Annotated in this window: 440 protein-coding genes, 3 tRNA genes, 4 rRNA genes, 3 other RNA genes and 8 pseudogenes (2 of these 458 running past the window's edge); 274 read left to right on the top strand and 184 right to left on the bottom strand. The window is 54.1% G+C overall.

The genetic code is table 11. The annotated features are described in order from the left end of the window. Positions 1–151, top strand: the end of a protein-coding gene (pyrE, locus tag ACUY4S_RS00550; RefSeq protein ID WP_312690170.1) for an orotate phosphoribosyltransferase. The gene continues 491 nt to the left of window position 1, outside the view; the window shows 151 of its 642 coding nt (coding positions 492–642); its start codon lies off the left edge, out of view; the stop codon is at positions 149–151. A gap of 32 nt (positions 152–183) precedes the next feature. Here pyrE and ACUY4S_RS00555 read toward each other — a convergent pair whose 3' ends face one another. The 4 genes from ACUY4S_RS00555 to coaBC form a co-directional block, all read right to left on the bottom strand. Next, entirely contained in the window at positions 184–1,200 is a 1,017-nt protein-coding gene (locus ACUY4S_RS00555) for an SMP-30/gluconolactonase/LRE family protein (RefSeq protein ID WP_458022993.1), read from the bottom strand. A gap of 179 nt (positions 1,201–1,379) precedes the next feature. Beyond that, positions 1,380–1,976: a nucleoid occlusion factor SlmA gene (slmA, locus tag ACUY4S_RS00560; protein WP_312690166.1), complete on the bottom strand. Its 597-nt coding sequence runs from the start codon at positions 1,974–1,976 to the stop codon at positions 1,380–1,382. Positions 1,977–2,100: 124 nt separating this feature from the next. Beyond that, a complete protein-coding gene (gene dut, locus ACUY4S_RS00565; protein ID WP_312690164.1) occupies positions 2,101–2,559 on the bottom strand; it encodes a dUTP diphosphatase in 459 nt (152 codons plus the stop codon). Next, complete coding sequence (gene coaBC, locus ACUY4S_RS00570; protein ID WP_312690214.1) at positions 2,537–3,748, bottom strand: bifunctional phosphopantothenoylcysteine decarboxylase/phosphopantothenate--cysteine ligase CoaBC; 1,212 nt, start codon at positions 3,746–3,748, stop codon at positions 2,537–2,539. The genes dut and coaBC overlap by 23 nt, the downstream gene beginning before the upstream one ends. Before the next feature lie 173 nt (positions 3,749–3,921). Here coaBC and radC point away from each other — a divergent pair, with 173 nt between their 5' ends. The 4 genes from radC (at position 3,922) to mutM (ending at position 6,116) form a co-directional block, all read left to right on the top strand. Beyond that, positions 3,922–4,590, top strand: a complete 669-nt coding sequence (radC, locus tag ACUY4S_RS00575; protein WP_312690162.1) for a RadC family protein — start codon at positions 3,922–3,924, stop codon at positions 4,588–4,590. 216 nt (positions 4,591–4,806) lie between these two features. After that, the gene (gene rpmB, locus ACUY4S_RS00580; protein ID WP_002436699.1) at positions 4,807–5,043 is read left to right on the top strand and encodes a 50S ribosomal protein L28; all 237 of its coding nucleotides are present in this window, start codon (positions 4,807–4,809) and stop codon (positions 5,041–5,043) included. Between the two features lie 20 nt (positions 5,044–5,063). Continuing rightward, a complete protein-coding gene (rpmG, locus tag ACUY4S_RS00585) occupies positions 5,064–5,231 on the top strand; it encodes a 50S ribosomal protein L33 (RefSeq protein ID WP_003024094.1) in 168 nt (55 codons plus the stop codon). Between the two features lie 75 nt (positions 5,232–5,306). Next, positions 5,307–6,116, top strand: coding sequence for a bifunctional DNA-formamidopyrimidine glycosylase/DNA-(apurinic or apyrimidinic site) lyase (mutM, locus tag ACUY4S_RS00590; protein WP_458022992.1), 810 nt, complete (start codon positions 5,307–5,309; stop codon positions 6,114–6,116). Positions 6,117–6,167: 51 nt separating this feature from the next. Here mutM and coaD read toward each other — a convergent pair whose 3' ends face one another. The 7 genes from coaD to rfaQ all read right to left on the bottom strand — a co-directional run bounded on the left by coaD (position 6,168) and on the right by rfaQ (position 13,064). Continuing rightward, on the bottom strand, positions 6,168–6,647 hold the full coding sequence (gene coaD / locus ACUY4S_RS00595; protein WP_458022991.1) for a pantetheine-phosphate adenylyltransferase: 480 nt from the start codon (positions 6,645–6,647) through the stop codon (positions 6,168–6,170). A gap of 3 nt (positions 6,648–6,650) precedes the next feature. Then, complete coding sequence (locus tag ACUY4S_RS00600) at positions 6,651–7,421, bottom strand: glycosyltransferase family 2 protein (RefSeq protein WP_312690156.1); 771 nt, start codon at positions 7,419–7,421, stop codon at positions 6,651–6,653. Next, complete coding sequence (waaA, locus tag ACUY4S_RS00605) at positions 7,421–8,695, bottom strand: lipid IV(A) 3-deoxy-D-manno-octulosonic acid transferase (protein WP_312690155.1); 1,275 nt, start codon at positions 8,693–8,695, stop codon at positions 7,421–7,423. The genes ACUY4S_RS00600 and waaA overlap by 1 nt, the downstream gene beginning before the upstream one ends. Positions 8,696–8,762: 67 nt before the next feature. Continuing rightward, on the bottom strand, positions 8,763–9,752 hold the full coding sequence (locus ACUY4S_RS00610) for a glycosyltransferase (RefSeq protein WP_458022990.1): 990 nt from the start codon (positions 9,750–9,752) through the stop codon (positions 8,763–8,765). Between the two features lie 11 nt (positions 9,753–9,763). Continuing rightward, on the bottom strand, positions 9,764–10,867 hold the full coding sequence (locus tag ACUY4S_RS00615; RefSeq protein ID WP_458023002.1) for a glycosyltransferase: 1,104 nt from the start codon (positions 10,865–10,867) through the stop codon (positions 9,764–9,766). A gap of 2 nt (positions 10,868–10,869) precedes the next feature. Then, a complete protein-coding gene (locus tag ACUY4S_RS00620) occupies positions 10,870–11,997 on the bottom strand; it encodes a glycosyltransferase family 4 protein (protein WP_458022989.1) in 1,128 nt (375 codons plus the stop codon). Continuing rightward, on the bottom strand, positions 11,994–13,064 hold the full coding sequence (gene rfaQ / locus ACUY4S_RS00625) for a putative lipopolysaccharide heptosyltransferase III (protein WP_312690151.1): 1,071 nt from the start codon (positions 13,062–13,064) through the stop codon (positions 11,994–11,996). Before rfaQ ends, ACUY4S_RS00620 begins: the two co-directional genes overlap by 4 nt. 150 nt (positions 13,065–13,214) lie before the next feature. Here rfaQ and ACUY4S_RS00630 point away from each other — a divergent pair, with 150 nt between their 5' ends. Then, positions 13,215–14,171 carry a polysaccharide deacetylase family protein gene (locus ACUY4S_RS00630; RefSeq protein ID WP_312690149.1) on the top strand — a complete coding sequence of 319 codons (957 nt, stop codon included), beginning with the start codon at positions 13,215–13,217 and terminating at the stop codon, positions 14,169–14,171. 61 nt (positions 14,172–14,232) lie between these two features. Here the strand turns inward: ACUY4S_RS00630 and ACUY4S_RS00635 are convergent, their stop codons facing one another. The 5 genes from ACUY4S_RS00635 to rfaD are packed head-to-tail and all read right to left on the bottom strand — an operon-like array spanning position 14,233 to position 19,228. Continuing rightward, on the bottom strand, positions 14,233–15,141 hold the full coding sequence (locus tag ACUY4S_RS00635; protein ID WP_458022988.1) for a glycosyltransferase family 2 protein: 909 nt from the start codon (positions 15,139–15,141) through the stop codon (positions 14,233–14,235). Continuing rightward, entirely contained in the window at positions 15,138–16,256 is a 1,119-nt protein-coding gene (locus ACUY4S_RS00640) for a glycosyltransferase family 9 protein (RefSeq protein ID WP_312690146.1), read from the bottom strand. Before ACUY4S_RS00640 ends, ACUY4S_RS00635 begins: the two co-directional genes overlap by 4 nt. Before the next feature lie 3 nt (positions 16,257–16,259). Continuing rightward, positions 16,260–17,243 carry a lipopolysaccharide heptosyltransferase RfaC gene (gene rfaC, locus ACUY4S_RS00645; protein WP_312690143.1) on the bottom strand — a complete coding sequence of 328 codons (984 nt, stop codon included), beginning with the start codon at positions 17,241–17,243 and terminating at the stop codon, positions 16,260–16,262. Positions 17,244–17,246: 3 nt separating this feature from the next. Beyond that, positions 17,247–18,293, bottom strand: a complete 1,047-nt coding sequence (gene rfaF, locus ACUY4S_RS00650; protein WP_312690141.1) for an ADP-heptose--LPS heptosyltransferase RfaF — start codon at positions 18,291–18,293, stop codon at positions 17,247–17,249. Positions 18,294–18,295: 2 nt separating this feature from the next. Next, positions 18,296–19,228, bottom strand: coding sequence for an ADP-glyceromanno-heptose 6-epimerase (gene rfaD / locus ACUY4S_RS00655; protein WP_312690139.1), 933 nt, complete (start codon positions 19,226–19,228; stop codon positions 18,296–18,298). Between the two features lie 216 nt (positions 19,229–19,444). Here rfaD and kbl point away from each other — a divergent pair, with 216 nt between their 5' ends. Further along, entirely contained in the window at positions 19,445–20,641 is a 1,197-nt protein-coding gene (gene kbl, locus ACUY4S_RS00660; RefSeq protein ID WP_312690137.1) for a glycine C-acetyltransferase, read from the top strand. Between the two features lie 8 nt (positions 20,642–20,649). After that, a complete protein-coding gene (gene tdh / locus ACUY4S_RS00665; protein ID WP_458023001.1) occupies positions 20,650–21,678 on the top strand; it encodes an L-threonine 3-dehydrogenase in 1,029 nt (342 codons plus the stop codon). Between the two features lie 26 nt (positions 21,679–21,704). Here the strand turns inward: tdh and ACUY4S_RS00670 are convergent, their stop codons facing one another. From ACUY4S_RS00670 to gpmM, 5 genes are all read right to left on the bottom strand, one after another. After that, positions 21,705–22,625: a hypothetical protein gene (locus tag ACUY4S_RS00670; protein WP_458022987.1), complete on the bottom strand. Its 921-nt coding sequence runs from the start codon at positions 22,623–22,625 to the stop codon at positions 21,705–21,707. Further along, on the bottom strand, positions 22,618–23,847 hold the full coding sequence (locus ACUY4S_RS00675) for a glycosyltransferase (RefSeq protein WP_458022986.1): 1,230 nt from the start codon (positions 23,845–23,847) through the stop codon (positions 22,618–22,620). Before ACUY4S_RS00675 ends, ACUY4S_RS00670 begins: the two co-directional genes overlap by 8 nt. A 67-nt stretch (positions 23,848–23,914) precedes the next feature. Beyond that, positions 23,915–24,841 carry a divergent polysaccharide deacetylase family protein gene (locus tag ACUY4S_RS00680; protein WP_312690131.1) on the bottom strand — a complete coding sequence of 309 codons (927 nt, stop codon included), beginning with the start codon at positions 24,839–24,841 and terminating at the stop codon, positions 23,915–23,917. A gap of 3 nt (positions 24,842–24,844) precedes the next feature. Continuing rightward, positions 24,845–26,110, bottom strand: coding sequence for a murein hydrolase activator EnvC (gene envC / locus ACUY4S_RS00685; RefSeq protein WP_312690129.1), 1,266 nt, complete (start codon positions 26,108–26,110; stop codon positions 24,845–24,847). 9 nt (positions 26,111–26,119) lie between these two features. Then, complete coding sequence (gene gpmM / locus ACUY4S_RS00690) at positions 26,120–27,667, bottom strand: 2,3-bisphosphoglycerate-independent phosphoglycerate mutase (protein ID WP_458022985.1); 1,548 nt, start codon at positions 27,665–27,667, stop codon at positions 26,120–26,122. Between the two features lie 248 nt (positions 27,668–27,915). On the opposite strand from gpmM, the gene ACUY4S_RS00695 reads away from it, so the two are divergent. The 5 genes from ACUY4S_RS00695 to cysE all read left to right on the top strand — a co-directional run bounded on the left by ACUY4S_RS00695 (position 27,916) and on the right by cysE (position 31,132). After that, positions 27,916–28,347, top strand: a complete 432-nt coding sequence (locus tag ACUY4S_RS00695) for a rhodanese-like domain-containing protein (protein WP_312690125.1) — start codon at positions 27,916–27,918, stop codon at positions 28,345–28,347. 47 nt (positions 28,348–28,394) lie between these two features. Next, on the top strand, positions 28,395–28,646 hold the full coding sequence (grxC, locus tag ACUY4S_RS00700; protein WP_312690124.1) for a glutaredoxin 3: 252 nt from the start codon (positions 28,395–28,397) through the stop codon (positions 28,644–28,646). Positions 28,647–28,684: 38 nt separating this feature from the next. Then, positions 28,685–29,152, top strand: coding sequence for a protein-export chaperone SecB (gene secB / locus ACUY4S_RS00705; protein WP_312690123.1), 468 nt, complete (start codon positions 28,685–28,687; stop codon positions 29,150–29,152). After that, positions 29,152–30,171, top strand: coding sequence for an NAD(P)H-dependent glycerol-3-phosphate dehydrogenase (gpsA, locus tag ACUY4S_RS00710; RefSeq protein WP_458022984.1), 1,020 nt, complete (start codon positions 29,152–29,154; stop codon positions 30,169–30,171). Before secB ends, gpsA begins: the two co-directional genes overlap by 1 nt. A 139-nt stretch (positions 30,172–30,310) precedes the next feature. Then, a complete protein-coding gene (cysE, locus tag ACUY4S_RS00715) occupies positions 30,311–31,132 on the top strand; it encodes a serine O-acetyltransferase (RefSeq protein WP_312690119.1) in 822 nt (273 codons plus the stop codon). 136 nt (positions 31,133–31,268) lie between these two features. Here cysE and trmL read toward each other — a convergent pair whose 3' ends face one another. The 8 genes from trmL to ACUY4S_RS00755 all read right to left on the bottom strand — a co-directional run bounded on the left by trmL (position 31,269) and on the right by ACUY4S_RS00755 (position 39,890). Then, complete coding sequence (gene trmL / locus ACUY4S_RS00720; protein ID WP_458022983.1) at positions 31,269–31,742, bottom strand: tRNA (uridine(34)/cytosine(34)/5-carboxymethylaminomethyluridine(34)-2'-O)-methyltransferase TrmL; 474 nt, start codon at positions 31,740–31,742, stop codon at positions 31,269–31,271. 70 nt (positions 31,743–31,812) lie between these two features. After that, entirely contained in the window at positions 31,813–33,000 is a 1,188-nt protein-coding gene (lldD, locus tag ACUY4S_RS00725) for an FMN-dependent L-lactate dehydrogenase LldD (RefSeq protein WP_312690117.1), read from the bottom strand. Next, entirely contained in the window at positions 32,997–33,773 is a 777-nt protein-coding gene (gene lldR, locus ACUY4S_RS00730; RefSeq protein ID WP_312690115.1) for a transcriptional regulator LldR, read from the bottom strand. The genes lldD and lldR overlap by 4 nt, the downstream gene beginning before the upstream one ends. Beyond that, on the bottom strand, positions 33,770–35,425 hold the full coding sequence (lldP, locus tag ACUY4S_RS00735; protein WP_312690113.1) for an L-lactate permease: 1,656 nt from the start codon (positions 35,423–35,425) through the stop codon (positions 33,770–33,772). Before lldP ends, lldR begins: the two co-directional genes overlap by 4 nt. Positions 35,426–35,691: 266 nt before the next feature. Next, positions 35,692–36,054, bottom strand: a complete 363-nt coding sequence (locus ACUY4S_RS00740; protein WP_458022982.1) for a YibL family ribosome-associated protein — start codon at positions 36,052–36,054, stop codon at positions 35,692–35,694. A gap of 56 nt (positions 36,055–36,110) precedes the next feature. Next, positions 36,111–36,698, bottom strand: a complete 588-nt coding sequence (gene mtlR, locus ACUY4S_RS00745) for a mannitol operon repressor MtlR (RefSeq protein WP_312690209.1) — start codon at positions 36,696–36,698, stop codon at positions 36,111–36,113. Next, the gene (gene mtlD, locus ACUY4S_RS00750) at positions 36,698–37,846 is read right to left on the bottom strand and encodes a mannitol-1-phosphate 5-dehydrogenase (protein WP_458022981.1); all 1,149 of its coding nucleotides are present in this window, start codon (positions 37,844–37,846) and stop codon (positions 36,698–36,700) included. The genes mtlR and mtlD overlap by 1 nt, the downstream gene beginning before the upstream one ends. 130 nt (positions 37,847–37,976) lie before the next feature. Continuing rightward, a complete protein-coding gene (locus tag ACUY4S_RS00755) occupies positions 37,977–39,890 on the bottom strand; it encodes a PTS mannitol transporter subunit IICBA (RefSeq protein ID WP_458022980.1) in 1,914 nt (637 codons plus the stop codon). Positions 39,891–40,403: 513 nt separating this feature from the next. Between ACUY4S_RS00755 and ACUY4S_RS00760 the strand changes: the two genes are divergently transcribed. From ACUY4S_RS00760 to ACUY4S_RS00775, 4 genes are all read left to right on the top strand, one after another. Then, positions 40,404–41,012, top strand: coding sequence for a glutathione S-transferase (locus ACUY4S_RS00760; protein ID WP_312690107.1), 609 nt, complete (start codon positions 40,404–40,406; stop codon positions 41,010–41,012). Between the two features lie 95 nt (positions 41,013–41,107). After that, positions 41,108–42,484 carry an L-seryl-tRNA(Sec) selenium transferase gene (gene selA / locus ACUY4S_RS00765; protein WP_458022979.1) on the top strand — a complete coding sequence of 459 codons (1,377 nt, stop codon included), beginning with the start codon at positions 41,108–41,110 and terminating at the stop codon, positions 42,482–42,484. Next, entirely contained in the window at positions 42,481–44,331 is a 1,851-nt protein-coding gene (selB, locus tag ACUY4S_RS00770) for a selenocysteine-specific translation elongation factor (protein WP_312690103.1), read from the top strand. Before selA ends, selB begins: the two co-directional genes overlap by 4 nt. Positions 44,332–44,497: 166 nt before the next feature. Continuing rightward, a complete protein-coding gene (locus ACUY4S_RS00775; RefSeq protein WP_458022978.1) occupies positions 44,498–44,959 on the top strand; it encodes a 4Fe-4S dicluster domain-containing protein in 462 nt (153 codons plus the stop codon). Between the two features lie 618 nt (positions 44,960–45,577). Here ACUY4S_RS00775 and avtA read toward each other — a convergent pair. Together avtA and ACUY4S_RS00785 are read right to left on the bottom strand one after the other, a co-directional pair. Beyond that, complete coding sequence (gene avtA, locus ACUY4S_RS00780) at positions 45,578–46,828, bottom strand: valine--pyruvate transaminase (protein ID WP_458022977.1); 1,251 nt, start codon at positions 46,826–46,828, stop codon at positions 45,578–45,580. 148 nt (positions 46,829–46,976) lie between these two features. Then, the gene (locus tag ACUY4S_RS00785; RefSeq protein WP_458022976.1) at positions 46,977–49,013 is read right to left on the bottom strand and encodes an alpha-amylase; all 2,037 of its coding nucleotides are present in this window, start codon (positions 49,011–49,013) and stop codon (positions 46,977–46,979) included. 316 nt (positions 49,014–49,329) lie between these two features. Between ACUY4S_RS00785 and ACUY4S_RS00790 the strand changes: the two genes are divergently transcribed. Next, complete coding sequence (locus tag ACUY4S_RS00790) at positions 49,330–50,160, top strand: protein bax (RefSeq protein ID WP_458022975.1); 831 nt, start codon at positions 49,330–49,332, stop codon at positions 50,158–50,160. Between the two features lie 54 nt (positions 50,161–50,214). Here the strand turns inward: ACUY4S_RS00790 and xylR are convergent, their stop codons facing one another. From xylR to xylF, 4 genes are all read right to left on the bottom strand, one after another. Continuing rightward, entirely contained in the window at positions 50,215–51,393 is a 1,179-nt protein-coding gene (xylR, locus tag ACUY4S_RS00795) for a D-xylose utilization transcriptional activator XylR (RefSeq protein ID WP_312690093.1), read from the bottom strand. Between the two features lie 102 nt (positions 51,394–51,495). Beyond that, the gene (xylH, locus tag ACUY4S_RS00800) at positions 51,496–52,677 is read right to left on the bottom strand and encodes a xylose ABC transporter permease XylH (protein ID WP_312690091.1); all 1,182 of its coding nucleotides are present in this window, start codon (positions 52,675–52,677) and stop codon (positions 51,496–51,498) included. Next, positions 52,655–54,196: a xylose ABC transporter ATP-binding protein gene (locus ACUY4S_RS00805; RefSeq protein WP_312690089.1), complete on the bottom strand. Its 1,542-nt coding sequence runs from the start codon at positions 54,194–54,196 to the stop codon at positions 52,655–52,657. Before ACUY4S_RS00805 ends, xylH begins: the two co-directional genes overlap by 23 nt. An 88-nt stretch (positions 54,197–54,284) precedes the next feature. Continuing rightward, positions 54,285–55,277: a D-xylose ABC transporter substrate-binding protein gene (xylF, locus tag ACUY4S_RS00810; RefSeq protein WP_312690087.1), complete on the bottom strand. Its 993-nt coding sequence runs from the start codon at positions 55,275–55,277 to the stop codon at positions 54,285–54,287. 360 nt (positions 55,278–55,637) lie between these two features. Between xylF and xylA the strand changes: the two genes are divergently transcribed. The 4 genes from xylA to ACUY4S_RS00830 all read left to right on the top strand — a co-directional run bounded on the left by xylA (position 55,638) and on the right by ACUY4S_RS00830 (position 60,040). Then, positions 55,638–56,960: a xylose isomerase gene (xylA, locus tag ACUY4S_RS00815; RefSeq protein WP_458022974.1), complete on the top strand. Its 1,323-nt coding sequence runs from the start codon at positions 55,638–55,640 to the stop codon at positions 56,958–56,960. 50 nt (positions 56,961–57,010) lie between these two features. Beyond that, entirely contained in the window at positions 57,011–58,465 is a 1,455-nt protein-coding gene (gene xylB, locus ACUY4S_RS00820; RefSeq protein WP_458022973.1) for a xylulokinase, read from the top strand. 121 nt (positions 58,466–58,586) lie between these two features. Then, positions 58,587–59,123, top strand: a complete 537-nt coding sequence (locus tag ACUY4S_RS00825; RefSeq protein ID WP_458022972.1) for an isochorismatase family protein — start codon at positions 58,587–58,589, stop codon at positions 59,121–59,123. Further along, on the top strand, positions 59,123–60,040 hold the full coding sequence (locus tag ACUY4S_RS00830; protein ID WP_312690080.1) for a GlxA family transcriptional regulator: 918 nt from the start codon (positions 59,123–59,125) through the stop codon (positions 60,038–60,040). The genes ACUY4S_RS00825 and ACUY4S_RS00830 overlap by 1 nt, the downstream gene beginning before the upstream one ends. On the opposite strand, the gene ACUY4S_RS00835 is transcribed toward ACUY4S_RS00830, so the two are convergent. After that, the gene (locus tag ACUY4S_RS00835; RefSeq protein WP_458022971.1) at positions 60,033–61,028 is read right to left on the bottom strand and encodes an acyltransferase; all 996 of its coding nucleotides are present in this window, start codon (positions 61,026–61,028) and stop codon (positions 60,033–60,035) included. The two genes, ACUY4S_RS00830 and ACUY4S_RS00835, sit on opposite strands and share 8 nt — an antisense overlap. A 174-nt stretch (positions 61,029–61,202) precedes the next feature. On the opposite strand from ACUY4S_RS00835, the gene ACUY4S_RS00840 reads away from it, so the two are divergent. The 3 genes from ACUY4S_RS00840 (at position 61,203) to glyS (ending at position 64,629) form a co-directional block, all read left to right on the top strand. After that, positions 61,203–61,502: a YsaB family lipoprotein gene (locus tag ACUY4S_RS00840; RefSeq protein WP_312690078.1), complete on the top strand. Its 300-nt coding sequence runs from the start codon at positions 61,203–61,205 to the stop codon at positions 61,500–61,502. A 136-nt stretch (positions 61,503–61,638) separates the two neighbouring features. Next, positions 61,639–62,550 carry a glycine--tRNA ligase subunit alpha gene (gene glyQ, locus ACUY4S_RS00845; protein ID WP_312690077.1) on the top strand — a complete coding sequence of 304 codons (912 nt, stop codon included), beginning with the start codon at positions 61,639–61,641 and terminating at the stop codon, positions 62,548–62,550. 9 nt (positions 62,551–62,559) lie between these two features. Then, positions 62,560–64,629, top strand: a complete 2,070-nt coding sequence (glyS, locus tag ACUY4S_RS00850) for a glycine--tRNA ligase subunit beta (RefSeq protein WP_458022970.1) — start codon at positions 62,560–62,562, stop codon at positions 64,627–64,629. Between the two features lie 52 nt (positions 64,630–64,681). On the opposite strand, the gene ACUY4S_RS00855 is transcribed toward glyS, so the two are convergent. The 3 genes from ACUY4S_RS00855 to ACUY4S_RS00865 are packed head-to-tail and all read right to left on the bottom strand — an operon-like array spanning position 64,682 to position 66,677. Beyond that, positions 64,682–65,665, bottom strand: a complete 984-nt coding sequence (locus ACUY4S_RS00855) for a diguanylate cyclase (protein WP_312690074.1) — start codon at positions 65,663–65,665, stop codon at positions 64,682–64,684. 2 nt (positions 65,666–65,667) lie between these two features. Then, positions 65,668–66,312 carry a chemotaxis protein CheC gene (locus ACUY4S_RS00860; RefSeq protein ID WP_312690072.1) on the bottom strand — a complete coding sequence of 215 codons (645 nt, stop codon included), beginning with the start codon at positions 66,310–66,312 and terminating at the stop codon, positions 65,668–65,670. After that, positions 66,309–66,677 (bottom strand): response regulator, encoded by a 369-nt coding sequence (locus ACUY4S_RS00865; RefSeq protein WP_312690070.1) that lies wholly within the window; start codon positions 66,675–66,677, stop codon positions 66,309–66,311. Before ACUY4S_RS00865 ends, ACUY4S_RS00860 begins: the two co-directional genes overlap by 4 nt. Positions 66,678–67,090: 413 nt before the next feature. Between ACUY4S_RS00865 and ACUY4S_RS00870 the strand changes: the two genes are divergently transcribed. Continuing rightward, positions 67,091–68,710, top strand: coding sequence for an ABC-F family ATP-binding cassette domain-containing protein (locus tag ACUY4S_RS00870; RefSeq protein WP_458022969.1), 1,620 nt, complete (start codon positions 67,091–67,093; stop codon positions 68,708–68,710). A 36-nt stretch (positions 68,711–68,746) separates the two neighbouring features. On the opposite strand, the gene ACUY4S_RS00875 is transcribed toward ACUY4S_RS00870, so the two are convergent. Beyond that, positions 68,747–69,040, bottom strand: coding sequence for an HTH-type transcriptional regulator (locus ACUY4S_RS00875; RefSeq protein ID WP_312690067.1), 294 nt, complete (start codon positions 69,038–69,040; stop codon positions 68,747–68,749). 389 nt (positions 69,041–69,429) lie between these two features. On the opposite strand from ACUY4S_RS00875, the gene ACUY4S_RS00880 reads away from it, so the two are divergent. Continuing rightward, positions 69,430–70,143, top strand: coding sequence for a DUF3053 domain-containing protein (locus ACUY4S_RS00880; protein WP_263098844.1), 714 nt, complete (start codon positions 69,430–69,432; stop codon positions 70,141–70,143). 82 nt (positions 70,144–70,225) lie between these two features. Here the strand turns inward: ACUY4S_RS00880 and ghrB are convergent, their stop codons facing one another. From ghrB to ACUY4S_RS00905, 5 genes are all read right to left on the bottom strand, one after another. Next, the gene (gene ghrB, locus ACUY4S_RS00885) at positions 70,226–71,200 is read right to left on the bottom strand and encodes a glyoxylate/hydroxypyruvate reductase GhrB (protein WP_312690060.1); all 975 of its coding nucleotides are present in this window, start codon (positions 71,198–71,200) and stop codon (positions 70,226–70,228) included. Then, a complete protein-coding gene (locus ACUY4S_RS00890) occupies positions 71,197–72,489 on the bottom strand; it encodes an MFS transporter (RefSeq protein WP_312690059.1) in 1,293 nt (430 codons plus the stop codon). The genes ghrB and ACUY4S_RS00890 overlap by 4 nt, the downstream gene beginning before the upstream one ends. 81 nt (positions 72,490–72,570) lie before the next feature. Continuing rightward, positions 72,571–73,512 carry a sugar kinase gene (locus ACUY4S_RS00895; protein ID WP_458022968.1) on the bottom strand — a complete coding sequence of 314 codons (942 nt, stop codon included), beginning with the start codon at positions 73,510–73,512 and terminating at the stop codon, positions 72,571–72,573. After that, positions 73,505–74,266, bottom strand: a complete 762-nt coding sequence (locus tag ACUY4S_RS00900) for a sugar phosphate isomerase/epimerase family protein (protein ID WP_458022967.1) — start codon at positions 74,264–74,266, stop codon at positions 73,505–73,507. Before ACUY4S_RS00900 ends, ACUY4S_RS00895 begins: the two co-directional genes overlap by 8 nt. Before the next feature lie 112 nt (positions 74,267–74,378). Beyond that, entirely contained in the window at positions 74,379–75,395 is a 1,017-nt protein-coding gene (locus tag ACUY4S_RS00905) for a LacI family DNA-binding transcriptional regulator (RefSeq protein ID WP_458022966.1), read from the bottom strand. A 180-nt stretch (positions 75,396–75,575) separates the two neighbouring features. Here ACUY4S_RS00905 and ACUY4S_RS00910 point away from each other — a divergent pair, with 180 nt between their 5' ends. After that, the gene (locus tag ACUY4S_RS00910) at positions 75,576–77,957 is read left to right on the top strand and encodes a molybdopterin guanine dinucleotide-containing S/N-oxide reductase (RefSeq protein WP_312690206.1); all 2,382 of its coding nucleotides are present in this window, start codon (positions 75,576–75,578) and stop codon (positions 77,955–77,957) included. On the opposite strand, the gene ACUY4S_RS00915 is transcribed toward ACUY4S_RS00910, so the two are convergent. Together ACUY4S_RS00915 and tag are read right to left on the bottom strand one after the other, a co-directional pair. Further along, complete coding sequence (locus ACUY4S_RS00915; RefSeq protein ID WP_312690051.1) at positions 77,920–78,366, bottom strand: N-acetyltransferase; 447 nt, start codon at positions 78,364–78,366, stop codon at positions 77,920–77,922. The genes ACUY4S_RS00910 and ACUY4S_RS00915 overlap by 38 nt on opposite strands. Then, complete coding sequence (gene tag, locus ACUY4S_RS00920; RefSeq protein ID WP_312690049.1) at positions 78,347–78,925, bottom strand: DNA-3-methyladenine glycosylase I; 579 nt, start codon at positions 78,923–78,925, stop codon at positions 78,347–78,349. The genes ACUY4S_RS00915 and tag overlap by 20 nt, the downstream gene beginning before the upstream one ends. Before the next feature lie 149 nt (positions 78,926–79,074). On the opposite strand from tag, the gene ACUY4S_RS00925 reads away from it, so the two are divergent. The 20 genes from ACUY4S_RS00925 to ACUY4S_RS01020 all read left to right on the top strand — a co-directional run bounded on the left by ACUY4S_RS00925 (position 79,075) and on the right by ACUY4S_RS01020 (position 102,585). Then, positions 79,075–79,764: an autotransporter domain-containing protein gene (locus tag ACUY4S_RS00925; protein ID WP_312690047.1), complete on the top strand. Its 690-nt coding sequence runs from the start codon at positions 79,075–79,077 to the stop codon at positions 79,762–79,764. A 242-nt stretch (positions 79,765–80,006) separates the two neighbouring features. Further along, positions 80,007–81,209 carry an L-lactate MFS transporter gene (locus ACUY4S_RS00930; RefSeq protein WP_312690045.1) on the top strand — a complete coding sequence of 401 codons (1,203 nt, stop codon included), beginning with the start codon at positions 80,007–80,009 and terminating at the stop codon, positions 81,207–81,209. 128 nt (positions 81,210–81,337) lie between these two features. Then, positions 81,338–81,769: an organic hydroperoxide resistance protein gene (locus ACUY4S_RS00935; protein WP_312690043.1), complete on the top strand. Its 432-nt coding sequence runs from the start codon at positions 81,338–81,340 to the stop codon at positions 81,767–81,769. A 216-nt stretch (positions 81,770–81,985) separates the two neighbouring features. Beyond that, positions 81,986–83,665, top strand: coding sequence for a kdo(2)-lipid A phosphoethanolamine 7''-transferase (eptB, locus tag ACUY4S_RS00940; protein ID WP_458022965.1), 1,680 nt, complete (start codon positions 81,986–81,988; stop codon positions 83,663–83,665). 91 nt (positions 83,666–83,756) lie between these two features. After that, positions 83,757–83,833: transfer RNA gene (locus tag ACUY4S_RS00945), tRNA-Pro, on the top strand. 36 nt (positions 83,834–83,869) lie between these two features. Continuing rightward, positions 83,870–84,002, top strand: a non-coding RNA gene (locus tag ACUY4S_RS00950) — RtT sRNA. Between the two features lie 36 nt (positions 84,003–84,038). Next, positions 84,039–84,171: non-coding RNA, RtT sRNA (locus tag ACUY4S_RS00955), on the top strand. A 36-nt stretch (positions 84,172–84,207) separates the two neighbouring features. Beyond that, positions 84,208–84,340, top strand: a non-coding RNA gene (locus ACUY4S_RS00960) — RtT sRNA. A gap of 713 nt (positions 84,341–85,053) precedes the next feature. Then, positions 85,054–86,661 carry a dipeptide ABC transporter periplasmic-binding protein DppA gene (gene dppA, locus ACUY4S_RS00965; protein ID WP_312690039.1) on the top strand — a complete coding sequence of 536 codons (1,608 nt, stop codon included), beginning with the start codon at positions 85,054–85,056 and terminating at the stop codon, positions 86,659–86,661. A 135-nt stretch (positions 86,662–86,796) separates the two neighbouring features. Further along, positions 86,797–87,816: a dipeptide ABC transporter permease DppB gene (gene dppB, locus ACUY4S_RS00970; RefSeq protein WP_312690037.1), complete on the top strand. Its 1,020-nt coding sequence runs from the start codon at positions 86,797–86,799 to the stop codon at positions 87,814–87,816. Between the two features lie 9 nt (positions 87,817–87,825). Continuing rightward, on the top strand, positions 87,826–88,728 hold the full coding sequence (gene dppC / locus ACUY4S_RS00975; RefSeq protein WP_312690035.1) for a dipeptide ABC transporter permease DppC: 903 nt from the start codon (positions 87,826–87,828) through the stop codon (positions 88,726–88,728). Positions 88,729–88,738: 10 nt separating this feature from the next. Further along, positions 88,739–89,722 carry a dipeptide ABC transporter ATP-binding protein gene (dppD, locus tag ACUY4S_RS00980; RefSeq protein ID WP_312690033.1) on the top strand — a complete coding sequence of 328 codons (984 nt, stop codon included), beginning with the start codon at positions 88,739–88,741 and terminating at the stop codon, positions 89,720–89,722. Further along, a complete protein-coding gene (gene dppF, locus ACUY4S_RS00985) occupies positions 89,719–90,732 on the top strand; it encodes a dipeptide ABC transporter ATP-binding subunit DppF (RefSeq protein WP_458023578.1) in 1,014 nt (337 codons plus the stop codon). Before dppD ends, dppF begins: the two co-directional genes overlap by 4 nt. A 637-nt stretch (positions 90,733–91,369) precedes the next feature. Next, positions 91,370–91,903: a cellulose biosynthesis protein BcsO gene (gene bcsO / locus ACUY4S_RS00990; RefSeq protein WP_312690029.1), complete on the top strand. Its 534-nt coding sequence runs from the start codon at positions 91,370–91,372 to the stop codon at positions 91,901–91,903. Further along, entirely contained in the window at positions 91,894–92,697 is an 804-nt protein-coding gene (bcsQ, locus tag ACUY4S_RS00995; protein ID WP_312690027.1) for a cellulose biosynthesis protein BcsQ, read from the top strand. Before bcsO ends, bcsQ (ACUY4S_RS00995) begins: the two co-directional genes overlap by 10 nt. Positions 92,698–92,713: 16 nt before the next feature. After that, positions 92,714–94,828 (top strand): UDP-forming cellulose synthase catalytic subunit, encoded by a 2,115-nt coding sequence (gene bcsA / locus ACUY4S_RS01000; protein ID WP_458023577.1) that lies wholly within the window; start codon positions 92,714–92,716, stop codon positions 94,826–94,828. After that, a complete protein-coding gene (gene bcsB, locus ACUY4S_RS01005; RefSeq protein WP_312690023.1) occupies positions 94,825–97,110 on the top strand; it encodes a cellulose biosynthesis cyclic di-GMP-binding regulatory protein BcsB in 2,286 nt (761 codons plus the stop codon). Before bcsA (ACUY4S_RS01000) ends, bcsB (ACUY4S_RS01005) begins: the two co-directional genes overlap by 4 nt. Before the next feature lie 14 nt (positions 97,111–97,124). Next, positions 97,125–101,108 (top strand): cellulose biosynthesis protein BcsC, encoded by a 3,984-nt coding sequence (locus ACUY4S_RS01010; RefSeq protein ID WP_312690205.1) that lies wholly within the window; start codon positions 97,125–97,127, stop codon positions 101,106–101,108. Beyond that, positions 101,108–101,581 (top strand): cellulose biosynthesis protein BcsD, encoded by a 474-nt coding sequence (bcsD, locus tag ACUY4S_RS01015; protein WP_312690021.1) that lies wholly within the window; start codon positions 101,108–101,110, stop codon positions 101,579–101,581. The genes ACUY4S_RS01010 and bcsD overlap by 1 nt, the downstream gene beginning before the upstream one ends. Before the next feature lie 8 nt (positions 101,582–101,589). Beyond that, positions 101,590–102,585: a family 8 glycosyl hydrolase gene (locus ACUY4S_RS01020; RefSeq protein ID WP_312690019.1), complete on the top strand. Its 996-nt coding sequence runs from the start codon at positions 101,590–101,592 to the stop codon at positions 102,583–102,585. A gap of 43 nt (positions 102,586–102,628) precedes the next feature. Here ACUY4S_RS01020 and bcsG read toward each other — a convergent pair whose 3' ends face one another. Genes bcsG through bcsE form a run of 3 tightly spaced genes read right to left on the bottom strand, consistent with a single transcriptional unit; the run spans position 102,629 to position 106,054 of the window. After that, the gene (gene bcsG, locus ACUY4S_RS01025; RefSeq protein ID WP_458024237.1) at positions 102,629–104,308 is read right to left on the bottom strand and encodes a cellulose biosynthesis protein BcsG; all 1,680 of its coding nucleotides are present in this window, start codon (positions 104,306–104,308) and stop codon (positions 102,629–102,631) included. Further along, positions 104,301–104,498 (bottom strand): cellulose biosynthesis protein BcsF, encoded by a 198-nt coding sequence (gene bcsF / locus ACUY4S_RS01030; RefSeq protein ID WP_312690016.1) that lies wholly within the window; start codon positions 104,496–104,498, stop codon positions 104,301–104,303. Before bcsF ends, bcsG begins: the two co-directional genes overlap by 8 nt. Beyond that, a complete protein-coding gene (gene bcsE / locus ACUY4S_RS01035) occupies positions 104,495–106,054 on the bottom strand; it encodes a cellulose biosynthesis c-di-GMP-binding protein BcsE (RefSeq protein WP_458023395.1) in 1,560 nt (519 codons plus the stop codon). Before bcsE ends, bcsF begins: the two co-directional genes overlap by 4 nt. A gap of 188 nt (positions 106,055–106,242) precedes the next feature. Between bcsE and bcsR the strand changes: the two genes are divergently transcribed. The 9 genes from bcsR (at position 106,243) to ACUY4S_RS01080 (ending at position 122,222) form a co-directional block, all read left to right on the top strand. After that, a complete protein-coding gene (gene bcsR / locus ACUY4S_RS01040; protein WP_312690012.1) occupies positions 106,243–106,431 on the top strand; it encodes a cellulose biosynthesis protein BcsR in 189 nt (62 codons plus the stop codon). Between the two features lie 10 nt (positions 106,432–106,441). Next, the gene (gene bcsQ / locus ACUY4S_RS01045) at positions 106,442–107,206 is read left to right on the top strand and encodes a cellulose biosynthesis protein BcsQ (protein ID WP_312690010.1); all 765 of its coding nucleotides are present in this window, start codon (positions 106,442–106,444) and stop codon (positions 107,204–107,206) included. Then, positions 107,203–109,821 (top strand): UDP-forming cellulose synthase catalytic subunit, encoded by a 2,619-nt coding sequence (gene bcsA / locus ACUY4S_RS01050; RefSeq protein ID WP_312690009.1) that lies wholly within the window; start codon positions 107,203–107,205, stop codon positions 109,819–109,821. Before bcsQ (ACUY4S_RS01045) ends, bcsA (ACUY4S_RS01050) begins: the two co-directional genes overlap by 4 nt. A gap of 10 nt (positions 109,822–109,831) precedes the next feature. Beyond that, positions 109,832–112,249 carry a cellulose biosynthesis cyclic di-GMP-binding regulatory protein BcsB gene (gene bcsB / locus ACUY4S_RS01055; RefSeq protein WP_312690007.1) on the top strand — a complete coding sequence of 806 codons (2,418 nt, stop codon included), beginning with the start codon at positions 109,832–109,834 and terminating at the stop codon, positions 112,247–112,249. Continuing rightward, positions 112,249–113,358, top strand: coding sequence for a cellulose synthase complex periplasmic endoglucanase BcsZ (gene bcsZ, locus ACUY4S_RS01060; protein WP_458023394.1), 1,110 nt, complete (start codon positions 112,249–112,251; stop codon positions 113,356–113,358). The genes bcsB (ACUY4S_RS01055) and bcsZ overlap by 1 nt, the downstream gene beginning before the upstream one ends. Beyond that, positions 113,340–116,837: a cellulose synthase complex outer membrane protein BcsC gene (gene bcsC / locus ACUY4S_RS01065; RefSeq protein WP_458023393.1), complete on the top strand. Its 3,498-nt coding sequence runs from the start codon at positions 113,340–113,342 to the stop codon at positions 116,835–116,837. The genes bcsZ and bcsC overlap by 19 nt, the downstream gene beginning before the upstream one ends. A gap of 222 nt (positions 116,838–117,059) precedes the next feature. Continuing rightward, positions 117,060–119,066, top strand: coding sequence for a biofilm formation regulator HmsP (hmsP, locus tag ACUY4S_RS01070; RefSeq protein ID WP_312690000.1), 2,007 nt, complete (start codon positions 117,060–117,062; stop codon positions 119,064–119,066). A gap of 157 nt (positions 119,067–119,223) precedes the next feature. After that, positions 119,224–120,510, top strand: coding sequence for a dicarboxylate/amino acid:cation symporter (locus tag ACUY4S_RS01075; RefSeq protein WP_312689998.1), 1,287 nt, complete (start codon positions 119,224–119,226; stop codon positions 120,508–120,510). A 218-nt stretch (positions 120,511–120,728) separates the two neighbouring features. After that, positions 120,729–122,222: a M16 family metallopeptidase gene (locus ACUY4S_RS01080; protein WP_458023392.1), complete on the top strand. Its 1,494-nt coding sequence runs from the start codon at positions 120,729–120,731 to the stop codon at positions 122,220–122,222. Between the two features lie 84 nt (positions 122,223–122,306). Here the strand turns inward: ACUY4S_RS01080 and kdgK are convergent, their stop codons facing one another. After that, on the bottom strand, positions 122,307–123,236 hold the full coding sequence (gene kdgK / locus ACUY4S_RS01085; RefSeq protein WP_312689994.1) for a 2-dehydro-3-deoxygluconokinase: 930 nt from the start codon (positions 123,234–123,236) through the stop codon (positions 122,307–122,309). Positions 123,237–123,467: 231 nt separating this feature from the next. Here kdgK and pdeH point away from each other — a divergent pair, with 231 nt between their 5' ends. Both pdeH and ACUY4S_RS01095 read left to right on the top strand, forming a co-directional pair. Next, the gene (gene pdeH / locus ACUY4S_RS01090) at positions 123,468–124,238 is read left to right on the top strand and encodes a cyclic-guanylate-specific phosphodiesterase (protein WP_312689992.1); all 771 of its coding nucleotides are present in this window, start codon (positions 123,468–123,470) and stop codon (positions 124,236–124,238) included. Between the two features lie 64 nt (positions 124,239–124,302). Next, the gene (locus ACUY4S_RS01095; protein WP_458023391.1) at positions 124,303–126,339 is read left to right on the top strand and encodes an AsmA family protein; all 2,037 of its coding nucleotides are present in this window, start codon (positions 124,303–124,305) and stop codon (positions 126,337–126,339) included. A 33-nt stretch (positions 126,340–126,372) separates the two neighbouring features. Here the strand turns inward: ACUY4S_RS01095 and ACUY4S_RS01100 are convergent, their stop codons facing one another. The 3 genes from ACUY4S_RS01100 to ACUY4S_RS01110 form a co-directional block, all read right to left on the bottom strand. Further along, positions 126,373–127,689 (bottom strand): MFS transporter, encoded by a 1,317-nt coding sequence (locus tag ACUY4S_RS01100; RefSeq protein WP_312689988.1) that lies wholly within the window; start codon positions 127,687–127,689, stop codon positions 126,373–126,375. A gap of 272 nt (positions 127,690–127,961) precedes the next feature. After that, positions 127,962–128,993: an inner membrane protein YhjD gene (yhjD, locus tag ACUY4S_RS01105; RefSeq protein ID WP_312689987.1), complete on the bottom strand. Its 1,032-nt coding sequence runs from the start codon at positions 128,991–128,993 to the stop codon at positions 127,962–127,964. Between the two features lie 53 nt (positions 128,994–129,046). Next, complete coding sequence (locus ACUY4S_RS01110; RefSeq protein ID WP_458023390.1) at positions 129,047–129,946, bottom strand: LysR family transcriptional regulator; 900 nt, start codon at positions 129,944–129,946, stop codon at positions 129,047–129,049. 118 nt (positions 129,947–130,064) lie between these two features. On the opposite strand from ACUY4S_RS01110, the gene ACUY4S_RS01115 reads away from it, so the two are divergent. Next, positions 130,065–130,823, top strand: coding sequence for an SDR family NAD(P)-dependent oxidoreductase (locus tag ACUY4S_RS01115; RefSeq protein WP_458023389.1), 759 nt, complete (start codon positions 130,065–130,067; stop codon positions 130,821–130,823). Between the two features lie 43 nt (positions 130,824–130,866). Here the strand turns inward: ACUY4S_RS01115 and ACUY4S_RS01120 are convergent, their stop codons facing one another. Continuing rightward, positions 130,867–131,268 (bottom strand): YdeI family stress tolerance OB fold protein, encoded by a 402-nt coding sequence (locus ACUY4S_RS01120; RefSeq protein WP_312689982.1) that lies wholly within the window; start codon positions 131,266–131,268, stop codon positions 130,867–130,869. Positions 131,269–131,332: 64 nt separating this feature from the next. Continuing rightward, on the bottom strand, positions 131,333–131,872 hold the full coding sequence (locus ACUY4S_RS01125; RefSeq protein ID WP_458023388.1) for a GNAT family N-acetyltransferase: 540 nt from the start codon (positions 131,870–131,872) through the stop codon (positions 131,333–131,335). A 157-nt stretch (positions 131,873–132,029) separates the two neighbouring features. On the opposite strand from ACUY4S_RS01125, the gene ACUY4S_RS01130 reads away from it, so the two are divergent. Further along, positions 132,030–133,616 carry an STY4199 family HEPN domain-containing protein gene (locus tag ACUY4S_RS01130; protein WP_312689979.1) on the top strand — a complete coding sequence of 529 codons (1,587 nt, stop codon included), beginning with the start codon at positions 132,030–132,032 and terminating at the stop codon, positions 133,614–133,616. Positions 133,617–133,700: 84 nt separating this feature from the next. On the opposite strand, the gene ACUY4S_RS01135 is transcribed toward ACUY4S_RS01130, so the two are convergent. Beyond that, entirely contained in the window at positions 133,701–135,350 is a 1,650-nt protein-coding gene (locus ACUY4S_RS01135; RefSeq protein ID WP_458023387.1) for an alpha,alpha-trehalase, read from the bottom strand. A 306-nt stretch (positions 135,351–135,656) separates the two neighbouring features. On the opposite strand from ACUY4S_RS01135, the gene ACUY4S_RS01140 reads away from it, so the two are divergent. Next, positions 135,657–136,064, top strand: a complete 408-nt coding sequence (locus ACUY4S_RS01140; protein ID WP_312689976.1) for a GNAT family N-acetyltransferase — start codon at positions 135,657–135,659, stop codon at positions 136,062–136,064. A 33-nt stretch (positions 136,065–136,097) separates the two neighbouring features. On the opposite strand, the gene aguA is transcribed toward ACUY4S_RS01140, so the two are convergent. After that, on the bottom strand, positions 136,098–137,180 hold the full coding sequence (aguA, locus tag ACUY4S_RS01145) for an agmatine deiminase (protein WP_312689974.1): 1,083 nt from the start codon (positions 137,178–137,180) through the stop codon (positions 136,098–136,100). 3 nt (positions 137,181–137,183) lie between these two features. After that, positions 137,184–138,068, bottom strand: coding sequence for an N-carbamoylputrescine amidase (aguB, locus tag ACUY4S_RS01150; protein ID WP_312689972.1), 885 nt, complete (start codon positions 138,066–138,068; stop codon positions 137,184–137,186). A gap of 133 nt (positions 138,069–138,201) precedes the next feature. On the opposite strand from aguB, the gene ACUY4S_RS01155 reads away from it, so the two are divergent. After that, complete coding sequence (locus tag ACUY4S_RS01155) at positions 138,202–139,095, top strand: LysR family transcriptional regulator (RefSeq protein WP_312689970.1); 894 nt, start codon at positions 138,202–138,204, stop codon at positions 139,093–139,095. Positions 139,096–139,248: 153 nt separating this feature from the next. Here ACUY4S_RS01155 and potE read toward each other — a convergent pair whose 3' ends face one another. The 5 genes from potE to ACUY4S_RS01180 form a co-directional block, all read right to left on the bottom strand. Then, positions 139,249–140,568, bottom strand: coding sequence for a putrescine-ornithine antiporter (potE, locus tag ACUY4S_RS01160; RefSeq protein WP_312689968.1), 1,320 nt, complete (start codon positions 140,566–140,568; stop codon positions 139,249–139,251). Beyond that, positions 140,565–142,763 carry an ornithine decarboxylase SpeF gene (gene speF / locus ACUY4S_RS01165; RefSeq protein ID WP_458023386.1) on the bottom strand — a complete coding sequence of 733 codons (2,199 nt, stop codon included), beginning with the start codon at positions 142,761–142,763 and terminating at the stop codon, positions 140,565–140,567. The genes potE and speF overlap by 4 nt, the downstream gene beginning before the upstream one ends. A 258-nt stretch (positions 142,764–143,021) precedes the next feature. Next, positions 143,022–143,126, bottom strand: coding sequence for a leader peptide SpeFL (speFL, locus tag ACUY4S_RS01170; RefSeq protein WP_263100815.1), 105 nt, complete (start codon positions 143,124–143,126; stop codon positions 143,022–143,024). Between the two features lie 436 nt (positions 143,127–143,562). Beyond that, positions 143,563–144,915 carry a glutathione-disulfide reductase gene (gene gorA / locus ACUY4S_RS01175; RefSeq protein ID WP_312689962.1) on the bottom strand — a complete coding sequence of 451 codons (1,353 nt, stop codon included), beginning with the start codon at positions 144,913–144,915 and terminating at the stop codon, positions 143,563–143,565. A gap of 82 nt (positions 144,916–144,997) precedes the next feature. Further along, a complete protein-coding gene (locus tag ACUY4S_RS01180) occupies positions 144,998–145,840 on the bottom strand; it encodes a 23S rRNA (adenine(2030)-N(6))-methyltransferase RlmJ (protein ID WP_312689961.1) in 843 nt (280 codons plus the stop codon). 193 nt (positions 145,841–146,033) lie between these two features. Between ACUY4S_RS01180 and ACUY4S_RS01185 the strand changes: the two genes are divergently transcribed. From ACUY4S_RS01185 to rsmJ, 3 genes are all read left to right on the top strand, one after another. Then, complete coding sequence (locus tag ACUY4S_RS01185) at positions 146,034–147,302, top strand: acid phosphatase (RefSeq protein ID WP_312689959.1); 1,269 nt, start codon at positions 146,034–146,036, stop codon at positions 147,300–147,302. 183 nt (positions 147,303–147,485) lie between these two features. Then, positions 147,486–149,528, top strand: a complete 2,043-nt coding sequence (gene prlC, locus ACUY4S_RS01190) for an oligopeptidase A (protein ID WP_458023385.1) — start codon at positions 147,486–147,488, stop codon at positions 149,526–149,528. Between the two features lie 4 nt (positions 149,529–149,532). Beyond that, the gene (gene rsmJ, locus ACUY4S_RS01195) at positions 149,533–150,285 is read left to right on the top strand and encodes a 16S rRNA (guanine(1516)-N(2))-methyltransferase RsmJ (RefSeq protein ID WP_312689955.1); all 753 of its coding nucleotides are present in this window, start codon (positions 149,533–149,535) and stop codon (positions 150,283–150,285) included. 65 nt (positions 150,286–150,350) lie between these two features. Here the strand turns inward: rsmJ and uspA are convergent, their stop codons facing one another. Then, on the bottom strand, positions 150,351–150,788 hold the full coding sequence (gene uspA / locus ACUY4S_RS01200) for a universal stress protein UspA (RefSeq protein ID WP_312689953.1): 438 nt from the start codon (positions 150,786–150,788) through the stop codon (positions 150,351–150,353). A 455-nt stretch (positions 150,789–151,243) separates the two neighbouring features. On the opposite strand from uspA, the gene uspB reads away from it, so the two are divergent. After that, positions 151,244–151,579 (top strand): universal stress protein UspB, encoded by a 336-nt coding sequence (gene uspB / locus ACUY4S_RS01205; protein WP_312690204.1) that lies wholly within the window; start codon positions 151,244–151,246, stop codon positions 151,577–151,579. Between the two features lie 100 nt (positions 151,580–151,679). On the opposite strand, the gene pitA is transcribed toward uspB, so the two are convergent. Then, positions 151,680–153,176, bottom strand: coding sequence for an inorganic phosphate transporter PitA (gene pitA / locus ACUY4S_RS01210; protein WP_312689951.1), 1,497 nt, complete (start codon positions 153,174–153,176; stop codon positions 151,680–151,682). A 228-nt stretch (positions 153,177–153,404) separates the two neighbouring features. Here pitA and ACUY4S_RS01215 point away from each other — a divergent pair, with 228 nt between their 5' ends. After that, the gene (locus tag ACUY4S_RS01215; protein WP_458023384.1) at positions 153,405–154,598 is read left to right on the top strand and encodes a BaiN/RdsA family NAD(P)/FAD-dependent oxidoreductase; all 1,194 of its coding nucleotides are present in this window, start codon (positions 153,405–153,407) and stop codon (positions 154,596–154,598) included. A gap of 45 nt (positions 154,599–154,643) precedes the next feature. Here ACUY4S_RS01215 and ACUY4S_RS01220 read toward each other — a convergent pair whose 3' ends face one another. Then, entirely contained in the window at positions 154,644–157,130 is a 2,487-nt protein-coding gene (locus ACUY4S_RS01220; RefSeq protein ID WP_458023383.1) for an autotransporter family protein, read from the bottom strand. 407 nt (positions 157,131–157,537) lie between these two features. Continuing rightward, positions 157,538–158,242: a GNAT family N-acetyltransferase gene (locus ACUY4S_RS01225; RefSeq protein ID WP_312689945.1), complete on the bottom strand. Its 705-nt coding sequence runs from the start codon at positions 158,240–158,242 to the stop codon at positions 157,538–157,540. 515 nt (positions 158,243–158,757) lie between these two features. Here ACUY4S_RS01225 and ACUY4S_RS01230 point away from each other — a divergent pair. From ACUY4S_RS01230 to ACUY4S_RS01245, 4 genes are read left to right on the top strand one after another with little or no spacing between them, the layout of a single operon-like run. Further along, positions 158,758–160,680, top strand: coding sequence for a type VI secretion system Vgr family protein (locus ACUY4S_RS01230; protein WP_458023382.1), 1,923 nt, complete (start codon positions 158,758–158,760; stop codon positions 160,678–160,680). Beyond that, complete coding sequence (locus tag ACUY4S_RS01235; protein WP_312689941.1) at positions 160,680–161,099, top strand: DcrB-related protein; 420 nt, start codon at positions 160,680–160,682, stop codon at positions 161,097–161,099. The genes ACUY4S_RS01230 and ACUY4S_RS01235 overlap by 1 nt, the downstream gene beginning before the upstream one ends. Positions 161,100–161,101: 2 nt before the next feature. Next, complete coding sequence (locus ACUY4S_RS01240) at positions 161,102–165,610, top strand: RHS repeat-associated core domain-containing protein (RefSeq protein WP_458024238.1); 4,509 nt, start codon at positions 161,102–161,104, stop codon at positions 165,608–165,610. Next, entirely contained in the window at positions 165,607–166,041 is a 435-nt protein-coding gene (locus ACUY4S_RS01245) for a hypothetical protein (protein ID WP_458024239.1), read from the top strand. Before ACUY4S_RS01240 ends, ACUY4S_RS01245 begins: the two co-directional genes overlap by 4 nt. A 41-nt stretch (positions 166,042–166,082) precedes the next feature. Here the strand turns inward: ACUY4S_RS01245 and ACUY4S_RS01250 are convergent, their stop codons facing one another. Beyond that, positions 166,083–166,415 (bottom strand): SymE family type I addiction module toxin, encoded by a 333-nt coding sequence (locus ACUY4S_RS01250; RefSeq protein WP_458024240.1) that lies wholly within the window; start codon positions 166,413–166,415, stop codon positions 166,083–166,085. Between the two features lie 101 nt (positions 166,416–166,516). On the opposite strand from ACUY4S_RS01250, the pseudogene ACUY4S_RS01255 reads away from it, so the two are divergent. The 3 genes and pseudogenes from ACUY4S_RS01255 to ACUY4S_RS01265 form a co-directional block, all read left to right on the top strand. Continuing rightward, positions 166,517–167,005: pseudogene (locus tag ACUY4S_RS01255) on the top strand (AHH domain-containing protein); the annotation flags it as partial. A gap of 796 nt (positions 167,006–167,801) precedes the next feature. Further along, entirely contained in the window at positions 167,802–168,251 is a 450-nt protein-coding gene (locus ACUY4S_RS01260) for an HYD1 signature containing ADP-ribosyltransferase family protein (protein WP_458024241.1), read from the top strand. After that, positions 168,248–168,526, top strand: a complete 279-nt coding sequence (locus ACUY4S_RS01265) for a DUF6881 domain-containing protein (protein WP_458024242.1) — start codon at positions 168,248–168,250, stop codon at positions 168,524–168,526. Before ACUY4S_RS01260 ends, ACUY4S_RS01265 begins: the two co-directional genes overlap by 4 nt. Positions 168,527–168,583: 57 nt before the next feature. Here ACUY4S_RS01265 and ACUY4S_RS01270 read toward each other — a convergent pair whose 3' ends face one another. Next, a complete protein-coding gene (locus ACUY4S_RS01270; RefSeq protein ID WP_458024243.1) occupies positions 168,584–168,913 on the bottom strand; it encodes a SymE family type I addiction module toxin in 330 nt (109 codons plus the stop codon). 101 nt (positions 168,914–169,014) lie between these two features. Here ACUY4S_RS01270 and ACUY4S_RS01275 point away from each other — a divergent pair. From ACUY4S_RS01275 to ACUY4S_RS01370, 19 genes and pseudogenes are all read left to right on the top strand, one after another. Further along, positions 169,015–169,488 (top strand): annotated as a pseudogene (locus ACUY4S_RS01275) (AHH domain-containing protein); the annotation flags it as partial. A 13-nt stretch (positions 169,489–169,501) separates the two neighbouring features. Beyond that, on the top strand, positions 169,502–170,050 hold the full coding sequence (locus tag ACUY4S_RS01280; protein ID WP_458024244.1) for an imm11 family protein: 549 nt from the start codon (positions 169,502–169,504) through the stop codon (positions 170,048–170,050). Positions 170,051–170,164: 114 nt separating this feature from the next. Continuing rightward, positions 170,165–170,710: pseudogene (locus ACUY4S_RS01285) on the top strand (RHS repeat-associated core domain-containing protein); the annotation flags it as partial. A 393-nt stretch (positions 170,711–171,103) separates the two neighbouring features. Further along, a complete protein-coding gene (locus ACUY4S_RS01295) occupies positions 171,104–171,592 on the top strand; it encodes an SMI1/KNR4 family protein (protein WP_458024245.1) in 489 nt (162 codons plus the stop codon). Between the two features lie 289 nt (positions 171,593–171,881). Further along, positions 171,882–172,528 (top strand): annotated as a pseudogene (locus tag ACUY4S_RS01300) (RHS repeat-associated core domain-containing protein); the annotation flags it as partial. A 3-nt stretch (positions 172,529–172,531) separates the two neighbouring features. Beyond that, the gene (locus ACUY4S_RS01305) at positions 172,532–172,852 is read left to right on the top strand and encodes a hypothetical protein (protein ID WP_458024278.1); all 321 of its coding nucleotides are present in this window, start codon (positions 172,532–172,534) and stop codon (positions 172,850–172,852) included. A gap of 773 nt (positions 172,853–173,625) precedes the next feature. Next, complete coding sequence (locus tag ACUY4S_RS01310; protein WP_458023292.1) at positions 173,626–174,003, top strand: hypothetical protein; 378 nt, start codon at positions 173,626–173,628, stop codon at positions 174,001–174,003. A 144-nt stretch (positions 174,004–174,147) separates the two neighbouring features. Further along, on the top strand, positions 174,148–174,621 hold the full coding sequence (locus tag ACUY4S_RS01315; RefSeq protein WP_458023291.1) for a hypothetical protein: 474 nt from the start codon (positions 174,148–174,150) through the stop codon (positions 174,619–174,621). Between the two features lie 214 nt (positions 174,622–174,835). Continuing rightward, positions 174,836–175,624 carry a macro domain-containing protein gene (locus ACUY4S_RS01320; protein WP_458023289.1) on the top strand — a complete coding sequence of 263 codons (789 nt, stop codon included), beginning with the start codon at positions 174,836–174,838 and terminating at the stop codon, positions 175,622–175,624. A gap of 164 nt (positions 175,625–175,788) precedes the next feature. Continuing rightward, positions 175,789–176,957, top strand: a protein-coding gene (locus tag ACUY4S_RS01325) for an IS3-like element ISEc52 family transposase (RefSeq protein ID WP_105532227.1) whose coding sequence is annotated in 2 segments (ribosomal slippage) — positions 175,789–176,038 and positions 176,038–176,957 — 1,170 coding nt in all. Because the reading frame shifts where the segments join, the coding sequence is not laid out codon by codon here. Positions 176,958–177,033: 76 nt separating this feature from the next. Continuing rightward, positions 177,034–177,375, top strand: a complete 342-nt coding sequence (locus ACUY4S_RS01330) for a hypothetical protein (protein ID WP_458023287.1) — start codon at positions 177,034–177,036, stop codon at positions 177,373–177,375. Between the two features lie 110 nt (positions 177,376–177,485). Next, positions 177,486–177,965: a hypothetical protein gene (locus ACUY4S_RS01335; protein WP_458023286.1), complete on the top strand. Its 480-nt coding sequence runs from the start codon at positions 177,486–177,488 to the stop codon at positions 177,963–177,965. A gap of 29 nt (positions 177,966–177,994) precedes the next feature. After that, positions 177,995–178,429: an SMI1/KNR4 family protein gene (locus tag ACUY4S_RS01340; protein ID WP_458023284.1), complete on the top strand. Its 435-nt coding sequence runs from the start codon at positions 177,995–177,997 to the stop codon at positions 178,427–178,429. Between the two features lie 65 nt (positions 178,430–178,494). Next, positions 178,495–178,743 carry a DUF7660 family protein gene (locus tag ACUY4S_RS01345; protein WP_312689892.1) on the top strand — a complete coding sequence of 83 codons (249 nt, stop codon included), beginning with the start codon at positions 178,495–178,497 and terminating at the stop codon, positions 178,741–178,743. A gap of 48 nt (positions 178,744–178,791) precedes the next feature. Then, a complete protein-coding gene (locus ACUY4S_RS01350; RefSeq protein WP_458023282.1) occupies positions 178,792–179,235 on the top strand; it encodes a DUF6386 family protein in 444 nt (147 codons plus the stop codon). Between the two features lie 69 nt (positions 179,236–179,304). Next, on the top strand, positions 179,305–180,084 hold the full coding sequence (locus ACUY4S_RS01355) for an SMI1/KNR4 family protein (protein ID WP_458023280.1): 780 nt from the start codon (positions 179,305–179,307) through the stop codon (positions 180,082–180,084). Positions 180,085–180,134: 50 nt separating this feature from the next. Beyond that, complete coding sequence (locus ACUY4S_RS01360; protein ID WP_458023278.1) at positions 180,135–180,614, top strand: hypothetical protein; 480 nt, start codon at positions 180,135–180,137, stop codon at positions 180,612–180,614. Further along, positions 180,604–180,945, top strand: a complete 342-nt coding sequence (locus ACUY4S_RS01365; RefSeq protein WP_312689884.1) for a hypothetical protein — start codon at positions 180,604–180,606, stop codon at positions 180,943–180,945. Before ACUY4S_RS01360 ends, ACUY4S_RS01365 begins: the two co-directional genes overlap by 11 nt. A gap of 63 nt (positions 180,946–181,008) precedes the next feature. Beyond that, entirely contained in the window at positions 181,009–181,455 is a 447-nt protein-coding gene (locus ACUY4S_RS01370; protein ID WP_458023277.1) for a hypothetical protein, read from the top strand. A 34-nt stretch (positions 181,456–181,489) separates the two neighbouring features. Here the strand turns inward: ACUY4S_RS01370 and ACUY4S_RS01375 are convergent, their stop codons facing one another. After that, complete coding sequence (locus tag ACUY4S_RS01375) at positions 181,490–182,080, bottom strand: DUF4291 domain-containing protein (RefSeq protein ID WP_458023276.1); 591 nt, start codon at positions 182,078–182,080, stop codon at positions 181,490–181,492. 96 nt (positions 182,081–182,176) lie between these two features. On the opposite strand from ACUY4S_RS01375, the gene ACUY4S_RS01380 reads away from it, so the two are divergent. The 10 genes from ACUY4S_RS01380 to ACUY4S_RS01425 all read left to right on the top strand — a co-directional run bounded on the left by ACUY4S_RS01380 (position 182,177) and on the right by ACUY4S_RS01425 (position 187,171). Continuing rightward, positions 182,177–182,470, top strand: coding sequence for a hypothetical protein (locus ACUY4S_RS01380; RefSeq protein WP_458023275.1), 294 nt, complete (start codon positions 182,177–182,179; stop codon positions 182,468–182,470). Positions 182,471–182,501: 31 nt separating this feature from the next. Beyond that, complete coding sequence (locus ACUY4S_RS01385) at positions 182,502–182,825, top strand: hypothetical protein (protein WP_458023274.1); 324 nt, start codon at positions 182,502–182,504, stop codon at positions 182,823–182,825. A gap of 54 nt (positions 182,826–182,879) precedes the next feature. Continuing rightward, positions 182,880–183,662 (top strand): hypothetical protein, encoded by a 783-nt coding sequence (locus ACUY4S_RS01390; RefSeq protein WP_458023272.1) that lies wholly within the window; start codon positions 182,880–182,882, stop codon positions 183,660–183,662. Then, complete coding sequence (locus ACUY4S_RS01395) at positions 183,659–184,228, top strand: hypothetical protein (RefSeq protein WP_312689875.1); 570 nt, start codon at positions 183,659–183,661, stop codon at positions 184,226–184,228. Before ACUY4S_RS01390 ends, ACUY4S_RS01395 begins: the two co-directional genes overlap by 4 nt. Positions 184,229–184,243: 15 nt before the next feature. Continuing rightward, positions 184,244–184,678 (top strand): hypothetical protein, encoded by a 435-nt coding sequence (locus tag ACUY4S_RS01400; protein WP_312689874.1) that lies wholly within the window; start codon positions 184,244–184,246, stop codon positions 184,676–184,678. 253 nt (positions 184,679–184,931) lie between these two features. After that, positions 184,932–185,471, top strand: coding sequence for an SMI1/KNR4 family protein (locus tag ACUY4S_RS01405; protein ID WP_458023271.1), 540 nt, complete (start codon positions 184,932–184,934; stop codon positions 185,469–185,471). A 75-nt stretch (positions 185,472–185,546) separates the two neighbouring features. Next, positions 185,547–185,897, top strand: a complete 351-nt coding sequence (locus ACUY4S_RS01410) for a hypothetical protein (RefSeq protein WP_458023269.1) — start codon at positions 185,547–185,549, stop codon at positions 185,895–185,897. Between the two features lie 46 nt (positions 185,898–185,943). After that, positions 185,944–186,327 carry an immunity protein PIM1 family protein gene (locus ACUY4S_RS01415; protein ID WP_458023267.1) on the top strand — a complete coding sequence of 128 codons (384 nt, stop codon included), beginning with the start codon at positions 185,944–185,946 and terminating at the stop codon, positions 186,325–186,327. Then, a complete protein-coding gene (locus tag ACUY4S_RS01420; RefSeq protein WP_312689866.1) occupies positions 186,324–186,815 on the top strand; it encodes a hypothetical protein in 492 nt (163 codons plus the stop codon). The genes ACUY4S_RS01415 and ACUY4S_RS01420 overlap by 4 nt, the downstream gene beginning before the upstream one ends. Then, a complete protein-coding gene (locus ACUY4S_RS01425) occupies positions 186,812–187,171 on the top strand; it encodes an SMI1/KNR4 family protein (RefSeq protein ID WP_312689864.1) in 360 nt (119 codons plus the stop codon). Before ACUY4S_RS01420 ends, ACUY4S_RS01425 begins: the two co-directional genes overlap by 4 nt. Positions 187,172–187,232: 61 nt before the next feature. Here ACUY4S_RS01425 and ACUY4S_RS01430 read toward each other — a convergent pair whose 3' ends face one another. Beyond that, positions 187,233–188,645 carry a hypothetical protein gene (locus ACUY4S_RS01430; RefSeq protein WP_312689861.1) on the bottom strand — a complete coding sequence of 471 codons (1,413 nt, stop codon included), beginning with the start codon at positions 188,643–188,645 and terminating at the stop codon, positions 187,233–187,235. A gap of 359 nt (positions 188,646–189,004) precedes the next feature. Here ACUY4S_RS01430 and ACUY4S_RS01435 point away from each other — a divergent pair, with 359 nt between their 5' ends. Next, on the top strand, positions 189,005–189,982 hold the full coding sequence (locus ACUY4S_RS01435; protein ID WP_312689859.1) for an AEC family transporter: 978 nt from the start codon (positions 189,005–189,007) through the stop codon (positions 189,980–189,982). A 72-nt stretch (positions 189,983–190,054) separates the two neighbouring features. Here the strand turns inward: ACUY4S_RS01435 and ACUY4S_RS01440 are convergent, their stop codons facing one another. After that, complete coding sequence (locus ACUY4S_RS01440) at positions 190,055–190,849, bottom strand: SDR family NAD(P)-dependent oxidoreductase (protein ID WP_458023266.1); 795 nt, start codon at positions 190,847–190,849, stop codon at positions 190,055–190,057. A gap of 222 nt (positions 190,850–191,071) precedes the next feature. Between ACUY4S_RS01440 and ACUY4S_RS01445 the strand changes: the two genes are divergently transcribed. The 4 genes from ACUY4S_RS01445 to ACUY4S_RS01460 are packed head-to-tail and all read left to right on the top strand — an operon-like array spanning position 191,072 to position 195,933. Next, positions 191,072–191,965, top strand: a complete 894-nt coding sequence (locus ACUY4S_RS01445) for an ABC transporter substrate-binding protein (protein ID WP_312689855.1) — start codon at positions 191,072–191,074, stop codon at positions 191,963–191,965. After that, positions 191,965–192,891: an amino acid ABC transporter permease gene (locus ACUY4S_RS01450; protein ID WP_458023265.1), complete on the top strand. Its 927-nt coding sequence runs from the start codon at positions 191,965–191,967 to the stop codon at positions 192,889–192,891. Before ACUY4S_RS01445 ends, ACUY4S_RS01450 begins: the two co-directional genes overlap by 1 nt. Then, positions 192,884–193,645 carry an amino acid ABC transporter ATP-binding protein gene (locus ACUY4S_RS01455; protein ID WP_312689852.1) on the top strand — a complete coding sequence of 254 codons (762 nt, stop codon included), beginning with the start codon at positions 192,884–192,886 and terminating at the stop codon, positions 193,643–193,645. Before ACUY4S_RS01450 ends, ACUY4S_RS01455 begins: the two co-directional genes overlap by 8 nt. Before the next feature lie 2 nt (positions 193,646–193,647). After that, positions 193,648–195,933: a molybdopterin-dependent oxidoreductase gene (locus ACUY4S_RS01460; protein WP_312689851.1), complete on the top strand. Its 2,286-nt coding sequence runs from the start codon at positions 193,648–193,650 to the stop codon at positions 195,931–195,933. On the opposite strand, the gene ACUY4S_RS01465 is transcribed toward ACUY4S_RS01460, so the two are convergent. The 4 genes from ACUY4S_RS01465 to purB are packed head-to-tail and all read right to left on the bottom strand — an operon-like array spanning position 195,919 to position 200,286. Then, complete coding sequence (locus ACUY4S_RS01465; protein ID WP_458023263.1) at positions 195,919–197,241, bottom strand: MmgE/PrpD family protein; 1,323 nt, start codon at positions 197,239–197,241, stop codon at positions 195,919–195,921. The two genes, ACUY4S_RS01460 and ACUY4S_RS01465, sit on opposite strands and share 15 nt — an antisense overlap. Beyond that, positions 197,238–198,383, bottom strand: coding sequence for an amidohydrolase (locus ACUY4S_RS01470; protein WP_458023262.1), 1,146 nt, complete (start codon positions 198,381–198,383; stop codon positions 197,238–197,240). The genes ACUY4S_RS01465 and ACUY4S_RS01470 overlap by 4 nt, the downstream gene beginning before the upstream one ends. An 11-nt stretch (positions 198,384–198,394) precedes the next feature. Continuing rightward, the gene (locus tag ACUY4S_RS01475) at positions 198,395–198,922 is read right to left on the bottom strand and encodes a GNAT family N-acetyltransferase (protein ID WP_312689845.1); all 528 of its coding nucleotides are present in this window, start codon (positions 198,920–198,922) and stop codon (positions 198,395–198,397) included. Beyond that, positions 198,919–200,286, bottom strand: a complete 1,368-nt coding sequence (gene purB, locus ACUY4S_RS01480; RefSeq protein ID WP_458023261.1) for an adenylosuccinate lyase — start codon at positions 200,284–200,286, stop codon at positions 198,919–198,921. Before purB ends, ACUY4S_RS01475 begins: the two co-directional genes overlap by 4 nt. 209 nt (positions 200,287–200,495) lie before the next feature. On the opposite strand from purB, the gene ACUY4S_RS01485 reads away from it, so the two are divergent. After that, positions 200,496–201,587 carry an iron-containing alcohol dehydrogenase family protein gene (locus ACUY4S_RS01485; RefSeq protein WP_312689841.1) on the top strand — a complete coding sequence of 364 codons (1,092 nt, stop codon included), beginning with the start codon at positions 200,496–200,498 and terminating at the stop codon, positions 201,585–201,587. A gap of 2 nt (positions 201,588–201,589) precedes the next feature. Here the strand turns inward: ACUY4S_RS01485 and nikR are convergent, their stop codons facing one another. Genes nikR through nikA form a run of 6 tightly spaced genes read right to left on the bottom strand, consistent with a single transcriptional unit; the run spans position 201,590 to position 206,867 of the window. After that, on the bottom strand, positions 201,590–201,991 hold the full coding sequence (nikR, locus tag ACUY4S_RS01490) for a nickel-responsive transcriptional regulator NikR (RefSeq protein ID WP_312689839.1): 402 nt from the start codon (positions 201,989–201,991) through the stop codon (positions 201,590–201,592). Beyond that, a complete protein-coding gene (gene nikE, locus ACUY4S_RS01495; protein WP_312689837.1) occupies positions 201,979–202,764 on the bottom strand; it encodes a nickel import ATP-binding protein NikE in 786 nt (261 codons plus the stop codon). Before nikE ends, nikR begins: the two co-directional genes overlap by 13 nt. Continuing rightward, positions 202,761–203,525, bottom strand: coding sequence for a nickel import ATP-binding protein NikD (gene nikD / locus ACUY4S_RS01500; protein ID WP_312689835.1), 765 nt, complete (start codon positions 203,523–203,525; stop codon positions 202,761–202,763). The genes nikE and nikD overlap by 4 nt, the downstream gene beginning before the upstream one ends. Next, on the bottom strand, positions 203,525–204,358 hold the full coding sequence (gene nikC / locus ACUY4S_RS01505) for a nickel ABC transporter permease subunit NikC (protein ID WP_458023260.1): 834 nt from the start codon (positions 204,356–204,358) through the stop codon (positions 203,525–203,527). Before nikC ends, nikD begins: the two co-directional genes overlap by 1 nt. Continuing rightward, a complete protein-coding gene (gene nikB / locus ACUY4S_RS01510; RefSeq protein ID WP_312689831.1) occupies positions 204,358–205,299 on the bottom strand; it encodes a nickel ABC transporter permease subunit NikB in 942 nt (313 codons plus the stop codon). The genes nikC and nikB overlap by 1 nt, the downstream gene beginning before the upstream one ends. Beyond that, positions 205,296–206,867, bottom strand: coding sequence for a nickel ABC transporter substrate-binding protein (nikA, locus tag ACUY4S_RS01515; RefSeq protein ID WP_458023259.1), 1,572 nt, complete (start codon positions 206,865–206,867; stop codon positions 205,296–205,298). Before nikA ends, nikB begins: the two co-directional genes overlap by 4 nt. A gap of 163 nt (positions 206,868–207,030) precedes the next feature. Between nikA and ACUY4S_RS01520 the strand changes: the two genes are divergently transcribed. Beyond that, positions 207,031–207,276 carry a substrate-binding domain-containing protein gene (locus tag ACUY4S_RS01520; RefSeq protein ID WP_409429813.1) on the top strand — a complete coding sequence of 82 codons (246 nt, stop codon included), beginning with the start codon at positions 207,031–207,033 and terminating at the stop codon, positions 207,274–207,276. Here ACUY4S_RS01520 and ACUY4S_RS01525 read toward each other — a convergent pair. Then, positions 207,172–207,490, bottom strand: a pseudogene (locus ACUY4S_RS01525) (hypothetical protein); the annotation flags it as partial. The gene ACUY4S_RS01520 and the pseudogene ACUY4S_RS01525 sit on opposite strands and share 105 nt — an antisense overlap. A gap of 27 nt (positions 207,491–207,517) precedes the next feature. Next, positions 207,518–208,381, bottom strand: a complete 864-nt coding sequence (locus ACUY4S_RS01530) for a LysR family transcriptional regulator (protein ID WP_458023257.1) — start codon at positions 208,379–208,381, stop codon at positions 207,518–207,520. A gap of 99 nt (positions 208,382–208,480) precedes the next feature. Here ACUY4S_RS01530 and ACUY4S_RS01535 point away from each other — a divergent pair, with 99 nt between their 5' ends. From ACUY4S_RS01535 to arnF, 8 genes are all read left to right on the top strand, one after another. Further along, positions 208,481–208,987 (top strand): phenolic acid decarboxylase, encoded by a 507-nt coding sequence (locus ACUY4S_RS01535; protein WP_312689825.1) that lies wholly within the window; start codon positions 208,481–208,483, stop codon positions 208,985–208,987. A gap of 426 nt (positions 208,988–209,413) precedes the next feature. Further along, positions 209,414–210,550, top strand: coding sequence for a UDP-4-amino-4-deoxy-L-arabinose aminotransferase (gene arnB / locus ACUY4S_RS01540; RefSeq protein ID WP_312689934.1), 1,137 nt, complete (start codon positions 209,414–209,416; stop codon positions 210,548–210,550). A gap of 1 nt (position 210,551) precedes the next feature. Continuing rightward, entirely contained in the window at positions 210,552–211,535 is a 984-nt protein-coding gene (gene arnC, locus ACUY4S_RS01545; RefSeq protein WP_312689932.1) for an undecaprenyl-phosphate 4-deoxy-4-formamido-L-arabinose transferase, read from the top strand. Next, the gene (gene arnA / locus ACUY4S_RS01550) at positions 211,532–213,517 is read left to right on the top strand and encodes a bifunctional UDP-4-amino-4-deoxy-L-arabinose formyltransferase/UDP-glucuronic acid oxidase ArnA (protein WP_312689823.1); all 1,986 of its coding nucleotides are present in this window, start codon (positions 211,532–211,534) and stop codon (positions 213,515–213,517) included. The genes arnC and arnA overlap by 4 nt, the downstream gene beginning before the upstream one ends. Beyond that, positions 213,514–214,413 (top strand): 4-deoxy-4-formamido-L-arabinose-phosphoundecaprenol deformylase, encoded by a 900-nt coding sequence (gene arnD, locus ACUY4S_RS01555; RefSeq protein ID WP_458023255.1) that lies wholly within the window; start codon positions 213,514–213,516, stop codon positions 214,411–214,413. Before arnA ends, arnD begins: the two co-directional genes overlap by 4 nt. After that, on the top strand, positions 214,410–216,071 hold the full coding sequence (arnT, locus tag ACUY4S_RS01560) for a lipid IV(A) 4-amino-4-deoxy-L-arabinosyltransferase (protein ID WP_458023254.1): 1,662 nt from the start codon (positions 214,410–214,412) through the stop codon (positions 216,069–216,071). Before arnD ends, arnT begins: the two co-directional genes overlap by 4 nt. Further along, positions 216,068–216,406 (top strand): 4-amino-4-deoxy-L-arabinose-phosphoundecaprenol flippase subunit ArnE, encoded by a 339-nt coding sequence (gene arnE / locus ACUY4S_RS01565; protein ID WP_458023253.1) that lies wholly within the window; start codon positions 216,068–216,070, stop codon positions 216,404–216,406. Before arnT ends, arnE begins: the two co-directional genes overlap by 4 nt. After that, positions 216,403–216,804: a 4-amino-4-deoxy-L-arabinose-phosphoundecaprenol flippase subunit ArnF gene (arnF, locus tag ACUY4S_RS01570; protein WP_312689816.1), complete on the top strand. Its 402-nt coding sequence runs from the start codon at positions 216,403–216,405 to the stop codon at positions 216,802–216,804. The genes arnE and arnF overlap by 4 nt, the downstream gene beginning before the upstream one ends. Here arnF and acpT read toward each other — a convergent pair. The 20 genes and pseudogenes from acpT to ACUY4S_RS01670 all read right to left on the bottom strand — a co-directional run bounded on the left by acpT (position 216,758) and on the right by ACUY4S_RS01670 (position 234,010). Next, entirely contained in the window at positions 216,758–217,345 is a 588-nt protein-coding gene (gene acpT, locus ACUY4S_RS01575) for a 4'-phosphopantetheinyl transferase AcpT (protein WP_312689814.1), read from the bottom strand. The two genes, arnF and acpT, sit on opposite strands and share 47 nt — an antisense overlap. Before the next feature lie 4 nt (positions 217,346–217,349). After that, a complete protein-coding gene (locus ACUY4S_RS01580) occupies positions 217,350–218,579 on the bottom strand; it encodes a beta-ketoacyl-ACP synthase (protein WP_312689812.1) in 1,230 nt (409 codons plus the stop codon). Further along, complete coding sequence (locus ACUY4S_RS01585) at positions 218,576–219,307, bottom strand: 3-ketoacyl-ACP reductase FabG2 (RefSeq protein WP_312689810.1); 732 nt, start codon at positions 219,305–219,307, stop codon at positions 218,576–218,578. The genes ACUY4S_RS01580 and ACUY4S_RS01585 overlap by 4 nt, the downstream gene beginning before the upstream one ends. Further along, on the bottom strand, positions 219,304–219,780 hold the full coding sequence (locus ACUY4S_RS01590; RefSeq protein WP_312689808.1) for a hotdog family protein: 477 nt from the start codon (positions 219,778–219,780) through the stop codon (positions 219,304–219,306). Before ACUY4S_RS01590 ends, ACUY4S_RS01585 begins: the two co-directional genes overlap by 4 nt. Then, a complete protein-coding gene (locus ACUY4S_RS01595; RefSeq protein WP_312689806.1) occupies positions 219,777–220,946 on the bottom strand; it encodes a beta-ketoacyl-[acyl-carrier-protein] synthase family protein in 1,170 nt (389 codons plus the stop codon). Before ACUY4S_RS01595 ends, ACUY4S_RS01590 begins: the two co-directional genes overlap by 4 nt. 1 nt (position 220,947) lies before the next feature. Continuing rightward, entirely contained in the window at positions 220,948–221,532 is a 585-nt protein-coding gene (locus ACUY4S_RS01600; RefSeq protein WP_312689805.1) for a DUF3261 domain-containing protein, read from the bottom strand. Next, the gene (locus ACUY4S_RS01605; RefSeq protein WP_312689804.1) at positions 221,529–223,850 is read right to left on the bottom strand and encodes an MMPL family transporter; all 2,322 of its coding nucleotides are present in this window, start codon (positions 223,848–223,850) and stop codon (positions 221,529–221,531) included. The genes ACUY4S_RS01600 and ACUY4S_RS01605 overlap by 4 nt, the downstream gene beginning before the upstream one ends. After that, positions 223,819–224,424, bottom strand: a complete 606-nt coding sequence (locus ACUY4S_RS01610) for an outer membrane lipoprotein carrier protein LolA (protein ID WP_458023250.1) — start codon at positions 224,422–224,424, stop codon at positions 223,819–223,821. The genes ACUY4S_RS01605 and ACUY4S_RS01610 overlap by 32 nt, the downstream gene beginning before the upstream one ends. After that, positions 224,421–224,843, bottom strand: a complete 423-nt coding sequence (locus ACUY4S_RS01615) for an acyl-CoA thioesterase (protein ID WP_312689801.1) — start codon at positions 224,841–224,843, stop codon at positions 224,421–224,423. Before ACUY4S_RS01615 ends, ACUY4S_RS01610 begins: the two co-directional genes overlap by 4 nt. A 3-nt stretch (positions 224,844–224,846) precedes the next feature. Continuing rightward, positions 224,847–226,550, bottom strand: a complete 1,704-nt coding sequence (locus ACUY4S_RS01620) for a glycosyltransferase family 2 protein (protein ID WP_312689799.1) — start codon at positions 226,548–226,550, stop codon at positions 224,847–224,849. Next, positions 226,541–226,894, bottom strand: coding sequence for an ApeI family dehydratase (locus tag ACUY4S_RS01625; RefSeq protein WP_312689798.1), 354 nt, complete (start codon positions 226,892–226,894; stop codon positions 226,541–226,543). The genes ACUY4S_RS01620 and ACUY4S_RS01625 overlap by 10 nt, the downstream gene beginning before the upstream one ends. Further along, a complete protein-coding gene (locus tag ACUY4S_RS01630) occupies positions 226,881–228,239 on the bottom strand; it encodes an AMP-binding protein (RefSeq protein ID WP_458023249.1) in 1,359 nt (452 codons plus the stop codon). Before ACUY4S_RS01630 ends, ACUY4S_RS01625 begins: the two co-directional genes overlap by 14 nt. Next, positions 228,236–228,817 carry a COG4648 family protein gene (locus ACUY4S_RS01635; RefSeq protein ID WP_312689795.1) on the bottom strand — a complete coding sequence of 194 codons (582 nt, stop codon included), beginning with the start codon at positions 228,815–228,817 and terminating at the stop codon, positions 228,236–228,238. The genes ACUY4S_RS01630 and ACUY4S_RS01635 overlap by 4 nt, the downstream gene beginning before the upstream one ends. Positions 228,818–228,823: 6 nt before the next feature. Beyond that, positions 228,824–229,075, bottom strand: coding sequence for an acyl carrier protein (locus ACUY4S_RS01640; protein ID WP_312689794.1), 252 nt, complete (start codon positions 229,073–229,075; stop codon positions 228,824–228,826). Between the two features lie 13 nt (positions 229,076–229,088). After that, positions 229,089–229,346: a phosphopantetheine-binding protein gene (locus ACUY4S_RS01645; RefSeq protein ID WP_312689930.1), complete on the bottom strand. Its 258-nt coding sequence runs from the start codon at positions 229,344–229,346 to the stop codon at positions 229,089–229,091. Further along, positions 229,327–230,159: pseudogene (locus tag ACUY4S_RS01650) on the bottom strand (lysophospholipid acyltransferase family protein). The gene ACUY4S_RS01645 and the pseudogene ACUY4S_RS01650 overlap by 20 nt, the downstream one beginning before the upstream one ends. Further along, positions 230,138–230,860, bottom strand: coding sequence for a beta-ketoacyl synthase chain length factor (locus tag ACUY4S_RS01655; protein ID WP_312689793.1), 723 nt, complete (start codon positions 230,858–230,860; stop codon positions 230,138–230,140). The pseudogene ACUY4S_RS01650 and the gene ACUY4S_RS01655 overlap by 22 nt, the downstream one beginning before the upstream one ends. 77 nt (positions 230,861–230,937) lie before the next feature. Next, positions 230,938–231,996, bottom strand: a complete 1,059-nt coding sequence (locus tag ACUY4S_RS01660; RefSeq protein WP_458023247.1) for a methyltransferase — start codon at positions 231,994–231,996, stop codon at positions 230,938–230,940. Positions 231,997–232,069: 73 nt separating this feature from the next. Beyond that, positions 232,070–232,459 (bottom strand): hypothetical protein, encoded by a 390-nt coding sequence (locus ACUY4S_RS01665; protein WP_312689790.1) that lies wholly within the window; start codon positions 232,457–232,459, stop codon positions 232,070–232,072. A gap of 501 nt (positions 232,460–232,960) precedes the next feature. Then, positions 232,961–234,010 carry an AI-2E family transporter gene (locus ACUY4S_RS01670; RefSeq protein WP_458023245.1) on the bottom strand — a complete coding sequence of 350 codons (1,050 nt, stop codon included), beginning with the start codon at positions 234,008–234,010 and terminating at the stop codon, positions 232,961–232,963. Positions 234,011–234,158: 148 nt separating this feature from the next. Here ACUY4S_RS01670 and ACUY4S_RS01675 point away from each other — a divergent pair, with 148 nt between their 5' ends. Next, positions 234,159–235,358 (top strand): MFS transporter, encoded by a 1,200-nt coding sequence (locus ACUY4S_RS01675; RefSeq protein ID WP_458023243.1) that lies wholly within the window; start codon positions 234,159–234,161, stop codon positions 235,356–235,358. 127 nt (positions 235,359–235,485) lie between these two features. On the opposite strand, the gene ACUY4S_RS01680 is transcribed toward ACUY4S_RS01675, so the two are convergent. Together ACUY4S_RS01680 and ACUY4S_RS01685 are read right to left on the bottom strand one after the other, a co-directional pair. Further along, positions 235,486–236,043 (bottom strand): DcrB family lipoprotein, encoded by a 558-nt coding sequence (locus ACUY4S_RS01680; RefSeq protein ID WP_312689928.1) that lies wholly within the window; start codon positions 236,041–236,043, stop codon positions 235,486–235,488. 72 nt (positions 236,044–236,115) lie between these two features. Beyond that, entirely contained in the window at positions 236,116–236,781 is a 666-nt protein-coding gene (locus ACUY4S_RS01685) for a 7-cyano-7-deazaguanine/7-aminomethyl-7-deazaguanine transporter (protein WP_312689784.1), read from the bottom strand. A 187-nt stretch (positions 236,782–236,968) separates the two neighbouring features. Here ACUY4S_RS01685 and tusA point away from each other — a divergent pair, with 187 nt between their 5' ends. Next, positions 236,969–237,214: a sulfurtransferase TusA gene (tusA, locus tag ACUY4S_RS01690; RefSeq protein WP_312689783.1), complete on the top strand. Its 246-nt coding sequence runs from the start codon at positions 236,969–236,971 to the stop codon at positions 237,212–237,214. Here tusA and zntA read toward each other — a convergent pair. The 4 genes from zntA to rsmD all read right to left on the bottom strand — a co-directional run bounded on the left by zntA (position 237,211) and on the right by rsmD (position 241,115). Further along, a complete protein-coding gene (gene zntA, locus ACUY4S_RS01695; RefSeq protein ID WP_458023242.1) occupies positions 237,211–239,430 on the bottom strand; it encodes a Zn(II)/Cd(II)/Pb(II) translocating P-type ATPase ZntA in 2,220 nt (739 codons plus the stop codon). The two genes, tusA and zntA, sit on opposite strands and share 4 nt — an antisense overlap. A gap of 75 nt (positions 239,431–239,505) precedes the next feature. After that, the gene (locus tag ACUY4S_RS01700; RefSeq protein ID WP_312689780.1) at positions 239,506–240,132 is read right to left on the bottom strand and encodes a lysoplasmalogenase; all 627 of its coding nucleotides are present in this window, start codon (positions 240,130–240,132) and stop codon (positions 239,506–239,508) included. A gap of 121 nt (positions 240,133–240,253) precedes the next feature. Further along, positions 240,254–240,523: a DUF1145 family protein gene (locus ACUY4S_RS01705; protein ID WP_312689926.1), complete on the bottom strand. Its 270-nt coding sequence runs from the start codon at positions 240,521–240,523 to the stop codon at positions 240,254–240,256. Continuing rightward, the gene (gene rsmD, locus ACUY4S_RS01710; protein ID WP_312689925.1) at positions 240,513–241,115 is read right to left on the bottom strand and encodes a 16S rRNA (guanine(966)-N(2))-methyltransferase; all 603 of its coding nucleotides are present in this window, start codon (positions 241,113–241,115) and stop codon (positions 240,513–240,515) included. The genes ACUY4S_RS01705 and rsmD overlap by 11 nt, the downstream gene beginning before the upstream one ends. 189 nt (positions 241,116–241,304) lie before the next feature. Here rsmD and ftsY point away from each other — a divergent pair, with 189 nt between their 5' ends. The 6 genes from ftsY to ACUY4S_RS01740 all read left to right on the top strand — a co-directional run bounded on the left by ftsY (position 241,305) and on the right by ACUY4S_RS01740 (position 248,432). Beyond that, complete coding sequence (ftsY, locus tag ACUY4S_RS01715) at positions 241,305–242,720, top strand: signal recognition particle-docking protein FtsY (RefSeq protein WP_458023241.1); 1,416 nt, start codon at positions 241,305–241,307, stop codon at positions 242,718–242,720. 2 nt (positions 242,721–242,722) lie between these two features. Next, entirely contained in the window at positions 242,723–243,391 is a 669-nt protein-coding gene (gene ftsE / locus ACUY4S_RS01720) for a cell division ATP-binding protein FtsE (RefSeq protein ID WP_312689776.1), read from the top strand. Beyond that, positions 243,384–244,442 (top strand): permease-like cell division protein FtsX, encoded by a 1,059-nt coding sequence (ftsX, locus tag ACUY4S_RS01725; protein ID WP_312689924.1) that lies wholly within the window; start codon positions 243,384–243,386, stop codon positions 244,440–244,442. Before ftsE ends, ftsX begins: the two co-directional genes overlap by 8 nt. Positions 244,443–244,707: 265 nt before the next feature. Further along, positions 244,708–245,565 (top strand): RNA polymerase sigma factor RpoH, encoded by an 858-nt coding sequence (gene rpoH / locus ACUY4S_RS01730; protein ID WP_312689774.1) that lies wholly within the window; start codon positions 244,708–244,710, stop codon positions 245,563–245,565. A gap of 256 nt (positions 245,566–245,821) precedes the next feature. Further along, positions 245,822–247,087, top strand: a complete 1,266-nt coding sequence (locus ACUY4S_RS01735) for a 4-aminobutyrate--2-oxoglutarate transaminase (protein WP_458023240.1) — start codon at positions 245,822–245,824, stop codon at positions 247,085–247,087. A 241-nt stretch (positions 247,088–247,328) separates the two neighbouring features. Continuing rightward, a complete protein-coding gene (locus ACUY4S_RS01740; protein ID WP_312689770.1) occupies positions 247,329–248,432 on the top strand; it encodes a branched-chain amino acid ABC transporter substrate-binding protein in 1,104 nt (367 codons plus the stop codon). Positions 248,433–248,596: 164 nt separating this feature from the next. On the opposite strand, the gene panM is transcribed toward ACUY4S_RS01740, so the two are convergent. Next, the gene (gene panM, locus ACUY4S_RS01745) at positions 248,597–248,980 is read right to left on the bottom strand and encodes an aspartate 1-decarboxylase autocleavage activator PanM (RefSeq protein ID WP_312689768.1); all 384 of its coding nucleotides are present in this window, start codon (positions 248,978–248,980) and stop codon (positions 248,597–248,599) included. A 485-nt stretch (positions 248,981–249,465) separates the two neighbouring features. Between panM and livK the strand changes: the two genes are divergently transcribed. The 13 genes and pseudogenes from livK to ugpQ all read left to right on the top strand — a co-directional run bounded on the left by livK (position 249,466) and on the right by ugpQ (position 260,882). After that, complete coding sequence (livK, locus tag ACUY4S_RS01750) at positions 249,466–250,575, top strand: high-affinity branched-chain amino acid ABC transporter substrate-binding protein LivK (RefSeq protein ID WP_312689766.1); 1,110 nt, start codon at positions 249,466–249,468, stop codon at positions 250,573–250,575. A gap of 54 nt (positions 250,576–250,629) precedes the next feature. After that, positions 250,630–251,556: a high-affinity branched-chain amino acid ABC transporter permease LivH gene (livH, locus tag ACUY4S_RS01755; protein WP_312689764.1), complete on the top strand. Its 927-nt coding sequence runs from the start codon at positions 250,630–250,632 to the stop codon at positions 251,554–251,556. Then, entirely contained in the window at positions 251,553–252,830 is a 1,278-nt protein-coding gene (locus ACUY4S_RS01760) for a high-affinity branched-chain amino acid ABC transporter permease LivM (protein WP_458022863.1), read from the top strand. The genes livH and ACUY4S_RS01760 overlap by 4 nt, the downstream gene beginning before the upstream one ends. Further along, positions 252,827–253,594 (top strand): high-affinity branched-chain amino acid ABC transporter ATP-binding protein LivG, encoded by a 768-nt coding sequence (gene livG / locus ACUY4S_RS01765; protein WP_312689760.1) that lies wholly within the window; start codon positions 252,827–252,829, stop codon positions 253,592–253,594. Before ACUY4S_RS01760 ends, livG begins: the two co-directional genes overlap by 4 nt. 1 nt (position 253,595) lies before the next feature. Continuing rightward, positions 253,596–254,309 carry a high-affinity branched-chain amino acid ABC transporter ATP-binding protein LivF gene (livF, locus tag ACUY4S_RS01770; protein ID WP_312689758.1) on the top strand — a complete coding sequence of 238 codons (714 nt, stop codon included), beginning with the start codon at positions 253,596–253,598 and terminating at the stop codon, positions 254,307–254,309. 434 nt (positions 254,310–254,743) lie between these two features. Next, positions 254,744–255,199, top strand: a complete 456-nt coding sequence (locus tag ACUY4S_RS01775; RefSeq protein ID WP_458022864.1) for a DUF3828 domain-containing protein — start codon at positions 254,744–254,746, stop codon at positions 255,197–255,199. 178 nt (positions 255,200–255,377) lie between these two features. Next, positions 255,378–255,539, top strand: a pseudogene (locus ACUY4S_RS01780) (hypothetical protein); the annotation flags it as partial. Then, a complete protein-coding gene (locus ACUY4S_RS23255; protein WP_505311342.1) occupies positions 255,529–255,810 on the top strand; it encodes a type I toxin-antitoxin system Hok/Gef family toxin in 282 nt (93 codons plus the stop codon). The pseudogene ACUY4S_RS01780 and the gene ACUY4S_RS23255, both read left to right, overlap by 11 nt. A gap of 113 nt (positions 255,811–255,923) precedes the next feature. Next, on the top strand, positions 255,924–257,240 hold the full coding sequence (gene ugpB / locus ACUY4S_RS01790) for a sn-glycerol-3-phosphate ABC transporter substrate-binding protein UgpB (RefSeq protein WP_312689754.1): 1,317 nt from the start codon (positions 255,924–255,926) through the stop codon (positions 257,238–257,240). A 100-nt stretch (positions 257,241–257,340) separates the two neighbouring features. Beyond that, positions 257,341–258,228, top strand: coding sequence for a sn-glycerol-3-phosphate ABC transporter permease UgpA (gene ugpA, locus ACUY4S_RS01795; RefSeq protein ID WP_312689752.1), 888 nt, complete (start codon positions 257,341–257,343; stop codon positions 258,226–258,228). After that, positions 258,225–259,070 (top strand): sn-glycerol-3-phosphate ABC transporter permease UgpE, encoded by an 846-nt coding sequence (ugpE, locus tag ACUY4S_RS01800; RefSeq protein WP_312689750.1) that lies wholly within the window; start codon positions 258,225–258,227, stop codon positions 259,068–259,070. The genes ugpA and ugpE overlap by 4 nt, the downstream gene beginning before the upstream one ends. Before the next feature lies 1 nt (position 259,071). Next, positions 259,072–260,145 (top strand): sn-glycerol-3-phosphate import ATP-binding protein UgpC, encoded by a 1,074-nt coding sequence (locus ACUY4S_RS01805; protein WP_312689748.1) that lies wholly within the window; start codon positions 259,072–259,074, stop codon positions 260,143–260,145. After that, positions 260,142–260,882: a glycerophosphodiester phosphodiesterase gene (ugpQ, locus tag ACUY4S_RS01810; protein ID WP_312689746.1), complete on the top strand. Its 741-nt coding sequence runs from the start codon at positions 260,142–260,144 to the stop codon at positions 260,880–260,882. Before ACUY4S_RS01805 ends, ugpQ begins: the two co-directional genes overlap by 4 nt. On the opposite strand, the gene ACUY4S_RS01815 is transcribed toward ugpQ, so the two are convergent. Then, the gene (locus ACUY4S_RS01815; RefSeq protein WP_312689744.1) at positions 260,879–261,376 is read right to left on the bottom strand and encodes a DUF2756 family protein; all 498 of its coding nucleotides are present in this window, start codon (positions 261,374–261,376) and stop codon (positions 260,879–260,881) included. The two genes, ugpQ and ACUY4S_RS01815, sit on opposite strands and share 4 nt — an antisense overlap. 120 nt (positions 261,377–261,496) lie before the next feature. Here ACUY4S_RS01815 and ggt point away from each other — a divergent pair, with 120 nt between their 5' ends. Beyond that, positions 261,497–263,251 carry a gamma-glutamyltransferase gene (gene ggt / locus ACUY4S_RS01820; protein WP_458022865.1) on the top strand — a complete coding sequence of 585 codons (1,755 nt, stop codon included), beginning with the start codon at positions 261,497–261,499 and terminating at the stop codon, positions 263,249–263,251. 35 nt (positions 263,252–263,286) lie between these two features. Here the strand turns inward: ggt and yhhY are convergent, their stop codons facing one another. Beyond that, complete coding sequence (gene yhhY / locus ACUY4S_RS01825; RefSeq protein ID WP_312689740.1) at positions 263,287–263,778, bottom strand: N-acetyltransferase; 492 nt, start codon at positions 263,776–263,778, stop codon at positions 263,287–263,289. Positions 263,779–264,088: 310 nt separating this feature from the next. Between yhhY and ACUY4S_RS01830 the strand changes: the two genes are divergently transcribed. The 5 genes from ACUY4S_RS01830 to gntU all read left to right on the top strand — a co-directional run bounded on the left by ACUY4S_RS01830 (position 264,089) and on the right by gntU (position 269,051). Continuing rightward, positions 264,089–265,126, top strand: coding sequence for an oxidoreductase (locus tag ACUY4S_RS01830; protein WP_312689738.1), 1,038 nt, complete (start codon positions 264,089–264,091; stop codon positions 265,124–265,126). A 123-nt stretch (positions 265,127–265,249) separates the two neighbouring features. Next, a complete protein-coding gene (locus ACUY4S_RS01835) occupies positions 265,250–265,945 on the top strand; it encodes a pirin family protein (RefSeq protein WP_312689736.1) in 696 nt (231 codons plus the stop codon). Between the two features lie 102 nt (positions 265,946–266,047). After that, positions 266,048–267,043 carry a gluconate operon transcriptional repressor GntR gene (gene gntR / locus ACUY4S_RS01840; RefSeq protein ID WP_312689734.1) on the top strand — a complete coding sequence of 332 codons (996 nt, stop codon included), beginning with the start codon at positions 266,048–266,050 and terminating at the stop codon, positions 267,041–267,043. Positions 267,044–267,180: 137 nt separating this feature from the next. Continuing rightward, positions 267,181–267,714 carry a gluconokinase gene (gntK, locus tag ACUY4S_RS01845; RefSeq protein ID WP_312689732.1) on the top strand — a complete coding sequence of 178 codons (534 nt, stop codon included), beginning with the start codon at positions 267,181–267,183 and terminating at the stop codon, positions 267,712–267,714. Continuing rightward, positions 267,711–269,051, top strand: coding sequence for a gluconate transporter (gntU, locus tag ACUY4S_RS01850; protein WP_312689730.1), 1,341 nt, complete (start codon positions 267,711–267,713; stop codon positions 269,049–269,051). Before gntK ends, gntU begins: the two co-directional genes overlap by 4 nt. Positions 269,052–269,139: 88 nt before the next feature. On the opposite strand, the gene ACUY4S_RS01855 is transcribed toward gntU, so the two are convergent. After that, a complete protein-coding gene (locus ACUY4S_RS01855; protein WP_312689728.1) occupies positions 269,140–269,733 on the bottom strand; it encodes a YhgN family NAAT transporter in 594 nt (197 codons plus the stop codon). Between the two features lie 173 nt (positions 269,734–269,906). On the opposite strand from ACUY4S_RS01855, the gene asd reads away from it, so the two are divergent. From asd to glgP, 6 genes are all read left to right on the top strand, one after another. Then, positions 269,907–271,013 carry an aspartate-semialdehyde dehydrogenase gene (gene asd / locus ACUY4S_RS01860; protein ID WP_312689726.1) on the top strand — a complete coding sequence of 369 codons (1,107 nt, stop codon included), beginning with the start codon at positions 269,907–269,909 and terminating at the stop codon, positions 271,011–271,013. 258 nt (positions 271,014–271,271) lie between these two features. Continuing rightward, entirely contained in the window at positions 271,272–273,458 is a 2,187-nt protein-coding gene (gene glgB / locus ACUY4S_RS01865) for a 1,4-alpha-glucan branching enzyme (protein WP_312689724.1), read from the top strand. Then, positions 273,455–275,431, top strand: coding sequence for a glycogen debranching protein GlgX (glgX, locus tag ACUY4S_RS01870; RefSeq protein ID WP_458022866.1), 1,977 nt, complete (start codon positions 273,455–273,457; stop codon positions 275,429–275,431). Before glgB ends, glgX begins: the two co-directional genes overlap by 4 nt. A gap of 16 nt (positions 275,432–275,447) precedes the next feature. Beyond that, positions 275,448–276,731 carry a glucose-1-phosphate adenylyltransferase gene (glgC, locus tag ACUY4S_RS01875; RefSeq protein ID WP_312689720.1) on the top strand — a complete coding sequence of 428 codons (1,284 nt, stop codon included), beginning with the start codon at positions 275,448–275,450 and terminating at the stop codon, positions 276,729–276,731. A gap of 92 nt (positions 276,732–276,823) precedes the next feature. Beyond that, on the top strand, positions 276,824–278,257 hold the full coding sequence (gene glgA / locus ACUY4S_RS01880; RefSeq protein ID WP_312689718.1) for a glycogen synthase GlgA: 1,434 nt from the start codon (positions 276,824–276,826) through the stop codon (positions 278,255–278,257). Positions 278,258–278,276: 19 nt separating this feature from the next. Next, on the top strand, positions 278,277–280,724 hold the full coding sequence (gene glgP / locus ACUY4S_RS01885; protein WP_312689716.1) for a glycogen phosphorylase: 2,448 nt from the start codon (positions 278,277–278,279) through the stop codon (positions 280,722–280,724). Positions 280,725–280,766: 42 nt separating this feature from the next. On the opposite strand, the gene glpD is transcribed toward glgP, so the two are convergent. Further along, positions 280,767–282,272, bottom strand: a complete 1,506-nt coding sequence (gene glpD / locus ACUY4S_RS01890; protein ID WP_458022867.1) for a glycerol-3-phosphate dehydrogenase — start codon at positions 282,270–282,272, stop codon at positions 280,767–280,769. A 189-nt stretch (positions 282,273–282,461) separates the two neighbouring features. Here glpD and glpE point away from each other — a divergent pair, with 189 nt between their 5' ends. From glpE to ACUY4S_RS01905, 3 genes are read left to right on the top strand one after another with little or no spacing between them, the layout of a single operon-like run. Next, complete coding sequence (gene glpE, locus ACUY4S_RS01895) at positions 282,462–282,791, top strand: thiosulfate sulfurtransferase GlpE (RefSeq protein WP_312689712.1); 330 nt, start codon at positions 282,462–282,464, stop codon at positions 282,789–282,791. A 57-nt stretch (positions 282,792–282,848) separates the two neighbouring features. Continuing rightward, positions 282,849–283,679, top strand: coding sequence for a rhomboid family intramembrane serine protease GlpG (gene glpG / locus ACUY4S_RS01900; RefSeq protein WP_312689710.1), 831 nt, complete (start codon positions 282,849–282,851; stop codon positions 283,677–283,679). A gap of 17 nt (positions 283,680–283,696) precedes the next feature. After that, positions 283,697–284,455: a DeoR/GlpR family transcriptional regulator gene (locus ACUY4S_RS01905; protein ID WP_312689708.1), complete on the top strand. Its 759-nt coding sequence runs from the start codon at positions 283,697–283,699 to the stop codon at positions 284,453–284,455. Positions 284,456–284,483: 28 nt separating this feature from the next. Here the strand turns inward: ACUY4S_RS01905 and malT are convergent, their stop codons facing one another. Beyond that, entirely contained in the window at positions 284,484–287,189 is a 2,706-nt protein-coding gene (malT, locus tag ACUY4S_RS01910; protein WP_312689706.1) for an HTH-type transcriptional regulator MalT, read from the bottom strand. Between the two features lie 616 nt (positions 287,190–287,805). On the opposite strand from malT, the gene malP reads away from it, so the two are divergent. Next, positions 287,806–290,199: a maltodextrin phosphorylase gene (gene malP / locus ACUY4S_RS01915; RefSeq protein ID WP_458022868.1), complete on the top strand. Its 2,394-nt coding sequence runs from the start codon at positions 287,806–287,808 to the stop codon at positions 290,197–290,199. 9 nt (positions 290,200–290,208) lie between these two features. Next, positions 290,209–292,290, top strand: coding sequence for a 4-alpha-glucanotransferase (gene malQ, locus ACUY4S_RS01920; RefSeq protein ID WP_458022869.1), 2,082 nt, complete (start codon positions 290,209–290,211; stop codon positions 292,288–292,290). Positions 292,291–292,355: 65 nt separating this feature from the next. Here the strand turns inward: malQ and gntT are convergent, their stop codons facing one another. From gntT to gntX, 3 genes are all read right to left on the bottom strand, one after another. Then, positions 292,356–293,672 carry a gluconate transporter gene (gene gntT / locus ACUY4S_RS01925; RefSeq protein ID WP_458022870.1) on the bottom strand — a complete coding sequence of 439 codons (1,317 nt, stop codon included), beginning with the start codon at positions 293,670–293,672 and terminating at the stop codon, positions 292,356–292,358. A 383-nt stretch (positions 293,673–294,055) separates the two neighbouring features. After that, positions 294,056–294,631, bottom strand: a complete 576-nt coding sequence (gene nfuA, locus ACUY4S_RS01930; protein WP_312689700.1) for a Fe-S biogenesis protein NfuA — start codon at positions 294,629–294,631, stop codon at positions 294,056–294,058. 58 nt (positions 294,632–294,689) lie between these two features. After that, positions 294,690–295,361 carry a DNA utilization protein GntX gene (gntX, locus tag ACUY4S_RS01935; RefSeq protein WP_458022871.1) on the bottom strand — a complete coding sequence of 224 codons (672 nt, stop codon included), beginning with the start codon at positions 295,359–295,361 and terminating at the stop codon, positions 294,690–294,692. A 38-nt stretch (positions 295,362–295,399) separates the two neighbouring features. Between gntX and bioH the strand changes: the two genes are divergently transcribed. Next, positions 295,400–296,170 (top strand): pimeloyl-ACP methyl ester esterase BioH, encoded by a 771-nt coding sequence (gene bioH, locus ACUY4S_RS01940; protein WP_458022872.1) that lies wholly within the window; start codon positions 295,400–295,402, stop codon positions 296,168–296,170. Between the two features lie 59 nt (positions 296,171–296,229). Here the strand turns inward: bioH and feoC are convergent, their stop codons facing one another. The 5 genes from feoC to greB all read right to left on the bottom strand — a co-directional run bounded on the left by feoC (position 296,230) and on the right by greB (position 302,470). After that, the gene (gene feoC / locus ACUY4S_RS01945) at positions 296,230–296,469 is read right to left on the bottom strand and encodes a [Fe-S]-dependent transcriptional repressor FeoC (RefSeq protein ID WP_312689694.1); all 240 of its coding nucleotides are present in this window, start codon (positions 296,467–296,469) and stop codon (positions 296,230–296,232) included. Positions 296,470–296,480: 11 nt separating this feature from the next. After that, positions 296,481–298,799 (bottom strand): Fe(2+) transporter permease subunit FeoB, encoded by a 2,319-nt coding sequence (gene feoB, locus ACUY4S_RS01950; protein ID WP_312689692.1) that lies wholly within the window; start codon positions 298,797–298,799, stop codon positions 296,481–296,483. 30 nt (positions 298,800–298,829) lie between these two features. Then, positions 298,830–299,057, bottom strand: a complete 228-nt coding sequence (gene feoA / locus ACUY4S_RS01955) for a ferrous iron transporter A (RefSeq protein ID WP_312689690.1) — start codon at positions 299,055–299,057, stop codon at positions 298,830–298,832. Positions 299,058–299,555: 498 nt separating this feature from the next. After that, positions 299,556–301,898, bottom strand: a complete 2,343-nt coding sequence (locus tag ACUY4S_RS01960) for a Tex family protein (RefSeq protein ID WP_458022873.1) — start codon at positions 301,896–301,898, stop codon at positions 299,556–299,558. A gap of 98 nt (positions 301,899–301,996) precedes the next feature. Further along, positions 301,997–302,470 (bottom strand): transcription elongation factor GreB, encoded by a 474-nt coding sequence (gene greB, locus ACUY4S_RS01965; protein WP_312689687.1) that lies wholly within the window; start codon positions 302,468–302,470, stop codon positions 301,997–301,999. Between the two features lie 217 nt (positions 302,471–302,687). On the opposite strand from greB, the gene ompR reads away from it, so the two are divergent. Then, on the top strand, positions 302,688–303,407 hold the full coding sequence (gene ompR / locus ACUY4S_RS01970) for an osmolarity response regulator transcription factor OmpR (RefSeq protein WP_001157751.1): 720 nt from the start codon (positions 302,688–302,690) through the stop codon (positions 303,405–303,407). After that, complete coding sequence (gene envZ / locus ACUY4S_RS01975) at positions 303,404–304,756, top strand: two-component system sensor histidine kinase EnvZ (protein WP_312689685.1); 1,353 nt, start codon at positions 303,404–303,406, stop codon at positions 304,754–304,756. Before ompR ends, envZ begins: the two co-directional genes overlap by 4 nt. Positions 304,757–304,800: 44 nt before the next feature. On the opposite strand, the gene pckA is transcribed toward envZ, so the two are convergent. The 5 genes from pckA to ACUY4S_RS02000 form a co-directional block, all read right to left on the bottom strand. Next, entirely contained in the window at positions 304,801–306,420 is a 1,620-nt protein-coding gene (gene pckA, locus ACUY4S_RS01980; protein WP_458022874.1) for a phosphoenolpyruvate carboxykinase (ATP), read from the bottom strand. A gap of 335 nt (positions 306,421–306,755) precedes the next feature. Continuing rightward, a complete protein-coding gene (gene hslO / locus ACUY4S_RS01985) occupies positions 306,756–307,634 on the bottom strand; it encodes an Hsp33 family molecular chaperone HslO (protein ID WP_312689681.1) in 879 nt (292 codons plus the stop codon). 24 nt (positions 307,635–307,658) lie between these two features. Beyond that, positions 307,659–308,060 carry a ribosome-associated heat shock protein Hsp15 gene (gene hslR / locus ACUY4S_RS01990; RefSeq protein WP_312689679.1) on the bottom strand — a complete coding sequence of 134 codons (402 nt, stop codon included), beginning with the start codon at positions 308,058–308,060 and terminating at the stop codon, positions 307,659–307,661. After that, on the bottom strand, positions 308,060–308,737 hold the full coding sequence (gene yrfG, locus ACUY4S_RS01995) for a GMP/IMP nucleotidase (RefSeq protein WP_458022875.1): 678 nt from the start codon (positions 308,735–308,737) through the stop codon (positions 308,060–308,062). Before yrfG ends, hslR begins: the two co-directional genes overlap by 1 nt. Positions 308,738–308,803: 66 nt before the next feature. After that, positions 308,804–310,939, bottom strand: coding sequence for an intracellular growth attenuator family protein (locus tag ACUY4S_RS02000; RefSeq protein WP_458022876.1), 2,136 nt, complete (start codon positions 310,937–310,939; stop codon positions 308,804–308,806). A 315-nt stretch (positions 310,940–311,254) separates the two neighbouring features. Here ACUY4S_RS02000 and nudE point away from each other — a divergent pair, with 315 nt between their 5' ends. Next, positions 311,255–311,815: an ADP compounds hydrolase NudE gene (gene nudE / locus ACUY4S_RS02005; RefSeq protein ID WP_312689673.1), complete on the top strand. Its 561-nt coding sequence runs from the start codon at positions 311,255–311,257 to the stop codon at positions 311,813–311,815. A gap of 86 nt (positions 311,816–311,901) precedes the next feature. On the opposite strand, the gene mrcA is transcribed toward nudE, so the two are convergent. Then, positions 311,902–314,454, bottom strand: coding sequence for a peptidoglycan glycosyltransferase/peptidoglycan DD-transpeptidase MrcA (gene mrcA, locus ACUY4S_RS02010; protein ID WP_312689671.1), 2,553 nt, complete (start codon positions 314,452–314,454; stop codon positions 311,902–311,904). Positions 314,455–314,573: 119 nt separating this feature from the next. Here mrcA and ACUY4S_RS02015 point away from each other — a divergent pair, with 119 nt between their 5' ends. The 12 genes from ACUY4S_RS02015 to trpS all read left to right on the top strand — a co-directional run bounded on the left by ACUY4S_RS02015 (position 314,574) and on the right by trpS (position 324,600). Further along, the gene (locus ACUY4S_RS02015) at positions 314,574–315,359 is read left to right on the top strand and encodes a DNA utilization protein HofM (protein ID WP_458022877.1); all 786 of its coding nucleotides are present in this window, start codon (positions 314,574–314,576) and stop codon (positions 315,357–315,359) included. Further along, entirely contained in the window at positions 315,359–315,892 is a 534-nt protein-coding gene (locus tag ACUY4S_RS02020; protein WP_458022878.1) for a PilN domain-containing protein, read from the top strand. Before ACUY4S_RS02015 ends, ACUY4S_RS02020 begins: the two co-directional genes overlap by 1 nt. Further along, positions 315,882–316,343 carry a HofO family protein gene (locus tag ACUY4S_RS02025; RefSeq protein WP_312689665.1) on the top strand — a complete coding sequence of 154 codons (462 nt, stop codon included), beginning with the start codon at positions 315,882–315,884 and terminating at the stop codon, positions 316,341–316,343. Before ACUY4S_RS02020 ends, ACUY4S_RS02025 begins: the two co-directional genes overlap by 11 nt. Then, on the top strand, positions 316,333–316,680 hold the full coding sequence (locus tag ACUY4S_RS02030; protein WP_312689663.1) for a HofP DNA utilization family protein: 348 nt from the start codon (positions 316,333–316,335) through the stop codon (positions 316,678–316,680). Before ACUY4S_RS02025 ends, ACUY4S_RS02030 begins: the two co-directional genes overlap by 11 nt. After that, positions 316,646–317,881, top strand: a complete 1,236-nt coding sequence (gene hofQ / locus ACUY4S_RS02035) for a DNA uptake porin HofQ (RefSeq protein WP_312689661.1) — start codon at positions 316,646–316,648, stop codon at positions 317,879–317,881. The genes ACUY4S_RS02030 and hofQ overlap by 35 nt, the downstream gene beginning before the upstream one ends. A 290-nt stretch (positions 317,882–318,171) precedes the next feature. Continuing rightward, a complete protein-coding gene (gene aroK / locus ACUY4S_RS02040; RefSeq protein WP_312689659.1) occupies positions 318,172–318,693 on the top strand; it encodes a shikimate kinase AroK in 522 nt (173 codons plus the stop codon). Positions 318,694–318,747: 54 nt separating this feature from the next. Then, the gene (gene aroB, locus ACUY4S_RS02045) at positions 318,748–319,836 is read left to right on the top strand and encodes a 3-dehydroquinate synthase (RefSeq protein WP_458022879.1); all 1,089 of its coding nucleotides are present in this window, start codon (positions 318,748–318,750) and stop codon (positions 319,834–319,836) included. An 89-nt stretch (positions 319,837–319,925) separates the two neighbouring features. Further along, positions 319,926–321,227 carry a cell division protein DamX gene (gene damX, locus ACUY4S_RS02050; protein WP_458022880.1) on the top strand — a complete coding sequence of 434 codons (1,302 nt, stop codon included), beginning with the start codon at positions 319,926–319,928 and terminating at the stop codon, positions 321,225–321,227. Between the two features lie 67 nt (positions 321,228–321,294). Further along, positions 321,295–322,116, top strand: coding sequence for an adenine-specific DNA-methyltransferase (dam, locus tag ACUY4S_RS02055; RefSeq protein WP_458022881.1), 822 nt, complete (start codon positions 321,295–321,297; stop codon positions 322,114–322,116). Positions 322,117–322,171: 55 nt separating this feature from the next. Further along, positions 322,172–322,849, top strand: coding sequence for a ribulose-phosphate 3-epimerase (gene rpe, locus ACUY4S_RS02060; protein WP_312689651.1), 678 nt, complete (start codon positions 322,172–322,174; stop codon positions 322,847–322,849). Further along, complete coding sequence (gph, locus tag ACUY4S_RS02065) at positions 322,842–323,603, top strand: phosphoglycolate phosphatase (protein ID WP_312689650.1); 762 nt, start codon at positions 322,842–322,844, stop codon at positions 323,601–323,603. Before rpe ends, gph begins: the two co-directional genes overlap by 8 nt. Then, the gene (gene trpS, locus ACUY4S_RS02070; RefSeq protein WP_458022882.1) at positions 323,596–324,600 is read left to right on the top strand and encodes a tryptophan--tRNA ligase; all 1,005 of its coding nucleotides are present in this window, start codon (positions 323,596–323,598) and stop codon (positions 324,598–324,600) included. Before gph ends, trpS begins: the two co-directional genes overlap by 8 nt. A gap of 50 nt (positions 324,601–324,650) precedes the next feature. Here the strand turns inward: trpS and cysG are convergent, their stop codons facing one another. The 4 genes from cysG to nirB all read right to left on the bottom strand — a co-directional run bounded on the left by cysG (position 324,651) and on the right by nirB (position 329,788). After that, positions 324,651–326,015 carry a siroheme synthase CysG gene (gene cysG, locus ACUY4S_RS02075; RefSeq protein ID WP_458022883.1) on the bottom strand — a complete coding sequence of 455 codons (1,365 nt, stop codon included), beginning with the start codon at positions 326,013–326,015 and terminating at the stop codon, positions 324,651–324,653. A gap of 17 nt (positions 326,016–326,032) precedes the next feature. Continuing rightward, on the bottom strand, positions 326,033–326,842 hold the full coding sequence (gene nirC / locus ACUY4S_RS02080) for a nitrite transporter NirC (protein WP_458022884.1): 810 nt from the start codon (positions 326,840–326,842) through the stop codon (positions 326,033–326,035). A 79-nt stretch (positions 326,843–326,921) separates the two neighbouring features. Continuing rightward, positions 326,922–327,248, bottom strand: coding sequence for a nitrite reductase small subunit NirD (nirD, locus tag ACUY4S_RS02085; RefSeq protein WP_312689643.1), 327 nt, complete (start codon positions 327,246–327,248; stop codon positions 326,922–326,924). Then, entirely contained in the window at positions 327,245–329,788 is a 2,544-nt protein-coding gene (gene nirB, locus ACUY4S_RS02090; protein WP_312689640.1) for a nitrite reductase large subunit NirB, read from the bottom strand. Before nirB ends, nirD begins: the two co-directional genes overlap by 4 nt. A 241-nt stretch (positions 329,789–330,029) precedes the next feature. Between nirB and ACUY4S_RS02095 the strand changes: the two genes are divergently transcribed. The 6 genes from ACUY4S_RS02095 to argD all read left to right on the top strand — a co-directional run bounded on the left by ACUY4S_RS02095 (position 330,030) and on the right by argD (position 334,815). Beyond that, positions 330,030–331,331: a cytosine deaminase gene (locus ACUY4S_RS02095; RefSeq protein ID WP_312689638.1), complete on the top strand. Its 1,302-nt coding sequence runs from the start codon at positions 330,030–330,032 to the stop codon at positions 331,329–331,331. A gap of 152 nt (positions 331,332–331,483) precedes the next feature. Next, positions 331,484–332,056 carry a peptidylprolyl isomerase A gene (gene ppiA, locus ACUY4S_RS02100; protein ID WP_458022885.1) on the top strand — a complete coding sequence of 191 codons (573 nt, stop codon included), beginning with the start codon at positions 331,484–331,486 and terminating at the stop codon, positions 332,054–332,056. 93 nt (positions 332,057–332,149) lie between these two features. After that, positions 332,150–332,317 carry a FicA/YhfG family antitoxin gene (gene ficA / locus ACUY4S_RS02105; RefSeq protein WP_312689635.1) on the top strand — a complete coding sequence of 56 codons (168 nt, stop codon included), beginning with the start codon at positions 332,150–332,152 and terminating at the stop codon, positions 332,315–332,317. Then, complete coding sequence (locus tag ACUY4S_RS02110; RefSeq protein WP_458022886.1) at positions 332,310–332,912, top strand: putative adenosine monophosphate-protein transferase Fic; 603 nt, start codon at positions 332,310–332,312, stop codon at positions 332,910–332,912. The genes ficA and ACUY4S_RS02110 overlap by 8 nt, the downstream gene beginning before the upstream one ends. Before the next feature lie 31 nt (positions 332,913–332,943). Next, entirely contained in the window at positions 332,944–333,507 is a 564-nt protein-coding gene (gene pabA, locus ACUY4S_RS02115; RefSeq protein WP_312689633.1) for an aminodeoxychorismate synthase component 2, read from the top strand. A gap of 87 nt (positions 333,508–333,594) precedes the next feature. Next, the gene (gene argD / locus ACUY4S_RS02120; protein WP_458022887.1) at positions 333,595–334,815 is read left to right on the top strand and encodes a bifunctional acetylornithine/succinyldiaminopimelate transaminase; all 1,221 of its coding nucleotides are present in this window, start codon (positions 333,595–333,597) and stop codon (positions 334,813–334,815) included. Here argD and ACUY4S_RS02125 read toward each other — a convergent pair. Further along, complete coding sequence (locus ACUY4S_RS02125; RefSeq protein ID WP_458022888.1) at positions 334,805–336,883, bottom strand: YccS/YhfK family putative transporter; 2,079 nt, start codon at positions 336,881–336,883, stop codon at positions 334,805–334,807. The two genes, argD and ACUY4S_RS02125, sit on opposite strands and share 11 nt — an antisense overlap. 48 nt (positions 336,884–336,931) lie before the next feature. Further along, the gene (gene crp, locus ACUY4S_RS02130; RefSeq protein WP_000242758.1) at positions 336,932–337,564 is read right to left on the bottom strand and encodes a cAMP-activated global transcriptional regulator CRP; all 633 of its coding nucleotides are present in this window, start codon (positions 337,562–337,564) and stop codon (positions 336,932–336,934) included. 333 nt (positions 337,565–337,897) lie between these two features. Here crp and ACUY4S_RS02135 point away from each other — a divergent pair, with 333 nt between their 5' ends. After that, complete coding sequence (locus tag ACUY4S_RS02135; protein ID WP_086872663.1) at positions 337,898–338,302, top strand: OsmC family protein; 405 nt, start codon at positions 337,898–337,900, stop codon at positions 338,300–338,302. Between the two features lie 43 nt (positions 338,303–338,345). Here the strand turns inward: ACUY4S_RS02135 and ACUY4S_RS02140 are convergent, their stop codons facing one another. From ACUY4S_RS02140 to ACUY4S_RS02150, 3 genes are read right to left on the bottom strand one after another with little or no spacing between them, the layout of a single operon-like run. Further along, positions 338,346–339,215: a phosphoribulokinase gene (locus tag ACUY4S_RS02140; protein ID WP_312689622.1), complete on the bottom strand. Its 870-nt coding sequence runs from the start codon at positions 339,213–339,215 to the stop codon at positions 338,346–338,348. 55 nt (positions 339,216–339,270) lie between these two features. Then, on the bottom strand, positions 339,271–339,489 hold the full coding sequence (locus ACUY4S_RS02145; protein ID WP_312689621.1) for a YheU family protein: 219 nt from the start codon (positions 339,487–339,489) through the stop codon (positions 339,271–339,273). Beyond that, positions 339,486–340,505: a hydrolase gene (locus ACUY4S_RS02150; RefSeq protein WP_458022894.1), complete on the bottom strand. Its 1,020-nt coding sequence runs from the start codon at positions 340,503–340,505 to the stop codon at positions 339,486–339,488. Before ACUY4S_RS02150 ends, ACUY4S_RS02145 begins: the two co-directional genes overlap by 4 nt. Positions 340,506–340,683: 178 nt before the next feature. Between ACUY4S_RS02150 and ACUY4S_RS02155 the strand changes: the two genes are divergently transcribed. Beyond that, the gene (locus ACUY4S_RS02155; protein ID WP_458022889.1) at positions 340,684–341,808 is read left to right on the top strand and encodes a toxic anion resistance protein; all 1,125 of its coding nucleotides are present in this window, start codon (positions 340,684–340,686) and stop codon (positions 341,806–341,808) included. Positions 341,809–341,821: 13 nt separating this feature from the next. After that, entirely contained in the window at positions 341,822–342,802 is a 981-nt protein-coding gene (locus tag ACUY4S_RS02160; RefSeq protein WP_312689618.1) for a 5-bromo-4-chloroindolyl phosphate hydrolysis family protein, read from the top strand. A gap of 37 nt (positions 342,803–342,839) precedes the next feature. Here ACUY4S_RS02160 and ACUY4S_RS02165 read toward each other — a convergent pair whose 3' ends face one another. Continuing rightward, the gene (locus ACUY4S_RS02165) at positions 342,840–343,562 is read right to left on the bottom strand and encodes an NUDIX hydrolase (RefSeq protein WP_312689922.1); all 723 of its coding nucleotides are present in this window, start codon (positions 343,560–343,562) and stop codon (positions 342,840–342,842) included. Positions 343,563–343,758: 196 nt separating this feature from the next. Between ACUY4S_RS02165 and prs the strand changes: the two genes are divergently transcribed. From prs to mdcH, 10 genes are all read left to right on the top strand, one after another. Next, positions 343,759–344,619, top strand: a complete 861-nt coding sequence (prs, locus tag ACUY4S_RS02170) for a ribose-phosphate diphosphokinase (RefSeq protein WP_312689616.1) — start codon at positions 343,759–343,761, stop codon at positions 344,617–344,619. Positions 344,620–344,632: 13 nt separating this feature from the next. Continuing rightward, positions 344,633–346,123, top strand: a complete 1,491-nt coding sequence (locus tag ACUY4S_RS02175) for a nicotinate phosphoribosyltransferase (protein ID WP_312689614.1) — start codon at positions 344,633–344,635, stop codon at positions 346,121–346,123. Between the two features lie 205 nt (positions 346,124–346,328). Beyond that, positions 346,329–347,984: a malonate decarboxylase subunit alpha gene (gene mdcA / locus ACUY4S_RS02180; protein ID WP_312689611.1), complete on the top strand. Its 1,656-nt coding sequence runs from the start codon at positions 346,329–346,331 to the stop codon at positions 347,982–347,984. Then, positions 347,984–348,841 (top strand): triphosphoribosyl-dephospho-CoA synthase, encoded by an 858-nt coding sequence (locus tag ACUY4S_RS02185; protein ID WP_458022890.1) that lies wholly within the window; start codon positions 347,984–347,986, stop codon positions 348,839–348,841. Before mdcA ends, ACUY4S_RS02185 begins: the two co-directional genes overlap by 1 nt. A 9-nt stretch (positions 348,842–348,850) precedes the next feature. After that, complete coding sequence (mdcC, locus tag ACUY4S_RS02190) at positions 348,851–349,150, top strand: malonate decarboxylase acyl carrier protein (protein WP_458022891.1); 300 nt, start codon at positions 348,851–348,853, stop codon at positions 349,148–349,150. Further along, positions 349,143–349,979 (top strand): biotin-independent malonate decarboxylase subunit beta, encoded by an 837-nt coding sequence (locus ACUY4S_RS02195; protein WP_312689607.1) that lies wholly within the window; start codon positions 349,143–349,145, stop codon positions 349,977–349,979. The genes mdcC and ACUY4S_RS02195 overlap by 8 nt, the downstream gene beginning before the upstream one ends. After that, a complete protein-coding gene (mdcE, locus tag ACUY4S_RS02200) occupies positions 349,976–350,776 on the top strand; it encodes a biotin-independent malonate decarboxylase subunit gamma (RefSeq protein ID WP_312689605.1) in 801 nt (266 codons plus the stop codon). The genes ACUY4S_RS02195 and mdcE overlap by 4 nt, the downstream gene beginning before the upstream one ends. Positions 350,777–351,015: 239 nt before the next feature. Continuing rightward, complete coding sequence (locus ACUY4S_RS02205) at positions 351,016–351,975, top strand: AEC family transporter (RefSeq protein ID WP_458022892.1); 960 nt, start codon at positions 351,016–351,018, stop codon at positions 351,973–351,975. A gap of 2 nt (positions 351,976–351,977) precedes the next feature. Then, the gene (locus ACUY4S_RS02210; protein ID WP_312689601.1) at positions 351,978–352,595 is read left to right on the top strand and encodes a malonate decarboxylase holo-ACP synthase; all 618 of its coding nucleotides are present in this window, start codon (positions 351,978–351,980) and stop codon (positions 352,593–352,595) included. Next, positions 352,595–353,491 carry a malonate decarboxylase subunit epsilon gene (gene mdcH, locus ACUY4S_RS02215; protein ID WP_312689599.1) on the top strand — a complete coding sequence of 299 codons (897 nt, stop codon included), beginning with the start codon at positions 352,595–352,597 and terminating at the stop codon, positions 353,489–353,491. The genes ACUY4S_RS02210 and mdcH overlap by 1 nt, the downstream gene beginning before the upstream one ends. 51 nt (positions 353,492–353,542) lie before the next feature. Here mdcH and ACUY4S_RS02220 read toward each other — a convergent pair whose 3' ends face one another. Both ACUY4S_RS02220 and ACUY4S_RS02225 read right to left on the bottom strand, forming a co-directional pair. Further along, positions 353,543–354,478, bottom strand: coding sequence for a LysR family transcriptional regulator (locus ACUY4S_RS02220; protein WP_312689920.1), 936 nt, complete (start codon positions 354,476–354,478; stop codon positions 353,543–353,545). 30 nt (positions 354,479–354,508) lie between these two features. Further along, positions 354,509–356,416 carry an ABC transporter ATP-binding protein gene (locus ACUY4S_RS02225; protein ID WP_312689598.1) on the bottom strand — a complete coding sequence of 636 codons (1,908 nt, stop codon included), beginning with the start codon at positions 356,414–356,416 and terminating at the stop codon, positions 354,509–354,511. 180 nt (positions 356,417–356,596) lie between these two features. On the opposite strand from ACUY4S_RS02225, the gene kefG reads away from it, so the two are divergent. The 4 genes from kefG (at position 356,597) to slyD (ending at position 359,846) form a co-directional block, all read left to right on the top strand. After that, the gene (gene kefG, locus ACUY4S_RS02230; RefSeq protein ID WP_312689597.1) at positions 356,597–357,148 is read left to right on the top strand and encodes a glutathione-regulated potassium-efflux system ancillary protein KefG; all 552 of its coding nucleotides are present in this window, start codon (positions 356,597–356,599) and stop codon (positions 357,146–357,148) included. Beyond that, positions 357,148–358,953, top strand: a complete 1,806-nt coding sequence (gene kefB / locus ACUY4S_RS02235; RefSeq protein WP_312689596.1) for a glutathione-regulated potassium-efflux system protein KefB — start codon at positions 357,148–357,150, stop codon at positions 358,951–358,953. The genes kefG and kefB overlap by 1 nt, the downstream gene beginning before the upstream one ends. Positions 358,954–358,963: 10 nt before the next feature. Beyond that, a complete protein-coding gene (locus tag ACUY4S_RS02240) occupies positions 358,964–359,164 on the top strand; it encodes a YheV family putative zinc ribbon protein (RefSeq protein ID WP_312689595.1) in 201 nt (66 codons plus the stop codon). Between the two features lie 94 nt (positions 359,165–359,258). Beyond that, entirely contained in the window at positions 359,259–359,846 is a 588-nt protein-coding gene (slyD, locus tag ACUY4S_RS02245) for a peptidylprolyl isomerase (protein WP_458022893.1), read from the top strand. A gap of 74 nt (positions 359,847–359,920) precedes the next feature. Here slyD and ACUY4S_RS02250 read toward each other — a convergent pair whose 3' ends face one another. Next, a complete protein-coding gene (locus ACUY4S_RS02250; protein ID WP_312689591.1) occupies positions 359,921–360,139 on the bottom strand; it encodes a protein SlyX in 219 nt (72 codons plus the stop codon). 241 nt (positions 360,140–360,380) lie between these two features. Here ACUY4S_RS02250 and fkpA point away from each other — a divergent pair, with 241 nt between their 5' ends. The 11 genes from fkpA to bfr all read left to right on the top strand — a co-directional run bounded on the left by fkpA (position 360,381) and on the right by bfr (position 368,609). After that, positions 360,381–361,229 carry an FKBP-type peptidyl-prolyl cis-trans isomerase gene (fkpA, locus tag ACUY4S_RS02255; protein WP_312689589.1) on the top strand — a complete coding sequence of 283 codons (849 nt, stop codon included), beginning with the start codon at positions 360,381–360,383 and terminating at the stop codon, positions 361,227–361,229. A gap of 159 nt (positions 361,230–361,388) precedes the next feature. Continuing rightward, a complete protein-coding gene (locus ACUY4S_RS02260) occupies positions 361,389–362,111 on the top strand; it encodes a helix-turn-helix transcriptional regulator (protein ID WP_312689587.1) in 723 nt (240 codons plus the stop codon). Then, positions 362,111–362,497, top strand: a complete 387-nt coding sequence (gene tusD, locus ACUY4S_RS02265; protein WP_312689585.1) for a sulfurtransferase complex subunit TusD — start codon at positions 362,111–362,113, stop codon at positions 362,495–362,497. The genes ACUY4S_RS02260 and tusD overlap by 1 nt, the downstream gene beginning before the upstream one ends. Beyond that, positions 362,497–362,856 (top strand): sulfurtransferase complex subunit TusC, encoded by a 360-nt coding sequence (tusC, locus tag ACUY4S_RS02270; RefSeq protein WP_312689583.1) that lies wholly within the window; start codon positions 362,497–362,499, stop codon positions 362,854–362,856. Before tusD ends, tusC begins: the two co-directional genes overlap by 1 nt. A gap of 7 nt (positions 362,857–362,863) precedes the next feature. Then, on the top strand, positions 362,864–363,151 hold the full coding sequence (gene tusB, locus ACUY4S_RS02275) for a sulfurtransferase complex subunit TusB (protein WP_312689581.1): 288 nt from the start codon (positions 362,864–362,866) through the stop codon (positions 363,149–363,151). 124 nt (positions 363,152–363,275) lie between these two features. Beyond that, on the top strand, positions 363,276–363,650 hold the full coding sequence (gene rpsL / locus ACUY4S_RS02280) for a 30S ribosomal protein S12 (protein ID WP_003023654.1): 375 nt from the start codon (positions 363,276–363,278) through the stop codon (positions 363,648–363,650). Positions 363,651–363,746: 96 nt separating this feature from the next. Next, positions 363,747–364,217: a 30S ribosomal protein S7 gene (gene rpsG, locus ACUY4S_RS02285; RefSeq protein ID WP_035894363.1), complete on the top strand. Its 471-nt coding sequence runs from the start codon at positions 363,747–363,749 to the stop codon at positions 364,215–364,217. A gap of 100 nt (positions 364,218–364,317) precedes the next feature. Continuing rightward, positions 364,318–366,432, top strand: coding sequence for an elongation factor G (gene fusA / locus ACUY4S_RS02290; protein WP_312689579.1), 2,115 nt, complete (start codon positions 364,318–364,320; stop codon positions 366,430–366,432). A 70-nt stretch (positions 366,433–366,502) separates the two neighbouring features. Beyond that, positions 366,503–367,687 carry an elongation factor Tu gene (gene tuf, locus ACUY4S_RS02295; protein WP_312689577.1) on the top strand — a complete coding sequence of 395 codons (1,185 nt, stop codon included), beginning with the start codon at positions 366,503–366,505 and terminating at the stop codon, positions 367,685–367,687. A 178-nt stretch (positions 367,688–367,865) separates the two neighbouring features. Continuing rightward, a complete protein-coding gene (gene bfd, locus ACUY4S_RS02300; RefSeq protein ID WP_061706976.1) occupies positions 367,866–368,060 on the top strand; it encodes a bacterioferritin-associated ferredoxin in 195 nt (64 codons plus the stop codon). Positions 368,061–368,132: 72 nt separating this feature from the next. Next, entirely contained in the window at positions 368,133–368,609 is a 477-nt protein-coding gene (bfr, locus tag ACUY4S_RS02305; RefSeq protein ID WP_312689572.1) for a bacterioferritin, read from the top strand. Here bfr and ACUY4S_RS02310 read toward each other — a convergent pair. Next, the gene (locus ACUY4S_RS02310) at positions 368,606–369,064 is read right to left on the bottom strand and encodes a prepilin peptidase (protein WP_312689570.1); all 459 of its coding nucleotides are present in this window, start codon (positions 369,062–369,064) and stop codon (positions 368,606–368,608) included. The genes bfr and ACUY4S_RS02310 overlap by 4 nt on opposite strands. A gap of 380 nt (positions 369,065–369,444) precedes the next feature. Between ACUY4S_RS02310 and rpsJ the strand changes: the two genes are divergently transcribed. The 31 genes from rpsJ (at position 369,445) to ACUY4S_RS02465 (ending at position 384,283) form a co-directional block, all read left to right on the top strand. After that, the gene (rpsJ, locus tag ACUY4S_RS02315; protein WP_001181005.1) at positions 369,445–369,756 is read left to right on the top strand and encodes a 30S ribosomal protein S10; all 312 of its coding nucleotides are present in this window, start codon (positions 369,445–369,447) and stop codon (positions 369,754–369,756) included. Between the two features lie 32 nt (positions 369,757–369,788). Beyond that, on the top strand, positions 369,789–370,418 hold the full coding sequence (rplC, locus tag ACUY4S_RS02320; RefSeq protein ID WP_017460069.1) for a 50S ribosomal protein L3: 630 nt from the start codon (positions 369,789–369,791) through the stop codon (positions 370,416–370,418). A 10-nt stretch (positions 370,419–370,428) separates the two neighbouring features. Beyond that, positions 370,429–371,034 (top strand): 50S ribosomal protein L4, encoded by a 606-nt coding sequence (gene rplD / locus ACUY4S_RS02325; RefSeq protein ID WP_007369811.1) that lies wholly within the window; start codon positions 370,429–370,431, stop codon positions 371,032–371,034. Continuing rightward, positions 371,031–371,333, top strand: a complete 303-nt coding sequence (gene rplW, locus ACUY4S_RS02330; protein ID WP_000617546.1) for a 50S ribosomal protein L23 — start codon at positions 371,031–371,033, stop codon at positions 371,331–371,333. Before rplD ends, rplW begins: the two co-directional genes overlap by 4 nt. Positions 371,334–371,350: 17 nt before the next feature. Beyond that, positions 371,351–372,172: a 50S ribosomal protein L2 gene (gene rplB / locus ACUY4S_RS02335; protein ID WP_002919786.1), complete on the top strand. Its 822-nt coding sequence runs from the start codon at positions 371,351–371,353 to the stop codon at positions 372,170–372,172. 16 nt (positions 372,173–372,188) lie between these two features. Then, a complete protein-coding gene (gene rpsS, locus ACUY4S_RS02340; RefSeq protein WP_001138115.1) occupies positions 372,189–372,467 on the top strand; it encodes a 30S ribosomal protein S19 in 279 nt (92 codons plus the stop codon). Between the two features lie 14 nt (positions 372,468–372,481). Then, a complete protein-coding gene (gene rplV, locus ACUY4S_RS02345; RefSeq protein ID WP_007369813.1) occupies positions 372,482–372,814 on the top strand; it encodes a 50S ribosomal protein L22 in 333 nt (110 codons plus the stop codon). Positions 372,815–372,831: 17 nt separating this feature from the next. Next, complete coding sequence (gene rpsC, locus ACUY4S_RS02350) at positions 372,832–373,533, top strand: 30S ribosomal protein S3 (protein WP_004846598.1); 702 nt, start codon at positions 372,832–372,834, stop codon at positions 373,531–373,533. Between the two features lie 12 nt (positions 373,534–373,545). Further along, a complete protein-coding gene (gene rplP, locus ACUY4S_RS02355; protein ID WP_007369814.1) occupies positions 373,546–373,956 on the top strand; it encodes a 50S ribosomal protein L16 in 411 nt (136 codons plus the stop codon). After that, the gene (gene rpmC, locus ACUY4S_RS02360; protein ID WP_004388609.1) at positions 373,956–374,147 is read left to right on the top strand and encodes a 50S ribosomal protein L29; all 192 of its coding nucleotides are present in this window, start codon (positions 373,956–373,958) and stop codon (positions 374,145–374,147) included. Before rplP ends, rpmC begins: the two co-directional genes overlap by 1 nt. Next, on the top strand, positions 374,147–374,401 hold the full coding sequence (gene rpsQ, locus ACUY4S_RS02365) for a 30S ribosomal protein S17 (RefSeq protein WP_003031120.1): 255 nt from the start codon (positions 374,147–374,149) through the stop codon (positions 374,399–374,401). The genes rpmC and rpsQ overlap by 1 nt, the downstream gene beginning before the upstream one ends. A 165-nt stretch (positions 374,402–374,566) precedes the next feature. Beyond that, on the top strand, positions 374,567–374,938 hold the full coding sequence (gene rplN, locus ACUY4S_RS02370) for a 50S ribosomal protein L14 (protein WP_004388611.1): 372 nt from the start codon (positions 374,567–374,569) through the stop codon (positions 374,936–374,938). A 10-nt stretch (positions 374,939–374,948) separates the two neighbouring features. Beyond that, the gene (gene rplX / locus ACUY4S_RS02375) at positions 374,949–375,263 is read left to right on the top strand and encodes a 50S ribosomal protein L24 (RefSeq protein WP_007369816.1); all 315 of its coding nucleotides are present in this window, start codon (positions 374,949–374,951) and stop codon (positions 375,261–375,263) included. 14 nt (positions 375,264–375,277) lie between these two features. After that, positions 375,278–375,817: a 50S ribosomal protein L5 gene (gene rplE, locus ACUY4S_RS02380; protein WP_001096200.1), complete on the top strand. Its 540-nt coding sequence runs from the start codon at positions 375,278–375,280 to the stop codon at positions 375,815–375,817. Between the two features lie 14 nt (positions 375,818–375,831). Then, entirely contained in the window at positions 375,832–376,137 is a 306-nt protein-coding gene (gene rpsN / locus ACUY4S_RS02385) for a 30S ribosomal protein S14 (protein ID WP_007369817.1), read from the top strand. Positions 376,138–376,170: 33 nt separating this feature from the next. After that, a complete protein-coding gene (rpsH, locus tag ACUY4S_RS02390; protein ID WP_017460071.1) occupies positions 376,171–376,563 on the top strand; it encodes a 30S ribosomal protein S8 in 393 nt (130 codons plus the stop codon). 12 nt (positions 376,564–376,575) lie between these two features. Then, the gene (gene rplF / locus ACUY4S_RS02395; protein WP_312689545.1) at positions 376,576–377,109 is read left to right on the top strand and encodes a 50S ribosomal protein L6; all 534 of its coding nucleotides are present in this window, start codon (positions 376,576–376,578) and stop codon (positions 377,107–377,109) included. A 9-nt stretch (positions 377,110–377,118) separates the two neighbouring features. Further along, complete coding sequence (gene rplR, locus ACUY4S_RS02400) at positions 377,119–377,472, top strand: 50S ribosomal protein L18 (protein WP_007369820.1); 354 nt, start codon at positions 377,119–377,121, stop codon at positions 377,470–377,472. Positions 377,473–377,486: 14 nt separating this feature from the next. Further along, positions 377,487–377,987, top strand: a complete 501-nt coding sequence (gene rpsE, locus ACUY4S_RS02405; protein ID WP_007369821.1) for a 30S ribosomal protein S5 — start codon at positions 377,487–377,489, stop codon at positions 377,985–377,987. A 6-nt stretch (positions 377,988–377,993) separates the two neighbouring features. Continuing rightward, positions 377,994–378,173 (top strand): 50S ribosomal protein L30, encoded by a 180-nt coding sequence (gene rpmD, locus ACUY4S_RS02410; RefSeq protein WP_001140434.1) that lies wholly within the window; start codon positions 377,994–377,996, stop codon positions 378,171–378,173. Positions 378,174–378,176: 3 nt separating this feature from the next. After that, a complete protein-coding gene (gene rplO, locus ACUY4S_RS02415) occupies positions 378,177–378,611 on the top strand; it encodes a 50S ribosomal protein L15 (RefSeq protein WP_007369822.1) in 435 nt (144 codons plus the stop codon). 8 nt (positions 378,612–378,619) lie between these two features. Next, complete coding sequence (gene secY / locus ACUY4S_RS02420; RefSeq protein WP_007369823.1) at positions 378,620–379,951, top strand: preprotein translocase subunit SecY; 1,332 nt, start codon at positions 378,620–378,622, stop codon at positions 379,949–379,951. Positions 379,952–379,981: 30 nt separating this feature from the next. Beyond that, a complete protein-coding gene (gene rpmJ, locus ACUY4S_RS02425; RefSeq protein WP_000868187.1) occupies positions 379,982–380,098 on the top strand; it encodes a 50S ribosomal protein L36 in 117 nt (38 codons plus the stop codon). Positions 380,099–380,244: 146 nt separating this feature from the next. After that, the gene (gene rpsM, locus ACUY4S_RS02430) at positions 380,245–380,601 is read left to right on the top strand and encodes a 30S ribosomal protein S13 (RefSeq protein WP_023479435.1); all 357 of its coding nucleotides are present in this window, start codon (positions 380,245–380,247) and stop codon (positions 380,599–380,601) included. A gap of 16 nt (positions 380,602–380,617) precedes the next feature. Further along, positions 380,618–381,007 (top strand): 30S ribosomal protein S11, encoded by a 390-nt coding sequence (rpsK, locus tag ACUY4S_RS02435; protein ID WP_002919257.1) that lies wholly within the window; start codon positions 380,618–380,620, stop codon positions 381,005–381,007. Positions 381,008–381,041: 34 nt separating this feature from the next. Continuing rightward, positions 381,042–381,662: a 30S ribosomal protein S4 gene (gene rpsD, locus ACUY4S_RS02440; protein WP_003031138.1), complete on the top strand. Its 621-nt coding sequence runs from the start codon at positions 381,042–381,044 to the stop codon at positions 381,660–381,662. A gap of 25 nt (positions 381,663–381,687) precedes the next feature. Next, positions 381,688–382,677, top strand: coding sequence for a DNA-directed RNA polymerase subunit alpha (locus ACUY4S_RS02445; RefSeq protein ID WP_034461761.1), 990 nt, complete (start codon positions 381,688–381,690; stop codon positions 382,675–382,677). Between the two features lie 40 nt (positions 382,678–382,717). Beyond that, the gene (gene rplQ, locus ACUY4S_RS02450; RefSeq protein ID WP_002919206.1) at positions 382,718–383,104 is read left to right on the top strand and encodes a 50S ribosomal protein L17; all 387 of its coding nucleotides are present in this window, start codon (positions 382,718–382,720) and stop codon (positions 383,102–383,104) included. A 106-nt stretch (positions 383,105–383,210) separates the two neighbouring features. Further along, positions 383,211–383,579 carry a DnaJ family domain-containing protein gene (locus ACUY4S_RS02455; protein ID WP_312689535.1) on the top strand — a complete coding sequence of 123 codons (369 nt, stop codon included), beginning with the start codon at positions 383,211–383,213 and terminating at the stop codon, positions 383,577–383,579. Positions 383,580–383,581: 2 nt separating this feature from the next. Continuing rightward, positions 383,582–384,013 (top strand): Zn(2+)-responsive transcriptional regulator, encoded by a 432-nt coding sequence (gene zntR, locus ACUY4S_RS02460; RefSeq protein ID WP_458023555.1) that lies wholly within the window; start codon positions 383,582–383,584, stop codon positions 384,011–384,013. A 57-nt stretch (positions 384,014–384,070) separates the two neighbouring features. Then, positions 384,071–384,283: an alternative ribosome-rescue factor A gene (locus tag ACUY4S_RS02465; RefSeq protein WP_312689531.1), complete on the top strand. Its 213-nt coding sequence runs from the start codon at positions 384,071–384,073 to the stop codon at positions 384,281–384,283. Here the strand turns inward: ACUY4S_RS02465 and mscL are convergent. The 5 genes from mscL to def all read right to left on the bottom strand — a co-directional run bounded on the left by mscL (position 384,280) and on the right by def (position 389,051). Continuing rightward, the gene (mscL, locus tag ACUY4S_RS02470) at positions 384,280–384,693 is read right to left on the bottom strand and encodes a large-conductance mechanosensitive channel protein MscL (protein WP_458023554.1); all 414 of its coding nucleotides are present in this window, start codon (positions 384,691–384,693) and stop codon (positions 384,280–384,282) included. The two genes, ACUY4S_RS02465 and mscL, sit on opposite strands and share 4 nt — an antisense overlap. Positions 384,694–384,835: 142 nt before the next feature. Further along, positions 384,836–386,212, bottom strand: coding sequence for a Trk system potassium transporter TrkA (trkA, locus tag ACUY4S_RS02475; RefSeq protein ID WP_312689529.1), 1,377 nt, complete (start codon positions 386,210–386,212; stop codon positions 384,836–384,838). A gap of 22 nt (positions 386,213–386,234) precedes the next feature. After that, entirely contained in the window at positions 386,235–387,524 is a 1,290-nt protein-coding gene (gene rsmB, locus ACUY4S_RS02480) for a 16S rRNA (cytosine(967)-C(5))-methyltransferase RsmB (protein WP_458023553.1), read from the bottom strand. Between the two features lie 48 nt (positions 387,525–387,572). Continuing rightward, the gene (gene fmt, locus ACUY4S_RS02485; protein ID WP_312689527.1) at positions 387,573–388,520 is read right to left on the bottom strand and encodes a methionyl-tRNA formyltransferase; all 948 of its coding nucleotides are present in this window, start codon (positions 388,518–388,520) and stop codon (positions 387,573–387,575) included. 21 nt (positions 388,521–388,541) lie between these two features. Then, a complete protein-coding gene (gene def / locus ACUY4S_RS02490) occupies positions 388,542–389,051 on the bottom strand; it encodes a peptide deformylase (protein WP_312689525.1) in 510 nt (169 codons plus the stop codon). Positions 389,052–389,180: 129 nt separating this feature from the next. On the opposite strand from def, the gene dprA reads away from it, so the two are divergent. The 6 genes from dprA to ACUY4S_RS02520 are packed head-to-tail and all read left to right on the top strand — an operon-like array spanning position 389,181 to position 392,973. Beyond that, positions 389,181–390,305: a DNA-protecting protein DprA gene (dprA, locus tag ACUY4S_RS02495; protein WP_312689523.1), complete on the top strand. Its 1,125-nt coding sequence runs from the start codon at positions 389,181–389,183 to the stop codon at positions 390,303–390,305. Continuing rightward, entirely contained in the window at positions 390,277–390,750 is a 474-nt protein-coding gene (smg, locus tag ACUY4S_RS02500; RefSeq protein WP_312689521.1) for a DUF494 family protein Smg, read from the top strand. The genes dprA and smg overlap by 29 nt, the downstream gene beginning before the upstream one ends. 26 nt (positions 390,751–390,776) lie before the next feature. Next, a complete protein-coding gene (locus ACUY4S_RS02505; RefSeq protein ID WP_458023552.1) occupies positions 390,777–391,334 on the top strand; it encodes a DNA topoisomerase family protein in 558 nt (185 codons plus the stop codon). Beyond that, positions 391,324–391,896: an L-threonylcarbamoyladenylate synthase type 1 TsaC gene (gene tsaC, locus ACUY4S_RS02510; RefSeq protein ID WP_312689518.1), complete on the top strand. Its 573-nt coding sequence runs from the start codon at positions 391,324–391,326 to the stop codon at positions 391,894–391,896. Before ACUY4S_RS02505 ends, tsaC begins: the two co-directional genes overlap by 11 nt. A 4-nt stretch (positions 391,897–391,900) precedes the next feature. After that, on the top strand, positions 391,901–392,719 hold the full coding sequence (aroE, locus tag ACUY4S_RS02515; RefSeq protein WP_312689516.1) for a shikimate dehydrogenase: 819 nt from the start codon (positions 391,901–391,903) through the stop codon (positions 392,717–392,719). Further along, entirely contained in the window at positions 392,716–392,973 is a 258-nt protein-coding gene (locus ACUY4S_RS02520; protein ID WP_312689515.1) for a DUF1488 family protein, read from the top strand. Before aroE ends, ACUY4S_RS02520 begins: the two co-directional genes overlap by 4 nt. Here the strand turns inward: ACUY4S_RS02520 and ACUY4S_RS02525 are convergent. Further along, a complete protein-coding gene (locus ACUY4S_RS02525; protein ID WP_458023551.1) occupies positions 392,949–393,503 on the bottom strand; it encodes a gamma carbonic anhydrase family protein in 555 nt (184 codons plus the stop codon). The genes ACUY4S_RS02520 and ACUY4S_RS02525 overlap by 25 nt on opposite strands. A 473-nt stretch (positions 393,504–393,976) precedes the next feature. On the opposite strand from ACUY4S_RS02525, the gene ACUY4S_RS02530 reads away from it, so the two are divergent. From ACUY4S_RS02530 to rrf (ACUY4S_RS02555), 6 genes are all read left to right on the top strand, one after another. After that, positions 393,977–395,516, top strand: a 16S ribosomal RNA gene (locus tag ACUY4S_RS02530). Between the two features lie 85 nt (positions 395,517–395,601). After that, positions 395,602–395,677, top strand: a tRNA-Glu gene (locus ACUY4S_RS02535). Between the two features lie 191 nt (positions 395,678–395,868). Further along, positions 395,869–398,774, top strand: a 23S ribosomal RNA gene (locus ACUY4S_RS02540). Between the two features lie 93 nt (positions 398,775–398,867). Next, a 5S ribosomal RNA gene (gene rrf / locus ACUY4S_RS02545) occupies positions 398,868–398,983 on the top strand. A 14-nt stretch (positions 398,984–398,997) separates the two neighbouring features. Next, positions 398,998–399,073: transfer RNA gene (locus tag ACUY4S_RS02550), tRNA-Thr, on the top strand. Positions 399,074–399,112: 39 nt separating this feature from the next. Next, a 5S ribosomal RNA gene (gene rrf / locus ACUY4S_RS02555) occupies positions 399,113–399,228 on the top strand. The 16S, 23S and 5S rRNA genes sit together here with 2 tRNA genes alongside, the layout of an rRNA operon. A 156-nt stretch (positions 399,229–399,384) precedes the next feature. Here the strand turns inward: rrf (ACUY4S_RS02555) and ACUY4S_RS02560 are convergent. The 7 genes from ACUY4S_RS02560 to ACUY4S_RS02590 all read right to left on the bottom strand — a co-directional run bounded on the left by ACUY4S_RS02560 (position 399,385) and on the right by ACUY4S_RS02590 (position 406,984). Further along, positions 399,385–400,143 (bottom strand): amino acid ABC transporter ATP-binding protein, encoded by a 759-nt coding sequence (locus ACUY4S_RS02560; protein WP_312691170.1) that lies wholly within the window; start codon positions 400,141–400,143, stop codon positions 399,385–399,387. Between the two features lie 8 nt (positions 400,144–400,151). After that, entirely contained in the window at positions 400,152–401,255 is a 1,104-nt protein-coding gene (locus ACUY4S_RS02565) for an amino acid ABC transporter permease (protein ID WP_312691171.1), read from the bottom strand. A gap of 9 nt (positions 401,256–401,264) precedes the next feature. Beyond that, on the bottom strand, positions 401,265–402,446 hold the full coding sequence (locus tag ACUY4S_RS02570; protein ID WP_312691172.1) for an amino acid ABC transporter permease: 1,182 nt from the start codon (positions 402,444–402,446) through the stop codon (positions 401,265–401,267). Positions 402,447–402,519: 73 nt separating this feature from the next. Further along, positions 402,520–403,545, bottom strand: coding sequence for an amino acid ABC transporter substrate-binding protein (locus ACUY4S_RS02575; protein ID WP_312691173.1), 1,026 nt, complete (start codon positions 403,543–403,545; stop codon positions 402,520–402,522). Between the two features lie 474 nt (positions 403,546–404,019). Next, a complete protein-coding gene (locus tag ACUY4S_RS02580) occupies positions 404,020–404,241 on the bottom strand; it encodes a lipoprotein (protein WP_312691174.1) in 222 nt (73 codons plus the stop codon). A gap of 313 nt (positions 404,242–404,554) precedes the next feature. Beyond that, positions 404,555–406,657: a putative bifunctional diguanylate cyclase/phosphodiesterase gene (locus ACUY4S_RS02585; protein WP_458022836.1), complete on the bottom strand. Its 2,103-nt coding sequence runs from the start codon at positions 406,655–406,657 to the stop codon at positions 404,555–404,557. A gap of 165 nt (positions 406,658–406,822) precedes the next feature. After that, positions 406,823–406,984 (bottom strand): DUF2556 family protein, encoded by a 162-nt coding sequence (locus ACUY4S_RS02590; protein WP_312691176.1) that lies wholly within the window; start codon positions 406,982–406,984, stop codon positions 406,823–406,825. 181 nt (positions 406,985–407,165) lie between these two features. Between ACUY4S_RS02590 and ACUY4S_RS02595 the strand changes: the two genes are divergently transcribed. Beyond that, complete coding sequence (locus tag ACUY4S_RS02595) at positions 407,166–407,531, top strand: hypothetical protein (RefSeq protein ID WP_458022837.1); 366 nt, start codon at positions 407,166–407,168, stop codon at positions 407,529–407,531. Between the two features lie 292 nt (positions 407,532–407,823). On the opposite strand, the gene ACUY4S_RS02600 is transcribed toward ACUY4S_RS02595, so the two are convergent. The 11 genes and pseudogenes from ACUY4S_RS02600 to msrP all read right to left on the bottom strand — a co-directional run bounded on the left by ACUY4S_RS02600 (position 407,824) and on the right by msrP (position 417,337). Then, positions 407,824–408,192, bottom strand: a complete 369-nt coding sequence (locus ACUY4S_RS02600) for an STY0301 family protein (protein ID WP_458022838.1) — start codon at positions 408,190–408,192, stop codon at positions 407,824–407,826. Positions 408,193–408,747: 555 nt separating this feature from the next. Next, a complete protein-coding gene (fis, locus tag ACUY4S_RS02605) occupies positions 408,748–409,044 on the bottom strand; it encodes a DNA-binding transcriptional regulator Fis (RefSeq protein WP_000462905.1) in 297 nt (98 codons plus the stop codon). 25 nt (positions 409,045–409,069) lie between these two features. Beyond that, positions 409,070–410,035: a tRNA dihydrouridine synthase DusB gene (gene dusB, locus ACUY4S_RS02610; protein WP_312691178.1), complete on the bottom strand. Its 966-nt coding sequence runs from the start codon at positions 410,033–410,035 to the stop codon at positions 409,070–409,072. Positions 410,036–410,522: 487 nt separating this feature from the next. Then, positions 410,523–411,404 (bottom strand): 50S ribosomal protein L11 methyltransferase, encoded by an 882-nt coding sequence (prmA, locus tag ACUY4S_RS02615; RefSeq protein WP_312691179.1) that lies wholly within the window; start codon positions 411,402–411,404, stop codon positions 410,523–410,525. Positions 411,405–411,415: 11 nt separating this feature from the next. Further along, on the bottom strand, positions 411,416–412,867 hold the full coding sequence (gene panF, locus ACUY4S_RS02620) for a sodium/pantothenate symporter (RefSeq protein ID WP_458022839.1): 1,452 nt from the start codon (positions 412,865–412,867) through the stop codon (positions 411,416–411,418). Further along, on the bottom strand, positions 412,857–413,099 hold the full coding sequence (locus tag ACUY4S_RS02625) for a YhdT family protein (protein ID WP_312691181.1): 243 nt from the start codon (positions 413,097–413,099) through the stop codon (positions 412,857–412,859). Before ACUY4S_RS02625 ends, panF begins: the two co-directional genes overlap by 11 nt. A 108-nt stretch (positions 413,100–413,207) precedes the next feature. After that, complete coding sequence (gene accC, locus ACUY4S_RS02630; RefSeq protein ID WP_312691182.1) at positions 413,208–414,557, bottom strand: acetyl-CoA carboxylase biotin carboxylase subunit; 1,350 nt, start codon at positions 414,555–414,557, stop codon at positions 413,208–413,210. 10 nt (positions 414,558–414,567) lie between these two features. Next, positions 414,568–415,038, bottom strand: coding sequence for an acetyl-CoA carboxylase biotin carboxyl carrier protein (accB, locus tag ACUY4S_RS02635; RefSeq protein ID WP_312691183.1), 471 nt, complete (start codon positions 415,036–415,038; stop codon positions 414,568–414,570). A 21-nt stretch (positions 415,039–415,059) separates the two neighbouring features. Next, positions 415,060–415,358: pseudogene (locus ACUY4S_RS02640) on the bottom strand (type II 3-dehydroquinate dehydratase); the annotation flags it as partial. Positions 415,359–415,741: 383 nt separating this feature from the next. Continuing rightward, positions 415,742–416,341: a protein-methionine-sulfoxide reductase heme-binding subunit MsrQ gene (gene msrQ / locus ACUY4S_RS02645; protein ID WP_312691184.1), complete on the bottom strand. Its 600-nt coding sequence runs from the start codon at positions 416,339–416,341 to the stop codon at positions 415,742–415,744. Then, the gene (msrP, locus tag ACUY4S_RS02650) at positions 416,342–417,337 is read right to left on the bottom strand and encodes a protein-methionine-sulfoxide reductase catalytic subunit MsrP (RefSeq protein WP_458022840.1); all 996 of its coding nucleotides are present in this window, start codon (positions 417,335–417,337) and stop codon (positions 416,342–416,344) included. 294 nt (positions 417,338–417,631) lie between these two features. Between msrP and csrD the strand changes: the two genes are divergently transcribed. The 8 genes from csrD (at position 417,632) to tldD (ending at position 429,931) form a co-directional block, all read left to right on the top strand. Beyond that, complete coding sequence (csrD, locus tag ACUY4S_RS02655) at positions 417,632–419,572, top strand: RNase E specificity factor CsrD (RefSeq protein WP_312691186.1); 1,941 nt, start codon at positions 417,632–417,634, stop codon at positions 419,570–419,572. Between the two features lie 306 nt (positions 419,573–419,878). Further along, a complete protein-coding gene (mreB, locus tag ACUY4S_RS02660) occupies positions 419,879–420,922 on the top strand; it encodes a rod shape-determining protein MreB (RefSeq protein ID WP_006818047.1) in 1,044 nt (347 codons plus the stop codon). A gap of 64 nt (positions 420,923–420,986) precedes the next feature. Continuing rightward, positions 420,987–421,985: a rod shape-determining protein MreC gene (gene mreC / locus ACUY4S_RS02665; protein ID WP_312691187.1), complete on the top strand. Its 999-nt coding sequence runs from the start codon at positions 420,987–420,989 to the stop codon at positions 421,983–421,985. Then, positions 421,985–422,473 (top strand): rod shape-determining protein MreD, encoded by a 489-nt coding sequence (gene mreD / locus ACUY4S_RS02670; protein WP_312691188.1) that lies wholly within the window; start codon positions 421,985–421,987, stop codon positions 422,471–422,473. Before mreC ends, mreD begins: the two co-directional genes overlap by 1 nt. Positions 422,474–422,480: 7 nt before the next feature. Then, positions 422,481–423,074, top strand: a complete 594-nt coding sequence (locus tag ACUY4S_RS02675) for a Maf family protein (protein WP_312691189.1) — start codon at positions 422,481–422,483, stop codon at positions 423,072–423,074. Then, positions 423,064–424,533: a ribonuclease G gene (rng, locus tag ACUY4S_RS02680; RefSeq protein WP_312691190.1), complete on the top strand. Its 1,470-nt coding sequence runs from the start codon at positions 423,064–423,066 to the stop codon at positions 424,531–424,533. The genes ACUY4S_RS02675 and rng overlap by 11 nt, the downstream gene beginning before the upstream one ends. 57 nt (positions 424,534–424,590) lie before the next feature. Beyond that, positions 424,591–428,400 carry an AsmA2 domain-containing protein YhdP gene (gene yhdP / locus ACUY4S_RS02685; RefSeq protein WP_458022841.1) on the top strand — a complete coding sequence of 1,270 codons (3,810 nt, stop codon included), beginning with the start codon at positions 424,591–424,593 and terminating at the stop codon, positions 428,398–428,400. Positions 428,401–428,485: 85 nt separating this feature from the next. Next, positions 428,486–429,931 carry a metalloprotease TldD gene (gene tldD, locus ACUY4S_RS02690; protein ID WP_458022860.1) on the top strand — a complete coding sequence of 482 codons (1,446 nt, stop codon included), beginning with the start codon at positions 428,486–428,488 and terminating at the stop codon, positions 429,929–429,931. Between the two features lie 36 nt (positions 429,932–429,967). On the opposite strand, the gene aaeR is transcribed toward tldD, so the two are convergent. Then, on the bottom strand, positions 429,968–430,891 hold the full coding sequence (aaeR, locus tag ACUY4S_RS02695) for an HTH-type transcriptional activator AaeR (protein WP_312691192.1): 924 nt from the start codon (positions 430,889–430,891) through the stop codon (positions 429,968–429,970). 216 nt (positions 430,892–431,107) lie between these two features. Between aaeR and aaeX the strand changes: the two genes are divergently transcribed. The 5 genes from aaeX (at position 431,108) to ACUY4S_RS02720 (ending at position 436,081) form a co-directional block, all read left to right on the top strand. Next, complete coding sequence (gene aaeX / locus ACUY4S_RS02700; protein WP_061492969.1) at positions 431,108–431,311, top strand: p-hydroxybenzoic acid efflux pump operon protein AaeX; 204 nt, start codon at positions 431,108–431,110, stop codon at positions 431,309–431,311. A 7-nt stretch (positions 431,312–431,318) separates the two neighbouring features. After that, the gene (aaeA, locus tag ACUY4S_RS02705) at positions 431,319–432,251 is read left to right on the top strand and encodes a p-hydroxybenzoic acid efflux pump subunit AaeA (protein ID WP_312691193.1); all 933 of its coding nucleotides are present in this window, start codon (positions 431,319–431,321) and stop codon (positions 432,249–432,251) included. 5 nt (positions 432,252–432,256) lie between these two features. Continuing rightward, on the top strand, positions 432,257–434,224 hold the full coding sequence (gene aaeB / locus ACUY4S_RS02710; RefSeq protein WP_458022842.1) for a p-hydroxybenzoic acid efflux pump subunit AaeB: 1,968 nt from the start codon (positions 432,257–432,259) through the stop codon (positions 434,222–434,224). Positions 434,225–434,311: 87 nt separating this feature from the next. After that, positions 434,312–435,766 carry an NAD-dependent succinate-semialdehyde dehydrogenase gene (locus tag ACUY4S_RS02715; protein ID WP_458022843.1) on the top strand — a complete coding sequence of 485 codons (1,455 nt, stop codon included), beginning with the start codon at positions 434,312–434,314 and terminating at the stop codon, positions 435,764–435,766. 45 nt (positions 435,767–435,811) lie between these two features. Next, complete coding sequence (locus ACUY4S_RS02720) at positions 435,812–436,081, top strand: barstar family protein (protein ID WP_312691196.1); 270 nt, start codon at positions 435,812–435,814, stop codon at positions 436,079–436,081. A 56-nt stretch (positions 436,082–436,137) separates the two neighbouring features. On the opposite strand, the gene yhcN (ACUY4S_RS02725) is transcribed toward ACUY4S_RS02720, so the two are convergent. The 3 genes from yhcN (ACUY4S_RS02725) to argR form a co-directional block, all read right to left on the bottom strand. After that, positions 436,138–436,401: a peroxide/acid stress response protein YhcN gene (yhcN, locus tag ACUY4S_RS02725; RefSeq protein WP_312691197.1), complete on the bottom strand. Its 264-nt coding sequence runs from the start codon at positions 436,399–436,401 to the stop codon at positions 436,138–436,140. A gap of 103 nt (positions 436,402–436,504) precedes the next feature. After that, complete coding sequence (gene yhcN / locus ACUY4S_RS02730; RefSeq protein WP_312691198.1) at positions 436,505–436,768, bottom strand: peroxide/acid stress response protein YhcN; 264 nt, start codon at positions 436,766–436,768, stop codon at positions 436,505–436,507. 378 nt (positions 436,769–437,146) lie between these two features. Further along, the gene (gene argR / locus ACUY4S_RS02735) at positions 437,147–437,617 is read right to left on the bottom strand and encodes a transcriptional regulator ArgR (protein WP_312691199.1); all 471 of its coding nucleotides are present in this window, start codon (positions 437,615–437,617) and stop codon (positions 437,147–437,149) included. 409 nt (positions 437,618–438,026) lie between these two features. Here argR and mdh point away from each other — a divergent pair, with 409 nt between their 5' ends. Continuing rightward, a complete protein-coding gene (gene mdh, locus ACUY4S_RS02740) occupies positions 438,027–438,965 on the top strand; it encodes a malate dehydrogenase (protein WP_458022844.1) in 939 nt (312 codons plus the stop codon). Between the two features lie 56 nt (positions 438,966–439,021). On the opposite strand, the gene degS is transcribed toward mdh, so the two are convergent. From degS to zapG, 3 genes are all read right to left on the bottom strand, one after another. Then, complete coding sequence (degS, locus tag ACUY4S_RS02745) at positions 439,022–440,089, bottom strand: outer membrane-stress sensor serine endopeptidase DegS (RefSeq protein WP_312691201.1); 1,068 nt, start codon at positions 440,087–440,089, stop codon at positions 439,022–439,024. 92 nt (positions 440,090–440,181) lie between these two features. Further along, complete coding sequence (gene degQ / locus ACUY4S_RS02750) at positions 440,182–441,552, bottom strand: serine endoprotease DegQ (protein WP_312691202.1); 1,371 nt, start codon at positions 441,550–441,552, stop codon at positions 440,182–440,184. A gap of 169 nt (positions 441,553–441,721) precedes the next feature. After that, positions 441,722–442,120 (bottom strand): Z-ring associated protein ZapG, encoded by a 399-nt coding sequence (zapG, locus tag ACUY4S_RS02755; protein ID WP_088236601.1) that lies wholly within the window; start codon positions 442,118–442,120, stop codon positions 441,722–441,724. A gap of 189 nt (positions 442,121–442,309) precedes the next feature. Here zapG and zapE point away from each other — a divergent pair, with 189 nt between their 5' ends. The 5 genes from zapE to sspB all read left to right on the top strand — a co-directional run bounded on the left by zapE (position 442,310) and on the right by sspB (position 445,997). Beyond that, positions 442,310–443,437 carry a cell division protein ZapE gene (zapE, locus tag ACUY4S_RS02760; protein ID WP_312691203.1) on the top strand — a complete coding sequence of 376 codons (1,128 nt, stop codon included), beginning with the start codon at positions 442,310–442,312 and terminating at the stop codon, positions 443,435–443,437. 264 nt (positions 443,438–443,701) lie between these two features. Beyond that, entirely contained in the window at positions 443,702–444,130 is a 429-nt protein-coding gene (gene rplM / locus ACUY4S_RS02765) for a 50S ribosomal protein L13 (protein WP_004868222.1), read from the top strand. Positions 444,131–444,145: 15 nt separating this feature from the next. After that, positions 444,146–444,538, top strand: coding sequence for a 30S ribosomal protein S9 (gene rpsI / locus ACUY4S_RS02770; protein ID WP_000829818.1), 393 nt, complete (start codon positions 444,146–444,148; stop codon positions 444,536–444,538). 312 nt (positions 444,539–444,850) lie between these two features. Next, a complete protein-coding gene (sspA, locus tag ACUY4S_RS02775) occupies positions 444,851–445,489 on the top strand; it encodes a stringent starvation protein SspA (protein WP_312691204.1) in 639 nt (212 codons plus the stop codon). Positions 445,490–445,493: 4 nt separating this feature from the next. Then, positions 445,494–445,997: a ClpXP protease specificity-enhancing factor gene (gene sspB / locus ACUY4S_RS02780; protein WP_458022845.1), complete on the top strand. Its 504-nt coding sequence runs from the start codon at positions 445,494–445,496 to the stop codon at positions 445,995–445,997. Between the two features lie 100 nt (positions 445,998–446,097). On the opposite strand, the gene ACUY4S_RS02785 is transcribed toward sspB, so the two are convergent. After that, entirely contained in the window at positions 446,098–447,516 is a 1,419-nt protein-coding gene (locus ACUY4S_RS02785) for a glutamate synthase small subunit (RefSeq protein ID WP_312691206.1), read from the bottom strand. 9 nt (positions 447,517–447,525) lie between these two features. After that, positions 447,526–451,986 carry a glutamate synthase large subunit gene (gene gltB / locus ACUY4S_RS02790; RefSeq protein ID WP_312691207.1) on the bottom strand — a complete coding sequence of 1,487 codons (4,461 nt, stop codon included), beginning with the start codon at positions 451,984–451,986 and terminating at the stop codon, positions 447,526–447,528. Between the two features lie 670 nt (positions 451,987–452,656). On the opposite strand from gltB, the gene mnmL reads away from it, so the two are divergent. The 4 genes from mnmL to mtgA all read left to right on the top strand — a co-directional run bounded on the left by mnmL (position 452,657) and on the right by mtgA (position 457,646). Beyond that, positions 452,657–453,583, top strand: coding sequence for a tRNA modification radical SAM protein MnmL/YtqA (gene mnmL, locus ACUY4S_RS02795; protein WP_312691208.1), 927 nt, complete (start codon positions 452,657–452,659; stop codon positions 453,581–453,583). 114 nt (positions 453,584–453,697) lie between these two features. Then, positions 453,698–456,034 (top strand): aerobic respiration two-component sensor histidine kinase ArcB, encoded by a 2,337-nt coding sequence (arcB, locus tag ACUY4S_RS02800; protein WP_458022846.1) that lies wholly within the window; start codon positions 453,698–453,700, stop codon positions 456,032–456,034. Positions 456,035–456,264: 230 nt separating this feature from the next. Further along, positions 456,265–456,918 (top strand): isoprenoid biosynthesis glyoxalase ElbB, encoded by a 654-nt coding sequence (elbB, locus tag ACUY4S_RS02805; protein WP_312691210.1) that lies wholly within the window; start codon positions 456,265–456,267, stop codon positions 456,916–456,918. Between the two features lie 5 nt (positions 456,919–456,923). Then, positions 456,924–457,646, top strand: a complete 723-nt coding sequence (mtgA, locus tag ACUY4S_RS02810; protein WP_458022861.1) for a monofunctional biosynthetic peptidoglycan transglycosylase — start codon at positions 456,924–456,926, stop codon at positions 457,644–457,646. A 1-nt stretch (position 457,647) separates the two neighbouring features. On the opposite strand, the gene npr is transcribed toward mtgA, so the two are convergent. The 6 genes from npr to lptB all read right to left on the bottom strand — a co-directional run. Continuing rightward, positions 457,648–457,920 carry a PTS phosphocarrier protein NPr gene (npr, locus tag ACUY4S_RS02815; protein ID WP_312691212.1) on the bottom strand — a complete coding sequence of 91 codons (273 nt, stop codon included), beginning with the start codon at positions 457,918–457,920 and terminating at the stop codon, positions 457,648–457,650. Next, positions 457,917–458,771 (bottom strand): RNase adapter RapZ, encoded by an 855-nt coding sequence (gene rapZ, locus ACUY4S_RS02820; RefSeq protein WP_312691213.1) that lies wholly within the window; start codon positions 458,769–458,771, stop codon positions 457,917–457,919. Before rapZ ends, npr begins: the two co-directional genes overlap by 4 nt. Positions 458,772–458,816: 45 nt before the next feature. Continuing rightward, entirely contained in the window at positions 458,817–459,308 is a 492-nt protein-coding gene (gene ptsN / locus ACUY4S_RS02825; protein ID WP_312691214.1) for a PTS IIA-like nitrogen regulatory protein PtsN, read from the bottom strand. An 80-nt stretch (positions 459,309–459,388) separates the two neighbouring features. Then, the gene (hpf, locus tag ACUY4S_RS02830) at positions 459,389–459,676 is read right to left on the bottom strand and encodes a ribosome hibernation promoting factor (RefSeq protein ID WP_061492991.1); all 288 of its coding nucleotides are present in this window, start codon (positions 459,674–459,676) and stop codon (positions 459,389–459,391) included. 22 nt (positions 459,677–459,698) lie between these two features. Continuing rightward, positions 459,699–461,132 (bottom strand): RNA polymerase factor sigma-54, encoded by a 1,434-nt coding sequence (gene rpoN / locus ACUY4S_RS02835; RefSeq protein ID WP_458022847.1) that lies wholly within the window; start codon positions 461,130–461,132, stop codon positions 459,699–459,701. A gap of 48 nt (positions 461,133–461,180) precedes the next feature. After that, positions 461,181–461,373: the 3' portion of an LPS export ABC transporter ATP-binding protein gene (lptB, locus tag ACUY4S_RS02840; RefSeq protein WP_263099140.1), read on the bottom strand. It continues 533 nt past the right edge of the window; the window shows 193 of its 726 coding nt (coding positions 534–726); the start codon falls outside the window, past its right edge; its stop codon occupies positions 461,181–461,183.

Below are 461,373 nucleotides of genomic sequence, written 5' to 3' on the forward strand. Positions count from 1 at the left end.
TTCTGCTATTCAGGAAGTGGAGCGCGACTACGGTTGCCAGGTGATTTCTATCATCACGCTGAAAGACCTGATTGCTTACCTGGAAGAGAAACCCGAAATGGCCGATCATCTGGCGTCTGTTCGTGCTTATCGCGAGCAATATGGCGTTTGAGGAAGCGCCCGGCAAACGTTGCCGGGCCAGTTTTACAGCAGTTTTGCGCCTTGCGTGTTTACATACAGTGAGTAGACCGAGGTGCTGGCTGCCATGAACAGACGATTACGCTGCTCGCCGCCGAAGCAGAGATTGGCGCAGCGTTCCGGCAGATGGATCATACCAATCGCTTTGCCTTGCGGGTTGAAAATCCGCACACCGTCCAGTTCGTCGGTACCCATGCCCCAGCCGCACCACAAGTTACCCTGCACATCGATGGCGATACCGTCGGCGGTTCCGTTGCCACAATCAATATGCACCCGCTTATTCTGTAACTGATTGCCCACAATATCCCATGCCAGGATGAGACGGTTTGGTGTGGCGCGACTTTCCACCACATACAACGTTTTTTCATCAGCGGAGAAACAAATCCCGTTCGGGCCGCGAACGTCTCCCAGCATCACTTCCAGCTTGCGTGTCTCCGGATCGAGGCGATAGACATTCTGCGGCAGTTGCGGCGTGGCTTTATGACCTTCATAGAATCCGGCGATGCCGAACGGCGGATCGGTGAACCAGATTGAGCCATCCGACTTTACGGCGATATCGTTAGGTGAATTGAGCGGCTTGCCTTCGAAACTGTCCGCCAGCACTGTAATAGTGCCGTCGTATTCGGTACGTGTAATGCGACGGGTATCATGTTCGCAACTGATTAACCTGCCTTGCCTGTCACGAGCATGACCGTTGGCATTATTCGAGGGCTTACGAAAAACACGGGTTGTCCCCGTTGTTTCATCCCAGCACATGACCGCGTTATTCGGAATATCGCTCCACAGCAGCATGCGGGTGTCGCCAAACCAGACCGGGCCTTCCGCCCAGCGGCAGCCCGTCGCGATTTGCTCAACTTTGGCACTGGCAACCATGTAGTCACGGAAGCTGTCATCCAGCGCGACAATGCTGGGATCAGGGTAACGTGCAGAGGGTGCCCACGCGGCGATGCTTTTTTGACTGAGTAATAACGACGCGGTGGCGATGCCGCTCAGCTTTAGCAGTTCCCGACGAGATGTTGCCATCCGGTCTCTCCTTGTTTGTAGGGGATTTATAAGATGATTTGGCTTAGGTGGAAAGATACTGCCTGAGGGAGACTAGAAAATGTTGGGCGTGGCGACATCTGGCATCTCAACGAATTCCGTTGGGCATTTTCACAGAGTGCGCAGAAATGAGAATGCAGCCACAAAGGGCTGCATGGGGATCATTGCAATTGGGCGGCCAGCAACGGCCAGCGGGTTTCGAAATCTTCGGTCGGGCTGTATTTAAATTCGCTGCGTACAAAGCGTGACAGCATACCTTCGCAAAACGCCAGTAGCTGGCTCGCCAGCAGGGTTTCGTCGTGTGTGTAGCCTTCACCTTCACGCATTTTCCGCTCGCGCAGAACCTGTCGCAGCTGCGCTTCAATGCGTTCAAACAACTGGTTAATACGCCCCTGGAGACGATCCTGTTCGAACATCAGCGCGTGCCCGGTCATAATGCGCGTCAGGCCTGGGTTACGCTCGCCAAAACCGAGGATCAGCAGCACAATCAGACGCAGGCGCGCAGTGGTGTCTTTCTCATCTTTTAATATCAGGTTAATGCGGGTAATCAGACTATCTTCGATAAACTCAATCAGGCTATCGAACATGCGCGTTTTGCTGGGAAAATGACGGTACAGCGCGGCTTCAGAAACGCCGACAGATGCCGCCAGTTTCGCTGTGGTAATGCGTTGGCTTCCATCACTGGATTCCAGCATTAGCGCCAGAGACTGAAGTATTTCTTCGCGACGATTCCTTTTCGCGGTTTGTTTTTCTGCCATGTTCTAAAATACCCCTGAAAATAAGCACTCGTCAGGCGAGCAGCCACACAGCGACCGCAAACGATATGCGTTTGCGGTGATGTTATCGCGTTATTTCGTTGTGTGATGCGTTAAAAAAGGGCCATTACTGGCGGCCAGAATGGCCGAAGCCGCCTTCACCGCGTTCAGTCGCGTCAAAGTCTTCCACCAGGTTAAATTCCGCCTGCACAACCGGTACAAACACCATCTGCGCGATGCGTTCGCCTGGCACGATAGTAAAGCTGTCGTGCCCGCGGTTCCAGACAGAAACCATCAACTGCCCCTGGTAATCCGAATCAATCAGCCCGACCAGGTTACCCAGCACCACGCCATGTTTGTGCCCCAGCCCGGAACGGGGCAGGATCACCGCTGCCAGCTCAGGGTCGGCAATATGAATGGCCAGGCCGGTAGGCAGTAAGGTGGTGGCGCCAGGTGCCAGCTCTACGGCGTCGTCAAGACAGGCGCGCAGGTCAAGTCCGGCAGAACCGGAGGTGGCGTATGTCGGCAGCGGAAATTGATTGCCAACGCGCGGGTCCAGAATCTTAACGTCGATTTTTTTCATCATAACGGGTAACGATCTCGTCCAGTAATAAGTGTCCCAGAAGTTCCTTGCGCTCCAGCGGTAAGCGTTTATCGCCATCCTGCCAGAAAAGGTGTAATGCGTTGCTGTCGCTATTAAAGCCTTGATTGTCCTGCGAAACGTCATTGGCGCAAATCAGATCAAGGTTTTTGCGGGTACGTTTTTGCCGGGCATATTCTTCCACATTATTTGTTTCGGCGGCAAACCCAACAACGTAAGGGCGGTGGGTGGTCAGCGCGGCAACGCCTGCGACGATATCCGGATTCTTAACCATTTTTATCGTGATTTCATCGCCTTGCTTTTTGATTTTCTCTTCAGCGATGCTGGCGGCGCGGTAATCTGCAACGGCGGCGCAGCCGATAAAAATCTGCTGCCCTTGTATACCCTGCTGTACGGCGGCTTCCATCTCCAGCGCGGTGGTCACATCCACACGTTGAACACCTGTAGGGGTGGGCAATGAAACCGGGCCCGCTACCAGCGTCACCTTCGCGCCACGATTGGCGGCAGCGGCGGCAATGGCAAAGCCCATCTTACCGGAACTGAGATTGGTGATATACCGCACCGGATCCAGCGGCTCGCGAGTGGGACCGGCGGTAATCATGATGTTCAGATGTTGCAGATCGTTGACAGGGGAAAAATGCGTTGCTGCCATATCAACAATGGCCAGCGGATCCAGCATACGACCGGGGCCAATATCGCCACATGCCTGGCTACCGCTGTCCGGCCCCCATAACAACAGACCACGTGAGGCAAGCACCTGCAAATTATGCTGGGTAGCCGCGGCGCGATACATCTGCTGGTTCATGGCCGGGACCACTGCAACCGGTGAGGGCGTCGCCAGGCAGATGGTGGACACCAAATCGTTAGCCATGCCAGCAGCGACGCGGGCGATGAGATCGGCGGTAGCGGGCGCGAGAATCACCAGATCCGCCCATTTACCCAGTTCAATATGCCCCATTGCCGCTTCTGCGGCGGGATCAAGCAGACTGTCAGACACCGGATAACCGGAGACGGCCTGCAGGCTCATCGGCGTAATAAAGGCTTTAGCGGCCTCGGTCATCGCGACACGTACTTCCGCGCCACGTTCACGCAAACGGCGCACCAGTTCCGGTGCTTTATAAGCCGCAATGCCGCCACTGACGCCGAGGACGATTTTTTTACCCGCCAGACTCATCATGATTCTTTCCTGTTGGATTTCACCAGAAGCTGGGCATTTTATCACAATCCTGATGTTGTCGTGCTTTTGCCCGCGAACCACTTTGCGAGGTACTACGCAGAGATGGAAATCGTTCATCGAAGGTGGGAGGCACCTTATGGCAGCATGGACGTGAGAGAAGGAGGAATGACATGGATATCGTTTTTACCCCGCAGAAGCCGCGTGAAAAAATGCTTAAATATGGTATTGAGTCACTGACGGATGTTGAGCTATTAGCCCTGTTTTTACGTACCGGTACTCAGGGAAAGTGCGTACTCACCGTCGCAAGGGAGATGCTAAAACGCTTTGGGTCGTTATATGCGTTGCTCTCTTCCGACCTTGATGATTTTAAAGATGTGCACGGTATTGGCGTGGCGAAGTATGCGCAACTGCGAGGCATCGGCGAACTGGCGCGTCGCTATTACAATGCGCGGCTGTTGGAAGAGAGCTCGTTACTTAGCCCGGAGATGACGAAGGAGTTTTTACAAAGTCAGCTGATGGGGGAGGAGCGCGAGATCTTTATGGTGATCTTTCTGGATAACCAGAATCGGGTGCTCAAACATAGCCGGTTATTCAGCGGAACAATCAACAATGTTGAGGTGCACCCGCGTGAAATTGTCCGTGAAGCGTTAAAAGTGAATGCGGCGGGCGTGATCCTCGCGCATAATCACCCCTCTGGTAATGCTGAGCCGAGCAAAGCGGACAGGCAGATCACCGAAAGAGTGGTAAAATGCTGTCAGTTCATGGGCATCCGGGTGATTGACCATCTGGTAATCGGTCGTGGAGAGTCTGTTTCTTTTGCAGAACGTGGGTGGATTTAGACCACTTTGCGCGATCCTTAGGGATCTTTGTCTGTTCGGGACTTGAGCACACCGCCGACTCAGCGTATACTACGCCACCTTTGAGAATCTCGGGTTTGGCATTTGGGCCTGGCAATCGAGAGTTCACATTGAACTGCGATGACCGGGCTGTAAAGCCTGACGAGGCGCCGATACCCCATACGAAGCTCGAGCTAATTTGATTTTTGGAGAATAGACATGTCCCGAGTCTGCCAAGTTACTGGCAAGCGTCCGGTGACCGGTAACAACCGTTCCCACGCACTGAACGCGACTAAACGCCGTTTCCTGCCGAACCTGCACTCTCACCGTTTCTGGGTTGAGAGCGAAAAGCGTTTTGTCACCCTGCGTGTATCTGCTAAAGGTATGCGTGTTATTGATAAGAAAGGCATCGATACAGTTCTGTCTGAACTGCGTGCCCGTGGCGAAAAGTACTAAGTACTTAAAGGATATAAATCATGGCTAAAGGTATTCGTGAGAAAATCAAGCTGGTTTCTTCCGCTGGTACTGGTCACTTCTACACCACCACGAAGAACAAACGTACTAAGCCGGAAAAACTGGAACTGAAAAAATTCGATCCAGTTGTCCGTCAGCACGTGCTGTACAAAGAAGCTAAAATCAAATAATTTTAGTTTTCTTGAACAAAAACCCCGCAATGTCGGGGTTTTTGCATTTCTGCTAACCCATAAGCCGGAGATGAGATGCCTGAATTACCCGAAGTCGAAACCAGCCGCCGTGGTATTGAACCGCACCTGGTGGGCGAAACCATTCTTCATGCAGTGGTGCGCAACGGGCGATTACGCTGGCCGGTTTCAGAAGAGATCCACAGCCTGAGCGATAAACCGGTGCTCAGTGTGCAGCGCCGCGCCAAATACCTCCTGCTGGAGCTGCCGGACGGTTGGATCATTATCCATCTTGGTATGTCCGGCAGTCTGCGCATACTGCCTTACGAGCTACCGGCGGAAAAACACGATCATGTTGACCTGATAATGAGTAACGGCAAAGTGCTGCGTTACACCGATCCGCGCCGCTTTGGCGCATGGCTGTGGACCAAAGAGCTGGAAGGGCACAATGTGTTGGCGCACCTCGGCCCGGAGCCGCTGAGCGAAGAGTTTAACGCCGATTACTTTCAGCAGAAATGCGCAAAGAAAAAAACCGCGATCAAACCCTGGCTGATGGATAACAAGCTGGTGGTAGGCGTGGGTAACATTTATGCCAGCGAATCACTGTTCGCTGCCGGGATCCATCCCGATCGGCTGGCCTCCTCTCTCTCCCGGCAAGAGTGTGAATTACTGGTGCGGGTAATCAAAGCGGTACTGCTGCGATCCATCGAGCAGGGTGGAACCACGCTGAAGGACTTTTTGCAAAGCGACGGGAAACCGGGCTATTTTGCGCAGGAATTACAAGTCTACGGGCGGGAAGGTGAACCTTGTCGCGTTTGCGCAACGCCAATTATGGCCGCGAAACACGCGCAGCGTTCGACGTTTTACTGCCGTCGCTGCCAGAAATAACAACTGTCTCCGTGCCTGATGATAAAACGCCTGTCAGGCCGGATAGCGTGGTTATTTCAGCTTTTCCAGCAGCGCCTGGTGCACATTTTGCGGCAGGAAATGGGTGACATCGCCCTGATGGCGCGCCACTTCTTTTACCAGCGTTGAAGAGATAAACGACCACTCTTTCGACGGCATTAAAAATACGCTTTCCAGTTCAGGCATCAAGTGGCGATTCATATGCGCCAGCTGCATTTCATATTCAAAATCAGCCACTGCCCGCAGACCGCGGATCAGGATATTGGCCTGCTGCACCCGGGCAAAGTTCGCCATCAAATCACTAAAGCCCACTACCGTAACGTTGGCAATGTGCGCCGTCGATGCCTGTGCCAGCGCCACGCGCTCCTGCAGGTCAAACATCGGTTTTTTACTTGGGCTGGCGGCAATGGCCAGCACCACCTCGTCAAACATGGTGGCGGCGCGGGTAACGATATCAATATGCCCGTTAGTGATCGGATCAAAGGTGCCGGGATAAATCGCTTTTGTGCTCATCGCTTATTCTTTCTCTGAATAACCGTGGTTCAGCGCCCACAGCTCGGTGTATTTATTGAAAGTATACTGCGCGTTAACCACCGCCAGCAGCCAGCCCTGTTTACCGTCGAGCACACCACCGCGCAGCAACAAGGTTTTGCAAAAGGCGCCCAAAGTATGGGCGAAAATGCCGGGCAGTGAGGTTTTTTTGCCACGTTGGTGGCGCTCCTGCGCCCACGCCGTTGCGTAGTTAAGCTGCTTGCGCTGGAAGCTGGCGAAATCACGACAGGTCAGGTGCAGTAAATCCCCGGACAGGGCAATCACCTGTGCTTTTGGTGCTTCCAGTGATTCATGCACCTTGTTGTCGTTGTACTGATAACGCTCGCGTTCATACAGGCGTGTCACACGATCGGGATACCAGCCGCTGTGGCGCATAAAGCGACCAAGAAAATAGTTACGCCGGGCAATACTGTAAACGGCGCCCGGTTGCGGCGCATCAAGCGCTGCGCGAAGCGACTGCGCCAGCTCCGGCGTGACGCGTTCGTCAGTATCAATCATCAGGATATAATCGCCGCTGGCGTAGCGCTGAGCACGCTGGCGCTGAACACCATAGCCTGACCAGGCTGTGTCGGTGAAGACTTTTGCGCCAGCACGGGCGGCAACGTCAGCGGTGTCATCGTCGCTACCGGAGTCCAGTACCACGATCTCATCGGCCCAGGCGACGGACGCCAGGCAATCAGGCAGCAAATCCGCCGCGTTTTTGGCGATCATCACCACCGACAGGCGTCTGGACATTAATGGCTCCGCTGAGGCAAATACGGTTGCAGAAGCTGCAGCAGACGTGCCAGCGCACCCTGGTTCTGGTGCAGGACTTCAACCGCATGACGCCCGTACCACAGGCGATAATCTTCGTCGGTCAGCAAGGTCGCGACTTCTTTAACCAGTGAGTCGGCATCGGTAACGGTAATCAGCCCTTCCGCTTCTTGCAGACGCGAGCAGATATCTTTGAAATTAAAGGTGTGCGGCCCCATCAGCACCGGGATGGCATGCGCCGCCGGTTCCAGCGGGTTATGACCACCGCGCTCTACCAGGCTGCCGCCCACGAAGGCCAAATCGGCAATGCCATACAGCAGCATCAGCTCACCCATGGTATCGCCAATCACCACCTGGGTACTGGAAGACGGAATTTCGCCTGAACTGCGCAGGGTGTAACTAAACCCAGCTTTCTGCGTCATGTTGCGCGCATCGGGGAACCGTTCCGGATGGCGGGGAACCAGGATCAGCAACAGGTCGGGGAAGTTTTCCAGCAGCTTACGATGCGCCTGCAGGATAATGGCTTCTTCGCCTTCGTGCGTGCTGGTGGCAATCCACACCTGGCGTCGCGGCGCCCACTGGCGACGCAGCGTAACAGCACGCGCGGCAAGCTCCGGCGTGACTGAGATATCGAATTTCAGGCTGCCCGTTACGGCCAGTTGATTGCGCTTCAGGCCCAGTTGCAGGAAACGGTCGCCATCTTCCTGGTTTTGTGCGGCAATCAGCGTAATTTTACCCAGCAGACGACGCATAAATTTGCCCAGCTTGCCGTAACCTTTCGCCGAGCGTTCTGACAGGCGAGCGTTGGCGATAACCAGCGGGATCTTGCGGGCGCTGAGCGCAGAAATCATATTCGGCCACAGTTCGGTTTCCATCACGATCACCAACTTAGGGCGAACGCTGTTAAAGAAACGGTTCATGGCGCAGGGCAGATCATACGGAAGATAGACGTGATGAACGTCTTTGCCAAAGGCCGACATGACGCGCTCTGAACCGGTGGGCGTCATGGTAGTCACTGTGATGGGCAGTGAAGGGTAACGATGGCGCAACGCGCGCACCAGCGGGATTGCTGCCAGCGTTTCGCCCACGGATACGGAATGCAACAGAATACCGTCCGGCTTCACTTTGTCATGGCAAAAGCCATAACGTTCGGCCCAGCGTTTGCGGTAAGCAGGGGCTTTGCGGCTGCGAAGTAATAACCGCAGCCACACCAGAGGCTGAATGATGTAGAGCAGGGTGGTATACAACAATTCCAAGCGACTATCCGTTTTTTTAAGATTCGGCGGGCAAATTCTAAGCATTTAGCCTGCGTAAAGCTATCTCTTATGCCAGATACCTTTTCAGACGGAAGTAGCGGCGGCCCAGGCGCCAGCGTAAACGCAGCGTTTTTGCGTTTTTCCAGATCAGCGCCCAGACACCGGTGTCGAAAAACTCCCGGATTATCAAGGCCTTCTTCTGCTCATCCTGCATGTTGTCAAATGTGTGGATGATTCCCAACCCCTCTTTGGCGATTTGCCAGTAACAAGCGGGAATCTGCTTCGCTTCGTCGGAATAGCGCTGATTAATCGCATCCAGCATCTGCAATATTTTCATGTAATGACGTGCGGAGCGGATCAGCGTGTCGTCATTGTCCGGCATATGAGAAACCGATGCCGAGTGGATGTAATAATCGTAAAAACGTTCACTGGTGTACTGCACCCGTTCAGCGGCAAGCAGCACTTCCGTGGTCCACGGAATATCCTGATGACGCAAGCCGGGCTCGAAACGGAAACCGTGCTGCTTTATAAAGTCGTGGCGATAGATATTCAGCCAGGTCACGTGCAGAAACTTGCGTGAATCCAGCGCCTTTTTCAGCCAGTCCGGGCCACGCATGACACCTGTTGATTGCAGGGCCTCAGGTGGAAAGATAGGACGTGTCGGCTTTTTATCATTTTCCCAGACGTAGTTACCGTTGCAGGTTGCCACATCCAGATCGCCATCCTGCGCCATATCCAGCAGACGCTGGAACATACCCGGCTTAAAGACGTCGTCAATGTCGGGGAAGGAGAGATACTGGCCCGTGGCGACGGCAAGCCCGGTATTACGTGCGATGGAGACGCCCTGATTCGCCTGTTCAATCACCTGCAATTGCGGTAACTGTGAGCGCCATTTTTCAACGATCGCCATTGAACCGTCGGTGGAACCATCGTTAACGATGATCACTTCCATACTTTCAATGCGTTGGTTAACAAGGCAGGTGAAAAACTGATCCAGGAAGGCTTCACCGTTATAGACGGCAACGACCACGCTTAATAATGGCGCTGAATTTTGCATAAAAAACCTGATTATTTTATCTCTTCAGCCAGAGCAACATACTGCTGGCAAATCGCGTTGATACCATAGGAAGCGATAGTATCACCGTTAATTAAAGGTGGGTTGTTATAGATATCGGCCAGCGTTTTAGCCAGACCCTCATCGCTCATTGCCGAAAGCCCGCGCGCAAGCGGGCCGGTCAATATTTCCGCCGGGCCGCCCGGGCAGTTTGTGCTTACCGGGGGCGTGTTGCAGATAATGGCTTCTACCAGCACGTTGCCAAACCCTTCGCAGTCTGAGCTTAACGTTAACAGGCGCGCCCCTTTAATCCACGGATAAGGGTTAGGCACAAAGCCACGGAACATCACGCGATCGCTAATGCCCAGTTCGTCAGCAAGGGTTTTAAGCTGTTGGATAAGCGCCGTTGAGCCGTTTCCCATCATCACCAGGGGGGCGTCGATGTTGCTGATGGCATAAGCACGCAACAGCCGGTCATGGCGCTTATTCTCATGAAAGCGACCAACATGGATGATGTAATCCTGCCCTTGCATCTCAAATGGCTCGGCCGCCAGTTGCTGAATCAACGGGATATCAAAGGGATTATGGATCACTTCACCGCGGCGGATGGGAATGCTCATCTGCTGCGAAATGTCTTCCAGCACCGCGTTAGAGACAGCGATCACGTTGCGGTTTTCATAGGTATGGCGAATCTTCTGATGCTTAAGCCAGCGCGACAAGCCGCGGCGGTGGCGCAGATAGGAGTAGGAAAACATACCGTGCAGGCAAAACCAGACTTTATTGCGATCGAGCGCCCGGCTGTGGGCGACGATACGGTCGGTTTTATGCAGATGGGAAACCACGAGGTCGTATTTTCCCGCCTGCTGTTCTGCCATCTCAATGGCATGGTCCAGCAGCTTTGCACGACGCGCGATCTCGGTCAGTTTACGCCAGGGCTTTTTGCATTTATCCAGGACAACTTGATAGTCAAGACCTTCCGGAATGGGGTAATCACACACTTTTCTCAATGAAAACAGAGAGACCTGATGTCCCATTTCCATCAATCCGCTGGAGAGCGTAAGAACTGTTTTTTCAGCTCCTCCGCCCGGTAAACCATCAATAATCATCAGGATGCGCATCATTAATCCATGAAGTTTTTATAAAGCGAAATGAGCTGGCTTGAAAGCCGCTCTGGTGTTGCGTCCATGACTTTTTTGCGGGCAGCCATGCCCATATTGTAGTTCTTTTCAAGTAATGGAATGGCCGTCACGGACGCTTTTAATGCCGTTATATCGAGAGCATCACAGACGAAACCATTCTCTCCTTGTGCAATAAACTCCGCGCCCCCGCAGCTCTTCGAGGTGATAACGGGCAGGCCGCAGGCCATTGCTTCGAGGATGACATTCGGAAAAGGATCATAAAGCGTGGGCAACAGCAGGGCATCCGACGCCTGATAATACGGCAGCGTCTCTTTTTGCATCCCTAAGAAACGAATTTGTTTCTCGCAACCCAGCGTGGCGGCCAGTGCGCGATACCGCTTTTCCGCCTTATCCTGACCCACGACAATCAAATAAGCGGGCGTACCGGCAATTGCCTGGATAGCGCTGGCAAGTCCTTTTCTTTCAAACCCCGATCCGACGAAGCAGAAGACCACTGCATTCGACGGTAAGTCCAGCTTTTGGCGCAGCGCTGCACGGTGCGCGCTGTCACCTGGCGTGAAACGCGTGGAATCAATTGAATTATAAATGACATGTATCTTTTCGGCGTCAACAGCGAAATCTTCAATGATTTCTTGTTTAATCATCGCCGCATTACAGATCACCGCCTTCAGCTCTGGGGCTTGATACATCTCGCGCTCGGCATTCATTACATAACGGTGATAGCGGTCATTCATCAACATCCGGGCGCGCCAGCCCGGCAGAATGCGTGTGCGTTGTAGCAGCCAGCGGCGGTGTACGCCGTCGCCTGCACGGTAAATGTCACAGCCGGGAATGCGCTCATGGCTCTGCACAATATCAAACTGCTGTTGTTGCCAGAGCGCTCGTGCCGCCTGCGCAAACCCGCGTTCGCGGCTAATGCGTCCCCATTTAAAGGGATCGCAGATATGAATGTGCCAGTCGTCCTGTTTCTCACCCTGCCATTCGCGGGTGATCACATTGAGTTCCAGATCCTGATTGCTCAGTGCGCTGAGCGCCCTGGAGACGAAGCGCTCAGCGCCGCCATCCGGGCGGTATTTTTGGCGGACAATCGCCAGGCGATGATGCTTCATGACAGATATTTCCTTGCGGCTGAAACCACGGCGTCGACGGGAATCGCATCAAGATAGCGCTCATTCGTGCGGGTATCGACAGCGTCCGGATCCGGAAGTGGCCCGTAATCTCCCGCCCAGATCACTTCGCCGTTAACCTGCCAGGGCGACCAGAAGGTGAGCTTGGATGGACCAAATAGCGCGACACAAGGGGTTTGCAACGCAGCGGCCATATGCATCGGCACGGAGTCGACGCCAATAAATAAGCAGGCATGATCGATAAGCGCAGCCAGCTGGCGCAGGGTGAGGTCGCCTGCCAGCGAAACGACGCCGTCTTGCGGCGAGGCGGCAAGGATCGTTTCAATCATTTGCCGCTCTTTTTTATCGGGGCCGGAGGTCAGCACCACCGTGTGGCCTTCCTGACGGAGCGCAGTGATCACCTGCGCCATCTTGCTTTCATCCCAGCATTTAAAGAACCAGCGCGAGGTCGGCTGGATAACCAGGTAATTATCACCCACGCCTTTCGCAACGAGTCGCTGCCTGGCCTGTTCCCAGTCCTGCGCAGCATAGCTCATGGTTACCTGGGGTAATGGCACGACGCCTAGCGGAGAGAGTACAGAGAGATTTTGCTCCACGGTATGCATGGCGTTGTGGTTAGCAACCGAGGCCAGGCTGGAGTGACAAAAGCGCCAGAACGCATTGTCGCGTTTATTGAGGGCGAACCCGATACGCATAGGTGCGCCGGTGAAGCGCGTAACAATCGCGCTGCGCCACTGATCGGCAAGGTTGATAACCAGATGATAATGCCGGGCTCTTAATGTTCGCAGCAACTGCCACTCTTTTTGCAGATGTTTTAGCGTGCCGAGTTGCTTCCACTTTTTGTCGATACCATAAATGGTGTGAATAGCCGGATGCGCCGCCAGCATATCCCGCGTCTCTTCATAGAGCAGGACATCGATCTGCGCGTCGGGACAGCGCTGTCGCAATGAATTAATCACAGGAGTGGTCAGTAACATGTCGCCGTGATGACGAAGCTTGATAACTAAAATGCGTATCTGTGGCGTATTAAGTATGCTATTCATCATCATCTTATTGGAAACGACCTCGCAGCAATTCTAATAGACCTTATGTGGACTTGCACTCTTTCTCCACGTTCTCCCCATTTTATGGGGGAAAGGTTTACTCAGCGTTAAGAGAATGCGTAACATAGTGCCGACTTTCATTCCTGTGGAACCAAAATGACGAAGCCAGCGTTTATCATCACCATTGATACAGAGGGCGATAATCTCTGGAAAAACCATCGCGAAATCAAAACGGAAAATTCGCGCTATCTGGCGCGTTTCCAGGCGCTTTGTGAACGCTACGGTTTTAAACCGGTGTGGCTGACTAACTATGAAATGGCCATTGAGCCGCGTTTTGTTGAGTTCGCCAAAGATGTGATTGCGCGCGGCCAGGGTGAAGTAGGCATGCATCTCCATGCGTGGAACAGCCCGCCAGAACATGATCTTACCGGCGATGACTGGCGCTGGCAGCCCTACCTGATTGAGTTTCCCGATGATGTGATGCGCGAGAAAGTGCTCTATATGACGCGCTTACTGGAAGAGACGTTTGAAACCAAAATGGTGAGCCATCGTGCGGGGCGTTGGGCGTTCGACAGCCGCTACGCAAGGCTGCTGGTTGAGCTGGGTTATCAGGTGGATTGCTCCGTCACTCCTCGCGTTAACTGGCGCAATGCCAAAGGCGCACCGCAGGGCAACGGCGGAACGGATTACCAGCATTTCCCGGATCATGCTTATTTCATAGATTGTGATGATATCTCGAAGCCGGGTAACGGCCCGCTGCTTGAAGTCCCGATGAGCATTCAGTACAAACATCCGGCATGGCTGAATGCGGTGAAACAGCGCTATGACCGCTTGCGGGGTAAATATCGCTCGCCATCGGCGAACTGGCTGCGTCCGTCGGGTGGGAACAGCGCCCAAATGATCGACGTGGCAGATAAATGCCTGTCCCAGGGCAGCGATTATGTGGAGTTTATGCTGCATTCTTCAGAGTTTATGCCCGGTGGCAGCCCAACCTTTGCTGATGAAGCGGCGATTGAGGGGTTATATGAAGATCTGGAGCAGCTGTTTGCCTGGCTGGCTACCCGGACGCAGGGCATGACGCTGGCGGAGTTTTATCAGCACAAGCAGCCATAAAAAAGCCCGTGCTTACCGCACCTGAGTGTTGGCCCTTGTGGGGCAGGTGCGGGCGTTTATCTCACTTTTTCAACCAGGCTTTGATTGCCCGTTTTTTATAACTGAAACGCACGTCACCCGCGAAAAAGAAGCCCAACGAATAGAGCTCATCAACCCGTTTTTTCACGGTCTGCATTTGCTGCGGCGTTAAGTGCGCGCGATGGTTGCTATAAATATCGAACCAGTGGCAGTTAATGAGCGGCTTAAATTTGGCGGGGAATTGCTTTTCCATACTCAGCGTGCATTCCACCAGGGGTGTAATTTTACTGGCGTCCAGCGTAGTCGACAGGCTGTCAGGGCGTTTTACGTAATAATAGTGGCCAGCGCGTTGATAAAAAATCTGGCTGGCCTGCATCAGCATACCCGGGAAAACGGCGAAATCTTCATAGCAAACCATCGCCGGGATTGGGTTACGCTGGTAAATATCGCGACGAATAAACTGCCCAATCAAATGCGCCTGAAAATCTTTATGGATCAGAAAACGGCGAATGGCGTCATCCTGGGTAAGTGCTTCGGGCGTAAATCCTTGCCAGTCGGTTGAGATTTTACGCAAGTCGCGAATTTCGAGTAAACGCGTGAGCAACATATCCGGTTGCTGTTTTCTTAAAAACGCAACGGCATCATGCAAGCTAAGTGGTTTCAGTAAGTCGTCACTGTCCAGCATGGTGATATATTCACCGCTCGCCAGCGCAACTGCGCTGCTGCGTACCTGGCCCACGTTACGATAGTTAACGCAGCGAGTGAGGGCATTTGGCAGGCGCGGCACCCACTGATCAATAATCGTCTGCGTGGCATCGTCAGAACTGTCGTTAAACAGAATGACTTCGACGGCATCTCTGGTATCGCCCAGTGCTGTGTTTAAGCTTTCCAGCGTGGCCGCCAGTGTTTTTTCGGCATTGTGCGCCGCAATAATGACGCTCAGAAAAGTCATATCAGTGAATTGCCCTGCACGGCGGAGGAATGTAGAAGCGAATGGGTTTTTGGCAGTTCGGTTATAAAGTGTTTGATTGCCGCAATATCGTCGTCGCTAACAGCAAAAAGCGCTTCTCTTGGCTGAGTGAAATAGTAACGTGTCTCAAAAACATAAGAGCTGATGTTTGCATCATTGCCAATCAACAGCACATTTCCTAACGGGCGTTGCTCGTAATGGCAACAAGGCCCAAAAAGCAATATCACCGGTACACCGACCGCATCTGCGATATAAACATTTCCTGAATCGGACGCAATATAACAGTCCATTTTCGCAATTGCCCACGGCAATTCGACCAGTGAGACTTTACCTATCATATTGACCAGATTAGGCATCTCTCCATAGGAGCGAATAATATCATCCATCCAGGGTTGCTCATTCGGCGCGCCAAAGACATAGAACGTACAAGGCAGCGACGCGAGGCTGTCGAACAGAGTTTTCCAGATAACGGGTGGAATGGTTTTGGCTTTATTGCCCGCTGAAATACTGATACCGATGCGAATAACGTCGGGCTTATCGAGAATGCCGGGATACACCGACGGTTTAAACAGCGGCTTCGTTGCGTGTTTTGGTGCGTCCTGCCAGGTGAGCGTACGATTGGCGAGACGCAGATAATTGGTCACGGAAAGCGTGCGTCTTTCATGGTTAACCGTGCCATCTGCCGTTGCGTAAAAGATCCCGTGGTACCAGCGGCGGGTATAGATACTTAAAAACTGTTTATTGTTGGCGTTACAGACGGCGGCGAAAAAGAGGTTACAGCTGGTGGGTTGCAGAAGGTAGACATTATCGTAGCGGTTCATGATGTAGCAGGCGAAACAGAGCTTACGCCACAGGTTGCGTTTTTGCTGCTCGATATAGAACGCCTGATCGATGGTGTCATCATGTTTTACCAGCGCGCTGACGCTACGGCTCACCAGGACATCGCTTTTTTGCAGCCAGCCTAACAAGGGGGTGGCATTGATAAAGTCGCCGATTTTAGCTGTTTGAATAACAAGGTTTTTACCCGTATTTTTACGAAACAGCTTACCAATGAGTTTCACCGGTAGAAGTAAAATCAGCAGAAATACATAGCTCATCGCTTAAATATCCATATCAGAAAGCCGATGGTTGTCCTGAAGATATGTAAAAATTTCATGTGCGCTAATGTCTCCCATACGCTGAGAAGGGCTGACCATTTGATGCTGATTTTTACCGTAACCGCCGATTAACCCCGGATCGGTTGGACCAAAAAGCGTGACATTCGGTCTGTCCAGCGCGGCGGTCAAATGACTCAGCCCGGTATCGACAGAGACAACAGCCATGGCGCCAGCCAATTGCGCCGCGACCTGCGCCAGAGAGAGTTTGGGCAGAACTTCTACATTGGGAAACCCTGCTGCCAGTCGTTCTGCTCGCTGACGTTCGTGTTCTGCGCCCCACGGGAGTTTAATATGGATGCCCGTTGGTTGCATTAGCTCTATGAGCCTTCGCCAGTGTGTCTCCGGCCAGTGCTTGTCATCGCGCGTGGTCGCGTGCAGAAAAATGACATACGGATCGCTACCTTGCGCCACATCGCCCACAAAATGTTGTGCAATGGCGTAATCACCCTGCGCTTGCGGCTTTACATAGCCCAGGCTTTTCGCAAACAGCTCGCGGGTTCGCTCGACCGCATGCTGCTGTTTGGCAATATGGTGTCGGCGATTATAGAACAGACTTGCCAGCGGCTCCCGCGCCGTTCGCCAGTCCATGCCATGTTTAACGCCATGCGCCAGGCGAGTGACCAGCGCGGCGCTTTTGACCAGCCCCTGCGCATCAATAATCGCATCGTAATGTTGCGCCTGCACGGCGGCGCGAAAAGCGTTGCGCTCCGCTTTGATCGGCGCAGAGAACCAGGCTTTGCGCCAGCGGCGAATGGCAACGGGAATAACCCGATCAACGGCAGCATGCCAGGACGGGATTTGTGCAAAACCCTCTTCCACTACCCAGTCAAAACGAATACCCGGAATAGCATGAACGGCATCGGTCAGCGCGGGTAGCGTATGCAGCACATCTCCCATTGAGGAGGTTTTAACAATCAGTACCCGCATCAATTATCCTTGTGCGTCCAGCAGCAGACCATTCAGCTCTTCCAGCACGCGCTGCGGCGTAATGTCGATAAGGCTCTGGTGATAGCCTTCAGCCGCGTCGCCTTTGCGCACTTTATGGTAGCCCGTGATCAGGCGAATAACGCGCGCTTTGTGCGAGAGCGGCGGTGTGAAGTCCGGGCTGCTTGGGCCATAAAGCGCCACTAATGGGCGGTCAAGCGCGGCGGCGACATGCATCAGGCCGGAGTCATTGCTGACCACGGCTTTGCAGGCAGCGATCAGCACGACAGCCTGCTCTAACTGCGTTTCTCCCGCCAGGTTGCGGCACCATGCTTGTTGCTCCACGCTAAGCGCGGCAAGAATTTGATTGCCGGCATCGTGATCTTTAGCCGAGCCAAACAACGCGATCTGGTAGCCTTCGTCGATCAACTGTTTGGCCAGCTCAGCATAGTGATAATGCGGCCAGCGTTTGGCAGGCCCAAACTCTGCGCCTGGGCAGAAACCAATCATCGGGCGTTCAGCGGCGATGTCAAAGGCGGCACAGACCTGCGACTTCTCAGCGTCGTTAACCTGCAATTGCGGCCACAGCAGCGGCTGCGGCAGATCACTGGCTGAGCGCATGACCCCTTTGTCGTAGGCCAGCGCCACATAGCGCTCAACCATTAACGGCCAGGCTTGTTTGTCCAGCACGCGGGCATCGTTGAGCAGGCCGTAACGCATTTCGCCGCGCCAGCCGGTACGGTGTGGAATACCGGCGAAGAACGGCACCAGCGCAGATTTAAAAGAGTTTGGCAGCACATAAGCGCGATCGTATCGCCGTTCGCGCAGGCTATGGCCCAGTTTGCGACGCGCGCCAATCTCCAGCGCGCCGTGACCCAGCGGCATAGGAATGGCTTCGTTCACTTCCGGCATCCGTGATAAAAGCGGACGGCACCATGCGGGTGCCATCACGTCGATTACTGCCTGGGGAAAGCGCGCTTTCAGCGTGCGATAAAGACTTTGCGACATCATCATGTCGCCAACCCAGGATGGGCCAATCACCAATATTTTCATACTTATGCGTCGCGGTTCAGCCATTCCATATATTCGGTTACGCCTTCAGCGACGGTTTTGAACGGCTTGTCATAGCCCGCAGCGCGCAGCTTGCTCAGATCGGCCTGCGTGAAAGCCTGATAGCGGCCTTTCAGTTTATCCGGGAAGGGGATGTACTCAATGCTGCCTTTTTTATGAAAAGCCAGCGTTGCATCGGCAACGGCCTGGAAGGACTCCGCACGGCCTGTACCGAGGTTGAAAATGCCGGAAACACCGTTTTCCCAGAACCACAGGTTCACTGCCGCCACATCACCCACATAGACAAAATCGCGCTTGAAGCTATCGCTGCCTTCAAACAGTTTCGGGCTTTCGCCGTTATTTAACTGGGTGTTGAGGTGAAATGCCACACTCGCCATGCTGCCTTTATGGCCTTCGCGCGGGCCATAAACATTAAAATAGCGGAAGCCGACGATGGGGGAATTCGCTTCCGGCAGAATGCCGCGCACATATTCATCAAACAGCAGTTTGGAGTAGCCATACACGTTGAGCGGCTTCTCGTATTCGCGGGATTCGATAAAGTCAGACGTACGGCCGCCGTAAGTCGCAGCGGAAGAGGCGTACAGGAACGGGATTTCGCGTTCCAGGCAGTAATGTAGCAGCTCTTTGGAGTACTGATAGTTGTTATCCATCATGTACTTGCCATCCCACTCGGTAGTGGAAGAGCAGGCGCCTTCATGGAACACCGCTTCAATATCGCCGAATTCTTCGCCAGACATAATCTGGATCAGAAAATCTTCTTTATCCATATAGTCGGCAATATGCAGGTCGACAAGATTGACAAACTTGGTGCCGTCTTTCAGGTTGTCCACCACCAGAATATCCGTGATGCCTTTATCATTCAGAGCCTTAACTATGTTGCTGCCGATGAAGCCCGCGCCGCCGGTAACGATGATCATAACTGTACCTTTGAAAAGTGAAGCGTTGAGACGATCTCAGACACTAATATTTCTTATCATACCATCACATTGCCGACCCTTCAGCCATTCAGCGGGGTAACGCTAAGGCGCTGCGTGATTTATGCTACAAAATGGATAAGTGGTGATGTGTCATCTCGTATCACCGTATAGCTTTGGGTAATATGTGCTGAAATTTGCCCTGTCTGGAGAATTGCGATGCGTGGGGATTTTTATAAGCAGTTAACGAACGACCTGGAAACCGCACGGGCGGAAGGTCTGTTCAAAGAAGAACGCATTATCACGTCGGCGCAACAGGCTGACATTACCGTGGCCAATGGTAGCCACGTTATTAACTTCTGTGCCAATAACTACCTCGGCCTGGCCAATCATCCTGAATTGATTGCGGCGGCAAAAGCGGGCATGGACAGCCACGGTTTCGGTATGGCCTCTGTGCGCTTTATCTGCGGCACGCAAGACAGCCATAAAGTGCTGGAGCAGAAACTTGCCGACTTCCTCGGCATGGAAGATTCCATCCTCTACTCTTCTTGCTTTGATGCTAACGGTGGGCTGTTTGAAACCCTGTTGGGTGCTGAAGACGCCATCATCTCCGATGCGCTGAACCATGCCTCGATTATCGATGGTGTTCGTCTGTGCAAAGCAAAACGCTACCGCTATGCCAATAACGATATGCAGGAGCTGGAAGCGCGTTTGCAAGAGGCACGTGAGGCCGGTGCGCGTCATGTACTGATTGCCACCGACGGCGTGTTCTCAATGGATGGTGTGATTGCCAACCTGAAAGGCGTGTGCGACCTGGCAGATAAATACGATGCGCTGGTCATGGTCGATGATTCTCACGCAGTGGGTTTTGTTGGCGCTAACGGCCGTGGTACGCATGAGTACTGCGACGTGATGGGGCGGGTCGATATCATCACCGGTACGCTGGGCAAAGCGCTGGGCGGGGCATCCGGCGGTTATACCGCGGCACGCAAAGAGGTGGTTGAGTGGCTGCGTCAGCGTTCCCGCCCGTACCTGTTCTCTAATTCACTGGCACCTGCAATTGTTGCCGCGTCGATCAAAGTGCTTGAGATGCTGGCATCCGGGGGTGAATTGCGTGACCGCTTGTGGTCCAACGCCCGCTTGTTCCGCGAAAAAATGACGGCCGCAGGCTTTACGCTGGCTGGGGCCGATCACGCCATTATCCCGGTGATGCTGGGCGATGCGGTGGTTGCGCAAAACTTCGCCCGCGAACTGCAAAAAGAGGGCATCTATGTCACCGGTTTCTTCTACCCGGTGGTGCCAAAAGGCCAGGCGCGTATTCGCACGCAGATGTCTGCGGCGCATAGCCCGGAGCAAATTGAGCGTGCGGTAGCAGCCTTTATCCGCATTGGTAAACAGCTGGGCGTGATTGCCTGAGGACCATGATGAAAGCACTATCCAAACTGAAAGCGGAAGAAGGCATCTGGATGACCGACGTCGCGGAACCGGATGTGGGTCATAACGATTTGCTGATTAAAATCCGCAAAACTGCCATTTGCGGCACCGATGTGCATATCTACAATTGGGACGAGTGGTCGCAGAAAACCATTCCCATTCCCATGGTGGTCGGGCATGAGTACGTCGGTGAAGTGGTCGGCATGGGGCAGGAAGTCAAAGGCTTCAGGATCGGCGATCGCGTGTCTGGCGAAGGCCATATTACCTGCGGTCATTGCCGTAACTGCCGGGCTGGCCGCACCCATTTGTGCCGCAATACGGTGGGCGTCGGCGTTAACCGTCCAGGCTGTTTTGCCGAGTATCTGGTGATCCCGGCTTTCAACGCTTTTAAAATTCCGGACAATATCTCCGACGATCTGGCCTCCATTTTTGACCCGTTCGGTAATGCGGTGCATACCGCACTCTCCTTCGACCTGGTGGGTGAAGATGTGCTGGTTTCCGGTGCCGGCCCTATCGGCATTATGGCGGCGGCAGTGGCAAAACATGTTGGCGCACGCCACGTGGTGATCACCGATGTGAACGAATACCGTCTCGATCTGGCACGGAAAATGGGTGTTACCCGTGCGGTTAACGTTAGCAAAGAGAGCCTGACCGATGTCATGGCAGAGCTGGGCATGACCGAAGGGTTCGACGTCGGGCTGGAGATGTCTGGCGCGCCGCCAGCTTTCCGCACCATGCTCGATACCATGAACCACGGCGGGCGTATTGCTATGCTGGGGATCCCGCCGTCGGATATGTCTATCGACTGGACCAAGGTCATCTTCAAAGGGCTGTTTATCAAAGGTATTTATGGCCGTGAGATGTTTGAAACCTGGTATAAAATGGCTGCATTGATCCAGTCTGGTCTGGATCTCTCGCCGATTATTACCCACCGTTTCGGCATTGATGACTTCCAGCAGGGCTTTGATGCCATGCGTTCAGGGCATTCAGGTAAGGTGATCCTGAGCTGGGATAAGTAAGAAAAAAGGGGCCGCTGGCCCCTTTATCATGATTGTTGCTGCTGTTTCTCTTTGTCCGTCAGGTAGCGCACTTTGCGCGTATAATCCTGCCCTTTAAACAATAACTTGCTATCGGTTGATGCCAGATATTTCTGCCATTCCGAAAGGGGGAAGCCGCCGTGTGCGCCAATCACCTCCGAGGGGATCACCGCTTCCTGACCGCCGATTTTCTTCGACACCGGCCAGTTCATCCAGTCGCCCAGGTTTACCGTTTTCAGGTCGAGCATATCCAGTAATGCAGCCAGCGGCAGCTGGTCAGTCGGCGGCTGGCTGTCTTCCATTAGCTCCCAGGTATCCTGAAAAAGAGTCAGCCAGAGCGGGCAAATACGCCGCCAGGTCTTTTTGGTCGCCGCCAGGAAGGCACCGTTAACATGATCAACCAGATAAGGGCGCACGGTCTCTTTATAGTAAGCCGGTACGTTTTCTGCGGGTGCGCCGTCCAGCTTGGCAATCATTTTGCCCTGACGGAAGCTGGAGTAGATATGCATATCCGCCATGTTGATGTCGGGCATTTTTAGCAGGTTGAGATCGGAGTCGATCATCAGCACCCCTTCACCGCGAGCCTGTAGCGGCGCGTTGAGCTTAATCAGCCTGCTCAAATAGATCTGCTTGTAGCGATAGCTTTCTTCGCGTTTCGGTAAATCCAGCGTGACGACGCGCGTCCTGGCAGGCAGTTGACCAAATGCAGATTCGGGTTGGTCCGTCACAATCACGATTTCGCTCACGCGATCGGCAAAACGTTCGGCAAAGGTCGCCGAAAGCAGCGCTTCTTCAACGAAGTCTGCGCCGGTGCAGGGAATAACAACCGAATCGACCGCAATGCGCTTATCAGACGCCGGAAGCGAGCGGTAAGGAAGGTTATGCCGACTCGTAATATGGCGATATCTCGCGTTCAGAAATTTAAACATGTCCGTCTCGTTGTGAATATTCAGGATCCAGCACCGCTTCGACACCCTGCACGTAATGCTCTATTGCGTAGGTGCTGCGTATCTTCTCGTTTGCGCGGGCGGCCAGTTGTTGCCGCAGTGCGGCATTGCTCCAGATCTGTTCAAGGTGGGCAGACAATTGCCCGACGTCGCTCCACGGGAACAGCAACCCGGTGGACTGGTGTTCAATCAGCTCGGCGGTGCCGGTCACATCTGAGCCAACAACCGGAATACCAAGCAACATGGCTTCCAGCACAACGCGGGGCAGGCCTTCACTTTGCGACGCCAGAATAAACGCATCGAAGGTAGAAAGATAATCGAAGGGCGTATTCTGAAAACCGGTGAACAGCACCTTATCCGCAATGCCTGATGCCTTCGCCTGTTGCGTCAATGCGTTGCGCTCACCCCCTTCGCCTACGAGGATCATTTTCCATTTTGCTTGCGGGTGGCGTTGGTGAAACAGGCTCAACGCAGTGAGCGTATGATGATTTGCTTTACGTTGGATCAGCGAGCCAACACTGCCGAACACGAAAGTGTCGTCATCCAGCCCCAGTTGTTGACGCATGGCCTGGCGATCCGGCAGCGGTTGATGAATATCAATGGCATTATTGACCGTGGTGCACAGGGCGGGTTTGACACCGTGTTTTAGCAAAACCCGTTCAACGCCGTGTGAAACGGCAATCACCTTCGTCACATGCTGGTTAACCAGGTTAACCACAGGCGGGGGGAGCACCGGTTCAATGCGGCAATGTTGTACCAGGCGAACTGGCAACCTGGCGGCCGCGAGGTAACCCTCTTCGTTGGTGGCGGGCTGGTTGTTCATGTACAGCGTGTCGAAATGGCCGTTCTTCAACAGCGTTTCTATTGCGCTGGCATTGGGCAAAATTCGCCACAAGCGGTCAATACGCCGCACGAACGCTTTGCGCGCGCTGCGTGAGAAAAACAGCAGGCTGCGTCCCAGCTCTTTCGTCAGTTTTGCCCATGCAGGTTGCCTGCACTGAGGAATAATTACCAGCGGGATGCCGATGCTGTTCAGCACCTGACCGATCGTTTGCCCTTGCGCGCGGCTGTAATCCTTGTAGAAACAGCAAGTAATATCAAACTTCTGGCGATCAATCCGCTTCAGCAGCTCGAGCATACTGTTTGTGCCACCCCCCCATTCGTTGCCGGTATCCAGCAGGAGGATTTTGTGTCTTTGCGGCATGACGGAACCTGTTTGCGATGCAAAACCAGGCCGCATTATAGAGAACCCGGTTCGCATTCTGCAAAAATTACGCTTTTTTGCCCCAACCTTGCCATTGCTGATGCAGGTATTGGGTGAGCGAACTCTCGCTGATGCTCTCACCCAGTACCGTAAAGAAGCGGGTGGCGTCAACAGGCTGCAATTTCTGTTTTGTTTTGCACAGTTTCACGCCACGGAAGGGGTTACGCGGGGGTGGCGGGGCGATGCCGCCGGGCCTCGCATTATCGATTTGCGGCTCATTCAGGAGGCTACTCGGGCGCACCAGCGTAATATCGGCGGGCAGAGTGTAGATAACCTGTTGCAAGACACGCACGGTTGCCGGGTGAGGATGGCCAATCGCGATGGCGGAACCATTACGGCGTGCCAGCTCCACAGCCCGATCGAACTGGCGGCGAATGTCGGCTTCGTTTTGTGTATCGTCAAGGAACACTTTGCGTTTGATCACTTTCACGCCAGTACCCGCCGCGGCATGCAGCGCCTGGCTGTTGCCGATGGTCATGCTGTCGAGAAAATAGAGATTGTAGCGTTCCAGCGCCTGCATCACTTTTTGCATCCCGAACAGGCTGGAGGTCATGGCGCTGCCCATATGATTATTCAGACCCACAGCGTAAGGCACTTTGCTGACGGCATCGCTGATGATGCGTTCGATCTCGGTGCTGCTCATATCCGGGCGCAGAGTGTCTTTTTCCAGCGGTTGCTTACTGAGGGGAGCCATCGGCAGATGGATCAGCACTTCATGGCCGCTGTTATGAGCTTTGGTGGCCATTTCCCGCGCGTGTGTCGCATTTGGTAACACCGCGACGGAAACCGCCTGCGGCATGGCCAGCACCTGGTTTTCAGTCTGCGGACGGTAGCCAAAGTCGTCGATTACGATGGCCAGTTTTCCGGCAAACGCCGGCGAGGAAAAAGCCAGCACGCTACCCAGCGTGAGAACAATACGACGAAATTGAAGCAAAACTTATCTTCCCAACCACGGTTGTGGATTGACCGCCTGACCCTGACGGCGAATTTCGAAATAGAGTGATGGCCGGCCCTGACCGCCACTGCTGCCAACGAGTGCTATCGGCTGACCGGCGCGCACCTGCGTACCCACGCTGACCAGCGCGCTCTGGTTGTAGCCATAAAGGCTCATGTCGCCCTTGCCGTGCTCAACCACGACCACCAGGCCATAACCTTGCAGCCAGTCGGCAAGGATCACGCGACCATCGGCGACAGCTTTGACTTCGCTGCCTTCAGACGCACCGATAACAATCCCTTTCCAACGTAGCTCACCCTGCAATTGTTCGCCATAACGATGGAGTAACGGGCCGCGAACCGGCCAGATAGCCTGACCGGAGGGCGAACCCAGCCCGCCGGTGCGGGACATGAGCGAGCGTTCGCTCTCTGTCGGTTTGTAGGTGGTGCCTTTGCGGCTGGCGTCTTTCTGCCGATCGCGCACTGCCTGCGCTTCGCGGGCTTCACGCTCGGCACGGGCTTTTGCGGCGGCTTCTGCACGGGCAAGACGGTCGCGCAAACGTGATTCGTTGGCGCGCAGTTCGCTCAACTGTTGCTGGCCTGCCTGAATAGAGGACTCCAGCCCGCTCAGGGTTTTTTGCCGCTCGTTACGTGCCTGCTCCAGCTTCGCCTGCTGTGCTTTTTGCTCATACAACAGCGTCTGTTGCTGGCTCTGTTTCTCTTCCAGTTCGGCTTTCTGCGAGGCAACCTCTTCCCGCGTCTGTTTCAACTGGGCAATTGTTTCCTGGCGCGCCTGGTTAAGATAACCAAAGTAGGCCTGCAAACGCTGGCCGCGCTGACTCTCTTCACCGCTTAAAATCAGTTGAATACCGGTATGCTCACCCTGGCGAAATGCCGCATCCAGTTGGGCCGCAAGGTTATGTTCCTGCGTTGCGCGCTGGCGTTCCAGTTTGGCGATGGATGCATTCATCTCATCAATCTGTTTATTCAGTTGGGCGAGGGTGGTTTGCGTTTCATGCAGCTGGCGGGCGGCGGCGGAAATGGCCTGTTCCTGCGCCTTGAGTTGGGCAAGAAGCCCGGCGCGTTGTTGCTGTTGCTGGCGTACCGCGCGTTCTTTTTCGGCGATATCAGCCTGAATGGATTTCAACTGGTCGCGATCGTCCGCATGGGCTGATACGGCGCACAGCAATGCGCCAGCGCAGAGTGCGCTGGCGCAGATCAGGGGCCGAATTCCGCCCCAGGTAATAGAAAAAATCGCCTTTCCCCTCATGGGGAGCGATTATTCCACGATGAACAGCGGCTTACCAGTCATCTCTTGCGGGATTTCCATGCCCATCAGCGTCAACATTGTCGGCGCGATGTCGGAAAGTTTACCACCAGCAATCGCCTTCACGGCCTTGTCGCCAATGTAGATCAACGGTACCGGCAGATTGGTATGCGCGGTGTGCGCCTGGCCGGTTGATGGGTCACGCATTTGCTCGGCATTGCCGTGGTCTGCGGTGATCAGCAACTGGCCGCCAACGGCTTCCACCGCTTTGGTCACTTCTGCTACACAGAGATCCAGCGCTTCAACAGCGGCAACAGCGGCGTCAAACACGCCCGTATGACCGACCATATCCCCGTTCGGGTAGTTACAAATGATGGTGTCGTACTTACCGCTGGTGATCGCGCCGACCAATTTTTCGGTTAATTCTGCAGAGCTCATTTCGGGCTGCAGGTCGTAAGTCGCCACTTTCGGGGAGTTGATCAGAATGCGATCTTCACCCGGGAACGGCTCTTCAACGCCACCGTTAAAGAAGAAGGTCACGTGGGCATATTTTTCGGTTTCGGAAATACGCAACTGGGTTTTGTGGTGTTTTGTCATCCATTCACCCAGTGTATTTGCCAGTGATGCAGGCGGATAGGCAACGGCGGCTTTGATGTCGGCGGCATATTCGGTCAGCATGACGAAATCGGCAAGTTTCACCACTTTCTTACGCGCAAAGCCGTCGAAGTCCGCATTTACAAAGGCGCGAGTGATTTCACGCGCGCGGTCAGCACGGAAGTTCATGAAAATCAGCGCATCGCCGTCTTGCATGGCGGCGTCTGGTTGACCCGCAGCACGGATCACAGTGGCTTTAACGAACTCATCGTTTTCGTCACGTGCATAGGCTGCCTGCAAACCGGCAACGGCGCTGTCGAAGGTGAACTCGCCTTTGGCCTGAGTCATCAGATCATAAGCATGCTCAACACGATCCCAGCGGTTATCGCGGTCCATGGCGAAGTAGCGACCAATAATGGAGGCGACGCGGCCTTTGCCGAGCGCGGCGAATTTATCCTCGAATTTTTTCAGTGAAGATTCAGCGCTGCGCGGCGGGGTATCACGTCCGTCCAGGAAGGCATGCAGGTAGATTTTTTCTGCACCGCGTTCAGCAGCCAGCTCTACCATTGCCATAATGTGGTCTTCATGGCTGTGCACGCCGCCAGCAGAGAGCAGGCCCATAATGTGTACCGCTTTGCCTGCGGCAACAGCGTTGTCCACCGCGCCAGACAGTACCGGGTTGCTGAAGAAGGTGCGTTCTTTGATTTCCACGTCAAGACGGGTCAGATCCTGGTAAACAATGCGACCGGCGCCAAGGTTGACATGGCCCACTTCAGAGTTACCCATCTGACGATCCGGCAGACCGACTTCCAGCCCGGAGGCATCAATCAGGGTATGAGGACGAGTTGCCCACAGTTGATCCATTACCGGGGTTTTGGCGTTAAAAATGGCGTTATCTTGCTGGTCTTCACGGTAGCCGTAGCCATCCAGGATCACCAGTACCATAGGTTTTTTAGAAACCGACATTGCGACAACCTCTTGCTCAGAGACAAAAAAATTTGCGTAATTTTACTACAGCTGAATCGATCAAATAGCCGCAGAAGATCAAAAAAAGCGGCGGCTCGACGGTGAGTTTTCGCCACTTATCTTCATTTTTTTCGTAACACTCCGCAGAAAATGCATTCCGTCGTCCTCGCTGGCTGTATTTGCCACACTGCGCAGGTATACTCCTGTCCTGGTTTTTTTAATCACTTAGTCGGGAGTCGTTACCCCAGATGCAAGAAATTATGCAATTTATTGGCCGCAACCCCATACTGTGTATCGCCTGGGTGGCGTTACTCGGGGCGGTGCTGTTCACCACTTTCAAAGGCCTTGCGTCTAAAGTGAAAGTGATTTCTCGCGGCGAAGCCACACGCTTGATCAATAAAGAAGACGCCATCGTGGTGGATTTGCGCCAGCGTGATGATTTCCGTAAAGGTCACATTGCAGGCTCCGTGAATTTGCTGCCAAACGAGATCAAAGCCAATAATGTAGGTGAGCTTGAGAAACACAAAAGCGCGCCTGTCATCGTGGTTGATGGAACGGGTATGCAGGCGCAGGCACCGGCAAATGCGTTGACCAGCGCGGGCTTTGAAAAAGTCTACGTGCTGAAAGATGGTATCTCCGGCTGGATCGGAGAGAATCTGCCGTTAGTTCGCGGTAAATAATTTGCCCGGCGGGAAAGCGCCCGCTGGGTTAAACCCGGAGAAAAGTGATGGCCAATATTGAAATCTACACGAAAGCAACCTGCCCGTTTTGCCACCGTGCAAAAGCGCTGTTGAGCAGCAAAGGCGTGGCTTTTGCTGAGCTGCCGATTGATGGCGATGCGGTAAAACGTGAAGAGATGATTCAACGTAGTGGCCGTACAACGGTTCCGCAGATTTTTATTGATGCGCAGCACATTGGCGGCTGCGACGATTTATATGCGCTGGATGCGCGTGGCGGGCTGGATCCGCTGTTGCGTTAATGCTTTGAAGCACTACAACACTTAAGGGTTATTCACTCATGTCTGAACAAAACAACACCGAAATGACTTTCCAGATTCAGCGTATTTATACGAAAGATATCTCTTTCGAAGCGCCGAATGCGCCACACATCTTCCAGAAAGAGTGGCAGCCGGAAGTGAAACTGGATCTCGACACCGCCTCCACGCAACTGGCAGAAGGCGTTTATGAAGTGGTTCTTCGCGTAACCGTAACCGCTTCCCTGGGCGAAGAGACTGGCTTCCTGTGTGAAGTACAGCAGGGCGGTATCTTCTCTATCGACGGTATCGAAGGTACCCAGATGGCGCATTGCCTTGGCGCATACTGCCCGAACATCCTGTTCCCGTATGCCCGTGAATGCATCACCAGCCTGGTGTCCCGCGGTACATTCCCGCAACTGAACCTCGCGCCGGTTAACTTTGATGCGCTGTTCATGAATTACCTGCAACAGCAGACTGGCGAAGGTGCCGAAGAACATCAGGATGCCTGATGAACGCACTTAATGCTGCAATGACTGTGATCGGTGCCGGTTCTTACGGCACCGCTCTTGCCATCACGCTGGCGAGAAATGGTCACCAGGTTGTGCTCTGGGGCCATGACCCAAAACATATCGCGGCCCTGCAACATGACCGTTGTAACGCCGCGTTCCTCCCCGATGTGCCTTTTCCCGATACGCTCCATTTAGAAAGCGACCTTGCGCAAGCGCTGGCAGCCAGCCGCAATATTCTGGTGGTGGTGCCAAGCCATGTTTTTGGTACCGTGCTGACGCAAATTAAACCGCTGATGCGGCACGATGCGCGCATTGTCTGGGCCACTAAAGGCCTTGAAGCTGAAACAGGCCGGTTGCTGGAAGATGTTGCGCGTGAAGCGCTGGGCGAAGAGATTCCGCTGGCGGTGATCTCTGGGCCGACGTTCGCCAAAGAACTGGCGGCTGGCTTGCCAACGGCGATTTCGCTGGCTTCGACCGATGCGCAGTTCGCAGAGGATCTTCAGCAACTTCTACACTGCGGCAAAAGCTTCCGCGTTTACAGCAACCCGGACTTTATTGGCGTGCAGCTGGGCGGCGCGGTGAAAAACGTCATTGCGATTGGCGCAGGCATGTCTGACGGCATTGGTTTTGGCGCAAATGCGCGCACGGCACTGATCACGCGTGGCCTGACCGAAATGTCGCGCCTTGGCGCTGCGTTGGGCGCCGATCCGGCAACCTTTATGGGAATGGCGGGGTTGGGCGATCTGGTGCTGACATGTACCGATAATCAGTCACGCAATCGCCGTTTCGGCATGATGCTTGGTCAGGGCATGGATGTGCAAAGCGCCCAGGACAAGATAGGCCAGGTGGTGGAAGGCTACCGCAATACCAAAGAAGTGCGCGCGCTGGCGCACCGGTTTGGCGTCGAAATGCCAATAACCGAGGAAATTTATCAGGTATTGTATTGCGGAAAAAATGCGCGCGAGGCAGCATTGACCCTGTTAGGTCGTGCCCGTAAAGACGAGCGCAGCAACCACTAGCAATACGTCATCCTTCAGGCCGTCTCTCTGTTGGCGCTGTCTGCGCACCCCGGTCACTTACCGGGGCTGCTCAGGCTTGCCACGTCCACGCGCCAGAAGGATTTAATGTACCGAAACGCAGAGAGTCATGGAGTAAGCAATGCCGTGTGAAGAACTGGATCTGGTCTGGAACAATATCAAAGCCGAAGCCCGTGCGCTGGCGGATTGCGAGCCCATGCTGGCCAGTTTTTACCATGCCACGCTGCTCAAACATGAAAACCTGGGCAGCGCACTGAGTTATATGCTGGCGAACAAGCTGGCGTCGCCGATCATGCCGGCTATTGCCATTCGTGAAGTGGTGGAAGAGGCCTACGCAGCCGATCCGGAAATGATTGCCTCTGCGGCCTGTGATATTCAGGCTGTGCGCACGCGTGACCCGGCAGTGGATAAATACTCCACGCCGCTGCTCTACCTGAAAGGTTTTCATGCGCTGCAGGCTTATCGCATTGGTCACTGGCTATGGCTACAAGGGCGTCGTGCGCTGGCGATTTTCCTGCAAAACCAGGTGTCGGTAAGCTTCCAGGTGGACATTCACCCGGCGGCGAAAATTGGTCGCGGCATTATGCTCGATCACGCAACCGGCATTGTGGTAGGGGAAACGGCGGTCATTGAAGACGATGTGTCTATTCTGCAATCGGTAACGCTGGGCGGGACCGGAAAAACATCGGGCGATCGCCATCCAAAAATCCGCGAAGGCGTGATGATTGGCGCAGGCGCGAAGATCCTGGGCAATATTGAAGTAGGGCGCGGCGCGAAAATAGGCGCGGGCTCCGTGGTATTGCAACCCGTTCCGCCGCACACTACCGCTGCAGGCGTGCCGGCACGCATTGTGGGTAAACCCGAAAGCGACAAACCCTCAATGGATATGGATCAGCACTTTAACGGCATTAACCACGGGTTTGAATACGGCGACGGGATCTGATTTTCTGACGGTGTTACTCGCCAGAGTGAACCGGGTCAGTGCTTTTTGCCTTCACGCACGTTGAGTACGCTGCGTTTTTTCGCGCTGTCTCTTTCAACTTGCCTGCGCCAGAAAAAATCTCTGCGCAGGCAACGCATCAACTGCGCAGTACTGCGCCAGGGTAACCTAACTGGCGCCAGGCCTCATAGACCACCACCGATACGGCGTTAGACAGGTTCATGCTGCGGCTGCCCGGCATCATCGGAATACGGATTTTTTGCTCAGGCGGCAGCGCATCGAGAATGGTCGCTGGCAATCCACGGGTTTCCGGGCCGAACATTAAATAATCCCCGTCTTCGTAACTCACCGCACTGTGTGCTGGCGTCCCTTTGGTGGTCAGCGCAAACAGACGCTGCGGCTGTTCGGCAGCAACGAAAGCGGCATAATCGTGGTGGCGCTTTACGGCGGCAAATTCATGGTAATCCAGCCCGGCGCGGCGCAGACGTTTATCGTCCCAGGTAAACCCCATCGGTTCGATAATATGCAGGCTAAAGCCGGTATTCGCACACAGGCGGATGATATTCCCGGTGTTGGGCGGGATTTCTGGTTCGAATAAAACGATATTTAACATTGTGCAGCCCCTGGTAAAAACGCGGGGCAGAGGATAGCACTCTCCCCGGAACGGGGAGAGGGTTTTTTACTCAGGCTGCATCGCCGTGTGCCAGCGGCGCCAGTGCAGCAGGCAACTGGCTTAGCTCCTGTACCAGCGATGCCTTGCTGATTTCGCTAATCGAACGCGCGCCAGTCAGCGTCATTGCGACTTTCATTTCTTTTTCGATCAAATCCAGCAGGTTGGCCACGCCTTTACGTCCATGGGTTGCCAGCGCGTAAAGATACGCGCGGCCCAGCAGAACGGAGTCTGCGCCGAGCGCAATCATGCGCACCACATCAAGTCCATTACGGATACCGCTGTCGGCAAGAATGGCGATATCGCCTTTTACGGCATCGGCAATCGCCGGCAGCGCACGGGCAGATGAGAGCACGCCATCCAGCTGGCGGCCGCCGTGGTTAGACACCACAATGCCGTCTGCACCAAAGCGCACTGCATCGCGGGCATCTTCTGCGTCCAGGATCCCTTTGATCACCATCGGACCGTCCCAGAATTCCCGGATCCACTCCAGGTCCTTCCAGGAGATTGACGGATCGAAGTTTTTCGCCAGCCAGCCAATGTAGTCTTCCAGCCCTGTCGGCTTGCCAAGGTAAGTCGAGATGTTGCCCAGATCGTGCGGCCGCCCGTTCATTCCTACGTCCCATGCCCATTGCGGGTGCGTAACTGCCTGCCAGTAGCGACGCAGGGCCGCATTCGGGCCGCTCATCCCGGAGTGGGCGTCGCGGTAGCGCGCGCCCGGCGTAGGCATATCAACGGTAAACACCAGCGTAGAGCATCCCGCCGCTTTGGCTCGCTCCAGCGCATTACGCATGAAGCCGCGGTCACGCAGCACATACAACTGGAACCACATGGGACGTTTCAGGGTCGGCGCGACTTCTTCAATCGGGCAGACGGAGACGGTCGACAACGTAAAAGGAATGCCTTTCGCATCGGCGGCTCCCGCAGCCTGGACTTCGCCACGGCGGGCATACATGCCGCACAGCCCGACCGGTGCCAGCGCAACCGGCATAGAGAGCTTTTCGTTAAACAGCGTGGTTTCGAGGCTGAGGTCGGACATATTTTTCAGCACCCGCTGGCGCAGCGCTACCTGGGAAAGATCCTCAACATTGCGGCGCAGGGTGTATTCGGCATACGCGCCGCCGTCAATATAGTGGAAAAGGAATGGCGGCAGAATACGTTTGGCGGCTGCCCGGTAGTCACTGGCTGCGGAAATAATCATGCTTTTTTCTCCCTGGAGTGAATGAGCTGCTCGTCAGGCAGGCGGGTGATCCGTGCCTGGCGAGCCTGATCTTCATCGAACTGGCGAATGGTGGTATGCACAAAGCCGAGATGCGCCATCATGGCCTGACGTGCGCCATCGGCATCGCCGGCAACAATCGCCTGCATCACCGCCTGGTGCTGTTCAGTAAGTTGTGAAAAAACGGGGGGAACGAGGTACATACGCTGGCGGCTCTGTTTGACCGACGATTGCAGCAGATCGAAGAATCCACGCATGGTTTGCAGCAACACGACATTATGCGAAGCCTCTGCGATGGCAAGGTGAAAGCGCACATCCGCCTGCGAGGCCAGATCCGGGTCGTCGGATTGCGTGGCCTCAAAGCACAGCACGATTTTCTCTTTATCGGCCTCGGTGGCGCGCATGGCCGCATGCCAGGCGGTGCTGGCCTCAATGGCGTGGCGCGCTTCCAGAATATCAAAACTGTAATCCGGGTCGTCATTCAGCAACGTTTTGAGCGGCTGCACGATGTTTTGTTCAGACCATTCATCGTGTTGCCAGCGAACAAAGGTGCCGCCGCCGCGACGGCTCAGTAAGACGCCTTCGCTTACCAGCCGTGACAGGGCTTCACGCAATGAGTTGCGCGACACGCCAAGTTGCACGGCCAGTTGGCGTTCGGCGGGCAATTTCATGCCCGCTTCCAGGCGTTGTTCGGCAATCAGCGCCCGCACGCGATCAGCAACATCATCGGCGAGGCGTCTGGGTAAAACTTTCATGGGATCATCCAGGTCAATACATAGGCCTGAAGTGTGGTAATCAGGCCCACCATGCAGGTGAAAATCAGGCTGTGCTTAACAGTGAAGCGGAACAAATCCGACTCTTTCCCTACCAGGCCAACGGCTGCACAGGCGATAGCAATCGACTGAGGCGAGATCATTTTGCCGGTCACGCCACCGGTCGTATTGGCCGCCACCATCAAAATATCTGACACACCAATTTGTTGGGCTGCGGTGGCTTGTAAGGCGGCGAAGAGCGCATTCGACGAGGTATCCGAACCGGTAAGAAAGACACCCAGCCAGCCAAGGAACGGCGAAAAGAAGGTGAACGCGCTGCCAGTATGGGCAAGTGCCAGCGCCAGTGTTGATGACAGTCCGGAGTAGTTAGAAATAAAGGCGAAAGCCAGCACCATGCCGATGGAGTAAATCGGCAAGGCCAGATCACGCAGCGTACTCTTAAACGTGCTGATAGCGTCTCTGGGTTTCATGCGCAGCCAGACAATCGACAGAATGGCGGCAAACAAAATGGCTGTCCCGGTGGCAGAGAACCAGTCAAATTTGTACACCGCCGCGTAAGGCGTTGCCGCACTGACAACCGGCGGCATGCGGGCTACCAGTTTATCGAGGTACGGTACGGAAACAGTAAACACCCAGTCATACAGTGCACCACCCGGGGCAAACAGCGCCTTGAATGGCGGAACGCTCCACAGCGTGACGGTGGCGGTTAAAAACAGGAACGGGGACCAGGCGCGCAGCACCTGACCGGCGCTGTATTGGGTTTGTTTTAAATCCAGGTCGACCTGGGCGGCTCCCATATCGCCAAAGCGGAAAATACGTACGGGTTTCCAGCGTTTAAGGAACAGAGTCAGGCACACCAGAGACACCAGCGATGAGATGATGTCCGGCAGTTCCGGGCCAATAAAGTTTGAACTCAGATATTGTGCAATCGCAAACGAACCACCGGCCACGATCACCGCAGGCCAGGTCTCTTTCACGCCGCGCCAGCCATCCATAATCGCCATGATCCAGAACAGCACAATAATGGTCAGGAATGGCAACTGGCGGCCCACCATCTGGCCGATTTCAAAGCTGTCCAGACCGGTTACCTGCCCGGCAACCAGAATCGGGATGCCCATAGCGCCGAAGGCCACTGGCGCGGTGTTAACAATTAAGCACAGGCCTGCGGCATAGAGCGGATTAAACCCTAACCCCACCAGCAGTGCCGCGGTAATGGCGACCGGTGCGCCGAACCCGGCAGCCCCTTCCAGAAACGCGCCGAAAGAGAAACCAACAATCAACATTTGCAACCGCTGGTCGGGTGTAATGGACAGGATGGACGAGCGAATAATGTCAAACTGCCCGGTTTTGACCGAGATCTTATACACAAAGACGGCGGCGATAATGATCCAGGCAATCGGCCACAGGCCGTAGAAGAAGCCATACACCACCGAGGCCAGCGCATTTTTTAGCGGCATATCATAAAACAGCAGTGCCACGGCCAGCGCAATGGCGACCGTCCAACTAGCGGCAAGATAGCCTTTCAGCTTGAGCTTTATCAGCGCAAAAAAGAAAAACAGGATCGGCAGCGATGCGATCAGACTGGATAGCCAGATATTGCCGGCTGGGTCGTAATTCTGTTGCCAGAGATTCATGCAGGTCTCCTGAGAACCACAGCAAAACAGGCGGGCGGTAAGTCTGTGCTTATCTCTGCGTCACATGTTTTGTAAAAGTGGTCCTGCCAATGGTGTTGTGTAGGGTTTGTGATAACGAATGGTTATCCAAATGTTACCCACAGGCAAATGTTCTGTGACCAGATTTTGTCGAATTGTGAACCAGAGAGAAATTCAGGGAGGATTGGTAGGACCAATTGGGGCAGCCCGTGCCCCTCACGTAGAGAGGCTGGGCTGTTAAGCGCGGATCAGAACTCGCTTTTTGCAAAACCGGTCATGGCATCAAGACCCATCTCACGACCCAGCGCGGTCATCGGGTGCACGACAACCAGACCGCGCACGCTTTTTTTCAGTTTGCCGAGATCGGCCTGCTCTTTCTTGGTGATGGCGCGGCTGAACGGCATTTGCATCAGTTTCTGCGCTTCTTTACTCAGTTTCTGAATGTACTGCGCGCGCAGACGGGCGATCTCGTCTTCCAGCGTGGTTTTCTCTTTTTCCAGCTCGGCGTATTTATCTGCAGCTTCGACTAAAGAGAGCGCGGCCTGCTGGTGGCGAATCGCGTCAAGGCGGTCGCTCAGGCGCTTAATTTCGTTCTTTTCGACTTCTTTCATGGGGCTCAGTTTTGTTGGGGAAATAAAAGATAAGGATACAGCATTTATAACGGAGTTTACTTCTGGAATGCCTTTTTTAAACTGATTCGGGAGATCAGCTCGGTGAGCGACAGCACCATAGTGGATCGCACCACTTGTTGGTAGCGCTGTTTTTGCATGGCAAACAGGTTCGGATCGCTTTTATCAAACAGCGGTGTTGGCGGCAGGGCGGCAACACAGTGCAGCTCGCCGAATGGCCCAAGGATCTCATCATCGGTGAAGGCGTATTCTGTGCCGTCGTGGTTCAGCTCTTCGCGCAGCGCCATCAGCAGCTCTGCGTCTTCATATTCCGGGCGAGAAATCACCCCAAGACCGTAAATCAGCTTCAAACGCACGGACAAATTGCCCAGCGGTCCATCTCCGTCAAGCAGCGGCTCTACAGCATATTTCACCGCATAGTCGTCTTTGCGGAATACCTGCAGCACCAGAATATTGACCGCTTCATTGAGTAGCTCAACGGCAGCGATTAAAAAGCTTCGTACTGTTTTGCCCGCATTCAGACGCTCGAGTACACGGTTTTCGAAAGCCTGCGTTTGTTCCATTATTGCCTGCATATCTGACAATTTCGTTAACAGGCGCGGGATCTCCCGCGCCAGAGTCGGCATCATGCCTGTGCGTTATAGGCGTTGACGGCTTCGTTAACGACCGGGCTGTTGACCTCCAGGCCGGAAACCTGAGCCAGTGCAGCCTGCGGGCCTTTCTCAGCGATAAGCGCGGCCAGCTCCTGCGCCTGCGGATCCTGCTCGCTGCGGTAATGCATGGCAGCGGCGATACCTTTTACCAGGTTGGCATGCGGCAGGTTGTATTCCAGCGTGCCGAGCAACGGTTTAATCAGTCGGTCGCCAGCGCTCAGTTTACGCAGCGGCTGACGGCCTACGCGCTCAACATCGTCTTTCAGATAGGGGTTTTCAAAACGGCCCAGGATTTTCTGAATATACGCAGCGTGCTTATCGGCATCGAAGCCATAACGCTTGATCAGCACCGCGCCGCTCTCTTCCATTGCGCCTTTGACGACCGCACGGATGTTGGCATCCAGGATGGCGTCGCGAATGGTTTGAAGGCCGGTCTGTTTTCCAAGGTACGCGGTTATAGCATGCCCGGTATTCAGCGTGAAGAGCTTACGTTCAACAAATGCCATCAGGTTATCAGTTAATTCCATTCCTGGAATGTCTGGCAGCGTACCTTTGAACTGGGTTTTATCCACAATCCATTCGCTGAAGGTTTCCACGGTGACTTCCAGCGGATCGTGAGTTGCCGACTCAGACGGCGGAACGATACGGTCAACGGCAGAGTCGACGAAGCCAGCATGTTCTTCAACCCAGGCTTTGTCTGCATCGTCCAGGGCAGCCATAACATGGCCTTTCAACTGTGTGGTGCCGCGCACCATGTTTTCACAGGCAATAATGTTCAGCGGCGCATTAAGCCCCTGAGCTTTGCGTTTGGCCAGGCCTTTTGCGATAGCCGGGGCAATGCGCTCCAGCACGACAGGCCCCACTGCGGTGGTCACCAGGTCAACAGTGGCAATCAAATCCACCACCTCGTCGCCAATACTGCTTACCGCATTAACCCCGGAAACGGTATCAACCTGCTCATTTTCACCCACCACATGTACCTGGTAGCTATGACGGGCATTAAGGGCGTCGAGAACCACCTGATTCACATCGGCGAATGTCAGTTCAATCCCCGCGTCGGCCAGTAATTTGCCGATAAAACCACGTCCGATATTACCTGCGCCAAAATGTAATGCTTTCATAGTATTAACCTTTATCAATGTTTTTACCCGAGAGGGCTGGGGTGAGGAACCGCGTCAATTTCTCCTCACCCGAGCCCTCTCCCCGGCAGGGGAGAGAGCATCGGCCCGGTCAGTTGACCGGGCTAAGGGATTACTTACCAAGCAGCGCCAGAACTTCTTCCACGCTGGTGGTCTGAGCCAGACGTTGAATGACCGTCTCGTCATCCAGGGCGTTGGTGAGACTGGTGATCACCTGGATGTGCTCATTGTTACGTGCGGCGATGCCGATCACCAGACGGGCGATGTCATCTTCCTCTTCGCCGAAGCGAACACCCGCCGGATACTGGCAGAACACGACGCCCGTTTTCAGCACGCGATCTTTCGCTTCTACAGTGCCGTGCGGTACTGCAATAGACTCACCCAGATAGGTCGGGGTCAGTTTTTCACGCTCCAGCATGGCATCAACGTATTCGGGTTGCACATAGCCGCCTTTCACCAGTTGTTCACCGGCAAAACGGATCGCTTCTTCTTTGTTGCTCGCCGTGCGGCCAAGGAAGATATTCTCTGCACTCAGTTTAAATAGGTTGCTGTTAGAGGCATCAAAGCTATCTTGCAGGCTGCTGTTGACCTTTGCTTCATTGTCCGTGTGGCGCTGTGCAGCAACCAGACGTTCCGTCAGATTGGTGTACAGGCCGCTATCGAGGAAGTTGGTCAGCGAAATATGCTGCGCTTGCGGCGCCTGGCGCATTGCACGTTCGGTCAGATCGCGGTGCGTAATGACCAGGTCAACGTCGGACGGCAGGCTGTTGATTGCGCTGTTGGTCACCGAGATGTGGGTCAGACCGGCATCCTGGACTTTCTTACGCAGCACACCTGCACCCATGGCGCTGGAACCCATACCGGCATCACATGCAACGATGATTTTACGTACATGGCTCAGGTCGTTGGTCACGTCACCGGCCGCCAGCGGCGTAGCGCCTTTGGACTGGGCTTTCATGTCCTGCATACGACGGGTAGCCGTTTCGATATCTTCGTCTTCTTCTTCTTTCACTTTGCTGGTTTTCAGCAGGATAGAAGAGATCACGAAGGAGACGATCAGGGCAGCGAAGATAGCCGTCAGGTTCGCGAAGTAAGCGCCTTTTGGCGTCATGGCCAGCACTGCCAGAATGGAACCCGGAGATGCCGGAGACACCAGACCACCGTTCAGTACGCTCAGCGTAAATACGCCCGTCATACCACCGAGGATCACGGCCAGCAGCAGACGCGGGTTCATCAGCACATACGGGAAGTAAATTTCGTGGATGCCGCCCAGGAAGTGGATGATAGCCGCACCGCCAGCAGACTGTTTCGCGCTGCCGCGACCAAAGAACATATAGGCCAGCAGAACGCCCATACCCGGACCCGGGTTAGCTTCAATCAGGAAGAAGATAGACTTGCCGATATCATGAGACTGCTGAATACCCAGCGGTGAGAAGATACCGTGGTTTATGGCGTTATTGAGGAACAGGATTTTCGCTGGTTCAACAAAGACAGACGCCAGCGGCAGCATGTCATGCACCACCATGAAGTTAACGCCCGCTGCCAGTGCTTTCGACAGGACTTCAACTGCAGGGCCAATGCCGAGGAACGCCAGGATGGCGAGGATCATACCGATGATGCCAGCGGAGAAGTTATTCACCAGCATTTCGAAACCGGATTTGATCTTACCGTCTACGGCGGCGTCAAATTTCTTAATGCAGAAGCCGCCCAGCGGGCCAGCAATCATTGCGCCGAGGAACATCGGCATATCCGCACCGACGATAACGCCCATTGTGGTGATCGCGCCGACGACACCGCCACGATCGCCGCCGACCAGACGGCCACCGGTAAAACCGATGAGCAGCGGCAGCAGGTAAGTAATCATTGGGCCAACGAGTTTCGCCAGCGTCTCGTTAGGTAACCACCCTGTAGGAATAAACAATGCGGTGATGATCCCCCACGCGATAAACGCGCCGATGTTTGGCATCACCATATTGCTGAGGAATCGACCAAAGCTTTGCACCTTGATCTTGATATCGGATGACATAAAACACCCCTTCTTATGTTTGCTATCGCACAGGCCGGAAGCCCGAGGTTTGTTGTTAATGTGGCGGCAGAGGTAGCCGGACCTGGGTTATCTGTGATGCGAAATCTCGCACCGAATGGGGAAACTGTCCAGATAGCGGCTATTTGTGTGACTTGGATCACATCAATAGAGGGGGTAGTCGGTCATTTGTCGTGATCAGGATCACAAAAAACATGTGTAAAAAAAGAACAAAGCACAAAAAACAGACACTGCAAGGGGTTAAATGTGATGTGTTTCACATTTCTCATTCGACACTTTGTTATTTATTTGTGATCTAAATCACAAGATATTTTTGCCAGGACTTTTCTGAGTGTGATCGCTCGCAAACTGTGCATTTTTCGCGCAGGACAAACTGTAACTCCCTTACACCCCCTCCAGTGCGGTAAAAGATAGGCCGCGAAGTTTTCATCTGGATGAAACTCTGTATTCCCTGGTTCATACTGAGAGTTTAGTTGGCGAAAAAAGGACCCGGCAATGAAACTGATCGGCAGCTACACCAGCCCCTTTGTGCGTAAAATTTCTGTGATCCTGCTGGAAAAGGGCATCACCTTTGAATTTGTCAATGAACAGCCCTACCACGCCGTAAATGGCGTGGCGCAATTCAATCCGCTTGGCAAGGTCCCGGCGCTGGTAACCGATGAAGGCGATGTCTGGTATGACTCGCCGATCATCACGCAGTATCTCGATTTACTAGGACTTGACCCGGCGATGGTGCCATCGGATGCGATGGCCGCACTTAAGATTCGCCAGCTTGAAGCTCTTGCCGACGGGATTATGGATGCCGCACTGGTGTCGGTACGTGAACTGGCGCGCCCGGTTGAGCAGCAATCCGAAAGCGAGCTGCTGCGCCAGCGGGAGAAAGTCAGCCGTGGTCTGGATGCGCTGGAAAGCGCCCTGCAGACAGGGACACTCAGTGTGGATACGCTGAATCTGGCCACAATCGCCATTGGCTGCGCCATTGATTACATTAACTTCCGCCATGTTTCCCCCGGCTGGTGTGTTGATCGGCCGTTGCTGGTCAAACTGGTGGAAAACCTGTTTCTGCGCGAGAGTTTTGCCCGCACCGCCCCGCCAAAGGCTTGATAAGCATGGTGTCCGCCTGAGCAAAGTCGCTGTACAATCCCCACATGTCAAACCCTCTCCCAACGGGAGGGGGCAACCTACAGCCAGGCCTTTTCATGACAACTCTTTACAGCCAGATCCCTTCAACCGATCGTCTGTTACGTGACGAGGCGTTCGCCACTTTGTTAGCGACGTTTGGCCACCAGCAGGTGGCCGGCACATTGCGTGAAATGCAGGACGAAGCCCGTCAGCATATCCGTACCGCGCAGACACTGCCAGACTGGTGCCCGCATTGGGCGGAGGAAACCCGGCAGCGACTGGCGCGCAGCGACATCAGCGCATTACGCCCAGTGTTTAACCTCAGTGGCACCGTGCTGCACACCAATTTAGGCCGCGCCGTGCAGTCGCAGGCCGCCATTGATGCCGTGACCCGGGTGATGAGCTCGCCGGTAACGCTGGAGTATGATCTTGACGGTGCCGGGCGAGGGCATCGCGATCGCGCGCTGGCAACGCTGCTTTGCCAGCTGACCGGGGCGGAAGATGCCTGCATCGTTAATAACAATGCCGCTGCCGTGCTGTTAATGCTGGCCGCCACAGCGGCAGGCCGTGAGGTAGTGGTTTCTCGTGGCGAACTGGTAGAGATTGGGGGGGCGTTTCGCATTCCGGATGTGATGCGCCAGGCAGGCTGCGTACTGCATGAAGTCGGCACGACCAACCGCACCCATGCCAAAGACTATCAGCAAGCCATCAATGACAATACCGCGCTGCTGATGAAGGTGCACACCAGCAATTATCATATTGAAGGCTTTACTAAAGCGGTCGATGAGAGCGAGTTGGTGGCGCTTGCTGAGGCCGCAGGGCTACCGGTGATTGTCGATCTTGGCAGTGGTTCGCTGGTGGCGTTAAGCCAGTATGGGCTGCCGCAGGAACCGATGCCGCAATCACTGATTGCTGCGGGCGTTAGCCTGGTCAGCTTCTCGGGCGACAAGTTGCTGGGAGGCCCGCAGGCGGGAATTATCGTCGGTAAAAAAACACTGATTGACCAATTGCAGCAGCACCCGCTGAAGCGTGCGCTGCGTGCAGATAAAATGACACTGGCCGCGCTGGAGGCCACGTTACGCCTCTATTTGCACCCGGAAAAACTCCCACAGTCGCTGCCCACGCTGCGTTATCTTACGCGCCCGGAGCAGGAGATCCGTGAGCAGGCGCAGCGCCTGCGTCACGCGCTGATGTCACATTACCCTGAATTTGACTTGCGTGTTGAGCCTTGCCTGTCGCAAATCGGCAGTGGATCGCTGCCGGTAGACCGCCTGCCCGGTGCAGCGCTGACGTTCACCCCGCGCGATGGAAGCGGTCGTCGGCTGGAAGCGCTGGCCGTGCAGTTGCGCGCGCTGCCGCAGCCGGTGATTGGCCGTATTTATGAGGGCCGGTTGTGGCTGGATTGCCGCTGTCTTGAAAATGAATCCCGCTTGTTGGAGATGCTGCAGAAATGATTATTGCCACTGCCGGGCATGTTGACCACGGCAAAACCACGTTGATTGAAGCCATTACCGGTGTGAATGCAGACCGCCTGCCGGAAGAGAAAAAACGCGGTATGACCATCGATCTCGGTTACGCCTACTGGCCGCAGCCAGACGGGCGCGTACCGGGCTTTATTGATGTTCCGGGGCATGAGAAGTTTCTTTCCAATATGCTCGCGGGCGTGGGCGGCATTGATCATGCGCTGCTGGTGGTGGCCTGTGATGATGGCGTCATGGCGCAAACGTGCGAACACCTGGCGATTTTACAGCTCACCGGCAACCCGGCGCTGACCGTGGCGCTGACCAAGGCCGATCGCGTCGATGAGGCGCGTATTGCCCAGGTGCATGAAGACGTTCAGGCCACCGTGCAGCGTTTTGGTTATCAACACGCGACGGTGTTCGTGACGGCGGCAACCACCCTGCGCGGTATTGATGCGTTGCGTGAACACCTGTTGCAGCTTACAGAGCGTACGCACCCGGAGCACCAGCGCTTTCGTCTGGCACTGGATCGCGCTTTTACCGTAAAAGGCGCGGGGCTGGTGGTCACGGGCACTGCGCTCTCCGGCGAGGTGCGCGTTGGCGATACGCTGTGGCTGACGGGTGTGAATAAACCGATGCGCGTGCGAGGCCTGCATGCTCAAAATCAGCCTGTTGATCAGGCACATGCCGGGCAGCGCATCGCCCTGAATATCGCCGGTGATGCGCAAAAAGAGGATCTCACCCGTGGTGACTGGCTGCTGTCGCAGCAACCCGATGCGCCAACAGAACGCCTGATCGTCACGCTGCAAACACACGTTCCGCTGACGCAGTGGCAACCAGTGCATGTGCATCATGCCGCCAGCCACGTGACCGGGCGCGTCTCGCTGCTGGAAAATGACCTTGCAGAGCTGGTGCTGGATTCGCCGCTGTGGCTTGCGGATAACGACCGCCTGGTGCTGAGGGATATTTCCGCACGTAGCACACTGGCTGGCGCGCGCATAGTGGCGCTGAACTCACCGCGCCGCGGCAAACGTAAAACGGAGTACCTGCAATGGATCGCCGCGCTTGCGCAAACCACAAGCGATGCGCAGGCGCTGGCCGTGCATTTGTCGCGTGGGGCCGTTAATCTCCGCGCCTTTGGCTGGGCACGCCAGCTCAGCCCTGTCGGGCTGGAGCAACTTGCCGGGCAGCCGGGGTATATCCGTGCTGGCGATAATCTGCTGAATGCACCGGTTGCGGCACGCTGGCAACGCAAGTTGCTGGAGACGCTGGCGGTTTATCACCAGCAACATCGTGATGAACCGGGCCCCGGCCGTGAGCGCTTGCGACGCATGGCTCTGCCGATGGAAGATGAAGCGCTGGTTTTAACGCTGATTGAGCGGATGCGTGAAAATGGCGATATCCATAGCCACCATGGCTGGCTGCATCTGCCCGATCACAAAGCGGGCTTTACCGACGAGCAGGCGCAGCTCTGGCAAAAAGCGGGCATGTTATTTGGTGATGAGCCATGGTGGGTGCGCGATTTGGCGCGAGCGATCGGCGCCGATGAGCAGGTGACGCGCAGCTTGCTGCAACAGGCGGCACAGCAGGGGCTGATTACTGCGATCGTCAAAGATCGCTATTACCGTAACGATCGGATTGTTACTTTCGCCGATATGATCCGCGATCTGGATCTGGCGCGCGGTTCAACCAGCGCGGCCGACTTCCGCGATACGCTCAATGTCGGGCGCAAACTGGCGATCCAGATCCTCGAATACTTTGACCGGATTGGTTTTACTCGCCGCCGCGGCAATGACCATATCCTGCGTGATAGGGCCTTGTTCAGCAAAGATCATGGCTAATCCTGGTTAACTGGCGTCTCCCGCGCCAGTCGCGTTAAAAGGGTTAAGGCAAAGCGCCAGATAGGTTTATGCAAATGACAAATCTGGCCTTTTTCCCGGTTGCGATCAAAGCACTGTCATCCTGTTTTCTGGCACCCTTGGCTTTTTTCGCCTGCCGGAGTGGAAAATGAACCATTTTATTGTCGCAGACTCTAGCCGATGCATCGGCTGCCGGACCTGCGAAGTGGCCTGCGTTGTTTCCCATGAAGACAACCAGGACTGCTCCGGGGTCACACCTTCCACGTTTACTGCCCGTATTCGTGTGGTGAAAACCGGGGCATTTTCTACCGCAGTCACCTGCCATCACTGTGAAGATGCGCCCTGTGCCAATGTCTGCCCGGTCGGTGCAATTCGTCGTGCGGAAGGGGCGATACATGTCGAACAATCTCGTTGTATCGGCTGTAAGAGCTGTATGATCGCCTGCCCATTCGGCGCAATGCAGGTCACCGGGGCACAGGCACTGAAATGCGATCTCTGCCAGCACCGTGAGACGGGCCCGGCCTGCGTTGAAGCCTGCCCGACGTCGGCGCTGAGTTGTATCAATCCGCTGCTTCTGCGAGAAGCGCGCTTGCGTAGTCTCTCTTTATAAGTCCCTGTTTTAGTTATAAGTATTGTGGCGGACCTTATCGCACCTGTAATGGCAGTGAAACAGTGCCCCTTGTGGGGGCACCGAAGGGTAACGCCAGATCTGTTTATCACTGTTCGCCGCCCAACCATTCGGGGGCTTGGTTTCGCTGGTGTTGGAGGTATGAGAGAGCAAATAACGGCAACGATGCTGTCGTTATTCCGTTGCCAGGGTATTGAGGGCGAGAAATGCGTTCGTCGCCATGATGATGCTCCACTGAATAAAACGGCAGGGATGTATTAATCAGTGTATGTCGCTTTTTAAGACCAGCCATATGGCCTGATGAATAATGGCAGGAAAAAGTGAAAAATGTGATTATTCTTAAAAATAACGCAAAGCAATATAAAATATATTCATTTCAATAACCTATCGTAGCACGCTAACGATTAAACCCTAATAGTATTAGGTTTCTGAAGGTTGCGTTAATCGGCGCAGCCAGATGGAAATAACTTCCATAAATAAACTGAGCGATTCATCGTTTTCTGAAGAAATATAAGCGTGGAAAAATATATTGTGCGTGGCCAGATTAATACGCAGCGAAAACGCCCCCTGGCTGGAGGGCGTTAAATAAGGCGTGTGGTGTTAGTTTTCTTGCCAGGCCTTTTCGACTTCTTCAGCGAGAATTCTCACCCCTTGTTCAATAAGCGAGGGGTCAGGCACATAGTTCATGCGCATGCACTGGTGTGTGTGCGGCCAGGGTTTATCCAGGCCGGGGAAGAAATAATCGCCAGGTACCATTAACACCCCGCGTTTCTTGAGTCGTTGGTACAGCAATTCAGTGCTGATAGGTAAATCCTTAAACCACAACCACAGGAAGATAGCGCCCTCGGGTTTATGGATCAGGCAGCGTTCTTCCGGCAAATAACGGCGCAGCGTGGCAATGGTTTCCTGCACCCGTTGATAGTAAAAGGGCTTGATGACCTCCTGCGACAGCCGCAGCAGGTCTTTACGCTTGATCATTTCACACATCATTGCCGGTCCAATACCGCCAGGCGCAAGGCTGATAATGCCGTTCATATTACGAATAGCGGAGATCACTTTTTCATTGGCAATAATGATGCCGCAGCGGCTGCCTGGCAGGCCCAGCTTCGACAGGCTCATACACAAAATAATATTCGGGTTCCACAGCGGGCGCGCTTCACTGAAGATAATCCCCGGGAAAGGCACGCCATACGCGTTATCGATCACCAGCGGAATGTTGTGTTGATTGGCCAGCACATCCAGCTTCATCAGTTCTTCATCGGTGATAACGTTGCCGGTGGGGTTGGTCGGGCGCGAGACGCAAATCATCCCCGTCTCTTCACCAATGTGCAGATGTTCAAAATCGACGTGATATTTGAACTGGCCGTCCGGCAGTAGCTCAATATTCGGGCGCGCGGAAACAAACAGATCCTCTTCCAGGCCGGAGTCCGCATAGCCGATATACTCTGGCGCCAGCGGGAACAATACCTTACGGGTGCTGCCATCGGCGCGGCGGCCTGCAAACAGATTGAACAAGTAGAAAAACGCACTCTGACTGCCGTTTGTCAGTGCAATATTCTGTGGCTCAATATCCCAACCCAGTTCTTCACGCAGCATACCTGCCAGCGCGGTCAGTAGCTCGGTTTTACCCTGTGGGCCGTCATAATTACACAGCGCATCAGTCGCTTTGCCGTTTTCTACCATCTCTGCCAGCAGGTTGTGGAAGTAATCAGTCATGGCGGGAATTTGCGCCGGGTTGCCACCGCCAAGCATGATGGCACCAGGGGTACGTAAACCGTCGTTGAGATCCTCCATCAGGCGTGTAATGCCTGCATGGCGGGTGAATTTGTCGCCGAAAAGTGAAAATGTCATCGCTACTGTTCTGCCGGGCTACTGTTCAAAGTGGCTAACCATAGCGCTCTGCGAAGCAGGGTGCAAATCACCGTTCGGCGCAAATAATCGCGTTTTATTCTTAAAATTTACACTTATATGGCGTTATATACTGATGTGAGCGAGCGGCTCACTGCGGATCACGCCCGGCCCAGACGACAATGACCTTGTCATCGCCCCACTGGCGTTTGAATCCATAACCCTGCGGTAATGTGAGCGTCGTCTGCTTACCCGCGCCAAGTGCAGGATGACGTGCGCGGAACTGGCCCAGCGTTTGCCAGTGACGCAGGTTCTGTGCTGCGCTGCCATTCAGATCCTGCCAGTTCATATCCGATCGCGTACCCTGAAGCGGATCCGATCCCGTGGGGCCAAAGGGACGGACGGACTCATCGCCATAAAAGATTTGGACCGCACCAGGCGCAAGCAGCAGCAATTCCGCCGCCTGTTGACCCCCTTCACGGAACAGGCGAGTGTCGTGCGAAGAGAGATAACTCAGGGCGTTAAAATTCTGCAACTTGTCAGCCATTTGCTGCCAGACGGCATCCATATTCGCCAGGCATGGCACAGCGCTGGCCGCCTGCTGCTGATAATCAAAATTGATCATCGCATCAAAACCGTGGCGGTAATATTCACTTTGCATGACGCCGTGGCCCCAGGATTCGCCGGTCATCCAGAAGGGGGAATCATCGATTTTTTTCTGGGGATTGGCCTGCTTCCACGCGGCCAGCGCCTGTGTCGCCTGATCTTTAAGCTGCTGCCAGGCCGCCAGTTCAACGTGTTTAGCGGTATCGACGCGAAAACCGTCAATGCCATACTCGCGTACCCACTGACTCAGCCAGTGCGTGAGGTAATCCCGTGGCGTATAACCGCGCATCTCCTTTGCGCGAGTATCCGCTTTATGGCGGTAAAACAGCGGCAGCCCGGAGGCGGTAGTAGACTCGGTTTTCAAATCCGGCAGGAAGGCCAGCGACAGCGTCAGATCGTCAAAACCTGGATTGTCATAGTCGCCAATATCGGTACGGATCCATTTTTTGCCCCACCAGTTTTGCCATGCGGTTTTATCGCTGAAGTTGATGTAATCATTAAAACTGTGCCAGCTCTGGCCAGCGGCGGGCCGCCAGTCGGTCCAGTGTTTGCCCAGCAGCTTCTCGCGCTCGTTTTCTTTCAGGTACAGCGCGCCAAACTGGTAAGTTTGCATATCCGCTAGCGTCGCGTAGCCAGTGTGATTCATTACCACGTCAAACAGCACACGAATGCCCCGTCGGTGGGCTTCATCCACCAGCGTATGTAGCTCGTCCTCCGTTCCCATATTGGCGTCGAGGCGCGTCCAGTCCATGGGGTAATAGCCGTGGTACGCATAATGCGGAAAGTCGCCCTTCGTACCGCCGCCAACCCAACCGTGGATTTGCTCCAGCGGCGAGCTAATCCACAGTGCGTTAACGCCCAGCTGTTGCAGGTAGTCCAGTTTGCTGGTTAACCCTTTTAGATCGCCGCCGTGAAAGGTGCCGATCTCCTGCATACCGTCTTTGTGTCGGCCATAACTGTTGTCATTGTACGGATCGCCATTCACATAACGGTCGGTGAGGACAAAATAGACAGTGGCGTTGTGCCACTGAAATGCCGCAGGCTTCGTGGTTTGTGCAGATTCAAGCAGCAATAACCCCTTGCTGTTCGCCGCAGGTTGCAGGGTGATATTGCCTCCGCGCACGGTTGCGGTCTGCTTGCTGTAGAAGTCCCTCACCACGCTGCCTTCCGGAAACGTGTCGCCGACTGGCACCGTGAGCGGCGTATTATTGCGCACCGGGCACTGGCGTACCGTCGCCGCTGGCGTAGCTACCGACTCGCTTTTCACACTCAGCATCAGAGTCGGTGTGCCCGAACGGGTATCAATCTGTAACTGGTAGTCACCATCGCGGAAAACCCGCCACTGTGCGGCGCTTCCTGTACAAGGGACCAGTGACAGCATCTGATTCAGTTTTACGCTCTCTGCGGGTTGCCAGCACTGCTCTCCCTCTTTAAAGACCAGCGGCACGCTGCCCTTTTTCAGCGTGGTTTCGCTCCGCCACAGGCCGGTTCCGTCGTTAGTGAGAGCGGGAAAGCCGCTGGCGGTCCAGTCGGCGAGCGCAAGCGTGGGCAAAAAGAGAAGGGCTAATGTGGCGTGTTTCATGGGGAGCCTCGGTGATGGCGATGTGCGCCAGTGTGCCATCCTCGTCACGTGGGCAACTCCTCCTGTGCGGGTTATCGCCAGGGAGGAGTCTTAGGGGGGAGCGATCGCGCGCACAAATGGGTCCCGGATCTGCGATAAACGCCACAATTACGGGATATTGTCCGTTTTTTATGCAGTTTACTCGTGACATGGTTTCAGAATTGGATTATTTCTGTACGTGCTCTTGCAGGCTATTTTTGTTATGATTTGAGATTCAGCTCTCAAAATTAGGCAAAAAAGAAGGTGTTGGAATGTTTACATCCGACCAGGAGACTTAATGATATCGATACCCATGCGACGACCTGGGGCGACGATACTCATGTTTTTCACCCTTATATTTTCGGGTGGGGTGCTGGCAAAGACGCACACAACAGAAACAGCGAGTCACAAAGCCCACGTCACTAAGGCAAGCGTAAAAAAACAGGCAAGCAGTAAACAAGAGTATTCTCGCAATAGTGTAAAAAGTAGTTCACTTCCTGATTTGCGAAAATACCCTTCCGGAACCCCAAGGAAAAAAGCGTTTCTCCGGACGGTAATGCCTTATATCACCAGTAAAAACTCAGCGATTACCGCCGAGCGTAACTGGTTGCTTAGCAAACAATACGACAGCCAGTGGTCGCCTGCCGAACGCACGCGTCTGAAGGAGTTGTCCAAACGTTATAAAGTAAGCTGGTCCGGGAATACGCGTCGTATTCCCTGGAATGCGCTGCTGGAGCGAGTGGACATCATCCCGGACAGCATGGTGGCGACGATGGCGGCAGCGGAAAGTGGTTGGGGAACCTCGAAGCTGGCGCGTTCTAATAATAACCTGTTTGGTATGAAGTGTGCCAAAGGGGCATGTAAGAATGGCGCAGGCAAAGTGAAAGGTTACTCTCACTTTGAGTCGGTACAGGAGTCAGTAGACGCCTATGTGACCAACCTGAACACGCATTCAGCGTATGCCTCTTTCCGTAAGTCGCGCGCGCAGTTGCGTAAGGCGGATCAGGAAGTGACGGCGACCAATATGATCCATAAGCTGCAGGGTTACTCAACCCGTGGCACGAGTTACAACAACTACCTGTTTGCCATGTATCAGGACAACCGGCAGTTAATTGCCTCTCATATGTAATGCATTAAACGCCTTCCATCCGGAAGGCGTTTTTCTATATGCATTAAAAGTGCGTTAAATAAGGATCTCGCTGTAGCGGTCGCGGTAATCTTTTGGGGTGCTGTCGTATTCCTTGCGGAATACCGAATAGAAATATTGCAGAGACGGGTAACCGCACATTTGTGAAATCTCATTGATCGACAGTGAGGTTGAGATCAACAAACTTCTGGCTTTTTCCAGCTTTTCAGCATGGATCATTGAGTGAATTGTCTCTCCGACTTCTTCCTTGAAGCGTTTTTCCAGATTAGATCGTGAGATCCCCACGGCATCCAGCACCTGATCGACCTTGATGCCTTTGCAGGCATGGTTACGGATATAGTGCATGGCCTGGATAACCGCCGGATCGTTCAGAGAACGGTAATCAGTGGAGCGCCGTGCCACAACACGCACGGGCGGCACCAGCAGCCGCTGAAGCGGCAGGGTTTCGTTATCCAGTAGCCGGTGCAGCAGCTTCGCCGCCTGGTAACCCATCTGCCGGGTTCCCTGCGCCACAGAGGAGAGCGCCACCCGCGACAGATAACGGGTCAGTTCTTCGTTATCAATGCCAATGACGCACAATTTTTCCGGCACTGGAATATGCAGATGGTCGCACACTTGCAGTACGTGACGTGCACGCGCATCAGTGACCGCAATAATGCCAGTCTGCGGCGGCAGCGTTTGCAGCCAGTCCGCCAGACGGTTTTGCGCATGTTGCCAGTTCTCTGGCGCGGTTGTCAGACCCTGGTAGACCACGCCACGGTATTTCTCCTGCGCCACCAGCTGGCAGAACGCATATTCACGCTCGGCCGCCCATCGCTTACCGCTGGAAGCGGGTAAGCCGTAAAACGCAAAGCGGTGAACGCCTTTCTCTTTCAAATGCAGAAAGGCACTCTCTACCAGCGCATAGTTGTCGGTGGCGATGTAATGAACGGGAGGGTAGTGTTCTGGCGTGTGGTAAGAGCCGCCAACGCCGACGATCGGCACGTCGACATCTACCAGCAGACGCTCGATATCCCGGTCGTCATAATCGGCAATCACCCCATCGCCAAGCCACTCTTTGATGTTTTCAATACGGGCGCGAAAATCTTCTTCTATAAAGATGTCCCACTCCGATTGTGACGCCTGCAAATATTCACCAACCCCCTCAACGACCTGACGGTCGTAGGCTTTATTGGCGTTGAATAACAACGTGATGCGATGGCGCTTCTCAAACATATCGATTCGCTTCCTGATGAGTCGTCTGTTCTGATTACCATATTCAGCCTGTGGCCGGATAAAAAAGCGCTGGCAGTGTGATCGTCGCTGCGATCACGTTATTCAGGCCCGGCGTTTGGTTGCTGAATCCATCCACACCGCCAGCAGCAAAATGGCACCTTTAACGATGTACTGCCAGAACGTCGGCACGTCCATCATGCTCATGCCGTTATCCAGCGAAGCCATAATAAATGCCCCCATTACCGCACCGGCAACACTGCCGATTCCTCCGGCGAGGCTGGTGCCGCCAATCACGCAGGCGGCAATGGCATCCAGTTCGGCAATATTCCCCGCCGACGGTGAGCCCGCACCAAGGCGCGAACTGAGGATCAAGCCGGCAATCGCCACCATCAGGCCATTAATGGCGAATACCGCCAGTTTGGTGCGCTCAACGTTGATGCCAGACAGGCGTGCGGCATCAACATTGCCGCCAATCGCATAAATACGCCGGCCAAAGGCGGTGCGGGTAGCCATAAACATTCCGGCCAGCAGCAAAAAAGCCAGCAGCAGCACGGGTGTGGGCACACCGCGATAATCATTAAGCAACCAGATGGCGCCCAGTACAATCACTGCAATAATCGCCTGACGACCTACCGCCGTGCCCGAAGAGGATGTTGCCAGCCCGAGCGACTGGCGACGCAAACGGCCTCGCCATTGCCATAACACAAATGCCGCCAGCCCCAGTACCCCCACGCCGAAACCGATGCCGTCGGGCAAGTAACTTTGGCCAATCTGCGACATTGCCGCGCTGGTGGGCGACACCGTCGTGCCGTTGGTGATGCCGATCAATACCCCGCGGAAGGCCAGCATCCCGGCAAGAGTCACAATAAACGACGGGACTTTGCGATAGGCCACCCACCAGCCATTCCAGGCGCCCAGCACTAAGCCCAGCACCAGCGTGACCGCCACTGTGAGCGGCAGCGGCCAGCCGAGCCAGACATCGAAAATCGCCGCCGCGCCGCCCAACAGGCCCATCATTGAGCCAACAGAAAGGTCAATTTCGGCGGAGATGATCACAAACACCATTCCCACGGCGAGGATGCCAGTAATGGCAGTCTGGCGCAGCAGGTTGGAGATATTACGCGCGCTCAGATAGGCGCCATCTGTCATGCCGGTAAAAAACAGCATAATCACCACGATGGCTGCAATCATCACAAACACTTGCAGATTGAGCGACTTCAGCCCGGAGAATGCTCCCGGCGTTGCGCTGGATAACTTGATTTCAGACGGGTTGCTTTTCGACATGATGTTCGCTCCTCAGCGCCGCTTCCATGACCTGCTCCTGGGTCAGATTACGATTGATAAGATCGGCTTTTAGCCTGCCTTCGTGCATCACCAGCACCCGGTCGCTTAAGCCCAACACTTCAGGCAGTTCGGATGAGATAACAATGACCGCAATCCCTTGCTGTACCAGTTGATTGATCAGTTTGTAGATTTCGTACTTGGCGCCAATATCGATGCCGCGTGTCGGCTCATCAAGGATCAGAATGCGCGGATTGAGCAGCAGGCAGCGGGCGAGAATCGCCTTCTGCTGATTACCGCCGCTCAGGCGGCCAATCGCCAGTTCTGGCGAGGAGGTTTTGACCTTCAGACGCTGCAGTGACTGCAAAATACAGGCTTGCTCGGCGGCATCGTCCAGGCTACTGAACGCCCCGGTGAACTGATCCAACGCTGCCAGGGTCATGTTCTTACCCACCGCCATCACGGGCACAATGCCGTCTTTTTTACGATCCTCGGGCACCATTGCAATGCCGTGCGCAATCGCCTGCTGGCAGTTAGCAATGTGTACCGGCTTACCGTCCAGATAGACGGTGCCTTCCCAGCGCCCCGGCCAGACACCAAACAGGCACTGTACCGCTTCGGTCCTGCCTGCACCGACCAGCCCGGCAATACCGAGGATCTCCCCGCGTTTGAGGCTGAAGGAGATATCGTTAACGCGCTTGATGTGGCGGTTTACCGGATGCCAGGCAGTAAGGTGCTCAACGCGCAGGATCTCGTCGCCTGTCTCGTGCGGTTCATTGGGGTACAGCGCCGTCAGTTCGCGGCCAACCATCATGGTGATAATGTCGTCTTCGCTCATTCCCGCGGCGTCGCGTGTGCCTATATGCAAACCGTCGCGAATAACGCTGATCACGTCGGATATCGCTTTGACTTCATTGAGTTTGTGAGAGATATAAATACAGGCAATATCGTGGTTGCGCAGATCGCGAATTATATCGAGCAGGATCGCGGTTTCCTGTTCCGTCAGCGAGGCGGTCGGTTCATCAAGAATCAGTAAGCGTACCTGCTTGTTCAGCGCCTTGGCGATTTCCACCAATTGCTGCTGCCCAAGACCTAAATCGCCCACGCGGGTGTCCGGCGAAATCGCCAGGCTGACTTGCTTAAGCAGCTTTTCACAGCGCAGCGTCATCTGGTCGTAGTCCATTACGCCATGACGGGTAATTTCCGCGCCCAGGAAGATGTTTTCCAGTACCGTCAGATGTTTCACCAGGGCCAGCTCCTGATGGATGATAGCGATGCCTTTACGCTCGGTATCGCGGATATGCGTGGCCTGTAGCGTTTCGCCCGAAAAGACGATTTCCCCTTCATAACTACCTGCCGGATAGATCCCGCACAGCACTTTCATCAGTGTGGATTTGCCCGACCCATTTTCGCCGCACAACGACAACACTTCGCCAGCATTCAGGCGCAGGCTGACGTTATCAATGGCTTTGACCGCGCCGAACGCTTTGGTGATGTTCTTCATTTCGAGTAAATAAGGCATGGCTGCTCCACGTTATCCGCTGGTATAACAGCGCCCGAAAGCATTGGCGGAAGGCGCGCCGCGATGAAGCAAGGGCGCGCCGCCGTATTCAGAGCTGATTTTTCTGATGAAAACCGTCTTTGATGACCGTGGCGTCAATGTTGTCTTTGGTCACTTCAATTGGCGTCAGCAGGCGAGCAGGCACGTCTTTTAACCCGTTGTTCAGGGAAGCATCTGCTTTGGGTTGCTTGCCGTTACCCAGCTCGACGGCAATCTCTGCAGCGGTATTTGCCAGTTGGGTAATGGGTTTGTAGACCGTCATGGTCTGGCTACCGTTAATCAGCCGTTTCACCCCGGCCAGATCGGCATCCTGGCCGGAGATAGCGACCTTCCCGGCCAGTCCCTGTGCACTCAGCGCCTGGATAGCGCCGCCAGCGGTTGCATCATTCGACGCGACCACGGCATCGATTTTGTTATTGTTAGCGGTGAGGGCGTTTTCCATGATTTTTAGCGCATTTTCAGGCAGCCAGCCATCGACCCACTGATCGCCAACAATTTTAATTTTTCCGCTATCAACATAGGGTTTTAACACTTTCATTTGCCCGGCGCGGAACAGTTTGGCGTTATTGTCGACTGGTGAACCGCCCATCAGGAAATAATTACCCTGAGGGACTTTACTGACAAGGCTTTGCGCCTGTAATTCCCCGACTTTTTCATTATCAAAAGAAATATAGAAATCAATGTCGGCATTATTAATCATGCGATCATAAGCCAGTACTTTAATTCCTTCCTGCTTAGCTTCTTTTACCACATTACTTAATACCTGACCGTTGTAAGGAATAATAACCAGGACATCAACGCCGCGATTAATCATATTTTCAATTTGCGACATCTGCGTTTCTTCGTTGCCGTTAGCAGACTGAACAAACACACTGGCGCCGAGCGACTCGGCTTTTTTAACAAAAATATCGCGATCTTTTTGCCAGCGTTCAAGACGGAGATCGTCAATCGCCATGCCGATTTTCACCTCTTTGGCATGGCTGGCGACGCTGGCAAACAGCAGGGAAGCGCAGAGAGTAAGGCAAAGATTCTTTATCTTCATAATAGTAATACCTTTTGTAGGGTGAATGGCGAGATAAAAGAAACATGCACTGCTTTGAACGAGCAAATTCTTAACGCATAATCCTGGGCTGGCAATTACAGATTTTTATCCGGGCATTACGTTTTTTGGTTTATTTCCTGATTTATGACCACGATCTTATTTTAAAAAAAGCAAAACCGATTTTGCATAAAAAATCGGAAGACGCTACGCAACGCTGAAAGTCATTATTTTGCGAGCCAGCGCACGTTTGCGCATTCTCTTAATGGCAGTGTGAAATAACGTAATTGAGCAACGCCCGGCGAGGATCCAGTATTACTGCAGATTTGAACACTCGCCGCATATCTGTCAATGGAGCTCATTATGCAAGCATATTTTGACCAGCTGGATCGCGTTCGTTATGAAGGCCCGAAAACCACTAACCCTTTAGCGTTTCGTCATTACAATCCGGATGAGTTAGTGCTCGGTAAGCGTATGGAAGATCACCTGCGTTTTGCTGCTTGCTACTGGCATACGTTCTGCTGGAACGGCGCGGATATGTTCGGCGTCGGCTCTTTTGACCGTCCATGGCAGCAGCCTGGCGAGGCGCTGGCACAGGCAAAACGTAAGGCGGATGTCGCTTTTGAGTTCTTCCATAAGCTGCATGTGCCCTTTTATTGCTTTCATGATGTGGATGTCTCACCAGAAGGTGCTTCGCTGAAAGAGTACCTGAACAACTTTGCGCAAATGGTAGATGTGCTGGGTGAAAAGCAGCAGCAAAGCGGCGTGAAACTATTGTGGGGAACGGCAAACTGCTTCACCAATCCGCGCTACGGCGCAGGCGCAGCAACCAACCCCGATCCGGAAGTGTTCAGCTGGGCGGCCACACAGGTGGTCACGGCAATGAATGCTACCCATAAACTCGGCGGCGAAAACTATGTGCTGTGGGGCGGCCGCGAAGGCTACGAAACCCTGCTCAATACCGATTTGCGTCAGGAGCGCGAACAGATTGGGCGCTTCATGCACATGGTGGTTGAGCACAAACACAAAATCGGTTTTCGTGGCACGCTGCTGATTGAACCCAAGCCGCAGGAGCCAACCAAGCATCAGTATGATTACGATGCCGCGAATGTGTATGGCTTCCTGAAACAGTTTGGTCTGGAGAAAGAGATTAAACTGAATATCGAGGCTAACCATGCCACGCTTGCCGGGCACTCTTTCCACCATGAAATCGCCACCGCCATTGCGTTGGGGCTGTTTGGCTCTGTGGACGCCAACCGTGGCGACCCGCAGCTCGGCTGGGACACCGACCAGTTCCCCAACAGCGTGGAGGAAAATGCGCTGGTGATGTACGAGATTATCAAAGCGGGCGGCTTCACGACCGGCGGGCTGAACTTCGACGCCAAAGTGCGTCGCCAGAGCACCGACAAGTACGATCTTTTCTATGGCCATATCGGGGCAATGGACACCATGGCGCTGGCGCTGAAAGTGGCGGCGCGGATGGTTGAAGATGGCGAGCTGGATAAACGTGTCGCCCGGCGTTACGCCGGCTGGAATGGTGAGCTGGGCCAGCAAATTTTGCAGGGGCAGCTTAGCCTTGCGGAGCTGGCGAAGTACGCTGAACAGCAGAACCTGGCGCCGCGGCATCAAAGCGGTCATCAGGAACAGCTGGAAAACCTGGTTAATTACTACCTGTTCGACAAATAACCGGCGCTGCGCCGCAGGCTTCGCGGCGCAGAACAAAAGGAGTGGTCACTATGTATATCGGGATCGATCTCGGCACCTCTGGCGTAAAGGCGATTCTGCTAAGCGAGCAGGGCGATGTGCTGGCTTCCCATACGGAGAAACTCAGCGTGTCGCGTCCGCATCCTCTCTGGTCTGAGCAGGATCCCGAACAGTGGTGGCAGGCGACGGATAGCGCGGTACAAGCGCTGGCGGCAGCCCACTCTCTCGCGCAGGTTAAAGCCATTGGTCTTGCCGGGCAGATGCACGGCGCGACGCTGCTGGATAGCGAAAACCGCGTGCTGCGTCCGGCTATCCTGTGGAACGACGGCCGTTGCGGCGAAGAGTGCACGTTGCTGGAAGCGCAGGTGAAAAACTCTCGTGCGATAACCGGGAATCTGATGATGCCCGGTTTTACTGCGCCCAAGTTGCTGTGGGTGCAGCGCCACGAGCCGGATATTTTTGCCCGTGTAGCGAAGGTATTGCTGCCCAAAGACTTTCTGCGACTGAAGATGTCTGGCGTGTTTGCCAGCGATATGTCCGATGCAGCGGGAACGATGTGGCTGGATGTGGCGAAGCGTGACTGGAGCGACGAAATGCTCGCCGCCTGCAACTTATCGCGCGCGCACATGCCCGCCTTGTTTGAAGGCAGCGAGATAACCGGCGAACTGCTGCCTGAAGTGGCGCAGCGCTGGTCGATGCCGGTGGTGCCGGTGGTCGCGGGCGGGGGCGATAATGCCGCTGGTGCGGTTGGTGTGGGTATGGCTGATGCCGGGCAGGCTATGCTGTCGCTCGGTACATCCGGCGTCTATTTTGCCGTCAGCGAAGGGTTCCTCAGCAAACCAGAAAGCGCGGTGCACAGTTTTTGCCACGCGTTACCGGGACGCTGGCATTTGATGTCGGTGATGCTGAGTGCGGCGTCCTGTCTGGACTGGGCGGCGAAACTCACCGGTCTGGATACCGTACCGGCGTTGATTGATGCCGCACAACAGGCAGACGATAACGCCGGAGACCTCTGGTTTTTGCCTTATCTGTCTGGCGAACGCACCCCGCATAATAATCCGCAGGCCAAAGGGGTGTTCTTTGGCCTCACGCATCAGCATGGGCGCCCGGAGCTGGCCCGCGCGGTGCTGGAAGGGGTTGGCTACGCGCTGGCGGACGGTATGGATGTGGTGCATTCCTGCGGCGTCACACCGCAGAGCATTACCCTTATCGGCGGCGGTGCGCGAAGCGCCTGGTGGCGGCAAATGCTGGCAGATATCAGCGGATTGCAGCTCGACTATCGCACCGGGGGGGATGTCGGCCCTGCGCTGGGCGCGGCGCGGCTGGCGCAAATTGCTGTTCATCCACACACGCCGCTGGCAACGTTGTTACCACAGCTTGCCCTTGAGCAACAACACGCGCCAGATGCCGCACGCCATGCGCATTACGTTACGCGGCGTGAAACGTTCCGCCGTATTTACCAGCAGCTAGTGCCCCTCATGTCATAACCTCTGTGGCCCATCCTGGTGGATGGGCCTGATTCACCCTTATGTTGTCCTTTTTTGGTCTTAGCAACCCATTAACTCCTTGCCAGAATAGCCTTACACCCACTGAGCATGGAGTCCTGAAATGTCACGCACCGCCCTTATCAATATCGACACCCAGCAGTCTTTCTTTCATCGCGAGTACTGGCAGGAGAGTGACTTTCCCGCGTTTCAGCAGGCCATTTTGGCGCTGATTGAGGGCTGCCAGGCGCGTGACATACCGGTGGTGGATATTTTCCACGTTGCCGACAGCGGCCCGTTCTCGCTGGACAGCGGCTTTGTCACGCCGATGCCGTTCCTGCAACATCAGCCAGCCGTCACCTTTTACAAACACGTGCATAATGCCTTTACCGATACCGGGCTGGATTACTGGCTGCGTAGCCGCGATATCAATCACCTGATCATTTGTGGTGTGCGTACTGAGCAGTGCTGTGAAACAACGGCGCGTGTGGCGTCAGATCTGGGTTACCGCGTGACCTTCGTCAGCGAAGCAACACTGACCTTCCCGATGACCCACAAAGGGGTTACGCTGGACTGCCACGCGCTGCGCCATCGCACAGAAACCGTGCTGGAAGGCCGCTTCGCCGCCATTAAAACCGTTTATGAAACTCTGGAATCTTGATGACGACTGATGTCTGGTTTGTGATGTTGCCGGGTGTACTGGCGCTGGATTTGACCGGCCCGGCGGAAACCTTCGCGCTGGCGAAGGCGTACCGACTGCACTACATCGGCCCTGAAAGCGACGTATCCACCTCCATTGGCCTCACGATGGGCAATATTGCGCCACTGCCAGACACCCTGCCGGAGGGCAGCCTGTTGGTATTGCCAGGCGTGTTTGACTCCTCGCGCCTGTTCGATACACCGCAGGCGGAGGCAGTGCGCCGCTGGTTAATGCGCCTGCAACCGCACATTCACAGCCAGCGAATTACCTTGATGTGCGTCTGTTCCGGTTCCGTGCTGGCGGCGAAAGCCGGACTGTTAAACGGTATTCAATGCACCACGCACCATGACGTTATCAACCGTTTAAAAAGCGTTGCTCCGGCCGCGCTGGTTAAAGAGAACCGTATTTTTATTGAGGATCGCAGCATCTGGACCAGTGCTGGCATCACGTCGGGAATCGACCTGGCGCTGCATTTGATTAACCGCATCAGCGGGCCAGAGACAGCGCTGGCAGTGGCCCGTGAAATGGTGGTGTGGTTCCGTCGTTCCGGTGACGATCCGCAAATTTCGCCCTGGCTGCGCTACCGCAACCATATGCACCCGGCGGTGCATCGGGCGCAGGATGCGCTGACTGCGGATCCTCAGCGGGCCTGGCAACTGGCGGATATCGCAGAGCGGGCGCACGTCAGCCCCCGCCATTTGACGCGTCTTTTTCAACAGCATTTAGGCATTAGCGTGCGTGACTACCTTGAGCAACTGAGGCTGGCAATAGCCGAACAGTGGCTACTGCAGGGGCGTGGTGCCGAGCAGGCGGCGTTTGCCGCCGGGTTCTCTTCACCTCGCCAGTTGCACCGGGCACGGGCGCGAACGTTTAACTGATAAAACGCCGCCTGTCGATGCGCTGCACCAGCATCGACAGCGCCAGGCTTGCCAGCAGCGTGGCAGCAAAAACCCATACGATATCGAGCAGCGGCAAAGCCCGCAGCTCGACGCCGCGGGTGCGTAAAGCATGGATAATCAACGCGTGAAAGCCGTAAATACCCAGTGAGTGATGCGAGATTAACGTCAGCCCTGGCAGGCTGCGGCTGTTAAGCGTGTTTTTCACGAAGGTAAACAGCGAAATCGCGCACAGAAAAACCATCGGTCCACAGTAGAGATACCAGGTATCGGCGAAGTTACCGCGCCATTGCAATTCATGCAGGGTGCCGCGAGAAATGATAAACACGGCGGCAAAAAACAGCGCGGCGCAACCCCATGTCAGCGCACGCTTTTGCGTATCCATCATCCCAAGGGCACGCCCCAGCATGCCATACAGCAGGTAGTAAAAGGTGTCGCCGCCGATATAGAGATTAATCGGCAGCCACTCAAATCCGCCCATCTTCTGCGGCACGGTATTGGGGTTGGCCACAATGCCCAGCACCACCATCAGCGCCAGCAACATCTTGCCATTGACCGCTTTCACCTGGATCAGCGGTGAAACCAGGTAAATGACGATAATCGCAAAGAAAAACCACAGGTGATAAAACACTGGTTTTTGCAGCAGATTTCTTATCGATAATTCGCTGTTAATCGACGTGAACAGCACGATGTAGAGCATTGCGATGGCGCTGTAAAACAGCAGGCACAGCGCGATGCGTAAAAAATGACGGGGCTGTGCGCTGCGTTCGCCGAAAAAGAGATAGCCGGAGATCATAAAAAACAGCGGAACGCTGACACGGGAAGCAGAATTCAAAATGTTGGCGACATCCCAGTCAAAGGTTGTCACGCTGGCCGGGTTGGTGATGTACCAGGTCGTAGTATGGATCATCACCACCATTAAGCAGGCTATCCCTCGCAGATTATCTATCCAGTAAATTTTCGACGACATCAGTCCCTCTGGTTTTCCGTAAATATCCTCTGACTCGCGATTTTTCGGGCCATCTCGTTGGATAATTCTGAGTTTTTCCGCTCACGCTTGTGCAGTTTTCCACAGATTTGCAAAAATTGTGTTTCCTGCCTTCTTTTAAAAATAACAGCCCGTGAACAGGGCGGTGACAAAAAAATGATGAAGTGTCTTACGTCAGTACTCGTGCTGCTGTTGGTCGGCTGCAGTGCCTTACCGGAACACCCAGCGCAAAAAGCGCAGAAGGCGAGAATTGGGCCGTCGCACACGCTCTCTATGGAACAGGTCTGCCGGCAAAATGCGGCGCAGCGTTACAATACGGGCGCACAGCAGATTGACGTGACCGGTTTTGAGCAATTTCAGGGCAGTTATGAAATGCGTGGTGTCACGCCCCGCCATGAAGCCTTTGTCTGCGCTTTTGATACAGAAGGCCAATTTTTACACCTTTCGATGCGTTAATCGGGTTGTTGGCGGTCTTATCCGCGTTGTTTTGCCCAATTTTCCCTAAACAGATCCGTTTCGTACTGTATATCTTGCAGTCAGCGGGTATACTGAGCGCTTCCTTTAAATCCACACGTATCCAGCACGAAATAATATGCAAAAGTTTGATACCAGGACCTTCCAGGGCCTGATCCTGACCTTACAGGATTACTGGGCTCGTCAGGGCTGCACCATTGTTCAACCTCTGGACATGGAAGTTGGCGCCGGCACCTCTCACCCGATGACCTGCCTGCGCGCGTTGGGGCCAGAACCGATGGCGACCGCGTATGTGCAGCCTTCCCGCCGTCCGACTGACGGTCGTTATGGCGAAAACCCGAACCGTTTACAGCACTACTATCAGTTCCAGGTCGTGATTAAACCTTCTCCGGATAATATTCAGGAGCTGTATCTCGGGTCGCTGAAAGAGCTGGGTATGGACCCGGAAATCCACGATATCCGCTTTGTGGAAGATAACTGGGAAAACCCGACGCTGGGTGCCTGGGGGCTGGGTTGGGAAGTGTGGCTCAACGGTATGGAAGTCACACAGTTCACCTACTTCCAGCAGGTTGGCGGCCTGGAGTGCAAACCGGTCACCGGCGAAATCACCTATGGTCTGGAACGTCTGGCCATGTACATCCAGGGTGTAGACAGCGTTTACGACCTGGTCTGGAGCGACGGCCCGCTGGGTAAAACCACCTACGGCGACGTGTTCCATCAGAACGAAGTGGAGCAGTCCACTTACAACTTCGAATATGCGGATGTCGATTTCCTGTTCACCTGCTTTGAACAGTATGAAAAAGAAGCCCAGCAACTGCTGGCGCTTGAAAACCCGCTGCCGCTGCCTGCTTACGAGCGCATTCTGAAGGCCGCCCACAGCTTCAACCTGCTGGATGCGCGCAAAGCCATCTCCGTGACGGAACGTCAGCGCTACATTCTGCGTATCCGCACGCTGACCAAAGCAGTCGCTGAGGCGTACTACGCTTCCCGTGAAGCCCTTGGCTTCCCGATGTGCAACAGAAATAAATAAGAGGCGGCCATGTCTGAGAAAACTTTCCTGGTGGAGATCGGCACCGAAGAGCTGCCACCAAAAGCACTGCGCAGCCTGGCTGAGTCCTTCGCTGCCAACTTTACCGCAGAACTGGATGCGGCTGGCGTCGCGCATGGCGATGTTCAGTGGTTTGCCGCCCCGCGCCGTCTGGCGCTGAAAGTGGCGAAACTGGCTGCCGCACAACCGGATCGCGAAGTTGAAAAACGCGGCCCGGCGATTGCCCAGGCATTTGATGCCGAAGGGAAACCGAGCAAAGCGGCTGAAGGCTGGGCGCGCGGTTGCGGGATCACGGTCGATCAGGCAGAACGTCTGACCACCGACAAAGGCGAATGGTTGCTGTACCGTGCCCATGTGAAGGGCGAAAGCGTTGAAACCCTGCTGCCGAACATGGTGGCAACCGCGCTGGGCAAATTGCCGATACCGAAACTGATGCGCTGGGGCGCGTCCGACGTGCATTTCGTGCGTCCTGTGCATACGGTTACCCTGCTGTTGGGCGATGCTGTTGTGCCGGCCAACATTCTGGGTATCAGTTCCGATCGCGTGATCCGCGGCCATCGCTTTATGGGCGAGCCGGAGTTCACCATCGATAATGCAGACCAGTATCCGCAAATCCTGCTGGAGCGCGGCAAAGTGGTTGCTGACTATGCGGCGCGTAAAGCAAAAATCAAAGCGGATGCCGAAGAAGCGGCGCGCAACATCGGCGGTAATGCCGATCTGAGCGACAGCCTGCTGGAAGAAGTGACCTCGCTGGTAGAATGGCCAGTGGTGCTGACTGCGAAATTTGAAGAGAAATTCCTCGCGGTTCCAGCCGAAGCGCTGGTTTACACCATGAAGGGCGATCAGAAGTACTTCCCGGTTTATGATAACGACGGCAAACTGCTGCCGCACTTTATCTTCGTGGCCAATATTGAGTCGAAAGATCCGACGCAAATCATCTCGGGTAACGAAAAAGTGGTGCGCCCGCGTCTGGCGGACGCCGAGTTCTTCTTTAATACCGACCGCAAGAAACGCCTTGAAGATCATCTGCCGCGTCTGCAAACCGTGCTGTTCCAGCAGCAACTGGGTACGCTGCGTGACAAGACTGACCGTATTCAGGCGCTGGCGGGTTGGATCGCCGGGCAAATCGGCGCGGATGTGAACCATGCCACCCGCGCGGGCCTGCTCTCCAAGTGCGACCTGATGACCAATATGGTGTTTGAATTTACCGACACCCAGGGCGTGATGGGTATGCACTATGCGCGTCACGACGGCGAAGCGGAAGATGTGGCCGTTGCACTGAACGAGCAGTATCAGCCGCGTTTTGCCGGCGACGACCTGCCATCAAACCCAATTGCCTGCGCACTGGCGATTGCCGATAAGATGGACACCCTAGCGGGTATCTTTGGTATTGGTCAGCATCCGAAAGGCGACAAAGATCCGTTCGCACTGCGCCGTGCAGCGCTGGGCGTGCTGCGTATCATCGTTGAGAAGAACCTCGCGCTGGATCTGCAGACCCTGACCGAAGAAGCCGTGCGTCTGTACGGCGACAAGCTGACCAACGCTAAAGTGACTGACGATGTAATCGACTTTATGCTGGGCCGTTTCCGCGCCTGGTATCAGGACGAAGGTTACAGCGTTGATACCATTCAGGCGGTGCTGGCACGTCGTCCGACCAAACCGGCGGACTTCGATGCCCGCATGAAGGCGGTTTCACACTTCCGTACGCTGGAAGAAGCCGCGGCGCTGGCGGCAGCCAACAAGCGTGTTTCCAACATTCTGGCGAAATCCGATGAGACACTGAACGATATGGTTCACGCGTCGGTGCTGAAAGAAGCGGCGGAAATCAAGCTGGCGGGCAATCTCGTTGTACTGCGCGACAAGCTGCAGCCGTTCTTCGCTGAGGGCCGTTATCAGCAAGCGCTGATCGAGCTGGCAGCGCTGCGTGAGCCGGTCGATGAGTTCTTCGAACAGGTAATGGTTAACGCCGACGATAAAGACGTGCGGGTCAACCGTTTGACCTTGCTGTCGAAACTGCGTGAGTTGTTCTTGCAGGTAGCGGATATCTCCCTGCTGCAATAACCGTGTGTTATAAAAAACCCGCCAGCGCGGCGGGTTTTTTTATGCCCGAAATTCAGGGGTGCGGAGGATTTCCACAGGCGGTCCCCGTAAAGGGTGCGAATTTTGTGAAGGTCGTTTTGACCCGCACGCTATTGCGCCCGGCACGTTTGGCTTCATACAACGCGTTATCCGCGCACTGAATAAGCTGACCGTATTCGGAGTGGTTTTTCTGGCTCAGGCTGGCAACGCCGATACTGACACTGACGATGCCATCCGGCGAGCTGATGTGCGGTAAATCGAGCATCTGCACGCGGGTGCGCAGGCGTTCAGCCACTTCGACGGCATCGGCTGAGCGTGTCTCCGGTAACAGCGCGCAAAACTCCTCGCCACCGTAACGGAACAGCACATCGTTGGCGTTTTCCAGCGCGCCGCGCATGGCGGTCGCAATCTGCTTCAGACATTCGTCTCCGCGCTGGTGACCGTAACAGTCGTTGTAGAGCTTAAAATAGTCGACATCAATCAACAGCAGCGACAAGGATTTATTATTGCGCTTGCTGGCCCGCCACTCCCGGTCAATGCAGAGATCAAAATAGCGCCGATTGCCCACACCTGTTAGTCCATCGGACAGGGACTGAGCCAGCAGCTCATTTGCCTGTTCACGCAGCAGAGATTCACGGCGAACGGCGGCGGTGACATCGACTATCTGAATAAGACAATAACGCTCGGTTTCGCCCAGCGGGACGATGGTGACGGCCTGGCTGAGGCGTGCGCCTGGCCGGGCCGGTTCAGCAAACAGCGGGAACGGCGAGCGGTGCAGCGACTGAGAAAGCAATGAAGATAAATTGTGATTAATGGCCTGACGAATAGCATCACCCACGCGATGATGCTCCAGGTCAGGGAATACACTAAAGAAATTCTTGCCGGTAGTGTCACTGGCCGCATGCCCGGTATGCGCCTCTAACCAGGCGTTCCACTGGGTAATACGGTAGTGGGCGTCAACAATGATGACACCAAGGCTAAGCGCTGAAAATGCATCCAATAACAACTTATCTTTCATGATTATTGCATTCCGTCAGGCACGCTACCGGATTCTAAACGGCTGATGTACAACCGTATTTGCTCGCGCAAGTCACGCAGCGCAGACATATCAAGAATAAAAGCCAGATAGCCCTGGATTTGCTGGCGCTCAAGAGAAAAATCGATGCGCAGCATCATCACCAGCGGATCGCTTTCGTCTTTGTTCGGGTTGAGGATCTGCTTGCTGGTACCCACCCTCACAACGGGCAACGAGCCTTGCAACTCCTTCTGGAACATATTGGCCAGCGTCCCGACGCAGGCATTGAGCACGATATTGCCGATTTCACTCATCGCTTCGCGCTCCATCTCCCCCAGTTCGTGTGCTGGGATCAGGTCGCCGACCATCATGCGCACAATCTCAAAACTGGCGGCTTCCGGAAACATCAAAATCGCTTCGGTCGCATAAGCCCCTTCATAATGCTGGCTGATGCCAAACAGGGACATGCCGGCACCCAGCTCATCGGCGGCTTCCGAGCGCGGGGTGAAGCGGAGGGTTGGCACAGACATACGGACTTCTTCATTGACGATATTGCTCATCGCGGCGGCCGCGTGGCCAACGCCTATGTTGAAGATCTCCATCAGGCTGTCTGATTCAATGTCGGTGATATCCGGGAGTTCACTCATCATTTCACCTCCATGCTATTGAGCAGGGCATGGAGTTGTGGCTCTTTCAGCGGTTTTGCCAGAAAACCCAGACCGAGCTCTTCAGCCGCGACCTGAATCGAGTTCTGCACGTTTGCTGTCAGCAACACAATGTGTGTTTCAGGGTGGGATTGACGGATACGCGAGGCGGTTTCAATCCCGCCAATACCGGGCATGTTCACATCCAGCAGGATAAGCCACGGCGTCGTCGCGGATGCGAGTTCGATCGCTTCTTCGCCCGTCCCGGCTTCATCAATTTTCCAGTCGTTATGCAGGTTCGTGACATACTGGCGTGAAATCATTCGGGACAGACGGCTGTCATCAACAATAAGAATATATCTGGACATCATTCATTCTCTTTTATCGTTCATTGCCGCAAAAACAACAACAATGCACCTATTCCGGGGGCTATCTTCCCTGATGAATGCCACAGCACAATTCGACGCAATAACGCGGATGCGTAACCTTTTTGAGTCGTTTCCTTTGCGAGGTTGCCTGCCCGAAAGACACGCACGGCTTGCCACTTTTAGTTAAGTCATCTTATTCATCGGCATTATTGGACAAACAATTAGCCCCTTTAAGGAAGTGGGTGAAAATTTAAGCTTGAAGCTCAGCGGAGGTTACGGCTATGCTTTGCCCCGACGAACGTCTCGTCTCACTGGAGCGCACCCGGAAAATGAACAAACACGACTGATGAATTCGGTTCCTTGCTAAACGCCATGGCGTCAGCGGGGAAAGGTATTGATTTCATTCAGGAGTGCTTATGGCTCATTGTGCGCAATCCCCTGCTTTTATTTTGCATCAGCTCACCTGTCAGTTTGCGACGGGCGAAACCCTTTTCGGCCCGTTAAACCTGTCGCTTGAACCCTCGCTATGTGGGCTGGTTGGCCGCAACGGTGCGGGTAAAACGCAGCTACTGCGGCTGCTGGCAGGGCTGGAAACTCCCGCTGCCGGTCATATCGAACGCTTTGGCACCCTGGCCTGGGTGTCTCAACAACCGGTGGTAACGGCAACGACGACGCTGGCTGAATTTCTGGGGTATGGCGATGTTTTTGCCGCCCGTGATCGCATCGAACGCGGTGAGTATCAATCAGACGATCTCAACGTGCTGGAAGGGGGCTGGGATCTGCCCGAGCGCCTGCAACTGGCCTTTATCCGGGCCGGGTTACCGGCGTTTGACCCGAATAAACCTGCCGCTGACCTGAGCGGCGGTGAACGAATGCGCGCCCTGCTGAGCAGTGCGTTAATGACCGGTGCGGATTACCTGCTACTGGATGAGCCGACCAACCATCTGGATCGGGAAGGGCGGGCCTGGTTTTACGAAGGCCTGTCACGCTGGCACGGCGGCGCGCTGGTGGCCTCTCACGATCGCGAGTTACTGGCGCTAATGCCCCGCATTCTCGAACTGACGCCTGCAGGCCTGCACAGCTACGGCGGGAATTATGACGAGTACGAGCGCCAGCGGGAAAGCGAGCAGCAGGCGGCGAAAGCGATGCTGGAACATGCCGCCACCGAACGCCGACGCACGCGACACCGCATGCAGAAAGAGCATGATGCCAGCCAGCGGCGCTCTGCCCATACCCTGCGCACGGTGGACACGCTGAATATCGCCTCGTTCGAGCGGGTCAGGTATAAAAACGCGGCGAAAGAGCGCCCTGCGAGCTGGCGCAAGCAGCATCGCGAGCAAAACGATGCGCTCAATACGGCGATCAGGCAGGCTCGGGAAAGGGTAGAGGAAGAGGCTCCTGTGCTCTTTACGTTACCGGGCAGCCATATTGCTGATGGAAAGCAGGTACTGGTGATCGACGATCTGGTTCTGCCCTGGGTGGCGATGCCAGCGTTGAACTGGCGTATCGACGGGCCAATGCGTGTGGCGTTGCGAGGTCCAAATGGTTGCGGTAAATCGACATTGCTGAAGCTCATTCTTGGCGAAGTGGTGCCCGTTTCCGGATGTTGCCAACTTTCGGTCACGGCCGCTTACCTTGACCAGCATCTGACGCAGTGGGATCTCAGCCTGTCGGTGATGGAGCATCTCAACCTGGAGAATACGCCGCTTGAAGAAGGCGTGCTGCGCACGCGTCTGGCGCAACTGCAACTGGGGGCGGATAAAGTCACGCTTCCGCTGGCTGCGCTCAGCGGCGGTGAACGCCTGAAAGCCGCACTGGCCTGTGTGTTGTGGCGACGTGAGGCGACACAGCTTTTGCTGCTGGATGAGCCGACAAACCATCTTGATTTGGTATCAACCCGTGCCATTGAAGTCGCACTGGCGTCATTTCCTGGAGCAATGCTGGTGGTATCGCACGATGAGGCGTTCTTACAAGGACTAATGCTAACGCACAGTGTTGAATGGCAGGATACGGGGTGGCGTTGCGAAAGGGTATAAACATAAACCCCCGTCTTGACGGGGGTCGGGCATCACTTAGTCAATAAGTTGCTTACTGAGCGTCGGGTTGGCATGAATAAGACGCATCAGTTTCATCTCTGTCGCAGTGGGTTTTATACGTTGTGATTCCCACTCGTGAACGATGGAGACGCTGACGCCCATCGCACGCGCGAAGTCGTCAATTTTCAGTCCAGTACCCCGTCTCAATCGTTCAAACTCATTAAAGGTGTTTGGCTTTTGGCTCAGGGTAACCGGCTGTGTTACATCACTTTTTAATACAATCTGTTCCAAACTACTCAGCAGTTCAAACACAGGATCTTTGTATTCCATTGAGAACTCCTCTTAAAATCACACAGCGGGATCGTGATACAGCCTGTTAAGAATAGTCGGGAAAAGTCCTGGTGTGTGGTTGCCTCAGTGGCTAATCGTGCTATGTGGGGCTTTTGATGCCCTGGAGATGCATGTTCAGGCATTTTTATGGCACTTAATTGCTTGATTACTCACAGACTGCCCGCGCTCAGTATTTTTTTGTAAATAGCCAGCAAATTGTTGTATGTAGGGCGCAGTGACGCAAGCGTGGTAACGTGCTCTCCCGGCGCGCTTTTTCCGGCATAAGAATGCAAGGAAAGGGTATCTTGCAAGGCTGACCTGGACTATCCTTGTTAGCCATCGGCACACGGGTGTCGGTGTGCGCTTTTTTGGGTGAAAGGAGTAATAAAATGGCGACAGGTAAGTCCTGCTCTCGCTGGTTTGCGCCACTTGCGGCGTTATTAATGGTAGTTAGCCTGAGTGGGTGTTTCGACAAAGAAGGCGATCAACGCAAGGCGTTTATCGATTTCCTGCAAAATACCGCGATGCGTAGCAGCGAACGGCTGCCTGCCCTGACGGCGGATCAGAAAAAGCAATTTGGCCCGTTTGTTTCTGACTATGCCGTCATTTATGGCTATTCCCAGCAGGTTAATCAGGCCATGGATTCGGGTTTGCGCCCGGTAGTGGACAGCGTAAACGCCATTCGCGTACCGCAGGATTATATGACGCAGCGCGAACCGCTTCGTCAGGCCAATGGCTCGCTGGGCGTGCTGAGTCAGCAGTTGCAAAACGCCAAAATGCAGGCGGACGCTTCACACGCGGCGCTGAAACAAGCGGATGATTTGAAGCCGGTTTATGACCAGGTGTTTACTAAAGTCGTGACCAATCCGGCCAATGCGCTGCAACCGCTGATCCCGGCGGCGCAGATCTTCACTCAGCAGCTGGTACAGGTCGGTGATTTTATTGCGCAGCAGAATAACCAGGTGAGCTTTGTCGCCAATGGTATTCAGTTCCCGACCTCGCAACAGGCCAGCCAGTACAATGCGCTGATTGGGCCGCTGGCGGCGCAGCATCAGGCGTTTACTCAGGCCTGGACGGCAACCGTCAACGCCACGCAACAATAATCCGGTGCGGGCAAAAAAAAGAGGCGATTATCGCCTCTTTTTTATTGTCATCTCTGACCCCCCGCAGGGAGGGGTGATTAATTTAGCCAGCCACCTGCGGGTTAACGCAGTTTTTCTCCACGTTACCCTTCAATGCGTCTATCAGGTTATCCACCGCGCACGCCGCCATGTTGTAGCGCGTTTCGTGCGTGGCAGAGCCAATATGCGGCAGTGCGACCACATTGGGTAACGACAACAGCGGGGAGTCGGCGGGCAGCGGCTCTTTTTCAAACACATCCAGCCCGGCAGCGTGGATTTCACCGCTTTGCAGAGCATGCACCAGTGCTTGTTCGTCAACTACCGGGCCGCGACCGGCGTTAATAAAGATGGCGGACTTTTTCATCATGGCGAACTGTTTCTCGCCAATTAAATGGTGCGTTTCGTCAGTAAGCGGCAGGATCAGGCAAATAAAATCGGACTCTTTCAGGAGCGTCTCCAGGTCACAATAACGTGCCTGAAAGCGCTCCTCTGCCTCGGTATGATGGCGGCGAGCGTTATACAGAACGGGCATGCCGAATCCAAAATGCGCGCGCTGGGCCAGCGCCATACCGATCCGACCCATGCCGATAATACCCAACGTTTTATGATGGACATCGACACCAAACCAGTCCGCGCCGATGCCGGACTTCCACTCGCCCGCTTTCACCCGATTAGCCACTTCTACTACCCGGCGGGCGCTGCTCAGCACCAGCGCCATGATGGTATCGGCAACGGTTTCGGTCAGAACGGTCGGCGTGTGCATCAGCAAAATTTTGCGGGCATTCAGCGCATCCACATCAAAGTTGTCATACCCGACGGAAACGGTAGAAGTGGCGCGCAGGTGCGGCATCTTCTCCAGCAGCGCTTGATCCACTTTTTCACTGGACCCCAGCAATCCCTGCGCACTGGCGAAGGCGTCGGCGTGCTGCTCGACGGTTTGCGGCTTCAGATCGGCAACCTGGGTGACGGTAAAGTGCGTTTCCAGACGCTTGAGCAAGTCTTCGGGCAAGACTTTGTACAGGATGATGGACGGCTTCATGCGGTTCTCCCTCGTGGTGATGCGCCTGCCGAAACCAATTTATTGTTAGCAGGCTTAACAATTAAAGTAAGCCACACAGAGGCGAAAAGCGCTACCCCCATGAAAATGTACGACGCTGCCGGGCTGCCGGTCGCGCCGTTCAGATACCCTACAACCCAGGAACCACAGAACGAGCCCAGCGCGCCCATGCTGTTGATTAACGCCATTGCGCCGCCGGCAACGTTACGTGGCAGCATCTCGGGAATAATCGCGAAGAATGGCCCATACGGCGCATACATTGCCGCGCCGGCGATGACCAGTAACGTGTAGGAGATCCAGAAGTGGTTCGCGCCCACCGCCCAGGAGCCGATAAACGCGAAGGCACCCATCAGCAGCAGAGGCCAGACGAACAGTTTGCGGTTTTGCAGTTTATCCGATGCCCAGGACGCCAGTAGCATTGCCAGCGTGGCCGCGAGGTAAGGAACCGACGACAACCAGCCCACTTCGACCATGCCGAGGTTTTCGCCGCCGCTGCGGATAATGGACGGCAGCCACAGCACAAACCCATACACGCCAATACTCCAGGCGAAATACTGCAGACACAGCAGGATGACATTACGTGAGCGGAAGGCTTCACTGTAGTTGCGCACAGCTTTAATACCCTGTTGCTCTTTATCCAGTTGGGCCTTAAGCGCCGCTTTTTCTTCGCCGGAAAGCCAGTTCACCTGTTCAGGTTTATCTTTAACCAGCACCCACCAGCAGAACGCCCAAATCACCGCTGGAATGCCTTCAATGATAAACATTTCGCGCCAGCCAAAGGACTGAATCAAATAGCCAGATACCACTGACATCCACAGCACAGTGACCGGGTTGCCGAGGATCAGAAACGTATTCGCGCGTGAGCGTTCCGATTTGGTAAACCAGTTACTGATATAAATCAGCATGGCTGGCATCACGGCCGCTTCCACTACACCAAGGATAAAGCGGATCGCCGCCAGCATGGGGATGTTGTTGACCACGCCGGTTAACGACGCACAACCGCCCCATAAAATCAGGCAGATAAAAATCAGCTTACGCACGCTACGGCGTTCGGCATAGACCGCGCCGGGGATCTGGAAAAAGAAGTACCCAAGAAAGAAGAGGGCACCCAGCAGAGACGAGATCCCTTTGGTAATGCCCAGATCGTCATTGATCCCGGCGGCAGAGGCGAAACTGAAGTTCGCCCGGTCCAGATAAGCCAGACTGTAGGTGATAAACACAATCGGCATAATATACAGCCAGCGTTTTGTCGGATTCGTTGCTTTATTCATAAGGCTGCCTCCAGTTGAGGTTACTCGCCGTCTGTTTGTAGGGGACAGATCGGTGTTATTTGCGGCGAAACAGGCGAAAAACTACCACGCGCCTAACTGCTCACGCGTTGGCAAACCTTCGCTGTCGCCTGGCACTTGTATCGCCAGCGCGCCAATGGTGTTACCACGGCGCACTGCATCGACCAGGGTTTTGCCCTCCAGCAGGGCGCTGATCACGCCCACAGCGAAGCCATCTCCGGCGCCGACAGTGTCTACAACGTTGTCCACTTTTATCGGCGCAACGGCACCTTGCTCGCCGCTGGCGTTTTTAAACCAGGCGCCATCCGGCCCGGTCTTGATCACCACGGCCTGCACGCCGCGTTCCAGATAGAAATCCGCAATGCCTTCCGGCGTGTGTTGGCCCGTCAGGGTGATGCCCTCTTTTAACCCTGGCAACACCCAGTCTGCCTGGAAGGCGAGCTGGTTCAGTTTCTCTACCATCTCTGCTTCGCTACGCCACAACACCGGGCGCAGATTGGGATCGAAAGAGATTGTCCTGCCCTGTGATTTCATGATATTTGCCGCATGGTCCAGCAAGGCATATGACGAGTCGGATAACGCTGCGGCCACGCCGCTTAAATGCAGGTGCCGTGCCTGACGGAAAACGGCATTATTGAAATCTTCTGGCGACAAATGGCTAGCGGCGGAGCCTTTACGGAAATATTCCACAATGGGATCGGTTCCATTTTCGGCTTTAGATTTCAACTGAAAACCGGTCGGATAACGCCCGTCCAGCGTCACGCCTGTACGGTCAATCCCCTCTTTTTGCAGCGTATCGAGAATAAAGCGGCCAAAGCTGTCATCGCCGACACGGCTTATCCAGCTCACCTTCAGGCCGAGCCGCGCCAGTCCGGTGGCCACATTCAGCTCTGCGCCTGCCGCACGTTTAATAAACTGCCCGGCAGCGGCCAGATCGCCGGTTTCGGTGGCGACGAACATCGCCATGGCTTCACCGACAGTGACAACATCCAGTGGGCTATGCATGGCGTGGCTCCTTCCGTAAGGCGTTTACGTAACGACGTGTGACGGCGGCGAGATCATCGCCTTCAAGCGGGAATTCAATACCGCGCGGCGCATCTGCCGGGAGGTTATCCAGCAGGGTTAGCCAGCGGGGATCCGCCAGGTCAGGCGGCACAGCGCGATAGCGATCGCCATGCGCAATGGCGGCTTTTACATGGATATAGCTGACGGCGGGTGCCAACTGGCGTGCGGCTTCTTCCGGCGAATCGCCCACCCAGAGCCAGTTGCCCGTATCGAAAGTCAGTGTGACGGGCAGGGCCAGCGTATGGCAGGCTGCCTTAAAACGCAGCATTGGTGCCAGCCTGCCGCATTCGGTTTGATCATTTTCCACCACCAGCCCCACCGTGCTGTTCGCCAGCCATTCCCGTAGCGTCTCAAGCTCCGCGCTATGACGAAAGTGACCCAGGGAAACTTTCAGCCACAGCGCGTTCAGCGTTTGTGCTTCGGCCAGTAATTGCGGCAGGCGGGGGTTGAGTGCGCCGTCTTCGAGGCACAACGGCTCTGGCGCGGAGTAGCAGGCCTGCAAGTGGTGGTTTTGTACGGCGTGCGCCAGTGCTGGCAAGTGAGTCAGTTCGGCTTCGCTCAACAATTCGCGGCGGATTTCCACCCCGTCAGCGCCTGCGTCGGCCACAATCGGTAACAGGGCCAATTGCCCGCCCAGCGCGTCAATAGCGTCATGGCCATAGGCGGCGGTGACAACAATAATCTTTCTCTGCATAGTCCGGCTCCAACATCGATCGACATGACTTCAGTCTGCCTTTAACGCTAGATGGAACCGGTTCCAAAGAAAAGTTTACTGTGCCGAATTTATGATCACTATCACGAAGCTTTTAGCGTGAGGTGGAGCCGCGAACGATCAATTCGCCGGAAAATACCTGCTCGCGCACGGTGTCGCTGTGGCCTTCGATGCGCCGTACCACTTGTTCTACAGCGGCATAGCCGATTTGCCAGGTGGGTTGTTTGAGCGTAGTGATCCCGACACCTGCCAGTTCTGCCCACTCCAGTTCATCAAAGCCGAGCAAACCGATATCGCTACCCCAGTTCAACCCGATGCGTTTTAAAGCCCGCGCCACTTGCAGAGTTAATGCGCCATTGGCGGAAATCACGGCTTTACGCATGCCCCGGTGGCTGGCGTGGAACTGACGCAAGACATTGTCCATGATGGCGGCGTCATGCAGCGGCGTTTCGGCGTTTTCTGCCACCACGCCAGGATAACGCGCGAGCGTGGCGCGAAAGGCGCTTAGGCGTTCGCGGCGGGTATTGACCGTGCCAAGCGGTTCGCTGAGAAAAAGTAACGCCTCGAAGCCCTGTTCAATCAAATGCTCCGTGGCGGTAGTGGCGGCATGGGTGTTATCCAGTCCGACAACATCACAGGCGAAATCCGGAATTTTGCGGTCGATAAGTACCATTGGCAGAGCGGATTGTTGCAGGCGATTAAGCCCTTCTTCACGCATGCCGACCGCGTTGACCACAATGCCCTCGACCTGGTAGCTGCGCAGCAGGTCAAGATAGTGCAACTCCTGATCGACTTCGTTGTTGGTGTTACACACCAGCGGAGTGAAGCCCTTCTCGCGGCACGCCGCCTCAATGCCGCTTAACACATGTACAGAGTAAGGATTGGTGATATCGGCGATGATCAAACCAATCAGGCGGGTACGCCCACGTTTCAGGCCGCGCGCCATCAGGCTGGGGCGGTAATCCAGCTCGGCTATCGCCTGTTCAATACGCGCCAGCAGCGCGGCGGACAGCAGGTGTTTTTCACCATTCAGGTAGCGGGAAATACTGGTTTTACCGGTTTTCGCTGCTTTTGCGACATCGCTAATGGTTGCGCGTGCTGTTTTCGCCATGACTGCGTCCCTCGCCGTGAATATTTGCCCACACCTTAGCGCGAAATGGCGTTCAATCAAGCACTAAGATAATGTCTTTGCCGCGCTTATCACCTCTGGTATGCGCGTAATGACGTTTAATTCTTTGCTATCCCAACGTCACTGTGGATGATAGAACGCAATGAAGTTCCAACAGACACCATGAATACGGCGAACCGCCGTCATCACCTGCATGCTATTCAGGAGCGCGCTTTGGCAAACTCTGCTATCAAAACTGTTCTTACGGCGGCCCACTGGGGGCCAATGCTGGTCGATACCGACGGCGAAAACGTGCTTGCTTCACGCGGGGCGCTGCCTGTTCGCCACCCGAACTCATTGCAAACAGTCGTGCAGGAGCAAGTGCACAGTCCCACACGAGTTCGCTACCCGATGGTACGCAAAGGTTTTCTTGCATCGCCTGCTAATCCGCAGGGCGTGCGGGGCCAGGATGAGTTTGTCCGTGTCAGCTGGGACGATGCGCTGACGCTCATCCACCAGCAGCATAAACGCATTCGTGACAGTTACGGGCCGGCATCGATTTTTGCCGGTTCGTATGGGTGGCGTTCAAACGGCGTGCTGCACAAAGCCGCGACGTTGTTACAACGCTATATGAGTCTGGCGGGGGGGTACACGGGCCATCTGGGGGATTATTCCACCGGTGCGGCGCAGGCGATCATGCCGTATGTGGTCGGTAGCAACGAAGTGTACCAACAACAGACCAGCTGGCCGCTGATCCTTGAACACAGTGAGGTGGTGGTGCTGTGGAGCGCCAATCCGCTCAATACGCTGAAGATTGCCTGGAACGCGAGCGATGAACAGGGCATTCCTTATTTTGACGCGCTGCGAAAAAGCGGGAAACGGGTGATCTGCATCGATCCTATGCGCTCGGAAACCGTCGATTTCTTTGGCGACAGCATCGAGTGGCTCGCACCGCATATGGGCACTGACGTGGCGTTAATGCTCGGCATTGCGCATACGCTGGTGGAACATAGCTGGCAGGATAATGATTTTCTGGCACGGTGTACCGTGGGCTACGACGCGTTTGCGGCTTATCTGACTGGCGAGCGCGACGGCGTGCCGAAAACGGCGGAATGGGCAGCAGATATTTGCGGTATTGATGCGCCAAAAATCCGCGAACTGGCGCAACTTTTCCATGAAAACACCACCATGCTGATGTCCGGCTGGGGCATGCAGCGTCAGCAATTTGGCGAGCAAAAACACTGGATGCTGGTGACGCTGGCCGCCATGCTTGGCCAGATTGGCACGCCCGGCGGCGGTTTTGGTCTCTCTTACCATTTTGCCAACGGCGGCAACCCGACGCGTCGTGCGGCAGTGCTGGCTTCGATGCAGGGCACCGTGAAGGACGGGACCGACGCTGTGGATAAAATTCCCGTCGCCCGCATTGTTGAAGCGCTGGAAAACCCCGGCGGTGCTTATCAGCACAACGGTATGAACCGCCACTTCCCTGATATCCGTTTTGTCTGGTGGGCAGGTGGCGCGAACTTTACCCACCATCAGGACACCAATCGCTTGATCCGCGCCTGGCAAAAACCCGAACTGGTGGTGATTTCAGAATGCTTCTGGACGGCAGCCGCTAAGCATGCCGATATCGTGCTGCCAGCGACCACCTCGTTTGAACGCAATGACCTGACCATGACCGGCGATTACAGCAACCAGCATCTGGTGCCAATGAAGCGCGTGGTGGCTCCGCAGTACGAAGCGCGTGATGACTGGGAGGTGTTTGCTGAACTGAGCGAACGCTGGGAGGCAGGTGGGCGCGAGCGCTTTACCGAAGGGAAAAGCGATCTGCAATGGCTGGAAACGTTCTATGAGATTGCGGGTCAGCGCGGTGCCAGCCAGCAAGTCACCTTACCGCCTTTTGAGCAGTTCTGGCAGGCCAACCAGTTGATTGAGATGCCTGAAAGCGAGCAAAATGCGCGCTTCGTTCGCTTCGGTGATTTTCGCCGTGACCCGCAGGCGAATCCGCTAAAAACGCCGAGCGGTAAAATCGAAATCTTCTCCGAGCGTATTCAACGTTTCGGCTATGCCGACTGCCCGCCACACCCAATGTGGCTGGAGCCGGACGAGTGGCACGGCAATGCTGAGCCGCAGCAGTTACAGGTGCTCTCTGCGCATCCGGCGCATCGCTTGCACAGTCAGCTTAACTTTACCCGCCTGCGTGAACAGTATGCGGTGGCCGGCCGCGAACCTGTTACCCTGCATCCGCAGGATGCACAGGCGCGCGGGATTGCAGACGGCGACGTGGTACGCGTGTGGAATGGGCGTGGGCAGGTGCTGGCGGGGGCAGTGGTGACAGAGGGCATTAAGCCTGGCGTTATCTGTATCCACGAAGGTGCTTGGCCGGATCTCGACCACCACGCCGGCGGTATTTGTAAAAATGGTGCAGTGAACGTGCTGACCAAAGATTTGCCCAGCTCGCGTCTTGGCAACGGCTGCGCCGGTAATACTGCGCTGGCGTGGATCGAGAAGTATCAAGGCCCGTCGCTTACCCTGACGGCGTTTGATCCGCCCGCCAGTTCATGATCCACGTCGGGTGACGTGTTTCATCCTGCCATGCGCTCTCTTCGATACGAAAACCCTGCGCATGGTAGAAGTTAACCGCCCGTTCGTTCTTCTGGTAAACTTCAAGGCTGAGCCATGAAAAGTGCTGTTTGGCATGATCAATCAGCCTTTTACCAATACCGCGACGCAGTGCTGCGGGGCGGACAAACAGCGCCCCGATAAACTGTTCATCCATTACGCTAATAAATCCTGTCAGTTCGCCGTTTTCTTCCCAGACCCAGGTCTGCGCAACCGGCAGGTAAGCACTGCGCACCAGCGCTTCGCTCTCATGCCAGTAGCTTTCCTGGATAAAGGGATGGGCGAAGATAGTGCTCTCCAGCCAGAGCTCGATCAGCGGCGACAAGTCCTGGTTATGCCACTCGCGGATCATGCGCGCTCCCGGCATGGCAGATACAGCCTGTAACATGGTCGTTGACCAGACCGCAGGCCTGCATAAACGAGTAACAGATGGTGGTACCCACGAATTTAAAGCCACGCTTTTTTAGCGCCTTTGACAGCGCATCGGACGCGGGCGTTGAGGTGGGGATCTCGCCGAGCGTGGCAGCCTGGGTTATCTGTGGCGTATGATCCACAAACCCCCAGACAAATTCTGAAAATGACTCGCCATTTTGCGCCATGGACAGGTAGGCGCGGGCATTACCGATAATCGCTTCAAGTTTACCGCGATGGCGGATAATACCGGCATTTTGCAGTAGTTTTTCTACATCTTCTACGGTCATTGCGGCAACGCGTTCGGGGTCGAAGTGATGAAAGGCCTCACGGTAATTTTCGCGTTTTTTCAATACGGTAATCCACGAAAGCCCGGCTTGCTGGCCTTCGAGGCAGATCATCTCGAACAGTTTTTTGCCATCCTTTTGCACCACGCCCCATTCGGTATCGTGGTAAGCAAGATAGAGCGGGTCCTGAGTGACCCATCCGCAACGTTGCATATCCTTACTCCGTTCTCGATATAGTGAAATAGATCGTCAACCCATCTTGACGTGTGTGTTAAAAAGACAATATTTACTAAAGGGTCTTAGGCCCGACAACAACGATAACAATTACGCCGTGTTCGGCTCTTTTCTGGAGTCGCAAATTGATGAAAATTAAAAACAGTGGCCTGTTGGTTGCGCTAGTGCCTGCCTGTCTCTTTTTTTGCGAGGCGGCAATGGCGTGGCAGCAAGAATATATTATTACTGACCACCAGAACGCGACCTCTGCGCGCTATACCTGGGATAGCGCTCGCCAACCGCGTTACAACGATATTCTCGAGGAGCGTATTCGCTCTGCGCAGAATTCGCCGGGTATTGCTTTTAACCTGCCGGACAACGCCCCGCTGGACGCCACCAGCACCATGAGTATTGGCCTGAATATCCCGCTGGCGCAGGGGTTAACGACCGGGCCGGTCGCGGTGTGGCGTTACGACGGTTCCACGACCTCAATGTATAACGAATTCGGCGATAGCGCGACCAACGCACAGTACAGCGATCCGTTGTGGCATGCCAGCGTCAGCTCGTTGGGATGGCGTGTGGACAGCCGCGTCGGCGGCCTGCGCCCATGGGCGCAAATCAGTTATAACCAGCAAATAGGCGAGAACGTCTGGAAAAGCCAGTCCGGGTTCTATCGGCTGGCCGCTGCCAGCCAGTATGGCAACTGGCTGGACGTAACGCTGGGCGCCGATATGCTGCTGAATTCGCACCTGGCCGCTTATGCCTCCATGTCGCAGTCAGAAAATGTCACCCTCGGGCAAAACTACCTCTACAGCATGGGGGTAAGCGCCCGTTTTTAAGTACATTTAAAACAAACTTTTTACAGTTAAGAAACAATAGCAGCGCGATTTGCATTGATAGTATGTACTAACTCACATTCCTGAATGGCCGCCTCGTTTTTTTGGCGCGCCATTCATTCCCGCTCAGAGGCATTTCATTCCTTCTTTACTGCATTTCATGCCTTTTTTACCCCGGCGTGAAATGCGCTTCGTTATGGTTGTCGGCAGTGAATTCCTTTCTTTTCTTCTGCAGGACGACTGCCATGAAAACTTCCATTGTTAATCGCACGCGCTGGCTGACGCTGGTCGGCACCATTATTACGCAGTTTGCGTTAGGGTCTGTTTATACCTGGAGTTTGTTCAACAGTTCACTGGCGGAAAAGCTGGATGAGCCGGTGAGCCAGGTTGCCTTCTCCTTTGGCTTGTTGAGTCTCGGACTGGCGCTCTCATCGTCAGTCGCCGGGAAATTACAGGAACGTTTTGGCGTTAAACGTGTCACTATGGCTTCCGGCGTTCTGCTCGGCATTGGTTTCTTCCTGACCGCGCACTCTCACAATCTGTTAATGCTGTGGCTCAGCGCAGGCGTGCTGGTCGGCCTGGCTGATGGTGCCGGTTACCTGTTAACACTCTCCAACTGCGTAAAATGGTTTCCGGAACGCAAAGGGCTTATCTCTGCGTTTTCCATTGGTTCTTATGGCCTTGGCAGCCTGGGTTTTAAATTTATCGACAGTCATTTGCTGGCGACGGTGGGCCTGGAAAGCACTTTTATGATCTGGGGGGCCATTGTGCTGGTGATGATCGTTTTTGGTGCCACCCTGATGACCGATGCGCCATTGCAAAAAGCCACCTCTGTTAACGGCGTGGTCGAAAATGATTTCACGCTGGCGCAATCCATGCGTAAACCGCAGTACTGGATGCTGGCGGTCATGTTCCTGACGGCCTGCATGAGTGGCCTGTATGTGATCGGCGTGGCGAAGGATATCGCGCAAGGCATGGTGCACCTGGATGTGGCAACAGCAGCCAATGCGGTAACCGTGATTGCCATTGCTAACCTGAGTGGTCGCCTGGTGCTGGGCATCCTGTCTGACAAAATGGCCCGAATCAGGGTGATCACGCTTGGCCAGGTGATTTCGCTGGTGGGTATGGCAGCGCTGCTGTTCGCTCCGCTGAATGGGCTGACCTTCTTTGCGGCAATCGGTTGTGTGGCCTTTAACTTCGGGGGGACGATCACCGTCTTCCCGTCGCTGGTCAGCGAATTCTTCGGTCTGAACAATCTGGCGAAAAATTACGGTGTGATTTATCTCGGCTTCGGTATCGGCAGCATTTGTGGTTCGATTATCGCCTCGCTGTTTGGCGGCTTTTATGTCACTTTCTGCGTGATCTTCGCGCTGCTGATTATTTCTCTGGCGCTGTCTACCACCATTCGCCAGCCGCAACGCCATTTTTATAAAGAGGCGCACGCCTGACCGACCGGTTAGTCAAAGTGTGCTCAGCAAAAACCGCCGCTCCGGCGGTTTTTTTGATCTGCGCCGCACACTCCTGACAGAGCGACTATCCTTATAGGTCAGGTTTCTTCCAACAGAAGGAGTTTTACATGTCCTTAGAAAAAGTGGTTTACCGTGCGAAAGCAAAAGCAACCGGGGGCCGTGATGGCCGCGCAACCTCTTCTGATGGCGTGCTGGATGTCAAACTGGGCGTACCCAAAGAAATGGGGGGAGCGGGTGGGGAAGTGACCAACCCGGAACAGCTCTTTGCCGCTGGATATTCCGCCTGTTTCCTGGGTGCGCTGAAACATGTTGCCTCGGTCGAGAAAAAGAAAGTACCGCAGGAAGCGTATATTGAAGGACAGGTCGGGATCGGTCCTCTGCCGACCGGTTTTGGTATTGAAGCGCAGCTGGATATCCACCTGCCGGGGATGGATCACGCCGAAGCTGAGGCGCTGGTGCAAAAAGCCCATATTGTGTGCCCTTATTCAAACGCCACACGCGGCAATATCGACGTTAAGCTGAATGTGATCACCTCCTGATATCAAATAAGCTAATCGTTTTCTGACGCTGACCGAATATTTTTGTAAATATGTGGTCAGCGTTCACTCCATCCTGACACTTTTCCGCCCCGCTATGGTCTACTTACCGCGCCTTAGAAGTTTCCATCCTTAACTTCCGTCGCACTCTGTTTGCCTGCCTGCGTTACTGTTCGACGCTTGTCGGGCGCTGTTTCCCCTTTTTTCAGGGTCGTTTGCATGAGTTATATCAAAACGATGACCCAGCAGAAGCTGAGCTTCTTCCTGGCGTTGTATATCGGTCTGTTTATGAATAGCGCGGTTTTTTATCGTCGGTTTGACGGTTATGCGCAAGCTTTCACCGTTTTGAAAGGACTCTCTGCGGTTGTTGAACTGGCAGGTACGGTGTTGGTTACCTTTTTCCTGCTGCGCGTTCTATCGTTGTTTGGCCGCCGCGCCTGGCGCGTACTGGCTTCGCTGGTCGTGCTGTTTTCCGCCTGTGCCAGCTTCTATATGACTTTCCTTAACGTGGTGATCGGCTATGGCATTATTGCCTCGGTGATGACCACGGATATTGACCTCTCCAAAGAAGTGGTGGGCTGGCAACTGATTGTCTGGGTTGTGCTGGTCAGCGCGTTGCCGTTGCTCTTTATCTGGAGTAATCGTTGCCGCTACACGCTGCTGCGCCAGTTGCATACGCCCGGCCAGCGCCTTCGCAGTGTGACGCTGGTGGTGCTGGCGGGGTTGATGGTGTGGGGGCCGATTCGTCTGCTGGATATGCAGCAAAAAGATGATGAGAAAATCTCCGGCGTAGATATGCCCAGTTATGGCGGGGTGGTGGCCAACTCTTATCTGCCTTCTAACTGGCTTTCGGCACTGGGGCTGTATGCCTGGGCGCAGGTGGATGAGTCTTCAGACAATAAGTCACTGATGAACCCGGCGACAAAGTTTACCTACGTGGCGCCGAAAGATATCGATGATACCTGGGTCGTCTTTATTATCGGCGAAACAACGCGTTGGGATCATATGGGGATGCTGGGTTATTCCCGTGACACCACCCCGAAACTGGCGCAGGAGAAAAACCTGGTTGCTTATCGCGGCGAGTCCTGCGATACGGCGACAAAACTCTCTTTACGCTGCATGTTTGTGCGTGAAGGCGGGGCAGACGATAACCCGCAACGTACGCTGAAAGAGCAAAATGTGTTTGCGGTGCTCAAGCAACTGGGGTTCACCACCGATTTGTACGCCATGCAGAGCGAGATGTGGTTCTACAGCAATACCATGGCAGACAACATAGCCTATCGCGAGCAGATTGGTGCCGAGCCGCGTAACCGCGGTAAAAGCGTGGATGACATGCTGCTTATTGAGGAAATGCAACGCTCGCTGGACAATAAACATGCCGGTAAACACATGATTATTCTCCATACTAAAGGCTCGCACTTTAATTACACCCAGCGCTACCCGCGCAGCTTTGCGCAGTGGACGCCGGAGTGCCAGGCCAGCGGCAAATGCAGTAAAGAGGAGTTGATTAACTCGTATGATAATTCGGTCACGTATGTGGATCACTTTATCGATACGGTGATTGATAAGCTGCGCGATCGTAAGGCAATCATCTTCTACGCAGCCGACCACGGCGAGTCGATTAACGACAAAGAGCATTTGCATGGTACGCCGCGTAAAATGGCGCCGCCGGAGCAGTTCCGTGTGCCGATGATGGTGTGGATGTCCGATAAGTATTTGCAGGATCCGGACAAGGCGAAAATGTTCGCGCAACTGAAGCAGCAGGCGGCCTATAAAACGCCGCGCCGCCACGTTGAGCTGTACGACACGATAATGGGTTGCCTCGGTTATACCTCGCCAAATGGCGGGATTAACGAGAACAATAACTGGTGCCATTTGCGGTCGCAGCCCGCGAAGTAACTACGCTGCTGGCTTTCTCACCAGTCAGCGCGCTTTTTTACATTAAAGGATTGACGGGGCATGTTCACGGCAGTAAGATGCGCCCCGCATTCGGTGATTGGCGCAGCCTGGTAGCGCACTTCGTTCGGGACGAAGGGGTCGGAGGTTCGAATCCTCTATCACCGACCAAATTCAGAAAAACCCAACCGCAAGGTTGGGTTTTTTGCTTTCTGCGTCCCGAAGAGGATGAGAAACTCCGGGGGTGGAGGTTCGACCCGAGCGAAGCGAGAGAACGTTGCTTCAGCAACGGCCCGCAGGGCGAGCCACGCAGTGGCGAGTCATCCTCTGGCACCGACCAAATTCAGAAAAACCCAACCGCAAGGTTGGGTTTTTTGCTTTCTGCGTCCCGAAGAGGATGAGAAACTCCGGGGGTGGAGGTTCGACCCGAGCGAAGCGAGAGAACGTTGCTTCAGCAACGGCCCGCAGGGCGAGCCACGCAGTGGCGAGTCATCCTCTGGCACCGACCAAATTCAGAAAAACCCAACCGCAAGGTTGGGTTTTTTGCTTTCTGCGTCCAGAAGAGGATGATAAACTCCGGGGGTGGAGGTTCGACCCGAGCGAAGAGAGAGAACGTTGCTTCAGCAACGGCCCGCAGGGCGAGCCACGCAGTGGCGAGTCATCCTCTGGCACCGACCAAATTCAGAAAAACCCAGCCGCAAGGTTGGGTTTTTTGCTTTCTGCGCCTGCAAAACGTAACTGATTACAGGTTTGCCTCATCACCTCTGCTGCGCAGCAGAACGGGGGAGCGCAGCCCCCGCCAGCAACGCCGCAACATTCCTTTTCGTCAAAAATCTCGCTTATCCTCACTTCCCACTGCCAGTTCACTCTTTTGTGAGATATTCCATTGTATTTTTTTATATATAGATGAATCTTTTTTCGCGTTGCTTATAGATAGAGGCAGCATATTTCGCTGTGCGTTTTAGCGTTCACGGTATTAATCGCTCATATATTCAGCATATCGTAAGAAATTTTTTATAATCTGCATGAATGTTAATCACTGGATATATCGCGTTGTAAGGTGATTTGTCCTGCTCTTGAGGCAGTAGCATAAATTTCCCTGCTGAAAATAGAGGTTTGAAGTTTTTTTAAACTTTGTTTACGGATTCTCACCGCCGTTGTAAATCCCGGTTACCTGTATTGACGTTTTGACATTCTGTTGACAGATTGTAGGGCATGAGGGGCATTTCAAGGAGAATCTGCACTGCAACTCAGTCAACCTTGTGAAAGGAATCCCCATCTCTCATAAAGCCCTCGGGCACTACCGACCAGACCGGGTAAAAATCTAATAAAGGCCTGTCGGACATACCCCATGCAAGGGTAACAACACATATCACATTGGAGCAGAATCAATGAGTATTTCCTTGAAGAAGTCAGGGATGCTGAAGCTTGGTCTTAGCCTTGTGGCTATGACTGTAGCCGCCAGCGTGCAGGCAAAAACCCTGGTTTATTGTTCTGAAGGTTCGCCTGAAGGCTTCAACCCACAGCTTTTCACTTCTGGTACCACTTACGATGCCAGCTCAGTGCCGATTTATAACCGTCTGGTTGAATTTAAAACCGGCACAACTGAAGTCATTCCGGGTCTTGCTGAAAAGTGGGAAATCAGCGCCGATGGCAAAACGTACACTTTCCACCTGCGTAAAGGCGTAAAGTGGCAGGACAACAAAGGTTTTAAACCAACGCGTGAATTCAACGCAGATGACGTCGTCTTCTCCTTTGATCGTCAGAAAAACGCCCAGAATCCGTATCACAAAGTCTCTGGCGGCAGTTACGAATACTTCGAAGGTATGGGTCTGCCAGACCTGATTAGCGAAGTGAAGAAAGTGGACGATCATACCGTCCAGTTCGTCCTGACGCGTCCGGAGTCACCGTTCCTCGCCGATCTGGCGATGGATTTCGCGTCTATCCTCTCTAAAGAGTACGCAGACAACATGCTGAAAGCGGGCACACCGGAGAAAGTCGATCTTGATCCGATCGGTACCGGCCCGTTCCAGCTGCTGCAATACCAGAAAGACTCGCGCATTCTCTACAAAGCGTTTGAAGGATTCTGGGGCACCAAACCGAAAATCGATCGTCTGGTCTTCTCCATCACCCCAGACGCCTCAGTGCGTTACGCCAAGCTGCAGAAAAATGAGTGCCAGGTTATGCCGTACCCGAACCCGGCAGACATTGAACGCATGAAGCAGGATAAAAACATTACGCTGCTTGAGCAGGCGGGTCTGAACGTCGGCTATATGTCCTTCAATACCGAGAAGAAACCGTTTGATGATGTGAAAGTACGTCAGGCGCTGACTTACGCGGTGAACAAAGAAGCGATCATTAAAGCGGTGTACCAGGGCGCGGGCGTCGCGGCGAAAAACCTGATCCCGCCGACCATGTGGGGCTATAACGACGACGTTAAGGATTACACCTACGATCCTGAGAAAGCGAAACAACTGCTGAAAGAAGCAGGTCAGGATAAAGGCTTTACCGTTGAACTGTGGGCAATGCCGGTACAACGTCCGTACAACCCGAACGCTCGCCGCATGGCAGAGATGATTCAGGCTGACTGGGCGAAAGTGGGCGTGCAGGCCAAGATCGTCACCTACGAATGGGGTGAATACCTGAAGCGTGCGAAAGCAGGCGAACACCAGGCGGTGATGATGGGCTGGACCGGCGACAACGGGGATCCGGATAACTTCTTCGCCACGCTGTTCAGCTGCGCAGCGGCGAAAGACGGCTCTAACTACTCCCGCTGGTGCTATAAGCCGTTTGAAGATCTGATTCAGCCGGCGCGTGCGACCGACGACCATAACAAGCGTATTGAACTGTACAAACAAGCTCAGGTTGTGATGCATGATCAGGCTCCGGCGCTGATTGTGGCTCACTCCACCGTTTATGAGCCAGTGCGTAAAGAAGTCAAAGGCTATGTGGTTGATCCATTAGGCAAACACCACTTCGAAAACGTGTCTGTCGAATAATAAGTTCGAATCCTGACCCCTCTCCCTTTCCGGGAGAGGGGGAAAGGCGTTTTCCCTCTCAGGAGGGAATTCATTATTGTGAGTAATACAGACGCGCCGTCGCCAGGCGCTGCGTCACTACTGAGAATCCGGGTTATGTTGCAGTTCATTCTCCGACGTTTGGGGTTGGTTATCCCCACGTTTATCGGTATCACCCTTCTCACCTTTGCTTTTGTCCATATGATCCCCGGCGATCCGGTGATGATCATGGCGGGTGAGCGTGGTATCTCCCCTGAGCGTCACGCCCAGTTGCTGGCCGAGCTTGGACTCGACAAGCCGCTCTGGGAGCAATATGTCCAGTACGTCTGGGGCGTGTTGCATGGTGATTTAGGCATCTCTCTGAAGAGCCGTCTTCCGGTGTGGGACGAGTTCGTGCCGCGGTTTAAAGCGACACTCGAACTCGGTGTTTGCGCCATGATTTTTGCCGTTGCGGTTGGCATTCCGGTCGGTGTAATGGCTGCGGTGAAGCGCGGTTCCATTTTCGATCACACCGCCGTGAGTCTTGCGCTGACGGGTTACTCGATGCCTATTTTTTGGTGGGGCATGATGTTGATCATGCTGGTGTCGGTGCAGTTGAACCTGACGCCGGTTTCGGGGCGCGTCAGCGATATGGTGTTCCTTGATGACACGAATCCATTAACCGGGTTTATGTTGATAGACACCGCCATCTGGGGCGAAGAGGGGAACTTCATCGACGCACTGGCGCATATGATCCTGCCTGCGGTGGTCCTGGGGACAATCCCGTTAGCGGTGATTGTGCGTATGACGCGCTCATCCATGCTCGAAGTGCTGGGTGAAGATTATATTCGTACCGCCCGCGCGAAGGGGCTGACCCGCATGCGCGTGATTATCGTCCATGCACTGCGCAATGCGATGCTGCCCGTAGTGACGGTCATCGGTTTGCAGGTGGGAACGATGCTGGCAGGGGCCATCCTGACAGAAACCATCTTCTCGTGGCCAGGTCTTGGCCGCTGGCTGATTGATGCGCTGCAACGCCGTGACTATCCGGTGGTGCAGGGCGGGGTGCTGCTGGTGGCGACGATGATCATTCTCGTCAACCTGCTGGTAGACCTGCTTTACGGCGTGGTGAACCCGCGTATCCGGCATAAGAAGTAAGGGGCCATCATGTCACAAGTCACTGAAAATAAAGTTGTCGCTGCACCGGTGCCGATGACCCCGCTGCAGGAGTTCTGGCACTATTTCAAACGCAATAAAGGCGCGGTCGTTGGGCTGGTGTATGTGCTCATCATGCTGATTATTGCCGTATTCGCTAACGTCCTGGCGCCGCACAACCCGGCGGATCAGTTCCGCGATGCGCTGCTTGCGCCGCCGGTCTGGCAGGATGGCGGCACCTGGTCACATATTCTTGGCACCGACGATGTAGGTCGCGATACGCTGTCCCGTCTGATGTTCGGTGCGCGTCTGTCGCTGCTGGTCGGTTGCCTGGTGGTGGTGCTGTCGCTGGTTGCCGGTATTGTGCTGGGGCTTGTCGCCGGCTACTTCGGCGGTCTGATCGACAATATCATTATGCGTGTTGTCGACATCATGCTGGCGCTGCCAAGCCTGTTACTGGCGCTGGTGCTGGTGGCCATCTTTGGCCCGTCGATCGTTAACGCCTCGCTGGCGCTCACCTTTGTGGCCTTGCCGCACTATGTCCGACTCACCCGCGCTGCCGTACTGGTGGAGGTGAATCGCGACTATGTGACTGCGTCCCGCGTGGCGGGTGCCGGTGCGATGCGCCAAATGTTCGTGAACATCTTCCCTAACTGCCTTGCGCCGCTGATTGTTCAGGCGTCGCTGGGTTTCTCGAACGCCATTCTTGATATGGCTGCTCTGGGCTTCCTCGGTATGGGTGCGCAGCCGCCAACACCGGAGTGGGGCACGATGCTCTCCGACGTGTTGCAATTCGCGCAGAGCGCCTGGTGGGTCGTCACCTTCCCTGGCGTTGCGATCCTGCTAACGGTGCTGGCATTTAACCTGATGGGCGACGGTTTGCGTGATGCGCTCGACCCCAAACTGAAGCAGTAAGAGGCTCGAGATGGCGTTATTAAATGTAGATAAATTATCGGTGCACTTCGGCGACGTTGGCTCCGAATTCCGCGCCGTAGACCGCATAAGCTACAGCGTAAATCAGGGTGAAGTGGTTGGCATTGTCGGTGAGTCCGGTTCCGGTAAATCGGTCAGCTCGCTGGCAATCATGGGATTGATTGACTTCCCGGGCCGCGTCATGGCCGACAAGCTGGAATTTAATGGTCAGGATCTGAAACGCATATCGGAAAAAGAGCGCCGCAGTCTGGTGGGTTCCGAAGTGGCGATGATTTTCCAGGATCCGATGACCAGCCTGAACCCGTGCTATACGGTCGGTTTCCAGATTATGGAAGCCATTAAAGTCCACCAGGGCGGCAATAAAAGAACCCGTCGTCAGCGTGCCATTGATCTGCTGACGCAGGTTGGTATTCCTGACCCTGAATCGCGTCTGGATGTTTACCCGCACCAATTGTCCGGTGGGATGAGCCAGCGCGTGATGATTGCCATGGCGATTGCCTGCCAGCCGAAGCTGCTGATTGCCGACGAACCGACGACCGCGCTCGACGTGACGATCCAGGCGCAGATCATTGAACTGCTGCTGGAGTTACAGCAGAAAGAGAACATGGCGCTGATCCTGATCACTCACGATCTGGCGCTGGTAGCGGAAGCGGCGCACAAAATTATCGTTATGTACGCGGGTCAGGTGGTGGAAACCGGTGAAGCGAAAGATATTTTCCGCGCGCCGCGTCATCCATACACCCAGGCGCTGCTGCGCGCGCTGCCGGAATTCGCGCAGGATAAAGCCCGTCTGGCATCGCTGCCGGGTGTGGTGCCGGGTAAATATGACCGCCCGACAGGCTGTCTGCTCAACCCGCGCTGCCCGTATGCTACGGACCTGTGCCGCGAGCAGGAGCCTGCACTGAACACCGTCGATGGCGGGCGTCAGTCTAAATGTCACTACCCACTCGATGACGCCGGGAGGCCAACACGATGAGTACGCAAGAGGCCACCTCGCAACAGCCGCTGTTGCAGGCTATCGACCTGAAAAAACACTACCCGGTGAAAAAAGGGCTCTTTGCTCCGGAACGCCTGGTTAAAGCACTGGATGGCGTCTCCTTTACGCTGGAGCGCGGCAAAACGCTGGCGGTGGTGGGTGAATCCGGCTGTGGCAAATCCACGCTCGGTCGCCTGCTGACCATGATCGAAACCCCGACCGGCGGCGAGCTGTACTACCAGGGGCAGGATTTGCTGAAGCACGATCCGCAGGCGCAAAAACTGCGTCGGCAGAAAATTCAGATTGTCTTCCAGAACCCCTATGGTTCGCTGAACCCGCGCAAAAAAGTGGGGCAAATCCTTGAAGAGCCGCTGCTGATTAATACCGCGCTGAGTAAAGAGGCGCGGCGTGAGAAAGCACTGGCGATGATGGCGAAAGTCGGCCTGAAAACCGAACATTACGACCGCTATCCGCATATGTTTTCCGGCGGCCAGCGTCAGCGTATTGCTATCGCCCGTGGTTTGATGCTTGACCCGGATGTGGTCATCGCAGATGAACCGGTTTCCGCGCTGGACGTGTCCGTACGTGCGCAGGTGCTAAACCTGATGATGGATCTGCAGCAGGATTTGGGGCTGTCTTACGTCTTTATTTCTCACGATCTGTCGGTGGTTGAGCACATTGCGGATGAAGTCATGGTGATGTACCTCGGCCGCTGCGTGGAAAAAGGCACCAAGGATCAGATTTTTTCTAATCCGCGCCATCCTTATACCCAGGCGCTGCTCTCTGCCACGCCCCGTCTGAACCCGGATGAGCGCCGCGAGCGCATCAAGCTGACCGGCGAGCTGCCCAGCCCGCTCAACCCGCCGCCAGGCTGTGCGTTTAATGCCCGCTGCCGTCGTCGTTTTGGGCCGTGCACGCAGTTGCAGCCGCAACTGAAAGAGTATGGCGGTCAGCTGGTGGCCTGCTTTGCTGTTGATCAGGATGAAAACGGCGAGAAACCACAGGTATAATCCGTTCTCTCTGCCCGGTAGCTTGTTGCTTACCGGGCATTTTTTTGTCCGCTGGCGGCCAAATCGCTTATTTCCATTCTGGCGATAATCTTAAAACCTGATAAACGCTCCGGTTTATTTTAAAAATTTCCGGAAAACCTGCCAAAAACAGTAGTGTCGCAATAATGCCAACAGGAATAATGAGTTAGCGCAATTAGCGTCTTTTCCGACGCGAAAAGTTATTTCTGAATATGTCCTGAGGTAACTAAAAGTGTAACGCATAAATACAATAAATAGCATATCGTGCTGAATATTTAATTATAAAAAATTAATAATAACATTTTTAATATTCATTGTTGTTAATCAGCCTGATTAAAGGCTGAATCGCAGGATTAAAATTCTGTAATGATTTTAGCGTAAAAAAAAGATGGCACATGTATGGGCAATATTTATATATTTGCTGCAAATTAACAGCGTGTTTAGCACTGCTAAAACTTTTACCGCCACAATCACGCTGTTGCTAATAGAAAAGCATTACCACGTACCCACTCGTAATTGCACCGCGAAATAAAAAAACGCCATCGAGCTACCAATACCAGGACCTGTCGATCCTGACGGTGGTGGGTACAATATTTTTTTGTAAATCATGAGAATAACTATGAATCATTATGATGATTTGCAGAGGTTCAAGGACAAGACTCGTAATCAGAATCACGCTTTCAAGGATTTCTCTGCGCAGAACCTCGCGAACGACCAGGGCCACTGGAGCCTTATTAATCAGCTTTCTCCCGCCACGGACGCCTCGGTGCTGGCCCCTGGCGGCCATGTTTCCGTTCCTGTCCCCCAGACCGTTGATCCGGCGCTCTTTCACGTCAGCGATCACGAACACGCTAATGACGCGGAACCCGTAGAGCCGCTCCGTGTACCGGCCTCGTCTATTTTTCAGGGGGTTGCCAGCCAACTTGATAGCGTGGCGCCCGCGTTTAATGCCGCAGCCAGTGCCCCGGAACCCGCCAGATTTGCGCCCGTGATGCAGATACCTGCGCCGCATCCCGCCTCGCTTACTACCGCTGCGTCAGCGCGCGTCAACTACGCCAAACTTTTTGCGGCAAAAACGCCGGAAGCCAAACCGGCACCGGGCAAAAATCAGCCATTACAATCGTTGTTAGAAAGGATTGCGTCATGCCGTTAATTTGTGTGTGTTCGCCGAAAGGCGGGGTCGGGAAAACGACGCTAACGGCTAACCTGGCGTATGCGCTGGCGCGCTCGGGCAGTAAAGTGCTGGCGCTGGATTTCGATGTGCAGAACGCGTTGCGTTTGCATTTCGGCGTTCCTCTTTCCGACGGGCGCGGTTTTGTGGCTAAAGCGGGGGAATCTTCCGACTGGAGCCAGTTTGTCCTCTCCGCTGGCAGCAATATCTTTGTCCTGCCGTATGGTGATGCCAGCGAAGAGCAGCGTGTCGCCTTCGAAGAGCGTCTGACCAACGATGAGCACTTCCTCACGCGGGGGTTGAATACCCTGCTCAACTATCCCGGCCTGATTATCATTGCCGACTTCCCGCCGGGGCCGTCGGCCGCATTAAAAGCCATGTCACGGCTGGCCGATGTGCACCTGGTGACGATGCTGGCAGATACCGCGTCGCTCTCTTTGTTACCGCATATCGAAAATAACCGCCTGACCGGGGAGATCCTCAACCGTAAAGCCGGCCACTACTTTGTGATCAACCAGAGCGATAACCGTCGGCAAATCAGCCGCGACGTGACGGCGTTTATGGAGCAGCGGCTGGGCAACCAACTGCTGGGCGTGCTGCACCGGGATGAAAGTGTTGCGGAAGCCAACGCCTCACAACAGTCGGTTTTTGATTTCAGCCCGGCTTCTGCGGCGGCGTTTGATATTGAACTGATTGCGAAACGCGTCGCTGGCATTCTCGGCATCAAGATTGGCGACGGCACGGTGCACAGTAAACCCAAAATGTCTGGCTTCTAACACTCACGGGCAACCCATGAAAACGTTTCTTTATCTCTTGCTGGCGCTGGCAATGATTCCGGTCGCCCTGTTAGTGGTCATTACCCCGATGGACAGCCAGAAGCAGTACATTTTTGGCTTGATCAGCATCGGCATTTTGTTCCTGCTCGGTTTTAATAAAAAGCGCTACATCTCTTTGATTATGGTGGTGATGTCGATCCTGTTGTCGACCCGCTATATGTACTTCCGACTGACGCAAACGCTGCATTTTAATTCAGAGATTGAAACCCTCCTCGGCATGGGGCTGTTCCTCGCGGAAGTCTACGTATGGGTAATGTTGCTGCTCAGCTATTTGCAGACTGCCTGGCCCTTAAAACGTGACATAGTCCAGTTGCCGGACGACATCAGCCTGTGGCCGACGGTGGATGTGTATATCCCCACCTATAACGAACCGTTAGAGGTGGTGCGGGATACGGTGCTGGCGGCGCAGTGTATTGATTACCCGCAAGACAAGCTCAAGATCTACCTGCTTGACGACGGTAAACGTAGCGAGTTCGCCGTGTTTGCCGCCGATGTGGGGGTGGGGTATATCACGCGTAATAATAATGCGCATGCCAAAGCCGGGAACCTTAATCACGCTATGAAGCTCACCAACGGGGAGCTGATCTGCGTTTTCGACTGCGACCATGTCGCCACGCGCATCTTTCTGCAAGCTACGGTGGGCGGTTTTCTTAAGGATCCGAAGCTGGCGCTGGTGCAGACGCCGCACTACTTCTATTCGCCCGATCCGTTTGAGCGTAACCTCTCGGTCGGGCGCAATATCCCTAACGAAGGGACGCTGTTCTATGGCCCGATACAGCAAGGCAACGACAACTGGAACGCCACTTTTTTCTGTGGCTCCTGTGCGGTGATCCGCCGCAGCGCGCTGGAAGAGATTGGGGGTTTTGCCGTAGAAACCGTCACCGAAGATGCACACACCGCGCTGAAATTACAGCGCCTGGGCTGGGGATCGTCATTTATCGCAATCCCACTGGCGGCGGGCCTGGCGACCGAGCGTCTGGTTCTGCATGTGATCCAGCGTACCCGCTGGGCGCGAGGGATGACGCAGATTTTTCGCCTCGATAACCCGTTGTTTGGCCGTGGCCTGACCCTCCAGCAGCGTCTCTGTTACCTGAGCGCCATGCTCTATTACCAATTTGCCCTGCCGCGTATCGCCTTTCTGACCGCGCCGCTGGCGTATCTACTGTTTAACCTGAACATTATTCACTCCTCGGCGAGCCTGGTTTTTGCGTACGCGCTACCGCACCTGTTCCTCTCTGTCTATGTTAACTCCCGTCTGAACGGGCGCTACCGCTACAGCTTCTGGGGCGAAATCTATGACCTGGTGCTGGCTTTTCACATTGCGCTGCCGACAGTGGTCACGATGCTGTTCCCGAAACGCGGCAAGTTTAACGTGACCGACAAAGGCGGCCTGCTGAACGTGGGCTACTTCGACTTTAGCGTGGTACGCCCGCATTTGATTATTGCGGTCCTGCTCGCCGCCGGGGTCATTGCCGGCATCGTGCGGGCCTGCGCGCATGACTATTTTGGTGTCGATCCACGCGTTATCGCGCTGAACGTCGGCTGGGGAGTGTACAGCCTGATCTTCCTGCTGGCGGCTATCGCCGTGGCGCGTGAAACACGACAAACGCGTAAAACAATCCGTATTGATGTCGACATCCCGGTACTGATCCACTACGCCAGCGGGATCATCTCCCGCAGCAAGACGGCGGATCTGTCGATGGGGGGCTGTCGCATCGTGGTGCCGGACACGCGCCATCTGTCCGATGACATCGAAGAGATTGAACTGTTGCTGCAATCCGGGGCGATCAGCATTCCGGTAAATGTTATTGCCAGCGATGAGCAATATATCCGGCTGATGTTTAACGACATTCCTCTGTCGCGTCGCCGTGAACTGGTGCGGGTTGTGCTTTCCCGCGCCGATGCCTGGATCCACCCGCCGAAGCCGCAGGACAACCCGTTCCGTTCCCTGCTGACGATTGTGCGTTCCGTGTTTGATCTCTTCTGGCTTACCTGGACGTCCCGCCGTGAAAATCGTCGCCTGCGGGCGGCGCAGGCAGACAGCGCAGCGTCTGCGGAGGAGCAAGCATGAAACGTCTGACTACGCTGGCGATGCTGGTCAGCGCATTATTTATTACGCCGTTGCACAGCGAAGAAACGTCTGTCGGCGCGCTCCTGCCGCTGGAACTCACTGCACCCGGGCTGACGCAGAGCACCTCAACGTTTGTGCCGTCGGTGGTCAATAGCGTTAGCCTTGCACAAATGGGCCAGCCGCAGGGCATTACCCTCAGCGGGGGGCAATTCCAGGGCGGAGTCGATTTTACCCTGCCGACAGACCAGGTGATGACCAGCGCCCGGCTGGCATTAAATCTGCGTCTCTCCCCGGCAATGGCAACGCGCAACGCCACCCTGCAACTGATGCTCAACGGCCAGCCGCTGGGCACCGTGCCGCTAAGCCTCACCGACGGCGACATTGCCCGCTACCAGCTCGATGTACCCGCAGCGTTAATGGTTTCCAGCAACAATCTCAGTTTTAAAATCAACGACGGCGATGCGATGCAGTGCCAGCGCGATCTGAATGACAAGTATCGCGTTACCATCCTGCCGGACTCTCATTTTGAACTGGAAGGGCAGCAGCTTGATATTGGTGCCGATCTGAGCCACTTCCCGCGCCCCTTCTTTGACCGTATGCAGATGACCCCGGCGGCGATTGCGATAGCGTTCGGACAGACGCTCAGCGCCGATACCCTCAGTGCCGCGGCGCTGATCTCATCGTGGATGGGTATCCAGGCCGATTATCGTGGCGTTTCCTTTGCTGCGTATCACGATCGTTTGCCGGAGAAGAACGGCATTTTGATTGGCCACCCAGGCGAGCAGATCGGCGGGCTGACATTGCCGGAAAGCGCGCAGCCGCTGCTGAAAGTGATCGATAACCCGGCGAACCCGGTTTACAAACTGCTGCTGGTGGTGGGCAAAGACGACACCGAATTGCGCGCGGCGGCCTGGCGGTTGACGCGAGGTAATTTCTCCCAGCAAACCCCGCAGGTGGATGTTGATGCGCAAACCATCCCGCTGAGCAAACCGTATGATGCGCCGCGTTGGATCCCAACCGATCGTCCGGTAAAGCTCAGTGAACTGATGCGTAAAGATCAGAGCCTGACCACCACCGGGATCTGGCACCCGCCTTTACAGGTTGCGTTTCGCGCCGCGCCGGATCTGTTCCTGTGGGACGGGGAAACCATCCCTCTGCATATTGGTTACCGCTTCCCGACCGAGAACTGGATCGACGAACAGCGCTCCTGGCTGAGCATGACACTGAATGATACGTTCCTGCATAACCTGCCGGTGAACAAGCAAGGCGCGCTGGAAACACTGTGGCATAAAGTGGGGGGCGATGCGCGACAGGAATCCTTTGATATGCCGCTCGAGCCGTACATGATTTACGGCGACAACCAGCTATCGCTGTACTTCAACATCGTGCCGAAAGCGAGCGCGCCATGCAGCACATTGTTAAACAACAATATTAAGAGCCGCATTGATGATGAGTCGTGGATTGACCTGAGCCACACTCGTCATTTTGCCTTGTTACCGAACCTCTCTTACTTCGTCGGCGCGGCCTTCCCCTTTACCCGGCTGGCGGACTACTCAGAAACCGTCTTAATGCTGCCGACAAACCCGACGGAAACTCAGCTTGCCACACTGCTCGACATGGCGGCACGTTCCGGTAATGCCACTGGTACTGCTCTGGCGCATAACCGCGTACTGCTGGGCATGCCGACGGAAGGGAATGTACAGACGCTGCTGCGTGACCGCGATGTGCTGGCCGTATCCGGTATGGATCAGCATGCGTTCAACCGTGCGCTGCTGTCCGAGTCGCCGTTTACCACGCATGACAGCACGCTGGGCGTGCGTGAACCCGGCAACTGGCAAAAAATCCGGCGCTGGCTCTCCGGCGACTGGGCGGCGCAGGGCATTGAAGCGGATCGCTACTTCTCTTCTAACGAAGCGTGGCGCGGTTTCGTCAGTTTCCGCTCACCGTGGAATGACGCACGGCTGGTGGTGCTGGCGCTGGGCAGCAACGATGAACAGCTTTCACGTTTGCATGATGACCTGAGTTCTGCACGCATTAATGCCGGTATTCGTGGTGATGCAGCGATCATCACCAATGAAAATGGCGTGCGCAGTTTCCGTGTGGGCGAGCAGTTCCCGAGTGGCGAAATGCCTGCACAGATGCGAGTGATTTGGTACGCCAACCAGCACTCGGCGCTGCTGGCGCTTCTTGGACTGCTCTTCAGCGCTCTGGGAGCCTGGGTGTTGTATATCACGCTGAAAAAACGCGAGCCTGCACGTCTGGATCCGGAGAGCCACAAGTGAAAAAGATCACCACCATGACCATCAACACCGCGCGTCGGTTATCCACATTTTGCCTCTCCGGCACCCTATTGCTCGGCGTGGCCGGGCAGGCTGTTGCCGCACAAAACGAGGCGGCAGTGAAAGCGTTGTTCGATCAGGCTAACTACTGGCACGAAAAATCCCATGACGATCTGGCGATGGAGTCGCTGAAAAAAGTGTTAATGGTCGATGCCAATAACACCCAGGCCATGTACCTGATGGCATTATGGGCGCAGCAAAACGGCGACCTGCAAACCGCCGCACAGTGGCGCGCCAGGCTGGCGAAGAGCGCGCCGAACGACAACGGCCTGCAAGCGCTGGATAACGCCAAACAGCTGGCGCAAGTCCCGCAGGGGCAATTGACCCTCGCACGGCAGCAAGCGCGTAGCGGTAACGTGCCGGCGGCGCTGGAAACATGGCGCAGTATGTTTAATGGCCCCACGCCGCCGCCAAGCCTCGCGCCGGAATATTACCTGACGATGGCGAGCGATAAAGCGCTCTATTCGCAGGCGCTGTCGCAATTGCAAAGCTTTGTCGCGCAGTACCCACAGGATAATGCCGCACGCGTTGCGCTGGGCAAAATGCTGACCTGGCGTGAAGAGACACGCCGCCAGGGGATGTTGTTGCTGGAGCCGATGGCAGGCGGCAGCCCCGAGGCAGATGCCGGGTTACGCCAGGCGTTGTTATGGCTCGGCCCGACCTCGGGCGATGAGCGCTTTTACGATACCTGGCTGCAACGCCACCCGCAGGACAGCGAGGTGCAGGCCTACTACCGCAAAAACATAGGCGGGGCGGCAAAGGGCGCGGGCTTTAACGCACTCAATAGCGGGGACACTGGCGCGGCAAAGCAGAAATTTGCACAAGTGCTGCAAACCAACCCGGACGATGCCGATGCGCTGGCGGGGATGGGGTATATCGCCCAGCGTAGCGGTGATTATAAGGCGGCGGCGCAATACCTTAACCGGGCGGCAAATCAGGGTGGCGACGCGGCAGGCGAACGGCAGAACCAGGCAGAAGACGCTGCGTTTTACGGGCAACTGGCACAGGCGCAACAAGCGTTAAAAGAGGGCAATGTCAGCCAGGCGCTGGCGCTGTCGGCCCCACTGGCGCAACAAAGTGGTGAGCGTGGCACGGCGGCGAAGCTGTTCCGCGCCGATGTGCTTCGCCAGAATAAAGATTACAGCCAGGCGGAACAGACGCTGCGCGGCGTTCTGAGCGATCAACCGCAGAACGCACCGGCGCGGGAAAACCTCTATTACGTTCTGCGCGAGCAAAATAAAGCAGAGGAAGCCCAGGCAATGCTGAGAACCCTGCCGGCGAATGTGCAGGCGAAGCTGCAACCGCGTGTGGTGGCGGGAACACCTGGCGATCCATTGCGCCGCCAGGCCCAACAACTGGCTGCTGCCGGAAACAGTGAGCAGGCCATCAGTCTGCTGCGCCAGGGCGTGGCCCGATTGCCGGATGACCCGTGGCTGCGTCTCGATTTAGCCCGTCTGTTGCAGCAATCCGGACGCGAGAGCGAAGGAGCGACGGTGATGCTCCCGGCAGGGCGTGATGGCGCGGGAGCCAGTTCGCTGTACGCAGCAGCGCTGTACGCCAGTGAAAATGGTGGCTGGCAGCAAGCCAGCTCGTTGCTGGGCCGCATTTCCCCGTCCAGCCAGAACAGCCAGATGCGCGATCTCGCTCAGCGGGTTAATTACAACCTGCAAATGGCGACTGCTGAGCGTTATCTGGCGCAGGGCAATATGACCGCCGCGTCAAATACCCTGAAAGCGTTGTCTGTTACGCCGCCAAAAAGCCCGGTAGATGCCGGCAAACTGGCGCGCATGCTGGCGCGTACTGGCGATTTGACGACAGCCGTATCGCTGGTACGGGGCAACATGCAGCAAGGGGTGCAGGGCAATGCCGGCGATTATGCCGATCAGGTTGCCGTACTGAACCAGGCCGGGCTTAACCAGGAGGCGCAAAGCTTTGTTTCCAGCCCGGAACTGCAGTCGCGCAGCACCCCGGCGCAGCTGGCGGGCGTGCGCAATGGCTACGTGATCAACGAAGCCGATCGGCTGCGTGAGCAGGGCAATTACGCCGCCGCTTACGATAAGCTGATCCGCGCTTTGCAAAACGATCCGCAGAATACCGATTTGATGTTTGCGATGGGGCGCCTGTACCAGAGCGGCAAAATGAACAAAGAAGCCGGTGTGCTGTATGACTACCTGATGACGCGTGACAGCGATGATCAGGCGGCACGCGTGGGCGCAATTGATGTGGCGCTGTCGGAAAATAACGTGACGAAAGCGCAAAGCCTGGCGAACGGGCTGCGTAGTAATAGCTCGCCGGATCGCTTGCTGCTGCTGGCGCGACTGGAAGAGGCAAAAGGCAACCACCAACAGGCAATGACTTACCTGCGTAGCGCGCGTGGCAAGCTGGTCGGGCTGGACTCGACCAACCGTGATGCGACGCCTACCCTCGGCGGCGTATTGCTGGCGGATAACCCGTTTACCACCACCAGCAAAAGCGCCGCACCGCAGTCGCTGTATGGGCAGACACTGCCGTGGCAGGTGGCCCAGGTTGCGCGTGAGCCAGGGAGTAACCTGCCGGGAACGACCCGTACCGACTTACCGGTTGAAACGGCGCAAAGCCGCACTCTGCGCCAGGTCGACGACATGATGCAGCAAATGAATGAACAAACCGGTATGTGGTTGCAGGGTGGCGTACAAATCCGTGGTCGTGATGGCGAAACCGGCACCAGTAAACTGACGGAAGCCAAAGCGCCGCTGACCTGGTCGAGTTCGCCGTTTGGCGAATCGCGTTTTGAGTTCACCGCCACGCCGGTCTCCCTCAGTTCGGGGAGCGCCTCGGGCGATGCCTGGCGTCGCTACGGCACTAACCCGCTGGCGGATGCCGCCAGTAATCTCAGTACATCGATTAAAACGGCGAATAGCTCAACGGCGACCGATGGCAGCGACAAATTCACCGATCTATCCGGTTACACCGACGCCAGCAAGTTGTCGCCTTTCACGGCGGAAGGGTACAGCAATCTGACGTCGCTGCTGGGTTCCGGTCGTCTGCAAAGCTTGAGCGAATCCAACTATAAAAAGAACTATAGCGATGCGATAAACGCTTCGACGGATTCCCAAAACGCCAGCGGTGTTGAACTGAACATGGCGTTAAGCGGCGAAAGCTACAAGCTGGATATCGGCAGTACGCCGCTCGGCCAGGATCTCACTTCGCTGGTGGGCGGCGTGAAGTGGTCGCCCAGGCTGACCAACTATTTAACCCTGATCCTGACCGGGGAGCGCCGTGCGGTGACCGACAGCCTGCTGTCATATGTCGGCTTATATGACAAGTATTCTGGCCAACGCTGGGGTCAGGTGACGAAAAACGGCGGCAGCGTGCAGCTGAGTTACGATGACGGCGATGCAGGTTTTTATGTGGGTGGTGGCGGCTACAGCTATGTGGGTGAAAACGTGGCGACCAACACCAGCATGAACGCCAATGCCGGAGTCTATTTGCGCCCGTGGCATGATGATTTCCGGCAGTTGCAAACCGGGCTGAGCGTCAGCTGGATGGATTACTCGAAAAACCTCAGCTATTTCACCTTCGGCCAGGGCGGTTACTTTAGCCCGCAGAACTATGTCAGCGTGGCTCTGCCTGTGGATCTGACACAGAAGATCGACAACTGGAAGCTGAAGCTTGGCGGCGCAGTGGGGTATCAGTCTTATACCCAGGACAAGAGCGACTACTTCCCGACAGACGGGCAGTCACAACAGATGTTGCAACAGCTGGCTGACCTGGGCTTTATCAAAGAAGCCCAGTATGGCGGACGTTCGCAAAACGGCATTGGCTATAACTTCCATGCAGGTCTGGATTACAACGTGAACAAGAAAATGACGGTGGGCGGTAACGTCAGTTACGACACCTTCGGCAGCTATAACGAAAGTACCGCAGGTGTTTATTTGCGGTACATGCTGGGAGATAAGTAATGACGACGGATAACGCGATGTTGCTGGCCTATTTTCAGCAGCAGCAGACCCCGCCGGGGTGGTTTGATCTGCTGAGCGTGATGATTGATGGCATGGTGCGTAACGTTGGCGAAGCCGAAAGCTTGCCGTTCCTGCGCCAGATGGGAGAGGCGATGGCGGATCGTGCGCCATTGCCGCCTTCGCAGACCGTGGGCGAACTGGAAGCCCATATCAATGCGCAATTGAGCCTGTTCAACTGGGGCTGTATTGATATTCAGGCCAGTGATAACGGCCTGGCTTTTCGCCACCAGGGCATGCCGGTCGCCCGTGAGGAAGCGCACCAGACGCGCTGGTGCGCGGCATTTTGCGCCATTCTCGAAGGGCTTTATTCACGCTGGTTGCAGGGGCAGGGCGGCGAGTCCGGTCTCGTCTTCAGACGTGAAAGCCTCTATTCTGTGTCGGATGTCGTATTCCGTTACGCTAACCCACAGTGAGTGAACCCATGTTGAAGCACATTTTCGCCGCAATGGTGATGATGACAAGCCTGTTGTTTTCGTCCTTCTCTCAGGCCGGAGTGGCCTGGGAGACGTATAAAGCACGGTTTCTGATGCCGGATGGCCGTATCGTCGATACCGGTAATAAGAGCATTTCCCATACTGAAGGCCAGGGCTACGCCATGCTGATGGCGGTGGCTAATAATGATAAAGCGGCCTTTGCCAGTTTGTGGAACTGGACGAACAACACCCTGAAAGACAAGGATACCGGCCTGTTTTACTGGCGTTATAACCCGGTAGAGGCTGATCCCATTGCCGACAAAAACGATGCCAGCGACGGCGATGTCCTGATCGCATGGGCATTGCTGAAAGCCGGACAGCGCTGGAATGACCCGGCGTATCTCTCTGCATCCGACGCGATTACCCAGGCCGTGCTGAAACACACTGTGACAAGCTTTGCCGGTTATCGGGTGATGTTGCCGGGGGCGAAAGGCTTCAATCTGCACACCTATGTGAACCTGAACCCCGCGTACTTTATTTTCCCGGCGTGGCAGGACTTTGCCGATCGCAGTCACCTGGTGGTCTGGCGTGAGCTGATTAAAGACGGGCAGACACTGTTGGGGAAAATGGGCTGGGGTAAAGCCAATTTGCCGACTGACTGGGTGGCGCTGGCGGCGGACGGTAAGCTGACGCCCGCTAAAGAGTGGCCGCCGCGCATGAGTTACGATGCGATCCGTATTCCGTTATATGTCGGCTGGCAGGATAAGCAAAGCCCGCTACTGACGCCGTGGCGCAACTGGTGGCAGGGTTTTAGTCGCAACCAGACTCCGGCCTGGGTGAATGTGACCACCAATGATTATTCGCCTTACAATATGAATGACGGGTTACTGGCGGTGCGTGACTTTACGCTTGGCGAGCCGCTCAGTGAGCCGCAAATCAGTGCGCAGGATGATTACTACTCTGCCAGCCTGAAAATGCTGGTCTGGCTGGCGCAACAGAAATAATGCCTTCAGCCCCTCTCCCGCCGGGAGAGGGGTAAAAACCACATCACTGCGGATACGGTACCCAGTCGCCGCCATTCAGGCGCACATACGGCTTGTCCTGGTACTGGATAACAATCGCGTTAGCATTTTCGGAAACCGGCGCGGTTTGCGGCAGGTTACTGGTCAGTTGCGTCCAGTTAACGGTGTCTTCCGTAAAGATCTTGCCATCAAGAACGCGGGTGACAATTTCCGATACTGCCAGGAAGCTGCTCGGCTGGGTGATCTCGATTGGCGCGCCCTGATGCGGAGACTTCATGCCGAAGAACTTGATAGCTGCCGGTACGTTGGTGATCGACGGGCTTGGGATATCGCGCAGGCCGGAAACCTGCATTTTATCGCCCTGCAACGCGGCGCCATGTTCCGGCACCAGTACCACCATTACCTTACGCCCGGATTGCTCAAGTTGGGTGAAGAAGGCATCCAGTTCATCAAAGAGTTTCTGCGCCCGCAGTTTGTAATCCGCTGTTTTGCGATCGCCCGGATAGTGGTTGCCGTCATGCAATGGCAGCAGGTTGTAGAAGGTGGCGGTGCGCTTACCCTGGTTATCCGCTTCGGACTCCATCCAGCGATTCAGTACAGCGGTGTCGTCGTAAATCGGCGAGCCATCAAAGGAGAGCAGGACTGGCGGAAGGCCGGCCTGGTTCATCAGTGGTACTTGCACCCCGCCGTTATCGCGGATCTCTTTCAAAAAACCGCCAAATTCACCGTTGTGATCCATCATCAACTGCTGCGTAAAGCCCAGTTTTGCGAGGTTATCAAACAGATAGCATTGCGTTCCGGCTTGCTGGTAAAGGTTGGTATGCGAGGTCTGCCCGCAGCTGGCGCGCAGCAGACGAATCGCTGCCGGGCCGCTGTAAGCCGTGGCGGAGTTGAAATGTTTAAACACCATATCGAAATGCGACCACAGCGGGTGCGACATTAAACCGGCAGCTTCAATATCGGCCCATGACAGTGAACAGATATTAATGACCAGCAAATCAAACGGCTGGGCGTCGGCGGCGAGCTGGGTCGGGAAGGTACTTTGGCGTTTGGCTTCTGAGGCATAGAAGCTGGCCAGCCACGCATTGAGATTTTCCGACGTTGGCGGCGCGGTCTGTGCGGGCATATCGCCCACGACCGGCGTATCGCCAGCAGCAGCGACTGTAGCAGCGGCGCTGCCACCCGTGGTGGTCACTGTGGTCGTTGGCTGGCCGCCCGGCCATAATGAGAATGACGGCCCGGTAAGCGTTAATACGTTCAGCCAGATCATGATCGCCACCACAAAGACCGTGACGCGGATCCATTGTGACAAAAAGAGCCAGGCAATCAGCAGAACGAACAGTGCCCCGATCATTTGCCAGTTGATAAAGCGTGTGACGAGATCCAGCAGGTAATCAGCGCTAAAACCCGCCACCTGCGCACCCTGGCTCATCATACTTTCCAGTCCTGGCAACCAGGTGTCGTGCCAGAACAGCCCGAAACCGACAGGGATAGCAATCCAGTGGCGCAGGCGGTGCAAACGCTGGCGGGGTATCGGCATTAACAGGAATGCCATAAATACCAGGTTCAGCATTGGGTGAAAATTGAGGTAACCCGCCCAAAGCAGCGCGAACTTCACCAGAAAATAGAAGTTCCAGCCTGCCAGGCCGCGCCAGTATTGCCATAACGGCGTGGCCATGGGAGTGGTCGTAGTTGGATTAGTCATGTTTACGGTCTGCCTTGACGGACGATTCACGGCGCAACACGCCGTTCGATTTCATATAGCGCGGTTTGGTAAAGGTGATGCGTAACGCGGTGCGGAGCGGGCGTGACCAGTGGCGCGCCAGATAACCCAGCGGAAAGAAGATGAGCGCGCACAGCACAATAAGCTGCACAATATCGGCAACAGACATCATGATGGACGCTCCGTTGTTTCGCTTAAAAGTCTGAACTGTTCCGGGATGCGCCGCCACACGGTGCCATCATGTTCTGCATTAATGACTTTTTTCGTTTCGCGTGTGGCCGTCAGCGGTTTTGACCATTTCTCTGGCGGCAACGAGCGCATTTGCACCAGCTCAGCGGCAATCTGGTTATCTTCAAACCACACTGTACGGTTGGAGAAAATATCCGCCGTGGGCAGCGGGAAAATATGATTCAGCGCGGTGTCGAGATCGTTGACCCGGCAGAACGATAAAAACAGCACCAGTCGGTTATCGCCAATACTGACAATATCGCCAGTTCGGTTTGGTCGGCAGAGCGTCAGCGCCTGTTCAACGCGAATACCGGGCACCGGGCGCAGCGCCACCAGCACCCCTTTGCCATCGGCTGGCAGTAACGTGTTATTGACCATATTGCCCACGGCTTCGCAAAACGTATCCCACGGCTGGAAGCCGCGCAATTTCAGCGGTTGCGTCATGGAGAGCAGGGTGGTGATATCTTCCGGCACCAGGCGGCTGAACTGCTGGCCCTGGACGCTTTCAATCAGGGTTAAGCAGCGCGACAGCGGTGCGTTCCAGGGGATCACCATATTCGCGCCACAGCCAAGCAACAGACGTTCATCGGTGGCGCGCAGGCTGGCTTTGCTCTCACGCACAATAATTTTTAGCCCGCTACCGCGCTGGCGGCGCAAGGTATGGATCTGCCGGGCGATACTCTCGATCTGATGGTTTTGCATGAGGGCGAAGATCAGTGTTGCCGCCTGGCTGGAGCGGGCTTCTTCAAACAAACCTTCGTTGGTTTCAAATAATGACCAGTGTTCTGAGAGCGGTGGCGCGCCTTCCAGTACTGCAACATGGCTAAGGATGCGTTTTTCATCACTACGAGGCTGAACAGCGGCCTCTTCCTGGCGGGCTAATTGCCAGCGCCCCTCGTGGGCCAACAGCTGCAACTGCTGACGTGCGCTTACCCCTTTTTCATTACACCACCAGGCTACATCATAAATATGCAAATCACTCTGATAACGCAGGCTCGCCATGCCGAATAGCGTGCGGTATTCACTCATCAGCATCGACGCTTGTTTATCATTGTTGCTGCCTGGGTTAATAATTAATAGCGAGCATTTGTGGTATTTCACCCATTCCTGAGTTTTTTCTAGCCATTTGTGCAAATTAGCAGTAGGGATATTCTGCCAGGCATTATTGGCACCAACCAGAATCAATAAATAATGCTCAGGCTCAATGGAGCAAAGCAAATCGCGGGTGAAAAAGTATAGACTCTTTTCCCGATTTGGCACGGAAAACAGACGGATTTTTTCAGGGCCGTGATCATTATCCAGCTCAATGATTTTACGCAGATCGTGGCCCATGCCAATAGCCGCGACTTTTGCATCTTTATCTTGCGCCGCGATGGTTTGATTTATCAGATTAATCGCATCCTGTTCCCGGTCGGTATTAATCCACCAGATACCGCCAGCAGGCATTTGACGCAATTCATCCCATAATGACTGGATGCCAATAGAAAATACGGGGTCCACGATGTCCCTCTTGCAGCGAATTTGTCTGTATCTCAGTTTACTAGCGAAAGCGAAGAAATAAACCTAACATTGAAATTAAAGAATATCAGATTTAGCATGTAAACGAATTTTCTCAGGCGCGATGCCTCGCTGTATCTATACGTGTTTACGTGAGTTTTTTATTCATAGGGATCGAGGATCGGGCCTGAATGCACAACAATGAACCCAACACTCAAACAGACCCAACTTTGGGCTACACATTTCAAAATGATTTCCTGGCGCTGAGCAAGGCTTTTTCATTGCCCGAAATAGATTATGCCGATATTTCCCAACGAGAACAGTTGGCGGCAGCGATTAAACGTTGGCCTCTGCTTGCAGAATTTGCCCGTCAACAATAAGGGAGCCTGAATGGCCATCTTGGGACTACAGGGGATTCGCGGTGGCGTCGGCACGACGTCCGTCACCGCGGCGCTGGCCTGGTCATTGCAATTATTAGGGGAATCGGTATTGGTCATTGATGCCTGCCCCGATAATCTTCTGCGCCTGTCATTTAATGTCGATTTCTCGCACAACGGCGGTTGGGCACGCAGCGTGCTTGATGGCCAGGACTGGCGCGATGCGGGGCTGCGCTACACATCACAACTTGATGTCCTGCCTTTTGGCCGGCTCACGACCAGCGAATGGGAAAACAGCCAGCGCCTGCCTGAAGTACTCAACCAACTGGCGGCTATTCTGCAGGCCCTCAAAACGCAGCACCATTATCAATGGGTGCTGATTGATTTGCCGCACGGCTATTCGCCGCTGGCCCGTCTGTTTATTGAGCATTGCGATCACACGCTCACCATTGTGAAGCCGGATACCAACTGCCATGTGCGTTTGCACCAGCAGGCGTTACCGGCCGGAACCCATATTCTGATTAATGATCTGCGTATCGGCAGCCAGCTGCAGGATGATCTCTGGCAAGTCTGGTTACAAAGCCAGCGGCGGATCCTGCCGATGTATATCCATCGTGATGAAGCGGTAGCAGAAAGTATGGCGTCGAAACAGCCGCTGGGGGAATATCGCGCCGACGCGCTGGCGGCAGAAGAGATGCTGACACTGGCGAACTGGTGCCTGCTTCACTACGCCCGGTCAGGCGCCCCCGACGGCGAGCCGGAAAGGAGCCCGGAATGAGTCGCCTCTCCGCCTGGTTACTGATCCCCCCGGTCAGCGCGCGCTTAAGCGCGCGTTATCAGCACTATCGTCGGCAGGGTGCTTCCGGGTTCAGTGCGGCTTCTGGCTGCTTCTGGGCGATACTTGCATGGGTGTTTATTCCGCTGGAGCACCCGCGCTGGCAGCAATTACGTGCGCAGCAGCAGCTGTGGTTTCCGCATATTGACCCCGATAAGCCACGTCCCCTTGATCCGGCGCGCTACCTGGTACAGACCCTGTGGCTGTTAGTCACGCTGCCGTGGGGGCCGCCGAAGTCCGCCCGCCGTAAGCGTTTTGCCAGGGCGCGTGCGCTACGTGGTCGCTGGTATCACTGGCTGGATACGCTCCCTGAACGGGTTACACAGCGTACCGGCCATCTCGATAACCAAAAAGAGCTGGGGCATATCAACCCGCACGTGCGCCGCCTGATCCTCGGCGTTATCGTCTTTTTCTCGCTGGTTCTCGCTATCTTGTGCGTGACGCAGCCGTTTAACCCGCTTTCGCAGTTCGTCTTCCTGATGCTGCTGTGGGGCGTGGCGCTGCTGGTGCGGCGCATTCCTGGTCGCTTCTCGGCACTGATGCTGATTGTGCTGTCGCTCACCGTCTCCTGCCGGTATATCTGGTGGCGCTATACCTCCACCCTGAACTGGAACGATCCGGTCAGCCTGGTCTGCGGCGTGGTATTGCTGTTCGCCGAAACCTATGCCTGGATTGTCCTGATTCTGGGTTATTTCCAGGTCGTGTGGCCGCTTAATCGCCAGCCCGTTCCGCTGCCGAAAGATATGGCGCAGTGGCCTACGGTAGATATCTTCGTACCGACCTATAACGAAGACCTCAACGTGGTGAAAAACACGATTTATGCGTCGCTGGGTATCGACTGGCCGAAAGATAAGCTCAAAATCTGGATCCTGGATGATGGCGGCCGCGAAGAGTTCCGCGCCTTCGCTAAAAGCGTCGGGGTGGAATATATCGCCCGTACCACACATGAACATGCGAAAGCCGGGAACATTAATAACGCCCTGAAATACGCCAAGGGCGAGTTCGTGTCGATTTTCGACTGTGACCACGTCCCGACACGCTCCTTCCTGCAAATGACGATGGGCTGGTTCCTGAAAGAGAAAAAGCTGGCAATGATGCAGACGCCGCACCACTTCTTCTCGCCGGATCCGTTTGAACGTAACCTTGGCCGGTTCCGTAAAACCCCTAACGAAGGCACACTGTTCTACGGCCTGGTGCAGGACGGTAATGACATGTGGGATGCCACGTTCTTCTGCGGTTCCTGTGCGGTTATACGCCGTGGGCCCCTGGATCAGATCGGCGGCATTGCGGTTGAGACCGTAACCGAAGATGCGCACACCTCGTTGCGGTTGCACCGCCTGGGCCACACCTCGGCGTATATGCGCATTCCGCAGGCGGCGGGGCTGGCGACGGAGAGTCTCTCTGCCCATATCGGTCAGCGCATTCGCTGGGCGCGTGGCATGGTGCAGATTTTCCGTCTTGATAACCCCTTAATGGGCAAAGGGCTGAAACTGGCGCAGCGCTTGTGCTACGTCAACGCTATGTTCCACTTCTTGTCGGGCATTCCACGGCTGATCTTCCTCACCGCGCCGCTGGCGTTTCTGCTGTTGCATGCCTACATCATTTACGCCCCGGCGATCATGATTGCGCTGTTTGTGCTGCCGCATATGATCCACGCCAGCTTGACCAACTCAAAAATTCAGGGCAAATACCGCCACTCCTTCTGGAGCGAGATCTATGAAACGGTGCTGGCGTGGTATATCGCGCCACCCACGCTGGTGGCGCTGTTCAACCCGCACAAAGGTAAGTTTAACGTCACCGCCAAAGGCGGGCTGGTGGAAGAAGAGTATGTCGACTGGGTGATTTCTCGGCCCTATATCTACCTGGTGTTGATTAATGTGGTTGGCTTGCTGGCGGGCATCTGGCGCTATTTCTATGGCCCGGAAAATGAAATCCTCACTGTCTTTGTCAGTATGGCCTGGGTGTTCTACAACATGATTATTCTCGGCGGTGCAGTGGCGGTATCGGTCGAGAGTAAACAGGTGCGGCGCGCACACCGTGTGGAAATCTCCATGCCCGCCGCGATTGCCCGTGAAGATGGTCACCTCTTCTCCTGTACGGTTCATGACTTCTCCGACGGCGGGCTGGGTATCAAGATTAATGGCCAGGCGCTGGTGCTGGAAGGGCAGAAAGTCAACCTGCTGCTCAAACGCGGTCAGCAGGAGTATGTCTTCCCCACCACAGTGGCGCGTGTCTCCGGCAATGAAGTGGGTTTGCAACTGATGCCGCTGACCACCAAACAGCATATCGATTTTGTGCAGTGTACTTTTGCCCGCGCGGATACCTGGGCGTTGTGGCAGGACAGTTTCCCGGAAGATAAACCGCTGGAAAGTCTGTTTGATATTTTGAAATTGGGTTTCCGCGGCTATCGCCATCTCGCGGAATTTGCTCCGTCGTCAGTCAAGATGATTTTCCGTGCCCTCACCGGCCTGGTGTCATGGGTGGTGTCTTTTATCCCCCGCCGCCCGGCACGGAACGTGGCGGTACAGCAACCGGATCCGGTTATGGCTCAACAATGATGAAAACGCGATGAAAAGAAAACTTTCCTGGCTTTGTGCAGTGGCTGTGGGGATGAGCGCACTTCCCCCAATGATGACCCTTGCGGCACCCGCGAACCCTGCTGCGCCCACCGTGCCGACCGTTGCGCCCGCAACGCAACCGGTTGTCACCCAGACGCCGAACCAATCGGAAGCCCTGACGCCGACCACGCCAACGGAAGGGCAAATGCCGGCCAGTAACGGCCAGCCAGTCATCGGCCAGGTGATGCCGGGCGTGCCGGGCGCGAATGCGCCTGTGGTTGCGGCAAATGCGCCCTCGCGCGATGTGAAGCTGACCTTTGCACAGATTGCGCCGCCGCCGGGCAGTATGGTGCTGCGTGGCGTTAACCCGGACGGAGGCGTCGAGTTTGGCATGCGCAGCGATGAGCTGGTATCAAAAGCCGTGCTGAATCTTGAGTACACGCCATCACCTTCATTACTGCCGGTGCAGTCGCAACTGAAGGTCTACCTGAACGATGAACTGATGGGCGTGCTGCCGGTAACGAAAGAGCAGTTAGGCAAAAAAACGCTGGCTCAGGTACCGATCAATCCACTGTTTATCACCGACTTTAACCGGGTGCGTCTGGAGTTTGTCGGCCATTACCGTGATGTGTGTGAAAACCCGGCCAGCACTACGCTGTGGCTGGACATTGGTCGTAGCAGTTCGCTGGATCTGACTTACCAGAAACTGGCCGTGCAAAATGATTTGTCGCACTTCCCGGTGCCGTTCTTCGATCAGCGTGATACCCGCGCGTTAGATCTGCCGATGGTCTTTGCCGATGCGCCGGGTATTGCACAGCAGCAGGCCGCCGCGGTCATTGCGTCCTGGTTTGGGTCCCGTACTGGCTGGCGTGGTCAGCGCTTCCCGGTCAGTTACAACGCGCTGCCAGATCGTAATGCCATTGTCTTCGCCACCAATGACAGGCGTCCTGATTTCTTGCGCGATCTGCCTGCTGTTAAGGCGCCGACCGTCAGCATGATCAGCCATCCGAATAACCCCTATGTGAAGCTACTGGTGGTGATGGGCCGCGACGACAACGATCTGCTGCAGGCGGCGAAAGGTATTGCCCAAGGGAATATTCTTTTCCGTGGCGATACGGTCACGGTTAATGAAGTAAAACCGTTGCTGGCACGCCAGCCGTACGATGCGCCGAACTGGATCCGCACCGATCGTCCGGTGACGTTTGGCGAGCTGAAAACCTATGAAGAGCAGTTACAGTCCAACGGCCTGGAGCCGGCGTCGATTAACGTGGCGCTGAACCTGCCGCCGGACCTCTATCTGCTGCGCAGTAACGGCATTGATATGAACCTCAATTACCGCTACACCGCGCCGCCGACCAAAGATAACTCGCGCATGGATATCAGCCTGAACAACCAGTTCCTGCAATATTTCAATCTGCTGGGTAATCAGGATTCTAACAAGTTGCTGTTGCGTCTTCCGGTATTGCAAGGCCTGCTGGATGGTAAAACCGATGTGTCTATTCCGGCGCTGAAACTGGGTGCGGTCAACCAGCTGCGTTTTGACTTCCAGTATATGAACCCAATGCCGGGCGGTACTCTTGAAAACTGCATCACCTTCCAGCAGGTACCGAACCGGGTCGTGATTGGCGACGACTCCACTATCGATTTCTCGAAGTACTATCACTTTATTGCCATGCCGGATCTGCGTGCCTTTGCGAATGCCGGTTTCCCGTTTAGCCGTATGGCTGATCTGTCGCAAACCATTGTGGTCACTCCGCCTAAACCGACGGCGGCTCAGGTATCGACATTGCTGGATTCTCTGGGTGCAATCGGCGCGCAAACCGGGTTCCCGGCCATTAACGTGCAAGTCACTGACGACGGTAGCCAGATTCAGAACAAAGATGCCGACATCATGATCATCGGCGCCATTCCTGCACAGCTAAAGGATGATAAAAAAGTCGATCTGCTTGTCGATGCAGCGCAAAGCTGGGTGAAAACGCCGCTGCGCCAGACGCCATTCCCTTCCATCGTACCGGATGAGGCTGACCGTCGGGCGGATGTACAAACCGGCGTCGCGTCGCAGGGGCCAATGGCGGCGATTGTCGGCTTCCAGTCACCGTATAACGATCAGCGCAGCGTTGTTGCACTGCTGGCGGATAGCCCGCGTGGCTATGAATTGCTGAACACTGCCATGAACGACAGCGGTAAACGCGCCGCGATTTTCGGTTCGGTCACCGTCATCCGCGAATCCGGCGTGGATGGTCTGCGTGTCGGCGATATTTACTATGTGGGGCATTTGCCGTGGTTTGAACGCATCTGGTATGCGCTGGCAAACCATCCGGTGCTGCTGGCGGTGCTGGCGGCGGTCAGCATTGTGCTGCTGGCCTGGGTGCTGTGGCGTCTGCTGCGCATTATCAGCCGTCGTCGTCTTGACCCTGATCACGAGTAATGAGCATGAGAGCGCTACGCTGGGTTGTCATGGCGCTGGTGCTGGTGGCGGTGAATGCGCGCGCCGCCTGCACATGGCCAGCCTGGGAACACTTTAAACAGGCTTATATGAGCGACGGCGGGCGGGTCATTGACCCCAGCGATGCGCGCAAGATAACCACCTCGGAAGGGCAAAGCTATGCGCTGTTCTTTGCGCTGGTCGCCAACGACCGCAAGGCATTCGACACGCAGCTGGACTGGACGCAGAACAACCTGGCGCAGGGCGATCTTACAGCCCGGCTTCCTGCCTGGCTGTGGGGAAAGAAAGAGGACACCAGCTGGGACGTGCTGGACACCAACTCCGCGGCGGATTCGGATTTGTGGATAGCCTGGTCGCTGCTGGAAGCGGGGCGGTTGTGGCAAGAGCCGCGCTATACCACGCTCGGCAAGGCGCTATTGAGCCGCATCGCAAAAGAGGAAGTGACCAACGTGCCAGGGCTGGGATCAATGCTGTTGCCTGGCAAAGTCGGCTTTGCTGAAGCGACGAGCTGGCGTTTTAACCCCAGCTATTTGCCGCCGCAACTGGCAAGTTATTTCACCCGTTTTGGTGCGCCGTGGACAACGCTGCGCGAAACCAACCTTCGCCTGTTGCTGGAGACGGCGCCAAAAGGCTTCTCGCCGGACTGGGTCCGCTATCAAAAAGGCAAAGGCTGGCAGTTGCAACCCGGTAAGACGCTGGTAAGCAGCTACGATGCCATCCGTGTCTATTTATGGGTGGGTATGATGCACGACCGCGACGGGCAAAAAGCGCGGTTGCTGGAGCGACTCAAACCGATGGCGACAGTGACAGCGAAGAATGGCGTGGTGCCAGAGAAAGTCGATGTCGCGACCGGCCAGGTGCGCGGTGATGGCCCGGTAGGGTTTTCCGCCGCTTTGCTGCCCTTTCTGCAAAATCGCGATGCGCAGGCGGTACAACGTCAGATCGTCGCCGATCGTTTTCCTGGCGATGATGCCTACTACAGCTATGTTCTCACTCTGTTTGGGCAGGGGTGGGATGAGCACCGTTTTCGTTTCACCCCTCGCGGTGAGTTACAACCTGACTGGGGCCAGGCATGCGCAAGTTCACAGTAAGTTTACTCTGTCTCTCACTCGGTTTTGCGCTGGTGCCCGCCGGGCAAACAGCCGAACCCACGGCGCAGCAGCAATTGCTGGAGCAGGTGCGGCTGGGAGAAGCCACGAAGCGTGAAGATCTGGTGCGTCAGTCGTTGTATCGCCTCGAACTTATCGATCCGGACAATCCGGAAGTCGTTGCCGCCCGTTTTCGTTATCTTTTGCGTCAGGGCGATCAGGCCGGAGCGCAAAAACAGCTCGATCGTATGAAGCACCTGGCGGCGAATTCCAGAGCATATAAATCCTCTGTCACCACGATGGCGCTCTCTACGGCGGAGGGGCGTCAGGCGCTGCAACAGGCGCGGTTGCAGGCGACGACTGGCCATACGCAGGAAGCCATTGCCGCCTACGATGCCCTGTTTAAAGGCAACCCGCCGGATGGCGATCTGGCGGTAGAGTACTGGTCGCTGGTGGCGAAAGTGCCGGCGCGTCGCAGTGAAGCCATTAACCAACTGAAAACCCTGAACGCCGCTAACCCCGGGAACGTGCAACTGCAAGGCTCGCTGGCGCAATTGCTGTTTGGCGAAGGCCGCAGCGCGGAGGGTTACGCGGTGTTGCAACAGATGGCTAAATCTGGAGCCGGGCGTGATGCGGCGGCAAGCCTTTGGTACCAGCAAATTCAGGGCATGCCGGTGAGCGATGCCAGTGTGAAAGCGCTGCAAAACTTTCTCGCGGTGTTCAGTTCTGGCGATACGGTGGATGCGGCCCGCAGCCAGCTTGCGGCTCAGCAACAGCAGTTGGCGGACCCGGCATTTCGGGCACGCGCGACAGGGCTGGCGGCGGTCGATGCCGGTCAGGGTAAAAAAGCGATTGGCGAACTTCAGCAGGCGGTTAACGCCAATCATACTGACAGTGAAGCCGTTGGCGCGCTTGGACAGGCCTATTCACAAAGCGGCGATCGCGCACGCGCCGTGGCGCAGTTTGAAAAAGCCATCGCTATGGATCCCACCAGTGGAAGCCGCAGCAAGTGGGATAGCCTGCTGCAAACCAACCGTTACTGGCTGCTGATCCAGCAGGGTGACGAGGCGCTGAAAGCAAAAAATCCCGCGCAGGCGGAGCGTTACTACACCCAGGCGCGTGGGATTGATAATAGCGACAGTTACGCGGTACTCGGTCTGGGCGATGTGGCGACAGCCCGTCAGGATAGCGCAGCAGCAGAGCGTTTTTACCGCCAGGCGTTGCGCATGGACAGCGGTAACAGTAATGCCGTGCGTGGGCTGGCGAATATTTACCGCGCCCAGTCGCCGGAAAAAGCCGCCAGCTTTATTCAATCCCTGACGGCCAGTCAGCGTCGCAGCATTGATGACATTGAACGTGGGCTGAAAAATGATCAGCTGGCGCAGCAGGCGGAAGCGCTTGAAAACAAAGGTCAGTGGGCGCAGGCGGCAGAGCTGCAGCGCCAGCGGCTGGCACTTGACCCCGGCAGCGTGTGGATCACCTACCGTCTGGCCAGTGATTTGCGTCAGTCGGGCAGGCAACACGAAGCCGATGCGCAGATGCACCAACTGGTGGCGCTGAAACCGCGCGATGCGGAGCAGGTGTATGCCTACGCGCTCTATCTCTCGGGAAATAATCAGGAACTGGCGGCGCTGAACCATCTTAATGGTCTGCCGAAGGATCAGTGGAACAGCAATATTCAGGAACTGGCGGAGCGGCTGCAAACCAACCGGGTAATGGAAAACGCCAATCGTCTGCGCGACAGCGGGCATGAAGATCAGGCGCTGGCGCTATTGGCGCAGCAACCGGCTACCGCCCGTATTGATTTGACTCGCGCCGACTGGGCGCAACAGCGTGGCGACAGCGCCTCTGCACAATATTACTATCAGCAGGTGTTATCGCGGGATGCAAATAACGACGATGCTCTGCTCGGCCTGGCGGAGCTGTATGCCGCCGGGGGCAACGTCATGGCAGCGCGCGCGCAGCTGGCGAAACTGCAAACCACCACACCTGCAGCGCCGCCATCCATCAACACACAGCGCCGGCTGGCACTGGTGCAGGCATCGCTGGGCGATACCACCAGCGCGCAGCAAACCTTTGCGGCTATCGTGCCGCAGGCGAAATCGCAGCCGCCTTCAATGGAGAGTGCGCTGGTATTGCGTGACGCCGCCCGCTTCCAGCGGCAACAGGGCGAGCCACAACAGGCGCTGGATACCTACAAAGATGCGATGGTGGCGGCAGGCATTGCGACCCGCCGTCCGACTGATAACGATGCCTATACGCGCCTGACGCGTACAGAGACAAAAGATGACTGGCTGAAGCGCGGCGTGCGCAGCGATGCGGCGGAGCTCTATCGTCAGCAAGATCTCAATGTCACGCTGCAACATGAATATTCCGATTCGAGCGGCACCGGCGGTTACTCTGATTTGAAAGGGCACACCACCATGTTGCAGGTGGATGCGCCGCTGTCCGACGGGCGGGTGTTCTTGCGCACCGATGTGGTGAATATGAATGTCGGCAGCTTTGCCACCACCGACGGTACTTACAACCCTAATTGGGGAACCTGTTCCGCAACGCCCTGTAGCGGCAACACACATCAGAGTTCCAGTGGCGCAAGCTTTGCGGCGGGCTGGCAAAATGAAACCTGGGCTGGCGATATCGGCACCACGCCAACGGGCTTCGATGTGGTCGACATTGTCGGGGGGCTGAGTTACAGCAGCGATATCGGTCCGCTCGGTTACACGGTGAATGTCCATCGTCGCGCTATCTCAAGCTCGTTGCTGGCGTTTGGCGGCCAGAAAGATACCAATACCGGTACCACCTGGGGCGGCGTGCGCGCCACCGGCGGCGGTGTCAGCGTGAGTTATGATAAAGGCGACGCTAATGGGGTCTGGTCGAGTTTCAATATCGATTCCCTGACCGGCAAAAACGTAGCGGATAACTGGCGTATGCGTTTGATGGCCGGGTATTACTACAAGCTGATCAATAAAGACAATGAGCGCCTGACGGTCGGCCTGAATAATATGCTGTGGCGCTATAACAAAGATTTGAGCGAGTACACGCTGGGGCAAGGCGGCTATTACAGCCCACAGCAGTATGTTTCGTTTGCGGTGCCGGTGACGTGGCGTAAACGCACCGAGAACTGGTCGTGGGAATTGGGCGCTTCTGGCTCCTGGTCACACGCCAGAACCACCGGGACGAAACGCTACCCATTGCAGGGGTTGATCCCGGATAACGAAACCTTCCCCAACGGCAACGCGAAGTATTCCGACAAGGATCGTGGCGGTTCGACCAGCAGTTCTAACGGTTTTGGTTATACCGCGCGGGCGCTGGTTGAGCGCAGAGTGACAGCCCACTGGTTTATTGGTGCAGGGGTGGACATTCAGCAAGCGAAGGATTATACCCCAAGCCACGCATTACTCTATGTCCGTTATTCCGGCGCAGGCTGGCAGGGTGACATGGATATTCCGCCTCAACCGTTGATGCCTTACGCCGACTGGTAAAAAAAAGATAATTCCTGGCGGGAAACTGCCGCGTGGCTGGCTCAGCGCGCGGCAGCGAATCACCGAAAATTCAACACGTTACCCTCCCTTTTTGCTGCGCTTTCCACAGCGCCAGGCAATCTGCCTGCTTGCTGGTCTCAAGCGCGTTGCGATCGAGTATACTCTGGCGGCAGAGTTCGCCGTTTATTTCCTCTGCGCTCATCGTATCTCTGGAGAGTGATTTTGCGTGTTAGCCGTTCTTTAACCATTAAACAGATGGCCATGGTTTCTGCCGTGTCGATGGTATTTGTTTTTATTTTTTGCGTTATTTTGCTGTTCCACTTTTTACAGCAGAATCGCTATTACACGGCCACGCAACTGGAAAGTATTGCGCGTTCTGTTCGTGAACCGCTCTCTGCGGCAATTCTGAAGGCGGATATTCCTGAAGCGGAGTCCATTCTCAAACAGATTAAACCGGCGGGTGTGGTCAGTCGCGCAGATGTGGTATTGCCGAATCAGTTCCAGGCGCTGCGGGTGCGCTTTATTCCGGAACGCCCGGTGCCGGTGATGGTCACTCGCTTCTTCGAATTACCGATCCAGATCTCCTTGCCTGTTTACTCCCTTGAGCGCCCGGCCAATCCCCAACCGCTGGCTTATCTGGTGTTACAGGCGGATTCCTGGCACGTCTATAAATTTGTTATCAGTACGCTCTCAACGTTAGTAACTGCTTACTTGCTGCTTTGGTTAGTGTTGACCGTGGCGATCTCCTGGTGCGTTAACCGGCTGGTGATACATCCGCTGCGTAAAATGGCGCGCGAGCTGAACGACCTGACGGCCGGAGAGCGGATTGGCCACCAGATGGCGCTGCCAGCGCATCACCATGATGATGAAATTGGCATGCTGGTGCGTAGCTACAACCGTAACCAGCTGATTATGTTGCGTGAATATGACGCGTTAAATATTCAGTCGACCCATTTCCCGGTATCTGGTTTGGCGAACAAAGCCTTTTTGATGGCGTTACTGGAGCAGGCAATTGCCCGCCAGCAGGCCACGGCCTTGATGATCGTCTCCTGCGAAACGTTGCACGATACTGCCGGTGTGTTGCAGGAGAACCAGCGTGAGATGTTGTTGCTGACGCTGGCGGAGAAGCTGAAATCCGTAGTGTCGCCGGATAGCGTACTGGCGCAGGTCAGCGGCTATGATTTTGCCATTATCGCCAACGGTGTAAAGGCGCCGTGGCATGCCATTACGCTAGGTCAGCAAGTGCTCACTGCTATGAATGAGCGCGTGCCGCTGCACGGAATTCAGCTGCGCCCGACCGCCAGCATCGGTGTTGCCATGTTCAATGGCGAAGTGAACGCGGAACAGCTCTACCGCCGTGCGGTTTCGGCAGCGCGTAATGCCCGGCGCAAAGGCAAAAACCAGATCCAATTTTTCGACCCTGAGCAGATGGAACTGGCGCAGCAGCGCTTAACCGAGGAGAGCGATATTCTGACCGCGCTCGATGAGGGCAAATTCGCCGTCTGGCTGCAACCGCAAGTGGATATGACGACCGGCAAACTGGTGAGCGCCGAAGTGTTACTGCGTATGCAGCAAGCGGATAATCGCTGGGATTTGCCAGACGGGCTTATCGAGCGCATGGAAGCCTGCGGCCTGATGATAAATGTTGGCTACTGGGTTCTGGAAGAGTCCTGCCGTTTGTTGTCGGCGTGGCAATCCCGCGGGATTATGCTGCCGTTGTCGGTCAATCTTTCTGCCTTGCAGCTACTGCACCCAAATATGGTGCCAGACATGCTTGAATTACTGCATCGCTACCGTATTGCACCGAATACCCTGATTCTCGAAGTGACCGAAAGCCGCCGTATTGACGATCCGCAGGCTGCGGTCGCGATCCTTCGCCCATTGCGTGATGCCGGGGTGCGCATCGCCCTGGATGATTTCGGCATGGGGTATGCCGGGCTGCGTCAGTTGCAACACATGAAGTCGCTGCCCGTGGATGTGTTGAAAATCGACAAATTGTTTGTCGAAGGGTTGCCGGAGGACAGCAGCATGGTGTCGGCCATTATTCACATGGCGCGCAGCCTCGGGCTGGAGATTATCGCCGAAGGGGTGGAGAACGAGGCGCAGCGACGCTGGCTGGCAGAGGCGGGTGTGGATGTGGCCCAGGGCTTTTTATTTGCCCGCGCGACCACGCCGGAGGTTTTCGAAGGCCACTATTTCGCCGCGACGGATAAGGCTGAAAAACAATAAATTGTTATGGGCTTGTGCGAGTCAGTTCAAACTTTTTAACATTGTTGTTTCAGAAATGATGTAAGTTTATTTCTGTCATGTTTGACGGGTGTTATTTTTAAATCGCAGGCTAGGTAAAAATCCCCACTAAGCCTGAGGTTTAATCCAAGGACACCTTATGAAAACCTCTTTGTTTAAAAGTCTCTACTTTCAGGTTCTGACGGCGATTGCTATCGGTATCCTGCTTGGCCATTACTATCCTGAACTCGGCGCGCAAATGAAGCCGCTTGGTGATGGCTTCGTTAAGCTTATCAAGATGATCATTGCCCCTGTCATCTTCTGTACGGTTGTTACCGGCATCGCGGGCATGGAAAGCATGAAAGCGGTGGGACGTACTGGTGCCGTTGCGCTGCTTTACTTTGAAATCGTCAGTACGCTGGCGCTGATCATCGGCCTGGTGATTGTTAACGTGGTGCAACCCGGCGCGGGCATGAACGTGGACCCCGCAACGCTGGACGCCAAAGCGGTTGCTGTTTACGCCGAACAGGCGAAAGAGCAGGGGGTCATTGCGTTCCTGCTTGATGTTATTCCTTCCAGCGTGATCGGCGCATTTGCCAGCGGCAACATTCTGCAAGTGCTGCTATTTGCTGTGCTGTTTGGATTTGCGTTGCATCGCCTTGGCCATAAAGGCCAGTTGATTTTCAACGTCATTGAAAGCTTCTCGCAGGTGATCTTCGGTATCATCAACTTCATCATGCGTCTTGCCCCGATTGGTGCTTTCGGCGCAATGGCATTCACCATTGGCAAATACGGTGTTGGCACGCTGGTGCAACTCGGTCAGTTGATCATCTGCTTCTATGTAACCTGTATTCTGTTTGTGGTGGTCGTACTGGGTGGCATCGCGCGGGCAACCGGCTTTAGCATCTTCAAATTTATCCGGTATATCCGTGAAGAGCTGCTGATTGTGCTCGGTACGTCGTCATCTGAATCCGCGCTGCCGCGTATGCTGGAGAAAATGGAACGCCTGGGGTGCCGCAAATCGGTGGTGGGGCTGGTTATTCCGACCGGGTACTCTTTCAACCTGGATGGTACTTCCATTTACCTGACCATGGCGGCGGTCTTTATCGCGCAGGCGACGAATAGCCAGATGGATATCTTCCATCAAATTACGCTGCTGGTGGTGCTGCTGCTCTCCTCGAAAGGCGCTGCCGGGGTGACTGGCAGTGGGTTTATCGTGCTGGCGGCCACGCTGTCTGCGGTTGGGCATTTGCCGGTGGCGGGCCTTGCGCTGATCCTGGGTATCGACCGCTTTATGTCTGAAGCGCGTGCGTTAACCAACCTGGTCGGTAACGGTGTAGCGACAATCTTCGTCGCAAAATGGGTGAAAGAGCTGGACCAAAAACAGCTCGTCGATACGCTGAATAATCGTGCTGACAGCACGAAAACCCACGAAATTTCCTCATAATTTCACTACTTATGACCGCAGTCCCTTGTCGGGCTGCGGGCTTCTGCGCATAATCCCCCCAGATACCGACGCCATTCATGATGAATTTTCGGGATAATTCACTTCGCAGTGAGACGTTTTGCGTTTCTTGTGGTCTAAAAGCGAAGTGTTTTTATGTATCTTTCGACCTCCTCCTGGAGGGCTAACTTTTTAACCAGGAATGTTGATTAGGGGTTCACATGCAGGGCACAAAAATTCGATTGTTAACAGGCGGTTTGCTGTTGCTGGCGGCTGTCGGTTATGTGCAGGCAGATGCGCTCCAGCCAGACCCGGCGTGGCAACAAGGGACACTGGCGAATGGTTTTAAGTGGCAAGTGTTAGCCACGCCGCAGCGCCCCAGCGATCGTATTGAAATTCGTCTGTCTATTGATACCGGCTCGCTCTCCGAAAGCACACAACAGAGCGGATTCAACCATTTTATTCCCCGTATCGCGCTGACCCATAGCGGTCGACTTGAACCGGCGCAGGTACGTTCTTTATGGCAGCAGGGCATCGATCCGAAGCACCCACTGCCTCCGGCTGTCGTCTCTTACGACTTTACGCAATACAGCCTGAGCCTGCCGAATAACCGCAGCGATCTCCTGAAAGAAGCGCTGGTCTGGCTGGCCGACGCCGCCGGTAAGCTCACTATCACACCCGAAACGGTCAGCCATGCGCTGGCCAGCAATGATGTGGTCGCAACCTGGCCTGCCGACACCAAAGACAACGCGTGGCGGTACCGTCTGAAAGGCTCCGCACTGCTGGCGCATGACCCCTCCGATGCGCCAAAAGATCCGGTTGATGCCGAACAGGTCAAAGCATTTTATGAAAAATGGTACACCCCGGACGCGATGACACTGATTGTGGTCGGCAACGTGGATAGCCGGGCTATCGCCGAGCAAATTAATAAGACGTTCGGTGAGTTGGAAGGGAAACGCCATACGCCTGCGCCGGTGCCGACATTGTCGCCGCTGCCGCGCCAGCCGGTAAGCCTGATGACCGACGCGGTCACACAGGATCGGTTGTCGATTATGTGGGACTCGCCCTGGCAGCCGATCCGTGAGTCTTCGGCGCTGGAGCGTTACTGGCGTGCGGACTTAGCGCGCGAGGCGCTATTCTGGCATATTCAGCAAAACCTGACCCGCAACAACACCAAAGACATTGGCCTGAGCTTTGAATGCCGGGTGCTTTTCCAGCGCGCCCAGTGCGCCATTAATGTCGATTCGCCGAACGACAAGCTGAATGCTAATGCAGGCGTTATTGCCCGGGAACTGGCGAAAGTGCGTGAAAAAGGGTTGCCGGAAGAGGAGTTCAAGGCGTTGATTGCGCAGAAGAGCCTTGAATTACAGAAACTGTTTGCCACGTATGCTCGCACGGGGACCGACATTCTGATCAGCCAGAGAATGCGCTCGCTGCAAAACCAGGTGGTGGACATCGCCCCGGAACAGTATCAGAAACTGCGCCAGGCGTTCCTGGCAAGCCTGACGCCGGAAATGTTGAACCGGGATCTGCATCAGCAACTGTCGCAGGATATGGCGTTAATATTGCTGCAGCCGAAAGGGGAACCGGAATTCAATATGAAGGATCTGCAGGCGACGTGGGAAGGCGTGATGGCACCCGCGGATGCGTCTGCTGCGCCCGCCGCCGCCGATGACACCCATTCGGATGTCTCAGATATTCCACCGCAGCAATGATCTGCTCATGATATGAAAAAGGCCCGCTTATACGGGCCTTTTGTTTTGAGTACGTCACGATAACTGCTGTGCGTACGCACAAAATCAGTCTGGCATGGCCTCGTGCGGAATAATCGCGCCGCGATACTGAATCACTGTACTGGCGGTTAAGTGGCCGCGTTTCGCCGCTGCTGCGGCGTCGCCCCCGGTAAGACGCACGGCAAGGTAGCCCGCGCTGAAGGAGTCGCCCGCCGCCGTTGTATCAATCACTTTCTCTTTCGGCAATTTCACGGCCGGTACTTCAATTATCGCTTCACCGGTAATAGCAACCAGGCAGGAGTCTGCGCCGCGTTTGATCACCACTTCCTCAACGCCCGCGCGCTGCGTACGTTCAATGACCTCTTCTACCGGTTTAGCGCCCCACAGCAAATCTTCATCATCCAGCGTCAGGAAGGCAATATCGGTGCAGGCCAGCATCTGCTGATATACCTGCTGCGTCTCTTCTTTGCTGTTCCACAAACGCGGGCGATAGTTATTGTCAAAAATGACCTTGCCGCCGTTGGCGCGGCATTCCTGCAGCAATGACAGCAACTTCTGGCGGCTGTTCGGGCTTAAAATCGCCAGGCTGATGCCGCTGAGATAGAGATAGTCGAAGGTCGCCAGCTCTTCGCAGATGGCGTCTGCCTGCTCACTCTCCAGCCAGAATTTCGCTGCAGCCTCGTTACGCCAGTAGTAAAAGGTACGTTCGCCGGTTTCATCGGTTTCGATGTAGTACAGGCCCGGTAAACGGTTTTCCATTCGCTGAATCAGGCGGGTATCCAGCTTTTCACTCTGCCAGGCTCCCAGCATTTGCTGGCTGAAGCTGTCTGTCCCGAGCGCGGTAACATAGTGCACCGACAGGGCCGCCGGGTCGACCTGGCGCGCAACATATACGGAGGTGTTAAGGGTATCGCCGCCAAAGCCACGCTTAACATCGTCGCCTTTTTGTGACAGCTCAATCATGCATTCGCCAATGATGGCAATTTTCCTGGACATAGTCGTGAACCTGAATCAGATGAATTAACGATAGTGTGCGTTGTGGGTGTTTCGTGGTCAACTATATTAAAACAACGTTCCAGTATTTTTTTGAGCTAAAGCGTATTCCATGCATATTCCGCCGTGTCGTTTTTTAATTTTGCAACCTGCATGAACATAAAGTTATCAGACGGAGCGCCGATAACCCTTTGACGAGTTCTTCCAGGTCATCCCATCGACAGGACAGCAGAAATGAAGTTAAAGCAGGTCATCCAGCAACTCAGTATTCCTGAGGCGAGCATCGAAAGCTTGCAGGAACGGCGTTACTGGCTGCAATGCGAACGTGCTTATACTTATCAGCCCATCTACAAAACAGATGGACGCCTGATGGCTATTGAAGTATTGACCATTGTTACCCATCCCTCGCAGCCAGAAACCCGCATTGCTCCGGACCGTTACTTTTCAGAAGTCCCGGTGCGTCAGCGCGTGGAAGTGGTATATGAACAAGTGGCGCTGCTGGCGGAACAAAAGGCATTTTTTGCCGAAAACGATGTGCTGGCGTCGGTGAATGTTGATGGCCCGACCCTGCTGGCAATGCGCCAGGTAGATGAGTTGATGTCACTGGTGGAATCGCTGCCGTGGATCCGTTTTGAACTGGTTGAACATATTCGATTGCCGCAGGATTCAACATTCGCTTCAATTAGCGAAATCGGTCCGCTGTGGCTTGATGACTTTGGTACCGGGATGGCGAATTTCTCTGCGCTGAGCGAAGTCCGGTACGACTACATCAAAGTGGCGCGTGACTTGTTTATCATGCTGCGCAAAACCCCGGAAGGGCAGAATTTGTTCACGTTGCTGTTGCAGTTAATGAACCGCTATTGTCAGGGCGTGATTGTCGAAGGGGTTGAAACGCTGGAAGAGTGGCGTGATGTGCAGGACTCTCCCGCTTTTGCCGCTCAAGGGTATTTTCTCTCTCGCCCGGTTCCGTTAACCCGACTTGAACACGTGATACTCGAACTGTAATCGCCGCCCTTTCCCTGAGCCTCAGCTATCTTTATGAAAGCAAGGCTTAAAAAGGAAAGGCACAATGACAAAAACGAGTAAAGCGATCATTGCCATCGTTGCAACGCTACTGCTGCTGATTGTGGTTGCCATTATTATCATCGCCACATTCGACTGGAATCGCCTTAAACCTACCATCAATGAAAAAGTCTCCGTCGAGCTGAATCGTCCGTTTGCCATTCGTGGCGATCTGGGCGTGGTCTGGGAACGGCAAAAAGAAGAGCCAGGCTGGCGTAGCTGGGTACCATGGCCGCATATTCACGCCAATGACATTATGCTTGGCAACCCGCCGGATATTCCCGAAGTCACGATGGTGCATCTGCCGCGCGTGGAAGCCACGCTGGCTCCGCTCTCACTGCTGACCAAAACTGTTTATCTGCCCTGGGTCAAACTCCAGCAACCGGATGCCCGGCTGATCCGTCGCTCAGACACCCTCAATAACTGGACATTTACCCTCGCCAGCGACGGTAACAAAGACGCAAATGCGCAGCCTTCAGGCTGGTCTTTCCGCCTCGACAATATTCTTTTTGATCGCGGACGTATCGTCATTGACGATAGCGTCACCCGCTCCGATATAACGATCCTCGTCGATCCGTTGGGTAAACCGCTGCCATTTAGCGAAGTCACCGGTAACAGTGATGCGAAAGTGAAAGCGGGCGATTATGTTTTTGGCTTGACGGCGAAGGGGCGCTACAACGGCCAACCGCTCTCTGGTTCCGGGAAGATCGGCGGTATGCTGGCGTTGCGCGGTGATGACACCCCCTTCCCGGTACAGGCAGATTTTCGTTCCGGTAATACCCGCGTGGCGTTTGTCGGCACGGTAACCGATCCGCTGAAGATGGGCGGCGTTGACTTGCAACTGAAGTTCGGCGGTGATTCGCTTGGCGATCTGTATGACCTCACCGGCGTGCTGCTCCCGGATACGCCACCGTTTGAAACCGATGGTCACCTGGTGGCGAAGCTCGATAACGAAAAAAGCTCCCAGTACGATTACCGTGATTTCAATGGCCACATTGGCGCCAGCGATATTCACGGTACGCTGCGCTACACCACTGGCAAGCCGCGTCCGAAACTGGAAGGGGACGTTGAATCACGTCAGTTACGGCTGGCCGATCTGGGGCCGCTGATTGGCGTGGATTCCGGCAAAGGCACGGTGGCGAATAAAGATAAAAGCTCACCACAACCGGCGGACAAAGTGTTGCCCTACGATCGCTTTGAAACCGATAAATGGAACGTGATGGATGCCGATGTGCGCTTTAAAGGTCGCCGTATTGAGCATGGTTCAACCCTGCCGATTAGCGATCTCTCCACCCACGTGATGTTAAAAAATGCCGACCTGCGCCTGCAGCCACTGAAGTTTGGCCTGGCGGGGGGCACCATCTCTTCCACTGTTCATCTTGAAGGCGACAAAAAGCCGATGCAGGGACGGGCGGAAATTCAGGCGCGCCGGCTGAAGCTTAAAGAACTGATGCCCAACGTTGAACTGATGCAAAAAACGCTCGGCGAGATGAACGGCGATGCCGATATTCGCGGGGTGGGCAATTCGGTGGCGGCGCTGCTCGGCACAAGCAACGGCAATGTGAAACTGCTAATGAACGACGGTCTGGTCAGCCGCAACCTGATGGAGATCCTCGGTCTGAATGTGGGGAACTACGTAGTGGGGCAGATCTTCGGCGATGATGAAGTGCGGGTAAACTGCGCAGCCGCCAATCTGGACCTGGTGCAGGGCGTGGCGCGCCCGCAGATTTTCGCTTTTGACACGGAAAACGCGCTGATTAACATCACCGGGACTGCCCGTTTCGCCTCTGAACAGCTGGATTTGACCATCGATCCGGAAAGTAAAGGGGTGCGGATTGTGACGCTGCGCTCGCCGTTATATGTGCGCGGCAGCTTTAAAAATCCGCAGGCGGGCGTTAAAGCCGGGCCGTTAATTGCGCGTGGTGCGGTGGCCGCAGCGCTGGCGACGCTGGTCACGCCGGCGGCGGCATTGCTGGCGTTGATCTCGCCTTCAGAAGGCGAGCAAAATCAATGTCAGGCCATTTTGTCGCAGATGAAGCGCTAAGTTATCGCCCTCTCTCCGGAGAGGGCGAACGCATTACAGCGACTGGTGCCTGGTTTCGTGGGTCAGCAGCAGCGCCAGCAGCGTTAATGTTGCCATCGCTGCCAGGTAAACCCCCACATAAAACAGACCGTAGTTTGCCTGCAGCCAGGTGGCGATGTAAGGAGCAACAGACGCGCCAAGAATCGACGAGACGTTGTAAGAGAAAGACGCCCCCGTGTAACGCACTTCTGTCGGGAACAGCTCCGGCAGCAGCGCCCCCATCGGTCCGAACGTTAACCCCATCAGGCTCAGGCCAATCAACAGGTATGCCATAACCAGCACCGGGTTACCGGAACCGAGCAGCGGCGGGAAGATAAACAACGCGAACACAATGATCATTGCGGTGATCGCCACCATGCTTTTGCGGCGCCCGAACGCATCCGCCAGCAAGCCCGCAACCGGCACCATCACGCCAAAACCAATGACCGCCAGCATCAACATCCACAGCACTTCGTTACGCGGCAGGCCCAGTCCCTGCGGTGAGGTGCTGTAGGTCATCGAGTAAACGGTCATGATATAGAACAGGGTGTAGGTCGCCAGCATGATAAAAGTGCCCAGCACCGTAACGCGTACATGTTTGGTTAACAGCGTACCCAGCGGCACTTTCACCTGTTTTTTCGCGGCGGCAACTTTGGCAAAAACCGGCGTTTCATGCAGTGAAACACGCACATACAAACCAATAATCACCAGCACGGCGGAGAAGATAAACGGAACGCGCCAGCCCCAGCTCATAAACTGCTCATCGGTCAGCAACCAGGAGAGCAGCAGGAAAGTACCGTTGGCAAAGAAGAAGCCAATAGGCGCGCCTAACTGCGGGAAGGAGCCATACAGCGCGCGTTTCCGCGGTGGCGCATTTTCTGTCGCCAGCAACGCCGCGCCGCCCCATTCACCGCCCAGCCCCAGGCCCTGGCCAAAACGGGCCAGCGCCAGCAGCAGCGGCGCCATGACGCCAATCGTTTCATAACCTGGCAGCAGGCCAATCAATACGGTCGAGATCCCCATCGTCAGCAGTGACGCAACGAGGGTGACTTTACGGCCAACGCGGTCGCCAAAGTGACCAAATACTGCCGAACCAATAGGGCGGGCAATAAACGCGATAGCGAAGGTGGCCAGCGACTGGAGTGTCGCCGCGGTCGGATCGCCCTGCGGGAAGAAGATATGCGGGAAAACAATGACCGCCGCGGTCGCGTAAATATAGAAATCGAAGAATTCGATGGCGGTGCCAATCAGAGAGGCGACGACGACTTTATTACGTGAGTTTACCGGTGGGTTTTCCTGCTCATTGTCTAATGTTGTAGCTGTAGCTTGCATAGAATTTTCTTATTTTTGGCGAACGAACGACCATATTAGTCACAGCAAAAGCGACATTTCAATCTGTAACAAAATGGCGGGCCGACCAAAAAACAGGCAAAAAGCGGATAATTTTCAGACCCGAGATTTATCTTCTATGAAATGCTTCACACATTTTAAAAATTAGTGAATAAAACTGGTTTTTGGTTAAATAAAAGTTACGGTCTGGATTTTCATGCTGAATTAGCCGATCGGGCTGAAATATTGCAATTGTGATCAGCCCGATAGCCCGTTTAACGATCGGTTTTGCCTGGCATACGCGGGTCATCTTTGTACTGCGCAGTGGCGATCCACGCGGCGCAAAACAGTGTCAGGCGGGCGAAGAAGTAGAAGAACGCCATCAGACCCAGCACGGAGCCAAACGCCGCGCCAGAGGGGGACTTCACCAGCGATGGCAGGGTCCAGGTCATGATGATTTTAATCACCTCAAAACCCACTGCGGCGATCAGGGTGCCGCGGATCAGGGCTTTTCTGCGCGGGCGGTGGCGCGGCAATCGCCAGAAGATCCAGAAGAACAGCAAATAGTTAGCGAAAATGGAAATTGCCAGGCCAATGAGCCGCCATGCCGGTTTCAGCCACTCGATATAATCCAGGTAGAGCGCAGAGATGATGAGCTGCTGTGCCGCGCCGGAAATGGACGTGATCGACAGGGTGACAACCAGCGCGATCAGCAGACCAATCAGCGAAATAAAGTCGCGGAAATACTTCACCCAGATTTTTTCCTGGTCCTGTGCATTGCGCTCCCAGACATCACGCGACTGGGCACGAATGGCTTCGCGCAGGTTGCCCATCCAGTTCACACCGGAATAGAGCGCAATGGCCAACCCGACAATGCCCACCGTCGTGCGCTGTTGCACGGCGATATTAATGGTGTTCTTCAGCGTCGCCGCCATCGTCGGATCGCTGACGCTCATTAGGATCTTGTCGAAGATATCCTGTAATAACGTCGGGTGTGAGGCGAGCACAAAACCTGCCGCAGCAAAAGAAACCATCAGAATGGGGATCATCGATAAAAACGAGAAATAGGTGATGGCCGCGCCAAATTGGTTCCCCATGCGGTCGTTAAAGCGTTCCGTGGCCCGGATCAGATGCGCGATAACGGGAAAGCGCTGAATTTTTTGCACCATATCATTCAGCTTCGACAGCGTGGTGTTGCCCTTCGGGCTGGCGGTGTGTTCCTTTTCCGGCGGCGGCACCGTCATTTTCCTGACGGGTTCGTAGTCGAGATGTTGCGTCGGGCGTTTTTCGTGATTCTCCGGCGTCATCAGGTCGTTTTTCCTTTTCCTGAAGGTGAGGTAACTGGAATTATAGCCTGGTGCTAATCCACATAGTCTTTCAACGCGGCGGCCAGCCATTCCATAAAGAGGTGCACGCGACGCGAAAGGTTGCGGCGATGCGGGTAGATCAGCGAAACCGGCATAGCTTCGGCGCGGTACTGGGGCAGGATCTCGACCAGTTTGCCGCTGCGTAACGCATCGCGCACGCCAACGCGGGGCACCTGAATAATCCCCAGCCCCGCCATGCAGGACGCCTGGTAAGTCTCGGTACTGTTCACGGTCAGAATGCCCCCGGTTTTTACCCATGTTGTCTGCCCGTTTTGCCACACTTCAAACCCCAGTGGGCGAACACCAAGGTTTGCGGCGTAATGCACCAGCGCATGGGAAGAGAGATCGTCGAGGGTTTCCGGGTAGCCAAAACGCGCCAGATAACCCGGGCTGGCGCAGTTAATGACCGAGAGCCGGCCAAGCTGGCGGGCAATCAGGCCAGAATCTTTTAGCGTCCCAACGCGTACCACGCAGTCAAAGCCCTCGCGGATAATATCCACCCGTCGGTCGCTGCTGCTCAGTTCCAGTTCGATGCCGGGGTACTGTTGCAAAAAAGCGGGCAACCGGGGGATCACCAGGTTTTTCGCCACGCCAACGGGCATATCCACGCGCAGCCGCCCGCTGACGCTGGCCGGATCGTGCAAAAACATACCGTCGAGTTCGTCGATATTCGCGAGCAGATCTTTGGCCCGCTCGTAATAGACCATGCCATCCTGGGTGAGCTGCACGCGGCGGGTCGTTCGATGCAGCAATTGCGTACCGAGATGCGTCTCCAGCGACTGGATCTGGCGCGATACGCTACCCTTAGGAAGCCCCATCGAGTCTGCCGCCCGGGAAAAACTCTCCAGTTCTGCGACGCGGATAAACAGTTGCATTGCGTAAATTTTATCCATCACGGCACTCGATTGTTGTCATCAGTGAAACAGTGAAGCGTAATTTAGCACCTTTATTGTTTTTCCGTCAGCTAATACGCTTTCCTGACACATTCCTTCAGTGAAAACGAGGTTTCTTATGACACAACCTATTGCATTAGTGACTGGTGGTAGCCGCGGTTTGGGTAAAAACGCGGCGTTGAAGCTGGCTGCACGGGGAACGGGAATTATCCTGACCTATAACCATAATGCTGACGATGCGCTGCGCGTTGTGCGCGAAATTGAAGAAAAAGGCGTGAAAGCCGTGGCATTGCAGCTTAATGTCGGCAATTGTGCCGCCTTCGCCGCGTTTACCCGACAAGTCCATGAACAGCTTAAAACGGTCTGGCAGCGTGAGACGTTTGATTATTTATTGAACAATGCGGGTGTCGGTATTAATGCAGCTTTCGCCGACACCCGCGAAGAGCAGTTTGACGAGTTGGTCAACATCCACTTCAAGGGGCCATTTTTCCTGACGCAGCATCTGCTGCCATTGCTCAAAAATGGTGGGCGGATCCTGAATGTTTCCAGTGGGCTGGCGCGTTTCTGCCAGCCCGGTTATGCCGCCTATGCTGCGATGAAAGGGGCGATGGAAGTCCTGACGCGTTATCAGGCAAAAGAGCTGGGTGTACGGGGGATCACCGTCAACATTATTGCGCCTGGTGCTATCGAAACGGATTTTGGCGGCGGCATGGTGCGGGATAACGAACAAATTAATCAGCACATTGCAGCGCAAACCGCGTTGGGGCGCGTGGGGTTACCAGATGATATTGGCGACGCCATTGCCGCATTACTGAGTGATGATCTGGCCTGGATGAATGCGCAGCGCGTGGAAGTCTCCGGCGGGATGTTCCTGTGAGGGCCGATGCCCGGCGGGTGACACTGCGCCGGGCGTGCACGGTTTATTGCTTCTGAAAATGGGTGACTTTGATTTGCGGCGGCTGCTGTTTTTTATCCAGCGAGCCGCTGATACCGACTAATTCATCCGGCGAGACTGATTTACCATCAAAAACGGCTTTGGGAATATAGGCCTGAATCTGATCGGTTTTGTCGCGGAACAGATAGAGATCTTTCCCCTCTTCTTCGACCAGATTGCCACGTAGCGAAATGGACGCGTTATCGTGCAGGGCTTTCGCCTGCTTAACCGTCATGGTACGCGCATCTTCAATACCGCGGTAACCGTCTGTGATTTTGTGCGGCGGCGGTGGTGCTTTGTCGGTCTTCAGGCCTGGTTGGTCTTCGGCAAACGCAGTAGCGCAAAGCAGAGTTGTGATGCAGGCGGTGGCCAGTACGATTTTTTTCATAACTTCTCCTGATAGTGTTCTGAACACAGCCTTAAGCCTGGCAGAGGTACAGGAGGTGTGCAGGCTAATTACCGGCTTTTGCAAATTCATGCCGCAGCAAGCCAAAAAGCCAGTCATTTTGCCAGCGTCCGGCCAGCCAGTAGGCTTCGCGCAGTTCGCCTTCCAATAAGAAGCCTGTTTTTTCCAGTAAATGGCGTGAAGCAAGATTCCCTGCCGTCACTGTAGCCACCAGACGACGAATGCCGCCGTCATTAAACGCGTAGTGACAGAGCGCATTGAGCGATTCTCTGGCATAACCTTTGCCTTGTGCCTGCGGTGCAAACAGGAAGCCCACTTCTGCGCAATCATCTTCACGGTGAATGTATCCTGTCACGCCGAGCGGTAACTGGCTGGCATTGTCCCGTACCACTAAACAGAGCCAGTACGGGCTGCCGGGAGACCATGACGGCAGGCGTGAGATAAATGCCGTGCGAATCTCCTGTTCTGAACGCGGTTCTGCGACATATTGCATCACCTCCGGCTGCTGTTGCAGCGCGAGAAAGAACGGCCAGTCGCGTTCGACGATCGGTTCACATATTAACCTGGGGGTACGAAGTATTGGCACGTTGAATGTCTCCAGTGATTTTTTTTACGTGTTCAAACGGTTGTCACTGATAATAATTATTATCTGCGCTATGTTTTAACTACAGATAAATAAAGAAAAAATTCAGCGCTGATGTAGGCCAGATAATTATTTCTTCAGTTGTACTTAAAGGAAAATAATGACACATACTGCCCCAGCTAGTACGGGTGAACAGTTTGAAAAATGTATTGCCGTTATTCGCGAGGCTGCCGTCGAAATTCTGTTATTACTGAATGCGCATTTCGATGAGGGAAAAGATCCCCGCTGGTTTCTTGAACAACTGGATATTGCGCGCCTCAGTATGGGTGGATGGGGCGCAGTGGCAAAACGACTTAAACTCAACGATGCGGAATTAACTCAGTTCACTTTACAACTTCGCCACTTGCAGCAGCTCGTTCCGCATTATGAGAGCGGGCAAAGCGTGACGGAAAATCAGCTTATTGCCGCATTACGCTTTGTGGCGGCGTTAGAAAACCTGCGCGCCCGGCAAAAATTGCTAAGCTACACCACGTTGCTAAAAGTGACGGATGCTCAACAAACACATGGCCTGGAGCAACTGCGGGCGCTGGAACTGATGATCAAATCGCTGGTTATGCAGGCATGGTCAGATCCTGAACGGCTGCGCAACCATCTGAAAATGCAGTTTGGTGCCGATCGCGTGCGTCGCTGGCTGCGGATTGGCGATCGAAACGATGTATTAAGCGGCATGCGCTTTAGTGAGCTGGCATTGCTGTTAATCGATAAAAAAGAGTTCAGCCAGCACTATGCACGATTGTTTAATGATTCGTCGGTCTTAAACCTTTTTCTGGAACCCCGCAAAACGCTACAAACGTTTCTGGATGATATCCGGCAGATCCGGACAACCGTGATTGCCAACCAGCCGCTCACCTCGAATCAGTTGAGCCTGCTGGAGAGTTATTACCCGCAAATTACCGGGCCGGTACAGCGGGCATGGGAAGAGGGGCGCACAAAAACGAACCCCGCTCACTTATTGAAAGAAGCGGGTGTGGGACTGGACGCTTTCTGGGAGCAAGCGCGCAAGCGTGATCGCGCCGCCGGAGGTGATGAGATGCCAATACGCGACAATATTGATCCCCCCGCTAAACGTGCAGCGCGCAGCCGCGAAGAGCGGGATGTGATGCTCTCAGGTGCGCTGTGGGGCGCGGTGGGGGTGATGGTACTGCTTATGGTCATTGGCGCGTTCTGGATGTTTAGCAGCGGGAGTTCTGTACCGGCTTCCCGTGGAAGCGGTATTTCGGTACCGATTGCCGAAGACAGGCAGCGAACCTCACCGAAAGAAGAACTGAGCAATATGGGGATCCCGCGCGATGAGAACAATTTCCGTTCGGCCATCGATCGTAATGACACCAAGGTGGTGTCGATGTTTTTACGCACGGGCATGAACTGGAAGCTCTCATGGACGGAACAGGCAATGGCGGCAGATAACAGCGAGGTGCTGGAAATGCTGTTGCGCTACCGGCTGCAAATGGATGAAAACCGCCCCTGTCGGCGCTTCATTACCACGCTCTCGCACGAAATGCTGGCCGGTAAAAAGTTAACGTCCATCGGCAAAGAATACCTGCGGGCCTTCTGTGCGCGGGAGCCGGTGGTAGAACGCCAGCGTTACGAGATGGAACAGGCGCAGTTGCGTTACAAAGCAGAACCTTCGGACGAGAATAAAAAACAGGCGGACATTCAGACCGCCATTTATAACGTCATTGACTAAGAGGCAGCCCTGCTGTCGCAGCGCTCATCCGGTCTGGATCCTCCCAGGCCGGATTGCCATCCGGCCTGTTTTCAGCCCGGCAGATCAGGGCTCGCCGTACAAACCAATTAATCTGCGCACGACACCATTCGTCCAGCCGAAACCATCCTGCAACGGATATTCACCCCCGCCCCCTTCGCGTGGCGTGCTGCTTGCAATGTGGTACTTCTCAATCAGTTTGTGATGATGCTGATAGTAGTGGTTCACGGTTTGTAACCAGCTGCGGGCGATTTCATCCCCCAGCGCATCGTTGCCATACAGTTTGAACCCCTGGATCGCCATCCATTGCAACGGCGCCCAGCCGTTAGGCTTATCCCACTGTTCACTCGTTTCATATTCGGTCGCCAGAATACCGCCAGGCGTCAGCAAACGCGCCGTCACGGCTTCTGCCAGCCTGTCTGCCTGTTCGTGAGTCGCCATGCCCACGTACAGCGGCACAATACTGGCGGCAGAAAACAGCGCCATCTGTTCACGACGCCAGTCATAATCGCGGTAACAACCGTTTTCTTCATCCCACAGGTAGCGGTTCACCGCGGCCCGGCGATCGCTGGCTTTCTGGCGGAACAACGCTTCGCGTTCGCGGTCGCCTTTGAGACCAGAAATATTGGCAATAGCGCTTTCCAGTTTGAACAGGAAGGCGTTCAAATCAATCGGGATAAACTGCGTCGTGCGAATACTTGCCAGACGTTGCGCGTCCCGCAGCCAGCGTGAAGAGTAATCCCAGCCGGACGCCGCGCCAGCACGCAAATCGCGATAAACCTCATTCGGCGGACGCCCTGAATGGCGCGCGGTTTCTACGTCTTCTATCCAGGATTCATCACGCGGGGTATCGCGGTCATCCCAGTAACGGTTGAGTAATGAACCGTCTGGCATGCGCACCACGTGGCGATAAGCCTGGTTGAGCACCAGCGACTCTGCGCCATCCATCCAGAATGCATATTCCATTAACAAATGGTCCAGGTAGCGGCGTGCGCCACGCACACCGTCCTCTTCGAACAGTTCGACCATCAGCGCAAACACTGGCGGCTGCGAACGGCTCAGGTAATAGGTACGGTTACCATTCGGAATGTGGCCGTAACGCTCAATCATCCACGCGAAGTTATCGGCCATACAGCGCAGGAGATCGTCACGCCCGCTTTCTGCCAGCCCCAGCATGGTGAAATAGGAGTCCCAGTAGTAGGTCTCCCGGAAGCGCCCGCCCGGCACAATGTAGGCCTGTGGCAGCGCCAGCAGGGATGACCAGGGAATATGATCCTGTGGTTCACGGGTCAATACCGGCCACAACTGGTCGATATGCTCTTTCAACGAATTTTCTGGGTTCGACACATACGCTTTTGCATAGTTTTCTGGCATCCAGAAATGACGCACCACAAACTGGCGCAGGTCAAACTCGGGTTTACGTTTGATTTTGCGATAACGAATCAGGATATCGAGCGGATCCATTTTCGGCGCGCAGTCAGGGAAGGTTTTACTATCGGAAAAGATACGCGATGACTGCACGTGTTCAAACAGCTCAAGATAACGATCGGCAGGGGTCAGCGCATCGGATGCGGGCAACCCTTCAATCATTTCCGGCTCCGGCTCCGCCTCGATCATTTCATCCAGTTTTAATTCGCATGGATCGGTTTCGTAGAAGACTTCCTGGTCAATGGCGAACCCGACTGATTCTGCGTTTTGTAATTTCTGGTTGAACATAACGATTCTGGCCTCCGGATGTCGTCGTAAAAAATACGGGTGTTTCCCGGCTATCTATTAAGCGTAGACATTCGCTTCGATCTTGGCGTGACAAAGTGTGCGCTCGATCACGTTTCATTGCCGGGTACAAAACCGAAGAAACGCACTAATTTGCTGATTTAAAAAATATAACTGGCATAACAAGACGGCCAGCGCAGCGGCGAAATTCGGAGCATTCGTTTTGCAACGATTTGTGAATAATCCCCCCGCTCTATTTTACCGCAGGGTAGAGTAGGGCAAACACCCGTTACGCACAGAGGAAAAGGCTTGGAACTCGCTACTATTACGTTAGAGCAATGTCTGGATATCCGCCATGCGGTACTGTGGCCGCAACGTGAGCGCGAGGCCTCACGCGTGGAGGGGGATGAACAGGCCAGCCATTATGGGGTCATTGCGCAGCAGGAAATCGTCAGCTGTTTATCCGTGTTTTTACGGGGCGATCGCCACTGCCAAATTCGAAAATTCGCCACGCTACAGCATAAGCAACAACAGGGATTTGGCCATTTTCTTTTCCAGTCGGTGCTGGAAAAACTCGCGCAGGAAGGAATAGCGTCAGTTCAACTGAATGCCAGAGCCAGTGCAGTATCGTTTTATACCCGGTTTGGTTTTATCGCAGAAAGCGCGCCGTTCCATCAACATGGTATGGCGTATATACGTATGGGACGAAAGTTGTGAAACACCCGGCAACAGCTGTCGCCGGGTAAAGGATCAACGCGGGATTTGCTGCGTAATGCAGTGGATATTACCGCCGCCGAGTAAAATCTCGCGCGCCGGTACGCCAGTGATGACGAAATCCGGGTACATCTCTGCAAACAACGCCTGCGCGGTCGCGTCGGTGGCCGGATCCAGCAGAGGGAAAATAATCTGCTGATTGCTGACCAGATAGTTGACGTAGGAGCCCGCCAGGCGGTTGCCTTCGTTACGCTCAATCGCCGTGCCTTTCGCTACGCCGTCGGCCTCTTCCGCACTGGCGAACAGCGCTGGTGGAGAGGGGACTTTCCACACTTTCAGCGTGCGGCCCTGCGCATCCTTCACCTGCTCCAGAACCTCAAGTGCGGCAACGGAACGGGCGTACTGTGGATCGTTGCGATCGTCTGTCCAGTGCAGCGCAACTTCACCCGGGCGCACAAAGCAGCACATATTGTCGATGTGACCGTCGGTTTCATCATTGAAAACGCCATCCGGCAGCCAGATGATTTGCGAGACACCAAGGTAGTCGCGCAACTGTTGTTCGATCTCCGCCTTGCTCAAATTCGGGTTGCGGTTTGGGTTAAGCAGACATTCTGCTGTGGTCAGCAGGGTGCCTTCGCCATCAACATGAATGGAGCCGCCTTCCAGAATCAGATCCGTGTGATAGCACGGCATTTGGTGGTAATGCGCCACCTGAGCCGCCACCTGCTGATCGCGATCCCAGCTTGCGTACAGACCGCCATTCAGACCGCCCCAGGCGTTAAATGTCCAACTGATGCCACGCTGTTCACCGGCGGCATTCAGCACTACTGTTGGCCCGGTGTCGCGCATCCAGGCATCATCGCTTTCCATTTCCACCAGGGTGACGTCCGCCGGCATGGTGGCGCGCGCTTTGGCCATCTCTGCAGCAGGCACGCCCATGATAACCGGCGTATTGCGTGAAATCGCCTGAGCCACTTTCGCAAAAGCCTGTTGCGCGGGCGCCGCGCCTGCACGCCAGTTATCGGTACGGTAGGGCCAAATCATCCACACGGCCTGATGCGGCGCCCATTCTGCAGGCATCGCGAACCCGTCTTTTACGGGCGTGGTCAGTTGTGACATGACTCAGCTCCTTACGCTGCCGTCAGAGGTGGCAAGCGTGGTGTACATGTTCGGACGACGGTCACGGAACAGACCCCAGGATGCACGTTGTGCGGCAATAGCATCCAGATCAAAGGTGTGCACCAGCACCGCTTCGTCCGTTTTGTTGGCTTGCTCGACCAGTGCGCCGGTCTGATCGGCAATGAACGACGAGCCGTAGAAGGTCATTTCCAGGCCTTCAACATATTTACTGGCTTCGGTACCGATACGGTTGGATGCAATCACCGGAATGACGTTGGCGGCCGCGTGACCCTGCTGAACACGGGTCCAGTGCGGCTGGCTGTCGATATCCGGGTATGCCGGTTCAGAACCAATTGCCGTAGGGTAGAAAATCACCTCAGCACCCATCAGTGCCAGTGAACGTGCTGTTTCCGGGAACCACTGATCCCAGCAGATACCAACGCCCACTTTCGCGTAGCGGGTGTTCCACACTTTGAAGCCGGTATCGCCAGGCACAAAGAACTGTTTTTCCTGGTAGGCCGGGCCATTCGGGATGTGGGTTTTACGGTAGGTGTCCAGCACGCTACCGTCGGCGTCTATCATCACCAGCGAGTTGTAGTAGGCGTTGTTGCTCTTTTCAAACAGGCTCAGCGGCAGCACCACTTCCAGCTCTTTGGCCAGTGCAGAGAAATGCTTGATCAGCGGGCTGGTAGCCACTTCCTGCGCCAGAGCGTAGTGTTCCGGGCTCTGATCGATGCAGAAGTAAGGTGCAGCAAACAGCTCCTGAATCAGGATGATCTGTGCGCCTTTGCTGTGGGCTTCACGTACCAGACGCTCTGCGTTTTGTACGTTTTTTTCCAGATCCCAGCTACAGGCCATTTGGGTTGCGGCGACTGTGACATTTCTCATAAAAAAATCTCCCGTTGGACTCGGTTCAGGCAGTGCAAATTGTCAGCACCTATTTTGCTGCAAACTATAGCAACGAAAACCGTTATGCATAAAATGTATTGTTATCATAAAAACATGAACAGGATGCATAGTGGTGATCGACCTGAACTTGCTGCGGCTGGTGCCGATTCTGGCGAAAGAGAAGAACGTGACCCGTGCGGCGCAGAAAGCCAATCTCTCGCAGTCGGCATTCAGCCATGCGCTGAACCGCCTGCGTGAACAGTTGAACGATGAGATGTTCATTCGCACGCGCAACGGCATGGAGCCAACGCCGTATGCGGCGATGATGATCCCGGTGATTGAAAATGCACTTAGCAAGCTGGATAACGCCACACGCGGGCCGAGCCACTTCGACCCACTGCGCGACGCACACACCTTTTATATCGGCGCGGTGGATTACTTCGAGTTTATGTTCATGCCGGTGCTGACCGCGCGGTTTAAAACTATTGCGCCGAATGTGCGCCTGTCCGTGGATATTCTGTCTGAAACCATCAAAGTCGAAAGGGTGGAGAAAGGGCAACTGGATGCCTTTATCGGTGTGGATACGGTGCAGCATATTCCGCACTATTTTAATAAACACCGGCTGGTGTCGGATCATTTTGTGGCGATTGCGTCCATCGATCGTGACGACTTACCCGCGCAACTGACGATGAGGCACCTGGTCAGTGAACCTCAGATCCACTTACCAGCGGTGAGTTCCGGCGCAGATCACATCGACGGCTGGCTGCTCTCTCAGCACCTTTACCGCCCGCTGGCGACCGTGGTACAGAGCTATGCCGTTGGCGGGCGTGTGGCGGTGGCATCCGGTTATGTCATGTGTGTTCCGTTTCGTATTGCCCAGGAGCTGGCAAAGATGTTGCCGCTGCGCATTATGCAGTTGCCGGAGGGCGCTCCGTCGTATGATTTATTGTTGCTCACCCACCGGTTGTATGATTACCAGCCCGCGGTGCAGTGGCTGATTAACGAATTAAAAACCGCGCGCATTTAACGGCTGAAAGGTGGGGCTTATGCATAAATGACAACGCCTTTTAAACGAAAGAGCGCAGGCGAATAAAACCGGCGGGTGAGGCCGGTTTCTGGCAGTAAGCAAAGCTGATGATGTAGCACAACAACCCCGGAAGCGTTGCCTCCGGGGCCGCACTCAGTTGTGTTTATTGTTCAGTTCAAAACGGGGTGAAACCAGCCCATACAGCGTCCAGCCGAGGAAAGTCACAATTGAGCCGTAAAGCATGGCTTCTTCACCGGAGGAGTAAAGCGCATAGAAGCTGTACAGCGCGCCAATAAAGGCAACAATGTTCGCGGCTTTGGCTTTTGCCGGGTTTACGTTCGCCATTTTTTGAATGATCACCAGCGCCGCCATCGACAGAATATACGGGATGATGTTAGTCACCACCGCCAGATTGACCAGTACGTTAAACTGGCTGTTTAACGACGGACTGATCGTCATCAGCGATAACCCGCTCTGGATAATCACAATCGTCAGCATCCCCTGCACGGGCGCATCCACTTTTGTTACCCGTGAGAAGACTTTCGGGAAGTAACCTTCGTCAGCGGAGGACTTAAACACCTGCGCAATGGTGAACTGCCAGCCCAGCAGTGAACCGCAGCAGGACATGATCATCAGCGCCATAATCACTTTCCCGACTGCAGGGGTAAACATCTGCGCAAACGCCAGGCCAAACGGCGCAGTGGAGTTCGCCAGATCCATATTCGGCACAATCCCGGCAATCACGTTGGTGGAGACGATGTAAATCACCGCTGCACCCAGTGTGCCGCCCAGCACCGCAATCGGTACGTTGCGTTCGGGGTTTTCCACCACGTCCGCATTTGCGCAGGCCGACTCCAGTCCGAGGAAAGCCCACAAGGTCATGGCGATAGAGGAGCCGACAGCGCTGAAGAACGGCACGCTATGCGGATTCCAGGACGCGACATACAACGACGGGCTAAACCAGAACCAGCCAATAATGCACAGGCCAACCACCGGAATGATCACCCCCCACACGGTGATACTGCTGATCTGCCCGGTAATGCGCGCGCCGCCAAAGTTCGCCACGGTACAAATCCACAACACGCCGATGGTGGCGAGGCCAATTTGCACCGGCGACAAAACGGCGCCGAACAGCTCGGTGCCATACCCCACGGCAGAAATGGCGATGGCCACGTTAGCAATCAGCAACGACATGCCATAGGTGTAGTTCGCCATAAAGTTGCCGGATTTGCCGAACACATACTCCGCATAGCCGCCCATGCCGCCAGATTTCCGGCTGAACATGCCACACTTGGCAAAAGCCCATGCCAGCGCCATGGAACCGACAGCGGTCACCAGCCAGGAGATAATGGAAATGGTGCCGACTTCCGCCAGTTTGGTGGGCAGCATAATTATCCCGGAGCCCATCATATTGACCATCGTCAGAATGGTGAGCTGGATAACACCCATCTTATTGGATTTTGCCGTACTCATAATTTCTCTCCTTTCAGCAGGTTATGTTGCTGTTCCTGCTGCTTAATGACATAGCACCATACCTGTTTACGGCCATCATGTTCTTCGATGTACACACCCTGCAGCTCCGGCGCAAAACCCGGAAGCAGGTTGATCCCTTCTTCCAGCGCGCTGAAATAACGCAGTACCGAACCGCCCCAAATCTCGCCCGGGACGACACACAGCACTCCTGGCGGGTAAGGCAGCGCGCCTTCTGCCGCCACGCGGCCTTCCGCATTTGGCAGACGAACCAGCTCCACTTCGCCGCGCAGATAAGCGTAATTAGCGTCCTGAGGCGACATGCTGACGCGCGGGAAGTGCGATTTGCGGAACATCTCTTTCTGCAGCTGTTTTACGTTGTGGCGGGCGTAAAGATCGTGCATTTCCTGACATAGCTGACGCAGGCTGTAGCCGTCGTAACGCGCCTGATGCTGGCGGTAGAGTGAAGGCAGGACGTCGGCAAGCGGCGCATCGGCTTCCAGTAATTTTTCGAACCGCACCAGCAGGGCAATAAGCTGCTGCAGCTTGGCCATATCTTCTGCCGGGGTCAGCAGAAACAGGATCGAGTTAAGGTCGCATTTTTCCGGTATTACGCCATTTTCACGTAGAAAGTTGGCAAGAATAGTGGCCGGAACGCCGAAGGCGTCATACTCCCCACTGCCCGCGTTAATGCCCGGCGTGGTTAGCAGTAGCTTGCACGGATCAACAAAGTACTGGTGTTCGGCATAGCCTTCAAAGGCGTGCCACCGTTCCCCTGGAACAAAATGGAAGAAGCGAAGATCGCTGGCGATCTCAGCAGTGTCATAGGATTGCCACGGTTTACCCTCGATGGTTTCCGGCACAAATGGACGGATATAACGGCAGTTATCGAGGATTAATTTGCGGGCATCAATGCCATTGATGACGCAGTCCATCCACATGTTGCGACCGCTCACGCCCTCATGCATTTTGGCGTTGATATCCAGCGCGGCGAACAGCGGGTAAAAGGGGCTGGTGGAGGCGTGCATCATAAAGGCGTTGTTCATGCGCTTATGCGGCACATAACGGGGCTGCCCTTTGATATGGCGGTCTTTTTTATGGATTTGCGAGGTCTGGGAGAAACCCGCCTGCTGTTTGTGTACCGATTGGGTCACCAGAATGCCCGGATCGTTTTCGTTTAGATCCAGCAGCAATGGCGAGCAATCGGCCATCATCGGGATAAATTGCTCATAACCCACCCAGGCGGAGTCAAAGAGGATGTAGTCACACAGGTGGCCGATCTTGTCCACCACCTGGCGGGCGTTATAAATGGTGCCGTCGTAAGTCCCTAACTGGATCACCGCCAGGCGGAAGGGGCGTGCCTCTTTGGCCCGCTGTGGTGCAACGTCGTCAATAAGCTGGCGCAGATAGGCTTCTTCAAAACAATGGGCGTCGATGCCGCCGATAAAACCATACGGGTTGCGTGCGGTTTCCAGATAGACCGGTGTGGCACCTGCCTGCAAGAGTGCGCCGTGGTGGTTTGATTTGTGGTTGTTGCGGTCAAACAACACCAAATCCCCCGGCGTCAGCAAGGCGTTGAGCACCACTTTGTTGGACGATGACGTGCCATTCAGGACGAAGTAGGTTTTGTCGGCGTTGAACACGCTGGCCGCATGCTGCTGCGCAATGCATGGCGCGCCTTCATGGATCAACAAATCACCCATTGCTACGTCGGCATTGCACAGATCTGAGCGGAAAAGTGTTTCGCCAAAGTAATCAACAAACTGATTGCCTGCCGGATGGCGGCGAAAAAACTCACCGCCCTGGTGGCCAGGGCAGTCAAACGCGCTGTTGCCCTGGCTGACATAATCCACCAGCGCGCGAAAGAACGGCGGTCGCAGTTGAGTTTCATAGTGGTGAGCTGCAGTTTCCAACTGGCGACCGTAATAGTCGCTGCGGGTTTCGTTCAGCTCAAAGACGCCAGAGATCCGAGGCAGATGTTCCGCCGGAACGCGCTCTTCATCTTGTGTTGCGACAAATACCGGGATGCCGTAGCCAGTGGCGTCGATTTCATCGAGTTTCCCTCGTTCAATATCATTGACGGATAACACAATGGCAGCAACGTCAATAAACTGACTTTCATCGACACTGACAATATTTCTCTGTGTGGAAAAACAATCATGACAGGAACGACTGATTGCAATTTTTAATTCAGACATTTTCAACTCTTTATTTTCAGGTAATAGCAGGTCCTCAATTTCTCAAATAAGAAATTGATATCTCCGGAGCGAATAAAATCATCCCACTGACAAATAAAAAGTCAGTAAGTCGATGTTATTCAGATGCAATAAACCCTAACCAGTCCGGTCACCAGTAATGCAGGGTTAGAGCGTGCGAGCACCGCGAGATACAGGCATTCAGCCTGTAATACAGAGGGTCAGAAAGACCTGTATGCTGGAGTGCCCGTAGTCAGATGACTACCGGGCATTAAAGAAGTGAAAGTCGAAGCTATTACGGTTGGCAAACATCATAATATGCGTGGTGCGCCTGATATGGGGCATTGCACGATTATTATTTTCCATTTTCATCACCTTTCCTGGGTAAATTAAAGGTGTGGGTATTTTATCCAGGAAATGGGCTTTTTGTGTGATAGCGATCAATAAAAAAGGATCATATTAGAAATAATTAGTCGCGTTTTATGCATATTGCGAGATAACGCACTGCATTGTTAATTTAATGTTATAGATGTTTCTTTTGATATTTGAGTTGATCATTAAATGTATTATTAAAATACGTTCTTTCGGGTGTTAAAATTTAAAAAAATAATATCGTTAATTAATTAAAAATAATGAATAACAATTCACTTTGCAGTGGCAAGACATTTTACGTGAGGTCGTTGAAGACGGCGACCGGGCGGCGCTAAGCAGGCGCTGCGTTCTCTCTTCATTGAGTACCGGGCAAAAAAAAGCTGACCGTGTTACGGCCAGCTTTTCTGCGTGGATACAGGCGGTTCAGGCATTAACGCATGGTCACAAACTCTTCGGCTGCGGTGGGGTGGATCGCAACCGTATTGTCAAAGTCTTTCTTGGTGGCACCCATCTTCAGCGCGACAGCAAAACCTTGCAGCATCTCATCCATACCGGATCCGATGCCATGAATACCGACGATACGCTCTTCCGGCCCGACGCACACCAGTTTCATGCGGCACGGCTGGCGATGGGTGGTGACGGCGGTGTACATCGCGGTAAACGATGATTTGTACACTTTTACCAGCTCGTCACCGTACTGTTCACGTGCTTGCGGCTCTGTTAAGCCAACTGTTCCAATCGGCGGGTGGCTGAACACCACCGTCGGGATATTGTTGTAATCCAGGTGCTCATCCGGTTTGTTATTAAACAGACGCTCAGAGAGACGACGGCCCGCTGCCACAGCAACCGGGGTCAGCTCTACCGCTCCCGTGTTATCGCCCACGGCGTAAATCCCCGGTACGCTGGTATTCTGGAACTTATCCACTTCGATATAGCCTTTATCATTGGTTTTCACGCCAGTGACGGCCAGGTTGAAATTATCCGTAGCCGGTTCGCGGCCAATCGCCCAAATCAGGCAGTCCACCGTTTGTGAACGGCCATCATCCAGCGTCAGGGTCAGGCTGCCGTCGGCGTTTTTCACTACCTCTTTCGGCACGGCATGGGTGTGCAGCGTCGGGCCTTCCGCCGCCATCACTTCCACCAGCGTTTCGGTGATCAGCGGGTCGAAGCTGCGCAGGGGCGCATGTTTACGGACGAACAGGTGCGTTTCAGCGCCAAGGCCATTAATTACGCCGGCCAGTTCAACGGCAATGTAGCCAGCGCCAACGACCGCAACGCGTTTTGGCAGCGCCGGTAATGCAAAGAAACCGTCGGAATCAATACCGTACTCTACGCCAGGAATATCCGGGTGGCTCGGGCGGCCGCCGGTGGCGATCAAAATGTGATCGGCAGTGATGGTTTCACCATTCACTTCAACGGTTCTGGCATCGACAAAGCGTGCGAACCCGCGGATGACATCGACATTGTTTTTACCCAGCACATTGTCGTACGAAGTGTGGATTCGGTCGATATAGGCGCTGCGGCTGGCGACCAGCTTGCCCCAGTCAAAGTGGTTTACCGTGGTGTCGAAACCGTAATCCGGGCCGTACAAATGGATGGCTTCGGCGATCTGCGCGGCGTGCCACATCACTTTCTTCGGGACACAACCCACGTTCACGCAGGTGCCGCCGAGCTCTTTCGCTTCGATCAGCGCGCATTTCTGACCGTACATCGCCGCACGGTTGATCGATGCGATACCGCCGCTGCCGCCGCCAATGGCGATATAGTCGTAATGTTTGCTCATGGTTGATTCCTTAATCCTGAACGAGGTCGAAAAGTGTCGCGATTGTAACGCGCAGCCCGAAAGGTTCCATCAATGGCTGCGATTACTCCGGTACCAATTGATGGACCAGTGTATGTCCGGTCCCTTCCGGCACCAATTTACTGTGCAACCACGGCAGCACGTTATTCATTTGTGCAGCCAGCTTCCACGGTGGGTTAATCACAATCATGCCGGAGGCAGTCATGCCGCGCTGATCGCTGTCCGGGCGCACGCCCAGTTCGATTTGCAGAATATTGCGGATGCCGGTGGCTTCCAGATCGCGCAACATGCGTTTGATCTGCTGGCGCAGCACGACCGGATACCACAGCGCATAGACGCCGGTGGCAAACCGTTTGTACCCCTCGTTAATTCCGCTGACGACGGCCTGGTAATCGGTTTTGATCTCATAAGGCGGGTCAATAAGGATCAGACCGCGGCGGGAAACCGGCGGCAGTTTGGCTTTTAACTGCTGATAACCGTCGGCACGGCTCACGCGCGTGCGGCTGTCTTTCTGAAACTCCTGGCGCAGCAGCGGGTAGTCGCTGGGGTGCAGTTCGGTCAGCAGCAGGCTATCCTGCTCACGCAGCAGTTCACGCGCAATCAACGGCGAACCCGGGTAATAGCGCAGCTGTTCGCCGCGGTTAAAGTGGCGCACCGCACTCATATACGGCTCCAGTTCGGCAGGCAAATCATCCTGTTGCCAGATACGCGCAATCCCTTCCAGATATTCACCCGTGCGTTCAGCATGCTCGCCAGAGAGCTGGTAGCGTCCGGCGCCCGCATGGGTGTCGAGATAGAGAAACGGTTTCTCTTTTTCTTTCAGCGCTTCGATGATCAGGCTCTGAACGGTGTGTTTAAGGACGTCGGCATGGTTGCCCGCGTGGAAGCTATGGCGATAACTGAGCATGGATACTGGGATTCCGGAAAATAAACGAGGTTTGCCACAGTTTACCGCAGATTGCCCGCAATTACCGCAGGCGCGCCGCGCTTGTTTCAGGCCGTCGGAAAAGGTTTCAAAACATAACCGTGTCATGAAAGTGTCAAACCGACGCGCTAGCGTCGCACCAGGGCAGGTAATGGTTTGAATAAAAGGAAAAAATATGAAAATCCGTCTTACGCTTTTAACGGCTGCGCTACTGCTTGCTCACCAGGCGATGGCGCAGGCAATCCCGCTGGAGCAAGCGCGTGATATCGCCAATTCCACCACTCCGGCAGCAGAGAGCCAGACCTATGTTGCACTGGAGGCTCAATCACTGGCTGCACTACGGCAAGCGTTGCAGGGCAGTGCGTCTGCGCTGACACGCGCGCAACTGGAACACGCAACCCAGGATAAACAGGCTGATAAAGGCTGGTTGAAAGCGCGGGGTTATGACTTCCAGACCAAAGCCAACCAGCAAGCCGGTATTGACCTGCTTTCGGCGTTTAGCGCGCTACCGAAACCGACGCTGGACGCCAGCCTGCAAACTGTGGAGGCGATTAACCTCAACGCGACCAAAGGCTTACGTCGCCAGGCACTGGCGGATGCAGAAGGCATTAGCTACCTCTACTTTATTGCAGATGCTCTGGGGCCGAAGCTCGGGCAGGCATTTCTTACCGCTTATGATAAGGGCGAGTTAGGTAAAGCCGCCGCGTTGATCAAAGCCAGCGAAGTCAGCACCAGCACGGCAAAAAAACATTTCGACTATAAGCGCCCTTTCCTGATCCCTGGTAACACGATCCATCAAGTGCCGGATGATGTGGTGGTAAAAGATAACCAGCCTTATTCAGCCGAGGGTGGTGCGTTCCCGAGCGGCCACACTAATACCGGGTATACCGATGCGCTGCTCATGGCGGAGATGATCCCGGAGCGGTTTGATGCGCTGCTGGCGCGAGGTGCCCGCTACGGATACTCCCGCGTGGTGCTGGGCGTGCATTACCCGCTGGATGTCATAGGCTCGCGCATGGTAGCGCAACGCAACGTCGCGCATTACCTCAGCGATCCACAGTACCGCGCCCTGTTCAATGAAGCGCGTGACCAGCTGCGTGCGGCGCTGGAAAAAGAGTGTGGCATGACGCTTGAAGCCTGTGCGAAAACGGCAGGCAAAGACGATCCGTATCGTGATCCGGCGATGCGTGATTTCTACCGCTTCACCATGACCTACAACCTGCCGCAGCAGAAAGGGGCGCAAAAAGCGTTAAACGTTCCGCAAGGTGCAGAAGTCCTGCTGGAAGCGGCCCTACCGAACCTCTCCGCCGCCCAGCGCCGTGCATTGATGGTAAAAACGGCGCTGCCCGCGGGTTATCCCCTTGCCGGCACCACCGACGAGCAGAACTTCTGGCAGCGTCTGAACCTGCCAGCCGCTTACGATATGGCACATAAAGGCCATTAATTCAGCGAGTTTGTCCGCCCGGTGAGCGCAATGCTGCCGGGCGTTTTCATTATTGGCGCTTATTGCAGCGATACCCCGTTAAGCGCAACGTCCGGGATTGAAATCTCCTACACTTAACCCCATGCTACAAAACATTGCCAAGCGCCGACGCGCTATATTCACCCCATCCCAAGGACTGCGCATATGACTAATCCATTATTGACGCCTTTCGTATTACCGCCTTTTTCCAAAATCCTTCCTGAGCATGTTGTGCCAGCGGTAACTCAAGCGCTGGAAGATTGCCGGAACGCGGTCGAAAGCGTTGTCGCGCAGGGCGGTCCTTACACCTGGCAAAACCTTTGCCAGCCGCTGGCAGAAGTGGATGACCGCTTAAGTCGCCTTTTTTCACCAGTCAGTCACCTGAATTCCGTTAAAAACAGCCCGGAACTGCGTGAAGCTTACGAGCAGACCCTGCCGCTGTTGTCGGAATACAGTACCTGGGTCGGCCAGAACGAAGGGCTGTATAACGCATACCGCGATTTGCGTGACGGGTCGCACTACGCTGCGCTGAGCGTCGCTGAGAAGAAATCTGTTGATAATGCGCTGCGTGACTTCAAATTGTCCGGTATCGGGCTGCCAAAAGAGAAACAGCAACGTTATGGCGAAATCGCCGCACGCCTGTCGGAACTGGGCAACGCCTACAGTAATAACGTGTTAGATGCGACCATGGGCTGGAGCAAGCTGGTCACCGATGAGGCCGAACTGGCCGGGATGCCGGAAAGCGCCTTAGCCGCTGCTAAAGCGCAGGCGGAAGCCAAAGAACAACAGGGCTGGCTGCTCACGCTGGATATCCCGAGTTATCTGCCGGTCATGACCTACTGCGATAATCAGGCACTGCGTGAAGAGATGTACCGCGCTTACAGCACTCGCGCCTCCGATCAAGGGCCAAATGCCGGCAAATGGGACAATAGCCCGGTGATGGCGGAGATCCTCGCGCTGCGTCATGAGCTGGCGCAACTGCTGGGCTTCGAAAGTTATGCCTTTAAATCGCTGGCCACAAAAATGGCAGAAAACCCGTCACAGGTGCTGGACTTCTTAACCGATCTGGCAAAACGCGCCCGTCCGCAGGGTGAAAAAGAGCTGGCACAGCTGCGTGCGTTTGCGAAAGCTGAGTTCGGTGTGGATGAACTGCAGCCGTGGGATATTGGTTACTACAGCGAAAAACAGAAACAGCATCTTTACAGCATCAGCGATGAACAATTGCGCCCTTACTTCCCGGAAAATCGCGCCGTCAACGGCCTGTTTGAAGTGGTGAAACGCATTTACGGCATCACCGCGAAGGAGCGCAACGATATCGACGTCTGGCATCCGGATGTGCGTTTCTTTGAGCTGTATGATGAAAATAACGAACTGCGCGGCAGCTTCTATCTCGACTTGTATGCCCGCGAACATAAACGCGGCGGCGCATGGATGGATGACTGCGTGGGGCAAATGCGCAGAGCCGACGGCTCGCTGCAAAAACCGGTGGCCTATCTTACCTGTAATTTTAACCGCCCGGTCAGCGGCAAACCGGCACTGTTCACCCACGATGAAGTGATCACCCTGTTCCACGAGTTCGGTCATGGTCTGCACCATATGCTGACCCGTATTGAAACCGCCGGTGTGGCCGGCATCAGTGGTGTGCCGTGGGATGCCGTCGAACTGCCGAGCCAGTTTATGGAAAACTGGTGCTGGGAGCCGGAAGCGCTGGCGTTTATCTCCGGCCATTACGAGACGGGCGAGCCACTGCCGCAGGCATTGCTGGATAAGATGCTGGCTGCGAAGAATTACCAGGCCGCGATGTTTATTTTGCGTCAGCTTGAGTTTGGTCTGTTCGACTTCCGTCTGCATGCGGAATTTAGCCCGGAACAGGGGGCGAAAATCCTCGAAACGCTGGCCGAAATCAAACGCCAGGTTGCGGTGATGCCGGGGCCGTCATGGGGACGTTTCCCGCATGCCTTCAGCCATATTTTTGCCGGAGGATATGCTGCCGGTTACTACAGCTACCTGTGGGCGGACGTGCTGGCGGCAGACGCCTATTCCCGCTTCGAAGAAGAGGGGATTTTCAACCGCGAAACCGGGCAATCCTTCCTGGATAACATCCTGACCCGCGGCGGTTCAGAAGAGCCGATGGATCTCTTCAAACGCTTCCGTGGCCGCGAGCCGCAGATTGATGCGATGCTTGAGCATTACGGTATCGAAGGCTAACGCGTTGAAAATTTGTTTGCTGGATGAAACAGGCGCCGGAGACGGCGCCTTATCTGTTCTTGCGGCTCGCTTTGGGCTGGAGCAGGATGATGCCAACCTGATGGCACTGGTGCGCACGCCTACCCATCTGGAACTGCGCAAGCGTGATGAACCCAAACTGGGCGGCATTTTTGTTGATTTTGTGGCAGGCGCAATGGCGCACCGGCGTAAGTTTGGCGGCGGTCGCGGCGAAGCGGTTGCCAAAGCGGTCGGTATTAAAGGCGGCTACCTGCCGGATGTCGTGGATGCCACTGCCGGGCTGGGGCGCGATGCGTTTGTGCTCGCGTCGGTTGGCTGCCGGGTGCGCATGCTGGAGCGAAATCCGGTGGTTGCGGCCTTGCTGGAAGATGGCCTGCACCGCGGCTATGCGGATGTGGAAATCGGCCCGTGGCTGCGCGAGCGTTTGCAATTGATCCATGCCTCCAGTCTGACCGGGCTCGCAGATATCACCCCGCGCCCGCAGGTGGTCTATCTCGATCCGATGTTTCCGCATAAGCAAAAAAGTGCGCTGGTGAAAAAGGAGATGCGGGTGTTTCAGTCGCTTGTCGGGCCGGATCTGGATGCCGACGGATTACTCGAACCGGCGCGTCGTCTTGCCATTAAACGCGTGGTGGTGAAGCGACCGGATTACGCGCCGCCGCTGGCGGGGATTGCTACGCAGTCGGCGGTGGTGACCAAAAGCCACCGTTTTGATATTTATCCCGGTTCCGGGGAATAAAAAAGCCCGGCCGCGTTGCGCGGGCCGGGCGGTATTCAGGTTAATGCGCCGCCGTGTAGGAGGTGTTAATCCTCGTCTTCATCGCGCAGCGGGACAATCAGCATATCAACATGAACGGTATTGATTAGCTGGCGTGCGGAAGACATCAGCTTGCTCCAGAAGTCCTGATGATGACCGCAAACCACCAGGTCCATATCGTATTTTTTGATGGCGTCTACCAGCACCTGGCCCAGGTCACCGCTGCCGCTCAGGGTTTCGGTAATCGGGTAACCGGCATTGGTGGACAGCTCAGTCAGCGCCTGATGGGTTTCATCAGAGATACGTTTTTGCATATCGCCGAGATTAACGTCGATCAGGCCAGTGTAAAGATCGGAGTAGTTTACATCGACATGAATCAGGGAAATCTTCGCGTTATAAGGACGCGCCATGGATACTGCTTTCTCAACCAGCAATTTGCTTTCAGGGGAGAGATCAACTGCGATGAGGATGTGTTTGTAAGCCATAGTGTTACTCCTTCCATAAGTTGTCGATGACCATCGGGGAGTGCCCCTGATGTGTGTGCACTGCGCCCGCGTCCTGCGTTTCACGTGAGCGGGTAGCGCCCGGCCTTAAGGATCTCTTTGTGAAGATATTTCTACCTTATAACTCTCTTATATCACCGTCAATCAACCTGGATCACGATTCACTTAAGGGATATTTACAGCCAGATGCAGGGTAGATGATAAAGCGAGTGGCAAAAAAAGATCCCTTTCTCCTACACTATTAATAAACCGTACGGAAAACAGACGGTGTCCCACAATTGTTCGGGCAGGAAGCCAAGGTCAATTGCGGGACACCGCCTGCGCTGTCGCCCCGTCCGGCGTTGGTAACACTCTTCATTGTCTGACTTGGTTGAGTATCCAGGAGCGGTCGTCGCGGAGTTTGTCTTCGTGGGGGGATCGCCAGGGGAGGGGATATGGTGATCAGCACTGTAGCGCTGTTTTGGGCCTTGTGTGTCGTCTGTGTGGTTAACATGGTGCGTTATTACTCATCGTTGCGCGCACTGTTAGTGGTACTTCGAGGTTGTGACCCCTTACTCTATCAATACGTGGATGGCGGCGGATTTTTCACGTCCCACGGTCAACCGGGCAAGCAGATGCGGCTGGTGTGGTACATCTACGCCCAGCGCTATCGCGATCACCATGACGACGAATTCATTCGCCGCTGCGAAAGGGTACGTCGGCAGTTCATCCTGACCAGTTCGCTGTGCGGTCTCGTAGTGGTGAGTTTGATTGCGTTGATGATTTGGCATTAAGCCGCTGCGCCGCAGGGCGGTAAACGCGCCGCTCTGCCGTTGTAGGAGCCAAAAAAAACGGGCCAGTTTCCTGACCCGTTCTTGTCATGCGTGCAAACCGTTAAATCAGGTGCAGTGCAATCCAGTACAACCCGCCAGACAGAATAATCGAGGCTGGCAGGGTAAATACCCAGGCCATCAGAATGCTGGTGACCGTTTTGCGTTGCAGGCCACCGCCATCGACAATCATCGTCCCGGCAACGGAAGAGGAGAGCACGTGAGTCGTGGATACCGGCATACCGGTATAACTCGCCAGACCGATGGACACCGCGGCGGTCATTTGTGCAGACATCCCCTGCGCGTAGGTCATGCCTTTCTTACCGATTTTCTCGCCGATGGTCGTTGCCACACGACGCCAGCCGATCATTGTGCCGAGGCCCAGCGCCAGCGCCACCGCCATAATGATCCAGACAGGCGCATACTCGATGGTGCTCAGCATATCGCCTTTCAGTTTCTTCAGCAGACGCTGGTCGTCAGCGCTGACTTCCGGCTGCTTCGCTACTTTATCGGTAATATCGGAGAGGCAAAGCATAATGCGACGCAGCTGGCTACGCTGCTCAACCGGCAGTTTGTCGTAGCTTTCAACGTTTGTCAGCATCGCTTTAGCGCGGTCCAGCGCAATGATGGCGCGGCCAGGATGGCAATGGAACTCACCCGGCTGCGTGGTCACTTCTTCCGGCGTTGGGATCAGCGGATCCACACCCGTTGCTTTTTGCAGCAGCGCCGGATGTTGCTGGAAGTACGTTTCCACGTTGTTTACGGCATCACGGGTACGGGTGATGTCATAGCCGGAAGCGTTCATATTCACCACGAATCCGGCTGGCGCAACACCGATCAACACCAGCATAATCAGGCCGATGCCTTTCTGGCCGTCATTCGCGCCGTGTGAAAAACTCACGCCAATCGCGGAGAGGATCAGCGCTATGCGCGTCCAGAACGGCGGCTTTCTTTTGCCGTCGATTTTCTCGCGTTCCGCCGGTGTCATATGGATACGGGCGCGTTTTTTGGTATTGCTCCAGTAGCGACGCAGTATAAATACCAGCCCACCAGCGAACACCAGGCCGACAATCGGTGAGACGATCAGCGACGCGAAGATATTCAGCACTTTCGGGATGTTTAACGCATCAACCACTGAGGTACCGGTCATCAACGCATTGGTTAAACCAATGCCGATAATCGCGCCAATCAGGGTATGGGAGCTGGACGCCGGCAGACCAAAATACCAGGTGCCGAGGTTCCAGATAATCGCGGCCAGCAGCATGGAGAAGACCATCGCCAGACCGTGAGCAGAACTGACATTGAGGAGTAGATCGGTTGGCAACATATGCACAATCGCATATGCAACGCTTAACCCGCCCAGCAACACGCCGAAAAAGTTAAACACCGCCGCCATTACTACCGCCAGCTGAGAGCGCATAGCGCGCGTATAAATCACTGTTGCAACGGCGTTTGCAGTGTCATGGAAGCCATTAATCGCTTCGTAAAACAGAACAAAAACCAAAGCAAGCAAGAGTAATAGCCCGGTATGAAGATCCAGGCCGGCAAACAAATGTAACATAAGTCGTTACGCCATTTTGAGGACATGAACGCGGCGCATTATCAGGGACATTGCGTGTGCGGGCAAAGTGAAATATGTATTTTTTTTGACATTATTTCTTACAAAGGCCGGTATTTTGGAAATTATCTTTTATTTTTCAATATCATGTTCTGTGAGCGCGCATTCTCTCTGGTGCGACCAGCATGAACTCTTTACAATCCGCCACGTTTTTCAAATGAGGAAACTGCTGTGGAAAGGTTTGATGCCATCGTTATCGGCGCCGGTGCGGCGGGAATGTTCTGTGCGGCGCTGGCCGGGCAGGCGGGCTGCCGGGTATTGCTGCTGGATAACGGCAAAAAACCGGGCCGCAAGATCCTGATGTCCGGCGGCGGCCGCTGCAACTTTACTAACCTTTATGTTGAGCCGGCAGCTTATTTGAGTCAGAACCCGCATTTTTGCAAATCTGCCCTTGCGCGCTATACCCAGTGGGATTTCATCGATCTGGTGGGCAAACACGGTATTGCCTGGCATGAAAAAACGCTGGGTCAGCTCTTCTGCGATGACTCCGCCCAGCAGATTGTCGACATGCTGGTTGCCGAGTGTGAAAAAGGCAACGTCACGCAGCGCCTGCGCAGCGAAGTGCTGAGTGTTGAGCGCAACGAAGAGGGCTTTACGCTGCAACTGAATGGCGCCGGCGTCCAGGCTGCAAAACTGGTGATCGCTTCGGGGGGGTTATCGATGCCGGGCCTGGGAGCCTCGCCGTTTGGTTATAAAATCGCCGAACAGTTTGGTTTAAAGGTACTGCCCACCCGCGCAGGATTGGTGCCGTTTACGTTGCACAAGCCGCTGCTGGAGCAGATGCAAACCCTTTCCGGGGTTTCTGTACCGTCGATCATTACCGCCGAAGATGGCACTGTGTTTCGCGAAAACTTGCTGTTTACCCACCGTGGGCTCTCAGGGCCGGCTGTTCTGCAAATTTCCAGTTACTGGCAGCCAGGGGAATTTGTCACCATTAATCTGCTGCCCGAATGCGATCTGGACACTTTCCTCAATCAGCAGCGCGATGCGCACCCGAATCAAAGCCTGAAAAACACGCTCGCCATGCAGTTACCGAAACGGTTGGTGGAGTGCCTGCAGCAACTGGGGCAACTCCCGGATGTGACCCTCAAGCAACTGAACAGCCGCGAGCAGGACGATCTGGTTATGACGCTGACGCAATGGCGGGTGCAGCCGAATGGCACCGAAGGCTATCGCACGGCGGAAGTAACGCTTGGCGGTGTGGATACCCATGAACTCTCTTCGCGCACCATGGAGGCCCGTAAGGTGCCTGGATTGTATTTTATTGGCGAGGTGATGGACGTCACTGGCTGGCTCGGCGGGTATAACTTTCAGTGGGCGTGGTCCAGCGCCTGGGCTTGCGCGCAGGCGCTGACGGCCGAATAACCCAGAAAGGCCGCTGCGCTACGGGAGCGGCCCTGGGTGATTGTTTTAGAACAACTTACGCAGGCGCAGGCTGACCGTCTGCGCATCAAAATGCGGTGCGGTAGAGAGGTCGTAGCGTGCGCTAATGCTCAGATCATCGCCCTGCACCAGCGTAACGCCCGCGCTGATATCCGCCGTATCTGCCACCGGTGTAGCGCCGAGGCTGGTGAAGCGGGTTTCCCCCACGGAATCGGCCACATAGCTGGCACCGGTTGCGGTGCGGCTGCGGTCGTACTCATGGCTCCACATGACCTGTGCGAACGGTACTAAATCCCCGGCTGGCGTGCTCCAGCTGTGCTCCAGTTTGCCGCCCACGCTGTGGCGGACAGACTGGCTGTGGCTGCTGTCTACGTTGAGTGCGGCACCGCTGTCGCTGTGCTCCCGGTAACCTTTCTGGTGCAAATAGCTATAGCTCATGGCGGCCAGAGGGGTCAGCGTCGTCCCTTCGCCAAACAGGATCGGGTAACCCGCTTCAGCTTTCGTCACGGTTTGCAGGCCGTTGAACTTACCCTTCGCCTGGCCAGAGAAGCCGTCAAACGCAATCACACGCTGGCTGTCAAACTGCTGGCGGGTGACGCTGGCCGAGAGGTTGACGTACCACGGGTTACCGCTCCAGCTGGCATACGCCACGCCGCCCCACGCATCCACATCGGTGTGGTTGCCTGTTAAGTTGTCGCTGCCGCGAACGGACGCGTGCGAGTAAGTCATTGCCCCACCTGCGCGCCAGGCTTCCGCGATCTGGCGGTCCGCCCCCAGTACCAGTCCACCGTAGTGTGCTGTGTAACCACTGACGTTATCGATCATTCCCTGGCGAACGTTGCCATAAAATGGCTGGCCCCAGACAGCCCAGTCCAGCGGATCATCACCGGTGGCAATACCGCGCTGTACGCTGCCGTTACGCGCCAGGCGCACGCTGTCGACATGGTTGCTCACTACAGACAGCGCATTCAGCGATGCGGCCGATGCGGTGCTGCCCGCGGCGATATTCTGCACCGGAGAGAGCTGCTCGCCCGCTTTGTTGGCTTCTTCGCGGCTGCTGATCGCCAGAGAGGCGTTATAGAGATCAAGCAGTCCGTCAGCGAAACCGCTATAGCCAGAAAGCCCTTTCAGGGACGACGCAGCATTGCGCGTGGTGGCTAAACCTTTTGTCGGCTGCGGTGCCAGCGATGTATCGGGGGGTGTAATCACGGTTGAGTCGCCCGGCAGCACCGGGTCGGCCGCGCGCAGGACGACCACCAGCCCACGCTGGCCGCTGTCCATATCCATGTAAGTCCCGCCGACCGCTTTGCCATTGAAATTTTCAACGGCGTAGTGCAACGAAGACTCGTTGTAATTGGTGCCGTTCATGTTGGCCAGCGCCACCAGATAACGCTGCCCGGCGGCAAAATTGTAGCTGGCACCGTTTCTCGCCAGCACCACATTCGAACCTGGCTCAAACGTGGCGATGCCCGACACATTAAGGCGGCCATAACCAGAATCACCGGTAAAGGTGTTGATCACCGCATTGTCATTGACACCGATTTCGAGCGTGGCATCTGCTTTCTGCAGATAGTTACCGGTTATCGCGGTCGGCTGGTTGAGACGCAGCACTGCAGCCTGGTTAATCAGTTTGTGGCTGCCCACATCGATGTTGTCGTTCATCCATATATGCCCGCTCCCCATATAGAGATCGGCGTTCTGGCTGGCAAGCGTGCCCATCACTCCGTTCTGACCGGTGAAGACGCCGAACAGCGCGCCGCCCTGAGCGGATCCGTTCAGAGTCATGGAGGAGGAGCTGGTATAGAGAATATCCCCGACAATGCTTCCGCTGTTATTAAGGGTACCAATCGCGCCGCTACTGTTGATTGCCGCCAGTGCGCCGCTGATGGCGCCGTTGTTATTCACCGTGGTCATCGGCGCGTTACTGTTAATGGCAGTATTGCCGCTGATCAGGCCGTTGTTAGTAATATCACCTATCACCGTGTTGGCACCGTAAGCGAAATTATCGCTATTAATGCCATACAGAGCGCCAGAGATCGTCCCGTTGTTGGTCAGCGCGCCGATATTGCGCAGGTTACGCAGGCCAGTTTCAGAATAGATATAACCGCTGTTTTGCAGGCTATCGATGGTGCCGCCGTTAAACACGGCTGCCGCATTGGCTACGTTTTCTGCGGTGATGGCACCCGTATTAATCAGCGTATTGATATGGTTCTGTACGTTCAGGCCCAGCACCCTGAAGGGGCCATTATCACGCACGGAGGTAATGGTGCCGGCGTTGGTAAACGTGCCAATTGCCGTGCCGGCATAAATGCCAGCCATATCTTCCGATGTTCCCCTGACGATAACGTTCTGCAGCACATCATAGGTGCTATGCGCTTCAACGATCTGAATGCCGTTACTCTGATCACTGCTGATCACATTGGCTTCAGCGGCCAGCGCCTGTTGCGCCAGCAACAGTTGCGCAGCGATAACGGCCAGCGACAGTGGCGTTTTACGAAAAACGGGTTTTTGCATCTGCTATTCATCCAATATGTGAATGGTTCCGCCGGCTCTTTGTCCAGTCAGGATCGGGAATATTGTTGTCTTCGAGGGAGCGTTTGCAGTGTTTCAACAGGGCAATGCGTTGAAACAGGACAACTTGCAGAATGCATCACGGAATAAATTCTCTACGACCTTCAGGTTATCGACGCAGGAACCCGTCTTCTTTAACGCATGCGCGCTAAAAATAGATAAATAAAGCTAATAATTTCCGGCTCTTTATTTAACTATATGATTACAAAAGAGTAACCTTTTACGCATAACTGTCACTATGGCGACTAGCACGACGTGAAAAGGGTATGCCCCGAAGGGGCAACCCGCGCCTGGCGGAACGTAAATCACCCGCCTGCATTGACGGGAAACCGACTCAACGCAGGCGCGGGCTAATAACGACGAAATGCGGTGAGCTTCTGCCGTTGATGACCCAGCCCGTCGAAGTTCTCTTCGCGTAGCCAGGCGGTCATCATTGAGACAATGGCGGGCCACTCTTTGCGGGTGATGGCGAAGACGGCAATATCGACAGAATACCCCTTGCGTACTTTCTTATCGCGCAGGATACCCTCTTTAACAAAGCCTATTCTCTCTGCAGCACGGATACCCTCAATGTTATACGTGCTTGTTCTCCATTCACATCGCCTGTACTTCAGGGTGTCGAAAAAATAAGACAGCACCAGATAAAGACTTTCGGTGCTGACGCGGGTTCTTTTCATTAAGGGTGTCCAGTTGACTTCTGCCATATCGAAAGAACCATTATCCGGGTCTATTTTCCCAATATAGAAAATGCCTTTTATTTGATCGTCACTTTTATCCTGCACAGAAAAATATAATCTGTCTTTATGTGCAATCAGGTCTCTTAAATAAGCGTAACAGGCAGATTTATCCTTCGGGCGATTATCTTCGAGCCATGTCCAGTCGCGATCATCTTCGATGCTATGCCATTCGGGGAAAAGATCTTCGGCATGATCAATCGCTAATGGAATAACGTTGCAATATTGGCCATGCAGGTTGATCTTCTCCGGTAACGCTCGTGGTGCCCACTCCGGAAGCGGCTGGCCCAGACGTTGACCATAGGCGTTGAATTTATCCATAACCCCCTCCTGTCTATTACCCGGTTAATACAGCTTAAATAAAATTTAACAGAGATTAACTTTCCGGCGGTCTGATACAATAAAAATAATAACGGTAGTTAACGTAAGGGAATAATAATTGGTAACGTGCCATGAATATTTTATAACCCTTTTCCGGTGCACCGTCTAACAGACCGTATGAAACTGCGATAAGTATCGCAAACAGGAGGCTGTACCTTTAGAGAGTGCGGTTTCGGGGTTAACCGCGCGCTGACAGAAAACACAGAAATTGTCTAAAATTTAGCTTATGCCATCTTGCCAGCGAACTCTTGCGTTTAACCCCATAAAAAACTGAATTTTTTTCAGGTTTATACAGCTTGATTAGGATTATTCCTGGCATTTATTAAGGCGAGAAATCAGACAATATAGATCTTTTCATTTACAGAATTCATGCGGTAGCTTTATCTGAATACCGCAATACTAAACGCAAGAACGGAACCCGGAGTGGAATCCGTCTTTATGTCAGGATCCGATTTATGCTCAATCGTATTACTGTTCAATTACCTGCCGAAGGACTGCTCTTTTGGAAGGTTTCTGGCCGGGAAGCGTTGTCTGAGTCATTTGCATTTAACCTGCAACTGCTCGGCACAGACGCGAGAATGGATCGCAGTCAGTTACTCGGCAAGTCGGTCACTGTGACCATTCCTACACAGGCATTATCTGGCTCGCGCTATCTCAATGGCAAAATCACCCGCGTGGCGGTGAGTGCGGTTGAGCTGAGCGGCACGCGCTATGCTGTTTATCAATTAACTGTGGAGTCGGATCTCTGGCCGATGAAGCGCGACCGTAACCTGCGTATCTTCCAGGGGCAGACGGTACCGCAAATCGTCAAAACGCTGCTCGGCGAATACCAGGTCAATATTGAAGACAAACTGACCGGCAGCTACCGCATGTGGGATTACTGCGTCCAGTACCAGGAGAGCAGCTTTGACTTTATCAGCCGCTTGATGGAGCTGGAGGGCATTACTTACCACTTCCGCCATGAAGCCGATAAGCACACGCTGGTTCTGACCGATGCGGCTACCCAGCATCAACCGTTCAGCGGCTATGAAACCATCCCTTACCATCAGACGCCGTCTGGCGGCAGCACCGATGAAGAAGGTATTAGCCAGTGGGCGCTGGAAGACAGCGTTACGCCGGGGCTGTACAGCCTCGACGACTACGACTTCCGCAAGCCGAACGCGTGGCTGTTCCAGGCGCGGCAAAACCCGAACTCCCCTTCGCCAGGTGCCATCGACGTGTACGACTGGCCAGGCCGTTTTGTGGAGCACGGTCACGGTGAGTTTTACGCCCGCATCCGTCAGGAGCGCTGGCAGGTGGAACATCAGCAAATTGAAGGCACTGCCACCGCTGTGGGCATCGTGCCGGGCAGCACGTTCCAGTTGACCAATGCCGCTTTCTTTAATGACAACGGCGAGTATCTGGTGACCTCGGCTTACTACAACTTTGAAGAGAACCGCTACGCCAGCGGCGCAGACAGCGAAACCATCCATCGCGTTGATTTCAGTGTGATCCCGTCTTCCGTCGTGTACCGTCCGCCGCAGCAGACCGCGTGGCCGCGCACCTATGGCCCGCAGACTGCGAAAGTGGTGGGGCCGCAGGGCGAGAGTATCTGGACAGACCGTTACGGGCGGGTAAAAGTGAAGTTTCACTGGGACCGGCTGGCAAAAGGCGACGATACCAGCTCTTGCTGGGTGCGCGTTTCCAGTGCCTGGGCCGGGCAGGGTTTTGGCGGGGTGCAGGTGCCACGCGTGGGCGATGAAGTGGTGATCGACTTTATCAACGGCGATCCGGACAGACCCATCATCACCGGGCGCGTGTACAACGAAGCCAGCATGCCGCCGTGGGCATTACCCGCCGCTGCTACGCAAATGGGCTTCCTCAGCCGTTCAAAAGATGGCTCTGTCGATAACGCCAACGCCCTGCGTTTTGAAGACAAAGCGGGGGAAGAACAGGTATGGATCCAGGCTGAGCGTAACCTGGACACCAACGTCAAAAAAGATGAATCCCACAGCGTCGGCGGGTCGCGTACGGTCAGTGTCGCCCAGGACTACACCGGTTCGGTGGCGGGAAAACACACCCAGGCGACCCAGCTTAAGCATGACGAGCTGATCGGCGGCGGGTTTAATCAGCTTGTTCAGGGCAAGATCGTGCAGGCGTCGGACAGCAGTATCACCCTGGTGAGCGGCTACTCGTCGCTAACGCTGAACGCCAACGGCACGGTGGAACTCAAGTGCAATAACTTCCTTATTGAAGCAGGTGACCATGGGGTCATTAACACTGGCGGCCTGCTGGATCTGAATCTCGCCGAAGCGAAACCTGCGACCCAGGCGTCGCCCACCCCGACGGAAATCCAGGCGGCGGTGAAAAAAGCATTTAATCAAGGGACGGATAAATAATGGCGACATCGCAGTTTGTGCTTTCCGAAGGCGTACTCAACCTGCCGGACGCGCACCAGGACAGAAGCATCAACATCCTGAAGTTTAAGCAGCATGACGCAACGCTGGTGGTTACCCGCGCATGGGATGTGCAACCCGGCAAAGAAGAGGATTTCATCAAGCAGCAACTGGCGAAAGTGCAGCGCAGCATGAAAAAAGTCACGATGGGTGAAGTGACAGACAGCACTGTCGCCGGGCAACCGGCCCGTGAGGTGGCGCTGCGTTTCTTAAACCAGAGCTCGATGGTGTATGAAAAACTGGCTGTAACCCGGGTGGAAGACCACCTGGTCGTGCTGACGCTCAGCCGGACTGCGCCGTTTGATGCCGACGCCGAGGCATTCTGGGCGTCGATCAGAACGGGTTTACAGTTGGGGGCGTAAGAATGACAGATTACATCGCTGCCCGTATTGAGGATCCGTTGATCCACAGCTCCGTGCTGGCGGACTTCGTTGGCGGTCTGGTAGAAGGGGCGATCGTCTGCGGGGTCATTGCTTTTGCCAGCTCCGGTGTCGGTACTCTGTTTGCCGGGGCCGCGCTTGCGGGCCTGGCGGCGCTTATCTTTAGCGGCAAGCTGGAGGAGATCGGCAATACCGCAGGCAAAATGGTGGATGCGCTCTTCGATCATGGGCCACCGGACGCGCACATTGCTTCTGGCTCGGAAAACGTCCAGATCATGGGCAAAAAAGCCGCCCGGGCAGCCGGAACGGTGGATCGTGATTACCTGAACAACCCCACTGCCGATGAAAGCATCGACTGGGCCGCGGTAGGTATGATCGCGCTTGCCGTTGCGGCCACAGCGGCAAAAACGATCCTCACGCCTGGCGGTGTGGTAATGGCCATTGCCGAACGCGCCAAAGACATCACCCTCGACGACCTTAAAAAATGGGGCTCCAACTTTTGGGACACCCTCACCCAGCCGGTGGTGGAAAGCGCGAACCCCAACGCGACGCCAATGCCGGAAGACACCGTTGACTGTACAAAAGGCCATATGGTCACCAGCAGCAACTTTGTGGCGCAGGGGTCGAAAAAAGTCCTCATTAACAACCAGCCCGCTGCCCGCAACGGTGAAAAAAGCACCTGCGAAGCCGAAATCAAAGTCAGCGAGAACCCGCGTGTGCGCATTGGGGGCGACACCATTACGGTGCGTGATATTCACAGCGGCAAAAACCAGCTGGCTTACCTGCTGGGCAACCTGATAGGGAGTGCGGGGCTCGGTGCGCTCTCTCGCCTGGCAAAGCTCGCCTGCGAACGCCAGTTACTGCGCGGGGCATTAAAACAGTTTGTCTGCGTATTAGGCGGCATGACCGGTGAGATGGTACTTTCAAGCATGGTGGTAAGCGCCATCCAGACTGCCTTTCCTGTTCATATTCCGCTTGGCAGCAAAGTGCTCGCCAAAGAAGAAGATCTTGATTTTGTGTTGCCGGATCGCATGCCGCTTTACTGGCAGCGCATCTATCACAGCCGCAACCGTGCCACCGGCATGCTTGGAACCGGCTGGATGATGCCGTTTGAAACCCGTCTCCTGCGCCTGGCGGATAACCAGATGATCTTCCGCGATATGAGCGGGCGTGAACTGGGACTGGGCGAAGTCCGGGTCGGCGACATGATCTCCTACCCGGAAGATGGCATGCGGATTTTTGCCAGCCCGAACGGGATCATCGCCATGCAAACCGGCGAAGGTGAGCACCATATCTATGAGCCAGATCCCACCCGACCGGGTGAGTGGCGCATCCAGCGCATCTACGATCGCCATGAAAACGCCCACTATTACAGCTGGAACGAACAGGGCCAGTTGACGCGCATCTCCAGTGATAACGAAGCGCTGGACGTGGAACTGGCATACGAAACCCGCTTCGGGCGACTGGCTGCGGTGTACCAGATTTGCGCGGGCGAACGTCGTCTGCTGGTCACTTATGGTTATAACGCCCAGGGGCAACTGATTGCCGTGACGGACGCCGATGGCGTTGTCACCCGCCAGTTTGGCTGGGATCGTGCCAGCGATATGCTGGCCTGGCATAGCTTCTCAACCGGCTTAACGGTGCACTACCAGTGGCGGCCAGAGGCAGGCTCAGAGCACTGGCGCGTGAGCGGTTACCAGGTGCATGACGAGCAGGGCGCGGTACTGGAGAACTGGCGTATCGACGCCGACGAGCAAAAACGTTACGCCCGCGTCAGCAACGACGAAGGCGTAGTCAGCGAACATCATTGGGATGCGATGTACCGTGTGACGGACTACACCGATGTGCACGGCGGCCACTGGCAATTCAACTGGGTGGGCAGTTCCGAACAGTTGCGTTCTGCCATTCAGCCGGACGGCGGGCGCTGGGAATATACCTGGGATGAGCGCGGCAATCTGACGCTGGAGCGCGACCCGCTGCATCGCGCGCGTATGACCACCTGGCACCCGCTGTACGATTTCCCGGCCATTGAAGTGTTACCCGACGGCGCGACCTGGCGCTATGAGTACAACCTGGCAGGGGATGTGGTGGCACTGACCGATCCGGAAGGCGGCATAACCCGCTTTGAGTGGAACGATCAGGGCGATTTAGTCCGCCGTATTGATGCGCTGGAGAACAGCCACCGTTTCTGGTGGGACGAACTGGGGCAATTGATCCGCGAAGAGGATTGCTCGGGTTACCAGAGCCGCCGCCAGTACGACACCGCAGGCCGGCTTACGTCTGTGACCGATCCGCTGGGCAATACCGAGCGTTACCGCTGGAGCGCGGCGTCGCGCCTGCAGAGCCTTGTGCGCGCCGATGGCCGCGAGACGCTGTTTAAGTACAACAAAGCCGGGCTACTGTGCGGGCAGAACATAGACGGCATGCTGGATCGCAAAGTCACGCTGAATGCGCGCGGCCAGGTCACTGAAGCGATCGATTCCGCCGGGCAGGTCACCCGTTTTGCCTTTAACCGCGCGGGTCGGCTGGTCACACTGACCAATGCCAACAACCAGCAGTGGCGTTTTGATTACACCGCCACCGGGCTGTTGACCCGCCAGCAGGATTACGCCGGGCGGCAGACCGAGTACCAGTACAACGCCGCGCAGCAAGTGGCGACGATGATCCGTCACCCAGCTCGCGGCAGTGCGCTGCCGCCGCAGGTGGTGAATTACGAATACGACGCGCTCGGGCGCATGGTGGCGCGGGAAACCGACCAGCACCGCACCGAGTACCGCTACAGCGCGCTGGCAACAGAAATCCGCCGTTATGCCTACAGCGAGTGGCGGCAGTCGGTTATCGATATGCGCGAGCCGCAGAGCAGTGACGTCATCATCCTGACGCGTAACAAGCTCGGTGACCTGGTCAGTGAAGAGAACGCGTCCGGCAAATATGAACACCAGTACGATGCGTTAAGCAACCTGAGTGCGACCACGTACCCGGACGGGCGGCAGATGCAGTACCTGCGTTACGGCACCGGGCACCTGCTGGAGATGCAGCTTGTTTTCGGCGGCAAAACGCTGCCGGTGACGGGTTATCAGCGCGATAAACTGCACCGGGAGACGCAGCGCACGCTGGGGGCGCTGGCGCTGGATACGGAATATGACGTTGCCGGGCGCATTACGCAGCGCCGCTGCATGGACAATGTGCGTAACCGGCTGGTGTTTGAGCGGCGTTACCAGTGGGACCGCGCAGACCAGATTATTCGCCAGATGTACACCGACGGCGCACCGGCGACCCCGGCGGAGAAATACCGTCAGTCGCTGTGGGGCTACGATGCGGCAGGACGCATGACGCAGAGCCTTCAGCCGGGCGGTGAAGAGCGTTTCTGGTATGACGCGGCAGATAACCGCACGACACCGGATTTACAGCCGGTGTGGGACAACCTGTTAAAACGGCTGGACGGGGTGCGCCGGGAGTATGACGGCTTTGGCCGCATGACAGTACGCCACGACAGCCATCGCGGTATCACGCAGCGTTTCAGCTACGACGATGAGCAGCGCATCAGCGCGGTGGAAATTGAGGGCGACCCGGCGTTCACCCGGGCAGAGTACCGCTACGACGCCCTGGGCCGCCGCACAGAGAAACAGGTGTGGCGACGCCACGCCCGCAGACCGGAACGCACGCAGTACGCGTGGTCCGGCCTGCAGATGGTGGGCGAGCGCAGCGACAGCGACCCGGACGCAGCCGTGCAGTATGTCTACACGGAAAACAGCTATGAACCGCTGGCGCGCGTTGACAGCCGGCAGCAGCACGCTGAGTTGTACTGGTACCACACGGAAATCAACGGCCTGCCGGAGAAAGTGACCGACAGCCACGGCGAAATCGTGTGGCGCGGCACCTCAACCGCCTGGGGCCGCAGCCAGCACGAAAGCGTGTATGCGGAGTGGGATGTGCCGCAGAACCTGCGCTTCCAGGGCCAGTACCTGGACCGCGAAACGGGGCTGCACTACAACACCTTCCGCTACTATGACCCCACCGGCGGCTGCTACACCCAGATGGACCCGATAGGGCTGGCGGGGGGACTGAACACGTATACGTATGCGCTGAATCCGTTAAGTTGGATCGACCCGCTGGGATTAACAGGGGAGTGGGTTAATCCCAAAGATATTAATTTTTCTCAAAGAACAATATCACCTCATGATTATGCCGATATTATGCGTAATGGTGGTTGGGATTGGGACAGGTCTCCATTAAGAGTAATTGATATTGATGGGCAATTAGTTTCTTATGATAATAGGCGATTAGACGCAGCTCTAGAGGCCGGATTAGATAAGGTTAAAGTCATTAGGGTTGACCCTAATGCTCCTCATCCTGACTCATCTACTGGAAAAACATGGTTACAAAAATTCCGAGAGAGATTTAGAGATCGAAGAAATATTAAGGCCGGTGGAATAGTACCAGATAAAGGATTAAATTCTCGACCGGAAAGAACATCAAGAGGTTGCAAATGAAAAATATTATTCAGTTATGGGAAGATGGTTTATTACCGATAAAAGATGCTATTTACTTTTCTAACGGTGAATCTTTCCTTTGTAAAATAATACCTTACCCTACTCCTTGTATTGAGAGAAATGGTGAGTTTGATTTCTCTGCCTTTTATGAAAAAAATAAAGATGAAGTTACTGATATTGATAAGTTTAGAGAAGTTAAATTAGCGAATAATTGCTATTGTTGCATTGGAGAAGGCAGTTATGGTTCTGAAGGATTTATCGCATATCTCGATGAAAATAAAAACTTAGTTTGGGTTCTTTATTCCGAAGAATCTAACCCATTTACTAATATAACTGAATATACATCTGATATTATCATAGTAGAATCAAGTTCTAATATTAGACTAAGAATAAATATAAACAATCCAGTGGATTTAGAATTGGCATTTTAAATAAAAAGCCGGGTAAGAAATTAAATCTGCCCGGCTTTTTATTATTTAACACTCGTCAGCACACTAAACATCCCGTCTTTAATCGCCTTAACTACCTGTTTAGCCTGATAAAGCTGTTCGCGCAGAGCCTGCATCTCGTTATTATCCGCCATCAGCACAATGCACCCCTCTGAAATCTTCACCGTCACGCCGCGCCCGGTCTCAAAGCCTGCTTCGGCCAGCCAGCCGCCCTTGAGGTGTAGGCTGGGGTGCTGTGAATAGTACGTGGTCATGTAGGTTTTGCTGTTGAAGTGGCGGGCGCTGACGTAGCCGACTTTATAGCGGCGACGGGTTTTGGAAATGACGGGTTCTGCCTTAGAATGCTTCTCAGCCATGATCAACTCCTTCATAGTTGGTTGTGGTGAGCGGTGGTTAAGTGTTGCCCCCTTAATCACCGCGTAAAATATCAGTCAGTTACGCGCCTGCACAATCAGGGCGCTTAAATGACCCCACCGGCGGCTGCTACACCCAGATGGACCCGATAGGGCTGGCGGGGGGACTGAACACGTATACGTATGTTGTCGATCCGCTGGTCTGGGTTGATCCGCTGGGGTATACAGGTTGCCAACTTGCCGCAGCTATGAAGAAAAATGGAATTCCTCGCCCTCGGAATTCAGCTGCACACCATATTGTCGGTGAAACATCTGAAAGGGCCAAACCTGCCAGAGATATATTGGAAGGATATAACATAAAAATTAACGGCCATGAAAATGGTGTTTTTCTACCGAACATCAATAACACTGATTCTTTGCCAGGGATTTTGCATAATGGCAAGCATCCTAATAGTTACTTCGATGCTGTTAATGAACGCATAAAAGTTGCGGATCAAATGGGCGGTAAACAAGGTGTAATTGATGAACTTAGTCGTATAAGAGATGTACTCTCTTCTGCAGAACGTAACGCAAGCGGGTATGATATTTTATGAAAAATTCTATTTATCTTCTTAAATCAGATACGAAAAATCATAGTTCTTTCATTGAGGATTATGAACAAGGTCAGATAAGTATTATGAATTAGGCTATTGATAATATGTGGAAGCCATTTTTGGATTATGTACCAGTTAATCTGAAATTAAGTAAAAGTGACACTGGGAAAAAAACTATCAATTTGATTTTAGCGGTTCTTTAAGGCCCTTTTTAGTTTTTAGTGAGTTATGTGTAGAAAAAATAGGAGATATTTTAAAAGCTAGAGGTGATTTTTTGCCGGTAAATACGGATAGTAAGAAGAAGAAATATTATGGCTATTATCCCACTAATTCGATTTCTTCATGTTTTGATAAAGAAAATTCCACGTACAGGGTATATCCGAAAGGTTTGGTTATTGAAAACCCCGTATTAATTCGAAGAAATATTTCTGAAAAATATCTATTTACTATAATTGAGGATAATAGTAGGGTTTTCGTTACCGAATCATTTAGACAGATAGTTGAGGATGTTGGTTTGCAGGGTTTTGATTTTTCAAAACAAATTGACATTTCTTAGTTGTTAAACAGGGCTTCTATTTTATCTGTTCTGATTAGAAGGGGCATTTATAAATTATCAATTTCTTTATGGCTGGATTTTACTAAATTATTTCCAGCCTAATTCTTTATATTTTTATGGCTGTAATATACATAGATAATTATGATATTTAACAAAGTGACGACTAAGTTTAATATGTGTTTAATTAATTATTGATTGAATTTTTTCTAACATGACCCCACCGGCGGTTGCGACACCCGGATGGACCCGATAGGGCTGGCGGGGGGACTGAACACGTATACGTATGCGCTGAATCCGTTAAGTTATATTGATTCGTTAGGTTTAAGTAATTGTGGTGCAACAGGAAGTAATAAAGAAGTTTTATATCATAATACCGATGAAAAAGGGCTTAATGGTATACTGGAGTCACAGAAACTAAGACCTTCATTAAAGGCTAATAATCCCAAGGATGCTCGTTATGGTAATGGGCAATATTTATCTGACATTTTACCGGGAACTAAAACAAATGCTCAATTATCACATGATTTTTTAGGTATTCCATTCCAAGGTAAAAAGTTTGAGAATTATGTAGCTGTTGATGTTACTGGGTTAAATGTAACTAAAGGTAGAGATGGTGTTTTTGTCATATCAAATGAAACGCCATTAGATATATCAGGTCGTATTATTGGATTTGGGAAAAATCAACCATGACATATATCAAAGTCTTTTGGTTACATGAAAACGATCAGTATCCAATTGAAATATATAGTGAATTGGATGGTTCTCGCTATGAGGTAAAAAAGGTGGAGATTTTCAGGGATCATAAAGTAGGTTATGCAACAGAAAATTATTCTTATGGAAAAACAATGTTAGGTGAATGCCCTTTACCATCTTTAGCTGAGATAAACTCAGACCCACAATTTAAAGCGAAAGATATATCAGAGAAAGAATTTATTACTATCTGGGATAAATACGTACAATCCTGAGATAATAAATAGTAAAAAGCCGGGTAAGAAACAAACTCTTCCCGGATTTTTAATTATTTAACCCTCGTTCAGCACACTAAACATCCCGTCTTTAATCCACTTAACTACCTGTTTAGCCTGATAAAGCTGTTCGCGCAGAGCCTGCATCTCGTTATTATCCGCCATCAGCACAATGCACCCCTCTGAAATCTTCACCGTCACGCCGCGCCCGGTCTCAAAGCCTGCTTCGGCCAGCCAGCCGCCCTTGAGGTGTAGGCTGGGGTGCTGTGAATAGTACGTGGTCATGTAGGTTTTGCTGTTGAAGTGGCGGGCGCTGACGTAGCCGACTTTATAGCGGCGACGGGTTTTGGAAATGACGGGTTCTGCCTTAGAATGCTTCTCAGCCATGATCAACTCCTTCATAGTTGGTTGTGGTGAGCGGTGGTTAAGTGTTGCCCCCTTAATCACCGCGTAAAATATCAGTCAGTTACGCGCCTGCACAATCAGGGCGCTTAAATGACCCCACCGGCGGCTGCTACACATAGGTGGACCCGATAGGTCTGCTCGGCGGGCTGAATACGTATACGTATGTTGTGGATCCGCTGGGATGGGTGGACCCGTTGGGGTTGTGGAAATATAACACTATGCCTGGTATTGATGGTTTTCAAAAACATCACGTAATACCGCAACAGCTCAAAGGACATGATTTGCTCAAAGCCGCTAATTATAATATTCATGATGTGAGAAATGTTATCTATTTACCTAAATCGGCGGATTATCATCCTGTAAGAACAATCCATAGTGGATCTCATCCAGCTTACACACAAAATATTAAAGAGCAAATGACTGAAGTATTTAAATATGGTAGGGACAATGATTGGACAAAAGCAGCCTACAGACTCGCTGTTGATGAGATCATTAAAAATGAGCGTGCTGCCTTGCGTAATGGTGAAACTGTACTAAATAAAAACTCCATAAAATAGGAAGATGCTGATTATGCTAGAACTTAAAATATCACTTGGTTATCCAAACAAATATTGGTTTGAATACAAGCATCCAAATATTTTAGCTAGTGATTTTTTGAAGGGGGCTGAGTTTGATTTGTCAGAGCGGTTTAATTTTTATTTAAAAAATAGAGTCAGTGAAAAGAGTTTATTTTCATATGATTTTTATTTTAGTGATGGACCTTTAGTTATATCACCTCGTCTCGTGTCTGTATTATTGGGCGCTAATGAGTTTCTTAGTGGCATACAATTGCTTGATGCAACAATGCATATTAATAATGCCGAGTATTCTGGCTACAAAGTGTTAAATGTAATTGATGCAATCTCATGCATAGATATGGAACGTTCTGATAGTCAGCTAATATTGAGCTATTTGCCAAATGGGCCAAGAAAGTTCAATAAAATAGTATTCAAAAATGGCATCTCCGAGAATTTTAGCTTAGCAAGATGTCAAGAACATAACTCAAGCTTAGTAATATCTCAATCTTTTAGAGATTTTCTTTTAAATAAAAATGCAAAAGGAATTGATTTATCCTTATGAGGTTATAGGAGAAATTTGGATGTCCATATCTCTTTTAGAGATGGTAGTTGTATATACACACTTATAGATAGTAATTATAAAAGATTATCATTTATCAAAAGCGATCTCTGATCCACCCGGGCAGAGTACCGCTACGACGCCCTGGGCCGCCGCACGGAGAAACAGGTGTGGCGACGCCATGCCCGTAAACCGGAACGCACGCAGTACGCGTGGTCCGGCCTGCAGATGGTGGGCGAGCGCAGCGACAGCGACCCGGACGCAGCCGTGCAGTATGTCTATACGGAAAACAACTACGAGCCGCTGGCCCGCATCGACAGCCGGCAGCAGCATGCGGAGATGTACTGGTACCACACGGAAATCAACGGCCTGCCGGAAAAAGTGACCGACAGCCGCGGCGAAATCGTGTGGCGCGGCACCTCAACCGCATGGGGGCGCAGCCAGCACGAAAGCGTGTATGCGGAGTGGGATGTGCCGCAGAACCTGCGCTTCCAGGGCCAGTACCTGGACCGCGAAACGGGACTGCACTACAACACCTTCCGCTACTATGACCCCACCGGCGGCTGCTACACCCAGATGGACCCGATAGGGCTGCAGGGCGGGCTGAACACCTATACGTATGTTGTCGATCCGCTGGTCTGGGTTGATCCGCTGGGGTTGAGTTGTGGAAATATAAAAGAGTTTGATATTGTTCCTTATCGACCTAGTAATTCTCCTTTAGAGAATCACCACGGTGTGCTAGATATTTCGATGTCTAAAAATGTACCCTCATACGGAGGTAAATATCCTACTAATTCTCCAACGATTCTTTATCTGTAGAGAATCATGCTGCGACAAAAGCAGTCTATCGTGATTGGTTAAGACAAAGAACAGGTAAACCAGGCGGTGGGAAGGTTGACTGGACAACAGTTAACAATAGAGAAATGAAAGATCTTTAAGAAAAAATGTTTGATGCCGCACATGTTCCTGCGGCAAGTAGAGATGCATATTATCGAGCAGTAAACCAATATTTATATGATGGGTCTTTTGAGTCTGTGATATTTTAAGGTGAAGAGTATGGATAAAATAAACAAAGTACTTGATTTGATTAAGAAAGATAAAAGGTGTGAGGTGATTCCGCCCAAAGGGGATCTGCCATCACTCCCTAATAATAAATTAAAATACCCTGAAGATGTAATTTACTTTTATCAAAAATGTAATGGAGTTAAACTTTTTTGCAACGATAACTCTCTGATCACATTTACCATTCTGTCTAATGATGAAGTTTTAAATTCAAACATGAAGATTGTAGGTGAATTATGTGAATATGATATATCTTCCACATGGTATCTGATAGCAAAAACGGATAACAATGATTATTTATCTATAGATTTATCTTTTGAGAGAAATGGCCGTTGTTATGATAGTAATTACGAGGTTCATGGAGTAGCCGGAAGCTGTCCAGTTATAGCACTCAGTTTCTCTGAGTTATTGTCGGAGTTGTATAACACAGGTGGTAAAGATATTTACTGGAAAAAGAAAGACTATGGAGATGCGTATGATTAAATGAGGTTTGTATAAAGGCAAGATATTATGAGATATTGCATTCAAGGAAGTGCAGTGTATTATCACATTCGCTCGTAATTGCTTGCTATTAAGTTTTTTATTTTTAGAGTTGATGGGCTCTTCCTGTGATTTATTTGAGAGGGATTTTTTCATTATTAATCTATGCGCCAATTGCGTGGGTTTGTTATTTCTTGATAAACAAAAATTTTATATTAAATAATTTAAATTCTTAGGCAGCCGTTGGGAATACGGCTACGACGAGCACGGCAACCTCAGCAGCACGCGGCAGCGACGGGACAGGTCTGGCGTTATCCAGCATTTTGCGTATGAAGATGAGCAGCGGGTAAAAGAAATCACCTTCACCGGTCATGCCGAATTCATAAAGGTGGAATACCGCTACGACCCGCTGGGCAGATGTACTCATAAGGTGCTCTGGCGTTATAACGACCCGCAGCCGGAAAACATCCGCTTCGACTGGCAGGCATTACAGCTCGCCGGTGAACAGAGCGACCGGGAGCCGGACCACTACGTTCAGTACGTCTACACCAAAGGCAGGTACGAGCCGCTGGTACGCGTCGACAGCATCTTCGACGACTGCGAAATTTACTGGTACCACACCGAACTTAACGGCCTGCCGGAGCGGGTAACGGACGCTGACGGCCAGACCGTCTGGCGCGGGCAGTTCAGCACCTGGGGCAAAACGGAGCGCGAACTGAGCGTACCGCAGTGGCAGATGCCGCAGAACCTGCGCTTCCAGGGCCAGTACCTGGACCGCGAAACGGGGCTGCACTACAACACCTTCCGCTACTATGACCCCACCGGCGGCTGCTACACCCAGATGGACCCGATAGGGCTGCAGGGCGGGCTGAACACCTATACTTATGTGATTGACCCCCGCTGGGATGGGTTGATCCGTTGGGGTTAAGGCCATGTGGGCATTTGAACTGGAAAGCTGTTGTTTCTTCAGATGGAGAAACCCGTGTTCAACATGTAATGAAAGGGCATGGTATATTAAATCCTAATAAGCCAGTGCAAACTTTATTTAATAAAAATCCTATTAAACAAATCAATAAAGCATGGAAGAAAAGAATGAAGTCTAATCCATTTCCGGACTCATCTGATGCTGTATCAGATACATTTATTGTTGATATGAAACATCCTATCGGATACGACAGAGATACTGGGAAGGAGTTGAATAAAATTTTTATCGTTGTTAAGAGAAATACTAATAAAATTATTACCGGTTTTCCAGTTGAGTAAAGTAAGGAGGAAAGATGTTTTGGTTTTGTATATGTCCAAAATGCTACGGGCAAGGACGATTGGTTATTAGACGATCGGAACTGAATGGTCGTTTGTTCTTCAATTGCGATGAGTGTGACTCATCGTGGTTTAATGAAAAGGATATTGGAGATAGTAACTCTGTTTTTTTAGGGCATGAGGTTCCTTCTTCTTTTGCAACAAAGAATGACATTCAACAAGCTGGATGGGGTAAATACATGAAAAATATTTATATAAAATAATACTCTTACCAGCATTGGACCCAATAGATTATTGAATAGTCTATTGGGTCTGAAATTCTTAATCCTAAACTATCGCTTTGTATTTTCGATGACCGTTAAAGTTAGCAAAATAAGGAATTTATTGTGGTTGCTGGTTATTTATTATTTGACTTCCGTTTTATCCACTAAATCATAATGTTCTTAATTAGGATTCTAAAAGAAGTGACTTATGAATAATAAATATTTTCTCTATAATAAATCAGGGTGGATAATTGTGTCTTGCAGTAATATATTCGAAAGTTATAATTTTTTGGTTTAGATTGCCATTGTTTTTTTTGTTTATTCTAGTGTTTACGGTGGCGGCACTGATTGCAAAGATATCCACTTTAAAAATTATCTTTTATCGCTAATTACCAGCAAGCTAAAGTATTGTTTTATTTTAATCATTGGTGGTGAGTCTATTGACGACAAAAAAGTAACGGACCAAGGATTATTTAACATGAAAGATGAAATTTTACATGGTGAATACATAACATGATTGAAAATGAAAAACCACAAGATGGCTTGGTATTTATAAATGAAAATAATCCAAACGAATTTGTCATCGTTAATTTCGCCACATGGGTTTCTCTTATTAGAGGGATTATGATTTTTTATGGCGGAAAAAGTGAAAAAGAGGCGCAGGAAATAATAAATAATACACCACTGTTTACCCTTCCACCGCAAAATTATCTTGCAGCATGTTTATTAGGCCATGAGGAAGAGTATTATTGGGCCATGGTGATGTCTCATGGCGATCGTTATTTTGATAAAGATTACAGTCACACAGCGCCTGAGGGTTATCTTGCCTGGCAGGATAACTATATAAAAGAGCATAACCTTGCTAACGCATCGTTAATTTTTAATGATTGATTGGCTATGTTTATTTTAAGGTTTCTACTATGCTCCGGCCTCCTCATCACGCTTCGGCAACAACTTGCCTCCGCCCGTCAAACCAGATGCAGGGTGGCCTGGGAATGTTTATGAAATACCGAAAGAGTTCAATCAGGTGAAACCATGAATATCTCACAATTAGCAGTAGATCGTTTGCTGAACATCAACTGGTTTATCAATATTGGAAAACCAACTGCTTTAGAACATGTAACGCAAGTTGCCAATGACAAGGATTTTATTAAAGCGATAACTGGTGATGATTGGGAAGATATCACCCTTGAGGCACGGAATGAAATAACAGGCTATTTAGCAAAAAAACACAGTAATGATTATCAAAACTGGAATACCTGTGCAAGAGACGCCCAGAAAATAGTGGATGCTGAAATCATTCCATTAGTAAAAAAGGCAGGGATCGCTGAAAATGCCGTTCTGGATAGTATTAAATGGGATTTGGTGAGTTTTTTGATGGAAGATGTTTATAAAAAACATCTCAAGGGTAAACTCTTCTTCGAATCCCTAATCGATGTTTATGAGAATGGGCATGTCCCCTGTGGCTGGGAGGGGGAATGGCCAGTGGGCAGGTTAGTAATTTACTGACGTGATTATTGGAATGCCAAAAGGCAGAGAAATTTTGCGGTTTCCAACCCGGATGTGATACGCGGGAGTTATGCTGTTTTAGCTGTCTGTGAAGGTAACGCTATACTGAGGCCTGGCAGGTACCGTCAACCGATAGCAATGGCGATATTATTGGGGAAGAACAGACCTTACACATTAACGAGCCCATTTAAAATTAACAATACAGGATGCCTGAATGCCTATGCCAGAATCGTTATCTGTTAGCACTGCTCTTCCTGCTGTTGAGTATCGCAAATCAGCTGCGGAGTTTATTGCAGGAGAGGGGGTTTTATATACTGAATTTATGGGTGAAATTGCGACAAGGCAAATCAGCGTCCTGGACGGGGTCTATCATGCTTCGGCCTCTTTAAAAGAGCGTAACGATAAAATTGGTTATCTACTTTATGATGGTCAGAAAAGTGAGTTAGACCTTTCTGCTTCACCGATTATCACCAGGCGTGAATTTGAAGAGGTCTGGTCGGTAGCATTGGGTTATTGTCAGGAGAAGCATAAAATTCAGTATGTTACTGGCAATGCCGCTGTGCCTGTTGGCGCGTCGACAATTATTGCACATATCGTGAATACTCAGGGAGAATGGGATAAAGGCTTCGTTTTATCTTTATCTGAAAATTACCCATCAGCAAGGGAAGCGTATTCAAAGTGCTACGCTGAAGAGAAAAGCCTGTCCTTAGGGGACACGCAGTTTATAAATGCTGATGCCGAAAACAGCATTTTTGTGGCGAATATGATTTGTCAGGATGGGAGCAAAAATAGCGATCGCGACCAAAAACAGTCTGTGTCTTATCCTGCGCTGGAAAAATGCCTCTCCCTATTATCGGATTTTGCGTTAGCACATCGCCTGTCTGTACAAATGCCTCTTATCGCACCGGAGCCAGAGGGTGGAGACGGGAAAGAAATTGAGCGGTTAATAGAGAAACATGTTTGCTACAAACGCATTGAGTGTCGGGTCTTCACAGGGGAATGAATCCCAGGCAGACTGCGAACAACCATGCAATATTTGTCGATATGCATCTTCACGCGTGTATCCGCTGATGTTGTCATGCATAACAATCGAAGTGAAGTGGTTTACTGAATTTGGCCACCTGAACAGAGGTGATATGCTCACCTCAGAACAACACAGGTGCCATAATGAAAAAAAGAAATTTCAGCGCAGAGTTTAAACGCGAATCCGCTCAACTGGTCGTTGACCAGAATTACACCGTGGCAGATGCAGCCAGCGCTATGGATGTCGGCCTTTCCACAATGACGCGATGGGTGAAACAATTACGTGATGAGCGGCAGGGAAAAACACCAAAAGCCTCCCCCATTACCCCGGAACAAATTGAAATCCGTGAGCTCAGGAAAAAGCTACAACGTATTGAAATGGAAAATGAAATATTAAAAAAGGCTACCGCGCTCTTGATGTCAGACACCCTGAACAGTTCTCGATAATCGGGAAACTCAGGGCGCGTTATCCTGTGGCCACTCTCTGCCATGTGTTCGGGGTCCATCGCAGCAGCTACAAATACTGGAAAAACCGTCCTGAAAAGCCAGACGGCAGACGGGCTGTATTACGCAGCCAGGTACTTGAACTGCATGGCATCAGCCACGGCTCTGCCGGAGCAAGAAGCATCGCCACAATGGCAACCCAGAGAGGCTACCAGATGGGGCGCTGGCTTGCTGGCAGACTCATGAAAGAGCTGGGGCTGGTCAGTTGCCAGCAGCCGACTCACCGGTATAAGCGTGGCGGTCATGAGCACGTTGCTATCCCGAATCATCTTGAGCGACAGTTCGCCGTAACGGAACCAAATCAGGTGTGGTGCGGTGATGTGACCTATATCTGGACGGGTAAGCGCTGGGCGTACCTCGCCGTTGTTCTCGACCTGTTCGCAAGAAAACCAGTGGGCTGGGCCATGTCGTTCTCGCCGGACAGCAGGCTTACCATGAAAGCACTGGAAATGGCATGGGAAACCCGTGGTAAGCCCGTCGGGGTGATGTTCCACAGCGATCAAGGCAGTCATTATACGAGCAGGCAGTTCCGGCAGTTACTGTGGCGATACCGGATCAGGCAGAGTATGAGTCGGCGTGGAAACTGCTGGGATAACAGCCCAATGGAGCGCTTCTTCAGGAGTCTGAAGAACGAATGGGTGCCAGCGACGGGCTATGTAAGCTTCAGCGATGCAGCTCACGCAATAACGGACTATATCGTTGGATATTACAGCGCACTAAGACCGCACGAATATAATGGTGGGTTACCACCAAACGAATCAGAAAACCGATACTGGAAAAACTCTAACGCGGTGGCCAGTTTTAGTTGACCACAACAAAGAAGAGCATTTTCGCTATTGGTGCTGCGTTTAAGTAAAGGAGTATAGGGTTTGTCTACGAGGCGATATGACGAGCAATAAACGGTGGTTGAGTTTTGTCCTGGCGGAAGAGGGGACGTTCGACGAGCTACTTTGCAAGTTCGAGCGTGCTTTTCAACAGCCACTCCTCTGTCATGACGATAAAGGGCGCTATATTGCCTGTGCGGTCTGTCAGGGCTTTGAAATAAAGGTGATTGATAAAGAGGACCGACTGAGTGAATTATTGTGCGACGAACACTATGTTCTGGATGTGATTATCTCTTCTGATGACCACTTCAATGAAGCGTTTGAGGCACGGATTAAAGCCCTGTTATCTGATCACGCACTACAGTGGACGAGACGACGTTGGGCTCCACATCCTTTGCCTTAATCTCCATTTGGTCGGGATTAACGTGGTGAAAATCATCATCCACACTGCACTGTATTGTTGTTATTCTGCGCTTCAGGTTTTACCAATACCTATTTTTAGCAGGCGTGCCTATGGTTGATATCAGTGAAGAAATAGAGAGAATGGCGCAGTCGCGCTTCTTCACCAGCATGGGTGTGAACGCTTGTAATGACGAAAATATTATTCTCATTACGGATGTCAAAAAAGCCTTTGTTGAACCGTCTGATAGTGATTTTCAGGGTTTATACAAACGCACTGATTGGCTACCTACCTCACCTGCGCAGGACGATCCCTTCTATAAAAAGCAAGCCAACCCGCAAGAACTGATGGTGTTGCGTAAGGCCATTAACCAGTGTGCGATGGCTGCAACGCGAAATATGGATAAAAGCCGCTTTATGACTGGCCCGCACGACTTTAGCGCTGCCGCCAGAAATGCCCTCTGTTTTGCCTTCCGGCAATTGATCACCGAACGCTACTTTTCACTTGGGCATCGCTGGGAAGTTATCACCCATATTTACTGCGCCGGGCACTGGCCTGTCGGTTATGCGCAACACAAGATCATCGCGATTTAGTTCAGTGGGTAAGCGCATAAGGAGCCTGGATGACGCACGATTTTTTTAAACTTCATCGTCTATATCGACTGGTGGAACATGATGCCCCGGATAATGCTGAAGCAATATATTCGTTGAAAGCGTTATTTAGCGATTCGCCTGTTCCAGATGAGTATCTGTGTTTTATCTCGCAAATGACCGAAGCGGAAATTCTCGTTAACAATGCCGTTTATTTACGGGTATGGGGCGCTGCTGGCTGCGCGGAGATGAATGAGGCGTATCTTATTCAACATTATATGCCTCGTGCTCTGGCTATTGGCGACAATGAAGAGGGTGAGGTCATTTTCTATGCGCCGGGCAAAAACGGGTTTGGCCTTTACAAAGTCGGCTTTGGCAATCTGGACATGGCGGATGCGCAGTTTATTGCGCCATCGCTGGTAGCCTTACTGATCGAGGGCGCCGGTGCGGAAAATCTGTTGCGATAAAACTGGGGGTACGATAGTGGGACGTTTTGGTGCCAACATCGTTGAGAACGGATAAGGAGCACAGCATGTGTGAAGAACATTTCCCGGTAAATAACCGGGAGGAACTGCTAACCCTGATACAGGCATTAGCAACCGATGCCCGACACTCACCTGAAGCGTGGCAAAATAAAAGCGTTGCGGATTATCTTGAGGCCATGGCGTCGTGGATTGAAGATATGGACGGTTATTACGAAAACAGGCAGTTGCCGCTTCCCCAGAATATTAGCTGGGGCGTTTTTGCCGATGTATTAATGGCTGCTAAAAGCTATGAATAACTTTCCGTTAGCGTTTTATAGCTGCGCCTTCACCTCAAAGGATACCTGATGGAGACGACGTTTACTTTTGTCACCGGGACGGCGACGTTGGCTATTTTTGACCTGGCGTGTTTGCAACACCGGGTCGGTGACGATGCTGACTGGTGGAGCATTCCTGAGGATGAAATAGCAGAAATTAATCTGGGAAATGCGCTGTTTCTTAATCTGGGCGAGGATGGCGAATACCGCGTGATAATCAGTGATAATTTCGATGAAACCTGCGCCTCGCTGTTTCTGCGTGTTCCTTCCGGCAGGGTGTTTATTGGCGCAGGCGAAGATACCAGCGGCGGCGATCTTGAGCCAGACGGCTCCGCGGCGATGGCTGGCCTATTTCTGTCACTCCCGGTGGGCTGCTATAAGGTCCGTTACAGCAAATCACAGTCGCAGATATCTCTGTCTTTCACGCCCGGCGAGAAAGCATCGAATGACATTCAGGATCTACTGAGAATATAAATACCCGGCTTGTGCCGCTGTGGAAAAATAGAAACCCTTAGGTTTGTGTAAATAACAGGCAGGAAAAACATGGCACAACTTTTAACGGCCAGTGAATTACCCGCATGGTTTAGCTATCCCCCGGATTTTTTGCGGCTCTGTGCGCAAGGGACGGTGGATTTCGACCCGTGGATTATTCTGCAGGGCGACAGGCTGAAAGCACGCTATGAGGGTGTTAAAACGCGCTATCCGGGGCGGGCTCTGCTGCCTTTCGCCCGCCGGGAAGATAACGACGATATAGCCTGTTGGGAACGGGACCAGGGCGAGCGTGTCATTATCATTCACGACTTTGCGAGCGACGGATATGAGAACGTAACGGTGTTCGACACCTTCGCCGACTGGTTGAGGGAGGTAATTGATGCTGCCGGAGATTATCAGGGGGCGCTGTTTTTTACCGATAGTCTGCCACCCGCAACGGAAAATGACATTGCGCGCCTGGCCGCACTCACGTCTGTGCCCTTGCCTGCCAGCATGATTGCGTTATATCAGACATTCAATGGCGGTCAGCCGCTGCCTTCGTATGTTCATGACGAAGCCTATATTTATCCCATCAATGCGTTTTTTACTGTCGATGAGATGTGTGATTGTTTCCACCAGTTCGATGAAGAGGGCCTGCCGGAAGGCTTTAAAAAAGGCGAGTTACTCCCTTTTGCTTACGATCCAGGTTCGGGCATCTATGCGGTATCGTTAAGAGAAAACGACCCCGGCCAGGTCTATTTTTATATTTTGCATGAGCAGGCGGAAATCTTCGGCATCTGGCCAGACTTTGCTGCATTTCTTGCCTCTTTTACCCGCTATACCAGGGATTAATTAACCCGGCCCTGAGGATTTCCTTAGTATGACTGAACACGGTGTTTACCATGATTGAGGTGCAGAGTTTTATTAAGTCTGAGCAGGGCTTTGTCGATGTTTTTGCCTATGATGGCACCATTACAGATCCGGACTATATTGATGGCGCTCTGCTGTTACGGATAAACGGTGTGGAACTGATCAATCAGTCCATGTGGGATTATGTCGATCAGCTGTGGGCCTATTTCACGTCGGGTTTGCTGGCGCTTGCGAAAGGAGACGTTTTTGAAACTTGTTTCCCGGACCAGCCTGTTACTGTGCGGTTTACACCGTTGCGGGAGCAGGTGCTGGTCAGCGTTGATTGCCACGGCGAAGTGAAGGCGGTGGTCGATAAGGCCGAATTTATTGGTGAGATGGCAACACAGGCGCATCGATTTTTTGCACGGATGGCCACGTTAAAAGGTATCGATCGGCACGCGTATGATCACGAAATTCGCCAGCTGGCTGCGCTTCCGGCCTTATATTTTAAGGCGGCAAGATATGGCGAATAAGAATGTTGGTTTGCAGCCGCTACGTGTCCCAGCGGGGTGGTTTATTGAGCTTAATAATTTTTATGAAGTTGAGCCAGTGACGGAAAATACCGATTACTTTTTCAGCGCGGTGCTGATCAGCGGTGAAAATAAACGTCTGGGCGTAAGTTTTGACTCCCGGTACGAACCCGAAGGAATGCCCGGCGGGGAATTCGTGCTGGTTTTACAAAAGCAGGATTATGACAGGAAGGGACATATCACTCATGTCAGCGTACTGGATGTGAAGCGCACAAAGCAAAAAGCGCACTTTATCCTGCAACTCGAAGAGTTTATGCAAACCGGTACGGTTTAACAGATGCAGTAATAAGAAGGCGGACTCGCCTGAAAGATCGATTTTTACCCTGGCAGGCTGAACATGACGCAACATGCTGATCTCGACACAGAACTGGAAAATCGCATCACAATGCTGGTTGAAGCCGGCAATATCCATCACGATAGGGCGAACATTGCCGAGGCACTGGCCGCTTATCAACAGGCCTGGGCGCTATTGCCCGAGCCCAGAATGAGCTGGAGCATAACGAGCTGGGTTGCGGCATGTCTGTACAGCGCCTGTTTCGATTTGCAGAACTTCACGGCAGCCAAAACGTGGGGCGAAATTGCCCTGGCAGCGAACAATTCTGCGATAGATACCGCGCCGTTAATTGACCTGGGAATGGTCTGCTATGAACTGAAGGCCTACGACGAGGCGTTGAACTATTTTGCGCAAGCCTGGCAATATGGCCAGCGCCGCGCATTTCAGGGGCGGCCACAAAAGTATCTCGATTATTTTTTGCAGAATCGTACCGACTCTTCCTCCGGCTGACTGTTCTGCCGGGCCGCTACGGTATGTCTCCTTATTAAACGGCGTAAATCTTCTCTTCCGGCAGCAGTCGGAGGGCTTCGTCAATTTTACCGGTATTCATCAGCGTGTGGATTTCGGTAGCACGCGCGGTGATGTCGGTGATATTGACGATCCATTTCTGGCAATAATCCGCGACGGCCTCGTTGCGTAAGCCAATCTGAATCGTGCGCCAGGGCAGTTTATTCATGTGAATATCCCGCTCCGGATCCCACTGAATAACAACATCGGACGCAGCGATTTTACTTTTCCATTCGGTCTGATCTTCGCAAACGGCATTGTGGTGACTGCTTAAAATGCCCTGGCTAAGGATCTGCTTAAATCCATCATGGCTGAGATCGATAGCCAGTACCCGCTGCTGGTTCGGATCTTTCTTGCCCCAGCCACAGCGGTACATCATCCACAGAAAAGAGGGCTTAATCCACGTCATACGGGTCATGCTAAAGGGCGGTGAAACAAAGGTGCCGTGTGACAACGCGCTGTCGGCAATGGTGTCGGAATAGGCCTGATAAACGCGGATAAAGTCGTTAGTATAAAACGCTCTTATTTCCCGTTCCGCGACGGGTGTATTTTCATTTATTTGTATCATCTTTTACTCATCCTAAGTGAATAGCGGAATTTTACCGCGCAATTGGCGTGGTAAGGCGCCGCGATGAGAATGTACTGTAAGAGATAACGGGATACTATGGAAAACAGTGTTGCGCATGTAAATGCGTTGATTCTCGATATTGTTGAGAATGTCCGCCTGGCGAATACACCAGGGGAGGGCACCGTGGACGAACTGTATCAGGTATTGGATGCATTCGCTGCCGCGTATACAGATAACGCGCTGATCCCAAAATCCGTTGCCTGGGCGCTGTTTTTCCTGCGTGATAATCTGGAGGGCGCCTTGAAATATGCTTCAGGCGAAGATGCCCGCATACTCGCCGGGATGAGCTCAGCGGTTAACCGCTATATAGAACGGATCTTTTTGGAGTGAAGACAAATATAGCCGCCCCTGTGGAGATAATATGAAAGCAGAAAACGAACAAATCCAGCTCACCGGTGAAGAGGCGTTAGCGATTTTGAGTGAGGTTGAGTACATCCTTATTTCTCTGCGCGATATTGCCCGCCACTATTATCATGGCGAAACAACACAGGATACAGCGGAGAATACGCTGGCGTATTGCCGGGAAACTACCGGTTTTATCGACCGTAACCGGGTAACGCATCGTCTGGCGAAGGTGCGCGCCATATTATCTGCAAAGTTTAATGATGAACTGGACGATGACGATATGGGCGATCTGGAGCGTGAAATGGACAAAATTCGCTACTGGGAAAAACCCGGCGATTGATTCGCCACATCCCTTAAATCAGGGGCGGGAAATAACCGGAAAACAGGGTGAGGTATGTACTCAGGCATTGCACTGTACGGCACGGAACAGGTTTCACCCGCTACGGCGCTGGCGCTGGGCATTATGCTTTTCAAACACGCTGCGCTGGACGTCACATCCTGTGGCTGGAACCAGGACCTGCAGCGGGGCGATCACCCCGGCGATCACGATCTGATCGAGTCCACGCTGGACGAATTGCAGGAAAAAGTGGCGGCCCAGCAGGTCAGCGCATTCAGATTGTATAGCGAGAAGCCCGGCGCGCTGCCCTGGTATGCTTCTTTCGGTGTTTCCACCGCCGGGTTCGGCCAGTTTCACCATATCGATATGCAACTGCCTGCGCATGGGGACATGGCGGCTCTGCTCAGAATGATGGCCTGCGAGATGCATTTCGATTACGGGATTGCGTATTACTGCGACACGGTCAGCAAAGCTTACTATTATGCGGCTGGCGAAAATCTGGTGTCTGTTTTCGGCTGCGAAAATCCCGGGTTGTTTAAGCGGGAAACGCCGGGCAGGTTCAGCGGGGCGGAGCGCTACAGGCGCAGCATGCTGCGGATGGTTTACCCCGTTAACGTTGTTAATCGCCATCATCTTGCGCAGCCGGTAATGGGCATGCCGCTACAAACCTGGATCGCGACAACCGGCGCCGGTGACATTGAACAATTGCAGGACGATTTATGGCTCTGGACGGTCAGCGATGCGCGCATCGCTGAAGTCAATCAGACGCTGGGAGAAGCCGGATTACTGATTGCCTGGAAAGGCGAAAATGCCACAAAAAAACGGAAGCACCTGCCATGATAACTGACAAACGGGCGCTGGTTTTATCGGTGCTCGACAACCGCCCGCTGCGCGAGGGGAAAATCAGCGATGCGGCGTTTTTCCTTCTCTACCCGGCCAGCAAAGAAACGGTCGGCACCCTCATTCATGATGAGTTGCGCCATGCAGTAGAAACGGAAGATGCGCTGGCGCTGGAGTTAACCTTATACCTTGGTTTTCATTTTCACTTTTCACCGCCGGACAGCCAGGCACTTATTCCGGCGTTAACGGCATCCTGGCATCAACGGCATGCCGAAGTCGTCAGAGCGCTGTTAACACTCAAGCCTCGCAGCGAAAGCGCGGTGGCGGCCATTTATCGTTGCGCTGCAACCGATCATGACTACCTTTGCGACGATCGCGAGGACGGAATATTTAGCCTGGCGACGGACTGTATTTATGCGCTGGCGAAAATAGCTACGCCGTCTGCCATTGCAGGATTACAGGCATTAACAGAAAGTCCGTGGCAGCCGGTAGCCGCAAAAGCATGTCATGTGATGAATAAATACGGATTAACGTCTCCGGCTGCGCACAACAAGCCAGCGGAATAAGCATCAGGAGCCGATATGCTATTAACCCCCGAGGCTGTTAGTTTTCGTATTTCTACCACCGATCTACAGGCTGTTTATACCGAATCCGGCGGCGTTAACGTTCGCCTTGATGTACAGACGCTGGCTGATTACCACCATGACACTTATCGCGAGATTGAACTGCATTTCCGCCCGGTTGCTGAGCTAAGGTGCACCACGTTAAACTTTTTTGAGGCTCATCATAATGATTTTCTGATACAGCCGGACGTAGAGAACGTTATTGCCTGTTGGCAGGAAAAACATCTACACCCACAGTCGGGCTTTTATCAGGTGATGGACTCGCCTCTTCTTCAACAGAAAGGGCGTTTATACGATCCGCTGCAACGGCTAAATCTTAAGCATTATCTGCTGGTCGGCTACGACAGCTACATTGAAATTATCGCAACAGGCTACGACATGGCAGGTCTTTAACGCTCTTCATGGCTCTGTTATTTATTGGGAAGGCACTCACTGGCCTTATATAAACCGGGCCAGCTGGATGAGGCTTATCACTATGTCGACGAGATCTATCGCTATAGCAAGAGCCGGCCTTTTAAAAAACATCCTCATAAGTACCTGAAATTTTATCGTGCATGGCAGCGAAACATTGCTGGTGCCGTTGGCGGGAATTAAAGGCCGGGATGATTCAGTTCAACGTGACGGAAACCTTATAAACGAGGATGTAATGCTATTAACGCTTGCGGATATTGAACAGCAACTGGCCGAAAAATTTTCACCTTTTGATGGCGAGATGGACGAGCTCCTGCTCATAAAACGGCGCGGGCCGGTAGGCGATATACGTGCGCTTGAGCAAAGCCTTAATGTCAGGCTGAGCGGTGACTTTCTGGCGTGTCTTTCCCGCTATGATCTGGACCATTTCTCCCTTGGCAATATCGCTTTCGGCACAGGGCAGGATTACCTTGCGCAGGTCATTGCGCTCAATCAGGGCGATGCGTTTAACCGCTGGTGGCCCGGCGTCAGCCGCCCTGAGGGGATCATTGTGATTGCGCTTTCCGATCCTTATACCTTGCTGCTTAATACCCTGGATCAACGCGTTTACGCCATGACCAGCGAACCGACAGCGGCGGATGACGACCCGGTTGCCGACAGTTTCGCGCTGTTTATCCGTGGCGTTGGATCGCTGTTTTTACAGGCAGCCAGCCCGCAAGAGGTTGCCAGCGCGGTCGGCGCGGTTAATCTCGCTTTCTGGCAGGAAATAGCATAAGGCCACGTTTTATGCATGTGCACCGGACCTCAGGGTGTCGCGGCATAAGCGGTAACCACATTGCAGGAGAACATAATGGAACGTGATGAACAGGTGGTGCAGGCGGTTGCCCGCGCGTTGTTTGACGACAATGCTATACATTACCAGCAGGCGCTGACCAAACCGGTGAACAGCGACGCCGACGTCTACGGCAGGGCCAGAAATGCGCTGGCATCGCTTACTAAAGCGCAGCAGCAGGATGTGTTGCGCTTTATACAGCTGGCGATGGCCGACAGCGCTTCGGTTATCTTCGGCATGCTGGATGGCAGTCATTTTCCGCAGGGGATTGATGGCGATTTTGCCGTGCATTATCAGGATGACGAGATCCAGGGGAGCCTTCAGGACATCTGGATTGAGCAGGCAGAACAGCGTGGGATCTATCGCTAAGCGCTGGCCGTCTCCCTATTCGCGCATCAACGGAGCAAGCAACAAGATGATAAATCCTGCCTTAAGCGAACTGGATAACCGCTTATCCGCCAACGGATTTTTTGATTTTCTGGCATCGCTGGACGCCGACGCCGCCCTGGATTTGCGCGATGAAGCCGCATTTGATGAGGCCTGGATGCAGGCATATCGCGAACTTCAGGCCCAGGCATTCCCGGCGCAGGTGCTGACGTTTATCGATACATTACGCGAAAAAGCATTCAAACATGCTTTTCGCATCAACGGCAATGCAGAGATCGCGGCGCGTATTGCTGACGATGTCGATCTGATTGCGAAAAGTCTGGCTGCCGGAAAGGCGGGCGGCTGGGCTGTCACGCAACTGTGGTCTGCGTATCTTCACGGCCGGTTTCCGGCAACGCAGGAGGAAGGATGATTGATCTGAATGCGGACATCATCAGTAATCACTCGCTAGGCAATATCTGCCTTGGCCAGTCGATTGATGTCTATCTGGAAGAGTTGCTTGAGCGCTTCACGGTGGAAACGAAAATCTACCCGCCCGCGCACCCGCAGGCAGAGACAATGCACGGTTATTTTATTAATAACGGTACGATGGCCATCTTCACCAATTCTCTGGATATCATCGTGTCGGTGGGCTGTAATCAGGCCTACGGCGGCAAATACCGGCAGACGATCTACCCGGGCATCACCATGGAGACGCTTTCCGTGCTTGTGAAAGAGGTACGCATTCTTCACGGCGCACTGATTGTCGATAACGATTATGGACTGTCGTTTCCTCTGCCTTCGCCGCATGACGAACTCGCCGATCACCTCTACCAGATACCGCCTGAGCTGACGCTGAACGAAATCTACGTTTACGATCACTCGCCGCTGGCACCCAATGTGAAGAAGAAACGAAAATGAGTGAGCTGCTGCCACCTCCGCTGCAACACCTTGAACGCGTGCTGGGCATGACATTGCCGCCGCGCTATCGCCGCTATTTATTACAAACGATCCGGGAAAACGCATGTTGGGAAATCACCACCCTGAACGGCGACGCTCTGGTGTTGTTCAATTACCATGATCTGCTGGAGCGCAACCAGACCTATGCTATCCAACAGGTGGAGCCGGAATACCTGTTGATAGGTCAGGATGGTGACAGGGGTTATTTCATTCACGCGCGTGCGGGCCAGGAAACCCTCTACACACAGGACCTGGGCGCGCTGGGCAGCCTGCAAATGGAGCCCTTCGCGCAAGATATCGACCAGCTCTGCGCCTGAGATCGGCGCAGCGGTATCAATCGCGGCGTGGACAGGCCCCGCATGTGCGGGGCGCTGTTTGTCAGGGTGAGCAGGAACCGTCAATGGTTTGCTGCGCCTGGTTAATCATGTCATAACCCTGATCTTCCAGTTGCTGCCAGGTCGGGCGGACTTTACAGGCCTGCGCAACGCGAACCGTAATTTCTCCCAGCAGTTTGGCGCCTTTGCCGGAGGAACAAATCCCCGCATCTGACGACTGCGCCTGTGCGCCTATTCTCTCTGCCGCTTGAGTGCCTTTGCGCTCGGCGGTATCACAATCGCCACTCAAGTCGATAGCCATCGCTTCGGCGGAGAGCGCCGGGCGGGCACCACCAGAACCGCCACCGCTGCTGCCTGCAGAAGAAGCACCGGCGCCGGACGACGCAGAGGGCGAATAACTGCTCTCACTGCTGCTGTTAGCGGCCAGCGCGGCCTGGTTGAGCGAGTTACCGACGGCCTGAGACACACTGCCGCCAGAGGCGTGCGCAATGATGGCGCTGCTGGCGACACCCGTCACCGCATTGACCAGCGTATCGACCTGCGATGGCTGCTGCGCCTCTTGCTGTGCGGCCTGTGCTCGCTCAGCGTCTGCCTGCGCCTGAGCTTGCGCCTGCTGTGCGGCATACTGCTGGTTGCTGATTTCAGTATTATGGCGCGAGCCGGCCAGTGCGCCGGTGGTTTCCGCCAGTTGCGTAAATCCTTTTTTCTTCAGCACGGCCGCCACTTCGCTAAGCTTGCCGCTTTGCGGCATTAAACGATTGGCCTCATTAACGCTGCCCCATGCGCTGTTCAGTGCTGTCCATTGGCTGTTCAGACGGCTGGCGATTTTGGCGTTTTTATTATCGCGTGCCAGATTCATTGCAGCGGTATACATGTCGCCGTTGGCCAGTGGCGTGAGGTTTAACGCGGTGACAAATTTCTCCAGCAGCGCTTTCGATCTGTCCCCGGTTTCGCTTCGGGTTTTATAGGCATCGGCATACAGATAATTTGCATAAGCAACGCCTAATTCACGTGCATAACGGGTGATCTGTGTTTCAAAGCTGGAAATGGTGCTAAGCGCTTGAGCCGGATTGCTTTTTGCCTGTTGCTTCGCCAGCCCGTCATAATATTGATATTGCATCAGCAGATGGGGGAAATAGCGTTTTGGATTACTATTAGCGAAATCCTGATCGGTGAATTTAATTAAATTCTCATAGTCTTTATTCGCATACCACTGTTTAAATAAATTAGTATCATAATCCATGACTTGCGAAGTCACTTTATAATCGGTGTTACTGGAATAACAGAGTTGCATCATGGTTTGTCTGTTATTCAGGTAGGTGTCGTAATTTTTATTATTAATAGCGTTTTGCGCAGCGGAAAACGCGTTGTTACAAGCGGTATTGTCATAGGAAGCACAGCCTGTCATCAGCAGGGCGCAGCCTATCACCGCCATCGGTGCCTTAAGTGCTATCATGAGGTTAATCTCGGTGGTTAATTATTTATTTTTAATATTTCGCTAATTATTGCTGTGATCAGGAATAGGTGAATTGCGGTTGCAGGTGGGCCTTCTTAAAAATAGAGATTTGCTGATCATACCTGTAATCTACACATTTGTTATATTGTTGAAATATTTTGTTACGAATATTGTAACGAAGAGTTATATTTACCTAATGAAACTATAAACTTAGCGAGGCAAAAGTTCTTTCCGGCGTCAGAAAAAACAAAAATGCACGACACTCTCCGCAATGGGAGACTGACGGCGCGGTGACTCCCCCATATACTGAGAAAAACAAGACGTTAAATGAGCTTTCATTTCGACTAACAGGGTTACGGATGGAAACGGCTGAATTTTTCGCGCAACTCGCGCAGCAACTGCTGCTCTCTGCGCCACTCTTTTTATTGATTGCACTGGGGTACGGTTTAGGTCGCTTTGCTGGCTGGCCTGAATCGGTCAACGAGGGGTTAAATCGCTTCTGCTTTAATGTGGCGATACCCTGCATGCTTTTTAAAGTAATGAGCAAGTTTTACCAAAGCCCGGCAGTGGACATGCGGCTACTGATTGCGTATTTCGGTACCTGCCTGGTGATTTACATCATTGGGCGCATTGTTGCAAAACGTCTGTTTCGCCTGGACGCAATTTCCGGGTCGGTTTTCGGTCTGGCGGGTATTTTCTCTAACAACGTCATGCTCGGTATTCCGGTTGCGATTATTCTGCTTGGCCCGGCGAGCCTCGCTTCTGTCGCGCTGGTGCTGGTGTTTAACAGCCTGATTTTGTGGACGCTGGTCACCGTGTCGGTTGAATGGGCGCAAAACGGCAGTTTCTCGGTGCGCGGCATCGGCAAAACGCTGGTAAATGTGCTGCGCAACCCGATAATCATCGGTATTTTCAGTGGGTTTATCTGGAGTTTTGCGCTGCACAGCCCGCTGCCGCAGATCCTTGATAGCCCGGTTAGCATGGTGGCGCAGGTTGCTGCCCCGCTAACGCTCATCACGTTGGGTATGAGCTTGTCGCGCTACCAAATTCGCAAAGGGCTGCGCGAGAGCATGGCGATTTGTCTGTTTAAGCTGCTGCTAATGCCGGGGATGATTTGGGGGCTTGCCTTGTTATTGCATTTACCGCGGGCAGAGAGCCAGGTCGTGGTGTTGCTGGGTTCAATGGCGGTCGGGATCAATGTCTATTTAATGGCGCAAAAGTTCCAGGTGCTGCAGGGCGCGACCGCAACCAGTATGCTGCTTTCTACCATTTTCTCTACGGTCACGACCCCGCTGTTGATGATCCTGATGAGCCACTTTTATCCTGACTGGCCGTAGGCCGGTATCAGCTTACGCCAGCGGGGAGATGCGCCAGCGCGTGATGTCGCTGGCGCATCTCTTTTTATCGATTCAGACGATATCGTCTACCACGCCACCATCGACACGCAGTGCCACGCCAGAGGTTGCCGAGGCCTGTCTGGAACAGACATACACCACCATATTCGCGACTTCTTCCACCGAGGCAGCACGCTGGATCACCGAGCTGGGACGGTTCGCCATCACAAACTCTTTTGCCAGGGTTTCCAGCGACTTGCCCGTTTTTTCCATTTCATCTTTCATCATGTCGGCAAAGCCATCAGAAAGGGTCGGCCCCGGCAAGACACTGTTCACCGTCACACCGCTTCCGGCCACAAACTTGGCTAAACCGCGCGCCAGCGACAGTTGCGCCGTTTTGGTCACACCATAGTGGATCATCTCCGCCGGGATATTCAGCGCCGACTCCGACGAGATAAATACCACCCGTCCCCAGCCTTTTTTCACCATGGCTGGCAACAGTGCGCGTGAAAGCCGTACGCCAGACATCACATTGGTTTGCCAGTAGCTTTCCCAGGTGTCGTCGTCGGTGGCGTAAAAGTCCTGCGGGCCATAAATACCGGCGTTGTTCACCAGAATATCGGCCTCGCCAGCGGCGGCCAGCAGCGTTTCCACCCCTTTTGCCGAACTCAGATCGGCAATAGCAGTCCGCAGCGTTGCGCCCGGCACCTGTTTTAACAACGCGGTTTTCGCCTTACTGGTCGATGCCTCGCTGCGCCCGTTAAGGATCACTTCGGCACCGCTTTCCGCCAGCCCTTTGGCGATCGCAAAACCAATACCGCCCGTTGATGCTGTCACCAGCGCCACTTTCCCGCCGAGATCAATCTTCATCGTTTACTCCTTTATCTGGATTTAACAAATGATTTAAGGCTAGCACTTGGGCAGGCACGCGCATTGCCAATTGTTGCCTGATTACGCGTACGCACTGGCTTATGCAATTTGCAGCATTGCTTTTCTGGTTTAATTGCTTCCCTCGTTTTCAGTGCTCTAACAGAATGGAATTCACACAATATATTTGGCAGTTATTTTCTTTTTCAGGGGACAGACCACAATATGAATAAATACGGCGTATTCTCCATTCTCCTCGCAATAAGTGGTGTGCAACAGGTCAATGCCGCTGAACAAAGCGTTCCGGCGCAAACCACGTTTACTATTACGGCAGACGCGTCGCTAAAAGCGAAATTACCGCAGGAGGTTATCCAGCGCGGTTATATTATTGCGGGCACCAACCCAAATACGCCGCCGACAACATTTTATCAGGAAGATAATAAAACGCTGGCCGGGCGTGAAATTGATATTATGACCGCGGTTGCCGAACGCCTCGGCGTAAAAGTGCAGTGGCATGATACCGGCGGTTTCGACAATATTATTCCAGGGCTGAAATCAGGCCGCTACGATGTGGCGCTGGCTAATATTAATGCCACCAAAAAGCGCCTGGAACAGGTGGATTTCGTCAGTTATTACGATGCATCCCGCCTCGGCATTATCTCCCGTCAGGATGCGAACATTCCCGCCTTTACCGAACTGACACAGGTGTGCGGCAAAGAGATTGGTGCAGGTGCGGGCACCACGCAAATCAACCGTTTGAACGAAGGCAGTAAAGCGTGTGAAGCACAGGGTAAAGCACCGATAAAAGTCGCCGTCTTCCCGGACCGTCCGGCAGGCGTACAGGCGGTGGTCAGCGGGCGCGTACCCATGTTCTTTGGCCCCTACGAAGGGCTGACCTGGCAGGTCAGCAAAGTGAAACCGCTGACCATGAGTGGGCAAATCAGCGTTAACGACGCCCCGGTGTCTATTGCGTTCCCGAAAGGCTCCGGGCTGGAGGAGGCCGTACAGGCAGCCCTCAACTCCCTCATCAAAGATGGCTCTTACCAGAAGATCCTCGACCACTGGTCGATTGGCTTCGGCGCGGTAAAAGAGTCCAAACGTAACGAAGAGATTTTCTAATGGCGCACACCACACCTTCACCGTCGCAGGACGCTTTGCGCATTGTCGGTAAACGCTACTACGGGCGCTGGTTCAGCGCCCTGTTCGTTTTACTGCTGCTGGCAGGGCTGCTGCACTCCATTTTCAACAATCCGCGTTTTGAGTGGGGCGTGGTGGCACAAAGCTTCACCGAAGACGCCATCATCAGCGGCGTGTTGATGACCTTGCAACTGACCGCCATTTCCGTCGTGCTGGGCTTTGCCGGCGGCACCGTACTGGCGCTGATGCGCCTGTCATCAAATCCGGTGCTGGTGGCGGTAAGTTGGGGATATACGTGGTTTTTCCGCGGCGTGCCGATGCTGGTGCAGCTTTTCCTCTGGTACAACGTGGCCGCGCTTTATCCGACTCTCTCTGTGAGTTTGCCGGGGCTTGGCGAACTCTATAGTGCGCCAGCCAACGCGGTAATAAGCCCCTTTAGCGCAGCGGTGATCGCGCTGGTGATGCATCAGTCCGCCTATGCGGCGGAGATTATTCGTGCGGGTATCCAGAGCGTTGGGAATGGTCAACTGGAAGCGGCGCGGGCGCTCGGTTATTCGCGCGGGCAGATTTTCCGCCATACCGTTTTGCCACAGGCGATGCGCGCCATCCTGCCGCCCGCCGGCAATGAGGTGATTGGTCAGTTAAAAACCACCGCTGTGGTTTCCGTGATTTCTCTGCAGGATGTGCTCTACTCAGCGCAAATTATCTATCAACGCACCTATGAAGTGATCCCCCTGCTGCTGGTCGCCACGCTGTGGTACCTGCTGCTGACGTCCGTGCTGTCGGTCGGACAGTTCTACGTCGAACGCTACTTCTCCCGTGGCGTAAAGCGCGTTGAAGCCAACGTCTGGTTTGCCCGCAGGCTGCCGGTGTATCTGTTTAACGCCAGGAGAGTGAGTAATGGCTGAGACAATTGAATTACGCAATATCACCAAGCGTTTCTCCGGGCAGACGGTGGTCGATAGCGTCGATCTGGATGTGGACGCCGGGTCGGTAACGGTGATCCTCGGCCCATCGGGTTCGGGGAAATCAACACTGTTGCGCTGCATTAACCACCTGGAAAAACTGGATGCCGGGACAATCCGCATCGGCGGCGAACTGGTGGGGTATGAGCAAAAAGGCCAGGCGCTGTTTGAAGTGAGCGACAGCAAAATCGCCCGACAGCGCAGCCGTATTGGCATGGTTTTCCAGCAATTTAATCTCTTCCCGCACCGGACCGTGCTGCAAAATATTATCGATGCGCCTGTCCGTGTGAAAAAGCAGCCCAGGGCGCAGGCGGTGGCGAAAGCGCGCCAGCTTCTGCAACAGGTTGGGCTTTCCGGGCGCGAAAATGACTGGCCGCAGCAGCTTTCCGGCGGTCAGCAGCAGCGCGTAGCGATTGCCCGCGCGCTGGCAATGGATCCTGAAGTCATGCTGTTTGATGAGCCGACCTCGGCACTGGACCCGGAGCTGGTGGGTGAAGTGTTACAGGTCATCAAAGCGCTGGCGCACTCCGGCATCACCATGGTGATCGTCACCCATGAAATCGGGTTTGCCCGCGAAGTGGCGGACAACATTGTGTTTATGGAAGCGGGAAAAGTGATCGCTTCCGGTCCGGCGCGCCAGGTACTGGAAAATAACGCCAACGCCCGCGTCAGCCACTTTCTTTCCACGGTGCTTTAACTATGCCGCCTGTGACGCACAGCTCCCACTGGGGGGCGTTTACTGCCTCCCCGGCGGGTGATGAACTGCACATTACCCCCTTTGCTGGCGATCCCGATCCCAGCCCGTTGCTGGACAATTTTACCGATGTGCTGCGTCACCCGGCGCGCGTGACCAGGCCGATGGTCCGCAAAGGCTGGCTGGAGCAGGGTCCTGGTCCGGACGCGAAGCGGGGAGCTGATGAGTACATTGCGATTAGCTGGGCGCAAGCGTTGGATCTGGCGGCGAGGGAGTTGCAACGGGTGGCGGATAACTTCGGCCCGCAGGCGGTGTTTGGTGGTTCATATGGTTGGTCCAGCGCCGGGCGTTTTCACCATGCGCAGAGCCAGGTGCACCGGTTTCTGAACACCACCATCGGCGGTTATGTTCGCTCGGTATGGTCCTACAGTTCTGCGGCGGCCTGCGTTGTCTTGCCGCACATAGTTGCCTCGCAGGATGAGATTTCCCGGCGCGGTGTGAGCTGGCGTGAGATTGCTGAACACAGCGAGGTCGTGCTCTCTTTTGGTGGTCTGGCGCTGAAAAATTCCCAGGTTGCCAGCGGCGGCATGAGCGAGCATACCGAACGCGGATACCTGCGTCAGGCTGCTGAACGCGGCGCGCAATTTATCTCCATCAGCCCATTGCGCCATGACTTGCCGGACGAAGCCGCCGGGGAGTGGATAGCGGTACGTCCGGGTACCGATGCGGCGTTAATGCTGGCGCTCCTGCATACCTTATGGCTTAACGGGCTGAGCGATGAAGATTTTCTGGGGCGTTACTGTACCGGCTGGCCAACGCTGGTCGCCTCCCTCAATGGTACGCAGGATGGCACGGTGCGGGATGCCGCCTGGGCAGAGGCCATTTGTGGTGTGCCCGCCGCAGACATTGTTGCGTTGGCGCAGCGCCTGCACGGTAAGCGCGTGGTGATCACGGTCGCCCATTCGTTACAACGTGCGCAGCACGGCGAACAGCCGGTATGGCTGGGCATGGTGCTGGCTGCGGCGTTGGGGCAACCCGGTCTGCCCGGCGGCGGCTATGCCTATGCGCTGGGGGCGTTGGGTCACTACGGAAAAGCGTTTAACCGCGTCTCTTTCCCCTCGCTGCCGCAGGGCAACAACGGCGTTGACGATTTTATTCCGGTAGCACGTATCGCTGATATGCTGCTCAACCCTGGCGCCCCCTTTGATTTTAACGGCCAGCGGCGCCGTTACCCGTCCATTAAGCTGGCGTGGTGGGCGGGGGGTAACCCCTTCCATCATCACCAGGACCTGGCGCGTCTGCGTAATGCGTTTTGTCAGTTGGATACGCTGATCGTCCATGAACACAGCCTGACGGCGACCGCGCGCCATGCGGATCTGATCTTACCCGCCACCATGACGCTGGAGCGCGAAGACGTAGGCGGCGCGCCAACCGACAGACATTTGTTCGCCATGCATCCAGTGGCTGAGCCCTGGGGTGAAGCGCGGGATGATTTCGCCATTTTCCGGGAGATTGCTGCCCGGCTGGGGCGTGAAGAGGCGTTTACCGAAGGGCGCACGGTGCGTGAGTGGTTACACCATCTGTACGGGCAGATGCAGGAAAAATTAGCGCAGGAAGGGGTGAATACACCCGATTTCGACCGCTTCTGGCAGGAGGGCGTGTTAACGTTGCCGCAGGTGGACGATGGTGGGGGCATGATGCGCCGTTTTCGTGCCGATCCCGACGTGTATCCATTACCGACGCCGGATGGCAAAATCCAGATCTATTCAGCGACCATCGCCAGTTTCAACTATCCCGATTGCCCCGGTCACCCGGCGTGGCTGACACCGGACGAACAACCCGACGCGCAACATCCGCTGTGGCTGATTGCCAATCAACCCGCCACCCGCCTGCACAGCCAGCTCGACTACGGGCGACACAGCGCACGGCATAAACAGCAGGGTAAAGAGGTATGCATGATGCACCCGACCGATGCCGCTGCACGCGGTATTACCGAAGGGGCGATTATTATGCTGTATAACCTGCGTGGCGCTGTGCTGGCGGCGGCGACCTTGTCGGAGAATATTATGCCTGGTGTGGTGCAACTGCCGACGGGTGCCTGGTACGACCCGGTGGACCCGCTTGCAGCGCGCCCGCTGTGTCGTCATGGTAACCCTAACGTTCTGACGCGCGACATCGGTACCTCTTCGCTGGGGCAAGGGTGCAGCGGGCAGATCACTGTCGTTCAGGTGTCTCTGTTTACCGGCGATGTTGGAGACGTGCAGGCTTTTGCGCCCCTAAACCAGCAATAGCGCCTGTAGGGTACGCAGCGCCTGGACGCTCTCCAGACGGGTCAATGTAAGCCAGCCATCGCGGGTGACGTCATCCGCTTGCGGCAGGCAGCGGCGCAGTTTCTCCGCTAAATCCACGCCTTTCGCCAGCAGCATCTGGCGTGTGGCCTCGGTTTCCAGTATCACTCCGTCGCGAGTGGTTAAGCGAAGGCGATGAAAACGCGCCGCCGGGTTGAGTGCGTCCGGTGGTGCGTTGTGATCCGGCGTACGCACGACGCGGGCCGCCAGCGCGGCGGTAGCCGGTTTCACATCGCCGGGCGCGAAACTGCTCAGCGGCAGATCATTGTCCAGTAAGCATTCGGCAATCACATACTCAAGGCTAAAGCGGGCTTCAACCCCACTGGCGGGAGTATGAATAAATGCCGCCACATCGCCGCCGGGCGGAAACGCCACCTCAATTCGCTCCACATCGTGGTGTAACTGCGCAGTGGAAAACCCTGTCGCAAGCCATTTCTCACGTAGCGTCAGTGCAGCCAGCGCTGCACCGTGCGTGCCGCTACAGGTCGGCCAGGGTTTAAACTCCAGCCCCGGCGTAACAATGCGCCACGGTGCGCCCCAGCGTTCAGTAAGCAATGCCGGGCGGGCAGTTGAGGGGCTATAAGCGGTGAGAAAACGCTCCAGCGCGCCGATTGTTTGCGCAATGACGGCATGCTGCGTCAGTTGTACGGCAGTGACCGCCGCCCGGGCCGCCAGCCCGGCATGCAGCGGTTTGATATCCGAACCAAACTGCACGCGTAATCCGGCAGACTGAGTGGCGGCAATGGCGAGGATATTCGCGGTTTGCTCAGGATCCGCCTTCACCAGACGGGCGCAGGCCGCTGCCGCTGCCAGCACGCCGAGGGTGCTGGTGTTGTGAAAGCCCTGCACATAATGCCCACTGCCGACTGCCAGACCCAGGCGGCCCGCCATTTCTACCCCCAGCACAAAGGCATCGAGAAACTGCGCCGGTTCGATACTGGCGCACTCTGCCGACAGCGCCAGCAACGCCGGGAGGATAACGGTTCCGACATGCCCGCGAAAGTCCGGGTGAAAATCATCGAAATCCAGCGCATGCCCGCTGTAGCCAAGACGCAACGCGCGGGATTGCGCGTCCTGCCCCGGCCAGATCTGGCGCAATGACGCTAAGGTGGCGTCAGGTAATACGCCGTTAACCACCGGCAAGGCAACGGCGAAAAAGTCGAGCACACCGCACCGTGCCTGTTCACGGGCGGTGTCATTCGGCTGTGCGTCGACAATCAACCGGGCAATGGCCAGGGTGATATCACTCATGCCGCTGCCTTTTTCAGCGCCTGTACTGCCAGCGTCGCCAGCCATTGCGCGGTGGGAAACAGGGCGGCGTCATCCACGCGGAACTGGGGATGGTGCAGGGCATACGGGCCACCGGAGCCAATCATGATAAAAGCGCCGGGCAAACGTTGCTGGTAAAACGCGAAGTCTTCGCCAATCGGATTCGCGGCGATACGGCGGACGTCAAAACCCGTTTCGTGACCGGTTTCCAGCGCCAGTGCAACCCACTCTTCGCTGTTCACCACCGACGGGGGGCCGGGTTGCCAGTCAAGGGTAATTTGCGCGTTAAACGCGGCGGCCATCCCGGCCAGCACATCACGCATGCGCTGCTCAATCTGTTCGCGCACCGTCTGGCTAAAGGTACGCACGGTGCCTTCCAGCCAGGCGCTATCCGGGATGACGTTCCACGTGCTGCCGCTGTGCACCTGCGTCAGGGAGAGCACGGCATTTTCATCGGACGGAACATTACGGCTAATCAGGGTTTGCAGCGTAGAGATCAGTTGCCCGGCGATCACCACTGGATCATTGCCTTCATGCGGGCGCGCAGCATGGCTGCCGGTGCCGGTAATATCAATACGGAAACGGTCAACGCCTGCAGTCAGCGCGCCGGCTTTACTGCCCATGACGCCCACCGGTAGTGCCGGATCGTTATGGATACCAAAAATCGCCGTTGCTCCCTCCAGCGCGCCCGCGGCAATCACCGCCGGTGCGCCTTGCCCGGTCTCTTCTGCAGGCTGAAAGAGAATGCGCACCCGCCCGGGCAGGCTGCTCTCCTGCTGTTTGAGTAAAATCGCCGCGCCCAGCGCTGAGGCACTGTGGAAATCATGGCCGCAGGCATGCATTACGCCGGGGTGCGCTGAGCTGAACGGCACGCCGGATTTTTCCTCAATCGGCAGTGCGTCGATATCCGCGCGCAGGACGATCAACGGGCCAGGGTGTTGCCCGCCCAGTTCAACGACCAGCCCGGTCGGCAGATCTAACGGCAGAATACGGATCTGGTAGGTTTCCAACGCAGCACGAAGACGGGCGGTGGTGGCGAACTCCTGGTTAGAGAGTTCAGGAAAACGATGCAATTCGTGGCGAAAATCGGTCAGCCAGGCCGGTAATTCAGCAATGTCGGTCATAGCGTTACTCATCAGGGTGAACGACGCGCCAGCCACGCGGTGTGGTCAGCGTCATCAAGGATTTTTTTCATAAACAGGGTGATATGGCCTTTGCCCAGATCCGCCTCATGCGCAGGCACAAAGCCATACTGCTGATAAAAGGGGATCAGCCACGGATGGCTGATGGCGGTGCCGAGCGACACCGCAGGTGCGCGCAATACACCGCGCAGAATATGGGTCTCCACCCAGTCGTAGATTTGCCGCCCGCGCTGCTCCCCACGATGGCGCGGATGCGCGGCAAACCAGCCGATATGCGGCAGGCCAAACGGCCCCGGCAGCGGCCCCCAGGGGTAGCGCAGCGTAATGGAGGCGGCTAACGCATCATCGACAAACAGCCCCCAGACACCGTGCTGTTGCAGGTGTTGCGTTACCTGCGCGACGGTGGTGGTGGCCGCATCAAAATGAATGCCCATCTCACGCACCTGTGCGTAGGCTTCCAGCATCAGCGTTAGATAGATGTCGCGGTCAGCGGTCGTTAGCTGGCGATAGTGCTCGCTCATACCCTCTCCAGCAACTGTGAGTCGTCTGCGGCGCGCAAGACATCACTGACTTTTTCCAGCGCGCTGCCTAAGTAGCGCGCTGGATCCAGCCAGCCATCGAGATCGGCATCGCTGATAGCCCCGGCGATTTCCGGTTGTTCTGCCAGCACGCTTTTAAAATCGCGCCCGCTCTCAAACGCCGTCATCGCACAGGTGTACACGAGGTGGTGTGCTGTCTGTTTACCGAGGGTTTTCCCGGCTTCAAACATGACTCGCTCCGACAGCAGCAGCCCGGCCTGGATATCCAGATTGGCGCGCATTTTGTCGCTATTCACCGTCAGGCCGTTAAGGATCCCCTGTGCGTTTTGCAGTTGCGCAGAGAGATAGAGACAAATTTCCGGTAGCGCCAGCCACTCTGCGCGCCAGCTCATGGCATCGCGTTCGTGTTCGACATGCATGGACTCAAAAATCAGACCGGCGCTGTGGCGCACGGGCGCAGTCAGGCTTGCCAGTCCTTCAATAGCAGCAGGGTTGCGCTTGTGCGGCATGGTGGTAGAACCGATTTTCCCGGCGCTGAAAGGCTCTTCCACTTCGCCGATTTCGGTACGCATCAGGTTATAGAGTTCGTTGCCGATTTTGCCCAACGAGCCGCTGATCAGTACCGCCAGCGAGGCGAATTCGCTTAAGCGATCGCGGGCAGATTGCCAGCCAATAGTCGGGCAGGCGAGCCCGAGTAGCGCCAGCGTGCGACGCTCTACCTCAGGACCCAGATCGCCCAGTGCCGCATTGGTGCCGATAGCGCCGTTGATGTTGCCTGTCAGCAGGCGCGGGCTGATTTCGTTGATGCGTGTTAAATGGCGTAAAAACTCATCCAGCCAGACGGCGACCTTAAACCCAAAGGTCGTGGGCAACGCCTGCATGCCGTGAGTGCGACCAACCATTAGCGTGTGCTGGTGACGTTCGGCAAGCTGGCGCAGGGCGCGGGCTACGCCAACGGTATCGCGGCGGATAATGTCCAGTGCATCGCGCAGTTGCAAAATGGTGGCAGTATCGACGATATCCTGTGTGGTGGCACCATAGTGCAGGTATTCCCCCGCCGGGCCGCACTGCTGTTGCAGCGCCGTCAGCGTGGGCATAAAGGAGTGCTTCATCTGTGCGGCAAGGTGGGCGATATCGCTCAGTTGCAGCGCCTGCGGCTGTGCACGGTCGGCAATCTCCTGCGCTGCTTTTGGTGGAATGACGCCCAGTTCACCTTGCGCACGCGCCAGCGCCACTTCCACGGCGGCCTGCTGGCGCAGGCGATTTTCTTCCGACCAGATGGCGCGCATTTCCGGCGTGGCGAAGTTATTGCCGATGATCAAAAAATCGATGGGATGCGATGACATATTATGTGCCTGTCGTAAATTTAAAAAATGCCGATAATTTTATTTTCTGTTCAGCATCTTCATTCATGAATATACCGGCGGCAAGGCATTTGTCGCCTTATCTAATATTCTTCTATCGATATGAAAATACAGGAAATGAGAAAGATTGTTTTTTGTTTTTATTTTTGTAGCATGAGCCGATAATGCGATTTAATTACATGGAAAACTCAATGCTTGCGATAAAAACGCCGCAAACCTGGTTTCACCTGTCAGGTATTCGCCATGACGCAGGGAAATATATTTCACCGCTGTCACAGCATATTTTAATTATTACCAGTGCGCGGGCCTGGGCACGAGTGAACCCGGCGCTGGAAGGCAGTTTGCGCGCCAGCGGCGTGAAATGGCAGACCGAAATCATGACTGGCTACTGTACCGACGAGCGGGTGGCACATTACGCCCGGCGCGCGCGAAAACTGGGGGTGCAGTGGATTGTCGGCGTGGGTGGTGGTCGCGTACTGGATACCGCGAAAGCCGTAGCGGATGCGCTTGAAGGCGGCGAGTCTGTCACCATCCCGACGGTTGCCTCTACCTGCGCGGCCTGGTCGCCGCTGTCGGTCTTTTATACTGAAGAAGGCGGGCAGATCCGCAGTCAACCGTTGAAAACATTGCCGCGACTGGTGCTGGTGGACAGTGAAATTATTGCACAGAGCGATGTGCGTTATTTAAAAGCGGGTATTGTGGATGCACTGGCGAAATGGTACGAGTTCCGTCCCTATTTAGAACATTCGCCGGATAATCTGGCGTTGCAGTTAAAAGTGCAGACCGCCCGACTGGCTGTGGATATTTACGAAAAACACGGTGTGCAGGCGGTACAGGATAATAAAGCGCAGGTTGTCAGTGAAGCGTTAATCAATGTTATTGATGCCAATATTGCCATTGCCGGGTTGGCCAACAGCATTCGCGGCGAGATCCCCACGCCTGGCGTCGCTCACGCTATTCATAACCGTCTAACCTACGAACCGGCGTTGCGCGACTGGTTGCATGGTGAGCGAGTGGGTTACAGCTTGCTGGTGCAGTCGTTCCTCGAAGGCGATGGTGAAACACCGGACGCCGCATTGCTGAGCTTATTGCGTCAGTACGAGATGCCACTGACGCTGGCGCCGCTGAAAGAGATCCGCCTGGCGGTGATCCAGGCGGTGGCGCGCAGTATTCATTTTCCTCGCGCGGCGGCAGAGCATTTACCGTTTTCGCTGGAACCCGCACGGATTGAACGAGCGCTACGCCTGACGGAGCAATTTTTTACACCCCGCTATGCGGTATAGCATTACTCTTCTGCCGCCAGGCATTGTAAATGGCCGTGGCGCACGCCGCGCTGGGCGATAACGTCGTCGGCAAAATGTTGAACGTCACCCATTTTGCCTTTCAGCACCGCAATCTCTAAACAGTCGTCGTGGCTGATGTGCACATGCAAGGTGGCGACAGATAAATCGTGATGATGATGCTGCGTGGCGACTATGCGGCTCGCCAGATCGCGTTTCTCATGTTCATACACATACGAAAGCACGGCGTAGCCCTGCTTTTCATTGTCCTGCGCGGACTCCTGCGCCAGCGTGCTGCGCAGAATATCCCGCAGCGCTTCCGAGCGGTTGTTGTAGCCCCGTCGCTGGCTCAGGTTATCCAGCGTTTCGAGCAGGTCATCATCCAGCGTGATGGTCACACGTTGCATGGTTGTCTCCTTTGTAATGAGCGCGGCAGAGCGGGCAATACCGCCTGTTGCAGGGTTTGCCCCGCCTGTGAGTGAAAATGCAGCGGCGTAGCGACAGTGACAGTTTCCACCATTGCGCCGTTGTCCATGACGATAACCCGCTGGCAAAAACGTTCTACCAGGCGTAAGTCGTGAGTAATGAACAGGCAGGCGACACCGGACTGCTGTTGCAGGCGTTTCAGCAGGGCGATCATGCCGGCCTGCAACACCAGGTCGAGGCTGGACACTGCCTCGTCAAGGATCAGTAGCGTGGGTTCTACCGCCAGCGCCCGCGCAAGGCACACGCGTTGCAACTGGCCGCCGCTCAGTTGCGGCGGGCGCTTGTCTAACAAGGCATGATCCAGTTCGACTTCATCCATTAAGCGCGTAATGCGTAGCTGTTGCTCCGTTTTTGACAGCGTCAGCAGGTGGCGTAGCGGCTCACGCAAGATATCCCGCACGGTATGCCGTGGGTTCACGGCGCTTATTGGGTCCTGAAAAACCATTTGTATGTCGCGGCGAAAGGCGTTGCGGGCGCGGGCATTGAGCCGGGAAAGCGGCGTTCCCCGCCAGATCACTTCACCCTCATCGGGGGATTCCAGCCCCACCAGCAGCCGCGCCAGCGTACTTTTGCCGCAGCCGCTACGCCCCAGTAAGGCCACGGTTTCGCCGCTCCCGAGCTGTAGCGAGATATTATTCAGTACTCGCTGGTGGCGGTAAGTATGGGAAAGACCCCGCACGTCAAGCAGGTTCATTGTGTTAACTCCATGCCATACAACGCCAGATGCGCGGCCACTAACTGGCGCGTGACGGGGTGCTGCGGCGCGCGAAACAGCGCCTCTGCCGTGCCGATTTCGATAATCCGCCCGTTATCCATTACCGCCACCTCATCAGCCAGCCGCGCCACCACGCCCATATCATGCGTGACCAGTAACACGCCGGGCTGGCGTTCACGCACAATGCGATCCAGTAAATCGAGGATCCGTGCCTGTGCCACGGCGTCCAGGTCAGTGGTGGGTTCGTCGGCAACGATATACGCTGCTTCGCTCAGCAGTGCCATCGCCATCATCATGCGTTGCAGCATGCCGCCGCTCATCTCGAACGGATAAAGCGTAAGGACCCGTTCTGCGTCTTCCAGCCCGACATCCTGCAGCGCAGCGACCAGCGTGGCGTGGTCGGCAGGCTTCCCTAATGCCTGGCAGGTTTCACGCGCATGCCCGGCCATCGTACGTAGCGGGTTAAAGGCGCTGCGAGGGTTTTGCATTACCGTGGCGACGATCACGCCGCGAAGCGACTGGGGCGTGACGGGCTTATTGTCGGCCAGCAGCCGGCCAGAGGTCTGCCGCACGCCAGCGGGCAGTACGCCCAGCGCTGCTGCGCAGGTTAGCGACTTGCCGCTGCCGCTGCCGCCGACCAGCGCCAGCACGCGCCCACGCTTGAGGGTGAGCGAGACATCGTCCACCAGCGGTTTTTCGGCGTGCAGCGAAATATTCTGCAAACTCAGTTGTGCGGGCATCAGTGGACGTGCTCCGTTTCCAGATGGGGATCGAGGTGGTCGCGCAGCGCGTCACCCACCAGGTTAAACGCCATAACGCTGATAAACAGCGCCAGGCCTGGCCACAGCATTTGCAACGGCTGCGTCCAGATATATTGCCGGGCGTCATTGATCATTACGCCCCATTCCGCCGTCGGGGCGGTTACGCCCAGGCCGAGGAATGACATGCCCGCCACGTGCAGCATCATGTGGCCAATATCCAGGGTAGCCAGCACCAACAGGGAGGGAACGACGGCACCCGCCAGATGATCGCGAAACACCTGCGGGTAACTGGCGCCGCTTAAGCGCGCAGCCAGCACATACTCGCGGCTGCGCAGAGAAATCACAAGGCTGCGTACCATGCGGGCGTACCACGCCCAGTGGGAGAGGGCGATGGCGATAATCACATTCGTCAACCCGGTTCCGAGCACGCCAACCATAAAAAACGACAGGATCGAAGTGGGAAAGGTCATGAAGATATCCGCCACGCGCATAATCGCCTGGTCGATCCGCCCGCCCAGCAGCCCGGCGCAGCCTCCGGCGGTTAAACCGATCGCCAGCACCAGAAGCAGACAGAGGATCACCGATCCCAGCGAAACGCGGGTCGCGGCCATCAGGCGTGAAAAAATATCGCGTCCGAGATGATCGGTGCCGAGCCAGTGCTGGCTGCCTGGCGGCAGCAGGCGGGCCGGTAAATCAATGCCTTGCGGATCAAAAGGCACCCACCACTGGCAGGTCAGGGCAATACCCAGAAGTAACAGCAGGAGCAGTAACGCAACACGCACTGGCCAGCGGGTGGTGTGAAGAAAGTGCATCAGTGTGCTCCTTCATGATGGCGGATACGCGGATCCAGCGCGGCGTTGAGCAGATCCACCAGCAGGTTGCACACGACGAAAACCACCACCATCACCAGCGTAAAACATTGGATCACCGGATAGTCGCGGTTAAAAATGGCAGACACCGCATAACGTCCGATGCCGGGCCAGGCGAAGATGCTTTCGATAATCATTGTGCCGCCAATGAGCTCGCCAATGTGCATCCCCAGCGCGGTGATCACCGGCAATCCGGCATTGCGCAGTATATGCCGCCGCTCCGTCTGCTTTTCGCTTAAACCACGCAGACGCGCCCAGGTAACGTGGCGCTGCCCGGCGACGTCCAGCATGCTGGCGCGCAGCAAACGCGCATTAATCGCCAACGACATGAATGCAATCGACACCGCAGGCAGGATCAGGTGTTGCCATCCACCGTAGCCCATCGCGGGGAGCCACTGGAGATGCACCGAAAAGAACATTACTAACAGGAAAGCCAGCCAGAAGTTCGGCATTGAAACCCCGAGAAATGCCACAGCGCGGACGGCAAAATCAGGCAGGCCATCGCGGTGGCGCGCAGCCCAGATACCGAGTGGTACCGAGATGAGTAAAATCAGCACCAGCGCCGCGCCCGCCAGTTGCAGCGTAGCGGGCAGAAAGTGCAGCACATCGTCCAGTACCGGGCGCTGGGTAGCATAAGAGAGGCCGAAATCCAGATGCAGCGCGCGCCACAGCCAGTGGAAATATTGATCGACCAGCGGCTGATCCAGCCCCAATTGCAGGCGGGTCGAGGCAATCATCTCCGGCGTGGGCGGCAGATTCGACAGCCGCAAATAATCCATGGCCGGATCCCCTGTGCCCAGGCGCAGCAACAGGAAAATCACTACTGACGCGGCAACGATCATCGGGATCAACAACAGCAGGCGCTGGCATAAATAGCGGCTCATTTCGTGGCGTCCGGGACGATCTGATCAAAAGGGATCTCAGAGGCAACAGGGGCAAAAGGAATTGGCCCCAGGCCCGGTTTTGCCACGACCATCATGGAGATATAGCTAATGGGCAGGTACACCGCGTCGTTATGCAGCCGGGTAAGGATATCGCGGTACAGCGCCTGACGCGCCGTCTCATCCTGAGTGGTCAGCACCTCACCAATCTCGTGATCGATGAGCGCTTTATCGGGCAGACCGCGTTGCGCCTGGTAATCCGCATGAGACGGCACGCGCATGGAACTCATAAACGCATGGGGATCGTAGGGCGCGCCCCAGGTGCGGTTGAAAATCATGCCGAATCGGCCATCGCGCTGGCGCGCGTAAATGCTGCTCTCCTCTTCGCCAACCAGCGCCACGTCGACGCCGACCGCGCGCATATTGGCCTGCAGGATCTCAGCCATTGATTTACTCAGGGCATCGGTGCCGATATAGGCCAGCTCAAGATGTAAAGGCTGACCGGCTTTCTCCCGGATGCTTTTCCCGGCGGGTAATTGCCAGCCGGCTTTTTCCAGCAGTGCGCGCGCCTGCGCCGGATCGTACTGGCGTGCCTTCAGGCCAATATTGGCATACGGCACTGACGGGGCAAACAGCGTGTCGGCAACCTGCTGTGTACCGTACAGCGCCCCCTCAACCAGCGTTTTTTTATCGACCGCATAGTTTAGTGCTTCGCGCACCGCCAGTTCATCGGTGGGCGCACGCGCTGAGTTCAGCGCCAGCATCACCGTTTCCATGGGGGCGGAAAGTTGGGTACGCCACGCCGGGTTCTGGCTGAAGCGGGCAAACGTATCCAGCGGCAGTAACCCTTCATTGCCGTAAAGCATGTCGATATCGCCAGTTTCAAAGGCTACGGCGCGACTGGTCGGGTCCGGGATAACTTTCACGATGATTTTGCCTGCTGCGGGTTTCTCCCCCCAGTAGTGCTCGTTACGCACCAGCACGTCGTACTGGTTAAGGCGTGACTCCTGCAAAATCCACGGCCCGGTGCCAATCGGTGCGTTAATGCCGTGCAGGGTTTCGTGATTTTTAAACTGCGACGGGGCGATAAAGCGAAACGGGCGGGGAAGGGCGAGTTCTTGCAGGAAAGGATAATAGGCACTTTTCAGGGTGATTTGTAACTGGCTGGGGTTGAGGGCTTTCACATCGGTGATTTGATTTGCCAGCTCCAGCCATGCGTGGCGCGGGCGGTTATCCAGCACTGCGCGGAAGTTTTCTGCTGCGGCCTGGGCGGTAAACGGCTCGCCGTTCGAAAACTGTACCCCCTCGCGCAGCGTGAAAATCCAGGTTTTGCCATCATCGGAGTGGGTCCAGCGTGTGGCGAGCCAGGGTTTGACGCTGCCGTCGGCCTGGTACTTCACCAGCGGTTCGTAGACCATGCTCTGGGCGAACATTTGGTTTGGGGTGTAGAGATGCGGGTTTAGCGGCCCGACATTCACCGGCCAGGCGGTGGTCAGTGTGGGTAGCGCTGCAGAAGCAGCAAAGGATGCGCAGAGCAGCAGCAGAGCGCCAGCGTGGCGATAGAAAGACACGGTCGATTCCCTGTCGAAAAGAGTGGCGAAGAAGTATGACGATTTTAGATATTCATCATACGAATGGTATGTTCTGGATCAAAAACCTTTCTTCTAAAAGGGTTTTACCGCACAACCTGCAGAGTTAGCATGCAGGCAGTCTCTTAACGGGAAGCCAATCACGATGACAGTAACGCTCAATTTCCTGGCGGCCGGCAGCCTGAAGCGGGCATTCACCCCGCTACTGGCCGCCTTCAGCGAACAGTACGGTGTCGCGGTTGAGGCGAGCTTTGGCCCGGCGGGGTTGCTGCGGGAACGTATTGAGGCGGGCGAACCCTGCGCCAGGCTGCTTTTTCCAGCTACTGAGCACACCCACCACATCGTCGGCGGCATTGAGCTGCACCAGCAGGTTCAGGGTCTGGTGCTGTAAAACCACCACGCGGGTGACGCGGTCAGGAAGGGTGACCTGGCGGCCAGGCTGGTCGGTAAGGGTGCGTTCTGCATGCGCAAACACGCTGACGCAGGTCAGCGTTGCGCCCAGCAGGAGAGACAGGATTTTCGATATGGTATCGCTCTGAAAGGGAAATTTCGGTATGTATTGGATTATATAGCAGTCCTTCCTGCAAACGATTCATACCGGACATTCAGAGGTATGCCGGGTCGCCAGACACTTAGCGTTCATTTTTAAACAGGTGCAACAGCATCCCGACCTGCTCATCCAGCGGTGCGAGATCCTTTTTCACAATCAGATGCAACGGTGTAGCGCGTCGCGCGCCGTGGCTTAATGGCAGGCGTTGCAGCACCCCGCTTTCCAGCAAAGGCTGGATCCGTTCTTCTGGCAGCCAGCCGTAACCGACCTGATATTGCACCGCTTCGACGGCGGCATCGATGGTGGAAAAGGTCCAGGAGGCTTGCGTTGCCGGGCTTTGCCCATCGTCACTTTCGGCAATGCGGATCTGCGGCCACGCAGCAAGCTGGGTTTCGCTCACCTGCCCGGCCGCGCACAGTGGATGATCGCGGTGCGCCACGGCAACAAAATCGATATTCATCAGCCATTCGCCGCGCCCGGTCATGTCCTGGCGGCGGGTTAAAATCAGCACATCTGCCTGCGCGTAGATCGGCAGTTCGCTGGAGGCTGTTTCCAGCACCTCGGTCAGGCGAATCCGCGTTTGCGGGTAACGTTGCCGGAACTGGCGCAGAATGGCGAATAACCGCGCGCGGGGGAAAATACTATCCACTACCAGGTCCAGCCGCGTGCGCATGCCATTACGCAGCGTGGCGGCATGCGTTTCCACCCACTCAAAGGCTTTAAGCAGGGGTTTAACCTGATTCAATAGCAGTTCACCTGCTGGTGTCAGCACCGCGCGGCGTCCTTCCTGCATCAGCAATGCCACCCCCAAACGCTCCTGCAACAGCGCCAGGTTATAACTTACTGAGGACTGGCTGCGGTGTGTCTCTTCTGCGGCTTTCGCAAAGCTGCCTCGTTCCACCACTTTTTGCAGCAGTGCCCATTGTTCGAGGGTTGTCTTGTGCATGAATCATTTAAAATTTGAATGAATTTGATGCAAATATAGCGTTATTCATTGGATTTTTGCAGGCGTAGGATCACCTTATCAACACAGAGGAGACAAAAAATGAGCACCTTTGATAAACATGATTTGAGCGGTTTCGTCGGCAAACATCTGGTTTATACCTACGATAATGGCTGGAATTACGAGCTTTACGTGAAAAATGACACCACCCTTGATTACCGCATTCATAGTGGGATCGTGGCGAACCGGTGGGTGAAAGATCAGCGAGTGTTTATCGTTCGTGTGGGCGAAAGTATCTATAAAATTTCCTGGACAGAACCGACCGGTACCGATGTCAGCCTGATTGTGAACCTTGGCGATCGCCTGTTCCACGGCACGATTTTCTTCCCGCGGTGGGTCATCAATAACCCTGAAAAAACCGTCTGTTTCCAGAACGATCATATTCCGCTAATGGAGTCTTATCGTGCGGCTGGCCCGGCTTACCCAACCGAAGTAATTGATGAATTCGCCAACATTACCTTTGTGCGCGACTGCGGTGCCAACAATGAGAGCGTGATTGCCTGCGCGGCCAGCGAGTTGCCTGCCGGTTTTCCAAAGAACCTTCAGTAATTGCTTAACGCTATTTAATATATTTCAACCGTTACAATTGAAATAATTTATTGCATAACAGTATTCTCTCTTTTTGCTTTGTTGCAGTGCCGTTTAAAATAAATGAGACAACGCTCATGTATACAATACATGAGCGTTTTGCATGACACTTTTATGACAACAATCACATTTAACTCCCGTTTAAGTTTATACTAACTATCTGTTTTATATCAATATTAAAAGTAATGTACATTACTTTCTCGCCGTTTTTCTTAATCTTGTCCTAATATTCTTTTGATAATATTAAAAATCAGCTGTCATTAATGATATTCGCTACAACCGGACGTTTATTATATTTCGGTTTAACCTTCATCTGCCATTTTACTCGAGATCCGCAAAGTTTCTTTGTGGGGTTCTTTAACGCGTTTGTGACGCAGGGAAAAAATGATGAGTGATTTTTTACCGTTCTCCCGCCCCGCAATGGGAGAGGAAGAGCTTGCCGCGATTCAGCAAGTGCTGGCATCTGGCTGGATCACGACTGGCCCCAAAAATCAGGCTCTGGAAGAGGCGTTCTGCGCCTTAACCGGCAACCGCCACGCCATTGCCGTCAGCTCGGCAACCGCCGGCATGCACGTGACGTTAATGGCGCTGGGTATTGGCGCGGACGATGAAGTCATTACGCCTTCCATGACCTGGGTTTCCACACTCAATATGATTGTGTTACTGGGGGCGACCCCGGTGATGATCGACGTCGATAAAGAGACGCTGATGGTGACGCCAGAGGCCATTGAGGCAGCGATCACCCCACGCACCCGGGCGATTATTCCGGTGCATTACGCGGGTGCTCCGGCAGACATCGACGCCATTCGCGCGGTTGGCGAGAAACATGGCATTCCGGTCATTGAAGATGCCGCCCATGCCGCCGGGACGTTGTACAAAGGCCACCACGTAGGCGGTCAGGGCACGGCGATTTTCTCCTTCCACGCCATCAAGAATATGACCTGCGCCGAAGGCGGGCTGGTGGTGACGGACGACGAGCAGCTGGCTAACCGCATTCGCAGTCTGAAGTTCCACGGTCTGGGCGTTGATGCTTACGATCGTCAGACACACGGTCGTGCCCCGCAGGCCGAAGTCATTTCCCCCGGTTTCAAATACAACCTTGCTGATATTAATGCGGCGATTGCACTGGTGCAGTTAGGCAAGCTGCAGAACGCGAATGCACGTCGGCAGGAGATTGCTCAGCGCTATTTGCGCGAGCTGGCGGATACGCCGTTCCAGCCGCTGGCGCTGCCAGACTGGCCTCACCAGCACGCGTGGCACCTGTTTATTCTTCGCGTTGATGAACAGCGTTGCGGCATTACCCGTGATGCGCTGATGGAAACGCTGAAAGCGCAGGGCATTGGCACCGGGCTGCATTTCCGTGCGGCGCATACGCAAAAGTATTACCGCGAACACTATCCTGTCTCGTTGCCCAATACCGAGTGGAACAGTGCGCGCATTTGCTCTATCCCCTTGTTTCCGGACATGACTCATGACGACACAACCCGCGTCATTGACGCGCTCCATCACATCGCAGGGCGCTGATATGTTTACTCTGCCGCTTGTAGAAAAAGTCTCCGTGGTGATCCCCGTTTTTAACGAAGAAGAGAGCTTACCGGAGCTGATTCGTCGTACCACGACCAGCTGCGACACGCTGGGTATTGATTACGAAATTCTGCTGGTGGATGACGGCAGTAGCGATAACTCCGCGCAAATGCTGACCGCAGCGGCGGAAGAACCGGGCAGCCATGTCGTGGCCGTATTGCTGAACCGCAACTACGGGCAACATTCGGCAATCATGGCCGGTTTCAGCCATGTGACAGGCGATTTAATTATCACGCTGGATGCCGACCTGCAAAACCCGCCGGAGGAGATCCCGCGCCTCGTGGCGAAGGCCAATGAAGGCTACGACGTGGTGGGTACGGTGCGCCAGCATCGGCAGGACAGTCTGTTTCGCAAAATGGCCTCACGCACCGTTAACCGCCTTATTCAGCGCACCACCGGGAAAGCGATGGGCGATTACGGCTGCATGCTGCGCGCTTACCGCCGCCATATTGTCGATGCCATGCTGCACTGCCACGAACGCAGCACGTTTATTCCGATCCTGGCCAATACCTTTGCCCGCAAGGCCGTGGAAATCCCCGTGCAGCACGCCGAGCGGGAGTTTGGTGATTCGAAATACAGCTTTCTGCGCCTGATCAATCTGATGTACGACCTGGTGACGTGCCTGACCACCACGCCGCTGCGCCTGCTCAGTGTTTTTGGCAGCGTGATTGCGCTGGCCGGTTTCTCGCTAGCGATGCTGCTGGTGGTGCTGCGCCTGGCATTCGGCCCGCAATGGGCGGGCGAAGGGATGTTCATTCTGTTTGCCATCCTGTTCACCTTCATCGGCGCTCAGTTTATCGGGATGGGGCTGCTTGGCGAGTATATCGGCCGTATTTATAACGATGTCCGCGCGCGTCCTCGCTACTTTATTCAACGTGTTGTTCGTCAGGAGCATGACGCTCCGCAAGAGGAAAAAAACCAATGAAAGCTGTTGTCTTTGCTTACCATGATATGGGATGTGTTGGTGTCCAGGCGCTGATTGATGCCGGTTTTGAGATTGCGGCGATTTTTACCCACCCGGACAACGCCAGTGAAAATCACTTTTTTGGTTCGGTTGCCCGTATCGCTGCCGAACGCGGCATTCCGGTGTATGCGCCGGAAGAGGTTAACCATCCGCTATGGGTCGATCGCATTCGCGGCATGAACCCGGATGTCATTTTCTCGTTCTATTACCGCAACCTGCTTTGCAGCGACATTCTTAACAGCGCACGCATTGGCGCGTTTAATCTGCATGGCTCGCTGCTGCCTGCCTATCGTGGCCGTGCCCCGCTGAACTGGGTACTGGTCAACGGCGAAACAGAAACCGGTGTGACGCTGCACCGTATGGTCGAACGTGCAGACGCGGGCGGCATTGTGGCCCAGCAGCACGTGACGATTGCCGACAGTGATGAAGCGCTTACGCTGCACCGCAAACTGAGCGAAGCCGCGCAAAGCCTGCTGCGCAGCGCGCTGCCCGCTATTAAGAGCGGCACATTTAGCGAAACCGCGCAGGATGACAGCAAAGCGAGCTATTACGGCCGCCGTACGCCGGAAGATGGCCGCCTCGACTGGGAAAAACCGGCGCAAACGCTGCATAACCTGGTGCGCGCCGTTTCCGATCCGTGGCCGGGTGCGTACAGTTTTGCGGGCACGCACAAATTTATCGTCTGGAAGTCCCGCGTGCGTAATGACCTGGCACCGGCCAGACCGGGTACCGTGCTCTCTGTTGCGCCGCTGGTGGTGGCCTGTACGGATGGCGCGCTGGAAATCCTGACCGGTCAGGCGGATAACGGCGTTTATATGCAGGGTGCGCAACTGGCGCAGTCGCTGGGTCTGGTCGCCGGTGCGTTGCTGACCAGTAAACCGGTGGTGGCGGTGAAACGCCGTACCCGTGTTCTGATCCTCGGTGTGAACGGTTTTATCGGTAATCATCTGACGGAGCGTTTGCTGCGCGATGATAACTACGAGATTTACGGTCTGGATATTGGCGCCGACGCCATCAGCCGTTTCCTCGACTGCCCGCGCTTCCACTTTGTTGAGGGTGACATCAGCATTCACTCTGAGTGGATCGAGTACCACATTAAGAAATGCGACGTTGTGTTGCCGCTGGTAGCGATCGCGACACCTATCGAATACACCCGTAACCCGCTGCGTGTTTTTGAACTCGATTTCGAAGAAAACCTGAAAATCATCCGCGATTGCGTGAAATACAACAAACGCATCATTTTCCCGTCCACCTCCGAAGTGTATGGCATGTGCACCGATAACGTGTTCGATGAAGACAATTCGAACCTGGTGGTGGGGCCAATCAACAAGCAGCGCTGGATCTATTCGGTTTCGAAACAGCTGTTGGATCGGGTGATTTGGGCCTACGGCGAGAAAGAGAACCTGCGCTTTACGCTGTTCCGTCCGTTTAACTGGATGGGGCCGCGCCTGGACAACCTGAATGCGGCGCGCATTGGCAGCTCGCGTGCGATCACCCAGCTTATTCTCAATCTGGTGGAAGGTTCGCCGATCAAACTGATCGAAGGCGGTAAACAGAAACGCTGCTTTACCGATATCAGCGACGGCATTGAAGCGCTGTTCCGCATTATTGAAAACAAAGATGGGCGTTGCGACGGGCAGATCATCAACATTGGTAACCCGGACAACGAAGCCAGTATTAAAGCGCTGGCGGAAATGCTGCTGGAAAGCTTTGAGAGACACCCGCTGCGCGATCGCTTCCCGCCGTTTGCCGGTTTCCGCGAAGTGGAAAGCAGCAGCTACTATGGCAAAGGCTACCAGGATGTGGAGCACCGTAAGCCCAGCATTCGTAACGCCAAACGCTGCCTGAACTGGGAGCCAAAGGTCGATATGCGCCAGACCATCGATGAGACGCTGGATTTCTTCCTGCGTACTGTCGAACTCACCGATGAGAAAAACGCATGAAGTCAGTCGGCTTACGCATTGATGTCGATACCTTTCGTGGCACCCGAGACGGTGTGCCACGTCTGCTTCAACTTCTGAAAAAGCACAACATTGAGGCGAGCTTTTTCTTTAGCGTCGGGCCGGACAATATGGGGCGCCACATCTGGCGCCTGCTTAAGCCGCAATTTTTATGGAAGATGCTGCGCTCGCGCGCGGCATCGCTCTACGGCTGGGATATCCTGCTGGCTGGCACCGCATGGCCGGGCAAAAAAATCGGCGAAGGCAACGCGGAGATCATTCGTGCAACGGCGCTTGCGCATGAAATCGGGCTTCACGCCTGGGATCATCATGGCTGGCAACGCTGGAGCGGCGTCTGGGATCAGGCGAGGCTGGAGGCGGAAATCGAGCGTGGCCTGTTGGCGCTGGAGATGATTATTGGCCGCGCGGTAACCTGCTCTGCGGTGGCGGGCTGGCGTGCGGATCAGCGTGTCGTGAAGGCCAAATCGGCGTTCAACTTCCGCTACAACAGCGACTGTCGCGGTACGCACCCTTTTCGCCCGCAGCTGACGGCGAATACCTGCGCCGTGCCGCAGATCCCAGTCACGCTCCCCACATGGGACGAAGTGGTGGGAACGCAGGTCGATGCCGCGCACTACAACCGCTTTATCCTCGATTGCATGCACCGGGATAACGGCACGCCGGTTTACACCATTCACGCCGAAGTGGAAGGCATTGTCGGCGCAGAGGGGTTTGACGAACTGTTAACAATGGCCGCGCAAGAAGAGATCGCCTTTTGCCCGCTGAGTCAGCTGTTACCGGCAGATGTCAGTACGCTGCCGGTGGGCAAGGTGGTGCGCGGAGAAGTGGCTGGCCGGGAAGGCTGGCTGGGTTGCCAACAACTGTTGAGTACAGAATGAAATCCATTAACACCTCGATGCTGGCGCTGGTCGCTCTGTTTGCACTCTATTACCTCGTTCCGCTGGAGTATCGCCTGCTCTGGCAGCCGGATGAAACACGCTATGCGGAGATCAGCCGGGAGATGCTGAACAGCGGCGATTGGGTAGTGCCGCATTTTCTCGGCCTGCGCTATTTCGAAAAGCCGATCGCCGGTTACTGGATTAACAGCATCGGCCAGTGGTTGTTTGGTCACTCAAACTTTTCTGTGCGCTTTGGCTCGGTATTCTCCATTACCGTTTCGGCGCTGCTGACAGCGCTGCTGGCGTGGAAAATGTGGCGTGACAAACGCCTTGCCGTGTTGTCGGGTGTGATCTATCTGACGGCATTTCTGGTGTATGGCATCGGCAGTTATGCCGTGCTGGACCCGATGATCACGCTGTGGTTGTCGCTGGCAATGTTGAGTTTCTGGCTGGCAGCGCATGCGCAAACTCGTGGCGGCAAATTTGCCAGCTATGCATTGCTTGGCGTGGCATGCGGAATGGGAGTTATGACCAAGGGATTCCTTGCGCTGGCAGTACCGGTAATTGGCGTGCTGCCGTGGGTGTTTACGCAAAAACGCTGGAAAGAGGTGCTGACGTGGGGCTGGCTCGCTATTGCCTGCTGCGTGCTGACGGTGTTGCCCTGGGGGCTGATGATTGCCGCGCGCGAAGCGGATTTCTGGCGCTACTTCTTCTGGGTTGAGCATATTCAGCGTTTTGCCCAGCAGGATGCGCAGCACAAAGCGCCGTTCTGGTATTACATTCCATTCCTCATTGCCGGTAGCATGCCGTGGCTGGCGCTGCTGCCCGGTGCGCTGAAATCCGGCTGGCTTGGGCGCAATGAGCAAGGGCAACCGGCATTTTATCTGCTGGGTTGGGTGGTGATGCCGCTGCTGTTTTTCAGTATCGCCAAAGGCAAATTACCGACCTATATTCTGCCCTGTTTCGCGCCGCTGGCGATCCTGATGGCGCGTTATGCGCTCTCGCTCGCACAGATAAAAGGGCGGACATTGCGAGTGAATGCGTGGATTAACCTCGCGTTTGGCGTCGCGGGGCTGATTGCCGTGGTGGTAGTGGCTCCCTGGGGGCTGCTGAAGCACCCGGTGTGGACGCAGATTGAACTCTATAAAGTGTGGCTGGCGGCTTTCGCTTTCGGCGTCTGGGCGCTGTTTGGCTGGCTCGCCAGCCGTGCCAGCGACCAGCGCTGGACGTTCGCGGCCATCTGCCCGCTGGGACTGGCTCTGGTCGTCGGGGCGGTGATCCCGGACAAAGTCATGAACACTAAACAGCCGCAGTTTTTAATCAATTTTGTCAATGACGCGCTGGCACCCAGCCGCTATGTATTGACGGATAATGTTGGCGTGGCGGCAGGGCTGGCCTGGGAACTAAAACGTTCGGATATCATTTTGTATGGATCGCAGGGTGAGCTGACTTACGGCCTTGCTTTTCCGGACGCAAAAGGGCGCTTTGTTAGCGAGGCTGATTTCAGCAACTGGTTGGCGCAGCATCGCCAGAAAGGTATTGTCTCGCTCATATTGCGTCAATCACAAGCGGATGATTTTACCCGGCTGCCTCTTCCGAAACCGGATAACGTCTATGTTCAGGGGCGTATGGTCTTTATTCAGTACTATCCACAATGACAAGCTGGTTCTTACTTGCGCTGGCAAGCCTGTTGAGCTGCGTCGGGCAGTTATGCCAGAAACAGGCAACACGTCCTGGCAAGGCCGGGGATCGTGGCAGGCATATCGGCCTGTGGCTGGGGCTTGCGCTGGTTGCGCTTGGCGCGAGTATGGCGCTGTGGCTGCTGGTGCTGCAGCGCATTCCGGTGGGCGTGGCGTACCCGATGCTCAGCCTCAACTTTATTTGGGTGACGCTGGCGGCGCGCTTTATCTGGCGTGAGCGGGTGACTGCCCGCCATGCGGTGGGCGTGACGTTGATCATGGCAGGCATTGTGTTGCTGGGGAGTTCGTTATGAAAGGCGTTTACTGGACGCTGGGAAGCGTTCTGCTGGTTAGCATGGCGCAGTTGTTGCTGCGCTCGGCAATGCAGGCACTGCCGCCGGTGACGTTATCGTGGTCGTTTGTTAGCGCCGTACTGCAACCCCAAAAAGGGACGTTGCTGTTGTTGCTCGGGCTGCTGGGGTATGTTGCGTCGATGGGATGCTGGTTTTTCGCCCTGCACCGCCTGGCGCTGAGCAAAGCCTATGCCCTGCTCAGCCTGAGTTATATTCTGGTATGGGCTGCCGCGATTTGGCTGCCCGGCTGGCACGAAGCGTTTTCATGGCGCGGCGCGCTGGGCGTGCTGGTGATTGTGGCTGGCGTGCTGGTTATTTTTCTGCCGGAAGGATCGCGAGCTGCGCCGCCGAAAGCGTAAACGGGGTGGGCGTACAGACGGACAGACAGACCTCATCGAGTTGGCAATGACTGACGTTCAGGTTGGGCGTGTTGCGGCTGTCGACGCTCACGATTTGCCAGGCGCTGCCGCCGCGCTGTTTGATGATAGCCTCTTTGCGCGTCCAGATCGTCCAGAACGCCTGTAATTGCTGCGACGGGGGCGCCTGGTCAATTTCGGCGTGCTCCGCCTGGCTAAATACCGCGTTGGCCAGGGTTCGCCAGTTTTCGCGCGGGCGGATCACTTCAATATCGCAGCCCACTTCTCCTTCATCGCTTAGCAGCAGCGCAATACGATCGCCACTGTGGCTCAGGTTGAACCACAACGGTACCCCGTCGGCGAATGCCGGCTTCCCTTGTTCACCATACACGATGTCCGGTAGCGGAGAGCATTCACGCGCCAGCAGCACGCGCCCGGCCAGCCAGCTGGCGCGACGCTTGCCTTGCGGTGCCTGTTTGATAAGCGCAGACGGAAGTTCGCCTGTGCTCAGCGTGGAGATCGTGCCCAGTACAACCCGATACATAGGTTTATGCCCAGCGTTTAATAATGATGGAAGTGTTAATCCCGCCAAACGCGAAGTTGTTGCTTTGCAAGTATTCGCAGTCTATCTGGCGCGCTTCGCCCTTGATGTAATCCAGCGCTCCGCACTGATCATCTGGCGTTGTCAGGTTTAGCGTAGGCGCAAACCAGCCTTCACGCATCATTTGCAGACTCATCCACGCTTCCAGCGCACCGCAGGCGCCAAGGGTATGCCCGAAATAGCTTTTCAGTGATGAGATGGGAACATTGTCGCCAAAGATGGCGGCTGTCGCCTGGCTTTCGGCAATATCGCCGCGATCGGTTGCGGTGCCGTGTGCGGAAATATAGCCAATATCCCGCGGGCTGAGTCCGGCAATGTTCAGCGCTTGTTCCATGCAGATTTGCATAGTTTCGCGCTGTGGCTGGGTGATATGCGCCGCGTCGCAGTTGGTGGCGAAACCCACAATCTCGCCATAAATGGTCGCGCCGCGCGCTTTGGCATGCTCCAGTTCTTCCAGAATCAGCGTGCCTGCGCCTTCGCCGATCACCAGTCCATCGCGGCTGGCGTCGAACGGTGACGGGGTCGTTTTGGGTTCATCGTTGCGCTGGCTGGTGGCAAACAGCGTATCGAATACGGCGGCTTCAGACGGGCATAGCTCTTCCGCTCCGCCTGCAACCATCACATCCTGGTAGCCGTGGCGGATTGCTTCCCAGGCATAACCAATGGCCTGGCTGCCAGACGTGCAGGCGCTGGAGGTCGGGATCACCCGCCCGCGCAGGCCGAAAAATAGCCCGGTGTTGACGGCGGTAGTGTGCGGCATCATCTGGACGTAGGTCGTGCCGGTGATGTTATTGGTGTGCTTTTCGGTCAGCATGGTGGCGAATTCGCTCACCGGGCCGGTACTGCCCGTGGAGGAACCATAGGCGATGCCGGTATGACCGCTGGTCAGTACCGGATCGTCAATCAGCCCGGCCTGTTCCAGCGCCAGTTCACTGGCGCGGGTGGAGAGCAGCGAGACACGACCCATGGCGCGGATGCGTTTACGGGTGTAATGCTCCGGCAGGGTAAACTCATCAATTGGCGCGCCAAGCAGAGTGTGCAGGCCAGCATAGATTTGCCACTCCGGCATTTTACGCACGGCGTTTTCGTAAGAAAGCAGACGTTTTGCCACGTCCTGCCAGTTCTGGCCAAAGGCGGTGACGCCGCCCATGCCGGTAATGACGACGCGACGTGTCATAACATTCCCCCGTTGATGGAAATAACCTGGCGGGTGACATAACCCGCAATATCCGACATTAAATAACGGGCAAGCCCGGCGACTTCCTGCGCCTGGCCCATCCGTTTCATGGGAATGATGGCCATTGCTTCTTTCAGTGCCGCCTCTTCCATTTCAATCATGCCGGTATCAATCAACCCCGGTGCGATGCAGTTGACGGTAATTTTTCGTTTTGCCAGCTCAATCGCCAGCGCTTTGGTCGCGCCGATAATACCGGCCTTAGCGGCACTGTAATTCACCTGACCACGGTTACCCATCATGCCGGACACCGACGAGAGCGTAATGATACGACCGCCGTTGCGCAGGCCAATCATAGGCATGATGCATGGCTGGATAACGTTATAAAAACTGTCGAGATTAGTGTGGATCACCGCATCCCAGTCGTCGTCACTCAGCGCCGGGAAGGCCGCATCGCGGGTAATGCCGGCATTACTCACCACGCCGTACCACGCGCCATGCTGCGCGATGTCATCTTCCAGAACGCGACGACATTGCTCGCGGTTGCCCACATCGAAACTCAGTAGGCGGCCTGATCCACCTGCCTGCTCAATGGCGTGTAGCGTTTCACGCGCACCATTTTCATCGCGGTGGTAGTGCACACCAATGGTAAAGCCGTCTGCGGCAAGTTGTTGTGCAATCGCGCGGCCGATGCCTTTACTGGCCCCGGTGACCAGAACAGAACGATTCATGCATTAGCCCCTTGATTAAAAAGCGAAGATAACTCTTCTTTGGTTGGCTGGAAGGTGTTGATACGCCCGCTGGATACGGTCTGTTCGCCAATCTGGATCACACAGTCGAAACTGCCGAAACGGGCATCCTGCATCAGCAGACTGACGTGAATATCCAGCTCGGCTGCGGCGGGCAGAACGCCAGCGGCACAGGTCAGTTCCCGTGCGCCCAGAACCATCCCCAGCGCGCTGCTCTCTTCACCGCGCTGATGGCGGTGCCAGCCGGACCAGACTCCGATGGTCTGCGCCATCAGTTCTAGCGCATACCAGCCGGGCAGGTTGCCTGCGGCATCGAGAAAGGGCGTTAGCACGCCGCCGTTACGCACGGTAACCCGGCAGTGGGCGGTATCGTCTGTGATGTTAAGCACTTCGTCCAGCAGGATCATGGGCGCGTCATGGGGCAACCAGACGCCGGGTGTCAGATACTGGCTCATGTCACTCTCCCCAGCAAAATACTGGCGTTGTTTCCGCCAAAGGCGAAGGAGTTGGATAAGATCACCGGGCGTGCCAGTGGTTGCGGCGCTAATAGCAGGCCGCACGGCGGCAGTGTTGGATCGATCGGTCCACGGCTAAAATCCTGGGCTGGCAGCGGCAGGTCGCGCAGCAGGATCAGCGCACTGAGCGCAGCTTCGGTGATCCCTGCCGCACCCAGCGTATGCCCGGTTAAATGTTTGGTGGAACTGCACGGGACGCGATCGCCAAACAGCTTATGCACCACTGCTGATTCGATCTGATCGTTGAGCGGCGTCGCGGTGCCATGCAAATTGATGTACCCCACATCGTCAGGGGTTATACCGGCTTGCGCCAGCGCCATATTGATGGCGCGGATTGCCCCTTCCCCCTGCGGGTGCGGGGCTGAAATATGCCAGGCATCGCTGGACTCGCCTGCGCCCAAAAGCGCCAGCGGGTGCGGTTCGCGGGTCAGCACCATCAGGGCTGAGGCTTCACCGATGGTAATGCCGCAGCGATCGCGGCCAAATGGCTGGCATAACGTAGGCGAGAAAGATTCCAGGCTGTTAAAACCGTTTACCGGCATGCGGCTGAGGGTATCCGCACCGCCAACAATTGCCACATCCGCCAGACCGGCGTCGATCAAGCGGCGGCCATTGATAATGGCGCGAGCGCTGGATGAGCAGGCAGTAGACACGGTAAAGGCCGGGCCTTCCAGTTGCAGCCAGCGGCTTAAGAAGCGGGATGGATCGCCAAGCTCTTGCTGCGGGTAACGCCACGCCGGGCTCTCTTCGCCACGCAGCGAAAGCTGAACGTGCAAATCGCCTTCGTCCAGACCGGAGGTACTGGTGCCGAGGACCACCGCAACGCGGTCGCGGCCATAGCGGGCGATCGCTTCATCTACCGTGGGCTGGATCTGTTCCAGCGCGGCCAGTAGCAGTTGATTGTTGCGGCTGCGGTGGGCATCCATCCGGGGCGGAATGGCGGGTAGCTCGCCCTCAACGCAGGCCAGTACCACTTCGGTTTGACCCTGTAACCAGCCTGCGCGGGTGCGTATTCCGGGTGCGTGGCCGCGCACCAGGTTCGTGGCGATCGCCTCCGGCGAGTCTCCCAGCGCGTTCACCATGCCGATGGCAGAAATGTAGATCATCTCAGTCACCCAGATATTGAATGGTGATGTGGTACTTGAACGCATGCTGCTCAATGCTGATAGGCTCGCGCTGGCCTTTGCGTTGCAGGTAGGTAATTTCGGTCACCAGCTTGCCACGGGCGTTACGCAGTTCGCGTTTGTCGCCTTTGTCGGTCAGCGTCCAGCCTTTCGGCAGTTGCGGTTGCCAGACACTGAGCGGCCAGTGGCTGATCATCACGTCTGCCAGAACCTGGCTGGCGGGCGGCAGTTGCGGCACCACAATGGACTGCTCAGTGTGGATCCCTGTTTCGTCATAGGTGACGAGGAACAAGCGGATGCCCACGGAAGAGAGTCCGGCAAGGGTGATTTTCTTGTCGTCGGCGTTCATCATCACCAATAACGACTGGGTCTGTCCGTTAAAACTGCCAGTCAGTAGCTGTTGCGCATTGACCGCCGGAGAAATACCCGGCGCGGGCAATGTGACGCGGGTGCCTGGCTCCAGCCACGCTTGTGGGCGTGTACCGTCCAGGGAGTGTGTGGAGTGGCTGCATCCCGTAAGCAGCAGGGCAGCGGCGAACGCGACGCCAGTCCAGAGGGTGCGAATCATCGTTTTCTCTCTTTTTTACCCGGCATTGCGAGGGGGGAGAGCAGGAAGGCGGTAAAAATCCCGCTCACCAGCACAATGCCGAAACTGCTGATAGCCTGAGTGGCGCTGAACACCAGCATCCCCAGGGTGAGTAAAGTGGTTGCCATTGCCAGTGTGACGGCCAGCAATGAGGTGAGCGGCGTGCCGCGCGGATTGCTGAAAAACAGGGTGTAATTTACGCCAATGCCCAACACCAGCACCAACGCCAGCAGTGAAAACAGATTCACCGCATGGCCGCTGAGTGACAGAACTGCCAGTCCGCATCCGAGCGACAAAAGTGAAGGTACCAGACTAATGAGTCCCTTTTTCCAGCCCAGGCGTAGCATGGCCCCGGCGGCAATCACTGCCAGCGCGACGAACAGCAGCCCGGTTAATACCAGGCGATAGAGGGCAAAGAGTTCATCGAAGGCGCTTTTACGGTCAACCCACGCCACGCCAGGCTGTGCCTGCGCCAGTGCTTTGAGTGCTTCGCTCTTTGTTACGCCATCAACCGGAGCCAGCACGCCGCTTTGCCCGTCGGGCAGGGTCAGCCATAGCAAACGCCAGCCTTCGCTGGCCGGGCTGGCAAGCCACTGTTCGACGGTCACGTTCATCGGGCTGAGATCCGGGGACACCGTGCTCATGCCGGCAGCCTGCAAGGTGCGGGCGACGGCAGGGGCGGCGCTTTTCAGTAAGACCAGATCTTGCTGTTGCCGCGCGAGCGAGTTAAGGGGCAGCGTACGAAAGCCGCCAATCAGGCCGTTGTCGCGGGCCTGCTCCAGCTGCGGAACAAATGCTTCCAGGCGCTCCAGCGTCTGTTGCGGCGTGTCGCCATACACCACAAACCACTTCTGATCGACACTTTGCCCGGTTAATGCAGTGATGGCTTTCTCCTGCGCCAGAATACCCTGCGGCAGTGCCTGCAACTGGCTGATATCGTCATTAATACGCAGCGTTGCCAGCCCGGCGAGGGAGAACAGCGCCAGCACGACTGGCAGACCCACGGCGAGTTTTTTATTGCGTCGCCATGCCGCCAGCCAGCGCAACATCAGCGCCATTGCTGGCACCGGCCGTACCGGTAAACCGCGACACAACCACGGGTGCCAGAAAAGCACCGTCAGGCAGGAGGCGCTCAGGCCGACGGCGGCGAAAACCGCCATCTGGCGAATACCGGGGAAGGGTGCCAGCATCATAATCAGGTAGGCGGCGACGGTGGTCGCCAGCGCCAGTAGCAGCGCATTACGCACTTTGGCGAGGCTCTGCCAGGGCGAGGCAACCTCGCCGTGAACCATGCGTTCGGTCAGGTAGTAGAGGCTGTAATCCGCCGAAATACCGATGATGCTCATGCTCATCACCAGCGTCATCAGGTGCAATTCACCAAACAGCAGCAGCGTAGCGACGGTGCCAGCCAGCGCGCCTACGGCAATCGAAATCAGGCACAGCAGCAGCGGCCGCAGGGAGCGGAACACTGCAACAATTAACAGGATCACCCCGAGAACCGTGGCGACACCTAATGTTGATACGTCACGCTTTGCCTGCTGGCTGGCATAATCGCTGTAGAACACCGTCCCGCGCGACAGCAGTTGCGCGTGCGGGAACTGCGCTTTCAGTTGCGCTTCCAGCGATGCCAGCGTGTTAACAAACTGGTGCGTTTGACGCATATCGAATGAGGAACCCGCCAGTTCGCCATGCAGCAGATACCAGTAGTTGCCTTGCTCATCCTGAGTAACCAGCCAGCCATCCATCAGGCGTAACTGCTGACTGTTTTGCGCCATCGCCAGTTGCTCGCCGCGCATCAGCATAAGTGGATCGTTTTGCAGCTCTTTGCCGCTCACGCCGGAAAACGCCGAATAGAGCTGAGTCAGTACCCATTGTGCCTGCGCTTCGCCGCCATTTTGCAGGCGAGCGCGGGTGGCGCGGTCGAGCAGTGCGTTGCGGTGCTGCCAGAAAAAAGTGCCCCATTGCTGCTGGCTTTGCGCGTCCATTGCGCCTTTCAGGTTATTGACGGCCTGCGACTGGTTCAGCAGCGACAGCCACTGTTTTGCCACCTGCGGATCGGCCTGTTTACCCGGGCTCACCAGCCACACCAGTTGTTTGTCGAGGCGCTGCATAAAACCGTCGTTCAGCGCTGGCGGCAGGGAACCCATCGCCTGTGCAGGCAGCATCGCCAGCACACTGCTGTTCATGCGCGCTTTCGGCAGCAGCATCAGCAAAACGCCCAGCAACGCCAGGCAGAGCAGACCCCAGAGCAGCGCCGGACGCGGGGAGTTAGTGCGCGGCAAAGCGTTGCTGTTCGTCATCGGTCAGGGTTGCTGGTGTAAGTTGGTGCCCGGAAAAGGCGATATCGGTCAAATCGCCTTGCTTATCGTTCAGACGAATGCTCTCCAGATAATGCTGCCCGGCGAGTTCGATAGAACGAAATATCTTGTCCAGCGGCGTCGTTACTGGCGTCAGTTTCAGTGTCCAGCGCCCTTCGCCTTGATCGTGAAAGTCGATACGGAAGTTCTGCTCCAGCACGGCGCGATCGGCCTGAAACAAGGCACGCAGCAGATGGTTAAACTGGAACATCTGCGGGTTGTTTTGTGCGGTGATCACCTGCGGTGGCTGGCCATTGATGATTTGCACCATCCGCGAATCATCCAGCATCAGCATCATCGGAAAGGGGGCTTTCTGATCCCACAGCAGCCCTTTATCGCGGGCAATAAGCATGTCACCCTGCGAGCGCAGCGGCTGCGGCAAGTCTTTAATTGTCCGGGTTTGGGTGAAATGCGCACGGATCAGTGGCTGCCCGGTAAAACGCTGTTGCAGCTCGTCCAGCGTGATGGCGTTAACAAATGGGCTAAGCAGCAGGGCTAACAAAGGCCAATATTTCACGGTGTGACTCCCATGCGTTCAAACAGGATAGCCGGGCTGACAAAGCACATTTCACGGCTTTTTTCTTCGACCGCCACCTGGATGGTATAACCGGTGGTGGTACGTTTGCCGCTGGCGGCATCGAAAATGTCGTATGCGATTTTCAGCCGGTTTTCAAACTCTTCCAGCCTGGCGCGAACGCGAAAATGCTGCTCGAACGTCAGGACATCGCGATATTTCACGCGGGTATCTACCACCGGCCAGACATAACCGGAGGCCTTCATCTGGCGGTAGCCGTAGTCAAACTGATTCAGTAGCGCCTCGCGGGCGATTTCAAAATAGCGAAAGTAGTTACCATGCCAGACCACGCCCATCATATCGACGTCGTGAAAAGGTACGCTCAGCGCTACCTCGGCGGTAAACCGCGGATCGTCTAACATTTGTTACTCCTTATCCGTGGACTTCGGCGCGGCGTCGGGCAACCGCCAGAAATCAAAAAAGTTAAACCAGTCGAGTGGCGATTGCAGCGCATAGTGCTCCAGGCGCGCAGCGTATTGATCTACCGCGTCACGCAGTGCTGCCTGCCGTGAGGCGCGTGGCATAGGCAGCGGGTCGGCAAACTGTTCGCAGTGCAGGCGCAATTTTCCCTGCTGGCGCAATGCAAACATCAGCAACACCGGGCAGCGCAGTGCGGCGGCAAGAATAAACGGCCCCTGCGGGAAAGGTGCGGGATGGCCCATAAAGGTGCTCCAGTTGACCCGCCAGTCACCGCCACGTTGCGGGTTCACCGCGAGGCGATCGCCGACGATCGCCACCCAGTCTCCGCGATCGAGAATCTCTTGCAGCATCATGGCGGTTTCCGGCCCGATGTGGGAAACCGGGATCAGGTTGATCGCCGCTTCCGGTGCCATCTCTTGCATGATTTGCTTAAAACGCCGGGCGTTATCATGGAACACCAGCGCATGGATTATTTTGCGCTCGTTGATTTGCGCCAGTGCGCGGCTGGCTTCGACGTCGCCCAGGTGCGAGGCCAGCAGCAGTTTGCCTTTGCCATCATGCAGTCCCAGCGCTTCTTCGGCACCGGGGGCAAGCTCCACATCGCGACCAAGATGCAGCTCACCTCGCCAGCCTGCGACTTTATCCAGCATGGCTTCACCGAAGCGTAAAAAGTGGCGGTAGCTGTTTAGCCCTTCAGGAACAGGCTTTCCACGCGCCACCAGTGTGGTGCGCACCCGTGCCAGCCAGTTTTTCGATGCCCGGCGTGCGTCGCGGGCTGTTAGCCAGTAAACCGCAATCACCGGGTAGAGCAACAGTGAGAAGGCCCGGCGTCCAAGCAGCCGCCAGACCAGCAGCATAAAACGCATGCCCCACAGGCCTTTCACCTCTTTTTGCTGCGCCCAATGTGAACCGGAGCGGCGAAACAGCAGGCCGGGCATGCGCGGTAACATGCCGAAGAACAGGCGGGTATGCATCAGCGAAATACGGACGTTGTCTTTCAGGGCGTCGAAATGCGACAGGCCATCCAGCGGATAGGTCACTCGTGTCGGCACAAAATAGCTGTCGTTGCCCTGCCAGTAGAGGCGCACCATCACTTCGGTATCGAAATCCATCCGTTTGCCGAGCCTGACCCGACTGGCGAGTTGCAGCGTCGGGGCAATCGGGTAGACGCGAAAGCCGCACATACTGTCTTTCAGTTGCAGCGACAGCGTCTCGATCCATACCCAGATATGGGTTATCCAGCGACCGTAGAGACGCGAGCGTGGGATGGTGTCGTCATACAGCGGCTGGCCGGAAATCAGCGCTTGCGGGTGTTGTTCCGCCAGAGCCAGCAGTTTGGGAATGTCTTCTATGGCATGCTGCCCATCGGCATCGACCTGCACGGCATGGGTAAAACCGGCATCGGCGGCGGCTTGCAAACCGCAGAGCACTGCTTCGCCTTTCCCGGCGTTCTGCGGCAGGCGGATCAGCGTCAGGTTGCTGTCGCCGCGCGCCAGCACATCCAAAATGATTGGCGTATCGTCAGTGCTGCCATCATCCACTACGAAAACCTTCAGGCCCGCAGGCTGTAAGCGGGTCAATACGCTGGACATGGTTGCGCCGTGGTTATAACAGGGGATAACCACGCAAGGATTAAAGGTTAGCGACATAGGCGAATCTTTCCGCTGCTGCAGGGATGGCGCATTTCGCCATCGTGACGTTGATAGCTGAACGCCAGCTGCTGTTTATCGGCATCCCAGTCGAGCACCAGGGTGACGACGTTGTCCGGCAGTAGCGGCGCCTGAAATTTAACATGTTGAAGACTGTGAAAGCGGTACTCTGGCGCCAACAAGGTTGTGGCGTAGTGCATGACCCAGTCGAGTTGCGCGACACCGGGCAGCAAAGGCTGGACGGCAAAATGACCGCTGAACCAGAACAGTTCCGGCTCGAGGTGGATCACGATTTCTGCATGCTGTTTTTGCGCCTGGTGGCGTTCAATTTCATGGGGTTTCATGAAATAACTCCTGTAGTTGCGCATAAACACGCTTGTTCATACTGTTGACCGGGATCTCGTCAAGAATGCGCCAGTAACGCGGCACGGCAACAGGCTCAAGCCACGGGATGAGCGCCCGCCGCCACGCCAGTTCCAGCGCCTTGCTGTCGCTCGCTTGCCACTGGCTGCGCGTTTCCTCTTCCAGCACCAGCAGCACACCAATGCCCTGTCGACCGCCGCGGGAGACGGGCAGCGCTGCGGCTTCGCGAATCCCGCCCAGCTCCAGCACACGGCGTTCAATCTCGCTGAGCGAGATGCGCTTCTCTTCGATTTTGACCACCCGGCCACGGCGCCCTGCAATCTGGAATGTGCCCTTTTCATCGAAAATCAGCACATCATCGAGCAATAATCCATCCTGTTCAGGGATGATCGGCGAATGGGCACGAAACGCATCGCCTTCCTGCGCAATTGTCACGCCGGGGAAGGGCAACCAGGCAATCGCGTCCTCGCGGCGATAGCGCCAGGCAAGGATCCCCGTTTCAGTGCTGCCATAAATTTCATCCGGCCAGACACCCAGCCAGGCCGCTGCACTCTGCACATCACGCCACGGCAGCATACCGCCTGCTGAGAGGATCAGCGTGACCGGCGGCGGGGTAAGCTGCGGATCAAGGCGTTTTAAAAACGCGGGGCTACTGATAAAGGCGTAACGATACTGTCCCTCCAGCGCGGCGAGTTGCTCGGCGTAATAGAGCATGGCGGCGTGCAGTGGCAACCCGAGCGACATGGGCAAAAAGATGCGGAATGTCAGACCATACAGGTGCTGCGGCACCACCGAGGCGACAACCCGGCAGCCAGTCAGACGTTCGCCGAAGCGTGCGGCCAGCAATGCTGCTTCTTTGTCGAGACAGGCGATGGGTTTAATGACTCTGCGCGGTTGCCCGGTTGAGCCGGAGGTAAATAATTCGACATGGGCGTCGTTACGCAGCGCCGGAAACGTATATTCATCTGTGGCCTGGTGATTGTCGGATACCACAACCAGACGCGGCCCTTGCCAGTTCAATGCGCGATCGCTTAATACGCCGTCAAACAGTGCTTTTTGTTCCGCCAGTAATGATTCCCGGCTATGACCTGGAATAACCGGGGTTTTCCCGGCATGCAGCGTGGCCAGCAGGGCAACAATAAACAGATAGCTATTTTCAAAGCACAGTGCCCAGCGCTCGCCCGGCTGGCGAGTTAATTGCGCCATGCACTGGGCGACATCGTGACGTAAATGCCCCAGCGTCCATGTCTGTGCGCCAAGCCAGGCTATCGGCGTGTCGTCAGCGCGCGGGCTGCTTAGCCAGGCGGCGAAGGGTAGGGTCTTCATTGGATCTCTCGTTTTATCACCTGGCGGCGTACCAGCCATTCGCCCGCCATCAGCACGCCCATCAACAGATAAGCGATCATGCCGTTCCATGCTGTCCACAGGCGCATATCGCCATGCAGGGCGGTAAATAGCGCAATTCCGCCATTTACAATAAAAAAGCCGCACCAGATTTGCGTCACACGGCGGGTATAGCGAATGGCTGCGACGGGCAGCTGCGGTTCGCGCAGGCGCGCCAGCCGTTCCACCAGCGGCATTGCCGTCCAGAGCGATCCGCCAAATACTGCCAGCATGATGAGATTGACCGCCACCGGGTAGTACAGCAGTAGCTGGTGCGTTTTGAGCAACCAGCTGGCTGCGCAGAGCGCGATGCCGACGACCGCGACGCCGCCAGTGACCGCGCGCAGCGGCGCAGCCGCCTGCCGCGCCTGCCGCAAGCGAAAAAGCAACATCAACGCCATCAACGGCAGCAGCCAGTGCAGGCTGTTATGTGCCAGACCAAACCAGACCACAAATGGCCAGGCCAGCATTAACAGCGCAGCGAAGAGCTTTAGTCCCGATTCGAGGCGGGATTTACGCATGGCGACTTAGTCTTCCTGCAACAGGCGTTCTACGGCGTCGACCACGTCCTGCACGGTGCGCACCGCTTTGAACTCTTCCGGTTTGATCTTCTTACCGGTTTTCTTCTGCAGGTGCACAATCATGTCGACAGCGTCGATACTGTCCAGCTCGAGATCTTCGTACAGGCGGGATTCGGGGGTGATATCCTGCGGTTCGATTTCAAACAGTTTGGTGAGAAGCGCGGAGACTTCCTGATAAATTTCGTTTTTCTCAGTCATAGCGAACCCGTTCTTATGCGCGTTGAGCCTGGATAAAGGAAGCCAGCGTAGCGACTGAATAGAAATGCTGACGCATCTCTTCGCTTTCCGCGGACAGAACAACGGCATATTGATTTTTAATCGCCAGACCTAATTCCAGTGCATCGATTGAATCCAGCCCGAGGCCGTCCCCAAACAGCGCCACGTCCGTTTCGATGTCATCGGCGCTCAGTTCGTCCAGATTCAGTGTGTTAATGATGAGATTTTTAAGTTCAAGATAAAGCTGTTGCATCATTCATTCCTAAAAAGGTGCAAAACCCGGTGTCAATTGATGCAGAAGATGCCGGTTCAACTGCCTTGCTGCCAGCGCCGGTTCTTGCGATTCCGCATCAAAAAATTGTTTTATTGCCACCCTGTCGCGAACCTCAACGGTAAATAGCGGCTTGCGGGGTGGGACGTCATACCATCGGCTGTGTTTATCCAGCAGATGTTCACTACAGTGGATGACCACGATGCGTAAATCACAACCGCAGCGTACAGCAATGTTTGCCGCGCCGCGTTGCAGTGTCATTTTCTCGCCCGGCTGCGTCCGTGTGCCTTCCGGGAAGATTAAAATCGTGTCGCCCTGACGGAGCCGTTGCTCGCAGGCGGGGAGCAGGGCATCTGCCTGGCTGTTGATCAGGTAGTCCGCTGCTTTCACCACACCGCCGAGAAACGGATTGCGTAGCAGTGCGCTCTTCACCAGACAATCGGTTTCCGGCATCACTGATGCCAGCAGAACATAATCAATCAGCGTAGGGTGATTAGCGACCACCAGACAGCCGCGCTCATTGCGCAGCGTGTCGATACCGTGAATGCGGTAATCCAGCGCGCCTGTGGCTTTTGCGATATGTAAAAAAAGCCTGAAGCTGGCGGCGATACTACGCCGCGCCAGACGGCGGCGCTTTGCCCGATCCCGTACGGCAACCAGCAGCAGGTTAAACCACACCAGTGACAACAGCAGCCCGCCGATGCCGAAGAGCGCAAAGCACATACCGGTCATTAACAAGCGCCAGACCCAGTTGATGCGCAGTTTCAGCGATCTCATTTGCGGCTCCAGCGCCAGTTCAGGCGTTCGCCAGCAATGCTGAATGCCGGTGTGTGCGACAAATAATGTTGTAAAAATTGCAGACTTTGCGGCAGCGCAGGCTCGCCATCAAAACAGGCCGCTTCGCTGACGCAGCGCAGGCTTTCTCCCGCTTCGAATACCAGTGCGACGGCATAGGCCCAGGTTGGCATATCGGGATTCAGCCCGGGGTGATAAAACGCGGGCAGCGTGCCGTCAAAATCCACCATTAACACGCGCTTGTAGCCCGCCTGCAGGAAACAGATCACCTCGCACAGCCCCTGCTGGAAGGTGTCCAGCCCGGCGGAAATAGAAGAAGAGACGATCGGTTGCTGCATTGCGATGGTGAGATTGCCGACCGCCGAGTTGTGCACCGACATAGCAAAATCCGTTGGCGAGAGGTCCTGGCCTGTCGCCAGCGCTTGCAGAATACGGTAGTTACGCTCCAGTTCACCGTGGCGGCTGGTAAAGACAACCGCATCCACCTGATGCTGTCGCAGCAGGATCATGCCGCATTCGACAGCCAGACGGCTACCCGAGCTGAGACGGCGCGCGGTCATCATTGGCAGAGTGGTCAGTTTTGCCTGCGGCAACGCTGGATCGATAGCGTGACGGCTTTGTGACCAGTGTTGCCACTGTGCCGTTTCGCTTAATCCCGGTGCTCTGGCCTGCCAGTCGGTAATCTTGAGTGCAAATTTCATTAAACGCGCGTCCGCGAAAAAACGTGATTCCCATTGACGCCGGTAAAAGCGTCATGGCGGCACGGGGCCGCCCTGTCTTATTTTTTATGACATATCAATAAAGTATGCCCCACCCCGAGGTTATCGAGGCGTCTTTCTACGCTAAAGCCAGCCGTATCGAGATAACGCAGGAACTTCTCTGCGCTATAAAAACGGCTGTTGCCATTCGCCATACAGGTGAAGTACAGCGAGGTGGCATTCAGACTGAATGCGGCAGCATCAAATTTTTGCGCGTCCCAGAACAGCTCCATCACGCACAGCCTGGCGTCCGGTTTCATGGCCGCGGCTATTTTACTTAAGATGCCGACAATTTGTTCCCCGGAAAAGCAGTCCAGGAATTGACTCATCCACCAGATATCCGCTTCGTTGGGCAAGGGGGCATTGCTCAACATATCAATTGCGTGGAAGTTGATCCGTGAGGATAATTCCGCTGCTTCTACATTTTGCTGTGCCAGAACAATCTGTTCAGGTAAATCTAACAAGGTAATGGCGACATTATCATCATATTTACAGCAGTTAATCGCCCATTTCCCGGTATTGCCGCCTATATCGTACAGATTTCGCGGCTGGCTGGCGAATACATGCGGCAGTGCGGCATTAAACGCGGCATCAGAATAGTAATGATCAAAAGCAAACCAGCTATCACGCGCCGGGTTCGGTAATTGCGATAACGCCGGGTATATCGTTGGCCACTCACCGAATACACGCAGTCCTGCGGGCTTCCCCTCTTTTAATGCTTCTTCAAGGAAAAACAGCCCCTGGTAACAAACGTCTTGCGAAAAGTCCATATTCACACGCGTCATTGTATCATGAAGCAGGAAGTGTCCGACTTTCGCCAGATAAAAGCGATCTTCACGCCGGGTGACAATTCGCCCGCTAAGCGCCATGTCCAGTAATATACTTGCGGCATATTCATCCGCCTCGCTTTCCTGCACAATTTCGTCCAGGGTTGCGCCCTGTTTTCCTTGTTTATCAAGAAAATCCAGCAGACCAAACTTACGCAAACACACCGCGGTCTGAAATAACATCGGGGCAAAAGCAATACGCTGCGCTTCAGCTATCGCTTCCAATGCGCTGAACGGATCCTGTTCATACATGCTGTGTGCAACCTTTTTTAAATGCATGAGGATTATCGGACCGTTACCGGCCCGACTTTAGGCAGGATGGCAATTAAAGCGCGGCACCGGATGACAAGTTCAACTGAATTTGTTTATCGAGGTTGTTCACCCAGGTATTGTATTTCTTATGAATCCGACCATCAGAGGCTTTGAGATTCATACTACTTTCGTAGTTGATGGAGTAGCTGCTGGCAGAGTAATTGATACGCACTTCGGCAATGTGCCCGCGGTTATCCAGACGGCCTTTAATCACGCCGGGACCCGCATCGTTCATTACCCACTGACGTTGTTGGCCTGCTTTCAGGATGGCAGCACGGACTTGTGCCTGAGTATGACCGGCGCTCACCGGGGCGTCGACATTTTGTACAATGGCGGTGCGGGCACAGCCAGCCAGGGCACCGGCAACGGCAATCACGGCCAGGAACTTAACAATCTTTTTCATGCGAACTCCGTATCAAATAATTGAAGATTGAGAACATGCTTAATTGCTGGAATTAAGCCAACACAATGATGTCATTCAGCAAAATGAGTTTGCCTGCTAATGACAGCAGTGCAGGTTTTCATTCCTGCTTGCGAATTATGGGTGTTTTTTAAAGTGAGTATTGCCCGGCTTTTTATAATTTGTTGCCTGCGTTATGCCGGGCCAGCCTGAGTGCGCGAATAATAAAATAGGATTGTGTACAGTGCAACTATAACTGCTTACCGATATCTCACGTAATAATTGATATCGTATAAATTACAGGGCATTAGCATGGTGATAAATAGGGTAATTAACGAGGTTGCCAGAATGTTATATTAATTCCAAACCTTAAGGTAAACTTTCCCTGGCTGGAACTGGCACCCTTGATAAAAAACAACGCCCGCATAAACTCTGCGGGCGTTATTATTTTCTTTACTTTATCGTTAATGGCATAAATATAAAACTACCCGCGTTGGTAGTATTTTACCCGGGCAGCCGACTTTTGGGCCGGCCTGGACCAAGAAGTATTGCCAGTTTACTGCCACCGGTAGTCGTCTCCATCCAGATTTTACATACGCTGGTGAGCGGAACAGATAACAGCATCCCCACCGGGCCAAGCAGCCATCCCCAAATTAATAACGACAGGAATACTACCAGCGTTGACATACCAAGACGGTGGCCCATCATGCGGGGTTCCAGGATATTACCGAGGATCATATGCACCATCAGGAACAGCACACCCACCAATACGCATTCATAAACACCATTAAACAATAGCGCCTGTAGCATGGGCGGAATGGCGGAGATCACCGACCCGATATTGGGAACATAATTGAGCAGGAACGCCAGCACTCCCCACATCAGGGCGAATTGCACATCCAGCGCGACCAGACCCACCCAGACGATAACGCCCGTCCACAAGCTCAGCAGGGTTTTCAGCGCAAGATAATGCGAGACACCTTTCAATGCGCGGTGCAGCCCGGCGATGTGGATTTGCGGGTTACTCAGCGCAAAACGCAATTTGTAAGGTACATGGCGCACTTCAAACAACATAAAGACGACAGTCATCACCAGCAGGACAATGCTGGCCATTGCATTCGACAACTGTGTCATCATGGCCGTGGCAAAGGACATTAATCGATCGGAATCCATACGTTGCAGCATACGTTCTGGCGACATATGCATATTAAGGAAGGGCACCATTCGCTGAAATTCAAGGAACTTACGCGTAAACTCGCGATTATATTTCGGTAACAGTGTCATAAAGTCATTGATTGAGGCGGCCAGTACCCCCACCAGCGCGGTGAGCACAATCAACATCACCAGTACCACAATGGCAATAGCGATGGGACGCTTCAGTCCCCGGCGAATAAACCACCTGACTAACGGGTTGAGGACGATGGCGAAAAAGAGCGCCAGTAAGAGCTGCACAATAATGTCTGCCGCTGCATGGATACCGGCGAGGATCACCACCAGTGCAGCGAGTTTTAAAAGAATGTGTAAACCCATTTGATCAGGCTGAGGTTGCGTCATGTTTAATTCCTTTTGTCATCTGGCCTGTTCAAGTGTAGTGCCTGGTAAGCCCTTCGCCTGACTGAGATATTCTTAAAGTGCGTGCTGATTTCTCTGCGCCGACGTGGTAATAGTGAAACACTGTTGCAAATATCTGGATTGAACTCTCATGCCTGAAAACGCCGCCGAACCGGCGCTTAGCGGATTGCGCCTTAATCTGCGGATTTTGTCCGTCGTTATTTTTAACTTTGCCAGTTACCTCACCATTGGACTGCCGCTGGCGGTACTGCCGGGCTATGTTCATGACGTGATGGGGTACAGCGCTTTCTGGGCGGGTCTGGTCATCAGTTTGCAGTACTTCGCCACGCTGCTCAGTCGCCCGCATGCCGGGCGTTACGCCGACTTGCTCGGGCCGAAAAAGGTTGTGGTGTTCGGCCTGTGCGGCGCGTTGCTCAGTGGTCTGAGCTATTTGCTGGCCGGTGCTGGCAGCCATGCGGGGATGCTGAGCCTGGCGCTGCTGTGCCTGGGACGGGTGATCCTCGGTATTGGTCAGAGTTTTGCAGGAACAGGCGCGACGCTGTGGGGCGTGGGTGTCGTGGGATCGATGCACATTGGCCGGGTCATCTCCTGGAACGGTATTGCAACGTATGGCGCAATGGCGCTCGGCGCACCGTTGGGCGTTCTGTGTTATCAGCATGCCGGTTTACAAGGCCTGTCATTAACCATAATGGCGGTAGCGTTGTTGGCTATTTTGCTGGCGCTGCCGCGTGCGGCGGTCAAAGCCAGTAAAGGTAAACCGCTGCCGTTTCGCGCCGTGCTTGGGCGTGTGTGGCTGTATGGTATGGCGCTGGCGTTGGGCTCTGCGGGGTTTGGTGTTATCGCCACCTTTATTACCCTCTACTATGATGCGAAGGGCTGGGAAGGCGCTGCGTTTGCCCTGACGCTGTTCAGCGTGGCTTTTGTCGGCGCGCGTTTGCTCTTTCCTAATGGTATTAACCGTCTTGGCGGCCTGAATGTGGCGATGATCTGCTTTGTGATTGAAACCCTCGGACTGGTGCTGGTTGGGCTGGCGGTTGATCCATGGATGGCAAAACTGGGCGTGTTCCTTGCCGGTGCGGGTTTCTCGCTGGTCTTCCCCGCCCTTGGCGTGGTGGCGGTGAAAGCTGTGCCGCAGCAAAATCAGGGATCGGCGCTGGCGACCTATACGGTGTTTATGGACTTGTCGCTGGGCGTGACCGGCCCGCTGGCAGGGCTGTTAATGGCGTGGTCGGGGGTGTCGACAATTTATCTGGCAGCGGCAGGCCTTGTTGCCGTGGCGCTGCTGCTGGCGTGGCAACTAAAGCAAAGGCCGCCGCTAAGAGAGGCATAAATACGGCTTCGGATGCTCAAAACGTGAGTATTGAGGACAAAGGGCCTGCTGTCTTTCTCCGTTGAACGTCGCCATCAGGCAATAAAAAAGGAACCCGCGGGTTCCTTTTTTTGCATTCGCTGCGCGATTATTTCACCTCAATGGTGTTAATGATGTTCTCGGCGGCGGTTTGCGCTTGCTGCTGGTTGTCTGCTGGCAGGGTAACCTGCAGAGTCAGCAGCTTATTGTCGACTTTGCCCAGTACGACGGAAGACCATGCAGTCTGGCCTTTGGCGGAGATAATGCTGTCGAGCTGTTGCAGTGTCTGGCCTTTCAGTTCGATGGCTTTATTGGTCACCACTTGCAACTGTGGGTCGCGGGCGCGCTGCTGATCTTCCAGACGTTTCGCCAGTGCGGAAAGCGCTTCCTCGGTGTTGTCGCCCACGATCACAATCACTGCTTTCTGCCCGGTGGCATCGGAATAGACGTGCATATTATTGGCCTGGGTACCCAGTTTACCGCTCTGATCGGTCATATCCGCTGGCAGCGAGAAGCTGAGCTTACCATCAAGCAGTGTAACCGGCTGACCACTGGCATTGCTTTCTGCGGCCGCACCAGCAACAGGCTTTTTGCTGTCGCTGTTATCACAGCCTGCCAGCCCGACAACGAGCAGACCAATACCGACATATTTCACCAGATTGCGCATTGACTTCATCCTTTCAATAAACAGCCATAACGGCTCATCGGTGCATCTTATCATAACTGACAAGCCGTACCTTTAACTCGCCTGTAACGCGGGAATTTCAGATTTGTCTGCCAGTCTTTTCAGTAACATATTCAACAATACGCCGTACATCGGCAGGAAGAACGCGATGCTGATAAGCACCTTGAAGCCATAGTCAACGGTGGCGATTTCCATCCAGTGCTGCGCCATGAAGGCGTCCGGGCTGTGCCAGAAAGCAATAAAGAAGAACGCGATGGTATCGCTGGCGTTGCCGAATACAGTGGATGCCGCCGGTGCCAGCCACCAGCGTCGGTGCTGGCGCAGACGGTTAAACACATGCACATCAAGAATTTGACCCAACGCGTAGGCCATAAAACTGGCGGCGGCGATACGCGCCACAAACAGATTGAAGTGAGCAAGTGCGCCAAAGCCCTGCCAGGTGCCCATATAGAACAGTGACGAGATGGCGTAAGAAGCCAGCAGCGCCGGCACCATTACCGCAAAAATAATCCGTCGGGCCAACGGCGCGCCGAAAATGCGCACGGTTAAATCCGTCGCCAGGAAGATAAACGGGAAACTGAACGCGCCCCAGGTGGTATGGAAACCAAAAACAGCGACCGGTAGCTGGACCAGGTAGTTACTGGAGATGATCACCAGCAGGTGAAAAAGCGAAAGCCAGAACAGCGCCTTCATGCGCTGCGAGTGTGTAAACTGCGTCATATTGTGACCTTTTTGGTAAATGGGGTGAGGGAACCCAGTACTTTTTATGCACTGCTGTGCAGAGCCGCCGCATAATACTGCAATCGTAAACGGATGCAATGGCTAATTTTAGCGCAATCGTTAACCTTGCTTGCGTCACAAAAAAGGCAGCGTAAACTAATGCGGTTTTTTCCGTTGTGAGATGAAAATGACCGATCCGTTTACCACTGCCGACCATACGCTGGATGCCCAGGGCCTGCGCTGCCCGGAGCCGGTAATGATGGTGCGCAAAACTGTGCGCAATATGCAGGTTGGCGAAACTTTGCTGATTATTGCCGACGATCCGGCGACCACCCGTGATATTCCCGGCTTTTGCCGTTTTATGGAACATGAGCTGGTCGCCGGGCACACCGCGTCACTGCCTTACCGTTATCTGGTGCGTAAAAGCCACTAATCTTTGCTGCGTAACAGACGCAGCGCGTTGGCGGTGACCAGAACTGTTGCGCCCGTATCCGCCAGCACCGCCAGCCACAGTCCGGTAACGCCGGTAAGCGTCGTCACGAGAAAAATGGCTTTCAGGCCCAGCGCAATGGCGATGTTCTGCCGGATATTTCGATGGGTGGCGCGCGCCAGGCGAATCATCTGCCCAAGGCCAGTCAGGCGATTGTGGGTTAACGCGGCATCTGCGGTTTCCAGTGCCACATCGGTTCCGCTGCCCATTGCAACACCCAGCGTGGCCGCTTTCATCGCTGGCGCGTCATTAATACCATCTCCGACCATGGCCAGCGGCGCATGTTGATTCAGGGCTTGTACCGCACTGACTTTATCTTCCGGCAGCAACCCGGCACGGAAATCCAGCCCCAGCCTTCCGGCAATGGCCGCCGCAGCACGCGGGTTATCCCCGGTGAGGATCACCCCCTGTACGCCCAGGTCGTGCAAGTCGTCGACCGCGGCTTTCGCGTCTTCGCGCAGCGTGTCCTGCAAGGCGAGCGTACCGATCACCGCGTTATCACGCTGAACCACCACTACGGTCTGGCCCTGGCTTTCCTGCTGCGCAATTTGCGTCATCAAATCGCTTTCCAGCACACCTGCAGCGAGCTTATCCGGCGCGCTAATGCGAATAACATGCCCGTCGACCATGGCTTCAATCCCTTTCCCGGCGAGTGTACGCTGCGCCTGTGCAGTCAGAATTGGCAACTGGCGCTGCTGTGCATGCTGGACTATCGCCAGCCCCAGCGGATGAGTCGACCCCTGTTCTACCGCAGCGCTCAGGGCTAACAGTTCCTCTTCGCCGCCTTCGTTCAGCGGGGTTACGGCAGCGACCTGCGGCTTACCGATGGTCAACGTCCCGGTTTTATCGAATGCCACCTGACGGATAGTGCCCAACTGCTCCAGTGCCGCACCGCCTTTGATGAGCGCCCCACGGCGGGCTGCTGCCGCCAGCCCGGAGGTGATCGCCGCCGGCGTTGAGATCACCAGCGCGCACGGGCAGCCAATGAGCAACAATGCCAGGCCTTTGTAAATCCATGCCAGCCACGGCGCAGAAAACAGCAACGGAGGCAGGAGGGCGACCAGCAGCGCCACTGCCATGATCGCGGGTGTATAGACCCGGCTAAAACGATCGATAAAGCGTTCAATCGGCGCGCGGCGTTCCTCCGCTTCTTCAATCAATTTTAGAATGCGATCGATGGCGCTTTCGCCCGGGCGGGACACCACTTCGAGCGTGACCAGCCTGTCGACGCTGGTGGCTCCGGCGGGAACATGTTCACCGCTGGCGCGCCCGACCGGTACCGACTCGCCGGTCAGTGCGCTTTCGTCAAAACTGGCGAAGGTTGTCAGCAGCCGGCCATCTGCCGGTAAACGCCCGCCGGCAGGCACTTCAATGGTGTCGCCAGGTTGCAGTTCACTGGCCGCGACGGACTCGCGTTCGTCATTGCGCAGGCGTATGGCTGTATCCGGCTTCAATGCCATCAACGCCGTAACACCGCGACGCGCACGGCTGGCAGCCCAGCCCTCAAGGCGTTCACCAATCAAAAACAGCAGCAATACCATTGCGGCTTCGGCGGTCGCGCCGATAAACAACGCGCCGATAGCAGCGACACTCATCAGCGTTTCGATAGCGAACCAGCTACCGCTTTTCATTAAACGTAACGCCTGACGGGCAATCGGCCACAGCCCTACCAGTGTGGTCGCGATAAAGGCCGCCTGGCCGAAGGGGTGATTAAACTTTTCCAGCCCCCAGCTTAGCGCCATCATGACCACCAACAGAAGCAACGGCAAATTCTCGCGCAGGCGTGAAGAAGCAGGTTCTGGCGAGCTGTCGGTGCTGCGTAACTGATAACCGGCCTGTTGTACCGCCTGCTCAATCTGGTGACGAATGTCGCGGCTGGCCACGACTGTCAGCTTTTCGGTGGCAAACGCCACTTGCACCCCGTTAATGCCGTCGAGCTGGCGCACGGCGTTTTCGACTTTGCGGGCGCAGGCGGCGCAATCCATGCCGCTAACATGCCAGCTAAAACGTTCACCTCCGACAGGGCTTTCCTCTATGGCTCTGTTTTCGCAGGCTTCGTCGGCGCAGCAGGCGTGCGATTTTTCCGGCATTGGGCGCAGTTTAACGGCGGCGAACTGCGGCGCTTTGTTCTGTTGGGATGGCGGTGTGGGGGCGGTCATGGCATCCTCCGGCTAATGATAATTTTCTCATTAACCGGAGTATGCACTCTGGAGTCGACTCCAGAGTCAAGCGTTTTAAATATACAACGAGCGGACGATAAGAAAGTGCCCTGCAAAATAGCAGGCGGAGGAGATGGCGTTATCTGCGCTGAAGCGTTTGCGGTAGTGGCTACCCAGCCAGACCACGTTGCCAATCAGCAGCAGCGCGGCGCCGACAAAAGCCGAAAGCGCCGTACTGGTTGGGCGGAAGAACCAGAGTTCACCGGCCAGCCAGACCATGACCAGCGTCATAGCGAAAAATGTCAGTACAGGCAGACGCATCTCTTCCAGCCGCGACCAGATCACCGCCACTAACAGTGCGCCAATCACCAACAGCACCAGCGGTAACGGCCAGAAAAAAGAGAGCGTCATCTGGCTGGCAAAGTAGATGGTGTACAGCAAATGGGCGAGGAAAAAAGCCCCGAAGGCGTACAACATTTTTTGCCGTGACAGCAACATCAATGCATCACCCACCAGCGAAGCGCACAGACCCGCGAGTACCAGATAGCTGATGGCATCAAACATGGGCGCTTGCCAGGCCAGCAACAGCAGAAGGAGTAAGGTGACGGGTTTGAATACCCAGCGCTGCCATGCCGGGCCGCGATAAGACGCGTCGACATACAACCAGGCAGACAGACAGACAGCAATAAATGACCAAAGCATAATTAAGTCCCTGTATCTTTTAGCGTTGCGTGAATCTCTCTTATTCAGTGTAGTGGGGGGGAAAGGGGGATGACAATGCGACTCCCCCCTGAAGGGTGTAATTCCGCTTTTTCTGACGGGGTTATTTCTTTGCTTTCAGCTTTTTTTGCCACAGCAGCAGTTCAAAAACACCGAACAAAAAGATGCGCGCTTGTTCTGCTCTGGTCATTTGTGGACCCTCTTTCGGCAGGGCTGTTTTCAGCATGGTGGCCTGTAAGGCATGCATAAACACGGTAAAAACGAGCGCCACATTGACGAAAATATTCAACGGGCGTGGAAACGGCTGAATTAAATTCCACAGCAAAAAGACCCAGATGCAGAGCATCATCAGGCGTCCCAGATTAATCAGCAGCGGCATGCTTCTCTCCTTGCGCTTCGCGGTGATACAGACGATAGGCGACCTGACCCGCCACTTTTTCCCGATGCAATTGCCAGTGCGCAGGCACCGGCGGTTGCCCATTTTCTACTTCGCTTTCGATATAAACCAGCGCGTCATCGGCGAGCCAGCCATTGTTTTCCAGCAAACGCAGCGTCTCTTCCAGCATCCCTTTACGAAAGGGGGGATCGATAAACACAATATTGTGCGGCGTACCTGACGCCGCTAAAAACGCCAGCGTATTGGTATTAACCACGTTGGCATTCTTAGCATTGAGCGTGGACAGATTCTTTTGCAACTGCGCGGCAACACTGCGTTCCATTTCCAGCAGCGTGGCGCTGGCGGCATAACGCGAGAGCGCCTCCAGCCCCAGCGCCCCGCTGCCCGCGAAACAGTCGAGACAATGCGCGTCTACCATTGAAGGTGCCAGCCAGTTGAATAAGGTTTCCCGCACGCGGTCGGTCGTCGGGCGCAGGCCTGGGCTGTCGGGTACCGGCAACTTACGGCCTCGCCACTGCCCGCCAATAATGCGTATCTGGCCGCTGGCGGCACGGTTAGGTTTCTTCATGGTCATCGCTTTGGTCATCATTTCGGCCTGCTATTCTAGCGGCCCGACGCTGGACGTGAAACCCTAATCCGCAGGTCGTGATGAGCGTTAAGTAAAGTGGTAGACTATCCGACTAATTAACAAATGTTTTCAGCCCTGGTCGTGCAGACAGGCTGCGCCATGAATCAATCGCGAGGAGTGTAGTCGCCAATGGCAAATGAGAAGAAACGTGGCTTTTTTTCCTGGCTGGGCTTTGGACAGAAAGAACAGGCCGATGAGGCGCAAACCGGGCAACAACCGTCCCCTGAACATCCGGTAGAGGAGACGCCGGTTGTTAAGCCAGCTGTCGATAGCGAAAAATTCGCCGAAGAAGTCGTCGAAGTCACTGAGCAGCTCGCACAGGAAGAGGCCGCCCACGAGGATACGTTGCCGGAACTTGCGGTAGAAGCGCAGCATGCCAGCGTTGAGCATGAAGAACTGCCGTTGCCTGAAGAGGTGGCGCAGCAGGAAATCGGTGCGGAAGAGTGGCAGGCTGAAGCCGAACCGCAAGATGAGGCGGCCGCGGAAGAAACCGATCTGCCGTTGAGTGATGAAGCGCTGGATGCGCAGGCGCTGGCTGCCGAGGCGGCAGAAGAAGCGGTGCTGGTTGTGCCGGTGGAAGAGGCGGCAACCGGGCAGGAAGCGCTCGAACAGGAGAAACCAACAAAAGAGGGGTTCTTTGCGCGTCTTAAACGCAGCCTGCTAAAAACAAAAGAAAACCTCGGTTCCGGATTTATCAGTCTGTTCCGCGGTAAAAAGATCGACGATGATCTGTTTGAAGAGCTGGAAGAGCAACTGCTGATTGCAGATGTTGGGGTCGAAACCACGCGCAAAATCATCACCAACCTGACCGAAGGCGCCAGCCGTAAGCAACTGCGTGACGCAGAAGCACTTTATGGTTTGCTGAAAGAGGAAATGAGCGAGATCCTCGCGAAGGTCGACGCCCCGCTCAATGTGGACGGTAAAAAGCCGTTTGTTATTTTGATGGTTGGCGTGAACGGCGTGGGTAAAACTACCACCATTGGTAAACTGGCGCGCCAGTTTGAGCAGCAGGGGAAATCGGTGATGCTGGCAGCGGGGGATACGTTCCGTGCGGCCGCCGTTGAGCAGTTGCAGGTATGGGGCCAGCGTAACAATATTCCGGTAGTGGCCCAGCACACGGGTGCGGATTCCGCCTCGGTGATTTTTGACGCCATCCAGGCGGCAAAAGCACGCAATGTGGATGTGTTAATTGCCGATACTGCCGGGCGCTTGCAGAACAAAGCGCACCTGATGGAAGAGTTGAAAAAGATTGTCCGCGTGATGAAAAAGCTGGATGAAGATGCGCCGCACGAAGTGATGCTGACGCTTGATGCCAGCACCGGGCAAAATGCGATAAGCCAGGCCAAACTGTTTCACGAGGCGGTCGGGTTGAGCGGTATTACGCTGACGAAGCTGGATGGTACCGCCAAAGGCGGCGTGATTTTCTCGGTCGCGGATCAGTTTGGCATTCCTATTCGTTACATTGGCGTCGGCGAGCGTATTGAAGATCTACGTCCGTTTAATGCGGGCGATTTTATAGAGGCACTTTTTGCCCGAGAGGATTAATAATGATTCGCTTTGAACACGTCAGCAAAGCCTATCTTGGTGGGAGACAAGCGTTGCAGGGGGTGACTTTCCACCTGCAGCCGGGCGAGATGGCCTTTCTGACCGGGCATTCCGGTGCGGGGAAAAGCACCTTGCTGAAGCTTATCTGCGGGATTGAGCGGCCCAGCGCCGGTAAAATTCTGTTCGGTGGGCATGATATTACGCGTCTGAAGAACCGTGAAGTGCCGTTTTTGCGTCGTCAAATCGGTATGATTTTTCAGGATCACCATCTGTTGATGGACCGCACGGTATTCGACAATGTCGCGATCCCGCTGATTATTGCGGGTGCCAGCGGCGATGATATCCGCCGTCGTGTGTCGGCCGCGCTGGATAAAGTCGGCTTGCTCGACAAAGCGAAAAGTTTCCCCATCCAGCTTTCCGGCGGTGAACAGCAGCGCGTGGGCATTGCCCGGGCGGTGGTGAATAAGCCTGCGGTGCTGCTGGCGGATGAGCCGACCGGTAACCTGGATGAAGCGCTCTCTGAAGGGATCCTGCGTCTGTTCGAAGAGTTTAACCGCGTTGGGGTTACCGTGCTGATGGCGACGCACGATCTGGGGTTAATTTCCCGGCGTTCCTATCGCATGCTGAACCTGAGCGACGGCCATTTGCACGGAGGCCATGCGGGTGAATAAGCGTGATGCATTAAACCAGATCCGGCAGTTCGGCAGTAAGTTGGATCGTTTTCGTCAATCGTCTGGCTCGTCCGGCGACAGCAATCGCAATGCGGCGCGGCGCGGCAAAACACCGCCTAAAGCGCCATCGCGTAAAAGCAATGTTTTTAACGAACAGGTGCGCTACGCCTGGCATGGTGCTTTGCAGGATCTGAAAAGCAAACCGCTGGCGACATTCCTGACGGTGATGGTTATCGCCATCTCGCTGACGCTGCCGAGTGTCTGCTATATGGTGTATAAAAACGTCAACCAGGCGGCTTCGCAGTACTATCCTTCACCGCAGATCACCGTGTATTTCGACAAAGCGCTGGATGATAACGCCGCGCAGCAGGTGGTTGGGCAGTTGCAGTCCGAGCAGGGCGTTGAAAAGGTGAACTACCTGTCACGTGAGGATGCACTGGGTGAGTTCCGTAACTGGTCCGGCTTTGGCGGTGCGCTGGATATGCTGGAAGAGAACCCGTTGCCAGCGGTTGCAGTGGTGGTGCCCAAACTCGATTTCCAGGGCACGGACTCGCTGAATACGCTGCGCGATCGCATTTCGCATATTCAGGGCATCGATGAAGTGCGGATGGATGACAGCTGGTTTGCGCGCCTGGCCTCGCTGACCGGGCTGGTGGGGCGAGTGTCAGCCATGATTGGCGTTCTGATGGTGGCAGCCGTATTCCTGGTGATTGGCAACAGCGTGCGGCTGAGCATTTTTGCCCGCCGCGACACCATTAACGTGCAGAAACTGATTGGCGCAACGGATGGCTTTATTCTGCGTCCCTTCCTGTACGGTGGTGCTCTGCTGGGCTTCTCCGGTGCCTTTTTGTCGCTGATCCTGTCAGAAATCCTGGTGATGCGTTTGTCCTCGGCGGTAACCGAAGTGGCGAAGGTGTTTGGCACCCAATTTGAGCTGAGCGGATTGTCTTTTGATGAGTGTCTGTTGCTGTTGCTGGTGTGCTCCATGATTGGCTGGATCGCGGCCTGGCTGGCGACAGTGCAACATTTACGTCACTTTACTCCGGATTAAAAAAAGTCTGGTATACTCTTTCCCTGCAATGAAGTTCCCGTAGCAGGGAAAGCGTATGACCTCCTTTCTGCCGTTCCTTGCTTCGGTTTTCATCCTGATGTCACAATTTGTGCGTAATTTATTCACAACCCTACAAGGAACTTGTGGATAAAATCACTGTCTGATAAAAAAGTGGATGTTATTCTCGTTGCTGATAAGCGCTGGCATGTTTGTTGCCTGATGGGGACAGACCGCCGCCAGTTGAAAGTGAATTGAGAGGATTTGAATGACCAAAGAAATGCAAACTTTAGCTTTAGCCCCTGTTGGTAACCTGGAATCGTATATCCGGGCCGCTAACGCATGGCCGATGTTGACGGCTGATGAAGAACGGGCACTGGCTGAAAAGCTGCATTACCAGGGCGATCTGGAAGCAGCGAAAAAGCTGATTCTGTCTCACCTGCGCTTTGTTGTTCATATTGCTCGTAACTACTCAGGCTATGGTCTGCCGCAGGCGGATTTGATCCAGGAAGGGAACATCGGTCTGATGAAAGCCGTGCGTCGCTTCAACCCGGAAGTGGGAGTGCGTCTGGTCTCCTTCGCCGTGCACTGGATTAAAGCCGAAATCCATGAGTACGTGCTGCGCAACTGGCGTATCGTGAAAGTCGCGACCACCAAAGCACAGCGTAAGCTGTTCTTTAATTTGCGCAAAACCAAACAGCGTCTGGGTTGGTTCAACCAGGACGAAGTAGAAATGGTTGCCCGTGAACTGGGTGTTACCAGCAAAGACGTGCGTGAAATGGAATCACGTATGGCTGCGCAGGACATGACGTTTGACATGTCTTCCGATGACGATGCGCAGGACAGCCAGCCGATGGCTCCGGTGCTCTATCTGCAGGACAAATCATCCAACTTTGCCGATGGCATTGAAGATGATAACTGGGAAGAGCAGGCCGCGAATAAGCTGACCGATGCCATGCAGGGGCTTGACGAACGTAGCCAGCAGATTATCCGCGCGCGCTGGCTGGACGAAGAGAACAAGACCACGTTGCAGGAACTGGCTGACCGTTACGGCGTCTCTGCCGAACGTGTGCGTCAGCTCGAAAAGAACGCGATGAAAAAACTGCGCGCAGCGATCGAAGCGTAAGCATACTTGCCTTGAATAAGCCGGGTCGGCGCAAGCCTCACCCGGTTTTTTATTGCCTGATTACCATCCCATTATCACTCCCGGGCATAGCTCCTCCTCTCTTTTGTTGCACTTATCCTACTTTGCTTCTGTCACATCCTGGCAGCAGAGCTGTCCTGTCGGTGTCCCGTTGCTTGCGCGAAACTGAGCGAAATATCGCATTGCTAAAGGCGCTATATACTTGGTAGGCGGGCATACACAGACAGGGGACATAAACGTGAAGAATAACGAATTGCACCAGCGCCGTTTGCAGGCAACGCCGCGAGGGATTGGGGTGATGTGCGGTTTCTACGCCGAGAAAGCGGAGAACGCGACGCTGTGGGATGTGGAAGGGAATGAAGTGATCGATTTCGCTGCCGGGATCGCTGTGCTCAATACCGGGCACCGTCACCCTAAAGTGATCGCCGCAGTAGAAAAACAGTTGCAGGCATTTACGCACACGGCTTATCAAATCGTACCGTACGAAAGCTATGTCTCGCTGGCGGAACGCATTAATGCACGTGTGCCGGTGAATGGACCGGCGAAGACGGCGTTTTTTTCGACCGGTGCCGAAGCAGTTGAAAACGCCGTGAAAATTGCCCGTGCCTATACCCGTCGCCCGGGTGTTATTACTTTTGGCGGTGGCTTTCATGGTCGCACATTTATGACCATGGCGCTGACTGGCAAAGTCGCGCCCTACAAAATCGGTTTCGGCCCGTTTCCTGGTTCGATTTATCACGCGCAATACCCCAATGCACTACATGGCGTAAGCACAGAAGAGGCGCTGAAAAGCCTGGAACGTATCTTTAAGGCGGATATAGCCGCCGATCAGGTGGCGGCCATTCTACTGGAGCCGGTACAGGGTGAAGGCGGCTTCAACGTCGCACCGAATGATTTTATGCAGGCGCTGCGCGCATTATGCGACAGCCACGGTATTTTGCTGATTATGGACGAGGTGCAGAGCGGTTTTGCACGTACCGGCAAACTGTTTGCTTCTGAATATTATGACGTGAAACCTGATCTTATCACCATGGCTAAAAGCCTTGCCGGTGGGCTGCCTTTATCGGCCGTCGCCGGGCGTGCGGAGGTAATGGACGCACCAGCGCCTGGCGGTCTGGGCGGTACCTACGCCGGTAACCCACTGGCCGTCGCGGCAGCGCATGCGGTAATGGATGTGATTGAAGAAGAGGATCTTTGCGAGCGTGCTAATCATCTGGGCAAACATTTGGTGGAAGTGCTGAATAACGCCAAAGCGTATTGCCCGCATATTGCCGAGATTCGCGCTCAGGGTTCAATGGTGGCGGTGGAGTTTAACGATCCGCATACTGGCGCGCCGTCGCCGGAGTTTACCAAACAGGTACAGGATAAAGCGCTGGCTGCGGGGCTATTGCTGTTGAGTTGCGGTGTTTACGGTAACGTTATCCGGTTCCTGTATCCGCTGACTATCCCGGAAGTACAATTCCGTAAAGCGCTGGATATTCTGCACCAGTCGCTGACGCATTAATTATTCAGCCGCCTTATGGGCGGCTTTCTTCTCTTCTCTCATCACGCTGTCGTATAACCTTCAAAAATGTTATTCCATATTCCGAAAAATGGGGTATGTTTTAGCAGAGTATGCTGCCCAGGCACCGGCAGAATGGCTAATAACGACTATCATATTCTTTGCTTATGATAATAAGCAAAACAATGTGCCACACAACAACATCACAACAAATGCAATAACCATAACAATGGGGAATCTCAGGATGAAAATGAAGGGCAAAGCGTTACTGGCAGGATGTATTGCGTTAGCAATGAGCAACGTGGCATTCGCCAAAGATATCAAAGTTGCCGTTGTGGGTGCGATGTCCGGCCCGGTTGCGCAGTACGGTGACCAGGAATTTACCGGCGCTGAGCAGGCGATTGCCGATATCAACGCGAAGGGCGGCATCAAAGGCGACAAACTGGTTGCGGTAAAATATGACGATGCCTGTGACCCGAAACAAGCGGTTGCGGTTGCGAACAAAGTGGTCAATGACGGCATCAAATACGTTATTGGTCACCTGTGCTCCTCTTCTACTCAGCCAGCGTCAGACATTTATGAAGACGAAGGCATTCTGATGATCACACCTGCGGCGACAGCACCGGAGCTGACGGCGCGTGGTTACAAGCTGACGCTGCGTACTACCGGTCTGGATTCCGATCAGGGACCGACCGCGGCGAAATACATTCTGGAAAAAGTGAAGCCACAACGTGTTGCCGTTATTCATGACAAACAGCAATACGGCGAAGGGCTGGCGCGTGCTGTACAAGACGGGCTGAAAAAAGGCGGCGCGAATGTGGTGTTCTTTGATGGCATCACCGCAGGTGAAAAAGACTTTTCTACGCTGGTGGCGCGCCTGAAGAAAGAAAATATCGACTTCGTTTATTACGGTGGCTACCACCCGGAAATGGGCCAGATCCTGCGTCAGTCTCGTGCGGCAGGTCTGAAAACCGCCTTTATGGGGCCGGAAGGGGTAGCAAACGTCTCCTTGTCTAACATTGCCGGAGAATCGGCTGAAGGCATGCTGGTCACCAAGCCGAAGAACTACGATCAGGTGCCGGCGAACAAACCGATTGTGGATGCGATCAAAGCTAAAAAACAGGATCCAAGTGGTGCATTCGTGTGGACCACCTACGCAGCGCTGCAGTCACTGGCTGCGGGTCTGAACCAGTCTGCCGATCCGGCGGCTATCGCAACGTATCTGAAAGGCCACTCGGTGGATACCGTTATGGGGCCGCTCTCCTGGGATGAGAAAGGCGATCTGAAAGGCTTTGAGTTCGGTGTCTTCACCTGGCATGCGAACGGCACAGCGACCGACGCGAAGTGAGAGTGAACTGACTGTCGCCTGTCGTGCCGTTGGCACGTTGGCGGCATTCACTGGCCCCGGTTGCTGACATCAGCCAGCGCCGGGGCTTTGCCGGTTTGCCGCAGCCTTGCCGCAAACGGTAAGAATAACTATGCCGGGTAAGCGTCGCGCTGCCCGGCATTTTTTTAGCGTTTTTCCCAGCCGTTTTTCTGCGCGGTAAAACCCAGCGCCTGCGTAAAGGCGGCCATCACCCCTCTGTCTTCGACACCGATATCCATTATCCACCAACTGGTGATAGCAGGGTTATCGCGGATCACTTCCTCCACCAGATATTGCCCTACACCACGGCGGCGAGTGACGTCCCGCACGCGAAGTGAGTCCAGCGCGCCTTCCGTTCCGCGCAAGGTTACGCGAACGGCGGCCAGCAAACGGTCATTAAAACGCGCGGCATAAATGCGGTGCGTGTCGTCAACATCCAGAGAGGCGGGTGAGTATTCCGGCCAGACCTTCGCTAAATCAATATGATCCTGCTCGGTAAACGTTACCAGTCGGATAATAGTCAATTTCATCTACAGCTTGTCCAAAAGGCGAAAGATACTGTGAGTGTAATCAATTTGCCTGACGGGGTCTGAGAGTTTTTTATTTTTCATGCAACAGGCGAATAATTTTGCCGCAGCCGCTGAGGTAGCGTGAAACATTGGAGATCGAAAAACACGCAGGATTTTAACCTGAACACTAGTGATTTATTCCGCTCTTTGTACCATTATTTTATGCTGGGGTCGGGGCTTTTTTTGTTTATCTCCGATTAAATACAGAATATTATCTCTGCTTAATCGCCTGAAAAATAGAGGATTTAGTCTGGTTTTTGGCAAAAGACTGCGCTAAACCATTAAAGGCACTGGTAAAAATAGCGTTGTACATTAAAAGTACAGTCCGCTTTTAACCATAATAAAACAAAATTATTACACAAATAATTCATGCTCCCGGTGCCCGTGGGCCTGTGAGCTGAAGCGTGAAGTGTAAACACGACATCACGAATGGGGATTTACAAAAAATGAAAAGGAACGCGAAGACGTTGATCGCGGGGATGGTTGCACTTGCGATGTCTCACGCGGCCATGGCGGCAGAGATTAAAGTCGCGGTTGTCGGTGCGATGTCCGGTCCGGTTGCCCAGTGGGGCGACATGGAGTTTAACGGCGCGCGGCAGGCCATTCACGATATTAATGCCAAAGGCGGGATCAAGGGCGACAAACTGGTTGCCGTGGAATATGACGATGCCTGTGATCCGAAACAAGCCGTTGCTGTCGCAAACAAAATTGTTAACGACGGCGTTAAATATGTGATTGGCCATCTTTGCTCATCATCCACGCAGCCGGCGTCCGATATTTATGAAGACGAAGGCATTCTGATGATTACCCCTGGTGCGACGAACCCGGAACTGACCCAGCGCGGCTATCAGCACATTATGCGTACTGCCGGGCTGGACTCTTCGCAGGGACCCACTGCTGCCAAATATATTCTTGGCACAGTTAAACCGCAGCGCATCGCTATTATTCACGATAAGCAACAGTACGGCGAAGGCCTTGCACGTTCAGTGCAAGAAGGCCTGAAAGCTGGCGGTGCAAACGTTGTGTTCTTCGACGGAATCACCGCGGGTGAAAAAGATTTTTCAGCGCTGATTGCGCGTCTGAAAAAAGAAAATATCGACTTTGTCTACTACGGTGGTTACTACCCGGAAATGGGGCAAATGCTGCGTCAGGCGCGTTCCAACGGCCTGAAAATCCAGTTTATGGGCCCGGAAGGTGTGGGCAATGCCTCGCTCTCCAACATTGCGGGTGATGCGGCGGAAGGCATGTTGGTCACAATGCCGAAACGCTATGACCAGGATCCGGCGAACCAGAGTATCGTTGATGCGCTGAAAGCAGAGAAAAAAGATCCGAGCGGCCCGTATGTGTGGATCACTTACGCCGCTGTACAGTCGCTGGCGACAGCGCTGGAGCGCACCGGCGGCGGTGAGCCGCTTGCACTGATCAAAGATTTAAAAGCCAACGGGGCTAAAACCGTAATTGGGCCGCTGAACTGGGATGAAAAAGGCGATCTGAAGGGATTTGATTTTGGTGTCTTCCAATGGCACAGCGATGGTTCGTCGTCTGTGGCGAAATAACTGTCATCCCTCTCTCCGGGCGCAACGTCCGGAGAGATTTAAGAAGGTTATGTTATGTCCGAGCAGTTTCTTTATTTCTTGCAGCAGATGTTTAACGGCGTCACGCTGGGAAGCACTTATGCATTGATCGCCATTGGTTACACCATGGTTTACGGCATTATCGGCATGATTAACTTCGCCCATGGCGAGGTGTACATGATCGGTAGTTATGTCTCTTTTATGATTATCGCTGCGCTAATGATGATGGGCATCGACTCCAGCTGGTTGCTGGTGGCAGCCGGTTTCGTCGGCGCTATTGTGATTGCCAGCGCCTATGGCTGGAGCATCGAACGGGTGGCCTATCGCCCCGTGCGTAACTCCAAGCGCCTGATTGCGCTCATCTCCGCCATCGGTATGTCTATCTTTCTGCAAAACTACGTCAGCCTGACCGAAGGTTCGCGTGATGTGGCATTGCCAAGCCTGTTTAATGGCCAGTGGGTTGTAGGCCATAGTGAAAACTTCTCCGCAAGTATCACGACCATGCAGTTAGTTATCTGGATTGTGACCCTGGTTTCCATGCTGGCGCTGACGCTGTTTATCCGTTATTCCCGTATGGGCCGCGCCTGCCGCGCCTGTTCTGAGGATTTGAAAATGGCCAGCCTGCTGGGCATCAACACGGACCGCGTGATCGCACTGACTTTTGTGATCGGTGCAGCAATGGCGGCTGTGGCGGGTGTTCTGCTGGGGCAATTTTATGGCGTTATCAACCCTTATATCGGTTTTATGGCTGGGATGAAGGCTTTTACCGCGGCGGTACTGGGCGGTATCGGCAGTATTCCTGGTGCAATGATCGGTGGGTTGATCCTCGGGGTAGCGGAGTCCCTCTCTTCGGCGTATTTAAGCACCGAATATAAAGATGTGGTGTCGTTTGCGCTGTTGATCGTGGTGTTGCTGGTGATGCCTACCGGTATCCTCGGTCGCCCGGAGGTTGAAAAAGTATGAAACCGATGCATTTTGCGATGGCGCTGCTTTCAGCTGCGATGTTCTTTATCCTCGCGAGCGTCTTTATGGGTGTGCAACTGGAACTGGATGGCACCAAACTGGTGGTCGACACCGCGGCGGATATCCGTTGGCAGTGGGTATTTATCGGCACCGCAGTGGTCTTTTTCTTCCAACTGTTGCGCCCGGTTTTCCAGAAATCCCTGAAAGGTGTTTCCGGGCCGAAATTCGTTCTGCCGGCGATTGATGGTTCAACCCTCAAGCAGAAACTGTTCCTGCTGGCGCTGTTGGTGATTGCCGTGGTGTGGCCGTTTGTGGTGTCACGCGGTACGGTAGACATTGCCACCATGACGATGATTTATATCATCCTCGGTCTGGGGCTGAACGTAGTGGTAGGGCTGTCTGGGCTGCTGGTGCTGGGCTACGGCGGGTTCTATGCCATTGGCGCTTACACCTTTGCGTTGTTGAACCATTATTACGGTCTTGGTTTCTGGACGTGTCTGCCGCTGGCCGGGCTTGTCTCCGCGGCTGCGGGTTTCCTGCTTGGCTTCCCGGTGCTGCGCTTGCGCGGTGATTATCTGGCGATTGTCACGCTGGGTTTCGGCGAGATTGTTCGCATTTTGCTGCTGAATAACACCGAAGTGACCGGTGGTCCGAACGGCATTAGCCAGATCCCTAAACCGACGCTGTTTGGCCTCGAGTTCAGCCGTACGGCACGTGAGGGCGGTTGGGATACCTTCAGCAATTTCTTCCATGTCGATTACGATCCTAGCGACCGGGTGGTGTTCCTCTACTTAGTGGCGCTGCTGCTGGTGGTCCTGACCCTGTTTGTGATCAACCGCCTGTTGCGGATGCCGCTGGGCCGCGCATGGGAAGCCCTGCGTGAAGACGAAATCGCTTGTCGCTCACTGGGCTTAAGTCCGACCCGTATTAAGCTGACGGCGTTTACCATAAGCGCGGCATTTGCCGGCTTCGCCGGGACGTTGTTTGCGGCTCGCCAGGGGTTTGTCAGCCCGGAGTCGTTCACTTTCGCCGAATCGGCCTTTGTACTGGCGATTGTGGTACTGGGGGGAATGGGGTCGCAGTTTGCAGTGATCCTTGCGGCGATTCTGCTGGTAGTGTCCCGCGAACTGATGCGTGACTTTAACGAGTACAGCATGTTGATGCTGGGTGGTTTGATGGTACTGATGATGATCTGGCGTCCGCAGGGCTTGCTGCCGATGACCCGTCCACAGTTAAAACTGAAAGATGGGCAAGTGAAAGGAGAGCAGGCATGAGTCAGCCTTTGTTATCCGTTGACGGTCTGATGATGCGTTTTGGCGGCCTGCTGGCCGTGAACAACGTGTCGCTTGAACTGCGTGAACAGGAAATTGTCTCGCTGATTGGCCCTAACGGTGCCGGCAAAACCACCGTTTTTAACTGCCTGACCGGTTTTTATAAGCCAACGGGCGGCACCATTAAACTGCGCGAGCAGCATCTGGAAGGGCTGCCGGGGCAGCAAATCGCCCGTATGGGTGTGGTGCGTACGTTCCAGCATGTGCGGTTGTTCCGTGAAATGACGGTGATTGAAAACCTGCTCGTAGCGCAACACCAGCAGCTTAAAACAGGCGTATTTGCCGGGTTACTGAAAACGCCATCATTCCGCCGTGCGCAAAGTGAAGCGCTGGACCGGGCAGCAACCTGGCTGGATCGTATTGGTTTGTTAGCGCACGCTAACCGCCAGGCCAGCAACCTCGCTTATGGAGACCAGCGTCGTCTGGAGATTGTTCGTTGCATGGTGACGCAGCCGGAAATTCTGATGCTCGATGAACCGGCCGCGGGTCTGAACCCGAAAGAGACCAAAGAACTGGACGAGCTGATCGTAGAGCTGCGTAACAATCACAACACGACAATCCTGCTTATTGAGCATGATATGAAGCTGGTAATGGGCATTTCCGACAGAATTTATGTGGTGAACCAGGGGACGCCGCTGGCGAACGGAACGCCGGAAGAGATCCGCAATAATCCGGATGTGATCCGCGCCTATCTGGGTGAGGCATAAGATGGAAAAAGTGATGTTATCTTTTGACAAAGTAAGTGCCCACTACGGCAAAATTCAGGCTCTGCACGATGTCAGTCTGCACATTAATCAGGGTGAGATTGTGACGCTGATTGGCGCGAATGGCGCGGGAAAAACGACGCTGCTGGGTACTCTGTGCGGCGATCCGCGCGCCACCAGTGGGCGCATTGTGTTTGATGGCAAAGATATTACCGACTGGCAAACCGCAAAGATCATGCGGGAAGCGGTGGCGATCGTTCCAGAAGGGCGACGTGTCTTCTCGCGTATGACGGTGGAAGAGAACCTGGCCATGGGCGGTTTTTTTGCCGACAGTACGCAGTATCAGACGCGTATTAAATGGGTTTACGAGCTGTTTCCGCGTTTGCATGAACGCCGCATTCAGCGTGCGGGCACCATGTCCGGCGGCGAACAGCAGATGCTGGCTATTGGCCGTGCACTGATGAGCCAGCCGCGTTTGCTGCTGCTGGACGAACCATCGCTTGGGCTGGCGCCGATTATTATTCAACAAATCTTCGACACCATTGAACAGTTGCGTAAAGAAGGGATGACCATCTTCCTCGTTGAGCAGAACGCCAACCAGGCGCTGAAGCTTGCCGACCGCGGCTACGTGCTGGAAAACGGTCATGTGGTGCTGGAAGATACCGGGGATGCCTTGCTGGCAAACGAAGCTGTGCGTAGCGCTTATCTGGGCGGTTAATCTTTTCCTCAAAATGCCCAAACCGGTCACTTGTGGCCGGTTTTTTATTGTCTTAAAAGTGCCATGCCGGGATGCTGCCGGCGGATTTGATGGGATATGATGCGTGCGGCGCTTGAGGCTTTTTGCCTCATGACAGTCGGTCGTTGTGCGGCAGAAAGAAGAAAGCCCCGAAGGTAAATTTTCAATTCACCAATGCACTGCACCCATTTCTTGGAGTACCCACCACGGGGCATTAGATATTCATTGCCTGAATACTTGATTTGTATGCAAAATGAACCCCACAGATACTCTAACAGGGAACAAAAGAGAGGCTTCTTGAAGGCCACGTATGTATTTATGGCGGTAACGGAATCTGGTGTTCAGATTTTGTCCAGCGCCACGGAATGTACCCTGGTCCCGGTTACAGAAGACTTCGCCATTTATAGGCACTGAATATGAAACACATAACCCTTTTGCTGCTGGCTATTTCATCAGCTTCGATTGCTGCCCCTAAACTACCTGACGCGGAGCAAGTTGCGCTTACGTTTAACAAATGGTACATGCAGCAGATAAATCAAGAAAAGGAACCAATTGAAGGGACTATCATCGACAAATACGTAACCCGTGACACACTCAAAAAGTTAAGAATGGCGAACACGCCACAGCACGCAGATGATATGTATTACGATAGCGATTTCTTCATAAAAACCCAGGATTGGGATAAAGACTGGGTGACTGACGTTACGGTGTTATTTGGTGCTTACGATCCTGTTTGCACAACCGCTTATATTGCGTTCGGCAAAAATAAGAAACACATAATTGCAGATTGTATGGTGCAGGAAGACGGCGCTTGGAAGATTCAATCTGTTAGCATAGGGAGCGCTTCTGAAGCTATCACACCGATAAAGTAACTATATTTACCATGACATTACTGGCCCGCCCCCTCGGAGGCGCTCAGCTCGGTTCTGTGGCCTTCAGCCTGTTTCTGACGCCTCTGTCCATCTCGTGAAAAAACGCGCATGATAATTCCGGCACGCTTGCATGGCTATGCACTTAGATCTGCTCTCCACAAGTTAATGATTACAGATTATGAAATGTCCGCTTTTGGCACTCAGCTGCCATAAGACGATCAAACAACTCAGAGGACATTTCTGTCTCGCGATAAAGGTGCCTTTTCTGCTTTGCGTTGACAGAGCAGCAGGCTGTGAAACAACCGCGGACCTTACTCTGGTGTGTCTTTATGGTGTGTTTCACACTGTTAATATTCATCTGGCTGACCCGAAAATCGCTACAGAGATGTCGACCAGGATGTGGCGGCTTTCATGGCTTACGAATCCGGTTAGTAGCAACCTGGGGGCAGAGAGCAATCCCGGCCTTTTCAGGAGAGGGTGTCTGGTATTTCGCTGAGCGTCTTTATAAAGGGCTTCTCTGCAAGTGGGCACGCCCTTTCCCTTGTCTTCCGGCGATTCGCCATTTTTCCTTCACCTTACTATCATCCTACCGACATTTCCCTGACGTCTGATTGTCATTTATTTGTAATTAAACAGTTATTTTTCTGTCATTCGAGCGTGTCATGTTACCTCGCGAGCATAAAACGCGTGATATCGCGCACCCCGAATAACAAGAGAGAGCACAATGACAACGTTACGACATACAGCTTTGGGTCTGGCGCTGGGATTCGTTTTTGCCGGCAATGCCATGGCCGCAACCACCATTCCATTCTGGCATTCCATGGAGGGGGAGTTAGGTAAAGAAGTTGACTCCCTGGCGCAACGTTTCAATGAAACCCACCCGGATTACAAAATCGTACCGGTGTACAAAGGCAACTATGAACAGAGCCTGAGTGCCGGTATTGCGGCATTCCGTACCGGTAATGCCCCGGCGATTTTGCAGGTTTATGAAGTGGGTACCGCGACCATGATGGCCTCGAAAGCGATCAAACCGGTGTACCAGGTATTTAAAGACGCGGGCATCAACTTTGATGAAAGCCAGTTCGTTCCTACGGTGGCAGGCTATTACACCGACTCTAAAACCGGCCATTTGCTCTCTCAGCCGTTCAACAGCTCCACGCCAGTGCTGTATTACAACAAAGATGCCTTCAAAAAAGCGGGCCTGAACCCGGATCAGCCGCCAAAAACCTGGCAGGATCTGGCCGAATACACCGCGAAGCTGAAAGCAGCGGGTATGAAATGCGGTTACGCCAGCGGCTGGCAGGGCTGGATCCAGATTGAAAACTTCAGTGCCTGGCATGGTCTGCCAGTGGCAACCAAAAACAACGGTTTTGACGGCACTGACGCCGTGCTGGAATTCAATAAACCGGAGCAGGTCAAACACATTGCGATGCTTGAAGAGCTGAATAAGAAAGGGGATTTCAGCTACTTTGGGCGTAAAGATGAATCAACCGAGAAGTTCTATAATGGCGATTGCGCGATCACGACTGCCTCTTCAGGGTCACTTGCAGATATTCGTCACTATGCGAAATTTAACTACGGTGTGGGCATGATGCCTTACGACGCTACCGTGAAAGGTGCGCCGCAGAACGCCATTATCGGCGGGGCCAGCCTGTGGGTGATGCAGGGTAAAGACGCGGCGACCTACAAAGGGGTTGCCCAGTTCCTGGAATACCTGGCTAAACCGGAAAATGCCGCCGAATGGCACCAAAAAACCGGCTACCTGCCGATTACCACCGCTGCGTATGACCTGACCCGTAAAGAGGGCTTCTACGACAAGAACCCGGGTGCGGACATCGCCACACGTCAGATGTTGAACAAACCGCCGTTGGCATTTACCAAAGGTTTGCGTCTGGGCAACATGCCCCAGATCCGTACTATCGTGGATGAAGAACTGGAAAGCGTATGGACCGGTAAAAAATCCCCGCAACAGGCGCTGGATGCAGCCGTAGAGCGCGGAAACCAGTTGCTGCGCCGTTTCGAGCAGTCCACCAAGTCCTGATGTCACCCTGCCGGATGGCGCTCCGTTTACCCGGCTACGTAAGTCCCCTGGCCGGGTAAGCCGAATCGGCTGCCCGGCATTTTCTTAAAAGAGCCGCTCTATGTCCTCATCCCGTCCGGTGTTTCGTTCGCGCTGGCTGCCTTATCTTCTGGTTGCGCCGCAACTGGCAATCACCCTTATTTTCTTTATCTGGCCTGCGGGCGAAGCGTTGTGGTACTCCGTACAAAGCGTTGATCCGTTCGGTCTTTCCAGCCAGTTTGTTGGGTTGGATAACTTCGTCGCGCTGTTTCACGACAGCTATTATCTCGACGCCTTCTGGACGACGATCCGCTTTAGTGCGCTGGTGACCTTTAGCGGTCTGATTGTCTCGCTGTTTTTCGCCGCGCTGGTGGATAACGTGGTACGCGGTAGCCGGATTTACCAAACGCTTATGCTGTTGCCCTACGCCGTCGCGCCCGCAGTGGCCGCGGTGCTGTGGATCTTCCTCTTTAACCCAGGACGTGGGCTGATCACCCATTTTCTGGAGCAGTTTGGTTACGACTGGAACCACGCGCAGAACAGCGGCCAGGCGATGTTCCTGGTGGTGTTTGCCTCGGTCTGGAAGCAGATCAGTTACAACTTCCTGTTCTTTTTCGCCGCGCTGCAATCGATTCCTCGTTCGCTGGCGGAAGCTGCGGCCATTGATGGCGCAGGGCCAGTGCGACGTTTCTTTAAACTTTCGCTGCCACTGATTGCGCCGGTGAGTTTTTTCCTGCTGGTGGTCAACCTGGTGTACGCCTTCTTTGATACCTTCCCGGTGATCGATGCCGCAACGGCGGGTGGGCCTGTACAGGCGACCACCACCCTGATTTATAAAATCTACCGCGAAGGTTTCGCCGGCCTGGATCTGTCGGCCTCTGCGGCTCAGTCGGTGGTATTGATGGTGCTGGTGGTGATATTGACGGTCGTTCAGTTCCGTTATGTTGAAAGTAAGGTGCGCTACCAATGATTGAGAATCGCCCCGGGCTGACGCTGTTCAGCCATATCATGCTTATTCTCGGGATCGCGGTCGTGCTGTTCCCGCTGTATGTCGCCTTTGTCACCGCTACGCTGGATATTAACGCAGTATATGACACCCCGATGACGCTGATCCCCGGCACCCATCTTTGGGAAAACCTGCGCAATATCTGGGTGAATGGCGTTGGTGTGAACAGCGCGCCTTTCTGGCTGATGCTGACCAACAGCTTCATTATGGCGCTGGTGATCACTGTCGGGAAAATCGCCGTCTCGATCCTCTCTGCCTTTGCCATTGTCTGGTTTCGCTTCCCGCTGCGAAATCTCTTCTTCTGGATGATTTTCAGTACGCTGATGCTGCCGGTGGAAGTGCGTATCTTTCCGACGGTAGAAGTGATCGCCAATCTGAAAATGATCGACAGTTATACCGGTTTAACGCTGCCGCTGATGGCTTCGGCCACGGCGACATTCCTGTTCCGTCAGTTCTTTATGACGCTGCCGGATGAGTTAATCGAAGCGGCGCGTATTGACGGGGCGTCACCGATGCGCTTTTTCCGCGACATTGTGCTGCCGCTATCCAAAACCAACCTCGCGGCGCTGTTTGTCATCACCTTTATCTACGGCTGGAACCAGTATCTGTGGCCGTTGCTGATTATCAGCGACGTCAACCTCGGTACGGCGGTCGCGGGCGTGAAGGGCATGATCGCCAGTGGTGAAGGCACCACGCAATGGAACCAGGTGATGGCGGCGATGTTACTGACCTTGCTCCCCCCGGTGATTATCGTTTTAGCCATGCAACGTGCGTTTGTGCGTGGTTTAGTGGACAGTGAGAAATAAGATGGCAGGATTGAAATTACAAGCGGTGACGAAAAGTTGGGACAGCGGAAAGACACAGGTGATCCAACCGTTGACGCTGGATGTCGCCGACGGCGAATTTATTGTCATGGTTGGGCCCTCAGGCTGTGGTAAGTCCACCCTGCTGCGCATGGTGGCCGGGCTGGAGCGCGTTTCCAGCGGCGACATCTGGATCGACAGCCAGCGCGTAACCGAAATGGAGCCGAAGGATCGCGGTATCGCAATGGTGTTTCAGAATTATGCGCTCTATCCGCATATGAGCGTCGAAGAGAACATGGCGTGGGGACTCAAGATCCGCGGGATGGGCAAAGAGCATATTGCCGGGCGCGTCGCAGAGGCGGCACGCATTCTTGAACTGGAAGGGATGCTAAAGCGCCGCCCGCGTGAACTCTCCGGCGGGCAGCGCCAGCGTGTTGCGATGGGGCGCGCGATAGTTCGCGATCCGGCCGTGTTCCTGTTTGATGAGCCGCTTTCTAACCTCGACGCCAAACTGCGCGTGCAGATGCGTCTGGAGTTGCAACAACTCCATCGTCGCCTGAAAACTACCTCCTTGTACGTGACCCACGATCAGGTCGAAGCCATGACCCTGGCGCAGCGCGTGATGGTGATGAACAAAGGGGTCGCGGAGCAGATTGGCACCCCGGTTGAGGTGTATGAAAAGCCTGCCAGCCGCTTTGTGGCGAGTTTTATCGGCAGCCCAGCCATGAATTTGCTGGACGGTCGCATTAGCAGCGCAGGTACCCATTTTGAACTGGATAGCGGCATGGCGTTGCCCATCAATTGGTACTATCGCGGCTATGCCGGGCGCAAGATGACGCTGGGTATCCGCCCGGAACATATTGCGTTAAGCTCACAGTCCGCAGGTGGTGTCCCGCTGGTGATGGAGACGCTGGAAATGCTCGGCGCAGATAATCTGGCTCATGGCCGCTGGGGCGAGCAGAAGTTGGTGGTGCGTCTGGCGCATCAGGAACGCCCGGCGGCGGGCAGCACGTTATGGCTGCATGTGCCGGAAAATCACCTGCACTTTTTTGATGGTGAAACAGGACAACGCGTATGAGTAACTGGCCCTATCCCCGGATTGTCGCCCACCGTGGCGGCGGCAAACTGGCTCCGGAAAATACCCTTGCCGCAATTGACGTTGGCGCCCGCTTTGGGCACACGATGATCGAGTTTGACGCCAAGCTTTCAAAAGATGGGCAGATCTTTTTGCTGCACGACGACAATCTCGAGCGCACCAGTAACGGTTGGGGCGTGGCGGGGGAACTGGCGTGGAACGACTTGCTCAAAGTCGATGCTGGCGGTTGGTACAGCGGCGAATTTAAAGGTGAACCGTTGCCCCTCCTTTCGCAAGTGGCTGAGCGCTGCCGTGAACACGGTATGATGGCCAATATCGAAATCAAACCGACTACCGGCACGGGGCCACTGACCGGGAAAGTAGTGGCGCTGGCGGCTCGCGAACTCTGGGCCGATCAAACCGCACCGCTGCTGTCGTCGTTTGAAATCGATGCCCTGGAGGCTGCACAGCAGGCGGCTCCTGAGTTACCGCGTGGGTTACTGCTGGATGCATGGCGCGATGACTGGCAGGCGCTAACAACTCGCCTCGGATGTGTCTCTTTACACCTGAATCACCGTCTGTTGGATGAGTCGCGCACACGTATGCTGCATGATGCCGGGCTACGTATTCTGGTCTATACCGTCAACGATCCCCAGCGTGCACAAACGTTGCTGCGCTGGGGTGTTGACTGTATCTGTACCGATAACATTGAAGAAATCGGCCCGCATTTCCAGTTTTAAGGTGTTGTGGACAGCGGTGTGCTCTGCAGCAAACCGCCGCTCTGGTTTTGCGGCAGCATATGTTGCTGTGTGCCGGGGCTCACAGTGCTGTTCGCTCCGCTACTGAGCAGGTTGCCGCTCTGGTTTTGCGGCAACATATGCTGTTGCGTCTTCACCCTGCCGTCATTATTGATCCCCTGGCTGAGCATTCCGCCGTTGGTATTGGGGAGCACTTGCTGGCGGCTGGGATCGAACTCCCCCGGCTGAGCCTGCCTTACGCGTTGCGAGTTGTTGTTGATTTGCGTTTGTAGCTGCTGCTGTTGCTGGCGCGTTTGCGTCTGTAACTGTTGATTCAGCATCCCTTTCTGTTGCTGTTGTTGGTTGAGCATCCGCGTTTCCATGCGTTGCTGGCTGGGGATCACATAACCCGGTTGGTTCGGATTATTGGTGGTGTTCAGCGGCTGCGCAAAAGCGGTAAATGGCAGCAGAGCCGCCACAAACAGGTATTTTTTCATTTTCCTTTCCTCCATTGAGGCTCTCCTTAAGTTTACCTGCTTTCATTCATGAAAATGATTTTTTAGGAGTTGTGAACCAGGCTTAAGCGGGGACTGTAGCCCTTATTCTGGAGAACGACGATGATGAAACCGAAGTTGACGCGTTGGGTGGCGATTGCGGCCCTGACGGCGGCAGGCTGTTTTAGCGTAGGCGCAGCGCCCCCCCCGGCGCAGGCACCTGCACCCGTATCTTACGGTGTAGAAGCGGACGTCTTCCATCCTGTGCGCGCGAAGCAGGGCATGGTGGCCTCAGTAGATGAAGCGGCGACCCGTGTCGGTGTTGATATCCTGAAGCAGGGTGGTAATGCGGTAGATGCCGCCGTTGCGGTGGGTTATGCGCTGGCCGTCACCCATCCGCAAGCCGGGAATCTTGGGGGCGGCGGTTTTATGATGCTGCGCACCAAAGACGGGAAGGTGACTGCTATCGACTTCCGCGAAATGGCACCAGCGGCAGCGTCACGAGATATGTTCCTCGACGATCAAGGCAACCCGGACAGTAAAAAATCGCTGACTTCACATCTGGCCTCCGGCACCCCCGGCACTGTGGCGGGCTTTTCGCTTGCGCTGGAAAAGTACGGCACATTACCGCTTAACAAAGTGGTGCAACCCGCCATCAAGCTGGCTAAGCAGGGCTTTATCGTCAATGACGCCCTGGCAGATGACCTGAAAACCTACGGTAGCGAAGTGTTGCCGAACCATGAAAACAGCAAAGCAATTTTCTGGAAGGACGGTGAGCCGCTGAAAAAGGGCGATAAACTGGTACAAAGCAACCTGGCTAAAAGTCTGGAATTGATTGCCGAAAAGGGGCCGGATGGTTTCTATAAAGGCGCGATTGCAGAGCAGATCACGCAAGAGATGAGCAAGAACGGCGGGCTTATCACGAAAGAGGACCTGGCAAATTACAAAGCGGTGGAGCGCACGCCCATCAGCGGTGATTATCGTGGTTATCAGGTTTATTCAATGCCGCCACCGTCTTCGGGGGGCATCCATATTGTGCAGATCCTCAACATCCTTGAAAACTTCGACATGGCGAAATATGGCTTTGGTAGTGCCGACGCCATGCAGGTGATGGCAGAGGCGGAAAAATATGCCTATGCCGATCGTTCTGAATATCTCGGCGATCCTGATTTTGTAAAAGTGCCCTGGCAGGCGCTGACCAGCAAAGCTTATGCGAAAGAGATCGCCAGTAAGATCGATATCAACAAAGCACGCCCTTCCAGCCAAATTCGCCCCGGGAAGCTGGAACCCTACGAGAGTAATCAAACCACGCATTTCTCGGTGGTTGATAAAGACGGCAATGCGGTTTCCGTGACCTATACGCTGAATACCACCTTTGGCACCGGTATTGTCGCCGGGAATACGGGCATTTTGCTGAATAACGAAATGGACGATTTCTCCGCCAAACCCGGCGTGCCGAATGTGTACGGGCTGGTGGGCGGCGATGCAAACGCCGTGGGGCCGGGTAAGCGCCCGCTCTCGTCAATGTCGCCCACGATTGTGGTGAAAGACGGCAAAACCTGGCTGGTTACGGGCAGTCCTGGAGGGAGTCGCATTATCACCACTGTGCTGCAAATGATCGTTAACAGCATTGATTTCGGGATGAACGTCGCCGAAGCGACCAGTGCGCCGCGTTTCCATCATCAATGGCTGCCGGATGAATTGCGCGTTGAGAAAGGCTTCAGCCCGGACACGCAAAAATTGCTTGAGCAGCGTGGGCAAAAAGTGGTGGTAAAAGCCGCGATGGGCAGTACGCAGAGCATTATGGTAGAGCCGGATGGTACGCTGTATGGCGCGTCCGATCCGCGTTCGGTGGATGATTTAACGGCCGGGTATTAAACATTACCCTCTCCCCCACGGGGAGAGGGTAAGCATTAGCCTTTCATGCGCGCCATAAAGTAAGAGTCGACATATTCACCGTTGCGAAACGCAAAACGTTTTGCGGTACCTTCAATTTCAAAACCGAACTTACGGTACAGGGCGAGCGCCGGCGCGTTATCCACAAAGACCGTCAGCTCAATACGTTCAATGCGCAACCAGTTATCACATAAGTTGATCATTTCACGCATCAGCGCACTGGCGACGCCACGATTATGGAACGCTGCAGATACCGCCATGCCAAACACGGCCACATGGCTACGACGCTGATTCTGTTCCACCGTCAGGGTCAGATTTCCTACCACCTGCCCATCAATACAGGCAACCAGCTGTCGGCGACCCGTCTGCGGTTTAAGGCGATCTTCCCACAGTTCGGCCGGAGGATGAGGGAGTTGTAGCAGGTTATGATACACCTCAGGGTGCGCATAAAACTGGCGTAAGGCGTCTGCATCGCGCGCTTCAGCATGGCGTATCACTATCTCACTCATCCTGCTTCTCCTTGTTGGTCGGTATGACCTCCACCTTCCTGGCTTTGTTACACAGCGTCAACTGCCATTTTTTGCAAAAAGGAGTAGACAAGTGCGAATGATAATGATTATTATTGCCATGCGTTCAGGGAAACCGTTGCGGTAATCCTGAAAGCACGACATTGCTCACATTGCTTCCAGTATTTTCTTAGCCAGCCGGGTGCTGGCTTTTTTTTGCCCTGAATCTGGCGGTCTTTTAGGAAGTGGTTCAGGGACAATCTCCGCCAGGTTGCGCTATGGTAGAGGCAGTCACCTTAACAAGGACTGGATCATGACCTTACATTGCGCATTTATCGGCTTTGGCAAAAGCACGACCCGTTATCACCTACCTTATGTTTTAAACCGGAAAGCGAGCTGGAATGTGGCGCATATTTTCCGTCGCCATCCCAAGCCAGAAGAGCAGAACCCGCACTACCAGCACATCCATTTCACCAGCGACCTTGATGATATTTTTAATGATCCTCAGGTTAAACTGGTGATCGTTTGCACGCACGCTGACAGCCACGTTGAGTATGCGAAGCGCGCGCTGGAAGCGGGTAAAAATGTGCTGGTCGAAAAACCGTTTACCCCGACAATGACAGAAGCCATCACCCTTTTTGAGCTGGCGAAGCGTAAAAAACTGACGGTTACGCCATATCAGAATCGCCGCTTCGACGCCTGTTTCCTGACCACCAAAAAAGCCATCGAAAGCGGTAAGCTGGGCGATATCGTCGAAATCGAAAGCCATTTTGATTACTACCGCCCAGTGGCTGAAACGAAGCCAGGCCTGCCGCAGGATGGCTCGTTTTACGGTCTGGGTGTGCACACGATGGATCAAATCATTTCGCTGTTTGGTCGCCCGGATCACGCCGCATATGACATTCGTAGCCTGCGTAATAAAGCCAACCCGGATGATACCTTCGAGGCGCAACTGTTTTATGGTGACCTGAAAGCCATCGTCAAAACCAGCCATTTGGTGAAGCTCGACTATCCGAAATTCATTGTGCATGGTACGAAAGGGTCGTTCATTAAATACGGTATCGATCAGCAGGAAACCAGCCTGAAGGCCAATATCATGCCGTGGGATGACGGGTTTGCGGTGGACGAGAGTATCGGCATTCTTGAATATGTGAATGCGGCTGGTGAGTCGGTGCGTGAGGAGATTGCTCCTGAAACCGGCGACTATGGGCGCGTCTATGATGCGCTGTACGATACGCTGGTGAACGGTGCGCCAAATTACGTCAAGGAATCTGAAGTTCTCACTAATCTTGAGCTGTTAGAACGCGCTTTTGAGCAGGCCTCTCCTGCCACGGTAACCCTCGCTAAATAGCCTGAAATGACTCCTCTGTACTTGTTCATTTTTTTTGAACAGAGGAGTCAATTTTCACCCTCTATGATCGTTGAACGATTGCGTCCACACTTACCCCATCGACAACATACGGGGGTAAAAAAAATGATCTTCTTACGCAAAGCAAACGACCGTGGTCATGCAAATCATGGCTGGCTGGATTCCTGGCACACCTTCTCTTTCGCAAATTATTATGACCCGAATTTTATGGGCTTCTCGGCACTCCGCGTTATCAACGACGACGTGATCGACCCAGGCCAGGGCTTTGGTACACATCCGCACAAAGACATGGAAATCCTGACTTATGTGCTGGAAGGCGCCGTTGAGCACCAGGACAGCATGGGCAATAAAGAGCAGGTTCCGGCGGGCGAATTCCAGATTATGAGTGCGGGCACCGGGGTGCGTCACTCAGAATACAACCCGAGCGATACCGAGCGTCTGCGTCTGTACCAGATCTGGATCATTCCGGAAACGAACGGCATCACGCCGCGTTATGAGCAGCGTCGTTTTGACGCGGCGCAGGGCAAACAGTTGGTGCTGTCGCCGCAAGCGCGCGACGGTTCGTTGAAAGTGCATCAGGACATGGAGCTTTATCGCTGGGCACTGTTGAAAGATGAGCAGTCTGTGCACCAAATCGCGGCTGACCGCCGTGTGTGGATCCAGGTCGTAAAAGGTGACGTCACCATTAACGGTACCAAAGCTACCACCAGCGATGGTCTGGCCATTTGGGATGAGCAGGCGATTTCGGTTCACGCTGATAGCGACAGTGAAATCCTGTTGTTCGACCTGCCGCCGGTATGATGTGGCTTAAATAAATCACGTAACCTTCCGGTTTAGGCCGGAAGGTTACGCGTTGTCCGTGATAAACTGAGAAAATCTCTCTCAGAAAATAATGTCAGGACGATGAAAAAGAAAAGACCCGTACTTCAGGATGTGGCCGATCGCGTGGGCGTGACCAAAATGACGGTCAGCCGTTTTTTACGTAACCCGGAACAAGTTTCCGTGGCATTACGTGGCAAAATCGCGGCTGCGCTTGATGAACTGGGTTATATTCCCAATCGCGCTCCCGATATCCTTTCTAACGCGACCAGCCGCGCTATAGGCGTGTTACTTCCTTCTCTGACCAACCAGGTTTTTGCCGAAGTGTTACGCGGTGTTGAAAGCGTAACGGACGCGCACGGGTATCAAACGATGCTGGCGCACTTCGGTTACAAAGCGGAACTGGAAGAGGAGCGTCTGGAATCTATGCTCTCCTGGAACATTGACGGTCTGATCCTCACCGAACGTACGCACACGGCGCGCACGCTGAAAATGATTGAAGTGGCGGGCATTCCGGTAGTGGAACTGATGGACAGTCGTTCGCCTTGCCTGGATATTGCCGTCGGTTTTGACAACTTCGAAGCGGCGCGGCAGATGACGGCAGCTATCATTGAACGCGGTCACCGGGGCGTCGCTTATCTTGGCGCACGTCTGGATGAGCGTACTATCATCAAACAGAAGGGTTACGAGCAGGCGATGCTGGATGCCGGGTTAACGCCGTACAGTGTGATGGTAGAACAATCTTCTTCCTACACCGCCGGCATTGAACTGATGCGTCAGGCACGGCGCGAGTACCCGCAACTGGACGGGATTTTCTGCACTAACGATGACCTGGCGGTCGGCGCGGCGTTTGAGTGCCAGCGGCTGGGGCTACGTATCCCTGAAGATATGGCAATCGCCGGGTTCCACGGTCACGACATTGGCCAGGTAATGGAGCCGCGTCTGGCAAGCGTGCTCACGCCGCGTGAACGTATGGGGCGTATTGGCGCCGAGCGTCTGCTGGCGCGCATTCGTGGTGAGGCAGTTACGCCGAAAATGTTAGATTTAGGTTTCACTTTGTCACCAGGTGGATCTATTTAGTCTGACAAATTTGAAGTAGCTCACACTTATTCATCTCTGGCACGAATGGATATTGCTTCTCCATTACCCCAGCAGGACAATGTTACCGATAACAGTTACCCGTAACAATTCACTCTTGCACCTGTGGGGGCCTCCCTTTGAGCACGACTAATCTTGATCACCATGTTTATGTCCTGATGGGCGTTTCCGGCAGTGGTAAATCGGCTGTTGCCAGCGAAGTTGCGCATCAGCTGCATGCCGCGTTTCTCGACGGCGACTTTTTGCACCCGCGAAGCAACATCACCAAAATGGCATCCGGCGAGCCGCTGAATGACGATGATCGCAAACCGTGGCTGCAGGCACTTAACGATGCAGCTTTCGCCATGCAACGCACTAATAAAGTGTCGCTGATTGTCTGTTCGGCACTGAAAAAACACTATCGCGATCTGCTGCGTGACGGTAATCCAAACCTCTCCTTTATCTACCTGAAAGGGGATTTCGAGGTGATCGAAAGCCGCCTGAAAGCGCGTAAAGGCCACTTCTTTAAAACCCAGATGCTGGTCACCCAGTTCGACACGCTGGAAGAGCCGGGCGCAGATGAGCGCGATGTGCTGATTGTTAATATCGACCAGCCGCTGGACGGTGTAGTGGCCAGCACAATTGACGTCATTAATAAAGGCAGTGCGCAGTGAGTACATTAACGCTTGTTTTAACAGCAGTCGGCTCTGTGTTGCTGCTGCTGTTTTTAGTGATGAAAGCCCGTATGCACGCTTTTGTCGCTTTGATGGTGGTTTCTATTGGTGCAGGGCTGTTCTCGGGTATGCCGCTGATTAAGATCGCGCAGACCATGGAAAAAGGCATGGGCGGTACGCTGGGCTTCCTGGCGATTGTGGTCGCACTTGGCGCTATGTTCGGCAAAATTCTGCATGAAACCGGCGCAGTGGATCAAATTGCCGTCAAAATGCTTAAATCTTTCGGCCACAGTCGCGCGCATTATGCGATTGGTCTGGCGGGTTTGATTTGTGCGTTGCCGCTATTTTTTGAAGTGGCGATTGTGCTGCTCATTAGCGTGGCGTTTTCCATGGCGCGCCACACCGGTACAAACCTGGTGAAACTGGTGATTCCGTTGTTTGCAGGTGTCGCAGCGGCTGCCGCGTTCCTGCTGCCAGGGCCTGCGCCGATGCTACTGGCATCGCAGATGCATGCCGACTTTGGCTGGATGATCCTGATTGGTCTTTGCGCGGCCATTCCTGGCATGCTGATTGCCGGTCCGCTGTGGGGCAATTTTATTAGCCGCTATGTGGAATTGCACATTCCGGAGGAGGTCAGCGAACCCCATCTGGGTGAAGGCAAAATGCCATCGTTCACCTTTAGTCTGGCGCTGATCCTGCTGCCGCTGGTGTTGGTGGGGATGAAAACCATCGCCGCACGCTTTGTCACAGAAGGCAGTAACCTCTACGACTGGCTGGAATTCATCGGTCATCCCTTCACTGCAATTCTCGTTGCCTGCCTGGTGGCGATTTATGGCCTGGCGATGCGCCAGGGGATGGCGAAAGATCGGGTAATGGAAATTTGCGGGCACGCACTGCAACCGGCAGGGATTATTCTGCTGGTGATTGGCGCAGGCGGCGTGTTCAAACAGGTGCTGGTTGACTCCGGCGTTGGCCCGGCGCTCGGCGAAGCACTAACAGGGATGGGTTTGCCTATCGCCATCACCTGTTTTGTGCTGGCTGCGGCGGTGCGCATTATTCAGGGCTCTGCCACCGTTGCCTGCCTGACTGCAGTGGGGCTGGTGATGCCGGTCATCGAACAACTGCACTTCAACGGCGCGCAAATGGCAGCACTCTCTATCTGTATCGCGGGTGGGTCAATTGTGGTGAGCCATGTCAACGATGCCGGTTTCTGGCTATATGGCCGCTTTACCGGAGCGACCGAAGCGCAAACCCTGAAGACATGGACGATGATGGAAACCATCCTGGGGACCGTCGGCGCGATTATTGGCATGATTGCGTTTACGCTGCTGAGCTAAATCGGCCTGGCCCGGTGACGTTATGCTTGCCGGGCCTGTCTGTCCCGCAGGCCGGAAAAGGCGAAGCCGCCATCCGGCCTTTTTCATGTTATCCCTTCATCCATACCCGAATGCCATCAAGGAACATCTGGGTGGCGAGCATCACCAGAATTAACCCCATCAGACGTTCCAGCGCATTTACACCTTTCTCGCCAAGCAGACGCAGAAACAGCGAAGATTGCAGCAGAATCGCCACGGTACCGCCCCAGGCAATCAGCAATGCGATCACCAGGTGGCCCATCCGGTTAGGGTACTGATGCGATAACAACATCAATGTCGCCAGCAGCGTCGGTCCAGCGACCAGGGGGATGGCCAGCGGCACAATAAAGGGTTCTTCGCCTGCGGGCAGGCCGCTGCTGCTGCCAGACTCGCTGGGAAAAATCATCTTAATGGCGATCAGAAACAGAATAATGCCGCCAGAAATTGAAACCGTCTCGGCACGTAAGTTAAGCAGGGCGAGGATCTTTTCGCCGGCAAACAGGAAGATAAACATCACCAGCAGCGCGATAAGCAATTCGCGGATCATGATCGCCCGGCGGCGTTTTGGCTCAGTGTGTTTCAACACCGACATAAAGATGGGAAGGTTGCCCAGCGGATCCATTATCAGGATCAACAGCACGGTGGCGGAGATGATATCAGTCATTCATTCTTATCCCTGATGCAGGCGGCTGGATGGCATAATTAGCCGCGTTTCTGATGCATTCGCTATCATTGATTAATTTCACTTGCGACTTTGGCTGCATTTTGTAATGTGGGCAATGGTCCAGTCGGAAACTGGTTCGCATACACAGCACACATCTCTGCAGGAACTTCGCTATGAAAAATGTTGGTTTTATCGGCTGGCGCGGTATGGTCGGCTCCGTACTCATGCAACGCATGAGCGATGAGCGCGACTTTGACGCCATTCGCCCTGTCTTCTTCTCAACTTCACAGTTTGGGCAGGCTGCTCCCGCGTTTGGCGGCCAGCCAGCAGGCACGCTCCAGGATGCCTATGATCTGGAAGCGCTGAAGGCACTCGACATTATTGTCACCTGCCAGGGCGGCGATTATACCAACGAAATCTATCCAAAGCTCCGTGAAAGCGGCTGGCAAGGTTACTGGATCGATGCTGCCTCTTCTTTACGCATGAAAGATGACGCCATTATTATTCTCGACCCGGTTAACCAGCACGTCATTAACGAAGGGCTGAACAATGGCATTAAAACGTTTGTTGGCGGTAACTGCACCGTCAGCCTGATGCTGATGTCTCTTGGCGGCCTGTTCGCCAATGATCTGGTGGAGTGGGTTTCCGTGGCGACTTATCAGGCGGCTTCTGGCGGCGGTGCGCGTCATATGCGCGAACTGCTGACGCAGATGGGCCAGTTGCACCACCGTGTTGCTGGTGAGCTTGCGGATCCGGCTTCTGCCATTCTGGATATTGAGCGTAAAGTGACGGCGCTGACTCGCAGCGGCGAACTGCCGGTCGATAACTTCGGTGTGCCGCTGGCGGGAAGCCTGATCCCATGGATCGATAAACAACTCGACAACGGTCAGAGCCGCGAAGAGTGGAAAGGCCAGGCCGAAACCAACAAAATTCTGAATACCTCAAGCATTATTCCTGTTGATGGTTTGTGCGTGCGTATTGGCGCGCTGCGTTGCCACAGCCAGGCATTCACCATCAAACTGAAAAAAGACGTTTCTATTCCGACCGTGGAAGAGCTGCTTGCTGCGCACAACCCGTGGGCGAAAGTGGTGCCAAACGATCGTGAAGTGAGTATGCGCGAGCTGACTCCGGCTGCCGTAACCGGCACGCTGACAACGCCGGTTGGTCGTCTGCGTAAACTCAATATGGGGCCGGAGTTCCTTTCTGCCTTTACCGTGGGTGATCAGTTGTTGTGGGGCGCGGCGGAGCCGCTGCGCCGGGTGCTGCGCCAGCTGGCGTAAGAACACTCAGAGCAAAAAGGGCGCTTCGGCGCCCTTTTTTTATGCTTTTTTCCCGCCAGACAGCGCGATTGTGTTTATTTTTTTAACAGACTGAAAGCGTTGGCTATGCTTTATGTTGGGTGTCTTAACATTTTGCCTGAAAAGGGACCGCGCAGAGCAAATTCCTATGGAGTGCTGCGCCGTCCGGGTCAAAAAAAGTATCGCAACCGAACGTAACAACGGTGGAAGGTGCGATACCACTACAACAGGATGAGAATAATGTCCGTTCATGTTGATAAAGACGTGATTGACGCGCTAATTGCCGGTCATTTTGCCGATCCCTTCTCCGTACTGGGAATGCATTCGACCGACGCGGGTCTTGAAGTTCGCGCCCTGTTGCCAGATGCCACAGAGGTGTGGGTCATCGAGCCAAAAACCGGGCGCAAAGTTGGCAAGCTCGAATGTCAGGACTCCCGGGGCTTTTTCAGCGGCGTACTGGAACGTCGCAAAAACCCTTTCTATTACCAGTTCGCCGTGGTCTGGCATGGCCAGGAGAACCTGATTGATGATCCTTATCGCTTCGGCCCGCTGTTGCAGGAAATGGACATCTGGCTGCTGAGCGAGGGGACACATACCCGGCCTTATGAAACACTGGGCGCGCATGCAGACACCGTAGATGGCGTCGTGGGTACGCGTTTCTCTGTCTGGGCGCCAAACGCCCGGCGCGTCTCGGTTGTCGGGCAATTTAACTATTGGGATGGTCGCCGCCACCCGATGCGTCTGCGACGCGAGAGCGGGATCTGGGAGTTATTTATTCCCGGCGCGCTCAATGGGCAATTGTATAAGTTCGAGATGATCGACGCGGAGGGTAATCTGCGTATCAAAGCCGATCCCTATGCGTTTGAAGCCCAGATGCGTCCGGACACGGCCTCGTTAATTTGCGGCCTGCCGGGCAAAAAAACGCAGAGTGAAGAGCGGCAAAAGGCGAATCAATTTGATGCGCCGATCTCCATCTATGAAGTTCACCTCGGCTCCTGGCGTCGCCATACGGATAACAACTACTGGCTGAGCTACCGCGAACTGGCGGATCAACTGGTGCCTTATGCCAAATGGATGGGCTTTACCCATCTGGAGTTGCTCCCGGTCAATGAACACCCCTTCGACGGAAGCTGGGGCTACCAGCCTACCGGGATCTATGCGCCCACCCGGCGGTTTGGCACACGTGATGATTTCCTGCATTTCATTCATACCGCGCATGCCGCTGGCTTAAGCGTCATTCTCGACTGGGTGCCGGGCCACTTTCCATCCGATGATTTTGGTCTGGCGGAATTCGATGGCACCAAACTCTACGAGCACAATGACCCGCGCGAGGGGTATCACCAGGACTGGAATACCCTGATCTATAACTATGGTCGCCGGGAAGTGAGCAACTTTTTGGTGGGCAACGCGCTGTACTGGATTGAACGTTTTGGCATTGATGCGCTGCGTGTCGATGCAGTAGCGTCAATGATTTACCGCGATTACAGCCGTAAAGAGGGAGAGTGGATCCCTAACGAATTTGGCGGGCGTGAAAACCTCGAGGCCATTGAGTTCTTGCGTAATACCAACCGTATTATCGGCGAGCAGGCGCCGGGTGCGGTCAGCATGGCGGAAGAGTCGACTGATTTTGCCGGTGTGTCGCGTCCTGCGTCGATGGGCGGGCTGGGTTTCTGGTTCAAATGGAACCTGGGCTGGATGCACGACACGCTGGACTATATGAAGCTCGATCCGGTGTACCGCAAGTATCACCACGACAAGCTCACCTTCGGCATGATCTACAACTACACCGAAAACTTTATCCTGCCGCTCTCGCACGATGAAGTGGTGCACGGCAAGAAATCGATTCTTGACCGGATGCCGGGAGATGCCTGGCAAAAATTTGCCAACCTGCGTGCTTACTACGCCTGGATGTGGGCTTTCCCGGGTAAAAAGCTGATGTTTATGGGCAGCGAATTCGCCCAGGGACGCGAATGGAACCACGACAGCAGCCTTGACTGGCATTTGCTGGAGGGCGGTGATAACTGGCACCACGGGGTGCAGCGGCTGGTGCGCGATATGAACCACCTCTACCGTCATCATAAAGCGCTACACGAGCTGGATTTTGATCCCTATGGCTTTGAGTGGCTGGTGGTAGACGATCACGAAGCGTCGGTTTTTGTCTTTGCGCGCCGCGATAAACAGGGCAATGAAATTATCGTCGCCAGTAACTTTACGCCTGTTCCGCGGCCCGGTTACCGCGTGGGCATTAATCAGCCGGGACGCTGGCGCGAAGAGCTGAACAGTGACTCCATGCATTACCACGGCAGTAACACCGGTAACGGCGGCGTAGTACACAGTGAGGCCATTGCTAATCGTGGCCATGAGCACTCGCTTCTTCTGACGTTGCCACCGCTGGGTACCATCTGGCTGGTGCGGGAGGGGGAATGACGCAACTGACGGCCGGTCATGCCACCCCCCACGGTGCACATGTGCTGGAGGAGGGGGTGAACTTCACCCTCTTTTCCGCCCATGCGGAGCGGGTGGAGTTGTGCATTTTCGATGATGAAGGCAACGAACAACGCCTCTCTTTGCCCGGGCGTACCGGCGATGTCTGGCACGGGTTTTTACCGGGTGCGCGGGCTGGGCTGCGTTATGGCTACCGGGTCCACGGCCCGTGGGATCCTGCAAAGGGGCACCGCTTTAATCCGGCCAAACTGTTGCTTGATCCGTGCGCGTTGCGGGTAGAAGGCGATACGCCCGACAACCCCCTGTTTCATAGCGGCTATGACAGCCCCGATCCGCATGATAACGCCGCCATTGCGCCGCGCAGCGTGGTCGTCGATGCCTCGTTCGACTGGCAACACGATGTCTCTCCGCGTATTCCCTGGGGTAACACCGTTATCTATGAAGCCCATGTGAAAGGGCTTACCTGGCTGCATCCGGACATCCCGCCTGCAATCCGCGGAACTTATAAAGCGCTCGGGCACCCGGTGATGATCGACTGGTTTAAACGACTGGGGATCACCGCGCTGGAACTGTTGCCGATCGCCCATTTCGCCAGCGAACCGCGCTTACAGCGACTGGGGCTTAGCAATTACTGGGGCTATAACCCGCTGGCGTTGTTTGCGTTGGATCCGCGCTACGCCAGCGTTCCCGAACAGGCCATCACGGAGTTTCGCGAGGCAGTGAGAGCACTCCATCAGGCCGGGATCGAAGTGATCCTCGATATTGTGCTTAACCACAGCGCCGAGACGGATCTGGACGGACCGACCTTCTCGCTGCGCGGAATTGATAACCGTAGCTATTATTGGATCAGAGAGGATGGTGATTACCACAACTGGACAGGCTGTGGTAACACCCTGAATTTGAGCCATCCCGGTGTGGTGGAGTATGCCCTCGCATGTCTGCGTTATTGGGTCGACACATTCCACGTCGATGGTTTTCGTTTCGACCTCGCATCGGTGATGGGCCGCACGCCAGCGTTTAGCCAGCAGGCCCCGCTGTTTACGGCGATTAAAAACGATCCGTTATTGCGCGATCTGAAATTAATCGCGGAGCCGTGGGATATCGGTCCCGGCGGTTATCAGGTGGGAAATTACCCCGCACCGTTTGCGGAGTGGAACGATCATTTCCGCGATGCAGTGCGTCGTTTCTGGCTGGAACAATCGCTGCCGCTGGGGGAATTTGCCGGGCGCTTCGCCGCCTCAAGCGATGTTTTCAAACGTGGAGGCCGGCTGCCGTCGGCATCGGTAAACCTCATCACCGCGCATGACGGTTTTACGCTGCGGGACTGCGTTTGCTTTAACCATAAGCATAACGAAGCGAATGGTGAAGATAACCGCGACGGAACCAACAGCAACCATAGCAATAATCATGGTGTTGAGGGGTTAAATGCCCCGCTGGATGTGACCGAAAGACGGCGCGCCAGCCTACACGCCCTGTTAACAACGTTGCTGTTGTCGCAGGGGACGCCAATGCTGCTGGCCGGAGATGAACAGGGCCACAGCCAGCACGGCAATAACAACGCCTATTGTCAGGACAATGCCCTGACATGGCTGGACTGGACTAAAGCGGATAGCGGCCTTGTTGCCTTTACCTCTGCGCTTATCCATCTGCGCCAGCAAATTCCGGCCTTAACCTGCGATACATGGTGGGAAGAGGGCGACGGTCATGTCGCCTGGCTGAACAATCAGGGAGAGCCGCTCACGGCAAAAGAGTGGCAACAGGGGATCCTGCGTTTGCAAGTGCTGCTGTCGGGCAATGTATTGATTGTGATTAATGCAACGCCAGAAGTAGCGGAAATCGTATTGCCCGAAGGGGAATGGCGCGCCATTCCTCCCTTTGCAGGAGATGACAACCCGGTCGTAATGGCTGTCTGGCATGGGCCTGCACACGGAACGTGTGTATTCAAGCGGTCATAAGAAAATGGAGTCAGTCATGGTGAGATTAGAAAAGAACGACCCTACAATGTTGGCTCGTCAGCTGCCATTAAAGTCTGTCGCCCTGATTCTGGCTGGAGGGCGCGGTACGCGCCTGAAAGATTTAACCACCAAACGAGCTAAACCTGCGGTGCATTTCGGCGGGAAATTCCGCATCATCGACTTTGCCCTCTCCAACTGTATTAACTCCGGTATTCGCCGTATTGGCGTCATCACGCAATATCAGTCGCACACGCTTGTGCAGCACATTCAGCGTGGCTGGTCATTTTTCAACGAAGAGATGAACGAGTTCGTTGATTTACTGCCCGCCCAGCAACGTGTGCATGGCGAACAATGGTATCGCGGCACGGCAGATGCGGTGACGCAGAACCTCGATATCATTCGCCGTTACGGTGCTGAGTACATCGTGATCCTCGCCGGTGACCATATCTATAAACAGGATTATTCGCGCATGCTGATTGACCATGTTGAGAAAGCAGCGCGTTGTACGGTGGCCTGTTTACCCGTGCCGGTACATGAGGCTACTGCGTTTGGCGTCATGGCCGTCGACGAGCAAGACAAAGTGATCGACTTTGTGGAAAAGCCGGCAAATCCTCCCAGCATGCCTGGTGATGACAGCAAAGCGCTGGCCAGCATGGGCATCTATATTTTCGATGCGGAGTATCTGTACGCCCTGCTCGAAGCCGATGATAAAAACCCCAACTCCAGCCACGACTTTGGTAAAGACATTCTGCCGCAGGTCGTCGAAGCAGGCATGGCGTATGCGCACCCTTTCCCGCTCTCCTGTGTGCAGTCGGATCCCGAGTCTGAACCCTACTGGCGCGACGTGGGGACGCTTGAAGCGTACTGGAAAGCCAATCTCGATCTGGCCTCGGTGGTGCCGGAGCTGGACATGTACGATCAAAGCTGGCCGATCCGTACCTATAATGAATCTCTGCCACCGGCAAAATTCGTCCAGGATCGATCGGGCAGCCACGGTATGACGTTGAATTCACTGGTTGCGGGTGGCTGCGTGATCTCCGGATCGGTGGTGGTTCAGTCGGTATTGTTCAATCGGGTACGGGTGAACTCGTTCTGCAATATCGATTCGTCGGTCCTGTTACCGGACGTCTGGGTGGGACGATCCTGCCGTCTGCGTCGTTGCATTATCGACAGAGCGTGTGAAATCCCTGAAGGGACGGTGATTGGCGAAAACGCGGAAGAAGATGCCCGTCGCTTTTATCGTTCCGAGGAAGGCATTGTGCTGGTCACGCGTGAAATGTTACGCAAGTTGAAAGTCTGAGTGCATTGATTCAAACCTTGCGCGGAAGGGTTCCGCGCGCTGTTTTCCCGCTAATGGCTTCGCTAACCGGGTGGTTTTGAACAGGAGCGATAATGCAGGTTTTACATGTATGTTCTGAGATGTTTCCGTTGCTGAAGACCGGAGGTCTTGCGGATGTAATTGGCGCATTACCTGCGGCGCAGATTGCCGGTGGTGTTGATACTCGCGTATTGCTTCCCGCGTTCCCTGATATTCGACGCGGTGTGACCGATGCAAAAGTGGTGAGCCGCCGCGATACGTTCGCCGGGCGCATCAACCTGCTGTTTGGTCATTTTAATGGGGTGGGGATTTACATGATCGATGCGCCGGATCTTTACGATCGCCCCGGCAGCCCATACCACGATACCAATCAGTTTGCTTACCCGGATAACGTGCTGCGTTTCGCGCTATTGGGCTGGGTGGGGAGCGAAATGGCCAGCGGGCTTGATCCGTTCTGGCGCCCCGATGTGGTGCACGCCCATGACTGGCATGCCGGGCTGGTGCCTGCCTACCTTGCTGCGAACGGTCGTCCGGCGAAATCTGTCTTTACGGTGCACAACCTCGCTTATCAAGGCATGTTTTATGCACACCATATGAATGACATCCAACTGCCATGGTCATTCTTTAACATGCACGGACTGGAGTTCAATGGGCAGATCTCGTTTTTGAAAGCAGGGCTGTATTACGCCGACCATATTACGGCCGTCAGCCCAACGTATGCCCGGGAGATTACCGAACCGCAGTACGCCTATGGAATGGAAGGGTTGCTGCGCCAGCGCCAGTTAGAAGGCCGCTTAAGCGGGATTCTTAACGGTGTGGATGAAAAGATTTGGGACCCGTCGACAGACCTGCTGCTGGGCGCGCGTTACACCCGGGATTCGCTGGAAGAAAAAGCAGAGAACAAGCGTCAGTTGCAAATCGCCATGGGACTGAAGGTCAACGACAAGGTGCCACTGTTTGCAGTGGTGAGCCGTTTGACCAGCCAGAAAGGGCTGGATTTAGTGCTGGAAGCTTTACCGGGGCTGCTGGAGCAGGGGGGGCAACTGGCCCTGCTTGGTGCGGGCGATCCGGTGTTACAGGAGGGGTTCCTCGCCGCGGCGGCTGAGCACTCCGGTCAGGTTGGTGTGCAGATTGGTTATCATGAAGCTTTCTCGCATCGCATTATGGGTGGCGCCGATGTGATTCTGGTGCCGAGCCGTTTTGAGCCATGCGGTTTAACACAGCTGTATGGCCTGAAGTACGGAACCTTGCCGCTGGTTCGTCGTACCGGTGGCCTGGCGGATACCGTTTCCGACAGTTCGCTGGAGAACCTGGCTGATGGTATTGCCAGTGGTTTCGTCTTCGAAGACAGTAATGCCTGGGCGCTGCTTCGTGCGATCAGGCGTGCTTTCGTGTTGTGGTCCCGGCCTTCGCTGTGGCGCTATGTCCAGCGTCAGGCAATGGCCATGGATTTTAGCTGGCAGGTCGCAGCGCAGTCGTACCGCGATCTTTACTTTCGGTTGAAATAGTTTTCCAGGAATCACTCCTATGAATGCACCTTTTACTTATGCTTCACCGACGTTAAGTATTGAGGCATTAAAGCACTCGATTGCTTACAAACTGATGTTCATCATTGGTAAAGATCCGGTCATCGCGAATAAACACGAATGGCTGAACGCAACGCTGTTTGCGGTGCGCGATCGGCTGGTGGAGCGCTGGCTGCGTTCCACCCGCGCGCAGCTCTCTCAGGAGGTGCGTCAGGTCTACTACCTGTCGATGGAGTTCCTGATTGGCCGCACGCTCTCGAATGCGCTGCTTTCACTCGGTATTTATGACGATGTGAAAAATGCGCTTGAGGAGATGGGGCTGGATCTGGAAGAGTTGATCGATGAAGAGAACGACCCCGGTCTGGGCAATGGCGGTCTTGGCCGACTGGCGGCCTGCTTCCTGGATTCGCTGGCGACGCTGGGCTTGCCGGGGCGTGGTTACGGTATCCGCTACGACTACGGCATGTTTAAACAGAACATTGTTGATGGGCGTCAGAAAGAGTCGCCAGACTACTGGCTGGAGTACGGTAACCCGTGGGAATTCAAACGCCATAATACGCGCTATAAAGTCCGGTTCGGCGGCCGTATTCAGCAAGAGGGCAGAAAGAGCCGCTGGGTTGAAACCGAAGAGATCCTTGCGGTGGCTTACGACCAGATTATCCCCGGCTATGACACCGACGCCACCAACACGCTGCGACTGTGGAATGCACAGGCCAGTAGCGCCATCAACCTGGGTAAATTTAACCAGGGGGATTACTTCGCGGCGGTGGAAGATAAAAACCACTCAGAAAACGTCTCACGGGTACTCTACCCGGATGACTCAACCTACTCCGGGCGCGAGTTGCGTTTGCGCCAGGAGTACTTCCTGGTTTCGGCGACGGTGCAGGATATTCTGAGCCGCCACTACCAGTTGCACCAAACGTATGACAACCTGGCGGATAAGATAGCTATCCACCTCAATGACACTCATCCGGTGTTGTCGATCCCCGAACTGATGCGATTGCTGATTGATGAGCATAAATTTGAGTGGGACGAGGCGTTTGAAGTCACTTGCCAGGTATTCTCTTACACCAACCATACGCTGATGAGTGAGGCACTGGAGACCTGGCCGGTAGAAATGCTGGGCAAAATCTTACCGCGCCATCTGCAAATCATCTTTGAAATTAACGACTACTTCCTGAAAACACTGCAGGAGCAGCATCCTAACGATATTGAGCTGTTGGGACGGACATCGATTATTGATGAAGCCAGCGGTCGCCGGGTGCGTATGGCCTGGCTGGCGGTTGTGGTCAGTCATAAAGTTAATGGTGTTTCGGAGCTGCATTCCAACCTGATGGTGCAGTCGTTGTTTGCCGACTTTGCCGAAATCTTCCCGATGCGCTTCATCAACGTTACCAACGGCGTAACGCCGCGCCGCTGGCTGGCGCTGGCCAACCCGTCGTTGTCGGAAGTGCTGGACGAAAATATCGGCCGCACCTGGCGTACCGACCTCAGTCAGCTCAGCGAGCTGGAGCAACATATTGACTACCCGACGGTAAATCAGGCGGTGCGTCATGCCAAGCTGGAGAATAAAAAACGGCTCGCCAATGTCATCGGTCAGCAGCTCAATGTGGTGGTAAATCCGAAGGCGCTGTTTGATGTGCAGATCAAGCGTATTCATGAGTACAAACGTCAACTTATGAACGTGCTACATGTGATCACCCGCTATAACCGCATTAAAGCCGATCCGACGGCAGAGTGGGTGCCGAGGGTGAATATTTTCGCTGGCAAGGCGGCCTCGGCATATTACATGGCCAAGCATATTATTCACTTGATTAACGATGTCGCGCAGGTGATCAACAACGATCCGGACATCGGCGATAAGCTGAAAGTGGTGTTCATTCCTAACTACAGTGTCAGTCTGGCTCAGGTAATTATTCCCGCGGCGGATCTCTCTGAGCAAATTTCGCTGGCGGGTACGGAGGCTTCCGGCACCAGTAACATGAAATTTGCCCTGAACGGCGCGCTGACTATCGGTACGCTGGATGGCGCAAATGTGGAGATGCTGGAGCATGTCGGTGCAGAAAATATCTTTATCTTCGGCAATACGGCAGATGAAGTGGAAGAGCTGCGCCGTAAGGGCTACAAACCGCGTGAATACTACGAGAGCGACCCGGAGTTGCACCAGGTCCTGACGCAAATCGCGACCGGGCAATTTAACCCGCAAGATCCGGGGCGTTACCGTGATCTGGTGGATTCGTTAATCAACTTTGGCGACCACTATCAGGTATTGGCGGATTACCGCAGCTATGTTGACTGCCAGGACAAAGTGGACGAGCTGTATAAACATCCTGAGGAGTGGACGACCAAAGCAATGCGCAATATCGCCAATATGGGGTACTTCTCATCTGACCGTACTATCCAGGAGTATGCAGAAAACATCTGGAATATCAAACCGGTCCGTCTGTAGTCAGCAGAAAACCTCTCCCCGGTGGGGAGAGGTTTTTGGTAATTAAGAGGCCAGCGACAGTTCCGCTTTATTATGACGGGTCAGCCACTGTGCTACGCGCGATTGCTCTTCTGCGTTTAACCACATGCCCAGTTTGGTCCGGCGCCAGATGGCATCATCCAGACGGCGCACCCATTCATGCTCAACCAGGTAGCGCAACTCCGCTTCATACAGCTCGTGACCGAAATGCTCACCCAAATCCTCAATGCTGTTGGCATTGGCGAGGATCAGTTCGCTGTTGCTACCATAAGTACGGGCGTAATGGCGTGCCTGCGACTCACTGATAAATGGATAGCGGCGGCGCAGTTTTGCGGCAAAATCATCGCGATCGCCTGCTAAATCGCCGCCCGGCAGTACACACTCTTTGGTCCACGCCGGGCCAATGCCTTTGTAATACGGCGACAGTTTTTCCAGCGCGTGTTCAGCCAGTTTACGGTAGGTGGTGAGCTTACCGCCAAAGACCGACAACAGCGGAGCTTTGCCATTATCGTCATGGATATCCAGCGTATAATCGCGGGTGATGGCCTGCGGGGAGTCTGACTCATCATCACACAGCGGACGTACGCCAGAATAGGTCCAGGCGATATCTTCGCGGGTCAACTGTTTCTTAAAGTGGCCGTTGTAGACTTTGAGCAGGTAGTTAATCTCATTCTCGTCGATCTCAACCTTTTTCGGGTCGCCTTTATATTCCACATCGGTGGTACCGATAATGGAAAACTCATCCATCCACGGGATCACAAACACAATGCGTTTGTCTTCGTTTTGCAGAATGTAAGCCTGCTTCTGTGAATGAACGCGCGGGACCACAATGTGGCTGCCTTTGATCAAACGGATACCATAAGGGGACGGCAGATGCATACCATCATCAAAGAACTGTTTCACCCACGGGCCAGTGGCGTTAACCAGACCGCGCGCCTGCCAGCTCTGTTTTTCCCCGGTATCGATATCTTCCGCTTCGACAATCCACATACCATTTTCACGGCGCGCGCTGGTGGCGCGTGTGCGGGTTAAGACCTTACCACCTTTACGCTCGACCATTTGCGCATTGGCGACGACCAGTCGCGCGTCGTCCACCCAGCAGTCAGAATATTCGAAACCGCGCACGATTTCTGGTTTCAGTACCGATTCTGCGCCAAAACGCAAACCAGCCGAAGCCGGTAAGCTGGTACGTTTACCCAGGTGATCGTACATAAACAGGCCAATGCGAATCATCCATGCCGGACGCAAATGCGGGCGATGCGGCAGACGGAAGCGCATCGGGAAGGCGATATGCGGCGCCATTTTTAACAACACTTCACGTTCGGCAAGCGCTTCGCTTACCAGCCGGAATTCATAGTGTTCAAGGTAGCGCAGCCCACCGTGGATTAATTTGGAGCTGGCGCTGGAGGTCGCACAGGCGAGATCCTGTGCTTCCAGCATCAGCACAGATAAACCACGCCCTGCGGCGTCTGCCGCGATACCGGCACCGTTGATGCCCCCACCTATCACAATCAGATCTTTGGTTTCCATGCTGCCCTCACGCACTTTCGTTATAGCTCAAAAATGTTCGATATCGCTCATAATAGCAAATGAACGCGCCTTTGGTAACATCAAAAAAACAATTTAGAGTGATATGCATAACATAATGGCGTTTACCTGCCGTCACGACGTACACTTGACGGCAGAATAGCCATCACCTGTGTCAATTAAGAGAATGTCATGGAACACTTTGAGTGCATTAACGTAGAAGAAACCCATCAAAAACTGCAGCAGCATCAGGCAGTACTGGTGGATATCCGCGATCCGCAAAGCTTTGCCATGGGCCATACGCCGGGTGCATTTCACCTGACCAACGACACGTTAGGCGCGTTTATGCGCGATAACGACTTCGACACGCCGGTTATGGTGATGTGTTACCACGGCAACAGCAGCAAAGGCGCAGCGCAATATTTGCTCCAGCAGGGTTACGACAAGGTATATAGCGTGGATGGCGGTTTTGATGCCTGGCATCGCCATTTCCCGGCTGAAGTGGCGCACGGCACGCTTTAGGCCTCCCGCCTCTCTCGCTATACTGTCTCTCTTTGTATGGATTAAGCGACGCCAGCCATGTTAATGATTACCTCTTTTGCTAACCCTCGCGTCGCCCAGGCGTTTGTTGACTATATGCAGACCCAGGGTGTGATCCTGACCATTCAACATCATGCGCAAAGCGACATCTGGCTGGCGGATGAGAGCCAGGCTGAGCGCGTGCGGGCAGAGCTGGCGCGGTTTATGGAAAACCCGTCCGACCCGCGCTATCTGGCAGCAAGCTGGACATCCGGGCAGACAGACAGTGGTCTGCATTACCGTCGTTTTCCGCTGATGGCGGCCCTGCGCGAGCGGGGTGGGCCATTGACGTTGCTCATTGCCGCGCTCTGCGTCGTGGTGTTTGTACTGATGAGTATCGTTGGCGATCAAACCGTGATGATGTGGCTGGCCTGGCCCTGGGATGACAGTGTGCAGTTTGAGGTCTGGCGCTACTTCGCACATGCGGTAATGCATTTTTCGCTGGTGCATATCATCTTTAACCTCTTTTGGTGGTGGTATCTTGGCGGAGCGGTAGAAAAGCGTCTCGGCAGCGGTAAGCTGCTGGTGATCACCCTTATCAGCGCGCTACTGAGTGGTTTTATCCAGCACAAGTTGACCGGCCCGTGGTTTGGCGGTTTATCCGGTGTGGTTTATGCGTTGATTGGCTATGTCTGGCTGCGTGGCGTGCGTGACCCGCAGCCGCAAGTGGCATTGCCGAATGGCTTGTTTATCTTTACCGTGGCATTGATGGTGGCCGAATGGTTCGGTTTGACCGGCTTCGCCATTGCCAGCGGAGCACATACCGCCGGGCTGGTGATCGGCCTGGCGATGGCGCTGGTGGATTCGCAGAATGTGCGAAAACGAACATAATTCTTCAGGGACAATTCATGAAACAAACACAGCGTCATGACGCGATTATTGAACTGGTTAAACAACAGGGATATGTCAGTACCGAAGAGCTGGTCGAACAATTTTCCGTAAGCCCGCAGACTATTCGCCGCGATCTGAACGATCTGGCGGATCAGAATAAAATTCTGCGCCATCATGGCGGCGCGGCGTTGCCGTCCAGTTCTGTGAACACCTCGTGGCACGATCGCAAATCCACCCAGACGGCGGAAAAAGAGCGTATCGCCCGTAAAGTCGCCGAGCAGATCCCCAACGGCGCGACGCTGTTTATTGACATTGGCACCACGCCTGAAGCCGTGGCGCACGCGCTGCTCGATCACAGCGATTTACGCGTGGTAACCAATAACCTCAACGTCGCCAATACGTTAATGAAGAAAGATGACTTCCGCGTGATCCTCGCTGGCGGGGAATTACGCAGCCGCGACGGCGGCATTGTTGGCGAAGCTACCCTTGATTTTATTTCCCAGTTCCGTCTCGACTTCGGCATTCTGGGCATCAGCGGTATTGATGCAGACGGTTCATTGCTTGAGTTTGATTACCATGAAGTGCGCACCAAGCGTGCGATTATCGAAAATTCACGCCATGTCATGCTGGTGGTGGATCACTCGAAATTTGGCCGCAATGCGATGGTCAATATGGGCAGTATCAGCATGGTAGATGCGGTTTATACCGATACCATGCCGCCGTCAGGCGTGATGCAGGTGATCACCAGCAGTAATATCCAGCTTGAGCTTTGTTAAGCGCGAACGTGTCTGACGGCACCCGCCGTCAGACACCATAACCCATAATTTTCAACAACTGCTGGGCGTGCTGAACCGCATCCTGACGGTGAGCGACACCGAGTTTCTGGTAGAGATTTCGAATGTGCGTCTTGATGGTGGTGGCGGCTACTGCCAGTTCGCCAGCGATCTGCTCATTGCTATAACCAGAGTAGATAAGCCCTAATACTTGCCACTCACGCTGCGTGAGCGGGCTGGTGCGGATCAGTTCCGGCACTTCAGGGTGGGTCAGCAGTCGTTCAACAAATGTTTCATCAAAGTGGGCAAATTTATGCCGGTGGTGCTGGTTAATATCCCGCAGGATACGCTGAGCGCGGTGCTGATCCAGTTCCGGCAGCGTATTAAGCTGAATTAACTGGCGCAACTGCTGCGCCATCGCTTCCCCTTCGATCACAAAATGGCTGATAAACCCGGTACGGTTGGCGAGCTGTAATGCTTCCAGCAGTACGCGCTGGGCGTCATTTTTGCGCCCGGCCTGCCAGTAAAGTTGATTCAGTAGCAGCAGGTTACGGTTAATGTCGCTCATTAGCCGCAGGCTGCGGGCGTTCTCATTCAACTCTTCCAGCACCATTTCCGCCGGTTCGAAGTCCCCCAGCAGGATCTGCGCCCGGGCGATGTTGCGCCACTGGCTTTGCAAAAAATGGTTATTGGCGAAAGCCGGTTTTGGCGTCTGGCGCAGCCACTGCGCGGCGGCTTTCTTATCGCCGGTCATTTGCCAGTAGATAACCCGTACTTTGTCAGCGTTAGATACCCAATCGCTGTGGTACTGGCCATTGCCGAGCAGGTTTTCCAGCCGGTGAAGGTGGCTGCGTGCATTGTCCAGATCCCCGCGTGCCAGCGAGTTTTGCACCACCAGCGCCAGGCATTGCAACTGCTGCTGCGGCTGTAGTGCGCTGAGCACTTCCAGCCCCTGACGCGCGGCGGCTTCGGATTCATCCAGCCGTGCCCAGGCCCACAACAGCTGGGCGCGAATGCGTAACAGGAACTCGTGCATTGGCAACTGTTCCAGATGCTGTTCGCGGATCAGGATAAAACCTTTCTCCTGCATCTCCCAGGCCGCCTGCAAGAAGCCCTGCGCAAAGAGGATTTCGCTCTGCTGGATCAGACTCCACAACGCGTAATGCCAGACATCGTGGCGGCGTGCCATCTGTTCGGTCTGTTGCATGACCGACAACGAGCTGGTCAGCTCGCCCTTACAGTGCAGTACTTCGCCATGCACGGAGGTGGCAACGATGCGGCTGTAGTAATTCGCCAGCGGCAACTCTCCCAGGGCGACCATCGCCAGCCGCTCCGCTTCTGCCGGGTCGCCATCATTAATGGCCACCTGGGCGCGCAGCGCATTGAAATCACCATGCAGAGAGGAATCCATCTGCGTGGTCATCTCTTGTTCCGCGCGGGCCAGCAGCGTGTTGACTTCACCGTAGCGATGCTGGCTTTGCATGAGCCAGGCCTGCAACAGGACTAGCCGGGGATTTTCCAGCAGGCTTTCCCACGGTAGCGCTTTTAACGACTCTTCGAGCAAGCTCAGCTCACTGTGGTTAAACAGCCCCCACGCATGATGCAGCAGAATATCGCGCAGCATGACGCCATCACCTGCGGCCAGCGCATGGTGAATGGCTTCACTCGGGAACCCCTGCGCCATCCAGCTTTCCGCCGCTGCCCGGTGAATATCCGGCAGTTCTGTTGCCAGTTCCCACTGACAGCGCTGACGCAGGAAGTTGCCGAACAGCGGATGGTAGCTAAACCATTCGCCGGAGTCGTCCATCCGCTGCAAGAACAACCCCTGACGCTCGATCTCTTCGAGCCGCATTTGCCCGTTTTCTTCACCGGTGACGCGCACAATCAACGCGTCATTCATTGAACGCAGCAGTGCGCTTTTGAGCAGGAAGTGACGGGTGCTGACATCAACGTTGTCCAGCACTTCATCGACCAGATAGTCGGAAAGGTGAGTGGCGTTGATGCCGGATAAACGGCGCGCCGACTGGTGCGGGGCGCTGTGATTTTGCCGGGCAGAGAGCGCGATGAGTTGCAGTGCCGTTGCCCAACCTGCCACGTCATCACACAGCCGACCGCTTTCTGCCGCCTCAATGGGCGAGGCCAGCCGGCAGTCGAAGAACTGTTTGGCTTCCTGGTGATTAAACGCCAGTTGCTGGCTGCCAATTTCCAGTAATTGCTCGCGCACCCGCAGGTTGGCAATGCCCAATTGTGGCAAGTTGCGCGACAGGACAATCAACGTCAGATTTTCCGGCTGATGGCGCAGGAAAAAACGCATAGCGTCGTGGATAACCGGGTTGGTTATAAGGTGATAATCATCGATCACCAGGTAGAGCGGGCGCTGCCATTCCGTCAGTTCAACAAAAAGCTGCGAGAAGAGTGACGCCAGGCTGGCGTACTGGCGTTTTTGCGCCATTGCCTCGCTGCGCAGGCAATGGCCGCCCGTTGCCTGTTGAATGGCGGCGATAAAGTAACTGGCAAAGCGTTCCTGCTGGTTATCTCCTTCATCCAGGGAGTACCAGCCAATGTCGTTTTTACCTGCCGCCCACTGGGAAATAAGCGTTGTTTTTCCGTAACCCGCGGGGCTCGTGATCAGCGCCAGCCGATAATTGTTGGCGCCGGAAAGTTTCGCCAGCAAACGTTCACGCACCACCGTGTGGTCGAGACGAACCGGGCGACTTAATTTTGACGGAATCAACATAGTTATCACTTCACTGTGAGGCAAACAGGGGAATTGATTTTTTTTGCGCTTCGTAATTAATACTAATAAGGTCGGTCAGATGTGCATTTATTGCAAGTTATGTCCAAATCTGACGATTGTGAATTTGCACTATGTCACATTTCTTTTTCAATAATGTCTAAATTAAGCACAATATTGGCAACGAGAGGCTTACTCAGGTCTGGCGGGGTACGAGGGCTTACAGAATAAAGAGTTTTATTGCCCATAGGGCCCTGGTAAAAGTATTCATTAAACTCTGTTTTATCGCCATAAATAGCGAAGTAGATGAAATCTTAAGCTACAGGCCCTATTATCCGCCGCTTGTTTGCCATCAGACATAATTATTTCTTACTGAAACGACATTTCATTTTGTTTCTTTCCTTGCCCGGGTTAGACCATCGCCTTCCGCATGTTTTGTCCGTGTTTTGTTTGAGAAATGTGCAAAAAAGACGCTACCTTTAAGTGGCGGCGATCACAGTTTTCGCTCATCCCCGCAACTCCTCCTGGCATAATCCCCGGCGGGAGGAGGAACTCATACCCTGAGCCAGGCACACTAGCGCTAACGTCGATCTATTTCATTACAGGACCCGGATTTTTTATGTCAAAGCCAACGTTTGATAAAGCGCAATTTGAAGCGGCCCTCACGCGCCAGTGGCAGCGTACGGGGGTTGCATCTGCAACGGAAATGACACCTCATCAGTGGTGGCAGGCGGTCAGCGGTGCGCTGGCGGAACTGCTCGCCGCGCAACCCGCGCCGAAAGCGGCGAAAGCACAGCGTCATGTTAACTACATTTCAATGGAGTTTCTGATTGGTCGCCTTACCGGGAACAACCTGCTGAACTTAGGCTGGTACCAGGATGTGGCCGAGGTCCTGAACGCGCATAAAATCAATCTGACTGACCTGCTGGAAGAAGAGATCGATCCGGCGTTGGGCAACGGTGGGCTGGGGCGTCTTGCGGCCTGTTTCCTTGATTCAATGGCCACCGTTGGTCAGTCAGCGACAGGCTACGGGCTGAATTATCAGTACGGTTTATTCCGTCAGTCTTTCGTTGACGGGCAACAACACGAGGCCCCGGATGACTGGCATCGTCGGCATTATCCATGGTTTACCCATAACGAACAGCTGGACGTGCAGGTGGGTATTGGCGGGAAGGTTACTAAAGAGGGGCAGTGGCAACCGGCGTTTACGTTAATTGGCGAAGCCTGGGATCTGCCTGTCATTGGCTATCGCAACAGCGTAACGCAGCCGCTGCGCTTGTGGCAGGCAACACATGCGCACCCGTTTAACTTGACTAAATTTAACGATGGGGACTTCCTGCGCGCTGAGCAAACGGGCATTGATGCAGAAAAGTTGACTAAAGTGCTCTACCCCAACGACAACCACCAGGCGGGCAAGAAACTGCGTCTGATGCAGCAATATTTCCAGTGTGCCTGTTCGGTTGCCGACATCCTTCGCCGTCATCACCTGGCCGGGCGTAAAGTGGCGCAGTTGCCGGACTTTGAAGTTATCCAGTTGAATGATACCCACCCGACCATTGCAATCCCTGAGCTGTTACGCGTTCTGCTTGATGAACATCAACTGAGTTGGGACGATGCATGGGCGATCACCAGCCGCACGTTTGCTTACACCAACCATACGTTGATGCCGGAAGCACTGGAGTGCTGGGATGAAACGCTGGTGAAAGCGCTGTTGCCACGCCATATGCAAATCATTAAGCAGATCAACGATAAGTTTAAAGTGCTGGTAGAGAAGACCTGGCCGGGAAACAAAGAGGTGTGGGCGAAGCTGGCCGTGGTGCATCACAAACAGGTACGCATGGCGAACCTCTGCGTCGTTGGCGGTTTTGCCGTAAATGGGGTTGCGGCGCTGCATTCGGACCTGGTAGTTAAAGACCTCTTTCCGGAATACAACCAGCTCTGGCCGGGCAAATTCCATAATGTGACGAACGGCATTACGCCACGTCGTTGGATCAAACAGTGCAACCCTCTGCTGGCGACCCTGCTGGATAAGACGCTGAAAAAAGAGTGGGCCAACGATCTTGACCAACTGATTAACCTGGAAAAATATGCCGATGATGCGGCATTCCGTCAGCAATATCGTGACATTAAACAGCAGAACAAAGTTCGCCTTGCGGCCTTTGTTAAAGCCCGCACCGGTATCATCATCAACCCGCAGGCGCTATTCGATGTGCAGATCAAACGGCTGCACGAATACAAGCGTCAGCATCTTGGTCTGCTGCATATCATTGCGCTGTATAAAGAGATCCGTGAAAACCCGCAAGCTGACCGCGTACCGCGCGTGTTCTTATTCGGCGCGAAAGCCGCACCAGGATACTACCTGGCGAAGAACATCATTTATGCCATTAACAAAGTGGCAGACGTTATCAATAACGATGCGCAAGTTGGCGACAAGTTGAAAGTGGTGTTCCTGCCGGATTACTGCGTGTCGGCAGCAGAGAAGCTGATCCCGGCGGCGGACGTGTCTGAGCAGATCTCTACCGCAGGTAAAGAGGCCTCGGGTACCGGCAACATGAAACTGGCGCTGAACGGTGCGTTAACCGTCGGCACGCTGGATGGTGCAAACGTCGAAATTGCCGCTCAGGTGGGCGACGAGAATATCTTTATCTTCGGCAATACGGTTGAGCAGGTGAAGGCACTGAAAGCCAAAGGCTATGACCCGCTGAAATGGCGTAAAAAAGACAAACTGCTTGATGCTGTCCTGAAAGAGCTGGAAAGCGGCAAATACAGCGATGGCGACAAGCATGCTTTCGATCAAATGCTACACAGTTTGGGTAAGCAGGGCGGTGATCCGTACCTGGTGCTGGCGGATTTTGCCGCCTATGTTGAAGCACAAAAACGTGTAGATGTGCTGTATCGCGACCAGGAGGCCTGGACCAGGGCGGCGATTCTGAATACTGCTCGTTGCGGTATGTTCAGCTCTGATCGATCCATTCGCGATTATCAAACCCGGATCTGGCAGGCCAAACGTTAAGGGAGCCCGATGGAGAAAATACGTCTGGAGCAAGCCGCGCTGGCGGCGGGGATCAGCCCTGACTATATCAATGCTCATGGCAAACCGCAGTCCATTACCGTCAGTACGAAGCAGCGGCTGCTGGCGGCGATGCACCCTGCGACGGCGGTAGAGGCCGCGCCTGTTCCGCCAGTGCGGGTCTTTACCCGCGGTAAAAAGAAGACATTACCGGTGAGCGGCAAAGGTGAGTTTGCCTGGCATCTCACTCTGGAAAACGGGAAACAGTACCAGGGCAAGGCGCATGGCGGTGAGGATCTGGCGCTGCCAACCGGTCTGCCGTTGGGCTATCACACATTGACGCTGGAGCAGAAAACGCAGCGCTGGCAGTGCGGGGTAATCATTGCTCCGGCGCGGTGTTATGAACCTCCTGCGCTGCTGGACGGGAAAAAACTGTGGGGAGCCTGCGTTCAGCTTTATACCCTGCGGTCAGAAGATAACTGGGGCATTGGTGACTTTGGCGATCTGAAAAAGATGCTCGGCGAAGTCGCCAGCCGTGGTGGGGCGTTTATAGGTCTTAATCCGATCCATGCGCTTTACCCGGCGAATCCGGAGAGCGCCAGTCCTTACAGCCCCTCTTCCCGCCGCTGGCTGAATATTATCTACATTGACGTCAATGCACTGGCGGATTTCCGCGAAAGTGAAGAGGCGCAGGCCTGGTGGGCAATGCCCACCACCCAGCAATCCCTGCGTGCCGCCCGGGATGCGGAGTGGGTAGATTACGCCACCGTAACCGCGTTGAAACTGGCGGCATTGCGCCTGGCATGGAAACGCTTTCGTGAACGCGCTGACGACGATGAGCAGGCAATGGCGTTCCGAACCTTTGTGCAACAGGAAGGTGAAAGCCTCTACTGGCAGGCCGCGTTTGACGCGCTGCATGCGCAGCAGGTGCAGGAAGATGCGTTGCGCTGGGGCTGGCCGGTCTGGCCGGAGGGCTTTCAGTCTACTTGCAGTCCGCAGGTTAGCGCTTTTTGTCAGCAGCACGCTGATGAAGTCAATTTTTATCTCTGGCTGCAGTGGCTGGCCTACACGCAGTTTGCTGAGTGTTGGGCGGTCTGCCAGCACCATGCGATGCCGATTGGCCTTTACCGCGACCTGGCGGTGGGTGTGGCAGAAGGCGGGGCGGAAACCTGGTGTGACCGTGAGCTCTATTGCCTGAAGGCCTCTGTGGGCGCGCCGCCGGACATTCTCGGGCCGCTGGGGCAAAACTGGGGATTGCCGCCCATGGATCCGCATGTGATGCGCGCCCGCGCTTACGCGCCCTTTATCGATCTGCTGCGCGCCAATATGAAGAACTGCGGCGCGTTGCGCATTGATCACGTGATGTCGATGCTGCGCTTATGGTGGATCCCCTACGGTGAAACGGCGGATCACGGGGCGTATGTGCAGTACCCGGTGGACGATCTGCTGGCCATTCTGGCGCTGGAAAGTCAGCGTCATCAATGCATGGTGATTGGCGAGGATCTGGGCACGGTGCCGGTAGAGATTGTCGGCAAGCTGCGCAGTAGCGGTGTCTACTCCTATAAAGTGTTGTACTTCGAAAACGATGCGCAAAACATGTTCCGGGCGCCGCAGACATATCCGTTGCAGTCGATGGCGGTTGCCACCACGCATGATTTGCCCACGCTGCGCGGATACTGGGAGAGCGGTGATTTAACCCTCGGTAAAACGCTCGGACTGTACCCGGATGAAGTGATATTGCGTGGCTTGTATCAGGATCGCGAGCGGGCAAAGCAGGGGTTACTGGAGGCGTTGCACCGCTCGGGTTGTTTGCCGAAACGCGCGGGGCACACTGCGGCGCGTATGCCGATGACAGCGGTACTGAATCGCGGTATGCAGCGTTATATCGCCGACAGCAACAGTGCGCTGCTGGGGTTACAGCCCGAAGACTGGCTCGATATGCCCGGGCCGGTCAACGTTCCGGGTACCAGTTACCAGTATAAAAACTGGCGGCGTAAGCTGGCGGTGTCGCTGGAGAAAATGTTCGCCGATGAGAAGGTAAACAGGTTGATTAAAGACCTGGATCGTCGGCGTAAAGCGGCGGCGAAACGTTAATAAAAATGCCCGGTAAAACCGGGCATTTTTTCACGCCAAATGGGGCGCTTTCCGGCCATCAGGCATTAAACCACCATACCCAGCAGCAAACAGCCAACCAGACCGCAGACAGAGATGATGGTTTCCAATGCTGACCATGAGCGCATGGTTTCACCGATAGTCAGATTGAAGTATTCCTTGAACAGCCAGAATCCCGGATCGTTCACATGTGAGAAGATGACACTGCCTGAGCCAACCGCAATCACCATCAGTTCCGGGCTGACGCCAGTGGTGGCAATCAGCGGCGCGGCGATGCCGCCTGCGGTAATTGCTGCAACGGTCGCTGAACCCAACGCAATACGCAGTACTGCCGCAATAGACCAGGCCATAAACAGCGGTGACAGATTGGTTTCGTGCATCATTGAAGCGATGTATTTATCTACGCCGCTATCAACCAGAACCTGTTTGAACGCGCCGCCGCCGCCGATGATCAGCAGCATCATGGCGATGATTTTGATCGAACTGGTCAGTGTTTCGTTAATGTCGTCCATGGAACGACCACGGTTCAGGCCAAAGGTGAAGACAGCAATCAGTACCGCAATCATGGTTGCCATTACCGGGTCGCCAAAAAACTCAGCGTACGGCAGGATCGCGTGACCTTTTGGTAGGATCATCTCTGCCACGGCGCGCAGCGCCATCAGAATCACCGGTACCAGAGAGGTCCAGACGCTCACGCCAAACCCCGGCATCTCTTCTTCGCTAAAGGTTTTGGAGTTGTACAAGCCTTCCGGGATCGGCTTATCAATGCTTTTCAGGAACCGCGCATAAACCGGGCCTGCAAGGATCACCGTCGGGATGCCAAGCAACGTACCGTAAAGCAGGGTTTTACCCATATCAGCATGGAAGATGGTGGCGATAGCGGTCGGGCCAGGGTGCGGCGGCAGAAAACCGTGCGTCACGGAGAGCGCGGCAGCCATGGGAACGCCAATATAAAGCAGCGGAATGCGGGCAGACGCGGCAATGGTGAACACCAACGGCAGCAGCAGCACGAAGCCCACTTCATAAAACAGGGCGAAACCGACGGTAAAACCGGTTAATACCACTGCCCACTGAATATGCTGGCGACCAAATTTTTCGATAAGTGTCGTGGCGATGCGCTGTGCGCCGCCGCAGTCGGCCAGCATTTTACCGAGCATAGCGCCAAAGCCCATGATCAAGGCCAGGCTGCCCAGTGTGCCACCGACACCGGCTTTAATGGATTTGATAACGGCATCCAGCGGCATGCCCTGCATCATCCCGACGGCGAGTGCCACCAGGATCAGAGCGATAAATCCGTTGAGTTTAAAGCGGATCATTAACAGGAGTAGTAGGGCTACACCGATAGCGACAATGACTAATGGCATGATTTACCTGGCCTTTAATTTGTTATGGGTAACGTCATTTTTCTCTGGCAGCTTGCCAACGCTCCTGTTACGGAAGCGGCGTGCTGCGGCACCGTTACGGCTTACATCCACCTTTAAAAATTGTAGCTGGATGTTTTTATCTTGTCGGTACTGCGTTGAATGATACGGGTAACATCCAGGGAAAGAGAATCACCTGCGGGGTCTAAATGTGAGAACTGAGATATCCGTCATACTAATGCGCGGTAATCAGCCGTTAACAAAGGGGAAAAATATCGCCAGGGATACGGGTAACAAGGGGGAGGGTAACAGGGAAAGATGTCGGTAAATCGGGTACATACCCGGGCGACAAAGCGCCGCCGGGCATGCAGTCGTACGCATAAATCTTAGTAGTAGGAGTGCTCGCCGCGCTGGTGCTCGGTCAGATCGCGCACGCCTTTGAGTTCCGGGAACTCGGTCAGCAGCTGCTTCTCAATCCCTTCTTTCAGCGTCACGTCGACCATGGAGCAACCGTTACAGCCGCCGCCAAACTGCAGGATGGCGTAGCCTTCATCGGTGATCTCCATCAGCGATACGCGGCCGCCGTGGCCGGCCAGTTGCGGGTTGATTTGCGACTGCAGCAAATATTCCACGCGTTCCATCAGCGGGGCATCGTCGGAGACTTTGCGCATTTTGGCGTTCGGCGCTTTCAGCGTTAACTGGGAGCCCAACTGATCGGTAACAAAATCGATTTCCGCATCTTCCAGATACGGCGCGCTCAGCTCGTCGACATAAGCAACCAGCTGTTCAAATTCCAGTGCGGTATCGGTCGCTTCAACCGCATCCGGCGGACAATAGGAAACACCACACTCGGCATTTGGTGTGCCTGGGTTGATCACAAATACGCGGATTTGCGTCCCTTCTTCCTGATTTGCCAGTAGTTTTACAAAATGCGCCTGGGCTGCATCGGAAATACGGATCATAGCAATGGCCTAATAGTTGACTATTTTACTTGGTTATAATACGCCCATCATCGAGGGTCTACAAGGTTCGACACAGGCACCATACCTGAACAGTCGCTGCGCCGCTGCGTAAAAGCAGACGGCTGATTTCTGCAACAGTACTGCCGGTCGTGACGACATCATCCACCACGGCGATATGGAGTCCGGCGACGGGCAATTCAAGTCGAAAGGCGTTTTTCAGGTTCTGTTTGCGCAACCGGGCGCTGAGGTGATGTTGCACTGGCGTGGCCCGCCGACGGCTCAGGGTAGCGGGGTCATAGCGGCATTGCAGCCAGCGCGACAGCGCCCGGCACAGCAGATCGCTTTGGTTAAAGCCTCTGCGCCATTGACGCCGGGCGTGCAGCGGTACGCTGATGATCAGATCGGGTTTACCCGCTCCACGGCTACGTAGAGCTAACAACAGCAGACGGGCAAGCGCGTGCGCGGCCTCCGGGCGTGGCAGAAATTTAAACTGTTGCAGTAAGGTACTGAGCGGCGGTGTGTAATGGCTGACGGCAATCAACTGCCGCCATGGCGGGGGTTTTTGAAGACAACGCCCGCATTCCACCTCTGCGTGCGCGGCAGGTAAACCGCACAAAGGGCAAACTTTTCCGGCGGGTCGCATCGCCCGACTGCATAATGAGCAAATGCCCCAATGACTGCATGCGAGCGGCATTCGGCATAGCCAGCATAAGCCTGGCGCTGTTAGCATGTTGCACCTCCCTGTGTAAAAGAAGAGAACAATAACGGATGAATGACATCTGGTGGCAAACCAAAGGCGAAGGAGATTGTCATCTTGTGCTGCTGCACGGATGGGGACTGAATGCGCAGGTGTGGGATTGCATTATCCCGCAACTGAGTTCGCATTTTACCGTGCACCTGGTGGATCTACCGGGGTATGGCAGAAGCGGCGGATTCGCTGCGCTTTCGCTGCGTCAGATGGCAGACATTGTGTTATCCCAGGCGCCGGAAAAGGCAATTTGGCTGGGCTGGAGTTTGGGTGGGCTGGTGGCAAGCGAGCTGGCGTTACTCGTACCGGAGCGCATGCATGCGTTGGTCACCGTGGCGTCATCGCCATGCTTTAGCGCACGGGATGGATGGGCTGGGATCAAACCAGAGGTACTGGCAGGGTTTCAGCATCAACTTAGTGAAGATTTCCAGCGCACTGTGGAGCGTTTTCTGGCCTTGCAAACCCTGGGCACGGAAACGGCAAAACAAGACGCCCGCGCGCTGAAGAACACAGTATTGTCCCTGGATATGCCTTCGGCAGAAGTCCTGAACGGCGGGCTGGAAATTCTGAAAACGGCAGATTTGCGCACCGCGTTATCAGCGCTTGAGATACCCTTTTTACGCTTGTATGGCCGCCTTGATGGGCTGGTGCCGCGTAAAATCGTACCGCTATTAGATGAGATGTGGCCGCGCAGCAAGTCGATTCTTTTTCCGAAAGCAGCGCATGCCCCGTTCATTTCGCATCCCGCAGAGTTTTGCGACGCGCTGGTGGCACTGAAAGCCAGGCTGTAAAGAGGTGTGGGAACGGGCCTGAGCAGCGGCATGCGCAGGCCGGATACATGTTCCGTTCGTTAACGCAGCGCCCACCACTCGCGAGTGCAGGCGCTTTTCCCTTCCGGGCACTGTTTACAACTCCCGCTCAGGCAGCCGTCAGCCTCTTCCTGGATGCGTACGGCTTTACCCATTGCCTCCATGCGCCCGAGCATGGCATCGATCAACGCACGCGGTGTATGTAGCGTGGCGCTGAGCTGGCTGGCTTCCATCCGCCCCTGCAACGCCAGCATATCTCGCACTTCAAGCAACGAGGCCATTCTCAGGCTCCTTAGTGGCAATCGCCAGTCGGGCTGTCGCAGCAGGTGGCGACCGTTTTACGCGTCGCCAGCAGATTGACGTCTACCCGGCTTCTGGCGCGACGCAGGGTACCTATCACCACAACGTTAAACAGGATCACTGCCAGAATACAGGTCAGGCTGTAAACCGGGTGCTGGTTAAAGGTTGCTACCTGGTAGAACAGGGTTGAGAGCGAGTAAGCGATGTTCAGCCCCCACAACACCGAGAAGCCCATCCAGCCACGGCTGGATTCTCGAGCGATAGCGCCCATCGCGGTGATGCAGGGCACGTAAAGCAATACAAAAATCAGGTAGCTGTAAGCGGCTGCGGCGCTGCCAAATTTCTCACTCATCACGCCCATAGTGCCGGTTTCCATTTCGCCGTCGCCTTTGCTGGCTTCTATCGGGTTCGCCAGCACGCTCAGACTGAAGGTGTCATTCAGGCTTTTCCAGGTATCTGCCAGGGCTGCAGACAGCTCATCCGTCAGGCTGAACTCCGCCGGGTTAAACGCCTGTTGCTGAATATTCTCTGCGGTATAAAGGGTGTTCAGCGTGCCGACCACCACTTCTTTCGCCATTGCGCCGGTGACCAGCCCCACAGTCGCCTGCCAGTGGTCGCCATGCACGCCGATAGGTTCCAGCAGCGGGGTGAAGACGCGGCTAACCGACGCAAGCGCAGAGTCATCAATTTTGTCGACGGTGCGCCCGTCCAGCGAGAAGCTATTCATTGCGCTGAGGAAAATGCTGACAATGATGATCACTTTACCGGCGCGGATCACAAAGCCCTTCAGACGCTGCCAGGTTTGCAACAGCAGGCTTTTCAGATGCGGCACATGGTAAACCGGCAGTTCCATGACAAAGGGCGAGGCTTCACCACGCAGTAAGGTGTATTTCAGCATCAATCCGGTAAGGATCGCCATCACGATGCCCAGCACATAAAGAGAGAAGACGGTGACTGCACCTTGCTGGCCAAAGAAGGCGGCGGCAAAAACCGCGAAAATCGCCAGACGTGCCCCACAGGACATAAATGGCGCCATCATCATGGTGATCAGCCGTTCACGCGGCGCATCCAGGGTGCGCGAACCCATAATCGACGGTACGTTGCAGCCGAAACCGACAATCAGTGGAACAAAGGATTTCCCCGGCAGGCCGAGCGATTGCATCAGGCGATCCATCACAAAGGCGGCACGCGCCATGTAACCCGAGTCTTCAAGGAAAGACATAAACAGGTACATCATGCCCAGTTGCGGCACCAGCGGCAGCACAGTGTTGACACCGCCGCCCAGGCCTTGCGCCAGGAACACGGTTAGCCACGCCGGGAAGTGCAACGTATAACCAAGCCACTGAATACCGTGAATGAAAATCGCCACAGAGCCCGCATCAAAAATCGGTGCGAATGCGCCGCCGATGTTAATGGCGAACAGAAACATCAGGTACATCACAAACAAGAAGATCGGCAGGCCCAGGTAGCGGTTGAGGATCACCCGGTCAACGGCTGCGGTGAAACGGCTTGGCTCTGCGGTCAGGGTGTTACTGACGCTGTCGCAAATGGCGGCAATAGATTGATAGCGTGCATCGGCAATATGCAGTGCCGGATCGTCCATCTCCGTCTGTAAGCGCGATTGCGCCATTTCCAGTTGTTGCGTGTTGATACCGGAATTAGCACGGCTGTAGATATCGCCTTCCAACATCTGCAGGCCCATCCAGCGGCGCTGCTGCCATGGCATTTCAGACGGCATCATCTGCGCCAACGCGTCGGCTTCGCGAGCGAGCGGTTGCGCGTAGTGCACCAGTTCAACGTCGTCATTGGCCTGGTGACGGTCGATCGCCAGTTTTAACGCGCCAATACCGCGACCGCGCGTTGAAACCAGCGGCACCACCGGGCAGCCCAGTCGGGCAGAAAGGGCGGCGACATCAATCCGCACCTGCTGTTTCTCGGCAATATCGAGCATGTTCAGGGCAATAATGCATGGAATACCCAACTCCAGCAGTTGCAGTGTCAGGTAGAGGTTACGTTCGAGGTTGGATGCGTCAACCACATTGATTAACAGGTCGGCATCGCCGTTCAAAATGTAGTGACAGGCGATTTGCTCATCCAGCGAGGTTTGCGCAGAAATCGTTGTCAGAGAGTAAGTGCCTGGCAGGTCAACCAGCGTGACCTGATTATCGGTGGTGGTGAACCCACCTTCTTTGCGTTCCACGGTCACGCCAGCCCAGTTCCCCACACGCTGACGCGCACCGGTTAACTGATTGAATAACGTTGTTTTGCCTGAATTAGGATTACCAATTAAGCCAATGGTTATTTTTTTCATTTTACTTAACTCTCTGTAACGACCAAACGCTTAACGTGAAACGGCTTCCAGTTCGAGGAAGGCGAGATCTTTTTTTCTTAACACCAAATTAACGCGTCGGGTTTCGATATGAATGGGATCGCCCAACGGCGCCACGCGCACCACATTAAATGAGGAGCCGGGTAACATACCTAATGAAAGCAGTTTCTGACGCCAGGCAGGGCTAATATCTTGAGAGAAACCGGTAATTTTCCACGCGCTGTCAGGAGAGAATTGCATAGAACCTACTTATATACGCTGTTAGCCAATATTCATGCTGTGCGCTGTGAGCACAGGCTTAACCGGTGAAGGTGTGGGGGAAGAATCATCTTGCACAATGATAATGAGAATAGTTTTTATCATCAATCATAAAAACAGGCACAACGGGGGAGATAAATATTAATTCGACTCAGTTTTGACGTAGCTCAATATTTTGTTGGGCTGCACTTTGCGCTCTGTTTAATAAAAGAAATGCAAAATTTTATTGCTGCATTTTATTTCAGCCTTAAGGCTTTATTAAGCATGCAGGGTATAAGAAAGAATAAATAATCAGCAAGAAACTCTGGGGTATGAACTTATTATCGATAATTTGGTGAGTTTTTTTGAATATTAATTGGCAGGTAAAATAACAAGTTAGTAATTTTCGGGCTAAAGATCTTCTTAGTGAAATTGTATGTTTTCGAATGTATTGATGAAAAAAACAGCCCTCCTCAGACGCGAGAAGGGCTATGTTAGAGGTTAACGTTTCTTACCCATTGCCGCTGCCAGCGCATCCATCATGGCACTGTTGCCAGCAGGTTGCGCATCGCGGCTGCGCGGGGTTTTCACCGGGCGCGCGTTGTTGCGGTTTCCGGCATCGCGGTTGCCGCTGTTGCTGTTACTACCACGGCGGTTATTGCTGTCGCCTGGCTGTTCATCCAGTCGCATGGTCAGAGCAATACGCTTACGTTGCAGATCCACTTCGAGTACTTTCACTTTCACGATATCGCCGGCTTTTACCACCGTATGGGGATCTTCAACGAATTTGTCCGCCAGTGAGGAGATATGGACCAGCCCGTCCTGATGCACGCCGATGTCAACGAACGCGCCAAAGTTAGTCACGTTGGTCACTGCGCCTTCCAGCACCATACCCGGCAGCAGATCGTTCATCGTCTCAATGCCTTCCGCAAAGGTTGCGGTTTTGAATTCCGGACGTGGATCGCGACCCGGTTTCTCCAGCTCTTTGATAATGTCGGTTACTGTCGGCACTCCGAAACGTTCATCAGTAAAATCAGACGCCTTCAGTTTGCGCAGTTCGTTGCTGTTTCCCATCAAATCACGCAGAGATTGCGCCGTAGCCGCCAGAATGCGTTCCACCACGGGGTAGGTTTCCGGGTGTACCGTCGAGGCGTCCAGCGGGTTATCGCCGTGGTTAATACGCAGAAAGCCCGCGCACTGTTCAAAGGCCTTCGGGCCGAGGCGGCTGACTTTCAGTAACTGCTGACGGTTCTGGAACTGACCATTTTCATCGCGCCAGGTCACGATATTCTGCGCCATCATGCGGGTTAATCCCGCTACGCGCGTCAGTAACGGAACCGAGGCGGTATTCAGGTCAACACCGACGGCGTTCACACAATCTTCGACGACGGCATCCAGCTTACGCGCCAGCTGTGTCTGGCTGACGTCGTGCTGATACTGACCCACACCAATAGATTTCGGATCGATTTTTACCAGCTCTGCCAGCGGATCCTGCAAACGACGAGCGATAGACACCGCGCCACGCAGGGAGACATCCAGATCCGGGAACTCCAGCGCCGCCAGTTCAGACGCGGAATAGACCGAGGCGCCGGCTTCGCTGACTATCACTTTCTGTGCCGTGACTTTCGGGAACTGTTTTTGCACATCCAGAAAGAAACGCTCCGTCTCACGGGAGGCGGTACCGTTGCCAATTGCCACCAGTTCAACGTTGTATTTTTCGCACAGCGCAGCGACCGCAACAGCAGCTTTTGCCGCCTGCCCGGTATGGGGGTAGATGGTGTCCGTTGCGACCAGTTTGCCGGTACCATCAACCACCGCGACTTTCACGCCGGTGCGCAGACCCGGATCCAGCCCCATGGTCGCGCGCAGCCCGGCAGGCGCAGCCATCAGCAAGTCGTGCAGGTTACGGGCAAAGACATTGATCGCTTCGTCTTCCGCACGCTCACGCACCGTGCCCATCAACTCCGTTTCCAGGTGCATTAATATTTTGATGCGCCACGTCCAGCTTACTACGCCTTTGCGCCAGCTATCGGCCGGTGCATTATTCAGGCGCAGACCCAGATGATCGATAATGATCTGCTCGCAATGGCTCTCTTTCGGCGGTTCGTCGAATTGCGGGTCGGCATTCAGCGACAGCTGTAGCACCCCTTCGTTACGCCCACGGAACATGGCCAGCGCGCGGTGGGAGGGGGTGGTTGAAATCGGTTCGTGATGATCGAAGTAATCGCGGAACTTCGCCCCTTCTTCTTCTTTGCCACTGATGACGGTGGCCACCAGATGTGCGTTTTTCCACAAATAGTCACGCACTTTCGCCAGCAGTGCGGCATCTTCGGCAAAGCGTTCCATCAGGATGTAGCGCGCGCCATCAAGGGCAGCTTTGCTGTCTGCCACGCCTTTATCGGCATCGACAAAGGTTGCGGCTAAGGTATCCGGATCCTGTGAAGGATCGGTCCACAGTGAGTCAGCCAGCGGCTCCAGCCCGGCTTCAATCGCTATCTGCCCGCGGGTGCGGCGTTTTGGCTTATAAGGCAGATAGAGATCTTCGAGTTCAGTTTTGCTCAGCGTACCGTTAATGGCTTTCGCCAGTTCATCGCTGAGTTTTCCCTGCTCGCCAATGGACTTGAGGATGGCCTGACGGCGTTCTTCCAGTTCACGCAGGTAGACAAGACGGGTTTCGAGCTGACGCAGTTGCGTGTCATCCAGACCGCCGGTGACCTCTTTACGATAGCGCGCGATAAACGGCACTGTGTTCCCTTCATCAAGCAGGCGAACGGCGGATTCCACCTGTTCAGCCCGGGCCTGAAGTTCACCCGCAATAATGCGGCAGAGCGAATCATTCATCATTTCTTTAATCATCTTCTGCTTAAAAACAGCGTGTAGTTATACGGACTGACGTTGCAAATTGCCAGCCGTGATGGGGACTTCCGGACGCTTCCGGGCTGCTACTTAACGTATTCAATGTGGTTGACATACCAGGTGGCTTCACCGCCCGGTGTTTGCACCACGGCGACATCGCCCTCTTCTTTTTTCAGCAGGGCGCGGGCCATCGGAGAGTCAATGGAGATATAATCTTTGCGGCCAAAAATTTCGTCGTAGCCGACAATACGAAAGCGCAGGGTATCCCCGTCGTCGTTTTCGATTTCCACCCATGCGCCGAAAAAGACTTTGCCTTCCTGCTGCGGTGAGTAATCCACGATTTTCAGATTCTCGAGGCATTTGGTCAGATAGCGCACCCGGCGATCAATTTCACGCAGACGTTTTTTATTGTACTGGTAGTCTGCATTTTCGCTGCGATCGCCAAGGCTGGCGGCCCAGGTCACTTTTTTGGTGACCTCCGGGCGCTCCTGGCGCCAAAGAAAATCGAGTTCCTGCTTCAGTTTGTCGTAGCCTTCACGGGTGATCAGGGGCGTTTTCATGCAATAGCCTTTTCATTTCCTTTTGCACACTTTACAAATAGCTGTGTCTAACGTGCAGATTAATCATGCTTTCTGTGATGAAATGTGCATATAACTTGCTGTTAAATATGCTTTGTAACAATTTCGACTAGAATGTATACCAGATTTCGCTGGTCGTTAACGCGCACTTTTTTAGAATACGGATGCATAATTGTCGGAACCTTTGGGAGTATAAACAATGCAAGAGAATTATAAGATTCTGGTAGTGGATGACGACATGCGCCTGCGCGCATTGCTTGAGCGTTACCTTACCGAGCAGGGCTTCCAGGTTCGTAGCGTGGCAAACGCTGAACAAATGGATCGTTTGTTAACCCGTGAATCTTTCCATCTGATGGTGCTGGACCTGATGTTGCCCGGCGAGGATGGCCTCTCTATCTGCCGCCGTCTGCGCAGCCAGAGTAACCCAATGCCGATCATTATGGTGACGGCGAAAGGGGAAGAGGTGGACCGTATTGTTGGCCTGGAAATCGGTGCTGATGACTACATTCCCAAACCGTTCAACCCGCGTGAATTGCTGGCGCGTATTCGTGCGGTACTGCGTCGTCAGGCGAATGAGCTGCCTGGTGCGCCGTCACAGGAAGAAGCGGTCATTGCGTTTGGTAAGTTTAAACTGAACCTCGGCACGCGCGAGATGTTCCGTGAAGATGAACCGATGCCGTTGACCAGCGGTGAGTTTGCGGTGCTGAAGGCACTGGTCAGCCACCCGCGTGAACCCTTATCCCGCGATAAGCTGATGAACCTGGCGCGTGGCCGTGAATATTCGGCAATGGAACGTTCTATTGACGTGCAAATCTCCCGCCTGCGCCGCATGGTGGAGGAAGATCCTGCACACCCTCGCTATATTCAGACCGTATGGGGTTTGGGCTACGTCTTTGTGCCGGACGGCTCTAAAGCATGAAGCGAGTGCGCTTCTCACCGCGCAGTTCATTTGCCCGCACGTTGTTGCTCATCGTCACCTTGCTGTTCGTCAGCCTGGTGACGACCTACCTGGTGGTGCTGAACTTCGCCATTCTGCCCAGCCTCCAGCAGTTTAATAAGGTTCTCGCTTACGAAGTCCGTATGTTGATGACCGATAAACTGCAACTGGAGGATGGTACGCAGCTGGTCGTGCCGCCAGCGTTTCGTCGTGAAATTTATCGCGAACTCGGTATTTCCCTTTATTCCAACGAGGCGGCAGAAGATGCCGGCCTCCGTTGGGCGCAGCATTATGAATTCCTGAGCCAGCAAATGGCGCAGCAGCTCGGCGGCCCGACAGAGGTGCGCGTCGAGGTGAACAAAAGCTCCCCGGTGGTGTGGTTGAAAACCTGGCTGTCGCCCAATATTTGGGTGCGCGTGCCGCTGACCGAAATCCATCAGGGCGATTTCTCTCCGCTTTTCCGCTACACGCTGGCGATTATGCTGATGGCGATTGGTGGCGCCTGGTTATTTATCCGTATCCAGAACCGACCCCTTGTTGACCTGGAGCATGCTGCTTTGAAGGTCGGGAAAGGGCAAATTCCGGCCCCGCTGCGGGAGTATGGCGCATCCGAAGTGCGCTCGGTGACCCGCGCCTTTAACCAGATGGCGGCTGGGGTGAAGCAGCTGGCAGACGATCGCACGTTATTAATGGCCGGGGTCAGCCATGATTTGCGTACGCCGCTGACGCGTATTCGTCTGGCGACGGAAATGATGGCCGAGGAAGATGGTTATCTTGCGGAGTCTATTAACAAAGATATCGAAGAGTGCAACGCCATTATCGAGCAATTCATCGATTATCTGCGTACCGGGCAGGAGATGCCGATGGAGATGGCGGAGCTGAATGCGGTACTTGGCGAGGTGGTAGCGGCAGAAAGCGGCTACGAGCGAGAAATCGACACTGCGCTGAACGACAGTGAAATCTTCGTGCGTATGCACCCGCTCTCCATTAAACGCGCTGTTGCGAATATGGTGGTGAATGCCGCGCGCTATGGAAACGGTTGGATCAAAGTCAGCAGCGGCACCGAGCTGAATCGCGCGTGGTTCCAGGTGGAAGATGACGGTCCGGGGATCAAGCCGGAGCAGCGTAAGCATCTGTTCCAGCCCTTTGTTCGCGGCGACAGCGCCCGCAGTACCAGCGGCACCGGTCTTGGGCTGGCGATTGTTCAGCGTATTGTGGATAACCATAACGGCCTGCTCGAACTGGGCACCAGCGAGCGAGGCGGATTATGCATTCGCGCCTGGTTGCCTGTTCCCATCGGCCGACTGAATGGTCAAGCGAAAGACGCGTAAAAAACCCGCCATGTGGCGGGTTTTGTTTCTCTTGCGTAGCCGAATTACAGTTTTGGCCCGGCGCTGACCAGCGCGGCACCAGCTGCGGTATCGGTGTACTTCTCAAAGTTCTCAATGAACAGCTTCGCCAGTTGGGTGGCTTTTTCCTGCCATTGTTCCGGGGATGCATAGGTACTGCGGGGATCGAGAATGTGGGTATCGACGCCGGGCAGTGTGGTTGGGATAGCCAGGTTGAACATCGGCAGTGTGAAGGTTTCTGCATCATCCAGCGAACCATTGAGGATCGCGTCAATAATTGCCCGCGTGTCTTTGATCGAAATGCGTTTGCCTGTCCCGTTCCAGCCGGTATTCACCAGGTAGGCCTGCGCACCTGATGCCTGCATCCGTTTCACCAGAACTTCTGCATACTGCGTGGGGTGCAGCGATAAAAACGCTGCACCAAAGCAGGCGGAGAACGTGGGGGTGGGTTCGGTGACGCCGCGCTCGGTGCCTGCCAGTTTTGCTGTAAAGCCAGAAAGGAAATGGTACTGCGTCTGGCTGGCGGTCAGGCGGGACACTGGCGGCAGCACGCCGAAGGCATCGGCGGTGAGGAAAATGACCTTAGTGGCATGACCCGCTTTCGACACCGGTTTAACGATGTTCTGAATATGGTAAATCGGGTATGACACACGCGTATTTTCCGTTTTCGAGGCGTCATCGTAGTCGATGCTGCCATCGGCGCGGACGCTGACGTTTTCCAGCAGCGCATCGCGGCGGATGGCGTGGAAGATATCCGGTTCGGCCTCTTCAGAGAGACGAATCGTTTTGGCGTAGCAACCGCCTTCAAAGTTGAAGACGCCATCGTCATCCCAACCGTGTTCATCATCGCCAATAAGGCGACGTTTCGGATCGGTAGAGAGGGTGGTTTTACCGGTACCGGAAAGACCAAAAAATACCGCCACATCACCCTGCTCGCCAACGTTAGCAGAGCAGTGCATTGACGCGATCCCCTGTAACGGCAGCAGGTAGTTCATGATCGAGAACATCCCTTTTTTCATCTCGCCACCGTACCAGGTTCCGCCGATCAGCTGAATGCGTTCGGTAAGGTTAAAGGCAATAAAGTTCTCGGAGTTAAGGCCCTGCTCTTTCCACTGAGGGTTAGTGCACTTCGCGCCGTTCATCACGATAAAGTCCGGTTCAAAGCTTGCCAGCTCTTCATCGGTTGGGCGAATAAACATGTTTTTGACAAAGTGCGCCTGCCAGGCCACTTCGGTAATAAAACGCACTGCGAGGCGCGTGTCCGGGTTCGCACCGCAAAACGCATCAATAATAAACAGACGTTTTCCGGAGAGTTGCTGCGTAACCAGGCCTTTTAAATGTTGCCAGACTTCCGGCGAGAGCGGCTTGTTGTCGTTCTTGCCTTTGCCCTTGTCAGACCACCACACGGTGTCGCGGGTGGTGTCGTCACGTACAATGTATTTATCCTTCGGTGAACGGCCGGTAAAAATACCGGTGTCCACAGCGACAGCTCCCGAATTCGTCAACACGCCACGCTCGTATCCTTCCAGGTCAGGACGTAGTTCCTCCTTAAACAATGTATCGTAGTCGGGATTGTAGACAACATCCTGTACGTCGTTGATACCATAAGCCTTGAGATCTTGCGGGGTTAAGCTCTTAACGCGCATTTCACTACTCCTTAGCCAAGATGTACTGCCTGAAATTGTAGGGGTATTCTTCATTTGTTAACCGGGACGACGCTCATAGATTTACGTATCTCAACAATTGCCAGTCGACGAAAAAAGCTGTGATACATGGCACATAAGGGAACGGATTATGGCAAATTCAAGCATAATGATCGGGAAAATGTTCCTGAAATGCCATAAAGCAACATTTTTAACGGTCAGAGTGTGACTGTAATCGCTTTCATGAAAGGAAATTACGTAACACTTTCAGGCGGGATTTTAACGGAAACGTGACAAATTATGCAAAGCGCCGCCCTGGAAGGCGGCGCAAATTCGCATTAATGTACCTGGGGATCGGCAGGAGAGGCGTTATTGCGGATTTCAGCAATATCCATTGCATTAAAGATGTAGTGATTTCCGCAGTAGTCGCAGTGCATATCGATCTCGCCCTCTTCAGCGATGATGCTATCCACTTCTTCGTCTGGCAGCGTTTTGAGCGCGCCTGCGCAACGTTCGCGAGAGCAGGTGCACTTGAACTCAACCGCTTGCGGATCGTACAGCGTCACTTCTTCTTCATGGTACAAACGCCACAGCACATCTTCCGCATTCAGCGTGAAGAGTTCGTCGGCTTTGACGGTTTCGGTCAGGACCGCCAGGTGTTCAAAATCTTCGGCCTGGGTTTCCTGTGCAGGCAGCACCTGCAGCAGCATCCCGCCGGCGGCAGGCTGGCCGTCAACATCGCCAGTACGGATGAACAGGCGCGTCGGCAACTGTTCTGAACGCAGGAAATAATCTTCCAGGCAGGCGGCCAGCGTGTCGCCTTCCAGGCCAACCACACCCTGATAACGTTCGCCTTCTTCCGGGGTAATAGTGATCACCAGGTAGCCGTTGCCGAGCAATGTTTTCAGATCGGCATTTTCCGGTACATCGCCCTGTACGCGAGCAACGCCGCGCATTTGCTGGCGGTTGTTACCATTGATCACAGCCAGGCTCATGGGGCCATCACCCTGCAGCTGCACGGTAATATCACCCGCGAACTTCAACGTAGCGGTTAGCAGACTGGTGGCGACCAACAGCTCACCGAGAATGGTTTTCACCGGCAATGGGTAATTGTGGTTTTCCAGCACCTGTTTCCAGGTTTCGGATACGGTCACCAGCTCGCCGCGTACGGCATAGTTCTCGAACAGATAGCGGTGTAATTGGTCTTGATGGGCCATAATTGTCTCTCTTGCGGGTGAGCGTTACTCGCTGTCACCGTATTTAAATTTCATCAGATCGCGGCGTTCTTTCTTATCCGGGCGACGATCAGGGTGGGGCATGGTCAGCGCATTCAGTTTGCGGGCAAGCGTCATCTTCTCGCGCTTCTCAATGCTTTCTGCCGTCTCTTCATAAAGCGTAACGGCTTCATTAGCCGGACGGCGCTGCTCTGTAATGCCCTTGATGACGACAGTGCGTTCATCATTTCCCTGACGTAACGTTAACGTGGCATTCAGCTCGACGATTTTACTCGGCTTGCTGCGCTGCCCGTTGTAATGCACTTTGCCGCCCTCGATCATCTCGCGGGCAATGGCGCGGGTTTTATAAAAACGCGCCGCCCACAGCCATTTATCCAGTCGGACATCTTGCGCAGGCTGCTGTTTCATTAAGCCTCCTTGAGAAGCGAAGGGATCAAGTGGCGATAATCACTCATTCCTGGATGACGCAGATAACTTTTTTGGGCAAGCCCGGAGTCCGGGTTGGTCACGCCCAGGCAATAACGAATACCGAATTTCGCGGCTGCATCCAGAATGGGCTCGCTGTCATCAATGAACAACGTTCTCTCGGGATTTAACCCCGTTTCCTGCACGACAGCATGCCACAAACGCTGATCCTCTTTCGGATAACCAAATGTGTGGGTGGAAAGCAATAAATCAAGGTGCGACGCCAGACCGGTATGTTCGAGCTTGACCGCTAAATTATGCGGGTGCGCATTGGTCAACAGAATGCGGCGCTTACCGCTTTTTTGCAGCGCATCTAAAAAGGGCACGGTATCGTCGCGCAGTACCGCGCCTGGCCCTTGTTGCGTGGTCATGGCGCAAATATCAAGACCGAGGCGTTCGCTCCAGTAATCCAGACAATACCAGTTTAGCGTATGCTGCACGGCGTGATATTCCTGGCGGAGTGCCTTGTTCGCTTCCTCCGGTGTTAAGCCAAGCTTTGCACCGTAAGTTTCCGGCACCAGTTTTTGCCAGAAAAAGTTATCGAAAGCGAGATCGAGCAGCGTGCCATCCATGTCCAGCAATACGGTATCAACGTTTTGCCATGCGATATCAATATGCATAGGGGAAACTCCAGCCAGAGGGGAACCTGCGCGACAGGTTAACACAGCTCACGCAGGGGATCGTTATCAGCTGAGGCTTTCCTGGGTGGGGAGAAGTCGCGGATTCAGACAGCTTTCATAATACTGCTGAATTTCTTCCAGCCGCGTGCGGTTGCGCTGGTAACGACGCAAAGCAAGCACGCCGTTATAAAGGGTGCTGATAACCATCGCCAGCAGCAGGACCGTGGTGCCGGCATAACGCCACAAGCCGGTCGCATCAGGCATGCGGTGCAGACTGATATGTCTGGTCCCATTCGCGTCGGTAACGATATTGGTAATGATCCCTTCGGCACTGAACGGTGTTTGCATGAGCATTTGCGCCAGCCGCTGGAACTCTGTCCATTGCTCCTGGGCGGGGTAATCATAGAGCGCAATGGGTGGCCACGGCTGATCGACCAGCTCGCTACCTTCTTCGCTGATAATTAAAAAACCGCCAGGAGCCGGGCTGTTTAGAGCCTGCGCCGCGCGTGTCGTCTCGCGCATGATAAACGGCGCGGTTGAGGTGGTGACCAGATTATCCAGCGACTCAGCGCTTACCGGACGCAACAAAACGTTAACGCCGGTCAGTTTCCCATCACTCGCGCGCTTTGTCAGCGTATCCCAGTCTTTGCTGTTGCCCAGGTTGACCAGCGCATTTTTCAGTCGCAGGCATTCATCGGCAGCGGAACACAACTCCTGGGTTTTCAGGACGATATCGGCGAAATCATCCAGCAACACCATGCCGGATTTCTGAATAGCGGAGCGCAATACCGGACTCACGCGGGAGTCATCTTCAGCGGTGGGATGCAACTGACGGCTGACAGCCTGCGCAAGCGCAGTGGCTTTGGTCACCGTATCTGATTCAGGTAACGGCAACGGCGGGGCATTGTTCCAGATGATTTGCGAACAATCGAACGGTGTAAATGGCGATGTCTGGCGCGACGCCCAGTTGCTCTGCGTGTGAATGCTGCACATACCGGTACCGCTCAGGCGCAGCGTGTCGCCAACGCGCAACCCGGCAGCTTCCAGTTGATTAACGCTACTGGCTTCGATGGTTTGTGCGCCTTTGATCCACGAGACAGTGAATTTGATCGGCATATCCAGCGGCACCCAAATTAGCAGCATAGCCAGCACGACCAGCGAACCCGTGGAAATGACAGCGCTGCGCACCCAGTGCTGTAGCGGGAAGTTCTTAACTTCATCATGCAGGGATAAAAAGCGCCCCTGGCGAACGACATGGCGATCGAGATAAATATCGATATCGGTTTGCTGCCCCAGATCCTGCGTGACGAAGGGCTGCCAGTGACGGGGATAAATCAGGTCGATAATGCCAAGCGAGATATTATTCATCTGCTCCTGATTATTTTCACCGAACAGCCCCCAGCGCTTTGGCGTGCCGCGCAGGCAGTGGATTTCACGCAATGTGTTTTTGGCTGGGGGTGCGTAAAGCCCCCACAAGCCTGCGGCCAGCAGCATAATGGCACCGCCTGCCAGCCACGGTACGAAAACTTCTGGCGTCACTAGGCAGAAAAAGAACAACAAGAATGCGGTCGACACCAGCAGCGCTTCGCGCATACCGTCCGGCCGGCTTAAGGTATGCTCCTCCGGCGTTTCGCGGCGAATATTCAGCAGTTCAATTTGCTCGGTTTCTTCACCGCGGATGGCCGAATGGGTCGACGAAACACGTTCCAGATCGCCGCTACGCTCTTCATACATATATTCGCCGAGGGTGTGGCCATTCAATGAAATCACCAGCGGCAGGGAATCGGTACGGATCAGCTCAACGTTGTTTTCGTCCGTAATGTACTGCTCCCAGAAAGGCGGCAGATGAACTTCCACGGAGTCGAGATAATAGCGCCACTTATTGGGCGCGTCGGTGGTTATGCCATAGCGCGTGATCGCGTGCGTCACAACCAGCACGGTACCGCTGTGGGCATTTAAAGTGATCGCAACCGGGGCCGTGGTGGCGCCGGTAGGGCCGGGGATATGTTGGGTACGGGAAAGCGACTCGAGATAATTTTCAACGGCTTCGCGCTCTTCTGGCAAGAGTTTACGGGTCGTCGCGCCCGCGAAAGCCTGAAGATAAGGCAGTCGATAGCGACGTTGCGACCTGAACCTGAAAATCCATCCACCGAGGAATGCGCAGGCCAGCATAGCAGCGAAAACAATCAAAATGGTGCTCATGCTTTCCCCATCTTACTTTTTCTAACAGGTGTAGTCAGTTGCACCCTTCCCGTAATAACGTGTGTGGCTGGCCGTTGCAAGCGGAAATTAACTTGAATAATTTTAAGCGCATACCATCGCGTGTAAGGATAGCAAAACCACCCTAACGGGAATATCAGCAAATTCTTAGTTTTATTTCAACCTATTGACTTTTTGGTTTATTTGGGGATTTGATTTCTGATAAGTTGCAAGAATGTAAATAAGCGGCGAATGACATTGCCCAACGGGGACTAGTGTCGCACAATAACGCAAGTTTCTCTGCAAAGACCGATAATAATGAGCAAATCATTGCAAAAACCCACCATTCTTAACGTCGAGACAGTCGCCACTTCACGACTTTTTAACGTAGAAAGCGTGGATCTGGAATTTAGCAACGGTGTGCGCCGTGTTTACGAACGCATGCGGCCTTCCACGCGCGAAGCCGTGATGATAGTGCCGATTGTCGACGACCACCTGATTCTGATCCGCGAATATGCGGTGGGAACCGAATCCTACGAGCTGGGATTTCCCAAAGGGCTTATCGATCCGGGTGAGAGTATATACGAAGCGGCGAACCGTGAACTAAAAGAAGAAGTGGGTTTTGGTGCAAAAGAGCTTACTTTTCTGAAAAAACTCACGATGGCGCCCTCTTATTTCTCCAGCAAGATGAACATCATTCTTGCCGAGGATCTCTATCCTGAGTCACTACCGGGCGATGAGCCTGAACCGTTGCCGCAGGTTCGTTGGCCACTGAAGCATTTAATGGATTTACTCGAAGATCCGGATTTCACTGAAGCGCGCAACGTGAGCGCACTGTTTTTAATTCGCGAATGGTTGCAAGCGCAGGGCCGACTCTGACGGCACTCACCAAAAAAAATAAAAAGGGCGCCGGAGCGCCCTTTTTATTGTCTGTTTTCAATTCCCTTTGGGGAGGGGGTTGATGATCAGAACAGTTCGTGAGTCTCACCGTTATCAATAATCGTCGTACCCACTTCATGTACGGCCTGCTGGGTAGGCTGCGTACCTTCAATGAAGTACTCCTGACGACTGCTTCCCCCGCTAGCCAGTTGGCCGGTGCTGCGGTCGATATTCACGGTTACCACGCCCGGCGGTGGCGTTAACGGCTCTTCCGGTACACCCTCCAGCGCGGCTTTCATGTAGGCATCCCATGCAGGTTGCGCGCTTTTCGCGCCGCCTTCATAACCCGAAATTTGATCTTTGATGGCCCCGGAAGCGGTCGTTCGTCCCAAATCGCGACGGTGATCGTCAAAACCGATCCACACCGAGGTGACCACGCCCGGCCCATAACCGGAGAACCAGGCATCTTTCGAGCTGTTGGTGGTCCCGGTTTTACCGCCGATATCATTACGCTTGAGGTCGCGGCCAGCACGCCAGCCTGTGCCCTGCCAGCCGGGTTCGCCAAAGACGTTACTGTTCAGCGCGCTCTTGATTAAGAATGACAGCGGAGTGCTGATAACGTGCGGCGCGTACTCTTCGCCGCCGCTTCTCTGCACCAGCGCCTGATTCGCCTGCTCCAGTTGCGGCATTGGCACGGAGGCATTCTGCTGCTCCTGCGACATGGCCACATTCTCCATATCTTTGTTTTCCAGCACGTTCGATTTCGGCGTTTCACCGTAAATCACCGGAATATCACACTCTGCGCACGCCACTTTCGGGCGCGCTTCAAACAGGACGTTGCCCTGATCGTTTTCGATTTTGGTGATGTAATACGGATCAATCAGGAAGCCGCCATTAGCCATCACTGAATATCCCCTTGCTACCTGCATCGGCGTGAATGACGCAGAGCCGAGTGCCAGAGATTCAGTATGGACAATGTTTTGCGCCGGGAAGCCGAAACGTTGCAGATACTCTGCGGCGTAATCGACACCCATGGCGCGCATAGCACGAACCATAACCACGTTCTTCGACTGCCCCAGCCCCTGGCGCAGGCGGATAGGACCGGCATACTCATCCGGCGAGTTTTTGGGTCGCCAGTCTGAGCCTGCGCCTGCGTCCCAACGTGAAATGGGCACATCGTTCAGAATGCTCGCCAGCGTCAGGCCTTTATCCATCGCCGCAGTATAGAGGAACGGCTTGATGTTCGAGCCAACCTGGCGCAATGCCTGAGTGGCACGGTTAAATTTGCTCTGGTTAAAGTCAAAGCCACCCACCAACGCCAGCACGGCACCGTTACGTGGGTTGAGGGAAACCAGCGCGGAGTTAACATCGGGGATCTGACCCAGCCACCACGCATCGTTCACCTTACGTACCCAGATTTGCTGCCCGGCCTGCACCACATCGGTTACTTTACGCGGCGTTGCACCTTGCTGCGTATCGGAACGGTAAGGGCGCGCCCAGCGCATGCCTTCCATACGAAGCGAGACCGAGGTGCCATCTGCCATCATCGCGGTCGCTTCTTGCGGATTCGCGCTGGTGATCACCGCCGGAGCAAGGGGGCCGTAGCTCGGTAGCGTCTTCAGAGAATCGATGATCTTTTTGCTGTCCCATGCGGCTTCACCCACTTTCCACAGCACATTGGATGGACCGCGATAGCCGTGACGCATATCGTAATCCATCACGTTATTGCGCACCGCTTCCTGCGCTGACTGCTGCACTTTACGGGTGATGGTGGTGTAAACGCGGTAGCCGTCTTCATAGGCTTTATCGCCATACTTTGCCACCATATCCTGGCGCACCATCTCAGAGAGATACGGCGCAGAAAAGGCGATTTCTGGCGCATGGTAGTTAGCATCAATGGCTTCACTACGAGCCTGGTCATACTGTTGCTGCGAGATATAGCCTTCGCTCTGCATACGTGCCAGCACAACATTACGGCGCGCTGTTGCACGGTCGAGCGAGTAGAGCGGGTTAAAGGTCGACGGTGCTTTGGGCAGGCCGGCAATAACCGCCATTTCGCTCAACGTCAGCTGATCGACCGACTTGCCGAAGTAGACTTGCGCAGCGGCGCCGACGCCATAAGCACGATACCCGAGATAGATCTTGTTGAGATAAAGCTCAAGAATTTCATCTTTATTAAGTAACTGCTCAATACGGACTGCCAGGAACACCTCTTTAATCTTACGCATCAGCGTGCGTTCCGGGCTTAAGAAGAAGTTACGCGCCAACTGTTGCGTGATGGTGCTCGCCCCTTGTGAAGCATGGCCGGAAAACAGCGCCACGCTGGCGGCGCGGAAAATTCCCACCGGATCGACACCGTGATGCTCGTAAAAACGGCTGTCTTCAGTAGCAATAAACGCTTTCACCATTTCTGGCGGAATCTGATTGAGAGAGAGCGGAATGCGGCGCTTTTCGCCGTACTGCGCGATCAATTCGCCATCAGCACTGTAGACCTGCATCGGGATCTGTAACCGCACGTCCTTGAGCGTAGCGACGTCAGGCAACTGCGGTTCAATATATTTGTACAGCCCGTATATCGAGCCTGCTCCCAGCAGAATGCAACAAACTGCAAGGATGAATAAATACTTTACGAACTTCACTGGAGATTTCCCATTTAGTGGCATTTGGGCAGTTTATAAACAACCGCGCGGTAGTATAAAGGCAAGCCTGATGCATTGATATAGCGTCATCCAGAGAGACGATAAGGAGATCGTAATTTATGACAATTCATTCATGGCAAATTGGGCTTCATATTCAAGAAGATGGCATCTTTATTGTTGCCATCGCCGCAGGCCGGCGCGGCCCGGCGTTACGCCGCTGGTGGCATTTTCCTCTGGCCGCCGGTGCGATAGTGCAGGGGCGGATTAAAGCCCCTGACCTTCTACTAAATGTTCTGCGTCCCTGGCGGCAAACACTTCCTCAGCGCCACTGTGTACGCCTGGCATTCCCTACCGGTCAAACGCTGCAAAGAAAGTTACCACGACCGAATTTCTCCCTGCGCGAACAGGAACTTTCCGGTTGGGTGTCGCATGCGATGGCGCGTGAACTGGAGATGGCGGAAAGCGATCTCTGTTTCGATTTTATCGAAGATGAGACGGCCAGCGCCTATGGGGTGACGGCAGCGCAAACCAGAGATGTGGCAACCCTGTTAGGCATTGCAGAGGCGCTGTCGCTACACATTTCATTTATTACGCCGGATGCCAGTGCACTGCAAACACTGCTCCCCTGGTTGGTTTCACCCACTCGCTGTCTCGCCTGGCGTGACGAGCGGCAATGGCTATGGGCGATGAAAGAGGGCTGGGGGCGGCGCGTGCGTGAAGAGGCCGATACGGCGGCACACCTGGCGCACTTGCTGGGTCTGGCTGCGGGAGAGCTTATTGAATGTGGTGATGAGCAAGGCTGTTTTGATTGCTGGACGGCAATCCCGCGACGCCAGCCACCCTTACCTGAAGCCGGGGGACGTTATGCCGTAGCCCTCGGTCTGGCGCTCGCCGGGAGGCGCTGATGTCGCAAATGGTCAATTTCTTACCCTGGCGGCAGCGGAGGCGGCAGCGCAGGGTGCGAGGTTGGGCAGCTCTGTTCACTGCGACGGTGCTGTTACTCTTCGTCGTGGGTGCTGGCTGGCGCAGCACCCTGAGCGTTGATCTTCAGGCGCTCACGTTATGGCAGCAATCGGATCACGCTTTACTGGCGGCACTGGTGGCCGCAGAGCAGCCTTTACAGACTAAATGGCAGCGCTGGCTGGCAGCGCAAGCCCGTTTGCAACGCCAGCAGCAGACTCGGGCATGGCGGCCGATACTCACTGCCCTGGCGGAGAACCTGCCGCAACAGGCCTGGCTCACGCAGCTCCGCTGGCAGCAGAATACGCTGGAACTGATAGGGCTGACGAGTGCAGTGGCCGCACTGAGCGAACTGGAACATGCCTTACAGCAAGTGCAGGGCTTTCAGTTGCTGCCTGCCGGAGCCACGATGCGTGACGCGCAAGGGCGATGGCAGTTTCATTATCAACTGAATAAGGAGCCGCAGCATGCGCCTTAATGCAGATCGCTGGCTGGCTTTATCGCCGTTCAGGCAAGTGCTGTGCTGGTTGCTAAGTGTCCTTTTGGGGGGATTACTGCTGTGGTGGTTAATCCTCTTGCCATTGAAAAATGGCCAGGCACAGCGGCTTAGTCAGCAGGCAACGCAGCAGAACCTGTTACGTGAGCAATGGCGCAAACTGCGCGCCATCAGCCCACCAGCGCACAAAGAATCTGACGCCGCATTACGGGTCTTCACCCCGCTGGATTTCCAGGGCGCAGGGCGGCAACTGACCCGCTGGCAACCCACGCAAAACGGGGGTGAGATGATGCTGGAAACGGAATGGCACGCGGTGGCTGGCACATTTCCGCTGATTGCTGAACGTAACATGCTGATTTCGGCCTTCTCACTGCTTGCCGATGAACGTGGCTTACATTTTACGCTGCGGCTGGAGCACGATAATGAGGGTTAAACGTCTGCTATGGGCAAGCAGTTTCTGCCTGCTGCTGACCGGAATGCGCGACCCTTTTCAACCGCCGCCGGATACATGCCAGATAGCAGAGCTTAGTCGCTGGCATTTTCACGGCATGGTGGAGAGCGCCCAACGGGTTGGCATCTTACGTGATACCGCCGGCGGCTGGCATCGCGTCGTTATTGGCGAAACGCTGCCAGTGGGGTGGCGGATTATCGCTATCGATCAACATGAAATGCAGATTGCCACGGGCGAAGGGTGCCACCCGCCGCAGTGGCGATGGAAACGAGAAGGAACGCAAAATGTGGAAAAGGATACTACTCCTCGCGTGTTGTAGTGCGCCGTTAGCGAGTGCCGGGGAAGCCAGTCTTGTCACGCTGACGGTGGATGGCGCACCTGTCGCGCAGGTCTTACAGGCGCTGGCTTCGCTGGAAAAACAGAACCTGGTGATCCCGGCGGAAGTGGCAGGCTCACTGTCGCTGAGCCTGGTGGATGTGCCCTGGAAACAGGCGCTGCAAACGGTGGCGACCAGCGCCGGACTGACTCTGAGCCAGCAAGGCAATATCTGGCTGGTGCATACGTCCAGCTGGCGACAGCAGCAACAGGCGGAACAAGAGGCCGCGGTGGCAAAACGCAAACAGAATGCCCCGGTTCTTACTCGCGCGATGGTGCTGCGTTATGCCGATGCGGGTGAACTGGCGAAGGCCGGAGAGAAGCTGCTCAGCCCGCAAGGCTCAATGACAGCGGATGAGCGCCTTAACCGCTTACTGGTTCGTGATAATAAAGAAGGGCTGGCGGCGATAGAAAAGTGGGTAGCGCAGATGGATTTACCCATTGAACAAGTAGAACTGGCGGCGCATATCGTCACGATCAACGAAAAAAGCCTGCGTGAGCTGGGGGTTAAATGGGGACTGGCGCAATCTGATGTGGCATCGCGCGGGCAACTTAGCGTGCTGTCGGCACAAATGCCAGCCGCCGCGGCGAGTACCCGCATCGGCTTTAATATTGGCAGCATCAATGCGCGTCTGCTGGAGCTTGAACTCTCCGCACTGGAACAAAAGCAGCAGTTGGAGATCATTGCCAGCCCCCGTTTACTGGCATCACACCGCCAACCAGCCAGTATCAAACAAGGCAGTGAGATCCCGTATCAGGTTTCCAGCGGGGAAAACGGCGTAACCACGGTGGAATTTAAGGAAGCGGTGCTGGGCATGGAGGTCACACCCGTCGTGCTTCCTGACAAACGAGTGCGTTTGAAGTTACGAATTAGCCAGAATATGCCGGGCCAGGTTTTACAGCAGGCCGGCGGGGAGACACTCGCGATTGATAAACAGGAAATCGAGACACAAGTCGAAGTTAAAAGCGGCGACACGCTGGCATTGGGTGGCATCTTCTCGCAAAAAAGGAGCAACAGCGGCGATCGCGTGCCAGGCTTTGGTGCACTTCCTGGCGTCGGGCGATTGTTTCGCCACGATACGAAAGATAATGAACGGCGCGAGCTGGTGGTGTTTATCACCCCGAGACTGGCATCGGTACATTAATCCCGCCGTAACACCTCTTTTTCTACGGAACTTGGTTCAGGTGTTTGACGTGAGAGATGATTTAGCTTACAAGGAGTACCGATTTGAGCGTCAGTAGTCTCCGTCGAGCCTGAATGGCTATCCGCGTCCGACTGGTAATTTAATGTGTTGCCAAACAAGCCGGAGTACTGAGATAATTTTCGATCTGACTCTCGCACTATCGCATATGAGGTTTCAGTTCATGTCCTGCTACGCTGGGTGTCTGCGAAGCGGGTTTATCATCAACGAATAGTCTTAGTAGTACCGAAAAAATGGCAGAGAAACGCAATATCTTTCTGGTTGGGCCTATGGGTGCCGGCAAAAGCACTATTGGGCGTCAGTTAGCTCAACAACTCAATATGGAATTTTACGATTCTGATCAAGAGATTGAGAAACGAACCGGAGCTGATGTGGGCTGGGTCTTCGATGTTGAAGGTGAAGAAGGTTTCCGCGATCGCGAAGAAAAAATCATCAACGAGCTGACGGAAAAACAGGGCATCGTACTGGCCACCGGCGGCGGTTCTGTAAAATCTCGCGAAACCCGTAATCGTCTCTCCGCCCGTGGAGTAGTGGTTTATCTGGAAACCACTATCGAAAAACAATTGGCTCGCACTCAACGTGACAAAAAACGCCCGCTTCTGCAAGTGGACGCGCCGCCGCGCGAGGTGTTGGAAGCATTGGCGAATGAACGTAATCCGCTGTACGAAGAGATTGCGGACGTCACCATTCGTACCGACGACCAGAGCGCTAAAGTGGTCGCAAACCAGATTATTCATATGCTGGAAAGTAACTAATTCTGGCTTAATTACAGGCCTGCGGGTTTAAGCAACTAAGGTGGATGTCGCGTCATGGAGAGGATTACCGTCACTCTCGGGGAACGTAGTTACCCCATCACCATCGCGGCTGGTTTGTTCAACGATCCAGCTTCTTTCGCGCCACTGAAGGCTGGGGATCAGGTTATGCTGGTCACCAACGAGACTTTGGCTCCACTCTATCTGGATAAAGTCCGCCGGGTACTGGAGCAGTCAGGTGTGAACGTTGACAGTGTTATTCTGCCGGATGGTGAGCAGTATAAAAGTCTGGCAGTCATGGACACGGTATTCACTGCCTTGTTGCAAAAACCTCATGGGCGCGACACAACGCTAGTCGCGCTTGGCGGCGGTGTGATCGGTGATTTAACCGGTTTCGCGGCAGCCAGCTACCAGCGCGGCGTGCGCTTTATTCAAGTGCCGACCACGCTCCTTTCTCAGGTTGATTCCTCCGTTGGCGGTAAAACGGCGGTAAACCACCCTCTAGGCAAAAACATGATCGGCGCGTTCTACCAGCCTGCATCCGTGGTGGTCGATCTTGATTGTCTGGAAACCCTGCCTGCCCGCGAGTTGTCATCGGGTCTTGCTGAAGTGATCAAATACGGCATTATTCTTGATGGCGAGTTCTTTACCTGGCTTGAGCAGAATATGGATGCGCTACTGCGTCTTGATGGCCCGGCAATGGCGTACTGTATCCGCCGCTGCTGTGAGCTAAAAGCCGACGTTGTCGCTGCCGATGAGCGTGAAACGGGCTTACGTGCTTTACTCAATCTTGGACATACCTTCGGCCACGCCATTGAAGCGGAAATGGGCTACGGTAACTGGCTGCATGGCGAAGCTGTTGCGGCTGGCATGGTGATGGCGGCGCGTGCGTCTGAACGCCTTGGTCAGTTCAGTAAAGACGAAACGCAGCGGATTATTGCGTTGCTTGAACGGGCGGGCTTGCCGGTGCAGGGGCCGCGCGAAATGTCTGCACAGGCCTATTTACCGCATATGATGCGCGATAAAAAAGTGCTGGCGGGGGAGATGCGTTTAGTGCTTCCGTTGGCGATAGGGAAGAGTGAAGTGCGCGGCGGAGTGTCGCACGATGTAGTACTCGGCGCTATTGCTGATTGCCAGCAAGCGTAACTATTAGAAAGGTCTGGTCACGATAGAAAGTGACGTTTAATTTCGGGCGCTGTGCAGGTGGTGGCATACGCCTTTGAGTGGGGTGTTAAATGGATGAATTCAAACCAGAAGACGAGCTGAAACCCGATCCCAGCGATCGTCGTACTGGTCGTTCTCGTCAATCTTCCGAGCGTGTCGACGAACCGCAAATCAACTTCGATGAGGTTGATTTAGACGCCGACGATCGCCGTCCCTCGCGTACCCGCCGGGCACGCGATGAGCGCGAAGAAGAACGTTATGAAGAGGATGAAGACGCTCTGGACGAGGAGCGTGAGGAACGTCGTCCGCGTAAGCGTAAAAAAGCCGCAGTTGCGAAACCTGCGTCCCGCCAGTACATGATGATGGGTATTGGTATTGTGGTGCTGTTGCTGCTGATTGTCGGCATCGGTTCTGCGCTGAAATCTCCCGCGCCTTCCACGACCAACGAACAACAAGCGTCGACAGAGAAAAATATTGATCTGTCGGGCAATAACGGCAATGCGGGCGCGACCAGCACCGCAGCCGATCAGGCGAATGGCGCTCAGCCAGCGCCGGGTAACACAGCGGAGCAACAGACTGCGGGCAATGCACAGCAGGATGTTTCTCTGCCACCGATTTCCTCAACCCCTTCTCAGGGGCAGGCACCTGTCGCACCGGAAGGTCAGCAGCGAGTCGAGGTTCAGGGCGACCTGAATAATGCGCTGTCACAGCCGCAAAATCAGACTCAGCTTGACAGTGCGGTCACGTCTACGCTGCCTACGGAACCGGCAACCGTCGCGCCAGTGCGTAACGGTAATGGTGCCGTTGCGCGTCAGCAGGCTGCGCCAGCAGAAGCTCATACCGCCACTTCGCGTCCTGAGCGTAAGCAAATGGTTATTGAACCGAAACCGGTAACGAAAGCACCGGTGGCAAAAGCGGAGTCGAAACCTGTTGCTCAGCCGCCGAAGCACACCGAGACCACCACTGCGCCGGTCAAAGCACCCGCGGCGACGCCAGTGCAGCCGAAAGCAACCGCAACCACGACTGCGCCAGCGGTTACCGCTCCTGCGGCCACGGCCACGCCTGCTGCGAGCGGTGCCACATCAACCGGTAACGTAGGCGCACTGAAATCAGCACCAGGTAGTCATTACACATTGCAGCTCAGTAGCTCGTCGAATTACAGCAACCTGAACGCGTGGGCGAAGAAAGAAAGTCTGAAAAACTACGTTGTTTATCAGACCACCCGTAACGGTCAGCCGTGGTATGTGCTGGTGAGCGGCGTGTATGCGTCAAAAGATGATGCTAAACGTGCTGTTGCAGCCTTGCCAGCCGATGTGCAGGCTAAAAACCCATGGGCGAAGCCGCTGCATCAGGTTCAGGCCGATCTTAAGTAATGTCTAAAGCGCAGGATGCTGTCGGAGCTTTCTCCACAGCCGGAGAGAGTGTAAGCAACCAGTCAGCATGAAAAAGAATCGCGCTTTTTTAAAATGGGCAGGGGGGAAGTACCCCCTGCTCGACGATATCGAAAAGCACCTGCCGCAGGGGGAATGCCTAATCGAGCCGTTCGTCGGCGCGGGTTCGGTGTTCCTTAATACGTCGTATTCACGCTATATCCTTGCGGATATCAACAGCGACCTGATTAGTCTCTATAACATTGTTAAAGACCGTGCTGATGAGTATGTGCATCATGCGCGCGATCTGTTTACGCCTGAGACTAACCAATCCGTTATTTATTACCAATTTCGCGATGAATTTAACGCGTGCCAGGAGCCGTTCCGGCGGGCGCTGTTGTTTTTGTATCTCAACCGTCATGGCTATAATGGCCTGTGTCGCTATAACCTGCGCGGCGAGTTTAATGTGCCGTTCGGTCGTTATAAAAAACCCTATTTTCCGGAAGCCGAGTTGTATCACTTCGCGGAAAAAGCGCAGAATGCCTTTTTTTACTGCGAGTCTTACGCCGACAGCATGGCGCGTGCGGACGAGAATTCCGTCGTTTACTGCGATCCTCCTTACGCGCCGCTTTCCGCGACCGCGAACTTTACGGCGTATCACACGAACAGTTTTAATCTGGAGCAGCAGGCACATCTGGCCGCGATTGCTGAAAACCTGGTGCTGAACCAAATCCCGGTGTTGATTTCAAACCACGATACGGCGTTAACGCGCGAGTGGTATCGTCAGGCCAAATTGCATGTGGTGAAAGTGCGGCGCAGCATCAGTAGTAATGGCGGCACACGTAAAAAGGTGGATGAATTGCTGGCGCTTTACCGCCCGGCAACCCGGTAACCTGCTTTCACCGCGCCGCCAGCCTGCTGACTTATCATTTTTCAAGGAGATGCGGATGAAACAGTATTTGATTGCCCCTTCGATCCTGTCGGCTGATTTTGCTCGTCTGGGTGAAGACACGGCTAAAGCGCTTGCTGCCGGTGCCGATGTCGTGCATTTCGACGTGATGGATAACCATTACGTGCCGAACCTGACCATCGGACCGATGGTGCTGAAAGCGCTGCGAAACTACGGCATAACCGCCCCTATCGATGTGCATCTGATGGTCAAACCGGTTGACCGCCTGGTGCCGGACTTCGCCGCGGCGGGTGCCAGCATCATTACTTTTCATCCTGAAGCGTCTGAACACGTCGACCGTACTCTGCAACTGATCAAAGAGAATGGCTGTAAAGCGGGGCTGGTGTTTAACCCGGCTACGCCGCTGAGCTACCTCGACTATGTGATGGATAAGCTGGATGTGATCCTGCTGATGTCGGTGAACCCTGGCTTCGGCGGCCAGTCTTTTATTCCCCATACGCTGGACAAGCTGCGCGAAGTTCGTCGTCGCATTGACGCGTCTGGTTTCGATATTCGCCTGGAAGTCGACGGTGGGGTGAAGGTAAACAATATCGGCGAAATCGCTGCCGCTGGCGCAGATATGTTCGTTGCGGGATCGGCGATTTTCGACCAGCCGGATTACAAAAAAGTGATTGATGAAATGCGTCTTGAACTGGCGAAGGTAAGTCATGGATAAAATGCAGTTAGTTCGCGGCGTTGCTTTTGATCTTGATGGCACGCTGGTGGACAGCGCGCCAGGTCTTACGGCGGCGGTCGATAGCGCACTGTATGCGCTGGAGTTGCCGCAGGCTGGCGAAGCGCGCGTGGTGACGTGGATTGGTAACGGTGCCGATGTGCTGATGGAGCGCGCCCTAAACTGGTCACGTCAGGAGCGTGCGATCCAGCGTGCTGCGCAGGGCAAGCCCGACGTTGATCAAAGCGATATTCCGCAAGAAGAGCAGGTGCGCATGCTGCGTAAGTTGTTCAATCGTTATTACGAAGAAACCGTGGAAGAGGGTAGCTTTCTGTTCCCTGATGTCGCTGAAACGTTGTCAGCGCTGCATGCCAAAGGCCTGCCGCTGGCGCTGGTAACCAATAAACCCACACCGTTTGTTGCCCCGTTGCTGGAAGCGTTGGGCATTGCGCAGTACTTTACTTTCGTGGTGGGTGGTGATGATGTGGTGAACAAAAAGCCGCATCCGGAACCGTTGCTTCTGGTGTGCAAAAAGCTCAATATTCAACCTCATGAGTTACTCTTCGTCGGGGATTCACGTAACGATATCCAGGCTGCGAAGGCCGCGGGGAGTGTCTCGGTTGGACTGACGTACGGTTACAACTATGGCGAAGCCATTGCTCTCAGTGAGCCCGACTACGTATATGAACATTTTAAAGCGTTACTGCCCGCGCTCGGGCTCCCGCACAGTGAAAATCAGGAAATAAAAAATGACTAAGCCCATCGTCTTTAGTGGCGCACAGCCCTCAGGTGAATTAACCATTGGCAACTATATGGGTGCGCTGCGTCAGTGGGTGAACATGCAGGATGACTATCACTGTATCTACTGCATCGTTGACCAGCATGCCATCACCGTTCGTCAGGATCCGCAGGCGCTGCGTAAAGCGACGCTGGATACGCTGGCGTTGTATCTGGCCTGCGGCATCGATCCGCAAAAGAGCACCATTTTTGTTCAGTCTCACGTGCCTGAGCACGCGCAGCTAGGCTGGGCGCTGAACTGCTACACCTATTTCGGCGAACTGAGCCGTATGACTCAGTTCAAAGATAAATCTGCACGCTATGCAGAAAACATTAACGCCGGTCTGTTTGACTACCCGGTGCTGATGGCCGCCGACATCCTGCTTTATCAGACCAACCAGGTGCCAGTAGGCGAAGATCAGAAACAACATCTGGAGCTGAGCCGTGATATCGCGCAGCGTTTTAACGCGATTTATGGCGAGATCTTCAAGGTACCAGAGCCGTTCATTCCGAAATCTGGCGCGCGCGTCATGTCGCTGCTGGAGCCGACCAAAAAGATGTCCAAGTCGGACGATAACCGCAACAACGTTATTGGCCTGCTGGAAGATCCGAAAGCGGTAGTGAAGAAAATCAAACGCGCGGTGACCGACTCCGATGAGCCGCCAGTTGTCCGTTACGACATTGCCAACAAAGCAGGCGTTTCTAACCTGTTGGATATTCTGTCTGCAGTAACAGGAAAGAACATCGCAGAACTGGAGCAGCACTTCGAAGGCAAAATGTACGGTCATCTGAAAGGTGAAGTCGCGGAAGCGGTGTCAGGCATGCTGTCCGAACTGCAAGAGCGCTATCACCGTTATCGTAACGATGAAGCCTTCCTGCAGCAGGTGATGAAAGAAGGGGCGGCGAAAGCCAGCGCCCGCGCTTCTGAAACGCTGAGCAAAGTCTACGAAGCGATTGGCTTTGTGGCCAAACCGTAATTAGGGGCGCAATAAAAAAGGGCAGGTTCAACCTGCCCTTTTTTCTGTCTTTAAAACCACTTCAGTTTATCGCGCAGTGCAACCACACGGCCCACGATAATCAATGCCGGGCTTTCTACCTGCTGTGCCAGGTCACCAAGCTGCGACAATGTCCCGCTGACTACGCGTTGTTGCACCGACGTACCGTTCTCGACCAGGGCCACGGGCATATCGGCCTGCATGCCGTGAGCAATCAACTGGGTCTGAATGGCTGAGGCCTGATTCAGGCCCATATAAAACACCAGGGTCTGTTTTTCTGCCGCCAGGTTTGCCCAGTCCAGTTCGCCGCCGGTTTTCAGGTGCCCGGTGACCAGCCTGACGCTTTGCGCATAGTCGCGGTGCGTCAGCGGAATGCCGGAATAGGCTGAACACCCAGAGGCCGCGGTAATTCCGGGCACCACAGAGAAAGGCACGCCCGCATGGCACAACGTTTCCAGCTCTTCGCCACCGCGCCCGAAAATAAACGGATCGCCACCTTTCAGGCGCACAACGCGTTTACCACTTTGCGCCTCGCGCAGCAGGATCTGGTTGATCTCCTCCTGCGGTACGCAGTGATAGCCGGCGCGCTTGCCCACAAATACGCGATCGGCGTCGCGGCGCACCAGATTCATAATGTCATCGGAAACCAGCCGGTCGTAAACCACCACATCTGCCTGCTGGATTTGCTGCAGCCCTTTTAATGTCAGTAGCCCGGCATCGCCCGGCCCGGCACCCACCAGTACCACTTCACCACGGTTATCCAGCGGTTCGGCCAGCAACTGCTCAGTGATGTGTTCGACGGCAGGCTGGTCCTGATTCGCCAGCGACTGCGCCAGCCGGTCGTTCACGAATAATTTTTCCCAGAAGCGACGGCGTTCGCTCATGGTGGAAAAGTGCTTCTTCACCCTGCCGCGCAACTGACCGGCAAACCGCGCGACATGGCCAAGGTGTTGCGGGAGCAGCGACTCGAGTTTTTCGCGCAGTAACCGTGCCAGTACAGGAGAGGTTCCACCTGAAGAGACCGCCACCATCAGCGGCGAACGGTCAATAATGGAAGGCATGATAAAACTGGCCTGGGTTGGCGCATCGACCACGTTACAAAATATACGGCGAGCTTCTGCCGCATCGCTGACGCGCTGATTGACCGTGTCATTATCGGTAGCGGCAATCGCCAGCCAGCATGTATCCAGTAATGATTCGTTAAATTCGCCTTTCACCAGCGTCAGCATGCCTTCGTCTGCCCAGACGGAGAATTGCGGCACAAAAGTGAGGGCATTGACGGTAAGTCGTGCACCCGCGTCCATTAACAGTCGGGCTTTACGTTCTGCGACATCTCCACCGCCCACCAACAGGCAGTTACGATCGCGCAACTGGCAAAATATTGGCAAATGATCCACGACATTACCTCAGTATTTTAGTTATTCGCTGCTGCCTGGTTTTTCACGGCGTTGACTGCGTCAGGACGCTCTGATTTCGGGGTAGCATACCAGTAACCCAAACCCATAAATACGGCACCAGATAAAGTATTGCCCAGCGTTACCCACAGCAGGTTATGACCAATACCACTTAAGGTATAGGTGTCGCTATGATGACCAAACCAGGAAAGGGCGAAGAGGGTCATATTAGCAATAGAGTGCTCGTAACCGGACGCAATGAAAGCCAGCAGACACCACCAGATTGCGAGAAATTTTGCGGCGCCTTCGGTACGGATCGCCATCCAGATTGCCAGGCAAACCAGCCAGTTACACAGCGCGCCTTTAAAGAATAAAACGCTGGCCGGGGCGCTGGTTTTTGCCAGCGCAACAGTATGCACAAGGCTGTTATCCACGGGTAACAGGCTACCGCCGCCCCAGTAATAGAGCAGGGCGACGAACACGGAGCCGAGCAGGTTGCCAAGCCAGGTTTGCGGCAGGATCGTCCACATTTGACCGTGGCTGATGGCCCCCGCTTTAACGCCTAACGTCAGAAACATCGTATGCCCGGTAAATAACTCCGAACCCGCAATAATCACCAGCGTTAAAGCGATACCAAATGTCGCCCCCATCACCAGTGGACGCACGGCGGGATCGAGCAGGTTACCCAGCGTGAAAATCAAAATAATACCCAGTCCCACATAAGCCCCTGCCATTGCGGAACTGACCCAAAAACCCAAAGGATTTTGCGAGGAGAGCCGGGCAATACGCGCAGCATTCGCCGCGCACTTATTAATCGTGTCGGTAAACATGATGTTGATTATCCAAAGTTAAGAGGAAAAGTTTAAAAATCAAAAAGAAAGGCGGGAACATTGCGCCCCCGCCGGGGTATTACGCTTTAATCTGCACCACGCCGTCTTTTACTCGCGCGTCGAAATGCGCTACGGAACGGCTTTCATCTTCCATACACAGCCCGTCACGCAGGCGGAAGCGCTGTTTTTTTAGCGGGCTGGCGACCCATAACTCACCCTGGTGCTCGGCGATAATCCCGCGTGACAACACGCTGGCCTGGAAGAACGGGTCGATATTGCTGATGGCATACACCTGGTCATCATGACGAGGGCGGAAAATGGCCACTTGCTGGTCGTTCAACAGCGCGCAAACGCCGGTTGCGGGCAGAATGTCGTCGATTTTGCAGATAGTGTTCCACTGGCTCATGCGTTTTCCTCCACCATGGTTACCGGGATGCGCTCATACGGGGTTGCCGGGCGATGCTGCGCACGTTCTGGCACAACCTGCACGTTCGGGTCGCGACGATCGCTGTTGATAAAATGTTTGAAGCGGGTCTGCGCAGCAGGGGTATTTACGGTTTCTGTCCATTCGCAAATCACCGCTTCGCGCAGGCGGGTCATCTCTTCTTCCAACTGTGCGTCGAAGCCCAGTTTATCGTCGATGATCACGCTCTTCAGGTAGTCGATACCGCCTTCCATGGCATCCAGCCAGGATGCAGTACGGGTCAGTTTGTCGGCAGTACGGATATAGAACATCATAAAGCGGTCGAGATAATGCAACAGCGTTTCGCGATCGAGATCCGCCGCCAGCAGATCCGCATGACGCGGTTTCATCCCGCCGTTACCGCAGACATACAGGTTCCAGCCTTTTTCGGTAGCGATAATGCCCACGTCTTTCCCCTGAGCTTCCGCACATTCGCGGGTACAGCCAGAAACACCGAACTTCATTTTGTGCGGTGTACGGATGCCTTTGTAGCGGTTTTCCAGTTCAACGCCGAAACCAACGCTATCGCCTACGCCGTAACGGCACCAGGTTGAGCCAACACAGGTTTTCGCCATACGCAGCGCTTTCGCGTAAGCGTGGCCGGTTTCAAAGCCTGCCTCGATCAACTGACGCCAGATTTCCGGCAGGTCATCTTTCTGTGCGCCAAACAGGCCAATGCGTTGGGAACCGGTAATTTTGGTGTAGAGATTAAATTCACGGGCGATACGGCCTACTTCCATCAGACCTTCCGGGGTGATTTCACCCCCTGCGGAACGTGGGATCACAGAGTAGGTGCCGTCTTTCTGGATGTTGGCGAGGAAGTTATCGTTGGTGTCCTGCAACGGCGTGTTCTGCGGTTTCAGGATGTATTCGTTCCAGCATGACGCCAGCAGCGAACCGACGGTCGGTTTACAGACTTCGCAGCCATAGCCTTTGCCGTATTTCGCCAGCAATTCATCAAACGTTTTGATGCCTTCCACGCGGATCAGGTGGTACAGCTCCTGGCGGGAATAGGCAAAGTGCTCACACAGGTTATTGGTGATTTCGATGCCCTGTTTTGCCAGTTCGGCGTTCAGCACTTGAGTGACCAGAGGAATGCAGCCGCCGCAGCCGGTACCGGCTTTGGTTTCTGCTTTCAGCGCCGCAACGGTATGGCAGCCTTTATTGATTGCGGCAATCAGGTCCCCTTTGGTCACGTCAAAACAGGAGCAAATTTGCGCGCTGTCGGGCAGCTTATCGACGCCGATAGAGGGTTTACCGCCAGCGGCATGGGCTGGCAGGATCAGCGCATCCGGGTTTTCCGGCAATTCAATCGCGTTCAACACCAGTTGCAGCAGGTTGCCGAAATCGCTGGTATCGCCCACCAGTACTGCGCCCAGCAGAGTTTTATTGTCCGGGCTGACAATCAGGCGTTTGTAGACTTCTTTGCTTTCGTCGAGGTAAACATAGCTGCGTGCGCCAGGGGTGCGACCGTGAGCATCGCCGATACCGCCCACATCAACGCCCAGCAGTTTCAGTTTGGCGCTGAGATCCGCGCCTTCAAACGCATTCCGGGTGCCCAGGATATGGTCAACAGCAACTTGCGCCATTTTATAACCAGGCGCCACCAGACCGTACACGCGGTTGTTCCAGCTCGCACATTCACCAATGGCGTAAATATCCGGATCGGAAGTCTGGCAGTTATCGTTAATCACGATACCGCCGCGCTGACCCACGGTCAGTCCGCACTGGGTGGCGAGTTTATCACGTGGGCGGATACCGGTAGAGAAGACGATAAAGTCTACTTCCAGCGCGCTGCCGTCCGCAAAACGCATGGTTTTACGCGCTTCGGTACCTTCCTGGACGATCTCTTTGGTGTTTTTGCTGGTGTGGACGCGTACGCCCATACTTTCGATTTTGCGTTTGAGCTGCTCGCCGCCCATTTGGTCGAGTTGCTCTGCCATCAGCATTGGCGCGAATTCAATAACGTGGGTTTCAACACCTAAGTTTTTCAGCGCCCCTGCGGCTTCCAAACCGAGCAGGCCACCACCGACAACTGCACCGCGGCGGCTACGACGGGCGCAGGATTCAATGGCGTTCAAATCTTCAATGGTGCGATAAACAAAACAGTCCTGGGTTTCAGACCCTTTGATCGGCGGGATCCACGGGTAGGAACCGGTCGCCATGATCAGTTTGTCATACCAGACGGTGCGCCCGGCGCTGGAGTGGATCACTTTTTCCTGACGGTTAATAGTGATCGCACGTTCGCCAACCAGCACTTTGACGCCATGTTTCTCGTAAAAACCTTCGCGGACCAGTGACAGCTCTTCGGCTGTATGATGAGAGAAGTAAGAAGAAAGATGCACGCGGTCGTAGGCTTTACGCGGCTCTTCACAAAAAACGGTGATATCGAATTCGGAGGCGTCGGCTTTATCGAGGAGGTCCTCAATGAAGCGGTGACCGACCATGCCGTTACCGATGATAGCGAGTTTGACTTTGCTCATTTTTGCCTCGATTTCTTTTCTATTACTGCCTACCTTAACGATTCAGCCTCCGGGCTTATTGATGTGCATCAAATACACCTTCACATACCACTTAATGAGTAGATGACTGATTTTTATTGGTTTTTCTAAGTTGTAGAAATAACAGGCTTTTCTGGATTGCAGAATTTGTGTACAAAAAGAGAGGGTTTTTTGCCTCGGTGTCTGATCCGAAATTTCAGACGAAAACGGAAGGAGTAGCGCTATGTCTTCAGCACCGATTTGGTTCGTCCAGAACGTGCATTTACCGGATCGCGAAGGGTTGTGGCAAATCGCAATTGAGAACGGGCGCTTTGGCGACATCACGCCCATGGAATCGACACACACCGACAGTCACGAGGTGCTGAATGCGCGTGGGGGGCTGGCATTACCGCCATTTATTGAGCCACATATTCATCTCGACACCACGCAAACTGCAGGCGAGCCGAACTGGAACCAGTCGGGAACCTTATTTGAAGGCATTGAACGCTGGGCTGAGCGCAAGGCGCTGCTCACGCATGAAGATGTGAAAGCCCGCGCCTGGCAAACATTGAAGTGGCAAATGGCCAACGGCGTGCAGTATGTACGCACACACGTTGATGTTTCTGATCCGTCGTTAACGGCCCTGAAAGCGATGATTGAAGTGAAAGCTGAAGTGGCGCCGTGGATAGATGTGCAAATCGTTGCGTTTCCCCAGGAAGGGATCCTCTCTTATCCGAATGGGGCCGCATTGCTGGAAGAGGCGTTGCGTCTGGGGGCCGATGTGGTCGGTGCGATCCCACACTTTGAATTTACGCGTGAATATGGCGTTGAATCGCTGCATATCGCCTTTGGCCTGGCGCAAAAATATGGGCGTCCACTGGATATCCATTGTGATGAAATCGACGATGAGCAGTCGCGCTTTGTGGAAACGGTTGCCGCACTGGCGTTAAAAATGGGCATGGGTTCACAGGTTACTGCCAGCCATACCACCGCCATGCACTCCTATAACGGCGCGTATACGTCACGCCTGTTCCGCTTGTTAAAGCTCTCTGGCATTAACTTTGTGGCGAACCCGCTGGTCAATATCCATCTGCAAGGCCGTTTTGATGATTACCCGAAACGCCGGGGGATCACACGGGTGAAAGAGTTACTGGCCGCAGGTATTAATGTCTGTTTTGGCCATGATGATGTGTTTGACCCCTGGTATCCGCTGGGCACTGGCAACATGTTGCAGGTGCTGCATATGGGGTTACATGTTTGTCAGTTAATGGGGTATCAGCAAATTGAGCATGGGTTGCATTTAATCACTCATAACAGCGCCAGAACCTTTGGCCTGACGGATTATGGGATTGCCTCCGGCAACCCGGCGAATATGATCATTTTGCCTGTTGAGAGTGGCTTTGATGCCGTGCGTTGCCAGGCGCCGGTACGCTGGTCGATTCGTCAGGGGCGGATCATTGCAACAACGCAGCCTGCGCAGTCCTGGATCCAGACCGATAGCGGTGGAGAAACGGTTATTTTCAGCCGTCATAACGCACAATCTTGACGGCGTGCCAGGCCGCGCATCCTTGGCGGGAACCGGTCTGGCGTTACATATGTTTCCAAATACGTAAAATTAAGTAAAAGGCTGGCCTGCTGGCTGACTGCTCTTTAGAATCAAGCCACTCGCTTTCTTTACTGCTTCGTTAAGGAAACCTAATGGTTAAATCGACTCTGGCGGCTGTTGCGGCTGTTTTTGCCCTTTCTGGTCTCTCCTCTGCTGCATTTGCGGCTAAAGGCGACCCTCACGTTCTGCTCACCACCTCTGCGGGTAATATCGAACTGGAGCTGAACAACCAGAAAGCCCCTGTGTCGGTGAAAAACTTCCTGGATTATGTGAATAACGGTTTCTACAACAACACCACGTTCCACCGTGTGATACCGGGCTTTATGATCCAGGGTGGCGGTTTTAACGATCAGATGCAGCAAAAGCAGCCGAATCCGCCCATTAAAAACGAAGCCGACAACGGCCTGCGTAATACGCGCGGCACCATCTCTATGGCGCGTACCGCTGATAAAGACAGCGCGACCAGCCAGTTCTTTATTAACGTTGCGGATAACGCCTTCCTCGATCATGGACAGCGTGATTTTGGCTATGCGGTATTCGGTAAAGTTGTGAAAGGCATGGATGTGGCCGACAAAATTTCTCAGGTGCAGACACATGATGTCGGCCCGTACCAGAATGTCCCGTCAAAACCGGTAGTTATCCTCTCTGCCAAAGTATTACCGTAAGTCTCCTCAACACGGGCTACCCGGCCCGTGTTTCAGTTCCCTCCCTGCGTAACGCAAAATTGCTGCTTATACTTGTGGCAAACAGGGGGCGCCATGACGAAAAAACTCACCGACAAGCAAAAATCCCGTCTCTGGGAACAGCAACGCAATATCAATTTCCAGGCCAGCAGGCGGCTGGAAGGCGTGGATTCGGAATTGATCACACTGACTGCTGAAGAGGCCAGCGCGCGGCTTGAAGAGCTCAGGAGGCACTATGAGTGAAAAATTTGGCGACGGGCGCGACCCTTATCTCTACCCCGGACTGGATGTAATGCGCAATTTGTTGAGCATCCGCCAGACGCAACGACTGGAGCAGGCGGCGTATCAACTGACGGCGTTGCGCGCAGCGACGCTGGAACTGGGCCCCCTGGCGCGTGGTCTGCCACATCTTTGTGCGATCCATCATCATCTTTATCAGGATGTGTTCGACTGGGCCGGGCGTTTTCGGGAAGTGGATATCTACCAGGGCGACACGCGTTTCTGCCATTTCGAATATATCGAAAAAGAGGGCAACGCGTTGATGCAGCAACTGGAAGATGAAGAGTGGCTGTGCGGCCTGGAGAAAACCGAATTTGTGGCGCGACTGGCGCACTACTACTGTGAAATTAACGTGCTGCACCCATTCCGTCTTGGGAACGGCATTGCCCAGCGGATTTTCTTCGAACAACTGGCGCTGCATGCGGGGTTTTCCGTCGACTGGCGGGGGATCAAACCTGAGCGCTGGAGTGCAGCTAACCAGAGCGGAGCGATGGGCGATTTAGAGCCTCTGTACGCGATCTTCAGCAAAGTGGTAAGCGAAGCCAGCGAAAGCGGGTAAACTAGCGCGGTTTGCTATCCCAGAGGCCGCCATGATCCTGCTTATCGACAATTACGACTCTTTTACCTGGAACCTGTATCAATATTTTTGTGAACTGGGTGCGCATGTAGAAGTAAAACGTAATGATGACATAGAGCTGGCGGATGTCGCCCGCCTTGCACCAGCCAAAATTGTTATCTCCCCCGGCCCTTGTACGCCTGATGAATCCGGGGTTTCGCTAGAAGTGATTCGTCACTACAGCGGCACATTACCGATCCTTGGTGTCTGCCTTGGCCACCAGGCCATTGCGCAAGTTTTTGGCGCAACCATTGTGCGCGCCGCGAAAGTAATGCATGGCAAGACCTCACCGGTAACCCACCATGGCACCGGTGTGTTTGCCGGGCTTAATAATCCCTTAACCGTTACGCGTTATCACTCATTAGTGATCGATCCGCCAACCTTGCCCGATGAATTCGAGGTAACGGCCTGGAGCGAAAGCGGTGAAATTATGGGGATCCGTCATCGGTATTGGGATCTGGAAGGCGTGCAGTTTCACCCGGAGAGCATCCTTAGCGAGCAGGGCCATCAGTTACTGAAAAACTTCCTCTTACGCTGATTTCTGGTTGCCATGCAGTGATTTTTTATGCATATTTCGTGATTATATTTTCATAATCATTGCAACACTAAACTGGATGGGCAAGCCATGGCAACTCAGCAAGACGCGGTAACACGTGCAAACTTCGATGACGATATTCTGCCAATTTACGCACCGGCCGAGTTTATCCCGGTCAAGGGAAAAGGCAGTCGCGTGTGGGATCAGCAGGGTAAAGAGTACGTTGATTTTGCTGCGGGAATTGCGGTGACGGCTCTGGGACATTGCCATCCGGCGCTGGTCGAGACGCTAAAAACTCAGGGTGAAACACTGTGGCACACCAGTAACGTCTTTACCAACGAGCCTGCGCTGCGCCTGGCGCGCAAGTTGATTAATGCCACCTTTGCCGAGCGCGTGGTGTTTATGAACTCCGGAACGGAAGCTAACGAGACAGCATTCAAGCTGGCGCGTTTTTATGCATCGACGCGCCACAGTCCTTATAAGACCAAAATCATTGCTTTCCATAATGCTTTCCACGGGCGATCACTGTTTACCGTAAGCGTCGGCGGCCAGCCGAAGTATTCCGATGGTTTTGGCCCGAAACCGGCAGATATCATCCACGTCCCGTTTAACGATCTGCACGCGGTAAAAGCGGTGATGGATGACCACACCTGCGCAGTGGTGGTGGAGCCAATCCAGGGTGAAGGCGGCGTGACAGCGGCAACGCCGGAATTCCTCCAGGGCCTGCGCGATCTGTGCGATCAGCACAATGCGCTGCTGGTCTTTGATGAAGTGCAGTGCGGCATGGGGCGTAGTGGCGAACTGTTTGCTTATATGCACTATGGTGTGACGCCGGACATTCTCACCAGCGCAAAAGCACTGGGTGGTGGTTTCCCGATCAGCGCTATGCTCACCACGCATGAGATTGCCAGTGTTTTCCATGCCGGTTCACACGGTTCTACGTATGGCGGAAACCCGCTGGCGTGCGCCGTTGCCGGCACCGCATTCGACATTATCAATACGCCGAAAGTGCTGAATGGCGTGAATGACAAGCGGCAGCTGTTCGTTCAGCAGTTACAGCACATTGATGAAAAATTCGACCTGTTCAGCGACATTCGCGGCATGGGGTTACTGATTGGCGCGGAACTGAAACCTCAGTACAAAGGTCGCGCGCGTGACTTCCTGTATGCCGCTGCCGGGGCGGGTGTGATGGTACTGAATGCCGGGCCGGATGTAATGCGTTTTGCGCCGTCGCTGATTATCGATGCGCAGGATATTGAAGAAGGGCTAAATCGCTTCGCGGTAGCGGTAGATAAAGTGATCAACGGTTAAGGCGTCTCTTCAGCCAGATACCATGATGTGGGCGCTGACGCCATGCCACCGACGAAATAGTGTGCATGGTGTTCAGATGCCCCACTATACGTTGCAGGTGCTGTTCCAGCGTGCTCATTGGCCCGTGGGTCAGCGTCTCCGGCGACTCCAGAATATTTGCATCTCCCGACTCGCCAGGCCCATCGTATTCCAGCCGCTGCTGACAGCGTTGCAGCGCAATTTCACATGACTGTAGGTAGCGCTGCGCCAGATCCGGGGTAAGCATGGTGTGCTCGCGTGCAAGCGTCGTCATGGCGTTGATATGTTCAACAATAAACTGGCTGTGCGTCACCCACAGCTTCATATCTTCCAGGTAACGGGTGTTGAAGCCCGGCTCCTGCATAGCCTGATTCAACGAGTTGAATAGCGCATTATGCGCCTGGTTTACGCGCATTCTCTGCCATGCCAACGGTGTTGGCTGCGGATTGTCGCTGAGGATCAGGCGGAGGGCCTCCTGATAAGTTTCCAGCGCATCATGGGCGTTTTGCCGCAGCAGGCCGCTTTGCCACTGTGGCCACAACCAGACCATGCCACCAAAGGCAATCAGGCAACCTATCACGGTGTCGATAAATCTGGCGACGATAAACTCCTCGCCATTCAGCGTCAGCAACTGCAGGGTGTACACCGCAGTTATGGTAAAACCGACCATCGCCCAGCCGTAATTCTTGCGGATAATGAGATAACTGATCAGCGTGATCAGCAGCATCGCCGCCAGCGTATATCCCTGTGGTACGTGGAAATGCAGTGTGATACCCGCAATCACCAGACCTGCAAGCGTGCCTGCAGCACGGTGCACAATGCGAACCCGTGTTGCGCCGTAGCCATTTTGCGTAACAAACATCACGGTCATCATGATCCAATATGGCTTGGGTAAATGCAGGGCGCTGCCCATCAGGCTGGCAACACTGAGCATGACGCTAATGCGTGCGGCATTGCGAAGTGCGGAAGACTTCAGTGAAAGATAACTTTTTAACGCCGGGATCAGAGGCAGGCGGCGCTGCGTTTCAGCCATTAAATCCCGGCTGTACAGAGGGCGTTGGGTGCGTAAAACGCGGGCGATACGGCTAAAGTGCCAGGCGCAAAAATGCCCGACCGGGTTATCCGGATGCTGGCGGGCGATTTTCTCCAGCGCACCAACCTGCTTATCCATCGTGAAACGCGTAGGGTATCGGTGATAGAGAATATCATCGGCCAGCACACGCAGGCGTGCAGCAACGGTTTGCGCATTCCAGCGTATCACCTGCTCGGCATGGCTTTGCTCCACCAACTTTTGCACTTCTTCTGGCTGGTGCAAACTGACAGAGATGTGCTCTTGTAGGTCCAGCGCGACCTGGAACACGCGCAACATACGCTTGTAATCATTGTGCTGGTTCGCGGCCAGCATATGCAGTTGCTGATAACACTGACTTATCATATCCACGACTTTTTGCTGGCGGGCCAGCAGCGGTGGCAGGGCGGTTTCTGGATCTTTGTGCTGCGTCAGCAGGCTGTATTTGGCTTCGCAGTAGTCCGCCAGTTCACGGTAAAGCAGGCTTATCGTTTCATGCAGCGGTTGTTCCCGCCACATCCAGAACCAGAACCAGTTAAACAGCCCGTACCACAAGGTACCAAGCGCATAAATCAGTAACGGTTGCCATATTGGCATACTGCCGGCAAGGCTCAGGGTAAAGATGGCAGCAATCAGCGAGGCCGGGAGTAACCGCCCATGCAGTGCACTGATTTCGGCGGTCACGCCAAGTAATAATGTCATGCCGGTGAGGATCAGCGGCAGGGGCAGGTTCTCTGCAAGCAGCAGTTGTACCGCGAGGCTGCATCCTGCAAACAGCGAGCCGCCAATAATCAGGCGTTTAAAGAAACGTTTATGGGGGGTATCAAGACCTGCAATGTTGCAGCAGGCGGGCACGAGGGAGAACAGCAAACCTTGTTGCAAATGACCGACGATTAAGCCGATGGCCACAGGCAAACATAACACCAGCGTTTGCCGCAGTGCGTAGTTGATTTCGGGGTGATAAATCAGCCTGCGCCACATGAGAAAACAAAAACGGCGCACCGGATAAGCGGCGCGCCGTTTTGTCGATTAACGGGTTCCGTAAACCACGATAGTTTTACCGTGTGCGGAAATGAGATTTTGATCTTCCAGCATTTTCAAAATACGGCCCACTGTTTCGCGCGAGCAACCGACGATCTGACCAATTTCCTGACGGGTAATTTTAATTTGCATACCGTCCGGGTGAGTCATTGCGTCTGGCTGTTTCGCCAGGTTCAACAGCGTTTGGGCAATGCGACCTGTCACGTCAAGGAACGCGAGGTTGCCGACTTTCTCTGAAGTGACCTGCAGGCGACGCGCCATTTGCGAGGAAAGGCGCATCAGAATGTCCGGGTTTACCTGGATTAACTGACGGAATTTTTTATAGGAAATTTCGGCCACTTCACATGCGGTCTTAGCGCGTACCCACGCACTGCGCTCCTGACCTTCTTCGAACAGGCCCAGTTCACCGATAAAATCTCCCTGATTCAGGTAAGAGAGGATCATCTCTTTACCTTCTTCATCCTTGATCAGCACTGCCACTGAGCCTTTAACGATGTAATACAACGTTTCCGCTTTTTCACCCTGGTGAATCAGCGTGCTCTTCGACGGGTACTTATGAATGTGGCAATGAGACAAGAACCATTCGAGAGTCGGGTCTGTTTGCGGTTTGCCAAGCACCATGCGCGATTATCCTCTGTTATAAGCTGTCACCAGACACAGGATGTGCACCCTGCCCCTGGGGTTGCAATCTATACACGTTATCGTTCGACTTTGTGTATTCGCTTCCAAATCCTCGGAAGTGGACCGTCAGCGTCATCTGCGGTCTCTAAAGTGTGATGTCAGGCGTGTCTGCGTGACATCCATTTTTTCTGTAGCATCCAGATTGTTTTAGCATAGCTTTAACCGCCTGTCTCCTGGTGTCTCGCTTCAGCATGACGCAGGTCGCCTTCCGTTGCGACTTTTCTTATGTACGCGTAATCTGTAAAGAAAATTGCCACTTCGGAGTAAAGAAAAATGCAGGCACGTGTGAAATGGGTTGAAGGGTTAACCTTCCTCGGTGAGTCCGCCTCGGGCCACCAAATCCTGATGGATGGCAACTCAGGCGATAAAGCACCAAGCCCGATGGAAATGGTGCTGATGGCCGCAGGCGGGTGCAGCGCCATTGATGTGGTGTCTATCCTGCAGAAAGGGCGCCATGACGTTACCGACTGCGAAGTGAAGCTGACCTCAGAGCGTCGCGAAGAAGCCCCGCGTCTGTTCACCCATATCAATCTGCACTTTATCGTCACCGGCAAAGCGCTGAAAGATGCTGCGGTTTCCCGTGCGGTGGATCTCTCTGCGGAGAAGTACTGCTCCGTGGCGTTGATGCTGGAAAAGGCGGTGAACATCACCCATTCCTACGAAGTCATAGAAGCCTGATGTGCTCAGCCCGGTAGCGTGGCGTTACCGGGTTCCCCTAACGCTATTTTATCTTTTTCCCTTCCATCAACCGTTGCACCAGCGGCGTCATGATTAGCTCCATCGCCAGCCCCATTTTTCCGCCAGGCACCACCAGCGTGTCCATATGGGAAATAAACGAGCCTTGCAGCATCGCCAGAAGCCATGGGTAATCAATCCCTTCCAGATTACGAAAGTGGATCACCACAAAACTTTCATCCAGCGAAGGAATGCCTTTCGCGGCAAAAGGGTTCGAGGTATCCACGGTTGGTACACGTTGAAAGTTGATATGCGTGCGCGAGAACTGCGGGGTAATAAAGTTAATGTAATCTTCCATGGAGCGTACCACGGAATCCATTACCGCTTCGCGCGAGTGGCCGCGTTCGCTGGTGTCGCGCACCAGTTTCTGGATCCACTCCAGATTAACAATTGGCACTACGCCGACCAGCAAATCAACATAACGTGATACGTCATGCTGTGGGGTGACCACGCCACCGTGCAGCCCTTCGTAAAAAAGTACATCTGTGGGTTCAGGCAATGGCTGCCAGGGGGTAAACGTACCCGGTACCTGGTTCCAGGGCACGGCTTCATCGTAGGTATGGAGATACTTCCGCGCCTGACCTTTGCCGGTCTGGCCATATTCGCTGAAGGTCTGTTCGAGCAGGCCAAAATCGTTAGCTTCCGGCCCGAAGTAACTGATATGCCGCCCAAGATCGCGCGCTTTGCGGATCGCCATATCCATTTCCGGGCGGGTATAGCGATGAAAACTGTCGCCTTCAACTTCCGCCGCCTGCATACCCAGTTGCGCGAAGATCTTACGAAAAGCGAGGCTGGTGGTGGTCGTTCCCGCACCGCTGGAGCCGGTGACGGCAATGACCGGGTGTTTGGCAGACATAATAACTCCCTGAATTAATGATTATTTTCAGTATAGTCAGCCGCCATGCACCCCGTTAATCGTGGAATTGCCCGCGCGGCATAATATTGACTGTCTCGTGCAGTTCAGACCACACCAGCACTGCTTCGCCGCGTTGCAATTGCCGTTTAACATCGGCGACCTTTTGTTCAAGCGAGCGTTCATGTTCACCATAATCGGTGCCTTCGCGCAAGACAAAGCTCTCAATCAGGTTATCCAGCGTTGCGGTTTCGATCTCTTGCCATGGAATAATCATTTCGCCTCCAGCCAGGGAGAGAGCCAGTCCGGAATACGTGTCTCAAGCCACATTTCCGGGCGACGCAGTGTGCCGCCGACAAAACCCACGTGGCCGCCATGCTCCGTTAACTGATACTCAATATTTGCCGGCAAATGTCCGGCATCCGGGATCACATTATGATCCATAAAAGGATCGTCTTTGGCGTGAATAATCAAGGTCGGTTTACGGATGTCCGGCAGTACCGGCATGGCGCTGCAGCGTCGGTAATAATCCAGTGCGTCGGCGAAGCCGTGGATCTTCGCGGTGATCAGGTCGTCAAACTCACGGATGCGGCGTACTTTGCGCAACGCCGACAACGTTAACGGGAGCGAGCCGGGGTAAGCGCGTAATTTTCGCGCTGCGTTGGCTTTCAGCAGATTGAGTAAATAGCGCTGATAAACGCGTGAGAAACCCTTATCCATATGATAACTGCACGCTTCCAGCACCAGTGGCGCAGAGACAATGACCGCTGCATCGACGGGCAAGTCATCCTCTGCTTTTGCCAGCAGGCAGCCAAGCATATTACCGCCGAGCGAGTACCCAACGGCTGCCGTTGGCGCGGCACCCAGTTCCTGACGCAGCCATTGCAAAAACCAGGTGCCGTCTTCGGTCTCACCAGAGTGGTAAATGCGATTCAGGCGATTAGGAATACCGCTGCAACCGCGAAAATGCATGACGACCCCCAGCCAGCCGCGCGCCTTCGCCGCATGAACCAGACCGTGCGCGTAAGGGCTATGCAGGCTGCCTTCAAGGCCGTGAAATACCACCAGGCGCGGTTTATGCCGCGCCTGGTACGGTTCTTCACTCCAGGCGAGATCGACAAAATCGCCATCCGGCAGCTCAAGACGCTGCCACCACGGTTCAAACTGCAGGCGACGACGTAAAAGGCGTGGCAGCATCGTTTGTAGATGCGGATTGCGCGCACCCGGCATCGGATGAAAATTGTGCGCTTCTCCCTGATCTTCAAGGAAATTTGCCGGTGTAATATCTGCCATCATAATAAAAAATTTAAGTTAATAGACGGTTATTATACTTGCTAACAATTAGGCTGTTTAATACTTTGCTGCTGTTGTAACGTATTACCCCTTACAGACAGCTTCATAAAGACACAAGAAAACCAGCGATTACATTACATTACCGCTGTCTGCCATTTACCCATTGAGGACGTATTGGATGACGGAACATACCTCGCTTGACCTCGCCGCGCCGCAGCAATCAAACCCGTCGATGAATGACCTGCCTGGCAGTGAACACTTAACCCCGGCGGAGCACGCGCAAATCCAGAATATTGTTGAAGAGATCAATATTAACGACCCGGCGTTTTCGTTGGGTTTTGGCGCAAAAACCATGAACAGCATCTCGCAGTTCTCCGACTCCCTGATGCAAGAAGTGCGGGCAAAAGATGCGGGCATTATCGGTACGCAACTGACCGAACTGCTGCAAAAAATCAAAGGGGTGGACATCAGCGCCTTTGAACAAAAACCGGGCTTTCTCGCCTCACTGCCACTGCTGGGATCGCTGTTTAACCGCATTGAGCGCACGCTGCTGGAATACCAGACCCTGTCTGAACAGGTAGAAAATATCACCGCAAAGCTGAATGACGCGATGGTTGATCTGCTGCGCAATATTTCCGTGCTCGAGACCCTCTTTGAGCGTAACCGCGAGGTTTTTCAGCAAATTACGCTGCACATTATTGCCGGTAAGCAAAAGCTGGAGCAGATAAAACAGAATGAACTGCCCGCGTTGCAGGTGCAAGCGGCATCGGACCCGATGAACGCGCAGCGCGTGCGCGATCTGCTGGAAGGCATTCAGCGCTTTGAGCGTCGCCTGCATGATTTGATGGTATCGCGAACGATTGCGATGCACTCCGCCCCGCAAATTCGCCTGATGCAGAGCAACAGCCAGTCACTGGCAGAAAAGATCCAAAGCAGCATTCTTTCCACCATTCCGGTGTGGAAAAGCCAGATAGCGCTGGCCATGTCACTGCAAACCCAGCGTCAGGCGGCAAAACTGCAAAAAGAGGTGGCGGATACCACCAATGATTTACTGCGCCGCAATGCGGAAATGTTGCAAACCGGCACGCTGGAAACGGCGCGTGAGGTGGAGCGGTCAGTGGTGGATATCGACACCCTGCGCGATGTGCAGTCGCGGTTGTTGAGTACCATTGAAGAGTCGGTGAAAATTGCTACTGACGCACGTCAACGCAGGGCTGAAGTAGAAAAAGAGCTACTCACAATGGAAAACGATCTGCGTATCCGTCTGGCCTCCATCGCCAGCGGAACGGCGGGACAGCAGTAAGCAGGAAGAGACCATGTCCGAGAGAATCACACACTGGCTGGATGCCTATTACAGCAACCGTTTGAACCGTATCTCCGCCCGGTTATTCACGTTTATCGCGGGCCTCTTATATTCCGCCTATTCAGCCCGTTTCGCTACGCAGGTGGATAGCGAATTGGGGAAAGATGTGGGGGGACTCGCAACCTGCTTCGCGGTGGTGAACTGGTTTGGTTTTATTCTGCTGGGCCGCACGCTGTTCTTTGATCGCATAGCGCTGGTTGTGGGGGCGTTGGCAGGCTTTTTCTGGTTTTTTGTGGGAGATGCCATTGCGCTGCCATTTTGGGCGGGAATGATGGCGATGCTCGTGCATCTCTATCGGGACTGGCGACGGCTTAGCACCATCCATGTGCTGTATCTGTTATTAATGATTCTGTCTGTATCGTTATACCGGCAGATCTATGATTACAGCGCGCACCCCGTCTACCTTGGATTCTTTGCGTTGCTCTTTGTCGGCTATCTCCTGTATGCATGGTCACTGAAGATGGCCGCACGTAAACATGACGCCCAGCTGGCGATTCTTGCTGCAGCCGAAAAAGCGCAACAAACGGCCGCCGAAGCGGATCAGTTGTTAGCGCAGCGTATTGCACGCCTGGAAAAAAAGAGAGGGCTGCCTGCTCCGCTGCTGGCTGAACTGGCTCAGATTACTGCGTCAGCGCGCCAGATCCTGCAATGCATGAGTACAGACAAAAGGGATGAAGTACCGGGGCGGCGCTTTTTAGACCGTTATCTGCCTGGCGTTGAAATGATTGTTACCCAGGGGCAGACCCTTTCGGAACAACTGCTTGACGCTCAACAACGGCAAAAATCGGTAGAAGATCAACTGGAGATGATGCGACGTTTAAAAAGCGCCTTTCATCAGCAACATCAGGCCTTGCTGGAAAACGATACGGATGATCTCAATTCTGAACTTAAAACCTTAGACAAGCTGCTCAAAACAGACGGCTATGTGAAATGATTGGGTATCTGCACTTGCGCGATTGCCGGTGCAGATATTAGCCATCCGTCAGTAAATTTCGCGAAAAAAGATGAATGTCGACGCCCGGTTTGCGCCGCCATAACCGCGCTTTTCGCGCGCCGGTCGGTACACTTTCGCCCGTCTCTTCAAACATGCCGGAAGCTTCAAAACGGCGGATCAGGCTCTTACGCTGGATAGGCTGACCGAGAATGATCTCTGTCGCTTCCTGAAGCTGTGTTTGTGTAAACGTCTCTGGCAGGCAATAAACGGGCAGGAGCGAGTACATCGTTTTTTGCCGCAGCCGGTGCAGTGCGGCCTGAATAATATCCGCATGATCAAACGCCAGCGCATAGTGCGGCAACTCGCTGACCGGCACCCATTTGGCATCGCTTACACTCTCGATATGCGGGGCGCAAGAAACCCAGGAAATCAGCGCGAACCAGGCCACCGTCAGGCTCCAGCCGCGTGGATCGCGCTGCGGGCCTGAAAAGGTATCCAGCTGTTCGAGCCACGATGGCGAAACACCGGTTTTTTCGGTCAGCTTACGCAACGCCGTCGCGCGGGTTGAATCATCTTTGTCCAGATCGATAAAGCCGCCGGGCAGCCCCCAGCGCCCCTGCTGCGGCTGGCTTGCGCGTTCTACTAATAATACGCAAAGCACCTGCTGATGCAGGGTGAATAGCACATTATCCACCGTCACCAGCGGTGAGGGGAAACGGCTGGCATCGTAGGCGTTCAGATATTCGGCTTCGCTGATCATCGTTAACTCGTCTTTTTGTACACGCCACAAGTTTATCAGCCTGCGAAAGGGCAGCAAGCTAACTTTTATCCTAATATTTTTCAGCAGCTTAGCGCTTATTAAAAGCCTGATGAAAAAAAGAACTTGCATTAATAATGTCTCATGGACAATATTATAAGTGTCCAAGGGACATTAATTGAACTGAGTGAGGTGTGTGATGGCAAACAGAATCGCGTTGTTTCTCGATAATCAGCAAGTTGAACTTAATCACGGTATTTTCCCGGATGGTGCAGTGTGGCTGAAAGTGACCGGCGAGTTGCCCACCTTCGCCCACCTCATGCGTATTCGTGTCGCGGCGATGCGGGACATGAATGACTTTATGTTATTGGCGCAACTGGTTGATGCCGTGCGTCACGTTACCGATATCGCCATCAGCCACCTTGAACTGGCCTGGCTGCCATGGGCGCGTCAGGATCGTCATATGGTCGCAGGCGATAGCTTTGCGCTAAAAGTCTTCGCTAATCAACTGAACACGCTGAATTTTAATAAAGTTTTTGTTCTCGATCCGCACAGCGACGCCGCAGCGGCAGCCATCGATAACTGCGTTGCCATTGCTCAGGAAACCTGCCTGTTGCAGAGTGAAACGCTGCGTTGTGCCATTCGTGAGGGGGAACTGATGCTGGTCGCGCCGGATGCAGGTGCACTGAAAAAAATTCACAACGTGGCAAAAGCCAGCGGCGCTCAGGAATACGCCATCCTCACCAAAGAGCGTGATGTGGCAAGCGGCAATCTGACCGGGTTTGCGCTGGTTTCCGGCCATGTTGCCGGGAAAGACGTGTTGATTGTTGATGACTTATGCGATGCCGGCGGCACCTTTATCGGCTCTGCGCAGGTACTGCGCGATGCTGGCGCACGTAGCGTGAGCCTGTATGTGACACACGGCGTCTTCTCCAGGGGTGTGGAGAACCTGCTTAACAACGGTATCGACGCTATTTATACCACCACGTCTTACACCTCGCCTGAGCTCGCTGAGCCGCGAGTTGAATTGATCGACATTGATACCATTTTTCGCGCTTAAGGGAGAGAACACCATGAATATCAACCCAATCCTCGCTATCGACGGTTACAAAGTGTCGCACCGCGTGCAGTACCCGCAGGGTACGACGCAGGTCTATTCCAACTTCACACCGCGCAGCGACCGTTTTTTCCAGTCGCCGGTGGCAGATGGCAAACTGGTGTTCTTCGGTCTGCAGGGGTTTCTGCAATGGTTTATGGTCGATCTGTTTAACGACAGCTTCTTTGCCCGCCCGGAAGAGGAAGTGGTGAATGAATACAAGCAAGTGATGGATAGCTATCTCGGAAGGGATGCCGTGGCGGTCGATCACATTCGTGCGCTGCACCGTCTGGGTTATCTGCCGTTGCACATTAAATCTCTGGATGAAGGCAGCAAAGTTCCGATGAAGGTGCCGGTCCTGACCATCACGAACACCCGCGAGGAGTTTTTCTGGCTGGTGAACTACCTGGAGACGGTGCTCTCTGCTGAACTGTGGAAAGCCTCCACCAACGCGACCATTGCGCACCACTACCGTAAAATCTGTGAACAGTGGGCGGCAAAAACCTGTACGGATTTATCGCACCTGGATTTCCAGTGCCACGACTTCTCGTTCCGTGGTATGGCGGGCCTGCACGACACCGCACAGGCGGGGGCAGGTCACCTGTTGAGTTTTAAAGGCACTGACAGCATTCCCTCGCTGCTGTATGCCCGCGATCACTATACCGGCGGTGAAGAGTACTTCATTGGCGCCAGCATTCCGGCTACCGAGCACAGCGTAATGTGCATGGGCGAACACGAGCATGAAATAGAAACTTTCCGTCGCCTGATTGCCGACATTTATCCGCAGGGCTTTGTCTCTATCGTTTCCGATACCTGGGATTACTGGCGCGTGCTGACGGAGTACACCCGAGAACTGAAACAGCTTATCCTGGGCCGCGAAGGGCGCGTGGTATTTCGCCCGGACAGCGGCGACCCGGTAGAGATCCTTTGCGGTACCGGTGCGGATGACGACACGCGTCCCGAGCGCAGCCCGGAAGAGAAAGGCTCTGTTGAAGTGCTGTGGGAGATCTTCGGTGGCACCCTTAACGACAAAGGTTACAAAGTGCTGGATCCCCATGTCGGCCTGATTTATGGCGATTCCATTACCCTGGCGCGTGCAAATGAGATCCTGCGCCGCCTGGAAGCGAAAGGGTTTGCCAGCTCAAACGTGGTGTTCGGCGTAGGTTCGTTTACCTATCAGTACAACACCCGCGATACGTTTGGTTTTGCCATGAAAGCGACCTGGGGCGCGGTAAATGGCGAAGGGCGGATGATTTTTAAAGAGCCGAAAACTGACAACGGTCTGAAACGGTCTGCTCGCGGGTTGTTGCGGGTTGAGCGCGATGCGCAGGGCGAACTGCAACTGCATGACGAACAAAGCTGGGAGCAGGAAAAAGGCGGCGAGCTGAAAACCCGCTTCCTTGATGGCAAGCTCTACCAGTCCGAGCATTTCGAGCAAATCCGCCAGCGTCTGGCCAGCCAGCGCTAACGGCTCTCCCCTGGCGGCACATTCTGTGCCGCCATAGATCGTTTTCGTCCGGCGGAAACTGATCCACATCACAGATTGTTTCTTTGATTATTACTCTCAGGCTAATGATTTAGCGACCTCCTTAATTGATGCCTTTCTCACCAAAGCGCACACTGAATTCAGTGTTAAGCAAGTCAAAATGATGAGCTGAATCAGGAGGTTAATAATGTTATCTGGGCAAACGCCAGCACGGGTATGGAACACGCGGCGCAGCGAGAAACAGCGCCGCCTGGCGTCCATTCCCGTGCAGGGGAAAGTACTGCCGACTGGCGATCTTGTCGCCATGCTGGAAAAACTGATCGCACCGGGCGACCGCGTCGTACTGGAAGGGAACAACCAAAAGCAGGCGGATTTCCTCTCCCGCTCTCTGGCCGAAGTGAACCCGCAGAAAGTGCACGACCTGCATATGATTATGCCCAGCGTCGGTCGCAGCGAACATCTTGATATCTTTGAAAAAGGTATCGCGCGGAAGCTCGATTTCTCCTTCTCCGGCACGCAGAGTCTGCGCATTTCGCAACTGCTGGAAGACGGTTTACTGGAAATCGGCGCGATCCACACTTACATCGAACTCTATTCCCGCCTGTACGTTGACCTTTGCCCAAATGTGGCGCTGATCGCCGGTTATAAAGCCGACCGCAAAGGCAATCTTTATACCGGCCCGAGTACGGAAGATACTCCGGCGCTGGTAGAAGCAGCCGCATTCCGTGACGGGATTGTTATTGCTCAGGTTAATGAGCTGGTCGACGACGAGTGTGACCTGCCTCGCGTGGATATTCCCGGTTCGTGGATCGATTACGTCGTGGTTGCCGACAAACCGTTCTTTATCGAACCGCTGTTTACCCGCGATCCGCGTCTGATTAAGCAAGAACATATCCTGATGGCGATGATGGCCATTAAAGGCATCTATGCTGAGCATCAGGTGCAGTCGCTCAACCACGGTATCGGTTTTAATACCGCAGCTATCGAACTGCTGCTGCCGACCTACGGCGAACAACTCGGCCTGAAGGGCAAAATCTGTAAACACTGGACGTTGAACCCGCACCCGACATTGATCCCGGCGATTGAAAGCGGCTGGGTTGAAAGCGTGCACTGTTTCGGCGGCGAGCTCGGTATGGAAGAGTACATCCGCGCGCGTCCGGACGTGTTCTTTACCGGTGCCGATGGCTCTATGCGTTCCAATCGTGCGTTCTGCCAGCTAGCCGGCCAATACGCGGTGGATATGTTTATCGGATCCACCTTACAGATCGATGGCCTGGCCAACTCCTCTACCGTGACTCGCGGTCGCCTTTCCGGTTTTGGTGGCGCACCGAATATGGGCCATGACCCGCATGGTCGCCGCCACGCCACCCCAGCATGGCTGAACATGATCACCGAGCCGGACCCAATGCAGCGCGGTAAAAAGCTGGTCGTGCAGATGGTGGAAACCTTCCAGGCGGGTGCGAAACCCACATTTGTGGAAAGCCTCGATGCCGTGGATGTGGCGAAATCCTCCGGTATGCCGCTGGCACCCGTGATGATTTATGGCGATGACGTCACCCACGTGCTGACCGAAGAGGGGATCGCTTACCTCTACCGCGCAGAGAGTATTGAAGAGCGCCGTGCGATGGTCGCTGCGGTTGCCGGCATTACCGACATTGGTCTCGGGGTAGACGCAAAACGCGTCGCCGCACTGCGCCAGAGCGGCAAAGTGGTCTACCCGGAAGATATGGGTATCCGCCGGACGGAGGCGACCCGTTCGTTGCTGGCTGCAAGCAGCGTGGCTGATCTCGTTGAATGGTCCGGCGGTCTTTACAACCCACCTGCGAAATTCCGGAGCTGGTAATGAAACTTCTGCCACTGATTGCGGCTGAGGGTGGTGCCTTTCGTCTGGCGCATACCGCCACTCAATGTCTGATTGACGAAGCACGTTTAAGCCCGAAACCCGGTCTGGTGGACAGTCGGGGGAATGGCGCGCATCACGATCTCACACTCGAACTGATGGAGCATTCCGCGCACAGCCTGACCCCTACGTTTCAGGCGCTGGCGCAACAAAGCTGGTTGCAACCGGCAAACGTTGCGCTCCGGCAAACCATAGGGCGGCTTGGTCGGGAAGGCGAACAGCAAATGATGGTGGCGACCCATGGCGTGAACACCCATCGTGGCGCGATTTGGGCGCTGGGGCTGCTGGTAAGCGCGGTTGCCATGCTCGGCGGAGAAGGATCGCCGCTGGCGATAGCCCGCACCGCTGCACAACTGGCGAAATTACCCGACGACGCGGCACCAAAAGTCTTCAGCAAAGGACTGCGTGCGACCCATCGCTACCGCGTTCCCGGTGCGCGCGAAGAAGCGCAGCAGGCGTTTCCGCACATTGTGCAACTGGCCTTGCCGCAACTGCATCTCAGCCGTCAACGCGGCAGCACTGAAGAGCAGGCAAGACTGGATGCCCTGATGGCGATTATGACCTCGCTGAGTGATACCTGCGTGCTGTCTCGTGCAGGCCTGGAAGGGCTACAGGCCATGCGTCAGGGGGCAACGGCAGTATTGCAGGCCGGCGGCGTTGCGCACCCTGACGGGCAGCGCGCGCTGGCGAAGCTGGATGCGCACATGCTGATGCTGAACGCGTCACCGGGTGGAGCAGCCGATTTACTGGCCGCCACGCTGTTTCTTGACCGTATAACGTCGCCTTACTTAGCGAATTAAGAGGAAGTTATGGAACACATTACGATCACCGTGCCTGCGGGCCGCGTCTTATGCGGTAAAGCACTGGCAGGCGTTGTGGGCTCCGGGGATATGGAGGTGTTATTCACCGCCGACCAGGGGCAAACACTGACTATCGACATCACCACCTCCGTGGATAACAGCCGTGGACGCTGGGAAGCCTTGTTCAACCGTCTTGGTCTGGTCAGCACGCTGCCAGCAGGCACACTGGCGATTCACGATTTCGGCGCGACGCCCGGTGTGGCGCGTATCCGTATCGAACAGGTTTTCGAAGAGGTGAGCTATGCGTGACGATCGCAGTTTTATCGAACTCAAAGCGCGTCAGCGCGCACAGGCGCTGCTGGATCAGGGCAGCTATCGTGAATTGCTCGATCCGTTCGAAGGCATTATCTCGCCGTGGTTAGGACCACAGGGGATCGTGCCGCAGGCGGATGACGGCATGGTTGTCGCCAAAGGCACTATCAATGGTCAGCCAGCCGTTGTTGTTGCAATTGAAGGGGCTTTCCAGGGCGGGAGCATGGGCGAAGTCTCCGGCGCAAAAATGGCGGCGGCGCTTGAACTGGCAGCGGAAGATAACCGCAACGGCATTCCGACACAGGCCGTGCTGTGCCTGGAAACCGGCGGCGTGCGTTTGCAGGAGGCCAACCTCGGCCTGGCGGCGATTGCCGATATCCATGCTGCGATTGTCGACCTGCGCCGTTACACCCCGGTCGTTGGCATTGTTGCCGGGACGGTGGGCTGCTTTGGCGGGATGTCGATTGCCGCTGCATTGTGCAGTTACCTGATTGTCACCCGTGAAGCACGCCTTGGCCTCAATGGCCCACAAGTCATCGAACAGGAAGCCGGTATCGAAGAGTACGACTCTCGCGACCGCCCGTTTATCTGGAGCATGACCGGCGGCGAGGTGCGCTATCACAGCGGGCTGGTGGATGCGCTGGTAGGTGATGGTGTGAATGCGGTGAAACAGGCAATGAATTCGGCAATCGCCAGGGGCGTGCCTGTGAAGCATCGCACCGATAAATACGATGACTATCTGCAACGTCTGAGCCAGTTCGACACCCGCAAACAGGCGGATGCAGAACAGATCAGCGCGTTGTTTGCCGGGGAGGGGAAAGCATGAGTACGACAATGAGTCGCGGCGCAGTATGGCTGGAAAAACTGGCGCCGAATGCCCATCGCCTGAGCGGGTTGTGCCCGTCGGTGCAGGCGGCTGACGGTGAAATCAACGGCGAAGCGGTGCGTTTTATCGCCGTGGTGCCGGATGCCAACAACCATTACCCACGTGCTGCAAAAGGGGAAGTCGGCCTGTTGGAAGGCTGGACGCTGGCGAAAGTGGTGAGCGAGACCGTGATGGCAGATGCCAACAGCAGCGTGAAGCGCCCGATCATCGCGGTGATTGATGTACCGAGCCAGGCCTATGGCCGTCGTGAAGAAGCGTTTGGTATCCACCAGGCGTTGGCGGGGGCAGCCGCTGCTTATGCTAATGCGCGTCTGGCGGGGCACCCGGTTATCGGTTTGATCGTCGGTAAAGCGATGTCCGGCGCCTTTCTGGCGCACGGCTACCAGGCTAACCGCCTGATTGCCTTGAACGATACTGGTGTTCTGATCCATGCAATGGGTAAAGCGTCGGCGGCACGCATTACGCTGCGTACCGTTGAGGCGCTGGAAAAACTGGCCGCCACCATTCCGCCAATGGCGTATGACATCAGCAACTATGCCACGCTGGGGCTGTTATCGGATCTGCTGAACATCAGCAACCCGGATGCACCCTCAGCCAGCGATCTGGCGCAGGTAAAGGCCACACTGCAACAGGCCATTCAAGACGCTCGTCAGGACACCTCGTTGAAAAATCGTCTGGGTGCTGACAACCGCCGTAGCTCCGCTCTTGTGCGCGAACGCATGAGAGCCAGCTGGTAAGTAAAAAAAAGAAACCTGCCAGATAGCAATGCATGGGCGCGAACCCGCGCTCATGCGCTACTGAAAATAAAAAAATCGCATACAAGACCCAAGCACAAAATCATTCGTTTTGCATCGAGACGGCAACTGAGCGAATCCCTGGGCGCTTACTGAAGTCAGTGACCAGCGTGAACAAAGGCGGCCAGCAAAGAGGCAGGGCGAAGGATGAAGTGATTTCTTTTTTATTACAGGTGATTTCTATGACTTATGTAATTGTTCATGCCCTCGCACCGATCTTTGTCATCATGCTGCTGGGTTTCTGGGCGGGAAAGGCCAAAATGGTCGACAACAAAAATGTTTCCCTGCTCAATATCTTTGTGATGGACTTCGCGCTACCTGCCGCGTTGTTTAGCGCGACCGTGCAGACACCCTGGACGGGCATTATCGCGCAATCGCCGCTGATCCTCGTGCTCACGCTCTCCATGTGGATCACCTACGCCGCCATTTACTTCCTGGCGACCTCCGTTTTCAAAAAATCGCCGCAGGATGCCGCTGTGCTGACGCTGACCGTTGCACTGCCTAACTATGCGGCGCTGGGACTGCCCATTCTGGGTAGCGTGCTGGGCGAAGGCCCCTCCACATCGTTGTCTGTGGCGGTTTCTATCGCGTGCGGTTCCGTACTGATGACACCGTTCTGCCTGCTGATCCTTGAACGTGAAAAAGCGCGTGCGGCGGGTGGGAATACCGGTTCCACGCTGGCAATGCTGCCGGTGCTGATGTGGCGTTCGGTGAAAAAACCGATTGTCTGGGGGCCGTTGCTTGGGGTCGTGCTGTCCGCGATCGGCATTAAAATGCCGGAGCTGGTACTGGCCTCTATTAAACCGCTGGGCCTGTCGGCTACGGCTGCGGCACTGTTCCTGACCGGGGTTATTCTCTCTGCTCGCAAACTGGTCATCAATACCATGGTTATCTCGGCAACCATCACGAAGTTGTTGATCCAACCGGCTATCGCTTGGGGGATTGTGCTGGTGTTCGGCCTGCATGGCTCGGTGGCGATCACCGCGATCCTGATGATCGCGCTGGCGGCGGGTTTCTTCGGGGTGGTATTCGGTAACCGCTTTGGCGTGCAATCGCCGGATGCTGAAGCCGTACTGCTGCTAAGTTCTGTTCTGTGTATCCTGTCGCTGCCGCTGTTTATCTCACTGACTTCAGGAATGTAATCATGACCTCAACATTACGCCCGCACGATCTTCTCTGGCTGACCACACCTGAAGCGCTGGAAGGCGTCACTGAACCCTGGGTCACAGAGACGTGGCATGTCGGTTTGCCGGTCGTGGTGCGGCGTGATGTTGATACACGTGGGCGGATTCCCGTGGGCGTGCGTGGCTTGCGCCGCGATCAGCGCGCTGCGGGATGGGTGAAGCCGGAAAACGTTAACCGTGTGATCCCGCCGGAACAACTTATCGAACCGCAGGCACTGCTGCGTTCGCCTTTTGTCTCTCAACCGCCTGTGCAACTGGCGCTGCAACTGGCGCAGCTGAACTGGTCGTGGCAATGGGGCGTTACCGGTAGCACCGGGTATGCGCTGGCCACTGGCATTCCGGTTATTCATGCGACCAGCGATCTCGACTTGCTGATCCGTGCCCCACAGCCGCTTGTCGCAGCGGAACTGCAACGCTGGCAACAGCATATCAGCGGTGGGTTGTGCCGGGCGGATACGCAAGTCGACACGCCCTGTGGCGGTTTTGCGCTGGCGGAGTGGCTGCGCGACGGTCGGGTAATGCTGAAAACGAACCACGGGCCGCGTCTGGTGAGCGACCCCTGGCGCAGGGAGGAGTAATGAAAATTTTGTTCACGTTTCCGGGGCAGGGGACACAGCGTCCCGGTATGTTACAGGCGCTTCCTGGCAATGAAATTGACGAAGCCCGTGCGGTGCTGGGTGACGAAGTTGATACGCTGGACAGCTCTGAAGCATTAACACATACGCGTGCCGTACAGCTCTCTTTGTTGATTGCCGGGGTTGCCTGGGCGCGGGAGTTACAGCGCCGCGGCGTGCAGGTGGATATCACCAGCGGGTTGTCGATTGGCGCTTATCCGGCAGCGGTGATTGCGGGCGCACTCGACTTCCGCGACGCGTTACGGCTGGTGGCACTGCGAGGCGATTTGATGGAACAGGCATATCCGCAGGGTTACGGGCTGACAGCGATTATGGGACTGACCCTTTCTCAGGTGGAAAGAGTGGTGGAAGGCAGCGGGGCGTATATCGCTAACCTGAATGCCGAAACACAGATTGTTATTGCCGGGCGCGATGAAGCGATGGCAGAAGTGGCGCAGCGTGCGCTGGCAAAAGGTGCCAGCAAAGCGCAACGGCTGGCGGTCAGCGTACCCTCTCACTGTGCGTTGCTGGAGGCGCCTGCAAAAAAACTGGCGCAGGCCTTTGCTGGCATTACGTTACACCGACCGCAATGCGCCTATTTAAGCGGCAGCACCGGGCGCGTGCTATGGCAGCCGGAGAAGATTGCCGACGATTTAGCGTGGAACATGGCGCGTACCGTGCGCTGGCAGGAGGCGGTGATTTCCGCTAATGAACGTGACGCGCGACTGGCGATAGAGATGCCGCCTGGCGGGATCCTGACGTGCCTCACCCGACAGGCATCGTGGGAAGGTGAAAGTATTTCGCTGGAGCGTAGCGGCGTTGAGGTGGCGTTACATCTGGCGAAGCGGCTCAGGCGTTAACGTTTTGCCCTGGTGAGCCGCTGCTCAGCATCATCGCGCCAGCCGCAAACATCAGGCGCTATTCTCACCCAGGCTACGGGCATACATCCTCCCTTCAGCCGCCAGCGCCAGCAGGTTCGGATCGTGCTCGCGGTTGCGAGCAAAGACAATGGCAATTAACTGCTGCATTTGATAGGGCTCGGCCAGGCGCAACAATTGCACCGAACTTTCATAGACCTTTTTCATTCTTCCTGGCATCAGTGAAAAGCCAACGCCTGCCTGCACCAGGCTGAGCATTGAGAAGATGTCATTGACGCGGGTGACGATTTCCGGCTCAAAACCGGCAATATGAAACGCCTCCTGGAACCCGGCGTAGGTGGCGAAACCTTCTGCCAGAGAAACAAACTTTTGCGTCCGGTAATCACGCAGATCGGCCAGTGTGTCGGTTTTTAACGTCGCACTGGCGGGGGCGGCAAGAAAGATGTCGTCATGGAACAACGGCAGGACTTCCAGGCTGTTACGGTCGATCTCGCTTTCGGAAATCGAAATCAGGATCGCATCCAGCGATCCTTCCTCCAGCATATGCAGCAGTGTTTCGTTCGACCCCATAGTAAGGTCCATTTCCAGATCCGGGCGACGCAGCTTCATGCCCATAATTAAGCGCGGTACCGTTTCCAGCGTCAGCGAGTAAAGGGTACCGACGCGTAATCTGCCCTGGCCGACGCCAGCAGTTTTACGCGCTTCATTCAGACCGCGCTCCATCAGTTGCGTCACTTCCTGGCAATATTCCAGTAATGTCCATGCGGCCGGGAGCGGAATCAGATTGCGGCCTTTGTGCACGAACAGCGGGCAGCGGACATTCTCCTCCAACGTATGCAGCGCACGGTGGACGCTGACCCCGCTGAGATTGAGTGCTTCGGCGGCGCGGGCGATATTTCCTTTGTCCATAAAGGTCATAAAAATGCCCAGCTTGCGAAACGTGATGTCGTTGGTGATCTCCAGCTTCATAAAACCCTCTCGCCCGCTGCACGGCTGCATTTAGTCCCCTTGCAGCATGGCTTCCAGTTGTTCGTGCGCTTCCAGCCATGCCATTTCGCACTCTTCAAGCCCGGCTTTTGCCGCCGCTTGTTGTTGCAGGCAGGTGGTCAGTTCCGCTTTACGGCTTTGATCGTATAAACCGCTGTCGCCGAGTTTCTCTTCCGCCTGCGCCAGTTGGGCATTGAGCTTTTCCATCTCCTTTTCCAGACGGGTTATCTCTTTACGCAGCGGCTGGGTTTGCGTGCGCAGTTCCGCTTCGCGACGTTTCTGGTCTTTCCGCGCCTGGGCGCTGTTGCCGCTGTCTTTGGCGGCGGCGTCTGCGGGCTGGCTCTCCTGCTTTTGCACATCGCTCAGCCACTGCTGATAATCCTCCAGGTCGCCGGCGAACGGCTCGACTTTGCCGTCATGCACCAGGTAGAGATCATCGGTGGTGGAGCGGATCAGATGACGATCGTGCGAAACCACCACCAGCGCGCCTTCAAACTCGATTAGCGCTTCGGTCAGCGCCTGACGCATGTCCAGATCAAGATGGTTGGTCGGCTCATCAAGCAGCAGCAGGTTTGGACGCTGCCAGACAATCAGCGCCAGTACCAGACGGGCCTTTTCGCCGCCGGAAAAGCGTTCTGTCACTTCGGTGACTTTATCGCCCTGGAAACCAAAACCGCCAAGGTAATCGCGCAGCTTTTGCTCCAGCTCCTGCGGTGCAAGGCGTGCAAGGTGCTGCAATGGCGACTCGTCAGCGCGTAAAAATTCCAGCTGGTGCTGAGCGAAGTAGCCGAGCTTGATGCCTTTCGCCAGCCCAATTTCACCCCGTTGTGCTGACAGTTCCCCGGCCAGCAATTTAATCAGCGTCGATTTCCCCGCGCCGTTACGCCCCAACAGGCCAATACGCGAGCCTGGCACCAGGTTGAGCTTGATGGCATCGAGAATGGTGCGTTCGCCGTAACCCGCGCTGACTTTCTCCATTTTTAATAAGGGATTGGGCAGGCTTTCTGGCGCACGGAAGCTGAAGTGGAACGGGTTGTCGACGTGCGCCGGGGCGATCAGCTCCATGCGCTCAAGCATTTTGATTCGGCTCTGCGCCTGTTTCGCTTTACTGGCCTTGGCTTTGAAGCGATCGATAAAGCTCTGCAGATGCGCCACGCGCTGTTGCTGGCTTTCGTAGGTGGCCTGCTGCTGGGCCAGTCGTGTGGCGCGCTGACGCTCAAAGGAGCTGTAGTTGCCGGTATATTCGAACAGGCTTTGCTGCTCAATATGCAAAATTTTGTCCACGACGGGGTCGAGGAAGTCACGGTCATGGGAAATGAGGATCAACGTACCCTGATAACTTTTTAGCCACCTTTCCAGCCAGATCACGGCATCCAGATCGAGATGGTTGGTCGGTTCATCAAGCAGCAGTAAATCGGAACGGCAAATCAGCGCCTGGGCGAGGTTCAAGCGCATCCGCCAGCCGCCGGAGAAGTCGCTCACCGGACGCTCAAGTTGTTCATTGCTGAAGCCCAGACCGTGCAGCAGACTTGAAGCGCGTGAGCGAATGGTCCACGCATCGATAGCGTCGAGTTTACCGTGCACGGTAGCAATGGCGTGACCGTCGTTACGCTCGTTGGCGGCATTCAACTGTGCTTCCAACTGGCGATATTCGCGATCGCCGTCTATCACATACTCTATTGCCGCTGCGCTGAGCGCCGGCGTTTCCTGGTTGACCCATGCCAGTTGCCAGGTGCCCGGAAAGCTGAAGCTGCCGCCGTCGGCGCCAATCTCGTTTTTCAGCAGCGACAGCAGTGTCGATTTACCGCAGCCGTTTTTGCCCACCAGACCGACTTTCTGGCCCGGATTAATGGTGGCTGTGGCGTTGTCCAACAGGACACGCACGCCGCGACGAATTTGTAACGAGGAGAAAACAATCATAAGGCGCCGTATGTTCAGACTATGTTAATTTGTCATTATGATAATGTAAGGTTACGGCCAAACGCCGTACCGGGGCCGCAATGGTAGCCCAAAATGAAGACGATAGACAAAAGCATTCTGGCCGCGCCATCAGGCTGCTAACCAGAAGCATGACAAGTACGACACCCGGGAGGGAAATAGATGTCGCAGACAGCGAAAGTGTTGCTGCTGTATGCCCATCCGGAATCACAGGACTCGGTTGCAAACCGGGTTTTGCTTAAGCCGGCAACGCAACTGCAAAACGTAACGGTGCATGATCTGTATGCCCGTTATCCCGATTTTTTTATTGATATTCCTTACGAGCAGGCGTTACTGCGCGAGCATGACGTTATCGTGTTCCAGCATCCGCTTTATACCTACAGCTGCCCGGCGCTGCTCAAAGAGTGGCTGGATCGGGTGTTAAGCCGGGGTTTTGCCAGTGGCACCGGCGGGAATCAACTGGCCGGAAAGTACTGGCGCAGCGTGATCACCACCGGGGAGCCGGAAACGGCGTATCGGCACGATGGCCTGAACCGCTATCCGATGAGTGATATTCTGCGCCCTTTTGAGTTAACGGCGGCTATGTGCCGCATGCACTGGCTGAGTCCGATCATTATTTATTGGGCGCGCAGGCAGCCACCGCAGGAGCTGGCAAACCACGCCAAAGCCTACGGCGACTGGCTGGTGTCACCCCTGCCCGTCGGAGGTCGTTGATGGAAGGTTCCGATCTGTTACTGGCGGGAGTGCTGTTTCTGTTTGCAGCGGTGGTCGCCGTACCGCTTGCCGCGCGCTTAGGGATTGGCGCAGTGCTGGGATATTTGCTGGCCGGGATTGCCATTGGCCCGTGGGGGCTGGGCTTCATCAGCGATGTGGATGAGATCCTCCACTTTTCCGAGCTGGGCGTCGTGTTTCTGATGTTTATCATCGGACTGGAGCTGAATCCGAGCAAGCTTTGGGAGTTGCGGCGCTCTATTTTTGGCGTCGGCGCTGCTCAGGTATTGTTGAGTGCGGCGATACTGGCCGGTTTATTGATGTTGACGCAGTTCTCCTGGCAGGCGGCAGTCATTGGCGGCATTGGTCTGGCGATGTCCTCAACGGCCATGGCGCTGCAACTGATGCGCGACAAAGGGATGAATCGCAGCGAGTCCGGGCAACTGGGATTTTCGGTGTTGTTGTTCCAGGATCTGGCGGTGATTCCAGCGCTTGCGCTGGTGCCGCTGCTGGCCGGTAACGGCGATGAGCATCTGGACTGGATGAAAGTGGGCATGAAGGTGCTGGCGTTTGCCGGCATGTTATTGGGTGGCCGCTATCTGCTACGCCCGGTGTTCCGCTTTATTGCCAGTTCTGGCGTGCGGGAGGTCTTTACCGCTGCGACGTTGTTACTGGTGCTCGGCTCGGCATTATTTATGGATGCGTTGGGACTGTCGATGGCGCTCGGTACTTTTATCGCCGGGGTTTTACTGGCGGAAAGTGAATACCGGCACGAGCTGGAAATCGCCATTGAGCCGTTTAAAGGCTTGCTGCTCGGGCTGTTCTTTATCTCGGTGGGTATGGCGTTAAATCTGGGCGTGCTCTATACCCATTTATTATGGGTGGTGCTGAGCGTTGCGGTGCTGGTGGCGGTAAAAACGCTGGTGCTCTATATGCTGGCACGCCTGTATGGTTTGCGCAGTTCAGAGCGTATGCAGTTTGCCGGTGTGTTAAGTCAGGGCGGGGAGTTTGCTTTCGTGCTCTTCTCTTCGGCTTCCTCTCAGCGACTGTTTCAGAATGATCAAATGGCGCTGTTGCTGGTCACCGTAACACTTTCAATGATGACCACACCGCTGTTGATGCGCGGCATTGATAAGGCTCTTTCGCGGCGGTTTAACGCGCCCGAAGATGAAGACGAAGCGCCCTGGGTAGACGACGATAAACCGCAGGTTATTGTGGTGGGATTTGGTCGTTTTGGTCAGGTCATTGGTCGCCTGTTAATGGCGAACAAAATGCGCATCACGGTGCTGGAACGTGATATCAGCGCCGTTAACCTGATGCGTAAATACGGCTACAAGGTCTACTACGGCGACGCGACGCAGGTGGAACTGCTGCGTTCGGCAGGGGCGGAAGCGGCGCAATCCATAGTGATCACCTGTAACGACCCGCTGGACACGATGAAACTGGTCGAGATTTGCCAGCAGCACTTTCCCCATCTTGCGATTCTGGCGCGGGCGCGCGGACGTGTCGAAGCGCATGAACTGTTACAAGCTGGCGTGACACAGTTTTCCCGTGAAACCTTCTCCAGTGCGCTGGAGTTGGGTCGTAAGGCGCTAATTTCCTTGGGTATGCACCCACATCAGGCGCAACGTGCGCAGCTGCACTTTAAGCGTCTTGATATGCGGATGCTGCGGGAGTTAATGCCGGTGCATACTGATACGGTGCAAATTTCCCGCGTGCGCGAGGCGCGACGCGAGCTGGAGGAGATTTTCCAGCGTGAAATGCAGCAAGAGCGTCGTCAGCTGGATGGCTGGGACGAGTTTGAATAAGGGGATCCGAATGGCTGTACGTAAACGTTTTATCGCCGGGGCTGTTTGCCCGGCATGCCAGGCGAAGGATTCGATGGCAATGTGGCGCGAAAATAATGTCGATATTGTTGAGTGTGTTAAGTGTGGTCATCACATGCGCGAAGCAGATAAAGAAGCAAAAGAACATGTGCGCAAAGATGAGCAAGTGATCGGGATTTTTCATCCGGACTAGCGATATCAGGCAGGTTTTTTTAAGCTAAAGGGTACACGGGTGCAGAATTCCGCTACAATCTGCGCCAGTAATTTTCCCACGCTCAGGAGATATCATGAAAGTAGCAAAAGACCTGGTGGTCAGCCTGGCCTATCAGGTACGTACAGAAGACGGTGTATTGGTTGATGAGTCTCCGGTGAGTGCACCGCTGGACTATCTGCACGGTCACGGTTCCCTGATCTCTGGTCTGGAAAACGCGCTGGACGGTCACGAAGTCGGCGACAAATTCGATGTGGCTGTTGGCGCGAATGACGCTTACGGTCAGTACGACGAAAACCTGGTACAGCGCGTACCGAAAGACGTCTTTATGGGCGTTGACGAACTGCAGGTTGGCATGCGCTTCCTGGCGGAAACCGACCAGGGTCCGGTGCCGGTAGAAATCACCGAAGTGGAAGATGACCACGTGGTGGTTGACGGTAACCACATGCTGGCTGGCCAGAACCTGAAGTTCAACGTGGAAGTTGTCGCTATCCGCGAAGCAACCGAAGAAGAACTGGCGCATGGTCATGTTCACGGTGCGCATGGTCACGATCATGACCACGACCACGATCACGATGGCTGCTGTGGCGGTCACGGCCACGATCATGACCACGACCACGGTAAAGGTGGTTGCGGTGGTCACGGCGGTTGCGGTTGCCACTAACAGGCGTTGTCTTTCGCACTTCAGGTGTGTTGATAGCGTATTAAAAAAGCGGGGAAACCCGCTTTTTTTACGCCTTAATAGTGAGGCGGAGGCGTCTCTTCTGACGGCGAGGCCATTTGCGAAGGCTGGCTGGCTTTCAGTTTTTCCACCATCAAGCGAATGTGGTCACGCAGCTTCGCCATTTCCAGCTCATGCGCAGTGACTGTCTTATTCAGCTCTTCAATGGTTATCTCCTGAAAGGCCAGTCGGCTTTCCAGTTCCGCCAGTCGCGCTTCTGTCGTTCGTTCTTGCATTTTTCACCTCGGGTTAGCGTCCAGACGGGTTTTTATTCATCGGGCGGGATTTTACTGAACTTTGCCGCGCGATCCAGCGTCGGGACAGAAAAGCAGAAACTTATTTAAACAAAAATAGTCTCAAAACAGGTGAATTCGGGCGGCGTCCTTATGTTGATTTCCCCCGCAACGCTTTATAGTACGTTCCTTACTTACTTATGTTTAACCCTGGGGCGAGATGCCCCGGCCCCTGGAGAGATGGATGAAATCACTGTTTAAAGTCACGCTGCTGGCGACCACCATGGCCGTAGCACTTCATGCACCGATTTCTTTCGCTGCGGATGCCGCAAAGAAAGACACTGCTGCAGCAGCTGACAGCAAAGCGGCATTCAAAAATGATGACCAGAAATCCGCCTATGCACTGGGCGCGTCGCTGGGCCGCTACATGGAGAATTCCCTGAAAGAGCAGGAAAAACTGGGTATCAAACTGGACAAAGACCTGCTGATTAAAGGCGTCCAGGATGCGTTTGCTGATAAGAGCAAACTGACTGACCAGGAAATCGAGCAGACTCTGCAGGCGTTTGAGACGCGCGTGAAAACCGCTGCCCAGGATCGTATGGAAAAAGACGCAGCCGATAACGAAGCAAAAGGCAAAGCCTTCCGCGATACCTTTGCAAAAGAGAAGGGTGTGAAAACGTCTGACACCGGCCTGCTGTACAAAGTTGAGAAAGAAGGTACTGGCGATGCGCCGAAAGACAGCGATACCGTGGTGGTGAACTACAAAGGTACGCTGATTGACGGTAAAGAGTTTGATAACTCTTATACCCGTGGCGAGCCGCTCTCCTTCCGCCTGGATGGCGTGATCCCTGGCTGGACCGAAGGCCTGAAAAATATCAAGAAAGGCGGCAAGATCAAGCTGGTTATCCCACCAGCACTGGCTTACGGCAAAACAGGCGTTCCGGGTATTCCGGCTAACTCTACGCTGGTCTTTGACGTAGAGCTGCTGGATATCAAAGCGGCACCAAAAGCGGATGCCGCAGCGCCAGCAGCAGCACCGGCCGCAGGCGATAAAGCCGCGGACGCGAAAGCGGAAGACACCAGTAAGAAATAAATCTGTGAGCGACGCCGCCTTCGGGCGGCGTTTTTTTTTGCAGTGAAGATATAATTCTGGCAAGCCTAACCTACGATGTATTAATTTAGATCCCCATGTAATTACTGAGCCTGCCCTGAAAACATAACGACAGGCTCCTGAAAAGGAGTGTTTTTTTTCATGTCCAGGTCGCTCTTAACCAACGAAACCAGTGAGCTAGACTTATTGGATCAACGTCCTTTCGACCAAACCGACTTCGATATCCTCAAATCCTATGAAGCGGTGGTGGACGGGTTAGCGATGCTCATTGGGTCCCACTGCGAAATCGTTTTGCACTCCCTGCAGGATCTGAAATGTTCCGCCATCCGCATTGCGAACGGTGAACACACAGGGCGTAAAATTGGCTCACCTATCACCGATCTTGCCTTGCGCATGTTGCACGATATGACCGGCGCGGACAGCAGCGTGTCTAAGTGCTACTTCACGCGCGCGAAAAGCGGCGTGCTGATGAAATCGGAAACGATCGCGATCCGCAATCGCGACCACCGGGTGATTGGTCTGTTGTGCATTAACATGAACCTCGATGTACCGTTCTCGCAAATCATGAGCACGTTTATTCCGCCGGAAACCCCGGATGTCGGCTCCTCCGTTAACTTTGCCTCCTCTGTGGAAGATCTGGTAATGCAAACGCTGGAATTCACGATTGAAGAGGTCAATGCCGATCGTAACGTTTCCAACAATGCCAAAAACCGGCAGATTGTGTTGAATTTGTATGAGAAAGGTATCTTTGACATCAAAGACGCCATTAACCAGGTAGCTGACCGTCTGAACATCTCCAAGCACACGGTGTATCTCTATATTCGTCAGTTCAAAAGCGGCGATTTTTCCGGGCCTGACCGTTAATGCGTTTTGCCCTTATGGTCACCGGCCCGGCGTATGGTACGCAGCAGGCCAGCAGCGCGTATCAATTTGCACTGGCGCTGTTGGCGGCTGGTCATACGCTGGTTAGTGTGTTTTTCTACCGCGAAGGGGTGAGCAATGCGAATGCGCTCACCGCGCCCGCCAGCGATGAATATGATCTGGTTCGTGCGTGGCAACGGTTGCATGACGAACAGCAGGTTGAGCTGCATATCTGTGTCGCCGCCGCGCTGCGCCGCGGCGTTGTCGACGACATGGAAGCACAACGTCTGACGTTGCCGGGCGCTAATCTTCAAGCCGGGTTTTCGCTGACCGGACTGGGCGCGCTGGCAGAAGCGGCGCTTTCCTGCGATCGGGTGGTGCAGTTCTGATGAAACGTATTGCCTTTGTTTTTACCTCTGCTCCGCATGGCTCTTCTGCCGGGCGCGAAGGGCTGGATGCCCTGCTGGCAACCTCCGCATTGACGGATGACATTGGCGTGTTTTTCGTTGGCGATGGCGTTTTTCAACTGCTGGCGAACCAGCAGCCGGATCGGATCCTGGCACGGGACTACATTGCGACATTTAAAGTTCTGCCTCTTTATGACATTGAGCAATGCTGGCTATGTGCGGCTTCGCTACGTGAGCGAGGACTGGGCGAGGAGACGGCATTTGTGTTGCCGATTCAGCGGCTGGAGCCGGATGCGCTGCGTGAGCGACTTAATGAATACACCGTCGTGATGACTTTTTGAGGCTCCTATGCTGCATACGTTATCTCAATCGCCCTGGCAGTGTGATATGGCTGCGCTGTTGCGCCTGGTACGCCCGGGCGACGATCTGTTGTTGCTGTCCGATGGCGTGACGGCGGCACTGGAAGGCGGGCGTTTCATTGACTTATTGCGTAATGCCCCCATATCGCTACACGTGCTGAGTGAAGACGTTGATGCACGTGGTCTTTCTGGTCAAATTTCGAGCAGTGTCGCCAGGGTTGGCTATACTGATTTCGTGAGTCTGGCGATAAAACATGACGCTCAGATGCGTTGGTAATGTGTGATCGCTGTATATTTCTTGACACCTTTTCAGCACAGCCATAAAATTCTGCGTCCTCATATTATATGAGGTCGTTTTATTACGTGTTTACGAAGCAAAAGCTAAAACCAGGAGCTATTTAATGGCAACAGTTAACCAGCTGGTACGCAAACCACGCGCACGCAAAGTTGCAAAAAGCAACGTTCCGGCGCTGGAAGCATGCCCGCAAAAACGTGGTGTATGTACTCGCGTATATACTACCACCCCGAAAAAACCGAACTCCGCGCTGCGTAAAGTATGCCGTGTTCGTCTGACTAACGGTTTCGAAGTGACTTCCTACATCGGTGGTGAAGGTCACAACCTGCAGGAGCACTCCGTGATCCTGATCCGTGGCGGTCGTGTAAAAGACCTTCCGGGTGTTCGTTACCACACTGTACGTGGCGCGCTTGACTGCTCCGGTGTTAAAGACCGTAAGCAATCTCGTTCCAAATACGGCGTGAAACGTCCTAAGGCTTAATGGTTCTCCGTTAAGTAAGGCCAAACTGTTTTAACTTAATGTCAAACTAAACTCTTAGAGTTTTGGACAATCCTGAATTAACAACGGAGTATTTCCATGCCACGTCGTCGTGTTATTGGTCAGCGTAAAATTCTGCCGGATCCGAAGTTCGGATCAGAACTGCTGGCTAAATTTGTAAATATCCTGATGGTAGACGGTAAAAAATCTACTGCAGAATCAATCGTATACAGCGCGCTGGAGACCCTGGCTCAGCGTTCTGGTAAAAATGAACTGGAAGCTTTCGAAGTCGCTCTCGAAAACGTGCGCCCGACTGTCGAAGTTAAGTCTCGCCGCGTTGGTGGTTCTACTTATCAGGTTCCGGTTGAAGTACGTCCGGTTCGCCGCAATGCCCTGGCAATGCGTTGGATCGTTGAAGCTGCTCGTAAACGCGGTGATAAATCCATGGCTCTGCGCCTGGCGAACGAACTTTCTGATGCTGCAGACAACAAAGGTACTGCAGTTAAGAAACGTGAAGACGTTCACCGTATGGCCGAAGCCAACAAGGCGTTCGCACACTACCGTTGGTAATCCCTTCGGAGTTTTAGTCAACTGGCGGGCGCTTCAAGTAAGTCGCCCGCCGTTTGGCAACTTAATTCTGAACGCCTAAAAGACACAAACGAGGAATCAAATGGCTCGTACAACACCCATCGCACGCTACCGTAACATCGGTATCAGTGCGCACATCGACGCCGGTAAAACCACGACTACCGAACGTATTCTGTTCTACACCGGTGTAAACCACAAAATCGGTGAAGTTCATGACGGCGCCGCAACCATGGACTGGATGGAGCAGGAGCAGGAGCGTGGTATTACCATTACCTCCGCAGCGACTACTGCATTCTGGTCTGGTATGGCGAAGCAGTATGAACCGCATCGCGTAAACATCATCGACACCCCGGGGCACGTTGACTTCACCATCGAAGTAGAACGTTCCATGCGTGTTCTTGACGGTGCGGTAATGGTTTACTGCGCAGTTGGTGGTGTTCAGCCGCAGTCTGAAACCGTATGGCGTCAGGCTAACAAATATAAAGTTCCGCGCATTGCGTTCGTTAACAAAATGGACCGCATGGGCGCTAACTTCCTGAAAGTTGTTGGTCAGATCAAATCCCGTCTGGGCGCGAACCCGGTTCCGCTGCAGCTGGCAATTGGTGCTGAAGAAGGTTTCACCGGTGTTGTTGACCTGGTGAAAATGAAAGCCATCAACTGGAACGACGCAGATCAGGGCGTAACCTTCGAATACGAAGATATCCCGGCTGAGATGCAGGACCTGGCTGACGAATGGCACCAGAACCTGATCGAATCCGCTGCGGAAGCTTCCGAAGAGCTGATGGAAAAATACCTGGGTGGCGAAGAACTGACTGAAGAAGAGATCAAAAAAGCTCTGCGTCAGCGTGTTCTGAACAACGAAATCATCCTGGTAACCTGTGGTTCTGCGTTTAAGAACAAAGGTGTTCAGGCGATGCTGGATGCGGTAGTTGACTACCTGCCGTCCCCGACTGACGTACCTGCGATCAACGGTATCCTGGACGACGGTAAAGATACGCCGGCTGAGCGTCACGCAAGCGACGAAGAGCCGTTCTCCGCTCTGGCGTTCAAAATCGCTACCGACCCGTTTGTAGGTAACCTGACCTTCTTCCGCGTTTACTCTGGTGTGGTGAACTCTGGCGATACCATCCTGAACTCCGTGAAAAGTGCACGTGAGCGTTTCGGTCGTATCGTACAGATGCACGCTAACAAACGTGAAGAGATCAAAGAAGTTCGCGCGGGCGACATCGCTGCTGCGATCGGTCTGAAAGACGTAACGACTGGTGATACGCTGTGTGATCCGGATCATCCGATCATTCTGGAACGTATGGAATTCCCGGAACCGGTAATCTCCATCGCTGTAGAACCGAAAACCAAAGCTGACCAGGAAAAAATGGGTCTGGCTCTGGGCCGTCTGGCGAAAGAAGACCCGTCATTCCGCGTATGGACTGACGAAGAATCTAACCAGACCATTATCGCCGGTATGGGTGAGCTGCACCTCGACATCATCGTTGACCGTATGAAACGTGAATTCAACGTTGAAGCGAACGTCGGTAAACCTCAGGTTGCTTACCGCGAAGCGATTCGCGCGAAAGTTACCGATATCGAAGGTAAACACGCTAAACAGTCTGGTGGTCGCGGTCAGTACGGTCATGTTGTTATCGACATGTACCCGCTGGAGCCGGGCTCTAACCCGAAAGGTTACGAGTTCATCAACGACATCAAAGGTGGTGTAATTCCTGGCGAATACATCCCGGCCGTTGATAAAGGCATCCAGGAGCAGCTGAAATCTGGCCCGCTGGCTGGTTACCCGGTAGTAGACCTGGGCGTGCGTCTGCACTTCGGTTCTTACCACGACGTTGACTCCTCTGAACTGGCGTTTAAACTGGCTGCGTCTATTGCCTTTAAAGATGGCTTTAAGAAAGCGAAACCAGTTCTGCTTGAGCCGATCATGAAGGTTGAAGTAGAGACTCCGGAAGAGAACACTGGTGACGTTATCGGTGACTTGAGCCGTCGTCGCGGTATGCTGCGCGGTCAGGAATCTGAAGTCACTGGCGTTAAGATTCACGCTGAAGTGCCGCTGTCTGAAATGTTCGGATACGCGACTCAGCTGCGTTCTCTGACCAAAGGTCGTGCATCATACACTATGGAATTCCTGAAGTATGATGATGCACCGAACAACGTTGCTCAGGCCGTAATCGAAGCCCGTGGTAAATAAGCCTCAGGGTTAAAACCAAAGTCCCGTGCTCTCTCCAGAAGGGGAGAGCACTATAGTAAGGAATAAAGCCGTGTCTAAAGAAAAATTTGAACGTACAAAACCGCACGTCAACGTCGGCACAATCGGCCACGTTGACCATGGTAAAACTACTCTGACCGCTGCAATCACTACCGTTCTGGCTAAAACCTACGGTGGTTCTGCTCGCGCATTCGACCAGATCGATAACGCGCCGGAAGAAAAAGCGCGTGGTATCACCATCAACACTTCTCACGTTGAGTATGACACCCCGACTCGCCACTACGCACACGTAGACTGCCCGGGCCACGCCGACTATGTTAAAAACATGATCACCGGTGCTGCTCAGATGGATGGCGCGATCCTGGTTGTTGCTGCGACTGACGGCCCGATGCCGCAGACCCGTGAGCACATCCTGCTGGGTCGTCAGGTAGGCGTTCCGTACATCATCGTGTTCCTGAACAAATGTGACATGGTTGATGACGAAGAGCTGCTGGAACTGGTAGAGATGGAAGTTCGTGAACTGCTGTCTCAGTACGATTTCCCGGGCGACGATACCCCGATCGTTCGTGGTTCTGCTCTGAAAGCGCTGGAAGGCGACGCAGAGTGGGAAGCGAAAATCATCGAACTGGCTGGCCACCTGGATTCTTACATCCCGGAACCAGAGCGTGCGATTGACAAGCCGTTCCTGCTGCCGATTGAAGACGTATTCTCCATCTCCGGTCGTGGTACCGTTGTTACCGGTCGTGTAGAGCGCGGTATCATCAAAGTGGGTGAAGAAGTTGAAATCGTGGGTATCAAAGACACCGCGAAATCCACCTGTACTGGCGTAGAAATGTTCCGCAAACTGCTGGACGAAGGCCGTGCTGGTGAGAACGTTGGTGTTCTGCTGCGTGGTATCAAACGTGAAGAAATCGAACGTGGTCAGGTACTGGCTAAGCCGGGTTCCATCAAGCCGCACACCAAATTCGAATCTGAAGTTTATATCCTGTCCAAAGACGAAGGCGGCCGTCATACTCCGTTCTTCAAAGGCTACCGTCCGCAGTTCTACTTCCGTACAACTGACGTGACTGGCACCATCGAACTGCCGGAAGGCGTAGAGATGGTAATGCCGGGCGACAACATCAAAATGGTTGTTACCCTGATTCACCCGATTGCGATGGACGATGGTCTGCGTTTCGCAATCCGTGAAGGCGGCCGTACCGTTGGCGCGGGCGTTGTTGCTAAAGTTCTGAGCTAATTATTTAGCTTTGAATTAAAAAGGGCGCTACGGCGCCCTTTTTGCTGCCTGAGAATCATCGGCAGAAATAATTGTTCGCGATTTTGTGCGCCCTTACATCACAGCTTTACAGTCTGTGCTATTGTAATCATAACCATTCTCATTTACACTTTTGCGCATAAATTGAACGGGAGTGATCATGTACGTTTGTTTGTGTAATGGTGTAAGTGATAAAAAAATTCGCCAGGCTGTACGCCAGTTTCACCCTCAATCCTTTCAACAGCTTCGCAAGTTTGTTCCGGTCGGAAATCAGTGTGGAAAATGCATTCGTGCCGCACGTGAAATCATGCAGGACGAGTTAACCCAGATCCCGGAATATAAAGAGATTGCCTGAGGCGTTATCTTTTTTTTGACATCCCTGTAGCCCCATCTACGCTTCAATGAGTGGAAGCGGAGGGACTACATAATGAAAGGTGATGTTAAAATCATAAATTATCTCAATAAATTATTGGGAAATGAGCTTGTCGCAATAAACCAGTACTTTCTCCATGCGAGAATGTTCAAAAACTGGGGCCTGACGCGCCTCAACGATGTCGAATACCATGAATCCATTGATGAGATGAAACACGCCGATCGTTATATCGAGCGTATTCTATTTCTGGAAGGGATCCCCAATCTGCAGGATTTAGGCAAACTCGGCATTGGTGAAGATGTTGAAGAGATGCTGCAATCCGATCTCAGGCTGGAGCTGGAAGGGGCTAAGGATCTGCGTGAAGCCATTGCCTATGCGGACAGTGTCCACGACTACGTTAGCCGCGACATGATGATCAATATTCTCGCTGAAGAAGAGCATCACATCGACTGGCTGGAAACGGAACTTGATCTGATCAGCAAAATCGGACTACAGAACTATCTGCAGTCGCAAATCAAAGTGGAAGATTAAGTCTGCAACAAAGTATGAATTCCTACCAGTAAGCCCGCTGCCGCCAGACATGGTCCAAAAGGCAGCGGGTTTTTTATTGTCTGCAAACTGCGTAAGACAATCCCCCGGAGCAGTACCAGTCCGCAGGCTAGCGTGGCGGCAATACACACCAGTGCGGGTAAACTTTCCCAGCCATGCCAGGCGCCCAGCGCGGAAAGATATTTAACATCACCATATCCAAGCCCTTCATAGCCATAAAGCCAACGAAAACCCCAATAAATAGCAGCAAAACTGACGTAACCAGCAATAGCACCCAGCACGGCCTCGGGGAGTAACATTGTACGTGAGGTACAGTGCCAGAGGAGACCCAGCCATAAAAGCGGACAGGTTAACCGGTCCGGCAACAAACCACAGCGAATATCCCATCTGACAAGAAGCAGGTTTAGCCACAAATAAACTGAGACAAAGAACAGCATAACGATTACGCCTGATTAGGTTTACGAATCTTGAGAGGGCAGGGTGCCAGATAGGGAACACAGTGCTAAATGCGCTTTTTATCAAAATGGATATTACCGCGAGCGTTTTTTTGCGGGACGATTACAGTTGCATTCGCTTTGCGAACCAGCCCGCAGGTTGTTTAATTTCTAAACTGGACTTGCGCCAGACGCATATTTGCGTATAATGCGCGGGCCTGTCGTAAATGACGGGTGGTTCAATCTGAACCATAGCGGTGCTTTTCGCCGCTAACAATGCCCCCGATTGGGGGGCTACGTAAGAACGATTACACTCCCCCATCAATCGTAATGGGTGTGAGGAGTAATTATTTTCGTCTATAAATAATTGGAGCTCTGGTCTCATGCAGAACCAAAGAATCCGTATCCGCTTGAAAGCGTTTGATCATCGTCTGATCGATCAATCAACCGCCGAAATCGTCGAGACTGCTAAGCGCACTGGTGCGCAAGTACGTGGTCCGATCCCGCTGCCGACCCGCAAAGAGCGCTTTACCGTTCTGATCTCCCCGCACGTCAACAAAGACGCGCGTGATCAGTACGAAATCCGCACTCACAAGCGTCTGGTTGACATCGTTGAGCCAACCGAGAAAACCGTTGATGCTCTGATGCGTCTGGATCTGGCTGCCGGTGTAGACGTGCAGATCAGCCTGGGTTGATCAGGTCATCGAGCGATTGAGAGGTTGAAACAATGATTGGTTTAGTCGGTAAAAAAGTGGGCATGACCCGCATCTTCACTGAAGATGGCGTATCTATCCCAGTAACCGTTATCGAAGTTGAAGCAAACCGCGTTACTCAGGTTAAAGATCTGGCTAACGATGGCTACCGTGCTATCCAGGTTACCACCGGTGCTAAAAAAGCTAACCGCGTAACCAAGCCGGAAGCGGGTCACTTCGCTAAAGCTGGCGTTGAAGCTGGCCGTGGTCTGTGGGAATTCCGTCTGGCTGACGGCGAAGAATTCACCGTGGGTCAGGACATTAGCGTTGAGCTGTTTGCTGAAGTTAAAAAAGTTGACGTAACTGGCACCTCTAAAGGTAAAGGTTTCGCAGGTACCGTTAAGCGCTGGAACTTCCGTACCCAGGACGCTACTCACGGTAACTCCCTGTCTCACCGCGTTCCGGGTTCTATCGGTCAGAACCAGACTCCGGGCAAAGTGTTCAAGGGCAAGAAAATGGCAGGTCAGCTGGGTAATGAGCGCGTAACCGTTCAGAGCCTGGACGTAGTACGTGTTGACGCTGAGCGCAACCTGCTGCTGGTTAAAGGTGCTGTCCCGGGTGCAACCGGTAGCGACCTGATCGTTAAACCAGCTGTGAAGGCGTGAGGAGATAGCAATGGAATTAGTATTGAAAGACGCGCAGAGCGCGCTGACTGTTTCCGAAACTACCTTCGGTCGTGACTTTAACGAAGCGCTGGTACACCAGGTTGTTGTAGCTTATGCAGCTGGTGCTCGTCAGGGTACTCGTGCTCAGAAGACCCGTGCTGAAGTAACTGGTTCCGGTAAAAAACCGTGGCGCCAGAAAGGCACTGGCCGCGCTCGTTCTGGTTCTATCAAGAGCCCGATCTGGCGTTCTGGTGGCGTGACCTTCGCTGCGCGTCCGCAGGACCACAGTCAAAAAGTTAACAAAAAGATGTACCGCGGCGCGCTGAAAAGCATCCTGTCCGAACTGGTACGTCAGGATCGTCTGATCGTTGTCGAGCAGTTCTCTGTAGAAGCACCGAAAACCAAGCTGCTGGCTCAGAAACTGAAAGACATGGCTCTGGAAGATGTGCTGATCATCACCGGTGAGCTGGACGAGAACCTGTTCCTGGCCGCGCGCAACCTGCACAAGGTTGACGTTCGCGACGCGACTGGTATCGACCCGGTTAGCCTGATCGCCTTCGACAAAGTCGTAATGACTGCTGATGCTGTTAAGCAAGTTGAGGAGATGCTGGCATGATTCGTGAAGAACGTCTGCTGAAGGTGCTGCGCGCACCGCACGTTTCTGAAAAAGCGTCTACTGCGATGGAAAAAACAAACACCATCGTTCTCAAAGTTGCTAAAGACGCGACCAAAGCAGAAATCAAAGCTGCTGTGCAGAAACTGTTTGAAGTCGAAGTCGAAGTCGTTAACACCCTGGTAGTTAAAGGGAAAGTTAAACGTCACGGACAGCGTATCGGTCGTCGTAGCGACTGGAAAAAAGCTTACGTCACCCTGAAAGAAGGCCAGAATCTGGACTTCGTTGGCGGCGCTGAGTAAGTCGGAGGAGTAATACAATGGCAGTTGTTAAATGTAAACCGACATCTCCGGGTCGTCGCCACGTAGTTAAAGTGGTTAACCCTGAGCTGCACAAGGGCAAACCGTTTGCTCCGTTGCTGGAAAAAAACAGCAAATCCGGTGGTCGTAACAACAATGGCCGTATCACCACTCGTCATATCGGTGGTGGCCACAAGCAGGCTTACCGTATTGTTGACTTCAAACGCAACAAAGATGGTATCCCGGCAGTTGTTGAACGTCTTGAGTACGATCCGAACCGTTCCGCGAACATCGCGCTGGTTCTGTACAAAGACGGCGAGCGCCGTTACATCCTGGCCCCGAAAGGCCTGAAAGCTGGCGACCAGATTCAGTCTGGCGTTGATGCTGCAATCAAAGCAGGCAACACCCTGCCGATGCGCAATATCCCGGTTGGTTCTACCGTTCATAACGTAGAAATGAAACCAGGTAAAGGCGGTCAGCTGGCGCGTTCCGCTGGTACTTACGTTCAGATCGTTGCGCGCGATGGTGCTTATGTCACCCTGCGTCTGCGTTCTGGTGAAATGCGTAAAGTCGAAGCAGATTGCCGCGCTACTCTGGGCGAAGTTGGCAATGCTGAGCATATGCTGCGCGTTCTGGGTAAAGCAGGTGCTGCACGCTGGCGTGGTGTTCGTCCGACCGTTCGCGGTACCGCGATGAACCCAGTCGATCACCCACATGGTGGTGGTGAAGGTCGTAACTTTGGTAAGCACCCGGTATCCCCGTGGGGCCTGCAAACCAAAGGTAAGAAGACCCGCAGCAACAAGCGTACTGATAAATTCATCGTACGTCGCCGTAGCAAATAATATTAGAGGATAAGCCATGCCACGTTCTCTCAAGAAAGGTCCTTTTATTGACCTGCACTTGCTGAAGAAGGTAGAGAAAGCGGTGGAAAGCGGAGACAAGAAGCCCCTGCGCACTTGGTCCCGTCGTTCAACGATCTTTCCTAACATGATCGGTTTGACCATCGCTGTCCATAATGGTCGTCAGCACGTTCCGGTATTTGTTTCCGACGAAATGGTCGGCCACAAACTGGGTGAATTCGCACCGACTCGTACTTATCGCGGCCACGCTGCTGATAAAAAAGCGAAGAAGAAATAAGGTAGGAGGAAGAGATGGAAACTTTAGCTCAACATCGCCATGCTCGTTCTTCTGCTCAGAAGGTTCGCCTTGTTGCTGACCTGATTCGCGGTAAGAAAGTGTCGCAGGCCCTGGATATTCTGACCTACACCAATAAGAAAGCGGCTGTACTGGTCAAGAAGGTTCTGGAATCTGCCATTGCTAACGCTGAACACAACGATGGCGCTGACATTGACGATCTGAAAGTTGCGAAAATTTTCGTAGACGAAGGCCCGAGCATGAAGCGCGTTATGCCGCGTGCGAAAGGTCGTGCAGATCGCATCCTGAAGCGCACCAGCCACATTACTGTGGTTGTGTCCGATCGCTGAGACTCTGGAGACTAGCAATGGGTCAGAAAGTACATCCTAATGGTATTCGCCTGGGTATTGTAAAACCATGGAATTCAACCTGGTTTGCGAACACCAAAGAATTCGCTGACAACCTGGACAGCGACTTTAAAGTACGTCAGTTCCTGACTAAAGAACTGGCTAAAGCGTCTGTATCTCGTATCGTTATCGAGCGTCCGGCTAAGAGCATCCGTGTGACCATTCACACCGCTCGTCCGGGTATCGTTATCGGTAAAAAAGGTGAAGACGTTGAAAAACTGCGCAAGGTCGTAGCGGATATCGCTGGCGTTCCTGCTCAGATCAATATCGCCGAAGTTCGTAAACCTGAACTGGACGCAAAATTGGTTGCTGACAGCATCACTTCTCAGCTGGAACGTCGTGTTATGTTCCGTCGTGCTATGAAGCGTGCTGTACAGAACGCAATGCGTCTGGGCGCTAAAGGTATCAAAGTTGAAGTTAGCGGCCGTCTGGGCGGCGCTGAGATCGCACGTACCGAATGGTATCGTGAAGGTCGCGTTCCGCTGCACACTCTGCGCGCTGACATCGACTACAACACCTCCGAAGCGCACACCACTTATGGTGTAATCGGCGTAAAAGTGTGGATCTTCAAAGGTGAGATCCTTGGTGGTATGGCTGCAGTTGAACAACCGGAAAAACCGGCTGCTCAACCTAAAAAGCAGCAGCGTAAAGGCCGTAAATAAGGAGCGTCGCTGATGTTACAACCAAAGCGTACAAAATTCCGTAAAGTGCACAAAGGCCGCAACCGTGGTCTCGCGCAGGGCACGGATGTGAGCTTCGGCACTTACGGTCTGAAAGCTGTTGGCCGTGGTCGTCTGACCGCTCGTCAGATCGAAGCAGCACGTCGTGCTATGACTCGTGCTGTTAAGCGTCAGGGTAAGATCTGGATCCGTGTATTCCCGGACAAACCGATCACCGAGAAGCCGCTGGAAGTTCGTATGGGTAAAGGTAAAGGTAACGTGGAGTATTGGGTTGCCTTGATTCAGCCGGGTAAAGTCCTGTACGAAATGGACGGTGTTCCGGAAGAGCTGGCCCGTGAAGCCTTCGAGCTGGCAGCAGCAAAACTGCCGATTAAAACCACCTTTGTAACTAAGACGGTGATGTAATGAAAGCAAAAGAGCTGCGTGAAAAGAGCGTTGAAGAGCTGAACACCGAGCTGCTTAACCTGCTGCGCGAGCAGTTCAACCTGCGTATGCAGGCTGCAAGTGGCCAGCTGCAACAGACTCACCTGTTGAAGCAAGTGCGTCGTGATGTCGCACGCGTTAAGACTTTACTGACTGAGAAGGCGGGTGCGTAATGACCGATAAAATCCGTACTCTGCAAGGTCGTGTTGTTAGCGACAAAATGGAGAAATCCATTGTTGTAGCTATCGAACGTTTCGTGAAACACCCGATCTACGGTAAATTCATCAAACGTACGACCAAACTGCACGTACATGACGAGAACAACGAATGCGGTACCGGTGACGTGGTTGAAATCCGCGAATGCCGTCCGCTGTCCAAGACTAAGTCCTGGACGCTGGTTCGCGTTGTAGAGAAAGCGGTTCTGTAATACAGTACGCGTTCTCTAACGAATAAACGGCTCAGCGATGAGCCGTTTATTTTTTCTACCCATATCCGAGAACCGGTGTTATAATGCCGCGCCCTCAATATGGGGCTTTTTATCGACCCTGATTCTGGGGTCTTCAGTAGTAGTTGACATTAGCGGAGCACTGAAATGATCCAAGAACAGACTATGCTGAACGTCGCCGACAACTCCGGTGCACGTCGCGTAATGTGTATCAAGGTTCTGGGTGGCTCGCACCGTCGCTACGCAGGCGTAGGCGACATCATCAAGATCACCATCAAGGAAGCAATTCCGCGTGGTAAGGTCAAAAAAGGTGATGTGCTGAAGGCGGTAGTGGTGCGCACCAAGAAGGGTGTTCGTCGCCCTGACGGTTCTGTCGTTCGCTTCGATGGCAATGCTTGTGTTCTTCTGAACAACAACAGCGAGCAGCCAATCGGTACGCGTATTTTTGGGCCGGTTACTCGTGAACTTCGTTCTGAGAAGTTTATGAAAATCATCTCTCTGGCACCAGAAGTACTCTAAGGAGCGAATCATGGCAGCTAAAATCCGTCGTGATGACGAAGTTATCGTGTTAACCGGTAAAGATAAAGGTAAGCGCGGTAAAGTAAAAAATGTCCTGTCTTCCGGCAAGATCATTGTTGAAGGTATTAACCTGGTTAAGAAACATCAGAAGCCGGTTCCGGCCCTGAACCAACCAGGCGGCATCGTTGAAAAAGAAGCTGCAATTCAGGTTTCTAACGTTGCAATCTTCAATGCGGCAACCGGCAAGGCCGACCGTGTAGGCTTTAGATTCGAAGACGGCAAAAAAGTCCGTTTCTTCAAGTCTAACAGCGAAACTATCAAGTAATTTGGAGTAGTACGATGGCGAAACTGCATGATTACTACAAAGACGAAGTAGTTAAGAAACTCATGACTGAGTTTAACTACAATTCTGTCATGCAAGTCCCTCGGGTCGAGAAGATCACCCTGAATATGGGTGTTGGTGAAGCGATCGCTGACAAGAAACTGCTGGATAACGCAGCAGCTGACCTGGCAGCAATCTCCGGTCAAAAACCGTTGATCACCAAAGCGCGCAAATCTGTTGCGGGCTTCAAAATCCGTCAGGGCTATCCGATCGGCTGTAAAGTGACTCTGCGTGGCGAACGCATGTGGGAGTTCTTTGAGCGCCTGATCACTATTGCTGTACCGCGTATCCGTGACTTCCGTGGCTTGTCCGCTAAGTCTTTCGACGGTCGTGGTAACTACAGCATGGGTGTCCGTGAGCAGATCATCTTCCCAGAAATCGACTACGATAAAGTCGACCGCGTGCGTGGTTTGGATATTACCATTACCACTACTGCGAAATCTGACGAAGAAGGCCGTGCTCTGCTGGCTGCCTTTGACTTCCCGTTCCGCAAGTAAGGTAGGGTTACTTCATGGCTAAGCAATCTATGAAAGCACGCGAAGTTAAACGCGTAGCTTTAGCTGAAAAATACTTCGCGAAACGCGCTGAACTGAAAGCGATCATTTCTGATGTGAACGCTTCCGACGAAGATCGTTGGAACGCTGTTCTCAAGCTGCAGAGTCTGCCGCGTGATTCCAGCCCGTCTCGTCAGCGTAACCGCTGCCGCCAAACTGGTCGTCCGCATGGTTTCCTGCGGAAGTTCGGGTTGAGCCGTATCAAGGTCCGTGAATCCGCTATGCGCGGTGAAATCCCGGGTCTGAAAAAGGCTAGCTGGTAATTGTCACCAATTGAATCACGGGAGTAAAGACAGATGAGCATGCAAGATCCGATCGCGGATATGCTGACCCGTATCCGTAACGGTCAGGCCGCGAACAAAGCTGCGGTCACCATGCCTTCCTCCAGGCTGAAAGTGGCAATTGCCAACGTGCTGAAGGAAGAAGGTTTTATTGAAGATTTCAAAATCGAAGGCGACACCAAGCCGGAACTGGAAGTGACTCTTAAGTACTTCCAGGGCAAAGCTGTGGTAGAAAGCATTCAGCGTATCAGCCGCCCTGGTCTGCGCATCTATAAGAAAAAAGATGAGCTGCCGAAAGTTATGGGTGGTATGGGTATCGCAGTTGTTTCTACCTCTAAAGGTGTTATGACTGATCGTGCAGCGCGCCAGGCTGGTCTTGGTGGCGAAATTATCTGCTACGTAGCCTAATCGGAGGAAAAAATGTCTCGTGTTGCTAAAGCACCGGTCGTTATTCCTGCCGGCGTTGACGTAAAAATCAACGGTCAGGTTATCACGATCAAAGGTAAAAACGGCGAGCTGACTCGTACCCTCAACGATGCTGTTGAAGTTAACCATGCAGATAATGCTCTGACCTTCGGTCCGCGTGATGGTTACGTGGATGGTTGGGCTCAGGCTGGTACCGCGCGTGCCCTGCTGAACTCAATGGTTATCGGTGTTACCGAAGGCTTCACCAAGAAGCTGCAGCTGGTTGGTGTAGGTTATCGTGCAGCGGTTAAAGGGAATGTTGTAAACCTGGCTCTGGGTTTCTCTCATCCTGTTGACCATCAGCTGCCGGCGGGTATCACTGCTGAATGTCCGACTCAAACTGAAATCGTGCTGAAAGGCGCTGATAAACAGGTGATCGGCCAGGTTGCAGCTGATCTGCGCGCCTACCGTCGTCCTGAGCCTTATAAAGGCAAGGGTGTTCGTTACGCCGACGAAGTCGTGCGTACCAAAGAGGCTAAGAAGAAGTAAGGTAACACTATGGATAAGAAATCTGCTCGTATCCGTCGTGCGACCCGCGCACGCCGCAAGCTCAAAGAGCTTGGTGCGACCCGCCTGGTGGTACATCGTACCCCGCGTCATATTTACGCCCAGGTAATCGCATCGAATGGTTCTGAAGTTCTGGTAGCTGCTTCTACTGTAGAAAAAGCTATCGCTGAACAACTGAAGTATACCGGTAACAAAGACGCGGCCGCAGCTGTGGGTAAAGCTGTCGCTGAACGCGCTCTGGAAAAAGGCATTAAAGATGTGTCCTTTGACCGTTCCGGGTTCCAATATCATGGTCGCGTCCAGGCACTGGCAGATGCTGCCCGTGAAGCTGGCCTTCAGTTCTAAGGTAGAGGTGTAAGATGGCTCACATCGAAAAACAAGCTGGCGAACTGCAGGAAAAGCTGATCGCGGTAAACCGCGTATCGAAAACCGTTAAAGGTGGTCGTATTTTCTCCTTCACAGCTCTGACTGTTGTTGGCGATGGTAACGGTCGCGTTGGTTTTGGTTACGGTAAAGCCCGCGAAGTTCCGGCAGCGATCCAGAAAGCGATGGAAAAAGCCCGTCGCAATATGATTAACGTCGCGCTGAACCACGGCACCCTGCAGCACCCGGTTAAGGGTACTCACACGGGTTCTCGTGTATTCATGCAGCCGGCTTCCGAAGGTACCGGTATTATTGCCGGTGGTGCAATGCGCGCCGTTCTGGAAGTCGCTGGGGTTCATAACGTTCTGGCTAAAGCATATGGTTCCACCAACCCGATTAACGTGGTTCGTGCAACTATTGATGGCCTGGAAAATATGAAGTCCCCAGAAATGGTCGCTGCCAAGCGTGGTAAATCCGTTGAAGAAATTCTGGGGTAATTGACCATGGCAAAGACTATTAAAATCACTCAAACCCGCAGTGCAATCGGTCGTCTGCCGAAACACAAGGCAACGCTGCTTGGCCTGGGTCTGCGTCGTATTGGTCATACTGTTGAACGTGAGGATACTCCTGCGGTTCGTGGTATGGTCAACGCGGTTTCCTTCATGGTTAAAGTTGAGGAGTAAGAGATGCGTTTAAATACTCTGTCTCCGGCCGAAGGCTCTAAAAAGGCGGGTAAACGCCTGGGTCGTGGTATCGGTTCTGGCCTCGGTAAAACCGGTGGTCGTGGTCACAAAGGTCAGAAATCTCGTTCTGGCGGTGGCGTACGTCGCGGTTTCGAGGGCGGCCAGATGCCTCTGTATCGTCGTCTGCCGAAGTTCGGTTTCACTTCTCGCAAAGCAATGATCACGGCAGAGATTCGTCTGTCCGATCTGGCTAAAGTAGAAGGCGACGTAGTAGACCTGAACACGCTGAAAGCGGCTAACATTATCGGCATCCAGATCGAGTTCGCGAAAGTGATCCTGGCTGGTGAAGTAGCTCGTCCGGTAACTGTTCGTGGCCTGCGTGTGACGAAAGGCGCTCGTGCTGCTATCGAAGCTGCTGGCGGTAAAATTGAGGAATAAGTAGCAGAATGGCTAAACAACCGGGATTAGATTTTCAAAGTGCCAAGGGTGGAATTGGCGAACTGAAACGCAGACTGCTGTTTGTAATCGGTGCGTTAATTGTTTTCCGTATTGGCTCTTTTATTCCGATCCCTGGTATTGATGCCGCTGTACTTGCCAAACTGCTTGAGCAACAGCGTGGCACTATCATTGAAATGTTTAACATGTTCTCTGGTGGTGCCCTCAGCCGTGCTTCTATCTTTGCACTGGGTATTATGCCGTATATTTCGGCATCGATTATTATCCAACTGCTGACGGTCGTTCATCCGGCCCTGGCGGAGCTGAAGAAAGAAGGGGAGTCTGGTCGTCGTAAGATCAGCCAGTACACCCGTTACGGTACTCTGGTGTTGGCTATATTCCAGTCGATCGGTATTGCTACTGGTCTGCCGAATATGCCTGGTATGCAGGGCCTGGTAATGAATCCAGGCTTTGCATTCTACTTCACCGCTGTTGTGAGTCTGGTCACAGGGACAATGTTCCTGATGTGGCTCGGCGAACAGATTACTGAGCGTGGTATCGGTAACGGTATTTCGATCATTATCTTCGCCGGCATCGTGGCGGGTCTTCCGCCAGCCATTGCCCATACTATTGAGCAAGCGCGTCAAGGCGACCTGCACTTCCTCCTGTTGCTGTTGGTTGCAGTATTAGTATTTGCAGTGACGTTCTTTGTTGTATTCGTTGAGCGTGGCCAACGCCGCATTGTGGTAAACTACGCGAAACGTCAGCAAGGCCGTCGTGTCTATGCTGCTCAGAGCACACATTTACCGCTGAAAGTGAATATGGCGGGGGTAATCCCGGCAATCTTCGCTTCCAGTATTATTCTGTTCCCGGCGACCATCGCGTCATGGTTCGGGGGCGGGACTGGTTGGAACTGGCTGACAACAATTTCGCTGTATTTGCAGCCTGGGCAACCGCTTTATGTGTTACTCTATGCGTCTGCAATCATCTTCTTCTGTTTCTTCTACACGGCGTTGGTTTTCAACCCGCGTGAAACAGCAGATAACCTGAAGAAGTCCGGTGCATTTGTACCAGGAATTCGTCCGGGAGAGCAAACGGCGAAGTATATCGATAAAGTAATGACCCGCCTGACTCTGGTCGGTGCGCTCTACATTACTTTTATCTGCCTGATCCCGGAGTTCATGCGTGATGCGATGAAAGTACCGTTCTACTTTGGTGGGACGTCACTGCTTATCGTTGTCGTCGTGATTATGGACTTTATGGCTCAAGTGCAAACTCTGATGATGTCCAGTCAGTATGAGTCTGCATTGAAGAAGGCGAACCTGAAAGGCTACGGCCGTTAATGGTCGCCCGAGAAGTTACGGAGAGTAAAAATGAAAGTTCGTGCTTCCGTCAAGAAATTATGCCGTAACTGCAAAATCGTTAAACGTGATGGCGTCATCCGTGTGATTTGCAGTGCCGAGCCGAAACATAAACAGCGCCAAGGCTGATTATTTCGCATATTTTTCTTGCAAAGTTGGGTTGAGCTGGCTAGATTAGCCAGCCAATCTTTTGTATGTCTGTACGTTTCCATTTGAGTATCCTGAAAACGGGCTTTTCAGCATGGTGCGTGCAAGTAAAATTATAGGAGTGCATAGTGGCCCGTATAGCAGGCATTAACATTCCTGATCAAAAACATGCTGTGATCGCATTAACTTCGATCTACGGTGTTGGTAAAACCCGTTCACAGGCCATTCTGGCTGCTGCGGGTATCGCCGAAAATGTTAAGATCAGTGAGCTGTCTGAAGAACAAATCGACACGCTGCGTGACGAAGTTGCCAAATTTGTCGTTGAAGGTGATCTGCGCCGTGAAGTTAGCATGAGCATCAAGCGCCTGATGGATCTTGGTTGCTATCGCGGTTTGCGTCATCGTCGTGGTCTCCCGGTTCGCGGTCAGCGTACCAAGACCAACGCACGTACCCGTAAGGGTCCGCGCAAACCGATCAAGAAATAATCGGGGTGATTGAATAATGGCAAAGGCACCAATTCGTGCACGTAAACGTGTAAGAAAACAAGTCTCTGACGGCGTGGCTCATATCCATGCTTCTTTCAACAACACCATCGTTACTATTACTGATCGTCAGGGTAACGCGCTGGGTTGGGCAACAGCCGGTGGTTCCGGTTTCCGTGGTTCTCGCAAATCCACTCCGTTCGCAGCTCAGGTTGCGGCAGAGCGTTGCGCTGAAGCCGTAAAAGAATACGGCATCAAGAATCTGGAAGTTATGGTTAAGGGACCGGGTCCGGGTCGCGAATCTACTATTCGTGCACTGAACGCCGCTGGTTTCCGCATCACTAATATTACTGATGTGACTCCGATCCCTCACAACGGTTGTCGTCCGCCGAAAAAACGTCGCGTATAACGCGCTCGTTTTCTAGGATTGTTGGAGAAAGAAAATGGCAAGATATTTGGGTCCTAAGCTCAAGCTGAGCCGTCGTGAGGGCACAGACCTGTTCCTTAAGTCTGGCGTTCGCGCGATCGATACCAAGTGTAAAATTGAACAAGCTCCTGGCCAGCACGGTGCGCGTAAACCGCGTCTGTCTGACTATGGTGTGCAGTTGCGTGAAAAGCAAAAAGTTCGCCGTATCTACGGTGTGCTGGAGCGTCAGTTCCGTAACTACTATAAAGAAGCAGCACGTCTGAAAGGCAACACCGGTGAAAACCTGTTGGGTCTGCTGGAAGGTCGTCTGGACAACGTTGTATACCGTATGGGCTTCGGCGCCACTCGTGCAGAAGCACGTCAGCTGGTTAGTCATAAAGCAATCATGGTAAACGGTCGTGTTGTTAACATCGCTTCTTATCAGGTTAGTCCGAATGACGTGGTTAGCATTCGTGAGAAAGCGAAAAAGCAGTCTCGCGTGAAAGCCGCTCTGGAGCTGGCTGAGCAGCGTGAAAAGCCAACCTGGCTGGAAGTTGATGCTGGCAAGATGGAAGGTACGTTCAAGCGTAAGCCGGAGCGTTCTGATCTGTCTGCGGACATTAACGAACACCTGATCGTCGAGCTTTACTCCAAGTAAAGCTTAGTACCAAAGAGAGGACACAATGCAGGGTTCTGTGACAGAGTTTCTAAAACCGCGCCTGGTAGATATCGAGCAAGTGAGTTCGACGCACGCCAAGGTGACCCTTGAACCTTTAGAGCGTGGCTTTGGCCATACTCTTGGTAACGCACTGCGCCGTATTCTGCTCTCATCGATGCCGGGTTGCGCGGTGACAGAGGTTGAGATTGATGGTGTACTTCATGAGTACAGCACCAAAGAAGGCGTTCAGGAAGATATCCTTGAAATCCTGCTCAACCTGAAAGGGCTTGCGGTGAGAGTTCAGGGTAAAGATGATGTTATTCTTACTCTGAATAAATCTGGCATTGGCCCTGTGACCGCAGCCGATATCACCCACGACGGTGATGTCGAAATCGTCAAGCCGCAGCATGTGATCTGCCACCTGACCGATGAAAACGCATCTATTAGCATGCGTATCAAAGTTCAGCGCGGTCGTGGTTATGTGCCGGCGTCTGCCCGAATTCATTCGGAAGAAGATGAGCGCCCGATCGGCCGCCTGCTGGTCGATGCGTGCTACAGCCCTGTAGAGCGTATTGCCTACAATGTTGAAGCAGCACGTGTTGAACAGCGTACCGACCTGGACAAGCTGGTCATCGAAATGGAAACCAATGGCACAATCGATCCTGAAGAGGCGATTCGTCGTGCGGCAACCATTCTGGCTGAACAACTGGAAGCTTTCGTTGACTTACGTGATGTACGTCAGCCGGAAGTGAAAGAAGAGAAACCAGAATTCGATCCGATCCTGCTGCGCCCTGTTGACGATCTGGAATTGACTGTCCGCTCTGCTAACTGCCTCAAGGCAGAAGCTATCCACTATATCGGTGATCTGGTACAGCGTACCGAGGTTGAGTTGCTGAAAACGCCGAACCTGGGTAAAAAATCTCTTACTGAGATTAAAGACGTGCTGGCTTCGCGTGGTTTGTCTCTGGGCATGCGCCTGGAAAACTGGCCACCGGCAAGCATTGCTGACGAGTAACCGGATCACAGGTTAAGGTTTTACTGAGAAGGATAAGGTCATGCGCCATCGTAAGAGTGGTCGTCAACTGAACCGCAACAGCAGCCATCGCCAGGCCATGTTCCGTAACATGGCAGGTTCTTTGGTTCGTCATGAGATCATCAAGACGACTCTGCCGAAAGCCAAAGAGCTGCGTCGCGTAGTTGAGCCGCTGATTACTCTTGCCAAGACTGATAGCGTTGCTAATCGTCGTCTGGCATTCGCCCGTACTCGTGATAACGAGATCGTGGCAAAACTGTTTAACGAGCTGGGCCCGCGTTTCGCGAGCCGTGCCGGTGGTTACACTCGCATTCTGAAGTGTGGCTTCCGTGCTGGTGACAATGCTCCGATGGCTTACATCGAGCTGGTTGATCGCGCCGAGCCGAAAGCAGAAGCTGCTGCAGAGTAATCTGCAGTAACGTAAAGAAACCCGCCTCGGCGGGTTTTTTTATATCCCTCAAGCCTCCACTTTCCTACAATATCTCTGTCTTTTAGCTCTCCCCTGGAGGCCTTCAATGTGGTTGCTTGATCAGTGGGCAGAACGACACATTCTCGATGCCCAAAAAAAAGGTGAATTTGATAATCTTCCCGGGAGCGGCGAACCTGTCGTGCTGGATGATGACACGCATGTTCCTCCTGAGTTGCGAGCGGGTTATCGTTTGCTGAAGAACGCAGGCTGTCTTCCACCTGAACTCGAGTATCGCAAAGAAGCTATTGTGTTGACGGAGCTGCTTAATACGGTACATAACAATCACCCGCATCATCATGAATTACAACGGCGTCTCGCTCTTCTTGAACTCAAGTTAAAGCAGGCCGGGCTCAGCACTGATTTCCTGCGAGGCGATTATGCCGAAAAATTGCTGCACAAAGTGAACGAGGAGTAATCATGTATCGCATTGGTGAAATTGCTAAACTGGCTGACGTCACGCCGGACACCATCCGCTATTACGAAAAGCAGCAAATGATGGATCATGAGGTGCGTACCGAAGGGGGATTTCGACTCTATACGGATAGCGATCTACAACGGCTCAGGTTTATCCGCCATGCCAGGCAGTTGGGTTTTACGCTTGAATCGATTCGTGAATTGCTTTCGATCCGTATCGATCCCGAACATCATACCTGTCAGGAATCGAAGGGGATCGTGCAGGCCCGCCTGAGCGAGGTAGAGGCCCGAATCGAAGAGTTGCAGGTGATGCGCAGATCGCTGCAAAAACTGAATGATGCCTGCTGCGGTACAGCGCATAGCAGTGTCTACTGTTCCATTCTGGAAGCACTGGAATTGGGTGCCAGTGGTAGCCCAGGTTCTTCCACAAGTTGATCTTCTGTTCTGACAGTTCTACACTTCGTCGGTTTTAATACACAACCTGGAGAAATTATGAGTCGCTATCAGCACACTAAAGGGCAGATTAACGATAACGCGATTGAAGCCCTGTTACATGACCCGTTGTTCAGGCAGCGTGTTGAGAAAAACAAGAAGGGGAAAGGAAGTTATCTGCGGAAAAACAAGCATCACAAAAAAGGTTTTCAGGAGGCCAGTGGCAAGCAAGCGAATCGCTTATTTACCACTGGCCTTCTTATTTTTGCTTAATGGCGATTATTCTGCTCTTTCAGCAGATCGCGGATTTCACCCAGCAGAACTTCTTCTTTGCTCGGCGCGGGCGGCGCTTTCGGTTCTTCTGCTTGTTTACGTTTCAGTTTGTTGATCAGCTTGATCGCAATGAAAATAGCGAAGGCAACGATAACAAAGTCAAAAATGTTCTGAATAAACACACCATAATGCATGATAACTGCAGGGACATCACCTTGCGCATCCCGCAATGTCCATGCGAATGATTTGAAATCTATCCCGCCGATCAACAATCCCAGAGGCGGCATGATGATATCGGCAACCAGGGACGATACTATTTTGCCGAAAGCTGCACCGATGATCACACCGACCGCTAAATCTACAACATTTCCGCGCATCGCAAATTCGCGGAACTCTTTTAAAATACTCATATCTCTCTCCATGTGCAGGCTATCACGGTAAGTCTAACAAATTACCGATCAATTTCCATTTAGAGGGAATAATTAGCATGATTTATTATCCCCTTATGAATACGGGGATTAAATAAGGGGCACATATAAATGCCCCTGAAGATCACAAGAAGAAGGGACTGGGCTGGAACAGCCGTTCCACGTCAGTAATATATTTTTTATCGGTTAAAAACATAATTACATGGTCGCCCTGTTCAATACGCAGATTATCATTAGCGATCATGACATCATTTCCCCGCACAACAGCACCAATAATGGTACCTGGCGGCAGCTTAATATCATCGATAACCCGGCCAACGACACGTGAGGTCGTTTCGTCGCCATGTGCGACGGCTTCAATCGCCTCGGCAACACCGCGACGCAGTGAAGAAACACCAACAATATCGGCTTTACGAACGTGACTGAGCAATGCAGAAATGGTTGCCTGTTGAGGAGAAATGGCGATATCAATAACGCTTCCCTGCACCAGGTCGACGTAGGCACGCCGCTGGATAAGCACCATGACCTTTTTAGCCCCCATACGTTTGGCCAGCATTGCAGACATAATATTGGCTTCGTCATCGTTAGTGACGGCAATAAACAGATCTACCTGATCGATATGTTCTTCAGCCAGCAATTCCTGATCCGACGCATCGCCATAAAACACGATAGTATTTTGGAGCTTTTCTGCCAGTTCTGACGCACGCTGCTGATCGCGCTCGATCAATTTAACGCTGTAATCTTTTTCAAGCTGCCTGGCGAGACCTGCACCGATATTACCGCCGCCAACCAACATGATGCGCTTATAAGGTTTCTCCAGCCGCTGCAATTCACTCATAACCGCGCGAATATGCTGTGATGCCGCAATAAAAAATACTTCATCACCAGCTTCAACAATCGTTGAGCCTTGTGGACGAATCGGGCGATCGTGGCGGAATATTGCCGCGACGCGCGTATCAATATGCGGCATATGCTCGCGCATGGTCGATAACGCATTGCCAACAAGCGGGCCGCCATAATAGGCCTTCACTACCGCCAGGCTTACTTTGCCTTCTGCAAAGTTGACTACTTGCAACGCGCCTGGATATTCAATCAACCGATAAATGCTATCGATAACCAGTTGCTCGGGGGCAATCAAGTGATCAATGGGCACGGCTTCTGAATGAAAAAGTTTGTCTGCATCACGGACATAGTCCGGTGAACGAATACGGGCAATGCGATTCGGTGTGTTAAACAGAGAATAGGCCACCTGACAGGCGACCATATTTGTTTCGTCCGAACTGGTTACAGCAACCAGCATATCGGCATCATCGGCTCCCGCCTCGCGCAAAACTCGTGGATGCGAGCCATGTCCCTGAACAACGCGCAGATCAAACTTATCCTGCAGGCTGCGTAAGCGATCGCCATTAGTATCGACAACGGTAATATCGTTATTCTCACCGACCAGGTTTTCCGCCAGCGTTCCGCCAACTTGACCTGCACCCAGAATAATTATCTTCATCAGTTGTGACCCGTTGCTCTCATCACTGTTTGATTATCTTAGCGTAGAAGAAGCCGTCACCTTCTTCAGCACCTGGCAGATTTTGTTGACCAGGTTGATCCGCTGTGCCCGTCTGGCTAAGTTTCGCGTTTGGTGTGCGTTTGAGGAAAGCATCAATTTGCTGGCTGTTCTCTTCCGGAAGGATTGAACAGGTTGCATAGACCAGGGTTCCGCCTGATTTCAGATGTGGCCAGATGGCGTCCAGAATATCCGATTGTAACTTCGCGAGTTCCGGGATGTCCCGATCGCGGCGTAGCCATTTGATGTCCGGATGGCGGCGAATAACGCCAGTTGCGGAACACGGGGCATCCAGCAAAATACGATCGAATTTTTCATCACTGCACCATTGATCCGGGAAACGCCCGTCGCCCTGTTTTACCTCTGCCTTCATACCCAGGCGTTTGAGGTTGTCATAAACACGGGACAGACGCTGTTCATCCACATCAACTGCCAGAACGCTGGCATCTGGAGCAACTTCAAGGATATGTGTGGTCTTCCCGCCAGGTGCTGCGCAGAGATCGAGAATACGTTCGCCGTTTTGTGGGGCGAGAAGAGTAATGCATCCCTGTGCGGATGCATCCTGCACAGTCACCCAGCCTTCAGCAAAACCTGGTAATGCGGTAACAGGCGCAGCAGTTGCCAGACGGACAGCATCGGGATAATCGGGATGAGTGACGCCCTGTAATCCTGTCTCTTCCAGTAGCGCCAACCAGCCGTCACGCGTATGGTGCTGACGATTCACACGTAACCACATAGGTGGGCGTTGGTTACTGGCCTCAATAATTTGCTGCCATTGCTGTGGGTACGCCTTTTGTAGCCGTTTTAACAGCCAGGCTGGGAAAAGATACTGATTATCGCTACCAGTAAATTCTGCCAATAATTCTTCTTGCTGACGCTGAAACTGGCGCAATACGCCATTGATCAGGCCCTTTAATTGTGGGCGTTTAATGACAACCGCGCCTTCGACTGTTTCCGCCAGTGCGGCATGAGCAGGAATACGCGTGTGCAGGAGTTGATACAGGCCAACCATGATCAGGTAGTGCACTGTACGTTGTTTACCCGTCATCGGACGCGACATTAGCTTGTTGATTAGCCAGTCCAGTTGCGGTAAAACGCGCAGCACACCGAAGCACAACTCCTGCAGCAATGCTTTATCTTTGTCAGATACTTTCTGTTGTAACGGCGGCAAAATATTGCTGAGCGATTGCCCTTGCTCCATTACCTGTTCAATAGCCTGTGCGGCCATACTGCGTAAATTTAATTGTTTTTTCATAACCACATAAATAAAAACGCCCGGCAGAACCGGGCTATAAATTCAATATCAGGCCAGCACGTTGCCGGGCACAAACCACTCCCGCCGTGAATTCAGCAGGTCCTGTGCACTCATCGCTTTTTTACCTGACGGTTGCAATGATTCCAGGTTCAATACTCCGTCGCCTGTGGCGACCTGGATCCCGTCTTTGGAGGCGGCAATAATCGTGCCGGGAGACGCTGTTGCAGAAGAGGGGAGCACCGACGCTTTCCACACTTTTACCGGTTGCCCGTCAAGTTCCAGCCAGCTCATTGGCCATGGATTGAATGCCCGGATACAACGTTCAAGTTGCTCCGCACTCAAAGACCAGTTAATACGGGCCTCTTCTTTACTCAACTTCTCGGCATAAGTGGCCAGTGTTTCGTCCTGTACCTGCGGCGCAGCGTGCCCTTTGGCCAGTTGTCGCAATGTATCGAGCAGCCCCTGTGGACCAAGTTGTGCCAGTTTATCGTAAAGCATGGCGCTGGTATCTTCGGTCGTGATTGGGCAGGCAAGCTTATACAGCATATCGCCTGTATCTAATCCGACATCCATCTGCATGATGGTTACGCCCGTTTCTCTATCGCCAGCCCATAATGCCCGCTGAATAGGTGCTGCTCCGCGCCAGCGCGGAAGTAATGAACCATGAACGTTGATGCAGCCGAGGCGAGGCATTCCCAGCACCGCTTTAGGCAAGATCAATCCATAGGCGACGACGACCATAACATCGGCATTCAGATCAGCAATCAGTTGCTGGTTATCCTGCACGCGTAACGAGGCCGGCTGAAACACAGGCAGACCTTTTTCTTCAGCCAGCACTTTAACCGGGCTGGGCATCAGTTTTTTACCGCGCCCGGCAGGGCGGTCGGGCTGAGTGAATACGCCGACGATCTGATGCTCAGAAGACAACAACGCGTCAAGATGACGCGCTGCAAAGTCTGGCGTGCCGGCGAAGATAATGCGTAGCGATTCTGACACGTTTATCCCTTTATACCCGCATTACGCACGGGCGTTCATGCGATCCAGTTTTTCAACTTTCTGACGAATACGTTGGCGTTTCATTGGTGACAGGTAATCGATGAACAATTTACCTACCAGATGATCCATCTCATGCTGGATACAAATTGCCAGCAAGCCGTCAGCTTCCAGCTCAAAAGTCTTTCCTTCACGATCCAACGCGCGGATTTTTACTCTCTCTGCGCGCGGTACGAGTGCACGCTGTTCCGGAATAGACAGGCAACCTTCTTCGATACCAGTTTCACCGCTTTTTTCCAGCAGTTCCGGGTTGATCAGCACCAGTTGTTCATCGCGATTTTCTGAAACATCAATAACGATAATGCGCTGATGAATATCGACCTGCGTTGCCGCGAGGCCAATACCTTCTTCCGCGTACATGGTTTCAAACATATCATCAACGATACGCTGAATTTCCGCATTTACTTCTTTTACCGGCGTTGCGACTTTGCGAAGGCGCTCGTCCGGAATATGTAACACATGCAAAACTGCCATAAATATCCAGAGTCGTGTTCAGGAGTTGGAGAGAATATCTTCTCTATTCTAGACAAATCCCCCTCTGATTGACAGCATCAGTGACCAATCGCAAGGATTGCCAGGACTGCTTGTGGCAGGGGGATAAGGATGACATCCACAGAAATTAGTTTGCGTTTGATGCAGGTGAGTGATCTATGTGGTGAACGCTGGCTTCATGCCCTACGTTGGCTGCAGAAAAATCAGGATATTACTCCCACAGCACTGCAACATTTGGGGTTGACGGGGGCGCAAATCCGACGTTTTTTCTCTCTCACTCAACGGGACATTGAGCTGATGTTCGGCTGGCTTGAGGATGCGAATCATCACTTTATTATTGCCAGCGATCTCGCTTACCCCACGCAGTTGCGGGCTATTGTCGATTACCCCGGAGGGCTCTTTGTGCAAGGGGAGCTTTCCTTGCTGAAAACGCCGCAACTGGCGGTGGTCGGTAGCCGGGCACATTCATGGTATGGCGAACGTTGGGGAAGGATCTTTTGCGAGTCGCTTGCCCGAAGCGGAATGACCATTACCAGTGGACTGGCATTAGGTATTGATAGTATTGCTCACCGCGCAGCCCTCAATGCGCGCGGCAAAAGTATAGCCGTGTTGGGGAATGGTTTATACCGCCTTCATCCACGCAGGCATGCCTCGTTAGCAGCGCAACTCATTGAAGATGGCGGCGCATTAGTGTCTGAGTTGCCGCTGCCTGCCATGCCGTTACCGGGGCACTTTCCGCGTCGTAACCGAATTATCAGTGGCCTGAGTCTTGGTGTGCTGGTCGTTGAAGCGGCAGTGCGTAGCGGTTCGCTGGTTACCGCGCGTACTGCGCTCGAACAAGGTCGGGAAGTGTTTGCATTACCCGGGCCTGTTGGGAGTCCTGGCAGCGAAGGCCCTCACTGGTTAATCAAACAGGGTGCTACGCCAGTAACAAACGCTGACGAGATCCTTGAAAATTTGCAATGTGGTCTGCATTGGCTACCTGAATCACACGAAAAAACGATTTATTCCCCAGATCCGGAAAGTGCGGCATTGCCATTTCCTGAGCTCCTGGCTAACGTAGGAGATGAGGTAACACCTGTTGACGTCGTCGCTGAACGTGCCGGCCAACCTGTGCCAGTCACAGCAGCTCAATTGCTTGAACTGGAGTTAGCAGGATGGATCGCAGCTGTACCCGGCGGCTATGTCCGATTGAGGAGGGCAAGCCATGTTCGACGTACTAATGTACTTGTTTGAGACTTACATCCATAACGAAGCTGAACTGCGTGTGGATCAGGACAAACTGGAACGGGATCTTACCGACGCCGGATTTGATCGTGAAGACATCTACAATGCACTTCTGTGGCTGGAAAAATTAGCTGATTATCAGGAAGGCCTTGCCGAACCGATGCAGCTCGCTTCTGATCCGCTCTCTGTCCGTATTTATACTGCGGAAGAGTGCGAAAGGCTGGATGCCAGTTGCCGGGGATTTTTGTTATTCCTGGAGCAGATTCAGGTGCTCAACCTCGAAACGCGAGAAATGGTGATAGAACGTGTGCTGGCGCTGGATACGGCAGAGTTCGAATTAGAAGATCTGAAATGGGTCATTCTTATGGTTCTCTTCAATATTCCTGGCTGCGAGAACGCATACCAGCAAATGGAAGAATTACTCTTTGAAGTGAATGAAGGTATGCTGCACTAATCATTTTTGCAGCTTCAAGAGTCATTATGGCCAAATCAGCACTGTTTTCGGTGCGTAACAATGAGCCCTGCCCACAATGCGGGGCTGAACTTGTTATACGTTCCGGGAAACACGGTCCGTTTCTCGGGTGTTCGCACTATCCAGAATGTGATTATGTACGTCCGTTAAAAAGTCAGGCGGATGGACATATCGTCAAGGTTCTGGAAGGCCAGCTCTGCCCACAATGCGGCGCCAACCTGGTACTGAGGCAGGGGCGGTTTGGTATGTTTATAGGATGCAGTCAGTATCCAGAATGTGAACATACAGAACTGATCGACAAGCCTGATGAAACAGCAATAACCTGCCCGCAATGTCAGAATGGGCACCTTGTACAGCGCCGTTCCCGGTATGGCAAGACTTTCTACTCCTGCGATCGCTACCCTGATTGTCAGTTCGTTATCAATTTCAAACCGGTGGCGGGCGAATGTCCTCTGTGCCATTACCCGCTACTTATCGAGAAGAAAACCGCGCAAGGTATTAAATGCTATTGCGCCAGTAAACAATGTGGACAGCCGGTAACGGCGGAACAAACTCGTGAAGAATAACCTGCCTGCAGACTCTATCGCCGCGGCGGTAGAAGTTTTAAAGAAAGAGCACGTCATCGCATACCCAACAGAAGCTGTTTTTGGGGTTGGTTGTGACCCGGACAGTGAAATCGCAGTGCATCGCCTGCTTACGCTAAAACAACGCCCTGTTGAAAAAGGGTTGATTCTGATTGCGGCAAGTTTTGAACAACTGAAACCGTATATTGACGACAGCATGTTGACGGACGCACAGCGTCAGGCTGTGTTCGCATGTTGGCCCGGCCCGGTGACCTTTGTTTTCCCGGCGAAACCGACAACGCCACGCTGGCTGACGGGGCGTTTTGATTCACTGGCTGTGCGTGTGACTAATCACCCGCAGGTCATCGCGCTGTGTAAAGCCTATGGCAAGCCTCTGGTATCGACCAGTGCCAATCTGTCGGGTCTGCCACCGTGCAGAACCGCACAAGAAGTGGTTACTCAATTTGGCGCTGACTTTCCGGTAGTGGATGCGCAGACGGGCGGGCGACAGAACCCTTCTGAAATCCGCGACGCCCTTACCGGCGAACTTTTCCGTCAGGGATAATCGTATGGGATCCTACGCAGTCTTCGGTAATCCGATCGCACATAGCAAATCGCCGTTCATTCATCAGCAGTTTGCGGCACAGCTAGGTATTGAACACCCTTATGGGCGCGTACTCGCACCAGTGAATGACTTTGTGAACACGCTGGAAGCCTTTTTCGCCAGTGGTGGAAAAGGGGCCAATGTTACCGTGCCATTTAAAGAAGAGGCTTTTGCCCGGGCGGATGAATTAACCGAGCGCGCAGCGCTTGCCGGGGCGGTCAATACGCTCAAGCAGCTTGACGATGGCCGTTTACTGGGAGACAACACAGATGGCATCGGCCTGTTGAGCGATCTTGAACGGTTGGCCTTTATCCGTCCGGGGTTTCGCATTTTGCTGGTTGGTGCAGGAGGTGCGGCTCGCGGTGTGTTGCTCCCTCTGCTTTCGCTTGATTGCACAGTGACTATTACGAATCGTACTTTGGCGCGCGCCGAAGCGTTGGAAACGTTATTTGCCCATACTGGCAGCGTGAATGCCGTTGCCATGAGCGACTTGGCCGGTCATGAATTCGATCTGATTATCAACGCTACCTCCAGCGGCATTGGCGGCGATGTCCCGGCGCTGCCGGAAGCGATTGTTCATCGGCAGCTCTTTTGCTATGACATGTTTTATCAAAAAGGGAATACGCCATTCCTGAACTGGTGCGAAAAGCAGGGAGCGAAACAGTGTGCTGACGGTCTGGGTATGCTGGTGGGGCAAGCAGCTCATGCCGTTTTGCTTTGGCATGGTGTACTACCGCAAGTCGAACCGGTTATAAGCGTGTTAAAACAGGAACTGGCGCTATGAATCAGGCTATCCAGTTTCCCGATCGCGAAGAGTGGAATGCTGCCTTGCAGGCTATTTGCTTCCCGGCCCTGGTGAATGGGATGCAATTTATCTGCGCAATTGCTGGGACGACGTTGCTGCAACGCTTTGGTGGCGAAACGCCAGAGCAATATCTGGCGGTATTCCGTGAAAATCGCTGGGATTTGGAAGAGGAGGCGGAGCAACGGATCCGCTGTCAGGAAGAAGATGATCAGGGCATTGTCTGGTTGTACTGATCCAGGTATTCATCTTTCCATTTCACATAATTGTTTGCAGAGTACTTCAGGCCTTCTTTTTCCGCTTCGGTCAGGGGGCGGATCTGTTTTACCGGGCTGCCGAGGTACAGGTAGCCGCTTTCCAGACGTTTATTTTGCGGTACCAGGCTGCCTGCACCGATCATAACGTCATCTTCTATTACCGCCCCATCCAGCAAAATAGACCCCATACCGACCAGCACGCGATTGCCAATGGTGCAGCCGTGCAGCATGACTTTATGCCCAACGGTAACGTCTTCACCAATAATGAGCGGATCACCTTCAGGTTTATAAGAAGATTTGTGTGTGACATGTAGAACACTGCCATCCTGAAGATTACTGCGTGCGCCAATCTCGACATAATTCACGTCGCCACGAATAACCACCAGTGGCCAGATCCCGACATCATCTGCGATCCGGACATCACCAATCACCACGCTGGTGGCATCAACCATGACCCGTTGGCCCAGGCCGGGGAAAAGATCTTTATAAGGACGTAAGACAGTAGACATACTTACCTCATCAAAATACGGCTGAAGGTATGACTTTGATCGCAACAGAAGGCTTCTGCAACCCTTTTACGCATCATTATTTGAGCAGATCGTATGGGATCGCAGCAAAAAGAATGAAAAACCAGCACTCAGAAAAAAAGATCGCAAAAAGACTTGTGCTTAAAATTGGGATCCCTATAATGCGCCTCCGTTGACACGACAACGTGAATCACTTCACGAGATGGTCGGGGAAACGAAAGAGAAAAATCCTGAAAATCAGGGTTGACTCTGAAAGAGGAAAGCGTAATATACGCCACCTCGCGACAGAGCGCTAAAGCGCGTCGCAACTGCTCTTTAACAATTTATCAGACAATCTGTGTGGGCACTCAAAGTGACATGGATTCTTAACGTCTCCGGACGCTAAATGAATACCAAGTCTCACGAGTGAACACGTAATTCATTACGAAGTTTAATTCGATGAGCATCAAACTTTTAAATTGAAGAGTTTGATCATGGCTCAGATTGAACGCTGGCGGCAGGCCTAACACATGCAAGTCGAACGGTAGCACAGAGAGCTTGCTCTCGGGTGACGAGTGGCGGACGGGTGAGTAATGTCTGGGAAACTGCCTGATGGAGGGGGATAACTACTGGAAACGGTAGCTAATACCGCATAACGTCGCAAGACCAAAGAGGGGGACCTTCGGGCCTCTTGCCATCAGATGTGCCCAGATGGGATTAGCTAGTAGGTGGGGTAACGGCTCACCTAGGCGACGATCCCTAGCTGGTCTGAGAGGATGACCAGCCACACTGGAACTGAGACACGGTCCAGACTCCTACGGGAGGCAGCAGTGGGGAATATTGCACAATGGGCGCAAGCCTGATGCAGCCATGCCGCGTGTATGAAGAAGGCCTTCGGGTTGTAAAGTACTTTCAGCGGGGAGGAAGGGAGTAAGGTTAATAACCTTATTCATTGACGTTACCCGCAGAAGAAGCACCGGCTAACTCCGTGCCAGCAGCCGCGGTAATACGGAGGGTGCAAGCGTTAATCGGAATTACTGGGCGTAAAGCGCACGCAGGCGGTCTGTCAAGTCGGATGTGAAATCCCCGGGCTCAACCTGGGAACTGCATTCGAAACTGGCAGGCTAGAGTCTCGTAGAGGGAGGTAGAATTCCAGGTGTAGCGGTGAAATGCGTAGAGATCTGGAGGAATACCGGTGGCGAAGGCGGCCTCCTGGACGAAGACTGACGCTCAGGTGCGAAAGCGTGGGGAGCAAACAGGATTAGATACCCTGGTAGTCCACGCCGTAAACGATGTCGATTTGGAGGTTGTGCCCTTGAGGCGTGGCTTCCGGAGCTAACGCGTTAAATCGACCGCCTGGGGAGTACGGCCGCAAGGTTAAAACTCAAATGAATTGACGGGGGCCCGCACAAGCGGTGGAGCATGTGGTTTAATTCGATGCAACGCGAAGAACCTTACCTGGTCTTGACATCCACAGAACACTTCAGAGATGGAGTGGTGCCTTCGGGAACTGTGAGACAGGTGCTGCATGGCTGTCGTCAGCTCGTGTTGTGAAATGTTGGGTTAAGTCCCGCAACGAGCGCAACCCTTATCCTTTGTTGCCAGCGGTCCGGCCGGGAACTCAAAGGAGACTGCCAGTGATAAACTGGAGGAAGGTGGGGATGACGTCAAGTCATCATGGCCCTTACGACCAGGGCTACACACGTGCTACAATGGCGCATACAAAGAGAAGCGACCTCGCGAGAGCAAGCGGACCTCATAAAGTGCGTCGTAGTCCGGATTGGAGTCTGCAACTCGACTCCATGAAGTCGGAATCGCTAGTAATCGTAGATCAGAATGCTACGGTGAATACGTTCCCGGGCCTTGTACACACCGCCCGTCACACCATGGGAGTGGGTTGCAAAAGAAGTAGGTAGCTTAACCTTCGGGAGGGCGCTTACCACTTTGTGATTCATGACTGGGGTGAAGTCGTAACAAGGTAACCGTAGGGGAACCTGCGGTTGGATCACCTCCTTACCTTAAAGAACCTGCCTTTGTAGTGCTCACACAGATTGTCTGATGAAAAGTAAGAAGCAAGGCGTCTTGCGATTGAGACTTCAGTGTCCCCTTCGTCTAGAGGCCCAGGACACCGCCCTTTCACGGCGGTAACAGGGGTTCGAATCCCCTAGGGGACGCCACTTGCTGGTCTGTGAGTGAAAGTCACCTGCCGATATATCTCAAAACTGGCTTGCGAGTCATGTTTGAGATATTTGCTCTTTAAAAATCTGGATCAAGCTGAAAATTGAAACACTGAACAGTGCGAACTGTTCTGTGAGTCTCTCAAATTTTCGCAACTGATGATGTTTTACGAAACATCTTCGGGTTGTGAGGTTAAGCGACTAAGCGTACACGGTGGATGCCCTGGCAGTCAGAGGCGATGAAGGACGTGCTAATCTGCGAAAAGCGCCGGTAAGGTGATATGAACCGTTATAACCGGCGATGTCCGAATGGGGAAACCCAGTGTGACTCGTCACACTATCATTAACTGAATCCATAGGTTAATGAGGCGAACCGGGGGAACTGAAACATCTAAGTACCCCGAGGAAAAGAAATCAACCGAGATTCCCCCAGTAGCGGCGAGCGAACGGGGAGCAGCCCAGAGTCTGAATCAGCATGTGTGTTAGTGGAAGCGTCTGGAAAGTCGCGCGATACAGGGTGACAGCCCCGTACACAAAAGCACACAGGCTGTGAGCTCGAAGAGTAGGGCGGGACACGTGGTATCCTGTCTGAATATGGGGGGACCATCCTCCAAGGCTAAATACTCCTGACTGACCGATAGTGAACCAGTACCGTGAGGGAAAGGCGAAAAGAACCCCGGCGAGGGGAGTGAAAAAGAACCTGAAACCGTGTACGTACAAGCAGTGGGAGCCTCTTTATGGGGTGACTGCGTACCTTTTGTATAATGGGTCAGCGACTTATATTCTGTAGCAAGGTTAACCGAATAGGGGAGCCGAAGGGAAACCGAGTCTTAACTGGGCGTTAAGTTGCAGGGTATAGACCCGAAACCCGGTGATCTAGCCATGGGCAGGTTGAAGGTTGGGTAACACTAACTGGAGGACCGAACCGACTAATGTTGAAAAATTAGCGGATGACTTGTGGCTGGGGGTGAAAGGCCAATCAAACCGGGAGATAGCTGGTTCTCCCCGAAAGCTATTTAGGTAGCGCCTCGTGAATTCATCTCCGGGGGTAGAGCACTGTTTCGGCTAGGGGGCCATCCCGGCTTACCAACCCGATGCAAACTACGAATACCGGAGAATGTTATCACGGGAGACACACGGCGGGTGCTAACGTCCGTCGTGAAGAGGGAAACAACCCAGACCGCCAGCTAAGGTCCCAAAGTCATGGTTAAGTGGGAAACGATGTGGGAAGGCCCAGACAGCCAGGATGTTGGCTTAGAAGCAGCCATCATTTAAAGAAAGCGTAATAGCTCACTGGTCGAGTCGGCCTGCGCGGAAGATGTAACGGGGCTAAACCATGCACCGAAGCTGCGGCAGCGACACTATGTGTTGTTGGGTAGGGGAGCGTTCTGTAAGCCTGCGAAGGTGTGCTGTGAGGCATGCTGGAGGTATCAGAAGTGCGAATGCTGACATAAGTAACGATAAAGCGGGTGAAAAGCCCGCTCGCCGGAAGACCAAGGGTTCCTGTCCAACGTTAATCGGGGCAGGGTGAGTCGACCCCTAAGGCGAGGCCGAAAGGCGTAGTCGATGGGAAACAGGTTAATATTCCTGTACTTGGTGTTACTGCGAAGGGGGGACGGAGAAGGCTATGTTGGCCGGGCGACGGTTGTCCCGGTTTAAGCGTGTAGGTGTGTGTTCCAGGTAAATCCGGTTCACTTTAACACTGAGGCGTGATGACGAGGCACTACGGTGCTGAAGCAACAAATGCCCTGCTTCCAGGAAAAGCCTCTAAGCATCAGGTAACATCAAATCGTACCCCAAACCGACACAGGTGGTCAGGTAGAGAATACCAAGGCGCTTGAGAGAACTCGGGTGAAGGAACTAGGCAAAATGGTGCCGTAACTTCGGGAGAAGGCACGCTGGTGCGTAGGTGAAGTGACTTGCTCACGGAGCTGAAACCAGTCGAAGATACCAGCTGGCTGCAACTGTTTATTAAAAACACAGCACTGTGCAAACACGAAAGTGGACGTATACGGTGTGACGCCTGCCCGGTGCCGGAAGGTTAATTGATGGGGTTATCCGTAAGGAGAAGCTCTTGATCGAAGCCCCGGTAAACGGCGGCCGTAACTATAACGGTCCTAAGGTAGCGAAATTCCTTGTCGGGTAAGTTCCGACCTGCACGAATGGCGTAATGATGGCCAGGCTGTCTCCACCCGAGACTCAGTGAAATTGAACTCGCTGTGAAGATGCAGTGTACCCGCGGCAAGACGGAAAGACCCCGTGAACCTTTACTATAGCTTGACACTGAACATTGAGCCTTGATGTGTAGGATAGGTGGGAGGCTTTGAAGCGTGGACGCCAGTCTGCGTGGAGCCAACCTTGAAATACCACCCTTTAATGTTTGATGTTCTAACGTGGACCCGTAAACCGGGTTGCGGACAGTGTCTGGTGGGTAGTTTGACTGGGGCGGTCTCCTCCTAAAGCGTAACGGAGGAGCACGAAGGTCAGCTAATCCTGGTCGGACATCAGGAGGTTAGTGCAATGGCATAAGCTGGCTTGACTGCGAGAGTGACGGCTCGAGCAGGTGCGAAAGCAGGTCATAGTGATCCGGTGGTTCTGAATGGAAGGGCCATCGCTCAACGGATAAAAGGTACTCCGGGGATAACAGGCTGATACCGCCCAAGAGTTCATATCGACGGCGGTGTTTGGCACCTCGATGTCGGCTCATCACATCCTGGGGCTGAAGTAGGTCCCAAGGGTATGGCTGTTCGCCATTTAAAGTGGTACGCGAGCTGGGTTTAGAACGTCGTGAGACAGTTCGGTCCCTATCTGCCGTGGGCGCTGGAGAATTGAGGGGGGCTGCTCCTAGTACGAGAGGACCGGAGTGGACGCATCACTGGTGTTCGGGTTGTCATGCCAATGGCACTGCCCGGTAGCTAAATGCGGAAGAGATAAGTGCTGAAAGCATCTAAGCACGAAACTTGCCCCGAGATGAGTTCTCCCTGAGACTTTAAGTCTCCTGAAGGAACGTTGAAGACGACGACGTTGATAGGCCGGGTGTGTAAGCGCAGCGATGCGTTGAGCTAACCGGTACTAATGAACCGTGAGGCTTAACCTTACAACGCCGAAGATGTTTTGGCGGATGAGAGATGATTTTCAGCTGATACAGATTAGATTGACAGACCGGAAGGTGTGTTGATGACAGAATTTGCCTGGCGGCACTAGCGCGGTGGTCCCACCTGACCCCATGCCGAACTCAGAAGTGAAACGCCGTAGCGCCGATGGTAGTGTGGGGTCTCCCCATGCGAGAGTAGGGAACTGCCAGGCATCAAATTTAGCGTGCTGATATGGCTCAGTTGGTAGAGCGCACCCTTGGTAAGGGTGAGGTCCCCAGTTCGACTCTGGGTATCAGCACCAGTTATAGCGGTTAAAGTTCGGCACTTAGAAAAGAATTTGCCTGGCGGCAACAGCGCGGTGGTCCCACCTGACCCCATGCCGAACTCAGAAGTGAAACGCCGTAGCGCCGATGGTAGTGTGGGGTCTCCCCATGCGAGAGTAGGGAACTGCCAGGCATCAAATAAAGCAAAAGGCCCAGTCGAAAGACTGGGCCTTTTGTTTTTCTGTTGTCCCCGGCTGCATCCTGAAAGTAACGTCTCACTCTTTATCCACTGAAACAACGGTAATAAAAAAGGCCACCAGCAAGGATGGCCTGTGAAAGAGAGATGAGATTAATGGATAACCTGAGACAGAAATGCGCGGGTACGTTCTGATTTTGGGTTTGCAAAGAACTCTTCTGGCGGTGCCTGCTCGACTATTTCGCCACGATCCATAAAGATCACCCGGTCAGCAACGGTACGGGCGAAGCCCATTTCATGGGTCACGCACAGCATCGTCATCCCCGACTGTGCAAGACCAATCATGGTATCCAGCACTTCTTTCACCATTTCGGGATCCAGCGCTGAAGTCGGTTCATCGAATAACATGATCTTAGGTTTCATGCATAGCGAACGTGCAATGGCGACACGCTGCTGCTGCCCGCCAGAAATCTGCCCGGGAAACTTATGCGCATGTTCAGCAATACGCACGCGTTCAAGATAATGCATCGCCAGTGCTTCGGCTTCCTTCTTCGGCATTTTACGTACCCAGATCGGTGCCAGCGTACAGTTTTGCAGTACCGTTAAATGCGGGAACAAATTGAAGTGCTGGAAGACCATACCCACTTCCTGGCGGATCTTCTCAATGTTGCGGATATCTTCATTTAACTCGATACCATCCACGACGATGCGACCCTGCTGATGCTCTTCAAGATGGTTAATACACCGGATCGTGGTGGATTTGCCGGATCCGGAGGGGCCACAAAGAACGATACGTTCACCCTGTTTCACATTGAGATTAATGTCTTTCAGTACGTGGAATTGTCCGTACCATTTATTCACATCTTCGAGCGTAATCATCGCGTTGCCAGAATGCATAGTTATATTACTCATGGGTATCCTCAGTGCGGTGTACGCCCGGTGTTAAAGCGCTTCTCCAGGTGTTGGCTATAGCGCGACATGCTAAAACAAAAAATCCAGTAAATGAGGGCGGCAAAAACATAGCCTTCGGTCGACATGCCCAGCCAGGCAGGATCGACCGTCGCCTGCTGAACGCTGCTAAACAGATCAAACAGACCGATAATGATCACCAGACTGGTATCCTTAAACAGAGCGATAATGGTGTTCACCAGACCGGGGATCACCAGCTTTAAGGCCTGCGGTAAAATCACTAACCCCTGCGTTTTCCAGTAACCCAACGCCAGCGATTCTGCAGCTTCATACTGACCTTTTGGTAATGCCTGCAACCCTCCTCGCACCACTTCAGCCACATAAGCCGATTGGAAAAGGATCACACCAACCAGCGCACGAATCAGTTTATCGATGCTGGTTCCTTCAGACATAAACAACGGCAGCATAACTGAAGACATAAACAGCACAGTGATCAGCGGAACGCCGCGCCAGAACTCAATGAAGAGGACGGACAAGACCCGCACGACGGGCATTTTCGAACGGCGTCCCAGCGCCAGCAATATTCCAAGCGGTAACGCACCGGCAATCCCCACCGAGGCAATAATCAAGGTGAGTGTTAATCCGCCCCACTGGCGGGTTTCAACGCGATCCAGCCCGAAGAAGCCGCCAAACATCAGCCACCAGACAACAATCGGGTAGAGAACAGCCCAACAGGCGATGTAACGTCCGCGTCGCGGCAGTCCTTTCCAGAACATGGGTGCAATGGAGAACAGCCCCACCAGTAAAGCCACATTGATACGCCAGCGTTCCTCATGCGGGTAAAGGCCGTACATGAACTGGCCAAAGCGCTCATGGATAAATACCCAACAGGCACCGGCTTTGGTGCAATCCGCCCGCGTAGAACCTACCCAGTTGGCCTGGAATAAAGTCCACTCCAATAGCGGTGGGATCAGTTCCCACATCAGCCACAGACAAAACAGTGTCAGCAGCGAGTTAGACCAGCTGGAGAACAGATTTTTTCGCACCCATAACACCATGCCGTTGCTACCTGCCGGTGTCGGGCGTGCGGGGGGAGAAAGAATCGCTTTCGTCATCTTCGTTCCTTAGCGCTCAATCAAGGCAATGCGACGGTTATAGATGTTCATCAGCAGCGAAATAGTAAGACTGATAAGCAGATAAACAGACATCGTAATTGCAATCGTTTCAATGGCCTGACCCGTCTGGTTTAGCACCGTACCGGCAAACAGCGACACCATATCCGGGTAACCGATAGCGGCTGCCAGAGAGGAGTTTTTCGCGATATTAAGGTACTGACTGGTCAGCGGTGGAATGATCACCCGGAGTGCCTGCGGGATAATCACCTGACGAAGCGTGACCGGGTTCGGTAAGCCCAGTGAACGTGCCGCTTCGTGTTGTCCATAGGGAACAGACTGGATGCCGGAGCGAATAATCTCGGCGATAAATGCAGAGGTATACACCGATAGCGCAATGGTCAGCGCCGCCAGTTCCGGAATAAGCACCATGCCGCCCCGGAAGTTAAACCCTTGCAAGGCTGGCACTTCCCAGTGCAGTGCCGCACCAAACACCCAGTGCGCTAACAGCGGTAGGGCAATGACCAGTCCCAGCGCTGTCGGCCATGTCCGGCGTAGCTGTCCTGTTTTGGTCTGATGCGCTTTATTAAAGCGGAACAGGCCAACCGAGACGATAATCGCCAGCGCAATAGCGACGATGAATGCCAGCACGCCTTCACCCATTTGTGGTGAAGGAATATATAACCCGCGATTGCTCAGGAAGATAAGATCCATCGCGCTGACCGCCTGGCGGGGACCTGGCAGGTTACGCAGCACGGCAAAGTACCAGAAGAATATTTGCAGCAACGGTGGGATATTACGGAAGGTTTCGATGTAAATCGTCGACAACTTACGCAGCAGCCAGTTTTCCGACAGGCGCGCCAGACCCAGGAAAAAACCCAGAAAAGAGGCAAAAACAATACAGAGCGCGGAGACCAGCAGCGTGTTTAACAGACCGACCAGAAACACGCGGCCATATGTATCGCCCTGTTCATAGTCGATCAGATGTTGAACAATACCAAAACCGGCTGCGCGGTCGAGAAAGGCGAATCCGGAGGTGATCCCGCGATTATCCAGGTTAGTAACGGTGTTGTGTATCAAATAGACTGCGATAACCACCACGGCGACAATCGCAATGATTTGAAACAGCCAGGCACGAACCGCAGGATTTGAAAGGGTGATAGCACCTTTCACGGTTGGGCGGCGATGGGACATAGGGAAAACCTCAGTAACCATGACTCTGGACTGGGCGCCGCATAGGCGCAGCACCCGTTACAGCACTTGCCGATTAGCGTACTGGCGGAGCGTACTGAATGCCGCCGTTGTTCCAGAGATTGTTCTGGCCACGTTTAATTTTCAGCGCGCTCTCAGAACCGACATTACGTTCGAACACTTCAGAGTAGTTACCGACTTTTTTAATGATGTTATAGGCCCATTTATTATCAAGCTTCAGGTCCTTACCGAAGTCGCCTTCTTTGCCCAGCAGGTGCGCCATGTCCGGCGTCGCCGGGTTCGCGACTTTCTCATCGACGTTTTTCGAGGTGATCCCCATTTCCTCCGCATTCAGCATGGCGAACAGAGTCCAGCGCACAATGGCGAACCAGTCGTCATCGCCGCGACGCACCACCGGCCCCAGCGGCTCTTTTGAGATCACTTCTGGCAAGACGATCCACTCAGCCGGATTGCTCAGCTTAATACGCAGCGCATAAAGCTGAGACTGGTCGGAAGCCAGCGTATCGCAACGACCTGACTCCAGCGCTTTTGCCGACTCGTCAGAGCGGTCAAATGTAACCGGTGTGTACTTCATCTTATTGGATTTGAAGTAATCAGCGACATTCAGCTCGGTATCCGTACCCGCCTGAATACAAACGGTTGCGCCATCCAGCTCTTTTGCGCTCTTCAACCCGGCTTTGTTATGTGTCAGGAAGCCAATACCGTCATAATACGTAACGCCAGTAAAAGAGAGGCCCATGCCGCCATCGCGGGAAGAAGTCCAGGTGGTATTGCGGGAGAGCATGTCCACTTCGCCAGATTGCAACGCGGTAAAGCGCTCTTTTGCGGTCAGCGGGGTGTATTTCACTTTGCTATCGTCACCGAACACCGCAGCCGCAACACCGCGACAAACATCCACATCAATACCGGTGAATTTACCGTTGGCATCCGCATAAGAGAAGCCTGGCAGACCGTCGCTGATACCGCACTGTACAAAACCTTTCTTTTTAACGGCATCCAGCGTTGTACCTGCATGCGCCTGATTTGCAACAGCAAACAGCACGCCGGCAGCCGCCAGGCTGGCGATCATCATCTTTTTCATAATGCATCCTGTGTGGCGAAAATTTATCGTTATATAAGGCGTCCGGGAAACGCCTGAACCTGTCTGTGGCTATGGCCGTACTCTTTTAAGCAAAGGTAATGCCAGTTTTGCGGGCGGCGCATTTAGACGAGCCGGACACGCAATATTCAGAGTGTAGTCAGGAAAAAAAAGAATAATTGCCCTGCGCTGGTGCAAATTTACAACCTGCGCCACAAAACGGAGCAAAAAAGTGCCTTTTTATCCACTTGTTAGTAAACAAGTTTCTTAGGTGAATATAAGCAATATATTGAATGGCATTACTTTGTGAAATGGCTCACGCCGAATAACGATAATATCGGCCAACCGGTAGATTCAGCGTGGGGAGGTTTGAGGAAATATTCGCTGCCTTGCTTTTTAATGAGGCTAAACATTCGCGTTGAGAAGAATCTTGCACCATTATAAAGCAAAAGCGCGGATGCCCGCGCTTTTATCAGGTTAACGGGTCAGTGCAACGATACCCAGCGTCAGGCCAGCGAGCGCTGCGGCACCGCCAGCAACCGCCCCTGCGGTTTCCCAGTTATCCTGTGTCGTCCCTTTCATGCAGGTGTTGGTATGCACCAGACGGCCCTGATCGTCATACACCGGTACACAAGGAGAATCGTGCGCACAGCCGGCAAGAACGGCAGAAAGCAGTGCAACAGAAATGAATTTTTTCATGATATTACCTCGAAATAATCACGATCCCCGTCGAGAATCGATGCCGTTATTTTATCATTCGGCAATCGGCTTGCTCAGTCGTAATAATCTCAAAGTATGTGTAATGTAAACATCGTGGAGAGAAGGCTGGGGGATATAAAGAATATTGCAGAAAAAATGAAGAGGATAGCTAAAATATATTCTCCAGCTTCAAAATAGTGGCTTAATTCTATGACCAATAAGGATTTACTTATGTGGCAAGCAAGCAGCATATTAATCTACATCATCAACCTGGTAAAATAAAAAACGCCCGCAGGCGTCTTTTAATCATGCATTATGTACGTCTACTAAAATTATGTTCAGCCGCCGCTTCTTCTGCAGGCAGGTTATTGCCATGCGCGCTAATGGACTCGGCGCTGACCGGTTTGCCCAATAAATAGCCCTGAAGCGTATTACAGCCAAGTTCAGTGAGAAACGCTTGCTGCTCTGGTGTTTCTACGCCTTCCGCAACCACTTTCAGGTTGAGCGTTTTCGCCAGCGCGACAATGGCTGAGACAATCGTGGCATCTTCCCCCTCCTTGGTCAGTTCACGCACGAATGCGCGGTCGATTTTGAGTTCGCAAGCAGGAAGCCGTTTCAAATAGAGCAGGCTCGAGTAACCAGTGCCAAAGTCATCAATCGAGGCCTTAACACCCAGACGGGTCAACTCTGTCAGCACCCGCACACTCTCATCCGGGTTGCTCATGGCCGTGGTTTCTGTGACCTCAAGGATCAGTTTGTTCGGCGGCACGCCATGCTTATTTAGCATATCGACAATCGTATCGACCAGCGCAGGCTGTTCAAACTGTAGCGTCGAGAGGTTGACCGCTATCGACCAGTCGAGATGGCCCTGTTTGCGCCATTCGCTCAATTGTCGGCACGCTTCGTCTACTACCCAGTTGCCCAGCGGGACAATCAGACCTGTTTTTTCGGCCAACGGTAAAAACACATCCGGCGTCAGCAGTCCACGTCGTGGATGTTCCCAGCGCAAAAGCGCCTCGAAACCGACAACCGGCCCGGCAGGCGCTTTAAATTTGGGCTGATACACCAGGCGGAACTCACGATGTTCCAGGGCGTACCACAAATCGTTAAGTAACTGAAGCTGGGTCTGCGCCAGCGTGTTCATGGATGGCTGGAAAAAGTGGTAGCCATTACGCCCCATATGTTTGGTGTGATACATCGCCGCATCGGCGTTAAACATCAGTTCCCGCTCATTTTTACCATCGTGCGGATAAATTGCGATCCCCACACTCAGGGTTACCATCACCTCATAGGGATCGATTTTGAACGGTTTATCAATGACGTGTACCAGCGAGTTAGCGAGGGTGGCTGCCTCTTCAGGAGCGCTAACCTCAACCAGCAGCACAAATTCATCGCCGCCAATACGCGCCAGCGTATATTGACCTTTTAGCTGTTGCGTCAGGCGATCGGTCACCGCGACCAGCAGCTTATCGCCGACATCGTGACCCCAGGCGTCATTGACGGTTTTAAACCCGTCGAGATCCATAAACATCAGCGCAAAGAAGGTTCCTTCGCGCATGGCCTTGTTGATGACCTGTTCAAGGCGATCTTCCAGTAATACCCGGTTGGGTAAGCGCGTCAGGGTATCGTGCAGGGCCAGTCGTGCCAGTTCTCGGTTCGCCGCGGCCAGCGAGGTAGCCAGTAACGAGGTACGTGCTTGCAAACGCGCATCGAACATCGACACCAGTAAAGTAATGCCCAGCACCGAAAAGGCCATCATGCTGACCAAAATAGCCAGCCAGTTATTGTTAAAGCCGTGATGGCCCATATCGTGCTGCGCAGGAAATTGTGCTGCGACCATCCCGGTATAGTGCATGCCGGCAATCGCGATGCCCATCAGGATGGCGGCGCCAAAGCGCATCAACGCAACCTGGGCGGCTTCATGACGCAGGCGGAAGGTGAGCCATAAGGCTGCAAAAGAGGCGACAAGGGCGATAACAACCGACAGCGATACCCATTTCAAGTCCCAGACGATCGGCGGAGAAACTTGCAGCGCCGCCATCCCGGTGTAATGCATTGCGACAATGCCCAGCCCCATCACCACTGAACCGGGAAGTAAGCGACGAAGGTGCAACTGCGAGGCGCTCACCAGCCACAGCGCGAACAGCGAAGAGCCAATGGCAATGAACATGGATATGACAGTCAGCAGCGGTTCGTAGCGCATGCTCATCGACATATTCATCGCCAGCATGCCGATGAAATGCATCGCCCAGATGCCGATCCCCATCGCGATGCCGCCGCCGGTTAACCAGACCCACGAAGAGGTACCGGTGCTTGTAGAGACGCGGCCAGCCATATTCAGGGCGGTGTAAGAGGCCAGTATGGCGACGATAAAAGAAACAACAATAAGGATATAGTCGTATTGGCTAACCAGCATGATGTCATCAACTCATTCACGAAGATCGTTATGCATTATTACGGCCGTAGGGGCGAAAAAGGCTGAGACAGTATCATCGTCTGGTGATGACTCAAAATGATTTAAATCCCTGCAATAATCTGGATGATGGCGTCGTTTTCACGAATTTTCTCTACCAACAACCACTTATAGATCGTCGCAGTTAACCAGTTTGAGCGGATTTACGGAATTCATATTGCGGCATTTATCCACTTCGGTTGTCAGATACTCAATCCATTGCATGATTAAGACATCCAGCATCAGGATCGACAGAGCGAATGCAACAAGCCACCAATATTTGCGAATCATTCCATGTATCCCTTTCTTACAACCATTTATTGGAATATACACGAGTCTGCGGCGGTGAAACGTTGGGGAAGACCGCGTTTTAGGTGTCATTTCCGGTAATAAAAAAGGCGCTTCCCTATGCCGGTAAGCGCCGTATTGGCGGGGCCAGTATTTCCGCAGGGCTCTATGTGGATGATCAGCAGTGACAAATCACCCTCAGTTATGGCCGGAAGGTGAGACATTTGTCCGCGAGGTGCTGAGACCAACAAACTATGAGCCTTTGCCAGTTTTGGTGACTTACACCGTCCCTCCGTTCGATGTTGTTGTCGCGACGTGGCAGAACACAGACCCGAAAAAGGCGTATCCGCTATTTCGGCAGTTCATCGTTGACTGGGATCAGCAGGCCAAGCTCACTGATGACATTCTGATATCTTTTTTGGTGACGTTTCCCGGCACAGACAAAGCAATTTTTAATGCCTGGGCCGAACACATGAGAGAACGGCTTGCTGTAAGCCTGGCTGTATTCATGCACGAGAAAAACTCTATCAATGGAGGCGAGTATGCTTGAACGGGATAACCTCGAAGAAGTAATAAAGGAAATGGCCCGTCAGCAGGGCCGATAAGCTGGATGCCGCCGATAAGCTGGAGATACGTTGCCGTGTGGCCGGAACCTTCGCCGTAAAGAAGTGTCACCGCCAGCGCATAATCGCTCCGGAATACCGATGGCGCAAGCCTGCACCCCGAAGATAATCCTTTTTCCTGGCTGGTGCTGGTGGCCCTGTAATTTACGCATTTCTTGTTTCTGTGGGAAAGCAATTGCCAGAACCACCGGCTGTGCGGTATCTGGCAATAAGAGAGGTTTATTCGCAGGAGGCGTAAAACTCTTCTTTGCTGTATCCATACCACGCAGAACATTTTTTTGCTGTTTCCGGCACCTTTAGAACCAGGGTCTTTTCAGTTCCGGTGTAGTGGCATACAAGATACAGAGGCATATTTTTTTCCCGGGCATAGTCCTGGTAATCTTTTAGCGTCCACTCTGTTTTATCCTGCGTATCCGGCATTAACTCGCCAGGATTTTTTGGCAGCCCCTGAAAAAGGCTTACATCGTTAAGTCTGTGCGGCTTGTTATCAACCTGGAGTGAGTCCGGACAGGCGATTTCTTCTGCGCTTGCTACGCCAGAGAACAACATAATCGCAGCACTTAGCAACGCTGCTTTACTCCACGACATAATAATTTACTCCATTGTTTTCAGCGCGAGGGGATGACCTGAAGAATATAGTCCTGGGTGAAACTGTGTGTGGAACAGTAATCGGCCTGCCAGGTTTGCCAACATCATGCCCCATCTACTGATCCTGCACCTTAATCCCGGTAGAATCCTGCCCCAAATAAATCGCCGCGCGGCGTTGCCGCTATGTAAGCCATTTCCTTTGTTTCTCTGTGGATTAATGCGCCCATGTTCTTTTACATGCCAGATGACAGGCAAGCGGGGGAATGAGTGAGAATGTCCGATTAAGTTCATTCCTGGTCGGCGTCGACACTTAATCCCCTGCCGAATCAGAAATGACGACAGCGGCCAGAGGGCTAATGCGCATAGTTAACCGCGTTGCTAATTTGCAACTCACTGCGCCGTTGGCGCACCCGCTGTACAGCTCGCAGATATCTCACGTTATCGTTCGGTGTAGTTTGTGCTCATATGTAGTCAGTGGTGTAGTCAGTTCAATAAAAAAGGCGCTTCCCCATGCCGGTTAGCGCCTTTTTATCAATACAACTCACTGATTAAAAATCAGTTCATGCCGTATTTTTTCAGTTTTTTACGCAGCGTACCGCGGTTGATGCCCATCATCAGCGCCGCGCGGGTCTGATTACCACGGGTGTATTGCATCACCATGTCCAACAGTGGCTGTTCTACTTCAGCCAGTACCAGCTCATACAGGTCATTAACATCCTGACCGTTCAGTTGAGCAAAATAGTTCTTCAGTGCCTGTTTTACCGAGTCACGGAGCGGTTTTTGGGTAACCTGATCCTGAGAGTTAACGGTAGAAACGGTCAGTACGTCAGAATTTACGCGTTGTTCGAACATAGTTCTGTCAGCTCTTTATTTCTGTTTACGCAAAATTTTCGAAGTATGCCTCCAACGCCTCCAGCTGTTCGCTGGCATTCTCAATGGCGTTGAATGTGCGCCGAAACTGGTCATCTGGAGCGTGCTCCTGGAGATACCAGGAGACGTGTTTACGCGCGATTCGGTAACCTTTTGCCTGACCGTAAAAGTCATGCAGTTCCCGAACATGCGCACAAAGCAAGCGCTTAACCTCTGCCAAAGGCAGCGGGGCCAGCAGCTCCCCAGTGTCCAGATAATGCTGGATTTCCCGAAAGATCCAGGGTCTTCCCTGAGCTGCGCGGCCTATCATCAGGGCATCCGCCCCCGTATAGTCAAGCACAGCTCTGGCTTTAAGCGGGTCAGTAATGTCGCCATTCGCGATGACCGGAATGGAAACTTTCTGCTTAACTGCCCGAATACTGTCGTACTCAGCTTCTCCATTGAACAAACAGGCGCGGGTGCGTCCATGAATGGTCAGAGCCTGGATACCACAATCCTCAGCCAGTTGGGCAATTTCTACGCAGTTACGATGTTCCGGAGCCCAGCCAGTGCGAATTTTCAGCGTGACAGGCACATCCACTGCTGCAACCACCGTGGTCAGGATCGACTTCACCAGATCCGGGTATTGCAACAGGGCGGAGCCTGCAAGCTTGCGATTCACCTTTTTAGCCGGACAGCCCATATTGATATCAATAATCTGGGCGCCGCTTTCCACGTTAATGCGTGCGGCTTCCGCCATTTCATCCGGGTCGCTGCCAGCAATTTGCACGGTGCGAATACCGGGTTCATCAATGTGCACCATCCGCAGTCGGGACTTGTCGCTTTCCCACACTTGCGGGTTAGATGACATCATCTCGGATACGGTTAAACCGGCTCCCATCTCGTAGCACAACGTCCGGAATGGTCTGTCAGTAATGCCAGCCATTGGCGCTGCGATCAGGCGATTTCTGAGCTGGTGGTGTCCGATGCGCATGAGTTAAGAAATGACCATACTGTGACTGCAAGGCGGCGTATATTACGCATTTTTCGCACGAGATGAAAGGCCAAACTTTGAGCAATCCTCTGTTGTAGATCAAGGAATCGCCAGCGATGGCGGGCCTTTTAAATATTAAATCATATATTTCATGAGGTTACTTAAAAGAGAAAAATTTTGCGGAGGCGATAAATTCGCGCAAGTTATCGTTTTTAATGGCGACATAAGCGTCATAATTGCTTATTAATCACGCAAAAAAGGCGGGTTTTGAGAACTCGCTCTCATTTTTTATCCCAACGATTTCTGGGAACATTTAGCAACCTGGCTTCCGCGCAGCAGAGATATCAGGCGGTTTTTGTCGTGTTACTGGTGCCATTTAAACGCGGTAAACCGCGAAGAAACTGTCAGCGGATGTTTCATCTTGCAGGGCTTGCGGCAAAGCGCATAAAAATGAAAAAGCGTGGCCGGTTGGCCACGCAGAGGAGGATTACTTTTTCTGGCCAGTGATGCGGCACCACTCTTCTTTCTCAATCACCGGATCGAGCGAGAAGAGATCGGCATAAGCTTCGCAAACGCTGTCAGCCTGGCTGGCAAGGATACCAGAAAGACCAAGCAGACCGCCTTGAACAGGCAGGACGCTGATTAACGGCGCCAGTTCGCGTAATGGGCCTGCCAGGATGTTGGCGACCACGACATCGGCCTGCATGGCGTCTGGCTGATCCTGAGGCAGATAAAGTTCCAGGCGCTCTGAAACCCCATTGCGCTCAGCATTGTCGCGGCTTGCCTGGATCGCCTGAGGATCGATATCAATACCGATCGCTTTCGCTGCGCCCAGTTTCAGCGCGGCGATCGCAAGGATCCCGGAGCCGCAACCGAAGTCGATCACCGTCTTGCCGGCAAGATCCAGCCCGTCAAGCCACTGCAGGCAGAGAGAGGTGGTTGGGTGGGTGCCAGTGCCAAACGCCAGGCCCGGGTCGAGCATGACATTAACCGCATTCACATCCGGCACATCGCGCCAGCTTGGACAGATCCACAGCCGTTCGCCAAAGCGCATCGGGTGGAAGTTATCCATCCATTCGCGCTCCCAGTCTTTATCTTCCAGTTGCTCAATTTTATGGGCGAAACCTTCTCCCAGCAGCGGATGGAAAGCGAGCTGCGCGACGACGGCATTCATTTCCGTTTCAGCATCGAACAGGCCGATCACGTCGGTATCGCCCCACAGACGGGTTTCCCCCGGAAGAGGTTCAAACACCGGCGTATCGTGGGTGTCCTGGAAGGTAATGGACACGGCGCCCGCTTCCATCAGCGCATCGCTCAGATCTTCCGCGTTAGCGCCGGTGGTGTTTAGTTTCAGTTGGATCCATGGCATGACGTAACTCTTTATTGATTAGCAGAGATATTCGGAGCCTGCGGCGCGGGGTGACCAAAACGGTTCCCGGCGACGAAAGCCAGCAAACTTAACAGCAGCGAGGGCACAATCGGATGGAAGCCCAGGTACTGAATATTAAAGGTGGCGAGTACGGCATACAGCACGCCCCCCACAATCATTGCGCTCAGAGCGCCGGTCGCGTTAGCGCGTTCCCAGTAAAGCCCCAGCACCAACGGCCACAGGAACACCGCTTCCAGCCCCCCAAAGGCCAGCAAATTCAGCCAGATGATCATCTCTGGAGGACGCCAGGCCGCCAGCATCATTAATAGGCCGAGAACCAGAGTGGTGATCGTCGAAATACGCTTCAGACGCTGCTCATGACGAATTTTAGTCGGCTGTGCGCTTAACCATAGATCTTTCACGATGGTTGCAGAAGCCTGCAGCAAGTGCGCATTAACGTTAGACATGATGGCCGCCATCGGCGCGGCAAGGAATAAACCCGCTGCCCACGGCGGCAAGACTTCGACCATGAGCGTCGGGATCACCTGGTCCGGCACGGCCAGGTGCGGTAACACCGCCCGACCCAGTGCGCCTGCGAGGTGCATACCCAGCATCAGCAACGCGATGACAATCGTGCCGATGATAATGCCGCGATGTACCGACTTGCTGTCTTTGTACGAAATACAGCGCACGGCCGTGTGCGGCAGGCCGATTACACCAAAGCAGACCAGCACCCAAAAGGAAGTCATAAATGCGGGTGTCAGAATATCGTGCGCACCTTGCGGGCTGACCAGTTTGGGATCGATATGCTGTAAGGTGTCGACGGCGCTGTGCAGACCGCCTGCGGCATGGATCACACCGACCAGTAATACCAGGGTGCCAATCAGCATCACCATACCTTGCATGGTGTCATTCAGCACGCTGGCCCGAAAGCCGCCAAACGCGGTATAGAGCGCAATTGTAATGCCGAAGATCAGCAGCCCGGTTTCGTATTTAATCCCTGCGGCGGTTTCCAGCAGACGCGCGCCGCCAATAAACTGCACGGCAATGGCACCAACAAACGCAACCAGCAAACTGATGCTGGCAATCCATACTACCGCCCGGCTCTGATAGCGCGCCATCAACATATCATTGAGGGTGATCGCATTATAACGACGCGCCAGGATAGCAAACTTCTTGCCGAGAATGCCCAGCGAAAGCCAGATTGTCGGGACCTGAATCATCGCCAGCAACACCCAGCCCAGGCCGAATTTATACGCTGCTCCTGGCCCGCCGATAAACGAGCTGGCGCTCACGTAAGTGGCGGTGAGCGTCATGGCCAGCACAAAACCGCCCATTGAACGGCTACCGAGGAAGTACTCGCTCAGGAAGGTGCCACTGCTGCGCTGACGCATGGCGTAGAACGACAGGGCGAACACCACGACCAGGTAGATAACCAGTACGGCAATAATTTCATTCTGCATCGCTATCCTCCAGAGAGATATCGCGGAAGATAAAGCGCACCATTGCCCAGCACAGCAGGATAAACGCCAGCGGCGTTAGCAGGCAGGCCATTTCAAACCAGCGAGGCAGCCCGGTAAAGCCCTGCTCAGAGCCTGGTATGTAAGCGCATACTAACCATGCAGCAAGATAGAAAAGGGTCAGCCACAGCGCCCAGCGGGCTTCTTTGTGGGCCTGAACAAAACGGTTGTCCATTTTTTTCCCTTGTGGATGAAGAAAGCGGGGATTGTACCCTATGGGAAAGATGAGGGGAGAGAAAAAGAAAAAAGGCCGGAATGTCCGGCCTTTTGCATCGCATGCAGATTATTTTTCCTGCAAACCGAGTTTTTTCTCCAGATAGTGGATGTTGGTGCCACCGTGCTGGAAGTTCTCGTCGCTCATAATGCGCATCTGCAGATCAACGTTAGTTTTGATACCGTCGATAATCAGTTCTTGCAGCGCATTCTTCATGCGAGAAATAGCCACGTCGCGTGTTTCGCCGTAGCAGATCAGTTTGCCGATCATAGAATCGTAATACGGCGGTACTGTGTAGCCCGCGTAAATATGCGATTCCCAGCGCACACCAAAGCCACCCGGCGCGTGGAAACGGGTGATTTTACCCGGGCTTGGCAGGAAGGTGCTCGGGTCTTCGGCGTTAATACGGCACTCGACCGCATGGCCTTTGACCACGACTTCTTCTTGCTTAATGGACAGCGGCTGACCAGCGGCAATACGCAGCTGCTCTTTGATCAGGTCGACGCCAGTGATCATTTCGGTTACCGGGTGCTCAACCTGAATACGGGTGTTCATCTCAATAAAGTAGAACTCGCCGTTTTCAAACAGGAACTCGAAAGTACCCGCCCCACGATAGCCAATATCGACACAGGCTTTGGCGCAACGTTCGCCGATATAGCGACGCAGTTCCGGGGTAATGCCCGGTGCCGGCGCTTCTTCAACGACTTTCTGATGACGGCGCTGCATAGAACAGTCGCGCTCCGCCAGATAGATAGCATTGCCCTGGCCGTCAGCCAGTACCTGGATCTCGACGTGACGAGGATTTTCCAGGTATTTCTCCATGTACACCATGTCGTTGTTGAAAGCGGCTTTCGCTTCCGCACGGGTCATGCTGATGGATTGCGCCAGGTCTGCATCTTTGCGTACAACGCGCATACCCCGACCACCGCCGCCGCCGGACGCTTTGATGATCACCGGGTAGCCGATGCGTTTAGCATGCGCGCGGTTCACATCCATATCGTCGCCCAGTGGGCCATCGGAGCCAGGTACGGTAGGTACGCCCGCTTTCTTCATTGCAGTGATAGCCGACACTTTGTCGCCCATCAGGCGAATGGTGTCTGCTTTCGGGCCAATGAAGATAAAGCCTGAACGCTCAACCTGCTCAGCAAAGTTGGCATTCTCGGACAGGAAGCCATAGCCCGGGTGAATCGCCACTGCGCCAGTGATTTCGGCGGCAGAGATAATTGCCGGGATGTTCAGGTAACTTTTTACGGACGGTGCCGGACCGATACAGACCGTCTCGTCCGCCAGTAGTACGTGTTTTAAATCGCGATCCGCAGTGGAGTGCACAGCGACAGTCTTAATGCCCAGTTCTTTACAGGCACGAAGAATACGCAGTGCAATCTCGCCGCGGTTGGCGATAACAATTTTATCCAGCATGTGCGCCTCGTTACTCGATGATGACCAGCGGCTCGTCAAATTCTACCGGTTGGCCACTTTCAATCAGAATGGCTTTCACCACGCCTGCTTTATCGGCTTCGATCTGGTTCATCATTTTCATCGCTTCAACGATGCACAGGGTGTCGCCCACGTTGACTTTTTGGCCAACTTCACAGAACGCTTTCGCGTCCGGGCTCGGGGTACGATAGAAAGTCCCGACCATCGGGGAACGTACGACGTGTCCACTGATTTCTGCTGCTGCCGGTGCTTCGATGGCTGGCGCTACTGCCGGTGCTACGGCATTAGACAGCGCGGGTTGCTGCATCATCGGCGCGGCATACGCCTGTTGCATCACCGGGAAACCTGCATTCGGCGCGCTACGACTGATGCGTACTGACTCTTCGCCTTCAGAAATTTCCAGTTCAGAGATGCCTGATTCTTCAACCAGCTCGATCAGTTTTTTAATCTTACGAATATCCATGAGTGGGTTCCGTACTCTTGTTTAGTGTGATTGTGACAAGCGTTTAACCGCTGTCTGTAAAGCGTTTGTATAACCGTCTGCACCCTATTCGCAGATAACGCTAACAGCGATATCAGACTGAGACAAAGGGTGGCGGAACGGCTCCCGCGCATAGGGCTAAGGTGGTTCCCGCTTAACGGGATCGCCACGGTTAGCTGTGCATCGCGGATAGCAACACGGGGGTGCGTAAATGCGGCCGGATTGATCAGGATATAGTCCACGTTCTCTTTAGCCTGATGAATACGGTCGATCATTGCGTACTCCACGTTTGACAGAAAATGTTCAGGCACGTCATTTCACTGCGCTGTTTCCCGCGCAAACCCGTAACATTTTTGCCCTGCGTTTGTGCGCCGCATGTCTTGTGGCTCACGTAAGTTGGGCATATTAAGGTCTGGTGCGTTCAAAAGCAAAATATGCAACTTGCCAGTCATTTGCTGCTATCTTCTGCGATTCGCCGGTAAAAAACAAAATATACCTTCGATGCGCTATTGTCACCTTTTCAGGAGCGAAAATCTCCTGTCAGGAAAAGCAAGGTCGCACATTATAACGATTTCGTAGCATTTGGCAGCTAAATACTGGTCTTATCAGGGAAGATTATCATTCACTGCCAGCGAACTGGCTGTGAATGATAGAAGATCTGCGGGAAACTGCACAGAACGAAACATTAATGCCACCATTGGCGGAACTTCTTATAACGGCATGCTAAAAGCCCCAGTGCGATAACGGCATAGATAACAGGTTGCGGGGAAAGGATCTTCACTGACCAGAGATAGTGTACAGGTGCAAGGATCGCGACCAGATAGACGAAGTTATGCAATTGCTGCCAGCGTTTACCCAGTTTCCGTTGCGCCCACTGCGTAGAGGTGAACGCCAGCGCCAGCAAGATCAGCCAGCTTATTGCCCCCAGTGTTAAATAAGGACGCGAGATTAACTCCTGCCCCAGTAACGCCAGATTATTGATGCCCAGCTCCAGCAGGGTGTAGCTGGTCAGGTGCAGCGAAGCCCAGGCGAAACACCATAACCCCAGCAAGCGCCGGGTGCGGATCAGTAACGGCTGCTTCGCGTAACGCGCCAGCGGAGCCACCAGCAAACTGGCCAGCAGGAACTTTAGCGCCATTCTGCCAGTAAAATGCTGGATATCTTTTGCCGGATCGGCGCTGAAATACCCCTGACTGACCGCCCAGAAGAGCCAGATCAACGGCAGTAAGCCTGCCAGGTGCAGCGCCACCTTCAGCCAGGTGATCTGTTTTGCTGTTAAGCGCACTCAGAAGTTCTCCCTTAAATCCATACCGCGATACAACGACGCGACCTCTTCAGCGTAGCCATTAAAAAGCAAGGTCGGCTGGCGTTTCACATCCAGCGCGCCGCCTGAGCCAATCACGCGTTCTGTCGCCTGCGACCAGCGAGGATGATCGACATGTGGGTTGACGTTAGCAAAAAAACCATACTCGTCGGGGGCCGCCTGGTTCCAGGTAGTGGGGGGGCGTTTACTTGTCAGTTTGATACTGACAATCGACTTAATGCCTTTAAACCCATATTTCCACGGCACTGTCAGGCGTATGGGCGCGCCGTTTTGCGGCGGTAGCGCTTTTCCGTAGACGCCCACTGTTAACAATGTCAACGGATGCATTGCTTCATCTATACGTAACGCTTCAACGTAAGGATAGGAGAGCCCGCCGCCAATAAAACGATCTTTCTGACCCGGCATCTCATCAGGCGCATAACGGGTTTGAAAAGCGACATATTTGGCGTTACTGGTCGGTTCAACCAGCGCCAACAATTTATGTAACGGGAAGCCTATCCACGGAACGACCATTGACCATGCCTCAACACAGCGCATCCGATAGATGCGCTCTTCAAGCGGGAAACGTGACGTTAAGGCATCGTGATCGAGGGTGAGCGGCTTTGCGACTTCACCATCAATGGTCAGCGTCCAGGGATCGGTTTTCATTCCCCCCGCGTTGGCGGCAGGATCGGCTTTATCCAGCCCAAATTCGTAGAAGTTATTATATCCCGTGACTTTATCTTCCGGCGTCAGCGCCAGTGGTGCCTGAAACTGTTCAGGCTTCGTAAACTCAAGCGCTTTACCCGCAGGCGCTTTTGGCCGGTCATGGCCTTTAAACCAGTCCAGCAGATCGGCTTTCGCATTGGAAGAAAGGGTGAATGCGGTTGCGCCGATCCCCAACATCTTTAGCACCTGGCGGCGCTTCAACATAAAAATCGCTTCTGCGGTTACGTCGGCTTCAGTCAGTTTTTTCATTAAGACGCCCTCCAGGTATATTGCGTTAAGCATGGTGGAAACAAGACGTTAGTGCGAGTGGGAGTGTGTTACCAAACATTGTAAACTGAACGGCTAATCCATTTATTGGCGTTATTGCTGATTGGAAAATAATTTGTGAGGGCTATACTCGCAATAATGAAATGCAGTGCCGATTTAGTGCTAATACCAGCAGCCCATCTCCTGACCTATTGAGCGCAGAAGTTAGTACTTACTTTATCGACTTTGCCTAAGTCCGGCTCGCCTCGTTCTTTATACAACGGAGTTAACACAAGGATGCGATTAACGACGAAATTCTCAGCATTTGTCACGCTACTGACGGGACTGGCCATCTTCGTCACCCTGATCGGTAGTTCGCTGAGTTTTTATAACGCCATTCAAAATAAAGTGGCAAACCGCGTGGAAGCAGTAGCAGCGGTAATTGATACACGTCTGATCTCCACCTCCGTTCCCCAATTGTTGACGCAGCTTGATGAATTAATGGTGCCGGTGGACATCATCGGTATTGATATCAAGCAGGGCGACCTGACCATCCTTAGTTATACCCGTAAACGCAGCTACCGTCCGGCTGGCAGTAATTATCAATACCTTGAACGGCGCGTCACCTCGGTAAAAAACCCAGGCCTCACCATTACGCTGGTGTATCAGGATCCGATGGCGAACTACTTCCGTTCATTAATGACGACCGCACCACTGACGTTAGCCATCGGTTTTATGGTGATGATTATTTTTCTTTCCGTTCGCTGGTTACGTCGCCAGCTGTCCGGTCAGGAACTGCTGGAGACCCGGGCGACACGCATTCTTAATGGCGAGCGCGGTCCGCAGGTTCGCGGCAGCATTTATGAATGGCCATCGCGCACCAGCAGCGCGATGGATGTGTTATTGACCGATATACAGTTCGCCAGCGATCAGCGGAGCCGCATGGATACGCTGATCCGCTCCTATGCCGCCCAGGATACGCGCACCGGGCTTAATAACCGGCTCTTCTTTGATAACCAGCTGGCAACGCTACTGGAGGATCCGGAAAAGGTCGGCTCACATGGCGTGGTGATGATGATCCGCTTGCCGGACTTTGATCTGCTGCGTGACAGTTGGGGGCTTCCGGCTGTTGAAGAGCACCTCTTTGCGCTGATCAACTTGCTCTCTACCTTTATTATGCGTTACCCGGGCGCGTTGCTGGCGCGCTATCACCGTAGCGATTTTGCGGTACTGCTCCCACACCGCACATTAAAAGAAGCAGAAAGTATTGCCGGGCAGATCCTGAACGCCGTTGATGGCTTGCCGCCGAGTAAAATGCTCGCACGGGAAGACATGATGCATATCGGAATTTGCGCCTGGCGTAGCGGCCAGTCGACGGAACAGGTGATGGAACATACCGAAGCGGCAACACGCACTGCGGTTCTGCAGGGGGGCAATAGCTGGTCTGTTTACGATGACACGCTGCCTGAGCAGGGGCGCGGTAACGTGCGCTGGCGTACGCTTATCGAGCAGATGCTCAGTCGGGGCGGGCCGCGTGTATACCAGAAACCGGCCGTGAACCGCGACGGGCTGGTACATCATAGAGAATTGATGTGCCGCATTTTCGATGGCGACCAGGAAGTGATCGCCGAAGAGTTTATGCCGATGGTCCTGCAATTTGGTTTATCGGAAGAGTATGACCGTTTGCAAGTCAGCCGGGTGATCCCTTTCCTTAATTTCTGGCCGGAAGAAAACCTGGCCATACAGGTTACTGTCGAGTCTTTAATTCGCCCGCGTTTTCAGCGTTGGCTGCGCGATACATTAATGCAGTGCGAAAAATCTCAACGCCGACGGATTATTTTTGAACTTGCCGAGGCGGATGTTTGTCAACACATCAGCCGGTTACAGTCGGTTGTGCGTTTAATCAACGCATTGGGCGCTCGCGTAGTGGTGATTCAGGCGGGGCTGACGTTGGTGAGCACCAGTTGGATTAAAGCGTTGGATGTTGAGTTATTAAAGCTGCATCCGGGGCTGGTCAGGAACATTGAGAAACGCACGCAAAACCAGTTGTTGGTGCAAAGCCTTGTCGAGGCGTGCAAAGGCACGCGAACACGGGTTTTTGCCACCGGGGTTCGTTCCCGTGGCGAATGGCAGACGCTGGTGGAATGTGGTGTCGCGGGCGGTCAGGGCGATTTCTTTGCGTCGTCTCAACCGCTCGATACGAATGTGAAAAAATATTCGCAAAGATATTCGGTTTGAACTGCTGTTTGAGCCGTTTTCACGTAGAATAATGCGCGCTGCCTTGTATGGGGGTGTGCTTGCCTGCCCGCCGGATCGTCGCAGTGAATAAAAAGCCGGTTTGACCTTTGACAGGTTGTGAACGCAGAGTGCTGGAACAGGTGGATTTTATCGCTTCCGGACGAAGTCATGTCGTTTTGCAACAAAGGAAACAAACTGCACTAATTTTCACCGTAGCAGATGATTTTTGCGCCTTGTCGCTGCTGCGTGTGGTTGGTAAAGTAAGCGGATTTTGTTCCGCCCCAGCTTTCAGGATTATCCCTTAGTATGTTGAAAAAATTTCGTGGCATGTTTTCCAATGACCTGTCCATTGACCTGGGTACCGCGAATACCCTGATTTATGTAAAAGGACAAGGCATCGTATTGAATGAGCCTTCCGTGGTGGCCATTCGCCAGGATCGTGCCGGTTCACCGAAAAGTGTGGCCGCTGTCGGCCATGAAGCGAAGCAAATGTTGGGCCGTACTCCGGGCAACATTGCTGCTATCCGCCCGATGAAAGACGGTGTTATTGCCGATTTCTTCGTGACCGAAAAAATGCTGCAACACTTTATTAAACAAGTGCACAGCAACAGCTTCATGCGTCCAAGCCCGCGTGTTCTGGTCTGTGTGCCGGTTGGCGCAACCCAGGTTGAACGTCGCGCTATTCGTGAATCCGCGCAGGGCGCAGGCGCCCGTGAAGTATTCCTGATTGAAGAACCGATGGCAGCCGCAATTGGCGCAGGCTTACCGGTTTCCGAAGCGACCGGCTCCATGGTTGTTGATATCGGTGGTGGTACGACCGAAGTTGCGGTTATCTCTCTGAACGGCGTTGTCTATTCTTCTTCCGTGCGTATCGGTGGTGACCGTTTCGATGAAGCGATTATTAATTATGTGCGCCGTAACTACGGTTCTCTGATTGGTGAAGCGACCGCAGAACGTATTAAACACGAAATCGGTTCAGCCTATCCGGGTGACGAAGTGCGCGAAATCGAAGTCCGTGGCCGTAACCTGGCTGAGGGTGTACCGCGCGGCTTTACCCTGAACTCTAACGAAATTCTGGAAGCGCTGCAGGAACCGCTGACCGGCATCGTCAGCGCTGTGATGGTTGCGCTTGAACAGTGCCCGCCGGAACTGGCGTCCGATATCTCTGAACGCGGTATGGTATTGACCGGTGGTGGCGCATTGCTGCGCAACCTTGACCGCCTGTTGATGGAAGAGACGGGCATTCCTGTTGTAGTTGCAGAAGATCCACTGACTTGCGTAGCGCGCGGCGGCGGCAAGGCGCTGGAAATGATCGATATGCACGGCGGCGACCTGTTCAGCGAAGAATAGTCCGCATCAGCGCCGGAGCGATACGTCGCTCCGGCGCTGTCTGGCCTGAGAATACGCAAAGCCTATGAAGCCAATTTTTAGCCGTGGCCCGTCACTGCAGATTCGCCTTTTCCTGGCGGTTTTGGTGGCGCTTGGAGTCATTATTGCCGACAGCCGCCTCGGTACGTTCAGCCAGATCAGAACGTACATGGATACTGCCGTCAGCCCTTTCTATTTTATTTCCAACGGTCCTCGTGAATTATTAGATAACGTGTCGCAAACACTGGCGTCACGCGATCAACTTGAGCTTGAAAACCGGGCATTGCGTCAGGAACTGCTGCTGAAAAACAGCGAACTGTTGATGTTAGGACAGTACAAGCAGGAGAACGCGCGCCTGCGTGAACTGCTGGGCTCACCGCTGCGTCAGGATGAGCAAAAAATGGTGACCCAGGTGATTTCCACGGTGAACGATCCCTATAGCGATCAGGTGGTAATCGATAAAGGCAGCGTCAACGGCGTGTACGAAGGCCAGCCGGTGATCAGCGACAAAGGCGTGGTCGGTCAGGTGGTTGCGGTTGCAAAACTCACCAGCCGTGTATTGCTGATTTGCGATGCCACCCATGCGCTGCCGATTCAGGTGCTGCGTAATGATATCCGCGTGATTGCCGCTGGCAACGGCTGCACAGATGACCTTCAACTGGAACATCTGCCCGCCAATACCGATATTCGCGTTGGCGATGTACTGGTGACCTCCGGTCTGGGCGGTCGCTTCCCGGAAGGATACCCGGTGGCCGTGGTTTCTTCGGTGAAACTGGATACACAGCGTGCGTACACCGTGATCCAGGCGCGTCCGACGGCGGGGCTGCAACGTCTGCGTTATCTGCTGTTGTTGTGGGGGGCCGATCGTAATGGCACCAATCCGAGAACGCCGGAAGATGTTCATCGCGTGGCCAATGAACGTTTGCTGCAAATGATGCCGCAGGTGTTGCCGTCCCCTGATGCAATGGGGCCTCCTGCGCCAATGCCCGCGCCGGCGACCGGAATTACGCAGCCGCCGCCGCAAGTCTCTCCGGGAGGGCAATAGTGGCAAGTTACCGTAGCCAGGGGCGCTGGGTTATCTGGCTCTCGTTTTTCATTGCTCTGTTGCTGCAAATCATGCCCTGGCCGGATGACATTCTCGTCTACCGGCCAAATTGGGTTCTGCTTATTCTGCTCTACTGGATCCTGGCGTTGCCACATCGCGTAAATGTCGGTACGGGTTTCGCGATGGGTGCCATACTGGATCTGATTAGCGGCTCTACACTGGGTGTACGTGCGCTGTCGTTAAGCATCGTTGCCTATCTGGTTGCACTGAAATTTCAGCTTTTCCGGAATCTGGCGCTCTGGCAACAGGCGCTGGTGGTGATGTTATTGTCGTTAGCGACTGAAGTGATTGTCTTCTGGGCGGAATTCCTGGTGATTAACGTCTCGTTCAAGCCAGAAATTTTCTGGAGCAGCCTCGTCAGTGGCGTGCTCTGGCCGTGGCTTTTCCTGTTAATGCGCAAGATCCGCCAGCAGTTCGCGGTGCAATAAGGTTTTTATGAAAGATATCTGGCTTGCTTCCGGTTCCCCCCGTCGTCAGGAACTGCTCACTCAGCTGGGCGTGACTTTCGAGCGCATCATCCCGGGTATAGAAGAACAGCGTCAGGCGCAGGAAACCGCCCGGCAATATGTTACGCGGCTTGCGCGTGAGAAAGCGCAAGCGGGTGTCGCCATGGTTACCCAGGATCTGCCCGTCCTTGGCGCTGACACCATTGTGATATTTAATGGTGAAGTGCTTGAAAAACCGAAAGACTCCTCGCATGCTGCCAGTATGTTGCGTCAACTTTCCGGGCAAACACATCTGGTGATGACGGCAGTGGCGCTGGCAGACCGCCAGTACCTGCTCGATTGTCTGGTGGAAACAGAAGTGACCTTCAGGGCATTATCAGAAGCGGACATTGCCGCTTATGTTGCAAGCAAAGAGCCGCTGGATAAAGCCGGTGCTTATGGTATCCAGGGGTTAGGTGGCTGTTTCGTCAGGAAGATTAACGGTAGCTATCATGCCGTTGTGGGTTTACCGCTGGTGGAAACCTGGGAATTGCTGAGCAATTTTAACGCACTGCGCGAGGGAAGAGATAATCATGACGGCTGAATTACTGGTCAACGTAACACCATCGGAAACACGCGTCGCTTATATTGACGGCGGCATCCTGCAAGAAATTCATATTGAGCGCGAAGCACGGCGCGGGATAGTAGGCAATATCTACAAAGGTCGGGTCAGCCGGGTTCTGCCGGGTATGCAGGCGGCTTTTGTAGATATTGGACTGGAAAAGGCGGCGTTCCTTCACGCCTCCGACATTATGCCGCACACCGAATGCGTTGCCGGGGAAGAGCAGAAGAACTTCACCGTTCGCGATATCTCCGAGCTGGTCCGTCAGGGGCAGGATTTGATGGTACAGGTGGTGAAAGATCCGCTGGGTACCAAAGGCGCGCGCCTCACTACCGACATCACACTGCCTTCGCGTTACCTGGTGTTTATGCCCGGTGCAGCGCACGTTGGCGTTTCGCAGCGTATTGAAAGCGAAGCTGAGCGCGAACGCCTGAAACAAGTGGTCGCGAGCTACTGCGATGAGCAGGGCGGTTTTATTATTCGCACGGCGGCGGAGGGCGTATGTGAAGACGATCTCGCATCCGATGCGGCCTATCTGAAGCGCGTCTGGACAAAAGTGATGGAGCGCAAAAAGCGCCAACAGACGCGTTGCAAATTATACGGCGAACTGGCGCTGGCCCAGCGTGTGCTGCGTGACTTTGCTGATGCTCATCTCGACCGGATCCGCGTGGACTCGCGCCTGACCTTTGAAGCGCTGCTGGAGTTTACCGCCGAGTACATTCCGGAAATGACCAGTAAGCTTGAACATTACAGCGGGCGGCAGCCGATTTTTGATCTGTTTGACGTTGAGAACGAAATTCAGCGTGCGCTGGAGCGTAAAGTCGAGCTGAAATCCGGTGGCTATTTGATCATTGATCAAACCGAAGCGATGACCACGGTGGACATCAACACCGGCGCGTTTGTGGGGCATCGCAATCTTGACGACACCATTTTCAACACCAACATTGAAGCCACTCAGGCGATTGCCCGCCAGTTACGCTTACGTAATCTGGGCGGGATTATCATTATTGATTTCATCGACATGAATAATGAGGATCACCGCCGTCGCGTGCTGCACTCGCTGGAGCAAGCGTTAAGCAAGGATCGGGTGAAAACCAGTATTAATGGTTTCTCCCAGCTTGGGCTGGTGGAAATGACCCGTAAACGCACACGCGAAAGCGTGGAGCATGTACTGTGCAATGAGTGCCCCACTTGTCATGGCCGTGGCACCGTGAAAACGGTCGAAACGGTGTGTTATGAGATCATGCGCGAAATTGTGCGCGTGCATCATGCTTACGACTCTGACCGCTTCCTGGTATATGCCTCTCCTGCCGTTGCCGAGACACTGAAAGGCGAAGAATCGCACGCGCTGGCGGAGGTAGAAATCTTCGTTGGCAAGCAGGTCAAAGTGCAAATCGAACCGCTCTATAATCAGGAGCAGTTCGACGTCGTAATGATGTAATTTCGCTGCGTGCAGCGGCACGAGCGGATTTGTGGGTAGGTTGACAAGGAGAGAGGCGTGAGGCGACTGCCGGGGATATTGCTGCTTACAGGCGCGACGCTGATCGTCATCGTGGCGCTGCTGGTGAGTGGGCTGCGCCTTGTTCTGCCCCATCTGGATAGCTGGCGCCCACAGATCCTGGCGCAAATTGCATCCCACACGGGGGTTCCGGTACAGGCAAGTCAGTTGCAAGCGCGCTGGCAAAACTTTGGCCCTGAACTGGACGTCCGCGATATTCACGCCACGCTAAAAGACGGCGGCGAACTCTCCATTAAGCGCGTTACGCTGGCGCTGGATGTTTGGCAAAGCTTGCTGCACCTGCGCTGGCAGTTCCGCAATCTCACCTTCTGGCAGTTGACCGCGCATTCCAATACACCGCTGCAGCGCAATGACAGCGGCGACGCTATCGAAGCCGATCGTATCAGCGATCTTTTCCTGCGCCAGTTCGATCACTTTGATCTGCGCGACAGTCGTATTAGCTTTTTGACGCTCTCGGGCCAGCGCGCCGAGCTGGCGATCCCGCAACTCACCTGGCTTAACAGTGGCGATCGCCATCGCGCGGAAGGGCAAGTGAGCCTCTCCAGCCTGACCGGGCAACACGGCATTATGCAGGTGCGGATGGATCTGCGGGATGACAATGGGTTGCTGAACAATGGCCGTGTCTGGTTGCAGGCGGACGATATTGACGTTAAACCCTGGCTTGGCCAGTGGATGCAGGACAACGTTGCGTTGCAGAGCGCACGTTTTAGCCTCGAAGGCTGGATGACGCTGAATAAAGGCGTAGTAGAAAGTGGCGATGTCTGGCTCAAGCGTGGTGGTGCCAGCTGGCAAGGGGATAAAGCCCCACACCGTATGACGGTGGATAACCTGACCGCGCATGTTTCACGTCAGCAGCAGGGCTGGCAATTTGATGTACCTGTAACGCGTATTGCCATTGACGATCGCCCCTGGCCGCAAGGTTCATTGAGCTTTGCCTGGGTTCCGGCCCAGGAAGCTGGCGGTGCAGGGGGTGTTCGCAGCGATGAACTGCGCGTGCGCGCCAGTAATCTCGAGCTGCGCGGGCTGGAAGGGTTGCTGCCGATCGCCGAAAAAATCTCGCCGCAGTTGTACAACATCTGGAGCACCATGCAGCCCAGCGGCCTGCTGGAGAGGCTGGCGCTGGATATCCCACTGCAGGCCACGGATAAAACCCGTTTCCAGGCTCGCTGGAAAGAGATTGCCTGGAAACAGTGGAAGCTGCTGCCAGGCGTCGAAAACCTGAGTGGAACGCTGGCGGGGAGTGTTGGCGACGGGCGGCTGATGATCACGATGGCGCAGGCGAAAATGCCTTACGAATCGGTGTTCCGCGCGCCGCTGGAGATAGAAAAAGGCGATGCCACACTCAACTGGCAGAAAAATGAGCAGGGTTTCCAGCTGGATGGACGTAACATTGACGTGCAGGCTAATGCGATCCACGCTCATGGCGGGTTCCGCTATCTTCAGCCGCAGGGAGACGAGCCCTGGCTGGGCATCCTGGCCGGGATTAACGTGACCGATGGCGGCCAGGCATGGCGCTATTTCCCGGAGAATCTGATGGGTAAAGCGCTGGTGGATTATCTCAGCGCGGCGATTCAGGGCGGTCAGACCGACAATGCGACGCTGGTCTATGGCGGAAATCCACGGCTCTTCCCTTACAAACACAACGAAGGCCAGTTTGAAGTGCTGGTGCCGCTGCGTAATGCAACCTTCGCTTTCCAGCCAGACTGGCCAGCGCTGAAAAACCTTGATATCCAGCTCGATTTTATTAATGACGGCTTGTGGATGAAGAGTGATAACGTGGCGCTGGGCGGCGTAACCGCCAGCAACCTGACGGCCACTATTCCGGATTATGTCAAAGAGAAGCTGCTGATCGATGCGGATATCAATGGGCCGGGCAAAGAAGTGGGGCCCTACTTTAAGGAGACACCGCTGCATGACTCGCTGGCCAGTGCATTAGATGAGCTGCAAATTGATGGCGACGTCCGCGCGCGTTTACATCTTGATATCCCGCTGGATGGTGAACTGACCACCGCCAAAGGCGATGTGGTGCTGAACAATAACAGTCTGTTTATCAAACCGCTTAACAGTACGCTGAAAAACCTCAGCGGCAAGTTCAGTTTTGTGAACGGCAATTTGCAAAGCGAGCCGTTGCAGGCAAGCTGGTTCAATCAGCCGCTGAATGTGCATTTTTCCACTACCGAGGGCGATAAAGCCTACCAGGTGGCGGTTAATCTGGACGGTAACTGGCAGCCGTCGCGTACTGGCGTGCTACCTTCCCAGCTTAACGATGCCTTGCGGGGCAGTGTGGCGTGGAAGGGGGATGTGGGCATTGAACTGCCGTACCGCGCCGAGGCGACCTATAAAGTTAACATTGATGGCGATCTGAATAATCTCGCCAGTACGCTGCCGCCGCCGCTGGATAAGCCGTCGGGTAAAGCGCTACCGCTCAAACTGAAAGTGGAAGGCAATTTACGCAGTTTTGACCTGACGGGCAGTGCCGGAAGCGAAAACCACTTTAATACCCGCTGGCTACTGAATAATAAATTGACCCTCGATCGTGGGATCTGGACGTCAGACAGCCGCACGCTCCCGCCGCTGCCGGAACAGACAGGGCTGGAGCTTAATTTACCGGCGATGAACGGTGCGCAGTGGCTGGCCCTGTTCCGAAAGGGCGTGGCAAATAATGTCAGCACGTCGACCTCTTTCCCGGAGCGCGTGACGCTGCGTACGCCAGCGCTGACGATGGGCGGCCAGCAATGGAATAACCTGAGCATTGTGTCGCAGCCGCAGACATCCGGTTCGTTGATTGAGGCGCAGGGGCGCGAAATCAGCGGTACACTTACCGTGCGTGAAAATGCTCCCTGGCAGGCCGCTATTCGCTATCTCTATTACAACCCGTCGACGAATGCACCAGATGATGAGGATATTTCCTCGCCTACAACGCTGTTGCGCGGTAAAACCCGCGTGGACTTTACCGGCTGGCCAGATTTGCAACTGCGCTGTGCGGAATGCTGGTTGTGGGGGCAAAAGTATGGCCGCATTGACGGCGATTTCGACATTCAGGGCGATACGCTGACGCTGAAGAATGGTCTGGTAGACAGCGGATTTGCCCGTCTGAGCGCCGATGGCGAATGGGTAAACCGCGAAGGAGCAGAACGGACATCTATCAAGGGCGTACTGCGTGGCGATAAGCTCGATTCGGCGATGGGCTTCTTCGGTGTGCCGACGCCAGTGCGCGGTTCGTCATTTGATATCAATTACGATCTGCACTGGCGTAACCCGCCCTGGGAGCCGCAGGAGGAGTCGCTAAACGGCATCCTGCGTACCCGGCTGGGTAAGGGGCAAATCACCGATATCAGTACCGGTCATGCCGGGCAGCTATTACGCCTGTTTAGCGTTGATTCGCTGCTGCGTAAATTGCGTTTTGATTTTAGCGACACCTTTAGCAGTGAAGGGTTCTGGTTCGACGCTATTCGCAGTACTGCGTGGATCAAAGATGGCGTGCTGCACAGCGACGATACGCTGGTTGACGGGCTGGAAGCCGATATTGCGATGAAAGGTTCTGTCGATCTGGTGCGGCGTCAACTGGATGTTGAGGCGGTTGTGGCGCCAGAGATTTCGGCCACGGTCGGCGTGGCGGCAGCTTTTGCTGTTAACCCGATCGTCGGCGCGGCGGTGTTCGCCGCCAGTAAAGTGCTGGGGCCGTTATGGAATAAAGTCTCCATTCTGCGTTATCGCATTACCGGGCCGGTGGATCAGCCGCAAATCAACGAAGTCCTGCGCCAGGCGCGTACGGATAAAAAGCAATGATTTGACGGCACCCGCGAATTGCCTCAAGCTCCTTATATCGCACTTTTTTATTGCCCGATGTGGCGGCAACGACGAGTAAATAATGATGAGTCTTAATCTGGTGAGTGAACAACTGCTGGCAGCGAATGGCCTGAACCCTCAGGATCTGTTTGCCATTCTTGGCCAACTGACCGCGCGTCGTCTTGACTACGGCGATCTCTATTTCCAGTCGAGCTATCACGAATCCTGGGTCCTGGAAGACAGCATCATTAAAGATGGCTCTTACAATATTGACCAGGGGGTCGGTGTGCGCGCCGTGAGCGGCGAGAAAACCGGTTTTGCCTATGCCGATCAAATCAGCCTGTTAGCGCTGGAACAGAGCGCGCAAGCGGCCCGCACCATCGTGCGTGAGAACGGCGATGGTAAGGTTAAAACCCTTGGTGCGGTAGAGCATCACTCTTTGTATACCAGTATCGATCCGCTGCAGAGCATGAGCCGTGAAGAGAAGCTGGATATTTTGCGCCGCGTAGATAAAGTCGCGCGGGCGGCAGATAAACGTGTGCAGGAAGTTTCCGCCAGCCTGACCGGCGTTTACGAGCTGATTCTGGTTGCGGCCACTGACGGTACGCTGGCGGCAGATGTACGTCCGCTGGTACGCCTGTCGGTGAGTGTGCAGGTTGAAGATGACGGTAAACGTGAGCGCGGATCCAGCGGCGGCGGCGGTCGTTTTGGTTATGACTGGTTCCTGCAAGATGTTGATGGCGACGTGCGCGCCGATGCGTGGGCAAAAGAGGCTGTTCGTATGGCGTTGGTTAATCTGACTGCTGTTGCTGCGCCTGCCGGTACGCTGCCCGTTGTGTTAGGCGCGGGCTGGCCAGGGGTGCTGCTGCATGAGGCGGTCGGTCACGGGCTGGAAGGCGACTTCAACCGTCGCGGCACATCGGTGTTCAGTGGCCAGATGGGGCAACTGGTGGCTTCCGAACTGTGTACCGTGGTGGATGACGGCACCCTTCTCGATCGTCGCGGTTCGGTTGCGATTGATGATGAAGGCACACCCGGTCAGTACAACGTGCTGATCGAAAATGGGGTGCTGAAAGGCTACATGCAGGACAAGATGAACGCGCGACTGATGGGCGTTAAACCGACTGGTAACGGGCGTCGCGAATCGTATGCGCATCTGCCTATGCCGCGTATGACCAACACCTATATGCTGGCGGGGCAATCTACGCCGCAGGAAATTATCGAATCGGTTGATTATGGTATCTATGCCCCGAACTTCGGCGGCGGCCAGGTGGATATCACCTCCGGTAAATTCGTCTTCTCGACTTCTGAAGCCTACCTGATCGAAAAAGGTAAAGTGACCAAAGCGGTGAAAGGCGCGACGTTGATTGGCTCTGGCATTGAAGCTATGCAGCAGATCTCAATGGTGGGTAACGATCTGAAACTGGATAACGGCGTTGGGGTCTGCGGTAAAGAGGGGCAGAGCCTGCCGGTTGGCGTAGGCCAGCCGACGTTGAAAGTGGACAACCTGACCGTCGGCGGTACGGCCTGATTACGGTTTTCTCCTCTCCCTGCGGGGAGAGGAGCCTCACACCCTGCGCCCCTGCATGCCTTTGTAGACCTGCGCAACCTCAATAAAATATTCCGTCAGATAATTAATACAGACCTGCACTTTGAGCGGCAGTTTGTCCTTTTCGGTATACAAGGCGTAGACCGGTCGGGGATCTGACTGATAGCGTGGCAGCAGGATCTCCAGCGCGCCGCTGTTGATCTCATCGATCACCCACATTAAGGGCACAAAGGCGAGGCCTGCGCCGGCGGTCAGCCAGCGGGTCAGCGTCATCGGATCGTTGGTCACAAAGCGCCCTTGTGGGATCAGGCGTGTCGAGAGTCCTTCCGGTGCCACCAGTTCAAACTCATTATCCGGCCGAACGCTATATTCCAGCCACGAGTGGTTGGTCAGGTCGGCGGGTTTTTCCGGCACGCCGTACTGGGAGAGATAACTTTTGGCGGCACACACCACCATCGGCATCGCGCCGAGACGGCGTGAGAAGAGGCTGGAGTCCTGCAACGCGCCTACGCGGATCACCACGTCCAACCCGTCGGCAATCAAGTCCGGCGCCGGGATCCCGGTCACCAGGTTGACCGATAACCCCGGATGCTCTCTCAACATATCGGCTGTCATTTTTGCCAGAACATTTTGCGCCATGGTTGAAGAACTGCCAATGCGCAGCGTTCCGATGGGGGTATTGTTAAACGCGTAGAGTTGCTCGTGGACATCCTGTACTTCGTGCAACATTCGGCGGCAGCCTTGATAATAAATCTTTCCGGCTTCGGTAAGCCCGAGGCTGCGCGTGCTGCGGTTCAGCAGCTTAACCTGTAATTCATCTTCCAGTTTCGCCACCGTCTGACTGATGGACGAAACGCTCATTTGTAACTGTCGGGCTGCGGCGGTAAACGATCCCAATTCCACCACTTTGGCAAATACCGACATGCGTTTGAGTCGTTCCATTATTCACTCTGACTTAAAAGTGATTTAGATCACATAATATAGATAACAGCATAACAGTTACGTTAATATACTGTTAGTTGGATAATTACCCACGGGGGCGGTCAACCCACCCTGGGTTAAATAAAACGCGTCACTCTCGCCTGGCTTTTCTTGCCCTTACTCCTGCGGTGACGTGAAAAAGAATTGTCACCTGCACGTTCTCTAACCAAGGTCAACATGAGTCTGTTTCCCGTAATCGTGGTGTTCGGTCTGTCGTTCCCACCGATTTTTTTCGAATTAATTTTGTCACTGGCGATCTTCTGGCTGGTGCGCAGGGTGCTGGTCCCGACAGGGATCTACGATTTTGTCTGGCACCCGGCGTTATTTAATACTGCGCTGTATTGCTGCCTTTTTTACCTGCTGTCGCGCCTGTTTGTCTGAGGTAGATGTGAAAACACTAACAAGAAATATCTCTCGCACTGCTATTACTATGGTGCTGGTTGTCCTGGCGTTCATCGCTATTTTTCGCGCCTGGGTTTATTACACAGAATCACCGTGGACGCGTGACGCGCGCTTTAGCGCGGATGTTGTCGCCATTGCGCCGGACGTTACCGGGCTGGTGACGGCGGTCAATGTTCACGACAACCAACTGGTGAAACAGGGCCAGGTGCTGTTCACTGTCGATCAGCCTCGCTACCAAAAAGCGCTGGAACAAGACGAGGCCGATGTCGCGTACTACCAGGCGCTGGTTAACGAGAAGCGTCGTGAAGCCGGTCGCCGTAATCAGCTGGGCGTCCAGGCCATGTCGCGGGAAGAGATCGACCAGGCCAACAATACGCTGCAAACCGAGCTGCATCAATTAGCCAAAGCCGTGGCGACCCGCGATCTGGCAAAACTGGATCTGGAGCGCACGGTTATCCGCGCGCCAGCCGATGGCTGGGTAACTAACCTTAATGTCTACGCAGGGGAGTTTATCACCCGTGGCTCCACCGCCGTCGCGCTGGTGAAGCAGAACTCATTTTATATTCTGGCCTATATGGAAGAGACGAAGCTGGAAGGCGTCAGGCCTGGGTACCGCGCGGAAGTGACACCGCTTGGCAGCAACCTGGTGCTGAAAGGCACGGTTGATAGCGTTGCCGCCGGGGTGACTAACTCAAGCAGCAGCAATGACAGCAAAGGAATGGCGACGGTTGATTCCAACCTTGAGTGGGTGCGTCTGGCTCAGCGCGTGCCGGTGCGGATCCGGCTGGATCAGCAGAAGGGCAACCTGTGGCCGGCCGGGACAACTGCTACCGTGGTGGTTACCGGAAAATCCGATCGTGATGAAAGCCAGGACTCTTTCTTCCGCAAAATGGCGCATCGTCTGCGTGAACTGGGGTAATCGCTATGGGGCTGTTCTCAATTGCCAGCCAGCATCTGCGTTTTGCCTGCAAGCTGGCCTTTGCTGTTGTGCTGGCGCTGTTTGTCGGTTTTCACTTTCAGCTTGAAACCCCGCGTTGGGCGGTGATGACCGCCGCTATTGTCGCTTCCGGCCCGGCGTTTGCCGCCGGGGGTGAACCCTATTCCGGGGCGATTCGCTATCGGGGAATGCTGCGCATTGTCGGCACGTTTATCGGCTGTGTTGCCGGGCTTGCCATCATCATCACCCTGATCCGCACGCCGCTGCTTATGTTGCTGGTGTCTTGCATCTGGGCCGGATTTTGTACCTGGGTCTCTTCGCTGGTGCGTGTCGAAAACTCCTATGCATGGGGTTTATCGGGCTACACGGCGTTAATCATTGTGATCACTATCCAGACAGAGCCGCTGCTGGCACCGCAGTTTGCGGTTGAACGTTGCAGTGAAATTGTAATGGGGATTATCTGCGCCATTGTTGCCGATCTGCTCTTCTCGCCGCGCTCCATTAAACAGGAAATTGACCGCGAGCTGGACGCGTTACTGGTTGCGCACTACCAGTTGATGCAGCTATGCATTAAGCATGGCGACAGTGAGGAAGTCGATAGCGCCTGGGCTGCGCTGGTACGCCGAACCGCCGCGCTGGACGGCATGCGCAGCAATCTGAAGATTGAATCGTCTCGCTGGGGGCGCGCCAACCGCCGTCTGAAAGCCATAAACACCTTGTCGCTGACGTTAATTACCCAGGCCTGCGAAACCTATCTTATTCAGAACACGCGCCCGGAGCTCATCACCGGTACTTTTCGCGAATTATTCGATGCGCCGGTCGATACCGTGCAGGATGTTCACAGGCAGTTAAAACGGATGCGCCGCGTCATCGCCTGGACGGGTGAGCGGGAAACCCCCGTCACCATTTATAGCTGGGTTGGTTCGGCCACCCGCTATCTGCTGTTAAAGCGTGGGGTAATCGGCAATACAAAAATCAGCGCCGTTGAAGAAGAGGTATTGCAGGGTGAGGCGGTCGTGAAACCCGAATCGGCTGAACGACATCATGCCATGATTAACTTCTGGCGTACCACGTTGTCGTGCATGCTCGGTACGCTGTTCTGGCTGTGGACGGGCTGGACTTCCGGCAGTAGTGCCATGGTGATGATTGCGGTAGTGACCTCGCTGGCGATGCGCTTGCCCAACCCGGTGATGGTAGCCAAAGACTTTATCTACGGTATGTTATGGGCCTTGCCTATTGGCTCGCTCTACTTCCTGATCATTTTGCCGTCAACGCAACAAAGCATGCTGCTGCTCTGTATCAGCCTGGCGGTGCTGGCCTTTTTCATTGGCATCGAGGTGCAAAAACGGCGGCTGGGTTCGCTTGGCACCATGGCGGGCACGATCAATATTCTGGTTCTTGATAACCCGATGACCTTTAAATTCAACCAGTTTCTCGACAGTGCGCTGGGGCAGTTAGTCGGCGTGGTGCTGGCGATGGTGGTGATCCTGCTGGTGCGTGATAACTCGCAAGCGCGTACCGGGCGAGTGCTGTTAAACCAGTTTGTTTCTGCGGCGGTGTCGGCAATGACCACCAATACCGCACGGCGTAAAGAGAACCATCTGCCTGCGCTGTACCAGCAACTGTTCTTATTGTTGAACAAGTTCCCTGGCGACGTGGCGAAATTCCGTCTGGCATTAACGTTGATTATTGCCCACCAGCGCCTGCGCGATGCCCCCGTGCCAGTCAATGACGATCTGTCGGCATTCCATCGCCAGTTACGCCGCACAGCCGGGCAGGTGATTTCCGCAAGTTCCGACAATAAGCGCCGCCGCTACTTTACCCAGTTGCTGGAGGAGCTGGAGATCTACCAGCAAAAGTTGCGCTACTGGGATGCCCCCGCCCAGGTGACGGAGCCGGTGCACAGGCTTACGGGCATGTTGCATAAGTACCAGCACGCACTGACCAGCAGTTGACCCTGCCCCAAACCGACGCCAAAAGCGTCGGTTTTTTTATGGCTATACTTGGTGTGAGCTTTCATAACGCACAGATCAGGAGGACAAATGACCACGCAGGCACTGCAGGACAACGCGCTTTTCCAGACGGGCTATCTGGTTGATGGCGTCTGGAAATCGCTGGATACCACATTTGACGTTCTGAATCCGGCCACCGGAGAGGTAATCGCAAAAGTGGCAAAAGCCGGTAAAAAAGAGACCGAAGAAGCGATTGCTGCGGCGGCCAGGGCGTTTCCCGCGTGGCGGGCAAAAACCGCCAAAGAGCGCTCCACCATTCTCTATCGCTGGTATGAACTGATTATTGAGAATAAACGTTGGTTAGGGCAATTAATGACCACCGAGCAGGGGAAGCCATTGAAAGAGGCCGAAGGCGAGGTGGAGTATGCGGCCAGCTTTATTCAGTGGTTTGCCGAGCAGGCAAAACGCGCTAACGGAGAAATTATCCCGCCGATTAAACCCGGCTCACGCATTCTGGCCACCCGCGAACCGGTGGGGGTGGTGGCGGCAATAACACCGTGGAACTTCCCGATGGCAATGCTCACGCGCAAACTCGGCCCTGCGCTGGCGGCGGGTTGTACCGGCGTGATTAAACCGGCAAATAATACACCGCTGAGCGCGTTTGCCCTGCTAACGCTGGCGAAAAAAGCGGGCGTACCGGATGGCGTGCTGAATGCGGTTGCCGGGAACACGTCCGAAATCAGCGACGCAATCATGGCCAGCCACGACGTGCGTAAAATTTCCTTTACCGGTTCGACTGCAGTCGGAAAAACGCTGGTGCGCAATGCCGCCGAGACGATGAAAAAAGTGTCGATGGAGCTGGGCGGCAATGCGCCTTACATTGTTTTTGAGGATGCGGACATCGATGCGGCCGTTCAGGGGGCTATCGCCAATAAATTCCGTAACGCCGGGCAGGTTTGTGTCAGCGTTAACCGCTTCTATATCCATGAATCGGTCTACGACACTTTTACGCAGAAACTGGCGACAGCGGTGAGTGCCTTGAAAGTCGGCAATGGCCTGGAGGAAGGGGTGGTTGTCGGGCCTCTGATTGAGCCTGCGGCCATCGATAAGGTGCGCGAACATGTCGAGGATGCGGTAGCCAAAGGCGCAAAAATTCTGGCGGGCGGTAAACCGCATAGCCTTGGCGGTAACTTCTGGCTACCTACGGTGCTGGGTGATTGCAGCGATGGCATGAAACTGGCGCAGGAAGAGACGTTTGGCCCGGTTGCGGCTTGTTTCCGCTTTACCACCGAAGAGGAGGTGGTGAAACGCGCGAATGCGACGCCATATGGGCTGGCGGCCTATTTCTATACGCAAAACCTGCAACGAGTATTCCGTGTGTCGCAGGCAATCGAAAGCGGCATGATCGGCATTAATGAATGTGCGGTATCTACGGAACTGGGACCATTTGGCGGGGTGAAAGAGTCAGGGCTGGGACGGGAAGGGTCGGTACTTGGCCTGGAGGAATTCCTTGAAGTCAAAACCCTGCATCTTGGTGGATTGTAAACATCCGGGCGGCGTTCGCCGCCCGTCAGGCTGGTGGCGGAGACCATGAATATCTACACCTTTGATTTCAAAAATATTACTGATCAAAGTGCTTTCTATCGCGAATTTTCCCGCCAGTTCGCTATTGAGCGCGAGAAAGTTCACGATCTCGATTCGTTGTGGGATACGGTAATGGAAGGCACGCTACCGATGCCGCTTGAGATCGAGTTCACGCATTTGCCTGAAAGGCAGCGTCGGCGCTTTGGCGCGTTGATTCTGCTCTTCGATGAAGCCGAAGAGGAACTGGAAGGGCAGTTGCGTTTTAACGTGCGTTAAGCGCAAAAAAAGCCCCTGACAGGCAGGGGCAAGTCGTCGGACAGGACGACGAGGGTTTATTTATACAGTTCCGCTGTGACGTGGGTATGATCGCCAGTACGCGCCTCGACAATGCGGTAGCTGCTGGCGCCAGCCTGGTCAGCTTTTGCTGATAATTCCTGACGGATATCCATCGGTACACCTGCGACCTGCGAAACAGAAACGCTGCCCATAGGCTGCAGATTGTTGGCCTGATCGCTATTGATCAGTGTTGCGGCGCTGGCACCAAAAGAGAGTAAAGATGCAAGGCCAAGGGATGCGATGATCAGATTACGTTTCATTGTCTTTCTCCTGAATAGCGTCTCTGCGGCGAGAAGGATTGAACGGCTTTTTTTATACCTGGTGCCGCGAGACGATAATGACATAGGGTTTTATCGGTAAAACTTATTTGTACAGTTCGGCAGTGGCGTGCCACTGGTCACCGGTACGGGCTTCGATAATGCGATAGGCTGAAGCACCCTGTGCATCCGCTTTTTTGTTCAGTTCAGCACGCATATCCATCGGGGAAGAGGCGACTGAGCTTACGGACACGGTACCCAGCGACTGGCGCGATTGCGCTTGATCGGCATTGATTGAATCCGCTGCGAAAGCACCGAATGACAGTGCAGAGAGGATACTCAGTGTTGCTACAGTTGATTTGATATTCATGATATTTACCTCGTCGTATTCTTTGCTTTCATTTTTCCTGGGGTCTTGTTTCGTGACCCTCATCACAAAATCAAGTATACACTAATCACGGAAAGAATTAATACCATGCTAATTATAACTGTGACTTATAGGAATAAAGAGCATGATTTTGTATCGCGTAATGGCATAAAAAAGCGGATGTACTGTGAATATTAGTTAACGATGATTAATAAAATCAGCGAGATAGAAGACTTTGATTTTTTGTGCGATGGGATACTCTGGAACGAGCCTGGAAAGCCATAAATCGCACTAACTGTTAAAGAGTATGGCGGTAGAAAGTGGGGGATGTACCGATAAATACCGGATATTCCCCCGCAGCAAGCTACGGGGGGGAAGCAATCACAGCTCCTGTTCGAACACCAGCAGAATAGCCTCGTACAGCTGTTTAACCGTGAAGTTGCTCGAAGGAGTGGTGAAAATCGTGTCGTCACCTGCAATGGTACCGAGAATGCCTTCCGCTTTCCCTAGCGAGTCCAGCAGGCGTGCAATTAGCTGCGCCGCGCCTGGGCTGGTATGAATCACCACCACGGCATCGTTATAGTCGATATCCAGCACCAGATTTTTCAGTGGGCTGGAGGTCGTCGGAACGCCGAGCTCAATGGGCAGGCAGTAAACCATCTCCATCTTCGCGTTACGTGTGCGCACCGCACCGAATTTCGTCAGCATGCGGGATACTTTAGACTGATTGATATTGTCGAAGCCTTCATCTTGTAAAGCCTGGACAATTTCTCCCTGAGAACTGAATTTCTCTTCTTTAAGCAGCGCCTTAAACGCTTTGACTAATTCTTCTTGTTTTGCCGAGCTTCGCATAAGTCACCCGTATTATGGCCGTGAAAAACAACATTATTATGCATATTGCTGCATTTTTATGCAAATACTCTGCGGAGTAAATACATTAAAAAATGCCGTGAAGGGCGCGGAGTTTATCAAATCCTGTTCTGAAGGACAGAACCCTGTGTTCTGCGTCGCAAATAAGATTCGAAAGTAAATTAATTGTTATAAAGTTGATGTTACTTTGGTGAATAACGCAGCTATATTATAAACTCTCTGTGTTAGTTGCTGAGTTTGTCGATCTGCCGGTCGTATTTACCCGTCACAAGATCTAACAATGTGTCATGCCGCAGAATTTTTGCATGGTCATTGTCATAATTATCAGGGTGAATTAAGGTCGCCGCAACGGAGTAACAAATATTTAGCTAACCATAATAAGGAGTTTAGGATGAAAGTCGCAGTCCTCGGCGCGGCCGGCGGTATCGGTCAGGCGCTCGCCCTACTACTGAAAACACAACTGCCTTCTGGTTCAGAACTCTCCCTTTACGATATTGCTCCTGTCACACCTGGCGTCGCCGTTGACCTCAGCCATATCCCTACCGCGGTTAAGATCCAGGGCTTTGCTGGCGAAGACGCCACGCCTGCGCTGGTGGGTGCCGATATTGTGCTGATTTCCGCAGGTGTTGCGCGTAAACCGGGTATGGATCGCTCCGACCTGTTTAATGTGAATGCCGGTATTGTCAAAAACCTGGTTGCTCAGGTAGCAAAAACGGCGCCGGAAGCCTGCATTGGTATTATTACAAACCCGGTAAACACCACGGTCGCGATTGCGGCGGAAGTGCTGAAAAAAGCCGGTGTGTACAACAAAAACAAGCTGTTTGGCGTAACCACGCTGGACATCATCCGTTCAAATACTTTTGTTGCTGAGCTGAAGCATAAACAGCCTGGCGACATCGAAGTGCCGGTGATTGGCGGCCACTCTGGCGTGACTATTCTGCCGCTGCTCTCCCAGGTCCCGGGTGTTAGCTTCACTGAGCAGGAAGTTGCCGACCTGACCAAACGTATCCAGAACGCGGGTACTGAAGTGGTCGAGGCGAAAGCGGGTGGCGGATCGGCAACGCTTTCTATGGGCCAGGCCGCAGCGCGTTTTGGGCTGTCGTTAGTACGTGCTCTGCAGGGCGAACAAGGGATTGTTGAATGTGCCTATGTTGAAGGTGACGGTGAACACACGCGTTTCTTTGCTCAGCCACTGCTGTTGGGGAAAAAGGGTGTAGAGGAGCGTCACAGCATCGGCGCGCTTAGCGCCTTTGAACAACAGGCGCTGGAAGGTATGATGGACACGCTGAAAAAAGATATTCAACTCGGCGTGGATTTCGTTAACCGCTAAGCGCGGCCGCCAAAAGCATAAACCGGAGCCAGCGTGCTCCGGTTTTTTTATGGTCGTTAGTTGGTTGCCGGGTATTCCTGAATCGTCACTTTAAACGTCAGCTTTTTATCGTCCCGCATTACCTCTACCGGGATTTCCGAACCCGGACGGATCTCGGCCACCTGATCCATGGTTTCAAGCGCAGAGACGGCCGCTTTGCCGTTAACAGAAGTGATCACGTCGTTAACCTGGATCCCCGCGCGTGCTGCCGGGCCATCTGGTGAAACTTCATTGACGACGATCCCCTGGATCGGATCGATGCTGCCACCCTGGGCATGTAACGGAGCGATTTCACGGCCGCCAATGCCTATGTAACCACGGATCACGCGGCCATCGCGGATCAGCTTATCCATGATCTTGGTGGCTAACTGGAACGGAATAGCAAAGCCGATCCCTTCCGGTGTTTCGCCATCGTTACTCTTATCGAAAGAGAGCGTGTTAATGCCCATCAGTTCACCCAGCGAGTTCACCAGCGCACCGCCGGAGTTACCGTGGTTGATGGAGGCATCGGTCTGCAGAAAGTTTTGCCGTCCCGTCGGGTTCAGGCCAATACGCCCCGTCGCGCTGATGATCCCCTGCGTGATCGTCTGCCCGAGGTTATACGGGTTCCCAATGGCCAGCACGACATCACCAATATGCGGCGTGCGTTTGGCATTAATCGGGATCACCGGTAGCCCGCCGGTGGCATTAACCTTCAGTACGGCAAGGTCGGTCAGAGAGTCAGAGCCCACCAGCAATGCCTCGAAAACACGGCCATCCTGTAGAGCCACGATGATCTGATCCGCATCGTTAATAACGTGCTTGTTAGTAATGATATAGCCGCGTTGATCCATGATAACCCCAGATCCGAGCGTGCGAATTTCAAGGCGATCATGCGTGGAGCTATTCAGGCTGCGGTTATAGACATTCACTACTGCCGGGGCGGCACGACGCACCGCCTGGTTGTAGCTGGCAGGGGTTTCATCCGCGCTATCGAACTGGCGCGATGTGAGAGGGTTATTCTGACGTAAAGAGGGCATGGCGGCGATTATCAGGCCACCCGCAACCAGACCGATTGCTACCGAGCGTAAAAGCTTCACATACATGATGGGATAGTCATTAAAAAGGGGAACATCTGCAGCATAACATGAGTTATCCGGACATCACATGCAGCGGTGATGCCCGGATACGGAAATGATCAGCGCAGCAGTAAATAGATGCTGTCGTTGCCGCGTACAATATGCAGCGCCTTCACTGACGGTTTCGCCTCCAGCACTTTGCGCAATTCAGCAATAGATTGCACGCGATCGCGGTTAACGCCAATGATCACGTCATCTTTACGCAGGCCCGCCTGGGCTGCGGCGCTCTCTTTTTCCACATTACCGATGGTGATCCCTTTGGTGCCATCTTTTAACTGACCATCGTTTAATTCCGCGCCTTGCAATGCGGGTGAAATCAGCTCCGCACTGGCGGAAGAAGAGGTGCTTTTGTCCAGTGTGACTTCTACCTCCAGTGGTTTGCCGTCGCGCAGCAGACCCAGTTTCACTTTTGAACCCGGTTCTGTGGTCGCAATGCGCGAGCGCAGTTCGGCAAAACTTGTCAGTGGCTTGCCGTTAAGACTGATAATCACATCGCCAGACTTAACCCCGGCTTTTGCAGAGCCAGAATTTGGCAACACTTCGCTGACAAACGCGCCGCGTTGCACATTGAGATTAAAGGCTTTGGCAATGTCCGCGCTCATTTCGGTGCCTTTAATGCCCAGCAAACCGCGTTTAATCTCGCCAAACTGAATCAGTTGTTTCGACAGGGTTTGAGCCATATTGCTGGGGATCGCAAAGCCGATGCCAACACTACCGCCGCCTGGCGCGAGAATGGCGGTATTAATGCCGATAAGCTCACCGTTGAGATTTAATAACGCACCGCCGGAATTGCCGCGGTTAATTGAGGCATCGGTCTGGATAAAGTTTTCCAGCCCTTCCAGATTAAGGCCGCTGCGGCCAAGGGCGGACACAATCCCGGATGTGGCCGTCTGACCCAGACCAAAGGGGTTGCCCACGGCGATCACGAAATCACCTACGCGCAATGTATCGGAATCGGCAATAGCGATTTGCGTCAGGTTTGAGGCATTTTGCAACTGCAGAAGGGCGATATCGCTCTGGTCGTCGCTGCCGATTAATTTGGCTTCGAATTCGCGCCCGTCGTTGAGCTGAACATTGATTTTCTGCGCCTGATTAACCACGTGGTTATTGGTCAGCACGTAGCCTTTAGCCGCATCAATAATGACCCCGGAACCGAGGCCTTCAAAAGGTTGCGGTTGTTGTTGTTCCGGCATCTCTTCGCCAAAATATTTTTTCAGCTCTTCCGGCACTTTCTGGCCTTGTACAGCGGTCCCTTCTACCTGCACGCTGACCACGGCGGGCAGCACCTTTTCCAGCACCGGTGCAAGGCTTGGCAGCGCACCCTGGCCAGGCACCTGAGATGGCATGGCAGCCATGACCTGAAACGGTGCCGAGAGAGTTAACCCGACACTTAACGCAAATGCACTCAACAGCTGGGTTGGTTTCTTCATTGATGCTGGCTCTCGTAACCTGAAGTGAAAGGAATGTCGCCTCAAAACAATTTGATGTTATTGAAATTTCAACCGCGGAACAATGAGGTGAATGACTAAATAATAGCTGCGATGCAGAAGAAGGGACGGGCACGCAGAGCGCGCCCGTAAAAATTAGGAGACGGAACGATTATTTGCGGTTTGCGCTGCCGCGCAGCAGACCAGAGGCGCCCTCTGAATAGTCGCGAGGGATCTGCACCGGCGCCTGATCGTTGCTGGCTTCGGATTCTGCCAGACGGTTGCGGAACGGATTTTCTTCAGCAGACATTTCCGGCAACAGGCTGCTGGAGCTTTTCGCCATGTGCTGGTACAGCTGACGGTAGTCGTGCGCCATATTATCCAGTAACTCAGCGCTGCGGGCGAAGTGGCTCACCAGTTCCTCACGGTACTCTTCCAGTTCCGCTTTGTTTTTTTCCAGTTCGTACTGCAAGGCCTGTTGTTGGCGCAATTTGCGGTTCCCGAAACGCATACCCACGGCACCAATAATAATGCCGACAACCAAGCCAATTAGCGCATATTCCCAGGTCATGAACTTCTCCCGTTGTTTTGTGATTCCGTAGGGTTCTGGCTGCAAGCTCCTGCCTGCGCCTGATAATGCCACTATAACCGCTAATAGTGCAGAAGTGGAATCCTGACGCAGCATCGCGTAGTGTAGAGCGGCCTTTTTTTCGTCAACCCTGTGGGGGCGGATCGATTTTCAAGGAACAACAATAACACCATGCAAAGCCTTTCCCCGACATCGCGATATTTAAAAGCCCTGAACGAGGGTAGCCATCAGCCGGACGATGTGCAAAAAGAAGCTGTCAACCGGCTGGATGCCATTTACCAGCAACTTATCAACCGCGGTAACGTCGCCGTGCCGCCGGGCACCGGCCTGATGGCGGCGTTCAGTAAACTGCTGGGCAAACGAGAAACCCGCACCGCTGAGCCCGTTCGGGGTCTGTATATGTGGGGGGGGGTAGGCCGGGGGAAAACCTGGTTGATGGATATGTTCTATCAAAGCCTGCCCGGAGAACGTAAACAGCGTCTGCACTTTCACCGTTTTATGTTGCGTGTTCATGAAGAGCTGACCAGCCTGCAGGGGCAAACCGATCCGCTGGAAATCGTGGCCGATCGCTTTAAAGCCGAAACCGATGTGCTGTGCTTCGATGAGTTCTTCGTCTCCGACATCACCGACGCAATGCTGCTTGGCGGGCTCATGAAAGCGCTGTTCGCCAGGGGGATCACACTGGTTGCGACCTCGAACATTCCGCCGGATGAGCTGTATCGTAATGGCTTGCAGCGCGCACGTTTTTTGCCTGCTATCGAAGCAATCAAACAGTTTTGCGACATTATGAATGTCGATGCCGGTGTTGATTACCGTCTGCGCACCCTGACGCAGGCCCATTTGTGGCTGACGCCTCTCAATAGCGATACCGCGCAGCAGATGGATAAGCTCTGGCAAGCGCTGGCGGGGGCTAAAAGGGAACATGCGCCGGAACTGGAAATAAACCATCGCGCCTTACCGACGCTGGGCGTAGAAAATCAAACGCTGGCCGTGTCGTTCTCCACGCTGTGTGTGGATGCGCGAAGCCAGCATGATTACATTGCGCTCTCACGGTTGTTCCACACCGTGATGCTGTTTGATGTTCCGGTAATGACGCCGCTAATGGAGAGCGAAGCACGGCGCTTTATCGCGCTGGTGGATGAGTTTTATGAGCGCCATGTGAAGCTGGTTGTCAGCGCCGCTGCGTCACTGCATGAGATTTACCAAGGGGAACGGCTGAAGTTTGAGTTTCAGCGCTGTTTATCACGGTTGCAGGAGATGCAAAGCGAAGAGTACCTCAAGCGAACGCATATGCCGTGATGCGGTTGGCTCCGGTCTGGTAAAGAAGTCTGTGGGCTGCACAAAACCCAATCGGAATCACAAAAAGGGGTCGATCTTTGACCCCGACTTCTCTATAATCCTGCGACCCCACGTTACAACAAGGTTTTTTTCCCGAAACACTTGTGTGCCGGTTAAACATATCCGAAGGGGTGGGTTTACTGGACAATGTCGTGTGAACCTCACTTGTATTTAAGCGTTTGGGTGTTCACCAACGTGTAACTAATTTATTTGGGTAAGCTTTTAATGAAAACTTTTACAGCTAAACCAGAAACCGTAAAACGCGACTGGTATGTTGTTGACGCGACCGGTAAAACTCTGGGCCGTCTGGCTTCTGAACTGGCTCGTCGCCTGCGCGGTAAGCATAAAGCGGAATACACTCCGCACGTTGATACTGGTGATTACATCATCGTTCTGAACGCAGAAAAAGTTGCTGTAACCGGCAACAAGCGCGAAGACAAAATGTACTACCACCACACCGGCCACATCGGTGGTATCAAAGAAGCGACCTTTGAAGAGATGATTGCCCGCCGTCCTGAGCGTGTGATTGAAATCGCGGTTAAAGGCATGCTGCCAAAAGGCCCGCTGGGTCGTGCTATGTACCGTAAACTGAAAGTTTACGCAGGTAACGAGCACAACCACGCGGCACAGCAACCGCAAGTTCTTGACATCTAATCGGGATTATAGGCAATGGCTGAAAATCAATACTACGGCACTGGTCGCCGCAAAAGCTCCGCCGCTCGCGTGTTTATCAAACCGGGCAACGGTAAAATCGTTATCAACCAGCGTTCTCTGGAACAGTACTTCGGTCGCGAAACTGCCCGCATGGTAGTTCGCCAGCCGCTGGAACTGGTTGATATGGTAGAAAAACTGGATCTGTACATCACCGTTAAAGGTGGTGGTATCTCCGGTCAGGCAGGTGCGATCCGTCACGGTATCACCCGCGCTCTGATGGAGTACGACGAGTCCCTGCGTTCCGAACTGCGTAAAGCTGGCTTCGTCACTCGTGACGCTCGTCAGGTTGAACGTAAAAAAGTCGGTCTGCGCAAAGCACGTCGTCGTCCGCAGTTCTCCAAACGTTAATTGTTTTCTGCTTCGGCAGAACGATTGGCGAAAAAACCCGGTGCAAACCGGGTTTTTTTATGGATAAAAATCATGTTATCCACAGTAATTGGTTGATTATCTCTTCTTTTTCAGCATTTCCAGAATCCCCTCACCACAAAGCCCGCAAAATCTGGTAAACTATCATCCAATTTTCTGCCCAAATGGCTGGGATTGTTCATTTTTTGTTTGATCGTTAAACGAGAGTGACAGTACGCGCGGGTGGTTAACTCAACATCTGACCGGTCGATTTGGTCCGGTAGTAGTAAATACTGAATATACCTGGAGGTTTTCATGGCTGTCGCTGCCAACAAACGTTCGGTAATGACGCTGTTTTCTGGTCCTGTGGACATCTATAGCCATCAGGTCCGTATCGTGCTGGCCGAAAAAGGTGTCAGCTTCGAAATTGAGCACGTGGAAAAGGATAATCCTCCTCAGGATCTGATTGACCTCAACCCGAATCAAAGCGTACCGACACTCGTAGATCGTGAACTCACATTGTGGGAATCACGTATCATTATGGAATATCTGGATGAGCGTTTTCCGCATCCGCCGCTGATGCCGGTTTACCCGGTTGCGCGTGGTGAGAGCCGCCTGTACATGCACCGCATTGAAAAGGACTGGTATTCTCTAATGAATATCATCCAGAACAACAGCGGCGCACAGGCTGATGCAGCGCGCAAGCAACTGCGTGAAGAACTGCTGGCGATTGGCCCGCTGTTCACTCAGAAGCCGTACTTCCTGAACGACGAGTTCAGCCTGGTGGATTGCTACCTTGCTCCGCTGCTGTGGCGTCTGCCGGTGTTGGGCATTGAGCTGAGCGGTACTGGCGCGAAAGAGCTGAAAGGCTATATGACGCGTGTGTTTGAACGTGATTCCTTCCTCGCTTCTCTGACTGAACCTGAGCGCGAGATGCGCCTGGGCCGGGGTTAATTGCATGGATTTGTCACAACTGTCTCCACGCCGTCCGTATTTACTGCGGGCTTTTTACGAATGGCTGCTGGATAACCAGCTAACGCCGCATCTGGTTGTTGATGTGACGATGCCGGGCGTACGCGTGCCGATGGAGTATGCGCGTGACGGGCAAATCGTGTTAAACATCGCGCCACGCGCGGTCGGTAACCTGGAACTGGCGAACGACGAAGTGCGCTTCAACGCCCGCTTTGGTGGTGTGCCGCGCCAGGTTGCAGTACCCCTGGCCGCTGTACTGGCTATTTATGCCCGTGAAAACGGTGCCGGAACGATGTTTGAGCCGGAAGCCGCATACGATGAAGACGTCGTCAGTCTGAACGATGACGGTGACGCTTCCGTGCAGGAAAACGAGACGGTGATGTCGGTTATCGACGGTGATAAACCCGACCACGCAGAGGATCAGGATAACGACCATGACGACGATCCGCCGCCACGCGGTGGTCGCCCGTCACTACGGGTCGTGAAGTGATCGCACAAACAGGGCCAGCAGGCCCTGTTTTTTTATGCATGCAGAGATAACACCCATAAAAAAAGGAGGCCGGGGCCTCCTTTTTGGCGCTACGAGGATATTACACTTCAAGGAAATTCATAATGCCTTCCGCCGCCTTGCGGCCCTCGGCAATTGCCGTGACCACTAAGTCGGAGCCACGCACGATATCGCCGCCAGCAAAGATTTTCGGATTGCTGGTCTGGAACGCGTTCTCACTACCTTCTGGCGCAATAACACGGCCCTGGCTGTCCAGCTCAACGCTGTGCTTCGCCAGCCACTCCATGCTGTGCGGGCGGAAACCAAATGCCATGACCACAGCATCTGCCGGAACCACATGCTCAGAGCCTGCGACGATCTCTGCACGGCGGCGGCCTTTTGCGTCCGGAGCGCCCATTTCTGTGCGCGCCATTTTCACACCGCAGACTTTGCCATTGGCATTGACTTCAATGCCCAGTGGCTGCACGTTGAACTGGAATTCAACGCCCTCTTCACGCGCGTTTTTCACTTCGCGTTTTGAGCCAGGCATATTCTCTTCGTCACGACGATAGGCGCAAATAACGTGCGTTGCGCCCTGGCGTACCGACGTGCGAACGCAGTCCATTGCGGTATCGCCACCGCCGAGCACCACCACACGTTTGCCCTGCATGCTAATGTACGGCTCGTCCGGCGTTTCGCCATAGCCCATAAGCTGCTTTGTGTTGGCAATGAGGAACGGCAGCGCATCGTAAACGCCCTGTGCATCTTCATTTTCCAGCCCGCCGCGCATCGACTGATAAGTCCCCACGCCGAGGAATACGGAGTCGTACTCTTTTAACAAATCTTCCAGCTGTACATCACGGCCCACTTCGGTATTGAGTTTGAACTCAATGCCCATACCGGTGAAGATTTCGCGACGGCGGGTCATAACCTCTTTTTCCAGCTTAAAAGCCGGAATACCAAATGTCAGCAGGCCGCCAATCTCCGGATGTCGATCAAAAACGACCGCTTTCACGCCGTTGCGGGTCAGCACATCGGCACAGGCCAGCCCTGCCGGACCGGCGCCAATAATGGCTACGCGTTTGTCGGTCTGCTTTACGCCCGTTAAGTCCGGACGCCAGCCCATCTCGAACGCTTTATCGTTGATATAGCGCTCAATGTTGCCGATGGTGACGGCACCGAACTCGTCGTTCAGCGTACAGGAACCTTCACACAGACGGTCCTGCGGGCAGACGCGCCCGCAAACTTCCGGCAGCGTATTGGTCTGGTGCGACAGCTCTGCCGCCTCAAAAATACGCCCTTCATTGGCCAGCTTCAGCCAGTTCGGAATGTAGTTATGAACCGGACATTTCCATTCACAGTACGGGTTGCCGCAAGAGAGGCAGCGATCTGCCTGCGCTTTGGCCTGGCCTTCAGAAAAGGGCTCGTAAATCTCAACAAATTCAATTTTGCGCAGTTTCAGCGGTTTTTTTGCCGGATCGACACGCTGTAAGTCGATAAATTGGTAAACATTCTGACTCATCTGAATTCCTTACTGCGCCTGCACGCGCAACTCTGCCGCGCTACGACTACGGTGACCTAACAGGGCTTTCACATCGCTGGACTTCGGCTTAACTAGGGCGAATTTCGCCGCAAATGCCGGCCAGTTAGCGAGGATCTCTTCGCCGCGTTGCGAACCCGTATGCTGAACATGCTCGGTGATCAGGCCGCGCAGATGCTCTTCGTGAATAGCGAGGTCATCCACACTCAGCACTTCGACCAGTTCCGGGTTTACGCGTTTACGGAATTCACCGTCTTCATCCAGTACATAGCCGAAGCCGCCTGTCATCCCCGCGCCGAAGTTAACGCCAGTTTTACCCAGTACGCACACGATCCCACCGGTCATATATTCACAACCGTTATCACCAATGCCTTCCACCACGGTGATGGCACCGGAGTTACGCACGGCAAAACGCTCACCTGCGCGGCCCGCAGCGTACAGCCGACCGCCGGTTGCGCCATACAGGCAGGTGTTACCAATAATGCTTGCTTCATGGCTACGGTAAGCGGAACCGACCGGAGGACGGATAGCCAGCAAGCCGCCCGCCATACCTTTACCCACATAGTCGTTAGCATCGCCCGTCAGATAAAGCTCTACGCCGCCTGCGTTCCAGACACCGAAGCTCTGGCCTGCGGTACCACTGAAATGGGCTTTAATTGGATCGGCTGCAAGGCCTTGATCGCCATGCGTTTGCGCAATGTAGCCAGACAGCGAAGCACCCACGGAACGATCGGTGTTGCGGATATCAAACCAGAAGGTTTTGCTCTGTCGCTCATCCACATACGGTTTGGCCTGCTGCAGCAATTGTGCATTCAGCACGCCATTATCAAACGGCGGGTTGTTTTCCGTGCAGTACAGTGCCTTACCTTCATGCGGCTCGGCGGTTTCCAGCAGTTTGGACAGATCCAGCTTCTGCTGTTTGGCGGTAAACCCGTCCAGCTCTTTAAGCAGGTCTGTGCGGCCAATCAGGTCGACCAGGCGTTTCACGCCCAGTTGCGCCATCAACTCACGCGTTTCACGTGCAATGAATTCAAAGTAATTCGTCACTTTGAACGGCAGGCCGTGATAGTGGTTCTTACGCAGTTTGTCGTCCTGAGTCGCAACGCCGGTTGCACAGTTGTTCAGATGGCAAATGCGCAGATATTTACATCCCAGTGCCACCATCGGGCCGGTGCCAAAACCAAAGCTTTCTGCGCCCAGAATGGCCGCTTTGATGATGTCCTGGCCGGTTTTCAGGCCACCATCCACCTGAAGGCGGATTTTGTGACGCAAACCGTTCGCCACCAGCGCCTGCTGGGTTTCGACCAGGCCCAGTTCCCACGGACAGCCGGCATATTTCACCGAGGAGAGCGGGCTGGCACCTGTACCGCCGTCATAACCGGCGATGGTGATCAAATCGGCATATGCTTTGGCAACACCGGTTGCGATGGTACCGACGCCCGGTTCGGAAACCAGCTTCACGGAGATCATCGCTTTCGGGTTAACCTGCTTCAGATCAAAAATCAGCTGCGCCAGATCCTCGATAGAGTAAATATCGTGGTGTGGCGGTGGTGAAATCAGTGTGACGCCGGGCACGGAATAGCGCAATTTGGCGATGTACGGCGTGACTTTATCACCTGGCAACTGACCGCCTTCACCAGGTTTCGCGCCCTGGGCAACTTTAATCTGGATCACATCCGCATTGACCAGGTAGGCCGGCGTAACACCGAAGCGACCAGACGCGACCTGTTTAATGCGCGACACTTTATTGGTGCCATAGCGCGCCGGATCTTCACCACCCTCACCAGAGTTGGAGAAGCCGCCGAGGCTGTTCATGGCCTCGGCCAGCGCTTCGTGCGCTTCCGGGCTCAGCGCGCCAATAGACATCGCTGCCGTGTCGAAGCGTTTAAACAGTTCGCTGGCGGGTTCAACATCTTTCAGGCTTACCGCTTCCCCGTTCGGGGTGATAGCCAGCAGATCGCGCAGCGTTGCCGCCGGACGCTCGTTAACCAGCTTCGCGTATTCCTGATAGTCGCTGTACTCGCCACTTTGTACGGCCTGTTGCAGCGTGCGCACCACGTCCGGGTTGTAAGCGTGGTATTCGCCGCCGTGAACATATTTCAGCAGGCCGCCCTGTGTGAGCGGTTTACGGGCCAGCCATGCGAGTTTGGAAAGGTTCAGCAGATCCTGTTGGAAGTCTGAGAAACCTGCGCCACCGATACGGCTGATAACCCCCTGGAAGCATAAATCGGCAACGTCGTCATGCAGACCCACGGCTTCAAAGAGTTTTGAACAGCGGTAAGATGCGATAGTCGAGATGCCCATTTTGGACATGATCTTGTACAGCCCTTTATTGATGCCGTTACGATAGTTCAGCATCACCGTGCGGTAGTTCTTCTCAATCGCTTTGTTGTCTACCAGTTTCGCCAGCGTTTCATATGCCAGATACGGGTAGATTGCCGTTGCGCCAAATCCCAGCAGGACCGCGAAGTGGTGCGGGTCGCGGGCGCTGGCCGTTTCAACAATAATGTTGGCGTCGCAGCGCAGGCTCTTATCAACCAGACGAGTCTGGATGGCACCAACGGCCATCGGCGCCGGAACCGGCAGCCGGTTTTTAGCGATGTTGCGGTCAGAAAGCACCAGCAGGACGGTGCCGTCACGTACCATCTGTTCAGCTTTGTCGCACAGCGCTTTGACCGTCTCTTCCAGCGTCTCTTCGGTGACGTCGAATGTGATATCCAGCGTATCCGCGCGGTAGTGCTCCTCTTTCATCGTCGTCAGCTGTTTGAAATCTGAATACAACAGGATCGGCGATTTAAAACTCAGACGGTGCGCCTGGCCTTCGGCTTCGCAGAAGACGTTCATCTCGCGGCCGATGCTGGTGGCCAGAGACATAACGTGCGCTTCACGCAGCGGATCGATAGGCGGGTTTGTGACCTGCGCAAACTGCTGGCGGAAGTAATCATAAATAATGCGCGGCTGGCTGGAGAGCACGGCGAATGGGGTATCATCGCCCATTGAGCCGACCGCCTCCTGGCCGTTTTCACCCAGCACGCGGATAACGGAATCCAGCTCTTCAAAGCTGTAGTTAAACTGTTTCTGGTAGCTGGCGAGCAGGTCATCGTCCATTTCACGGGTGCCGACTTCTTCATCCGGGAGATCTTCAAACGGCACCAGACGACGGACGTTTTTCTCCATCCATTCTTTATACGGGTGGCGGCTTTTCAGATCGTCATCGGTTTCTGCCGAGTGCAGAATGCGCCCGCCACGGGTATCGATAACCATCAGCTCGCCCGGACCAACACGCCCTTTTTCCACCACTTCATCCGGCTGGTAATCCCAGATGCCCACTTCGGAAGCACAGGTGATCAGTTTGTCTTTGGTGATGACGTAGCGCGCCGGACGGAGACCGTTACGGTCGAGGTTACAGGCGGCGAAACGGCCGTCGGACATGACAATGCCCGCCGGGCCGTCCCACGGTTCCATATGCATGGAGTTGAAGTCGAAAAAGCTGCGCAGATCCGGATCCATATCCGGGTTGTTCTGCCACGCTGGCGGAACCAGCAAACGCATGGCGCGTACAATGTCCATACCGCCAGCCAGCAGCAGTTCCAGCATGTTATCCATGGAACTGGAGTCGGAGCCGGTTTCGTTGACGAACGGCGCGGCATCATGCAAATCCGGAATCAGCGGCGTCTGGAATTTATAGGTACGCGCGCGTGCCCACTGACGGTTACCAGTAATGGTGTTGATTTCACCGTTGTGTGCCAGGTAGCGGAACGGCTGCGCCAGCGGCCAGCGCGGTACGGTATTGGTAGAGAAGCGCTGGTGGAACAGGCAAATGGCCGATTCCAGACGCAAGTCAGCCAGGTCCAGGTAGAAGCGCGGCAGATCTGCCGGCATACACAGACCTTTATAAATGTTTACCAGATTAGAGAGGCTACAGACGTAGAACTCTTTATCTTCCTGCAGGCGTTTTTCAATACGGCGACGGGCAATAAACAAACGGCGCTCCATATCGCGCGGGCGCCAGCCAGCAGGGGCGTTAACAAAAATTTGCTCAATACGAGGCAGCGAGGAGAGGGCGATTTCACCGAGTACCCCTTCGTTGGTGGGCACATCGCGCCAGCCGACGATAGAGAGTGTTTCACGTTGAAGTTCTTCTTCCACGATACGACGCGACGCGCTGGCTTTTTCTGGATCCTGGTTCAGGAACAGCATGCCCACAGCGTAGTTTTTGGCTAAACGCCAGCCGCGCTCTTCTGCCACAATTCGGAAGAAACGATCGGGTTTTTGCAACAGCAGGCCACAACCGTCACCGGTTTTACCATCGGCGAGGATTGCACCACGGTGCTGCATTCTGGCCAGTGCGTGAATAGCGGTACGCACTACCTTGTGGCTAGGTTCGCCTTCTATGTGGGCGATCAGGCCGAAACCACAGTTATCCCTCTCAAGGGATTTATCGTACAACATATCAGTGAACCTCCCCAGGCTCTACGGGACGCCCTCCAGAACGATGCGCACAGGCACAAAAAGAGCATGGCGACGGGGCATTTGCCTCGCATGTCGCCCTCTTTAATTTCCTTTTCGCATCGATACACAAGTGTTGAGGACTTGCTTAAGAGGGAATCTCAATAACTGCATAAATATGATAAGCAGACTGCTCATCCAGAAAGCTTCCAGCGGATTTCCAACTTATCGGGAATCCGTACACAGGTCAAATGCCGAGCTTATTTATGCAGAAATGTGCTAAAACATACATAACAGCATGATTTTATTTGATATTTAAGGTTTTTTACATTGCGCGGAGGCGAGACAACGTGGCCGTAATGTGTGATCTGACTCACTATCCAAAAGCGCTGTTTCTAACGTACTGTTCTGATTACATGTTTAATGGCAGCTTTTTATTCTGCTATGAGGGGCAGGCTTGCATAAAGTCACTGTTTTTCACCCGTGACAGTATTTCTGCAAAATATCGCAGCAACATAAGGAAAAGTAATTGCCTGTAGTGTGAATGAAATTGCGATTATATTGACTGTTTATTCAATAGATAAAAGGCTTCCCTGACGCTTGATCCAGGTCATCGTCGATGAAAGCTAAAAGTGGCAGGCTACGCCCTTTCATCAGGGCGGCCTTTCAGATTATGCAGTTACAAAAATTAGTCAATATGTTTGGTGGGGATCTTGCCCGGCGGTATGGGCAAAAAGTCCATAAACTGACCTTGCATGGCGGTTTTAGCTGCCCGAACCGCGATGGCACCCTGGGGCGCGGGGGCTGTACTTTCTGTAATGTGGCCTCCTTTGCTGATGAAGCGCAGCAACACCGCTCCATTGCGGAACAGCTTGCCCTCCAGGCGCAACGGGTGAATCGTGCAAGTCGTTATCTGGCCTATTTTCAGGCCTACACCAGCACCTGGGCCGAAGTACAGGTGCTACGTTCGATGTATCAACAGGCGGTTAGCCAGGCGAGTATTGTCGGGCTGTGCGTCGGCACACGGCCGGACTGTGTTCCGCAAGCGGTGCTGGATCTGCTATGTGAATACCATCAGCAAGGCTATGAAGTGTGGCTGGAGCTGGGATTACAAACCGCGCATGATAAAACGCTGCACCGCATTAATCGCGGGCATGATTTCGCCTGCTATCAGAAAACAACGCAACTGGCCCGTGAACGGGGCCTGAAAGTCTGTACACACCTGATCGTCGGGTTACCAGGAGAACGCCGCGCGGACTGCCTGGAAACGATAGCGCGAGTGACAGAAACCGGTGTCGACGGTATTAAGCTGCATCCGCTGCATATTGTGAAAGGCAGCATTATGGCAAAAGCCTGGGAGGCCGGGCGCCTCAACGGAATCGGGCTTGACGAGTACACTGTCATTGCCGGCGAGATGATCCGTCATACGCCACCGGAGGTGATTTATCATCGTGTCTCTGCCAGCGCCCGCCGCCCGACACTGTTGGCGCCGTTATGGTGCGAAAACCGCTGGACGGGCATGGTAGAACTGGATCGCTATCTGACAGAGCAGGGCGCGCAAGGCTCTGCGTTGGGGCGCAGCTGGCAAATGGTCAGCTAACGCAGCACGGCCTTTTTATGACCATAATGCACATCATCACTGCATTTTTCGCACAAGCTTCAACCCCTTGCTCATAATTGAGTATTATTGACGGAATTGTTCGAGGGGATCTCTATGAAGCAAATCCGTTTACTGGCGCAATATTATGTCGACCTGATGATGAAGTTGGGTCTGGTGCGTTTTTCCATCTTATTGGCGCTGGCGCTGGTGGTAACCGCGATAGTGGTGCAAATGGCCGTGACCATGGTGTTGCAGGGCCGGGTCGAGAGCATCGATGTTATCCGCTCCATCTTTTTTGGTCTGCTGATCACGCCCTGGGCGGTTTATTTCCTGTCGGTGGTGGTTGAGCAACTTGAAGAGTCGCGCCAGCGCTTATCGCGGCTGGTTGATAAACTCGAAGAGATGCGTAACCGCGATCTGAAACTCAATGTGCAATTGAAAGACAACATTACCCAGCTTAATCAGGTGATCAGCGACCGCGAAAAAGCCGAAGCTGAGCGCCAGGCCACGTTTGAACAGCTGAAAATTGAGATGCAGGAGCGCGCGCAAACGCAGATCCAGCTTGAGCAACAATCTTCCTTCCTGCGCTCATTCCTTGATGCATCACCCGATCTTGTGTTCTATCGTAATGAAGACAAAGAATTTTCCGGCTGTAACCGGGCGATGGAGCTGCTGACAGGCAAAAGCGAGAAGCAACTGATCAACCTCAAGCCGCAGGATGTTTATGCGCCGGAGGCAGCGGAGAAGGTGAACGAAACCGATGAAAAAGTTTTCCGCCATAACGTCTCGCTGACTTACGAGCAGTGGCTCGACTATCCGGACGGACGCAAAGCCTGTTTTGAAATCCGCAAAGTGCCTTATTACGACCGGGTGGGTAAACGCCACGGGCTAATGGGCTTTGGCCGTGATATTACCGAGCGTAAACGTTACCAGGATGCGCTGGAGCGCGCCAGCCGGGACAAAACCACCTTTATCTCAACTATCAGCCACGAATTACGCACACCGCTTAACGGCATTGTCGGTTTAAGCCGCATTCTGCTTGATACAGAACTGACAGAAGAGCAGGAAAAGTACCTAAAAACGATCCATGTTTCTGCGGTGACGCTGGGGAATATTTTCAACGATATTATAGACATGGATAAAATGGAGCGCCGTAAAGTGCAGCTGGATAACCAGCCTATCGACTTTACCGGCTTCCTGGCGGATCTGGAAAACCTGTCGGGATTGCAGGCACACCAGAAAGGGCTGCGCTTTGTACTGGAGCCAACGCTGCCGTTGCCGCATCAGGTCATTACGGACGGTACCCGGTTGCGGCAAATTCTGTGGAATCTTATCAGTAATGCCGTCAAATTCACCCGCGAAGGGCAGGTTACCGTACGTGTGCGTTACGCTGCCGGCGATATGCTGCACTTTGAAGTGCAGGACTCCGGGATCGGTATTCCGCGCGACGAGCAGGACAAGATTTTCGCCATGTACTATCAGGTCAAAGATAGCCACGGTGGGAAACCGGCCACCGGGACAGGCATTGGTCTGGCGGTATCGCGACGTCTGGCAAAAAGTATGGGCGGCGACATTACCGTTAGCAGTGAGCCTGGCGCTGGCTCTGTGTTTACCTTAACCGTCAATGCGCCTGCAGTGGCCGAGGAAGTCGAAGACGCATTTGCTGATGACGATATGCCGCTACCGGCGTTGCATGTGTTGCTGGTCGAAGACATTGAACTGAACGTTATTGTTGCACGTTCTGTGCTGGAAAAACTTGGTTGCAGTGTGGATGTAGCAATGACCGGAACCGCTGCGCTGGAGATGTTTACACCTGGTGAATACGACCTGCTGCTGTTGGATATCCAGTTGCCGGACATGACCGGGTTGGATATTTCGCGGGCACTGACCAGCCGTTATACGCGAGAAGATTTGCCGCCACTGGTTGCTCTCACCGCTAACGTGCTGAAAGACAAGCAGGAGTATCTGGATGCAGGTATGGATGATGTATTGAGCAAACCGCTGGCAGTCCCGGCATTAACTGCCATGATTAAAAAGTTCTGGGATGCAGGCGATGAGGAGGATGTGCAAATGACAACCACAGACCACAGCAAAGTACAGACACTGCTGGATGTTGCCATGCTTGAGCAGTATCTCGAGCTGGTCGGTCCGAAACTGATCACCGACGGACTGGCGGTGTTTGAGAAAATGATGCCGGGGTATCTGAGTGTGCTGGAGTCCAATCTTACCGCACGCGATCAGAAAGGGATCGTGGAAGAGGGGCACAAAATTAAAGGCGCAGCCGGATCGGTCGGTTTACGTCATTTGCAGCAACTGGGCCAGCAGATCCAGTCGCCTGATCTTCCCGCATGGTGGGATAATGTTGGCGAATGGGTCGAAGAGATGAAACTGGAGTGGCGCAACGATGTGGCGGTACTGAAAGCCTGGGTGGCAGACGCCGGAAAAAAATGACCCCGGATTAACCGGGGTGCGCGAATACTGCGCCAACACCAGGGAAATCGTGGCTGCGCCGTAATTTTTTTGATTTTTTTGCAAGGGCGCAGTCTAAAAAACTGGACCGCACGCACATAAGATAGCAAATCTTAAATGGTTTGTTACATCAATCGGTGAAATGTGTGAAGCACGGCGCTGTTATCAAAATTTTTAATTATCGACAGTAAGTTGCGTAAGGGATGAGCAAAATGAAAAAAGTGGGCGTTATTCTCAGTGGCGCAGGTGTCTATGACGGCTCAGAAATCCACGAAGCTGTGATCACTCTGCTGGCGCTTGCCCGCAACGGTGCGCAAGCAGTGTGCTTCGCCCCCGATAAAATCCAGAATGATGTGGTCAATCACCTGACGGGTGACGCGCTGGCGGAGAGCCGTAATGTCCTGATCGAATCCGCCCGTATTGCGCGTGGCGCTGTGCAGGATCTGACGCAGGCATCAGCAAACGATCTGGATGCGCTGATCGTTCCTGGCGGGTTTGGCGCGGCGAAAAACCTGAGCAATTTTGCCAGCCACGGTAGCGAGTGCGTAGTGGATAGCACCCTCAAACAGCTGGTGCTGGCGATGCATCAGGCCGGTAAACCGCTGGGTTTTATGTGTATTGCCCCTGCGATGTTGCCAAAGATTTTCGATTTCCCGCTGCGGTTGACCATTGGTACCGATATCGATACCGCAGAGCTTGTGGAAGCGATGGGCGCGGAGCATGTGCCATGCCCGGTGGATGACATTGTGATCGACGAAGAGAACAAAGTGGTGACCACCCCGGCGTACATGCTGGCGGAGGACATTGCCCAGGCGGCGACGGGCATTGAAAAACTGGTTTCGCGAGTACTGGTGCTGGCCGAATGAAAGGAATGTTTCGCGGCCCGCTGAAAGACTTGTTCAAACGATTGCTGCTGCGGGTTTTGTTGGTGCTGGCCGCCTTCTGGGGCGGCAGCATTGTGCTTTTCAGTTTCCTGCCGGTGCCTTTCTCCGCTGTGATGGCAGAACGGCAATTGGGGGCATGGTTAAGCGGTGATTTCGGCTATGTGGCGCATTCTGACTGGGTCAGTATGGATGACATTTCCCCGGCAATGGCGCTGGCGGTGATTGCTGCGGAAGATCAACGATTTCCCGATCATTGGGGGCTGGATCTACCGGCGATCCAAAAGGCGCTTTCCCATAATGAACGGCATGAAAACCGGATCCGCGGTGCATCGACGCTCTCTCAGCAGACGGTGAAGAACCTGCTTCTGTGGGATGGAAAAAGCTGGGTGCGCAAGGGGCTGGAGGCCGGGCTGACGCTGGTTATGGAGACCGTCTGGAGTAAGCGGCGGATCCTCACCGTGTATTTGAACATTGCGGAGTTCGGCGAGGGGATTTTTGGCGTGGAAGAGGCAGCACAACGCTACTTCCATAAACCCGCAAGCCGGCTTTCCGCTTCGGAGGCGGCGCTACTGGCCGCTGTATTACCTAACCCGATACGGTTTAATGCAGGCGCGCCTTCGGGCTATGTACGCAGCCGACAGGCATGGATTATGCGGCAGATGCGCCAGCTCGGCGGCGACGAGTTTTTGCAGCGTAACGCGCTACATTAATTCAGTCTTCGTCAAAACCGGCGTTAAACAGCGCGATCACTGCAGCCAGCGCTTCGACTTCCTGTGGACCGTTGGCTTCAATCTCTATCTGCCGTCCTTTGGCGGAGTCCAGCATCAGCAAAGCAATCACGCTGCTGGCTTCCGCTTCGGTTCCTTCGTCGTTGCGTAACAGGACTTCGGCATCAAAGCCCTGTACCAGTTCAAACAGTTTCATCGCCGGGCGAGCATGCATACCCAGCTTATTGGTTATCTCAACGGTCTGTTTTACGGTCATGTTTTGCGTTTTTCCAGCGTACGGTGACGGGACTGAACGTTTTTACCGCGTGAACGGAAATAATCCGCCAGCTGTTCGGCGACGTAGACAGAGCGGTGTTTACCGCCGGTACAGCCGATAGCCACGGTCAGATAACTGCGGTTGTTGGTTTCCAGCATCGGTAGCCACAGTTCAAGATAGCTACGGGTCTGGTAAATAAAGTTATGCACTTCGGTGTGCCGGTCAAGGAACGCTGCGACAGGTTTATCGAGACCGGTCATGGGGCGCAGTTTGGGGTCCCAGTGTGGGTTAGGCAGGAAGCGCACGTCAAAAACGTAATCGGCATCGATCGGAATGCCATGTTTGAAGCCGAAGGATTCAAACACCATTGTCAGCTCACGCTCGCGTTTGCCCAGCAGGCGCGTGCGCAGCATTTCTGCCAGCTCGTGCACCGACATTTCTGAGGTATCGACGATCAAATCTGCCCGGGAGCGCAGCGGCTCGAGCAGGTTGCTCTCTTCGTCTATTGCGCTTTCCAGCGACAGATTTTTACTGGAGAGCGGGTGAAGACGGCGGGTGTCGCTATAGCGGCGAATCAGCGTGTTGCGATCGGCGTCCAGAAACAGCAGTTGCGGGGAAAACGAGTCCGGCAGATTATTCATCGCCTGTTCGAATATTTCCGGAGATTCCGGCATATTGCGCACATCAATACTGACAGCGGCTGATGTCTGGCGATCGGCAAGCGTGCGTGCCAGATCCGGCAGCAGAACGACCGGGAGGTTATCGACGCAATAAAAACCCATATCTTCCAGGGCGCGGAGCGCCACTGATTTGCCTGAACCCGAACGACCACTTACGATCATCAGGACCATGGATCATCTCTCCTCAAAGCGACGGATAAAAAAGCAGTCTGTCCGTTACGCATCGTCACTGTCGCCTTCTGTTTGCGTGATGATCTGATACAGTTCTTCATCACTTTGCGCGCTGCGTAAGCGTCGGCAGATAGTTTTATCCGCCAGGCGTTTGGCGACCAGCGAGAGTGTATGCAAATGCGTTTTGGTTTGATCTGCTGGCACCAGTAACGCAAAGAGCAGATCGACAGGCTGATTATCGATAGCGTCGAAAGCAATGGGCGTCTCGAGTTGTACAAAAACGCCAACGGCGCGAAGCGTGTCTTCTTCGAGCTTACCGTGAGGAATGGCGATACCGTTACCAATACCGGTACTGCCCATTTTCTCACGTGTCAGAATCGCTTCGAAAACGACCTGCGGCGGCAGGCCCAACTGTTTTGCCGCCAGCTCACTGATGATTTCCAGAGCGCGTTTTTTGCTCTGACAGTGAACGCCGCTACGGGTACATTCCTGGTTAAGGACATTGCTCAACTGAAGAGCGGAATCGTTGTTCATCATAATTTCACCTAAGCGACGCCAGTGCAGACACCCTGCCGGGTTGCGGCAGGGTGCAACGCGCCAAACGGACGCCCGGACAATTAGTGTTGTTTCAGTTTATCTTTATGCTTCGTGAGCTGCCTCGCCAGTTTATCAATTAAACCGTCGATTGCAGCATACATATCCTGCCCTTCCGCACTGGCATGAAGCTCCCCTCCATTTACATGGAGCGTCGCATCCGAAGTGTGAGTCACTTTCTCCACTTTCAACACAATATAGACCTGATTAATCCTGTCGAAATACTGTTCAAGTTTAGCGAATTTGCTGTTCACAAAATCGCGAAGTGCATCAGTGATCTCGACGTTCTGTCCTGTGATGTTAAGCTGCATAGTGTCTTCCTTATCGGTTTGGTCAAACCAGTTGTTTGCGCTGGTTAGACGGCGGAATGGATAAAGACTCTCGATACTTTGCAACGGTACGCCGCGCCACCATGATTCCCTGATCGGAAAGGAGGGTGGTCAGCTTACTGTCACTCAGTGGTTTCGCAGGGTTTTCTGCGGCGATTAACTTCTTCACCAGTGCGCGAATCGCCGTCGACGAGGCTTCGCCACCGCCTTCGGTGCTTACGTGACTGGAGAAGAAATATTTAAGTTCAAAAATGCCGCGTGGACTATGAAGGTACTTCTGGGTTGTCACACGAGAAATCGTGGATTCATGCATTTCGACGGCCTGCGCGATATCCGCCAGCACCATCGGTTTCATAAACTCTTCGCCTTGCTCAAAGAAAGCCTGTTGCTGTTCAACAATACAGCGGCTAACGCGCAGCAGTGTATCGTTACGGCTTTCCAGGCTTTTAATCAGCCATTTCGCTTCCTGCAGATTACTGCGGATAAACTGGCTATCGGCGTCGTTACGCGCGCCGCCGCACATGGAGGCATAATGCTGGTTAATTTGCAGACGCGGAATGCTGTCGGTGTTCAGTTCGACTGCCCAGCGACCATTGTGCTTACGCACCAGCACATCCGGAATAACATATTCCGGTTCCCCGGTCTGGATTGACTGGCCCGGACGAGGATCCAGCGACTGGATCAGATTGACGGCTTCCTTCAGCACATCTTCTTTCAGTCGCGTTACGCGCATCAGCGAGCGGAAATCGTGATTAGCAAGCAGATCGAGATGTTCGCTAATGATAAGCCGGGCCTCTTCACACCACGGGGTGTCTTTAGCAAACTGAGAGAGTTGGATCAGCAGGCAATCGCGCAGATCCCGTGCCGCAACACCGACAGGGTCGAAGCGTTGGATACGTTTCAGCACGGCTTCGACTTCATCGAGCCCGACCTCTTCGTTGCCCATGCTTTCCAGGATATCTTCCAGCGACACGGTCAGATAACCGGTGTCGTCAACGGCATCAACAATGGAGGTCGCGATAGCGCGATCGGTATCGGAAAACGGCGTCAGTTCCACCTGCCACATAAGGTAGTCTTGCAGGGACTGCGTGGTTTCACCCTGATAAATCGGCAGTTCGTCATCAACGTAATCGTTACTGCTACCGGATGGGGTACCCGCGGTGTAGATCTCATCCCAGCTCGCATCCAGCGGCAGTTCGTCAGGCATCTCTTTTTGTTCGAGAGCATCGACGCTATCCAGTCCTTCGTTATCCTGGCTTTGTTGGGTATCCACTTCTTCATGAAGATCGGTTTGTTCCAGCAATGGATTACTCTCCAGCGCTTGCTGAAGTTCCTGCTGAAGTTCCAACGTGGACAACTGCAATAGACGGATAGCCTGTTGCAGTTGTGGCGTCATGGCCAGCTGTTGGCTGAGCCTAAGTTGCAAACCTTGCTTCATATTCAGAGCAGCACTCTCCGACAAAATACGTCAATAAACTCTACCCTATCAGAGTCTGAAGTCTTCCCCAAGATATACGCGCTTAACGTGTTCGTCTTCAAGGATTTGCTGCGGTGTTCCATGCGCAATTAAATGCCCCTGGCTGACGATGTAAGCACGTTCGCATACCGCCAGCGTTTCGCGGACATTATGGTCGGTGATCAGGACACCCAACCCGCTGTCACGCAGGTGTTCGATGATG

The organism is Kosakonia beeri (assembly GCF_054165705.1).

Coding starts and splice junctions, on each gene's coding strand:
- ACUY4S_RS01365 (WP_312689884.1), top strand. CDS start 180,604: ATGGCGAATAAGAATGTTGGTTTGCAGCCGCTACGTGTCCCAGCGGGG.
- ACUY4S_RS00610 (WP_458022990.1), bottom strand. CDS start 9,752: ATGCAAAATTCAGCGCCATTATTAAGCGTGGTCGTTGCCGTCTATAAC.
- ghrB (WP_312690060.1), bottom strand. CDS start 71,200: ATGAAGCCGTCCATCATCCTGTACAAAGTCTTGCCCGAAGACTTGCTC.
- msrP (WP_458022840.1), bottom strand. CDS start 417,337: ATGAAAAAACTGACTGAAGCCGACGTAACCGCAGAAGCGATTTTTATG.
- glgX (WP_458022866.1), top strand. CDS start 273,455: ATGACGCAACTGACGGCCGGTCATGCCACCCCCCACGGTGCACATGTG.
- csrD (WP_312691186.1), top strand. CDS start 417,632: ATGCGATTAACGACGAAATTCTCAGCATTTGTCACGCTACTGACGGGA.
- bfr (WP_312689572.1), top strand. CDS start 368,133: ATGAAAGGTGATGTTAAAATCATAAATTATCTCAATAAATTATTGGGA.
- ACUY4S_RS01630 (WP_458023249.1), bottom strand. CDS start 228,239: ATGAAGACCCTACCCTTCGCCGCCTGGCTAAGCAGCCCGCGCGCTGAC.
- kefG (WP_312689597.1), top strand. CDS start 356,597: ATGTCGCAGACAGCGAAAGTGTTGCTGCTGTATGCCCATCCGGAATCA.
- eptB (WP_458022965.1), top strand. CDS start 81,986: ATGAGTTATATCAAAACGATGACCCAGCAGAAGCTGAGCTTCTTCCTG.
- ACUY4S_RS01740 (WP_312689770.1), top strand. CDS start 247,329: ATGAAAATGAAGGGCAAAGCGTTACTGGCAGGATGTATTGCGTTAGCA.
- ACUY4S_RS00640 (WP_312690146.1), bottom strand. CDS start 16,256: ATGAGCTATGTATTTCTGCTGATTTTACTTCTACCGGTGAAACTCATT.
- gpmM (WP_458022985.1), bottom strand. CDS start 27,667: ATGTCGGTTTCTAAAAAACCTATGGTACTGGTGATCCTGGATGGCTAC.
- aguA (WP_312689974.1), bottom strand. CDS start 137,180: ATGTCACAACTGACCACGCCCGTAAAAGACGGGTTCGCGATGCCTGCA.
- mdcH (WP_312689599.1), top strand. CDS start 352,595: ATGAAAATTTTGTTCACGTTTCCGGGGCAGGGGACACAGCGTCCCGGT.
- ACUY4S_RS01815 (WP_312689744.1), bottom strand. CDS start 261,376: ATGAAAAAATACCTGTTTGTGGCGGCTCTGCTGCCATTTACCGCTTTT.
- prmA (WP_312691179.1), bottom strand. CDS start 411,404: ATGCCATGGATCCAACTGAAACTAAACACCACCGGCGCTAACGCGGAA.
- ACUY4S_RS02140 (WP_312689622.1), bottom strand. CDS start 339,215: ATGTCTGCCAAACACCCGGTCATTGCCGTCACCGGCTCCAGCGGTGCG.
- bcsF (WP_312690016.1), bottom strand. CDS start 104,498: ATGATGTCTGTTGCCGATATTGTGCAGCTTATTGTGCTGTGCGCGCTC.
- kbl (WP_312690137.1), top strand. CDS start 19,445: ATGCGTGGGGATTTTTATAAGCAGTTAACGAACGACCTGGAAACCGCA.
- xylB (WP_458022973.1), top strand. CDS start 57,011: ATGTATATCGGGATCGATCTCGGCACCTCTGGCGTAAAGGCGATTCTG.
- rplF (WP_312689545.1), top strand. CDS start 376,576: ATGTCTCGTGTTGCTAAAGCACCGGTCGTTATTCCTGCCGGCGTTGAC.
- ACUY4S_RS00675 (WP_458022986.1), bottom strand. CDS start 23,847: ATGCCGCAAAGACACAAAATCCTCCTGCTGGATACCGGCAACGAATGG.
- rpsL (WP_003023654.1), top strand. CDS start 363,276: ATGGCAACAGTTAACCAGCTGGTACGCAAACCACGCGCACGCAAAGTT.
- damX (WP_458022880.1), top strand. CDS start 319,926: ATGGATGAATTCAAACCAGAAGACGAGCTGAAACCCGATCCCAGCGAT.
- ACUY4S_RS00825 (WP_458022972.1), top strand. CDS start 58,587: ATGTCACGCACCGCCCTTATCAATATCGACACCCAGCAGTCTTTCTTT.
- ACUY4S_RS01400 (WP_312689874.1), top strand. CDS start 184,244: ATGCTATTAACCCCCGAGGCTGTTAGTTTTCGTATTTCTACCACCGAT.
- ACUY4S_RS01335 (WP_458023286.1), top strand. CDS start 177,486: ATGGTTGATATCAGTGAAGAAATAGAGAGAATGGCGCAGTCGCGCTTC.
- malP (WP_458022868.1), top strand. CDS start 287,806: ATGTCAAAGCCAACGTTTGATAAAGCGCAATTTGAAGCGGCCCTCACG.
- tdh (WP_458023001.1), top strand. CDS start 20,650: ATGAAAGCACTATCCAAACTGAAAGCGGAAGAAGGCATCTGGATGACC.
- ACUY4S_RS02625 (WP_312691181.1), bottom strand. CDS start 413,099: ATGGACAACCGTTTTGTTCAGGCCCACAAAGAAGCCCGCTGGGCGCTG.
- ACUY4S_RS01010 (WP_312690205.1), top strand. CDS start 97,125: ATGACCATCAACACCGCGCGTCGGTTATCCACATTTTGCCTCTCCGGC.
- rpsE (WP_007369821.1), top strand. CDS start 377,487: ATGGCTCACATCGAAAAACAAGCTGGCGAACTGCAGGAAAAGCTGATC.
- slyD (WP_458022893.1), top strand. CDS start 359,259: ATGAAAGTAGCAAAAGACCTGGTGGTCAGCCTGGCCTATCAGGTACGT.
- ACUY4S_RS01835 (WP_312689736.1), top strand. CDS start 265,250: ATGATCTTCTTACGCAAAGCAAACGACCGTGGTCATGCAAATCATGGC.
- ACUY4S_RS01440 (WP_458023266.1), bottom strand. CDS start 190,849: ATGAAGATTGATCTCGGCGGGAAAGTGGCGCTGGTGACAGCATCAACG.
- aroB (WP_458022879.1), top strand. CDS start 318,748: ATGGAGAGGATTACCGTCACTCTCGGGGAACGTAGTTACCCCATCACC.
- ACUY4S_RS01270 (WP_458024243.1), bottom strand. CDS start 168,913: ATGGCTGAGAAGCATTCTAAGGCAGAACCCGTCATTTCCAAAACCCGT.
- ACUY4S_RS01805 (WP_312689748.1), top strand. CDS start 259,072: ATGGCAGGATTGAAATTACAAGCGGTGACGAAAAGTTGGGACAGCGGA.
- yhcN (WP_312691198.1), bottom strand. CDS start 436,768: ATGAATATCAAATCAACTGTAGCAACACTGAGTATCCTCTCTGCACTG.
- rpsN (WP_007369817.1), top strand. CDS start 375,832: ATGGCTAAGCAATCTATGAAAGCACGCGAAGTTAAACGCGTAGCTTTA.
- ACUY4S_RS01585 (WP_312689810.1), bottom strand. CDS start 219,307: ATGAATCGTTCTGTTCTGGTCACCGGGGCCAGTAAAGGCATCGGCCGC.
- mdcA (WP_312689611.1), top strand. CDS start 346,329: ATGTTATCTGGGCAAACGCCAGCACGGGTATGGAACACGCGGCGCAGC.
- rapZ (WP_312691213.1), bottom strand. CDS start 458,771: ATGGTCCTGATGATCGTAAGTGGTCGTTCGGGTTCAGGCAAATCAGTG.
- nirB (WP_312689640.1), bottom strand. CDS start 329,788: ATGAGCAAAGTCAAACTCGCTATCATCGGTAACGGCATGGTCGGTCAC.
- ACUY4S_RS00630 (WP_312690149.1), top strand. CDS start 13,215: ATGACGAAGCCAGCGTTTATCATCACCATTGATACAGAGGGCGATAAT.
- ACUY4S_RS01830 (WP_312689738.1), top strand. CDS start 264,089: ATGACCTTACATTGCGCATTTATCGGCTTTGGCAAAAGCACGACCCGT.
- rpmG (WP_003024094.1), top strand. CDS start 5,064: ATGGCTAAAGGTATTCGTGAGAAAATCAAGCTGGTTTCTTCCGCTGGT.
- ACUY4S_RS01135 (WP_458023387.1), bottom strand. CDS start 135,350: ATGTTCAACCAGAAATTACAAAACGCAGAATCAGTCGGGTTCGCCATT.
- dppC (WP_312690035.1), top strand. CDS start 87,826: ATGTCACAAGTCACTGAAAATAAAGTTGTCGCTGCACCGGTGCCGATG.
- ACUY4S_RS01460 (WP_312689851.1), top strand. CDS start 193,648: ATGCCGCCTGTGACGCACAGCTCCCACTGGGGGGCGTTTACTGCCTCC.
- bcsB (WP_312690023.1), top strand. CDS start 94,825: ATGAAACGTCTGACTACGCTGGCGATGCTGGTCAGCGCATTATTTATT.
- ACUY4S_RS01120 (WP_312689982.1), bottom strand. CDS start 131,268: ATGAAAAAAATCGTACTGGCCACCGCCTGCATCACAACTCTGCTTTGC.
- hslO (WP_312689681.1), bottom strand. CDS start 307,634: ATGGCCCATCAAGACCAATTACACCGCTATCTGTTCGAGAACTATGCC.
- ACUY4S_RS01350 (WP_458023282.1), top strand. CDS start 178,792: ATGGAGACGACGTTTACTTTTGTCACCGGGACGGCGACGTTGGCTATT.
- ACUY4S_RS02250 (WP_312689591.1), bottom strand. CDS start 360,139: ATGCAAGAACGAACGACAGAAGCGCGACTGGCGGAACTGGAAAGCCGA.
- mnmL (WP_312691208.1), top strand. CDS start 452,657: ATGCAGTTACAAAAATTAGTCAATATGTTTGGTGGGGATCTTGCCCGG.
- rplN (WP_004388611.1), top strand. CDS start 374,567: ATGATCCAAGAACAGACTATGCTGAACGTCGCCGACAACTCCGGTGCA.
- ACUY4S_RS02585 (WP_458022836.1), bottom strand. CDS start 406,657: ATGCTGGTTAGCCAATACGACTATATCCTTATTGTTGTTTCTTTTATC.
- grxC (WP_312690124.1), top strand. CDS start 28,395: ATGGCCAATATTGAAATCTACACGAAAGCAACCTGCCCGTTTTGCCAC.
- rpsI (WP_000829818.1), top strand. CDS start 444,146: ATGGCTGAAAATCAATACTACGGCACTGGTCGCCGCAAAAGCTCCGCC.
- rpmC (WP_004388609.1), top strand. CDS start 373,956: ATGAAAGCAAAAGAGCTGCGTGAAAAGAGCGTTGAAGAGCTGAACACC.
- yhcN (WP_312691197.1), bottom strand. CDS start 436,401: ATGAAACGTAATCTGATCATCGCATCCCTTGGCCTTGCATCTTTACTC.
- lldP (WP_312690113.1), bottom strand. CDS start 35,425: ATGAATCTCTGGCAACAGAATTACGACCCAGCCGGCAATATCTGGCTA.
- ACUY4S_RS00875 (WP_312690067.1), bottom strand. CDS start 69,040: ATGGAATACAAAGATCCTGTGTTTGAACTGCTGAGTAGTTTGGAACAG.
- ACUY4S_RS01535 (WP_312689825.1), top strand. CDS start 208,481: ATGAGCACCTTTGATAAACATGATTTGAGCGGTTTCGTCGGCAAACAT.
- nirC (WP_458022884.1), bottom strand. CDS start 326,842: ATGTTTACCGACACGATTAATAAGTGCGCGGCGAATGCTGCGCGTATT.
- ACUY4S_RS01180 (WP_312689961.1), bottom strand. CDS start 145,840: ATGCTCAGTTATCGCCATAGCTTCCACGCGGGCAACCATGCCGACGTC.
- ACUY4S_RS01235 (WP_312689941.1), top strand. CDS start 160,680: ATGGCGACATCGCAGTTTGTGCTTTCCGAAGGCGTACTCAACCTGCCG.
- xylH (WP_312690091.1), bottom strand. CDS start 52,677: ATGTCGAAAAGCAACCCGTCTGAAATCAAGTTATCCAGCGCAACGCCG.
- ACUY4S_RS00935 (WP_312690043.1), top strand. CDS start 81,338: ATGTCCTTAGAAAAAGTGGTTTACCGTGCGAAAGCAAAAGCAACCGGG.
- rplX (WP_007369816.1), top strand. CDS start 374,949: ATGGCAGCTAAAATCCGTCGTGATGACGAAGTTATCGTGTTAACCGGT.
- ACUY4S_RS02240 (WP_312689595.1), top strand. CDS start 358,964: ATGGCTGTACGTAAACGTTTTATCGCCGGGGCTGTTTGCCCGGCATGC.
- accC (WP_312691182.1), bottom strand. CDS start 414,557: ATGCTGGATAAAATTGTTATCGCCAACCGCGGCGAGATTGCACTGCGT.
- prlC (WP_458023385.1), top strand. CDS start 147,486: ATGACTAATCCATTATTGACGCCTTTCGTATTACCGCCTTTTTCCAAA.
- bioH (WP_458022872.1), top strand. CDS start 295,400: ATGAATGACATCTGGTGGCAAACCAAAGGCGAAGGAGATTGTCATCTT.
- gntT (WP_458022870.1), bottom strand. CDS start 293,672: ATGCCATTAGTCATTGTCGCTATCGGTGTAGCCCTACTACTCCTGTTA.
- arnE (WP_458023253.1), top strand. CDS start 216,068: ATGACAAGCTGGTTCTTACTTGCGCTGGCAAGCCTGTTGAGCTGCGTC.
- ACUY4S_RS01310 (WP_458023292.1), top strand. CDS start 173,626: ATGATTGAAAATGAAAAACCACAAGATGGCTTGGTATTTATAAATGAA.
- zapE (WP_312691203.1), top strand. CDS start 442,310: ATGCAAAGCCTTTCCCCGACATCGCGATATTTAAAAGCCCTGAACGAG.
- rplP (WP_007369814.1), top strand. CDS start 373,546: ATGTTACAACCAAAGCGTACAAAATTCCGTAAAGTGCACAAAGGCCGC.
- ACUY4S_RS01405 (WP_458023271.1), top strand. CDS start 184,932: ATGCTATTAACGCTTGCGGATATTGAACAGCAACTGGCCGAAAAATTT.
- slmA (WP_312690166.1), bottom strand. CDS start 1,976: ATGGCAGAAAAACAAACCGCGAAAAGGAATCGTCGCGAAGAAATACTT.
- hofQ (WP_312689661.1), top strand. CDS start 316,646: ATGTGGAAAAGGATACTACTCCTCGCGTGTTGTAGTGCGCCGTTAGCG.
- rpe (WP_312689651.1), top strand. CDS start 322,172: ATGAAACAGTATTTGATTGCCCCTTCGATCCTGTCGGCTGATTTTGCT.
- radC (WP_312690162.1), top strand. CDS start 3,922: ATGGATATCGTTTTTACCCCGCAGAAGCCGCGTGAAAAAATGCTTAAA.
- glgB (WP_312689724.1), top strand. CDS start 271,272: ATGTCCGTTCATGTTGATAAAGACGTGATTGACGCGCTAATTGCCGGT.
- ACUY4S_RS01425 (WP_312689864.1), top strand. CDS start 186,812: ATGAGTGAGCTGCTGCCACCTCCGCTGCAACACCTTGAACGCGTGCTG.
- accB (WP_312691183.1), bottom strand. CDS start 415,038: ATGGATATTCGTAAGATTAAAAAACTGATCGAGCTGGTTGAAGAATCA.
- bcsR (WP_312690012.1), top strand. CDS start 106,243: ATGCACAACAATGAACCCAACACTCAAACAGACCCAACTTTGGGCTAC.
- ACUY4S_RS02000 (WP_458022876.1), bottom strand. CDS start 310,939: ATGAGCACCATTTTGATTGTTTTCGCTGCTATGCTGGCCTGCGCATTC.
- nudE (WP_312689673.1), top strand. CDS start 311,255: ATGAGCAAATCATTGCAAAAACCCACCATTCTTAACGTCGAGACAGTC.
- ACUY4S_RS01225 (WP_312689945.1), bottom strand. CDS start 158,242: ATGGATAAATTCAACGCCTATGGTCAACGTCTGGGCCAGCCGCTTCCG.
- gntX (WP_458022871.1), bottom strand. CDS start 295,361: ATGCTAACAGCGCCAGGCTTATGCTGGCTATGCCGAATGCCGCTCGCA.
- lldR (WP_312690115.1), bottom strand. CDS start 33,773: ATGAAAGTTTTACCCAGACGCCTCGCCGATGATGTTGCTGATCGCGTG.
- rplM (WP_004868222.1), top strand. CDS start 443,702: ATGAAAACTTTTACAGCTAAACCAGAAACCGTAAAACGCGACTGGTAT.
- yhjD (WP_312689987.1), bottom strand. CDS start 128,993: ATGACGCCGGAGAATCACGAAAAACGCCCGACGCAACATCTCGACTAC.
- ACUY4S_RS02720 (WP_312691196.1), top strand. CDS start 435,812: ATGAATATCTACACCTTTGATTTCAAAAATATTACTGATCAAAGTGCT.
- ACUY4S_RS02160 (WP_312689618.1), top strand. CDS start 341,822: ATGTCCGAGAGAATCACACACTGGCTGGATGCCTATTACAGCAACCGT.
- rfaC (WP_312690143.1), bottom strand. CDS start 17,243: ATGCGGGTACTGATTGTTAAAACCTCCTCAATGGGAGATGTGCTGCAT.
- malQ (WP_458022869.1), top strand. CDS start 290,209: ATGGAGAAAATACGTCTGGAGCAAGCCGCGCTGGCGGCGGGGATCAGC.
- rpsD (WP_003031138.1), top strand. CDS start 381,042: ATGGCAAGATATTTGGGTCCTAAGCTCAAGCTGAGCCGTCGTGAGGGC.
- ACUY4S_RS00555 (WP_458022993.1), bottom strand. CDS start 1,200: ATGGCAACATCTCGTCGGGAACTGCTAAAGCTGAGCGGCATCGCCACC.
- ACUY4S_RS02015 (WP_458022877.1), top strand. CDS start 314,574: ATGACAATTCATTCATGGCAAATTGGGCTTCATATTCAAGAAGATGGC.
- smg (WP_312689521.1), top strand. CDS start 390,277: ATGTTCGACGTACTAATGTACTTGTTTGAGACTTACATCCATAACGAA.
- ACUY4S_RS02520 (WP_312689515.1), top strand. CDS start 392,716: ATGAATCAGGCTATCCAGTTTCCCGATCGCGAAGAGTGGAATGCTGCC.
- ACUY4S_RS01110 (WP_458023390.1), bottom strand. CDS start 129,946: ATGGATAAAATTTACGCAATGCAACTGTTTATCCGCGTCGCAGAACTG.
- ACUY4S_RS01470 (WP_458023262.1), bottom strand. CDS start 198,383: ATGACCGACATTGCTGAATTACCGGCCTGGCTGACCGATTTTCGCCAC.
- bcsD (WP_312690021.1), top strand. CDS start 101,108: ATGACGACGGATAACGCGATGTTGCTGGCCTATTTTCAGCAGCAGCAG.
- ACUY4S_RS02310 (WP_312689570.1), bottom strand. CDS start 369,064: ATGCTGTTCTTTGTCTCAGTTTATTTGTGGCTAAACCTGCTTCTTGTC.
- nikB (WP_312689831.1), bottom strand. CDS start 205,299: ATGAGCCGCTATTTATGCCAGCGCCTGCTGTTGTTGATCCCGATGATC.
- elbB (WP_312691210.1), top strand. CDS start 456,265: ATGAAAAAAGTGGGCGTTATTCTCAGTGGCGCAGGTGTCTATGACGGC.
- acpT (WP_312689814.1), bottom strand. CDS start 217,345: ATGTATCGGGTTGTACTGGGCACGATCTCCACGCTGAGCACAGGCGAA.
- zapG (WP_088236601.1), bottom strand. CDS start 442,120: ATGACCTGGGAATATGCGCTAATTGGCTTGGTTGTCGGCATTATTATT.
- ACUY4S_RS01775 (WP_458022864.1), top strand. CDS start 254,744: ATGAAACACATAACCCTTTTGCTGCTGGCTATTTCATCAGCTTCGATT.
- nikR (WP_312689839.1), bottom strand. CDS start 201,991: ATGCAACGTGTGACCATCACGCTGGATGATGACCTGCTCGAAACGCTG.
- ppiA (WP_458022885.1), top strand. CDS start 331,484: ATGGTTAAATCGACTCTGGCGGCTGTTGCGGCTGTTTTTGCCCTTTCT.
- ACUY4S_RS02445 (WP_034461761.1), top strand. CDS start 381,688: ATGCAGGGTTCTGTGACAGAGTTTCTAAAACCGCGCCTGGTAGATATC.
- ACUY4S_RS02505 (WP_458023552.1), top strand. CDS start 390,777: ATGGCCAAATCAGCACTGTTTTCGGTGCGTAACAATGAGCCCTGCCCA.
- ACUY4S_RS00785 (WP_458022976.1), bottom strand. CDS start 49,013: ATGAAACACGCCACATTAGCCCTTCTCTTTTTGCCCACGCTTGCGCTC.
- ACUY4S_RS02220 (WP_312689920.1), bottom strand. CDS start 354,478: ATGAAGCTGGAGATCACCAACGACATCACGTTTCGCAAGCTGGGCATT.
- rplV (WP_007369813.1), top strand. CDS start 372,482: ATGGAAACTTTAGCTCAACATCGCCATGCTCGTTCTTCTGCTCAGAAG.
- ACUY4S_RS01315 (WP_458023291.1), top strand. CDS start 174,148: ATGAATATCTCACAATTAGCAGTAGATCGTTTGCTGAACATCAACTGG.
- degS (WP_312691201.1), bottom strand. CDS start 440,089: ATGTATGTGAAGCTTTTACGCTCGGTAGCAATCGGTCTGGTTGCGGGT.
- ptsN (WP_312691214.1), bottom strand. CDS start 459,308: ATGATGAACAACGATTCCGCTCTTCAGTTGAGCAATGTCCTTAACCAG.
- ACUY4S_RS01185 (WP_312689959.1), top strand. CDS start 146,034: ATGAAAATCCGTCTTACGCTTTTAACGGCTGCGCTACTGCTTGCTCAC.
- ACUY4S_RS01245 (WP_458024239.1), top strand. CDS start 165,607: ATGAAAAATATTATTCAGTTATGGGAAGATGGTTTATTACCGATAAAA.
- rfaQ (WP_312690151.1), bottom strand. CDS start 13,064: ATGATGATGAATAGCATACTTAATACGCCACAGATACGCATTTTAGTT.
- glgP (WP_312689716.1), top strand. CDS start 278,277: ATGAATGCACCTTTTACTTATGCTTCACCGACGTTAAGTATTGAGGCA.
- cysE (WP_312690119.1), top strand. CDS start 30,311: ATGCCGTGTGAAGAACTGGATCTGGTCTGGAACAATATCAAAGCCGAA.
- secB (WP_312690123.1), top strand. CDS start 28,685: ATGTCTGAACAAAACAACACCGAAATGACTTTCCAGATTCAGCGTATT.
- uspA (WP_312689953.1), bottom strand. CDS start 150,788: ATGGCTTACAAACACATCCTCATCGCAGTTGATCTCTCCCCTGAAAGC.
- ACUY4S_RS01855 (WP_312689728.1), bottom strand. CDS start 269,733: ATGACTGATATCATCTCCGCCACCGTGCTGTTGATCCTGATAATGGAT.
- ficA (WP_312689635.1), top strand. CDS start 332,150: ATGACGAAAAAACTCACCGACAAGCAAAAATCCCGTCTCTGGGAACAG.
- ACUY4S_RS00840 (WP_312690078.1), top strand. CDS start 61,203: ATGATGAAGTGTCTTACGTCAGTACTCGTGCTGCTGTTGGTCGGCTGC.
- gorA (WP_312689962.1), bottom strand. CDS start 144,915: ATGAGCAAACATTACGACTATATCGCCATTGGCGGCGGCAGCGGCGGT.
- glgA (WP_312689718.1), top strand. CDS start 276,824: ATGCAGGTTTTACATGTATGTTCTGAGATGTTTCCGTTGCTGAAGACC.
- hpf (WP_061492991.1), bottom strand. CDS start 459,676: ATGCAGCTTAACATCACAGGACAGAACGTCGAGATCACTGATGCACTT.
- dprA (WP_312689523.1), top strand. CDS start 389,181: ATGACATCCACAGAAATTAGTTTGCGTTTGATGCAGGTGAGTGATCTA.
- ACUY4S_RS01280 (WP_458024244.1), top strand. CDS start 169,502: ATGCTAGAACTTAAAATATCACTTGGTTATCCAAACAAATATTGGTTT.
- dppA (WP_312690039.1), top strand. CDS start 85,054: ATGAGTATTTCCTTGAAGAAGTCAGGGATGCTGAAGCTTGGTCTTAGC.
- gltB (WP_312691207.1), bottom strand. CDS start 451,986: ATGTTGTACGATAAATCCCTTGAGAGGGATAACTGTGGTTTCGGCCTG.
- ACUY4S_RS01685 (WP_312689784.1), bottom strand. CDS start 236,781: ATGACGCAGTTTACACACTCGCAGCGCATGAAGGCGCTGTTCTGGCTT.
- ACUY4S_RS01430 (WP_312689861.1), bottom strand. CDS start 188,645: ATGATAGCACTTAAGGCACCGATGGCGGTGATAGGCTGCGCCCTGCTG.
- ACUY4S_RS01700 (WP_312689780.1), bottom strand. CDS start 240,132: ATGCTTTGGTCATTTATTGCTGTCTGTCTGTCTGCCTGGTTGTATGTC.
- bcsC (WP_458023393.1), top strand. CDS start 113,340: ATGCGCAAGTTCACAGTAAGTTTACTCTGTCTCTCACTCGGTTTTGCG.
- ACUY4S_RS01675 (WP_458023243.1), top strand. CDS start 234,159: ATGCCTGAAAACGCCGCCGAACCGGCGCTTAGCGGATTGCGCCTTAAT.
- ACUY4S_RS01655 (WP_312689793.1), bottom strand. CDS start 230,860: ATGAAATTTGCACTCAAGATTACCGACTGGCAGGCCAGAGCACCGGGA.
- ACUY4S_RS02110 (WP_458022886.1), top strand. CDS start 332,310: ATGAGTGAAAAATTTGGCGACGGGCGCGACCCTTATCTCTACCCCGGA.
- selA (WP_458022979.1), top strand. CDS start 41,108: ATGACAACTCTTTACAGCCAGATCCCTTCAACCGATCGTCTGTTACGT.
- trmL (WP_458022983.1), bottom strand. CDS start 31,742: ATGTTAAATATCGTTTTATTCGAACCAGAAATCCCGCCCAACACCGGG.
- rpsJ (WP_001181005.1), top strand. CDS start 369,445: ATGCAGAACCAAAGAATCCGTATCCGCTTGAAAGCGTTTGATCATCGT.
- panM (WP_312689768.1), bottom strand. CDS start 248,980: ATGAAATTGACTATTATCCGACTGGTAACGTTTACCGAGCAGGATCAT.
- arnC (WP_312689932.1), top strand. CDS start 210,552: ATGTTTACTCTGCCGCTTGTAGAAAAAGTCTCCGTGGTGATCCCCGTT.
- ACUY4S_RS01625 (WP_312689798.1), bottom strand. CDS start 226,894: ATGAAACCCCATGAAATTGAACGCCACCAGGCGCAAAAACAGCATGCA.
- mscL (WP_458023554.1), bottom strand. CDS start 384,693: ATGAGTATTTTAAAAGAGTTCCGCGAATTTGCGATGCGCGGAAATGTT.
- argD (WP_458022887.1), top strand. CDS start 333,595: ATGGCAACTCAGCAAGACGCGGTAACACGTGCAAACTTCGATGACGAT.
- arnD (WP_458023255.1), top strand. CDS start 213,514: ATGAAGTCAGTCGGCTTACGCATTGATGTCGATACCTTTCGTGGCACC.
- nikE (WP_312689837.1), bottom strand. CDS start 202,764: ATGAACCTGCTTGACGTGCGGGGTCTTTCCCATACTTACCGCCACCAG.
- rng (WP_312691190.1), top strand. CDS start 423,064: ATGACGGCTGAATTACTGGTCAACGTAACACCATCGGAAACACGCGTC.
- pckA (WP_458022874.1), bottom strand. CDS start 306,420: ATGCGCGTTAAGAGCTTAACCCCGCAAGATCTCAAGGCTTATGGTATC.
- avtA (WP_458022977.1), bottom strand. CDS start 46,828: ATGACATTTTCACTTTTCGGCGACAAATTCACCCGCCATGCAGGCATT.
- envZ (WP_312689685.1), top strand. CDS start 303,404: ATGAAGCGAGTGCGCTTCTCACCGCGCAGTTCATTTGCCCGCACGTTG.
- zntA (WP_458023242.1), bottom strand. CDS start 239,430: ATGACCGCCCCCACACCGCCATCCCAACAGAACAAAGCGCCGCAGTTC.
- ACUY4S_RS01665 (WP_312689790.1), bottom strand. CDS start 232,459: ATGAAAAAGATTGTTAAGTTCCTGGCCGTGATTGCCGTTGCCGGTGCC.
- dam (WP_458022881.1), top strand. CDS start 321,295: ATGAAAAAGAATCGCGCTTTTTTAAAATGGGCAGGGGGGAAGTACCCC.
- glyQ (WP_312690077.1), top strand. CDS start 61,639: ATGCAAAAGTTTGATACCAGGACCTTCCAGGGCCTGATCCTGACCTTA.
- dppD (WP_312690033.1), top strand. CDS start 88,739: ATGGCGTTATTAAATGTAGATAAATTATCGGTGCACTTCGGCGACGTT.
- ACUY4S_RS00925 (WP_312690047.1), top strand. CDS start 79,075: ATGAAAATTAAAAACAGTGGCCTGTTGGTTGCGCTAGTGCCTGCCTGT.
- ACUY4S_RS01330 (WP_458023287.1), top strand. CDS start 177,034: ATGACGAGCAATAAACGGTGGTTGAGTTTTGTCCTGGCGGAAGAGGGG.
- lldD (WP_312690117.1), bottom strand. CDS start 33,000: ATGATTATTTCCGCAGCCAGTGACTACCGGGCAGCCGCCAAACGTATT.
- livK (WP_312689766.1), top strand. CDS start 249,466: ATGAAAAGGAACGCGAAGACGTTGATCGCGGGGATGGTTGCACTTGCG.
- bcsG (WP_458024237.1), bottom strand. CDS start 104,308: ATGACTAATCCAACTACGACCACTCCCATGGCCACGCCGTTATGGCAA.
- ACUY4S_RS01485 (WP_312689841.1), top strand. CDS start 200,496: ATGCTTGCGATAAAAACGCCGCAAACCTGGTTTCACCTGTCAGGTATT.
- ftsE (WP_312689776.1), top strand. CDS start 242,723: ATGATTCGCTTTGAACACGTCAGCAAAGCCTATCTTGGTGGGAGACAA.
- arnF (WP_312689816.1), top strand. CDS start 216,403: ATGAAAGGCGTTTACTGGACGCTGGGAAGCGTTCTGCTGGTTAGCATG.
- ACUY4S_RS00755 (WP_458022980.1), bottom strand. CDS start 39,890: ATGTCATCCGATATCAAGATCAAGGTGCAAAGCTTTGGTCGATTCCTC.
- ugpE (WP_312689750.1), top strand. CDS start 258,225: ATGATTGAGAATCGCCCCGGGCTGACGCTGTTCAGCCATATCATGCTT.
- rplC (WP_017460069.1), top strand. CDS start 369,789: ATGATTGGTTTAGTCGGTAAAAAAGTGGGCATGACCCGCATCTTCACT.
- ACUY4S_RS00790 (WP_458022975.1), top strand. CDS start 49,330: ATGATATCGATACCCATGCGACGACCTGGGGCGACGATACTCATGTTT.
- mtlD (WP_458022981.1), bottom strand. CDS start 37,846: ATGAAAGCATTACATTTTGGCGCAGGTAATATCGGACGTGGTTTTATC.
- rplB (WP_002919786.1), top strand. CDS start 371,351: ATGGCAGTTGTTAAATGTAAACCGACATCTCCGGGTCGTCGCCACGTA.
- ACUY4S_RS01660 (WP_458023247.1), bottom strand. CDS start 231,996: ATGTATGAACAGGATCCGTTCAGCGCATTGGAAGCGATAGCTGAAGCG.
- crp (WP_000242758.1), bottom strand. CDS start 337,564: ATGGTGCTTGGCAAACCGCAAACAGACCCGACTCTCGAATGGTTCTTG.
- bcsA (WP_458023577.1), top strand. CDS start 92,714: ATGAAAACGTTTCTTTATCTCTTGCTGGCGCTGGCAATGATTCCGGTC.
- trkA (WP_312689529.1), bottom strand. CDS start 386,212: ATGAAGATAATTATTCTGGGTGCAGGTCAAGTTGGCGGAACGCTGGCG.
- trpS (WP_458022882.1), top strand. CDS start 323,596: ATGACTAAGCCCATCGTCTTTAGTGGCGCACAGCCCTCAGGTGAATTA.
- ACUY4S_RS01600 (WP_312689805.1), bottom strand. CDS start 221,532: ATGATTCGCACCCTCTGGACTGGCGTCGCGTTCGCCGCTGCCCTGCTG.
- ACUY4S_RS01220 (WP_458023383.1), bottom strand. CDS start 157,130: ATGCAAAAACCCGTTTTTCGTAAAACGCCACTGTCGCTGGCCGTTATC.
- ACUY4S_RS01530 (WP_458023257.1), bottom strand. CDS start 208,381: ATGCACAAGACAACCCTCGAACAATGGGCACTGCTGCAAAAAGTGGTG.
- yrfG (WP_458022875.1), bottom strand. CDS start 308,737: ATGCATATTGATATCGCATGGCAAAACGTTGATACCGTATTGCTGGAC.
- ACUY4S_RS23255 (WP_505311342.1), top strand. CDS start 255,529: ATGGTGTGTTTCACACTGTTAATATTCATCTGGCTGACCCGAAAATCG.
- rfaF (WP_312690141.1), bottom strand. CDS start 18,293: ATGAAAATATTGGTGATTGGCCCATCCTGGGTTGGCGACATGATGATG.
- glpE (WP_312689712.1), top strand. CDS start 282,462: ATGGAACACTTTGAGTGCATTAACGTAGAAGAAACCCATCAAAAACTG.
- dusB (WP_312691178.1), bottom strand. CDS start 410,035: ATGCGCATCGGACACCACCAGCTCAGAAATCGCCTGATCGCAGCGCCA.
- sspB (WP_458022845.1), top strand. CDS start 445,494: ATGGATTTGTCACAACTGTCTCCACGCCGTCCGTATTTACTGCGGGCT.
- glgC (WP_312689720.1), top strand. CDS start 275,448: ATGGTGAGATTAGAAAAGAACGACCCTACAATGTTGGCTCGTCAGCTG.
- rpsQ (WP_003031120.1), top strand. CDS start 374,147: ATGACCGATAAAATCCGTACTCTGCAAGGTCGTGTTGTTAGCGACAAA.
- bcsQ (WP_312690027.1), top strand. CDS start 91,894: ATGCCGTTAATTTGTGTGTGTTCGCCGAAAGGCGGGGTCGGGAAAACG.
- ACUY4S_RS00930 (WP_312690045.1), top strand. CDS start 80,007: ATGAAAACTTCCATTGTTAATCGCACGCGCTGGCTGACGCTGGTCGGC.
- ACUY4S_RS01230 (WP_458023382.1), top strand. CDS start 158,758: ATGCTCAATCGTATTACTGTTCAATTACCTGCCGAAGGACTGCTCTTT.
- ACUY4S_RS02575 (WP_312691173.1), bottom strand. CDS start 403,545: ATGAAAAAGATGATGATCGCCAGCCTGGCGGCTGCCGGCGTGCTGTTT.
- speFL (WP_263100815.1), bottom strand. CDS start 143,126: ATGGAAAATAATAATCGTGCAATGCCCCATATCAGGCGCACCACGCAT.
- ACUY4S_RS02590 (WP_312691176.1), bottom strand. CDS start 406,984: ATGATTCGCAAATATTGGTGGCTTGTTGCATTCGCTCTGTCGATCCTG.
- ACUY4S_RS01095 (WP_458023391.1), top strand. CDS start 124,303: ATGACAAAAACGAGTAAAGCGATCATTGCCATCGTTGCAACGCTACTG.
- ACUY4S_RS00870 (WP_458022969.1), top strand. CDS start 67,091: ATGGCTCATTGTGCGCAATCCCCTGCTTTTATTTTGCATCAGCTCACC.
- ACUY4S_RS01455 (WP_312689852.1), top strand. CDS start 192,884: ATGGCTGAGACAATTGAATTACGCAATATCACCAAGCGTTTCTCCGGG.
- ACUY4S_RS01445 (WP_312689855.1), top strand. CDS start 191,072: ATGAATAAATACGGCGTATTCTCCATTCTCCTCGCAATAAGTGGTGTG.
- ACUY4S_RS00740 (WP_458022982.1), bottom strand. CDS start 36,054: ATGAAAGAAGTCGAAAAGAACGAAATTAAGCGCCTGAGCGACCGCCTT.
- ACUY4S_RS02095 (WP_312689638.1), top strand. CDS start 330,030: ATGTCTTCAGCACCGATTTGGTTCGTCCAGAACGTGCATTTACCGGAT.
- ACUY4S_RS01385 (WP_458023274.1), top strand. CDS start 182,502: ATGAAAGCAGAAAACGAACAAATCCAGCTCACCGGTGAAGAGGCGTTA.
- ACUY4S_RS01475 (WP_312689845.1), bottom strand. CDS start 198,922: ATGAGCGAGCACTATCGCCAGCTAACGACCGCTGACCGCGACATCTAT.
- npr (WP_312691212.1), bottom strand. CDS start 457,920: ATGACCGTAAAACAGACCGTTGAGATAACCAATAAGCTGGGTATGCAT.
- ACUY4S_RS02260 (WP_312689587.1), top strand. CDS start 361,389: ATGTCCAGGTCGCTCTTAACCAACGAAACCAGTGAGCTAGACTTATTG.
- ACUY4S_RS01100 (WP_312689988.1), bottom strand. CDS start 127,689: ATGCAAGCTACAGCTACAACATTAGACAATGAGCAGGAAAACCCACCG.
- ACUY4S_RS01250 (WP_458024240.1), bottom strand. CDS start 166,415: ATGGCTGAGAAGCATTCTAAGGCAGAACCCGTCATTTCCAAAACCCGT.
- arnT (WP_458023254.1), top strand. CDS start 214,410: ATGAAATCCATTAACACCTCGATGCTGGCGCTGGTCGCTCTGTTTGCA.
- ACUY4S_RS00830 (WP_312690080.1), top strand. CDS start 59,123: ATGACGACTGATGTCTGGTTTGTGATGTTGCCGGGTGTACTGGCGCTG.
- ACUY4S_RS02195 (WP_312689607.1), top strand. CDS start 349,143: ATGCGTGACGATCGCAGTTTTATCGAACTCAAAGCGCGTCAGCGCGCA.
- xylA (WP_458022974.1), top strand. CDS start 55,638: ATGCAAGCATATTTTGACCAGCTGGATCGCGTTCGTTATGAAGGCCCG.
- rpsG (WP_035894363.1), top strand. CDS start 363,747: ATGCCACGTCGTCGTGTTATTGGTCAGCGTAAAATTCTGCCGGATCCG.
- ACUY4S_RS01340 (WP_458023284.1), top strand. CDS start 177,995: ATGACGCACGATTTTTTTAAACTTCATCGTCTATATCGACTGGTGGAA.
- ACUY4S_RS02185 (WP_458022890.1), top strand. CDS start 347,984: ATGAAACTTCTGCCACTGATTGCGGCTGAGGGTGGTGCCTTTCGTCTG.
- feoB (WP_312689692.1), bottom strand. CDS start 298,799: ATGAAAAAAATAACCATTGGCTTAATTGGTAATCCTAATTCAGGCAAA.
- fusA (WP_312689579.1), top strand. CDS start 364,318: ATGGCTCGTACAACACCCATCGCACGCTACCGTAACATCGGTATCAGT.
- rplR (WP_007369820.1), top strand. CDS start 377,119: ATGGATAAGAAATCTGCTCGTATCCGTCGTGCGACCCGCGCACGCCGC.
- dppB (WP_312690037.1), top strand. CDS start 86,797: ATGTTGCAGTTCATTCTCCGACGTTTGGGGTTGGTTATCCCCACGTTT.
- livH (WP_312689764.1), top strand. CDS start 250,630: ATGTCCGAGCAGTTTCTTTATTTCTTGCAGCAGATGTTTAACGGCGTC.
- rplQ (WP_002919206.1), top strand. CDS start 382,718: ATGCGCCATCGTAAGAGTGGTCGTCAACTGAACCGCAACAGCAGCCAT.
- ACUY4S_RS01645 (WP_312689930.1), bottom strand. CDS start 229,346: ATGCAACAGCTTTATCTTGAACTTAAAAATCTCATCATTAACACACTG.
- bcsA (WP_312690009.1), top strand. CDS start 107,203: ATGAGTCGCCTCTCCGCCTGGTTACTGATCCCCCCGGTCAGCGCGCGC.
- tag (WP_312690049.1), bottom strand. CDS start 78,925: ATGCAACGTTGCGGATGGGTCACTCAGGACCCGCTCTATCTTGCTTAC.
- mdcC (WP_458022891.1), top strand. CDS start 348,851: ATGGAACACATTACGATCACCGTGCCTGCGGGCCGCGTCTTATGCGGT.
- rpsS (WP_001138115.1), top strand. CDS start 372,189: ATGCCACGTTCTCTCAAGAAAGGTCCTTTTATTGACCTGCACTTGCTG.
- ACUY4S_RS01080 (WP_458023392.1), top strand. CDS start 120,729: ATGCAGGGCACAAAAATTCGATTGTTAACAGGCGGTTTGCTGTTGCTG.
- tusB (WP_312689581.1), top strand. CDS start 362,864: ATGCTGCATACGTTATCTCAATCGCCCTGGCAGTGTGATATGGCTGCG.
- bcsO (WP_312690029.1), top strand. CDS start 91,370: ATGAATCATTATGATGATTTGCAGAGGTTCAAGGACAAGACTCGTAAT.
- tusC (WP_312689583.1), top strand. CDS start 362,497: ATGAAACGTATTGCCTTTGTTTTTACCTCTGCTCCGCATGGCTCTTCT.
- rpmB (WP_002436699.1), top strand. CDS start 4,807: ATGTCCCGAGTCTGCCAAGTTACTGGCAAGCGTCCGGTGACCGGTAAC.
- mdcE (WP_312689605.1), top strand. CDS start 349,976: ATGAGTACGACAATGAGTCGCGGCGCAGTATGGCTGGAAAAACTGGCG.
- rpoH (WP_312689774.1), top strand. CDS start 244,708: ATGACCAAAGAAATGCAAACTTTAGCTTTAGCCCCTGTTGGTAACCTG.
- gpsA (WP_458022984.1), top strand. CDS start 29,152: ATGAACGCACTTAATGCTGCAATGACTGTGATCGGTGCCGGTTCTTAC.
- speF (WP_458023386.1), bottom strand. CDS start 142,763: ATGTCTGAATTAAAAATTGCAATCAGTCGTTCCTGTCATGATTGTTTT.
- ACUY4S_RS02135 (WP_086872663.1), top strand. CDS start 337,898: ATGCAGGCACGTGTGAAATGGGTTGAAGGGTTAACCTTCCTCGGTGAG.
- rsmB (WP_458023553.1), bottom strand. CDS start 387,524: ATGAAAAAACAATTAAATTTACGCAGTATGGCCGCACAGGCTATTGAA.
- ACUY4S_RS02785 (WP_312691206.1), bottom strand. CDS start 447,516: ATGAGTCAGAATGTTTACCAATTTATCGACTTACAGCGTGTCGATCCG.
- ACUY4S_RS01905 (WP_312689708.1), top strand. CDS start 283,697: ATGAAACAAACACAGCGTCATGACGCGATTATTGAACTGGTTAAACAA.
- ACUY4S_RS00900 (WP_458022967.1), bottom strand. CDS start 74,266: ATGCAGAGAAAGATTATTGTTGTCACCGCCGCCTATGGCCATGACGCT.
- bcsZ (WP_458023394.1), top strand. CDS start 112,249: ATGAGCATGAGAGCGCTACGCTGGGTTGTCATGGCGCTGGTGCTGGTG.
- ACUY4S_RS02145 (WP_312689621.1), bottom strand. CDS start 339,489: ATGATTATTCCATGGCAAGAGATCGAAACCGCAACGCTGGATAACCTG.
- ACUY4S_RS00760 (WP_312690107.1), top strand. CDS start 40,404: ATGAAACTGATCGGCAGCTACACCAGCCCCTTTGTGCGTAAAATTTCT.
- mreC (WP_312691187.1), top strand. CDS start 420,987: ATGAAGCCAATTTTTAGCCGTGGCCCGTCACTGCAGATTCGCCTTTTC.
- sspA (WP_312691204.1), top strand. CDS start 444,851: ATGGCTGTCGCTGCCAACAAACGTTCGGTAATGACGCTGTTTTCTGGT.
- ACUY4S_RS01595 (WP_312689806.1), bottom strand. CDS start 220,946: ATGATCTACATTTCTGCCATCGGCATGGTGAACGCGCTGGGAGACTCG.
- ACUY4S_RS00865 (WP_312690070.1), bottom strand. CDS start 66,677: ATGATGTCCAGATATATTCTTATTGTTGATGACAGCCGTCTGTCCCGA.
- pitA (WP_312689951.1), bottom strand. CDS start 153,176: ATGTTACATTTGTTTGCCGGCCTGGATCTTCATACCGGGCTATTACTC.
- ggt (WP_458022865.1), top strand. CDS start 261,497: ATGATGAAACCGAAGTTGACGCGTTGGGTGGCGATTGCGGCCCTGACG.
- ACUY4S_RS00775 (WP_458022978.1), top strand. CDS start 44,498: ATGAACCATTTTATTGTCGCAGACTCTAGCCGATGCATCGGCTGCCGG.
- ACUY4S_RS02205 (WP_458022892.1), top strand. CDS start 351,016: ATGACTTATGTAATTGTTCATGCCCTCGCACCGATCTTTGTCATCATG.
- ACUY4S_RS01075 (WP_312689998.1), top strand. CDS start 119,224: ATGAAAACCTCTTTGTTTAAAAGTCTCTACTTTCAGGTTCTGACGGCG.
- pabA (WP_312689633.1), top strand. CDS start 332,944: ATGATCCTGCTTATCGACAATTACGACTCTTTTACCTGGAACCTGTAT.
- rsmD (WP_312689925.1), bottom strand. CDS start 241,115: ATGAAGAAACCTAACCGTGCCGCCAGCGGCCAGATACGCATTATTGGC.
- aroK (WP_312689659.1), top strand. CDS start 318,172: ATGGCAGAGAAACGCAATATCTTTCTGGTTGGGCCTATGGGTGCCGGC.
- ACUY4S_RS02025 (WP_312689665.1), top strand. CDS start 315,882: ATGCGCCTTAATGCAGATCGCTGGCTGGCTTTATCGCCGTTCAGGCAA.
- mdh (WP_458022844.1), top strand. CDS start 438,027: ATGAAAGTCGCAGTCCTCGGCGCGGCCGGCGGTATCGGTCAGGCGCTC.
- ACUY4S_RS01370 (WP_458023277.1), top strand. CDS start 181,009: ATGACGCAACATGCTGATCTCGACACAGAACTGGAAAATCGCATCACA.
- ACUY4S_RS02565 (WP_312691171.1), bottom strand. CDS start 401,255: ATGACGAAAGCGATTCTTTCTCCCCCCGCACGCCCGACACCGGCAGGT.
- ACUY4S_RS01390 (WP_458023272.1), top strand. CDS start 182,880: ATGTACTCAGGCATTGCACTGTACGGCACGGAACAGGTTTCACCCGCT.
- ACUY4S_RS01465 (WP_458023263.1), bottom strand. CDS start 197,241: ATGAGTGATATCACCCTGGCCATTGCCCGGTTGATTGTCGACGCACAG.
- ugpA (WP_312689752.1), top strand. CDS start 257,341: ATGTCCTCATCCCGTCCGGTGTTTCGTTCGCGCTGGCTGCCTTATCTT.
- bcsQ (WP_312690010.1), top strand. CDS start 106,442: ATGGCCATCTTGGGACTACAGGGGATTCGCGGTGGCGTCGGCACGACG.
- aguB (WP_312689972.1), bottom strand. CDS start 138,068: ATGAGAAATGTCACAGTCGCCGCAACCCAAATGGCCTGTAGCTGGGAT.
- rpsC (WP_004846598.1), top strand. CDS start 372,832: ATGGGTCAGAAAGTACATCCTAATGGTATTCGCCTGGGTATTGTAAAA.
- ACUY4S_RS00600 (WP_312690156.1), bottom strand. CDS start 7,421: ATGTCCAGACGCCTGTCGGTGGTGATGATCGCCAAAAACGCGGCGGAT.
- rplE (WP_001096200.1), top strand. CDS start 375,278: ATGGCGAAACTGCATGATTACTACAAAGACGAAGTAGTTAAGAAACTC.
- ACUY4S_RS01115 (WP_458023389.1), top strand. CDS start 130,065: ATGACACAACCTATTGCATTAGTGACTGGTGGTAGCCGCGGTTTGGGT.
- hslR (WP_312689679.1), bottom strand. CDS start 308,060: ATGAAACAGCAGCCTGCGCAAGATGTCCGACTGGATAAATGGCTGTGG.
- ACUY4S_RS00860 (WP_312690072.1), bottom strand. CDS start 66,312: ATGATGAGTGAACTCCCGGATATCACCGACATTGAATCAGACAGCCTG.
- coaBC (WP_312690214.1), bottom strand. CDS start 3,748: ATGAGTCTGGCGGGTAAAAAAATCGTCCTCGGCGTCAGTGGCGGCATT.
- ACUY4S_RS01670 (WP_458023245.1), bottom strand. CDS start 234,010: ATGACGCAACCTCAGCCTGATCAAATGGGTTTACACATTCTTTTAAAA.
- asd (WP_312689726.1), top strand. CDS start 269,907: ATGAAAAATGTTGGTTTTATCGGCTGGCGCGGTATGGTCGGCTCCGTA.
- glpG (WP_312689710.1), top strand. CDS start 282,849: ATGTTAATGATTACCTCTTTTGCTAACCCTCGCGTCGCCCAGGCGTTT.
- ACUY4S_RS02020 (WP_458022878.1), top strand. CDS start 315,359: ATGTCGCAAATGGTCAATTTCTTACCCTGGCGGCAGCGGAGGCGGCAG.
- feoA (WP_312689690.1), bottom strand. CDS start 299,057: ATGCAATTCTCTCCTGACAGCGCGTGGAAAATTACCGGTTTCTCTCAA.
- rplW (WP_000617546.1), top strand. CDS start 371,031: ATGATTCGTGAAGAACGTCTGCTGAAGGTGCTGCGCGCACCGCACGTT.
- selB (WP_312690103.1), top strand. CDS start 42,481: ATGATTATTGCCACTGCCGGGCATGTTGACCACGGCAAAACCACGTTG.
- ACUY4S_RS01320 (WP_458023289.1), top strand. CDS start 174,836: ATGCCTATGCCAGAATCGTTATCTGTTAGCACTGCTCTTCCTGCTGTT.
- ACUY4S_RS02225 (WP_312689598.1), bottom strand. CDS start 356,416: ATGATTGTTTTCTCCTCGTTACAAATTCGTCGCGGCGTGCGTGTCCTG.
- rfaD (WP_312690139.1), bottom strand. CDS start 19,228: ATGATCATCGTTACCGGCGGCGCGGGCTTCATCGGCAGCAACATAGTT.
- ACUY4S_RS02125 (WP_458022888.1), bottom strand. CDS start 336,883: ATGTGGCGCAGGCTGATTTATCACCCCGAAATCAACTACGCACTGCGG.
- ACUY4S_RS01580 (WP_312689812.1), bottom strand. CDS start 218,579: ATGACACGTCGCGTCGTCATTACCGGCATGGGCGGCGTCACCGCCTTT.
- ACUY4S_RS01295 (WP_458024245.1), top strand. CDS start 171,104: ATGGATAAAATAAACAAAGTACTTGATTTGATTAAGAAAGATAAAAGG.
- yhhY (WP_312689740.1), bottom strand. CDS start 263,778: ATGAGTGAGATAGTGATACGCCATGCTGAAGCGCGCGATGCAGACGCC.
- ACUY4S_RS02210 (WP_312689601.1), top strand. CDS start 351,978: ATGACCTCAACATTACGCCCGCACGATCTTCTCTGGCTGACCACACCT.
- mtlR (WP_312690209.1), bottom strand. CDS start 36,698: ATGCCGACTCTGGCGCGGGAGATCCCGCGCCTGTTAACGAAATTGTCA.
- ACUY4S_RS01415 (WP_458023267.1), top strand. CDS start 185,944: ATGATAAATCCTGCCTTAAGCGAACTGGATAACCGCTTATCCGCCAAC.
- ACUY4S_RS00905 (WP_458022966.1), bottom strand. CDS start 75,395: ATGGCGAAAACAGCACGCGCAACCATTAGCGATGTCGCAAAAGCAGCG.
- ACUY4S_RS01635 (WP_312689795.1), bottom strand. CDS start 228,817: ATGCGTAAATCCCGCCTCGAATCGGGACTAAAGCTCTTCGCTGCGCTG.
- malT (WP_312689706.1), bottom strand. CDS start 287,189: ATGTTGATTCCGTCAAAATTAAGTCGCCCGGTTCGTCTCGACCACACG.
- ACUY4S_RS02155 (WP_458022889.1), top strand. CDS start 340,684: ATGACGGAACATACCTCGCTTGACCTCGCCGCGCCGCAGCAATCAAAC.
- ACUY4S_RS01020 (WP_312690019.1), top strand. CDS start 101,590: ATGTTGAAGCACATTTTCGCCGCAATGGTGATGATGACAAGCCTGTTG.
- aaeB (WP_458022842.1), top strand. CDS start 432,257: ATGGGGCTGTTCTCAATTGCCAGCCAGCATCTGCGTTTTGCCTGCAAG.
- ACUY4S_RS01680 (WP_312689928.1), bottom strand. CDS start 236,043: ATGCGCAATCTGGTGAAATATGTCGGTATTGGTCTGCTCGTTGTCGGG.
- ACUY4S_RS00855 (WP_312690074.1), bottom strand. CDS start 65,665: ATGAAAGATAAGTTGTTATTGGATGCATTTTCAGCGCTTAGCCTTGGT.
- arnA (WP_312689823.1), top strand. CDS start 211,532: ATGAAAGCTGTTGTCTTTGCTTACCATGATATGGGATGTGTTGGTGTC.
- feoC (WP_312689694.1), bottom strand. CDS start 296,469: ATGGCCTCGTTGCTTGAAGTGCGAGATATGCTGGCGTTGCAGGGGCGG.
- bcsB (WP_312690007.1), top strand. CDS start 109,832: ATGAAAAGAAAACTTTCCTGGCTTTGTGCAGTGGCTGTGGGGATGAGC.
- ACUY4S_RS01450 (WP_458023265.1), top strand. CDS start 191,965: ATGGCGCACACCACACCTTCACCGTCGCAGGACGCTTTGCGCATTGTC.
- ACUY4S_RS00670 (WP_458022987.1), bottom strand. CDS start 22,625: ATGTTTAAATTTCTGAACGCGAGATATCGCCATATTACGAGTCGGCAT.
- degQ (WP_312691202.1), bottom strand. CDS start 441,552: ATGAAGAAACCAACCCAGCTGTTGAGTGCATTTGCGTTAAGTGTCGGG.
- nikC (WP_458023260.1), bottom strand. CDS start 204,358: ATGCACTTTCTTCACACCACCCGCTGGCCAGTGCGTGTTGCGTTACTG.
- xylR (WP_312690093.1), bottom strand. CDS start 51,393: ATGTTTGAGAAGCGCCATCGCATCACGTTGTTATTCAACGCCAATAAA.
- ACUY4S_RS00915 (WP_312690051.1), bottom strand. CDS start 78,366: ATGATCCGCGAGTGGCATAACCAGGACTTGTCGCCGCTGATCGAGCTC.
- ACUY4S_RS02600 (WP_458022838.1), bottom strand. CDS start 408,192: ATGTCGTGGAGTAAAGCAGCGTTGCTAAGTGCTGCGATTATGTTGTTC.
- ACUY4S_RS02465 (WP_312689531.1), top strand. CDS start 384,071: ATGAGTCGCTATCAGCACACTAAAGGGCAGATTAACGATAACGCGATT.
- rpsK (WP_002919257.1), top strand. CDS start 380,618: ATGGCAAAGGCACCAATTCGTGCACGTAAACGTGTAAGAAAACAAGTC.
- ACUY4S_RS00895 (WP_458022968.1), bottom strand. CDS start 73,512: ATGCATAGCCCACTGGATGTTGTCACTGTCGGTGAAGCCATGGCGATG.
- rpmJ (WP_000868187.1), top strand. CDS start 379,982: ATGAAAGTTCGTGCTTCCGTCAAGAAATTATGCCGTAACTGCAAAATC.
- rpsH (WP_017460071.1), top strand. CDS start 376,171: ATGAGCATGCAAGATCCGATCGCGGATATGCTGACCCGTATCCGTAAC.
- rpoN (WP_458022847.1), bottom strand. CDS start 461,132: ATGAAGCAAGGTTTGCAACTTAGGCTCAGCCAACAGCTGGCCATGACG.
- secY (WP_007369823.1), top strand. CDS start 378,620: ATGGCTAAACAACCGGGATTAGATTTTCAAAGTGCCAAGGGTGGAATT.
- gntR (WP_312689734.1), top strand. CDS start 266,048: ATGAAAAAGAAAAGACCCGTACTTCAGGATGTGGCCGATCGCGTGGGC.
- glpD (WP_458022867.1), bottom strand. CDS start 282,272: ATGGAAACCAAAGATCTGATTGTGATAGGTGGGGGCATCAACGGTGCC.
- ACUY4S_RS02580 (WP_312691174.1), bottom strand. CDS start 404,241: ATGAAAAAATTCATTTCTGTTGCACTGCTTTCTGCCGTTCTTGCCGGC.
- panF (WP_458022839.1), bottom strand. CDS start 412,867: ATGCAGAATGAAATTATTGCCGTACTGGTTATCTACCTGGTCGTGGTG.
- ACUY4S_RS01265 (WP_458024242.1), top strand. CDS start 168,248: ATGACATATATCAAAGTCTTTTGGTTACATGAAAACGATCAGTATCCA.
- aaeX (WP_061492969.1), top strand. CDS start 431,108: ATGAGTCTGTTTCCCGTAATCGTGGTGTTCGGTCTGTCGTTCCCACCG.
- dppF (WP_458023578.1), top strand. CDS start 89,719: ATGAGTACGCAAGAGGCCACCTCGCAACAGCCGCTGTTGCAGGCTATC.
- prs (WP_312689616.1), top strand. CDS start 343,759: ATGGCAAACAGAATCGCGTTGTTTCTCGATAATCAGCAAGTTGAACTT.
- ACUY4S_RS02570 (WP_312691172.1), bottom strand. CDS start 402,446: ATGTCCCATCGCCGCCCAACCGTGAAAGGTGCTATCACCCTTTCAAAT.
- nikD (WP_312689835.1), bottom strand. CDS start 203,525: ATGCCCGCACAACTGAGTTTGCAGAATATTTCGCTGCACGCCGAAAAA.
- coaD (WP_458022991.1), bottom strand. CDS start 6,647: ATGAGCACAAAAGCGATTTATCCCGGCACCTTTGATCCGATCACTAAC.
- ACUY4S_RS01395 (WP_312689875.1), top strand. CDS start 183,659: ATGATAACTGACAAACGGGCGCTGGTTTTATCGGTGCTCGACAACCGC.
- purB (WP_458023261.1), bottom strand. CDS start 200,286: ATGTCATCGCATCCCATCGATTTTTTGATCATCGGCAATAACTTCGCC.
- ACUY4S_RS01360 (WP_458023278.1), top strand. CDS start 180,135: ATGATTGAGGTGCAGAGTTTTATTAAGTCTGAGCAGGGCTTTGTCGAT.
- rpmD (WP_001140434.1), top strand. CDS start 377,994: ATGGCAAAGACTATTAAAATCACTCAAACCCGCAGTGCAATCGGTCGT.
- gph (WP_312689650.1), top strand. CDS start 322,842: ATGGATAAAATGCAGTTAGTTCGCGGCGTTGCTTTTGATCTTGATGGC.
- zntR (WP_458023555.1), top strand. CDS start 383,582: ATGTATCGCATTGGTGAAATTGCTAAACTGGCTGACGTCACGCCGGAC.
- ACUY4S_RS01435 (WP_312689859.1), top strand. CDS start 189,005: ATGGAAACGGCTGAATTTTTCGCGCAACTCGCGCAGCAACTGCTGCTC.
- potE (WP_312689968.1), bottom strand. CDS start 140,568: ATGAGTACGGCAAAATCCAATAAGATGGGTGTTATCCAGCTCACCATT.
- ACUY4S_RS00635 (WP_458022988.1), bottom strand. CDS start 15,141: ATGACTTTTCTGAGCGTCATTATTGCGGCGCACAATGCCGAAAAAACA.
- tusD (WP_312689585.1), top strand. CDS start 362,111: ATGCGTTTTGCCCTTATGGTCACCGGCCCGGCGTATGGTACGCAGCAG.
- nfuA (WP_312689700.1), bottom strand. CDS start 294,631: ATGATCCGTATTTCCGATGCAGCCCAGGCGCATTTTGTAAAACTACTG.
- mreB (WP_006818047.1), top strand. CDS start 419,879: ATGTTGAAAAAATTTCGTGGCATGTTTTCCAATGACCTGTCCATTGAC.
- ACUY4S_RS02675 (WP_312691189.1), top strand. CDS start 422,481: ATGAAAGATATCTGGCTTGCTTCCGGTTCCCCCCGTCGTCAGGAACTG.
- ACUY4S_RS01590 (WP_312689808.1), bottom strand. CDS start 219,780: ATGAGCCAGTATCTGACACCCGGCGTCTGGTTGCCCCATGACGCGCCC.
- tldD (WP_458022860.1), top strand. CDS start 428,486: ATGAGTCTTAATCTGGTGAGTGAACAACTGCTGGCAGCGAATGGCCTG.
- ACUY4S_RS01410 (WP_458023269.1), top strand. CDS start 185,547: ATGGAACGTGATGAACAGGTGGTGCAGGCGGTTGCCCGCGCGTTGTTT.
- ACUY4S_RS01345 (WP_312689892.1), top strand. CDS start 178,495: ATGTGTGAAGAACATTTCCCGGTAAATAACCGGGAGGAACTGCTAACC.
- ACUY4S_RS01960 (WP_458022873.1), bottom strand. CDS start 301,898: ATGATGAATGATTCGCTCTGCCGCATTATTGCGGGTGAACTTCAGGCC.
- ACUY4S_RS01620 (WP_312689799.1), bottom strand. CDS start 226,550: ATGTCGCTAACCTTTAATCCTTGCGTGGTTATCCCCTGTTATAACCAC.
- def (WP_312689525.1), bottom strand. CDS start 389,051: ATGGCAGTTTTGCATGTGTTACATATTCCGGACGAGCGCCTTCGCAAA.
- dut (WP_312690164.1), bottom strand. CDS start 2,559: ATGATGAAAAAAATCGACGTTAAGATTCTGGACCCGCGCGTTGGCAAT.
- kefB (WP_312689596.1), top strand. CDS start 357,148: ATGGAAGGTTCCGATCTGTTACTGGCGGGAGTGCTGTTTCTGTTTGCA.
- ACUY4S_RS01520 (WP_409429813.1), top strand. CDS start 207,031: ATGACAGTAACGCTCAATTTCCTGGCGGCCGGCAGCCTGAAGCGGGCA.
- xylF (WP_312690087.1), bottom strand. CDS start 55,277: ATGAAGATAAAGAATCTTTGCCTTACTCTCTGCGCTTCCCTGCTGTTT.
- ACUY4S_RS01615 (WP_312689801.1), bottom strand. CDS start 224,843: ATGTTAGACGATCCGCGGTTTACCGCCGAGGTAGCGCTGAGCGTACCT.
- ACUY4S_RS01605 (WP_312689804.1), bottom strand. CDS start 223,850: ATGACGAACAGCAACGCTTTGCCGCGCACTAACTCCCCGCGTCCGGCG.
- ACUY4S_RS00695 (WP_312690125.1), top strand. CDS start 27,916: ATGCAAGAAATTATGCAATTTATTGGCCGCAACCCCATACTGTGTATC.
- glyS (WP_458022970.1), top strand. CDS start 62,560: ATGTCTGAGAAAACTTTCCTGGTGGAGATCGGCACCGAAGAGCTGCCA.
- ACUY4S_RS00615 (WP_458023002.1), bottom strand. CDS start 10,867: ATGCGCATCCTGATGATTATTGATGGTTTACCGGGCGGAGGAGCTGAA.
- nirD (WP_312689643.1), bottom strand. CDS start 327,248: ATGAGCCAGTGGAACACTATCTGCAAAATCGACGACATTCTGCCCGCA.
- ACUY4S_RS02455 (WP_312689535.1), top strand. CDS start 383,211: ATGTGGTTGCTTGATCAGTGGGCAGAACGACACATTCTCGATGCCCAA.
- ACUY4S_RS02165 (WP_312689922.1), bottom strand. CDS start 343,562: ATGATCAGCGAAGCCGAATATCTGAACGCCTACGATGCCAGCCGTTTC.
- arcB (WP_458022846.1), top strand. CDS start 453,698: ATGAAGCAAATCCGTTTACTGGCGCAATATTATGTCGACCTGATGATG.
- aaeR (WP_312691192.1), bottom strand. CDS start 430,891: ATGGAACGACTCAAACGCATGTCGGTATTTGCCAAAGTGGTGGAATTG.
- aroE (WP_312689516.1), top strand. CDS start 391,901: ATGGGATCCTACGCAGTCTTCGGTAATCCGATCGCACATAGCAAATCG.
- ACUY4S_RS02525 (WP_458023551.1), bottom strand. CDS start 393,503: ATGTCTACTGTCTTACGTCCTTATAAAGATCTTTTCCCCGGCCTGGGC.
- ugpQ (WP_312689746.1), top strand. CDS start 260,142: ATGAGTAACTGGCCCTATCCCCGGATTGTCGCCCACCGTGGCGGCGGC.
- ACUY4S_RS01420 (WP_312689866.1), top strand. CDS start 186,324: ATGATTGATCTGAATGCGGACATCATCAGTAATCACTCGCTAGGCAAT.
- ACUY4S_RS01380 (WP_458023275.1), top strand. CDS start 182,177: ATGGAAAACAGTGTTGCGCATGTAAATGCGTTGATTCTCGATATTGTT.
- ACUY4S_RS00880 (WP_263098844.1), top strand. CDS start 69,430: ATGGCGACAGGTAAGTCCTGCTCTCGCTGGTTTGCGCCACTTGCGGCG.
- mtgA (WP_458022861.1), top strand. CDS start 456,924: ATGTTTCGCGGCCCGCTGAAAGACTTGTTCAAACGATTGCTGCTGCGG.
- ACUY4S_RS01260 (WP_458024241.1), top strand. CDS start 167,802: ATGGACCCGATAGGGCTGGCGGGGGGACTGAACACGTATACGTATGCG.
- rplD (WP_007369811.1), top strand. CDS start 370,429: ATGGAATTAGTATTGAAAGACGCGCAGAGCGCGCTGACTGTTTCCGAA.
- argR (WP_312691199.1), bottom strand. CDS start 437,617: ATGCGAAGCTCGGCAAAACAAGAAGAATTAGTCAAAGCGTTTAAGGCG.
- kdgK (WP_312689994.1), bottom strand. CDS start 123,236: ATGTCCAGGAAAATTGCCATCATTGGCGAATGCATGATTGAGCTGTCA.
- ACUY4S_RS02715 (WP_458022843.1), top strand. CDS start 434,312: ATGACCACGCAGGCACTGCAGGACAACGCGCTTTTCCAGACGGGCTAT.
- ACUY4S_RS01130 (WP_312689979.1), top strand. CDS start 132,030: ATGACACATACTGCCCCAGCTAGTACGGGTGAACAGTTTGAAAAATGT.
- ACUY4S_RS02150 (WP_458022894.1), bottom strand. CDS start 340,505: ATGGCAGATATTACACCGGCAAATTTCCTTGAAGATCAGGGAGAAGCG.
- ACUY4S_RS01640 (WP_312689794.1), bottom strand. CDS start 229,075: ATGACTGAGAAAAACGAAATTTATCAGGAAGTCTCCGCGCTTCTCACC.
- ACUY4S_RS02175 (WP_312689614.1), top strand. CDS start 344,633: ATGAATATCAACCCAATCCTCGCTATCGACGGTTACAAAGTGTCGCAC.
- ACUY4S_RS00620 (WP_458022989.1), bottom strand. CDS start 11,997: ATGAAGCATCATCGCCTGGCGATTGTCCGCCAAAAATACCGCCCGGAT.
- ompR (WP_001157751.1), top strand. CDS start 302,688: ATGCAAGAGAATTATAAGATTCTGGTAGTGGATGACGACATGCGCCTG.
- ACUY4S_RS02560 (WP_312691170.1), bottom strand. CDS start 400,143: ATGAGTAATATAACTATGCATTCTGGCAACGCGATGATTACGCTCGAA.
- mutM (WP_458022992.1), top strand. CDS start 5,307: ATGCCTGAATTACCCGAAGTCGAAACCAGCCGCCGTGGTATTGAACCG.
- ACUY4S_RS01760 (WP_458022863.1), top strand. CDS start 251,553: ATGAAACCGATGCATTTTGCGATGGCGCTGCTTTCAGCTGCGATGTTC.
- rplO (WP_007369822.1), top strand. CDS start 378,177: ATGCGTTTAAATACTCTGTCTCCGGCCGAAGGCTCTAAAAAGGCGGGT.
- ACUY4S_RS01355 (WP_458023280.1), top strand. CDS start 179,305: ATGGCACAACTTTTAACGGCCAGTGAATTACCCGCATGGTTTAGCTAT.
- tusA (WP_312689783.1), top strand. CDS start 236,969: ATGACCGATCCGTTTACCACTGCCGACCATACGCTGGATGCCCAGGGC.
- livG (WP_312689760.1), top strand. CDS start 252,827: ATGAGTCAGCCTTTGTTATCCGTTGACGGTCTGATGATGCGTTTTGGC.
- livF (WP_312689758.1), top strand. CDS start 253,596: ATGGAAAAAGTGATGTTATCTTTTGACAAAGTAAGTGCCCACTACGGC.
- ACUY4S_RS00910 (WP_312690206.1), top strand. CDS start 75,576: ATGAATACGGCGAACCGCCGTCATCACCTGCATGCTATTCAGGAGCGC.
- ACUY4S_RS01240 (WP_458024238.1), top strand. CDS start 161,102: ATGACAGATTACATCGCTGCCCGTATTGAGGATCCGTTGATCCACAGC.
- greB (WP_312689687.1), bottom strand. CDS start 302,470: ATGAAAACGCCCCTGATCACCCGTGAAGGCTACGACAAACTGAAGCAG.
- ACUY4S_RS00805 (WP_312690089.1), bottom strand. CDS start 54,196: ATGCCTTATTTACTCGAAATGAAGAACATCACCAAAGCGTTCGGCGCG.
- fkpA (WP_312689589.1), top strand. CDS start 360,381: ATGAAATCACTGTTTAAAGTCACGCTGCTGGCGACCACCATGGCCGTA.
- ACUY4S_RS01375 (WP_458023276.1), bottom strand. CDS start 182,080: ATGATACAAATAAATGAAAATACACCCGTCGCGGAACGGGAAATAAGA.
- ugpB (WP_312689754.1), top strand. CDS start 255,924: ATGACAACGTTACGACATACAGCTTTGGGTCTGGCGCTGGGATTCGTT.
- bfd (WP_061706976.1), top strand. CDS start 367,866: ATGTACGTTTGTTTGTGTAATGGTGTAAGTGATAAAAAAATTCGCCAG.
- ACUY4S_RS00835 (WP_458022971.1), bottom strand. CDS start 61,028: ATGTCGTCGAAAATTTACTGGATAGATAATCTGCGAGGGATAGCCTGC.
- ACUY4S_RS02030 (WP_312689663.1), top strand. CDS start 316,333: ATGAGGGTTAAACGTCTGCTATGGGCAAGCAGTTTCTGCCTGCTGCTG.
- pdeH (WP_312689992.1), top strand. CDS start 123,468: ATGAAGTTAAAGCAGGTCATCCAGCAACTCAGTATTCCTGAGGCGAGC.
- ftsY (WP_458023241.1), top strand. CDS start 241,305: ATGGCAAATGAGAAGAAACGTGGCTTTTTTTCCTGGCTGGGCTTTGGA.
- envC (WP_312690129.1), bottom strand. CDS start 26,110: ATGAGGGGAAAGGCGATTTTTTCTATTACCTGGGGCGGAATTCGGCCC.
- ACUY4S_RS00890 (WP_312690059.1), bottom strand. CDS start 72,489: ATGAATAAAGCAACGAATCCGACAAAACGCTGGCTGTATATTATGCCG.
- arnB (WP_312689934.1), top strand. CDS start 209,414: ATGAGTGATTTTTTACCGTTCTCCCGCCCCGCAATGGGAGAGGAAGAG.
- fis (WP_000462905.1), bottom strand. CDS start 409,044: ATGTTCGAACAACGCGTAAATTCTGACGTACTGACCGTTTCTACCGTT.